At 63.3% G+C, this 396654-nt stretch carries 378 protein-coding genes, 3 tRNA genes, 2 rRNA genes and 7 pseudogenes (2 of these 390 running past the window's edge); 178 read left to right on the top strand and 212 right to left on the bottom strand.

The window, feature by feature from the left end; translation table 11 throughout:
* The 3 genes from FJW03_RS20070 to FJW03_RS20060 form a co-directional block, all read left to right on the top strand.
* Positions 1-2032, top strand: a 23S ribosomal RNA gene (locus FJW03_RS20070); it begins 780 nt to the left of the window's first position.
* A gap of 275 nt (positions 2033-2307) precedes the next feature.
* Positions 2308-2422, top strand: a 5S ribosomal RNA gene (gene rrf / locus FJW03_RS20065).
* 234 nt (positions 2423-2656) lie between these two features.
* A tRNA-Met gene (locus FJW03_RS20060) sits at positions 2657-2733 on the top strand.
* 460 nt (positions 2734-3193) lie between these two features.
* Here the strand turns inward: FJW03_RS20060 and FJW03_RS20055 are convergent.
* The 5 genes from FJW03_RS20055 to FJW03_RS20035 form a co-directional block, all read right to left on the bottom strand.
* Complete coding sequence (locus tag FJW03_RS20055) at positions 3194-3970, bottom strand: ABC transporter ATP-binding protein (protein WP_140695389.1); 777 nt, start codon at positions 3968-3970, stop codon at positions 3194-3196.
* Positions 3967-4986, bottom strand: a complete 1020-nt coding sequence (locus FJW03_RS20050) for an ABC transporter ATP-binding protein (protein WP_181173257.1) — start codon at positions 4984-4986, stop codon at positions 3967-3969. The genes FJW03_RS20055 and FJW03_RS20050 overlap by 4 nt, the downstream gene beginning before the upstream one ends.
* The gene (locus FJW03_RS20045; RefSeq protein WP_140610574.1) at positions 4983-5813 is read right to left on the bottom strand and encodes an ABC transporter permease; all 831 of its coding nucleotides are present in this window, start codon (positions 5811-5813) and stop codon (positions 4983-4985) included. The genes FJW03_RS20050 and FJW03_RS20045 overlap by 4 nt, the downstream gene beginning before the upstream one ends.
* On the bottom strand, positions 5810-6796 hold the full coding sequence (locus FJW03_RS20040; RefSeq protein ID WP_140764534.1) for an ABC transporter permease: 987 nt from the start codon (positions 6794-6796) through the stop codon (positions 5810-5812). Before FJW03_RS20040 ends, FJW03_RS20045 begins: the two co-directional genes overlap by 4 nt.
* A 150-nt stretch (positions 6797-6946) precedes the next feature.
* Positions 6947-8557: an ABC transporter substrate-binding protein gene (locus FJW03_RS20035; protein ID WP_140764537.1), complete on the bottom strand. Its 1611-nt coding sequence runs from the start codon at positions 8555-8557 to the stop codon at positions 6947-6949.
* A gap of 373 nt (positions 8558-8930) precedes the next feature.
* Between FJW03_RS20035 and FJW03_RS20030 the strand changes: the two genes are divergently transcribed.
* Positions 8931-10121: a M24 family metallopeptidase gene (locus tag FJW03_RS20030; protein WP_140764540.1), complete on the top strand. Its 1191-nt coding sequence runs from the start codon at positions 8931-8933 to the stop codon at positions 10119-10121.
* A gap of 206 nt (positions 10122-10327) precedes the next feature.
* Here FJW03_RS20030 and FJW03_RS20025 read toward each other — a convergent pair whose 3' ends face one another.
* The 3 genes from FJW03_RS20025 to FJW03_RS20015 are packed head-to-tail and all read right to left on the bottom strand — an operon-like array spanning position 10328 to position 12811.
* Positions 10328-10744, bottom strand: coding sequence for a cupin domain-containing protein (locus tag FJW03_RS20025; RefSeq protein WP_140609340.1), 417 nt, complete (start codon positions 10742-10744; stop codon positions 10328-10330).
* Between the two features lie 6 nt (positions 10745-10750).
* On the bottom strand, positions 10751-11608 hold the full coding sequence (locus FJW03_RS20020) for a phosphoenolpyruvate hydrolase family protein (RefSeq protein ID WP_140764543.1): 858 nt from the start codon (positions 11606-11608) through the stop codon (positions 10751-10753).
* Between the two features lie 6 nt (positions 11609-11614).
* Entirely contained in the window at positions 11615-12811 is a 1197-nt protein-coding gene (locus FJW03_RS20015) for a Tm-1-like ATP-binding domain-containing protein (RefSeq protein WP_140764546.1), read from the bottom strand.
* 123 nt (positions 12812-12934) lie between these two features.
* Between FJW03_RS20015 and FJW03_RS20010 the strand changes: the two genes are divergently transcribed.
* From FJW03_RS20010 to FJW03_RS19980, 7 genes are all read left to right on the top strand, one after another.
* A complete protein-coding gene (locus FJW03_RS20010; RefSeq protein WP_140764549.1) occupies positions 12935-13618 on the top strand; it encodes a TetR/AcrR family transcriptional regulator in 684 nt (227 codons plus the stop codon).
* 358 nt (positions 13619-13976) lie between these two features.
* On the top strand, positions 13977-15293 hold the full coding sequence (locus FJW03_RS20005) for an ABC transporter substrate-binding protein (RefSeq protein WP_140764552.1): 1317 nt from the start codon (positions 13977-13979) through the stop codon (positions 15291-15293).
* Positions 15294-15357: 64 nt separating this feature from the next.
* Positions 15358-16263 (top strand): carbohydrate ABC transporter permease, encoded by a 906-nt coding sequence (locus FJW03_RS20000; RefSeq protein WP_140764555.1) that lies wholly within the window; start codon positions 15358-15360, stop codon positions 16261-16263.
* 3 nt (positions 16264-16266) lie between these two features.
* Entirely contained in the window at positions 16267-17223 is a 957-nt protein-coding gene (locus tag FJW03_RS19995; protein ID WP_140609328.1) for a carbohydrate ABC transporter permease, read from the top strand.
* On the top strand, positions 17220-17438 hold the full coding sequence (locus tag FJW03_RS19990; RefSeq protein WP_140744967.1) for a hypothetical protein: 219 nt from the start codon (positions 17220-17222) through the stop codon (positions 17436-17438). Before FJW03_RS19995 ends, FJW03_RS19990 begins: the two co-directional genes overlap by 4 nt.
* The gene (locus FJW03_RS19985) at positions 17438-18541 is read left to right on the top strand and encodes an ABC transporter ATP-binding protein (protein ID WP_140764558.1); all 1104 of its coding nucleotides are present in this window, start codon (positions 17438-17440) and stop codon (positions 18539-18541) included. Before FJW03_RS19990 ends, FJW03_RS19985 begins: the two co-directional genes overlap by 1 nt.
* Positions 18541-19626: an ABC transporter ATP-binding protein gene (locus FJW03_RS19980; RefSeq protein ID WP_140764561.1), complete on the top strand. Its 1086-nt coding sequence runs from the start codon at positions 18541-18543 to the stop codon at positions 19624-19626. Before FJW03_RS19985 ends, FJW03_RS19980 begins: the two co-directional genes overlap by 1 nt.
* A gap of 36 nt (positions 19627-19662) precedes the next feature.
* On the opposite strand, the gene FJW03_RS19975 is transcribed toward FJW03_RS19980, so the two are convergent.
* Positions 19663-20649 carry an AraC family transcriptional regulator gene (locus FJW03_RS19975; RefSeq protein ID WP_140695398.1) on the bottom strand — a complete coding sequence of 329 codons (987 nt, stop codon included), beginning with the start codon at positions 20647-20649 and terminating at the stop codon, positions 19663-19665.
* Positions 20650-20831: 182 nt separating this feature from the next.
* On the opposite strand from FJW03_RS19975, the gene FJW03_RS19970 reads away from it, so the two are divergent.
* Complete coding sequence (locus FJW03_RS19970; protein ID WP_140764564.1) at positions 20832-22046, top strand: MFS transporter; 1215 nt, start codon at positions 20832-20834, stop codon at positions 22044-22046.
* A 127-nt stretch (positions 22047-22173) separates the two neighbouring features.
* On the opposite strand, the pseudogene FJW03_RS19965 reads toward FJW03_RS19970, so the two are convergent.
* A pseudogene (locus FJW03_RS19965) lies at positions 22174-22522 on the bottom strand (GFA family protein).
* Between the two features lie 120 nt (positions 22523-22642).
* Between FJW03_RS19965 and FJW03_RS19960 the strand changes: the two are divergent.
* Positions 22643-23938 (top strand): amidase, encoded by a 1296-nt coding sequence (locus FJW03_RS19960; RefSeq protein ID WP_140764567.1) that lies wholly within the window; start codon positions 22643-22645, stop codon positions 23936-23938.
* A gap of 24 nt (positions 23939-23962) precedes the next feature.
* Here the strand turns inward: FJW03_RS19960 and FJW03_RS19955 are convergent, their stop codons facing one another.
* The 4 genes from FJW03_RS19955 to FJW03_RS19940 are packed head-to-tail and all read right to left on the bottom strand — an operon-like array spanning position 23963 to position 27797.
* Positions 23963-24955 (bottom strand): hydroxyacid dehydrogenase, encoded by a 993-nt coding sequence (locus FJW03_RS19955; RefSeq protein ID WP_226890414.1) that lies wholly within the window; start codon positions 24953-24955, stop codon positions 23963-23965.
* A gap of 2 nt (positions 24956-24957) precedes the next feature.
* Positions 24958-25677 (bottom strand): FadR/GntR family transcriptional regulator, encoded by a 720-nt coding sequence (locus FJW03_RS19950; RefSeq protein WP_140764570.1) that lies wholly within the window; start codon positions 25675-25677, stop codon positions 24958-24960.
* A 2-nt stretch (positions 25678-25679) separates the two neighbouring features.
* The gene (locus FJW03_RS19945) at positions 25680-26849 is read right to left on the bottom strand and encodes a mandelate racemase/muconate lactonizing enzyme family protein (protein ID WP_140764573.1); all 1170 of its coding nucleotides are present in this window, start codon (positions 26847-26849) and stop codon (positions 25680-25682) included.
* A gap of 60 nt (positions 26850-26909) precedes the next feature.
* Entirely contained in the window at positions 26910-27797 is an 888-nt protein-coding gene (locus FJW03_RS19940; protein WP_140609308.1) for a sugar phosphate isomerase/epimerase family protein, read from the bottom strand.
* A 397-nt stretch (positions 27798-28194) separates the two neighbouring features.
* Here FJW03_RS19940 and FJW03_RS19935 point away from each other — a divergent pair, with 397 nt between their 5' ends.
* From FJW03_RS19935 to FJW03_RS19925, 3 genes are all read left to right on the top strand, one after another.
* Positions 28195-29250, top strand: coding sequence for a sugar phosphate isomerase/epimerase family protein (locus FJW03_RS19935; protein WP_140609306.1), 1056 nt, complete (start codon positions 28195-28197; stop codon positions 29248-29250).
* A 114-nt stretch (positions 29251-29364) separates the two neighbouring features.
* Positions 29365-30552 (top strand): Gfo/Idh/MocA family protein, encoded by a 1188-nt coding sequence (locus FJW03_RS19930; protein ID WP_140609304.1) that lies wholly within the window; start codon positions 29365-29367, stop codon positions 30550-30552.
* Between the two features lie 163 nt (positions 30553-30715).
* On the top strand, positions 30716-31567 hold the full coding sequence (locus tag FJW03_RS19925; RefSeq protein ID WP_140609302.1) for a sugar phosphate isomerase/epimerase family protein: 852 nt from the start codon (positions 30716-30718) through the stop codon (positions 31565-31567).
* Positions 31568-31793: 226 nt separating this feature from the next.
* On the opposite strand, the gene phnE (FJW03_RS19920) is transcribed toward FJW03_RS19925, so the two are convergent.
* The 13 genes from phnE (FJW03_RS19920) to phnG form a co-directional block, all read right to left on the bottom strand.
* Complete coding sequence (gene phnE / locus FJW03_RS19920) at positions 31794-33161, bottom strand: phosphonate ABC transporter, permease protein PhnE (protein WP_140609300.1); 1368 nt, start codon at positions 33159-33161, stop codon at positions 31794-31796.
* Positions 33162-33318: 157 nt separating this feature from the next.
* Complete coding sequence (phnE, locus tag FJW03_RS19915; RefSeq protein ID WP_413466511.1) at positions 33319-34233, bottom strand: phosphonate ABC transporter, permease protein PhnE; 915 nt, start codon at positions 34231-34233, stop codon at positions 33319-33321.
* Positions 34234-34330: 97 nt separating this feature from the next.
* Complete coding sequence (phnD, locus tag FJW03_RS19910) at positions 34331-35239, bottom strand: phosphonate ABC transporter substrate-binding protein (RefSeq protein WP_140609296.1); 909 nt, start codon at positions 35237-35239, stop codon at positions 34331-34333.
* A gap of 147 nt (positions 35240-35386) precedes the next feature.
* Entirely contained in the window at positions 35387-36244 is an 858-nt protein-coding gene (gene phnC, locus FJW03_RS19905; RefSeq protein ID WP_140695407.1) for a phosphonate ABC transporter ATP-binding protein, read from the bottom strand.
* 136 nt (positions 36245-36380) lie between these two features.
* A complete protein-coding gene (locus FJW03_RS19900) occupies positions 36381-37091 on the bottom strand; it encodes a DUF1868 domain-containing protein (protein WP_140609292.1) in 711 nt (236 codons plus the stop codon).
* Positions 37092-37176: 85 nt separating this feature from the next.
* Positions 37177-37794 (bottom strand): DapH/DapD/GlmU-related protein, encoded by a 618-nt coding sequence (locus tag FJW03_RS19895; RefSeq protein ID WP_140764575.1) that lies wholly within the window; start codon positions 37792-37794, stop codon positions 37177-37179.
* Positions 37791-38498: a phosphonate C-P lyase system protein PhnL gene (phnL, locus tag FJW03_RS19890; RefSeq protein ID WP_140764578.1), complete on the bottom strand. Its 708-nt coding sequence runs from the start codon at positions 38496-38498 to the stop codon at positions 37791-37793. Before phnL ends, FJW03_RS19895 begins: the two co-directional genes overlap by 4 nt.
* A gap of 223 nt (positions 38499-38721) precedes the next feature.
* Complete coding sequence (phnK, locus tag FJW03_RS19885; RefSeq protein WP_140764583.1) at positions 38722-39498, bottom strand: phosphonate C-P lyase system protein PhnK; 777 nt, start codon at positions 39496-39498, stop codon at positions 38722-38724.
* Positions 39495-40412, bottom strand: coding sequence for an alpha-D-ribose 1-methylphosphonate 5-phosphate C-P-lyase PhnJ (locus FJW03_RS19880; protein WP_140764586.1), 918 nt, complete (start codon positions 40410-40412; stop codon positions 39495-39497). Before FJW03_RS19880 ends, phnK begins: the two co-directional genes overlap by 4 nt.
* The gene (gene fosX / locus FJW03_RS19875; RefSeq protein ID WP_140764589.1) at positions 40409-40828 is read right to left on the bottom strand and encodes a FosX/FosE/FosI family fosfomycin resistance hydrolase; all 420 of its coding nucleotides are present in this window, start codon (positions 40826-40828) and stop codon (positions 40409-40411) included. The genes FJW03_RS19880 and fosX overlap by 4 nt, the downstream gene beginning before the upstream one ends.
* Positions 40825-41937, bottom strand: coding sequence for a carbon-phosphorus lyase complex subunit PhnI (locus FJW03_RS19870; RefSeq protein ID WP_140764592.1), 1113 nt, complete (start codon positions 41935-41937; stop codon positions 40825-40827). Before FJW03_RS19870 ends, fosX begins: the two co-directional genes overlap by 4 nt.
* Before the next feature lies 1 nt (position 41938).
* Entirely contained in the window at positions 41939-42550 is a 612-nt protein-coding gene (gene phnH, locus FJW03_RS19865) for a phosphonate C-P lyase system protein PhnH (protein ID WP_140764595.1), read from the bottom strand.
* Complete coding sequence (gene phnG, locus FJW03_RS19860; protein WP_140764598.1) at positions 42550-43011, bottom strand: phosphonate C-P lyase system protein PhnG; 462 nt, start codon at positions 43009-43011, stop codon at positions 42550-42552. The genes phnH and phnG overlap by 1 nt, the downstream gene beginning before the upstream one ends.
* Positions 43012-43130: 119 nt before the next feature.
* Between phnG and phnF the strand changes: the two genes are divergently transcribed.
* Positions 43131-43883: a phosphonate metabolism transcriptional regulator PhnF gene (phnF, locus tag FJW03_RS19855; RefSeq protein ID WP_140764601.1), complete on the top strand. Its 753-nt coding sequence runs from the start codon at positions 43131-43133 to the stop codon at positions 43881-43883.
* A gap of 267 nt (positions 43884-44150) precedes the next feature.
* Here phnF and FJW03_RS19850 read toward each other — a convergent pair whose 3' ends face one another.
* The 6 genes from FJW03_RS19850 to FJW03_RS19825 form a co-directional block, all read right to left on the bottom strand.
* Positions 44151-45167 (bottom strand): zinc-binding alcohol dehydrogenase family protein, encoded by a 1017-nt coding sequence (locus FJW03_RS19850; protein ID WP_140764603.1) that lies wholly within the window; start codon positions 45165-45167, stop codon positions 44151-44153.
* A gap of 74 nt (positions 45168-45241) precedes the next feature.
* A complete protein-coding gene (locus tag FJW03_RS19845) occupies positions 45242-46210 on the bottom strand; it encodes an ABC transporter permease (RefSeq protein ID WP_140764606.1) in 969 nt (322 codons plus the stop codon).
* Positions 46207-47760, bottom strand: coding sequence for a sugar ABC transporter ATP-binding protein (locus FJW03_RS19840; RefSeq protein WP_140764609.1), 1554 nt, complete (start codon positions 47758-47760; stop codon positions 46207-46209). Before FJW03_RS19840 ends, FJW03_RS19845 begins: the two co-directional genes overlap by 4 nt.
* 164 nt (positions 47761-47924) lie before the next feature.
* Positions 47925-48920, bottom strand: a complete 996-nt coding sequence (locus FJW03_RS19835) for an ABC transporter substrate-binding protein (RefSeq protein ID WP_140764612.1) — start codon at positions 48918-48920, stop codon at positions 47925-47927.
* A 332-nt stretch (positions 48921-49252) separates the two neighbouring features.
* Entirely contained in the window at positions 49253-50251 is a 999-nt protein-coding gene (locus FJW03_RS19830; protein ID WP_140764615.1) for an aldo/keto reductase, read from the bottom strand.
* A 94-nt stretch (positions 50252-50345) separates the two neighbouring features.
* On the bottom strand, positions 50346-51851 hold the full coding sequence (locus tag FJW03_RS19825; RefSeq protein ID WP_140764618.1) for a UxaA family hydrolase: 1506 nt from the start codon (positions 51849-51851) through the stop codon (positions 50346-50348).
* A 252-nt stretch (positions 51852-52103) separates the two neighbouring features.
* Between FJW03_RS19825 and FJW03_RS19820 the strand changes: the two genes are divergently transcribed.
* The 6 genes and pseudogenes from FJW03_RS19820 to gndA all read left to right on the top strand — a co-directional run bounded on the left by FJW03_RS19820 (position 52104) and on the right by gndA (position 58012).
* On the top strand, positions 52104-53006 hold the full coding sequence (locus FJW03_RS19820) for a GntR family transcriptional regulator (protein WP_140764621.1): 903 nt from the start codon (positions 52104-52106) through the stop codon (positions 53004-53006).
* 157 nt (positions 53007-53163) lie between these two features.
* Positions 53164-53520 (top strand): DUF2946 family protein, encoded by a 357-nt coding sequence (locus tag FJW03_RS19815; protein WP_140764623.1) that lies wholly within the window; start codon positions 53164-53166, stop codon positions 53518-53520.
* A gap of 95 nt (positions 53521-53615) precedes the next feature.
* Complete coding sequence (locus FJW03_RS19810; RefSeq protein ID WP_140695451.1) at positions 53616-54155, top strand: copper chaperone PCu(A)C; 540 nt, start codon at positions 53616-53618, stop codon at positions 54153-54155.
* A gap of 38 nt (positions 54156-54193) precedes the next feature.
* Positions 54194-54712 (top strand): YcnI family protein, encoded by a 519-nt coding sequence (locus tag FJW03_RS19805; protein WP_140695453.1) that lies wholly within the window; start codon positions 54194-54196, stop codon positions 54710-54712.
* A gap of 55 nt (positions 54713-54767) precedes the next feature.
* Positions 54768-56404 (top strand): annotated as a pseudogene (locus FJW03_RS19800) (copper resistance CopC/CopD family protein).
* 180 nt (positions 56405-56584) lie between these two features.
* Positions 56585-58012, top strand: coding sequence for an NADP-dependent phosphogluconate dehydrogenase (gene gndA, locus FJW03_RS19795; RefSeq protein ID WP_140764626.1), 1428 nt, complete (start codon positions 56585-56587; stop codon positions 58010-58012).
* A gap of 12 nt (positions 58013-58024) precedes the next feature.
* On the opposite strand, the gene FJW03_RS19790 is transcribed toward gndA, so the two are convergent.
* Positions 58025-59068: a LacI family transcriptional regulator gene (locus FJW03_RS19790; protein WP_140764629.1), complete on the bottom strand. Its 1044-nt coding sequence runs from the start codon at positions 59066-59068 to the stop codon at positions 58025-58027.
* A 412-nt stretch (positions 59069-59480) separates the two neighbouring features.
* On the opposite strand from FJW03_RS19790, the gene FJW03_RS19785 reads away from it, so the two are divergent.
* The 8 genes from FJW03_RS19785 to FJW03_RS19750 all read left to right on the top strand — a co-directional run bounded on the left by FJW03_RS19785 (position 59481) and on the right by FJW03_RS19750 (position 67736).
* Complete coding sequence (locus tag FJW03_RS19785; protein ID WP_140764632.1) at positions 59481-60731, top strand: ABC transporter substrate-binding protein; 1251 nt, start codon at positions 59481-59483, stop codon at positions 60729-60731.
* Positions 60732-60826: 95 nt separating this feature from the next.
* On the top strand, positions 60827-61723 hold the full coding sequence (locus tag FJW03_RS19780) for a carbohydrate ABC transporter permease (protein WP_140764635.1): 897 nt from the start codon (positions 60827-60829) through the stop codon (positions 61721-61723).
* Entirely contained in the window at positions 61720-62649 is a 930-nt protein-coding gene (locus tag FJW03_RS19775) for a carbohydrate ABC transporter permease (RefSeq protein WP_140764638.1), read from the top strand. Before FJW03_RS19780 ends, FJW03_RS19775 begins: the two co-directional genes overlap by 4 nt.
* The gene (locus FJW03_RS19770; RefSeq protein WP_319022893.1) at positions 62649-63749 is read left to right on the top strand and encodes a sn-glycerol-3-phosphate ABC transporter ATP-binding protein UgpC; all 1101 of its coding nucleotides are present in this window, start codon (positions 62649-62651) and stop codon (positions 63747-63749) included. The genes FJW03_RS19775 and FJW03_RS19770 overlap by 1 nt, the downstream gene beginning before the upstream one ends.
* A 52-nt stretch (positions 63750-63801) precedes the next feature.
* Positions 63802-64548: a sugar phosphate isomerase/epimerase family protein gene (locus FJW03_RS19765; RefSeq protein WP_140764641.1), complete on the top strand. Its 747-nt coding sequence runs from the start codon at positions 63802-63804 to the stop codon at positions 64546-64548.
* 11 nt (positions 64549-64559) lie between these two features.
* Positions 64560-65705, top strand: a complete 1146-nt coding sequence (locus tag FJW03_RS19760; RefSeq protein WP_140764644.1) for a Gfo/Idh/MocA family protein — start codon at positions 64560-64562, stop codon at positions 65703-65705.
* Positions 65706-65835: 130 nt separating this feature from the next.
* Complete coding sequence (gene mgrA / locus FJW03_RS19755) at positions 65836-66882, top strand: L-glyceraldehyde 3-phosphate reductase (protein ID WP_140764647.1); 1047 nt, start codon at positions 65836-65838, stop codon at positions 66880-66882.
* A gap of 449 nt (positions 66883-67331) precedes the next feature.
* The gene (locus FJW03_RS19750; RefSeq protein ID WP_140764650.1) at positions 67332-67736 is read left to right on the top strand and encodes a Fur family transcriptional regulator; all 405 of its coding nucleotides are present in this window, start codon (positions 67332-67334) and stop codon (positions 67734-67736) included.
* 248 nt (positions 67737-67984) lie between these two features.
* Here the strand turns inward: FJW03_RS19750 and polA are convergent, their stop codons facing one another.
* Entirely contained in the window at positions 67985-70939 is a 2955-nt protein-coding gene (polA, locus tag FJW03_RS19745) for a DNA polymerase I (protein ID WP_181173260.1), read from the bottom strand.
* A 420-nt stretch (positions 70940-71359) separates the two neighbouring features.
* On the opposite strand from polA, the gene FJW03_RS19740 reads away from it, so the two are divergent.
* From FJW03_RS19740 to FJW03_RS19705, 8 genes are all read left to right on the top strand, one after another.
* Complete coding sequence (locus FJW03_RS19740; protein WP_140764653.1) at positions 71360-72745, top strand: M20/M25/M40 family metallo-hydrolase; 1386 nt, start codon at positions 71360-71362, stop codon at positions 72743-72745.
* 78 nt (positions 72746-72823) lie between these two features.
* A complete protein-coding gene (locus tag FJW03_RS19735; RefSeq protein WP_140609231.1) occupies positions 72824-73444 on the top strand; it encodes a ribonuclease D in 621 nt (206 codons plus the stop codon).
* A gap of 85 nt (positions 73445-73529) precedes the next feature.
* Positions 73530-73733, top strand: coding sequence for a hypothetical protein (locus tag FJW03_RS19730; protein ID WP_140695479.1), 204 nt, complete (start codon positions 73530-73532; stop codon positions 73731-73733).
* Between the two features lie 91 nt (positions 73734-73824).
* Entirely contained in the window at positions 73825-74004 is a 180-nt protein-coding gene (locus tag FJW03_RS19725; protein ID WP_226890413.1) for an SGNH hydrolase domain-containing protein, read from the top strand.
* Between the two features lie 16 nt (positions 74005-74020).
* Entirely contained in the window at positions 74021-74362 is a 342-nt protein-coding gene (locus tag FJW03_RS19720) for a hypothetical protein (RefSeq protein WP_140764656.1), read from the top strand.
* A 75-nt stretch (positions 74363-74437) separates the two neighbouring features.
* Positions 74438-74821, top strand: coding sequence for a hypothetical protein (locus tag FJW03_RS19715; protein ID WP_140609225.1), 384 nt, complete (start codon positions 74438-74440; stop codon positions 74819-74821).
* Positions 74822-75147: 326 nt separating this feature from the next.
* On the top strand, positions 75148-77412 hold the full coding sequence (locus tag FJW03_RS19710) for a transglycosylase domain-containing protein (RefSeq protein WP_140764659.1): 2265 nt from the start codon (positions 75148-75150) through the stop codon (positions 77410-77412).
* 176 nt (positions 77413-77588) lie between these two features.
* Positions 77589-78341 carry an SDR family NAD(P)-dependent oxidoreductase gene (locus tag FJW03_RS19705; protein WP_140764662.1) on the top strand — a complete coding sequence of 251 codons (753 nt, stop codon included), beginning with the start codon at positions 77589-77591 and terminating at the stop codon, positions 78339-78341.
* A gap of 166 nt (positions 78342-78507) precedes the next feature.
* On the opposite strand, the gene FJW03_RS19700 is transcribed toward FJW03_RS19705, so the two are convergent.
* Complete coding sequence (locus FJW03_RS19700) at positions 78508-80334, bottom strand: cation:proton antiporter (protein ID WP_140764665.1); 1827 nt, start codon at positions 80332-80334, stop codon at positions 78508-78510.
* Positions 80335-80550: 216 nt separating this feature from the next.
* The gene (locus tag FJW03_RS19695; protein WP_140609217.1) at positions 80551-81000 is read right to left on the bottom strand and encodes a host attachment protein; all 450 of its coding nucleotides are present in this window, start codon (positions 80998-81000) and stop codon (positions 80551-80553) included.
* A gap of 369 nt (positions 81001-81369) precedes the next feature.
* Between FJW03_RS19695 and cysG the strand changes: the two genes are divergently transcribed.
* The 6 genes from cysG (at position 81370) to FJW03_RS19665 (ending at position 87102) form a co-directional block, all read left to right on the top strand.
* On the top strand, positions 81370-82815 hold the full coding sequence (gene cysG, locus FJW03_RS19690) for a siroheme synthase CysG (RefSeq protein ID WP_140764667.1): 1446 nt from the start codon (positions 81370-81372) through the stop codon (positions 82813-82815).
* Positions 82812-83105 (top strand): DUF2849 domain-containing protein, encoded by a 294-nt coding sequence (locus tag FJW03_RS19685; protein WP_140764670.1) that lies wholly within the window; start codon positions 82812-82814, stop codon positions 83103-83105. The genes cysG and FJW03_RS19685 overlap by 4 nt, the downstream gene beginning before the upstream one ends.
* Before the next feature lie 46 nt (positions 83106-83151).
* Entirely contained in the window at positions 83152-84822 is a 1671-nt protein-coding gene (locus FJW03_RS19680) for a nitrite/sulfite reductase (protein ID WP_140764673.1), read from the top strand.
* Positions 84797-85561, top strand: coding sequence for a phosphoadenylyl-sulfate reductase (locus FJW03_RS19675; protein WP_140764676.1), 765 nt, complete (start codon positions 84797-84799; stop codon positions 85559-85561). Before FJW03_RS19680 ends, FJW03_RS19675 begins: the two co-directional genes overlap by 26 nt.
* A 169-nt stretch (positions 85562-85730) precedes the next feature.
* Entirely contained in the window at positions 85731-86264 is a 534-nt protein-coding gene (locus FJW03_RS19670) for a DUF934 domain-containing protein (RefSeq protein ID WP_140609207.1), read from the top strand.
* A 217-nt stretch (positions 86265-86481) separates the two neighbouring features.
* Positions 86482-87102 carry a DJ-1/PfpI family protein gene (locus FJW03_RS19665; protein WP_140764679.1) on the top strand — a complete coding sequence of 207 codons (621 nt, stop codon included), beginning with the start codon at positions 86482-86484 and terminating at the stop codon, positions 87100-87102.
* Positions 87103-87318: 216 nt separating this feature from the next.
* Here FJW03_RS19665 and FJW03_RS19660 read toward each other — a convergent pair whose 3' ends face one another.
* Positions 87319-88341 carry a fatty acid desaturase gene (locus tag FJW03_RS19660; protein WP_140764682.1) on the bottom strand — a complete coding sequence of 341 codons (1023 nt, stop codon included), beginning with the start codon at positions 88339-88341 and terminating at the stop codon, positions 87319-87321.
* Between the two features lie 93 nt (positions 88342-88434).
* A complete protein-coding gene (locus tag FJW03_RS19655; protein ID WP_140744903.1) occupies positions 88435-88635 on the bottom strand; it encodes a hypothetical protein in 201 nt (66 codons plus the stop codon).
* Between the two features lie 237 nt (positions 88636-88872).
* Here FJW03_RS19655 and grpE point away from each other — a divergent pair, with 237 nt between their 5' ends.
* Positions 88873-89505, top strand: a complete 633-nt coding sequence (grpE, locus tag FJW03_RS19650) for a nucleotide exchange factor GrpE (RefSeq protein ID WP_140609199.1) — start codon at positions 88873-88875, stop codon at positions 89503-89505.
* Between the two features lie 116 nt (positions 89506-89621).
* Positions 89622-90254 carry a trimeric intracellular cation channel family protein gene (locus FJW03_RS19645; RefSeq protein WP_140609342.1) on the top strand — a complete coding sequence of 211 codons (633 nt, stop codon included), beginning with the start codon at positions 89622-89624 and terminating at the stop codon, positions 90252-90254.
* Between the two features lie 50 nt (positions 90255-90304).
* Here FJW03_RS19645 and FJW03_RS19640 read toward each other — a convergent pair whose 3' ends face one another.
* From FJW03_RS19640 to sppA, 10 genes are all read right to left on the bottom strand, one after another.
* A complete protein-coding gene (locus FJW03_RS19640; RefSeq protein ID WP_181173261.1) occupies positions 90305-91180 on the bottom strand; it encodes a GNAT family N-acetyltransferase in 876 nt (291 codons plus the stop codon).
* Positions 91181-91467: 287 nt separating this feature from the next.
* Positions 91468-93762, bottom strand: a complete 2295-nt coding sequence (locus FJW03_RS19635) for a PAS domain-containing hybrid sensor histidine kinase/response regulator (RefSeq protein ID WP_140764688.1) — start codon at positions 93760-93762, stop codon at positions 91468-91470.
* Positions 93763-93905: 143 nt separating this feature from the next.
* The gene (locus FJW03_RS19630; RefSeq protein WP_140764691.1) at positions 93906-94895 is read right to left on the bottom strand and encodes an MDR family oxidoreductase; all 990 of its coding nucleotides are present in this window, start codon (positions 94893-94895) and stop codon (positions 93906-93908) included.
* 56 nt (positions 94896-94951) lie between these two features.
* A complete protein-coding gene (lspA, locus tag FJW03_RS19625) occupies positions 94952-95434 on the bottom strand; it encodes a signal peptidase II (RefSeq protein WP_140764694.1) in 483 nt (160 codons plus the stop codon).
* A gap of 13 nt (positions 95435-95447) precedes the next feature.
* A complete protein-coding gene (locus tag FJW03_RS19620; protein WP_140764697.1) occupies positions 95448-96305 on the bottom strand; it encodes a TrmH family RNA methyltransferase in 858 nt (285 codons plus the stop codon).
* The gene (locus FJW03_RS19615) at positions 96306-97397 is read right to left on the bottom strand and encodes a class I SAM-dependent rRNA methyltransferase (RefSeq protein ID WP_140695515.1); all 1092 of its coding nucleotides are present in this window, start codon (positions 97395-97397) and stop codon (positions 96306-96308) included.
* A gap of 113 nt (positions 97398-97510) precedes the next feature.
* Complete coding sequence (locus FJW03_RS19610) at positions 97511-98476, bottom strand: ornithine cyclodeaminase family protein (protein WP_140764700.1); 966 nt, start codon at positions 98474-98476, stop codon at positions 97511-97513.
* Positions 98477-98513: 37 nt separating this feature from the next.
* A complete protein-coding gene (locus tag FJW03_RS19605; RefSeq protein WP_140609183.1) occupies positions 98514-98846 on the bottom strand; it encodes a DUF1049 domain-containing protein in 333 nt (110 codons plus the stop codon).
* A gap of 54 nt (positions 98847-98900) precedes the next feature.
* Complete coding sequence (locus FJW03_RS19600) at positions 98901-99185, bottom strand: integration host factor subunit beta (RefSeq protein ID WP_006200394.1); 285 nt, start codon at positions 99183-99185, stop codon at positions 98901-98903.
* Positions 99186-99263: 78 nt separating this feature from the next.
* Positions 99264-100220, bottom strand: coding sequence for a signal peptide peptidase SppA (gene sppA, locus FJW03_RS19595; protein WP_140764703.1), 957 nt, complete (start codon positions 100218-100220; stop codon positions 99264-99266).
* A 357-nt stretch (positions 100221-100577) separates the two neighbouring features.
* Here sppA and lptC point away from each other — a divergent pair, with 357 nt between their 5' ends.
* From lptC to ptsN, 6 genes are all read left to right on the top strand, one after another.
* Positions 100578-101273 carry an LPS export ABC transporter periplasmic protein LptC gene (gene lptC / locus FJW03_RS19590; RefSeq protein WP_140609179.1) on the top strand — a complete coding sequence of 232 codons (696 nt, stop codon included), beginning with the start codon at positions 100578-100580 and terminating at the stop codon, positions 101271-101273.
* 4 nt (positions 101274-101277) lie between these two features.
* Positions 101278-101868, top strand: coding sequence for an LptA/OstA family protein (locus FJW03_RS19585; protein ID WP_140695524.1), 591 nt, complete (start codon positions 101278-101280; stop codon positions 101866-101868).
* Positions 101868-102686: an LPS export ABC transporter ATP-binding protein gene (gene lptB, locus FJW03_RS19580; protein WP_140609175.1), complete on the top strand. Its 819-nt coding sequence runs from the start codon at positions 101868-101870 to the stop codon at positions 102684-102686. Before FJW03_RS19585 ends, lptB begins: the two co-directional genes overlap by 1 nt.
* Positions 102687-102902: 216 nt before the next feature.
* On the top strand, positions 102903-104429 hold the full coding sequence (gene rpoN / locus FJW03_RS19575; protein ID WP_140764706.1) for an RNA polymerase factor sigma-54: 1527 nt from the start codon (positions 102903-102905) through the stop codon (positions 104427-104429).
* Positions 104430-104695: 266 nt separating this feature from the next.
* Positions 104696-105280, top strand: coding sequence for a ribosome hibernation-promoting factor, HPF/YfiA family (gene hpf, locus FJW03_RS19570; protein ID WP_127279801.1), 585 nt, complete (start codon positions 104696-104698; stop codon positions 105278-105280).
* A 57-nt stretch (positions 105281-105337) separates the two neighbouring features.
* Entirely contained in the window at positions 105338-105802 is a 465-nt protein-coding gene (ptsN, locus tag FJW03_RS19565) for a PTS IIA-like nitrogen regulatory protein PtsN (RefSeq protein WP_010911486.1), read from the top strand.
* A gap of 54 nt (positions 105803-105856) precedes the next feature.
* On the opposite strand, the gene FJW03_RS19560 is transcribed toward ptsN, so the two are convergent.
* Positions 105857-106114 (bottom strand): DUF1150 family protein, encoded by a 258-nt coding sequence (locus FJW03_RS19560; protein ID WP_140609171.1) that lies wholly within the window; start codon positions 106112-106114, stop codon positions 105857-105859.
* A 121-nt stretch (positions 106115-106235) separates the two neighbouring features.
* Positions 106236-106661: an Hsp20 family protein gene (locus FJW03_RS19555; RefSeq protein ID WP_096450220.1), complete on the bottom strand. Its 426-nt coding sequence runs from the start codon at positions 106659-106661 to the stop codon at positions 106236-106238.
* 337 nt (positions 106662-106998) lie between these two features.
* Here FJW03_RS19555 and FJW03_RS19550 point away from each other — a divergent pair, with 337 nt between their 5' ends.
* Positions 106999-107943 carry a nucleoside hydrolase gene (locus FJW03_RS19550; protein ID WP_140699931.1) on the top strand — a complete coding sequence of 315 codons (945 nt, stop codon included), beginning with the start codon at positions 106999-107001 and terminating at the stop codon, positions 107941-107943.
* Between the two features lie 487 nt (positions 107944-108430).
* Here FJW03_RS19550 and FJW03_RS19545 read toward each other — a convergent pair whose 3' ends face one another.
* The 4 genes from FJW03_RS19545 to FJW03_RS19530 all read right to left on the bottom strand — a co-directional run bounded on the left by FJW03_RS19545 (position 108431) and on the right by FJW03_RS19530 (position 112632).
* Complete coding sequence (locus tag FJW03_RS19545; protein WP_140609164.1) at positions 108431-109045, bottom strand: LysE family translocator; 615 nt, start codon at positions 109043-109045, stop codon at positions 108431-108433.
* Positions 109046-109129: 84 nt separating this feature from the next.
* Positions 109130-110572: an amidase gene (locus FJW03_RS19540; RefSeq protein ID WP_140764709.1), complete on the bottom strand. Its 1443-nt coding sequence runs from the start codon at positions 110570-110572 to the stop codon at positions 109130-109132.
* A gap of 10 nt (positions 110573-110582) precedes the next feature.
* On the bottom strand, positions 110583-111485 hold the full coding sequence (locus FJW03_RS19535; protein WP_140699925.1) for a ribokinase: 903 nt from the start codon (positions 111483-111485) through the stop codon (positions 110583-110585).
* Positions 111486-111753: 268 nt separating this feature from the next.
* On the bottom strand, positions 111754-112632 hold the full coding sequence (locus FJW03_RS19530; RefSeq protein ID WP_140764712.1) for a methylated-DNA--[protein]-cysteine S-methyltransferase: 879 nt from the start codon (positions 112630-112632) through the stop codon (positions 111754-111756).
* A 115-nt stretch (positions 112633-112747) separates the two neighbouring features.
* Between FJW03_RS19530 and FJW03_RS19525 the strand changes: the two genes are divergently transcribed.
* Complete coding sequence (locus tag FJW03_RS19525; protein WP_140764715.1) at positions 112748-113563, top strand: class I SAM-dependent methyltransferase; 816 nt, start codon at positions 112748-112750, stop codon at positions 113561-113563.
* Positions 113564-113607: 44 nt separating this feature from the next.
* On the opposite strand, the gene FJW03_RS19520 is transcribed toward FJW03_RS19525, so the two are convergent.
* Positions 113608-114102 (bottom strand): DUF2244 domain-containing protein, encoded by a 495-nt coding sequence (locus tag FJW03_RS19520; protein WP_140764718.1) that lies wholly within the window; start codon positions 114100-114102, stop codon positions 113608-113610.
* Between the two features lie 22 nt (positions 114103-114124).
* Here FJW03_RS19520 and nth point away from each other — a divergent pair, with 22 nt between their 5' ends.
* Positions 114125-114931 carry an endonuclease III gene (gene nth / locus FJW03_RS19515; RefSeq protein ID WP_140764721.1) on the top strand — a complete coding sequence of 269 codons (807 nt, stop codon included), beginning with the start codon at positions 114125-114127 and terminating at the stop codon, positions 114929-114931.
* Here the strand turns inward: nth and FJW03_RS19510 are convergent.
* The gene (locus tag FJW03_RS19510; protein ID WP_140764724.1) at positions 114925-115380 is read right to left on the bottom strand and encodes a DUF2214 family protein; all 456 of its coding nucleotides are present in this window, start codon (positions 115378-115380) and stop codon (positions 114925-114927) included. The genes nth and FJW03_RS19510 overlap by 7 nt on opposite strands.
* A 285-nt stretch (positions 115381-115665) precedes the next feature.
* Here FJW03_RS19510 and FJW03_RS19505 point away from each other — a divergent pair, with 285 nt between their 5' ends.
* Positions 115666-116205 (top strand): GNAT family N-acetyltransferase, encoded by a 540-nt coding sequence (locus FJW03_RS19505; protein ID WP_140764727.1) that lies wholly within the window; start codon positions 115666-115668, stop codon positions 116203-116205.
* 7 nt (positions 116206-116212) lie between these two features.
* On the opposite strand, the gene FJW03_RS19500 is transcribed toward FJW03_RS19505, so the two are convergent.
* Positions 116213-118705 carry an EAL domain-containing protein gene (locus FJW03_RS19500; RefSeq protein WP_140764729.1) on the bottom strand — a complete coding sequence of 831 codons (2493 nt, stop codon included), beginning with the start codon at positions 118703-118705 and terminating at the stop codon, positions 116213-116215.
* On the opposite strand from FJW03_RS19500, the gene FJW03_RS19495 reads away from it, so the two are divergent.
* From FJW03_RS19495 to FJW03_RS19485, 3 genes and pseudogenes are all read left to right on the top strand, one after another.
* Positions 118689-118985, top strand: a complete 297-nt coding sequence (locus FJW03_RS19495) for a hypothetical protein (protein ID WP_181173259.1) — start codon at positions 118689-118691, stop codon at positions 118983-118985. The genes FJW03_RS19500 and FJW03_RS19495 overlap by 17 nt on opposite strands.
* Positions 118986-119293: 308 nt before the next feature.
* Positions 119294-120304, top strand: a complete 1011-nt coding sequence (locus tag FJW03_RS19490; RefSeq protein WP_264296481.1) for a CaiB/BaiF CoA transferase family protein — start codon at positions 119294-119296, stop codon at positions 120302-120304.
* Positions 120301-121151, top strand: a pseudogene (locus tag FJW03_RS19485) (citryl-CoA lyase). The gene FJW03_RS19490 and the pseudogene FJW03_RS19485 overlap by 4 nt, the downstream one beginning before the upstream one ends.
* Positions 121152-121154: 3 nt before the next feature.
* Here FJW03_RS19485 and FJW03_RS19480 read toward each other — a convergent pair.
* Positions 121155-121631 (bottom strand): NUDIX hydrolase, encoded by a 477-nt coding sequence (locus FJW03_RS19480; RefSeq protein WP_140609145.1) that lies wholly within the window; start codon positions 121629-121631, stop codon positions 121155-121157.
* Between the two features lie 131 nt (positions 121632-121762).
* Entirely contained in the window at positions 121763-122101 is a 339-nt protein-coding gene (locus FJW03_RS19475) for a hypothetical protein (RefSeq protein ID WP_140764731.1), read from the bottom strand.
* A 33-nt stretch (positions 122102-122134) separates the two neighbouring features.
* Between FJW03_RS19475 and FJW03_RS19470 the strand changes: the two genes are divergently transcribed.
* Together FJW03_RS19470 and FJW03_RS19465 are read left to right on the top strand one after the other, a co-directional pair.
* Complete coding sequence (locus tag FJW03_RS19470; protein WP_226890410.1) at positions 122135-122278, top strand: hypothetical protein; 144 nt, start codon at positions 122135-122137, stop codon at positions 122276-122278.
* Positions 122279-122400: 122 nt separating this feature from the next.
* Positions 122401-122982 (top strand): invasion associated locus B family protein, encoded by a 582-nt coding sequence (locus FJW03_RS19465; RefSeq protein ID WP_140766725.1) that lies wholly within the window; start codon positions 122401-122403, stop codon positions 122980-122982.
* 86 nt (positions 122983-123068) lie between these two features.
* Here the strand turns inward: FJW03_RS19465 and coaBC are convergent, their stop codons facing one another.
* From coaBC to ubiE, 3 genes are all read right to left on the bottom strand, one after another.
* Complete coding sequence (coaBC, locus tag FJW03_RS19460; RefSeq protein WP_210240617.1) at positions 123069-124541, bottom strand: bifunctional phosphopantothenoylcysteine decarboxylase/phosphopantothenate--cysteine ligase CoaBC; 1473 nt, start codon at positions 124539-124541, stop codon at positions 123069-123071.
* An 87-nt stretch (positions 124542-124628) separates the two neighbouring features.
* Complete coding sequence (gene ubiB, locus FJW03_RS19455) at positions 124629-126203, bottom strand: 2-polyprenylphenol 6-hydroxylase (RefSeq protein WP_140766724.1); 1575 nt, start codon at positions 126201-126203, stop codon at positions 124629-124631.
* Between the two features lie 70 nt (positions 126204-126273).
* Positions 126274-127050 (bottom strand): bifunctional demethylmenaquinone methyltransferase/2-methoxy-6-polyprenyl-1,4-benzoquinol methylase UbiE, encoded by a 777-nt coding sequence (ubiE, locus tag FJW03_RS19450; protein WP_140766723.1) that lies wholly within the window; start codon positions 127048-127050, stop codon positions 126274-126276.
* A gap of 134 nt (positions 127051-127184) precedes the next feature.
* Between ubiE and FJW03_RS19445 the strand changes: the two genes are divergently transcribed.
* The 3 genes from FJW03_RS19445 to FJW03_RS19435 all read left to right on the top strand — a co-directional run bounded on the left by FJW03_RS19445 (position 127185) and on the right by FJW03_RS19435 (position 129726).
* Positions 127185-128159: an adenosine deaminase gene (locus FJW03_RS19445; protein ID WP_140766722.1), complete on the top strand. Its 975-nt coding sequence runs from the start codon at positions 127185-127187 to the stop codon at positions 128157-128159.
* Between the two features lie 157 nt (positions 128160-128316).
* Positions 128317-128946 carry a uracil phosphoribosyltransferase gene (gene upp / locus FJW03_RS19440; protein ID WP_095199484.1) on the top strand — a complete coding sequence of 210 codons (630 nt, stop codon included), beginning with the start codon at positions 128317-128319 and terminating at the stop codon, positions 128944-128946.
* Positions 128947-129162: 216 nt separating this feature from the next.
* Entirely contained in the window at positions 129163-129726 is a 564-nt protein-coding gene (locus FJW03_RS19435) for a TIGR02281 family clan AA aspartic protease (protein ID WP_140766721.1), read from the top strand.
* Here FJW03_RS19435 and deoA read toward each other — a convergent pair whose 3' ends face one another.
* Genes deoA through FJW03_RS19405 form a run of 6 tightly spaced genes read right to left on the bottom strand, consistent with a single transcriptional unit; the run spans position 129727 to position 135992 of the window.
* Positions 129727-131046 (bottom strand): thymidine phosphorylase, encoded by a 1320-nt coding sequence (deoA, locus tag FJW03_RS19430; RefSeq protein ID WP_140766720.1) that lies wholly within the window; start codon positions 131044-131046, stop codon positions 129727-129729. It abuts the gene before it with no gap.
* The gene (locus FJW03_RS19425; protein WP_140766719.1) at positions 131046-131855 is read right to left on the bottom strand and encodes a purine-nucleoside phosphorylase; all 810 of its coding nucleotides are present in this window, start codon (positions 131853-131855) and stop codon (positions 131046-131048) included. Before FJW03_RS19425 ends, deoA begins: the two co-directional genes overlap by 1 nt.
* Positions 131856-131902: 47 nt before the next feature.
* On the bottom strand, positions 131903-132295 hold the full coding sequence (gene cdd, locus FJW03_RS19420) for a cytidine deaminase (RefSeq protein ID WP_140766718.1): 393 nt from the start codon (positions 132293-132295) through the stop codon (positions 131903-131905).
* A gap of 58 nt (positions 132296-132353) precedes the next feature.
* Positions 132354-133325: an ABC transporter permease gene (locus tag FJW03_RS19415; RefSeq protein ID WP_140766717.1), complete on the bottom strand. Its 972-nt coding sequence runs from the start codon at positions 133323-133325 to the stop codon at positions 132354-132356.
* Between the two features lies 1 nt (position 133326).
* Complete coding sequence (locus FJW03_RS19410; RefSeq protein ID WP_140766716.1) at positions 133327-134466, bottom strand: ABC transporter permease; 1140 nt, start codon at positions 134464-134466, stop codon at positions 133327-133329.
* Positions 134463-135992, bottom strand: a complete 1530-nt coding sequence (locus FJW03_RS19405; protein WP_140766715.1) for an ABC transporter ATP-binding protein — start codon at positions 135990-135992, stop codon at positions 134463-134465. Before FJW03_RS19405 ends, FJW03_RS19410 begins: the two co-directional genes overlap by 4 nt.
* A gap of 213 nt (positions 135993-136205) precedes the next feature.
* On the opposite strand from FJW03_RS19405, the gene FJW03_RS19400 reads away from it, so the two are divergent.
* Together FJW03_RS19400 and FJW03_RS19395 are read left to right on the top strand one after the other, a co-directional pair.
* Positions 136206-136415 (top strand): SlyX family protein, encoded by a 210-nt coding sequence (locus tag FJW03_RS19400; RefSeq protein ID WP_140609592.1) that lies wholly within the window; start codon positions 136206-136208, stop codon positions 136413-136415.
* 14 nt (positions 136416-136429) lie between these two features.
* Positions 136430-136816 (top strand): hypothetical protein, encoded by a 387-nt coding sequence (locus FJW03_RS19395; protein ID WP_140766714.1) that lies wholly within the window; start codon positions 136430-136432, stop codon positions 136814-136816.
* Here FJW03_RS19395 and FJW03_RS19390 read toward each other — a convergent pair.
* The 4 genes from FJW03_RS19390 to FJW03_RS19375 form a co-directional block, all read right to left on the bottom strand.
* Positions 136811-137272 carry a GNAT family N-acetyltransferase gene (locus FJW03_RS19390; RefSeq protein ID WP_140766727.1) on the bottom strand — a complete coding sequence of 154 codons (462 nt, stop codon included), beginning with the start codon at positions 137270-137272 and terminating at the stop codon, positions 136811-136813. The genes FJW03_RS19395 and FJW03_RS19390 overlap by 6 nt on opposite strands.
* A gap of 117 nt (positions 137273-137389) precedes the next feature.
* On the bottom strand, positions 137390-138379 hold the full coding sequence (locus FJW03_RS19385) for a BMP family lipoprotein (protein WP_140609598.1): 990 nt from the start codon (positions 138377-138379) through the stop codon (positions 137390-137392).
* A 206-nt stretch (positions 138380-138585) separates the two neighbouring features.
* On the bottom strand, positions 138586-138909 hold the full coding sequence (locus tag FJW03_RS19380) for a hypothetical protein (protein ID WP_140609600.1): 324 nt from the start codon (positions 138907-138909) through the stop codon (positions 138586-138588).
* Positions 138910-139054: 145 nt separating this feature from the next.
* Positions 139055-139210 carry a hypothetical protein gene (locus FJW03_RS19375; RefSeq protein WP_181173341.1) on the bottom strand — a complete coding sequence of 52 codons (156 nt, stop codon included), beginning with the start codon at positions 139208-139210 and terminating at the stop codon, positions 139055-139057.
* Between the two features lie 310 nt (positions 139211-139520).
* On the opposite strand from FJW03_RS19375, the gene FJW03_RS19370 reads away from it, so the two are divergent.
* The 3 genes from FJW03_RS19370 (at position 139521) to FJW03_RS19360 (ending at position 140764) form a co-directional block, all read left to right on the top strand.
* A tRNA-Ser gene (locus tag FJW03_RS19370) sits at positions 139521-139610 on the top strand.
* Between the two features lie 674 nt (positions 139611-140284).
* The gene (locus FJW03_RS19365; RefSeq protein WP_181168979.1) at positions 140285-140455 is read left to right on the top strand and encodes a hypothetical protein; all 171 of its coding nucleotides are present in this window, start codon (positions 140285-140287) and stop codon (positions 140453-140455) included.
* A gap of 18 nt (positions 140456-140473) precedes the next feature.
* Positions 140474-140764: a hypothetical protein gene (locus FJW03_RS19360; RefSeq protein WP_140609602.1), complete on the top strand. Its 291-nt coding sequence runs from the start codon at positions 140474-140476 to the stop codon at positions 140762-140764.
* 670 nt (positions 140765-141434) lie between these two features.
* Here the strand turns inward: FJW03_RS19360 and FJW03_RS19355 are convergent.
* On the bottom strand, positions 141435-141632 hold the full coding sequence (locus FJW03_RS19355) for a hypothetical protein (protein WP_140609604.1): 198 nt from the start codon (positions 141630-141632) through the stop codon (positions 141435-141437).
* 124 nt (positions 141633-141756) lie between these two features.
* Positions 141757-141933, bottom strand: a complete 177-nt coding sequence (locus FJW03_RS19350) for a DUF6894 family protein (protein WP_226890409.1) — start codon at positions 141931-141933, stop codon at positions 141757-141759.
* A 601-nt stretch (positions 141934-142534) separates the two neighbouring features.
* Between FJW03_RS19350 and kdpF the strand changes: the two genes are divergently transcribed.
* From kdpF to FJW03_RS19315, 7 genes are read left to right on the top strand one after another with little or no spacing between them, the layout of a single operon-like run.
* A complete protein-coding gene (kdpF, locus tag FJW03_RS19345) occupies positions 142535-142624 on the top strand; it encodes a K(+)-transporting ATPase subunit F (protein ID WP_140609606.1) in 90 nt (29 codons plus the stop codon).
* A gap of 20 nt (positions 142625-142644) precedes the next feature.
* On the top strand, positions 142645-144348 hold the full coding sequence (gene kdpA, locus FJW03_RS19340; protein ID WP_140766713.1) for a potassium-transporting ATPase subunit KdpA: 1704 nt from the start codon (positions 142645-142647) through the stop codon (positions 144346-144348).
* A gap of 13 nt (positions 144349-144361) precedes the next feature.
* Entirely contained in the window at positions 144362-144577 is a 216-nt protein-coding gene (locus tag FJW03_RS19335) for a hypothetical protein (protein WP_226890408.1), read from the top strand.
* Positions 144574-146667 (top strand): potassium-transporting ATPase subunit KdpB, encoded by a 2094-nt coding sequence (kdpB, locus tag FJW03_RS19330; protein WP_140766711.1) that lies wholly within the window; start codon positions 144574-144576, stop codon positions 146665-146667. Before FJW03_RS19335 ends, kdpB begins: the two co-directional genes overlap by 4 nt.
* A gap of 11 nt (positions 146668-146678) precedes the next feature.
* A complete protein-coding gene (gene kdpC / locus FJW03_RS19325; protein ID WP_140766710.1) occupies positions 146679-147242 on the top strand; it encodes a potassium-transporting ATPase subunit KdpC in 564 nt (187 codons plus the stop codon).
* 57 nt (positions 147243-147299) lie between these two features.
* Positions 147300-150020: a sensor histidine kinase gene (locus tag FJW03_RS19320; RefSeq protein ID WP_140766709.1), complete on the top strand. Its 2721-nt coding sequence runs from the start codon at positions 147300-147302 to the stop codon at positions 150018-150020.
* Complete coding sequence (locus FJW03_RS19315; protein ID WP_140766708.1) at positions 150020-150709, top strand: response regulator transcription factor; 690 nt, start codon at positions 150020-150022, stop codon at positions 150707-150709. Before FJW03_RS19320 ends, FJW03_RS19315 begins: the two co-directional genes overlap by 1 nt.
* Before the next feature lie 24 nt (positions 150710-150733).
* On the opposite strand, the gene FJW03_RS19310 is transcribed toward FJW03_RS19315, so the two are convergent.
* From FJW03_RS19310 to FJW03_RS19285, 7 genes and pseudogenes are all read right to left on the bottom strand, one after another.
* A complete protein-coding gene (locus FJW03_RS19310) occupies positions 150734-152170 on the bottom strand; it encodes an MFS transporter (protein WP_140766726.1) in 1437 nt (478 codons plus the stop codon).
* A gap of 214 nt (positions 152171-152384) precedes the next feature.
* Positions 152385-152861 (bottom strand): DUF992 domain-containing protein, encoded by a 477-nt coding sequence (locus FJW03_RS19305; protein ID WP_140766707.1) that lies wholly within the window; start codon positions 152859-152861, stop codon positions 152385-152387.
* A 141-nt stretch (positions 152862-153002) separates the two neighbouring features.
* Entirely contained in the window at positions 153003-153329 is a 327-nt protein-coding gene (locus FJW03_RS19300; RefSeq protein WP_264296529.1) for a DUF992 domain-containing protein, read from the bottom strand.
* Positions 153317-153478, bottom strand: a pseudogene (locus FJW03_RS30090) (DUF992 domain-containing protein); the annotation flags it as partial. The gene FJW03_RS19300 and the pseudogene FJW03_RS30090, both read right to left, overlap by 13 nt.
* 217 nt (positions 153479-153695) lie before the next feature.
* Complete coding sequence (locus FJW03_RS19295) at positions 153696-154538, bottom strand: tetratricopeptide repeat protein (protein ID WP_140609626.1); 843 nt, start codon at positions 154536-154538, stop codon at positions 153696-153698.
* Between the two features lie 191 nt (positions 154539-154729).
* Positions 154730-154993 carry a 30S ribosomal protein S21 gene (gene rpsU / locus FJW03_RS19290; protein WP_008874389.1) on the bottom strand — a complete coding sequence of 88 codons (264 nt, stop codon included), beginning with the start codon at positions 154991-154993 and terminating at the stop codon, positions 154730-154732.
* A 177-nt stretch (positions 154994-155170) separates the two neighbouring features.
* Entirely contained in the window at positions 155171-155557 is a 387-nt protein-coding gene (locus tag FJW03_RS19285) for an SET domain-containing protein (RefSeq protein WP_140766706.1), read from the bottom strand.
* Here FJW03_RS19285 and FJW03_RS19280 point away from each other — a divergent pair.
* The 9 genes from FJW03_RS19280 (at position 155556) to FJW03_RS19240 (ending at position 163796) form a co-directional block, all read left to right on the top strand.
* A complete protein-coding gene (locus FJW03_RS19280) occupies positions 155556-156023 on the top strand; it encodes a hypothetical protein (protein WP_181173340.1) in 468 nt (155 codons plus the stop codon). The two genes, FJW03_RS19285 and FJW03_RS19280, sit on opposite strands and share 2 nt — an antisense overlap.
* Positions 155971-157224, top strand: a complete 1254-nt coding sequence (locus FJW03_RS19275; protein WP_140609630.1) for a sarcosine oxidase subunit beta — start codon at positions 155971-155973, stop codon at positions 157222-157224. Before FJW03_RS19280 ends, FJW03_RS19275 begins: the two co-directional genes overlap by 53 nt.
* The gene (locus FJW03_RS19270; protein WP_140766705.1) at positions 157224-157646 is read left to right on the top strand and encodes a hypothetical protein; all 423 of its coding nucleotides are present in this window, start codon (positions 157224-157226) and stop codon (positions 157644-157646) included. The genes FJW03_RS19275 and FJW03_RS19270 overlap by 1 nt, the downstream gene beginning before the upstream one ends.
* A gap of 12 nt (positions 157647-157658) precedes the next feature.
* A complete protein-coding gene (locus FJW03_RS19265) occupies positions 157659-157970 on the top strand; it encodes a sarcosine oxidase subunit delta (protein WP_023810124.1) in 312 nt (103 codons plus the stop codon).
* Complete coding sequence (locus FJW03_RS19260) at positions 157967-160960, top strand: sarcosine oxidase subunit alpha (RefSeq protein WP_140766704.1); 2994 nt, start codon at positions 157967-157969, stop codon at positions 160958-160960. The genes FJW03_RS19265 and FJW03_RS19260 overlap by 4 nt, the downstream gene beginning before the upstream one ends.
* Positions 160953-161534 (top strand): sarcosine oxidase subunit gamma, encoded by a 582-nt coding sequence (locus FJW03_RS19255; RefSeq protein WP_140609636.1) that lies wholly within the window; start codon positions 160953-160955, stop codon positions 161532-161534. Before FJW03_RS19260 ends, FJW03_RS19255 begins: the two co-directional genes overlap by 8 nt.
* 59 nt (positions 161535-161593) lie before the next feature.
* Entirely contained in the window at positions 161594-161833 is a 240-nt protein-coding gene (locus tag FJW03_RS19250; protein ID WP_140609638.1) for a hypothetical protein, read from the top strand.
* A gap of 79 nt (positions 161834-161912) precedes the next feature.
* The gene (locus FJW03_RS19245) at positions 161913-162698 is read left to right on the top strand and encodes a ThuA domain-containing protein (RefSeq protein ID WP_140609640.1); all 786 of its coding nucleotides are present in this window, start codon (positions 161913-161915) and stop codon (positions 162696-162698) included.
* A 45-nt stretch (positions 162699-162743) separates the two neighbouring features.
* The gene (locus FJW03_RS19240) at positions 162744-163796 is read left to right on the top strand and encodes a Gfo/Idh/MocA family protein (protein WP_140766703.1); all 1053 of its coding nucleotides are present in this window, start codon (positions 162744-162746) and stop codon (positions 163794-163796) included.
* Between the two features lie 52 nt (positions 163797-163848).
* On the opposite strand, the gene FJW03_RS19235 is transcribed toward FJW03_RS19240, so the two are convergent.
* The 6 genes from FJW03_RS19235 to FJW03_RS19215 form a co-directional block, all read right to left on the bottom strand.
* The gene (locus tag FJW03_RS19235) at positions 163849-164088 is read right to left on the bottom strand and encodes a DUF680 domain-containing protein (protein ID WP_140766702.1); all 240 of its coding nucleotides are present in this window, start codon (positions 164086-164088) and stop codon (positions 163849-163851) included.
* Between the two features lie 185 nt (positions 164089-164273).
* Complete coding sequence (locus tag FJW03_RS19230) at positions 164274-164918, bottom strand: TetR/AcrR family transcriptional regulator (protein WP_140766701.1); 645 nt, start codon at positions 164916-164918, stop codon at positions 164274-164276.
* A 91-nt stretch (positions 164919-165009) separates the two neighbouring features.
* Positions 165010-165141, bottom strand: coding sequence for a hypothetical protein (locus FJW03_RS30085; protein ID WP_264296480.1), 132 nt, complete (start codon positions 165139-165141; stop codon positions 165010-165012).
* Positions 165138-166172: a phosphotransferase gene (locus tag FJW03_RS19225; protein ID WP_140766700.1), complete on the bottom strand. Its 1035-nt coding sequence runs from the start codon at positions 166170-166172 to the stop codon at positions 165138-165140. Before FJW03_RS19225 ends, FJW03_RS30085 begins: the two co-directional genes overlap by 4 nt.
* On the bottom strand, positions 166169-166654 hold the full coding sequence (locus tag FJW03_RS19220; RefSeq protein WP_280175382.1) for a MaoC family dehydratase: 486 nt from the start codon (positions 166652-166654) through the stop codon (positions 166169-166171). The genes FJW03_RS19225 and FJW03_RS19220 overlap by 4 nt, the downstream gene beginning before the upstream one ends.
* A gap of 39 nt (positions 166655-166693) precedes the next feature.
* Positions 166694-167509, bottom strand: a complete 816-nt coding sequence (locus FJW03_RS19215) for an SDR family oxidoreductase (RefSeq protein ID WP_140766699.1) — start codon at positions 167507-167509, stop codon at positions 166694-166696.
* A gap of 115 nt (positions 167510-167624) precedes the next feature.
* Between FJW03_RS19215 and FJW03_RS19210 the strand changes: the two genes are divergently transcribed.
* The 6 genes from FJW03_RS19210 to FJW03_RS19185 all read left to right on the top strand — a co-directional run bounded on the left by FJW03_RS19210 (position 167625) and on the right by FJW03_RS19185 (position 173532).
* A complete protein-coding gene (locus FJW03_RS19210) occupies positions 167625-168866 on the top strand; it encodes an acyl-CoA dehydrogenase family protein (RefSeq protein WP_140766698.1) in 1242 nt (413 codons plus the stop codon).
* A 58-nt stretch (positions 168867-168924) separates the two neighbouring features.
* Positions 168925-169962, top strand: coding sequence for a zinc-binding dehydrogenase (locus FJW03_RS19205; protein WP_140766697.1), 1038 nt, complete (start codon positions 168925-168927; stop codon positions 169960-169962).
* Between the two features lie 214 nt (positions 169963-170176).
* Entirely contained in the window at positions 170177-171343 is a 1167-nt protein-coding gene (locus tag FJW03_RS19200) for a glycosyltransferase family 87 protein (protein ID WP_140766696.1), read from the top strand.
* A complete protein-coding gene (locus FJW03_RS19195) occupies positions 171336-172319 on the top strand; it encodes a glycosyltransferase family 2 protein (RefSeq protein WP_140766695.1) in 984 nt (327 codons plus the stop codon). Before FJW03_RS19200 ends, FJW03_RS19195 begins: the two co-directional genes overlap by 8 nt.
* Positions 172316-173125: a ChbG/HpnK family deacetylase gene (locus FJW03_RS19190; protein WP_140766694.1), complete on the top strand. Its 810-nt coding sequence runs from the start codon at positions 172316-172318 to the stop codon at positions 173123-173125. Before FJW03_RS19195 ends, FJW03_RS19190 begins: the two co-directional genes overlap by 4 nt.
* Entirely contained in the window at positions 173122-173532 is a 411-nt protein-coding gene (locus FJW03_RS19185) for a GtrA family protein (protein ID WP_140766693.1), read from the top strand. The genes FJW03_RS19190 and FJW03_RS19185 overlap by 4 nt, the downstream gene beginning before the upstream one ends.
* Positions 173533-173544: 12 nt before the next feature.
* On the opposite strand, the gene FJW03_RS19180 is transcribed toward FJW03_RS19185, so the two are convergent.
* From FJW03_RS19180 to FJW03_RS19170, 3 genes are all read right to left on the bottom strand, one after another.
* The gene (locus tag FJW03_RS19180) at positions 173545-176676 is read right to left on the bottom strand and encodes an efflux RND transporter permease subunit (RefSeq protein ID WP_226890406.1); all 3132 of its coding nucleotides are present in this window, start codon (positions 176674-176676) and stop codon (positions 173545-173547) included.
* Entirely contained in the window at positions 176673-177833 is a 1161-nt protein-coding gene (locus FJW03_RS19175) for an efflux RND transporter periplasmic adaptor subunit (protein ID WP_140766540.1), read from the bottom strand. The genes FJW03_RS19180 and FJW03_RS19175 overlap by 4 nt, the downstream gene beginning before the upstream one ends.
* Before the next feature lie 272 nt (positions 177834-178105).
* Positions 178106-178933: a MurR/RpiR family transcriptional regulator gene (locus tag FJW03_RS19170; protein ID WP_140766507.1), complete on the bottom strand. Its 828-nt coding sequence runs from the start codon at positions 178931-178933 to the stop codon at positions 178106-178108.
* A 136-nt stretch (positions 178934-179069) separates the two neighbouring features.
* On the opposite strand from FJW03_RS19170, the gene FJW03_RS19165 reads away from it, so the two are divergent.
* The 14 genes from FJW03_RS19165 to FJW03_RS19100 all read left to right on the top strand — a co-directional run bounded on the left by FJW03_RS19165 (position 179070) and on the right by FJW03_RS19100 (position 194530).
* A complete protein-coding gene (locus tag FJW03_RS19165) occupies positions 179070-179894 on the top strand; it encodes an N-formylglutamate amidohydrolase (RefSeq protein ID WP_140766508.1) in 825 nt (274 codons plus the stop codon).
* 11 nt (positions 179895-179905) lie between these two features.
* On the top strand, positions 179906-181462 hold the full coding sequence (locus FJW03_RS19160; protein ID WP_140766509.1) for an amino acid permease: 1557 nt from the start codon (positions 179906-179908) through the stop codon (positions 181460-181462).
* Between the two features lie 87 nt (positions 181463-181549).
* Positions 181550-182920, top strand: a complete 1371-nt coding sequence (locus FJW03_RS19155) for a glutamine synthetase family protein (RefSeq protein WP_140766510.1) — start codon at positions 181550-181552, stop codon at positions 182918-182920.
* A gap of 91 nt (positions 182921-183011) precedes the next feature.
* Positions 183012-183464 (top strand): hypothetical protein, encoded by a 453-nt coding sequence (locus FJW03_RS19150; RefSeq protein ID WP_140609675.1) that lies wholly within the window; start codon positions 183012-183014, stop codon positions 183462-183464.
* Positions 183461-183880: a type II toxin-antitoxin system VapC family toxin gene (locus FJW03_RS19145; RefSeq protein ID WP_140609677.1), complete on the top strand. Its 420-nt coding sequence runs from the start codon at positions 183461-183463 to the stop codon at positions 183878-183880. Before FJW03_RS19150 ends, FJW03_RS19145 begins: the two co-directional genes overlap by 4 nt.
* A 13-nt stretch (positions 183881-183893) precedes the next feature.
* Positions 183894-185279: an aldehyde dehydrogenase family protein gene (locus FJW03_RS19140; RefSeq protein WP_140766511.1), complete on the top strand. Its 1386-nt coding sequence runs from the start codon at positions 183894-183896 to the stop codon at positions 185277-185279.
* Positions 185280-185297: 18 nt separating this feature from the next.
* Positions 185298-186470 (top strand): iron-containing alcohol dehydrogenase, encoded by a 1173-nt coding sequence (locus FJW03_RS19135; RefSeq protein WP_140766512.1) that lies wholly within the window; start codon positions 185298-185300, stop codon positions 186468-186470.
* Positions 186471-186713: 243 nt separating this feature from the next.
* Positions 186714-187820 (top strand): ABC transporter substrate-binding protein, encoded by a 1107-nt coding sequence (locus FJW03_RS19130; RefSeq protein ID WP_140609683.1) that lies wholly within the window; start codon positions 186714-186716, stop codon positions 187818-187820.
* 64 nt (positions 187821-187884) lie between these two features.
* Complete coding sequence (locus FJW03_RS19125; protein WP_140609685.1) at positions 187885-188802, top strand: ABC transporter permease; 918 nt, start codon at positions 187885-187887, stop codon at positions 188800-188802.
* Positions 188799-189590 carry an ABC transporter permease gene (locus tag FJW03_RS19120; RefSeq protein ID WP_140609687.1) on the top strand — a complete coding sequence of 264 codons (792 nt, stop codon included), beginning with the start codon at positions 188799-188801 and terminating at the stop codon, positions 189588-189590. The genes FJW03_RS19125 and FJW03_RS19120 overlap by 4 nt, the downstream gene beginning before the upstream one ends.
* 30 nt (positions 189591-189620) lie before the next feature.
* Complete coding sequence (locus tag FJW03_RS19115) at positions 189621-190685, top strand: ABC transporter ATP-binding protein (protein ID WP_140766513.1); 1065 nt, start codon at positions 189621-189623, stop codon at positions 190683-190685.
* 342 nt (positions 190686-191027) lie between these two features.
* On the top strand, positions 191028-192581 hold the full coding sequence (locus tag FJW03_RS19110; protein WP_140609691.1) for a cation:proton antiporter: 1554 nt from the start codon (positions 191028-191030) through the stop codon (positions 192579-192581).
* A gap of 187 nt (positions 192582-192768) precedes the next feature.
* A complete protein-coding gene (locus FJW03_RS19105) occupies positions 192769-193683 on the top strand; it encodes an endonuclease/exonuclease/phosphatase family protein (protein ID WP_140766514.1) in 915 nt (304 codons plus the stop codon).
* Between the two features lies 1 nt (position 193684).
* Positions 193685-194530, top strand: a complete 846-nt coding sequence (locus FJW03_RS19100) for an EamA family transporter (protein ID WP_140609695.1) — start codon at positions 193685-193687, stop codon at positions 194528-194530.
* Positions 194531-194537: 7 nt separating this feature from the next.
* Here FJW03_RS19100 and FJW03_RS19095 read toward each other — a convergent pair whose 3' ends face one another.
* The 14 genes from FJW03_RS19095 to FJW03_RS19030 all read right to left on the bottom strand — a co-directional run bounded on the left by FJW03_RS19095 (position 194538) and on the right by FJW03_RS19030 (position 210733).
* Positions 194538-195755 (bottom strand): MFS transporter, encoded by a 1218-nt coding sequence (locus FJW03_RS19095; protein ID WP_181165584.1) that lies wholly within the window; start codon positions 195753-195755, stop codon positions 194538-194540.
* 90 nt (positions 195756-195845) lie between these two features.
* A complete protein-coding gene (locus FJW03_RS19090; RefSeq protein WP_140609698.1) occupies positions 195846-196163 on the bottom strand; it encodes a Dabb family protein in 318 nt (105 codons plus the stop codon).
* 12 nt (positions 196164-196175) lie between these two features.
* Positions 196176-197804 (bottom strand): GMC family oxidoreductase, encoded by a 1629-nt coding sequence (locus FJW03_RS19085; RefSeq protein ID WP_140766516.1) that lies wholly within the window; start codon positions 197802-197804, stop codon positions 196176-196178.
* Between the two features lie 12 nt (positions 197805-197816).
* Positions 197817-198578, bottom strand: coding sequence for a 3-ketoacyl-ACP reductase (locus FJW03_RS19080; RefSeq protein WP_140766517.1), 762 nt, complete (start codon positions 198576-198578; stop codon positions 197817-197819).
* Positions 198579-198846: 268 nt separating this feature from the next.
* Positions 198847-200358 carry an FAD-dependent oxidoreductase gene (locus FJW03_RS19075; protein WP_140766518.1) on the bottom strand — a complete coding sequence of 504 codons (1512 nt, stop codon included), beginning with the start codon at positions 200356-200358 and terminating at the stop codon, positions 198847-198849.
* A gap of 4 nt (positions 200359-200362) precedes the next feature.
* Complete coding sequence (locus FJW03_RS19070; RefSeq protein WP_140766519.1) at positions 200363-201478, bottom strand: ABC transporter ATP-binding protein; 1116 nt, start codon at positions 201476-201478, stop codon at positions 200363-200365.
* A gap of 4 nt (positions 201479-201482) precedes the next feature.
* A complete protein-coding gene (locus FJW03_RS19065) occupies positions 201483-202427 on the bottom strand; it encodes a carbohydrate ABC transporter permease (RefSeq protein ID WP_140609708.1) in 945 nt (314 codons plus the stop codon).
* Complete coding sequence (locus FJW03_RS19060; RefSeq protein WP_140609710.1) at positions 202424-203380, bottom strand: carbohydrate ABC transporter permease; 957 nt, start codon at positions 203378-203380, stop codon at positions 202424-202426. The genes FJW03_RS19065 and FJW03_RS19060 overlap by 4 nt, the downstream gene beginning before the upstream one ends.
* 74 nt (positions 203381-203454) lie before the next feature.
* Positions 203455-204708, bottom strand: a complete 1254-nt coding sequence (locus tag FJW03_RS19055) for an ABC transporter substrate-binding protein (protein ID WP_140690504.1) — start codon at positions 204706-204708, stop codon at positions 203455-203457.
* A gap of 59 nt (positions 204709-204767) precedes the next feature.
* Positions 204768-206279, bottom strand: coding sequence for an aldehyde dehydrogenase family protein (locus tag FJW03_RS19050; protein ID WP_140766520.1), 1512 nt, complete (start codon positions 206277-206279; stop codon positions 204768-204770).
* 15 nt (positions 206280-206294) lie between these two features.
* Positions 206295-207071, bottom strand: coding sequence for an enoyl-CoA hydratase/isomerase family protein (locus FJW03_RS19045; RefSeq protein WP_140766521.1), 777 nt, complete (start codon positions 207069-207071; stop codon positions 206295-206297).
* Positions 207064-208665, bottom strand: a complete 1602-nt coding sequence (locus tag FJW03_RS19040) for an acyl CoA:acetate/3-ketoacid CoA transferase (protein ID WP_140766522.1) — start codon at positions 208663-208665, stop codon at positions 207064-207066. The genes FJW03_RS19045 and FJW03_RS19040 overlap by 8 nt, the downstream gene beginning before the upstream one ends.
* Positions 208662-209678 (bottom strand): Gfo/Idh/MocA family protein, encoded by a 1017-nt coding sequence (locus tag FJW03_RS19035; protein ID WP_140766523.1) that lies wholly within the window; start codon positions 209676-209678, stop codon positions 208662-208664. The genes FJW03_RS19040 and FJW03_RS19035 overlap by 4 nt, the downstream gene beginning before the upstream one ends.
* On the bottom strand, positions 209675-210733 hold the full coding sequence (locus FJW03_RS19030) for a LacI family DNA-binding transcriptional regulator (protein ID WP_140766524.1): 1059 nt from the start codon (positions 210731-210733) through the stop codon (positions 209675-209677). The genes FJW03_RS19035 and FJW03_RS19030 overlap by 4 nt, the downstream gene beginning before the upstream one ends.
* 236 nt (positions 210734-210969) lie before the next feature.
* Between FJW03_RS19030 and FJW03_RS19025 the strand changes: the two genes are divergently transcribed.
* The gene (locus FJW03_RS19025; RefSeq protein WP_140766525.1) at positions 210970-212127 is read left to right on the top strand and encodes a dihydrodipicolinate synthase family protein; all 1158 of its coding nucleotides are present in this window, start codon (positions 210970-210972) and stop codon (positions 212125-212127) included.
* A gap of 1442 nt (positions 212128-213569) precedes the next feature.
* Here FJW03_RS19025 and FJW03_RS19020 read toward each other — a convergent pair.
* Together FJW03_RS19020 and FJW03_RS19015 are read right to left on the bottom strand one after the other, a co-directional pair.
* Positions 213570-214388 carry a sterol desaturase family protein gene (locus FJW03_RS19020; RefSeq protein ID WP_140609724.1) on the bottom strand — a complete coding sequence of 273 codons (819 nt, stop codon included), beginning with the start codon at positions 214386-214388 and terminating at the stop codon, positions 213570-213572.
* A gap of 78 nt (positions 214389-214466) precedes the next feature.
* Positions 214467-214664 (bottom strand): hypothetical protein, encoded by a 198-nt coding sequence (locus tag FJW03_RS19015; RefSeq protein ID WP_140766527.1) that lies wholly within the window; start codon positions 214662-214664, stop codon positions 214467-214469.
* A gap of 783 nt (positions 214665-215447) precedes the next feature.
* Between FJW03_RS19015 and FJW03_RS19010 the strand changes: the two genes are divergently transcribed.
* Together FJW03_RS19010 and FJW03_RS19005 are read left to right on the top strand one after the other, a co-directional pair.
* The gene (locus FJW03_RS19010; protein WP_140766528.1) at positions 215448-217340 is read left to right on the top strand and encodes a tetratricopeptide repeat protein; all 1893 of its coding nucleotides are present in this window, start codon (positions 215448-215450) and stop codon (positions 217338-217340) included.
* Positions 217341-217517: 177 nt separating this feature from the next.
* Positions 217518-217685 (top strand): annotated as a pseudogene (locus tag FJW03_RS19005) (helix-turn-helix domain-containing protein); the annotation flags it as partial.
* 45 nt (positions 217686-217730) lie between these two features.
* Here the strand turns inward: FJW03_RS19005 and FJW03_RS19000 are convergent.
* The 3 genes from FJW03_RS19000 to cpdR all read right to left on the bottom strand — a co-directional run bounded on the left by FJW03_RS19000 (position 217731) and on the right by cpdR (position 218700).
* The gene (locus FJW03_RS19000; RefSeq protein WP_140766529.1) at positions 217731-217931 is read right to left on the bottom strand and encodes a hypothetical protein; all 201 of its coding nucleotides are present in this window, start codon (positions 217929-217931) and stop codon (positions 217731-217733) included.
* A 214-nt stretch (positions 217932-218145) separates the two neighbouring features.
* Positions 218146-218220, bottom strand: a tRNA-Val gene (locus tag FJW03_RS18995).
* Positions 218221-218337: 117 nt separating this feature from the next.
* Positions 218338-218700, bottom strand: coding sequence for a cell cycle two-component system response regulator CpdR (gene cpdR, locus FJW03_RS18990; RefSeq protein ID WP_006199474.1), 363 nt, complete (start codon positions 218698-218700; stop codon positions 218338-218340).
* Positions 218701-218863: 163 nt separating this feature from the next.
* Here cpdR and FJW03_RS18985 point away from each other — a divergent pair, with 163 nt between their 5' ends.
* Together FJW03_RS18985 and hisN are read left to right on the top strand one after the other, a co-directional pair.
* The gene (locus FJW03_RS18985) at positions 218864-219805 is read left to right on the top strand and encodes an N-formylglutamate amidohydrolase (RefSeq protein ID WP_140766530.1); all 942 of its coding nucleotides are present in this window, start codon (positions 218864-218866) and stop codon (positions 219803-219805) included.
* 312 nt (positions 219806-220117) lie between these two features.
* Complete coding sequence (gene hisN / locus FJW03_RS18980; protein WP_140766531.1) at positions 220118-220891, top strand: histidinol-phosphatase; 774 nt, start codon at positions 220118-220120, stop codon at positions 220889-220891.
* 76 nt (positions 220892-220967) lie between these two features.
* Here the strand turns inward: hisN and FJW03_RS18975 are convergent, their stop codons facing one another.
* A complete protein-coding gene (locus tag FJW03_RS18975) occupies positions 220968-221945 on the bottom strand; it encodes an alpha/beta fold hydrolase (RefSeq protein ID WP_140766532.1) in 978 nt (325 codons plus the stop codon).
* 479 nt (positions 221946-222424) lie between these two features.
* On the opposite strand from FJW03_RS18975, the gene FJW03_RS18970 reads away from it, so the two are divergent.
* On the top strand, positions 222425-222892 hold the full coding sequence (locus FJW03_RS18970) for an Hsp20 family protein (RefSeq protein ID WP_140766533.1): 468 nt from the start codon (positions 222425-222427) through the stop codon (positions 222890-222892).
* Between the two features lie 123 nt (positions 222893-223015).
* Here the strand turns inward: FJW03_RS18970 and FJW03_RS18965 are convergent, their stop codons facing one another.
* On the bottom strand, positions 223016-224068 hold the full coding sequence (locus FJW03_RS18965) for a threonine aldolase family protein (protein ID WP_140766534.1): 1053 nt from the start codon (positions 224066-224068) through the stop codon (positions 223016-223018).
* Between the two features lie 468 nt (positions 224069-224536).
* Between FJW03_RS18965 and gltB the strand changes: the two genes are divergently transcribed.
* Both gltB and FJW03_RS18955 read left to right on the top strand, forming a co-directional pair.
* On the top strand, positions 224537-229273 hold the full coding sequence (gene gltB, locus FJW03_RS18960) for a glutamate synthase large subunit (protein ID WP_140766535.1): 4737 nt from the start codon (positions 224537-224539) through the stop codon (positions 229271-229273).
* Between the two features lie 141 nt (positions 229274-229414).
* Positions 229415-230869: a glutamate synthase subunit beta gene (locus tag FJW03_RS18955; RefSeq protein WP_140766536.1), complete on the top strand. Its 1455-nt coding sequence runs from the start codon at positions 229415-229417 to the stop codon at positions 230867-230869.
* A gap of 66 nt (positions 230870-230935) precedes the next feature.
* On the opposite strand, the gene FJW03_RS18950 is transcribed toward FJW03_RS18955, so the two are convergent.
* Positions 230936-232165 carry a DUF459 domain-containing protein gene (locus FJW03_RS18950; RefSeq protein WP_140766537.1) on the bottom strand — a complete coding sequence of 410 codons (1230 nt, stop codon included), beginning with the start codon at positions 232163-232165 and terminating at the stop codon, positions 230936-230938.
* 122 nt (positions 232166-232287) lie between these two features.
* Positions 232288-233511 (bottom strand): lytic murein transglycosylase, encoded by a 1224-nt coding sequence (locus FJW03_RS18945; protein WP_140766538.1) that lies wholly within the window; start codon positions 233509-233511, stop codon positions 232288-232290.
* A gap of 208 nt (positions 233512-233719) precedes the next feature.
* On the opposite strand from FJW03_RS18945, the gene galU reads away from it, so the two are divergent.
* The gene (gene galU, locus FJW03_RS18940; RefSeq protein WP_140607270.1) at positions 233720-234625 is read left to right on the top strand and encodes a UTP--glucose-1-phosphate uridylyltransferase GalU; all 906 of its coding nucleotides are present in this window, start codon (positions 233720-233722) and stop codon (positions 234623-234625) included.
* A 111-nt stretch (positions 234626-234736) separates the two neighbouring features.
* Here the strand turns inward: galU and FJW03_RS18935 are convergent, their stop codons facing one another.
* Complete coding sequence (locus FJW03_RS18935; RefSeq protein ID WP_181173092.1) at positions 234737-236518, bottom strand: outer membrane beta-barrel protein; 1782 nt, start codon at positions 236516-236518, stop codon at positions 234737-234739.
* A 207-nt stretch (positions 236519-236725) separates the two neighbouring features.
* On the opposite strand from FJW03_RS18935, the gene FJW03_RS18930 reads away from it, so the two are divergent.
* Entirely contained in the window at positions 236726-237727 is a 1002-nt protein-coding gene (locus FJW03_RS18930) for a KpsF/GutQ family sugar-phosphate isomerase (RefSeq protein ID WP_140759432.1), read from the top strand.
* A gap of 167 nt (positions 237728-237894) precedes the next feature.
* Here FJW03_RS18930 and FJW03_RS18925 read toward each other — a convergent pair whose 3' ends face one another.
* From FJW03_RS18925 to FJW03_RS18870, 12 genes are all read right to left on the bottom strand, one after another.
* Complete coding sequence (locus FJW03_RS18925; RefSeq protein ID WP_140759435.1) at positions 237895-238359, bottom strand: NfeD family protein; 465 nt, start codon at positions 238357-238359, stop codon at positions 237895-237897.
* Between the two features lie 24 nt (positions 238360-238383).
* On the bottom strand, positions 238384-239334 hold the full coding sequence (locus FJW03_RS18920) for an SPFH domain-containing protein (RefSeq protein ID WP_140607266.1): 951 nt from the start codon (positions 239332-239334) through the stop codon (positions 238384-238386).
* 120 nt (positions 239335-239454) lie between these two features.
* Positions 239455-240666: an NAD(P)/FAD-dependent oxidoreductase gene (locus FJW03_RS18915; RefSeq protein ID WP_140759438.1), complete on the bottom strand. Its 1212-nt coding sequence runs from the start codon at positions 240664-240666 to the stop codon at positions 239455-239457.
* 52 nt (positions 240667-240718) lie between these two features.
* Positions 240719-241780 carry a ferrochelatase gene (gene hemH / locus FJW03_RS18910; RefSeq protein WP_140759441.1) on the bottom strand — a complete coding sequence of 354 codons (1062 nt, stop codon included), beginning with the start codon at positions 241778-241780 and terminating at the stop codon, positions 240719-240721.
* A 145-nt stretch (positions 241781-241925) separates the two neighbouring features.
* Entirely contained in the window at positions 241926-244058 is a 2133-nt protein-coding gene (locus FJW03_RS18905) for a bifunctional metallophosphatase/5'-nucleotidase (protein WP_140759444.1), read from the bottom strand.
* Between the two features lie 212 nt (positions 244059-244270).
* Positions 244271-244648 (bottom strand): hypothetical protein, encoded by a 378-nt coding sequence (locus FJW03_RS18900; RefSeq protein WP_140759447.1) that lies wholly within the window; start codon positions 244646-244648, stop codon positions 244271-244273.
* A 181-nt stretch (positions 244649-244829) separates the two neighbouring features.
* Positions 244830-246275: a homospermidine synthase gene (locus FJW03_RS18895; protein WP_140759450.1), complete on the bottom strand. Its 1446-nt coding sequence runs from the start codon at positions 246273-246275 to the stop codon at positions 244830-244832.
* Positions 246276-246386: 111 nt separating this feature from the next.
* Entirely contained in the window at positions 246387-247319 is a 933-nt protein-coding gene (locus FJW03_RS18890; RefSeq protein ID WP_140759453.1) for a heme-dependent oxidative N-demethylase family protein, read from the bottom strand.
* A 30-nt stretch (positions 247320-247349) separates the two neighbouring features.
* Positions 247350-248012: an aminotransferase class IV family protein gene (locus FJW03_RS18885; RefSeq protein ID WP_140759456.1), complete on the bottom strand. Its 663-nt coding sequence runs from the start codon at positions 248010-248012 to the stop codon at positions 247350-247352.
* Positions 247961-249118, bottom strand: a complete 1158-nt coding sequence (locus FJW03_RS18880; protein ID WP_413466510.1) for an aminodeoxychorismate synthase component I — start codon at positions 249116-249118, stop codon at positions 247961-247963. Before FJW03_RS18880 ends, FJW03_RS18885 begins: the two co-directional genes overlap by 52 nt.
* 171 nt (positions 249119-249289) lie before the next feature.
* Positions 249290-250063 (bottom strand): proton-conducting membrane transporter, encoded by a 774-nt coding sequence (locus FJW03_RS18875; RefSeq protein WP_140607257.1) that lies wholly within the window; start codon positions 250061-250063, stop codon positions 249290-249292.
* A gap of 363 nt (positions 250064-250426) precedes the next feature.
* Positions 250427-252265 (bottom strand): M3 family oligoendopeptidase, encoded by a 1839-nt coding sequence (locus tag FJW03_RS18870; RefSeq protein ID WP_181173093.1) that lies wholly within the window; start codon positions 252263-252265, stop codon positions 250427-250429.
* A gap of 173 nt (positions 252266-252438) precedes the next feature.
* Between FJW03_RS18870 and FJW03_RS18865 the strand changes: the two genes are divergently transcribed.
* The 3 genes from FJW03_RS18865 to FJW03_RS18855 all read left to right on the top strand — a co-directional run bounded on the left by FJW03_RS18865 (position 252439) and on the right by FJW03_RS18855 (position 256684).
* Positions 252439-253974: a sigma-54-dependent transcriptional regulator gene (locus FJW03_RS18865; RefSeq protein WP_140759461.1), complete on the top strand. Its 1536-nt coding sequence runs from the start codon at positions 252439-252441 to the stop codon at positions 253972-253974.
* 495 nt (positions 253975-254469) lie between these two features.
* Positions 254470-256281, top strand: coding sequence for a DUF882 domain-containing protein (locus FJW03_RS18860; RefSeq protein ID WP_181165495.1), 1812 nt, complete (start codon positions 254470-254472; stop codon positions 256279-256281).
* A gap of 226 nt (positions 256282-256507) precedes the next feature.
* On the top strand, positions 256508-256684 hold the full coding sequence (locus FJW03_RS18855; RefSeq protein WP_181165494.1) for a hypothetical protein: 177 nt from the start codon (positions 256508-256510) through the stop codon (positions 256682-256684).
* Positions 256685-256835: 151 nt separating this feature from the next.
* Here the strand turns inward: FJW03_RS18855 and FJW03_RS18850 are convergent, their stop codons facing one another.
* The gene (locus FJW03_RS18850; RefSeq protein WP_140690433.1) at positions 256836-257477 is read right to left on the bottom strand and encodes a 2-dehydro-3-deoxy-phosphogluconate aldolase; all 642 of its coding nucleotides are present in this window, start codon (positions 257475-257477) and stop codon (positions 256836-256838) included.
* 189 nt (positions 257478-257666) lie between these two features.
* Between FJW03_RS18850 and FJW03_RS18845 the strand changes: the two genes are divergently transcribed.
* From FJW03_RS18845 to FJW03_RS18835, 3 genes are all read left to right on the top strand, one after another.
* A complete protein-coding gene (locus FJW03_RS18845; RefSeq protein ID WP_140759928.1) occupies positions 257667-258596 on the top strand; it encodes a rhodanese-related sulfurtransferase in 930 nt (309 codons plus the stop codon).
* 102 nt (positions 258597-258698) lie between these two features.
* A complete protein-coding gene (locus FJW03_RS18840) occupies positions 258699-259439 on the top strand; it encodes a tellurite resistance TerB family protein (protein ID WP_140690431.1) in 741 nt (246 codons plus the stop codon).
* A 323-nt stretch (positions 259440-259762) separates the two neighbouring features.
* Entirely contained in the window at positions 259763-260518 is a 756-nt protein-coding gene (locus tag FJW03_RS18835) for an SDR family oxidoreductase (RefSeq protein ID WP_140759464.1), read from the top strand.
* Positions 260519-260551: 33 nt separating this feature from the next.
* On the opposite strand, the gene FJW03_RS18830 is transcribed toward FJW03_RS18835, so the two are convergent.
* Together FJW03_RS18830 and FJW03_RS18825 are read right to left on the bottom strand one after the other, a co-directional pair.
* A complete protein-coding gene (locus FJW03_RS18830; RefSeq protein ID WP_140759467.1) occupies positions 260552-260926 on the bottom strand; it encodes a YciI family protein in 375 nt (124 codons plus the stop codon).
* A 152-nt stretch (positions 260927-261078) separates the two neighbouring features.
* A complete protein-coding gene (locus FJW03_RS18825) occupies positions 261079-262263 on the bottom strand; it encodes a pyridoxal phosphate-dependent aminotransferase (protein WP_140759470.1) in 1185 nt (394 codons plus the stop codon).
* 83 nt (positions 262264-262346) lie between these two features.
* Between FJW03_RS18825 and FJW03_RS18820 the strand changes: the two genes are divergently transcribed.
* From FJW03_RS18820 to denD, 4 genes are all read left to right on the top strand, one after another.
* Complete coding sequence (locus FJW03_RS18820) at positions 262347-263033, top strand: GNAT family N-acetyltransferase (RefSeq protein WP_140759473.1); 687 nt, start codon at positions 262347-262349, stop codon at positions 263031-263033.
* Positions 263034-263108: 75 nt separating this feature from the next.
* Positions 263109-264077 (top strand): cation diffusion facilitator family transporter, encoded by a 969-nt coding sequence (locus FJW03_RS18815; RefSeq protein ID WP_140759476.1) that lies wholly within the window; start codon positions 263109-263111, stop codon positions 264075-264077.
* 85 nt (positions 264078-264162) lie between these two features.
* A complete protein-coding gene (locus FJW03_RS18810) occupies positions 264163-264372 on the top strand; it encodes a hypothetical protein (RefSeq protein WP_140759479.1) in 210 nt (69 codons plus the stop codon).
* 12 nt (positions 264373-264384) lie between these two features.
* Positions 264385-265362, top strand: a complete 978-nt coding sequence (gene denD, locus FJW03_RS18805) for a D-erythronate dehydrogenase (protein ID WP_140759482.1) — start codon at positions 264385-264387, stop codon at positions 265360-265362.
* Between the two features lie 43 nt (positions 265363-265405).
* On the opposite strand, the gene FJW03_RS18800 is transcribed toward denD, so the two are convergent.
* The 4 genes from FJW03_RS18800 to FJW03_RS18785 form a co-directional block, all read right to left on the bottom strand.
* On the bottom strand, positions 265406-266578 hold the full coding sequence (locus tag FJW03_RS18800) for a nickel/cobalt transporter (protein ID WP_140759485.1): 1173 nt from the start codon (positions 266576-266578) through the stop codon (positions 265406-265408).
* Complete coding sequence (locus FJW03_RS18795; protein ID WP_140759488.1) at positions 266575-267243, bottom strand: DUF1007 family protein; 669 nt, start codon at positions 267241-267243, stop codon at positions 266575-266577. Before FJW03_RS18795 ends, FJW03_RS18800 begins: the two co-directional genes overlap by 4 nt.
* An 88-nt stretch (positions 267244-267331) precedes the next feature.
* Positions 267332-268231 carry a LysR family transcriptional regulator gene (locus FJW03_RS18790; RefSeq protein WP_140690414.1) on the bottom strand — a complete coding sequence of 300 codons (900 nt, stop codon included), beginning with the start codon at positions 268229-268231 and terminating at the stop codon, positions 267332-267334.
* Positions 268232-268336: 105 nt separating this feature from the next.
* A complete protein-coding gene (locus FJW03_RS18785; protein ID WP_140759491.1) occupies positions 268337-269533 on the bottom strand; it encodes an amidase in 1197 nt (398 codons plus the stop codon).
* A gap of 540 nt (positions 269534-270073) precedes the next feature.
* Here FJW03_RS18785 and odc2 point away from each other — a divergent pair.
* Both odc2 and FJW03_RS18775 read left to right on the top strand, forming a co-directional pair.
* Complete coding sequence (gene odc2 / locus FJW03_RS18780; protein WP_140607241.1) at positions 270074-271207, top strand: ornithine/lysine decarboxylase; 1134 nt, start codon at positions 270074-270076, stop codon at positions 271205-271207.
* A 160-nt stretch (positions 271208-271367) separates the two neighbouring features.
* Complete coding sequence (locus tag FJW03_RS18775) at positions 271368-272036, top strand: GNAT family N-acetyltransferase (RefSeq protein WP_226890405.1); 669 nt, start codon at positions 271368-271370, stop codon at positions 272034-272036.
* Positions 272037-272119: 83 nt separating this feature from the next.
* Here FJW03_RS18775 and FJW03_RS18770 read toward each other — a convergent pair whose 3' ends face one another.
* From FJW03_RS18770 to flhA, 7 genes are all read right to left on the bottom strand, one after another.
* The gene (locus FJW03_RS18770) at positions 272120-272404 is read right to left on the bottom strand and encodes an SCP2 sterol-binding domain-containing protein (protein ID WP_140607240.1); all 285 of its coding nucleotides are present in this window, start codon (positions 272402-272404) and stop codon (positions 272120-272122) included.
* A gap of 221 nt (positions 272405-272625) precedes the next feature.
* The gene (locus tag FJW03_RS18765; RefSeq protein ID WP_140607239.1) at positions 272626-273147 is read right to left on the bottom strand and encodes a hypothetical protein; all 522 of its coding nucleotides are present in this window, start codon (positions 273145-273147) and stop codon (positions 272626-272628) included.
* A gap of 29 nt (positions 273148-273176) precedes the next feature.
* Positions 273177-273602, bottom strand: coding sequence for a hypothetical protein (locus tag FJW03_RS18760; protein WP_140607238.1), 426 nt, complete (start codon positions 273600-273602; stop codon positions 273177-273179).
* A gap of 12 nt (positions 273603-273614) precedes the next feature.
* Positions 273615-274184, bottom strand: coding sequence for a rod-binding protein (locus FJW03_RS18755; protein ID WP_181173094.1), 570 nt, complete (start codon positions 274182-274184; stop codon positions 273615-273617).
* Positions 274185-274265: 81 nt separating this feature from the next.
* Entirely contained in the window at positions 274266-274658 is a 393-nt protein-coding gene (locus tag FJW03_RS18750; RefSeq protein ID WP_140607237.1) for a hypothetical protein, read from the bottom strand.
* A 1-nt stretch (position 274659) separates the two neighbouring features.
* The gene (gene fliR / locus FJW03_RS18745; RefSeq protein ID WP_140607236.1) at positions 274660-275412 is read right to left on the bottom strand and encodes a flagellar biosynthetic protein FliR; all 753 of its coding nucleotides are present in this window, start codon (positions 275410-275412) and stop codon (positions 274660-274662) included.
* Positions 275409-277496, bottom strand: a complete 2088-nt coding sequence (gene flhA / locus FJW03_RS18740; protein WP_140607235.1) for a flagellar biosynthesis protein FlhA — start codon at positions 277494-277496, stop codon at positions 275409-275411. The genes fliR and flhA overlap by 4 nt, the downstream gene beginning before the upstream one ends.
* A gap of 116 nt (positions 277497-277612) precedes the next feature.
* On the opposite strand from flhA, the gene FJW03_RS18735 reads away from it, so the two are divergent.
* The 9 genes from FJW03_RS18735 (at position 277613) to FJW03_RS18695 (ending at position 286511) form a co-directional block, all read left to right on the top strand.
* Positions 277613-277912, top strand: a complete 300-nt coding sequence (locus FJW03_RS18735) for a putative quinol monooxygenase (protein ID WP_140607234.1) — start codon at positions 277613-277615, stop codon at positions 277910-277912.
* A gap of 190 nt (positions 277913-278102) precedes the next feature.
* The gene (locus tag FJW03_RS18730) at positions 278103-279884 is read left to right on the top strand and encodes a chloride channel protein (RefSeq protein WP_140607233.1); all 1782 of its coding nucleotides are present in this window, start codon (positions 278103-278105) and stop codon (positions 279882-279884) included.
* Between the two features lie 170 nt (positions 279885-280054).
* Complete coding sequence (locus tag FJW03_RS18725; protein WP_140607232.1) at positions 280055-280714, top strand: helix-turn-helix domain-containing protein; 660 nt, start codon at positions 280055-280057, stop codon at positions 280712-280714.
* A gap of 39 nt (positions 280715-280753) precedes the next feature.
* On the top strand, positions 280754-281830 hold the full coding sequence (locus tag FJW03_RS18720; protein WP_140759494.1) for an extracellular solute-binding protein: 1077 nt from the start codon (positions 280754-280756) through the stop codon (positions 281828-281830).
* 22 nt (positions 281831-281852) lie between these two features.
* The gene (locus FJW03_RS18715) at positions 281853-282722 is read left to right on the top strand and encodes an ABC transporter permease (RefSeq protein ID WP_140607230.1); all 870 of its coding nucleotides are present in this window, start codon (positions 281853-281855) and stop codon (positions 282720-282722) included.
* Entirely contained in the window at positions 282722-283519 is a 798-nt protein-coding gene (locus tag FJW03_RS18710) for an ABC transporter permease (RefSeq protein WP_140759496.1), read from the top strand. The genes FJW03_RS18715 and FJW03_RS18710 overlap by 1 nt, the downstream gene beginning before the upstream one ends.
* A complete protein-coding gene (locus tag FJW03_RS18705) occupies positions 283516-284628 on the top strand; it encodes an ABC transporter ATP-binding protein (RefSeq protein ID WP_140607229.1) in 1113 nt (370 codons plus the stop codon). Before FJW03_RS18710 ends, FJW03_RS18705 begins: the two co-directional genes overlap by 4 nt.
* 25 nt (positions 284629-284653) lie before the next feature.
* Entirely contained in the window at positions 284654-286039 is a 1386-nt protein-coding gene (locus FJW03_RS18700) for an NAD(P)/FAD-dependent oxidoreductase (RefSeq protein ID WP_140759499.1), read from the top strand.
* Between the two features lie 103 nt (positions 286040-286142).
* Positions 286143-286511, top strand: coding sequence for a cupin domain-containing protein (locus tag FJW03_RS18695; protein ID WP_140759502.1), 369 nt, complete (start codon positions 286143-286145; stop codon positions 286509-286511).
* 28 nt (positions 286512-286539) lie between these two features.
* Here FJW03_RS18695 and FJW03_RS18690 read toward each other — a convergent pair whose 3' ends face one another.
* From FJW03_RS18690 to FJW03_RS18535, 32 genes are all read right to left on the bottom strand, one after another.
* A complete protein-coding gene (locus FJW03_RS18690) occupies positions 286540-288183 on the bottom strand; it encodes an MFS transporter (RefSeq protein ID WP_140690374.1) in 1644 nt (547 codons plus the stop codon).
* A 192-nt stretch (positions 288184-288375) separates the two neighbouring features.
* Positions 288376-290244 (bottom strand): asparagine synthase (glutamine-hydrolyzing), encoded by a 1869-nt coding sequence (gene asnB, locus FJW03_RS18685; protein ID WP_140759505.1) that lies wholly within the window; start codon positions 290242-290244, stop codon positions 288376-288378.
* 173 nt (positions 290245-290417) lie between these two features.
* A complete protein-coding gene (fliQ, locus tag FJW03_RS18680) occupies positions 290418-290684 on the bottom strand; it encodes a flagellar biosynthesis protein FliQ (RefSeq protein ID WP_140690368.1) in 267 nt (88 codons plus the stop codon).
* A gap of 13 nt (positions 290685-290697) precedes the next feature.
* Positions 290698-291105, bottom strand: a complete 408-nt coding sequence (gene flgD, locus FJW03_RS18675) for a flagellar hook assembly protein FlgD (RefSeq protein ID WP_140607223.1) — start codon at positions 291103-291105, stop codon at positions 290698-290700.
* Positions 291105-291548 carry a flagellar biosynthesis repressor FlbT gene (gene flbT, locus FJW03_RS18670; protein ID WP_140690366.1) on the bottom strand — a complete coding sequence of 148 codons (444 nt, stop codon included), beginning with the start codon at positions 291546-291548 and terminating at the stop codon, positions 291105-291107. The genes flgD and flbT overlap by 1 nt, the downstream gene beginning before the upstream one ends.
* Positions 291545-291892, bottom strand: a complete 348-nt coding sequence (gene flaF, locus FJW03_RS18665; protein ID WP_140759508.1) for a flagellar biosynthesis regulator FlaF — start codon at positions 291890-291892, stop codon at positions 291545-291547. The genes flbT and flaF overlap by 4 nt, the downstream gene beginning before the upstream one ends.
* A 29-nt stretch (positions 291893-291921) precedes the next feature.
* Complete coding sequence (locus FJW03_RS18660) at positions 291922-292965, bottom strand: flagellar hook-associated family protein (protein WP_140607220.1); 1044 nt, start codon at positions 292963-292965, stop codon at positions 291922-291924.
* Positions 292966-292968: 3 nt separating this feature from the next.
* Positions 292969-294423 carry a flagellar hook-associated protein FlgK gene (gene flgK / locus FJW03_RS18655; RefSeq protein ID WP_140759511.1) on the bottom strand — a complete coding sequence of 485 codons (1455 nt, stop codon included), beginning with the start codon at positions 294421-294423 and terminating at the stop codon, positions 292969-292971.
* Between the two features lie 27 nt (positions 294424-294450).
* A complete protein-coding gene (locus tag FJW03_RS18650) occupies positions 294451-295707 on the bottom strand; it encodes a flagellar hook protein FlgE (RefSeq protein ID WP_140690358.1) in 1257 nt (418 codons plus the stop codon).
* A gap of 79 nt (positions 295708-295786) precedes the next feature.
* On the bottom strand, positions 295787-296455 hold the full coding sequence (locus FJW03_RS18645) for a response regulator transcription factor (protein WP_140607217.1): 669 nt from the start codon (positions 296453-296455) through the stop codon (positions 295787-295789).
* 221 nt (positions 296456-296676) lie between these two features.
* Complete coding sequence (locus FJW03_RS18640) at positions 296677-297264, bottom strand: transglycosylase SLT domain-containing protein (protein WP_181173105.1); 588 nt, start codon at positions 297262-297264, stop codon at positions 296677-296679.
* The gene (locus tag FJW03_RS18635; RefSeq protein WP_226890404.1) at positions 297194-298282 is read right to left on the bottom strand and encodes a flagellar hook-length control protein FliK; all 1089 of its coding nucleotides are present in this window, start codon (positions 298280-298282) and stop codon (positions 297194-297196) included. The genes FJW03_RS18640 and FJW03_RS18635 overlap by 71 nt, the downstream gene beginning before the upstream one ends.
* A 281-nt stretch (positions 298283-298563) precedes the next feature.
* Positions 298564-299913, bottom strand: a complete 1350-nt coding sequence (locus tag FJW03_RS18630) for a chemotaxis protein MotC (protein ID WP_140607215.1) — start codon at positions 299911-299913, stop codon at positions 298564-298566.
* Positions 299910-301280, bottom strand: a complete 1371-nt coding sequence (locus tag FJW03_RS18625) for a MotB family protein (protein WP_140759517.1) — start codon at positions 301278-301280, stop codon at positions 299910-299912. The genes FJW03_RS18630 and FJW03_RS18625 overlap by 4 nt, the downstream gene beginning before the upstream one ends.
* Complete coding sequence (locus FJW03_RS18620; protein ID WP_140759520.1) at positions 301277-301897, bottom strand: hypothetical protein; 621 nt, start codon at positions 301895-301897, stop codon at positions 301277-301279. The genes FJW03_RS18625 and FJW03_RS18620 overlap by 4 nt, the downstream gene beginning before the upstream one ends.
* A 3-nt stretch (positions 301898-301900) precedes the next feature.
* A complete protein-coding gene (gene fliF, locus FJW03_RS18615; RefSeq protein ID WP_140607212.1) occupies positions 301901-303550 on the bottom strand; it encodes a flagellar basal-body MS-ring/collar protein FliF in 1650 nt (549 codons plus the stop codon).
* Between the two features lie 132 nt (positions 303551-303682).
* On the bottom strand, positions 303683-304753 hold the full coding sequence (locus tag FJW03_RS18610) for a flagellin (protein ID WP_140607211.1): 1071 nt from the start codon (positions 304751-304753) through the stop codon (positions 303683-303685).
* 277 nt (positions 304754-305030) lie between these two features.
* Positions 305031-306011, bottom strand: coding sequence for a flagellin (locus FJW03_RS18605; RefSeq protein ID WP_140607210.1), 981 nt, complete (start codon positions 306009-306011; stop codon positions 305031-305033).
* A gap of 252 nt (positions 306012-306263) precedes the next feature.
* Entirely contained in the window at positions 306264-306995 is a 732-nt protein-coding gene (fliP, locus tag FJW03_RS18600) for a flagellar type III secretion system pore protein FliP (protein ID WP_140690344.1), read from the bottom strand.
* Positions 306992-307486 carry a flagellar basal body-associated FliL family protein gene (locus FJW03_RS18595; protein ID WP_140607208.1) on the bottom strand — a complete coding sequence of 165 codons (495 nt, stop codon included), beginning with the start codon at positions 307484-307486 and terminating at the stop codon, positions 306992-306994. The genes fliP and FJW03_RS18595 overlap by 4 nt, the downstream gene beginning before the upstream one ends.
* Before the next feature lie 14 nt (positions 307487-307500).
* Positions 307501-308208 (bottom strand): flagellar basal body L-ring protein FlgH, encoded by a 708-nt coding sequence (gene flgH, locus FJW03_RS18590; RefSeq protein WP_140690339.1) that lies wholly within the window; start codon positions 308206-308208, stop codon positions 307501-307503.
* Positions 308205-308789 carry a MotE family protein gene (locus tag FJW03_RS18585; protein ID WP_140759523.1) on the bottom strand — a complete coding sequence of 195 codons (585 nt, stop codon included), beginning with the start codon at positions 308787-308789 and terminating at the stop codon, positions 308205-308207. The genes flgH and FJW03_RS18585 overlap by 4 nt, the downstream gene beginning before the upstream one ends.
* Before the next feature lie 3 nt (positions 308790-308792).
* Positions 308793-310034, bottom strand: coding sequence for a flagellar basal body P-ring protein FlgI (locus tag FJW03_RS18580; RefSeq protein WP_140690333.1), 1242 nt, complete (start codon positions 310032-310034; stop codon positions 308793-308795).
* Positions 310031-310567, bottom strand: coding sequence for a flagellar basal body P-ring formation chaperone FlgA (flgA, locus tag FJW03_RS18575; protein WP_140690330.1), 537 nt, complete (start codon positions 310565-310567; stop codon positions 310031-310033). The genes FJW03_RS18580 and flgA overlap by 4 nt, the downstream gene beginning before the upstream one ends.
* Before the next feature lie 6 nt (positions 310568-310573).
* Entirely contained in the window at positions 310574-311362 is a 789-nt protein-coding gene (gene flgG, locus FJW03_RS18570) for a flagellar basal-body rod protein FlgG (protein WP_140607203.1), read from the bottom strand.
* An 11-nt stretch (positions 311363-311373) separates the two neighbouring features.
* Positions 311374-311697, bottom strand: a complete 324-nt coding sequence (locus FJW03_RS18565; protein ID WP_181168881.1) for a flagellar hook-basal body complex protein FliE — start codon at positions 311695-311697, stop codon at positions 311374-311376.
* Entirely contained in the window at positions 311694-312110 is a 417-nt protein-coding gene (gene flgC, locus FJW03_RS18560) for a flagellar basal body rod protein FlgC (RefSeq protein WP_140607202.1), read from the bottom strand. Before flgC ends, FJW03_RS18565 begins: the two co-directional genes overlap by 4 nt.
* Position 312111: 1 nt before the next feature.
* Entirely contained in the window at positions 312112-312492 is a 381-nt protein-coding gene (gene flgB, locus FJW03_RS18555; protein ID WP_140690327.1) for a flagellar basal body rod protein FlgB, read from the bottom strand.
* Positions 312493-312637: 145 nt separating this feature from the next.
* Complete coding sequence (locus FJW03_RS18550) at positions 312638-313369, bottom strand: hypothetical protein (protein WP_140690324.1); 732 nt, start codon at positions 313367-313369, stop codon at positions 312638-312640.
* Entirely contained in the window at positions 313350-314750 is a 1401-nt protein-coding gene (gene fliI, locus FJW03_RS18545) for a flagellar protein export ATPase FliI (protein ID WP_140759526.1), read from the bottom strand. Before fliI ends, FJW03_RS18550 begins: the two co-directional genes overlap by 20 nt.
* A 1-nt stretch (position 314751) precedes the next feature.
* Positions 314752-315477: a flagellar basal-body rod protein FlgF gene (gene flgF, locus FJW03_RS18540; RefSeq protein WP_140607198.1), complete on the bottom strand. Its 726-nt coding sequence runs from the start codon at positions 315475-315477 to the stop codon at positions 314752-314754.
* A 2-nt stretch (positions 315478-315479) separates the two neighbouring features.
* Entirely contained in the window at positions 315480-316601 is a 1122-nt protein-coding gene (locus tag FJW03_RS18535; RefSeq protein ID WP_140759936.1) for a DUF1217 domain-containing protein, read from the bottom strand.
* A gap of 147 nt (positions 316602-316748) precedes the next feature.
* Between FJW03_RS18535 and motA the strand changes: the two genes are divergently transcribed.
* The 6 genes from motA to FJW03_RS18505 are packed head-to-tail and all read left to right on the top strand — an operon-like array spanning position 316749 to position 321582.
* The gene (motA, locus tag FJW03_RS18530; protein WP_140607197.1) at positions 316749-317624 is read left to right on the top strand and encodes a flagellar motor stator protein MotA; all 876 of its coding nucleotides are present in this window, start codon (positions 316749-316751) and stop codon (positions 317622-317624) included.
* A gap of 32 nt (positions 317625-317656) precedes the next feature.
* On the top strand, positions 317657-318604 hold the full coding sequence (locus FJW03_RS18525; protein ID WP_140759938.1) for a FliM/FliN family flagellar motor switch protein: 948 nt from the start codon (positions 317657-317659) through the stop codon (positions 318602-318604).
* Between the two features lie 17 nt (positions 318605-318621).
* A complete protein-coding gene (fliN, locus tag FJW03_RS18520; protein WP_140690319.1) occupies positions 318622-319008 on the top strand; it encodes a flagellar motor switch protein FliN in 387 nt (128 codons plus the stop codon).
* A 46-nt stretch (positions 319009-319054) separates the two neighbouring features.
* The gene (locus FJW03_RS18515; RefSeq protein ID WP_140690316.1) at positions 319055-320065 is read left to right on the top strand and encodes a flagellar motor switch protein FliG; all 1011 of its coding nucleotides are present in this window, start codon (positions 319055-319057) and stop codon (positions 320063-320065) included.
* Positions 320066-320068: 3 nt separating this feature from the next.
* Entirely contained in the window at positions 320069-321151 is a 1083-nt protein-coding gene (gene flhB, locus FJW03_RS18510; protein WP_140759529.1) for a flagellar biosynthesis protein FlhB, read from the top strand.
* Positions 321148-321582: a hypothetical protein gene (locus FJW03_RS18505; RefSeq protein WP_140607193.1), complete on the top strand. Its 435-nt coding sequence runs from the start codon at positions 321148-321150 to the stop codon at positions 321580-321582. Before flhB ends, FJW03_RS18505 begins: the two co-directional genes overlap by 4 nt.
* Positions 321583-321606: 24 nt before the next feature.
* On the opposite strand, the gene FJW03_RS18500 is transcribed toward FJW03_RS18505, so the two are convergent.
* The gene (locus tag FJW03_RS18500; protein WP_140759532.1) at positions 321607-322377 is read right to left on the bottom strand and encodes a helix-turn-helix transcriptional regulator; all 771 of its coding nucleotides are present in this window, start codon (positions 322375-322377) and stop codon (positions 321607-321609) included.
* Positions 322374-323084 (bottom strand): helix-turn-helix transcriptional regulator, encoded by a 711-nt coding sequence (locus tag FJW03_RS18495; protein WP_140759535.1) that lies wholly within the window; start codon positions 323082-323084, stop codon positions 322374-322376. The genes FJW03_RS18500 and FJW03_RS18495 overlap by 4 nt, the downstream gene beginning before the upstream one ends.
* Before the next feature lie 505 nt (positions 323085-323589).
* On the opposite strand from FJW03_RS18495, the gene FJW03_RS18490 reads away from it, so the two are divergent.
* Positions 323590-324783 (top strand): TMEM43 family protein, encoded by a 1194-nt coding sequence (locus FJW03_RS18490; protein ID WP_226890402.1) that lies wholly within the window; start codon positions 323590-323592, stop codon positions 324781-324783.
* Positions 324784-324857: 74 nt separating this feature from the next.
* Here FJW03_RS18490 and FJW03_RS18485 read toward each other — a convergent pair whose 3' ends face one another.
* Together FJW03_RS18485 and FJW03_RS18480 are read right to left on the bottom strand one after the other, a co-directional pair.
* Positions 324858-325889 carry a histone deacetylase family protein gene (locus FJW03_RS18485; RefSeq protein ID WP_140759540.1) on the bottom strand — a complete coding sequence of 344 codons (1032 nt, stop codon included), beginning with the start codon at positions 325887-325889 and terminating at the stop codon, positions 324858-324860.
* Positions 325890-325912: 23 nt separating this feature from the next.
* Entirely contained in the window at positions 325913-326566 is a 654-nt protein-coding gene (locus FJW03_RS18480; protein ID WP_140759543.1) for a TetR/AcrR family transcriptional regulator, read from the bottom strand.
* A gap of 260 nt (positions 326567-326826) precedes the next feature.
* Between FJW03_RS18480 and FJW03_RS18475 the strand changes: the two genes are divergently transcribed.
* From FJW03_RS18475 to FJW03_RS18440, 8 genes are all read left to right on the top strand, one after another.
* Positions 326827-328506 (top strand): amidohydrolase, encoded by a 1680-nt coding sequence (locus tag FJW03_RS18475; protein ID WP_140759546.1) that lies wholly within the window; start codon positions 326827-326829, stop codon positions 328504-328506.
* A 142-nt stretch (positions 328507-328648) separates the two neighbouring features.
* On the top strand, positions 328649-329743 hold the full coding sequence (locus FJW03_RS18470) for an ABC transporter ATP-binding protein (protein ID WP_140690299.1): 1095 nt from the start codon (positions 328649-328651) through the stop codon (positions 329741-329743).
* Positions 329743-330663 (top strand): ABC transporter permease, encoded by a 921-nt coding sequence (locus FJW03_RS18465; protein WP_140759548.1) that lies wholly within the window; start codon positions 329743-329745, stop codon positions 330661-330663. Before FJW03_RS18470 ends, FJW03_RS18465 begins: the two co-directional genes overlap by 1 nt.
* Entirely contained in the window at positions 330656-331456 is an 801-nt protein-coding gene (locus tag FJW03_RS18460) for an ABC transporter permease (RefSeq protein ID WP_140759551.1), read from the top strand. Before FJW03_RS18465 ends, FJW03_RS18460 begins: the two co-directional genes overlap by 8 nt.
* 23 nt (positions 331457-331479) lie before the next feature.
* Positions 331480-332514, top strand: coding sequence for an extracellular solute-binding protein (locus FJW03_RS18455; RefSeq protein ID WP_140759556.1), 1035 nt, complete (start codon positions 331480-331482; stop codon positions 332512-332514).
* Positions 332515-332577: 63 nt separating this feature from the next.
* Positions 332578-333774, top strand: coding sequence for a serine hydrolase domain-containing protein (locus FJW03_RS18450; protein WP_140759559.1), 1197 nt, complete (start codon positions 332578-332580; stop codon positions 333772-333774).
* Positions 333775-333808: 34 nt separating this feature from the next.
* Entirely contained in the window at positions 333809-334990 is a 1182-nt protein-coding gene (locus FJW03_RS18445) for a serine hydrolase domain-containing protein (RefSeq protein WP_140759561.1), read from the top strand.
* A gap of 128 nt (positions 334991-335118) precedes the next feature.
* Positions 335119-337443 (top strand): Tex family protein, encoded by a 2325-nt coding sequence (locus FJW03_RS18440; protein ID WP_140759564.1) that lies wholly within the window; start codon positions 335119-335121, stop codon positions 337441-337443.
* On the opposite strand, the gene FJW03_RS18435 is transcribed toward FJW03_RS18440, so the two are convergent.
* On the bottom strand, positions 337444-338355 hold the full coding sequence (locus FJW03_RS18435) for a LysR family transcriptional regulator (protein ID WP_140759567.1): 912 nt from the start codon (positions 338353-338355) through the stop codon (positions 337444-337446). It abuts the gene before it with no gap.
* A 102-nt stretch (positions 338356-338457) separates the two neighbouring features.
* On the opposite strand from FJW03_RS18435, the gene FJW03_RS18430 reads away from it, so the two are divergent.
* The 10 genes from FJW03_RS18430 to FJW03_RS18385 all read left to right on the top strand — a co-directional run bounded on the left by FJW03_RS18430 (position 338458) and on the right by FJW03_RS18385 (position 352440).
* Entirely contained in the window at positions 338458-339654 is a 1197-nt protein-coding gene (locus FJW03_RS18430; protein ID WP_140759569.1) for an acyl-CoA dehydrogenase, read from the top strand.
* Between the two features lie 350 nt (positions 339655-340004).
* Entirely contained in the window at positions 340005-343364 is a 3360-nt protein-coding gene (locus FJW03_RS18425) for a DUF2126 domain-containing protein (protein WP_140759572.1), read from the top strand.
* A gap of 6 nt (positions 343365-343370) precedes the next feature.
* Positions 343371-345782: a circularly permuted type 2 ATP-grasp protein gene (locus tag FJW03_RS18420; RefSeq protein ID WP_140759575.1), complete on the top strand. Its 2412-nt coding sequence runs from the start codon at positions 343371-343373 to the stop codon at positions 345780-345782.
* 59 nt (positions 345783-345841) lie between these two features.
* Positions 345842-346726 (top strand): transglutaminase family protein, encoded by an 885-nt coding sequence (locus FJW03_RS18415; protein WP_140759578.1) that lies wholly within the window; start codon positions 345842-345844, stop codon positions 346724-346726.
* A gap of 147 nt (positions 346727-346873) precedes the next feature.
* A complete protein-coding gene (locus FJW03_RS18410) occupies positions 346874-347404 on the top strand; it encodes a glycosyltransferase family A protein (protein WP_226890401.1) in 531 nt (176 codons plus the stop codon).
* A complete protein-coding gene (locus FJW03_RS18405; protein WP_226890400.1) occupies positions 347346-347804 on the top strand; it encodes a hypothetical protein in 459 nt (152 codons plus the stop codon). Before FJW03_RS18410 ends, FJW03_RS18405 begins: the two co-directional genes overlap by 59 nt.
* 102 nt (positions 347805-347906) lie before the next feature.
* Entirely contained in the window at positions 347907-348998 is a 1092-nt protein-coding gene (locus tag FJW03_RS18400) for a DNA topoisomerase IB (protein WP_140759581.1), read from the top strand.
* A 98-nt stretch (positions 348999-349096) separates the two neighbouring features.
* Positions 349097-349471, top strand: a complete 375-nt coding sequence (locus tag FJW03_RS18395; RefSeq protein WP_140607173.1) for a YciI family protein — start codon at positions 349097-349099, stop codon at positions 349469-349471.
* Positions 349468-350742, top strand: a complete 1275-nt coding sequence (locus FJW03_RS18390; RefSeq protein ID WP_140759584.1) for an RNA polymerase sigma factor — start codon at positions 349468-349470, stop codon at positions 350740-350742. Before FJW03_RS18395 ends, FJW03_RS18390 begins: the two co-directional genes overlap by 4 nt.
* A gap of 183 nt (positions 350743-350925) precedes the next feature.
* Positions 350926-352440: an aldehyde dehydrogenase family protein gene (locus FJW03_RS18385; RefSeq protein WP_140759587.1), complete on the top strand. Its 1515-nt coding sequence runs from the start codon at positions 350926-350928 to the stop codon at positions 352438-352440.
* 273 nt (positions 352441-352713) lie between these two features.
* Here the strand turns inward: FJW03_RS18385 and FJW03_RS18380 are convergent, their stop codons facing one another.
* The 4 genes from FJW03_RS18380 to FJW03_RS18365 form a co-directional block, all read right to left on the bottom strand.
* Complete coding sequence (locus tag FJW03_RS18380; RefSeq protein ID WP_140759590.1) at positions 352714-353610, bottom strand: hypothetical protein; 897 nt, start codon at positions 353608-353610, stop codon at positions 352714-352716.
* Positions 353611-353738: 128 nt separating this feature from the next.
* Positions 353739-354056, bottom strand: a complete 318-nt coding sequence (locus FJW03_RS18375) for a hypothetical protein (RefSeq protein WP_140607169.1) — start codon at positions 354054-354056, stop codon at positions 353739-353741.
* Positions 354057-354179: 123 nt separating this feature from the next.
* Complete coding sequence (locus FJW03_RS18370) at positions 354180-354980, bottom strand: endonuclease/exonuclease/phosphatase family protein (protein WP_140607168.1); 801 nt, start codon at positions 354978-354980, stop codon at positions 354180-354182.
* Between the two features lie 97 nt (positions 354981-355077).
* The gene (locus FJW03_RS18365; protein ID WP_140607167.1) at positions 355078-356526 is read right to left on the bottom strand and encodes a phospholipase D-like domain-containing protein; all 1449 of its coding nucleotides are present in this window, start codon (positions 356524-356526) and stop codon (positions 355078-355080) included.
* A gap of 179 nt (positions 356527-356705) precedes the next feature.
* Here FJW03_RS18365 and FJW03_RS18360 point away from each other — a divergent pair.
* Together FJW03_RS18360 and FJW03_RS18355 are read left to right on the top strand one after the other, a co-directional pair.
* Positions 356706-357174, top strand: a pseudogene (locus FJW03_RS18360) (YadA-like family protein); the annotation flags it as partial.
* 19 nt (positions 357175-357193) lie between these two features.
* Positions 357194-357776, top strand: a pseudogene (locus FJW03_RS18355) (invasion associated locus B family protein).
* 743 nt (positions 357777-358519) lie between these two features.
* Here the strand turns inward: FJW03_RS18355 and FJW03_RS18350 are convergent.
* From FJW03_RS18350 to FJW03_RS18340, 3 genes are all read right to left on the bottom strand, one after another.
* Entirely contained in the window at positions 358520-358816 is a 297-nt protein-coding gene (locus FJW03_RS18350) for a DUF1236 domain-containing protein (protein WP_140607164.1), read from the bottom strand.
* 715 nt (positions 358817-359531) lie between these two features.
* The gene (locus FJW03_RS18345; protein WP_140607163.1) at positions 359532-359750 is read right to left on the bottom strand and encodes a hypothetical protein; all 219 of its coding nucleotides are present in this window, start codon (positions 359748-359750) and stop codon (positions 359532-359534) included.
* Between the two features lie 218 nt (positions 359751-359968).
* Positions 359969-360202 (bottom strand): hypothetical protein, encoded by a 234-nt coding sequence (locus tag FJW03_RS18340; RefSeq protein WP_140690254.1) that lies wholly within the window; start codon positions 360200-360202, stop codon positions 359969-359971.
* A 129-nt stretch (positions 360203-360331) separates the two neighbouring features.
* Between FJW03_RS18340 and FJW03_RS18335 the strand changes: the two genes are divergently transcribed.
* Entirely contained in the window at positions 360332-360877 is a 546-nt protein-coding gene (locus FJW03_RS18335; protein ID WP_140690624.1) for an inorganic diphosphatase, read from the top strand.
* Between the two features lie 705 nt (positions 360878-361582).
* A complete protein-coding gene (locus FJW03_RS18330; protein ID WP_140607161.1) occupies positions 361583-361801 on the top strand; it encodes a hypothetical protein in 219 nt (72 codons plus the stop codon).
* A gap of 76 nt (positions 361802-361877) precedes the next feature.
* Here the strand turns inward: FJW03_RS18330 and FJW03_RS18325 are convergent, their stop codons facing one another.
* The 6 genes from FJW03_RS18325 to FJW03_RS18300 form a co-directional block, all read right to left on the bottom strand.
* Positions 361878-362045, bottom strand: coding sequence for a hypothetical protein (locus FJW03_RS18325; protein ID WP_181173095.1), 168 nt, complete (start codon positions 362043-362045; stop codon positions 361878-361880).
* Positions 362046-362283: 238 nt separating this feature from the next.
* A complete protein-coding gene (locus FJW03_RS18320; protein WP_140759941.1) occupies positions 362284-362565 on the bottom strand; it encodes a DUF982 domain-containing protein in 282 nt (93 codons plus the stop codon).
* A 21-nt stretch (positions 362566-362586) separates the two neighbouring features.
* Complete coding sequence (locus FJW03_RS18315) at positions 362587-362886, bottom strand: DUF982 domain-containing protein (RefSeq protein WP_140759599.1); 300 nt, start codon at positions 362884-362886, stop codon at positions 362587-362589.
* Positions 362887-363162: 276 nt separating this feature from the next.
* Positions 363163-363693 carry a DUF1003 domain-containing protein gene (locus FJW03_RS18310; protein ID WP_140759602.1) on the bottom strand — a complete coding sequence of 177 codons (531 nt, stop codon included), beginning with the start codon at positions 363691-363693 and terminating at the stop codon, positions 363163-363165.
* 179 nt (positions 363694-363872) lie between these two features.
* Positions 363873-364817 carry an alpha/beta fold hydrolase gene (locus tag FJW03_RS18305; RefSeq protein WP_226890399.1) on the bottom strand — a complete coding sequence of 315 codons (945 nt, stop codon included), beginning with the start codon at positions 364815-364817 and terminating at the stop codon, positions 363873-363875.
* A gap of 204 nt (positions 364818-365021) precedes the next feature.
* Entirely contained in the window at positions 365022-367343 is a 2322-nt protein-coding gene (locus FJW03_RS18300; protein WP_140759943.1) for an FdhF/YdeP family oxidoreductase, read from the bottom strand.
* Between the two features lie 433 nt (positions 367344-367776).
* On the opposite strand from FJW03_RS18300, the gene coxB reads away from it, so the two are divergent.
* Genes coxB through FJW03_RS18280 form a run of 4 tightly spaced genes read left to right on the top strand, consistent with a single transcriptional unit; the run spans position 367777 to position 371882 of the window.
* Positions 367777-368790 carry a cytochrome c oxidase subunit II gene (gene coxB, locus FJW03_RS18295; RefSeq protein WP_140759606.1) on the top strand — a complete coding sequence of 338 codons (1014 nt, stop codon included), beginning with the start codon at positions 367777-367779 and terminating at the stop codon, positions 368788-368790.
* Positions 368787-370718 carry a cytochrome c oxidase subunit I gene (ctaD, locus tag FJW03_RS18290; protein WP_140759609.1) on the top strand — a complete coding sequence of 644 codons (1932 nt, stop codon included), beginning with the start codon at positions 368787-368789 and terminating at the stop codon, positions 370716-370718. Before coxB ends, ctaD begins: the two co-directional genes overlap by 4 nt.
* Positions 370715-371317, top strand: a complete 603-nt coding sequence (locus tag FJW03_RS18285) for a heme-copper oxidase subunit III (RefSeq protein ID WP_140759612.1) — start codon at positions 370715-370717, stop codon at positions 371315-371317. Before ctaD ends, FJW03_RS18285 begins: the two co-directional genes overlap by 4 nt.
* Before the next feature lies 1 nt (position 371318).
* The gene (locus FJW03_RS18280; RefSeq protein ID WP_140607154.1) at positions 371319-371882 is read left to right on the top strand and encodes a c-type cytochrome; all 564 of its coding nucleotides are present in this window, start codon (positions 371319-371321) and stop codon (positions 371880-371882) included.
* On the opposite strand, the gene FJW03_RS18275 is transcribed toward FJW03_RS18280, so the two are convergent.
* Entirely contained in the window at positions 371867-373312 is a 1446-nt protein-coding gene (locus FJW03_RS18275; protein WP_210240568.1) for a c-type cytochrome, read from the bottom strand. The genes FJW03_RS18280 and FJW03_RS18275 overlap by 16 nt on opposite strands.
* Positions 373313-373588: 276 nt before the next feature.
* On the opposite strand from FJW03_RS18275, the gene FJW03_RS18270 reads away from it, so the two are divergent.
* The gene (locus FJW03_RS18270) at positions 373589-373804 is read left to right on the top strand and encodes a hypothetical protein (protein WP_140759615.1); all 216 of its coding nucleotides are present in this window, start codon (positions 373589-373591) and stop codon (positions 373802-373804) included.
* A gap of 17 nt (positions 373805-373821) precedes the next feature.
* Here FJW03_RS18270 and FJW03_RS18265 read toward each other — a convergent pair whose 3' ends face one another.
* Positions 373822-374175, bottom strand: a complete 354-nt coding sequence (locus tag FJW03_RS18265; RefSeq protein ID WP_319022920.1) for a low affinity iron permease family protein — start codon at positions 374173-374175, stop codon at positions 373822-373824.
* Positions 374176-374266: 91 nt separating this feature from the next.
* Between FJW03_RS18265 and FJW03_RS18260 the strand changes: the two genes are divergently transcribed.
* The 5 genes from FJW03_RS18260 to FJW03_RS18240 all read left to right on the top strand — a co-directional run bounded on the left by FJW03_RS18260 (position 374267) and on the right by FJW03_RS18240 (position 377179).
* Positions 374267-374599: a DUF768 domain-containing protein gene (locus FJW03_RS18260; RefSeq protein WP_140759618.1), complete on the top strand. Its 333-nt coding sequence runs from the start codon at positions 374267-374269 to the stop codon at positions 374597-374599.
* Between the two features lie 384 nt (positions 374600-374983).
* Entirely contained in the window at positions 374984-375268 is a 285-nt protein-coding gene (locus FJW03_RS18255) for a hypothetical protein (RefSeq protein WP_140759621.1), read from the top strand.
* Positions 375265-376485, top strand: a complete 1221-nt coding sequence (locus FJW03_RS18250; protein WP_140607150.1) for an Nramp family divalent metal transporter — start codon at positions 375265-375267, stop codon at positions 376483-376485. Before FJW03_RS18255 ends, FJW03_RS18250 begins: the two co-directional genes overlap by 4 nt.
* Complete coding sequence (locus FJW03_RS18245) at positions 376485-376844, top strand: hypothetical protein (protein ID WP_140759624.1); 360 nt, start codon at positions 376485-376487, stop codon at positions 376842-376844. Before FJW03_RS18250 ends, FJW03_RS18245 begins: the two co-directional genes overlap by 1 nt.
* Positions 376845-376846: 2 nt before the next feature.
* Positions 376847-377179 (top strand): hypothetical protein, encoded by a 333-nt coding sequence (locus FJW03_RS18240; RefSeq protein ID WP_140607148.1) that lies wholly within the window; start codon positions 376847-376849, stop codon positions 377177-377179.
* A gap of 19 nt (positions 377180-377198) precedes the next feature.
* On the opposite strand, the gene FJW03_RS18235 is transcribed toward FJW03_RS18240, so the two are convergent.
* Together FJW03_RS18235 and FJW03_RS18230 are read right to left on the bottom strand one after the other, a co-directional pair.
* Entirely contained in the window at positions 377199-377990 is a 792-nt protein-coding gene (locus tag FJW03_RS18235; protein ID WP_226890398.1) for a cytochrome c oxidase assembly protein, read from the bottom strand.
* Between the two features lie 83 nt (positions 377991-378073).
* Positions 378074-378331, bottom strand: coding sequence for a hypothetical protein (locus FJW03_RS18230; RefSeq protein WP_226890397.1), 258 nt, complete (start codon positions 378329-378331; stop codon positions 378074-378076).
* Between the two features lie 416 nt (positions 378332-378747).
* Here FJW03_RS18230 and FJW03_RS18225 point away from each other — a divergent pair, with 416 nt between their 5' ends.
* Positions 378748-379323 carry a sigma-70 family RNA polymerase sigma factor gene (locus FJW03_RS18225; protein WP_140607145.1) on the top strand — a complete coding sequence of 192 codons (576 nt, stop codon included), beginning with the start codon at positions 378748-378750 and terminating at the stop codon, positions 379321-379323.
* Here the strand turns inward: FJW03_RS18225 and FJW03_RS18220 are convergent, their stop codons facing one another.
* The 10 genes from FJW03_RS18220 to FJW03_RS18175 form a co-directional block, all read right to left on the bottom strand.
* Positions 379324-379500, bottom strand: coding sequence for a hypothetical protein (locus FJW03_RS18220; protein ID WP_413466407.1), 177 nt, complete (start codon positions 379498-379500; stop codon positions 379324-379326). It abuts the gene before it with no gap.
* A 302-nt stretch (positions 379501-379802) separates the two neighbouring features.
* Entirely contained in the window at positions 379803-380726 is a 924-nt protein-coding gene (locus FJW03_RS18215) for a class I SAM-dependent methyltransferase (protein ID WP_140759633.1), read from the bottom strand.
* The gene (locus tag FJW03_RS18210; protein WP_140759636.1) at positions 380723-381718 is read right to left on the bottom strand and encodes a GNAT family N-acetyltransferase; all 996 of its coding nucleotides are present in this window, start codon (positions 381716-381718) and stop codon (positions 380723-380725) included. The genes FJW03_RS18215 and FJW03_RS18210 overlap by 4 nt, the downstream gene beginning before the upstream one ends.
* A complete protein-coding gene (locus FJW03_RS18205; protein WP_140759639.1) occupies positions 381715-382779 on the bottom strand; it encodes a glycosyltransferase in 1065 nt (354 codons plus the stop codon). Before FJW03_RS18205 ends, FJW03_RS18210 begins: the two co-directional genes overlap by 4 nt.
* Before the next feature lie 12 nt (positions 382780-382791).
* Positions 382792-383724 (bottom strand): beta-xylosidase, encoded by a 933-nt coding sequence (locus tag FJW03_RS18200; RefSeq protein WP_140759642.1) that lies wholly within the window; start codon positions 383722-383724, stop codon positions 382792-382794.
* The gene (locus FJW03_RS18195) at positions 383717-384478 is read right to left on the bottom strand and encodes a TIGR04290 family methyltransferase (RefSeq protein ID WP_140607139.1); all 762 of its coding nucleotides are present in this window, start codon (positions 384476-384478) and stop codon (positions 383717-383719) included. Before FJW03_RS18195 ends, FJW03_RS18200 begins: the two co-directional genes overlap by 8 nt.
* Before the next feature lies 1 nt (position 384479).
* Positions 384480-385283, bottom strand: coding sequence for a nucleotidyltransferase family protein (locus FJW03_RS18190; protein ID WP_140759644.1), 804 nt, complete (start codon positions 385281-385283; stop codon positions 384480-384482).
* Positions 385283-386383 (bottom strand): glycosyltransferase, encoded by a 1101-nt coding sequence (locus FJW03_RS18185; RefSeq protein WP_140759646.1) that lies wholly within the window; start codon positions 386381-386383, stop codon positions 385283-385285. Before FJW03_RS18185 ends, FJW03_RS18190 begins: the two co-directional genes overlap by 1 nt.
* Before the next feature lie 13 nt (positions 386384-386396).
* The gene (locus tag FJW03_RS18180; protein ID WP_140759649.1) at positions 386397-386993 is read right to left on the bottom strand and encodes a histidine phosphatase family protein; all 597 of its coding nucleotides are present in this window, start codon (positions 386991-386993) and stop codon (positions 386397-386399) included.
* Positions 386990-388093, bottom strand: coding sequence for an inositol-3-phosphate synthase (locus FJW03_RS18175; RefSeq protein ID WP_140759652.1), 1104 nt, complete (start codon positions 388091-388093; stop codon positions 386990-386992). Before FJW03_RS18175 ends, FJW03_RS18180 begins: the two co-directional genes overlap by 4 nt.
* Positions 388094-388246: 153 nt before the next feature.
* Between FJW03_RS18175 and FJW03_RS18170 the strand changes: the two genes are divergently transcribed.
* Entirely contained in the window at positions 388247-389995 is a 1749-nt protein-coding gene (locus tag FJW03_RS18170) for a hypothetical protein (RefSeq protein ID WP_140759655.1), read from the top strand.
* A 10-nt stretch (positions 389996-390005) separates the two neighbouring features.
* On the opposite strand, the gene FJW03_RS18165 is transcribed toward FJW03_RS18170, so the two are convergent.
* From FJW03_RS18165 to FJW03_RS18135, 7 genes are all read right to left on the bottom strand, one after another.
* A complete protein-coding gene (locus FJW03_RS18165; protein WP_140746266.1) occupies positions 390006-390191 on the bottom strand; it encodes a hypothetical protein in 186 nt (61 codons plus the stop codon).
* A gap of 212 nt (positions 390192-390403) precedes the next feature.
* Complete coding sequence (locus FJW03_RS18160; protein ID WP_140759658.1) at positions 390404-391450, bottom strand: UDP-glucuronic acid decarboxylase family protein; 1047 nt, start codon at positions 391448-391450, stop codon at positions 390404-390406.
* 23 nt (positions 391451-391473) lie between these two features.
* Positions 391474-392583, bottom strand: a complete 1110-nt coding sequence (locus tag FJW03_RS18155) for a glycosyltransferase (protein WP_140759661.1) — start codon at positions 392581-392583, stop codon at positions 391474-391476.
* Positions 392580-393674 (bottom strand): glycosyltransferase, encoded by a 1095-nt coding sequence (locus tag FJW03_RS18150; RefSeq protein ID WP_140759664.1) that lies wholly within the window; start codon positions 393672-393674, stop codon positions 392580-392582. The genes FJW03_RS18155 and FJW03_RS18150 overlap by 4 nt, the downstream gene beginning before the upstream one ends.
* The gene (locus FJW03_RS18145) at positions 393671-394801 is read right to left on the bottom strand and encodes a glycosyltransferase (protein ID WP_140759667.1); all 1131 of its coding nucleotides are present in this window, start codon (positions 394799-394801) and stop codon (positions 393671-393673) included. The genes FJW03_RS18150 and FJW03_RS18145 overlap by 4 nt, the downstream gene beginning before the upstream one ends.
* A 2-nt stretch (positions 394802-394803) precedes the next feature.
* On the bottom strand, positions 394804-395865 hold the full coding sequence (locus tag FJW03_RS18140; RefSeq protein WP_319022892.1) for a glycosyltransferase family 4 protein: 1062 nt from the start codon (positions 395863-395865) through the stop codon (positions 394804-394806).
* 23 nt (positions 395866-395888) lie between these two features.
* Positions 395889-396654 carry the 3' portion of a TIGR04295 family B12-binding domain-containing radical SAM protein gene (locus FJW03_RS18135; protein ID WP_140759673.1) on the bottom strand. Its footprint extends 527 nt past the window's final position, so only the last 766 of its 1293 coding nucleotides appear in the window; its start codon lies beyond the right edge, outside the window; the stop codon is at positions 395889-395891.

Genomic DNA, 396654 nt, shown 5'->3' with positions numbered 1-396654 from the left:
GACCGAACCCATAACTGTTGCAATAGTTCGGGATGACTTGTGGCTAGGGGTGAAAGGCCAATCAAACTCGGAAATAGCTGGTTCTCCGCGAAATCTATTTAGGTAGAGCGTCGACCGAATACCCCAGGGGGTAGAGCACTGGATGGGCTAGGGGTCCTCACCGGATTACCAAACCTAACCAAACTCCGAATACCTGGGAGTACTAGTCGGCAGACACACGGCGGGTGCTAACGTCCGTCGTGAAAAGGGAAACAACCCTGACCTACAGCTAAGGTCCCCAAGTTATGGCTAAGTGGGAAAGGATGTGAGGATCCCAAAACAACCAGGATGTTGGCTTAGAAGCAGCCATCATTTAAAGAAAGCGTAACAGCTCACTGGTCTAAATAAGGGTCTTTGCGCCGAAAATGTAACGGGGCTAAAGCCATACACCGAAGCTTAGGGTTCGTGAGCAATCACGAGCGGTAGCGGAGCGTTCTGTAAGCTGATGAAGCCATACCCGTGAGGGGTGGTGGAGGTATCAGAAGTGCGAATGCTGACATGAGTAACGTAAGGGGAGTGAGAGACTCCCCCGCCGAAAGACCAAGGGTTCCTGCTTAAAGTTAATCTGAGCAGGGTTAGCCGGCCCCTAAGACGAGGCGGAAACGCGTAGTCGATGGGAACCACGTTAATATTCGTGGGCCTGGAGGTAGTGACGGATCACACAAGTTGTCCAATCTTATCGGATTGAACGGGCAGCGGAGTGGTTCCAGGAAATAGCTCCTCCTTATAGACCGTACCCGAAACCGACACTGGTGGTCTGGTAGAGTATACCAAGGCGCTTGAGAGAACTATGCTGAAGGAACTCGGCAAATTGCACGCGTAACTTCGGAAGAAGCGTGACCCTTTTCTGCGCAAGCAGAGGAGGGTGGCACAGACCAGGGGGTAGCGACTGTTTATCAAAAACACAGGGCTCTGCGAAGCCGCAAGGCGACGTATAGGGTCTGACGCCTGCCCGGTGCTGGAAGGTTAAGAGGAGGGGTGCAAGCTCTGAATCGAAGCCCCAGTAAACGGCGGCCGTAACTATAACGGTCCTAAGGTAGCGAAATTCCTTGTCGGGTAAGTTCCGACCTGCACGAATGGCGTAACGACTTCCCCGCTGTCTCCAGCATAGACTCAGTGAAATTGAATTCCCCGTGAAGATGCGGGGTTCCTGCGGTTAGACGGAAAGACCCCGTGCACCTTTACTATAGCTTTACATTGGCATTCGTAGTGGCATGTGTAGGATAGGTGGTAGGCTTTGAAACCTGGGCGCCAGCTCAGGTGGAGCCACCCTTGAAATACCACCCTTATCACTATGGATGTCTAACCGCGGCCCGTTATCCGGGTCCGGGACAATGTATGGTGGGTAGTTTGACTGGGGCGGTCGCCTCCTAAAGAGTAACGGAGGCGCGCGATGGTGGGCTCAGAACGGTCGGAAATCGTTCGCTGAGTGCAATGGCATAAGCCTGCCTGACTGCGAGACTGACAAGTCGAGCAGAGACGAAAGTCGGTCATAGTGATCCGGTGGTCCCGCGTGGAAGGGCCATCGCTCAACGGATAAAAGGTACGCCGGGGATAACAGGCTGATGACCCCCAAGAGTCCATATCGACGGGGTTGTTTGGCACCTCGATGTCGACTCATCGCATCCTGGGGCTGGAGCAGGTCCCAAGGGTATGGCTGTTCGCCATTTAAAGCGGTACGTGAGTTGGGTTCAGAACGTCGTGAGACAGTTCGGTCCCTATCTGCCGTGGGTGTAGGAATATTGAAAGGATCTGTCCCTAGTACGAGAGGACCGGGATGGACGGATCTCTGGTGGACCTGTTGTGGCGCCAGCCGCATAGCAGGGTAGCTATATCCGGACGGGATAACCGCTGAAGGCATCTAAGCGGGAAACCCACCTTAAAACGAGTATTCCCTGAGAACCGTGGAAGACGACCACGTTGATAGGCCGGGTGTGGAAGAGCGGCAACGCTTGAAGCTTACCGGTACTAATAGTTCGATCGGCTTGATCGTTCTCATTCCTTATGCCCATCTGACATAGTCAGATGGTCTTACCAGCGCTCACGCATGAGCGGCCCCTCTGGGGCCTATGCTCCGCGAGGGCGCCGGAAAACCGGCGACGCGCAGTCGCGCTTGCGGGCTTTGCCCGAAGCAACCTGCAAAAGCATCGCCTTGGCACGGAAAGACAGGCAACGGCACAGCCGGATGGCGAGCAGGTATCTCCTACTCACTATTCCCTGCTGCCTAATCCCCTAACCCAGCTTCTCGAATAACGTGCGTTTTGCCGACCTGGTGGTTATGGCGGAGCGGCTGCACCCGATCCCATTCCGAACTCGGCCGTGAAACGCTCCAGCGCTGATGGTACTTCGTCTCAAGACGCGGGAGAGTAGGTCGCTGCCAGGTCTGCTAAACGCACGTTTGATCCGCACATCGTGCTTTCCAAAAATCAAAAATGATTTTTGGATCAATGTGTGGAAATCTTCTCTGAACATGGCCCGCCAACGGGAAACCTCGGGCCGCTAACGCGGCCCTTTCCATTGGCAAAACCAAAAAAGGCAATTGCAAAACGCAATCGTCAGGTAACGCAATCGCCCAGGCGATCGCAGACTACGCAAGCAAACGCTTGCTCAGCGTTGACGCGGGGTGGAGCAGCCCGGTAGCTCGTCAGGCTCATAACCTGAAGGTCACAGGTTCAAATCCTGTCCCCGCAACCAAATCATAAACGGCCCGCTTGGTTCAAACCAGCGGGCCGTTTTGCTATGCCGACCTGGCCCCCGCAACCGGATCAACGCTGGCAATCGAACCCCCAAAGCCAAATCAAATAGCCCGCATGGCATGGCACCAAGCCGGCGGCCGGTTTGATCTGGGAGCCGATGATGGTCACCAATGAGGGGAAAGCAGAACCGGAGCGCCTTGATGGGCAAGAGCCTTCCCAAATGTAAGCTTTCGCTAACAATCTCGTACGCGGCGACTTCACGCCGCTTCAATGCGGCGGGCCCCGTTTCTTCTCGGCAGCGGCCAGCAGGTTCAACGAAGGCGCGTACCTTGGCGCCGGAACCGGGCGGGCGGAAAGACGGCATGGATGCCGCCTGTCGAAGGTCCATTTGGCAAAGACCGGCACAGCACGCAGGCATGGGCGGCCGGGCTCTTGTCACATCCTGTTCGAAGACGGGATCATGGGTTACTTCTGTTCAATCTAGGCGCAGCAGCCACCAGCGCCCTGCCAATGGCCGATCGGGGTGCGTCAATGACGGCACGGGCATCGCCGCTCTCGGCAATCCGCCCGGCGTCGAGAAGGATGACACGGTGGGCGACCGCGCGGGCGACGCCGAGATCATGTGAAATGAAGAGATAGGCGATCTGGTCCTGGCGTTGCAGGTCGAGCAGAAGGTCGAGGATCTGGCCGCGCACCGAGACGTCGAGTGCCGACACCGCCTCGTCGAGCACGATCAGCGACGGCTTCATAGCGATGGCCCGGGCGATGGCCACACGCTGTCGCTGGCCGCCGGAGATTTCGTGTATGGCGCGCGGCGCGAGATCGGCCGCCAGCCCGACGCGCTCGAGCAAGACGGCGATACGGCGCGGACGCTCGGCGCGCGACGCGACGCCATGGATACGCAAGGGATCGTCGAGAACGCGAGCCACCGTGGCGCGCGGATTGAGGGCGGCCAGCGGATCCTGGAATACCATCTGCAGGCGCGCGCGGCGTGCCCTGAGCGCTGCGCCGCGCAGGGCCAGGAAATCGCTGCCCTCAAATTCAATGCGCCCGGCGTCCGGCTCGATCAGGCGCAGCACGAGCCGTGCGATCGTCGATTTGCCGCTGCCGGAGGGGCCGGCCAGCGCCAGCGTTTCGCCCGGGCCGATGTGAAAGGAAACGTCGTCGACAGCGGCTATCGCCTTGCCGCCTCGTCGGTAGATCTTGGAGAGATTGGAGACCGCGAGCAGGCTCATGCGTGGAACTCGCCGCGATTCAACAGCGGGTCAGCATCGAGGCCGATATGAGCGTCGAGCAGGGCACGTGTGTAGGGTTCGGTCGGTGCATTCACAATCCGCGCCGTCGTGCCAAGCTCGATCAGTTTGCCGTGCCGAAACACGGCAATGCGCTCGGCGAGTTCGGCCGCCAGCGCGATGTCGTGACTGATGAACAGCAGCGTCATGCCGTCCTCCGCAACCAACCGGCGGATCAAGGCGACGATCTCGGCCTGCACGATGGTGTCGAGTGCGCTGGTCGCCTCGTCGGCGATCAGCAATCTCGGCCCGGCGGCGATCGCAGCCGCAATTGCCGCGCGTTGCTTCTGGCCGCCGGAGAGTTGATGCGGGAAGGATCGCAGGGCTGCGTCCGGATCGGGCAAGCGGACGCGTTCGAGCAGGGTTTTGGCTCTCGCATATGATGCCCGCCAGTCGAGGCCGAGATGTGTGTGCGCCACTTCGGCGATTTGTTTGCCGATGGTCATCACGGGATCGAGGCTGGCGGACGGATCCTGGAACACGAAGCCGATGTCGCGGCCGCCGAGGGGTGCCAGGCTTTGTTTGGACACAGACTTTTGCGCTCGGCGCTCTAGGAAGCCCCCCTCTGTCCTGTCGGACATCTCCCCGTTAAGGGGGGAGATCAGGCCCGCATGTCGACCTTCGCCAACTACGTCGGCAGCAAGGGGGGAACCGACAGTGGAACTGCTAATTTCCTCCCTTGAGGGGGAGATGTCCGGCAGGGCAGAGGGGGATGCCTTGGCACCAAAGGACGGCGATGATGGCAAGGACCACTCGATGAGGCCTCCAACCTTGGCGGTTGCCGGCAGCAATCCTGCAATCGCCAGCGCCAGCGTGCTTTTGCCGGAACCGCTCTCACCGAGGATCGCCAGACGTTCTCCTGCGGCGATCTCCAGGCTGATCCCCTTCAGCGCCGCCACCTCGGCACCTTCGCGTCGATAGCTAACCGCCAGGTCGCGGATCGAAGCCAGCGAGGTCAAGACAGGCCTTTCTTGACCGCTGTCGTCTCGACGATGCCTTCACCGGCGAGATAGACGCCAAGCACGGTCAGCACCAAGGCGATACCCGGAACGATCGACAGGAAGGGTGCGGTGCGCAGCACCGTGCGGCCTTCCGCGATCATGCCACCCCAGGTGACGCGGTTGGGGTCGCCAAGGCCAAGGAAGGACAAGGCCGCTTCGGTCAGGATCGCCGCGGCGACGATCACCGACGACATCGCCAATACCGGCGGCAAGGCATTGGGCAGCACCTCACGAAAGGCGATTTCCAGGGGATGCATGCCGATGACGCGAGCGCCGGCGACATAATCGCGTTCACGGATGGAGAGGACTTCCGCACGCGCGACACGCGCCGGTCCGGTCCAGGTGCCGAGCGCGATGGCAATTACGACGATGCCGAGCGACGGTCCGACGACGCTGACGAAAGCCAGTGCCAGCAGGAAGCTGGGCACGGTCTGGAAAGCATCGGTGACGCGCATCAGCACCTCGTCGAGGAGGCCGCCGGCAAAGCCGGCCAGCGTGCCGACCACGGCGCCGATCGCGAGTGCCGCCGCCGCTGCCGCCAGGCCGACAGCCAGCGAAGTGCGGGCGCCATGGAAGAGCTCGGCCAGCACGTCACGGCCGAGCCGGTCGGTGCCGAGCGGCAGCGACCAGTCCTGGAAGGGCGGCAGCAGCGCCGGGCCGGCGATGGCTTGCGGGTCGCCGGGAAACAGCAGCGAGGCGGACAGCGCCATCGCGGCCAGTGCGCCCAGAAGAATGGCGCCGGCGATTGCCTCAGGCGTGCGCAGGAAACGGCGGAGCGGGTTCATGCGCCGGCCTCTCCGGCGCCGACGCGCGGATCGAGCAAGGCGTAGGCGATGTCGACGAGGAGGTTGATGACGATGACAAGGACGGCGCTGGTGAGGATGATGCCGAGCAGCAATGGCGTGTCGCGCGCCGCGACGGCTTCCTGCGCCAGCCGGCCGAGGCCCGGAACGGAAAAGACGCTTTCGATGACGACGCTGCCGCCAAGCATCTGCGCCGACTGCAGGCCGAGCATGGTGACCAGCGGCAGCAATGCGTTGCGGGCGACGTGGGCGAGCACGATGCGGCGGCGCGAAAGCCCCCTGGCGCGGGCGGCCAGCACGAAGTCCTGCCGCCAGGCTTCCGCCATGCCGGCGCGCATCATGCGCAGATAGAGGGCGAGGTAAATGAAGCCGAGTGCTGAGACCGGCAGCACCAAATGGATGGCGATGTCGGCGACGCGGTCGAGGCCGGTCCTGTCCGAAGCCAGGGTCTCGATGCCGCCGATCGGCAGCCAGCGCAGGTCGACGGCAAAGATCACGATCAGCACCAGGCCGAGCCAGAAACCCGGCACGGCATACAGCGCCAGCGAGCCGATCGACAGGAAGCGGTCGCGGAAGCTGCCTGGCCGTGCGCCGGCATAGATGCCGAGGGTGGAACCCAGCCCGAAGGACAGCGCGGTGGCGCTGACCATCAGCAGCAGCGTGTTGGGCAAGCGCTCGAGGATCACGTCGCGGATCGGCCTGGAGAACGTCACCGACTGGCCGAGATCGAGATGCAGCAGCGCCCAGAGATAGTTGGCGAGCCGCGTCACCTCGGATTGGTCGAGACCCCAGCGGTGGCGCAGCAGCTCGATCATGCCGGCATCGCCGCCGGTGGAGACGATGTAGGCATCGACCGCATCGCCGGGGGCGGCTTCGAGAAGCAGGAAGGTGCCGATGACGACGATCAACAGCACGAAGATGCTGCCGACGAGGCGACGGCGGAGGAGGATGAGGGCGCGGGTCATGTGCGCCTCCAAGGTGTGGCGATACGCTGGTCAGGATTGCGCCTAGGCACCCCCCTCTGTCCTGCCGGACAGAGGGGGGTGTGAAGAAACCCGGCCGTAGGCCATGTCTCAACACGGATTTCTTCGCGAACTTTCATCCGCGCAAATCTGTCACGATTCCAGATAGGTGTCCGCCCAGTTCGAAACCGCCCAGCGTGGATTGTTGGCGATGTTGCCGACCTTGTCACTCGCGACGCTGATGAAGCTCCATTCGGCGACGTTGATCAACGGCAGGTCGGCGGCGACCTCCTTCTGGAACTGCTTATAGAGGTCGGTACGGGCGGATGTGTCGAGCGTCTCCGACGCTTTGGTGATCAGCGCGTCGAGGGCGTCGTTCTTGTAGCCGCCCTGGTTGGAGAATGGCACGCCGTCTGGAATGCCGCTCTGCACCAGTATGGTGGTCGAGATCGCGGGGTCGCCACGGAACACAGGCGGGCCGACGGCGAGGTCGAAGGCGTGGTCGGTGTAGACGGCCTTGATGTGCGCGGCGGAGTCGTTGTTGACCAGCTGCGCGTCAATGCCGATGGCGGCAAGCGCCTGACGCAGATAGTCGCCGAACTGTTTCGTCTCGTTGAAATAGGGCGCCGGCAGCAGCTTGAGCGAGAAGCGGTTGCCGTCGGCACCCCTTTTGTAGCCGGCCTCGTCGAGCAGCGCGTTGGCCTTGGCGACGTCGAATGGATAGGTCGGCACGTCGGCGGTGTAGAATTGCGGATCGTTCTTCGGCACCGGGCCGGTGGCGGTGGCGGCATAGCCGAGGAACACCGTCTTAACGACGAAATCCTTGTCGATGGCATGCGCGATTGCCTGGCGCACCTTGAGGTCGGCCAGTCCCTTGCGGCGATGGTTGATCTCGACCACGAGCTGATAAGTTAGACCTTCATAGCCCTTGGTGATGACCTTCAGACCCGGCACCTTCGAAATACGGTCGAGGTCTGCCAGCGGCACCGCCGAGAAGGCGGCGAGTTGGATTTCTTCGGCTTCCAGCGCGCTCGCTGCCGAGGTGCGGTCGGGCAACACCTGATAGATGATCTCGTCGAGATAGGGCTCGTCCTTGCCCCAGTAGTCCGTGTTCCTGGTCAGCCGGTAATACTGGCCGGCCTTATACTCGCCGAACTTGAACGGGCCGGTGCCGATGGGCGCGGTGTTGGCCGGGTTGTCCTCGATCTTGCCGACCTCGTAGATGTGCTTGGGCACGACGCTGCTCAGCGCGGGCAGCGCATTGCGGATCAGCTGGAACGGCGTCGGCTTGGCGAACTTGAACACGGCGGTGAAATCGTCCGGGGTGTCGACGGCGGCAAGGTCCTTGAACACGGTGCGGCCGAGATTCTGCAGCGGCTTCCAGATCTGCAGCGCCGAGAAGGCGACGTCGGCCGAGGTGAACGGCTTGCCGTCGTGCCATTTGACGCCTTCGCGCAGCTTGAAGGTCGCCGACAGCCCGTCGGCCGCAGCTTCCCAACTAACCGCCAGGCGGGGGGCAAGCCCATCCTTGCCGTCGAAAGAGGCTTCGGCCAGCGTTTCCACGATCTTGCTGGAGATGAAGAAGACGCCGTTGGAGGCGACGATCGCCGGGTTGAGGTTGTGTGGCTCGGAATCGGCGGCGAGCACCAGCCGGCCACCCTTCTTCGGCGTCTGTGCCCAGCCGAGCGACGGCATGGCCGTGGAGGCCAGCAGCATCGCCGAGCCGGCAAGCATCTTGCGTCTCGAAATCGTGAAATCCGACATGATTTAACTCCCTCCTCTGCGCGACCCGCGTGGCGCGACAAGTCCCCTCGGATGCCGGCAAGCGCATCGGTATCCTCGCGGCGGCGATTATGAGCCTTGCCGAGGGTTTCGCCAGAGACGGAATTGGCGCACCCTCGCTTGGCTTTGAAATTTTCGTCCGCTGGACCAGTTTCGTCGCGCGGGTGCATTTTTGCCTATCTGGTAGGACCAAATTGACAGGATAAAGGGCGAATGGCGACTTATCTATCCTCAATCCGGTCTATTCGCGTATTCTGGATAGACCAGAGAAGACAAAATGGTACAGATTTGGCCGCGCGCCATCGGATCGGGAGCGGAGCCGCGCCGATCACGGGCAATTCAGGGAGATAGAGAGATGAACGTTGCGCCGGGCAAGAATGCCGTCAGCACTGTCCCGTTCGACCAGGCGAGAGTCGACCGGCTGTTGGAGGAGGCCGGCATCGATGTGCTGCTCGCGACCTCCAAGCACAACACGCAGTATCTGCTCGGCGGCTACAAGTTCATCTTCTTCGCCGCCATGGATGCGATCGGCCACAGCCGCTATCTGCCCGTTGTCATCTACGAGAAGGGCGGACCGGAGCACGCGGCCTATATCGGCAATAAAATGGAAGGCGGCGAGCACCAGAACCATCCGTTCTGGACACCGACACTGCATGCCGCCTGCTGGGGCACGCTAGACGCCGCGAACCTTGCCGTCGAGCATTTGCAGAAGATCGGCAAGGCAGGTGCGCGCATCGGCATCGAGCCTGCCTTCCTGCCGTCCGACGCCTACACGCTGATCCGCAAGGCGCTGCCGGACGCCAGGCTTGTCGATGCGACCGACATGCTGGAGCGCATGCGCGCCATCAAGACCGATGCCGAGCTGGAGAAGCTGCGCATGGCCTCCGAACTGATCACCGATTCCATGCTGGCGACCATCGCCTGGGCACGCGAAGGCACGAGCAAGGCCGAGATCATCGAGCAACTGCGGCGCGAGGAGACCAATCGCGGCGCGCATTTCGAATATTGCCTGCTGACGCTGGGCTCCAGCCACAACCGCGCTTCATCAGGCCAGGCGTGGAAGAAGGGCGAGGTGCTGTCGATCGATTCCGGCGGCAACTACCACGGCTATATCGGCGACCTCTGCCGGATGGGCCTTCTTGGCGAACCGGATGCCGAGCTCGAGGATCTCCTGGCCGAGGTCGAGACGGTGCAGCAGGCGGCGTTCTCGAAGGTCAGGGCGGGCACGCTGGGCGGCGACATGATTGCGCATGCCGAGGGCGTGCTGAAGGCCTCGAAGGTCGCGGCGTACACCGATTTCTTCGCCCACGGCATGGGGCTGATCACGCACGAAGCGCCGTTCCTGATGACCAACCATCCGGTGACCTATGAAGGCACCTACGCGGCCAAGCCGCTGGAAAAGAACATGGTGCTGTCGGTCGAGACGACCATGCTCCACCCGACGCGCGGATTCATCAAGCTGGAGGATACTCTTGCCGTAACCGAGACGGGCTATGTGATGTTTGGGGATCGGGGCAGGGGGTGGAATAGAGGCGGGGTGGCCTGATTGGATAAAGGTCGGCGCCGCCCCTCATCCGCCGGCACCTTCTCCCCGTATAGTGACGGGGAGAAGACAGCAGTCGCAACCTCGGCGCTCGTCTTGCAACGCTGAAAATCGGCGGGTGCGCTGATGAAAGCGTCTTTCTCCCCGTCACTATACGGGGAGAAATGTCCGGCAGGACAATGAGGGGCGGCGCTGCCCTGGCACATCAGTCACTCCCCCGCCGGCATCAATCGGAAATCCGGCAGTTCCCGCAGCGCCAATTCCGGCCCGGCCGGCGAATAGACGACGAAGAGCTGCATCGGTCCATCACCGGTGTTGAGCGTCGAATGGAACCGGCTCTCCGGCACATAGATCGTGCAGCCAGGGCCGACTTTTTCGACCATTGGATTGCCCTGCTCGTCCTCGACCATCTGTTCGCCATGGCCCGAGATGACGAAGATGATTTCTTCCGCGCCCGGGTGGTTGTGGCGCGTATGGCCCTTGCCCGATGGCAGGTCGACGACGCCGCCGGAAAAGCGGGTTGCACCATTCACTTCCGGCGCCACCGTCAACGACAATTTTCCCCAGTCGAAGCCGAAGGCACTGACATCCTTCGGGTAAACAAACACCTTGCTCTTGTCGGTCATCTCCCATCATCCCTTCTTTTTCCTGGTCTTGTCGCCAAGGGTCACAGCCTTGAAATCAGCGGTCTGTCTGGCGATCGCGGCTTCCGCCGGCAGCCGCTCCATCGAACTGGCGCCATAGAAGCCGTGCAGGCCCTTGGCATGGGAGAGGATGTAGCCGGCGTCGTCCGGCATCGAGATCGGGCCGCCATGGCAAAGCAGGATGACGTCCTTGCGCACCGCGCGGGCGGCCTCGGCGATGGCGTCGATCGCGACGATGCAGTCGTCGAGCGACTTGGCCGAGGTGGCGCCGATCGAGCCGCCAGTGGTGACGCCCATATGGGCGACGACGATATCGGCGCCGGCCTTGGTCATGGCGCGCGCCTCTTCCGGATTGAACACGTATGGCGTGGTGAGCAGATCGAGCTTGTGCGCCTCGGCGACCATGTCGACTTCCAGCCCGAAGCCCATGCCGGTCTCCTCGAAACTCTGGCGCATGGTGCCGTCGAACAGGCCGATGGTCGGAAAATTCTGTACGCCGGAAAAGCCCATTGTCTTCAGCTCGGCCAACAGCAGCGGCATGATGACGAACGGATCGGTGCCGTTGACGCCGGCCAGCACCGGCGTGCGCTTGACCACCGGCAGCACCTCGTAGGCCATTTCCTTGACGATCTCGTTGGCATTGCCATAGGCGAGCAGCCCGGCGGCCGAGCCGCGTCCAGCCATGCGGTAGCGGCCGGAATTGTAGATGATGATCAGGTCGATGCCGCCGGCCTCCTCGGCCTTGGCCGACAGGCCGGTGCCGGCGCCGCCGCCGACGATCGGCACGCCCTCGGCGATCATCTTGCGGAATTTCTCCAGGATATTCTTGCGCGGGATGGCGGCCATCGGATCTCACTTCTTGGCGATGTCGAGAAAAGCCGCGACCGCGGCTTTGGCGAATCTGGGGTCGTTGATGTGCAGCGGCAGGCGCGTCACCGTGCGCGTTCCGTTCGGCATGATGGTGCGCTCGATGGCCTCGAAAAGCGCCGCATCGGCCTTCGGATCGAAGAAGGCGCCGTCTTCGATGTCGAGCGCCGAGACGCCTTTTTCCGGAATCAGGAAGCGGATCGGACCTTCGCAACGCGCCAAGCGGCCGCCGATCCATTCGCCGATCTGGCGGCATTCCTCGACGGTAGTTCGCATCAGCGTGACGTTGGGATTGTGTTCGTAGACCAGCCGCGCGCGATAGCGCTCAGGAATTGTCGGCGGCGCCCAGAAATTGACCATGTCGAGCGCGCCGACCGAGCCGACATAGGGCAGCTTCGTGCGGACAATGGCGCCGAAGCGGTCCTCCGTTCCTGGCAATACGCCGCCGAACAGCAAGTCGCAGACCTCGGTCGTGGTGATGTCGATGACGCCTGCCAGCAGGCCGCTGTCGGCCAGCTTCTCCATCGAGCGGCCGCCGGTGCCTGTGGCGTGGAAGACCATGCAGTCGTAAGTGGCGCGCAGCTGCTCGGCGATGGCAGTCACGCAGGGCGTGGTGACACCGAACATGGTTAGCCCGATCGACGGCTTGCCGTCGGACGGAGGCGCTGGCCTGGCCGCCATACCTGCGATCGCCTGAGCCGCATTGTGCAGCACGGTGCGGGACAGCCGGTTCAGCCCGGCCATGTCTGTCACCGAGGGCATCATGATGATGTCGGAAACATCGACGTAAGGGGCTGTGTCGCCGGAGGCGAGCGTCGAGACCATGATCTTGGGCAGGCCGAGCGGCAGCGCGCGCATGCCCGAGGTGATGATCGAGGTGCCACCGCCACCGCCAATACCGATCACGGCTGATATGTCGCTTCGTGACTGGATGAAGCGAGCGAAGGCGACGCCCATGGCTGCCACCGCTGTGCCGCGATCATTGCCGCCGAGCACGGCTTCGGTGCCGGCGGGATGATGGCCGGCAATTTCCTTGGCGGTGATGTCTACGGATATGGTCGCGTCGCGCGTTCCGACATCGGCCCGGGAAACGGCAGCGCCGCTGGCGGCGATCGTGTCGGCCAGGAAGGCGAGCTCCTCGCCCTTGGTATCAGCGGTGCCCACGACATAGATGCGTTTCATGGGCCGCCCTGTGTTGGTTGGCTCGGCAGCGGCACTGTTCAGTGGATGAAGACCTTGGTGCTTTACCGCGCCGTGACAAAGCGAGGTCGTTGCAAATTTTTGAGACGAGCGTATCATATTGACATGGATATCTCACGTCAACAAGCGACGACGAACGATGACACAGGCGAGAGGGCCGAGCGTGGACCCCGGGCGCGCACCAAACGGCTGATGCTGGAGACGGCGACGAGGCTTATGCAGGCGGGCGTCACGCCGTCGGTCAGCGAAGTTGCCGAGGCGGCTGAGGTATCGCGCGCCACCGCCTATCGCTATTTCCCGAGCCAGGCGGCACTCGTGCAGGCCGTCGTCGACGAGGGGTTGGGCCCAATCCTGACCTGGCAATCGATCTCCGACGATGCCGAGCGCCGGGTCGCCGACCTGTTCGACACCGCCATGCCACGCATTGAGGCCTTCGAGGCGACGTTCAAGGCGGCGCTGAAACTGTCACTTGATCAGTGGGCGAGGCGCCAGACCGGCACGCTGGGCGGCGAACCGGCCTTCACGCGCGGCCATCGCGTCGACCTGCTCAAGGAAGCGATCGCTCCGCTCAAGGGCCGTTTGCCGCCGCGCGATTTCAACCGGCTGGCGCAGGCGCTGTCGCTGATCTTCGGCGTCGAGGTGCTGATCGTGCTCAAGGACATCTGGGGGCTCGACAGCCGCGGGACGCGGTCCGTTGCGCAATGGGCGGCTGGTGCGCTGGTGCGCGCGGCGGTGACGGATTCGATCGACGGTGGAGATGGTGCCAATACGGCGGCAGTGGTGAAATAGCCTATGTCTGGTTCGACCAGATTTGCATGCCAACTATTGATCTTAATTGCGGTGCCGGGCTTCAAACAAGGCCACTGCACATCACTGAGTAGGAAAATCATGTGAAAACAGTCAGGTAAACCTGCAATTCGACTGTGATGATCCGATCTGGCTCTCAAGAAAGGGCTTGACCAAGGTGCAAAATTGGTAATACCAGATCAGAAAAGAAAAGTGGATCAAAAGCGAGGGCTTCGATCCATTTTCCGGCAGGGTGAGGAGGCCCGGAACCGGAAAGGTGCGAGCAAGGGAGGAACTACCAGGGCCGGCTCCGTCGTCGGCTCGCATGACAGGTAGAATGCGCACAAGGGAGGAAATCATTATGCGCAAGTTAGTGACCAGCGTGCTTGCTGGTATCGGCCTGACGCTTGCCTACGGAACGTCCGTCCACGCGCAGGACAAGGAACTCACCATTTTCTGGGCGGAATGGGACCCTGCGAACTATCTGCAGGAGCTCGTGAACGACTATATGGCCGAGACCGGTGTGAAGGTCACGGTGCAGACCACGCCATGGCCCGATTTCCAAACCAAGGCCTTCACCGAGTTCAACGCGCATGGCGACGCTTACGATCTGGTCGTCGGTGACTCGCAATGGCTGGGCGCCGGTTCGACGCAGGGCCACTATGTCGACCTGACCGACTTCTTCAACCAGCACAAGCTCACCGACGTGATGGCACCCGCGACCATCAAGTATTACGCCGAATACCCTGGCGGTTCCGGCAAATACTGGGCGATCCCGCTGGAAGGGGATGCGATCGGCTGGTCCTATCGCAAGGACTGGTTCGAGGACCCAAAGGAGAAGGAAGCCTTCAAGGCGAAGTACGGTTACGACCTCGATGTGCCGAAAACCTATGCGCAGTTGCGCGACATCGCCGAGTTCTTCCACCGTCCGGACCAGAAGCGGTACGGTGTCGCCATCTACACCGACAATTCCTATGACGCGATGGCGATGGGCGTCGAAAGCGCCATCTTCAGCTACGGCGGCGATCTCGGCGACTATGCAAGTTACAAGGTCGACGGCATCACCAATTCGAAACAGGCCGCCGCCGGCCTCGAAATGTACAAGGACCTCTACAAGTTCACGCCTCCCGGCTGGGGAAAAACCTTCTTCGTGGAGGACAACCAGGCAATCACCGGCGGTCTCGCCGCGATGAGCATGAACTTCTTCGCCTTCTTCCCGCCGCTGGTGAACAAGGCCACCAACCCCTACGCCGACGTTACGGGCTTCTTCGCCAACCCGGGCGGCCCGGACGGAAAGCGCTTTGCCGCTCTGGGCGGCCAGGGAGTTTCGGTCGTCTCGTATTCGAAGAACAAGGACGAGGCGATGAAGTTCCTGGAGTGGTTCATTAAGGACGACACCCAGAAGAAGTGGGCCGAGCTCGGCGGCTACACCTGCAGCCAGGCCGTGCTGAAGTCGGAAGCCTTTCAGAAGGCCACGCCCTACAACAAGGCGTTCTACGACACGATGTTCATGGTCAAGGACTTCTGGGCGACGCCTGAGTACGCCGAAGTGCTCGATCAGTTGAACCAGAACATCTATCCGTTCGTGGTCGGTGGGAAGGGCACCGCTCAGGAGGCGCTAGACAAGACCGCCGCCGACTGGAAGGCGACGTTCACCAAGTACAACCGCTACAAGTAAGCATCAAAGTCGGAATGCCGGAGGAGGGTTCCCCTCCGGCATTCCTGTTTCGGGGAGACGATCATTGGCTTCGGTAGCCCTCACCCATCTTGATCCTGCTTCCAGAGCCGCCGCGCGGGGCTGGTCGGATCTGACCATCCGCAATATGTTCATCATCCCGACGCTGGCTTTCCTGATCGTTTTCAACATCTTCCCGCTGATCTATTCGCTGGGCTACTCCTTCACGAACTTCGCGGCGAATCGGAGCGAGCCGTGGCAGTTCGTCGGCCTGCAGAACTACCGCGAGCTGCTCAGCGACGACCACATCTGGTCGAACTTCGTCACTACGGCGAAGTACGTCATCGTTTCCGTGACCGGCCAGATGATCGTCGGCTTCGGCCTGGCCCTGCTGCTTAATCGCAGCTTTCCGATGAAAGGCTTGATCACCACACTGCTGCTTTTGCCGATGATGATGTCGGCGGCGGTCGTCGGCCTGTTCTGGCAGTTGCTGTACAGCCCATCCTGGGGGCCTATCAACTACGTCTTCGGCCTGGGCGACTTCGCCTGGCTTTCCAATCCCGACAGCGCTCTTTACGCCGTCGCGATCACCGACATCTGGATGTGGTCGCCCTTCGTCATGCTGCTCTCGCTTGCTGGCCTCTCGGCCGTGCCGCAGCATCTCTACGAGGCCGCCGCGATCGACCGCGCAGGTTGGTGGTACACCTTCACCCGCATCACCTTGCCGCTGGTCTCGCCGATCCTGCTGATCGCGCTGATCTTCCGCACGATGGAAGCCTTCAAGACCTTCGACATCGCCTACACGATGACAACCCAACCGACCGCCGAGCTCATCGCAATTCGGCTCTACAAGCAAGCCTTCCAGCAGTGGGACACCGGCAAGTCCTGCGCGCTGGCCTATATCGTGCTGATCATGGTGCTGGCCATCACCAACCTCTACGTGAAGTACCTCAACAAGGTGAAGGAACGCTAGCCGATGGCCGCCGTGCGTACCACCAGCGAGATCGCGCTCAACCGCATCGCCGTCGTCTCGGTGCTGATCGCGACGCTGATCTTCCTCGCGCCGATCTACTGGATCGCCTCCACGGCCTTCAAGCCGAAGGAACTGGCGATCACGGTGCCGCCCACCGTTCTTTTCCAGCCGGAGGTCACGCCATTCATCCGTCTGTTCACCAAGCGGGTACAGATGCAGAAGGCCGTCGACCCCCAAGTCTACGAGGCCGCACCTTGGTGGGAAAAGCGCATTTACGACGGCGGCGAGCGGGTGCTGAAGGTCGGCAAGGATGTGCAGCTTTCGCAGTACCCCGACCGGTTCATGAACAGCCTTATCGTGGCGGTCATCAGCACAGTGCTTGCCGTCGGCATGGGAACCTTCACCGCCTACGGCTTCTCGCGCTTCAAGATCGCGGGCGAGGCGGATCTGCTCTTCTTCATCCTGTCGACACGCATGCTGCCGCCGGTGGTCGTGGCGATCCCGATGTTCCTGATGTACCGGGTCGTTGGCCTCAACGACTCGCATATCGGCCTGATCATCCTCTACGTCGCCTTCAACCTGTCCTTCTCGGTCTGGCTGATGAAGGGCTTCATGGACGAGATCCCGAAGGAGTATGAGGAGGCGGCGCTCGTCGACGGCTACACGCGCATGCAGGCTTTCTTCAAGATCGTGCTGCCGGAAGCCGCGACCGGTATCGCCGCCACCGCCGTGTTCTGCTTCATCACCGCGTGGAACGAGTATGCCTTCGCGCTGATCATGACCAACCGGCGCGCGCAAACGGCGCCGCCTTTTATTCCCAGCCAGATCGGTTCCGGCTTGCCGGACTGGACCACGATCGCGGCGGGAACCTTCCTGTTCCTGCTGCCGGTCGCGATCTTCACCTTCCTGCTGCGCAACCACCTGCTTCGCGGCGTGACCTTCGGAGCGATCCGCAAATGAGTTTTCGCGCCGTCAACGAGAAATACCTGCTGCCGGCCTCGCAGATACTCATGGTGCTGGGCATCGTCGCGCTCTGCCAGCCATGGAGTCTCGGCCTGCATTCCTACGGTGTGACGATCATCCTGATCGGGCTGATCGGCTTCAACATCACGTCAAAGATTGCACCGGCCCGCAGCGAGAAAACCGGCGCCACGGCGCATGAGGGAGCCCGGTAGTGACGCAGATCGAACTTCGCGGCATCGAGAAATTCTTCGGCGCCGTTCAGGTCATCCACAATTTGAACCTCGCCATCGCCGACAACGAGTTCATCGTGCTGCTCGGCCAGTCGGGCTGCGGCAAGACAACGACGCTGCGCGCCATAGCGGGGCTCGAGACGATCGACCAGGGCGACATCCTGATCGACGGCAAGGCAGTGCAGCACCTCAGGGCAGCCGACCGCGACATCGCCATGGTGTTTCAATCGTTTTCGCTCTACCCGCATATGACGGTCTTCGAAAACATCGCCTTTCCGCTACGTGCAACGCGCATGGGCAGCGGCGAGGTGGACAAGTCGGTTCGGGAGGTCGCCCGGGTTCTGCGCATCACCGACCTGCTCGGCAAGAAGCCGTCGGCGCTCTCCGGAGGCGACATGCAACGCGTGGCCATCGGCCGGGCCCTGGTGCGGCGGCCAAAGGCGATGCTGATGGATGAGCCGATCGGCGCGCTCGACGCCAAGCTGCGCGAGGAGATGCGGGCCGAGATCAAGCGGCTGCACGTCAAGCAGGGTTCGACCACGATCTATGTCACCCATGACCAGATCGAAGCAATGAGCCTGGCCGATCGCATCGTCATCATGCATGAGGGTTTCATCCAGCAGGTCGGCACTCCAGACGAGGTCTATTCACATCCCGCCAATCTGTTCGTGGCGCAATTCGTCGGCAGCCCGGTGATGAATGTCGCCGACGCGGCGGTGACCGAGAAAGCATCTTTCGCATCGGTGATCGTCGGCGACGCGACCACCGGTTTCGAGTTTCCCAGTGCCTTGCTGTCGAAGCTCAACGGCCATGCCGGTGGGCAGTTGGCACTTGGCATCCGGCCGGAAGGCGTGCTCATCCGCCGTGACGCGGCCGACGGCTTCATGGCCGTCGAGACGCAGATCGTCGAACCGCTCGGCTCCTTCGACATCGTCGATCTCAAAGTCGGTTCGAAGATGCTGCGAGCCCGCACCAAGGGCGGCTTCGTAAGCGGGCCAGGCGAGAAGGTGTTCGCCCGGATCGATCCGACGCAGGCGCATTTCTTCGACAAGGCAAGCGGCAAGTCGCTTGAGGTGAGGCTCTGATGGCCCATATCCAGCTCAAGAACATCTCCAAGAGTTTCGGCAACCACACGGCGCTCACCGGGCTCGATCTCGACATCGCCGATGGCGAGTTCTTCGTCCTGCTCGGCGAGACGGGCGCCGGCAAGACGACGACGCTGCGGCTGATCGCCGGCCTGGAAAAACCCAGCGAGGGGCAGGTGTTCATCGACGGCGTCGACGTTGCGGACTGGGGCGCGGCCGAGCGCGACGTGGCGCTGGTGCTGCAGCAATATTCGCTTTATCCGCGCTACACGGTGCGGGAGAACCTCGAATTTCCGCTGAAGCCGAAGATCCGTCGGCTGCCAGGCGCCGAGATCAAGGACCGTGTCGAACGTGCGGCGCGCACGCTGCGCATTGAGCACCTGCTCGACCGCAAGACCGACCGTCTGTCCGGCGGCGAGATGCAGCGCGTCTCGATCGGCCGCGCCATCGTGCGCAAGCCGCGCGTGTTCCTGATGGATGAGCCGCTGTCGGCGCTCGACGCCAAGCTGCGCGAGGCGCTGCGCACCGAGTTGAAAAACCTGCAGATGCAGCTCGGCGCCACATTCCTGTTCGTCACCCACGATCAGATCGAAGCGATGTCGATGGGCGACAAGGTCGGCGTCCTGAACCATGGCCGGATCGTGCAGACCGGCACGCCGCACGAGATCTACAACAATCCGCGCGACACCTATGTGGCGAGCTTCGTCGGCTCGCCGCCGATGAACCTCATCGACGGCAGACTGGTGAATGGCCGCGCGGTCATGGCACCGTTGAATTTCGAATTACCCTTTTCGGGGGGAGCCAAGGCGAGTGCGGCGACAGATGGTCGCCCGCTCGTCTTCGGTATCCGTCCCGAGGACGTCCATCTGGAGGGCGGTGCGCCAGTCGAGGCGCGTGTCCACGACGTCGAAAATCATGGCGTGGAAAAGATCCTGACGCTGCGCGTCGGAGAGGCGATGCTGCGCGCCACGGTGCCGGCCAGGACCGATGTCACGATCGAGCAGCCGGTGCGCTTTGCCTGGAACCCGGACAAGGTGGTGCTGTTCGACAAGGGCAGCGGTGTCAGCCTGCGGCATGCCTCATAGGTGTTGCTTCGTTCGAGGGGCGCGGGACAGGAAAGGTCAACCGGCCTGACGGATCTCTGCCTGTTCCTCGGCACGGAAATGGCTGGGCGCCGAGCCGATGACGCGCTTGAAGGCACGGCTGAAGGCGGCGTCCGATTCATAGCCGAGACGAGCGGCAACGACTGATATTTTCATGCGGTCGCGGACCAGCCACTGCCTCGCCTGATGCATTCGGACCTGGGTGACGTATTTTGCCGGCGTCTCGCCGACGATGGTGGCGAAACGCTCGGCAAAGCCCGAGCGCGAGGCGCCCATCATCCTGGCCAGCGCCTCGACCGTCCAGTCATGGTCCGGCTCGAGATGAATGGCGGCCAGCACGCGGCCGATATCGCGGTCCCGGACCGCCGCGATCCAGCCGGAGGAGTCGCCGCAGCCGCGCTCGACCCATGAGCGGATGACTGTCGCGGCAAGCACGTCGGCCAGCCGCGCCAGAATGCCGCCGGAGCCGACGCGTTCCATCGTGACTTCGCGCGCCATCGATTCGAGGAGATGCGGAATGCCCGGCTCATAGGCTTCCAGTTCGTGCGTTCGCATCACGTCCGGCATCATGCCGAGCAGGGGATGCAAGCCGTCGAGATTGAAATACATGCTGGCGCAGAACAGCAGCGTTCCCGGCTGGCAATTCTTGTCGCACATCTCCGCGTTGGACGTGCAGTAGACGTCCTTGCAGACTTCCTCGAGCTCGTAGCCATGGATCGGCCAGGTCTGCGCACCGGGTTCGCTGGCCAGCACATGGGCCTCACCGCGCGGCAAAAGCACCGCATCGCCGGCATTGAGCTGCACCCACTCGCCGGAGGGCTGCTTCAGCCAGCAGCCCTTGCGGCCGATGAAATGAAACCGCGCCCCGGGCTGAGCCGGGAACTGGATACCCCACGGCTCCTTCATTTCGCAGCGGCCATACTCGACACCATCGAGGCGCAGGCCGCGCAATATGTCTGTCAGTGGGTCGCCGGTGACCGGAATTTTGGACGAACGGTCAAACATAATGGGGTTTCTAGCATGGAAACTCCAGCCCGTCACTCCTTATGTTGCGGTGTAGCTTGATGTTGCGCCGCAAACAAATCGACGACCGGCCCATAGCCAAGCCGTGACGGCAAGGCATGTAACGGGTGGAGCCCCAGCCGGTCGTTCCCTATGTGGCGCTGCCAACAGATCGGAGACTGACCATGGCCGAACCCGCGACAGGCGTCATCGACGCCGCACTTCTCAATCCCGCAGAATCCGATGAACGAACCGAGCCGGCATGGGGTGCCGTGGTTTCGCTCGCGCTTGGCGTCTTCGGCCTCGTCACCGCCGAATTCCTGCCCGCCAGCCTGCTGACGCCGATGGCACGCGATCTCGGTGTGAGCGAAGGTGTCGCCGGCCAGGCGGTGACCGCAACCGCCATCGTCGGGGCCATCGCCGCGCCCACCATGGCCATCGTCACAGGGCGCATGGATCGCAGGCTGGTGATGTGGATGCTGACGGCGTTCTTGATCTTGTCCAACCTTCTGGCCACCTTCGCCTCGTCGCTGCCCATGCTTCTGCTTGCCCGCGTGGTGCTCGGCGTCGCATTGGGCGGCTTCTGGGCGATGTCGGCGGCGATGGCGCTGCGGCTGGTGCCGATGCGGCTGATGCCACGCGCCATGTCGATCGTCCTGACCGGCGTTTCGCTGGCCACCGTCACCGCCGCCCCTGTCGGCGCCTATGTCGGCGATTTGTGGGGATGGCGCACGGCATTCATGATCGCGACCATCGTCGGTGCGTTGGCGCTGCTGGTGCAACTGGCCACCATTCCGAAGCTGCCGCCGGTTGGCGTCGCGAGCTTCCGCACCTTGCTCCAGGTGCTGGAGCGGCCGTCGATCAGGGTGGCCCTGCTGGTCGTGTTGCTGGTCGCGTCCGGGCACTTTGCCGGCTTCACCTATGTCCGTCCCTTCCTCGAAAAGGTGCCGGTGCTGGACATCGAGACGATCTCGCTGGTGCTTCTGGCTTATGGCGTTGGCGGTTTCTTCGGCAATATCGCCGGCGGCATCCTGGCCGAACGCAGCCTCAAGACAGCCGTGGCGCTGGCACCCTTGCTGATTGCCCTGGCGGCCGCTTCGATGCTGATCTTCGGCGCTTCGCCGACGATCGCCGCTGCCGCTGTCGCGGCCTGGGGTTTTGCCTTCGGCGCCGTCCCGGTCGGGCTGCAAAGCTGGCTGGTCCGGGCCGCGCCCGACCAGGCCGAAAGCGCCGGCGGCCTGATGGTGGCGACCTTCCAGGTGGCGATCGCGCTGGGCGCCGTCTTCGGCGGCCTGCTGGTCGACCATGCCGGCGTCGCCAGTGCCTTCGCCTATTGCGGCATCGCAACACTGCTGGCTGCGGTCGTGGTGTTCCTGCGCGGCCCGAAGCAGGCCGAATAGCGTCCGCCGACAGCCATTCCTGGCAGCGGCCCGAGAACCGTCACGGTTTTCGGGCCGATGCCGTTCTGGTGACGGTAACAAAGCGGGTTGCGGCATCGGATCGTTCCCGCCGGAACGAGCGAGAGGCTCAGGCCGACCGACCGTCGAAGTCGAAGATCGACAGAACGGAAATGTCGATACCCTCGACACAGTTGAGGTTGATGTAGGCGCTGCGTTGACCGCCCTTCGTGGACATCCTCGGCGAAAGGGTGGATGCCGCAGGTGCGGCAGAAACGGTGCGCGATGGCATGATTGCCGAATGTATAGGTGCTGAGGTCATCACCCCAGGCGAGGACTGTCAGGCTTTCATGCGGGACGGCGCACAGGAGCGCGCCCTTGCGCGAGCAGATTGAACAATTGCACCGCACGACACCGGTCAGCTTCGCCTTGAATTCGAAGGCGACCTTGCCGCAGTGACAGCTGCCTCTGTAGAGCATCGTTTCTTCCTCGCATCCGACAGGGGTGCAAAACCGCCTTCGCCGGGTTAAGTCTCGGCAAGCCATGCAACTGGCTTCTCATCTTAAGACGTTCAGGCAGTCCGGAGTCCGACACCGACAATGCAATCCGTCCGCGATCATCTCGAAATTATTCTCGCGCGCCTTGCCGCCCGCGCCGGCGACGAACGCGTTTTCACGAGGATTTACACGGAGCCGGCGCGCGCGGCGGCCGACGCCAGCGACGCCCGCAGCCGAGCCGGCGTGACGCTTGGACCGCTCGATGGCACGATCGTCTCGATCAAGGATCTGTTCGATGTGGCCGGTGAGCCGACCACGGTCGGCTCGCTGATGCGCAAGACCGCCGCGCCCCCGCTGCGCGATGCCGCCATCGTTAGCCGGTTAAGGCAGGCTGGCGCGGTGATCATTGGCAAGACCAACATGACCGAATTCGCCTTCACCGCGATCGGCGACAACATGCATTACGGCACGCCAGGCAATGCCGTCGATGCCAGCCGCATCCCCGGCGGTTCGTCGTCCGGAGCCGGCGTTTCCGTCGGCGAGGGGACGAGCGACATATCGATCGGATCCGATACCGGCGGGTCGATCCGCATTCCGGCGTCGCTCAACGGCGTCTTCGGCTTCAAGCCGACGGCGCGGCGCGTGCCGCTTGCCGGTGCCTTTCCGCTGTCGAGCACTCTGGACTCGATCGGGCCGCTTGCCCGAACGGTCGCGCACTGTGCCGCTACCGATGCGGTGATGGCCGGCGGGATGCCGAGCGAACTGGCGGGCATTGCACTCGCCGGGCTTCGCGTTGGCATCCCGCGCGGCGTTCTTTTCGGAGATACGGACGGCGAGATTGCCGCGGCCTTCGAGCGTTGTCTTGGCAAGATCGAACAGGCTGGCGCGCGCATTGCGGATCTGTCAATCGACGATATGATCGCGGATTTGCGCGCAGCCACCAAGCGCGGCTCGATCGCGGCCATGGAAGGAGCCGAGATCCATGCCGACTGGCTGGCGACGGGTGCATCGGTGCCGGTCGATCCCCATGTCAGCGGCCCCCTGTCGCAGGCGGCGATGCTGCCGGCGCCGGTCTATATCAGGGCACTGCGACGCCGTGGCGCGCTCGTCGCCGCCATGGACGAGCGGCTGGCATCGGTCGATGTGCTGGTTCTGCCAACCACGCCGGTGACGGCGCCGACCATTGTTTCCATGACAGAAGACCCCGAACTGCGCGACCATGTCGAAGACCTGCTGCTGCGCAACACACAGATCACCAACCAGTTCGACCTCTGCGCGATCTCGCTGCCGATGCCTGACATGACGCTGCCGGCCGGGCTGATGCTGGTGGCGCGCAACGGCCATGATCGGCATCTGCTGCGGATTGCCGCTGAAGTGGAGAGGCTGCTGGGCGGCTGATCGGCAGGGCGAAACCGCAATGCGCTATATGTCGAGCGGAAACCGTCGCCGGTAGTGATCGACCACTTCCGGATTGCGCAGATTGACCGGCAGTTTGCCCGCCAGCACCAGCAAGGCCTCGCCCGCCGCGCCAATCCCCATGCGCATCATCGATTCCTCGGTGATCCCTGCCATGTGCGGGGTGATGATGACGTTGTCGAAGCCGAAATAGGGATGATCTGGCGGCAGCGTCTGCGTCGAAAACACGTCGAGCGCGGCGCCGCCGATGCGGCGTCCCCGCAAGGCTTCGATCAGCGCATCGTCGTCGACGACCGGCCCGCGCGACACGTTGATCAAGAGCACGTTGGGTTTCATGCGCGCGATGCGCTCGCGGCTGATCAGGCCGCGCGTCTCCGGCGTCAGCGGACAGCAGAGCACGATGATGTCGCTCTGCTCGACCAGCGCGTCGATCGACAGGAAGCCGACCTTCTCCGGCGCCGGCTGCATGCTGCGTGTCGTTGCCACCACCTTCAGGTCGAAGCCGTGCGCGGCGATATGGCCGACGGCCTGCCCGACCGCGCCAAGGCCGACGATGCCGATGGTCTTGCCGGCAAGCTCGATATTGGCGTTGGCATGCTCGCGTCCGACGAGCCAGCCTTTGGCGCGCAGGTCGCGGTCGACCCTGCGGAATTGCCGCAGCAGCGCAAGGGCCGCGAACATGACATGCTCGGCCACCGAGCGCGCATTGACCGCCGGCACATTGGCCACCAGCACGCCGGCGCCGGTCGCCGCCTCCATCGGGATCATGTCGAGCCCGGCGCCATGGCGGATCGCCGCTCGCAGCTTCCAGGCACCCTCGAACAACGCCGGCGGCAGCGGTGCGCGGACGATGACGATGTCGGCGTCCCTGGCCTCCTTGGTGAGGGTGCCGGCATCGAGCGCCGAAGCGATGACGATCTGACCGGCGCCGGCGAGCCTGGCTGAAGCGCGCGGATGCAGCGGATGCGTCGACAGGATCTTCGGCACGGTCTCGGCCACGGTCAGGCCTTTTCGAACGCCGGGCTCGCTGGCGCAACCGCCTTGCCGCCCTCGATCAGGCCTTTCCAGTAGCTTTCCGCGCCCTGCAGATGGGCGCTCATCAGCGCCTGGGCGAGATTGCCGTCGCGGCGCAGCAGCGCCTCGTAGATCTGCACGTGTTCGGCATGCGAACGCACGCTGCGTTCGGGATCGTTGAAGTAGATCGGCAGGCGCTGCTCGCCCATCAGATAGTAGACGCTGCAGATGTTGTGGAAGACGCCGTTCTTGGTGGCACGCACGATCTCGAGGTGAAACTCGCGGTCCTCCTTGGCGAGGCCTTCGCCGGCGACGATGCGCTCCTCGGAGGCCTTGAGGATTTCGCGCAGCCGTTCGAAATTCTCTTCGGTGGCGCGCGAGCAGGCAAGCTCGGCGGCCTTGATCTCATGGATCTTGCGCAATTCGACGGTCTCATAGATCTGCAACGGATCAAGCGGCAGGCCGGCGCGCGCGAACAGCGCCAGCGCCTCGACGCTTGCCTGCTTGGTGTCGATATAGATGCCTGATTTGGCCCGGCGCTCGACGATGCGCATGGCTTCGAGGATAGCCAGCGCCTCGCGGATCTGGCCGCGGCTGACGGCGAAATGCTCCGCCAGTTCGCGTTCCGACGGCGTACGGCCCGTCTCCTTGTCGGAGTGGGAGAACAGATAGGCGGCGAGTTCCGCGAGAAGGTTCTTTTCTTTCATCGTCAATTGCGTTGCGCGTGCGCCTCCAGGAACCGCTCCGAAATGGTGAACCCCAATCCGGGCTTTTCGGGGATCGCTATCATACCGTCCCTTGCTTCGACAGTCTCTTCGATCAGGTCGTGGATCATCGGGTTGGCACCGAGCGAATATTCGACGGTGAAACTTGATGGCGATGCGGCGCAGACATGCAGCCCGGCGAAGAAGCAGGGCGCGCCGGCCCATAGATGCGGTGCAAAGCGCAGGTTGAAGGCGCTGGCGATGGTGCCGATCTTCATCGCCTCGCTGATGCCGCCGCAGAAGGCGGGATCAGGCTGGAAGATGTCGGCGGCCTTGAGCATTGCGAGATCGCGGAAGGCATAGCGCGTCGCCTCGCTCTCGCCGGTGGCGATCGGAACGGCGCCGGAGGCACGCACTTCCGCCATGCCCGGCTTGTCGTCGGCGATGACAGGCTCCTCGAACCAGGCGAGATCAAGGTCGTTGACGAGATGGATGAAGCGCTTGGCCTCCGCCACCGTATAGGTGCCATGGGCATCGACCATCAACTCGACATCGGGGCCGATCGCCTGGCGGGCGGCGCGCACGCGGGCCGCGGAAATGTGTGCGGCGCGATCCATGGCGCCGACGCGCATCTTCAGCGCCTTGAAGCCGCCCTGGGCGATGTAGGATTTCAGCTGTTCGCCGATGGCATCGGCGGACGCCCAGCCGCCGGAGGCATAGGCCTGCATGCGATCGACCTTGCGTCCGCCGAGCAACCGCCAGACCGGTTGGCCGAGCGATTTGCCCAGTATGTCCCAGAGCGCGATGTCGACGGCGCTGATGGCGGCAATGCTCATGCCGCGCCGCGCCAACTGCGGCATGGCGTGGCCGGCGCGGGCCGCACCGTCGTGGCGCACGCCGTTGTAGAGCATCTCCCAGATGACGCCGATATCGGCTGGATCTCGGCCGATCAATTGCGGCCCGACCTCATGGTTCAGCATATGGACGAGGGCGCTGTAGCTGCCGGCGCTGCCGGCGGCGTTCTTGCCTTCGCCCCAGCCGACCAGCCCGTCATCGGTCCCGATGCGTAAGATGGCGGCATCAAAGGTCGTCACCTGGCCGAAGTCGCTGCGGTGCTGCCGCGCGGCTTCGATCGGGATGCGGACCCACCAGGCCTGGACAGTCTTGATGCGCATGTTTTTCCCCAGCCCTGCCGCCGGTCGAGGCGGAAGGGCAAATTTCCCAGAGACAGTCGACTACTTGATCAGCGGCAGCAGCGTTTCGGCGGTAATGCGCATCTGGTCGGTGTAGAATTTCTCGGTGAGCACGCTGGAGCCATGGTCCTGGATGAACTTCAACTGCTCGGGCGAGATATCGACCGGGTGGCGCTCGACCATGTCGGGATAGGGTGCCGCCGGCGTGCGGTCGACCGGAGCGACGAACTCATTGGTCAGCGCGCCGTCGTAGCCGACTTCCTTCAAAGTGGCGACGATCCTTGGCCAGTCGATCTGGCCGAGGCCTGCGGCGAAGCGGTTGTTGTCGGCGACATGGAAGTCGAACAGCCGCTTTCCGACCTGCCGGATGGCGTCATGGACGTTAAATTCCTCCATGTGGATATGGTAGGCGTCGAGGCAGACGCCGCATTCCGGACTGACCGCGTCGGCCAGTGCCAGCGCCTGGGCGCCGCGATTGAACAGATAAGTCTCGAAGCGGTTGAGCGGCTCGACGGCGATCTTGACGCCGACCTTCTTGGCGTGGCTGAAGCATTCGCGGGTTGCGTCGACCACCCACTTCCATTCCTCTTCCTCGGTGCCGTCAGGAACCACCTTGCCGACCGTGGCCGGAACCAGGGTGATGATCTCGCCATCGAGTTCGCTGACCATGGTCAGCACGTCCTTGACGTACTGTACGGAGCGCTCGCGCTGGCCCTGGTCCCTGGCGGCAAGGTTGCGCTCGCCCAGCATCAAGGTCACCGCACCCCAGCAGCGGATGCCATGCTCTCTCAAGAGCGCCCGCGTCTCCTTGGTTTTGTATTGCTCGGGCTCGCCGGAAATCTCGATCGACTCATAGCCGAATTTCTTGATGCGCTTGAGCGTGGTCTCCAGGGGTTCCGCGCGCATCCAGTTGTGCGTCGAAAGATGCATGGTCTGTCCTTCCAAATTGGTCCGTATGGTTTGCCTGCGACATGCATCGCCGAAAGACGACGCAAGCGTTCCTCCCCAAGGCCTCCCCAGCCCTTCCCCGCAAACTGGTTCGACCAATTGGGCCTGAGGCGAGGTCTACAGCAAATTCTCCTGAACGGCAAGAAGCGTGGCGGCGTAACGCGGCATGCGAATTATTCCCTTGATTATATTGCAATATGTGCCGATATCCCGGATGTGCGGAGGGCTTGGCCGAACCATTGTGAGGCTTGACCAAATTCCCCTATTTGGTAATACCAGAATGGCAATGCCTGCAAAGCGCACGATGCGAAAGACCAAAGTGGCTGGCCCTGTTTTCAATCAGCGCTATGCTTGGTCGACAAAGAAGGGGAGGATGCCTATGCCGACGACAATGAAGGGTCCCGGGCTGTTTCTGGCGCAGTTCGCGGGCGATGCCGCGCCATTCAATTCGCTGGCCTCGATCACCAAATGGGCTGCCGGTCTCGGCTACAAGGGCGTGCAGATCCCGACCTGGGACCGACGCCTGTTCGACCTTGAGAAGGCGGCGTCCTCCAAGGCGTATTGCGACGAGGTGAAGGGCATCTGTGCCGATGCCGGCGTGGAGATCACCGAATTGTCGACGCATCTGCAGGGTCAATTGGTGGCGGTGCATCCGGCCTACGACACGCAGTTCGACGGCTTTGCGCCGGCTTCGGTGCACAGCAATCCCCAAGCGCGACAGAAATGGGCGGTCGAGCAGATGACCTTCGGCGCCAAGGCGTCGCGCAACCTCGGCCTCGATGCCTCTGTGACCTTCTCCGGCGCATTGGCCTTCCCTTACCTCTACCCTTGGCCGCAGCGGCCGGCCGGCCTGATCGAGGAGGCCTTCGCCGAACTCGGCAAGCGTTGGAAGCCGATCCTCGATGTCTATGAGGACAATGGCGTCGATGTCGGCTACGAAATCCATCCCGGCGAGGACGTGTTCGACGGCGCCACCTTCGAAATGTTCCTCGATGCGGTCGGCGGCCATAAGCGTTGCAACATCAACTACGATCCGTCGCACTTCCTGTTGCAGCAGCTCGACTATCTCGAATTCATCGACATCTATCACGAGCGCATCAAGGCCTTCCACGTCAAGGACGCCGAGTTCAATCCGACCGGCCGGCAAGGCGTCTATTCCGGCTATCAGGGTTGGGTAAATCGGGCCGGCCGCTTCCGCTCGCTGGGCGATGGGCAGGTGGATTTCGGCGGCATCTTCTCCAAGCTGACGCAGTACGATTATGATTCCTGGGCAGTGCTGGAATGGGAGTGCTGCCTGAAACATCCGGAGGATGGCGCGGCAGAGGGCGCGCCCTTCATCCAGCATCACATCATCCGGGTGACGGAGAGGGCGTTCGACGATTTCGCCGGCGGCACCACCGACAAGAAGCTGCTGCGCGCAATGATGGGCATTTAGCGCCGGGAGGGATAGGTTCAGGCCGAGATCTTCGGCCTACGACCCCACCCGATCCGCTGCGCGGATCGACCTCCCCTCAAGGGGAGGTAAGCACAACGAGGGAGACAACAAAAAATGGTCGGCGCATCGAAGTCGGAAACGGGAGGCGGCCCGATCCGCTATGGCATGGTCGGTGGCGGCCAGGGCGCCTTTATCGGCGCGGTGCACCGCATCGCGGCGCGCATGGACAATGAGTTCGTGCTGGTTGCCGGTGCACTCTCTTCCGACCCCGCCCGCGCCAAGTCTTCGGCGGCCGAACTCGGGCTCGATCCGGACCGCAGCTATGCGTCCTACGCCGAGATGGCCAAGGCCGAGGCGAAGCGTACCGACGGTATCGAGGCGGTGGCCATCGTCACCCCCAACAATGTCCACGTGCCGGCAGCCAAGGCCTTCCTCGAGGCCGGCATCCACGTCATCTGCGACAAGCCGCTGGCGACGACGCTGGCCGAAGCAAAAAAACTGGCGGCGATCGTCGAGAAGACCGGCAAGGTGTTCGTGCTGACGCACAATTACACCGCCTATCCGATGGTGCGGCAGGCGCGCGAGATGGTGGCCAAGGGCATGCTCGGCGACATCCGTATCGTGCAGTCCGAATATCCGCAGGACTGGCTGACCGAGGATCTCGCCGCCACCGGCCAGAAGCAGGCATCCTGGCGCGGCGATCCGAAACAGGCGGGCGCCGGCGGGGCTCTGGGCGACATCGGCACGCATGCCTACAATCTTGCTCGCTTCGTTTCCGGACTGGAGCTGGACTCCCTGTCGGCCGATCTCGATGCCTTCGTGCCGGGACGGCAACTCGACGACAACGTCAACGTCATGCTGCGCTTCAAGCCGAACGGAAAAACGCATCCGGCCAAGGGCATGATCTGGGCAAGCCAGGTGGCGCCGGGCCATGAAAACGGCCTGAAGCTGCGCATCTATGGCTCGAAGGGCGGGCTGGAATGGGTGCAGGCCGACCCGAACTATCTCTGGTACACGCCCTTCGGCCAGCCAAAGCAATTGATCACCCGCAACGGCGCCGGCGCATTGCCGGTGGCGGGCCGCGTCAGCCGCGTGCCGTCAGGCCATCCCGAGGGCTATCTCGAAGGTTTCGCCAACATCTATCAGGAAGCGGCGCGGGCCATCCGCGCGGCGCGCCGCAAGGGCGGCAAGCCGGCAAAGGATGTCGTCTTCCCGACCATCGAGGACGGCGTCGAAGGTATGGCCTTCATCGAGGCCTGCGTGAAGTCGTCCAAGAAAAACGGAGCGTGGACGAAGCTTTGACCGGCGTGCCGATCTTCAGGTGATGCCGGCCTGCAAGCGGCTGTTCCTGCGCTTCCGGTGTTCACGTGCGAAAAGTACGCTCCGGTTCCCGGAAACGACCATTTTGGCTCGGCCTGATCTGAAGCTTGGAAACCCGGCGGGCTTAAAGTGGGGAGGAGCGTCGATGAAAATCGGCATGTGCATGTTCTTGTGGACGACGGCGGTATCGAAGAAGCACGAGCCATTGCTTCGCGACATCAAGGCGACAGGCTTCGACGGCGTCGAGATACCGGTCTTCGCCGGCACGCCCGACGACTACAGGAAACTGGGCGAGTTGCTCGATCGCATCGGGCTGGAGCGGACCGCGGTTTCGGCGATGGGCGATCCGGCGATGAACCTGATCTCGGCCGACGCGGCAACGCGCAAGGCGGGAATCGACTATATGAAATGGGCTGTCGATTGCGCCGATGCACTTGGCGCGAGCACATTGAGCGGACCGCTGCATTCGACGCTCGGCGCCTTTTCCGGCAGCGGGCCGACGGCAGCGGAGAAGAAGCGCTCGATTGCTTCGCAACGCGCCATCGGCGACCATGCCGGAAAGCGGAACGTCACAATCGGGCTCGAGGCGCTCAACCGTTTCGAATGCTACCTCGTCAACACGATGGCGGACCTGTCGGAGCATATCGACGCCATCGACCGCCCGCACATCAAGGCGATGTACGACACTTTCCACGCCAACATCGAGGAGGCCGACCCGATCGGAGCTTACACGAAGCATCGCGGCAACATCGTGCATATCCACATATCGGAGAACGATCGCGGCGTGCCGGGGCGCGGCAACATCCAGTGGAAGGAGACTTTCGCGGCCATCCGCAAGAGTGGCTACGACGACTGGCTGACGATCGAGGCCTTTGGCCGCTCGTTGAAAGACCTGGCGGCGGCGACCAAGGTGTGGCGCGATTTTTCCGAAACGCCGGAGGCGGTTTATCGGGATGGCTACAAGCACATCCGGAACGGGTGGAAGAAGGCGGCTTAGGCTCCTCCCTTCGTCATCCACGGGCGGAGCGGGAGCGAAGCGGACGCGGAGACCCGAGGATCCATGCCGCGACCTCGATGCTCCGCAACGGTTCAGAATTCTGCATCGCTATATTCTACGGCTTAGGTGACGGCATGGATCCTCGGGTCTGCGCCGCGTCGCTTCGCTCCTTGCTCCGCCCGTGGATGACGAAGGCGGCGCGGGCCGCTACCAAGCAGGGCGTTGATCAACCCTGCCGGGCTTGCATCCTGTTGTAGTCGTGGATGGTCCGGCTCAGCCTACGGCGCAGGAAGTTCGAGATGTTGTCGAAGATGAAGACGACCAGCAGGATCAGCAGCACCATGTAGAAGACGTTGGCCCAGTTGGAGTTGGTGCGCATGGCTTCCCACAATTTCAGGCCGATGCCGCCGGCACCGACGGCGCCGATAATGGTCGCGCCCCTTGTGTTGGATTCCCATTGGTAGAGTGTCTGGCTGATGAAGATGGGTATGACTTCCGGCATTACGCCATAACGCTGCACCAGCAGGCCGTTGGCACCGGTCGACTTGATGCCTTCGCGCGGTTTGTCGTCGATGTTCTCAAGACCTTCCGAATAGACTTTGCCGAGCGTGCCGATCTCGGTGAAGAAGATCGCCGCGCTGCCGGCCAGCGGCCCGGGGCCGAAGGCGCGGGTGAAGAACAGCGCCCAGATCAGCATGTCGACGGAGCGCATGAAGTCGAAGAAGCGCTTGAGCACCTGGCTGAGCGCGCCGCTCGGCGTGATGTTGCGGGCGGCGAAGAAGGCCAGCGGGAAGGCGACGATGCCGCCGAGCAGCGTGCCGAGAAACGCCATGACGATGGTCTGCAGCAGCTTCGTCCAGACATCGCCGTGCTGCCATTGGGCGTTGTTCCAGATGTTGTCGCCGGCAAGCGCGAGGTTCGAAGTGCCCGGCTTCAGTTCAGGGCCCGATACGATCAGCGAGATCACTTCGCCGGCGGGCTTGCCGAAGAAGGGCGAGCGTGTGTCGAAGACGAAATTCGCCCAGCCGAGGAAGCGCTTGCGCACCTTGACCCGATCGACGGTGACGCGAACCTCGCCAACGAAGCCCATACTGGCCACCACCTCGTCATCATGCGCGGTGATCCAGTCCGGCACCTGGCCCTCGACCACCGGCTTGCCACTGGTCAGCGAGACGGGAACCGTCTGGCCGTGGGCGGTAATCGTCGCCTGCGTCTTGTCGAAGGTGACGGATTTTGCCGGCCCATCTATTTGCACGGTGAAAGTGCCGTCCGGGTTCCTGATCACCCAGTCGGGGTTCGGATTATCGCCAAGGGCTGAGAAGCGCGGATATTTTGGCGTGATCTCGGGTTGATCAAGACGGAATTCCGGCTGCAGATCGTAGCTGATCCACTGTGTAAGGAAGAGCGGCAGGCGCTCCCAGTGCGATTCCCTTAGCACCTGAGGCAGGCTGAAGAACCACATCGCATAGACGAGGTACAGCATTGTGCCCGTGACCAGGAACAGCGGGCCGTAGCGCTTGTAGGCCGGGCGACGGAACACCTGCGGGTAACGCTCCTCGATCGACAGGATTTCGTCGGCGGTCATCGCGGCCATGTCTTGTCTTTCTGGTTGACCATGATCTCTTCCGAAAAACGGTCTAGAGCATGATGCCGAAAAGTGTGAAGCGGTTTTCGGACGACATCATGCTCTAACTTTTTGATTTAGAGACGGATTCAGATTTCAGGTCGACTCGACCTGAAATCATCCGGCTCTAGGCGTTCATCATAAAGGCCTGTTCGCCCACCAGCTTGCGGCGCAGCCAGGCAGAGAACTGGTCGACGAGGAAGATGGTGGTGAACAGGAGCAGGACCAGCGCCAGCGTCTTGGCGCCGAAGCCGCGCGAGATGGAGAGCTTCAGTTCCTCACCGATACCGCCGCCGCCGACCGCGCCGATGATGGTCGAAGCGCGCACGTTGATCTCAATTCTGAGCAGCGTGTAGGACATGAAATTGGGCAGCACTTGCGGCAGGTCGGCGAAGCGCACCCGCTCGAACCAGTTGGCGCCGACGGCGCGCAGGCCCTCCTCGGGACGCATGTCGATGTTCTCGTTGATCTCGTAGAACAGCTTGCCCAATGCGCCGATGGAGTGCAGGCCGATGGCGATGATGGCGGCGATCGGACCGATCGAGACGATGGCCGCGAACAGGCCGGCGATGACGATCTCGGGGAAGGCGCGCAGCAGTTCCATGAACCGCTTGACGATCAGCCGCAGCACCGGATGGGGCGTCAGATTGCGCGCCGCGATGAAGGAGAACGGCACGGCAAAGACGAAGCCGACGAAGGTCGAGACCAGCGCCACATTCACGGTGGTCAGCATCAGCTCGAAATATTCGGGGACGTAGAACCCGCCCCAGATATAGACGCGGCCGAGCGGGAAGTTGAATTCCTGGGTGCCGGTATCATGTGGCGAGGCGATGTCGAACAGGGCCCGCCAGACGTCGTTCCAATCCTTGGGAACAAGCCAGCTCAGGAAATCCAGAAGGTGGGGCAGCCGGTCGAAGAAATGCCCGGCATTGGCTTCGTCGGCGAACCACATGCTGGCGAACATCGCCACGAGCAGCAGGGCGACGCCCAACGCCGTATAGAAGCGGCGAAGCGACGTCTGGCGTCGCCAGGCATCAGCCATCTGGTGGGGGGCGCCGGAAGGGGCGGGAACGGAAAGGGTCATGATCGGGGATGCAAAAAGGGCGGCGCTTTCAGCACCGCCCTTTCCGATTTCATCATCAGCCGCCGATGGCTGCCTTACGGGCTTCGACGATGACGCTGTAGAAGTCCGGCTTCACCGGAACGTAACCGGTGAAATCGCCGCCTTCGACGCCTTCGAAGCAAGCCTTGTCCTTCTTGGGCAGGTCGGTGAAGAAGGCCGTGAGCTTTGCAGTCATCTCGTCGCCGAGCGCGGTGCGCACGACCAGCGGGCCGTTCGGGATCAGGCCCGAGCGCCAGACTTCGACGAAGTCGTTCGGATCGACGGCACCCTTGGCGACTTCCTTGTGGAAGGTGCCGGAGCTGTAGCCGTTCTTGAAGTCGCCGATGCCCGAGGAATCGTCGACAGCGACATCGACCTTGCCGTCGCGCACGGCCAGAACGTTGTTCTCATGGCCGCCGTTGAACTGGGTCGAAGCGAAGAAGCTGTCGTTCGGCATGCCGGTGGTCTTCGGAATCTGAGTCAGCGGGATCAGATAGCCCGAAGTCGAGTCCGGGTCGGCGTAGCCGAGTTTCTTGCCCTTGGCCGACATGATGTCCTTTATGCCCGAGGACTTCAGCGCCATGCCGATCGAGTAATAGCCGGTGGAACCGTCGGTCTGTTTGGTGGTGAGGATCGGGGTGACGGCTTTCGGGTCCTTGATGTAGACGCTGGCATAGCCGGAAGCGCCGAGCTCGGCGAAGTCGAGCGTGCCGCCGAGCAGGCCCTGGATGACGCCGTCATAGTCGGCGGCGGGGAACAGCGAGACCTTCTCGAAGCCGAACTCGGTCTTCAGGTGGTCAGCCAGGCACTGGTAGTTGCGAAGGCGGTCGGTCTCGTTTTCACCGCCGAGAATGCCGACGCGGAATTCTTTCATGTCGGCGGCATGGGCCATGCTGGTGGCCATCGCGAGCACCGAAACGGCGCCAAAAATCATTTTCCTGAACATATGACGTCTCTCCTGTAGGTTCCGGCCCCGCGCCGGCAGCGTTCTTGATTTTGACGGTGCCCTTGACGCGGGCGGACGATCCAGTACGGCTTTTCTTGGCCCATGATCTTTCCCGAAAAACGAATTCCACTTTTCGGGATTATGGGCTCAGTATCCCGGGAAAGCGGGTTCGAGCGGTCCGGCGGATGCGGTAATCTTTTGTTTGTAGGCAACGCTGGTCGAGGTGATGGCCTCCGAGATTTCGCTGCCATTGGCATCGGCGCCGTAGACAAGACGCACGGCGTCGCGGTCGAGTTCTTCGGGCGGACCGTCGAAGACGACCTTGCCGGCGGCCATGCCGATGATGCGGTTGCAATAGGCGCGGGCGGTGTCCAGCGTGTGCAGGTTGGTGACGACGGTGATGCCTTCGCGCAGGTTGATGTCCTGCAGCGAATCCATAACCACCTTGGCATTGAGCGGGTCGAGCGAGGCGATCGGCTCGTCGGCGAGGATCACCTTGGGCTGCTGCATCATGGCGCGGGCTATCGCGACGCGCTGCTGCTGTCCGCCCGACAACGTGCCGGCGGGCTGGAGCGCCGTGGGCGCGATGTCGAGCCGTTCCAGCGCCGCGACCGCCTCGGCGCATTCGGCGCGCGAGAACATGCCCAGAAGATTGGACAGGGTCGAACGATGGTTTAGTTTGCCGAGCAGCACGTTGGTCAGCACGTCGAGACGCGGCACCAGGTTGAACTGCTGGAAGATCATGGCGCAGTCGCGCTGCCAGCGCCGCAGTGGCGAACCACGCAGCCTGGAGACCTCGGCGCCGTCAAAAAAAATCGACCCCTGGCTGGGATCGACAAGACGGTTGATCATGCGAAGAAGGGTCGACTTGCCAGCGCCGGAACGGCCAATGATACCGACCATCTGACCCTGCGGGATCGAGATGTTGACGTCGCTGACGGCGGTGTTCTTGCCAAATCGTCGGCTGACACCGCGGATTTCGAGCGTGGCAGAGGTAGCTGACATGGGGCCGGGCTCCAGTCCAGTCGCGATTGAAGGTCTGTTGGGTCTTCGCTAGCGCAGCGCCATGAACCTGCGGTGTCGGATTGATGTCAGTTTTGTTACTACCCACAGGCCTGCGCCAGGCGTTTGGAGGGGACGATCAGCCGAGCACCAGCAGTTCCTCGAAATGCTTCATGTCATGGAACGCACAGAATGCGGGATGCTTGATCTCGATCACCGGGGCCTGCCGTACGAAAAGCGCAAGGCAATCGTCGAACAGCGCCTGCCATGCCGACGCCCTGTCATCCGCAAGCCGTTGGATCTGATAAGCGAAGGTGATGTGAAAGACGTAGGTTTCGTGATCAGGGTGCCGGTATCCGAACGGCACCGCGAGTGCGTCGCGCCATTCGCGCATGATGCGCACGTCCTCGTCCGTCGCGCCGGCAACGGTAAGGCCGGTCGGCACGACCTCGATAACCTTGATGTTGAAGGGAGGCAAGCCTTCGAAACCCTTCAGGCGTTCCAGATAGAGGCGGGTCATGGCGTCAATGCTGGTGTCGAGCGGCACATCCTGTGGCCAGTAAGGCAAGCGGCGGCGATATTCGATGATGCCCTGGAACAGCGTCATGTGCAGGCTGGAGACCGGCGTGAAGGCAAGGCGGTCGGCATCCGGCATTGCCGTCATCCGATCGCGCACGGCCAGCACCACCGCTTCGGAGGGCGAGCCGCCGACCAGATGGCTGACGACGGTGTTGCCGGGCTCGAGGAGAAAGTTGCCCGATGCATCGTAGCGCGTGCCAAGGTGCGCCGGCGGCGTCGGATTGTAGCCGGCAAAGAATCCGGCGAGCGAGGGTCTGACAGTGTCGAGCATGGCGATCTCCTTGGGAGATGGCGTCCTGTCCGAGTCCTGTGTCAGGGATGTGAAACCCGGCTGATCCCTACAGTGCGGCGGAGGCCTATCCGCCGTGCTTTTCCAGAAAGGCTTCCGCTTCGAGCTCGCGGAAATCGTCCAGCGAGGCGCGCAGCCTCGCATGGTCCCAATCCCACCACGCAAGCGCCTGGTAGCGTTCCGCGGTGCGACGGTCGAAGCGCTCGCGGATCGGCTTTGCCGGTACGCCGGCGACGATGGTGTAAGGCGCGACATCCCTGGAGACCACCGCACCAGCGCCGACCGCGGCACCGTCACCAACAGTGACGCCGGGCAGCACGGTCGAGCCGTGGCCGAGCCAGGTGTCGTGACCGATGGTGACGCGCTTGGCGCGGCGCTGCGCGAAAAACTCGCTCTCGTGCTCGGCGTCGTCCCAATAGTCGGAGGCGCGGTAGGTGAAGTGGTGCAGCGTCGGCCGCCAGGTCGGGTGGTTGGTGGCGTTGAGGCGTACGCTTGCCGCAATGTTGGCAAACTTGCCGATCCTCGTGCACCAGACGGCGCAGTCCTGCATCATGTAGGAATAGTCGCCGAGTTCGCTCTCCGAAACCCGGCTGCGGTCGGCGATCTCGGTCCAGCGGCCGAGTGTCGAATTGTGTACCTCCGCTGTCGGGTGGACCAACGGTGTCTCCGACAATTTCCTGGTCATGCGGCGAGTTTTCCTGGAGCAAAGGCGGTAACGTCGATGACGCGGTCGGCGACCGCCTCTCGGACATCATGGTCGTGGAAGATGCCGAGCAAGGCGACGCCCGCTGCCTTCTTGGCGGCGATGAGTTCGATCACCACGTCGCGGTTCCTGGCATCGAGCGAGGCGGTCGGCTCGTCGAGCAGCAGGATGGGATGCTCGGTGATGAAGCCGCGCGCGATGTTGACGCGTTGCTGCTCGCCGCCCGAGAAGGTTGCCGGCGGCAGCGCCCAGAGTTTTTCCGGCAAATTGAGCTGCGCCAGCAAGGCGCGCGCCTTGTCTCTGGCTTTCTCGCGCTCTTCGCCGCGCTCGACCAGCGGTTCGGCAACGACATCGAGCGCCGAGACGCGCGGCACGGTGCGCAGGAACTGGCTGACATAGCCGATGGTTTGCCGGCGCACGGCAAGCACGGTGCGCGGGCTGGCATTGGCGAGATCGATCAGGCCGCCTTCATGGCTGACGATGATCTGGCCTTCGTCGACGGCATAGTTGCCGTAAAGCATCTTCAGGATCGAGCTCTTGCCGGCGCCGGAGGGACCACCGAGCACGGTGCATTCGCCAGCCTTGATCGAGAAGGAGACGCCGGCGACGACCGGCAATTTGATGCCGTCGCGCAGATGCATGGTGAAGCTTTTGGCGACATCGGAGACAACGAGCGGGGTTGGCATCAGAAAGTCCTCCGGTCGCCATTCGATAGTGATCCTGCGTGGCGCCAAGCGCCCCCCTCTGGCCTGCCGGCCATCTCCCCCTCAAGGGGGGAGATCAGCACCTCTTTTGCCTCGCTCATTCTGCAACGTTGAAGATTGGCGAAAGCCGACGCGACATCCGATCTCCCCCCTTGAGGGGGAGATGGCCGGCAGGCCAGAGGGGGGTACGCCGGAGCGAGCATCATCAAACCTGCAGGATCGAGGAAACGAGAAGCTGGGTGTAGGGCGCGCGCGGGTCGTCGAGCACGCGGTCGGTGAGGCCGCTTTCGACGACGCGGCCGTCCTTCATCACCATCATGCGCTGGGACAGAAGGCGAGCCACCGCGAGGTCGTGGGTGACGACGATGGCCGCGAGGCCAAGATCGGTGACGAGGCCACGCAAGAGGTCGAGCAGGCGGGCCTGCACCGACACGTCGAGGCCGCCGGTCGGCTCATCCATGAACACCAGCCGTGGGCCGGTGACGAGGTTGCGGGCGATCTGCAGACGCTGGCGCATGCCGCCGGAAAAGGCGCGCGGTTCGTCGTCGATCCGGTCTTCCTCGATCTCGACGCGCGACAACCAGTCGACGGCCGTGGCGCGGATCCTGCCATAGTGGCGGTCGCCGACGGCCATCAGCCGTTCGCCGACATTGGCGCCGGCCGACACCGTCATGCGCAGCCCGTCGGCCGGGTTCTGATGGACAAAGCCCCAGTCGGTGCGCATCAGGAAGCGGCGCTCGGCCTCGCTCATGCGGTAGAGCTCGCGGAACTGGCCATCGCGCATGCGATAGCTGGCGGTGCCAGAAGAAGGCAGCAGCCGCGTCGACAGGCAGTTGAGCAGCGTCGTCTTGCCGGAACCGGACTCGCCGACGACAGCCAGGACCTCGCCCGGCCACAGGTCGAAGGAGACGTTGTCGCAGCCGACGCGCGAGCCATAGAATTTGGAAAGCGCCGAGACGCGGAGCAGCGGTTCGTCGGTCATTGTGCCGGCTCCATTGTTTCCGGGGTAGAATGGGTTCCCGAAGCGACGTGGGTTTCAGGGGCAAGATGGCCGCGATGACCCTCTTCGCGCCGCTTCTCGCAATGGTCGGTATCGGAGCAGACGAACATGTGGCCGCCATGGTCGTCGAGGATGACCTCGTCGAGATAGACATTCTCGGCTCCACACAACGCGCAGGGCTGGTCGAAGGTCTGTATCTCGAACGGATGGTCCTCGAAGTCGAGGCTGACGACGTCGGTGAAGGGCGGCACCGCGTAGATGCGCTTTTCGCGGCCGGCGCCGAACAGCTGCAGGGCCGGCGAGCGGTGCATCTTGGGATTGTCGAATTTCGGCGTCGGCGAAGGATCCATCACATAGCGGCCCTCGACCTTGACCGGATAGGCATAGGTGGTGGCGATGCGGCCGTGCTTGGCGATGTCCTCGTAGAGCTTCACATGCATGAGGCCGTATTCCTCCAGCGCGTGCATTTTCCGCGTCTCGGTTTCGCGCGGTTCGAGGAACCGCAACGGTTCCGGGATCGGCACCTGATAGACCAGCACCTGGCCTGCGGTCAGCGGATGTTCGGGGATGCGGTGGCGGGTCTGGATGATGGTGGCGCTGGCCGTATCGGTGGTCACCGCGACATTGGCGACCTTCTTGAAGAAGGCGCGAATCGAGACGGCATTGGTGGTGTCGTCGGCGCCCTGGTCGATGACCTTCAGCACATCGTCCGGTCCGATGATCGAAGCGGTGACCTGGACGCCGCCGGTGCCCCAGCCGTAAGGCATCGGCATTTCTCGCGAGGCGAACGGCACCTGGTAGCCGGGGATGGCGATGCCCTTCAGGATCGCGCGGCGGATCATCCGCTTGGTCTGTTCGTCGAGATAGGCGAAGTTGTAGGTGGCGATGTCGGTCATGCTGAGACTTCCAGTCCTTTGGCATAGCGCGCCAGCCGCTGGTTGAGCGTCCCGGTGTGCAGTTCGAACATGTGGTTGTCGTCGTCGTAGAAATAGATCGAGCGGCCCTCACCCTCGACGCGTGGGCGCGGCGGGCGCATCTCAAGCCCGAGCTTGCCGACGCGCTCGGCATAGCGGTCGAAATCGGCGTCATCGATCTTGAAGGCGACGTGATTGTAGCTGCGCTCCGGCAGCGGCTCGCCTTCCATGATGGCGATCCAGATGTCGCCGATCAGGAAGAATTTTTCGCGCGACAGCGAGAACTGTCCGGCGTCACTGGCATAGACCTCGCGCGCATCGAACACGCCCTCGAGAATCCTGGTCATCCGGCCGAGATCGCGCACGATAAAGGTCATGTGGGATAGGCCGTCGATCATTCCGCGGCCTCCCTTTTCTCTTCCGCCTTCGCGGGGTTTTCGCGGGCCTCATACTCGGCCCGCATGCGGCGTACGAGGTCGAGCTCTGCCTGGAAATCGACATAGTGCGGCAGCTTCAGATGCTCGACGAAGCCGGTCGCCTGGACATTGTCGGAGTGCGAGATGACGAATTCTTCGTCCTGCGCGGCGGCAACGATATCCTCGCCGAGTTCGGAAGCGCGTAGCGCCCGGTCGCAGAGCGCCATGGCCATCGCCTTGCGCTCGCTCTGGCCGAAGACGAGGCCGTAGCCGCGGGTGAATTGCGGCGGCGCCTTGGCCGATCCCTTGAACTGGTTGACCATCTGACATTCCGTGACCCGCACCGTGCCGAGCGGCACGGCAAAGGGCAGTTCGGGAACGTCGAGCTCCAACTCGACCTCGCCGATGCGGATCTCGCCGACGAAGGGGTGGTTGCGGGCATAGCCGCGCTGGGTGGAATAGCCGAGCGCCAGCAGAAAACCCTCGTCGCCGCGCGACAGCGCCTGCAGGCGGATGTCGCGTGCCATCGGGAATTCCAGCGGCTCGCGGGTGATGTCGCCGGGGACATGGTCCTGCGGCATCTCGCCGTCGGGTTCTATCAGGCCTTCGCGGGCGAGGATGGCCGAGACGCGCGGCATGGGCTGCACTTCCGTGTCGCGCCGCAAGGGTTCGGCGACATCGGCGCCTGCGGCCAGCCCGGGATCGAGCAGGCGGTGCGTGTAGTCGAAAGTCGGGCCGAGCAACTGTCCGCCGGGAAGGTCCTTGTAGGTCGCCGAGACGCGCCGCTCGACCAGCATTGTGCCGGTGTCGATCGGGTTGCTGTAGCCGAAGCGGGGCAGCGTGGTGCGATAGGCACGCACCAGGAAGATCGCCTCGATCATGTCGCCGCGCGCCTGGACTATGGCGAGCGCGGCGAGTTCACGGTCATAGAGAGAGCCTTCGCTCATCACCCGGTCGACGCCGAGCGCCAGCTGCTCGACGATCTGGTCGAGGCGCAGCGCCGGCACCGAACGGTCGCCGCGCCGGCGATCGGCAAGCAGGCTGTGGGCATTGGCGATTGCGGCTTCGCCGCCCTTTACCGCGACATACATCTTACGCCTCCATCGTCTTGATGCGCGTCGTGCGCGGCAGGCAAGCTATGCCGTCGGCGGCGGCGAGGATGATGTCGACGCCACGCGGAAAGCGCTTGGTATTCTGCTTCCACTGCTCGATGAAATGACGCGGCATCTGTGCCGGCGCGATCGTGGCGCTGGTCTCGATGCCGGGGCCTTCGAGCCGCAACGGGACGCCCGAACCGAGCTCGCTAACCTGTAGGATCAGGGTCGTCGAGCGGTCGGGATAATCCTGCGTGCCCTGCGAAAAACCGTCGAGCGCCATCATCTCGGCGGGCGTTGCGACAAAGGCGAAATGCGCGTCGGCGGGCGTGTTGGCCAGCGGCGCGCCAGTGTGGAAGCCAAGCCAGGAGATGACCGCCGCGGAGGCGTGCAGGGCTGGGTCGAGCCAGAGCGGCGTGTCGCTGTCGCAGAGCGCCAGCGCGATGGCACCGGCGGTTGTCGAAAGCGGCGCCGGCGGGCGGGCAAGAACCGGCAGGGGCTGCACGCTGCCCGGCCGCGCCATCGCGTCCATGATCGCTCGGAAAACGGTCTGCGCGTTGAAGACCGGATCGGCGAATCCGCCCTCGATCGATTGGGCTGCGATGTCCATCAGTCTTCTCCGCGAACCATGGTGAAGAAATCCACCTTCGTTGCCGCCGTCTCGGCGCGGCGCTTTTCATGGGCAGTGGCGAGCGCAGTCCGCAAAGGCGCGATCAGCCTGGTCTCGACCTCGGTGCGGTGGGCGGGGTCCTGCCACAGCGCATCGGCGATGGCCGCCAGCTTCGCCTTCTGCTTGTCGCGGCCAAACGCGTAGCAATGGCCGACCTGTCCGGACGGCAGCCGGACAGTGGCGCGGGTGACGGTCGCTTCACCGACATTGAATGGCGCACCGCCGCCGCCGATGCGACCGCGCAGCGTCACCAGGCCGGTTTCGGGACCGCGCAGCAGCTCGGCTTGCGAAGGCAGGCCGGCCTCGTTCCAGAGCCGGACGATGTCGTCGCCGCTCGATTGCGCCAGCGTCGCCATGGCGGCCTTCCGGTCGGCCTGGTCGCGGGCTTCCTGTCCTCGCATCGCCTGTTTTCCTTGCTGTTAAATTTGTCTATTGATATAGACGACTATACAAATTATACTCTTTATCTAGCGTGAGTCCATGACGGGTGGATGACAAGATCGAGAGGGTGGGCCAGGGGATGATCGGGCAGCAAATGGCCGACAGCATAGAGCGACGCAGCGGCGTTTCGTTATGGCGCCAGATCGCCGACAAGATTCTGCAATCGATCGCCATCGGCGATTTCGCCGAGAATGCCGCGCTGCCGCCCGAGGTGGTGCTGGCCGAACGCTATGGCGTCAATCGTCACACCGTGCGCAGCGCCATATCGGCCCTTGTCCAGGAAGGGGTTTTGCGGGCGGAGCAGGGACGCGGCACCTTCGTCTTGTCGCGCACGCGGCTCTCCTATCCGATCGGCGCGCGCACGCGCTTTTCAACAGGCCTGCAGGGGCAGACGTCGGAACGGCACATCGTGCTGCTTGCCTCCTCGGTCGAGCCTGCCAGCCAGCGAGTCGCCGAGGGGCTTGGGCTGGCCAGGGGGACCGAGGTGATAAGGTTGGAGACACGCGGCGAAGCCGATGGACGGCCGGTATCGCGCGCCGCCGGCTGGTTCGATGCCAGGCGCTTTGCCGGTATCGACAAGGCCATGGCTGAGACAGGATCGGTCACGGCGTCGCTGGCGCGTTTCGGAATAGACGATTATCTCCGGCAATCGACCGTGCTGTCGGCGCGCCATGCCGATGCGGCCGACCTTGCCGACCTCGACCTGCAGCCCGGCGCCATCGTGCTGGTCACGGTCGCCGTCAACGTCACGCCCGACGGCCAGCCGATCCAGTTTTCGGAGTCGCGCTTTCCGGCAGAGCGGGTCGAACTGAAGTTGTCGGTGATCAATTAGTCCCCAACGTCGTCAGGCGAAGCAGTGGCGAAGCTCCGTCGCGGAACCCAAGGATCCATGCCGCGATCTCGGCCGACGATGCAGCGTTCTGCACTGAGGCAACGCTTCGAGGTCACGGCTTGGATCCCATGGTCTGCGCCGCGTCGCTTCGCTCCTTGCTCCGCCACAGGATGACGAAGCGATAGGTGTTTCGGCCAGTTGCCAAGGCAGCGATCTGCCAAGGTCCCCACTCAACGATCGGCCGAATCTCGTGTTGGAACGGATATCTTATCCGACCTCGATCACGGCCTTGATCAGGCCGGATTTTTCATGTGCCCAGCGGGCGAGATCGGACGGCGTATCGGCCAATGTCGTCCGGTTGGTAATCAGCTTGGCCAACGGCACGGCGCCGCTGCGGATCGAAACGGCGACGTGATCGAAGTCGGCGCGCAAGGCATTGCGGCTGCCGATCAGCGTCATCTCCCGTTTGTGGAACTCCGGGTCGGAGAAGGCGATGTCATCATTGACGACGCTGACCAGCACCAGGGTCCCGCCATGCGCGACATGGGCGAAGGCCGACTTCACCGACTGGGTGTTGCCGGTGGCGTCGAAGACCACGTCGAACCCTTCGCCTGACGTCGCCTCCCTGACCAGATCGGATGCCGCGCCGCGTGATCCATCGAGGATCGGGAAGCCGAGTTCGTTCGCGGCAAAATTCAGTCTTTCGCTGCTCATATCGAGCAGCGTCACATCGAGCCCGGCGATCCGGGCGAAGATGCCGGCGCCAAGCCCGATCGGACCGGCGCCGATGACCAGCGTGCGGGCGCCGGGATCGGCGCGCGAGCGACGCACGGCATGCGCGCCGATGGCCAGGAACTCCACGGCGGCGGCGTCGGCGAGCGACAGGCCGTTGGCCGGGTAGAGGTTTTGCGCCGGCACCAGGATCTGGTCGCACATGGCGCCGTCACGATGGACACCGAGCACTTCGATCCGCACACAGCAGTTCGGCTTGCCATGCCGGCAGGCGATGCACCTGCCGCAGGAAAGATAGGGGTTGATGACCACCGGTTCGCCAATGGCCAGATCGACGCCTTCACCGGTCTCGATGATCGTCCCCGATACCTCGTGGCCCATGATGCGGGGGTAGGTGAGGAACGGGTGCTTGCCTTCGAAGATATGATAGTCGGTGCCGCAGATGCCGACATGGCTGACCGCCACCAGAGCCCAGCCGGGAGGTGGCGAGCCGGGCGCGGGGTGGTTTTCCAGGACAAGGTCGCCGGGTGAGCGGCAGACGACGGCTCTCATATTTCAGTCCAGTCGGTTTACGAAAAGCCGCCCCGTCTCGATACAGGGCCGGCGATCGATTTTCGGTTCGTTGGCTACTTGCCGCCGCGGCGGCGCAGACCGTCGAAATAGACGATGACGATGATCAGCACGCCGGTGATGACACGCTGCCAGAAGGCGTTGACGTTGAGCAGGTTGGCACCGTTGTTGATGGTGGCCAAGATGAAGGCGCCGAGCAGTGGCCCGTGCACCGAGCCGACGGCGCCAAACAGCGAGGTGCCGCCGATCACCGACGAGGCGATCGCCTGCAGTTCCCAGCCCTCGGCCTGGGTCGGATTGCCGATGCCGATGCGCGACGCGAGCAGCACACCAACGAACGCCGCGCAGAGACCCGACAGCGTGTAGGCCATGAAGATGGTGCGCTGGACATTGACGCCCGACAGGCGCGAGGCCTCGGCATTCGAGCCGACCGAAAAGAGATACCGGCCCCAGCGGCTATGGTGCAGGAAGACATAGGCGGGAACGCCGACCAGAAGAACCATCCAGAACAGATTGGGGATGCCGAGGAAGGAATTGCGCGAGAATTCCTGGAAGGCATCATTGTTGATCGAGATCGAATTGCCATTGGTCATCAGAAGGCCGATGCCGCGCAGCGACGTCAGCGTCGCCAGCGTGATGATGAAGGGCGGGAGGCCCATCTTGACGATGCCAAAGCCATGGAAGAGGCCGATGGCGACGCCGACCAGCAGGGTGAGCAGGATGGCGAGAAAAACCGGGACGCCGGCATTGATCAGCATTGCTGCAATGACGGTGGCGAAGCCGACCACGGCGCCGACGGACAGATCGATGCCGCCGGTGATGATGACGAAGGTCTGGCCGACAGCCAGGATGGCGATCATCGAGCCCTGACGCAAAAGGTTCGAGATGTTGTTGGCCGAGGCGAAGCTCGATGTCGCCAGCGACAGGATGACCCAGAGTAGCACCAGCAGCGCCAGCAGCGTCAACCCGAACAGGGCGTTATAGTTGCGCTTCGGTTTTTCGGCAGGAATCGCCTCGGTGCTCATATCTTTCCTCCCAGCTTTTCTTGTTTCTCGGCGAGCGCCTGTGTGAGAATGTCCTCGTGATCGGCGGTTCGAAACCCATGCGTCGCCACCAGCTTGCCGCGGCGGAACACGTGCAGTGTGTCGGCCAGTTCATAGACCTCCGGCAAATAGGACGAGATCAGGATGATGCCGGCGCCTTTCGACAGGAGCGCGCTGAACAGGCGGTAGATCTCGGCCTTGGTGCCGACGTCGACGCCGACCGTCGGCTCGTCGAAGATGAACAACTTGGCGCCATGGGCCAGCCACTTGCCGATGACGATCTTCTGCTGGTTACCGCCCGACAGGCTGGAGGCCAATGCATTGCGTGTCGGCGTCTTGATCCTGAGATCGGCGATCTGGCGGTCGGCCTGGGTCTTTTCCTGGGCGCCGGAGATCAAGAGATTGTTGGAGATGCGCTTGTAGATCGGCAGGTTGAGGTTGAGGCCGACCGGCAGGTTGAGGCAGAGGCCCTGGTCGCGGCGGCTTTCCGGCGCCAGCGCCATGCCGAGCTTGATGGCATCATGCTCGGAATTGATCTGGACGTCCTTGCCCCCCCACAGGATCTGGCCAGCCGATTTGCGGTGGCGGCCGTAGAGCGTGGTGACGAATTCACTGCGTCCGGCGCCGATCAGGCCGTAGAGCCCGACGATCTCGCCGGCGCGGACTGTCATCGAGACGTTCTCGAAGCCCTTGCCCGAGAGGTTCCTGGCCTCGATGATCGCGGCGCCCGGCGTGAAATGCTCCTTGTGGTAGATCTGTTCGATCGAGCGGTTGATCATCAGCTTGACCAGTTCGGCGTCGTTGGTCTCACTGATGTTCCTGGTGCCGACCAGCGTGCCGTCGCGCAGCACGGAGACGCGATCGGCCAGTTCGAAGACTTCCTCCATGCGGTGGCTGATATAGATGATGGTCACGCCCTCGGACTTCAGCCGGCGGATCAGGGTGAAGAGCTGGTCGGCCTCCTTGCGGGTCAGGTAAGCGGTCGGCTCGTCGAAGATCAGGAATTTGGTGCCGCGCACGGTGGCGCGGGCGGCGGCGATCAGCTGTTGCTGCCCGATAGTGAGGTCGCCAAGAGTGACATGCGCGGGCAGGTCGAAGCCGAGACCGTCGATGATCTTCTGCGCTTCCTTGACCATGGCGCGCTGCTGCAGGATGCCGAAGCGCGAATTCTCCTCGCCGAGGAACATATTGGCGGCGACGGTCAGGTGACGGCAGAGCACGACCTCCTGGTGGACGGCGTTGATGCCCAGCTCCATCGCCTCGTGCGGGGTCGCGAGCGCTGCCGGCTTGCCTTCCCAGATCACCTCGCCGGAGGTGCGCGGCATGACGCCGGTTAGCAGCTTGATCAAGGTGGATTTGCCGGCACCATTCTCGCCGACGATGGCGTGGATCTCGCCCGACTTTAAGGCGAGGTTGACCGGCTTCAGCGCGTGGGTGCCCGGATATTTCTTCTCGAGGCCGCGCAGTTCCAGGATCGGCCTGCCGGGCTCCAGCACGGGGGCAGGGTGCAGGTCTTGCGCGGTCGATGTCATGACAGTCCTCCCAGACTGGCCTCCCAGATTGGCCTCACGATTTGGCGCGCTGCGAGGCTTTGGAACTCTCGCCGGAGCAGCCTAGCTCAAGGCGGCGGATTTCCAAGCGATATACGTTGGTTTCCGGGGCCGGGGCCCCGGAAACCATGTTTCCGTGCTGATGCTCAGTTGAGCTTCGGATTGAGCAGCGCGTCGATCTTGGGTTCCTTCATGTTGGCCTTGGTGACCAGATTGGCGCCGGTGTCGACATTGGCCTCGACCTTCTCGCCCTTGGACGCGGCAAGCGCGGTCTTGATGCCGTCATAGCCCATCCGGTAAGGATCCTGGACGACGAGGCCGGAAATGACGCCGTCATTCAGGAACTTGATCAGCTTCTCGTCGCTGTCGAAACCGATCAGCGCGACCTTGCCGGCAAGCTTGTTCTCGGCGACCGCCTGGCCGACGCCCTGCGCCATGATCAGGTTGGACGCGAAGATGCCCTTCAGGTCCGGATTGGCGGTGATCAGGTCGGTCGCGATGTTGAGGCCGGTGGTGGCCTGGCCGTCGGCATATTTGTCAGCGATCAGATCAAGGCCGGGATACTTGGCCTTGAGCTCTTCCTTGAAGCCCTGGGCGCGCTGCTCGAGCGAGCCGGCCCCGGGGAGCGCGGTGATCAGGGCAACCTTGCCTTCGACCTTGCCGCCATTGGCGGCGCCGATGGCCGCTGCAAGACCGTCCGCCGCGACGCGGCCGCCCTGCACATTGTCGGTGGTGAGGAAGGAAGTGAAGGCCTTGGAATCGGCGCTTGAGTCGATGCCGATGATCTTGACCTTGGCGGCGGCTTCGTCGATCGGCTTGCCTAGCGCCTTGGCTTCCGTCGGCGCGATGACGACGGCGGCCGGGTTGCCGGCGACGGCATTCTCAAGGATGGAGATCTGGCCGTTGACGTCGGTTTCGGCCTGGGCGCCGAGTTCCGGCACGTTGACGCCGAGATCCTTGCCGGCCTTGCGGGCACCGGCCAGAACGATCTGCCAGTAGAAGGACGTGGTGTCCTTGACGATGATCGGAATGGTCACGTCAGCCGCCGAAGCCGGAGCCGAGTGCATCACGCCGGCGAGCATGGAGACGGCTGCGAGCGCCACCACAGCGCGGCGATTGAGAATGCTGGTCACGAAGTTCATAGGTATTCCTCCCTAGTCGCCCGGTGAAACGTCACGGAAGTTCTGTTTGGATAGGCGCGGCCCAAACGGAACTTTATCAATAAAAAACAATTGCCCTGTTTTGATAATGCATCGATCCGACCGACGCAAGCGGTGTTTCACGCCTCGTTCCCATGGCAGGCACTGACATATTCACACGCCGCGCTCCTTGGCACTATCAAAACGCTCCCGTTCCGCTCCGTCGATGTATGGAACGTTAATTCCATATCTTAGTCAATATGGAATGTTCATTCTTATTTGTGGCTGACGGATTTGTGCAGTGAAACCTCCCTCCGGTCTGTCGGGGTGGCCGCTCACGCCAGTCTCTGTACCACCGTGTAGGGACGATATTTGGCGTATTCCGTCTCCGGCACGTCGATATCGAGCAGTTCGAGGTTGCGTGTCAGGTTCGCCAGCTTGGCGGTGCCGGTCAGCACGGTTGCGACCGCTGGCTCGTGCAGGGGAAACTGGAACGCGGCAGCGGTCAGCGGATAACCGCCCTCGTCGGCGATTTCCTCCATGGCGTCGACCCGGTCGAGCACGTCCCGGCTGGCGGGCTGGTAGTCGAAATGCGCGCCTTGCACTGGTCCGGTCGCCAATATGCCGGAATTGAAGACACCGCCTATGACCAGCGACGTCTGCTGCGCCCGGCACAGCGGCAGCAGTTCGGCTTCCGCGCTGCGGTCGAGCAAGGAGTAACGGCTGGCGAGCAGGATGCAGTCGAGCGGCGCCCGGCGCATCACGTCGAGGCAGATTTGGACCTCGTTGACGCCGAGCCCATAGGCGGAAATGGTGCCGGCCCCCTTAAGCTCCTCGAGTGCCTTGAGCCCACTATCCATCAACTGGCGAAAGTGCAACTTGGTCTTCTCGACGCCATGCGTGTAGACGCCGATGTCATGCACGTAGAGTATGTCTATTCTGTTCAGGCCGAGCCGTGCGTAGCTGAAGTCGACCGACCGCATGATGCCGTCATAGGAATAGTCATAGTCCAGCGCGAAGGGCAGGGGATCGACATAGGAGTGGTCGGGAACCTGGTCTTCAGGGACCGGGCGGAACAGGCGGCCGACCTTGGTGGACAAGACATAGGAATCGCGCGGCTTGTAGCGCAGGAAATCGCCGAAGCGCCGTTCCGACAGGCCGAAACCGTAGAAGGGCGCGGTGTCGAAATAGCGCAGGCCCGCATCCCAGGCGCCTTGCAGCGTCTCCATAGCCGCCTCGCGCGAACAGGCGCGGTAGAGGCCGCCGATCGCGGCGCCGCCGAAGCTGACCTCGGTGACCTCGAGCGGCGTCCGGCCGATGCGGCGTTTTTCCATGCACAACCTCCTCCATTGCGCGGAACCAAGATATCATCCAGGGCAATTCCGGGAAAAGTTCGTCGCCGTTCCGGAATTGCGCCAATGCAAAGAGCTAGAGCGTCGCGCCGAGGTGCCAGGGCACGAACTCGTTATCGCCGTAGCCAAAATCCTCGCTCTTGGTCTTGCGGCCGGAAGCCGTCTCGACGATCAGTTCGAAAATCTCGCGGCCCATGCCGGCGATAGTCTTTTCGCCCGAGGCGATGACGCCGCAATTGACGTCCATGTCCTCTTCCATTTGGTGATACATGGTCGAGTTGGTGGCGACCTTGATCGACGGTGTCGGCCGGCAGCCGAAGCAGGAACCGCGGCCGGTGGTGAAGACGATGACATTGGCGCCGCCCGCGACCTGGCCGGTGGCCGAGACCGGGTCGTAGCCGGGCGTGTCCATGAACACCAATCCGTTGCCGGTGACCTTCTCGGCATAGCCGAACACGCCGTTGAGCGGCGTCTGGCCGCCCTTGGCGACCGCGCCCAGCGATTTTTCCAGGATCGTGGTGAGGCCGCCGCGCTTGTTGCCGGGCGAGGGATTGTTGTCGATCGAGGCGCCATGCTTGGCGACATGGTCTTCCCACCATTTCACGTAGCCATCGAGCTTCCTGGCGATCTCGGGCGTCGCCGCGCGATAGGCGAGCAGATGTTCGGCGCCGTAGATTTCCGTCGTCTCGGAGAGGATGCTGATGCCGCCGACGCCGGCCAGGATGTCGACGGCCGCACCCAATGCCGGATTGGCCGTGATGCCCGACATGCCGTCGGAGCCGCCGCACTGCAGGCCGACGACGATCTCGCTGACCGGGATCGGTTCGCGCTTCAACTGGCCGACTTCCTCTGCGATCTCGGCCAGCACGCCCAGCGCCTTTTCCACCGATTTGCGCGACCCGCCGGCATCCTGGATGTTGAAGTGGCGCTTGCCGGCGGCGGCGCCCTTCTGGCCGTAGAGGGTCAGCTGGTTGACCTCGCAGCCGAGACCGACCATCAGCACGCCACCGAAATTCGGGTGGCGGGCATAACCCGCAAGCGTGCGGTGCAGCACCATCATGCCGTCGCCCGTGCCGCTCATGCCGCAGCCCTGGCCGTGGACGATGGGCACGAAGCCGTCGATGCCGGGATATTTCGGCAGCAGGGTCCGGTTGGCAGTGTCGGCGATTGAGTGACAGACAGTGGCCGAGCAATTGACGCTGGCGATGATGCCGATGAAGTTGCGTGTGCCGGCGCGGCCGTCGGCGCGGCGGTAACCCATGAAGGTGCGGGCGCGGTCGGCCTCGGTCGCGTGCTCGGCCTCGCTCGGCGGCACCACCGGCAGACGGCCGGCCTCGAAAACCAGATTGTGCGAATGGACATGCTCGCCCGGCGCGATGTCTATCGTGGCGCGGCCGATCGCCTGGGCGTATTTGACCACCGCCGAGCCGGCCGGAATGGGCTTGATCGCCACCTTATGGCCAGGCTCGATGACGGCGGTGGCAAGCGCGCCGCCCGGCAGCGCGGTGCCGATCTCGATGCGGCCATTGGCAACGGCGACATTGTCGGCGGGGGACAGAAGAATGGTGTTCGAGACGTTCACGGGCGGCTTCCTGGGTGATCCTGGGATGCGCGCATTGACACGCGCCTGTTAAGAGTTAATGTCTTTTATCGTGAAAAAACAGTTTTGCGTCAATTGTTTTTTCGCGAGCAGTTCCGCGTGCCCCGCGCAAGTGGTGGCGCTGCAAACAATGAACCGACTCCAGCGAAAGCGATTCCGCTTTTCAGGGTCATGGGAACGTCATATTGCGCTTCAAGCCGGCCGCCGCAAGCGCCGGCATCGATGGGTCAGGGGATGTCGAAGAGCAACAACGTCTACAAGGACGCCTACAACCGCTGCCTCAGGCTACTTGACGAGACACGCAGCCTGCCGTCGGAACCGGAACTCGGCGCGCTGCTCGGCGTCAGCCGCACGACGGTGCGCAGCATCCTTTCACGCATGGAGGAAACCGGGCTGATCGCCTGGAACAAGCGCGCCAAGACGGTGCTGCGCGACCCGCGTCCCGATGATTTCTTCCCGGAGGAAGAGACCGACACGCTGGCCGAGATCATCGAGCGGTCCTTCATGCGGCGGCTGCTCGCCGACGGCGCCGAGGCCGGCATGCAGATCAACGAGCTAGAACTGGCGCGCGAGATCGGCGTCGGCACCACCAGCGTGCGCGAGTTCCTGATCCGCTTCTCCCGCTTCGGCCTGATCGAGAAGCGCCGCAACAGCCATTGGGTTCTGAAGGGTTTTACCCGCGCCTTCGCGCTCGAACTGACCGAAATCCGCGAAATGTTCGAGCTGCGCTCGGCGGCCGCCTTCGCCGCCCTGCCGCAGGATAGCCCTGTCTGGGCCGATCTCGACCGCCTGGAGCACGAACATCGCCAACTGGCAGACGAGATCGCCACGCGCTTCAACGCGTTTTCGGAGCTGGACGAGCGCTTCCACCGGCTCATCCATCGTGCCTCGCACAACCGCTTCATCGTCGATTTCTACGACGTCATCGCCATGATCTTCCATTACCACTATCAGTGGAACAAGGCGCAGGAACGCGAGCGCAACGAAGTCGCGGTCGGCGAGCATCTTGCCTATATCGAGGCGCTCAAGTCGCGCGATCTCGGCAAGGTCGACGCAGCCTGCCGCAAGCACTTGAAGTCGGCACGCCAGACATTGCTCACCTCGATCCCGGAAAGCCGGCCAGCGCAAAAACCCTGAACCGCATCGGAAGGTCGCGAAGCTGCCCGAGTTTGTCGCGCCGCGTTGCCGCAGCCTCGAATTGGCAATTTTCGACCTCCAGCTGCCGTGATAAGTACCTTTCCGGTAGTCACTCGAAGAGGCAGATGGTTTGAACGGCCGGGGGAGACGGTGGAGCATGCCGATCGCGCTTGTCGCGGCCTATCTGCTGCTGCTCCAGTCTACGCTCGGTGCGTTTGCCTTCGGCACCAGCCCGGATGCCGCGCAGCTCGACGTTTTCGGCAACGTCATCTGCACTCACGATGGCGCTACCCAGCTTCCGAGCGACGATCAGCATCCGAGCCATCTGCCGGCATGTTGCGTGCTCGGCTGCGGCATGTTTTCATCAGCCTTCGCGCCGCCGCCCGATGCCGGGCTGGCGCTGGCCAGCCTTTCCTTCGAACCAGTCGCCTTCATCTTTCCGGCGAGCGTTCATCTCGAGTTCGCGCGCGAGCGCTCACCGTCGAACCCGCGCGCACCGCCGCTGGCGGCCTGAGCCTGCTTGCCCGGCGAAACCTTTCGCGGGCGCCCATCCAAAGATCAAAACGCTCGCGACCGGCAACGGCGCGATCATCACTTCATGGAGCAACCATGTCCCATCATTCCCCTATGGCGCGCCCTATGTTCGGCCGCATATTGTCTTACCTTCAGGAGCGTCTCGGCATTGCCGCGCTGGCTCTTGTCCTGTCGTTCGTCGGCGCCCAGACTGTCCTGGCGCATGAGTTCAAGATCGGCGATCTCGAGATCGAGCATCCCTGGTCGCGCGCAACGCCGGCCGGCGCCAAGGTGGCCGGAGGCTACTTCACCATCACCAACAAAGGCAGCGCGCCGGACCGGCTGCTGTCGATTTCCTCCGATGTCTCGGAAAAGGCCGAGCTGCATGAGATGGGCGTCAAGGACGGCGTCATGACCATGCGGCCGGTTTCCGGTGGCCTGGAGATCCCCGCCGGCGGCAAGGTCGCACTAGCGCCCGGCGGCTATCACCTGATGTTCATCGGTCTGAAGCGGCAACCCAAGCAGGGCGAAAAATTTGCCGCCACGCTGACCTTCGAGAAGGCCGGCACGGTCAATGTCGAGTTCGCTGTCGAAGGCATGGGCGAGATGGGCGGCATGGACGATCACGCCAATTGATCAGCCTATTCCAGAATTTTGAAATCAGAGGGACCATCATGAACAAATATCTTTTGGCGGCCGGCACGCTTCTCGTGCTGGGGACAAATGCCGCTTCCGCGCACATAACGCTCGAAACCCAGGAAGCGGCGGTCGGCTCGACCTACAAAGCCGTGCTGCGGGTGCCGCATGGTTGCGACGGCAAGGCCACGACCGCCGTACGCGTGCAGATCCCGGAAGGGGTGATCGCGGTGAAGCCAATGCCGAAGCCGAGTTGGACGCTGCAGACCAAGAAGGGCAAATATGAAAAATCCTACCAGCTCTATGATCAGGCGGTGACCGACGGGGTCAAGGAAGTCGACTGGAGCGGCGGCAGCCTGCCGGATGAATTCTATGACGAGTTTGTCTTCCGCGCGACGCTGACGGCTGATCTGCCCGTCAACCAGAAACTCTACTTCCCGGTGGTGCAGGAATGCGACGGCGCCTCCGAGCGCTGGATCGAGATTCCGGCGGCAGGGCAGGATGAAGACGCGCTGGAGAATCCGGCGCCCGGCATCAAGCTCACGCCGAAGAAATGATCTCCTGGCGGCGCGCTCGGTCCGCAGGGCGCGCCGCCAGTTCGGTGGCGACGACATGAACGCGATATTCCCACTTCAGAGGGCCGCTGTGATCAGCAAGGGCGCCGGCTGGGCAGCCGGCGGTCTGCTCTGCGTGGTCATGGCGTTTATCGTCATGGTTTCGACGAGCCAGGCCTTTGCCCATGCCGCGTTGATCAAGACTGAACCGGCCGACGGTGCCGTGCTGGCACAGGCTCCGGCGCGGTTCTTACTGACTTTCAGCGAGCCGGTTTCGCCGCTGGTGCTGACGCTGGTGAAACCTGACGGCACGCCGATGCCGCTGACATCCTTCCGCCTCAGCGACCAGACGGTCGAGATCGACAATCCGCGGGCGCTGAAGTCCGGCACCCATGTGCTGAGCTGGCGTGTCATATCCGCCGACGGGCATCCGGTCGGCGGCTCGCTCTTATTTTCCATCGGCGCGCCGAGCGAACCACCCGTCGTGTCCGAGGCGGTCGACTGGCCGCAACGATCGGCGATCTGGATCGGCAAGGTGTTTCTCTATATCGGCCTTTTCCTCGGCGTCGGCGGCGCCTTCGCCCTTGCCTGGCTGGCCGGGGACGGACGCGCCGGCCAGCGCTTCGTGACGGCCGCGATCCTGTGCGGGCTGGTGGCGGCACCCCTCTCGCTTGGTTTCCAAGGGCTCGATGCGCTGGGGGCGCCGCTCACTCAGCTGGCGCAACCGATGATCTGGCGGACCGGGCTCGGCACCAGCTTCGGCTGGACGGTGCTGATCGCCCTGATCGCGCTAGGGCTGGGCCTGCTGTCGCTGGCTGGACCGCGTGTGTTGGGCAAGCCATTTGCCCTTGCCGGTCTGGCTGGCGTTGGTCTCGCGCTCGCGGCCAGCGGCCATGCCAGTGCGGCCGAGCCGCAATGGCTGACACGGCCGTCGGTGTTCGTCCATGGCGCCGGCATTGCTTTCTGGGCCGGCGCACTGGTGCCGCTCGGTCTCGCGCTGAAGCGCCAAACGGTCGACGCTCTTGCGTTCCTGCGCCGCTTCTCATGGACGATCCTGCCTTCGTGGCCGTGCTTGCCGCGGCCGGCGTCGTCCTCGCCATCATCCAGGTACAGACGCCCCCGGCGCTGATCGGCACCGCCTATGGCCGGCTGCTGCTGGACAAGCTCGCATTGCTGGTCTTCCTGTTCACGCTTGCCGCCGTCAATCGCTGGAAACTCACCGCCTCGGCCGAGGGGGGCTCAACGGAGGTGCAACGCAGGCTCACCCGCTCGATCGGCGTCGAAATGCTGATCGTGCTGGCGATCTTCGGCGTCGCCGCGGGCTGGCGCTTCACGCCGCCGCCACGGGCCCTGGCGATCGCGGCGGCACAGCCGGTTTCAATCCACATCCATGCGCTGCAGGCAATGGCCGATCTCTCCATCACGCCGGGTCATGCCGGGCCGGTCGCCGCCTCGATGATTATCATGACCGGCGATTTCGGGCCGCTCGATGCCAGGGAAGTGACGTTGGTGCTGTCGAAACCGGATTCCGGAATCGAACCGCTGAAGCGCGCGGCGACCAAATCCGGCAATGGCGGCTGGCGTATCGACAACCTCGTCATCCCGGTACAAGGCCGCTGGACGGTTCGCCTCAACATCCTGGTCTCGGATTTCGAGATGGTGAAGATCGAAGCGCCGGTGGACATCAGGCCGTGATTTTCCATATGGTCGCCTGCAAGGCGGACTCGGCGGCTTACTGGCAACACAAATTGGCGAGGCGGTTGACGGCGGCCTGAAGGCCCGTCAATCATCCTGGAAAGAACGGGCATCCCGGGAAGAACGGGTATCGCCCGCAAATCGCGGCTCAACAGACGATCCGGAAGCAGGGAAGAAACGATGGAAAAAGCCGAAATAGGCCTGATCGGCCTTGGCACGATGGGTTCCAACCTGGCGCTCAATATTGCCGAGCATGGGCACCGCATCGCCGTCTTCAACCGGACCAAGGCACGCACGGACGCCTTCGTCGAGAATGCCGGTGCGCTCAGGGATATGATTGTTCCCTGCTACAGCCTGGAGGAACTTGCCGCGGCGATCCGGCCGCCGCGCCCGATCATCATCATGGTGCTGGCCGGCAAGCCGGTCGACGAACAGATCGAAGCCCTGCGCGGTGTGCTGTCCAACAACGACATCGTCATCGACGCCGGCAATGCCAATTTCCGCGACACGATGCGGCGCTTTTCCGAGCTGTCCGGCTCGGGCCTCACCTTCATCGGCATGGGCGTGTCCGGCGGTGAGGAGGGTGCGCGCCACGGACCGTCGATCATGGTCGGCGGCACGGAGGACTCCTGGAAGCGTGTCGAGAAAGTGCTGACCGCCATCTCCGCCAAGTTCAGGGATGAGCCCTGCGCCGCCTGGCTCGGCACCGACGGCGCCGGACATTTCGTCAAGACCATCCATAACGGCATCGAATATGCCGACATGCAGATGATCGCCGAAATCTATGGCGTCCTGCGAGACGGCCTGGGCATGGGGCCGAAGGAGATCGGCGCGGTTTTTGAGGATTGGAAAAAGGGCCGGCTGAACTCCTACCTGATCGAGATCACCGCCAAAGTGCTGGCCGCCGACGATCCGAAGACCGGCAAGCCGGTAGTCGACATCATCCTCGACCGCGCTGGCCAGAAGGGCACCGGCAAATGGTCTGTCATCGAGGCGCAGCAACTTGGTATTCCAGCGACCGCGATCGAGGCGGCGGTGGCGGCGCGCGTTCTGTCATCGCTCAAGGACGAGCGGCTGGCGGCCGAAAAGGCCTATGGCGATGTCGGCGTGACGAAGATTCCCGGCGACAAGGACGCGCTGCTGAAGGACCTCGAACTGGCGCTGTTCGCCGGCAAGATCGCCGCCTATGCGCAAGGTTTCGCGGTGATGAGCGGCGCCTCGAAGGAATTCAACTGGAACCTGCCGATGCCGACCATCGCCAAGATCTGGCGTGCCGGCTGCATCATCCGCTCGCAGATGTTGGACACGATGGCCGAGGCTTTCGGCAGCGGCGGCGCTTCGACCAACCTTTTGATGGCGCCGGCCTTCATCGCCATGATGAAGGAAGCGCATCCGTCGCTGCGCCGCGTGGTGGCGCGGGCCTCGGAGGCCGGTTCGCCAGTGCCGGCGCTGTCTTCCGCACTTGCCTATTTCGACAGCTACCGCCAGGGCCGCGGCACTTCCAACCTGATCCAGGCGCAGCGCGACTTCTTCGGCGCGCATGGCTTCGAGCGCATCGGCGAGCAGGGCGCCTTCCATGGACCGTGGGGCAGCGGCGCTGCCGGCTAGACCAGAGCCTGGCTAACCGCCATAGGCCACTACCCCCTTCGGCTCGCTCAGGCTCTGCAGCGAGCCGGGTGCGGCGCCGCCGATCCAGCCGAGCACCGAGCGGGCAAGCTCGGAGCCGGCCAGCCGGAAGTCTTCGTTGACGACCAGCAATTCATGCCGGAACAGGTGCAGCAGCTCCGACGACTGCTTCGATACCACATCGACATCGCGGCCGAGCTTCAGGCCGGCGTCCTCTATGCCGGCCACGATGGCGAGCGTCGCGGCGGCGGCACTGCTGATGATCCCGTCCGGCCTGATATCGCGCCGCATCAACTGCGCGGTCCTGGTCCTGATCTCCTCGATCGAGTGGTCGATGGAAACCGTGTTGAACGGCACCTCCGAGGCGCCGACTTCGCTCAGCGCATCTGCAAAGCCGTTCACCGTGTGGCGGTGATAGGTCAAACCGACCGGCGGTGCCAGCAGAGCAAGCCGATGCCGGCCCATGCCGGCGAGATGGCGCACCGCCTCGGTCGCGAAGGCGTAATTGTCGAAATCATGAAAGGGGTGCACCAGCCCCATGTCGGTGCGGCCGTGCGTTGCGAAGGGGATGCCGTGCTCCAGCAAGTAGCGGGCCCTTGGATCGTTCGGCTGTGTGCGTGAAATGATGACGCCATCGGCGGAGCCCGTCTCCACGAGATAGCGGACCGGATCAAGCGGATCCTGCAAGCGCGAGTAGGGCGTGACGATCAGATGGTAAGGCGTACCGGCGATGACTTCCGTGACGCCATAGATGATGTCAGAGACGAAGCTCATCAGCTCATGCTCGGTGTTGAGCACAAGGCTGATGACGTTGGTCTTGCCGGTGCGCAGGCGCACTCCGGCGCGGTTTGGGCGATAGCCGATCTGCTTGGCCACAAGTTGGACACGGCGCCTAGTCTCGGCGCCGATCTCCGGCGCATCCTTCAGCGCGCGCGACACGGTGGTGACGCCGAGCCCGGTCATGAAGGCAAGCGTCTTCAGCGTCGGCCGCCCTTGCGCCGACGTTTCGTGACCCTTGTCCGTGCGTCGTCTGTCCATTCATCCCGCCCGTCAGGCGCTTAGCAGCCGCACACCGGGTCGGCAATCGCCGCGATTAGCAGCGCGGCGTGACTTCAGGCCCGGTGAGGGGTGCCAATATACTGAAACGTTACAGATTGCCAATCTCGTTCGCCGACCGGCGTATTTGAAGGTGAACGCACGAGCCTGAATTCTCTTTGGGAATCCAAGGGCGAAGCGCCGCCTCTTGTGAGCTTGGTGCGGACCCTCGTGGGAGTTTGGCTGTTTTGCACTGCGATAGCTCATATTGCGACGCACAGAAGCTTTGATGGTCGGTCCCATTTTATTCGGGGCCCGAAAAAATGTCCGGCGGGCTTCGTGCCTGGGGTTGCGTCATCAGCGCAATTGCCCTATCGAAAATCTGTAACGTTTCAGATTCTGGGAGGAAACCGAAATGCGATACAAAGTCCTGACCGCTGCGTTCGCGGCGACGGTGGCGTTCGATTTTGCCGCGGCCGCGGCCAACCTGGAAGTAATTCACTGGTGGACGTCGAAGGGCGAGTCGGCGGCGGTCTCGCAGTTCGCAAAGGCCTTCGACAACGACGGCCACGGCGACAAGTGGGTGGACAGCGCCATTGCTCTGGGCGAGACGGCCCGCTCGACCGTCATGCAGCGCGTGCTCGGCGGCGACCCGCCCGGTGCGGCTCAGTTCAATCCCGGCCGGCAGTACGAGGAATTGATTTCAGGCGGCAAGCTGCTCGACCTCACCGATGTCGCGACCGCCGGCAAATGGGACGAGGTCATTCGCCCGAAAGCGATCGGCAGCGCCTGTCTCGTTAACGGCCACTGGTGGTGCGTCCCGGTCAACATCCACTCGAATTACTGGGCCTGGTACTCCAAGCCGGTATTCGCGAAAGCGGGCGTGCCGGAGCCGAAGAACATGGCTGATTTCATCGCGGCCGCGCCGAAGATCAAGGAGGCAGGCTTCATTCCCTTCGCTATCGGCGGCGACGGCAATGGCTGGCAGATCCAGTTGCTTTTCCAAGACATGGTTACCGAGGCTCTCGGTGTCGCCAAGCGCGACGAGATGTATACCAAGAAGAGTGCCGAAATTGCCGGCGGTCCCGAGATGAAAAGCGTGTTCACGCAGCTGAGGGCGCTGAAGCAGTTCACCGACAACGGCTACGCCAACCGCAACTGGAACGACACCACCAACTTGCTGATCACCGGCAAGGCCGGGCTTCAAGTGATGGGCGACTGGGCGCGCGGCGAATTCGCGGCCGCCGGCATGACCGGTGTCAAGGATTTCGGCTGCATGATTGGCCTCAACGAGGACAAGCCGGTTGTCAGCACCGACGGCGACATCATCGTGTTCTTCAAGCAGGGCAATGCTGATGTCGAGGCGGCGCAGAAGCGACTTGCGGCCCTGCTCATCAGCCCGGAGGTCCAGGTCGCGTTCAACAATGCCAAGGGTTCCATGCCCGTGCGCGGCGACGTCGATATGTCGACGGCCGATCCGTGCATGCAGAAGGCGCTGAAAGCCGTGGAAGATCCGGCCAAGATCGTCACCGCGACCAATAGGTTCATCACCGAGAACACCAACCAGCAGCTTAATGAACTCGTCGCGCAGTTCTTCGCCGACGACTCCATGACGGCCGACGACGCCACGGCGAAGTTCGCCACCATCATCGGCAATTCCGACTAGGAACCGACCGGCACCTGGAGGCGCCGCCCCGGGGTGACGCCTCCATTCTTGCCCTGGCCTGCCCAGGGTCCTGGTGAGGTGGAGAAGAACGGACGATGCAGAAGAGCTGGAGGCAGAGATTTCACCTGCCCGCGGTGATCGGGACGATACCGATGATTCTCGTCGCCGTGGGCGTGTTCGTGATCGGCATCGGCTTCTCGGTGCTGTGGTCCTTCACCAGTTCCAAGCTCTTCCCCACCTATGATTTTGTCGGCCTGGCGCAGTACAGGCGCCTTTGGGCCGATAACCGCTGGCTCGTCTCGGTCAACAACATCTGGTTCTTCGGCCTGATGTCGATCACCTGCAACATGGTGTTCGGCTATTTGCTCGCCGTTTTCATGGACCAGCGCATCCGCCAGGAAGACCTGTTCCGCTCGATCTTCCTCTATCCCTTTGCCATGTCGCTGATCGTCACCGGACTTGTGTGGCAATGGGTGCTCGATCCCAATCTCGGCCTGCAGGAGGCGATGCGCAATCTGGGCTGGTTGAGCTTCAGCTTCGCCCCCTTGGTCGATGCCAATACCGCGATCTATGCGCTGGTCGTGGCGGGCATCTGGCAGGGCTCGGGCGTGACGATGGCGATCCTGCTTGCAGGCCTGCGCGGCGTCGACGAGGAGATATGGAAGGCGGCGAGAGTGGACGGTATTCCGACGTGGCGCACGCATGTGTCCATCGTGGCACCAATGATGAAGGGTGCGTTCGCTACCGCCTTCGTTCTCCAGTGCGTCGGCGTGGTGCGCGTCTACGATCTGGTCATCGCGATGACCGGTGGTGGTCCCGGCATCGCGACATCCATGCCGGCCGTCTATGTCATCCAGCTCATCACCGTGCGCCAGAATGTCGGCCAGGGCATGGCGGCTGCAACGATGATGCTGCTGCCGGTGCTGATCGTGCTGGCGTTCGCCGGACTTGTACTGTGGCGGCGCAACCGAGTGCAGGAAGCGGGCGTATGAGCGCCGTGCAAACCACGGCAAGCCGGCCGATGCAAGAAGCGCCGGATCAGGCTGCGCCCTTCGGGCCGAAGCCGCGACGGATATCGGCCGGCCGCATCGGCATCTACGCTTTCCTGATCGTCGCGGCGCTCTTCTTCCTCATTCCGGTCTACATCATGGTCGTCACTTCACTGAAGGGGATGCCCGAGATCAGGCTGGGGCATCTTTTCAACTTTCCGGGCGACCCGACCTTTCAGCCCTGGGCCGATGCCTGGCTTCACGCCTGCACCGGCCGTGACTGCAACGGCCTCAGTCCAGGTTTCTACAATTCGCTGAAGATCACCGTCCCGAGCGTGGTCATCTCGATCATCTGCGCCTCGATCAACGGTTACGCGCTGACCTTCTGGCCATACAAGGGCGCCAACCTGCTGTTCGGGTTGCTCGTGTTCGGCGCTTTCGTGCCGTATCAGGTCGTGATTTATCCGCTGATCATCGGACTGAGCTCGGTCGGGCTGTTCGCGACCCTGCCCGGCATCATCATCGTGCACACGATCTTCGGAATGCCCATCCTGACGCTGCTGTTCCGCAATTTCTATGCGGCGATGCCGGTCGAACTGTTCAAGGCGGCGCGCGTCGACGGCGCCGGTTTCTGGCGCATCTTCATCTACATCATGCTGCCGATGTCGGTGCCGATCACGGTCGTCGCCGTCATCCTGCAGGTGACCGGTATCTGGAACGACTTCCTGTTCGGCATCGTGTTTGCCGGGCGCTCCAACTGGCCGATGACGGTGCAGCTCAACAACATCGTCAACACCACGACCGGCGTGCGGGAGTACAATGTCAATATGGCGGCCACCATTCTGACAGCGGCGGTGCCGCTCGTCATCTATTTCGTCTCCGGCAGATGGTTCGTGCGCGGCATTGCCGCCGGCGCGGTGAAAGGGTGATGGCGATGGCGGCAAACGGCACCAGCGTTGCGATCCAGGACCTGTCGCTGAACTTCGGCGCGGTTTCCGTGCTGAAGACGCTCAACCTCGATGTCGCCGAAGGCGAGTTCATCGTGCTGCTCGGCCCCTCCGGCTGCGGCAAGTCGACCCTGCTCAATTGCATCGCCGGCCTGCTCGACATCTCGGAAGGCAGCATCTTCATCAAGGGCAAGAACGTCACCTGGGAAGAACCCAAGGACCGAGGCATCGGCATGGTGTTCCAGTCCTATGCGCTCTATCCGCAGATGACGGTGGAGAAGAACCTGTCCTTCGGCCTGCGCGTCGCCGGCGTACCCAAGGACGAGATCGCCAAGCGCATCGCGCGCGCGGCCGAGATCCTGCAGATCGAGCCCTTGCTGCAGCGCAAGCCGGCGGCGCTCTCCGGCGGGCAGCGCCAGCGCGTGGCGATCGGGCGGGCGCTGGTGCGTGATGTCGATGTCTTCCTGTTCGATGAGCCGTTGTCCAATCTCGACGCCAAGCTGCGCTCGGAACTGCGCGTAGAAATCAAGCTGCTGCACCGCAAGCTGCAGAACACCATGATTTACGTCACCCACGACCAGATCGAGGCGATGACGCTGGCCGACCGCATCGCTGTCATGAAGGGCGGCGTCATCCAGCAGCTCGATGCGCCACAGACCATTTACAACCGCCCGGTCAACCGTTTCGTCGCCGGGTTCCTCGGCTCGCCGGCGATGAATTTTATCGAGGGCAGGCTGGAGAAGGACAATAGCGGCTGGCTGTTTGCCGCCGAGGGTGTTCGTATCCCGCTTTCGACCTATGCCTTCGAGACGGAACCGGTGCCAGGTCCGACGGTATTCGGCATCCGACCGGAGCATGTCGCCTTGAACAGCGGCTCCGGCTGGCCATTCAGCGCCACAGCAACTGTCGAGGTCGTCGAGCCTATGGGCTCCGACACACTGGTTTGGCTGAAGCTCGGCAAGCAGAATTTCACGGTACGGGTCACGGCCGAGCGCACGCCGCACAATGGCGAGGCTGTCAGCATTGGCTTTGATCCTATGCGCGCTTCGCTCTTCGATGCCGCTGCCGGCAACCGCATCTAGCTCCCGAGAATCACCACCTGAAACGATCCCCCAAGCAGAACGGACAGAGACGATGAACTGGTCATTCCAACTTTACAGCGCCCGCAATTTCCAGCCCTGGGAACGCGTGCTCGCCACACTCGGCAAGCTGGGCTACACCGAGGTCGAGGGCTTCGGCGGGGTGTATGACGACCCGAAGGCCTTCCGCGCCGAACTCGACAAGAACGGCCTTTCCATGCCGACCGGCCATTTTTCCATCGACGCGCTGGAGAAGGATTTCAACGGCGTGCGCAGGATCGCCGAAGCGCTCGGCATCAAGCTTTTGATCTGCCCCTATCTGATGGCTGAGGACAGGCCATCCGACGCCGCCGGCTGGCGTGGCTTCGGCGAGCGCCTGGCCAAGGTCGGCGAGGTGGCTTCGAAGGCCGGTTACGGCTTTGCCTGGCACAACCATGATTTCGAGTTCAAGGCGCTCGCCGACGGTTCGCTGCCGCAGGACCATATCCTGTCCTTCGCGCCCGACATCGGTTGGGAGATGGACGTCGCCTGGATTATACGCGGCGGAGCCGACCCGCTGCCCTGGATCGAAAAGCATGGCAAGCGCATCGTCGCCGTCCATGTCAAGGACATGGCCAAACCGGGCGAAGGACTGGATGAGGATGGCTGGTCGGATGTCGGCCACGGCACGATCGATTGGGCCGACCTGATAAAGGTGCTGCGGGCCAAGAGCGCGGCAAGATATTTTATCATGGAACAGGACAACCCCAACGACATCGAGCGCTTCGCCCGCCGCTCGATCGCAGCCGTCAAGACCTATTAGGAACAATCACCATGGCAAAAAAACTGGGTATCGGTGTCATCGGCTGCGGCAACATCTCGAAGGCGTATTTTTCGCTGGCGCCGCTGTTTCGCGGCATCGAGATGCGCGCCTGCGCCGACATCAACATGGACGCGGCCAAGGCGCGGGCGAAGGAGTTCAAGCTGCGCGCCGAGACCGTCGAGGACCTGCTCAAGGCCGATGACATAGACATCATCGTCAACCTGACGATACCAGCGGTGCACTACGAGGTGTCGAAGCAGGTGCTCGATGCCGGCAAGCACGTCTATTCCGAAAAGCCGTTCGTGCTGTCGCTCAAGGAGGGCCAGGACCTCAAGGCACGGGCCGGTAAAAAGGGGCTGCGCATCGGCTCGGCGCCGGACACGTTCCTCGGCGGCGCGCATCAGCTGGTGCGCGAATTGATCGACGAGGGCAAGCTCGGCAACATCACCAGCGGCACCTGCCATGTCATGGGCCACGGCATGGAGCATTGGCACCCGAATCCCGACTTCTTCTTCCAGCCAGGCGCGGGGCCGGTGCTCGATATCGGGCCGTACTACATCACCAATCTGATCCAGCTGATCGGCCCGGTGAAGCAGGTGGCGGCCTTTGCGACGACCCCGGCCAAGGAACGGACGATTTCATCGAAACCGCGAGCGGGTGAAAAAATCCCGGTCAACACGCCGACCACAATCCATGGATTGCTGGAATTCGAGAATGGCGCCGTGGTGACGCTGAACACCAGCTGGGACGTCTGGGCTCACGGCCACGCGCCGATGGAACTCTATGGCGAGGTGGGCACGGTGTTCGTGCCGGATCCGAACTTCTTCGGCGGCGACGTGCGCTTCACCGAAGAGGGCAAGCCGGTCAAGAAATTGCCGAAGTGGAAGCATCCGCTTGGCGTGCCGAATGAAATGCACGGCCACGGGATGATGGCCAACTACCGCACTGCGGGCCTGGCCGACATGGCGCTGGCGATCGTCGAAGGACGGCCGCACCGCTGTTCGATGGAACTGGCGCTGCATGCCGTAGATGTCATGAGCGGCATCCTGCGCTCGGGCGAAAGCGGGAAATTCGTCGCCATGCAGACGAGTTGCGAACGTCCGGCCGCACTCGGCGTCAAGGAGGCGAAGGGGCTGCTGGCCAAGAAGAAAAAATAGGCGGCGGAGATTATCGATAATTTGGCTGCCCCTCTCCCCGTTTCCGCGGGGAGAGGTTAAAGGGTGGGCGTAGGGCTGGTCGTTGCATTCGCAATTGCCGCGCCCGTCCGTTCCAGATCGAGGATTCCCCATGCCTTACGTACCCGCCGAAAACCGCTACGAAAAAATGATCTACAACCGCTGCGGACGGTCCGGCCTCAAGCTGCCAGCGATTTCGCTCGGGCTGTGGCACAATTTCGGCGACGACACGCCGCACCGGACCAAGCAGGCGATCGCCCGCAAGGCTTTCGACCTCGGCATCACCCATTTCGACCTCGCCAACAATTACGGGCCGCCGCCCGGATCGGCCGAGACCGCTTTCGGCGAGATCCTGCGCACCGATTTCGCCTCCCATCGGGACGAGCTGATCATCTCGACCAAGGCCGGCTACGAAATGTGGGCCGGTCCCTATGGCGAATGGGGCGGGCGCAAATACATGCTGGCCAGCCTCGACCAGAGCCTCAAGCGGATGGGGCTGGATTATGTGGACATCTTCTATTCGCATCGCTTCGATCCCGATACGCCGCTGGAAGAAACCATGGGCGCGCTCGACCATGCGGTGCGTTCGGGCAAGGCGCTCTATGCCGGCATCTCTTCCTACAATTCGCAGCGCACCCGCGAAGCCGCCGATATATTGAGGCAGCTCGGCACACCGTGCGTCATCCACCAGCCGAGCTATTCGATGCTGAACCGCTGGGTCGAGGACGACGGCCTGCTCGATACGCTCGAGGGGCTCGGCGTCGGCTCCATCGTGTTCTCGCCACTGGCCCAGGGCATGCTGACCGACAAATATCTCGGCGGCATCCCTGAGGGCAGCCGCGCCAGCCAGGGCAAGTCGCTGAAGACAGCCTTCATCAACGATCGCACCGTCGCCAACATCAAGGCGCTCAACACCATCGCCGGCAAGCGTGGTCAGACGCTGGCGCAGATGGCGCTGGCCTGGGTGCTGCGCAGAGGCAAGGTGACCTCGGCATTGATCGGGGCCAGCCGGCCGGAACAGGTCGAGGATTGCGTCGGGGCGCTGAGGGCGCTCGATTTCAGCGATGCCGAGCTGGCGGAGATCGATGGCTACGCACGCGAATCCGACATTAATCTATGGGCGGCTTCCGCGGAACGCAACGGCCCGCCAAGGAAATAGCCGGAGCCGGCTAACAAAGGCCGGCGGGATTGCTCCCGCCGGCCTTGTTCATAACAGAGGCCGGTTCAGGGCGTCTTCGGCCTGATGATGTTGCTGGTCAACGGTCAGTCATGGTGCGCGATGCCGCCAGCGCCGGGAACGAAACCGTGCCCGCAGCCATCAGCGCGGATGTGCCGACAAGCAGCGTCCGGCGTGTCAATTTGAACATAGCGCTTCCCGAAGCCCGATCGAACTTCCCAAGCGAGGCCACCTCGTCGAGGACTCTGTCAGTATTTTGAATGTCGCTTCGCCATCAATCCTGCCATCACCCTTGTGCCGTCACGTCATCGATCGACCGGGACAACAATAGAAGAGTAGCAAAGACGGCGGTTCGTCGCTATCTGAATGGGATCAGGCCGTTTGCACCGGCAAACAGCCTGCGGATGGCGCGGGAAAGTTGGAACGGGACCATGGCGGCAAGGGATGTGCTGACGAAGAACCAGTTGTGCGTGCTCGAAAAGCTCGAGACCGCCAGCGGGCCGCTCAGCGCCTACACCTTGCTCGACCAGCTGCGTGAACGCGGCTTCCGTGCGCCGCTTCAGGTCTATCGCGCGCTCGACACGCTGGTGAAGTCAGGCTTCGTGCACCGGCTGGAAAGCATCAACTCCTTCGTCGCCTGTGCCGAACCGCACGACCACAGCCATTCGATGACCGCCTTCGCCATCTGCGACAGCTGCGGGCAGGTAACCGAAATGTCCGATCACGACGTCGGACACCGACTGGACGAATGGGTGCGTTCCACCGGCTTCGCCGCCAAGAAGGCGGTGATCGAATTCCGCGGGACGTGCGCCAAGTGTCGGGCCGAGGCGGCGTAAGGTCTTTCCACAAGGACGCTAGCCGCCCAGCTTCGTCATCCCAGGGCGGAGCAGGAGCGAAGCGACGTCGCGGAGACCCTGGGATCCATGCGGCGACGGAAGAGCGTTGCGGCGGTGCCGAATTTCCCGTGCCTATACGCCAGCGTAGAACTTTTCTACACCGCTGCATCTTCCGACCAATGTCACGGAATGGATCCCAGGGTCTGCGCTCCGCTTCGCGTCGCTCGCCCTAGGATGACGAAATGAGGTCAATGTGCCTCATCCCAATTATTCGCCGCTCGCGCGTCGACATGCAACGGCACCGACATCGACACTGCCGGCATCGCCGCGTTTTCCATGACGTGGCGCACGACGGGGATCGTCGCCTCGACCTCCGCCTCCACCGTCTCGAAGATCAGTTCGTCATGCACTTGAAGGAGCATGCGGGCTGACAGCTTTGCCTTTTCCAGCGCTTCCTCCATGCGCACCATGGCGCGGCGGATGATGTCGGCGGCGGTGCCCTGCAGACGGGCATTGATCGAGGCGCGCTCGTTGAACGCGCGGATCGACGGGTTCGAGGACCTTATATCCGGATAATGGATGCGGCGGCCGAAGATCGTCTCGACAAAGCCGTGCTCGCGGGCATAGGCCTTGGTCTCCTCGATATAGTCGCGGATACCTGGGAAGCGCTCGAAGTACTTCTTGATGTAGTTGCTGGCTTCCTCGCGCGGGATCGACAGCTGGTTGGCCAGGCCAAAGGCCGAAATGCCGTAGATAATGCCGAAATTGATCGCCTTGGCGCGGCGGCGGATTTCCGAAGGCATGCCTTCGACGGGTACGTTGAACATTTCCGAGGCGGTGATGGCATGGATATCCGCCCCATCGGCGAAAGCCTGCCGCAGTTGCGGGATTTCGGCGACATGGGCAAGCACGCGCAGTTCGATCTGGCTGTAATCGGCCGAGACCAGGCGGTTGCCCTTGTCGGCGATAAAGGCGGTCCTGATCTTGCGGCCTTCTGCGGTGCGCACCGGGATGTTCTGCAGGTTGGGGTCGGAGGATGAAAGACGTCCCGTGGTGGTCGCCGCTAGCGCGTAGGAGGTGTGGACGCGCTTGGTGTCCGGATGGATGAAGCCCGGCAGCGCGTCGGTGTAGGTCGATTTCAGCTTGGTCAGTTGGCGCCAGTCGACGATCTTGCGCGGCAGTTCGTGGCCCTCGGCGGCAAGGTCTTCGAGAAGCTGCGCCGAGGTCGACCACTGGCCGGTCTTGGTTTTCGAACCGCCTGGCAGGCCCATGCGACCGAACAGGATGTCGCCGAGCTGCTTGGGCGAGCCGATGTTGATGCGCTCGCCGACGAGCTGATAGATTTCCTCCTCGAGCCGGGCGGCGCCTTGTGCGAGTTCGCCCGACAGCCGCGACAGGATCTGCCGGTCGACGGAGATGCCGCGCTGTTCCATGCGGGCCAGCACAGGCACCAGCGGCCGCTCCAGCCGCTCATAGACCGAGACCAGGCCCTTGGCCGCAAGCCGGGGCTTCAGCACCAGCCAGAGCCGCAGCGTCACATCGGCGTCCTCGGCGGCATGGGCGGTCGCCTTGTCGATGCCGACCTGGTCGAAACCGACCGAGCTTTTGCCGGAGCCGGTCACATCCTTGATCTGGAGGGGTGAGTGACCAAGCCATTTCTCGGCAAGCGCGTCCATGCCGTGACCATGCGGGGTGCCGGCATCGAGCACGTAGGAGATCAGCATGGTGTCGTCGAACGGCGCGACATCAATGCCGTAGCGGCTCATGATGACCAGATCGTATTTCAGGTTCTGCGCGATCTTGAGGACCGACCTGTCCTCGAGCAGCGGCTTCAGCAGCGCCAGCGCTTCGCGAAGAGCAATCTGGTTCTCAAGCATGCCGCCGCCCAGCAGATCGCCGTTGCCGCTCTTGTGGGCGAAGGGGATGTAGGCGGCGCGCCCGGGCGCTGTGGCTATTGCCATGCCGATCAGTTCGGCCTGCATCGGATCGGGAGAGGTCGCCCTGGCGTCGAAGGCGACGATCCCGGTCTCCCGCGCCTCGGCGATCCAGGCCTTCAGCGTCGCGATATCGCGGACGCAATGATAGGCCGACGTGTCGATCTTGCGCGTCGCCGCGCCCTCCAGCCGCAGCGCCGAGAGCAGGGAAGGGGTGGCCCCCTGCTTAGGTGTCTGCGTCGTCGGTGTAGCAGTTGCGTCTGCCTCTGGTCCAACCCCGTTTCGGGCAATGTCCGGTGCCCCCGCGCCCACATCGGGCCCGTGCGCGGCATCGGCGCGCTCGACGATCACCGCGACGGCCTGAACGTCGCCGGCCTCGGTGCCGGTCGCTTCCGCCACGCGGCGGGTCAGCGAGGAGAATTCCATGGTCTTGAGGAAGCCGATCAGCTTCGGCCCGTCTGGGGCATGAAGCACGAAATCGTCCAGGCCCTCGGCCACCGGCACATCGTTCTTCAGGGTCACCAGCTGGCGCGAAACGCGCGCTTTGTCGGCGTTGGCGATGATTGTTTCGCGCCTCTTGTCCTGCTTGATCTCGCCGGCGCGGGCCAGCAGCCCGTCGAGGTCGCCGAACTGCTCCAGCAACTGCGCTGCCGTCTTCGGTCCGATGCCGGGCACACCCGGAACATTGTCGACGGAGTCGCCGGTCAGCGCCTGCAGGTCGACCATCTTTTCCGGCGGCACGCCCCATTTCTCGACGACCTCGGGGATGCCGATCTGGCGATCCTTCATCGGGTCGTACATGCCGACCGTATCGCCGACCAGCTGCATCAGGTCCTTGTCGGAGGAGATGATGGTGGTGTCGCCGCCGACCTCGCAGGCCAGCCGGCAATAGGTGGCGATGAGGTCGTCGGCCTCGAAGCCCTCCATTTCGATGCAAGGCAGGTTGAACGCCTTGGTCGCCTGGCGGATCAGGCCGAATTGCGGGATCAGATCCTCCGGCGGCGCCGAACGGTTGGCCTTGTATTCGGGGTAGAGGTCGTTGCGGAAGGTCTTGGAGGAATAGTCGAAGATGACCGCGAAATGCGTCGGTACAATGCCTACATCGGTGTTGCGGGCATCCTGCATCAACTTCCACAGCATATTGCAGAAACCGGAAACGGCACCGACCGGAAGGCCGTCGGACTTGCGGGTCAGCGGCGGCAGTGCATGATACGCGCGGAAGATGTAGCCGGAGCCGTCGACAAGGAAGAGATGGTCGCCTTTTTTCATGCCGGCAGGGATAGCGCGGCGCGATGGCTTGGTCCATGCCAAAGACATCGCCAGGGATTTGTTCCGTCAACACCCTGACAGATCGGGTTACACCGGGCCGCTCACGAGCACGTTACAAAAGTGTAACGTTGATGCCCTTGAATCGCCACGTTCACAGACCCAAATACACGTCATCGGCAGTTTTCGCCGAAGTCCGGAGCAAGGCCCGTCCCCCGCCTATCCCGGGCAACTGCGGCAGCCTATCCCCCTCTCCGGGCTGCCGCATCGTTTCGAGTAAAAGGCCGCCGTGGTTCCCCCTCCACCACGGCGGCATTTTTTTGCCTTGCGGCGACCGTACCGGGTCGTGGTCCAATCGTCCCGGGCTTTTCGTTTCGCCGCTCTGCCTTTACGGTCCCGGCACTGAATCGAAAGGCTTCGCAAATGTCCGCAGTTTCCCCCGTCCTCGACCGTCTCGACCAAAATCTCGACCAGAGCCTGGAACGGCTGTTCGGCCTCCTCAGGATCAAGTCGATCTCCACCGATCCGGCCTATGCCGCCGACTGCCGCAAGGCGGCGGAATGGCTGGTGGCGGAGCTCAAGTTGATCGGCTTCGACGCCAGCGTGCGCGACACGCCCGGCCATCCCATGGTGGTTGCGCATCATGACGGGCCTGTCGGCGCGCCGCATGTGCTGTTCTATGGCCATTACGATGTGCAGCCGGTCGACCCGATCGAACTGTGGGAAAACGATCCGTTCGCGCCTGATATCAAGCAGGTCGGGCCCGACCACAAGGTGATCACCGGGCGCGGCTCGGCCGATGACAAGGGCCAATTGATGACCTTTGTCGAGGCGTGCCGCGCCTGGAAGCAGGTGCATGGCAATTTGCCGTGCCGCGTCACCATTCTCTTCGAGGGTGAGGAGGAATCCGGTTCGCCCTCGCTGAAGCCTTTCCTCGAAGCCAATGCCGAGGAGCTCAAGGCCGATTTCGCGCTGGTCTGCGATACCAGTATGTGGGACCGCGAAACGCCGTCGATCTGCGTTGGGCTGCGCGGGCTGGTTGGTGAGGAGATCACGGTCAGGGCCGCCGACCGCGACCTGCATTCGGGCCTCTATGGCGGGGCCGCCGCCAATCCGATCCGTATCCTGGCCAAGGTGCTGGCCGACATCCACGACAAGGATGGCCACATCACCATTCCCGGCTTCTACGACGGCGTCGAGGAGACACCGACCCAGGTGCTGAAATCATGGGAGACGCTTGGCGAGACCGCGGAGACCTTCCTTGGACCTGTCGGCCTGTCTATCCCGTCGGGCGAAAAGGGACGTTCGGTGCTGGAACTGACCTGGGCGCGGCCGACCGCCGAGTTCAACGGCATCATCGGTGGCTATACCGGCAAGGGGTTCAAGACCGTGATCGCGGCGGAAGCATCGGCGAAAGTGTCCTTCCGCCTCGTCCACAAGCAGGATCCCAAGAAGATCCGCGCCGCCTTCCAGCAATTCGTCAAGGAGCGCATTCCGGCCGACTGTTCGGTCGAATTCCACGCCCATGGCGGTTCGCCAGCAATCCAGCTTTCCTACGACTCACCGTTCCTGGCGAAGGCCAAGACCGCGCTGTCTGACGAATGGCCGAAGCCGGCGGTGACGACCGGCAGCGGCGGCTCGATCCCGGTAGTAGGCGACTTCCAAACCTATCTCGGCATGGAATCGCTGCTGGTCGGCTTCGGCCTCGACGACGACCGCATCCATTCGCCCAACGAGAAATACGAGCTCAGCTCCTTCCACAAGGGCCAGCGTTCCTGGGCGCGCATTCTGGACGCGCTGACGCGCTGAGCCGCGGAAAGCAAGTTTTCTTGTTGATTTTTCACCGGATCGCGGCAAGGACGGGTAGCGCCGCGACCGGAGAAGACAATGGCCGATATCCGTTTTCACAAAAATGACCTGCCCGACCTTTCGCATTACAATGTCGGGGCGGTGGCCATCGATACCGAGACGCTGGGGCTGAATCCGCATCGCGACCGGCTCTGCGTGGTGCAGATATCGCCGGGCGACGGCACCGCCGACGTCATCCAGATCGCACCGGGCCAGAAGAAAGCGCCGAACCTCGTCAGCCTGCTGAGGAGCCGCAACATCACCAAGCTGTTCCACTACGGGCGCTTCGACCTGGCTGTGCTCTATAATGCGTTCGGGGTGATGGCCGAGCCTGTGTTCTGCACCAAGATCGCCTCGCGGCTGACCCGCACCTATACCGACCGGCACGGGCTGAAGGACATCTGCTTCGAGCTTCTCGGCGTCGGCCTGTCCAAGGCGCAGCAATCGTCCGACTGGGCGGCCGAAACGCTGTCACCCGAACAGCTCGAATATGCCGCTTCCGACGTGCTCTACCTGCATCGGTTGCGTGAGGTGCTGGCGGGAAGGCTGGCGCGCGAGGGGCGCACAAAGGAGGCCGATGCCTGCTTCCGCTTCCTGCCGACACGCGCCAAGCTTGACCTGATGGGCTGGGGCGAGGAGGATATCTTCGCCCATAGCTGAGGGCCCCGGCGACGATCCGCGCTCGACGGCGGTTTGGAACCAGATGCCGGCCGTGGCGTTCTGCCGGCTGGAAAAAGGGGATGACATGACCGACCGTAAGCCGATATCGACCGCGCCGACCGACGGTTCCAAGGTCACCGTCACCTGGAAGGACAGCGACGGCGTAATCAACGAATCCATCGCGCAATACCGCGACGACGGCTGGTGGGTCTATACCGACAGCCACACGCAAAAGAAGGTCGAACCGACCAGCTGGCGGCCTGCTGCCAGCGACGATGACGACCAGTGAGCGTACCGTTGGCGAGGCCAGCTGCTTTCGAATAGCCTGAAGTCGTTGATATCGGGGCCGATTCGGAGCCTTCCGCTCCGCGCTCGCTCTCTTGCTCGCCGCCGGGCCATTGCCGGATGTCCGCGTCGTCGACATGAACGATGCTTTATGCGGCAAGCAAACCTGCGCTGCGGTCGTTGGCAACATCATTGTCTGGCGCGACTACCACCACATGACGGCGACCTACGCGCTGGCATTGGCGCCCTATCTGGCGAAGGCAGCGGGTCTCTAGCCGTTGAAACCTAGGAATGCCTGCATCGCGCTTGACCGTCGAGGGTGCCATCGGCTTAGTCAGCACCATCATGCGGGGGCAAGCAGTCGCCAATGGGCATCGGGGCCCCGCGCGCTCGGTCGCCGTGCTCGACGAGGAAACCTTCCTGCGTGGCAGGGGCAATCCCGAGAAGGGCGGCCCGAAAGGGCTCGACATCGACCGGTCGAACAGCGTGGTGGCGATCACATGCGAAGAGCGAACGCTGGCTTTCTCCTCGCTGCTCTCGATATTCGGTGGCGCTGAAAATCGCCGGCAAGGCAGCGCCATTGCACCGGCGCAGTGCCGAAAGAGAGACCGACCTGAAATGGAATTAGAATGACGGATCGACGCTTCGGCGCTATGATGCCGGCATAGGGCGTTTGGGGCCAGCCAACCTAACGAATAGGAGGTTGCCATGAAGCACCAAACACTGGACCAACTGCATGCAGTGGCCGAAATTAGTGTCACACAGCCGGTAATGAGCCGAACCCAGCGTCTCGTACGTTGGGCCGAACTTCTCGAACGTGAGCCCCGCCGGCTGCTCACAGCGCTTGCCGGAACCGAATACCGTGCGCCGCCCGAGCGCAATGTCATGCGAGGCGATGGCTCGCCCATATCGGTTGCCTTTACGGACCCCATTTTGAAAGACGAGGGTCTGAAGGACGACAGTTATGGCGAAGCCAAGCGCTTCTTCGAGCTGACCGATCACCAACTGCATGAGATCGTCTGCTACTGCCATGTCGGCGAGGTGATGCAATCGTCCAGGGCAGCGCTTTCTGTCCGTGCGGCGATTGGTTGACGCATGTCCACCAGGTGATCATCTGGGGATGGAATGAATTGGGGCGCGGTCACGAGGCCGCATCTGCGATCGCGCCCTGACGGAGACCACGGCGTGACTGCGTACCAAAGGCTTGTCCGCTGTCGGTCCTGGCGATGGCTCTGATCGGTCTCTCTTGTCGGACGCGACCGCCTGCCGGCGCCTGATCCGCAATCTCGGAAATGGACAGGCTGCCAAACATTTGATTATCAATCGCTTTGAATTTTTCCGACTTAACCCGCCCTTAAATCGCCGCATCTACTCTTCAACCGAAGCGCCATAGGCATCGGGAACAGACAGCGCAGCGCATGGCGAACCGCAGAGACAGCCGCATCGAGCCCAGCTTCGAGGGACCGTCACAGACGCGGTCCTCGGCCGGTCTTTCGGTGAGCGAGGAGGACCGCGTCGTGCCGAGCAACCGCAAAGCCTCCGCAAAACGCAAATCGTCGAAAGCGAAATCGTCGCGCGGCGGACGCGGCAGAAGCCGGCGTGGCCTGTTCGGCGTGCTTGGCCGGCTGTTCTATTGGTGCTTCGTGCTCGCCATCTGGGGCGGCATCGCGGTGGCCGGCGTCGTCATCTACTACGGCGCCAAGATGCCGGCGGCCACGACCTGGTCGATCCCCGACCGCGCTCCCAACATCAAAATCGTCTCGGCCGATGGCCAGTTGCTCGCCAATCGCGGCATGAGCGGCGGCGAAGCCGTCGGCCTGCACGAAATGTCGCCCTATATTCCCGAGGCGGTGATCGCCATCGAGGACCGCCGCTTCTATTCGCATTTCGGTGTCGATCCGATCGGCCTGTCGCGCGCCATGGTGACCAACCTGCTTGGCGGGCATTTCTCGCAAGGCGGATCGACGCTGACGCAGCAATTGGCCAAGAACCTGTTCCTGAAGCCCGACCGTACGTTGGAACGCAAGGTGCAGGAAGTGTTGCTGGCGCTGTGGCTGGAGCACAAGCACACCAAGGACCAGATCCTCGAAATGTACCTCAACCGGGTCTATTTCGGCTCCGGCGCCTTTGGCGTCGAGGCGGCCTCGCGGCGCTATTTCGGCAAGAGCGCGCGCGACGTTACCCTGTCGGAAGCAGCCCTGCTTGCCGGTCTCTTGAAGGCGCCGTCGCGGCTGTCGCCGGCGCGCGATCCGAAGGCCGCCGAGGAACGCTCGCAGCTCGTGCTCGCCGCCATGCGCGAGGAGGGCAAGATCAGTGAGAAGGAACTGAAGACGGCGCTCAGCGCTCCGGCGACACGCTCGCCATCCTATTGGACCGGCTCGGAAAACTATGTTGCCGACACCATCATGGAGGAGCTGCCTGACCTGATCGGCGACGTGCGCGGCGACATCGTCATCGACAGCACCGTCGACCTGAACCTGCAGAAGCTCGCCGAGAAGTCGATCCGCCGGCTGATCGACGACAGCGGCAAGAAGCTCAACGTCACCCAGGGCGCGCTTGTGTCGATCGACGATTCCGGTGCGGTGCGCGCCATGGTCGGTGGCTACGACTATTCGACCAGCCAGTTCGACCGCGCCTCGGAGGCGCGCCGGCAGCCGGGCTCGGCGTTCAAGCCGTTCGTCTATATGGCGGCCCTTGAGGCCGGCCGCACGCCCGACAGCGTGCGCAACGACGCGCCGATCAAGATCGGCAACTGGACGCCCGACAATTACGGCGGCAAGTACTTTGGCAAGGTCACTCTGGCGACCGCGCTGGCCAAGTCGCTGAACTCGGTTGCCGCGCAGCTGACCATGGAAGTCGGGCCGAACGCGGTGGTGGAAGCCGCGCATCGCATGGGCATCCAGTCCGACCTGCAGGCCAACACATCGATCGCGCTCGGTACCTCGGAAGTGACGCCGCTGGAGTTGACCTCGGCCTATGTGCCTTTCGCCAATGGCGGCTACAAGCCGGACATCCACTTCATCCGCCGCATCACGACCGCCGACGGCAAGGTACTCTACGACAGCGCTGGCGGCAGCGCGCCGCGTGTGGTGAAGCCTGAGATCGTCGGCATGATGAATTCGATGATGACCGGCACCGTCGAGATCGGCACCGCGAAGAAAGCGGCTTTCGCCTGGCCGTCGGCCGGCAAGACCGGCACCAGCCAGAATTCGCGCGATGCCTGGTTCGTCGGCTACACCGCCAATCTCACCACCGGTGTGTGGTTCGGCAATGATGACGGCACGGCGATGAAGAAGGTCACCGGCGGCGCGCTGCCGGCGCAGGCCTGGCACGAATTCATGGTCGCCGCGCATGAGGGAGTGCCGGTGCGGCCGCTGCCCGGCACCTGGAAATCGACACCGGCCGACACGATCGTGCCCGACGACATACCTTCGGCTGACAACAACCAGGTGGCACCGGTTCCATCAGCGTCCGTTGGCCAGCAGGCGCCGTCCGCGCCGGCGCAACCGCCAGCGCCGGCCCGCGTGGCGCGGCCGGCCCAGACCGTCGATGCCGATGGCTTCAACATGCCGTCGGATGACGGCGCCACCGCCTCTGTCGGGCATCCGGTGCCGCCAGGCAGCGTCGGCGGCCCGCTCAAGAAGCGGCAGACCTCGATTCTCGACATTCTGGGCGGCGGCTGACGCTAAAGCGCGTCGCGTCGAAACGGGTTCGTGCAACGCGCTTCAGGGCATGTTTTACGCATGTCCCAGAACCAAGGTCACCTTTGGGCGACATGGATCGGTCGCCCAAGCGGCGTCAATCCGCCTCTCGCCAGCGCCGCGGCGTTCGGCTACATCTCCGGCCCGGAGACCGCGACATGGCTGAACTCGACACCAGAAAAACCATCGTGCTGACCGGCGCCAGCCGCGGCATCGGCCATGCGACGGTCAAACGCTTTTCGCGCGAGGGCTGGCGCGTCATCACCTGTTCGCGCCAGGCATTTGCCGAGGATTGCCCATGGCCGGCCGGCCCCGAGGATCACATCAAGGTCGACCTCGCCGACCAGGAGGATGTCGGCATCGCCGTTTCGGAAATCCGTCACCGGCTGGAATCGCATGGCGGCCAGCTGCACGCGCTGGTCAACAATGCCGGGATTTCGCCGAAGCTCAAGGACGGCAACAGCCGCATGAACTCGATCGACACGCCCATGCATGTCTGGCGCGATGTGTTCCAGGTCAATTTCTTCGCGCCGATCATGCTGGCGCGCGGCCTGTTCAAGGAGTTGGCGGCGGCCAGGGGCTCGATCGTCAACGTCACCTCGATCGCCGGCACCCGCGTTCATCCCTTCGCCGGCACCGCCTATGCCACCTCGAAGGCGGCCCTCGGCTCGCTGACGCGCGAGATGGCGCATGATTTCGGCCCGCACGGCATCCGGGTCAACGCCATCGCGCCGGGCGAGATCGACACGGCGATCTTGTCGCCGGGTACGGAAAAGATCGTCGAGACCATTCCGCTGCGCCGGCTTGGCACCACTGCGGAAGTCGCCGACATCATCTTCTTCCTGTGCTCGGGGCAGGCGTCCTACGTGACCGGCTCGGAAATCCACATCAATGGCGGCCAGCACGTGTGAGCGAGCCGGCTCGTGGATATGGGCGTTTCGCGGAGACCAACATCATTGGGTCGCTGCTGATTTGATTTGATTTATGAATGGACCGCAAGCTTGAGCATCATGCGAGATCCTGGATCGCATCACTGAATTTATCGGCTCTTCAGGACATAGCTGATCGACGCGGGCCTCACGATTGTGAAGCGATAGGCGCGGCTCCTGCGCCTTCCGCCATGGCATCGCGAACTGGCTTTTGCCCGGCATGGTTGCCCAAGACCTCTTCGACAATGCCACGCGCGATCTCGCGCTCGCCCATGATCACCGTGTCGGCGCCGAGCCCCTTGAGATGGTCGACCTCGGCATCGGAATGGGCGCGGGCGACGACGTTGATGTTGGGATTGGCGGCGCGTGCCCGCAACACGATCTGGCCGGCCTCGAACGCATTGGGGATGGCGAGGATCAGCCGCCTGGCGCCTTCGGGATTGGCGGCGGCGAACACCTCGGCGTTGGCGGCATTGCCGGCCACGGTCTCGATATTGTCGGCTTTCAGCTTGGCCAGCGTCTTGTCGGCGTCCTCGATGACGAGGAAGGGCAGGGCCGCTTCTTTCAGCGCGGCACCGACGAGACTGCCGACGCGGCCGTAGCCGATCAGGATGGCATGGCCGGTGAGTGTAGTCTTCGGTGGTGGGCCGTCTTCCTTTTGAAAAGTCGAGGCAACCGAGGCCACCTGGCCTGGTTCGGTCGCCGGACCGACCGGCTTTGTGTCCGCCGGCGCTGTCGTCCTGGCGGCACGAGCCTCCAGCCACGGCTTCATCCAGTCGATGACCAGGAACATCAGCGGATTGAGCACGATCGATAGGATCGCACCGGCCAGGATCAGGTCGCGCCCTTGTTCGGGCAACAGTTTCAGCCCGACGCCGAGTTCCGCCAGGATGAAGGAGAATTCGCCGATCTGGGCAAGGCTGGCCGAAATCATCAAGGCTGTGGCCAGGGGATAGCCGAAGGCGACGACGATGACGAACGCCGCCAGCGACTTGCCGATGACGATGATGGCGAGCGTGGCCAGGATCGGCAGTCCGTTGCTAATGAGGCTGAACGGATCGAACAGCATGCCGACGGAGACGAAGAACAGCACTGAAAAAGCATCGCGCAGCGGCAGCGATTCTTCCGCCGCACGGTGACTGAGCTCCGATTCGCTCATGATCATGCCGGCGAAGAAGGCGCCCAATGCGAGCGACACACCAAACAGCTTGGCCGCGCCGAAGGCGACGCCGAGCGCAATGGCCAGCACCGAGAGACGGAACAGTTCGCGCGACCCGGTATAGGCGACATAGTGCAGGATCCAGGGAATGACCCGGCGGCCGACCACCAGCATGACTATGACGAAGGCGGCGACCTTGGCCAGCGTGATGCCGACGACGCCCCAGATGCCGTAGCTGGCCGGCAGCGACAGCAGGCCGCTCGAGTGCACATCCGCCTGCTCCTGGCCACCCAGTACACCGGCAAGGGCCGGCAGCAGCACCAGCGCCAGCACCATGGCCAGATCCTCGACGATCAGCCAGCCGACGGCGATGCGGCCGCGCTCGGTCTCGATCAGGCGGCGCTCCTGCAAGGCACGCAGCAGCACCACGGTGGAGGCCACCGACAGCGCCAGGCCGAACACCACACCCGCGCCCATCGACCAGCCGAGCATCCAGGCAAGCCCGATGCCGAGCAGCGTGGCAAAGCCGATCTGAACGATCGCGCCCGGCACGGCGATGGCGCGGACCGACAAAAGATCCTTCAGCGAGAAGTGCAGGCCGACGCCGAACATCAGCAGGATGACGCCGATTTCGGCCAGTTCGTTGGCAAGACTGGCATCGGCGACGAAGCCGGGCGTGTTCGGCCCGACCAGCACACCGGCTACGAGATAGCCGACCAGCGGCGGAATGCGGAAACGGTTGGCGAGAGCGCCAAAGATGAAAGCGAGCCCCAGACCGGCGACGATGGTGGCGATAAGGGGCGTGTCATGCGGCATTGTGTTTTGCGCGCCTTTCAAGCTGACGATGTCGGATATGCGCCGCCCGGAGCCGCCGCCTCATGCGCAATATGGTGGAAAGGGCGACGGTGACGCAACCCGCAAGGGCGCGAAAAACGGCGGTGGGGCGACAAATACTCGAGCGGGCCGAAAGGCTGCCGGTCCGGTCGAATGCCAGCGCGGTGCGCGCCTCCCTGGCCGACGGACCGTCCGCGGTCAGACTGCCTGCAACAGAGCCTCGATCTCAGGGATGGCGTGGTTGGTCATCGTCTTTGGAATTTCCCCCGCGACCTTGTCCTCGACTTCCTTGTGCAGCTTCTTGCGCATGGCGCCGAGCACTATCGGCGGAGCGACGAGAACGATGCTGTCGAAGGCGCCGCCATGGGCGAGCTTGTAAAGCCGGCCGGCGATCTCGTCGGCGAAGCGTTCCTTGCCTATGCGGTGCCAGTCGGTATCCTCGACCGCGCTGCGGTGCACGGAGGGGCCGTCATTGTATCGGCCGGGGCTGTCGGTCCCTTGCTCGCGCGTGGGCGGGTTTTCCTGCTCCACCACCTGTATGACTTCAAGGTTGGGATACTTGCTGTCGCCGACATTCTTGAGGAAGAGCGCCTTTTCGCCGTCGGCCACCAAAACCCAGATACCGTGCTTCAACCTGATCGTATTCATGATAGCGCTCCTTCTTGAGTATGAGACTATTCGGAACGCGTTCCAGCCCGGCAACGTTCCAACCCAAGGTGAACCGAAAGCCGTGGCGGCGGACCCCAAGGATCGGCGGACATCTTTAATCTACAAAAATAGTAGAAATTGGAAAAAACTGTTTTGCGAGGCAGGACGCCGACGGCTAAAATCCGCTAAAATGAAGGCTCGAACCGGCTACTTGACGCCGCCCACGCCCACCGTGCGGAATATTTTTCTCCTGCCTTTCGCCGTTGCGGAAAAGCGATTGCCTGCCATCACCGGATGCGCGAGTGCTTTGCTTCTGGTTTTTCGCGCCCGGGCGTAAAACCGCGACACTGTTCCTGGATTGCGTTTCACATGCCGCAGGTCGATGCCAAGCTCAACGCCTTTCCCGTCTTCGTGCGGGTCGAGGGTGAAGCTGTGGCCGTTGTCGGCGGCGGTGATCAGGCGCTGGCCAAGGCGCGGCTGATCGGACAGTCGAGCGCGGTCCTGCGCATCATCGCCCAAAATGCCGAACCGGATCTGCTTGCCTTCATCGCCCAGTCCGGTGCCAGCCATATCGCGGCGGCCTACGATGTCTCACAACTTGACGGTGCGGTCATGGTGTTTGCCGCCAGCGGCGATGGGGAGCTTGACCGCCGCGTCGCAGCGGACGCGCGCCGGCTGGGTATTCCGGTCAATGCCGTCGACCGGCCGGAACTCTGCGATTTCTTCACCCCTGCGCTGGTCAATCGCGCGCCGGTCGCCATCGCCATCGGCACCGAAGGGGCAGGCCCGGTGCTTGCCCAGATGCTGCGCAGCCGCATCGACCGCATGCTGTCGCCGTCGTTCGGTGGGCTGGCGGCGCTCGCTGCTTCGTTCCGCGCCGCCGCCGAGAGACTGCCCAAAGGCAATATTCGTCGCCGGTTCTGGAGCGACTTCTTCGGCGGTGCGCCGGCGCGTGCCATAGAGGCTGGCGAGCTTTCGCGAGCGTATGAGGCGGCGACTGATCTGCTCCTGTCGAACGCGCCGGCATCAGGTCACATCGCGCTGGTTGGCGCCGGCCCGGGCGCCGAGGATCTGCTGACGCTGCGGGCGCATCGCCTGCTGATGGAGGCCGATGTCATCGTCCATGACGCGCTGGTGCCGGAGGCGGTTATCGCCATGGGCCGACGTGATGCCGAGCGCCTGGCGGTCGGAAAACGCAAGGGCTGCCATACCAAGAGCCAGGCCGAAATCAATGCGCTGCTGGTGGAACTTGGCCGCCAGGGCAAGCGGGTGGTGCGGCTGAAGTCGGGCGATCCGCTGGTGTTCGGCCGCGCCGGCGAGGAGATGGCGGCACTGCGTGACGCCGGCATCGCCTATGAGGTGGTTCCGGGTGTCACCGCGGCCTTTGCCGCCGCCGCCGATTTCGAGCTGCCGCTCACCTTGCGCGGTGTCTCCTCGTCGATGGTTTTCACCACCGGCCACGATCTGAAGGGCAATTCGCTGCCGGACTGGGCCAGGCTCGCCATTTCCGGCGCCACGGTCGCCGTCTATATGGGCCGCTCGGTCGCCGCCGAGGTTGCCGGCCGGCTGATCGAAGCCGGTCTTTCGCCGGATACGGCGGTCGCCGTGGTCGAGAATGCCAGCCTTGCCAACCGCCGCCGTTTCCATGGCACGCTGGCCGATCTGCCGTCGCTGGAAGCACGGGCCGATCTTTCCGGCCCGGTCATGACCATTATCGGCGATGCCGTCGCTGGGGCCAATTTCGAGCGATCCGAGCCGCTCGCGGCACACAGGGTTACAGGTGCGTCCGTCGCTGCCGAAGGAGTTCAGCCATGAAGATATTGACCGCCAATCGCCTCGGCGACGGCATTGCCGTCTGGTACGCCGATGGCGGCTGGGCCGAGACGGTGGATCAGGCGGACCTTGCCCACGACAAAGCTGCCGAGGATCGCCTGGAGGCGATCGGCGCCAGGGCGTTTGCCGCCAACGAGGTGGTCGACGTCAACCTGATCGACGCGGAAATCGTTGACGGCGTGGTCGAGCCCGTGCGGCTGCGCGAGAAGATCCGCGCCGCGGGCCCGACGATCCGTGGCGATCTCGGCAAGCAGGCCGAGCGGACAGCCTAGCCAGAATACCAAATGAAACGGGCGGACGCGCCCTGAAAGACGAAGCATGTACCGTTACGATGAGTTCGACCACGATTTTGTCCAGGCCCGCGTCGCCGAGTTCAGCGACCAGGTCCAGCGCCGGCTGTCCGGCGAGATCACCGAGGACCAGTTCCGGCCGCTGCGGCTGATGAACGGCGTCTATCTGCAACTGCACGCCTATATGCTGCGCATAGCGGTGCCCTATGGCACACTGAACGGCAAGCAGTTGCGCATGCTCGGCCACATCGCCCGCAAATACGACAAGGGCTACGGACATTTCACCACGCGTCAGAACATCCAGTTCAACTGGCCGGCGCTGTCGGACATTCCGGCGATCCTGGCTGATCTGGCAAGTGTGGAGATGCACGCCATCCAGACCAGCGGCAATTGCATTCGCAACGTTACCGCCGACCATTTTGCCGGGGCTGCCGCCGACGAGGCCGCCGATCCACGCCCCTATGCGGAAATCCTGCGGCAATGGTCGTCGGTGCATCCGGAATTCTCGTTCCTGCCCAGAAAATTCAAGATCGCGGTGACGGGTGCCGAGCGCGACCGTGCCGCCATCCAGACGCATGACATCGGGCTGCATCTGAAGAAGAACGCCGCCGGCGAGCTCGGCTTCGCCGTCTATATCGGTGGCGGTCAGGGCCGCACGCCGATGGTGGCGCGAAAAATCCGTGACTTCCTGCCGGAAGCCGACCTTCTGTCCTACTGCACGGCGATCCTGCGCGTTTACAATCTCTATGGCCGCCGCGACAACAAGTACAAGGCGCGCATCAAGATCCTCGTCCATGAGACCGGGGTCGAGGAAATCACCCGGCAGGTCGAGGCCGAGTGGCAGGAGTTGAAGGACGCCGAGCTGAAACTGCCGGATGCCGACATCCGCGCCATCGAAGCGTATTTCGCGCCGCCGGCGCTGGTTGATCGGCCCGATGGCGACGAGGCCGTCAAGCTGGCTCGCCTCGATTCCAAGGGCTTCTCGGAGTGGCTCGACCAGAATGTGGTGACGCACCGCCATCCTGACTACGCGGCGGTGACGATTTCGCTCAAGGGCATCGGCGACGTGCCGGGCGACGCCTCGGACAGCCAGATGGAAGCGGTGGCCGACATCGCCGAAAAATACGCCTTCGACGAGCTTCGCGTCAGCCATGAGCAGAACCTGATCCTGCCGCATGTGGCGCGCGCCGACCTCAAGGCGGTCTATGACGCCCTGGTCGCCATCGGCCTGGCGACAGCCAATTCCAACCTGATCTCGGACATCATCTCGTGCCCGGGCCTCGACTATTGCGCGCTAGCGACCGCACGCTCGATCCCGATCGCGCAGGAAATCTCGCGCCGTTTCGCCTCGCTGGAACGGCAGCGCGAGATCGGCGAACTGAAGCTGAAGATCTCAGGCTGCATCAATGCCTGCGGCCATCACCATGTCGGCCATATCGGCATCCTCGGCGTCGAGAAGAAGGGCTCCGAGCTCTATCAGGTCACGCTTGGCGGCTCCGCCGACGAGAACACGTCGGTCGGCGAGATCATCGGCCGCGGCTTCTCGTCCGATGAGATCACCGATGCCATCGAGACGATCGTCGACACCTATCTCGGCCTTCGGCTCGACCCACAGGAAAAATTCATCGACGCCTACCGCCGTGTCGGTCCCGCGCCGTTCAAGGAGGCGCTCTATGCTGGCGAAGCCAAGGCCGCTTGACCGTATAGTCGATGTCGATGACGGCGTCGCCGCCAAGGCGGCGGGGCTCGACGCGCTCTACGGCCATCTGAAGCCGCTCGAGATCATCGAACGCACGGCCGGCGAACTGTTCCGCGACGAGATCGCGGCCGTGTCGTCCTTCGGCGCGGATTCCGCAGTGCTGCTGCACATGATCGCCGAGATCGACCGGTCGCTACCGGTCATCTTTCTCGACACCGGCAAGCATTTCGAGGAGACGCTCGGCTACCGCGACGCGCTCGTCGCCGATTTCGGGCTGACCAACATCCAGGTCATCAAGCCGGAGGAGGCTGCACTTGAGCGGATCGATCCGACGGGCAATCTCCACCAGTGCGACACCGATGCCTGCTGCAATGTGCGCAAGGTCGAGCCGCTGGCGCGTGGGGTCGCACCCTTCCGCGCCTGGTTGACCGGGCGCAAGCGCTTCCAGGCCTCGACACGGGCAGCACTTCCGGTGTTCGAGGCGGTCGGCCCGCGCATCCGCATCAATCCGCTGGCGCATTGGACGACATCGGATCAGGCGGACTATATGCGCGCGCATGTCCTGCGCGAAAATCCGCTCGTCGCCTACGGCTATCTCTCGATCGGCTGCTTCCCGTGCACGCAGCCGGTGCAGCCGGGCGAGGACGCGCGCAGCGGCCGCTGGGCAGGTCATGCCAAGACCGAGTGCGGCATTCATCTGTCGGGGCTGGAAGTTTCGCTGACCGACGCATCACTATAGGGTATGTTGCAATTCAGGTGAGGCCGGTCTGCAAACGGCGGCTTCCTGCGCTTCCGGTGCTCACGTACTTCAAGTACGCTCCGCTCCGGTTCTCGGAAGCAGCCGTTTTCGACGTGGCCTGACCTGCATTTCAACACACCCTTGAGCTCTTCGAATTTTGGGAATTTTGATGACTGGACCGACGACACCGGAGACCCGGCTCTGGACCCCGGAGGGTTTTCGCGAGGACGAGTGGGCCCATGCGGAAAACGCGGACGCGCTTTCCGGCAATGGCCGCTTCATCCTGCCGCTGCAGCCGTTCCTTGATCTTGATCCGGAGGTGCGCCTTTCCGCCAGGGAGCGGCTCGGCGTCCTGCTGCAGCCCGGCGATCAGCTCGAGAAGATCGCCGACCTGCTCGACCAACTGTCGCTGGTGGCGCTCGCTTTCCCGGCTTTCAGCGACGGTCGCTCCTTCTCCAAGGGCGAATTACTGCGCAGCCGCTACCATTTCGAAGGCGCGGTGCGCGCCACCGGGCAGGTTCTGGTCGACCAGTTGCCGCATATGCTGCGGCTCGGCTTCGACGAATTCGAGATCTCGAACCCTGTGCTGTTGAAGCGCCTGGAAGAGGGCCGCACAGGCGGATTGGGACTCTATTACCAGCCAGCCGCGGTGCCGGAACCCAAAGGCCCAAAATATTCGTGGCGGCGCGTGCGCTCCAGCTGACGTGAGCTTGTCCTCCATGCCACCTCTTGCGGCAGTCTGGTCGAACCAGGTGAACCCTTTTCAGTCGAGGTGATAGCACCGCGTCTGAGAGAGGTGGAATTTTGCCAAACTGGTCCGACCAATTTTGCGTTTCTCTCTTTCCCAAAGCACGTCTTGGCCGTAGGATGGCATTATTATTTCGTGACCCGAAATAAATGGCCGCAAGGGAGGAACCGGGATGGCTGGCAAGAAGATACTGATGCTCGTTGGCGAGTTCAGCGAGGAATATGAGATTTTCGTTTTCGAACAGGCCATGCATGCCGTCGGACACACCGTCCACGTCGTGTGCCCGGACAAGAAGGCGGGTGATGTCCTGAAGACTTCGCTGCACGACTTCGAAGGCCACCAGACCTATACGGAAAAGCCCGGCCACGACTATATCCTCAACAAGACGTTTGCCGAGGTGGATCCGGCCAAATACGACGCCGTCTACGCGGCGGGCGGGCGCGGACCGGAATACATCCGCATCGACAAGCGGGTGCAGGCGCTGGTGCGGCATTTCCACGAGGCCGGCAAGCCGATCTTCACCATCTGCCATGGCGTGCAGATCCTGATCGCGGTCGATGGTGTGGTGCGGGGCAGGGAAGTGGCGGCGCTCCACTATTGCGAACCGGAAGTGACGCTGGCCGGCGGCATCTACATCGATGTCGCGCCGACCGGCGCCCATGTCGACGGCAATCTGGTGTCGGCCAAGGGCTGGCCCGGCCTATCCAACTTCATCCGCGAATGCCTGAAGGTGCTGGGCACGGAAATCCGCCACGGCGAGATGCTGATGCGCGACGAGCGTCAGGCGGCCTGAGGCTTAGAGCAGTTCACCGTTTCACGGAAACGGCAATCTGCTCTAACTTCTTGTTTTGATGCAATTCCGGACAGAAAACCGTCTCACACTTTTCCTGGAATTGCTCTAAGCTACAGTATCGTTCGCTGCCGCTTTCAATCACGTGAAAGTCCGGCGCCGCCCCTCATCCGCCTGCCGGCACCTTCTCCCCGTATAGTGACGGGGAGAAGGTAAGCGCTATACCGCCGCCCGCGCCTCACGGAACGACACCAGCTTGCGGCGGTTTTCGTCCCACAATGCGAGTTTGACGCAGCGCAGGCTCTCGAGCAGCGTGACGCGACCGATGCCGCGCAGTTCCGGATAATCGCGCAGCACTTCCTGCAGCCGGTAGCCCGGCACCTTGGCGGAGAGGTGATGGACGTGGTGGACGCCGATATTGCCGGTGAACCAGTTCAGCACCGGCGGCAAATCGTAATAGGACGAGCCATGCAAGGCGGCGCGCTGGAATTCCCATTCGTCATCCTTTGCCCATTCCGTCTCCTCGAACTGGTGCTGGACATAGAACAGCCAGATGCCGGCCGAACCGGCGAGAATGACGATCGGCAGATGGACAACCAGGAACGCACCGGGGCCAACGGCCCAGATGAGCAAGGCCGCCGCAAGCGCGATGGCGAGATTGGTGATCATTGACGACACCCAGGGTGTCAGCCCGCCGCGCATCATGCCGACAGGCAGCCTTTGCGAGAAGATGAACAGCCAGATCGGCCCGAGACCGAACATCACCAGCGGATGGCGGTAAAGCCGATAGGCCAGGCGGCCACGCCAGGACATCCGCCGGTATTCGGCAACGGTCAGGGTCCGGATGTCGCCCATGCCGCGCTCGTCGAGATTGCCGGCGCCGGCATGATGTGTCGCGTGGGCACGGCGCCAGCAGTCGTAGGGCGTCAGCGTCAGGACGCCGAGCGCGCGGCCGATCCAGTCGTCGGCGACACGATTGGCGAAGAAGGAACCATGGCCGCAATCATGCTGGATCATGAAGATGCGCACCAGGAACCCAGCCGCCGGAAGGATCAGGACCAGCCCCCACCAATGGCCATAGGCATAGGCGGCCGAAGAGAGCGCCCAGAGCGTGGCAAACGGGATAAGGGTGATGGCGAGTTCGATGGCACTGCGCCGCCGGTCCGGCTTCTTGTAGCGCGCCAGAATCTTCAGCCAGGCGCGCTTGCTGTTAGCGGCCGCGTCGGGGGAAATCATGTTCATCACGAACCATAGGCGGGGCGTGCCGCCGCCGCAAGGCGACTATCACGCGAAATTACCGCGCGTAATTGTCGCGTAAGAATCCTGGCGAGAGCCTTACTGGCGTCGCCAGCTTACGTCCCCATCCTCCAATCGGTCGAGGCGGTCGAGCAATTGCCTGAAGCGGTCGGGAATGTCGGCCTCGGTGCGGAAAGCCGGCAAGGTGCGCAAAAAGCGGGTCATCGCCTCGGCACCGAGCTGGCGCCGGACCTCCGTGGCGAGCCGTTCTCCCTTTTCAGCCTTGTTGCGGGTCATCATTTCAAAATCCTATGTCGGTTCCGAAACTCCTCCAGCAAGGGAATGGTTCCCGCATCACGCCCTTGTGGCAAGCAAAGCTGGCAAGTACGGTAAAATTTGAATTAAAATCGAAGTATCACCGCCGGTCACGGCTTAGTGCCGGCCAAAGGCCGAGGGGCGCTTACCCCTTGATTTTTGGCCGCCGAACCTCGATATCGGGCACAAAATCCAGACCATTCGAGATAACGGGAAACGGCGATGAGCGACCAGGCAAAAGACGAACGCGTGCCCAGTGAAGCGGAGGCGGCCGAGGCCAATGCCGAGCGCACGGAAGGCAGCATCGATGGCGACTATGAAGCGCTTGTGCGGCTGCTGAAGGAAAATGAAGAGCTGAAGGACCGCGCTTTGCGTGTCGCGGCCGAGATGGAGAACCTGCGCCGCCGCACCGCGCGCGACGTGCACGACGCGCGCACCTATGCGGTTGCGAATTTCGCGCGCGACATGCTGTCGGTGTCGGACAATCTGCGCCGCGCGCTCGACGCCATTCCCGCCGAGGCCAAGGCATCTGGTGATGCCGGTTTCAAGGCACTGATCGAAGGCGTCGACCTGACCGAACGCGCCATGCTGTCGGCGCTGGAACGGCATGGGGTCAAGAAACTCGCTCCGGAGGGCGAGAAGTTCGATCCCAATTTCCACCAGGCGATGTTCGAAGTGCCCAATCCCGATGTGCCGGCCAATACGGTGGTCCAAGTCGTGCAGCCAGGCTATTCGATCGGGGAGCGCGTGCTGCGCCCGGCCATGGTCGGCGTCGCCAAGGGCGGACCCAAGATCGCCGCCGAGGCACCCGTCGAGCCGGGGCCGGTCAATGAGCAGGCCGAGAAGGACGCGTAGTAAGGGAATAGGCAGTAGGCAGTAGGCAGTACGGAACTAAGGAGACGTATCAATCGCACGGCTTCGTGCTATTCATACGCCAATCCCTAATCCCCACCGCCTACTGCCTCATGTCTTTGAATCCCATCGCCCTTCTCGATTATGCCGGCGTTGCTGTTTTTGCGGCGACCGGGGCGTTGGCCGCGTCTCGCAAACAGCTCGACATTATCGGGTTCTTGTTTCTGGCCAGCATCACCGGGATCGGCGGCGGCACCTTTCGCGACCTCATCCTCAATGTGCCTGTCTTCTGGGTGGTGAACCGCGACTATGTGCTGATTTGCGCTATCGTGGCGGTCCTGGTCTTCTTCACCGCGCATCGGGTCGAGTCCCGCTACAAACTGCTGCTGTGGCTCGACGCCATCGGGCTGGCCGCCTTTTCGGTGATGGGCGCGGCGAAGGGTCTGGCAATCACCGGTTCGCCGGTGGTTTCGATCATCACCGGCATGCTGACCGCGACCTTCGGCGGCATATTGCGCGATCTCCTGGCAGGGGAACCTTCGGTGCTGCTGAGGCCGGAGATCTATGTCACGGCCGCTCTGGCGGGCGCCGCCATCTTCACCCTGGGCGATGTCGCCGGATTGCCGCAGATTGTCTCCGGTTTGGCCGGCTTCGCCGTGGCGTTCGCCGTGCGTGGTGGTGCGCTGCGCTTTGGCTGGGCGTTTGCGTCCTACAAGAGCCGGCCCGGCCGGCGGCCCGAAGACATTCCGTAAGGGTGACTAGGGATTAGTCAGTAGTCAGTGGTGGTTATCACTGCTGCTCACTAGGCCGCGAAGCGCTGCGCTTCTCCGCCATAATAGTTGACGTAGCGGGCACCGATCTCCTTGACCGGCATCACCACGAAGACGTCGACCGTCGAGAATTCGCGATCGATGACGCAGCCGTCGCCGATGCGGGCGCCGACCCGCAGATAACCCTTGACCAAGGGCGGCATGGCCGCGATCGCCGCCTTGGCGTTGACCGCCTCGATCGGCATCAGGTCCATGGAGCAATAGCGCCCGGATACGGCGCGCACATCCCACGCCGAGTTGGTCCGGCAGTGATGGGCAAGATAGGTGAGCGCCTCGGCATGCGCCGCCGGCACGGTGCCGTGGAAGGAAGCGCAGCCGGTCATCACGCCGATCTCGTAGTGATTGATGTAGGCCCAGATGCCCTGCCACAGCGCCTCGATGGTGCGCTTCGACCGGTACTCGGGCAAAACACAGGAACGGCCGAGTTCGAGAAAACGCTGGCCGGGATGACGGGCGATGAGCTTGGTCAGCTCGAATTCGCCTTCGGAATAGAAGCCTCCGGCAACGGCCGCGATCTCTTGCCGCAGCAGGCGGTAGGTGCCGACGATGCGGCGGTGCTCGGGACCGGAAATCGAATTGTCGAAGACAAGCAAATGATCGCAGAGCGGATCGAACCGGTCGGCGTCACGCCGATCCTGCGCCTGGAACAGATCCTTCCTGGCGCCAAGCTCGTCGTAGAAAACACGGTAGCGCACTTCCTGCGCGGCCGCGATCTCGGCCTCGTTGCGGGCAAGCCGCACTTCGAGGTTGCCGATACGGCCGAGCGCTGCGCCCTTCATGACGGAATCGACGTTACGCCCGGCGAGCAAGGCGCTGCTGGCGTTCGGCCGAGTGTCACATTCCGGCATAACTGTATGCACGAGTGATTCTCCTTCGAGCCATCCCTCTTGGCACGGGGATACGGTGTAGGTGCAACAGGATTGTGACAGTACCGTGATACGCCGTCGCGGGCAATACTTCGTCGGCTGGCGAAAACGGTCAACCGGCTATGTTCGGTGAGCAGAGTCGAGGCGCCCCGCGTCCGCACGGATCGAGGCAACGCGCCTCAAGCCATTGTTTTCATGGATGTCATCCTCACGGAACCAGGGCCGCTTTAAGGCGACATGCATTCGCGGCGCGGCCGGAAAAAAACAGCTCAGGCGGCCACCTGGCTCTCGACGGCGGTGACCAGGGCGTCCGGGTCCAGCGGCTTGGTCACGAAGCCGCTGGCGCCATGGGCGAGCACGGCATGACGGGTCTTTTCCTGGCTGTCGGCTGACAGCACCATGATCGGCACGGGCGCCACGGCCGTTTCCTCCTCATGGCGGCGTATGGCCGCAATTGCGTCCAACCCGTCCATGACCGGCATATGCAGGTCCATCAGCACCACGTCGAAGCGGTGCTTATGTCCGGCGCTGGTGATGGCCTCGACGGCGGCCTTGCCGTTGCCGACCACCTTGACGCGATGCCCGGCCTTCAACAGCGTGGCGCGCGCCAGCATGGCATTGATGTCGTTGTCTTCGGCGATCAGCACGGAAAGGCCCTGCTGGCGCTCGCCGGCGGCGCGAAGCGCCGGGATGCGGCGCATTTCCGGATGGGGCTGGGCCAGAGCCGACGCATGGTTGCTCAAAAGCACACGCAAAAGTGTTCCTCCGCGCACCGGCCGGGCCAGGAAGGTCGCGTAGCCGCTGGCGCGGAATTCGCCAAGCATGCCGCGGTCGGTCGGCGCGATCAGCGTGACGGCTTCGCAATCGGAAAGGCCGCTTTGGCGCAACCGCTTGAGCAGCCGTCCGTCGCTCTCTTCCATGGCCGCGTCGACCAGAAGCACGTCGCAGGCATCGGCAAAGGACGCGGCCTGCGCCACGGTGGTGGCGATCCCGGCGGTGCCGCCATTGGCGCGGATGGTGCGAGCGATGGCGTCGGCTTCAACGGTGTTCTTCGACAGGATCACCGCGCGCCTGCCGGCAAGGGCATTGAGCCGGCCCTGTGGCGCCTCGGTGGCTGCTATGGCCGGGATTTCGAAGACGAATTCCGATCCCTGGCCAAGCCGGCTGGAGACCGAGATCGTGCCGCCCATGGCAGCCACCAGGCGCTTGGAGATGGCAAGTCCAAGACCGGCCCCGCCATGCGCGCGCGTCGACGTGCCGTCGGCCTGCTCGAATTCCTCGAAGATCCGCTCCATGTCCTCGTCGCGCAGGCCGGGACCGGTGTCGGCGATGGTGAAGCAGATGCGGTCGCTGGTCTCGGCGCGGGCACGCGCCACGCTGACCAGCACGCCGCCGCTGTCGGTGAACTTGATGGCGTTGCCGATGAGGTTGAGCAGCACCTGCCTGACCCGGCCCGGATCGGCGGTGATCATTTGCGGTACGTCCGGCTCGACGTGACAACCGAGGCCGATATCCTTGGCGAAGGCGCGCGCCGCCAGCAGTTCGATGATGTTCTCGGCGATCTCGCGCACCGACATGGGCTGCGGTTCCGGATCGAAGCGTCCGGCCTCGATCTTGGAATAGTCGAGCAGGTCCTCGATCAGGGCGAGCAGGGCGCTGGCGGAGGTCGAGATGGCGCCGACATAGGTCTGCTGCTCCGCCGACAGGCTGGTGTCGGCCAAGAGCCTCGCCATGCCCATGATGCCGTTCATCGGCGTGCGGATTTCATGGCTGACGGTGGCGAGGAAGCGCGATTTGGCCTGGCTGGCATATTCGGCTCGCTCGCGCGCTGTAATCAGCGAGGATTCGGCGCGCTTGCGGGCGGTGATGTCGCGGGCGATGGCGCGATGCGAAACCGCGCCGCTGTCCTTCTCGCGCACCGACAGCTCGATCCACGAGAACCAGCGCGGGCCGCTCGGCGTGCGGATGGCGACGTCGGTAGAGCTCAGGCACTCGTGATCGGAAAAGGCGGCATCGGGAACGATGCCGACTTCGATGCCGAGTTCGGCCAACGTCTTTCCGGCAAGGTCGCGCTGATCGGTACCGACCAGATCGGCGAACACCTTGTTGGCATAGACGATGTAACCGTCGCGATCGCGGTGGATGACGAGGTCGCCAAGCGCGTCGATGAGACCGCGAAAGCGCTCCTCGCTTTCCTGCATCTCCCACATGCGGTCGGCCAGCGTCTCGATCTCGGCGCGGCTGCGGGCAGTGGTCTCGTCAAACAGCACCGCGGTACGATGGACGCGACGTCTGGCGTGTAGATGCATGGCAAGGCCAGCGAGGCCGGTCGCCAGCAGTGCGAGGCTGATGAAGATCGGCGCGCCGGTCAGATGCGACAGGCCCGCCAGCGCCAGGATGACAACGAAGGTCAGGAGCGGCAGGCCTTGCTGCCTGGCCAATTGCTGTTCGGGTACCAGCGGTGGCGCGGCGACAAACCGCCGTGCCGCCATCGGCGCCGGCGCGGATACCGCATCGGCGTCGTCGCCAGTGTCCGCCCGTTGGCTGCCGGATTCCGCGATCATGCGAAATCCTTGGCAGACAGAGATTATGGAAAATTGCGGCGGATCGTTCGAATTTTAGCAGATAGGGCGTTTTTGTTCCCGCAGCGACGGGTTCTCCACCGGATTCGGCAATTCCGTCCGCCGCCAGCGATAGGCGAGGCCGGTCACATGTCGACGACGACGCGTCCGCGGATCTTGCCGTCGACGATATCGCGTGCCGCATCGATAATGCCATCGAAGCCGATGGCCGTGGACAGGTTGGCAAGCTTCTTCAAGTCGAGATCGGTGCCGACGCGACGCCAGGCCTCGAGGCGAACGGCCTTCGGCGCCATCACCGAATCGATGCCGAGCAGCGAGACGCCGCGCAGGATGAAGGGGGCGACACTTGCCGGCAGGTCCATGCCGCCGGCCAGGCCGCAGGCGGCGATGGCACCGCCATAGGAAGTCATCGAGAGAACGTTGGCCAGCGTGTGACTGCCGACCGAATCGACGCCGCCGGCCCAGCGCTCCTTGGCCAGCGGTTTGGCGGGCTGGTTGAGCTCGTCGCGCGATATCACCTCGGCGGCGCCGAGGTTGATCAGATAGGGGCTTTCGGCATTGCGGCCCGTGGACGCAACGACATGGTAGCCGAGGCTGGACAGGATCGAGATCGCGACCGAACCGACGCCGCCGGCCGCGCCCGTCACCACCACGGGGCCGCGATCGGGCAGGATGCCGTGCCGTTCCAGCGCCATGACAGAAAGCATGGCGGTGTAGCCAGCGGTGCCGACCGCCATCGCATCGTGCGGGCTCATGCCTTTCGGCAGCGGCACCAGCCAGTCACCGTTGACACGGGCGCGCCCCGCATAGGCGCCGAAATGGGTCTCGCCGACGCCCCAGCCGTTCAGGATGACCTTGTCTCCCTTGCGCCAGTCGGGATTGGAAGAGGAGATGACGGTGCCGGCGAAGTCGATGCCCGGCACCAGCGGCCAGCGGCGGACCACCGGCGCCTTGCCGGTAATGGCCAGTCCATCCTTGTAGTTCACCGTCGTCGCCTCGACCGCGACGGTGACGTCGCCCTCCATCAGGTCGGCATCGGTGAGGTCCGTCACGGCTACCGACTGCTTTTTGTCGGCGTCGCGCGAAACGAGGATGGCTTTGAAGGTTTCGGACATCTTTTTCTCCGCGAGCTTGCTTGTCGGGGTGACTGTGCGGCGATGGCCGCGTCGGGTCAATCGTTCGAAGGCGTGGGCTCGCGCCGCCAGCCGATGAGTTCGTCGAAGACGACGAGTGCCGCGCCCACCGAAATGAGGGCGTCGGCGAGGTTGAAGACGGCAAAGGACCAAACCGGCGTGTGAAACAGGATGTAATCGATGACGTGGCCGTAAACGGCGCGGTCGATCAAATTGCCCAGCGCACCGCCGATGATCAGTGCAAAGCCGGTGCGGGCGACGACATGACCTGACGGCGTACGGGTGGCGAGATAAAGTACGAAGGCGACGACCAGCACGGCGATGACCACCAGGCCAGTGTCGCCGAAGGAGGAGAACATCGAGAAGGCGATGCCGGTGTTGTAGGTGCGAAACAGCGCCAGGAACGGCAACAGATCGAGCTTTTCCTGGAAGGGCAGCCCGGCTTCGACCAGATGTTTTATCCATTGGTCGAGCGCGATGGCTACGACGACGAGCAGGGCGTAGGGGGACCACGATTTCAAGGTTGGATAGCCCTCACTTGGAGTCCGCGATGGGGTCGAGCTTCAGCGCACCGCGCCGGATCTCGAACAGCATGATGCCGGTGGCGACGGCGAGATTGAGCGAATCGGCGCGGCCGGCTTGCGGAATCCTGAGCAGCCTGTCGCAACTGGCCGCCAGGCTTTCGGGCAGGCCCTGCTGCTCGTTGCCCATCATCAGCAGCACCGGTCCGCGGGAAAAGTCGACCGAGCGGTAGTCGACCGCGCCTTTCAGATGCGTGCCGGCGACGAGGCCTGAAAACCCGCCGCGCCAGGCAAGGAAGGCCTCGGTCGTTGCCTTCGCCACCGGCACGGCGAAGATCGAGCCCATGGTGGCGCGCACCGTCTCCACCGAAAAAGGATCGGTGGTGTCGCCGACCAGGATGATACCCTTGGCGCCGACGGCATCGACGGTGCGGATGACGGTGCCGAGATTGCCGGGGTCGCGCACCCGGTCGAGCGCCACCCAGACATCGCCATTGCCGGCGCGGATATCCTTCAGTGTCTGGAATTTCTGCGAGAAGACGCCGACCACCATTTGCGGATTGTCGCGGCGAGTGATGGCGACAAGCACCTTTTCCGATACTTCGAGCACCGTGCCGCCGGCGGCAACCGTGCGCGCGGCGACCTTCTCCACCGCCGGGTTGCCGCGTCCGGCCTTGGCGAAGACCAAGGTCCTGATCTGCCAGCCCAGGTCGAGCGCATCGATGACCAGCTTCAGTCCCTCCGCCATGAAGGCGTTCTGCTGGTCGCGGAATTTCTTCAAGGCGAGTGCCTTGATGTCCTTGACGAGCGGATTGGCGAGGCTGGTGACTTCCTTCACCTGGCCGGGTGCGCCCGCGTGCCGCTCGTTCATTCAGGCCACCCAACGCGAAAACAGTGATGTCGAAAGCGCCCGGCCGGCGGACTTTTCACGGATGATCAGCTCACCCGATTCGACCCTGCCGCCCATGCCGGCAAAGGTGTCGCGCATCAAGGCATGGATGGCAAAGAAGGAGGCGCGGATCGAATAGACGGTCAGCACCACGGCAAGCGGCTTCGGCGTCAGGACCGCGCGGCAGAGATCGGTCAATGCCGGCAGGTCCTCGAACAATTGCCAGACCTCGCCCTTGGGACCACGGCCATAGGCGGGCGGATCGAAGAGAATGATGTCATAGCGGCTGCCGCGACGCTCCTCGCGTTCGGCGAATTTCACCGCGTCGTCGACGATCCAGCGGATCGGCTTGTTGCCGAGCCCCGCCATCTCCTGGTTTTCGCGCGCCCAGCCGATCGCCTTCTTCGAGGCGTCAACATGGGTGACCTCGGCGCCCGCGCGGGCTGCTACGAGAGACGCGAGCCCCGTATAACCGAACAGGTTCAGCACCTTGACCGGCCGCTTCGCCGCCGCGATCAGCCCGGCCATATGGTCCCAGTGCGAGGCCTGTTCGGGAAAGACGCCGACATGGCGAAACGAGGTGAAACGGCCGAGATAATCAATGCCGTCATGCTTCATCGGCCAGGTTTCGCCGAGTGGCGTCTTGGGAAAGCGCCAGCGGCCAATACCTTCCTCGTCGGTATCGCCGGTGAAGATGGCGTCGGCACGCTCCCAGTCCTTTGCCGGCAAGGCCTTCTGCCAGATCGCCTGGCCCTCGGGCCGCACGATGCGGTAGGGGCCGTATTGTTCAAGCTTCTGGCCGGAGCCGCTGTCGAGCAGCGCATAATCGGCGTTGGGCGCCACTTCGAGGATCAGCGGAAGCTGCTCGGCCGGCAGGGCGCCATCGCGACGGGTAAGGATGCGCGGCGCGGACCTAGGTTCAAGCTGGTTATCCGGTTTCAAGTCACGCGGTTCGCGCGGCCTGGCGTCTGTTTTGACCGCTGGCCGATTCTCCTGCGGGCGCGGCTGTGCGGCCCCACCCTTCGCCGGCTGGTGCGGGCGGCCGTCGCGGCGTTTGTCGCGAAAAGACTTCAAGAAGCAGCATCTCCGGCGGTTCGGCCCGCTTCTGCCACAGCTATGCCCTTGTGCGCAACAAACGGCGATTGTGGAACGGCCGACGACTGGGGCCGCGAAGAAGCTCGCAGGTGTTACGGCTTGAGCGCCGTGTAAACGGCAATGCCGGCGGCAAGGTCCTCGAGCGCGGCGCCGACCGACTTGAACAGCGTGATCTCGTCAGTGCTCTCGCGGCCCTTCTTATGGCCGCGCGCCAATTCGTGAAGGTCGGCGATAATGGCTTCCGGTTTCAGGACGCCGGAGGCCAGTGGCTGGACGATGTCGCCGGCCTCCTTGGTGGCGCCGGCGCGGGTGTCGACATAGACACGGGCGCGTGCGATCGCGTCGTCATCGCTTTCGCGCATCGTCGGGGTGAAGCCGCCGACCAGGTCGACATGGCTTCCCGGCCGCAACAGCGAGCCCTTGATAAGCGGCGTGGTGGTGATCGTCGCGGAGGAGACGATGTCGGCCTGGCCAAGCTCGGCATCGAGATCGATCGCGGCGCTGGCGGCGAAGCCCTCGGCGCGCAGATCGGCCGCGACTTTCTCGGCATTGGCCGGGGTACGGTTCCAGATGCGGATGGTTTTGATCCGCCGCACCGCCGAATGCGCCTTGGCGAGGAACGGCGACAGGGCGCCGGCGCCGACCACAAGTAGGCGTGAAGCATCGTCACGAGCGAGATAGGACGCCGCGAGCGCCGAGGCGCAGGCCGTCCGCCACTGCGTCAGCCGCTGGCCGTCGATCAGGGCTTCCGGTTCGCCGGTGCTGCCGTTGAGCAGAAGATAGAGACCCATCACGGCGGGCTTGCCGATGGCGTTGTTATCGGGCGAGACGGTGACGATCTTGACACCGATGTGCCCCCCGGCCGAGGTGCCGGCGGCGTTGAAATCGGTCCATGCCGGCATCAGCAGCAAGGTCGAGGCCGCACCATCGGGCCGTTCGACCGCGTGATGATGCCTGACGGGCTGCACCGCACCCTCTCGAAACGCGGTGCGCAACGTTCCGACCAATCCAGGAAAGGTCAGCGCACGGTCGACCTCGGCGGCCGAAATGGTCAGCATGAAAAGCTCCGTGAAACGAAAGGCGCCGGCCGGCGGTTCAATTGCTCGGCTTCGGCAGCACCGGTCCCTGCGGCGCCGCAGGCGTGCGGCTGACCGCCTGGCGCAGGTTTTCCGCCTCGACGCCACGCTGACGCGCCAGCTTGCGGTAACGGCCCTGCTTGACCCAGGTTGCCAGGCTGCCGACGATCATGCCGATGGCCAGCGCCAGGAACAGGAAGATGAACAGCGGCAAGGTGAGCGTCAGCTTCGGATTGCCGGGGTTGAACGGGTCCAGCGTGAAGGCGACGAGTTCGCGGTTGGCGACGGCCAAAGCGATCAGGATGATCGCGAGAGGCACGAAGACCACGATGAGCATGAAGCGATTGAGCATGATATCTTCCGTCGCAAGCGGGCCGGACAAGGCTGTCTGGCGCTGATGTTGCGCCTACTTGCCGCCGTTCAGCCTTTCGCGCAGTTCCTTGCCGGTCTTGAAGAACGGCACCCATTTCTCCTCGACCTCGACCGATTCACCGGTGCGCGGATTGCGGCCGGTGCGCGCGGGGCGGTTTTTCACCGAAAAGGCGCCGAAGCCGCGCAGTTCGACCCGGTTGCCTTCGGCAAGGGCGTCGGTGATTTCATCGAAGATCGCGCCGACGATGTTTTCGACGTCGCGCAGGAAAAGATGCGGATTGCGCGTGGCAATAATCTGCACAAGTTCGGACTTGATCATCAGACGGGTCCCCGTGAAAGCCGTGCGGTCAAAATTATCAGGATGATTTTGTTTGTTTTTTCAGTCCCAAGCGGCGTCTCAAGGGTGCCAGACGGAAACGAGACCGTCAAGAAACAAGCGGTCGGCGCCGAGTTCGTGGATGACATCGCCGCTGTAGTCAGGCAGGCCGAGCGCGCCGCCGATCGTTTTCACCATGGCCTTTGACCAGAAGAAGCCTCCGCGCCGTTCGGTGTTCTTCCACTCGACCACCTTGAGTTCGGCATCGACACCCTTGGTCGCCAGCCAGTCGATGGCCTCGGTCTCGCCGCCGACGGAGTCGATCAGGCCGTTGGCGACACCCTGGCGGCCGGTGAAGATCGAACCGTCGGCAAGCGCCAACGCTTGTTCATGGGTCATCTTGCGGCGCTCGGCGACGATGCCGACGAACCAGTCATAGCTGTCGAGGATGAGCTTGCGGACCATGGCGCGCTCGTCGTCATTGGTCGGCTTGAAGGGAGACGGCGAGGCCTTGAGCGGCGAGGATTTCACCTCCTCCAGCTTGACGCCGAGCTTGTCCATCAGGCCGCTGACGTCGGGATACTGGATCAGCACGCCGATCGAACCGACGATCGAGGTCTTGCGGGCGACAATGTGGTCGGCGGCACTGGCGATCATATAGCCCGCCGAGGCGGCGAGCGTGCCGACTTCGGCCACTACAGGCTTGTCGGCGGCCACCTTGCGCACCTCCTCAAAGATCGATTCGCCGCCGACAGTGGTGCCGCCGGGCGAATCGATCGCAAGGATCACGCCTTTTACCTTCGACGACTGGCGGATAGTCTCCAGCCGCTTGATCAGTTCGTCATCCTCGGTGATGGTGCCTTCGATCCTGACCTTGGCGATATGGTCGACAGTCGACCCGCCGAAATCGTCGCGGTACAGCCAGGCCGAGAGCATAATCACCCCAAGCGCCACGATGCCGAAGGCCGCGACACGCCAGAAAGTCAGCTTGCGCCGCAAACGGCGGCGGTCGATCAGGTCGTCGGCTCTCATTGCCATGGTCAGCCTCACAATCGGCGGGAAGAGATGCTTTTAGACCATGATGCCCACATCGGGAAGCAGTTCCGTCTTCCCGATGGCGCGGCAATCCGCGCGCGCCGATCCTCAGGCTGTCCATTTTGTGACTGGCCTGGGCAACGGACCCAAGGTAAAGGGAGGAACAGCAGCGATGAAAAACGACGCAACGGCGTCCATTTCTGCTATGAAGTACCGGTTGTTGTGCTGACCTGGTTTTCGTTTGTACAACGGCAGTTGTCACATTTTTGCGCGTTTCGTCGGCTTGTGCTTGCTTGAGGGCGCTGGCATCCCACCTATAGGCGGTGCTCCGGGCGGGCAGGGTTTTAGAAGAAAGCAGTCATGTTAGCGCGACCGAATGAACCGACCAGCCCCGAGACGGAGTTGGCTCCCCCGGCGGATGGCCGGACACGGAGCGATGCGTTCGACCGCGCCCAGCGTCATTCGCGCCGCGTGCGGGTGCTCAAATTCGCGGTGCCCTTGGCTGCGGCGTTGATCGCCGTCGCCTTCCCCGTCTATTCCTATCTTGCGGCGCCCGTCTCCGTCGCGGTGCAGGCCGAAGGCACCGCTTTTTCCAACGGCAAGCTGGTGATGGCCAATCCCAAGCTCAACGGTTTCACCAAACAGAAGCAGCCCTATTCGATGACGGCCCTGCGGGCGATACAGGATGTCAGCACGCAAGGCATCATCGAACTCGAAGGCATAGACGCCAAGGTTCCGGTCGGGCCAGACAATGTCGCGGCGGTCAAGGCCTCGCAGGGCACCTACGATCGCAACGGCAATACTATGAAATTGACCAGTGACGTCTCGATAACCACGACCGATGGTATGCAAGCCAAGTTCAAATCGGTCTTCCTCGACATGGGCAAAGGCACTATGAAGACGGATGATCCCGTCGATGTCAGTCGTGGCGGGTCGCGGATCACGGCGGATTCCTTGTCGGTCCAGGACAATGGCAAGATCCTGGTGTTCGAGAACAGGGTGCGCGTCAACATCGATCCCGCCAGTCTGAAGGCGGCTGAGGCAAAGGGCGAATAGGCGAATGTGGCTCAACAGTTCGACACGGCTTGCGGCCGCAACTTCGGCGCTGCTCCTGCTTAGCCTGACGCCGTCGCTGGCGCAGTCCAGTGCCACCAGTCAGGTGTCAGGCCTCAAACTGGCCGGCGACAAGCCTATCCAGATCGAGAGCGACAAGCTTGAAGTGCGGCAGGCCGAGAATGTCGCCATCTTCACGGGCAATGTCACGGTCGCCCAAGGGCCGACGCTGATGAAGGCCGGCAAGATGATGGTCTATTACATCAAGGATCCCAACGCAGCGGCCAAGGGCACGGAAGCCGCGGGGGCGGCGATGACCGGCTCTGCCAACATCGACCACCTGGAAATCTACGACAAGGTCTACATCAAGTCGGATCAGCAGGTCGCGACCGGCGATCAGGGTAGCTTCGACATGAAGAGCCAGGTGCTGGTGCTTTCGGGCAAAAAGGTCGTTCTGTCGCAAAACGACAATGTCCTGGTCGGCTGCAAGCTGACCGTGCAGATGAAAAGCGGGCTGGCTCAGGTCGACCCATGCGCTGGGCAGCGTGTCCAGATGTCGATCACGCCGCCGCCGAAATCGGGAGCGACGAACCCCTGATGGCCAGCCTGTCGTCGCTGACGGCGCGTCTTCCGGGACGGGCCGCAGGCAAGGTTTCGGCTCCGGCCACAATCACTGCCGACAAGGCCAAGTTCAAGGGAACCTTGATCGCCAAGGGCCTGACCAAGAGCTATAAGGGCCGTAAGGTCGTCAGCGGCGTCACGCTGGGCGTGCGTGCCGGCGAGGCCGTCGGGCTGCTCGGCCCCAACGGCGCCGGCAAGACAACCTGTTTCTACATGGTCACCGGCCTGGTGCCGGTGGATGAAGGCACGATCGAGATCGACGGCTTCGACGTCACCTCGATGCCGATGTACCGTCGCGCGCGCCTCGGCATCGGCTATCTGCCGCAGGAGGCCTCGATTTTCCGTGGCCTCAACGTCGAGCAGAATATCCGCGCCGTGCTGGAAGTGGTCGAAAAGGACCGCAAGGTGCGCGAACGCAATCTCGACGAACTGCTCGAGGAATTCCACATCAGCCATCTGCGCAAGGCGCCATCCATGTCGCTCTCCGGCGGCGAGCGGCGCCGCCTGGAAATCGCGCGCGCTCTGGCGACGCGCCCGGCCTACATGCTGCTCGACGAGCCTTTTGCCGGCATCGATCCGATCGCTGTCGCGGATATCCAGCAATTGGTGCGCCATTTGACAGCACGCGGCATCGGCGTCCTCATCACCGACCACAATGTGCGCGAGACGCTCGGTCTGATCGACCGCGCCTATATCATCCATGCCGGCCAGGTGCTGACCCATGGCCGCGCCGACGAGGTGGTGGCGAACCCCGACGTGCGGCGGCTTTATCTGGGCGAGGGTTTTACGCTTTAGGGCTGTTCAGCATCGGTAGAATCGATGAACCGCTCCTGGTCACGATTTTGCGTGTGACCGCCTGTATTTCCGCGATTTTCGCCACGCTAACCGTCCGGTAAGCGGGTTTTGCTAGCCTTCGCCTTGACAAGCAAAAGCCGGGCCAGTTTCTATGGCCGGCCGCGAAATTCATTTCCGACAGTCCGGACGCGTAGAGGAGGCGTTTGAAACCGAACCATGGCGTTGGCGGCGAAACTACAGCTCCGACAGTCGCAGTCGCTGGTGATGACGCCGCAGCTGATGCAGTCGATTCGGCTGCTGCAGTTCACCCATGTCGAACTCGAGCATTTCATCGACGAGGAGATCGAACGCAACCCGCTGCTGGAGCGCGCGGAGCTGCAGGACGATGCTGTCAGCAACCAGGCGCAGAAAACCGAGGTGGAGCCGCAAGCGGCCGCCGACGGCGACTGGTTCGAGAACGAGGCGGGATGGAGCGCCGAGGCGATCTCGGAAAGACTCGATACCTCGCTTGAGAACCTGTTTCCCGACGATCCCGGCACCAGCGAGCGGCTCGGACCCGACCTGACGGCACAATGGAAATCGGCCTCGGGCAATGGCGGCGGCTCCTCGTCCGAGGGGCTCGACGTCGGCGACATGGCGGCGAGTGCCGTCACCTTGCGCGACCATGTCGGCGAGCAGATCGCGCTCGCCTTCGCCGATCCCGCAGCGCGGCTGATCGCCGGGGAACTCGCCGACAGCCTGGACGAGAGCGGCTATGCCAGGGCCGATTTTGCGGAAATCGCTAGGCGTCTGGGCACTGACGACACCGCCGTGGGCAGGGTCCTGGCGGTGTGCCAGACCTTCGAGCCGGCCGGCCTGTTCGCCCGCGATCTTGCCGAATGCTTGTCGCTGCAGCTTGCCGTTCGTGATCGCCTCGACCCGGCGATGCAGGCCCTGGTGGCCAATCTCGAACTCCTGGCGCGGCGCGATTTCCAGGCGCTGAAGCGGATCTGTGGCGTCGACGAGGAGGATTTGCTCGATATGCTGGCCGAGATCCGGGCACTCGATCCGCGCCCGGGCATGGCTTTTTCAGGCGGCGCCAGCGACGCCATTGTCGCCGATGTCGAGGTGCGCGCGGCCAATGACGGCAGCTGGACGGTCGAGCTCAACGCCGAAACGCTGCCGCGCGTGCTGGTCGACCATATCTATTTCGCCCAGGTCTCGCCGCACGCCAAGAATCAGGCGGAAAAGGACTTTCTGGCCGAGTGCCTGCAAAACGCCAACTGGCTGACGCGCAGCCTCGACCAGCGGGCAAAGACGATCCTCAAAGTGGCCTCGGAGATCGTGCGCCAGCAGGATGCCTTCCTGGTCCATGGCGTGCGCCACCTGAAACCGCTCAACCTGCGCACGGTGGCTGATGCCATCAGCATGCACGAATCGACGGTCAGCCGGGTCACCGCGAACAAATACATGCTGACCCCGCGTGGCGTGTTCGAGCTGCGCTATTTCTTCACCGCCTCGATCGCCGCGTCGGGCGGTGGCGACGCGCATTCCTCGGAAGCGGTACGTGACCGCATCAAGCAACTGATCGACGAGGAGAAATCTGTCGACGTGCTGTCCGACGACGCGATCGTCGACATGCTCAGGGAAAGCGGCGTCGATATCGCCCGGCGCACGGTCGCCAAGTACCGGGAAGGCATGAATATTCCGTCTTCCGTGCAGCGCCGGCGCGAGAAGCGGGCGCGCGCCAGCGCCGGCCGTTAGGCCCTTGCGATTTTCCACAGCTCTCGAGCTTTATTGACAAGGCGCGGTGAAGTGGCTAGAAGCCCGCCCGCATGAGACGGGCTTGATGCCCGCTAGCGGATGGTCCGTCACGACAATGGCCCCGGGATGGTCAAGAAGGCGGCTTGTGATCAACCGGAAAGTTCGGATTTAAATCGGCGCGAGTGACGCCGCAAAGCTTGTGCGCACGGATCACGAGTATAAACTCGGGCCAGTTTGAAGCCTGAGCAAGGAAGGTCAGTTTTCAGATGAATCTGCGCATATCGGGAAAGCACATGGATATCGGCGATGCGTTCCGCACACGCATCAACGATCGTGTCGGTGAAGCGATCGGCAAATATTTCGATCGCGGTTTCGCGGGGCACGTCACCGTCATCAAATCGGGCTCGCGCTATTCGGCGGATTGCATGATCCGGCTGGATTCCGGCGCCTCGCTGCAGGCCACCGGCGATGCCCAGGATCCGACGCTGGCCTTCGAGGCCGCGGCCGATCGGCTGGAGACCCGGCTTCGGCGCTACAAGCGCCGTCTGAAATCGCACAATTCGGGCAATGGCAATGGCGAGTTGACCGACATTGCCTATACCGTGATGGCACCGCTTGCCGATGACGACGAGGAAATCCCGGAGGATTTCGCACCGGCCATCGTCGCCGAATCGACCATGACGCTGAAGACCATGTCGGTGGCCTCGGCCGTCATCGAGCTCGATACCAAGGACAGTCCGGTGGTTGTTTTCCGCAATGCCGGAACCGACCATCTCAACATCGTCTATCGCCGGCCCGACGGAAACATCGGCTGGATCGATCCGTCCACGACCAAAGTCGCACAGGGATAAAAGCCAGCCGCACGAGGGGTGGGGACTGGCGCGGCAGGCGAACAAGGATTTTCAAGCATGGATCTGAGCGATCTTATCAGCGTTCCGGCGATTTTGCCGGCGTTGAAGGCGAACTCCAAGAAGCAGCTTCTGCAATTGCTGTCCGAGCGGGCGGCGGCGATTTCGGGCATTCCGGAACGGGAGGTGTTCGACACCATCCTGCAGCGTGAGCGCCTGGGTTCGACCGGCGTCGGCAACGGCATCGCCATCCCGCACGGCAAGCTCGCCGGCGTGAAGCGCATCGCCGGCGTTTTCGCCCGGCTGGAAACGCCGGTCGATTTCGAATCACTGGATGACCAACCGGTCGATCTGGTGTTTCTGCTGCTGGCGCCTGAAGGGGCGGGTGCCGATCACCTCAAGGCGCTGTCGCGCATCGCGCGCGTGCTGCGCGACGCCGACACGGTGGCCAAGATCAGGGGGACGCGAGACGCCACGGCGATCCACGCGCTTTTGTCGGACACGCAAGCCTCGCACGCGGCCTGAAGCCATTTTGGATGAGGGCCGCCGTGAGCGGCCCTTTTTGTTTTATCGGCCGCCTTAATGAATGGCGACCGTGGTCAGGTCGTTTTCCATGGCGCCGGCCAGCGCGCGGTCACGCGCGTCGGAAAGCAGGATCGGCTGGCCGTTGGCGGCAAACAGGGCCCACAGCTCGAGGCCGGGCGCGATTTCACCGATGTTGGGGAAGCGGCCGAGCAGTTCGTCGCTCGAGACCTTGCGCAGGTAAGCGACAGAGCCTTCGCCGAGATGGGCGAATTCGCCGCTGGTCATGGTGATGGTTTCGTCAGTTCTGGTCATTTCAAGCCTCCTTGGCGCGAGGACGCCGCTAAAGGCCATCCCGCATGAGAGCCATTCAAGTTGGTGCATCGTGCTTTCGCAAAATCGGTGCCGACTTTTTCGGCCGATGCAGTGGTAAGGATCAGTCTTTCACCGATATATTTATTTTCCGTACCAGCCGTTCGGACTCCGGCCGATCGAGGTCGATCGACAAAAGGCCGTTTTTCAGCTCCGCCGCGATCACCCGCATGCCGTCGGCCAGCACGAAACAGCGCTGGAACTGGCGCGCGGCGATGCCGCGGTGAAGGAATTCGCGCTCGGTGTCGTCGGTTTGACGGCCGCGCACGACCAACTGGTTTTCCTCCGTTGTCACATCGAGATCGCTTTCGGCGAAACCGGCGACGGCGAGCGTGATACGCAGCCTTTCGGCCTTGCCGTCGGTGCCGCTGAGGCGCTCGATGTTGTAGGGAGGGTAGCTGTCACCGGATTTCGCCAGACGCTCCAGGGTCTTTTCCATGGCGTCGAAACCCAGGAGAAGCGGGCTGGAGAAAGGCGTCATGCGGCTCATGTTACACTGTCCTCTCAAGAGCGACATAAACTGGAAAAACCCTGATGGCATTTTTCCCGATGGCCTTGATATGGTCCGCCTCGCGACCAAGTTCAAGCCATCAAAAGACCGCCCAAAAGACCAGGTCGTGAGTTCGCAGGAACAGCCCAAAAGGATCAGCGTCCTGGACTCACAGGAATAAGCGACATGGCGCTTGAAACGACGCGCGGATGCAAGGAGAAGCGCCAAGATCGGGGCCATTCCCGGTCAAGCGGTTCGGCAGCTTGCAGTCGGTTCGGCGTCTCTCTGGCGTGCGATCGGTCCAATGAGCTCATGGCCAGCCAAACAAGGAATTGAAATGCCGCAACCACGCAAGATCATCATCGACACGGATCCCGGCCAGGACGACGCCGTCGCCATTCTGCTGGCGCTTGGCAGCCCCGAACTGGAGGTCGTCGGCATATCCGCCGTTGCCGGCAACGTGCCGCTGAAGCTTACCGAAAAGAACGCCCGCAAGATCTGCGAACTGGCCGGGCGGCCGGAGATCAAGGTTTATGCCGGTGCCATCCGTCCCTTGGCGCGCGAACTGGTCACCGCCGAGGAAGTGCATGGCAAGACCGGCCTCAACGGGCCGGAATTGCCCGAACCGACGATGAAGCTGCAGGAGCTGTATGGCGTCGACTTCATCGTCGAGACGCTGATGAGGGAAGAGAGCGGCACCATCACGCTCTGCCTGCTCGGGCCGCTGACCAACATCGCGCTGGCTTTGATCCGCGAACCGCGGATCGCATCGCGCATCAAGGAAATCGTGCTGATGGGCGGCGGCTTTTTCGAAGGCGGCAACGTCACCCCGGCGGCCGAGTTCAACATCTATGTCGATCCGCAAGCCGCCGATCTGGTGTTCAAGTCCGGCATCCCGATCGTGATGATGCCGCTCGACGTCACCCACAAGGCGCTGACCACCGCCAAGCGCATCAAGGCCATTCGTGATCTGGGCAGCAAGGTTGGCATTGCCACCGCCGAGATGCTGGAATTCTTCGAGCGCTACGACGAGGGCAAATACGGCACCGACGGCGGTCCGCTGCACGACCCCTGCGTCATCGCCTATCTGTTGAAGCCGGACCTGTTCAAGGGCCGCAACTGCAACGTCAGCGTGGAGACCGCCTCGGAACTGACCATGGGCATGACCGTCATCGACTGGTGGGGCGTGAGCAAGCGGCAGAAGAACGCCATGGTGATGCGCGACATCGATCATGACGGCTTTTTCGCGCTGCTGGTGGAAAGGCTGGGGCGGCTGAACTGACGTTTGGAGCAGCCGGTACGTGCGCGGCATCACCTATTGAGCAATCGATAGGTGTCGACGCCGTGCTTGTGGTGTTGCCGCTCGATGGGAATGAGCGAGCCGACAAGATGCGGCCGCTCGACGTCGTCATCGATCCATATATCCGTGTGTTGTCGTCATTGAGGCGCACATCGTAGGTGTAGTATAAATCGTGACCTACCATGGCGTACGGGCTAATAGGTTTCACTCTGATATATTCGACCACGCCCATTACACGTTGAGTGGCGACGACCGGGTTGACTTGAAGCTCCATGACCGTGATGGATTTGATCAGTGCCAAGGCGCAAAAGAAAGTGACGCCGATCACTGCGTCGCTGTATTCGTATTGCCAAATAAGCAAGCGATTCCGAAAGGAAACGTTTGACTTTTTCATATTGAAGAATTGTGCAGCTATGCACAACTCTTCAATATATCGCTGCAAAAAATTTCAAAAGAAGGCGCTTCGCCATCATTTCGACCGTGAAAACGCCAGCCACAGGCCGCCGCCGACCATGAAGCTGCCGCCGATCCTGGACAGGAGCTTGATGCGGCTGGCCGAGAGCATGCGGCCGGCCCGGCCGGCGGCCAATGCATAGGTCGAGTCCGACATGGCGGCGAAGATCATGGCGGTGAAACCCATGATGACGATCTGAAGCGGGTAGTTGCCGGCTGGAGAGATGAACTGCGGAAAGAAGGCGCCGAAGAAGATCAGCGTCTTGGGGTTGCTGAGCGCCACCAGCAGGCCCTGCATGAAGAACCCGCCGCGCGGCTTTCTGGCGGTTCCGTCCGCGTTCAGCGTGCCCTTGGAGCGGAACATCTGCACGCCCATCCAGATCAGATAGGCGGCGCCGATCAATCGCACCCACTCGAACCAGTGGCCCATGCCCGAAATCAGCGTGTTGAGACCGATACCGACGATGGCAATCATGACGGCAAGGCCGGCCTGCGTGCCGGCGACATTGGCGAGGCCGGCGCGCGACCCGTGGCGGATGCTGTTGGCGATGATCAGCGTGACCGTGGGTCCGGGCACCAGGATGATGACGATGCAAGCGACGACATAGGCTGCGTAGAGTTCGAGCGACATGTTTTCCTCGATCAGAGCGCCGGCTGCGCAGCGCGGTGAACGACAATCAATGCATGGCGGCGGTAGCGGCGCAAGCCGTGCAACTCAGGCGCCAGCCTGCCACGGCAGCGTTGCCTCGTAGGCCGCGGCAGCCCTCAACACGTCCACGTCGCCGCGCGGCCGTCCGATCAGCTGCATGCCCATCGACCTCCCCTTGTCGTCGAAGCCGACCGGCACATTGACCGCCGGGCAGCCGCCAAGCGTGGCGAAGGCGGAAACCTGCATCCAGCGGTGATAGCTGTCCATCGCGCGTCCCGCGACCTCGCGCGGCCAGTGCATGCCGACTGCGAAGGGGAAGACCTGTGCGGTCGGCAGCGCGATCAGGTCGAAGCGGTCGAAGATCGACAGGAGCGTGCGATGCCAGGAGGTGCGGACGACCGAGGCGGCGCGAATCTGCGGCGCCGTCAGCCGCATCGCGTTTTCCACCTCCCAAATGGCTTCCGGCTTCAGCAGGCCGCGCTTCGAGGGATCGTCGTAATGGGTTTTGAGAGCGCAGCCGCTGCTGGCCTGGCGCAGCGTCACGAAAGCCTGCCACAGCGCCTCGAAATCGAAATCCGGCCGCAAGGGTTCAGCCGGGAAGGATGCTTCGACGAACCGGCCGAGCGCGGCCTCGCAGAGATCGAGAATGCCGGGCTCGATCGGCAGGTGGCCGCCGAGATCGCCGAACCAGGCGATGCGGCCGCCGGTTGCTGGTTCTGCGAGCCCTTCGAGGAACGAGCCAGGTTTTTCATAGGATAGCGGTGCCTGCGGATGATACCCCGCCTGTACGTCCAGCAGCAGCGCCATGTCGGCGACGTTGCGGCCCATCGGCCCGTCGACGCCCATCTGCGCGTGGAAGACCTCGAGGTCCGGCCCGCCGGGCACCAGCCCCTGGGACGGGCGGAAGCCGTAGACATTGTTCCAGGCCGCCGGATTGCGCAGCGAGCCGCCGAAGTCGCTGCCGTCGGCGACGGGCACCATGTCGAGCGCCAGCGCCACCGCCGCGCCGCCACTCGACCCGCCGGCGGAGAGCGCCGGATCGAAGGCGTTCAGCGTCGGCCCGAATACGTTGTTGTAAGTGTTTGAGCCGAGCCCGAATTCGGGGACATTGGTCTTGCCGATGATGATGGCGCCGGCGTTGCGGATACGCTCGACGAAGAAGTCATCTTCCTGCGGCACGAAATCGGCGAAGATCGGCGAGCCGAAAGAGGTGGGGAGACCCGTCGTCGAGGCGAGATCCTTGATGGCGATCGGCAGGCCGAAGAGCGTTTCGGTTTCGGCCGCTTGCCGGCTATCGGCTGCATCGGCCTCGCGCAGTATATCCGCGCGCTCACGCAACGAGACGATGGCGTTGACCAGCGGGTTGACCGCTTCGATGCGGTCGAGGAAGGCCGTCACCACCTCGCGCACGGGAAGTTTCTTGCGGCGGATCGCGTCGGCGAGGTCGACAGCCGATAGCCGGCAGATGTCGCCGGCTGGCGGCACGGCATGTTTGGTCCGGGGGCGCATTTTTCTTATCTCAATGGGATTTCAGGGCTTGGTCGACATCGGCGGCCAACGGGATCGCCGGCTGGGCGCCAGGCTTCAGGCAGGCCAGCGAGCCGGCCGCGCCGGCGCGTGCCAGCGCCTTGTCAAGCGCAAGGCCGGACGAGAGACAGGCAGCGAAGTACCCGCAGAAGGTGTCGCCGGCGCCGACCGTGTCGACAGGTGTGATCTTCATTGCCGGGACGGTCAGGAAGTCGGTCGGCGTTGCTGCCATCACGCCATCGCCACCGAGTGTGACGACGATGGTGCGCCCCGTCCTGCCGGCAAAATCGCGCATGCGTGCCGCCCGGTCGCGACCGCCGAGCGCCAGCGCCTCGCCATAGAGGTCGAACTCCGTCTCGTTGGCTACGACGTAGCCAGCCTTGCCGAGCAAGGCCGCCGCTTCGGCGTGAAACGGAGCGGTGTTGAGCACCGTGACGGCGCCGGCCGCGCTTGCCTGGTCGAGTGCGGCTTCGATGGTCGCCAGCGGAATCTCGTGCTGCAGGAGCACGACGTCCCCCTCTTTCACAAAGGTCTTGGAAAGGTCGCCGGGCACGACGGAGGCGTTGGCGCCGGGCACCACGGCGATGATGTTCTCGCCGTCGTCGCCGACCATGATCAGCGCCGTGCCGGTGGACGCAAAGGTTTCACCCACGCCCGACAGGTCGACCTTGGCGTCGCGCAGCAGTGCCAGCGCCTCGGCGGCGAAATTGTCCTTGCCGACGGCGCCGACCATGCGCACCGCGACACCGGCGCGCGCGGCGGCCAGCGCCTGGTTGGCGCCCTTGCCGCCGGGCGCCGTGGTGAAGCCGGAACCGCTCACCGTTTCGCCGGGGCTCGGCAAGCGGTCGACATTGGCGATAAGGTCGAGGTTGATCGAGCCGACAACGATAATCAAGAAGTGCCTCCCTGCTGAATGCGGGAAGCTATCCTGCCAAGCCGTTCGACGCCAGACCACGCGAATGGTCCAGCACTATTTGCCGCGTCACTCACACAGCACTGTGACCATGCCCTGATACTTGCCGGCTGGGAAGATGCCGCTCGACTTGGTGGCGGTGAGGTCGACCTGAACGGTATGAGTGCCGTTGACGATTCCGGCTGACCCGAACGAATACTATCGCCGGGTATATCTCTGTGGAAGCAAAGTGGAAGCAAAAATCGATATTTCAGGACGACACTTGCCCGGCTTCCCAGCCCAGGATGGCGCGCTTGCGGGTCAGGCCCCAGTGATAGCCGGTGAGGTCGCCTGACTTGCCGATGGCGCGGTGGCAGGGAACGACGAAAGATAGCGGGTTGGCGCCATTGGCGGCGCCGACGGCCCGGCTGGCGCTCGGCGCGCCGATGCTGGCGGCGATGGAGGAATAGGTGCGAGCCTTGCCCATGGGTATCCGGAGCAGCGCCTCCCAGACACGAACCTGGAAGTCGGTGCCGATCATCACGACATGCAGCGGCTGGTCGGGGCGCCACAGCGTCGGATCGAAAATGCGGGCGGCGTAAGGACCGGTCGCGGCCATATCCTCGACATAGAGGGCGTTCGGCCAGCGGCTGGACATGTCTGCGAAAGCGGCGCGCTCCTCGCCGGGGTCGCTGAAGGCAAGGCCGGCAAGGCCGCGATCGGTGGCCATGATCAGGGCGGTGCCGAAAGGCGAGGGGTGATAGCCGTAACGGATAGTCAGGCCCGCGCCGCGCGTCTTGTAGTCGCCGGGCGACATCGCTTCATGAGTGACGAACAGGTCATGCAGCCGGCCGGGACCGGACATGCCCAGTTCGAACGAGGTTTCGAGCAGCGGCATGCCGGAATCGAGCAGTCGGCGCGCGTGGTCCAGCGTTACCGCCTGCAGGAAGGCCTTTGGCGAAAGGCCGGCCCAGCGGGTGAAGAGTTTTTGCAGGCCGGTCGGCGTCTCGCCGACCTCTTCAGCCAGTTCTTCCAGCGATGGCTGATCACGGTAGTCGAGGCTGATCTTCTCGATGGCACGGCGAACGATCTCATAATCGCTGCCTTCGGGCGTGATGTCCTTTTTGAGGACCGCTGTCTGTGTGCTCATGGAACTGTCTCCTTGGCCTGGAATATCGCCCCTTGGGGCGCCGATCGCCACCCGAAACTTGCCTTCTCGCCTCGCATGCCCAGATAGACTCGCATTTCGTGCCCAAGAGGCGGCGATGGCTGGCGAAAAAACAGATCTCACCGGGGCAAAGGAAACCTTGCTGATGACGCTCTACGGCAAGGCGCTGGAGAGCCGGCTGCCCAATTCGCTGCTGGAAGATCATTTCGCCGACGAGGCGGTGCGCAAGATCGATTATGATTTCTCCAGGCTCAAGGTCGATGACAATCTCGGCATCGGCCTGGCGATCCGGGCCAAGACATTGGACGTCCGTGTCGAGGATTTCCTGGCCAGAAATCCTGGTGCCATCGTGCTGCATCTGGGCTGCGGGCTTGACACGCGCATCTTCCGTGTCGCCCCGCCAGTCGGCGTGGACTGGTTCGATGTCGACTATCCGGAGGTCATCGAACTCAGGCGGAAACTCTACCCGTCCCGAAACCACTATCATCTCACCGCTTCGTCGGTGATCGAACCCGGCTGGCTGGCCGAAGTGCCCCGCAACCGTCCGGCCATGGTGGTGGCAGAGGGGCTGACGCCCTATCTCCCCGCCGACGAAGGGCTCCGCCTGCTTTCGCGGCTTGTTTCGCGTCTTGCCAGTGGCGAACTGATGTTCGATGCCTACAGCAGTTTCGGGCTGAAGCTGCTTCGGCTCCATCCAGCCCTGAGGGTGACTGGCGCCGAGGTCCACTGGTCCATAGAGGATCCGCACGAGTTGGAACGGGCGGTCCCGAAGCTGCGGTTCGTCGAGGATATTTCCGCCTACAAGCCCGAACACGCCGCCCGCATGGGCTGGTCAGCCAAACTGTTCGTCCGCCTTTGGAAACACATTCCGGCGTTGCGCAAGATCGGCAGACTCCTGCGGTATCGCTTTTAGGGCGTCATTCCGAAAAACGGGAACCGGTTTCGGAAAAGGTCGGTTCAGCGCGTCTTGGCGGTCGCCAGCGCCCGCGAAAACGCGGTGGCAAAGCTTTCGCGGGAGTCGGGATCGAGAAAGCCGCCGATCGCCACGTTCTGGCCTTGTGCTTCCACCGTCATCCTGGTGATGCCGATTTCCGCGTGCCGGGCGACCGAAAACCGCGCCCAGAACGGGTTGAAGCGATGCGCTTCCGATTTCCCCGAAGGATCCGTCTTGCGGATATCGAGGCTGGTGCGGGAGACCGAAACCTCTTCGCGGGCGCGGGCGGCCCGGTAGTTGACACGAAAGGCGATGTAGACGGCGACCACGTCGAGGCCGAAGAAGCCGAACACCGGCCAGGCACCGCGTGACAGGAAAAACGCGCCTGTCACCAGCCAGCCGAACAGCAGGGCGCCCATCAGAACGAAGAAGCCTGTCCTGCCCAGCGACCGGTGTGGTGTCAGCAACGCATGAAAGAATGGCTCGTCGGCCTGAAATGAGGCGTTTGTTTCGCTCATGACTGAATATTATAGGAAGGGAATGGCGAGCCCCAAGTCCAAAGAGTCTTCAATGCCCAAAAAAGAGCAGCCGGCCGGACGGCGTGACGGCTCGAACGCCAAGCCGCGCCCCAGGCCAATGCGGTCCAGGTCGCTCTATAGCCCGGCCGAGGTGCATGAGATTTTCCGGCGCTTTTCGGTGCAGCGGCCGGAGCCGAAGGCCGAACTCGAACACATCAACGCCTTCACGCTTCTGGTGGCGGTGGTGCTTTCGGCGCAAGCCACCGATGCCGGCGTCAACAAGGCGACGCGGGCGCTGTTCAAGCTTGCCGACACGCCGCAAAAGATGCTGGCGCTCGGTGAAGCCAAGGTCGGCGACCATATCAGGACCATCGGGCTCTGGCGCAACAAGGCCAAGAACGTCCTCGCACTATCGGAGGCGCTGATCCGTGACCATGGCGGCGAGGTGCCTGATAACCGCGATGAACTGGTCAAGCTGCCGGGGGTCGGGCGCAAGACCGCCAATGTCGTGCTCAACATGGCGTTCGGCCAGCACACGATGGCGGTCGACACGCATATTTTCCGCATCGGCAACCGGCTTGGCCTGGCGCCCGGCAAGACGCCGGAACAGGTCGAGCACGGCCTGCTGAAGATCATCCCGGAGGAATATATGCGCCACGCGCATCACTGGCTGATCCTGCATGGCCGCTACGTCTGCAAGGCGCGCAAGCCGGATTGCCCAGCCTGCGTCATCGCCGATATCTGCAAGGCGCAGGAGAAGACCACCAGCATTCCGGCACCCCTGGTGCCGATCGCTCCGCTGGAGACAGTGGCCGCCGAGGATCAATAGCCGTAACCGCGCGCCATCGCAGCCGCGAAGACCGGGATCAGCAGGAAGACCGACGCCTCGGCGCGGACATAGGTCTTCACCGAGGCCAGTTCGCTCGCCGGCACGGCAAAGGAAGGGTTGGCGCTGGCTTGCCTGTTCCAGGAAATGAAGCGCACGGTGGGAATGATCGACAGCAGGCCGACGATCGCAAACGCCGCCATCTTGGCCCAGAACACCCAGTTGTGGACGTAGAATTCCCAGCCCTTGAGGCCCCAGACGACGCGGCCGATGCCGACGATGATGATGAGTGCGGCGATGGCGCCGTAGTGGCGGTCGATGCCGGCGAGCCGCTTGAGCGTCGCGGCGGGCAAGTCGCCACGGATCAGCACGAATTCTGCGCCGATGATCCCCGCCAGGGAAAACACCAGCAGATGATGGACGATTGCCAGCACGAGATCGGTCGTGTCCATGCTCTTTCCCTTTGCTCGAACGGCGCCGCTTGCGAGAGAGATCCGCCGGCCGCATAGCTAAATCGGTATGCCGCGACGGTACCATCCTTGACGGGAAATCCCATGCCAAAGCAGGCTGGACGAATTGCAGCGCGCCGGCGTCTCCACGAATATGGCCTGGCACGGCTGAAGTTCGGCTCAGGTCACCGTGGAATATTGCACGCCCCTGGATGATGGCGCGTGTCGCGCTGGCCCTTGCACACCGGGGGCGATTTGCTAAGCGCGGGCAACATCAGGAGGCAATTCATGGACAATCCGCAAGCGACCGTTGCCCCCGTGATCGAGACGCAGCGAACCATTCTAAGGGCACACCGGCTGGAGGATTTCGACGCCTATGCGGCGATGTGGGTCGACCCGGTCGTCACCCGCTTCATCGGCGGCAAGCCGCGCACACGCGAGGAAAGCTGGATGCGCTTCCTGCGTCACGCCGGCCTGTGGTCGCTGCTCGGCTACGGCTTCTGGGCCGTCGAGGAGAAGGCGACCGGCCGTTTCATAGGCGAGGCCGGGTTCCACGACCTGAAGCGTGATATCGAACCGTCGATCGAAGGCATTCCCGAAGCGGGGTGGGCATTGGCTCCGGCCGCCCATGGCACCGGCCTTGCCACCGAAATCGTCAGCCGCGTGCACGGCTGGGGTGAGGAGACGTTCGGACGGGCCAAGACCGTCTGCATCATCGATCCAGAAAACACCGCCTCGTTGAACGTCGCGAGGAAGTGCGGCTACCGTGAAGTGACGCGTACCGCCTATCACGACGCGGCGACAATTTTGCTGGAGCGGCTGCCCTGAGGCGGTTTCAGCCGGCTCTGCGGTGCAGTTTCTGCGCTAGATCGGCCCACGGATCTGCCGCAGCCGCCGCGGCTGAAGCGATGTCCGGGCCGCGCAGCACCGTCGAGCTGTCGAAAGGCTGTGGCCTGGCGATCCCATAGCCCTGGGCATAGTCGACGCCGATCGTCCTCAGGGCCGCGACGATGCCGTCGCTTTCGACGAACTCGGCGATGGTGCGCTTGCCCATGACCTTGCCGATGTGATGGATCATCTCGACCATGGCGCGGTCGATGCGGTCGTCTAGCATGTCCTTGACGAAGCTGCCGTCGATCTTGAGATAGTCGACCGGCAGGTGCTTCAGATAGGCGAAGGACGACATGCCGGAGCCGAAATCGTCGAGCGCGAAACGGCAGCCCAGACCGCGCAGATCGGCAATGAAGCGCATGGCATTGGTGAGATTGGCGATGGCGCTGGTTTCGGTGATCTCCAGGCAGATCATCGCAGGCGAAATGCGATGGACGAGGAACTGCTCGCGCAGGAAATCGAGGAACGTTTCGTCGCCGAACGTCGCTCCGGAAAGGTTGATGGCGCATGTAGTGATCGGCGCCATGCGCGCATCGGCTTGCCGTGCGGCCAGAATGCGGAACGTGTTGCGCACCACCCAGCGGTCGATCGACGGCATCAGGCCGTAGCGCTCGGCCGCGGGAATGAAGCTCTGCGGGGTGACGAAGCTGCCGTCTTCGTCGGTCAGCCGCAACAGGATCTCGATATGCGCGCCAGCCTCGGCGACGTCGTCGTTGAGCGGCCAGATCTCCTGGGCATGAAGCCTGAAGCGATTTTGCTCCAGGGCGATGTGCAGGCGCTGCACCCAGGCCATCTCGCCAAAACGCTCGCGCAAGGCCATGTCGCCGTCGCTGTGGATCTGGACACGGTTGCGGCCTTTCTCCTTGGCCATGTAGCAGGCGACATCTGCGGCCCGCAGAACCTCCTCGATCGTCGCTTGCGCATTGGCGATCTGCACCATGCCGACACTGACACTGGTGTTGAAGGGCCTGTTATCCCAGGAAAAATGCAGATCCTGCACGGCCGCGCGCAGCCTTTCGGCGATGTCGGCCGCAGTGCCGGCCTCGCAATCGATCAGCAGCACGCCGAATTCGTCGCCGCCCAGCCGGGCCAGCACATCGCCGGACCGCAATTCGTTGGTCAACACCGAGGAAATATGGCGCAGCAACTGGTCGCCGGCGGCATGGCCACAGGTATCGTTGACCAGCTTGAACTGGTCGAGATCGAGATACATCAAGGCGTGCTGCCGGGCCTGCCCCTGCAAGTCGACGATCGTCCTTTCCAGCCGGCTTTCAAAAGCGCGCCGGTTGGCGAGCCCGGTCAGCGCGTCATGCGAGGCCTGCCATGAAAGCCGCTCGATATAATCCTCTTCCCGCGTCATGTCGTGGAAGGCGAGCACCGCGCCGACCACTTCGCCGGAAACGAGCAGGGGCGCGCCGGTCAGCGCGACGGGAACAATGGAGCCGTCCGGCCGCCGCAGCAATTGCGGACGGGCGCTGGAACGACGCGGGTCGCCGGCCAGAAGGTGCTCGACCAGTTGCGATTCTTCAAAGCTGGTGTCCTTGTCCACCAGGCGAAACAAGGATGCGATCGGCTTGCCCCTGGCTGTGCCCAACGGGCAAGCCAGCAGCTTCTCGGCAACCGCGTTCATGTAATCCAGCCGCCCGTCAGGGCCGGTGCTGATGACGGCCTGGCCAATCGAAGCCAGGGTGATCTGGGCGCGCTCGCGTTCGGTATTGAGCGCCAGCTGGAAGGCCTGACGCTGCGCGAGCAGTTTGCGCGTGCGCCACACGGCAAGCAGTATCAACAAGGCGGCGGTGACGAGATTGGCAAAGGTGAGCAGCATCTTGATGAAGCGCGAACCTTCGCCGAGGCTTTCCGAGAAGGCCTTGGAAAGCGGGCTGATCTCACGGTCGAGCTGGTGGATCTGCGTTTTCCAGGCGCTGATCTCGGCCAAAGATGCCGGCCCCTTGCTCAGCGTCTCGTGCATCGTGCCGCCGAGCCGCTGGATGGCGAGGATCATGGCGTCGGCGGCCGTCCAATGGCGGATGGCGGCATCGAGATAGCTGAAACCACGGAAATCCCGGAACAGCCAGATCATTCCGGGGACATCGTCGACGTGATTTCCACCCTGCAGGAAACCGATGCTCGCGGCTTCGATATCGGGCTGAGATTGCTCGAGTGCCAGGCGGGCCGACCGATCAGCCAGCGGAACGGCGATCGCCGCGCGATACTCGCTGAAGAAGTCCTCGTTGCCGGTGTCGGCATAGAGGCTGAGAAAATAGATAGCGTGCTTTTGGCCCTTCGACCACTGGCTCTCGCCGCCGACATAAGCACGAACCGCCGAAAGGGTGTAGAGGCTGAGGCTGGCCACCAGCGCCTGGATGAGGACGACGGCGACGAAGGGCCATACGAGTCCGAGAAGACGGGAACTCGCATCAATGGGTGACAGCTTCATCGAATCCTCATGGGCTTGCCATGATCCTGTCAGCGCGTCTGTCCGACTGTTTCATTCACCGGTTGAGACGATGTTGTTTCCCGCATGTCGCTCGGCTGGCGACAACGATCCGGTTATCATGGCGGGCTTAACAGCAAATAAATACTTTCCCCTGTTTGTGGCGGCGATTCTTGCCATGGCGGCCGAATATTACGCAACGTCAGGCAACTGCTTCGAATTGAATCAGTTTGTATTTGAGGCTTATCGGCCATCTTGCCTGGGTCGCAACCGAACGACCTAGGGCTGAGCCTCCGCCGCGAGGCTGGCTTGCTCCAGCATGGAGGCATCCTCGCCGAAGGCACGAGTGGCGCGAGCCGCCGCCTGGAGTCTCGGCGCCGGTATTCGGACCGGGACGCGTTTTGCTAGGCGCCTTGACGCTGGCCGGCCCCAGCACGCGCGTCGACGCTGCGTTTCTTCAACGCATAAGACGTCCGTTGCTTGCGCCTATCAGATGGCCCTGTTGGGGGCCGATGTGATCAAGGTCGAAGGCCCACAAGGCAGCGACCTGGCGCGCCAGCTCGGTGGTTCGCCGAAGCTCAACAGTGCCGCATGGGCGCCTCGTTCCTGGCGCAGAACGCCGGCAAACGATCTGTCGTGCTCGATCTGAAGAAAGAGGCCGATCGCGAGCGCTTCCTCGACCTGGTTGCCAGCGCCGATGCGCTGGTGGAGAATTTTCGGCCCGGCGTGATGGATCGACTCGGCCTTGGGTATGAGGCGCTGAAGGCGGTCCGTCCCGGCGTCGTCTATTGCGCGATATCGGGTTTCGGCCAGACCGGGCCGATGCGCGACAATCCCGCCTATGACCAGATCATCCAGGGCCTGTCGGGCATCATGAGCATCACCGGCACGCCGGAAACGGCGCCCGTGCGCGTCGGCTATCCCGTCGCCAATACGCTGGGCGGGTCGGTCGGCGCTTTCGCCATCGCCTCGGCGCTGGTCAAACAGAAGACCTCGGGCGAGGGCGCCTTCCTCGACGTGTCGATGCTGGAATGCACGCTTTCCGCCCTTGGCTGGCCGGTATCGAATTATCTCACGGCAGGGGTCGACCCCAAGCCGATGGGCAATGAGAACATGACGGCGGCGCCCTTGGGTGCCTTCCGCACCGGCGAGGGACTGCTCAACATTGCCGCCAACAAGCAGGAGCAGTTCGTGACGCTTTGCCGGCTGATCGGGCGGCCGGACCTGGCCTCGGATCCGCGTTTCGCCGAGCGCGAGACGCGCAAAAAGAACCGCACGGTGCTCAAAACCGAGATCGAGGAGGCCCTGGCAGGTACCTCGGCGGCGGCCTGGGAAAAGACGCTCAATCGTGCCGGCGTGCCGGCGGGCAGGGTACTGACCATCCCGCAAGTGCTGGCCGAGCCGCAAGTGCTCGAACGCCAGGTAACCGCGCGTTTCGAGGATGTGCCTGACGTGGACAGACCGCTGACCGTCTTGCGCGGCGGGTTCATGGTCGATGGCGAAGCGCCGCTGCCGACCAGGCCACCACCGGCGCTCGGCGAGCATATTGACGAGATCTTCGCCCAGCTGCCGCCACGTGCCAAGGCGAAAGCACGGGCATGAGCGGCGAGGAGAAGAAGACTGGCCGCGAACGCGGCGAGGAATGGTGGCAGACCGGCTCATCGAGATGAGTCCCGGCGTGATCCGGCTGCGCGGCTATGAAATCCAGGACCTGATCGGCCGCGTCAGCTTCCCGGCGATGATCTGGCTGATGTTGCGCGGCGAACTGCCCAGCGAGGACCAGGCGGCACTGCTGGGTGTTGCGCTGGGGCGCGGCCGTCGACCACGGACCGCAGGCGCCGTCGATCGCCATCGCGCGCATGGTGGCGACCTGCGGCGTCGGCGTCAACAGCGCCATGGCTTCGGCCATCAACGTGCTCGGCGATGTGCATGGCGGCGCCGGCGAACAGGCGCTTTCTTTCTATGGCGACATCGCGGTGGCGCTCGATGGTGAGGCGACGCTCCAAGATGCCGTCTCGTTATGGCTCGACCGCTTCTTCGCCGAGGAGAAGGGCTATGTGCCGGGCTTCGGCCATCGCTTCCATCCGGTAGATCCACGCGCGCCGCGCCTGCTGGAACTGACCCGCGACTTTGCCGCGCGTGGTGTCGTCAAGGGGCGTTTCGCCGAGATTGCCGAGGCCTCGAGGCTGACGTCGCGCGGCGCAAAGGCAAAAGAATACCGCTCAACATCGACGGCGCCACGGCCGTCATCTATGGCGAACTCGGCTTTCCGCCGCCGCTGACGCGCGGGCTCTTCGTGCTGTCGCGCTCTGCCGGCATCCTGGCGCATGCCTGGGAACAATCGCAGCAAGCCGAGCGCAACAAGGGCCCGTTGCCGCGCGAATGGCTGTGGGCTTATGCAGGCACACCGGCGCGGCCGTTTCCGGAGGAGGATGAGGCTGGTGCGTGAAGCCTATACCTGGTCGAGTGGCGCGGGCTCGGGAAGCTTCAAGGTCTTCACCAGCGTCGACAGATCCGGTTCGTCGATGAGCATCGCCGCGTCGGCCGGCGCCAGCCATGCCCGCTGCCGCCGCTTGGCCTCCTGCCAGTGGGCAAGCTCTTCCGTCACTTCAAGCAGATAGACGATGACGTCGACCCGGACAAAGTGGCTGGCCAGCCGCTTCCAGTAGGAATAGGAGCCTGCCGGCTCTCTCAGCGTCTTGCCAAGCACGCCGGCTTCCTCCTGCGCCTCGATGGTGGCTGCCTTGCGTCCGCTCTTGCCTTTCATCGGCCAACCCTTGGGCACGATGAAGCGTCTCGTCGTTCTCGACGTGACCAGCATCACCTCGATATCGCCGTGCGCGTTCCGCCGAAAGGGGACCGCGGCGACCTGGCGGATTCTCTCGCCTTTCTTGGCCTTGCGCACGGCCTTTTTCTTGGTGGCTGCCATTCGTAAAATCCAGTCGGTGCAGTGCCCCCATAGCGTGATGCGGCGCCTTTGCAAAACCCAAACCGCCGCAAGGGGGGCACTAGAGCGCCCCTACCATCTAAGTCGGCTAAATAAAAGGAGATACCGACCCGTCAGCGGCAAGTGCTCACAGCTGTGTTGCCGATTATCTGCGTCTGGCAGGTTGGCCTGACCTTCGGCACTACCGGCGGCGGCTGCTGGACGATCACGCGGTCCTGGGCCCGATACTGCTGTTGCTGTTGCTGAAATTGCTCCCGCTGAACCCGGTTCTGCAACGTCTGCAGATCGTTCTGCTGGATCAGCGCGTTGCCGTTGGCAGCGGGGTTGAGTGCTTGCGCGGAAGCAGGCACAGCAACGCCGGCCAACACCACCGCCGCCAGCACCGCCGATGCAAAAAACATCGATGGTCGATGTACTGACATCCGCTCATTCCTGCCAAAGATGCTATTCATCCTTCATATATAGGACGTTTGTCCGGCGATGCCATGGCCGAGGCGGAGTTCTCGAACAAGGCATGGGAGATCGAAGGCCGCTTTGCCGCGGCGGAGAATCTGCCCGGCAACCCCGCATTGTACTTGACGGAAGCGGTCGGTTCGCCGCTCTATCGGTCGGCGCCGGCCTCGAGCTGAATGGCGTCAATGGCGTCGGCCTGTCTGTCAGATACAACGGCGTGAAACAGAACGCAGTCAGCGCGTGTCTCAAGGTCAGTTTCCAGGCTGGCTCGAGACGGGGTCGGGCGGGAGGGGTCTTGATGAGAAAGTACGCGTATCTTGTGGCGATGCTGGGTGCGGCCTGCATAGCTGGTCTGCCGGCCATGGCGGCGCAAACGAAGGGCGACAAGGCGGCTCCGGCCGCAAATGCCGCCGCCAGTGCGCCGCAACTGCCTGGCGGCGCGTCGGCCTTGTCTGAAACCCATGGCGACTGGACGGTCAATTGCCAGGTATCGGGCACTGCCAAAGTATGCAGCCTGTCGCATCAGCAGTTCAACAAGCAGAGCAACCAGCGTCTGCTGGCGATCGAGCTGTCGAGCAAGAGCGGCGACGACGCGAGCGGAACCCTTGCCCTGCCGTTTGGCCTCGCGCTCGCCAAGGGCGTCACCCTGACCGTCGACGACCAGAAACTCGATGGCAGCCTGCCGTTCAACACCTGTCAGGTGGTCGGCTGCCTCGTGCCTGTGGCATTCGATGCCAACGTCACGCCGCTGCTCAAGTCGGGCACGACGCTCAAGATCGACGCTTTCGCGGCCGACACGGGACAGCAGGTGAGCTTTTCCGTTCCGCTCAACGGCTTCGGCGGGGCTCTTGCCCGCACGGCGGAGCTTTTGGCCAATTGACGGGGAGAGGGTCTCCGGACCGGCGAAGCTGAGGCATCGCCTGGCCACCGTCGAGCGGCAGGCGGTGCGTGCGTCGCGCGTCCTGGTTAGACGACGATCGTTTTGAGGCGCTCGGCGATCAGGGTGGCGAGCCGTGCCGCCACCTCGTCCTTGGTCATTTCGGGCCACTCTTCGACGCCGGTCTTCGAGACGATCCGGACCCGGTTGCGATCGCCGCCCATGACGCCTGAAGGGCCGATGCCGCTTTCGTGCGAGACGTTGTTGGCGACGATAAAATCGGCGCCTTTCTTCTTCAGCTTGGCCTCGGCATTGCGCAAAAGGTCCTGCGTCTCGGCGGCGAAGCCCACGACCAGGCCGGGTCGCTGCTTGTGGTGGCCGACCCCGGCAAGGATGTCGGGGTTCTCCACCATACGAAGCACCGGTGGCCCTTCGCCCGCCACCTTCTTGATCTTTTCGCCGGCCGAATTTTCGGAGCGCCAGTCGGCAACGGCAGCGACGAAGACCGCGGCGTCGGCAGGCAAAAGCTGCTCCACCGCATCGCGCATCTCTTGCGCGCGCTCGACGCGAATGGTCTTCACGCCGGCCGGATCGGCAATGGCGACCGGGCCGGAGACCAGTCGCACATCGGCGCCCAGTCTTGCCAGTGCCGCCGCGATGGCGTGGCCCTGCTTGCCGGACGAACGGTTGGCGATGTAGCGCACCGGGTCGATCGGCTCATGCGTCGGGCCGGAAGTGACGATGACTTTCTTGCCAGCCAAAGGTTTCGGACTGAGATCGAGCAGCGCCTCGATCGCGGCGACGATCTCCAGCGGTTCGGCCATGCGGCCTTCGCCCGCCTCATTGCTCTCAGCCATCTCGCCTTTGGCCGGGCCGACAAAGGCAACGCCGTCCTTGGCCAGCGTGGCGCGGTTGCGCCGCGTCGCAGGATGCGCCCACATCCTCGGGTTCATGGCCGGTGCCATCAGCACCGGTTTGTCGGTGGCGATCAGCACGGTGGATGCGAGGTCGTTGGCGTGGCCATTGGCAAGCTTGGCCATCAGGTCGGCGGTCGCAGGCGCCACCACCAGCAGGTCGGCCTCGCGTGACAGCCTGATGTGGCCGACATCATGCTCGTCATTGCGGTCGAACAGTTCGGTGAAGACATGATCTGCCGAAAGCGCGCCGACCGACAGCGTGGTGACGAACTCCCGCGCGGCTGACGTCATCACCACCCGCACCGCGGCACCGCGCTCGCGCAGCCGCCGGATCAGGTCCAGCGCCTTGTAGGCTGCAATGCCGCCGCCGATGATGAGCAGGATGCGCTTGCCGGAGAGACTGCCGCGGGCAGAAATCCTGGCTGCCGTTGCGATGGCCGGGGCCGTCGAGCCCTGTGAGGCGGCCAGGTCGTGCAGGGCTTTCTCAATCTGGTCGAGGCGACCGGTCGGCAGGGCCTGCCCGTCAACCGCGGCCCGGATCATGACTCGTGCCTGCTCTTCCATGGAACGGTCGTTTTCCGCCGCCAGTCGGCGCAGCAGTTCCTTGACCTCATCGCCGAGGTTGCGAATGGTGATGCTTGCCATGTGATTGCGCTCTGCTCATCTTCCGATAGCAATGATAGCAATGCAATCATATCGCAGCAAGCTACGGACAGTGCTGACGCGGCGGAGCTAGATCAGCTTCCAGGCAATATAGACCAGTGTCAGCGCGATTACCCACAGCGCGACGCGGCCCGAACGGCTGTACCGGGCCTCGGCCTTGCCGATGGCGCGGGCGGTGGTTTCGTCGAAGCGCAGCCCGTGCTCGGCCATCAGATCGATCTCTCGCGACAGCCGATCAGTGCGCGCCGCAAGCTCCGGCGCCTGGCGGGCGAGCGTCAGCAGCGCCTTGGCGCCATCACGCGCATCGATCATCATGCCGCGCGGGCCGAGATTCCCGGCGATCCAGCCGCTGACCACCGGCTCGGCCGTCTTCCACATGTTGAAGACCGGATCGAGCGTACGCGCCACGCCCTCGACCACCACCATGGTCTTCTGCAGCAGGATCAGTTCCGGTCTTGTCGCCATGTCGAAGAGTTCGGTCACCTCGAACAGCAGCGTCAAAAGCTTGGCCATCGAAATTGTCTCGGCCGGCTGGCCGTGGATCGGCTCGCCGATGGCGCGGATCGCCTGTGCGAAGGCCGCGACATTGTGCTGGCGCGGCACATAGCCGGCCTCGAAATGCACCTCGGCGACGCGCAGATAGTCGCGCATGATGAAGCCGTAGAGGATTTCGGCGAGGAAACGGCGCTCCTTCTTGCCGAGCCTGCCGGCAATGCCGAGATCGACGGCGACGATGGTGCCATTCGCTTCGACGAACAGATTGCCGGGATGCATGTCGGCATGGAAGAAGCCGTCGCGCAGCGTATGGCGCAGGAACGACTGGACGAGATTGGCGGCGATCGCCTTCAGGTCGTGGCCGGCGGCTTCGAGGCCGGCGATGTTGTTCATCTTGACCCCTTCGACCCATTCCATGGTCAGCACGTCGCGGCCGGTACGTTCCCAGTCGACATAGGGTACGCGGAAGCCGGGATCATCCCTGGTGTTTTCGCCAAGTTCGGAGAGTGCCGCGGCTTCGAGGCGCAGGTCCATCTCGATCTTGGTGGTTTGCGCCAGCGTCTCGGTGACCTGAACCGGCCGCAGCCGGCGTGACGAGGGGATGTATCTTTCCTGCAGGCGGGCGGCGAGGAAATAGCTTTCCAAGTCGTGAAAAAAGCGGCGGCGCACGCCCGGCCGGATCACCTTCACCGCCACCTTGCTGGCAGCACCTTCGTGGAGGGTTTCGGCGGCGTGGACCTGGGCGATGGAAGCGGCGGCGACCGGGTCGCCGAATTGCGCGTAGAGATCGGCCACCTTGCGCCCGAGCGACGCTTCGATGGCCGCGATCGCCTCGGCCCTCGGAAAGGTGTGCATCTTGTCCTGCAGCATGGCAAGGTCGAGCGCCATGTCATTGCCGACGACGTCGGGCCGTGTCGCCAGGAATTGGCCAAGCTTCACATAGGACGGGCCGAGCCGGACCACGGCCTTGGCCAGCCGGTCACTGCGCTGATAGGCGAGCGCGCGGCGACGGGTGAACAGCCGCGCCAGCCGCCAGCCGAATTTCGGCAGGCCGGACAACTCCTCGCCGGGCAAGGCGGCGACGACGCCCTCGCGCACCAGCACCCAGCCGGCCCGCATGAGCCGAAATCCTGCGCTGACCGTGCTCATGGCTGCGCTCGCCCCGCCGATCCGTTGAACCGGCACAGAGCGCATCGAGCGGGGTAGATATGCGACGGCTTCAAAGCTTCCAGCCCGAATGCAGGGCCGCTATGCCGCCGGAATAGTTGCGGAAGGAAACACGCTCGAAGCCAGCGCGGGAAATCATTGCCGCGAAGTTCGGCTGGTTGGGGAATTTCGCGATCGATTCGACCAGGTAGGAATAGGGCTCGCCGTCGCCGGTGACCATCTTGCCGATCCTGGGAATGGCGTTGAACGACCAGGCTTCGTAAGCCTTGTCGAGCAGCGGCATCTCGACCTCGGAAAATTCCAGGCACAGGAACCGGCCGCCAGGCTTCAGCACGCGGAACGCTTCGCCGAGGGCGACATCGATGCGCGGCACGTTGCGGATGCCGAAAGCAATGGTGTAGGCGTCGAATGTGGCATCCGCGAAGGGCAGTTCCTCGGCATTGGCCTCGACGAAATCGGTGTTGCCGGATAGGCCTTTCTTCTCGGCGCGGTCGCGGCCGACGGCGAGCATCGAACCGTTGATGTCGAGCACGGTGGCATGGGCGTGGCCGTGGCTGGCATCGACGATGCGGAAAGCGATGTCGCCGGTGCCGCCGGCGACATCGAGCACACGCCAGCCCGGCCGCTTGGGCGGATTGAGCCAGGTGACCATGGCATCCTTCCACAGCCGGTGCAGGCCGCCCGACATCAGGTCGTTCATCAGGTCGTAGCGGTTGGCGACCTTGTGGAAAACATCGTTGACCAGGGACTGCTTCTCGCCTTCCCCTACACGTTTGAAACCATAGGAGGTTTCCATGCCGCCCGCGGCCGTGGTTCTCTCAACTGACATTTTTTTGATCCGTCATAAAACCGGCGGGACCATAGCCGATCGATGGTGCGGGCGCTATTGTTTAAGGCGCGGTGTTCAGCCGCGCTTCCAGGTGGTGGGTTTTCAACACCTGGACTGACCGACGGGATGTTTGAATGCCTTTGAAAGCGGAACTGCACTGCCACATTGAAGGGGCAGCGGCGCCCGAACTCGTCATCCGCCAGGCGCAGAAATACGGCAAGGATACCTCGCCCTATATCGAGAACGGTTCCTTCGTCTGGCACGATTTCACCTCCTTTCTCGCGGCCTACGATTTCTCCTCCGATCTGTTCCGGACCGAGGAGGACTATGCGCGGCTGGCCGACCACTATCTGACCAGCCTCGCCCGCGACGGGGCGATCTATTCCGAGGTCTTCACCTCGCCCGACCATGCGACGAAAGCCGGGCTGTCGCCCAAGGCCTATACCGACGCGCTCGGCGAAGGCATGCTGCGCGCCAAGGCCAAGACCGGCATAGAGGGCCGCATGATCGTCACCGGCGTGCGCCATGTTGGCGTCGAGTCGATCGAACAGGCGGCGCGTTTCGCGGCGCGCTGCGGTCATCCGCTGGTCACCGGCTTTGGGGTCGCCGGCGATGAGCGGATAGGCGACATGGAAGACTATGTCAGGGCTTTCGAGATCGCCCGCGAAGCCGGGCTCGGCATAACCGTCCATGCCGGCGAACTGACAGGCTGGGAGACCGTACAGGCGGCGCTCGACCACATCCGCCCCTCTCGCATCGGCCACGGCGTGCGCGCCATCGAGAACCCGGAGCTTGTCCGGCGCATTGCCGACGAGGGCGTCGTGCTGGAATGCTGCCCCGGTTCCAACATCGCGCTCAAGGTGTTCGACAGTTTTGCCGACCATCCATTTCCCGCCCTGCGGGCCGCCGGCTGCAAGGTGACGCTCAATTCCGACGACCCGCCCTATTTCTGGACCTCGCTGAAGCGCGAATACGATATCGCCGCCGAGCATTTTTCAATGAGCGAAAAGGCGCTGGCGGCGGTCACCAGAACCGCTATCGAAGCGGCCTTCGTCGACAGGAAGACCAAGGCGATGCTGCTGGGTCGGCTGGACGCGAAGGTTCGGTGATCGCGATAGTGAGTAGTCAGTAGTGGGCAGTTTGGCCATGCACGCATGGAGCGGTTGAAGGCCGGCGCTTTCCCTCAGGCGGGGACTCGCAAATCGGCTCACTATTCACTACTCACTATTCAACCACTCACCGCGAACCACCACGTCGGAGCACATCATGAAGGGCGTCACCGTCGTCGATCATCCGCTTGTCCAGCACAAGCTGACCATCATGCGCAAGAAGGAGACCTCGACGGCCGGCTTCAGGCGGCTGCTGCGCGAGATATCACTGTTGCTCGGCTACGAGGTCACCCGCAACCTTGAACTGACCACCACCACCATCGAGACCCCGATCGAGGAGATGGAAGCGCCGACGCTGGAGGGCAAGAAGCTGGTCTTTGCCTCGGTGCTGCGAGCCGGCAACGGCTTGCTGGAAGGCCTGCTCGACCTGGTGCCCGCGGCTCGCGTCGCCCATATCGGCCTCTACCGCGACCACGAGACGCTGGAAGCGGTCGAGTATTTCTTCAAGGCGCCGAGCGATCTCGCCGACCGGCTGGTGATCGTCGTCGATCCGATGCTGGCGACCGCCAATTCGGCGATCGCGGCGATCGACAAGTTGAAGGGGCGCGGCGCCACCAACATCCGCTTCCTGTGCCTGCTGGCGGCGCCCGAAGGCATCGAGCGTTTCACCAAGGCGCATCCGGACGTCCCGGTCTTCACCGCCTCCATCGACCGCCAACTCAATGAGAAGGGCTATATCATGCCTGGGCTCGGCGACGCCGGCGACCGTATGTACGGGACGAAATAGCAGCTGTCGAAGCGGTTCAGCGTTCGATTGAATCGTTGACCCGCTTTTGCCTTTGATTTCCGCAATTCCGGACGGAAAACCGCTGTGCACTTTCCTGGAATTGCTCAAAGCCGCAACCAGGTTTACCGATTGTTTACGCAAGGGCGCGGTTTCGGAGAGCGTTAAAGCGCCAAACACCATGTCCGGACTAAGGATCAGCCCTCAAAAGGTTGACCGATGCTGCGTACACTTCTCATTCTTGGTGCGTCCGCCGGAATAGCCGCATCCATCCCGATGATCTATCAGTCAAATCCCCAGCTTATCGAGGGATTGCTGAAATCGGCGATTACCGCCAAGCCGGCCACGGAGACCCAGCCGGACCTGAAACTGGCGGCGATGCCGGACAAGCCGGCTGCAGCGCAACCGCTGGGCCGCAAGTTCATGGTCGAGGCGGACGCGCGCGGACACTTCACATCGCAGTTCAAGCTCAATGGTCGTCAGGTCGACGGCATGATCGATACCGGTGCGACGCTGGTTGCCATCAACACCTCGACCGCCCGCCGGATCGGCCTGTCGCTGAGCCCTTCCGATTTCACGCGCCAGGTCAACACCGCCAACGGCACGATCAAGGCTGCCGTGGTCACGGTCGATCGGCTGCAGATCGGCGCCATCCAGGTGGAAGACGTCCAGGCGGTCGTGCTCGACGACAAGGCGCTTCAAACCAATCTCATAGGCATGAGTTTCCTCACGCGGCTCCAGAAATACCAGGTCGAAAACGGCTCCCTGCTCCTCGTCCAGTAGTTAACCGCGAGGCAGGATCCGCCGGATGACGGTTTTGTCCGCGGGCGGTTTCGAAGCGCCGATCGCATAGGCCGAAAGCACGGCCGCTGCTGCCGCCTCGGCATCGGACGCGGAGCGGGCATGGATCAGCGCCAGCGCATCTCCGGCTTGTACTTCCGCGCCAATGGGCAGCAGCCTGGTGATGCCGACGGTGGGATCGATCTTGTCGTCGGGCCGGGTGCGCCCGCCACCCAGACCAACCACCGCAAGGCCGATATCGCGGGCGGCTATGCTTGTGACGAAACCCTGTGTCGTCGCCTTGACCGCGAATTCCGTTGCCGCCTCCGGCAAATATTTTTCCGGCCTCTCGATGAAATCCGCGGGGCCGCCGAGCACCGTCACCATGCGGGCGAAGGTGGCGGCGGCGCGCCCGCTGGCGAGCGTCTCGGTGGCGCGCCGCATGCCATCCTGGTTGGACGACACCAGTCCCGCCGACTGCAGCATTTCGGCCGCCAGCGCCAGGGTCACGTCCTCCAGCCGCCGGTCGCGAAGACGGCCGGTCAGGAAGTCGACGGCGTTGCGCACCTCGACGGCGTTGCCGGCAGCCGAGGCCAGTGGTTCATTCATGCCGGTGATCAGCGCCGAGACCTTCAGCCCGGCGCCGCTGGCGACCTCGACCAGGCTGTTGGCGAGCGCGGTCGCATCGCGCGATTTCTCCATGAAGGCGCCATTGCCGACCTTGACGTCGAGCACCAGGGAGCCCAGGCCGGCGGCCAGCTTCTTCGACAGGATCGAGGCGGTGATCAGCGGCACCGATTCCACAGTGGCGGTCACGTCGCGGATCGCGTAGAGCCGGCGGTCGGCCGGCGCGAGGTCGGCGGTCTGGCCGATGATGGCACAGCCCGTTTCCAGTACCGCCTGGCGAAACAATGCAATGTCGGGCTGGCTGATATAGCCGGGGATCGCATCCATCTTGTCCAGCGTGCCGCCGGTATGGCCAAGGCCACGCCCCGAGATCATCGGCACATAGGCGCCGCAGGCGGCGACGATCGGCGCCAGCATCAGCGAGACATTGTCGCCGACACCTCCGGTCGAATGCTTGTCGGTGACCGGGCCGGGCAGGTCCGACCAGTCGAGCACATCGCCGGAATCGCGCATGGCCAGTGTCAATGCCACGGCCTCGTCCCGGTTCATGCCGTTGAAGAACACCGCCATGGCAAAAGCCGCGGCCTGGCCATCGGTGACGGCACCTGACGTCACGCCGTCGATGAAGGCGGCGATTTCGCGAGCCGAGAGCCTCTGGCCGTCTCGCTTGTGGCGGATGATTTCCTGCGGAAGCATCAGTTCTCCAGGAGCCTATCGCGGAACACGCGCTGAAGAACCGTTGCCAGCCGTGACCCGCCAACCGGCGCCATGTCCTTGGTCTCCTGGTGCGAAAGTTCGGCTCCGGTCATGCCGGCGGCAAGGTTGGTGATGACCGAGCAGGCGGCGACCCGCAGCCCAAGGAAGCGGGCCAGAATGACTTCCGGCACGGTCGACATGCCGACCGCGTTGGCGCCCATGATGCGCGCCATGCGGATTTCGGCCGGTGTTTCGAAACACGGCCCGGAAAACCACATATAGACGCCCTTGTGCAGAGCGGTGCCGGTCGCGTCCGCCGCGCGCTCGATCGCCTTGCGGATGCCGGCATCATAGGCTTCGGTCAGGCCGACGAAGCGGCGGTCGCTCGGCTCGCCGATCAGCGGGTTGGTGCCGGAGAAGTTGATGTGGTCCGTGATCAGCATGACGGAGCCCGGCGGCATGTCCGGATCGAGCGAGCCGGCGGCATTGGTGAGGATCAGTTTTGTGATGCCGATGCCGGCAAGCACTTCCAGCACCGGCCGCATCGCCGCTGGGTTGCCATGTTCGTAGTAGTGAGCGCGGCCGGACAGCATCAGCACCGGCGTGCCGGCGAACAGACCGGCCACCACTTCACCGGCATGGCCGCTGACGCCGCTCCTGGGAAAGCCGGGCAAGTCGGCATAGGAGACGCGGATCGGGTTCTCGATCCGTTCGACAAGGACGCCGAGCCCCGAACCCAGCACCAGCGCGGTCGACGGCGCCAGGCCGTCCAGCCTTTCGATGAGATGGTCCAGCGCCTTTTCCGTCATTTCAGCCAGCCCGTGGTTTCAGCAGATGCTTCATTTCAGCCAGCGCTTCACTTCAAAATGTCGCCGCGGAAGCCGTAGGGGAACATGTCGCCCATGGTCACGGTCTCGGCCACACCCGTGTCGTCGCAGAGGTAGAGCTTGGTTTCAGGGCGGCAGAATTCGGCCAGCCGCTGACGGCAGCCACCGCAAGGCGTGCATTTGGCTATGCGTTCGGCAAGGACGGCGATTTCGACGATCTTGCCGCCGCCGCCCATAATGTAGTGGCCAAGCGCGGTCGTTTCGGCGCACCAGCCCTCCGGATAGGAGGCGACCTCGACGTTGGCGCCGGTGAAGACGCGCCCATCTTCAGTGCGCAAGGCGGCGCCAACGGGAAACTTGGAATAGGGCGCGTAGGCCTTGGCCATGGCGGCCTTGGCCGCTTCGAACAGATCATGCGACATTCAGTTGTTCTCTCCCACGATCTCGTTCAAAAGCCGCCCGCCAGTGGATTCCGTTCGCTCAGCGCTCCTTGACATAGGGCACGCCGCCGGCGCGGGGCGGGATCGCCTTGCCGATGAAGCCGGCGAGCAGGACGACGGTGAGGATATAGGGCAGGGCTTGCATGAACTGCACCGGCACCTTGCCGATGATGGGCAGCGGCGAGCCCTGCAAGCGAATCGACAGCGCGTCGAGGAAGCCGAACAGAAGGCAGGCGAACATGGCGTTGACCGGCTTCCACTTGGCGAAGATCAGCGCGGCCAGCGCGATGTAGCCCTTGCCGGCGGTCATGTCCTTCACGAAGCCGCCATTCTGCACCATCGACAGATAGGCGCCGGCGACGCCGGTGAGGATGCCGGTGCAGATGAGCGCCCTGTAGCGCAGCCAGGCGACGGAAATGCCGGCGGTGTCGACGGCGGCGGGATTTTCGCCGACGGCGCGCAGCCTGAGGCCGAAGCGGGTGCGAAACAGCACCCACCAGGTGAAGGGCACCATAAGGAAGGCGAGGTAGACCAGCAGCGAATGACCGGAGATCAACTCCGCATAGATCGGGCCGATGATCGGCACATCCCTGACGGCATCGGCGCCAGGCCAGACGATCGCTTCGAACCGTTCGCCCGGCTGCAGCGCCGGCGTGCGTCCGCCCTGCTGGAACCAGGCCTGGCCGAGGATGATGGTCGATCCGGCGGCGATGAAATTGATCGCCACGCCCGAAACGATCTGGTTGCCGCGATGGGTGATCGAGGCGAAGCCGTGCACCATGGCAAAGGCGACCGAGATCAGGATGGCCATGCCGAGGCCGAGCAAGGCCGAGTGGAAGACCGACGCCGCGGCCGCCCCCGCGAATGCGCCAACCAGCATCTTGCCTTCGAGCCCTATGTCGAAGATGCCGGCGCGTTCCGAATAGAGGCCGGCAAGGCACGCCAGCAGCAGCGGAACCGAGAGGCGGATGGTCGAGTCCAATGTCTGGACGATCGCGTTGAACACGTCCATCTCAGGCGCCCTTTCCCTTGACCGCTTCCATGCCGACCGACCGTGGGCTGAACGAGGCGAACAGCGCCTGGATGTAAGGCCTGAACATATGTTCGAGCGCGCCGGCGAACAGGATGACCAATCCCTGGATGATGACGATCATGTCGCGGCTGATCGCCGGCATCTCGAAGGCGAGTTCGGCGCCGCCCTGATAGAGCATGCCGAACAGGATCGCCGCCAGCACGATGCCGACCGGGTGCAGGCGCCCCATCAGCGCCACGGCGATGCCGACGAAGCCGGCGCCGGAGACGAAGTCGATCGCGACATTGTGCTGGTCGCCCATCACCGGATTGAGCGCCATCATGCCGGCAAGCGCGCCCGAGATCATCATCGCGGTGATGATGATGCGGGTCTCCGAAATGCCGGCGTAGCGCGCCGCCTTCGGGCTGTGACCATAGGTGCGCATCTCATAGCCGAGCCTGGTGCGCCAGATCAGCAGCCAGACCAGGAAGGCCATGACCAAGGCCAGCAGGAAGGTGACGTTGAGCGGGGCCGAACGGATCTTGGCGCCGAACAGCTCGATGATCCAGTTGAGTTTGGGCAGTTCGGCTCCGGCAAGGAAGTTCCGGGTTTGCGGGGCTTGCGAACCGGCCGGCTTTAACGGTCCCACCAGGAGGTAGACCATGATCGAGGCGGCGATGAAGTTGAACATGATGGTGGTGATGACGATGTGCGAGCCACGCTTGGCCTGCAGATAGGCCGGGATCAGCGCCCACAACGCGCCTACAAGCGCGGAAGCGACGATGGCCAGCGGAAATGTCAGCCACCAGGGCAGCGCGCTGTCGAAGGACAGGCAGACGATGGCGATGCCGAGACCGGCGATGTAGGCCTGCCCCTCGGTGCCGATGTTGAACAGGCCGCAATGCGCGGCCACCGCCACCGAGAGCCCGGTAAAGATGAAGGTGGTGGCATAGAAGAGAGTGAAGGCGATGCCTGTTCCCTTGCCGAAGGCGCCCTCGACCAGGATGACGGCGGCACGCAACGGATTTTCGCCGACCAACAGCACGACGAAGCCGGCGACGATGAAAGCCACGGCCAGATTGATCAGCGGGATCAGCCCATAGTCGGCCCAGGCCGGCAATTTGGCGTAAGGCGTGCTCATGCGGCGGCCTCCTGCTCGACCCCGGCCATGAGCAGGCCGAGCTCGCCTTCGGTGGCTTCGGGGCCGCGTTCGCCGACGATGCGGCCGGCAAACATCACCAGGATGCGGTCGGAGAGCGAGCGGATTTCGTCGAGCTCGACCGACACCACCAGCACGGCCTTGCCCTGGTCGCGCATGGCGATCAGGCGCTTGTGGATGAATTCGATGGCGCCGACATCGACGCCGCGCGTCGGCTGGCCGACGATCAGCACGCCGGGATCCTGTTCCATCTCCCGCGCCAGCACGATCTTCTGCTGGTTGCCGCCTGAAAAATTGGCGGTCTTCAGGCGCGGATTGCCGGGACGGATATCGTATTTCTCGATCTTGTCCTTCGCATCGGCCATGATGGCGTCGACATTGAGGAATGGCCCTTTGAGATAGCGGGGGTCGTCGTGATAGCCGAGAATGGAATTCTCGTTCTCCTCGAAGGCCAGCACCAGCCCGACATGATGGCGGTCCTCCGGCACATGCGCGAGGCCGCGGTCGCGCAATTCGCCGGGATCGGCCTTGCCCGTCAGGTCGATCGGCTTGTCGTCGAGCATGACCGAGCCTGAAACGGCATGTCTGATGCCGGAAATCGCCTCGAGCAGCTCGGATTGGCCGTTGCCGGCGACGCCGGCGATGCCGACGATCTCGCCGGCGCGCACGTCGAAGGAGATGTCGTCGACCATGGTGACGCCACGGGAATCCCTGACCGTCAGGTTCTTGACCGCGAGCTTGACGGCACCGGCTTCCGCTTCGCCCTTTTCGACCCGCAGAAGCACACGGCGCCCGACCATCAGTTCGGCCAGTTCCTCGACGGTGGTTTTCTTCGTCTCCCGGGTCGCTACCATCGTCCCTTGGCGCATGACCGACACGGTGTCGGTGATGGCCATGATCTCGCGCAGCTTGTGGGTGATCAGAACCACCGTCTTGCCCTGTTCCTTCAGCTGCTTGAGGATGCGGAACAGATGATCGGCCTCGGCAGGCGTCAGCACGCCCGTTGGCTCGTCGAGGATCAGGATCTCGGCGCCGCGATAGAGCGCCTTGAGAATTTCGACACGCTGCTGCAGGCCGACCGGCAGTTCCTCGATGATCGCGTCGGGATCGACTTCCAGCCCGTATTCGCGCTCCAGCCGCTCCAGCTCGGAACGCGCCTTGGCGATGCTGCTCTTCAAGAGCGCATCGTTTTCGGCGCCGAGAATGATGTTCTCCAGCACCGAGAAATTGTCGACCAGCATGAAATGCTGGTGCACCATGCCGATACCGAGCGCGATCGCGTCGTTGGGCGTCTTGATCGATGCCGGCTTGCCGCCGACGCGGATTTCGCCGCCGTCGGCCTGGTAGAAACCGTAGAGGATCGACATCAGCGTCGACTTGCCGGCGCCATTTTCGCCGACGATGCCGTGGATGGTGCCGCGCGCGATCTCCAGATTGATGTCGCGGTTGGCACGCACGGCGCCAAAACTCTTGTTGATGCCGATCAGTTCGATTGCGGCTTGCGCCATGCAGCCTTTCCCACTCTTATTTTTTTATCGCTTGGTCAAAATGCCTAGCATGACGCTCCGCCCATGCCAATTGGCCGGAGCAGCGTCCACTCTCGACAAATCCGCGCGCGCTTGTCAATTTCGAACGTGTCCGAAGCTCTCACATTCGCTAGTATGGCGAAGCCGAATTGAAACCGCGGCGCAAGGCATCGCGGTATAAACTGGGGACTTTGCATGACCACGCCTGCCGACCGGCTGACGACGCTGGAAATCCGCGCCGCCGAGCAGGAAAAGACCATCGAGGAACTGTCGGGCCAGATCGCCGAGCAGTGGACGGTGATAGAGCGCATGCAGCGTAAGCTCGACGCGCTGACCGAGCGTTTCCTGGCGCTCGAGGAGCAAGCGGGGTCAGACGTGCCGGTGACCAAACCCCCGCACTGGTAGGGTGGAGGGGAGCCATGGCCGGGGAGGGCGACCGCATGGCAAGGGCTGGGGACTATGTGCTTGGCCTGATGAACGACGTGGAGCGCCAACGGGCCGAGCGTGACCTGGAGATCGACCCAGCCTTCCGCGATGCGGTGATACGGCTTGCCGAGCGCATGCACATTTTCGACCGTGCCGTGCCGTCGGGCGGCGACGATCGGTGGCGGCTGATCACCACACGCATTGCCGAACTGCCGCAGATGCGCGCCGCCGGCCTGGACGACGTCAAGCCGGTGATCCATGGTCTTGCCCGGAAGCCACATGGGTTCGGTGTGCATTCTCTTGGCGGCCGGTGCGGGATGATCGTTGCCGCTGCGCTGATTGCTGTCTTCGTGTTCGGCTATCTGATGGGAAGGTTATAGGCCAAGTCCACGCGACATCAGCAGCATCGTCTCGCCATCCTGCTCGAATGTCTCCACCCAAGTCCAGCCAAGAGCCGCGTAGAAGTCGCGCGCTTCCCAGGTGTAGAGATAAAGCGTCTCGACACCGACGGAGGCCGCATGCGCTTCGATCGCATTGACCAGCGTCGTGCCAATCCCTTTGCCTCGATGCGGGATGTCGACGACAAGGCCCGCCAGCCAAGGCGTCAGATCGTGCGCCGGTTCCAATTCGTCGCGCACCAACAGGCAGCTGCCGACCGGCACACCGTCAATCCGGACGACTAGGGCCGCCTCGAACCCGTCGCCTGCAAGCAATTTTCGAAGTCCTGCCGCATCGTCTTCAAGCGTCCTTCCCGTGCCTTCGAAAAAGGCCGCGAGGCGCAGCCGCGCCACGGTCTCGATGTCGTGGTCCTGCATGGGTTCGATTGTCGGCTGCATCGCTCTCTCGAATGTCATTCCCTCCGGACGGATTGAAGCGTCGCCCCATCCAGCAAGAACAAACCGCCGGGCTTTCGCCCGGCGGTCTGCAAAATCATGGCTGGAGAGCGCTACCGATCAATAGGGACAGGCGTTGTCGGCCGTGTAGTCGTGCACCTGAATCTTGCCGGCGATAATGTCGGCCTTGGCCTTCTCGACCGCGGCCTTCATCGCATCGGTCACCAGCGCCTTGTTGTTGTCGTCCATGGCGTAGTCGACGCCGCCTTCCTTGAGGCCGAGGTTTTCGACGCCGCCCTTGAAAGTGCCGTTCTTGCCGTCCATGAAGGCGGTGTAGACTGCGACGTCGACGCGCTTCATCATCGAAGTCAGCACCTTGCCGGGCTGCAGGCCGTTCTGGTTGGAATCAACTCCGATGCCGAGCTTGCCGGCATCAGCCGCCGCCTGCAGCACGCCGACGCCGGTGCCGCCGGCCGCGGCGTAGACCACGTCGGAGCCCTGGTCGATCTGCGTCTTGGCGATTTCGCCGCCCTTGGCCGGATCGTTCCAGGCGGCCGGCGTGTCGCCGGTCATATTCTGGATCACTTCCGTCGCACCGGCCGCCTTGGCGCCACCGACATAGCCGCATTCGAATTTGCGGATCAGCGGGATGTCCATGCCGCCGACGAAGGAGACCTTCTTCGACTTCGAGGCCATCGCCGCCATGATGCCGACGAGGTAGGAGCCTTCGTTCTCCTTGAACACCAGCGAGCGGACATTGGGCAGGTCGACGGCATCGTCGATGATGGCGAAGTTGAGATCGGGATATTCGGCCGCGACCTTCTTCAGCGCATCCTCCCAGGCGAAGCCGGCCATGACGATCGGGTTGTGGCCGTCCTCGGCGAAGCGGCGCAGCGCCTGCTCGCGCTGCGAGGCATTGGACACCTCGAATTCGACATAGGGCGTGCCGGTCTCGGTCTTGAACTTCTCGGCGCCGTGATAGGCCGCTTCGTTGAACGATTTGTCGAACTTGCCGCCCAGATCATAGAGGATGGCCGGCTGGACATCCGCGGCAAAAGCCGGAAGAACCATTGCGGTTGCGGCCAGAAGGCCGAGAACGATACGTTTCATGTGATCCACACCCTGTCGGTTATTTTTTCCGTTACGCCCCGCCCGCCTGTCCGGTTCTGCGGCAGGCATGCGACGTCAGCCAGGAGTGTACTGACCTCCCGCTCGGCGGCAATCTGGCACGGCCCGAAACAAAATTCACGCGGAATTTTGAACGTTTGGAAAAGCGTGCCAAGGGCAAGCCGTGCCGGCAGTTTGGTCCTTGCGGATCAGTTGGCGGCGAACTGACCTGCACGCCGCTGCCGCTTGTAGCCGATGGCGTAGAGCAGGAAGGCCAGCACCGCGAACACGGCAAATCCCGGCTGGTTGAGCACCCAGGCAATGGCGCCATCCCACAGCAGTGGACTGGCTTTGGCGCGGACGAAGGTTTCGAAGGCCGCCCTTGTGTCCGGCGAGACGGCCAGCCAGCTGGCGTTCAGCGGGGTCAGCACAAGGGCCGAAGCCGCCACCGTGCGGGTGGTATCGAGCACCGCCATGATGACGGAAACCGACAGCGCGACCATGGCAGCAAGACGAAAGATGAAACGAAACATCAAAGCCCTCCCCCGGCCCATCCTGGACGCTTCCCAGGAACCTCCGGCACGTGTCCCGAAACGAGAAATAGAATGGGTATGGCTTGCCCGCAACCGCGATACGCGAATTTGAAGGCTCGGGCTTTCTCTTCCTATGCCACCGGCCCTATGCGGCCGGCCGACGCCTATGCCGGTGAGCGAGCCAGACGGCGAGAATGCCGCCGGCGATGGCGCCGACCAACAGCCCGGCCATGCCGATGAAGGCGGCGAAATAGCCGCAACCGCCCTCGAAGCAGCTTATCCCGGCGACATCGGCGATCACCGAACCGGCGAAGAAGCCGCCCCTTGCCTGTGCACATCATTCGGGTGCCGTCGTCTCAAATTCGGGTACGACGGCGGCTTTGCGAAACGCTGTGTGGTCGGCAAAGCGAATAGACTGCCGTTATGGCTTGGCATTCGGCGCGGGATCGACTAGATGAGCCCCGCGCCTGTTGCTTTGACGGCTCAGGTGCCGGGGAAGGATGCCCGTTGGTTGGACGGCATCCATGGCGCGGAAGCTCCGCGCCGCAACCCCAAGGAGATGCATCTCCCCAACCCGCACGGCGAAACCGGCCGGCGCGAAGGCAAAGGACGGAGAGGTGGCCGAGTGGTTGAAGGCGCACGCCTGGAAAGTGTGTTTACGGGAAACCGTAACGCGGGTTCGAATCCCGCTCTCTCCGCCATTCTCACGACTGTGGCATTTACGCCGGCAAAATCAAACAGTTAGTGGAATTGGTCATTATAGCTTCGACCAACTACTTAGACCAATCTGGAGCAATCGCCGGGCGCGTCAACCAACCTTTCGCCTGTCCTCGTATCACTCAAGCTCCTGCCACGGGTCTCCTCGCACAGCCTCACCGCCTTGCCTCGAATCCAAAGTTAACTCTTGGCACCTAAAAAGCAGCAATGATCAAGGCTGCGGTCTTTTCAATTGCGTGCGTGATCGCATTAGGTCTTTGGATCAGCGGTCTTAGAGCTTGGGCTTCCAGCATCGCCTCTCAAAAAGCGCGTCGCCACAGAGACAGCGGTATAACCCTTTGGCTGGCATTATGTTCACGGGCCGCCATGATAGGCGTGCTGTTTGTTACAATTTATGTAATTAAATCAACTTAATTTGGTCGGTCGCGTACTTGGGAAGCGCTTCGCGGTGCGCGTCATGGATTAAACCCGGGGGGCGACAGCCGCTCCTCGGTCAAACCGCAGGGTGTTCTCTGCTTATTTGAAAAGAAGGTCCCGGGCAAGACTGTGGTGGGAGCTTGGGGCGTTCCGCCTACCCTACACCCCCGGCCCGGGCGCCTAGCGAATCCTTCCTCGTGGCAAAAGACGTCCTTTCAGGTTGGGCAAAAGGGCCGAGTGCATGATTACCGAGCAGCGGGGTAGCCGGCTGATGTGTCACCAGAAGAAAGAGGGCGGGCATCTGATCAACCCGGACGCGCTCAGCTCGAATCGCAAGTTTGTTTTGCAGCGCGCGGGAACCGACCCGAGTCAGTACACGTTCTTCCGTTACGGTCACAACCTTGGTGAATGACCTACGGAGGATATTCAAATGAACATCAAAGTGCTCAGTATGGGCGCAATTGCGCTCGCAATGATGGGTAGTACTGCAATAGCTGCTTCTACGAGCGGCGGCACGTCAGCACTCGATGACCCGGCCAAGATGTCGCCGTTCTTCACCGATGCCGGCATGAAGTCAATGAAATCCGAAAAGGATTTCAAGACCGCGTGGACGGCCATGAAACCCGATGAGCGTAAGGCGGTGCTGAAAGACTGCGGCGATGCCGCTGTTAACAAGTCGCACGCAGAGTTCTGCGCGATGGCAAAGAAGATGGGTGGCTAACGTTTGACGTTTGCGGGAAGGCCCGGTTCGATCATCCAGAGTGTCAGTCCAGATGAACGAGCCGGGCTCGCGCCTCATTAGAGTCGCGACCGCAACACGCCCTGGCGATCATCCGCACCCAGTTCATGGTGCCGTTCGCTTTTTTCCCCAGCCAAGGCATTTGGTGATCGCGCCTAAGGTCCATCATGCCCACAGGCCGAACCGCCGCTGCCGTACCTCATGGTGATGTTTGTCGCATCGACGGCAATAGCAGCCATCTGCGAGGAACTAGTGTTGTTGGACGTTGTTCGAGGAACTTCGGCACACCGGCGCGTAAAGCGTATCGAAGTACGTCTTCAGGTACGCCTTGAACTGCGTTAGTGTGGTGTACTTGGGGATGTTCGAGGTCGTACTGTCACCGATCCAAATCCTGTCAGCGTCAGTCGCGTGGCTTTGAAGTAGCGAGGATGCCAGCCTTGATATTGCCGACCTTGTTGTCGAGAAGCCCGGCGTCTCTCTGGGAAACAGTGCGGCAAACCTTCGCCTGTTGGCGAAGCGCCAGACAGCCGAGAATGAGACAGCCGGGAATGCGGCGCAGCCCTGGATGATGGCGAATTTCAGAACACAATCGGCGGATCGCTCATAGCAACCGCAACATAGCCCTTCCATAAGTCGGGCACGCGTCTTGCCGTCACCCTTTCGGATGCGCGTGTCGGGGTGCCGGCCTGGGGCTCGCCGCTTCAGGTCCGTTCGCCGCTCGCGCGGCAAGGCGCAGCGCTCTCAGCCTGGCTGTCTTTTCCTCGCGGGCTGCCCGCTCTGCATCGATCAAGATCTGCGATTCACGCTTGGCGCGCTCGTCACGCTGGGTGTCGACTTTTGCACGAACCATGTGCCGCTACTCCGTCCTGGGAGGCACCGTTTTCGGAACAATCGCCGCCTCCATCATCCTCAAGCTCCATGGTGCAGCGTTGCGGGGGATGCGACGATTACAAATGATAATTGGGAAACGTTTGTCATCGGTGCTCGGGCTGAAAGCTGTCAGTCACACCACCTGGAAAAGACGACAAGCGATGCCCCGAAGATAGGCGTCCGTCCTCGTCGCGTACCTTGACGGGGATGGCCGTATGATCATTCTCGATCATCTCGTCGCGGACGATGTCGGGCAGAATGCGGATCGCTTCGCGCCGCATGCGCTTGCGGGTTTTCGAAGACCTGGCCGTCACCGTCCATCGTCAGCCCGTCGCCATTGTAGAGATCGAGATAATGTCTTGGCATGGTGCGGCTGGACCTCAGGCTGACGGGTTTATGAGATTCGACCGACAATTCGCGGGCCGGGTGGTTGTTCCATCAGCGGTGGTGTTTGCCAGCGAATAAGCGCACTCTAACGAATGTTAATGCCCGCCATCGTCCGAACACCCAGTGCTTGCCGCAAGGCGTGGTTGCGCGCCGCAACCCACCAGATCCAAATCGAAACGCCGGTTCGCTGACGGCGACGAGGCGGCAAAACCTTTATGAAATTCCTATTTCTTTCCGCCTCGCGCCGTCTCGAACCTTTATGGCGATCGGGCCCATATTCCCCTTGAGAAAAACGTCGGACGTGGCCGCCACTTGAAGTGCGGCGCACTGTTTCGACGTGGGTGCCGAGCTGGCCAGGCTAGGGCGAAGTAGAAAAGTGGAAGCAAGGAACAAGCACAATGGACGTTGTTTTTCTGGGTATAGGGATTTTGTTTTTTGCCCTGTCCTTTGCCTACGTCAAAGCCTGCGATGGAATTTGAGCTGAAGGACCGGACCATGCTTTTCGATTACATCCTGGGTGGCGGCGTGACGGTGTTCCTGCTCGCCTACCTGACCTACGCGCTCGTTCGTCCAGAACGCTTCTGAAGGCACGGAAAGCCACAGCCATGACACTGAACGGTTGGATACAGATCCTGGTCTTTTGCGGGATCATCGTTTTGCTTGTGAAGCCGCTTGGCTTCTATATGCACCGCGTCTTCAACGGTGAGCGCACGCCGCTTTCACCCATCTTCGGCCCGCTGGAGCGCGGGCTCTACCACATTTGCGGAACCAGCGAGCGAGAAGAACAACACTGGGCCGCCTATGCGGTGGCCCTGCTGCTCTTCAATCTTGCCGGCTTCCTGGTGCTCTATCTCCTGCAGCGCCTGCAAGGCAGCCTGCCCTACAACCCCGCAGGCATGAGCGCGGTGGGCCCGGCGCTTGCGTTCAACACGGCCGCCAGCTTCGTAACCAACACCAACTGGCAGAACTACGGCGGCGAAAGCACGATGTCCTATCTCGTGCAGATGGCCGGCCTGACGGTCCAGAATTTCGTTTCGGCGGCAACCGGCGTCGCGATCGCGATCGCGCTGATCCGAGGCTTCGCCCGCGCCTCCGGTAGATCGATCGGCAACTTCTGGGTCGATATGACCCGATGCATCCTCTACGTGCTCTTGCCGCTCTGTATCGTGCTGACGCTGGTTTATGTCTGGCTCGGCATGCCGCAGACGCTTGGGCCATATGTCGACGCCACCACGCTGGAGGGCGCCAAGCAGACGATCGCGCTTGGCCCGGTCGCTTCGCAGGTGGCCATCAAGATGCTTGGCACCAATGGTGGCGGTTTCTTCAACGCCAATGCGGCGCATCCGTTCGAAAATCCCGACGCGATTTCCAACCTGATCCAGATGGTGACGATCTTCGCGCTCGGCGCTGCTCTCACCAACGTCTTCGGCCGCATGGTCGGCAACCAGCGGCAGGGCTGGGCGATCCTGGCGTCGATGGGCGTTCTGTTCATCGCCGGCGTCGCCGTCTGCTACTGGGCGGAAGCCGCGGGCAATCCGCTGGTGCACGCGCTGGGCATTGACGGCGGCAATATGGAAGGCAAGGAAACCCGCTTCGGCATCGCGCTGTCGGCGTTGTTCGCGGTCATCACCACGGCCGCGTCCTGCGGCGCGGTCAATGCCATGCACGACAGTTTCACCGCGCTCGGCGGCATGGTCCCGATCATCAACATGCAGCTCGGCGAGGTCATCATCGGCGGCGTCGGTGCCGGTTTCTACGGCATCCTGATGTTCATCCTGATCGCGGTCTTCGTCGCCGGGCTGATGGTGGGACGCACGCCCGAATATCTCGGCAAGAAGATCGAGGCCAAGGAGGTCAAGATGGCGATGCTGGCGATCCTGTGCCTGCCGCTGGCGATGCTCATCTTCATCGCCGTCGCGGTGGTCCTGCCAAGTGCCGTGGCGTCCATCGCCAATGGCGGCCCGCATGGTTTCTCCGAAATGCTCTACGCCTACACGTCGGCGGCCGCCAACAACGGCTCGGCCTTCGCCGGCCTCAGCGGCAACACACCCTGGTACAACGTCACGCTCGGCATCGGCATGCTGATGGGCCGTTTTCTGGTCATCATCCCGGCGCTCGCCATCGCGGGTTCGCTGGCGGCGAAGAAAACCGTGCCGGCCTCGGCCGGCACCTTCCCCACCGACAGTCCGCTGTTCGTCGGGCTGCTGGTCGGCGTCATCGTCATCGTCGGCGGCCTGACCTTCTTCCCCGCGCTCGCCGTCGGCCCGATCGTCGAGCATCTGGCGATGATCCACGGGCAGACATTCTGAGGCGGACATGTCCATGTTCAACATCAGACGTCCGAATGGCCGGCATCAGCCCGACGGTGAAGGTGAAAGGGGCGGCAAGCCTCCTCCCTTTCCGACGATGTCGACGTTCCTCGGACTTGCCATCGTCATGATCGCCCTTTGGTTGCTGGCCTACGGGCTTCCGCATCTTCTTCAGGCGCCCGATCGGTCGGTGCCGACCAACAACAGCGAAGCTGGAGCTTCAAGATGAGACACTCAAAATCCGCGAGCATCATGGATGCACGCATCCTGTGGCCCGCCATCGGCGGCGCCTTCCGTAAGCTCGATCCACGCACGCTGGCCCGCAACCCGGTGATGTTCGTCGTCGCGGTGGTTACGGCGCTGACATCAGTGCTGTTCGTCAAGGATCTCCTCACCGGCGGTGGCGATCCGCGCTTCACCCTGCAGATCATCATTTGGCTGTGGTTCACGGTGCTCTTCGCCAATTTCGCCGAAGCCGTCGCCGAGGGGCGCGGCAAGGCGCAGGCGGATTCGCTGCGCAAGGCGCGTACCGAAACGCAGGCCAAGCTGTTGACCGGCGAGGATCGCACCAGGTTCAAGCTGGTGCCTGGCACTAGCCTGAAGGTCGGCGACGCCGTGCTGGTCGAAGCGGGCGACATCATCCCATCCGACGGCGAGGTGATCGAAGGCGTCGCCTCGGTCAACGAGGCGGCTATCACCGGAGAATCCGCGCCGGTGATCCGCGAATCCGGCGGCGACCGCTCGGCGGTCACCGGCGGCACCCAGGTGCTGTCGGATTGGATCCGCGTCCGCATCACCGCCGCCGCCGGACACACATTCCTTGACCGTATGATCTCGCTGGTCGAAGGCGCCGAACGCCAGAAGACGCCGAACGAGATCGCGCTCAACATCCTGCTCGTCGGCATGACGCTGATCTTCGTGCTGGCCACGGCGACCATCCCGAGTTTTGCGTCCTATTCCGGCGGCTATATTTCGGTCACCGTGCTTGTCGCTTTGTTCGTGACCCTGATCCCGACCACGATCGGCGCGCTGCTGTCGGCCATCGGCATCGCCGGCATGGACCGGCTGGTGCGCTTCAACGTGCTGGCCATGTCGGGCCGCGCCGTGGAGGCCGCCGGCGACGTCGACACGCTGTTGCTCGACAAGACCGGCACCATCACGCTCGGCAACCGCCAGGCGACCGAGTTCTGTCCGGTCAAGGGCGTCACCGAGCAGGAACTGGCCGACGCGGCGCAGCTTGCCTCGCTCGCCGACGAAACGCCGGAGGGCCGCTCGATCGTCGTGCTGGCCAAGGAGAAATACGCCATCCGTGCCCGCGACATGGCCACGCTGCACGCGACCTTCGTGCCGTTCACCGCGCAGACCCGCATGAGCGGTGTCGACATTGACGGCTCCTCGGTGCGCAAGGGCGCGGTCGATTCCGTGCTCGCCCATGTCAACCGGTCGAACGCGGGCGGCCACGCGACGCGCCCGAACAGCGACACGATCAGGGATCTGCAGGCGATGGCCGACGAGGTCGCCAAGTCCGGGGGCACGCCGCTGGCGGTCGAGCGGGACGGGCGCCTGCTCGGCATCGTCCACCTCAAGGACATCGTCAAGGGGGGCATCCGCGAGCGCTTCGCCGAGCTGCGCAAGATGGGCATCCGCACGGTGATGATCACCGGCGACAACCCCATGACGGCGGCGGCCATCGCGGCGGAAGCCGGCGTCGACGATTTTCTTGCCCAGGCAACCCCGGAGGACAAGCTGAAGCTGATCCGCGACGAGCAGGCCAGGGGCAAGCTGGTCGCCATGTGCGGGGACGGCACCAATGATGCGCCGGCGCTAGCCCAGGCTGATGTCGGCGTCGCCATGAACACCGGCACGGTCGCCGCTCGCGAGGCCGGCAACATGGTCGATCTCGACAGCGACCCGACCAAGCTGATCGAGATCGTCGAGATCGGCAAGGCGCTGCTGATGACGCGCGGCTCGCTGACCACTTTCTCCATCGCCAACGATGTGGCCAAATACTTCGCCATCATCCCGGCCATGTTCGCCGTCTTCTACGTCGCGCCCGGCCAGACCACCGGCCCGCTGCAAGCGCTCAACATCATGCATCTGGCGACACCGCAGAGCGCCATCCTGTCGGCCATCATCTTCAACGCGCTGATCATCATAGCGCTGATCCCGCTGTCGCTGCGCGGCGTCAAATACAGGGCGATCGGCGCCGGTGCGCTGCTCAGCCGCAACCTCCTCGTCTACGGCCTTGGCGGCATCATAGTGCCGTTCGTCGGCATCAAGGTGATCGACATGGCCGTCACGGCCCTCGGCCTCGCATAAGGATCATTCCGATGGTCAAGCAAATCAGACCCGCGATCGTCATGGTCGTTTTCTTCACCGTGCTGACCGGCCTGGTCTATCCGCTGGGCATGACCGGCATCGCGCAGGCGCTGTTCCCGAAGCAGGCCAATGGCAGCCTGATCGAGAAGGACGGCAAGGTGATCGGCTCCGAACTGATCGGCCAGGCCTTCGCCGGCGATAGGTATTTCCATGGCAGGCTTTCGGCCGCCGGCAACGGCTATGACGCCAGCGCCTCCGGCGGTTCCAATCTCGGCCCGACCAATCCCAAGCTGATCGAGCGCATCAAGGGCGATGCCGGGAAGCTGAAGGCAGAGAATCCGAACGCGCCGGTGCCGATGGATCTCGTCACGACGTCCGGCAGCGGCCTCGACCCGCAGATCAGCCCGGAGGCCGCCTATTTCCAGGTTCCCCGCGTGGCCAAGGCCAGGGGCATCGACGAAGCCAGGGTCAAGGCGCTCGTCGACGGCCGGGTCGAGAGCCGGGAACTCGGTTTCATGGGAGAGCCTGTGGTCAACGTGCTGGCGCTCAACATGGCGCTGGACGCCGCGAAATAGTTGATGGCAGGCGCCGGGGATCGACAGCATCCCCGGCGCCATACATGATCGGTTCCGATGCCGGAAGACAGCAGCAGCGAAAACAGACCTTCTCCCGACGCGCTGCTCGAGCATGCCGAGCGGGAAGGGCGCGGCCGTCTGCGGATATTCCTTGGCGCGGCGCCCGGTGTCGGCAAGACCTACGAGATGCTGATGTCGGGCCGTGCCAGGCTGGCCGACGGCATCGACGTGGTGATCGGCGTCATCGAGACGCATGGCCGTCGGGAAACCCAGGCCCTGGTCGAGGGTTATGAAGTCATTCCCCGCCGCAAGGTCGACTACAAGGGACGCATTCTCGACGAGATGGATATCGACGCCATCCTTGCCCGGCGCCCGGCGCTGGTCCTCGTCGACGAGCTCGCCCATACCAACGCGCCCGGCAGCCGCCATCCCAAGCGCTACCTCGACGTCCAGGAAATCCTGGCGCGAGACATCGATGTCTACACGACGCTCAACATCCAGCATGTCGAAAGCCTGAACGACGTCGTCGCCCAGATCACGCGGGTCAGGGTTCGCGAGACGGTTCCCGATTCCATCATCGACCAGGCCGACGACGTCGAAATCATCGATCTGACCCCCGATGACCTGATCAAGCGGCTGCAGGAAGGCAAGGTCTATTTCCCCAACACCGCGCAACGCGCCATCGAGAACTATTTCTCGCCGGGCAATCTGACGGCGCTGCGGGAGCTGGCGCTGCGCCGCACGGCCCAGCGCGTCGACGAGCAATTGCTCAACCACATGCAGGCGCACGCCATTTCGGGGCCGTGGGCTGCCGGGGAACGGGTTCTCGTCTGCGTCGACGCGCGTCCGGGCGGTGCTGCCCGCATCCGCTATGCCCGCAGGCTGGCCGACCGGCTTCGCGCGCCATGGACGGCGCTTCATGTGGATACGCCTCGCTCGGCCGGCATGTCCGAGAAAGACAAGGACCGCCTCGCCACGCTACTGCGCCTTGCCGAGCAGCTCGGCGCCGAGGTGACGACCATTCCCGGCCAGAACGTCGCGCAGGATATCGTCCGCCACGCGACGGCGAACAACTTCACCCATATCGTGGTCGGCAGGCCGACCCGGTCGCGCTGGCGCGAACTGATCGAGGGATCGCTCACCTATGACCTGATCCGCAACGCCGGCGACATCAGCGTCCATGTCATTTCCGGGACCGAGCGGGATACCGACGAAAGTTCGAGAAGCGTCAAGGCGGCCGACGAGCAATGGCAATTCCAGGTCTGGCCCTATCTCAAGGCCACGGCTTTTGTCGCCGGCTCGCTCGCGTTGGCCGCCGTGCTCGACCAGTTTCTCGACGTTCGCAACCTCGCCATCATCTTCCTCATCGGCGTGCTGGCGTCCGCCGTCGCCGGCGGTCTCTGGCCGGCTCTGTATGCCTGTCTCGTCAGCGCCATTGCCTTCAACTATTTCTTCCTGGAGCCGCGCTACACGCTGACGATCCGGGATCCGGAGAGCATTGTGGCGCTCGGCGTGTTCCTGGTCGTCGCCGTCATCGCCAGCGACCTGACGGCACGCGTGCAGCGCCAGGCGGTCGCTGCCCGCTCGCGGGCGCGGGCCACGGAAGACATCTATCTGTTCTCCAAGAAGCTCGCCGGCGCCGGTACGCTCGACGACGTTCTCTGGGCCACCGCCTTCCAGATCGCCTCGATGCTGAAGCTGCGCGTGGTGCTGCTTCTGCCCGAAGACGGCACCATAACCGTCAAGGCCGGTTATCCGCCCGACGACACGCTGGCGGAGGCCGACATCGCCGCCGCCCGCTGGGCCTGGGAGCACAACCGTGCCGCCGGGCGCGGCGCCGACACGCTGCCCGGCGCCAAACGCCTCTATCTTCCCTTGCGCACGGGGCGCACCGCGCTCGGTGTCGTCGGCCTCGACAATGACAAGCAGGGCCCGCTGCTGACGCCCGAGCAACAGCGCCTGCTTGACGCACTGGCCGACCAGGCTGCGGTGGCGATCGAGCGTGTCCAGCTGGTCGCCGATGTCGACCGGGCCAAGCTCGCCGCCGAAGCCGACCGCCTGCGCTCGGCCCTGCTGACCTCGATTTCGCATGATCTGAAAACGCCGCTCTCGGCCATCATGGGAGCGGCCGGCACGCTCAAGGAATTCGCGCCTGCGCTTCCCGAGCAGGACAGGGCGGAGCTTCTGTCGACGGTGGTCGACGAATCGGAACGGCTGAACCGCTTCATCGCCAATCTGCTCGACATGACCAAGATCGAATCCGGTGCGATGGAGCCGAACTGTGCCCTCCACTATGTCGGCGATATCGTCGGCACGGCGCTCGACCGCGCCCGCAAGATCACCGGCGAACACAAGATCGAGGTCGATATCTCGCCCGACCTGCCGATGCTGAGGCTCGATCCGGTGCTTTTCGAACAGGTCCTGTTCAATCTTCTCGACAATGCGTCGAAATATTCGCCACCCGGCTCGACGATCGGTGTGCAGGGATGGACCGACAATGGATCCGTCGTCGTGCGGATCATGGATGAGGGGCCGGGCATTCCGGCGCAGGATCTGGAACGCGTGTTCGACACCTTCTATCGGGTGCGCAAGGGCGATCAGGTGCGCGCCGGCACCGGGCTCGGCCTGTCGATCTGCCGCGGCTTTGTCGAAGCGATGGGCGGCACGATCTCGGCCGCCAATCGCAGCGAGCGTCCCGGTGCTGCTTTCACCATCAGGATGCCGGTGCCGGCCGATATCGGCAATCGTGGTGACGGGCCCAGCGTGGGTCAGCTTTGATGACGAATTCGAATGTCAGGATACTGGTAGTCGATGACGAGCCGCCGATCCGCAAGCTGCTCCGGGTCGGCCTCGCCAGCCAGGGCTATGCGGTCAGCGAGGCGCCGAACGCCAAGGTGGCGATCGAACTGATGGAACAGGAAAGGCCCGACCTGGTGTTGCTCGATCTCGGCCTGCCGGGCATGGGCGGCCATGAACTCTTGCGCAAATGGCGTGACGAAGGCGTGGACGTTCCCGTCGTCATCCTCTCCAGCCGCACCGACGAGGCGGGCATCGTCAACGCGCTCGAACTCGGCGCCGATGACTACGTCACCAAGCCGTTCGGCATGAACGAACTGGTGGCGCGCATCCGCGTGGCGTTGCGGCACAAGTTCCAACAACAGGGCGAGAAGCCGGTTTTCCAGAGCGGCGACCTCTCGGTCGACCTGGTCAAGCGCATCGTCAAGGTCGAGGGCAGGGAGATAAAGCTCTCGCCGAAGGAATACGACATCCTTCGCATCCTGGTGCAGCATGCCGGCAAGGTGCTGACCCACCACTTCATCCTCAAGCAGATCTGGGGAGATTCCACCGACGTGCAGTATCTCAGGGTCTATGTCCGGCAGCTCAGGCAGAAGATCGAGAAGACCCCCGACCAGCCGCGCTACATCACCACCGAGACCGGTGTCGGCTACCGCCTGCGTGTCGAATGAGACGGCGCTTCGATTGAACCCGCGTCAGCCGATGGCTCCCAGCGGCGGGTTCGCGGCCGCCGACGTCCGCATGGCGGCGAGACAGCCGAGCAGCCCAAGCGGCACGAAAGCAAGAAATAGCCAGCTCGCGACATTGGCCGCCGCGTCGTGGTTCAGTCCTTGCGAAAAATCACTGGCGTTGGCGACGATGCCGGCAAGGGCCGCACCCACGGCATAGCCGATGCGCTGCATGGTCGGCACCGCGGCCGAGGCGATGGTCTGCTCGTCGTCCGGGGCGGAGGCGACGATGACGCGGGTCAGGAATGGCCAGGCCACGCCGAAGCCGCCGCCTTGCAAAAGGGCGCAGACCAGGATCAGCGGGATCGAGCCCAGCGGTATCGTGTAGGCAAAGCCAGCTATGCCCGCGGCGATCATCAATGCGCCACAGACGATGATCAGCCGCTCACGCCGCGGCGGGGCGTTGGCGACGAGGATCGACAGGATCGACCAGGCGATCGATTCGGCGGCGATGATGTAGCCGGTGGTGAGCAGCGGAATGTCGTGCAGGCTGGTCAGCAGCAGCGGTCCGTAGACGCCGAAGGAGCAGGTTGCGACCGAAAAGGCGGCGACCATGGTCATGCCGGCGCCAACCGGCGTGCGCCACGAGAACAGCCGCGCCGGGAAAAGCCGGGAGCGCGGCTTCAGCCCGTCGATGTAGAAGAACAGCGCGAGACCCGCCAGGCCAAGCACGATCAGCAGCGAGGAGCGCAGCGGGGCGATATCGACGCCGGCCGAGGCGATCAGCACCACGGCGATGGCAAGGCAGCCGAGCGCCGCGAACGGAAAGGGCGGGGCCTTGCCGGCGCTTGTCGCTGGTTTCTTCGCCTCCGGCGTGTCGAGCACGAGGAAGCTCGCCAGCGCCATGGCGGTGCCGCCCAAGGTGAAGACGCCGAAGGCCCAGCGCCACGACAGGAGCTCGGTCATGATCGCGCCGAGCAGCGGGCCGCTGAACGCCGCGACGCCCCAGATCGCCGACATGATGCCGAAAAGCTGCGGCCAGATGGCGCGCGAAAACAGCCGCTCGACCGAGACGAAGGCCAGCGACACCAGCGCGCCGCCACCCAGCCCCTCGATCAGGCGGCCGGCAAGGAACAATTGCATGGACGGCGAGGTGGCGCAGATCAGCGCCCCGGCGGCGTAGAGCAGCGCCGCGACCACCATGGTGGTGCGCAGCGCTACATAGCTCACCAGCCGTCCGGCGGCAGCACCGGCGACGATGGCGCCAAGCTCGTAGATTGCCAGGGACCAGCCGACGAGCTGCACGCCGGCCAGTTCCCCGACCATGGCCGGCATGACGGTCGCCACCATCGTTTCATTGGTGGCGTGAAGCAGGATGCCGAGACTGATGAAGCAGAAGCGCGCCAGGTCGCCGCTCGCCCACAAGGCGCGCCAGTCGACCCTATTTGTGCTGATTTCAGCCATCTTCACCCCCGCCTCTGCATATCTCGACGCCGGCGCGTGGCACCAGAAGCCAGCAAGGCTTTCCGGCAGGACCATGCGCATCGGGATGGTGCGCCGCACCAGGCGTCGTTTGCCTGGGCGGGCTTGTAGAACCTCAACCGCGCTTGAGCTCAAGCGGTTTTTTGAGAGTGCGTTACGCGGCCGTCTCCCGCGATTGGCCGCGTTCGCGAAGCAATCAGTTCTCTGTGCTGCGCAGCTGGAACTGGCTGACGCCGATGGCGAGATTCATGCCGGTCTGGGTCTGCAGGCTGAGCGGTTGGAGGGTGAAGGCCTGCGAGGAGCCGCCGATCAAAAGATTGGCGCCGACGGCCGCCGTCACCTCGGCGCTAGCGCCGACATAGTCGCCCGCCAGCGCGCCGGGCGCGTAGATGTTCTTCAGCGGCGTCAGCACCAGCCATTGCATCACCGCCTGCTTCGTCGTGCCGATGTCGAGGCCGTATTTGTTGACGACGCCGAAATAGGCTTCCGGCGCGAAGGTCTTGTCGGTCGGGGTGAAGGTGCAGCTCAGATCCTTGCTCGAGCCGAAAATGAAGCCGGTGCCGCCTGATATGGCGCATTCAAGCGTGCCGAGCTCTATTCCGCCGTCCTCTGCTTGCGCCGCGCCGGCAAGCACGGTTGCGATCACGGCAGCGGCAATGGCTGTCTTCGGCACGGCGGTCCCCCAGTCGAACGGCGCGGAACCATCCTATCTGGTTCCGCGCCGCGGGGTGAGGGATCGTGGAGCCTGCAGCCGTCCTAACGCAATTCGGTAGGGATACCCGTTTCACACTTCTCCTGGAGTTGCTCCATCCACTCACTTGAGCGAATGGATCAACTCAAGCGAGGTCACCGCCACGGCAAGATTGATGCCGGTCTGCGCCTGGACGCTGAGTGGCTCCAGCATGAAGGCGCTGTCCAAGCCGCCGACCAGCAGGTTGGCGCCGCCGCCGGTGACGACGCTCGCCTCGGCGTTCACGCCATAATAGCTGCCAGCAAGGTCGCCCGCGTCGCGTTCGCGGGTCGCGGCAAGAACCGCCCAGACGAGCTGGCCCTGATGCGTCTGGCCCCGTCGACGCCGAGCTTGGAGATGACGCCGGTGTAGATCTCCGACGGCCCGTGATGGTGGGGACGGAAAACGCAGGACACACCCTTGTTGGACGTCACGATGTAGCCGGTGCCGCCATCAATGGTGCAGTCGAGCGTGCCGAGTTGCAGCTTTCCGGCACTGGCCGGAGCGGCAGCAAACACGGTCGTGGCGAGTGCCGCGGCGCAGACGAGTCTCTTGATCATGGGGGAGGGTCCTTTCGCAAAATGCTTCGAAATAACGGCTTGGGTGACCAGTCCGTTCCGCCGAAAACTTGGCGCGAACAAGGCAAGGGCTAACGGCTTGTTGCGGGGGTTAACAGCTTGTTGCGGGGGTTAACGCGCGGTTGCCGGATTGGCGGCGATCCGCGCCGGCGCGTGTCCTTTCGGACATGCAAACCGACCCACAATGCTTAGCCGGCTATCAGCTGACGCGAGCGAGGCCGTCCTTGGCCGGCTGGTAGCTGGGGTTGAGGCGCACGGCTTCGTGATAGGATTTCGCCGCCTTCGCCTTGTCGCCGCGCTTCTCATAGATCAGCGCCTGGTTGGCCCAGGCCTCGGCATTCTGGCCGTCGAGCTTGATGGCCATGTTGAAATCGGAGAAGGCATTGTCCTCGTCGCCCGTCGCCAGGTAGGAGAGGCCGCGCCCGTTGTAAGGCTCCGCGGCATCAGGGGCCAGCGAGATGGCGGTCGAGAAATCCTCGATGGCGAATTTGTGCTGGCCCTGGCTCTGGTAGATCAGGCCGCGATTGTGATACGCGCGGGCGTCCGTGGTGTCGAGCTGGATCGCCTTCTGGAAATCGTTAAAGGCATCCTGGGTGCGGCCCGCCTTGCGATAGAGATTGCCGCGGCCGATATAGGCGGCATCATAATTGCCGTTGATCTGGATCGAGCGGTTGTAGTCGGCAAGCGCTGCTTCCTGATTGCCGAGGAAGCGCTGGATGAGCGCGCGGTTCGAATAGGCCTGGTAGAAATTCGGATTGAGCTGGATAGCCTGGTTGAAGTCCTTGAGCGCCGCCTGGTACTGGCCGCCCCGGCCATAGGCCGAGCCTCGCACATTGTAGCCTTCGGGATCCTGGGGATTGCGCTGGATGACCGCCGACAGCGAGGAGATGTTCTCGCTCGACCCCTGCGCCTTGTCGATGTTGTTGAACTCGCCGGCCGGGCCCGACGTCTGGCAGGCGGCAAGCACCAGTCCGGAAAGCAGGGCCGCTGTCAGGGCGAAACCACGCAATGCGGTCCCCCGCTCCACGCTTGTTGCGTTCATGTCTGCCCTGTCCTCACTTGCCGCGTCGTTCAGGTCCGGATCCCCCCTCCGGGCCGGTCACAATGTCATAAAGCGTCAGAGCGTATCCCTGTGCGTCCAGGCGGGCGCACATGCTCTAAACAAAAAGGTGGCGGCGATTCCGCATCGCGCCACCTTGGTATCCTTCGAAAAGGACGAAATATTGGCGATAATCAGCGCGGCGGACGCGCTGCACCGGCAGCACCGGCAGCCACCGGACGCGGCGTCATCGGCAGCAGGCCTTCGCGCTGTGCGCGCTTGCGGGCCAGCTTGCGGGCGCGGCGCACGGCTTCAGCCTTTTCGCGGGCGCGCTTCTCAGAAGGCTTCTCGTAGTGACCGCGCATCTTCATTTCGCGGAAAATGCCTTCGCGCTGCATCTTCTTCTTCAGCGCGCGAAGCGCCTGATCAACGTTATTGTCGCGGACGAGTACCTGCACGGGCAATCCTGTCTTTCGGGTTTGATATCAATAGGCAGGCGGCCATAGCCACTAGCCTCCGCAGCGGTCGACACCACGAATTGTGGCGGCTGATAGCAGAATCAGACCGCGCTGTCCACAGCCGAAATGAAGGACGGCGGCCTAATCGCCACGAATGGACAAGAGATAGGGGGCCGACTACGCCGTGGCCAGATGCAGCCGTTCAAAATCCTCGAAGAACTCGCCATAATCACAGGTGATCTCTTCGCCAATTGCAATGTCGCGGGTGGCGGTCGCGCCGCCATATTGCGAAAAGTCGGTGTTCGGCGTCGCCGAATGGTTCATGAAGCGGCCATTGTCGACCTCATAGACCATGAAACCCGGCCGATCGGGGCTCGGATAGGCGTAGCGGTCGAGCAATTCCTTCAAAGGAGCTGGCGCCGCCTCGTACTTGTCCATCGGGATCAGCCGGTCGAAATCGGGATCGAGGCGCCAGATCGAGGCGCCTTTCCGGATCGGCTCGGCGGCGAACATGCCGACGCCCTCGATTGCGCTCGCGGCGACGTAGGTTCGGATCAGCATCATGGTTCCAGGACCTTTTTCGGCAAGAAGACCCGTTTCGACAGGAAACGAGATCGTCAAATCGCGCCAAAAAAGCAAGCCCGGCGGACTGGTAAAAGTGACGGACGGCCTCATCGCCTTGAAGCCCTTTTACGTCCGGCTGATCGAGATCGCCGTCGGCAAACTGCGCGATGCCCGTGGTGAAGCTCGAGGCATCGGATGGCCTGGCGGCAGTCGGGATTGGACGGGCCACCCGAAACCGGCCAATGTGCCGATGCCTGGCGGGCGTCTTTTTCGCCACGGCGCAAAACGGCAAGCGCCGTCGCAAACAGCGCAAGGGTGGCAGCGCTGTTTCGCTAGTGATACACCTCGCGCGCCGGGGCCGAGTGAACGCCTCGCGCCATTTTGCGAGACCTTTTCGGCGAGAGGCTGGGACGTTGAAAAAATATTCGGTATTCGCCATCGCCCGCGAGGCCATGCGCGGCCATAAGGGCTGGGAGGAGCAATGGTCCTCGCCCGAGCCCAAGAAGGAATACGACGTCATCATCGTCGGTGCCGGCGGCCATGGCCTGGCCACCGCCTATTATCTTGCCACGGTGCACGGCATCACCAATGTCGCTGTGCTGGAAAAGGGCTGGCTGGGCGGCGGCAACACCGGCCGCAACACCACCATCATCCGTTCCAATTATCTCTATGACGAGAGCGCCGGCATCTACGACCACGCGCTGAAGCTGTGGGATGGACTGAGCCAGGAACTCAACTACAACGTCATGTATTCGGCGCGCGGCGTCATGATGCTCGCTCACAATGTGCACGACATCCAGGTGCTGAAGCGCCATGTCCACGCCAACCGGCTGAACGGCATCGACAATGAATGGCTGACACCGGAGCAGGCCAAGGAATTCTGCCCGCCGCTCAATACCTCGAAAGATGCGCGCTACCCGGTGGTGGGTGCGGCGCTGCAGCGCCGTGGCGGCACCGCGCGTCATGATGCCGTCGCCTGGGGCTATGCGCGGGGCGCTTCGGCGCGCGGCGTCCACATCATCCAGAATTGCGAGGTCACCGGGGTCAAGCGGGCGCCTAACGGCGCGGTCACCGGCGTCGAGACGACACGCGGCTTCATCGGCGCCAAGAAGGTCGGCGTCGTCGCCGCCGGACACTCCTCCGTGATCATGAACATGGCCGGCGTGCGTATGCCGCTGGAGAGCTACCCGCTGCAGGCGCTGGTGTCGGAGCCGATCAAGCCGGTGGTGCCCTGCGTGGTGATGTCGAACACCGTGCATGCCTACATCTCGCAGTCCGACAAGGGCGAACTGGTGATCGGCGCCGGCACCGACCAGTATGTCTCCTATTCGCAGACCGGCGGGCTTCACATATTGCAGCATACGCTCGACGCCATCTGCGAGATGTTCCCGATCTTCACGCGCATGAAGATGCTGCGCTCGTGGGGCGGCATCGTCGACGTGACGCCCGACCGTTCGCCGATCCTGGCCAAGACGCCGGTGCCCGGCCTGTATGTCAATTGCGGATGGGGCACGGGCGGCTTCAAGGCGACACCGGGCTCGGGCCATGTCTTCGCCCACACCATCGCCAAGGACGATCCGCATCCGATCAACGCGCCCTTCACCATCGAACGCTTCCGCACCGGCCGTCTTATCGACGAGGCGGCAGCGGCGGCGGTGGCGCACTGATGATGGCCGAAATGGCTGTCGCGATGCCGCTGATGCTGGCGGGCGAACAGGGCATGTTCCATTTTCCGACGCCGGAGGAAGTGCGGCTGCAGCCGATCAGCCGCGCCGGCAACGAGACCGCATGGCCGTTTTCGATCGACGAGGGAATGCTCGCCTGTGTGTGGAGCGCCGGCCAGAAAGTCGTGATGTTCTTTGAAGGCCGGCCGGAAGGCCTGGACGAGGACGAGAATTTGAAACCGCGCGGCGTCATCGTCACCACGGACCCGATGCAAGTGACACTCGGCAACATGGCCAATCGCGACCGGTTTCGTGCCTCGGCTAGCGTCGAGGAGCGGCTGCGGCTCGTCGCTCCCTTCATGATAATGGGCCAGAAGCTTTGTGACCAACCCGCCGGCGCCCGCGTCGGCCATGGCGAATTGTAGGATCAACGAAAAATGCTTCTCATCCGCTGCCCCTATTGCGAGGAAGAGCGCCCGGAACTCGAGTTCCGCAACGCCGGCGAGGCGCATATAGCGCGTTCGGCCAACATGGCCGGCGAGAGCGACGACGATTTCGAGAAGTTCTTCTTCATCCGCTCGAACCCCAAGGGCATCATCTACGAGCGCTGGCGGCACATGCATGGCTGCGCCCGCTTCTTCAATGCCGTGCGTGACACCGTGACCGACAAGTTCGTCATGACCTACAAGGCCGGCGAGCCGAAACCCACCAAGCTGCCCAAAAACTCCAACGAAGTGGTTGCCAAATGAGCGGCGCATTCCGCATTCCGAGCGCCGGTCGCCTCAGCCAGGCCAAGACCGCGCGGTTCAGCTTCGACGGCCGGTCCTATAGCGGCATCGAGGGCGACACGCTGGCCTCGGCACTGCTTGCCAATGGCGTGCATCTGGTCGGTCGCTCGTTCAAATACCACCGGCCGCGCGGCGTGCTGTCCGCCGGCGCGGAAGAGCCCAACGCGTTGGTGCAGATCGTACGCGACGACGCGCGCAAGACGCCCAATGTGCGCGCGACCGTGCAGGAGCTCTATGACGGGCTCGCCGCCAACTCGCAGAACCGCTGGCCGTCGCTCGCCTTCGATGTCGGCGCGGTCAACGACTTGGCGTCACCGATGTTTTCGGCCGGCTTCTACTACAAGACCTTCATGTGGCCGAAGGCGGCCTGGAAGAGCCTCTACGAACCCAAGATCCGCGAAGCCGCCGGCCTTGGCGTTTCTCCGAACAAGCCTGATCCCGATCATTATTCCTCGCGCTATGCTCATTGCGACGTGCTGGTGCTGGGCGGCGGTGCCGCCGGCATCGCGGCGGCACTTGCGGCGGCCGAGACCGGCGTACGCGTCATCCTGGCCGACGAGCAGGCCGAGTTTGGCGGCAGCCTGCGTTTCGAGAGTGGAGCGAAGATCGATGGCCAGGACGGTTTTGCCTGGGCGCAAGCGGCCATCGCCAGGCTGAGCGCGATGGACAATGTCCGCGTGCTGCCGCGCACCACGGCGTTCGGTTACTACGCGCAGAATTTCGTCGCCCTGGTCGAGCGCGTCAGCGATCATTTGAAAGCCCCTGGCCATGATCTGCCACGCGAACGGCTCTGGCAGGTCCGCGCCAAGCGCGTCGTGCTGGCCTCCGGCGCCATCGAGCGCCATATGGTGTTCGCCAACAATGACCGGCCGGGCATCATGCTGGCGGGCGCGGCGCGCACCTTCCTCAACCACTATGGCGTGGCCGTCGGCAGGAATGTCGGCGTCTATACGGCCAATGACTCGGCTTACGCGGCGGCGATCGACCTGAAGAAGGCCGGCGTCAATGTCGCGGCGATCGTCGACCTGCGCGACAATCCGACCGGTCCGGTGATCGACGAGGCAAGGGCGCTCGGCATCGAGATCAATTTCGGCCGCGCGGTGATCCGCGCCGGCGGCAAACTGCGCGTGGCGTCGATGACGGTGCAGCCAAAGAATGGCGGCGGCGAGCGCACCATTCCCGTCGATGCAATCCTGATGTCGGCCGGCTGGACGCCGTCGGTGCATTTGTTCTCGCAGTCGCGCGGCAAGGTCGCCTTCAACGACGAGACCCAGCGCTTCGTGCCGGGCACCTATGCGCAGGACTGCGTCTCGGTCGGCGCTTGCAACGGCACCGACGGCTTGTCGGCCACGGTGGACGAGGCCTATGCGGCGGGCGCCAAGGCGGCCAAGGATGCCGGCGCCAAAACCGCCAAGGGCACGAAGCCGAAGGTCGATGCCTCGGAGAACTGGTCGCGCGGCATGCTGGGTGCCGCGCCGGGGGCCGGGCCGGAGACGACGGTGAAGGCCTTCGTCGATTTCCAGAACGACGTTACCGCCAAGGACATCCGCCAGGCGGTGCATGAAGGCATGCGCTCGATCGAGCACGTCAAGCGCTTCACCACCAACGGCATGGCGACCGACCAGGGCAAGACCTCCAACATGCATGGACTGGCGATCGCGGCGGAAACGCTGGGCAAGCCGATCCCGGAGGTCGGCCTGACCACGTTCCGCGCGCCTTACACGCCTGTCACCTTCGGCGCGATCGTCAGCCATGCGCGCGGGCCGCTGTTCGATCCGACGCGCAAGACGGCGATCCATCCGTGGGCAGAGGCACATGGTGCCGTGTTCGAGGATGTCGGCCAGTGGAAGCGCGCCTGGTATTTCCCCAAGGCCGGCGAAGACATGCATGCCGCGGTCGACCGCGAATGCGTCGCCGTCCGTAACCAGGCAGGCCTGTTCGACGCCTCGACACTGGGCAAGATCGAAGTGGTCGGGCCGGATGCCGCCAAGTTCATGGAACTGCTCTACACCAACCCGTGGGAGAAGCTGGAGCCCGGCCGTTGCCGCTATGGCATCATGCTGCGCGAGGACGGCTTCATCTATGATGACGGCGTCGTCGGCAGGCTGGCGCCGGACCGTTTCCACGTGACGACGACGACTGGTGGCGCACCGCGCGTCATGAACCATATGGAGGACTATCTCCAGACCGAATTCCCGCATTTGAATGTCTGGCTGACCTCGATCACCGAGCAATGGGCGGTCATCGCCGTGCAGGGGCCGAGCGCGCGGAAGATTATCGAACCCTTGGTCGAAGGCATAGACATGTCCGACGAGGCGCTGCCGCATATGTCGGTGCGCGAAGGCAAGATCTGCGGCGTGCCGACCAGACTGTTCCGCATGTCGTTCACCGGCGAGCGCGGCTTCGAAGTCAACGTGCCGGCCGATTACGGCCAGGCCGTATGGGCGGCGCTGTGGGCCGAAGGCCAGAAGCATGGCGCCACCGCCTACGGAACCGAGGCCATGCACGTGCTGCGCGCCGAGAAGGGCTACATCATCGTCGGCCAGGACACGGATGGCACGGTGACGCCGAACGACGCCGGTCTCGACTGGGCGGTCGGCAAAAGGAAGACCGACTTTGTCGGCATCAGGGGCATGATGCGGCCGGACCTGGTCGCCAAGGGCCGCAAGCAACTGGTTGGCCTCAAGACCAAGGATCCCAAGGTGGTTCTGGAAGAGGGCGCGCAGATCGTCGAGGATCCCAAACAGGCGATCCCGATGAAGATGATCGGCCATGTCACCTCGAGCTACTGGTCGCAGAATTGCGGCCGTTCCATAGCGTTGGCGCTGGTCGCCGGCGGCCGTGACCGGATGGGCGACACGCTTTACGTGCCGATGCCGAACGGGGTGATCGAAGTGGAGGTTACCGGCATGGTGTTCTTCGACGAGACGGGAGGGCGCCTCAATGGCTAAGGCTGCTGCAAAGACCACCGCGACGGCTTCGCCTTCGGCCGAGCGGCGTCCGGCATTGGCCGGGCGCAGCGTCTCCGCGACAGGTGTCAAGGTCGAGGTCCTGCCGCCGGCGGAACGCATCTCGCTGCGCGCGCCGGAGGCTTCCGTCGCTGCCCTGTCAAAGGCGCTCGGCGTGACCTTGCCGAAGAAGCCGAAGACTTCAACGTCGAAAGCCGGGCGCACGGCGCTTTGGCTTGGGCCGGACGAATGGCTTGTCATTGACGAGGCCGGCAAAGACCCGCTCGCCGATTGCGCAGGGGTTTCCGCCTTGCATTCGTCGGTCGGCATCTCGCATCGCAACATTGCCATAGCCGTCACCGGTCCGGCGGCCGAAGCCGCGATCAATTCGGGCTGCCCGCAGGATCTGTCGCTCGACGCATTTCCGGTGGGCGCAGCCTCGCGCACCATTCTCGGCAAGGCAGAGATCGTGCTGTTGCGTACGGCCGACGACGCCTTCCGGGTCGAATGCTGGCGTTCCTTCTCGGACTATGTCTTTACTTTTCTGTCCGAGGGAGCCCGCGACGCCGCCGGCTGACCCCGGAACGTTTGCCGCCAGCATTCGTTGTGCGGCGACAGGTCGAGGGAGAAATACCGATGCCGTCGAAGTCCGCGCCGAAATCGCCCAGGAAAACCACAGCGAAAACGGCGGCGGTTCGCTCGCTTGAGCAGGAGCGGCATCACGAGGCCAACGCCGAAGAGGAACTCGAGGAGGGTCTCGAGGACACGTTCCCGGCCAGCGATCCGGTGTCCATCACCGGGTCGGCCATTCCGGGCGGGCCGGCGAAACCCGGCAAGGCCAAGACCGTCCCCGGACGCAAGGCTCGCCAGCCCTGATTTTGAGAAATTTTGGTTGAGAGGCATCTTCCCAGCACCTCAGTGGATGCGATATTCAAAGCGCTTTGGAGAGGGAAAGATGACGATAAGAGCCATTGTCTGGGGTGAGAACGTCCATGAGCAGACCAATGCCACCGTGCGCGGCCTCTATCCCCTTGGCATGCATGGCACCATCGCGGCCGCGCTCAACCAGGACAAGGGCATCGAGGCGACCGCTGCCACCTTGCAGGAACCGGAGCATGGCCTGAGCGAAAAGCGCCTTGCCGCCACCGACGTGCTTCTATGGTGGGGGCATGCAGCGCATGGCGAGGTCAAGGATGAGGTCGTCGAGCGCGTGCAGAAGCGGGTCTGGGAAGGCATGGGGCTGATCGTGCTCCATTCCGGCCACTACTCGAAGATATTCAAGCGGCTGATGGGCACGCCCTGCTCGCTGAAATGGCGCGAGGCGGGCGAGCGCGAGCGCGTCTGGGCGATCAACCGCGGTCACCCGATCGCGCAAGGCATCGGCGAATGCCTGGAGATCGGCGAGACCGAAATGTATGGCGAGCCGTTCGCGGTGCCGGAGCCGCTCGAGACAGTGTTCATCTCCTGGTATGAGGGCGGCGAGGTGTTCCGGTCGGGGCTGACCTATCAGCGCGGCGCCGGCCGCATCTTTTATTTCTCGCCCGGCCACGAGACCTATCCGATCTATCACAATGAGGGCGTGCAGCAGGTGCTGCGCAACGCCGTGCACTGGGCGCACAACCCGGCACCGGCATGGGCCGGCATCACTGATGCGCCCAACGTGCCGGCCGACAAGGCCAAGGAGAAGATTGTCCAAAAGGGCCTACGCCTGCATGCCGACGGCGACAAGGGCATGAGCTGATCGGGGCTGAGTTGCCTGGGGTGAGTTGATGAGGGGCTTGGGCCGATGACACACAGGCTGCTTCTGCTTGGCACCGGCGGCATTGCCGGGCATCACGTCGAGGAATTTGCCGCGATTCCCGGCTGCACGATCGTCGCTTGTGTCGATCAGGTGCCGGGCCGCGCGGCGGCGTTTGCCGCCGCCAACAGGATCGGCGATTTCTTCGAGAGCCTGGAGGCGGCGATCGCCTGGGGGCAGTTCGATGCTGCCATCAATGCGACGCCGGACGGCGTGCACAAGGCAACGACGCTGGCCCTGCTGGCTACGGAAAAGCACATTTTCTGCGAAAAGCCTCTGGCGCCGAACCACGCCGATGCGCTGGCGATGACGGAAGCGGCCGAGGCGGCCGGGGTCGTTAACATGGTCAACCTGACCTATCGCAACTCGCCCGCGATCCAGGAAGCGCGGCGCATGGTGCAGGCCGGCGAGATCGGCGATTTGCGCCATGTCGAGGCGAGCTACAAGCAGAGTTGGCTGGTCAGCAAATCCTGGGGCGACTGGCGGGTCGAGGACAAATGGCTGTGGCGCCTGTCGAGCCGGCATGGTTCGACAGGCGTGCTGGGCGATGTCGGTATCCACATACTGGACTTCGCCACCTACGGCGCGGCGGAGGATATCGTCAGTCTCCATGCCGATCTGGTGACGTTTCCCAAGGCCGACGGCGACCGGATCGGCGACTACGTGCTGGATGCCAATGACAGCGTGGCGATGACGGCGCGGCTGAAGTCGGGCGCGCTCGCCACGATCGTGGCGAGCCGCTACATGACCGGCAACACCAATGAGCTGTCGCTGGCCATGCACGGCACCAAGGGAGCCATCAAGGTCGAGACCGATGGCAAGGTATCAAGCCTGTCAGCTTGCCTCGGCAAGGATGTCGACCAGCAACGCTGGCGGACGCTGACGCCGCCGGATGTCAAGCGCAACGCCCGGCGCTTTGCCGAAGCGCTGAACACCGGCCTCAACGGCGATCCGTCCTTCCGGCGCGCCGCCGACATGCAGAAGCTGATCGACGCGGCCTTTGAGAGTTCTGCTGCCAGGCGACCGCTGACGATCGCCTGATACGGTCCTTCGGAGAGCCAGTTCCGGCCCTAAGGGCTCCGAGGGCCGTGGATCAGAAGTTCGGCACGATCCACGGATTGATGTCGATGCCGAGCCGCGGGCTCTTGCCTTCGGTCGAGCTGGTGGTCGTTTTTTCGATCGATCCCGTCGCGCTGCAGTCAAGCTTCGCATGGGTCTTGGTGTCGACGCAGGTTACGGCAGGCGCCTGCTTGACCGGCTGGGCGGCGCTGGCGGCGAAGGCCGAGCCCGAAAGTGCCAGCCCGGCGGCTAGGGTGAGGAGGGTCTTTTTCATTGTCAGTCTCCGTTTTCGACGGGCGAATTCTGTTCGTACATGTACGATATACCGTACAAATACGCCCGTCGATCCGGAAGTTCAAGCCAAAATCGTACGCGTACGATAAATTATTGTTAACCCAAAAATTGCCCCCGGTTCGGCCGGGATGACGGGAAGAGATCCGGGAATGAAAGAAGCGACTATCAGCAGTTGACCGGCGTCTCGGTCAGCGGTGGCACGTCTTGCGTGCTCAGCGTGGCAAGGGTGAAATCGCACATCCGTTTCACGAAAGCCTGCGGGTCGCCGAAGGGGTAGAAGGGAAAGGTGATCAGCAGCGAGATCGTGCCGTGGCCGACAGCCCACAGCATGGTGGCGATGGCGCGCGGATCGCCCTGCAATTTCCCGGCGGCGACACAGGCTTCGACCCTTTTGATGAGCACTTTCATCGCTGGGTTGCCTTCCTCCATGTCTTCATAGCTCCTGCCTTCCGGCAGTTTGGTCTTTTCGGTCATGAAGACGGTGCGGTATTCGTTGGGATTGCCGAGCCCGAACGCGGCATACTCGGTCATCACAGCCTGCAAGGCCTCGATCGGATCGTCGGACGGGTGCTCCTCGATGCGTCGGGCAAGCGTCTCGAACGCATCTTCGGCCAGCGCGAACAGGATGTCCTGCTTGTCGGCGAAATAGGAATAGACCGACATCGGCGCATAGCCGACCCGCTTGGCCAGCTTGCGGATGGTCAGGCCTTCATAGCCTTCTTCCTGCACAAGCTTGTGCGCGGCCTCGACGAGCTCGGAGCGCAGTTCGGCCTTTTGTTTCGCGCGGCGTTTCTGGACGCTCAGCGGCAAGTCTGGTGCCTCTTTTGGTTGGTGTACGTGGCTAATTATATACGCTGTACGGAAACGAACAAGGGCATCGACTGTTCCCAAGCGGTAGGTATCAGATGGCGCCGACGCCGCCATCGACGGCCAGTGCGTGCCCGGTCATGAAGGAGCCTTTCGCGGCACCGCGGCCGAGACCTCCGGCGGCATCTGTGATCAGCACCGTTGCTCCCTCAAAGCTGTCCGTCATGCCTTGTCCTCAATCAGTCTGGCGGCGAGATGCGAAAGCAGCTTCACCGCCTCGCCGTAGGTTTTGGCCTTTTCAGGATTGGAGGCGTTGCCGTCGAGCGCCCGCTTGTAGACGCCCTGACAGATCGCGGCCAGCCTGAAGAAGGAGAAGGCGAGGAAGAAGGTCCAGTTGCCGATGCCGGAGAGCCCGCGCCGGCGACAGTAGGCCGCGACATAGTCCTCTTCCGAGGGCAGCCCGAGGGCGGCGCGGTCGATACCGCCCAAGCCGCGAAAGCCGGAGGCGTGCGGCAGGCGCCATTGCATGCACTGATAGGCGATGTCGGCGAAGGGGTGGCCCAATGTCGAGAGTTCCCAGTCAAGCACCGCCAGCATCTTTGGCCGGTCCGGCGCGAAGATCAGATTGTCCAGCCGATAGTCGCCATGCACCAGCGATATCAGGCCATCATCGGCGGGCATATGCGTTTCCAGCCAGGCGATCAGCTGGTTCATGTCGGCGATGGTGCCGGTTTCCGAGGCACGGTACTGGCTGGTCCAGCGTGCCAGCTGGCGCTCGAAATAATTGCCCGGCCGGCCGAAATCGGACAGGCCCACGGCCTCGACGTCGACATCGTGCAGGGCCGCGAGCGTGGCGTTCATGGCATCGTAAATCGCGGCGCGCTCGTCATTGTCGCGCGCCTCCGGCAGTGCCGGATCCCAGAAGATGCGGCCGTCGAGGAAATCCATGACGTGGAACATGCGGCCGATCGGCGACTCCTCGGCCGACAGATGCAGCATTTTCGGCACCGGCACGGCGGTGCCGGAAAGCGCTTTCATCACGCGGAATTCGCGGTCGACCTGATGCGCCGATTTCAGCAACCGCCCCGGTGGCTTGGCGCGCAGCACATAGCGGCCGCTGGCCGCCGTCATCAGATAGGTCGGGTTGGACTGGCCGGATTTGAATTTCTCGATCGTAGCGAGCCCGGAAAAGCCCGGTATTGCCGCCTCGAGGTAAGGCGCGAGCGCTGCCTGGTCGAGCGCGATGGCGTCGTTCATGCGGTCTCAGGCTGGCGTTCGATCAGGGTCAGCGTCAGCCAGCGGGCGGTCAGCGCCGGTTTCTTCGATCCCTCGATCTCGATGGTCACATCGTGCGCTGTCTGCACCCAGCCCGACGGCCGGACCTTGACGTCGGCGAGCACGAAATGGGTGCGGATGCGGGCGCCGGTCTTGACCGGTGCCAGGAAGCGCAGCGAATCGAAGCCGTGATTGACGCCCATCTTGCCATTTTCCAGCGGCGGCATGGTCTCGAAGGTCATAGCCGACAACAGCGACAGCGACAGGAAGCCATGCGCGATGGTGCCGCCGAACGGCGTCTCGCGCTTGGCCCGCTCCGGATCGCAATGGATGAACTGATGGTCGTCCGTGGCGTCGGCGAACTGGTCTATCATGCGTTGCGTGACCACACGCCACGGTGAGACGCCGACTTCCTTGCCGACACTGGCCAGAAGCACATCGAGACTGATCGGTTCCACGCTCATGTCCTCCAGTTCACCTCCGGCTTCTGCGGCCGGAACATGTCATTCCTTGAACAGGGTCAATCCATGCTGCACCGACTGCCCGCCGTCGATCGGCAGGATGGCGCCGGTGACATAGCTGCCCGCACGGCTGCACAAATAGAGCGTTGCGCCGGCAATGTCATCTGGCGCGCCGATGCGGCCGATCGGAACATGGCTGCCGACATGCCGGGCCTGTTCCTCAGTAGCCGTTGCAAACGCCGTCATGCGGCTCTGGAAAGGCCCCGGCGCGAAGGCGTTGACGGTGATGCGGCGGGCGGCGAACTCAAGCGCCAACGTGCGTGTCAGATGATGAACGGCGGCCTTGGAGGCGGCGTAGGAATAGGCATCGTCGGCCAAGGGCTGCGTGCCCATCACCGAACCCAGATTGATCACCCGGGCCGGATCGTCGTCGCTGGCCGCCGCTTCGAGCAGCGGCAGCAATTCGCGCGTCAGATGGAAGACAGCGGTAACGTTGACGCCAAGCACCTTGGCCCAGGCCGAGTAGGGAAAACTCTCCAGCGGCGCGCCCCAGGAAACGCCGGCATTGTTGACGAGGATATCGAGCCTGTCGGTCCGCGCCTTGACCTCGGCGATGAGCGCAGCGATGCCGGCTTCGCTGGAAACGTCGCCGGCAAAGCCCTCGGCGCGGCCAGAAGCGCCGAGCGCGTTCAACTCGCCGGCGACCTTGATGCAATCCTCGCCCTTGCGCGACGCGATCATCACGCTGGCTCCCGCCCTGACCAGCGCGGTCGCCGCCATGCGGCCAATGCCGGTCGCTGCTCCCGTCACCAGCGCGGTCTTGCCGGCTACCGAAAACAGCTCGTCGAGATAGCTCATCACAATCCTCCGCGCTCGGCATGCGGGCAAACGGTTCGCGTTGACAAGGCTATCCGAAGTGCGGTCATCCTTGCCACTGACAAAATGCCCGGCTTGCATGAAGGGTTAGCGACCGATGACGGAGATGAATCTCGGCATGACCGAGCGGCTGAAGCTGATCCACACGCGTGTCGCGGCCATGGTGCGCGACGAGATCATGCCGCTCGACAAGGAATTTCTGGGCGAAGTCGGCAAGGCGGGCGACCGCTGGGTCTACAGCAAGCGCCAGAGCGAGATCCTCGAAGGGCTGAAGAAAACCGCGAGAGAGCGCGGCCTGTGGAATTTCTGGCTGACCGGCTCGGGACGCGGTTATGGCCTTTCCACTGTCGAATACGCCTATCTTGCAGAAGAAATGGGCAAGGCGCATCTCGGTGCCGAAACCTTCAACTGCTCGGCGCCCGACACCGGCAATATGGAGGTGCTGGAGCGCTTCGGCTCGGCAGACCACAAGCAGGCATGGCTCGAGCCGCTGCTCGACGGCAAGATCCGCTCGGCCTATCTGATGACCGAGCCGGACGTCGCCTCGTCCGACGCCACCAACATCGCCATGCGCTGCGAGCGGCAGGGCGACGACTATGTGCTCAATGGCGAGAAATGGTGGGCATCGGGCGCGGGCGATCCGCGCTGCGCCATCTACATCGTCATGGTGCGGACTGGCGGCGACGGGGAGCCGCAGCACCGCCGCCATTCGATGATCCTGGTGCCTGCCGGCACGAAAGGCGTGACCAAGGTCCGCGCCATGCAGGTCTATGGCGACGATGACGCGCCGCATGGCCACATGCACCTTCGCTTCGACAATGTCCGGGTACCGGCATCGAACCTGATCCTCGGCGAGGGCAGGGGGTTCGAGATCGCGCAGGGCCGGCTCGGCCCCGGCCGTATCCATCATTGCATGCGCGCCATCGGCCAGGCCGAGATGGCGCTGGAGATGCTGTGCCAGCGTTCGGTCCGCCGCGAGGCCTTCGGCCAGCCCCTGGCGAAACTCGGCGCCAATTTCGACATCATCGCCGAATGCCGCATGGAGATCGAGATGGCCCGGCTGCTGTGCCTCAAGGCGGCGTGGATGATCGACCAGGGCGATGCGCGCGCCGCGGCTCCCTGGATCAGCCAGATCAAGGTGATCGCACCGCGCGTCGCGCTGAAAGTCACCGACGAGGCGGTGCAGATGTTCGGGGCGCAAGGCATCAGCCAGGACACGCCGCTGGCCCGCTCGTGGACGCATCTCAGAACCTTGCGTCTTGCCGATGGGCCGGACGCCGTGCATCGGCGGCAGGTGGCGCGCACGGAGCTGAAGAAATACACACAGGAGAAGATCTGAGCGCCCGGTCAATCCCGGCCCGTTGCGATCTCTCCGCCAGCAAAGAGGGATTATTCCGATGACCGTCCCGTCCCAGATGAAGGCACTGCTGCTTGTCGGTGATGGTTACACCAAGACGCCGAGCGGCAGCATGCTTGAGGCAATGGAGCCTTATCTTCAGCCGGGCAGCATCGCGGTGCCAACGCCAGGACCGAGCCAGGCGCTGATCAAGGTCAGTCTGGCCTCGATCAATCCATCCGATGTCGCCTTCATCAAGGGCCAGTATGGCCAGCCGCGCGCCAAGGGCCGGCCGGCCGGCTTCGAGGGCGTCGGCACCGTCGTGGCCGGCGGCGACGAGCCTTATCCCAAGAGCCTTGTCGGAAAGCGCGTGGCCTTCGCCACAGGCCTCAGCAACTGGGGCTCGTGGGCCGAGTATGCCGTTGCCGAGGCGGCGGCCTGCATTCCGCTCCTCGATACGGTGCGCGACGAGGATGGTGCGGCGATGATCGTCAATCCGCTTACCGCGATCGCCATGTTCGACATCGTCAAGCAGGAGGGCGAAAAGGCCTTCGTCATGACCGCCGGCGCCAGCCAGCTCTGCAAGCTGATCATCGGCCTGGCCAGGGAGGAGGGGTTCCGGGCTGTCGTCACCGTGCGCCGCGATGAGCAGATCGCGCTTCTGAAGGAGATCGGCGCTGCCCATGTGCTCAACGAGAAGGCGCCGGATTTCGAAGCCTCGCTGCGCGAGGTGATGAAGGCCGAACAGCCACGCATCTTGCTGGACGCGGTCACCGGTCCGCTGGCGTCAGCCATCTTCAATGCGATGCCGAAACGGGCGCGGTGGATCATCTATGGCCGGCTCGATCCCGACCCCACCATCATCCGCGAGCCCGGTCAGCTGATCTTCCAGCACAAACATATCGAAGGCTTCTGGCTGAGCGAATGGATGCGGCAATACAAGGATCGGCGCGGTCCTGCGATCCTGGAAGCCCAGAAGCGTTTCTCCGACGGACGCTGGTCGACCGACGTGACGGCTGTCGTGCCGCTCGCCGAGGCGGTGACGCGGGTGCCGGGTGAACTGGCCAAGCCGAACGGCAAGGTTTTCATCCGGCCTTGAGGCCATTCGGAGCTGCGCCGGAAGTTTCAATGCGAGGCTTTCAGGGCTTTTCCGAGCCAGGCCGCGATGCATGGCCGTCGCCGGCAGTTCGCGAAGTTGATGGCCGTGTCCTTCAGCCCCTATGCCAATTCGCTTTGTCCGTGATATGCCGCCGCCATCGAAATGCCGGACGGCGCGGGCAAGGGCCTGTTCTGAAGTGGTGTAGGGTGCCTTTATGACGATTTCCAAGCCGGTTTTCGACCGTTTGGGATTTGGCCTGTGGATCGGAGCGTTTCTGGTCGTTCTTGTCCTCGTCCTGTGGGCGCCCGACACGCGTTCCGTGTTGATGGCCTACAGGTATGGCAGCGAAGAGTTTCTGGCCGGCCGTCCGCTCTACAATATCCAGTCCGAGATGGGATATCTCTACGCGCCGGCCTTTGCAGCGCTCTACATCCCGCTGTTCAAGCTCGGCCCTCATCTTGGCGGCCTGGTGTGGCATATCATCGGTTTCGCGGTGCTGACCTTCGCCGCGATGCGGCAGGTGCGCAAGCTTGGCGGCGGGGAATTGACATGGCTGCTTTCCTTCGGGCTCTTCCTTGCCCTGCCGGTGGCACTGGGGGCGATCCGCAACGGCCAGGCAACGATCCTTTTGACCGGTGCCTGCTGGCTCCTCACTCTGTCGGCGCTCGAAGGGCGGCGCGCCGAGACCTTCTTCTGGGCCTCGGTTGCCATCGTCGCCAAGCCGACCGCGGTCATCATGCTGTTGTTGGTGGGCGCCCTGCGCTTCCGGTTGATACCGGTGCTGGTGCTCGCGGTGCTGTTCGTGATCGCGCTGCCTTATGCATTCGCTCCCGCCGGCTACCTGACCGAGCAGTACCGGGTTTTTGCGGGGATGCTGACCTCGATGGCTGTCGACAACACCAGCCACTTTGTTCCCACCGACTTCACGGCGCCCTTCACCAAAATGGGGCTGCCAATCCCGGAATTCGGCGCCACGATCGTGCGCATCGTCATGGCGCTGTTTACGCTTTCCATGGTCGTCTGGTTCGACCGCAAGCTCGAACGCGGAACAGCTGAGCTCGCCATCTTCCTGACGGCGACGTTCTACATGTGCGTCTTCAACCCGCGCGTCGAGCCCAACACTTATGCCATGATCGCCGTCCCCGCCGGTCTTGCCATTGCCTTGCTGTGGCGCGAGGAGCGAGGCGGTGTCCTGGCCTCGGTGCTGTCGGTGATGCTGTTCGTGACAGGATTGACGGGCGTCGAGCGTCATATCCAAGATTTCACGTACCCTTGGTTCCGGCCGATCGCGGTCACCGTCATTGCCGGTTCGCTGATCTTGTGGTTATGGGCCAGGGCGCGAGACAAGGTGATGAATGAGGGGCCTGTCGCAAATGGCTGAGTCGCGGTCTGTTCTCGATATCGTGGCGCCGTTCTTCAACGAGGCGCAATCCGCATCGGCTTTCGCCGCCTTGCTCGACAAGCTGGAGGCCGTGGTGTCGCAGCGTTTCGGCATGGCCGTTCACAAGATCCTGGTCGACGACGGCAGCCGCGATGACGGTGCGGAGCGATTTTCGCGGGCGCTGTCCGGTTCCTGGGAGATCGTGCGGCTCAGCCGCAATTTCGGCAAGGAGGTCGCGGTGCTCGCCGGCCTCGACTACGCGCGCGGCGACATGGTGCTGATCATGGATTCCGACCTTCAGCATTCCATGGATGTCAGCCTGCGAATGATTGGCGAGTTGGTGGAGCACCCCGACATCGACGTGGTCTACGCCCAGAACGACCGGCGCGAGGCCAGCTGGCGGCGCAGCCAGTTGGCGAAGCTGTTCTACAGCCTGATCAACAGCAGCCAGCGTTTCGACATTCCCGAGAATGCGGGCGATTTTCGCGTCATGCGCGGTACCGTGGCCCGCGCGCTGACAAGCTTGCGTGACAAAAGGCGCTTCAACAAGGGTCTGTTCGCCTGGGCTGGCTTTCGCCAGAAGGCCATACCTTATTCGCCGGAGAACCGCGCCAGCGGCACGTCGAAATGGAGCAGGCTCAACTTGCTTGCCTTTTCGCTGGAAGGTTTTACCTCGTTTTCCGTCATTCCCCTGCGCCTGATCAGCCTGAGCGGATTGCTGGCGGCGCTGGCGGGTGCGGCCTATGGCGCCAAGGTGTTCTTCGAAGTGTTATTCTACGGCATTGCCGTTCCAGGCTACCCCAGCCTTCTGGTCGCCGTTGTCCTGCTTGGTGGCCTCAACCTCACCTTGCTTGGACTGATCGGCGAATATGTCTGGGTCACACTCAGCGAGAGCAAGGACCGGCCGATCTACATCGTACGCGATGTCGTGCGCGGCGACGTTTTGCACAGGCCGCCAGGCGCGTCCGGCGCATGACGCGGCGCATCCGCCTGATCGCCGATGACTATGGCCTGGCGCCCGGCGTCTCGGCAGGGATTCTCGACCTGCTCGATCGTGGACGCCTGACCGGCACTAGCTGCATGACCGGCTTTCCCGAATGGGCGGAGGCGGCGGCGCTTATCAAGCCGCTGCGCGGCCGCGTGGCGATCGGATTGCACCTGACCCTCACCGACCAGCGGGCCATCACCGGCCAGTCCAGCCTGGCGCCGGAGGGCCGGCTGCCGCCGCTCCGTTCGCTGGCATTGCCAGTCCTGCGCGGCCGTGTCGCCGACCGGGATGTCCATGCCGAGCTCGACGCCCAGTACAACCGCTTTGTCGAGGCGCTGGGCCACCAGCCCGACTTCGTCGATGGGCACCAGCACGTGCATTTCCTGCCGGTCGTACGCAAATGGCTGCTGGCGCGTTTTCCCGCGGACACGGGCCGGCCGATGCTGCGTGGCGCTCCTGCACCGGCAGCGATGCCGAAGGTCGCGGCGATCGCAGCACTGGCCCGGGGCTTCAATCGGTCGATGCAAGGCGCCGGTTTCATCGTCATGACGCCTCTTGCCGGCATCTACGATTGGCGGCAGCCGGAAAAGTTCGCGCCTGCGCTGCAGGCCGCCGTCGAGGCGTTGCCGCAAGAGGGGCTATTCATGTGCCATCCCGGCCATGTCGACGAAACGCTGCGCGCGCGAGATCCGATGCAAAGCGTGCGCACGGTCGAATTGGAGATCCTGGCCTCGGACGCTTTCGGCGCGAGCCTCGCCCGCGCCGGTGTCGAGATCATGGATGGCAGGGGATGAGCGGCGCCGACCAGCCCCGGCGTTCGACCGGCAACAAGATCGTCCGCTTTGCCATTGTCGGGCTCGCGAACACCGCCATCGACCTTGCCGGCTTTTTCCTGCTGCTCAAGCTGCATATCCCGCCGTTGCCCGCCAACGTCATCTCATGGTCGATCGCCGTCGTCTTCTCTTTCGTGGCAAATGGCTTCTGGTCGTTCGAGCGCAATCAAGCCATCCGGCTGCATGACGCCTTCCTGCGTTTCGCCTCGCTCGGGGCGCTGATTTCGCTCGGCGTCTCCAGCCTGTCGATCGCACTCTTTGCCGGCATCGCCGGCGTGTGGCCGGCAAAGATCGGCGGTGTCATTGTGGCGGCGGTGCTGAATTTCCTCGCCGCGCGCTGGTCGATTGAGGGTCGGGTGCTGAAATAGACCTGGATTTCCCTATTCCGCCGGTTCCACATTGGCGTAGGCGGCTTCCTCGAGCTCGCGCTTCAGCCGCGCTTCCTCGTGGGTCTTCGGCGTAACGAAACGGCCAAGCAGCAGATAGGCGACCGGCGTCAGGAAGAGCGTCGAGATGGTGGCCAGCCCCAGCCCGCCGACGATCACCCAGCCGAGCGCCACGCGCGCTTCGGCGCCCGCGCCGGCCGCCAGCACCAGCGGCACGCCGCCGAGCACGGTGCAGATCATCGTCATCATCACCGGCCGCAGGCGGATGGTCGAGGCCTGCTCGACCGCCTCGCGCACGCCGAGCCCGCGATCGCGCAGCTGGTTGGCGAACTCGACGATCAGGATGCCGTTCTTGGCCATGACGCCGACCAGCAGCACCAGGCCGATCTGGCTGTAGGCGTTGAGGCTGGTGCCAGACAGCAGCAGCGCGAAGATGGCGCAGGCGAGGCCGAGCGGCACCGTGGCCATGATGATGACCGCGCTGACGAAGCTTTCGAACTGGGCGGCCAGCACCAGAAGGATGATGACCAGCGCGAAACCGAAGATGGTGACCATGGCGCTGTTGGTCTCGCCCAGCGTCGCGGCTTCGGCCAGCGGCAGGATGCGGCTGCCAGGCGGCAAGAGCGGCGTGGCGATTTCCTCGGCGCGCGTCAGCGCATCACCAAGTGCGAAATTGCCGCTGAGGTTGGAGGTGATGGCCACCGACGGCTGCTGCTGTTCGCGCGACAGCGACGGCGGCACGGCGCGTTCGGTCAGCGTGGCGATGGTCGACATCGGCACGAAGCGGCCGTCAGCCGTCTTCAGGAAGATATTTTCCAGGTCGGTCGGATCGTTGATCGGGTTGGTGGTCGAGACCAGCTTCACGCCATAGCTGCGGTCGGCGATGTAGACGTCGACGACGTCGTTGCCGTCGAGCATGGCCTGCAAGGTATTGGCGAGGCCCGTAATGTCGATGCCGAGATCGGAGGCGCGCTCGCGGTCGATGGCGACGGCAAGCTGCGGCTGCGTCGGGTCGATGGACAGGCGCGGCGTCTGGAACCGCGGATCCTTCTGCATCTCGGCGATGATCCTGATCGCCGCGTCGCCGAGCGCCTTGCGGTCGTTGCCGACCAGCGCGAACTGCAGGCCGTTGCCGGCCCCGCGGATGCCGAGGCTGTTGGGCTGCACCGGGAAGATGCGCACGCTGGGCACCTGCCTGGTCAGCTGGCTGATCTCGGCCATGATTTCCTGCTGGCTGCGGCTGCGCTCGTTCCATGGCGCCAGCGTCATCACCATGAAGCCGGAGTTGTAGGAGCCGTTCTGACCGGCGTTCTCGAAGGTGGAGCGGATCTCGCCGGAATCGCGCATCGGCTGGATCAGCTTCTCGATCTTCCGCATCTGCTGCGTCGTGTAGTCGAGGCTGACGCCTTGCGGGGCATTGATGCGCAACAGCACCGCCGCGCGGTCCTCGGTCGGCGTCAGTTCCTGGCGGATGGTGCCGAACAGGGTGAAGGCGGTGCCGGCAAACAGCACCGCGACAAGCATCACGATCCAGGGCGCATCGAGGCAAGCGTGCAGGGCCCGCTTGTAGCCAGCGTTCAACGCGCCGCCGATACGGGCGCCGATGCCATGGCCGCCTTGATGATGCAGCGATGCGCTGGTCAGCATGCGCGAAGCGAGCATCGGGCAAAGCGTCAGCGCCACCACGCAGGACAGAAGCACCGACATGGCTAGCACGAAGCCGAATTCGCGGAACAGGCCGCCGGTCTGGCCGGGCAGGAACGAGATCGGCACGAAGACGGCGACCAGCGTCAGCGTCGTGGCGACGACGGCGAAGAACACCTCCCGCGCACCAAGCACGGCAGCGGCGCGGGGCCCCATGCCTTCGTTGCGGCGGCGCACGATGTTTTCCAGGACGACGATGGCGTCGTCGACGACAAGGCCCGTCGCCAGCACAAGCGCGAGCAGCGTCAGGATGTTAACCGAGAAGCCGGCCAGATAGATGGCGGCGATGGTGCCGATCATGGCGACCGGCATCGACAGGCCCGGGATCAGCGTGGCGCGCCAGTCGAGCAGGAAGGCATAGATGACGATCAGCACCATTGTCACCGACAGGCCGAGCGCGATCTCGACCTCGTGCACCGCGCCCTTGACGAACACGGCGTCGTCGCTGGTGATCTTGATCGCCATGCCCTTGGGCAGGTTCTGCTGCAGTTTGGCGATGGCGGCCTGGACGCCGGTCGAAATATCCAACGTGTTCGATTCCGCCTGGCGGATGATGCCGATACCGATGCCGGTCTTGCCGTCGGAACGCAGCGTGGTCTGGCCGACATCGGGGCCGAGCGTGACGGTGGCGACATCGCGGATGCGCGTCGTGCCGCCGATGATGATGGTTTCGAATTCCTCGGGGGTGGTCACATCAGCCGTGGTACGGACGATCAGGTCCTGGTTGGTCGTGGTGATCGACCCGGCCGGCGAATCGAAGGCGACCGAGGCAAGGGCCGCCCTGAGATCGGCGACGGTGAAGCCAAGACTGGCGAGCTTGTTCTGGTCGACATCGATGCGGAAGATCTTGTCGCGGCCGCCATAGACCTGGACGTCGGCGACGCCGGGCACGGCGGCTAGCTCATCCTCGATCTGATCCTGAACCACCACTGTCATGTCCTGGATCGACATGCTGTCCGAGGTCACCGCAAGCCGCATCACCGCGTCGGAATTGGCGTCCGCCTTGACGATGCGCGGCGGATCGGCGGTGTCCGGCATCTGGTTGGCGACGCGGCCGACGGCATCGCGCACATCGGAAGCAGCCACATTAAGGTCGATGCCGTCGCTGAATTCGATGGTGACGCGGCTCTGGCCAAAGGAGGAGGAAGAAGAGATCGACTTGACGCCGGAGACGCGGGCGACCGCACCCTCGATCGTGTCGGTCAGCTCGCGGTCAACGGTTTCGGCGGCCGCCCCTTCGAAGGTGGTCGTGACCGTGACCACAGCGCGGTCGACGTCGGGCAGTTCGCGGACCTCCACGCCATAGAAGGCGGCGAGGCCGGCAACCGCGATGAGCACGTTCAGCACGAAGGCCATGACCGGCCTGCGGATGAACAGGGCGGTGAAGCCGGTATCGCTGGCGGCGTTGACGGTACCGGTCATGAGCCTTCGGCGGTATTGGCGTTGCGCTGGTCCTGGCCGGCGATGCGGACCTCGCCGCCTTCGCTGACGCTTTGCGTGCCTTCGGTGACCACCATGTCGCCGCTGTCGATCTCGGCATCGATCAGCACGGTCTCGGTGTTGCGCTGGATGATGCGCACCGGCACGCGCTTGGCCTTGCCATCCTCGATCTGCCAGACATAGGCGCCGTCCGACCCCCACAGGATCGCCAGCGGACTGACGGCGGGATAGGTTTCGCCGGGGAATTTCATGGTGATGGAGAACGACATGCCGGCGCGCAGCGAATCGGCCGGATTGCCGATCTTGGCCTTGACCAGCAGCGTGCGGCTCTTCTCGTCGATATGGTTGTCGATGGCTGACACCGTGCCGGTATAGGCGTTGCTCGGATTGGCGATCGGCGTCGCCGTCAATTGCGCACCAACCTTGACGGCGGCGGCGAAGCGCTCAGGCACCTGGAAATCGACCAGGATCGAGGAGCGGTCGTCGAGGGTGGCGATCGCCGACTGGGTGGTGACATAATTGCCGGCCGAGATCGGCAGGATGCCGACAGTGCCCGATATAGGCGCCAGAACGGAGCGGCGCCGTAGCGCGAGCTCCGCGTCCTGAAGCGCCAGTTTGGCGTTCGCCAGTGCCACTTCGGCATCGGCCACGGCGACCGGCGTCGCGGCATTGGAGGCGCGCAGCGACTTGACGCGATCGAGCTTGGACTGGGCATCCTGCAAAGCGAGCTTGGCCCGGTCCAGAGCGATGATCTCGGTTTCGGAATCGAGCGCCGCGATGATCTGTCCTTTGTCGACATGAGTGCCGGATTCCACCAGCAGTTCGGCGAGGCGGCCTGAACTGTAGGGATTGACGGTCACAGAAGCGTTGGCACGGCCGGTGCCGATCGCCTGCAGGCGATCGTTGATGATCGCCGAGGCGGCCGGCGATGCAACGATGGTGGCGATCCGGGCGCCGCTGCGTCCCGCCTGCCGGGAGCCGCCCGCCGCCGCATCCTTTGTTGGAGGTGTCGCGCCATAAGCCCAGTCGATGCCCCAGCGCGCCAGCACTTCGGGAGCGCCGGGATAGAAGCGAGCCCAGGCAGCCGCGGCGGCGACCACGATAACAAATGCAAGGGCAATCTGTTTCCGGCTCGGCATCGATACTCCAGCGGCAAGGATGTCGGCCGGTTCCCGGTGGAAGCGGACGCGGCGACGATACGGGCTGGCGGCGGAACCGGCCAAGCCACATCCCGGTATCACTGGTTTATGGCAATTATCACGCAATCGTGCACATTAAATCTCGGTAACGTGAAGGCGGGGCGGTCTTCGGGTTGGCTGCGATTTGCCCGGGATCGGCGCCTGGGTCCGCTTCCCTTTGTTTGGCGCAATTCCAGACGGGAAACCGTTTCACGGGGTTTCCCGGGATCGGGCTAGCGCAGACCTTCCATCTCGCGGATGCGCCGGGCGCCGTCGGCCTCGAGCTGTCTCGTGACGGCGCCGATCAGCGTTTCGGCGACGACGAAAAGCGCGGCCGAGGAATCCCATGCGGAAGGCACCGCCGTCCGTCCGGCGATGACGTGGCGGGCAAAACGGGCGATCGGCGACAGCCACTGGTCGGTGAAGAGCACAATCTGAACGCCGCGCTGATGCGCCTTTTCGGCGAAGCGGACGAGGCTGTCCTGGTAGCGCCTGATGTCGAAGATCACCAGCACGTCGCGCTTGCCCATGTCGATCAACCGGTCGCGCCACATGCTCTCCTGTCCGGCAAGGTGAAAGACATCGGGCTGGATGACGGCGAGGTGGGCCGCCATGTAGCGTGCCAGCGGGTCGGTGAAGCGACCGCCGATCAGGAAGGTCTTGCCACGCCGATCGGCAAGCCGCGCCGCGATATCGTCGAGCTGCCTGTCGGAGAGGTGCCGGAAGGTCTCGCGCATGTTGTCGAGCGTCGCTTCCAGCATCGGGGATACGGCGCTGCCGCCGGGCGAGGGCGGGTTGAGCGTCCGTATCGCCGGCGATTGAAGTTGCGCGGCCAGTTCGTCCTGCAGGCTCGACTGGAATTCCGGGTAGTTCTGGAAACCAAGCCGGGCAACGAAGCGCAGGATCGTCGGCGAGGAGACGCCGGCGGCGGCCGAGAATTCGGCGACCGTCTTCAGGCCGATCATCGGATAGCTGGCGATCAGCGTCTGGGCGGCGCGCCGTTCGCCCGCTGGCATCGTGCCGACGCGGTCGGCGATCAGTTCGGCAATGCTGGAAATCATCTTTTCCCCCACGCAATGGCCTCGCTAATGAGATCGCATTTGACAAAGCCGGATAAACTGTATGAAATCATTCACAGGGGCGCAATGAGACAAAATACGTAACATACGGTACAGCGCTCCCCGGGGACGGCAGACTATGGAGCAAGCACGGCCCGCCAGCCTTGCATCGTCTGATACCGTAGGGGTAACCAATCCCCGCGGATCGAGCCCTTTCGTACTGACCTGCGATCACGCTTCCAACTTCCTGCCCGCCGAATTCGGCACGCTCGGCCTCGCCGCCGAGGACCTGTCCCGCCACATCGCCTGGGATCCCGGCGCGTTGCCGGTTGCATTGCGCATGGCGCAGGCGCTGGATGCGACGCTGGTTGAAACCCGCATTTCGCGTCTCGTCATCGACTGCAACCGGCCGCTCGACGCGCCGGACCTTGTGCCGCCGGTCAGCGAGACGACAGCCATACCGGGCAATACCGGCCTGTCGGAAAAACAGCGTGCGGCGCGGGTCGCCCTGTCCTGGCAGCCTTTTCATGGTGCCATCGAGCGCATCGTCGAAGACCGGCTGGCGCGCGGACAGGAGACGCTTCTGGTTTCCGTGCATTCCTTCACGCCGGTCTACAAGGGCCGCAACCGACCCTGGCATATCGGCATCATCCATGACGAGGACCGACGGCTGGCGTCTCCGCTGATATCGGCGCTGCGGCGGCTTGCCGGCGTCACCGTCGGCGTCAACGAACCCTATTCGCCTGCCGACCGCGTCTATTTCACGCTGGAACGGCATGCGCGCTCGCGTGGGCTGCCCTGCGCGATGATCGAAATCCGCAACGATGAAATCTCCGGCGAGACCGGGCAGCGGAAATGGGCGGATCTGCTCACAGGCATTTTTTCGAATCTGGAGCCCGAGGAGGCCAGGGGCTCTCGATCAAGTGCAGTTGGAAAGTCAGTTCAATCGGCCAGCCAAGAATAAGGGGACTTCAGATGACAGCACCGGGTTATACCGAAGTTGACAAGGCGGAGGACATAAAAGTCCTCCACAACATGGGCTACGCCCAGGAACTGGAGCGGCGGCTCAGCCGCTTTTCGAATTTCGCCGTTTCCTTCTCCATCATCTGCATCCTGTCGGGCGGCATCAACTCGCTGGCGCAGGCCACGTCCGGGGCCGGCGGTATCGGCATCGGCATCGGCTGGCTGGTTGGCTGCTTCATATCGCTGACCTTCGCGGTCGCCATGTCACAGATCAGCTCGGCCTATCCGACGGCCGGCGGCCTTTATCACTGGGGCTCGATCCTCGGCAATCGCGGCACCGGCTGGGTCACAGCCTGGCTCAACCTGCTCGGCCTCATCACCGTGCTCGGCGCCATCAATGTCGGCACCTGGACGTTTTTCGTCGGCGCCTTCGGACCTGCGCTCGGCATCGAGGGCACGCTGACCAACCAGATGATCTTCCTGATCATCATCACCGGCGCCCAGGCGCTGATCAACCATCTGGGCATCAAGCTGACGGCGAAGCTCACCGACTTTTCGGGCTACCTGATCTTCTTCGGCGCGATCCTGATCGCGGTGGTCTGCCTGATTTCGGCCGAACACTGGGATTTCAGCCGGCTGTTCACATTCCACAACTATTCCGGCGATGCCGGCGGTGGCGTGTGGCCGTCGGTGTCGAATGCCTGGGTGTTCGCCCTTGGCCTTTTGCTGCCGATCTATACGATCACCGGCTATGATGCCTCGGCGCATACCTCCGAGGAAACGATCAAAGCAGCCAGTTCCGTGCCTCGCGCCATGGTGATGTCGGTTATCTGGTCGGCATTGTTCGGCTATCTTTTCCTTGTCGCCTTCGTACTGATGATCCCCAATATGGACGACGCCGCCAAGCAGGGCTGGAACGTGTTCTTCTGGGCTTTCGACCAGCGCGTCAGTCCCGGCGTCAAGGAGTTCGTCTACCTCGTCGTGTTCGTTGCCCAGTTGCTCTGTGGCCTCGCCACCGTGACCTCGGCTTCGCGCATGATCTTCGCCTTCTCGCGTGATGGCGGCCTGCCCGGCTCGGGGGCACTCGCCAAGGTCAGCCCGACCTACCGCACGCCGGTGGCGGCGATCTGGACGGCGTCGATCCTGTCGGTGCTGTTCGTCTGGGGCTCGACACTGGTTTCGGTCGCCGGCACCTCGGCCTACACGATCGTGGTGTCCTGCACCGTTATCTTCCTGTTCCTCTCCTTCATCGTGCCGATCGTGCTTGGCATGCTGGCCTGGGGAACGCCGAAGTGGGACAAGATGGGGCCGTGGAACATGGGCCGCGGCGTCTTCATGCTGTTCGGCTTCCTGTCGATCGTGTCGATGGTCCTGATCTTCGTCATCGGCATTCAGCCGCCGAACGACTGGGCTCTCTACATAACCGTCGGTTTCTTCATCCTGACGGCGATCGTCTGGTTCGCCTTCGAGCGCAACCGCTTCCAGGGTCCGCCGCTCGGAGACATCATCGCGGCACGCCAGGCGGCGATCAAGGCGGCCGAGATGGCCGTCGGCGAGACCGGCCACTGACACTTCGCCTCAAGCTCATGGCCGGCCTCGCGCCGGCCATGGCTGCGTTTATCCCTTCAAGCGAAAAGCATTTGGAGTGCCGCAGGAATGGCCGGAAATTTCTCGTTCGATCAGTTGAAGAAAGCGATCTCAAACGGTGAGATCGACACGGTGCTGGCTTGCATCGTCGACATGCAGGGCCGGCTGGCGGGAAAGCGGTTCCTGGCGCAGTACTTCGTCGATTCCGCGTATGACGAAACGCATGGCTGCAATTATCTGCTCGCCGCCGACATCGATATGGAGCCGGTGCCAGGCTACAAAGCGGCAAGCTGGTCGAAGGGTTATGGCGACTTCGTCATGAAGCCGGACCTTGCGACGCTGCGGCGCATTCCATGGCTGGACAAGACCGCCCTGGTGATCTGCGATGTGCTCGACCACCACACCCATGACGACCTGCCGCATTCGCCGCGCGCGATCCTGAAGAAGCAGGTCAAGCGGCTGACGGAGCGCGGCTATATCGGCTATTTCGCCTCCGAGCTCGAATTCTACCTTTTCAACGAGACCTACGATTCCGCCCGCAAGAAGCACTGGCAGGGTCTCGACACCGCCTCGCCCTATATCGGCGACTACCAGATCGGCATCACTACCAAGGAAGAAGGTGTCATGCGCCGGCTTCGCAATGAGATGGAAGCGGCCGGCATTCCGATCGAGAATTCCAAGGGCGAATGGGGTCCCGGCCAGGAAGAGATCAACGTGCGCTACGCCGAGGCGCTCGACATGGCCGACCGCCACGTCATCCTGAAGAACGGCGCCAAGGAGATCGCCGAGTCCGAGGGCAAGGCCATCTCGTTCATGTCCAAGTACAATTACGGGCTCGCCGGCAATTCCAGCCACATCCACAATTCGCTATGGAGCGCCGACGGCAAGACGCCGCTGTTCTTCGATAAAAAGGCCGACTGGACGCTATCGACGCTCGGCCAGCAATGGGCGGCGGGGCAGCTCAAATATGCCAAGGAGTTCACCTGGTTCCTGGCGCCCTACATCAATTCCTACAAGCGCTTCCAGGCCGGCACCTTCGCTCCGACTAAGATCATGTGGAGCGAGGACAACCGCACCGCCGGCTTCCGCCTGTGCGGCGAGGGCACCAAGGGCATCCGCATGGAGTGCCGCATCGGCGGCGCCGATCTCAACCCCTATCTCGCCTTCGCGGCGCTGATCGCGTCAGGCCTTGCCGGCATAGATGAGAAACTGGAGCTGCAAAAACCGTTCGTCGGCGATGCCTATCAGGCATCTCGTTTGCCGGAGATCCCGAAAACCCTGCGCGATGCCACCGAGACGCTGGCGAAGTCGAAGATGCTGAAGCAGGCGCTCGGCGAGGACGTGCTCGAACACTACGTGCATACCGCGAAATGGGAACAGTTCGAATACGACCGCCGGATTACAGATTGGGAACTGCACAGAGGGTTCGAGCGATATTAAAACTTTATACAGCTTTAATGTTGACAATGCAGTGAGACTGAGGCCATATGAGACCTGTAAAATTGCAATGTGCTGCATTGAGGAGTTTGCAATGTCGAAATATGCGCCGCTCAAGGACTTTCTCGTTGCCCAAGATGTAGATCGTGTGCCGATGTCGTTTGCTGAAATCGAGAAAGTGCTCAATCTGCCACTGCCCGCATCGAAGCAATACCCTGCATGGTGGAGCAACAATCCGAGCAACAATCCCATGACAAGGGAATGGCTTGAAGCCGGGTTCGAGACCGAATCCGTCAACGTAGGCAGTGGGAAACTGGTCTTTCGCCGCGTTCGCAAAGCGCCCATTTCGACGCCGCCCAGCGGTAGCGCGGCTGCGCCAAAGGAGGCGCGTCCGGACCGCCACCCCGGTTTTGGTTTCATGAAGGGCTTGATAACAATTGAAGCCGGATTTGATGTTACCAAACCTTTCGACGATGAGCCCTGGGACCGGGGCTATCTGGGCGGCGAAGCTCAGGCACGCGATGGCAAACGCGCGGTGCGTAAATGAGTGAAGAGCCGAGCCTGCTTCTGGATACATGCGCGATGATCTTTATCGCGAACGACAGTCAAATTGATCCGCACGCAAGCCGGGAGATTTCGGAGGCGGCCTATGACGGTCGTCTCTATCTCTCCCCGATGTCGGCATGGGAGATCGGAATCGGTGTGGCCAAGGGCCGGCTCAACCTGCCATTGGCGCCACTTGATTTCGTGGAGCGATTCATCGAGCGAATGTCAGCAAAGCTCAGCGTTATTTCACCAGCCATTCTGATTGCGTCTTCCAACTTGCCTGGCCCGCCTCATGGCGATCCCATGGATCGGATACTGATGGCAAGTGCGAGAGCCTTGGACATGGTTCTGGTGACGCGAGACGAGCCCATCCTTCGCTATGGCCGCAATGGCCATCTGCGTACACTAGCCTGCTAACTTGGAGCATCCTTTGGAAACGGTAAGACTCAAATCCCCCATCGATGGCTCGATCTATGCCGAGCGGCCCGTGGCGACGGACCAGGCGATCAATGCCGCGGTCGAGCGCGCCAAGGCGGCGCAGGAGAAGTGGGCCGAGACGCCGATCGTCGAGCGCGGCAAATACATGCTCGCCATGCTCGAAGCGCTGGTCTCGATGACCGACGAGATCGTGCCGGAGATCGCCTGGCAGATGGGGCGGCCTGTCCGCTATGGCGGCGAGTTCGGCGGTGTCAAGGAACGCACCAACTATATGGTCGAGATCGCCGAGGCGGCGCTGAGACCGGTGCCGGCCTCTAATCCCAAGGACGGGTTCCGCCGCTATGTGAAGAAAGATCCGCTCGGCGTGGTCATGGTGATCGCGCCGTGGAACTACCCTTATCTGACCGCCGTGAACACCATCGTGCCGGCGCTGATGGCCGGCAACGCCGTCATCTTGAAGCACGCGGCGCAGACGCTGCTGGTCGGTGAACGCTTCCAGCAGGCGTTCGACAAGGCCGGCCTGCCAAAGGGTGTGTTCCAGAATATCGTGCTGAACCATGCTCAGACGGAAAAGCTGCTCGGCTCCGGCAAGATCGATCATGTCAACTTCACCGGCTCGGTCGGCGGCGGCCGTGCCATCGAAAGGGCGGCTGCAGGCACCTTCATGACGCCCGGCCTCGAACTCGGCGGCAAGGATCCCGCCTATGTGCTGCCCGACGCCAAGATGGACCATGCGGTGGCCAATCTGGTCGATGGCGCTTTCTACAATTCCGGCCAGTGCTGCTGCGGCATCGAGCGTGTCTATGTGCACGAAAAGGTCTATGACGAATTCGTCGAAGGCTTTATCGCCGAGACCAGGAACTATGTCGTCGGCAATCCTCTGGAGCAGGCGACGACGATGGGACCGATGGCGCAGGCGCGCTTCGCCGACCTGATCCGCGAGCAGAAGGCCGAAGCGCTGCGCAAGGGCGCCAAGGCACACATCAACATGAAGGTCGCTAACGACAAGAGCGGCTCACCCTATCTGGCCCCGGAGGTGCTGACCGAGGTCGACCATCAGATGAGCGTCATGCGCGAGGAGAGCTTTGGCCCGATCGTCGGCATCATGAAGGTTCGCAACGACGAGGAAGCGATCGCGCTGATGAACGACAGTCCCTATGGGCTGACGGCCTCGATCTGGACGCGCGACACCGAGCATGCGGTGGCGATCGGCAACCGCGTCGAGACCGGCACGGTGTTCATGAACCGCTGCGACTACCTCGATCCGGCGCTGGTCTGGACCGGCGTCAAGAACACCGGCAAGGGCGCGGCACTGTCAGCCATCGGCTACGACAATCTGACCCGGCGGAAATCCTTCCACCTGCGCGAAGCCATCTGATTTTTCGAAAGACAAGCAATGACCAAACTGATCTCCAAATGGAACTACCCCACCACTGTCCGCTTCGGCGCCGGACGCATCAAGGAACTGCCCGAGGTGCTGGCGGCAACCGGCATCAAGCGGCCCTTGTTCGTCACCGATCCGGGCCTGGCGAAACTGCCTGTCGTCGCCTCGACGCTGAAGATCCTCGACGATGCCATGGTTCCCTATGGCGTCTTCTCGGAGGTGAGGCCGAACCCGGTGGAATCCAATCTGACCGCCGGTATCGAAGTGTTCAAGAAGGGCAAGCACGACGGCGTCATCGCCTTTGGCGGCGGTTCGGCGCTCGACCTCGGCAAGCTGATCGCCTTCCAGGCCGGCCAAACGCGGCCGGTGTGGGATTTCGAGGATGTCGGCGACTGGTGGACGCGCGCCAATTCGGACGCCATCGCTCCGATCATCGCAGTACCGACCACCGCTGGCACCGGCTCGGAAGTCGGCCGTGCCGGTGTCATCACCAATGAGGCGACGCACACCAAGAAGGTCATCTTCCATCCCAAGCTGTTGCCGGCGATCGTGATCGCCGATCCGGAATTGTCGGTCGGCATGCCGGCCTTCATCACCGCCGGCACCGGCATGGACGCGCTCGCCCATTGCCTGGAAGCCTATTGCGCGCCGGGCTACCATCCGATGGCTGACGGCATCGCGGTCGAGGGTGTGCGCCTGGTGTTCGAGAACCTGCCAAAGGCCTTTGCCAACGGCAAGGACCTGGTCGCGCGCGCCCATATGATGAGCGCCGCCGCCATGGGCGCCACGGCCTTCCAGAAGGGGCTGGGCGCCATCCACTCGCTGTCGCATCCGATCGGCGCGCTCTACGACACCCATCATGGCATGACCAACGCCGTGTTCATGCCTTATGTGCTCGCCTTCAATCGCGACTCCATCGAGGAGTGCATTTCCCGCCTCGCCGCCTATTGCGGCATCAAGGGCGGCTTCGACGGCTTCGCCAAGGCGATCATCAGGCTGCGCAAGGACCTGAAGGTGCCGCACGCCCTGCCGGGCCTGATCAAGGGGCTCGACATGGACAAGAAGCGCAAGGCGCTGATCGCCGACATGGCGGTGGTCGATCCAACGGCCGGGGGCAACCCGGTCAAGCTGACCAAAAAGGCGGCGCTGACCTTGCTCGAAAACGCCATCGCGGGCACCGTCTGAAGCACTTTTCGCGCATCGAGTTGATCTGGAAATGGGGCAGGGAAACAAGGGGAGGCGATGCAGGACAGGGCAGAAACTAGTTAGCCGGAAAAAGATACGCCGGCCAATTGCTACACAAGGTTAAAAAGAGTTTACTTTTTCGCACTGCGGGCCGCCGGTTTCACAAAGCTTTCATCTGGCTGTCACATGAAACCGATACCGCATCGCAGGCGTCCAACGGCGTCAGTTCAACGGAGAGAACACATGTTCAAATTCACGGGGAAGGTGCTTTCCCTTTCGGCCGCGACCCTCATGGTGTCGTCGGTGATTTCGTCCGCGGCTTCGCTGGACGATCTCGTCAAGGCTGCAAAGGCTGAAGGCCAGCTCACGACCATCGCCCTGCCGCATGACTGGTGCGGCTATGGCGACGTCATCGCCGGCTTCAAGGCGAAGTATCCGGGAATCACCATCAACGAACTCAATCCCGACGCCGGCTCCGGCGACGAAGTCGAGGCGATCAAGGCCAACAAGGATAACAAGGGCCCGCAGGCTCCCGACGTCATCGACGTTGGCCTGTCCTTCGGTCCGACCGCCAAGGCCGATGGCCTGTTGATGCCTTACAAGGTATCGACCTGGGACTCGATCCCGGACAGCGCCAAGGATGCCGATGGCGCCTGGTACGGCGACTATTACGGCGTTCTGTCGTTCATGGTGAATAAGGACCTGATCAAGGAATCGCCGAAGGACTGGGCCGATCTCCTGAAGCCGGAATTCGCCAACGCGGTGGCCGTCGCTGGTGACCCGCGCGCCTCGAACCAGGCCATCCAGGCGGTGTATGCCGCCGGCCTGTCGTCGGGTGCCGCTGCTGGTCAAGCCGCCGGCACCGCTGGCCTCGACTTCTTCAAGAAGCTCAACGCCGCTGGCAATTTCGTCCCGGTCGTCGGCAAGCCTGCGACGCTGGCACAGGGCCAGACCCCGATCCTGATCAACTGGGATTATAACGCCCTTGCTGGCCGCGACACGCTGAAGGGCAACCCGCCCGTCGACGTCGTCGTGCCGAAGAGCGGCGTTGTCGCCGGTGTCTACGTGCAGGCGATCAGCGCTTTCGCTCCGCATCCGAATGCGGCCAAGCTCTGGATGGAATACCTCTATTCCGACGAAGGCCAGGTCGGCTGGCTGAAGGGCTATTGCCACCCGATCCGCTTCAACGATCTCGCCAAGAACGGTAAGATCCCGGCTGACGTGCTGGCCAAGCTGCCTCCGGCTGAAGCCTACGCTTCCGCTGCCTTCCCGACGCTCGACGAGCAGGGCAAGGCCAAGGAAGCCATCAGCAAGAACTGGGACGCCGTTGTCGGCGCCAACGTCAAGTAAGGTTTGAAATTGACCGGGCGGCTGTGAGGCCGCCCGGCTTTTCCTCGAAGACGGTAGCCGGCGCATGACCGATCTTACGCTTTCAAATCAGTCGCTTGCCACCAGGCCCGCGCCGCCGAACGAGGCGACTGCTTTCCGCTTGCCGACGCAATGGATCGGCGTGGCGCCGTTCTTTATCTTCGCCCTGATGTTCCTGATCCTGCCGACGATCTATCTCGTCGTGGGGGCGTTCCAGACCGGCGACGGTCGATTTACGCTGGATAACATCCTGCAGCTGGTCAGTGACCCATCGATCAGCGCTTCCTACTGGGTTTCGATCAAGATCAGTTTCTGGTCGTCCATCATCGGCGCCTTTGCCGGGCTTGCGATAGCCATCGCCATCGTGCGCGGCGGACTTCCAAGCTGGACGCGCTCCGCGACCCTGACCTTTTCGGGCGTCGCGTCGAATTTCGCCGGTCTGCCGCTGGCCTTCGCCTTCCTGGCGACACTCGGCCGTGTCGGCATCGTCACGACGCTGCTGCGTGATGTCCTCAATATCAACATCTATGCGATGGGCTTCAATTTCCTCACCACATCGGGGCTGATCGCCGTCTATCTGTTCTTCCAGATTCCCCTGATGGTGGTCATCATCGTGCCGGCCATCGACGGCTTGAAGAAAGAATGGGGGGAGGCGGCGGCCACGCTCGGCGCCACGCAGTCGCAATATTGGCGCATGGTGGTCATACCGGTGATATGGCCGAGTTTCCTCGGCACCGTCATCCTTCTGTTCGCCAATGCCTTCGGCGCCATTGCCACCGCCTATGCGTTTGCCGGCCCGGCACTCAACATCGTTCCCATCAAGCTCTATTCGCAGATCAACGGCGATGTGCTGCACAACCCGCAGCTCGGATATGCCATCGCCTTCGGCATGATCGTCATCACGGGCTTGGCCAACGTCTTCTACATCTGGTTCCGGACTCGCTCCGAGAGGTGGCTCAAATGAAGTCGGGCAAATTCTGGGCCTGGGTCGTCTTTATCGTCGGCGCTGCCTACTTCTTCATTCCGCTGATGGCAACGGTCGAATTCTCGCTGCGCATGCGGCGCGGCGTCCATTCCTTCGATGCCTATCAGATCGTGTTGGGCGATGCGCGCTTCCAGTCGACCTTCCTGTATTCGGTGATCGCTGCCATCTTCACCATCATCCTCGGAATCCTGATCGTGGTGCCGGCTGCATACTGGATCCGGCTGCGTCTGCCTCAGCTCAGGCCGATCGTCGAGTTCATCACATTGTTGCCGCTGGTCATACCGGCCATCGTCATCGTCTTCGGCTACATCAGGATGTACGGTTCGAATTCGCCGCTGCCGTTCCTGGGAAGCAATATGGGCGCGAACGCCTTGCTGGTGATCGGCTATGCGACGTTGTCGCTGCCTTACATGTATCGCGCAGTCGACACCGGGCTGCGCACAATCGACGTGCGGACATTGACGGAAGCAGCACAGATCCTGGGCGCGGGCTGGTCGACGATCATCGGCCGGGTTATTCTGCCCAATGTGCTGATCGCGGTGTTGTCAGGGGCGTTCCTGACCTTCGCGATCGTTATCGGCGAGTTCACCATGGCGAGCCTGCTCAACCGGCCGGCCTTCGGCCCTTACCTGCAGAACATCGGCGCCAACCGCGCCTATGAGCCGGCAGCCCTTGCCATCATCGCGTTTGCCATCACCTGGGGCTGCATGTCGCTCATCCAGATCCTGTCCCGCTTCGCGCCGAAATCGGCGAACCGCCCGAATTGACCGAAAAGCACTGACCTGAGAGAAAAAGCCATGGCCGAGCCATTCCTGTCCATCCAGCATGTGCGAAAGTCCTACGGTACCAACACCGTGGTCCAGGATTTCAGCCTCGACGTCGAGCCGGGCGAGTTCGTCTCGTTCCTCGGACCGTCCGGTTGTGGCAAGACCACGGTGCTGCGCATGGTTGCCGGCTTCGAGGAGCCGTCGGCCGGTAAGATCGTCGTCGCCGGCAAGGACATCACCCGGCTGAAGCCCAACCAGCGCAATGTCGGCATGGTGTTCCAGGCCTACGCGCTGTTCCCGAACCTCACCGTGGCGCAGAACATCGCTTTCGGCCTGAAGGTTGCCGGCATGCCCAAGGCCGACGCCGACAAGCGCGTGGCCGAGATGCTCGACATGATCAAGCTGCCGCAGATGGCCGACCGTTATCCCTACCAGCTCTCGGGCGGCCAGCAGCAGCGTATCGCGCTGGCGCGTGCGATCGCGCCGAAGCCGAAGCTGCTGCTGCTCGACGAACCGCTGTCGGCGCTGGACGCCAAGGTGCGCGTTTCGCTGCGCGAGGAAATCCGCTCGATCCAGAAGAAGCTCGGCATCACCACCATTTTCGTCACGCACGACCAGGAAGAAGCGCTGTCGATCTCCGACCGCATCGCGGTCATGTATGGCGGCAAGGCCGAGCAGGTTGCCACGCCGTTCGAGATCTACAACCGGCCGGCGACCAAGTTCGTCGCCAACTTCGTCGGCACGCTCAACGTTCTCGAGGGCAAGGTCACCGATGCCGCATCAGGCAAGGTGCAGGTCAACACGCAGGAAGTCGAGTTGAAGGGCAAGCTCAACGGCTCGAAGTCCGGCGATACGCTGGCGCTGGCGCTGCGGCCAGAGGCAATTTCGCTCGGCCGTCAGCCCGGCCGCGATTCCAGCCTGTCCGGCGAGATTTCCGAAGTGCATTTCCTCGGTTCGGTAATCCGGGTCCGCGTCGGTATCGGCGGCAACACGGTGTCGCTCGACACGTTCAACAACTCGGCGACGCCGCCGCCCGCCGTTGGCGAGAAGGCTGAGATTTCGTTCTCGTCGGGCGATATGCTGGTGTTGCATTAGCTCGATGGTATGAGCCTAAGCGAACGGGGTTAGCCCCAGATTTCGGCGGCAGCGTCGTCGGATTTGCGATGCTGTTCAATCCAGCCGGGATTACGGCGGCAACGATGCCAACACATGGTTGGACGCATTCATTATTCCCGCCCCTCTCAGGCGTCGGCAAGCGGCATCCGGCAAGCGGCGTCAAGCCGATGCGATGAACCGGCTGGGATAATCTCCTGGACAGCGGGCAAGGCTCCATCCGCGGCGATTTCAGGCGCATTGCTGGAGGGCTTGAGTTTGATGGCCAATCCACCGCATGCTGCATGCATATCTGCGCCAGCAATCCCACGGATGTAACAGCCCATGGCTCTTTTCGAACTGACGCTAGTCCTGCTTTTGACGGCCGTTGCATTGACGGCGCTGTCGCGACGGCTGGAGATCCCCTATCCGTCCCTGCTGGCCCTAGCTGGGGTTGCTATTGCCTTCGTGCCTGGCACACCGACCATCGAAATCGATCCGGAACTGGCGCTTGCGCTGTTCATTGCGCCGGTGCTTCTGGATTCCGCCTATGACACCTCGCTGCGCGACCTGAAGCGCTACAGGCTGTCGTTGGTGATGCTGGCGCTCGGCGCTGTCGTCTTCACCACGGCCGTCGTCGCCTTCGTCGGCTGGAAGATGGCCGGTCTGCCGATCGCGGCGGCGATCGCGCTCGGCGCCATCGTTGCTCCGCCAGATGCGGTGGCGGCAAGCGCGGTTCTCGGACAATTCAAGGTGCCGCACCGCATCACCGCCATTCTCCAGGGCGAGAGCCTGCTCAACGACGCCACCGCGCTGCTGATCTACCGGCTGGCGGTTTCGGCGGCACTCGGCTCGATCACGCTGAGCAACGCCGTTCCAACGATCCTGCTGTCGACCATCGGCAGCCTCGTGGCGGGTTATCTGCTTGGCCGCTTCTCGCTGTTGACGCTGTCCCGGATCGAGGATGCGGCAAGCAGCACCGTGGTGCAGTTCGCCGGGACGTTCGGGGTGTGGATCCTGGCGGACAGGCTCGGGCTGTCCGCCATCATCACCATCGTCGTCTACGCCATCACCATCGCGCGCAGGGCGCCGCGCCATATGTCGGCGAGACGCCGCGTCAGCACCTATTCGGTCTGGGAGTCGGCGGTGTTCGTGCTCAACGTGCTGGCTTTCGTGCTGATGGGCCTGCAGGCACGATCGATCGTCGGCCGTCTCTCCGGCGATGGGCAAGGCGAAGCTTTTCTCTTTGCAGCGACGGTGCTGGCCGTTGTCATCGTGGCACGCCTTTTCTGGGTGGCGAGTTACGTTGCGATCATCCGATGGTTTGCCCGCTTCGGCGGCGAAGAGCGGAGGAGCGATGCGCCGACGTTTCGCGGCTCCGTGCTCGTCGGCTGGTGCGGCATGCGGGGGCTGGTGACGCTGGTGGTGGCCATTGCGCTGCCGGCCGGCTTTCCCGGTCGCGATCCGATCGTGCTTGCCGCCTTCGCGGTGGTCCTGGGCACGCTGGTATTGCAAGGGATGAGCCTGAAGCCGCTGCTGCGGATACTCGACTTCGAACGGGACACGACGATAGACCGCGAAGTGGCCCAGGCTCGCGTCGCCGTCATGCAGGCCGCGCTAGATGTGTTGAGCCGCAAGACATCGGTCGCGGCGGCCGTGGTGCGCGAGCAGTATGAGGCCCAACGCGTGATCGCGCAAAACCCTGATGACGCACAGGCGGCAACCGAATACGACCGGCTGCGCCTCTACGCCATCGACCGCCAACGCGACACGCTGGAGGAATTGCGCAGCAACGGCACGATCGGCGACGAAGCCTATCATCGCCTGGAAGAAGAGATCGACTGGTCGGAACTGGCGGCGTCTCCGGCTGGCCGTTTCCAGCCGTTGACGACGGATTAGGACGGTTCATCGCCAGAGGTGTCACACGCCGTTTCCGGCGTGTGGAGGATATCGGAACGGTCCGGAATCGGTGCATGATCGCACAACGGGCGGGAGGCTTCTGGCACAAGCCGCATCCATTCTCCTGCACATTGCAACCAATCCGCCGAACCGCTACTGCCATGATGGAAAATAAGCCGGATAAGCAATGAAGCTGGTCAGTTACAACATCCAGTACGGATTCGGCAGCGACGAGCGCTACGATCTTTCGCGCGCGGCACGCATCGTCGACGGCGCCGACATCATTGCCCTGCAGGAGGTGGAGCGGCACTGGCAACGCAGCAATTTCGACGACCAGCCGGAACTGCTTTCACGCCTGCTGCCAGACTATTACTGGGTCTACGGGCCGGCCTTCGACATGGATGCCAGCGAGCGGCGCGACGGGCGCCTGGTCAACCGGCGGCGGCAGTTCGGCACCATGGTGCTGTCGAAGCTGCCGATCGTGTGGTCGCGGCTGCATGCGCTGCCGATGCGCCGCACGCTGCGGCCGCTCAACACCCGCAATGCCGCGCTGGAATGCATGATCCGTACGCCGGCCGGCCCGGTGCGCGTGCTGTCGTTGCATCTCGCGCACATCGCGGCTGAAGAACGGCTGGAGCAGATCGACCACCTGCTCGCCGAACATCGCCGGGCGCCCACCGACGGCGGGCCATGGAGCGGCGTCGATGACGAGCCTTCGCGCAACTGGACCAGCGGCGAAGCCGAGCCGGAAAATCCGCCGGCGGCGATCTGGATGGGCGATTTCAACATGGAGCCGGGCAGCGCCGAATATCGCCGCATCGTCGGCAGCACGCCCTACCATCGGGGTGCCGCCTATCTCGATGGTTTCGTCGATGCCGCCGCCGTGGCGATCGAAGCGGCGGCTGATTTCCACACGCATGAGAAGATCATCGACGGCAGGCTGGCAAAGCGCCGGCTCGACCATTGTTTCATCGGCGGCATGTTCGCCGAGCGGGTGCGTTCGGTCGAATCCGATATAGGCGAGGTGGCATCCGATCATTTCCCCGTCCGCGTCGACATCGATCTCGAAACGCCGCTTGGCTTGGGAGGTCGACAAGCCTGAAATGACGTTTTTCGTCTTCTTCGCGGTGCTTGCCGCGGCTGCCATGCACGCCATCTGGAATGCGCTGGTCAAGGTCCATCTCGATCGCTTTCTGTCGATCACGCTGATGACGCTCGGCATGGGTGCGGCCGCGCTCGTGGTGTTGCCCTTCGTCGAGGTGCCAAAGGCGGACGTCTGGCCCTACATCATCGCGTCGGTGATCTTCCACATGGGCTACCGCACCTTCCTGATCGGCGCCTACCAGGCCGGGGATTTCGCCCAGACCTACCCGCTGGCGCGCGGCACGGCACCTTTGCTGGCCGCGATCGGCGGCATGTTCGTCGTTGCCGAAGTGCCGGCACCGCTCGCCATTGTCGGCATCCTGCTCTTGTCGGCCGGTACGCTTGTGATGTCGTTTCGCGGCGGCGCGCATCTGGAAAAGCTCAACCTGCGCGCGGTCGGTTTTGCATTCGGCACTTCGCTGTTCATCGCCAGCTACACGCTGTCCGACGGCAGCGGCGCACGGCTGGCGGCAACCGCGCAAAGCTACGCCGCCTGGCTGTTCATCTGCGATGCGCTGGGAGCCCTGGTGCTGTGCCTCGTCTTCCGCGGGCCCAAGGCGCTTCCCGTTCTGGCGCGCGACTGGAAGACCGGGCTGTTCACCGGCGTGCTCAGCGGTGTGGCCTACTGGATCGTGATGTGGGCCATGACCAAGGCGCCGATCGCCTCGGTCGCGTCGCTGCGCGAGACCTCGATCCTGTTCGCCATGCTGATCTCGGTCTACGCGCTCGGCGAGAAGATGACGGGCTGGCGCGGGGCGGCCGCGCTCAGCATTGTTGCCGGGGTCATCGCACTCCGGCTGGGTTAAGCCTCACTCAACCTAGCACGGTCATCACCTGGCCGCGCCGTTCCGGACTGAAGCGGATGACGACGATGATGCAGACGGCGACCACGCCGGCAAAAAGCGCCAGCGCGTAGCCATAGCTGCTCCCCGGTGCCTCCGCGATTCCCGCCTGATACGGACCGCCATAGGACGCCGCGAGATTGCCGGCCTGATAGATGAAGCCGGGCAAGGTGGCGCGTACGGCGCCCGGCGAAAGTTCATTGAGGTGCACCGGGATGACGCCCCAGGCGCCCTGGACTGCGATCTGCATGACGAAGGCGCCCATGGCGAGCATGAACGGCGTGGAGCTATAGGCCCATAGTGGAATCGCCGGCAGGGCGATCAGGCAGGCCAGGGTGATGGCGTTGACGCGGCCGATCCTCTCGGACAGCGCGCCAAAAGCCAGGCCGCCAACGATGGCGCCGATATTGGCGACGATGGTGATCCAGCTCACCGTGTGCGGATCGAAGCCATGCTGCTTCTTCAGAAAGGTCGGGTAGAGATCCTGTGTGCCATGGCTGAAGAAGTTGAAGAACATCATCAGCACGACGGCATAGAGCGCGACGCCCCAATGCTTCTGCAGCGTTTCCAGCATGCCGGGCCTTACGGTCTTCTGCGCCTCGACGAAGGCCGGCGATTCCGGCACATGCGAGCGGATGAACAGGACAATCAGCGCCGGGGCAAAGGAGAGCAGGAACATGGCACGCCAGCCGATCGTGTAGCCACCGATCGTCTGCTGATAGAGCAGGCCATAGACTACCGCCGCCAGAAGGTAGCCTGCCGGATAGCCGCATTGCAGGATGCCCGAGACCATGCCGCGCGCGCTGGGTGGGATGGACTCCATGGCAAGCGAACTGCCGAGCCCCCATTCGCCGCCCATGGCGATGCCGAACAGAGCGCGCAGGGCCAGGAAGATGCCGAGATTGGGCGAGAAGGCGGCCAGCGCGCCGATCACCGAGTAGCTGACGATGTTGAGCATGAGGATGGGCTTGCGCCCGTATTTGTCGGCGAGCATGCCGAAGAAGAACGCGCCGATGAAGCGCGTCGCTAAAGTCAGGAACAGTGCCTTTGAGACCGCCGGGACGTCTGTGTGGAATTCACTTGCAATATCGGTGAGCAGGAATGTCAAAAGGAAGAAATCAAAAGCATCCAACGTCCAGCCCAGGAATGAAGCCAGGACGGTTTTCTTCTGCTCGGCATTGAGATTCAAGGCGTCCTCCTTTGGTTCCCCAAAAGGAACGATATGTCGCCTAGTAAGAAAAAGAGAACAGCGATCGGCCGGCTTTCGAAGAGCCGGCGGTCACTTTTTCGTAAGATCGAGGTCGAAGACCATCAATCCGTCGGTGCTGCCCTCAAGGGCAGCCACCAGCCGGGCGCCGGCGCGCTGATGCGCTTCATGCACCAGATAGGCGTCACGCGCGGAGGCGTCGCGAAAATCGATGGTGAAGCCATGGGTGAAGCCGCGCGCGAAAGGCTCCGGGCTGACATTGGCGCTGAAGTGCACCGTGTCCATGCCGTCGATCACCTGGCGCAGTGCCTCCAGGTCGGCATGGATTCCCCTGCGTTCGCCGTCGGGGACATCGTCGCGAAATCTGGCGAAGACACAGTGCCTGATCATTTTCTTTTTCCTTCAAGCAGCGCGATTTCCGGAGAATACAGCTGGCGGCAGCGGCTCGCGGCCAAGGACCAGATCGGCGCCCTTTTCGCCGACCATGATGGTCGGCGCATTGGTGTTGGAGGAGGGCACACGCGGCATCACCGAAGCGTCGCAGACACGCAAGCCTTCGATGCCGCGCAGCCGCAGGTCCGGCGTCACCACGGCCATCTCGTCAAGGCCCATGCGGCAGGTGCCGACCGGGTGATGGTCGGTCTTGGAGCTGCGGCAGGCATAGTCGATAAGCTCGTCGTCGCTGGCGAGCGACGGACCGGGCAGCACTTCGCGCAGCACGTAGGGCTGAAGTGCCTTCTGCCGCATGATCTCGCGCGCCAGCCGCAGCCCCTTGAGCGACATGGCGCGGTCATAGGGATCGGACCAGTAGTTCGGGTCGATCAGCGGATGGTCGGCCGGGTCGCCGCTCTTCAGCCGCACCGTGCCGCGCGAGCGCGGCCGCAGGAAGGCCGAGTTCAAGGTGACGCCGGGGTTATTCAGTTTTTCGACGCCGGCCTCGATGCCGGATCCCAAGCCGAGATGGAACTGGATGTCGGGCGAGGCGGCGGTCGGGTCGGCGTACCAGAAGCCGCCGGTCTCGAAGAGGCTTGAGGCCACCGGCCCCTTCTTCAAGAGCAGATATTGAAGGCCGGCCCATGCCGTGCGGTGCAGCTTGGCGTAGTTGTCGTAGGTGTGGTCGCCGGTGCATTCGGCGATGACGAACAGGTCGAGATGGTCCTGCATGTTGGAGCCGACGCCGGGCAGGTCATGCACCGGCGTGACGCCGACCGATTTGAGGTGGTCGGCCGGTCCGATGCCGGATTGCATCAGGAGCTTCGGCGAGCCGATAGCGCCGGACGAGACGATGACCTCGCGGTCGGCGCGCAGGATTGTCTTCTGGCCACCCGGTCTGTCGACGATCTCGACGCCGACGGCGCGATGTTTCTCGACGACGATGCGGGTGACGAGCACATCGGTCTTTACGGTCAGATTCTTGCGGTTGCGGATTGGCTTGAGATAGGCGACGGAGGCCGAGGAGCGCCGGGCGTCCTTCTGGGTCAGCTGGTAGTAACCGACGCCTTCTTGGGCAGCGCCGTTGAAGTCCGGGTTGAAGGGAATGCCCATCTGCTGGCCGGCGCGGAAATAGGCCTCGCAGATCGGCAGCGGCGAAATCGGGTTCGACACGCCGAGCGGGCCTTGGTCGCCGTGGAAATCGTTGGCGTAGCGCTGGTTGTTCTCGGCGCGCTTGAAATAGGGCAGCACGTCTCGATAGGCCCAGCCGGCAAGGCCTTCTTCCTTCTCCCAGGCGTCGTAGTCGCGGGCGTTGCCGCGCGTGTAGATCTGGGCATTGATGGAGGAGCCGCCGCCGACCACCTTGGCCTGCGTGTACCAGAACACACGGCCGTTCATGTGCCTCTGCGGCACGGTCGACCAGCCCCAGGAGGCGATGCCCTTGGTCATCTTGGCAAAGCCAGCCGGCATATGGATATAGGGATGCCAGTCCTTGCCGCCGGCCTCGAGCAGCAGCACCGAATTGGAGGGATCCTCGCTCAACCGGTTGGCCAGAACGCAGCCGGCCGGGCCGGCGCCCACGATGATGTAGTCGGTCATGACACTATCCACTTACAGCCGCGGAACGGAGAGCGCGCCGTCGACATTGATGATCGAGCCGGTCGAAAAGCCGAGCGTGCCGGCGGCTAGCGTCGCCACCACGGCGCCGATGTCGGAGGCCTCGCCCCAACGCCTTGACGGCACCAGCCCGCCGTCGATCAAGGCGTCGTATTTGGCGGTCACGCCTGCCGTCATATCGGTGCGGATGATGCCCGGCCGGACCTCGAACACGCCGATATTTTCCGGGGCAAGCCTGAGCGCCAGGTTTTTCACCCACATGGAAAGGCCGGCCTTCGAGATGCAGTAGTCGGCGCGCTCCGGCGAGGCCATGTCGGCGCTGACCGAGGTGATGGTGATGATCGATTTTGGGAGGTGGCCCGGTGTGGCCAGCATCGCCTTGGCCACGGCCTGGCTCAGAAATACGGTGCCGCGCAGATTGATGCCCAGTGCGCGGTCGAAATTCTCCGGCTTCATCTCCAGAAGATCGCCGCGCACGACGGCACCGACGCCGGCATTGTTGACCAGGCAATCGATGCGGCCGAAGGCACCTAGCGCGGCGCCGACCAACGCCGTATGGGCGGAAAGGTTGGCTATGTCACAGCTGACATAGGCGAATTTCGCGCCGCGTGCGGTGATATTTTCCGAAAGTCCGTCAGCCGGGCTGTCGGCCAAGTCCGCAACGAGAATGTCGAAGCCTACGTCCGCAAGCGCCTCGGCGCACGCGAGGCCAATGCCACGCGCACCGCCGGTGACTATGGCGGCCGGGCGGGTCATGTGAGCCTTATCCCAAGAAGGTTGGTGCTGCCCCTCATCGCCCTGCCGGGCGTTCGTCTTTCGAAAAGCCAAGCAATTGGCTTTTTCGTCCGCTGCGCGGACCACTCCTCACCTCCCCGTATAGAAACGGGGAGAAGGAGGCCGTCGCCGCCGCTTTCGCCAATGGCAATCGCTGCAGAAAGAGCGCCGGGTTTGCGGCCAAGTCCCTTCTCCCCGTTCCTTACGGGGAGAAGGTGCCGGCAGGCGGATGAGGGGCGGCGCAAACCTGTCATTGCTCGCTCGTGCGAATATGCTCCGCCACCCGCAGCGCCTGGGCCGCGATCGACAGCGCCGGATTGACCGCCGCCGAGTTCGGCAAGAAACTGCCATCGACGACGAACAGGTTCCGATGGTCGAACGACCGGCAGAACGGATCGAGCGGCGAGGTCGCCGGGTTGTCACCCATCTTCACCGTGCCGCACTGATGCGAGGGGGTGCGCTTGTCGAAGGGGCGCGACAGCACGATCGGATAACCGCAGGCGCGGAAGTTTTCGCGCATCACCTTGGTCAGGCCGTCGAGAGACTGCATGTTGGAACGCCGCCATTGCATGACGATATCCTTGCCGTCGACCATGATGCGGCTTTCTGGATCGGGCAGGTCCTCGCACATCAGGTACCAGTCGACGGCGTGACCGGCCATGAAATCGAGCGCGAATTTAGGCGCCAGCTTGACGTTGGCCCTCAGCATGTTGCCGTCGATCTTGCCGAGCAGTTGCACATTGCCGAGCGGTTTGCCGCCCTTGCCGTCGGACAGGTAGTAGTCGTTGAGCATCAACGTCTTCTGGTAGACGGCATCGTTGCGGCGGCGCGGGTCGATCGCCAGCATGGCGCTGGAATTGTGGTTCATGAAATTGCGGCCGACCTGGTCCGAACTGTTGGCGAGGCCCATCCCGCCCCCTTTGCTGTTATTGGGCGAGGGTGAGCGCAGCAGGATGACCGCGGAGTTGACCGCGCCGGCGGAGAGGATGACCAACTTCGGCGTGACCTTCCTTGCCTCGCCATTCTGCTGGTAGTGAACGGCCGATATGGTTTTGCCGTCAGGGGCTGTTTCGAGATATTCGACGTAGGCACCGGTCTCAAGCCGGATGTTGCTGTCCTCGAGTGCGGCCGCCAGTGGTGCCGTCTGGGCGTCCATCTTGCCCTGGCCGGTGTTCGGGAAAGCGTCCCAGCCGGTCCTGCCCTCCTTCAGCCATGTCTCGATATCGACGCCGAGCGGCAGCGACGCCGGGTGCAGGCCGAGGCTCTTGAGTTCGGCGCGGGCGCGCGCGATCGGCGCCTCGTCGGGCACCGGCTTGAAGGCATAGGGGATCGAGTGGAAGGGTTCGGTCGGGTCCTCGCCGAGCGTGCCGCGCACGCGAAACAATTGCTCGGCCTTGGAATACCAGGGCTCGAATTCGTCATAGGAGAACGGCCATGCCGGCGAGACGCCGCCGAAGTGCTCCATGGCGGAAAAGTCTTCCTTGCGGTAGCGGATCAGCACCGCGCCGTAGAATTTGGAATTGCCGCCGACATAGTAATAATTGCCGGGGTTGAAAGCGGCGCCGCCGGCCTCTCGCCACATCTCCTTCGGCCGATAGTGACCGTGGCGGAAGATCGAGCGCGTGTCGCGGGCATGCGGCGTCGCGGGCAGGAGCTCGCCGCGCTCCAGCATCAGGATCGAGGCGCCGCTGCCGGCCAGACCGGAGGCGATCGTGGCGCCGCCGATGCCGGAGCCGATGATGACGATGTCCGGATTTGTCATGGTGTCAGCGGATGCGGTTCTCGGTCGCCGGATCGAAGAACACCGCCTTGGTCAGGTTAAAGGCGAGCGGCGTGCTGGTGCCCGGCTGGATGTTGGCGTCGGCGCGCAGCCGCGCCACCACGCCCTTGCCGCCGAGATTGGTGACGGCGAAGGTATCGGAGCCGGCCGGCTCCACCACCTCGATATGGCAATCGGCGGTGGCAATCTGTGAAGCGTTGCGCTCCGCACCTTCCGGGTCGGTGAGCGCCTCGGGGCGGACACCGAAGATGACAGGCTTGCCCTTGAAGGCCGCCAGCCCGGCCGGCGCATTGGCCATCGACAAAGCGATCGGCTGCCGCGCCTCGCGGTCGAGCATGACAGCCAGTCCGCTGCCATTGTCGCCAATGGTTGCGGGGATCAGGTTCATCGCGGGCGAGCCCATGAAGTCGGCGACGAAGACATTGGCGGGGTTGTTATAGATTTCGGCCGGCGTGCCGAACTGCTGCACCTCGCCGTCGCGCATCACGGCAATCTTGGTCGCCAGCGTCATCGCCTCGATCTGGTCATGGGTGACGTAGACGATGGTGGTGCCGGTGGTGGCGTGAAGGCGCTTGATCTCGATGCGCATGTCGACGCGCAGCTTGGCGTCGAGATTGGACAGCGGCTCGTCGAACAGGAACAGTTTGGGGTCGCGCACCAGCGCCCGGCCCATGGCAACGCGCTGGCGCTGGCCGCCCGAAAGCTGGCTTGGCTTGCGCTTCAGGAGATGGCCGATCTGCAGCACCTTGGCCACCTTGTCGATCGCCTTCTGGCGTTCGTCCGCCGGCACGCCGCGCATTTCCATGCCGAAGGAGATGTTCCCGGCCACCGTCATATTCGGATACAGCGCATAGCTCTGGAAGACCATGGCGATATCGCGCTTGGAGGGATGCAGATCGTTGATTGCCCGACCGTCGACGCGGATCTCGCCCGAGGTGATCGTCTCGAGTCCGGCAATGGTGTTGAGCAGCGTGGACTTGCCGCAGCCGGACGGGCCGACCAGCACCAGGAAGCCGCCTTTTTCCAGTTCCAGATTGATCCCTTTCAGGATCTCGACCTGGCCGAAACGCTTCCTCAGACCATCAATTTCAAGAAAAGCCATTGGATTATCCTTTGACCGCGCCCGCCATCAGGCCACGCACGAAATAGCGGCCGGCGAGCACATAGACGAGAAGGGTGGGGAGGGCCGCGATCATCGCGGCCGCCATGTTGACGTTGTATTCGACGACGCCGGTCGAGGTGTTGACGACATTGTTGAGCGCCACCGTCATCGGCATGGAGTCACCCGTGCCGGCATAGGCGGAAGCGAACAGGAAGTCATTCCAGATGTTGGTGAACTGGTAGATCACGGTGACGACGAAGATCGGCATCGAGTTGGGCAGCATGATGCGCCGGAAGATCTGGAAGAACGAAGCGCCATCGACCTGGGCGGCTCTCACCAGTTCGGTCGGGAAGGCCTCGTAATAGTTGCGGAAGAACAGCGTGGTGAAGCCGATGCCGTAGACGACGTGGACGAAGACGAGGTTGACCGTCGAATTGCCGAGGCCGAAGCTGGTTCCGACCGAGTTCTGCAGTGACGCGCCGAAACGGCCGACGCTGCCGAGGATCGTCGCCATCGGCAGCAGCACCGACTGGAACGGGATGAAGCAGGCAAACAGCATCAGCCCGAACACCAGCGTGTGGCCGCGGAAGCGCCATTTGGTCAGCACGTAGCCATTCAAGGCGCCGAGCAAGGTCGAGATGATGACCGCGGGGACCACCATCTTGATGGAATTCCAGAAATAGCCCTTGATGCCGGCGCAGGTGAGGCCGACGCAGGTCTCGCCCCAAGCCTTCAGCCAGGGATCGAAGGTCGGTGCCTTGGGCAGCGAAAGCATGTTGCCGTTCTGGATCTCGTCCATGGTCTTGAACGAGGTGACCAGCATGACGAACAGCGGCATCAGGTAGAACAGCGCGAACAGCGCCAGAAGCCCGTAGATGACGACGCGGTTGACGATCTTGACGTTGACCCCGCTGGACGGCAGGCGGGCGGGAGTGGCCACGGTGCTCATCGCGACTTCTCCCTGAGTTCCGAATAGAGATAGGGCACGATGATGGCGACGATGGTCATCAGCATGATCACCGCACTGGCCGAGCCGACCGCCATCTCGTTGCGCTTGAATGTGTACTCATACATGAAGTTGGACGGCAGCCACGCCGAGCCGCCGGGGCCGCCGCTGGTCAGCGCCACCACAAGATCGTAGGACTTGATGGCCAGGTGGGCGAGCACGATGAACGCCGACAGGAAGATCGGCCGCAGCAGCGGAATGACGATGCGGCGGTAGAGCTGGAAGGTTGTGGCGCCATCGATCTGCGCCGCCTTCATGATCTCGCCGTCGATGCCGCGCAGGCCGGCCAGGAACATCGCCATGATGAAGCCCGAGGCCTGCCAGACGCCGGCGATGACCACGGTGTAGATGACGAAATCCTTGTTCTTGATCCAGTCGAAATGGAAGCTCGTCCAGCCCCATTGATGCAGGGTCTGCTCAAGGCCGAGGCCGGGATCGAGGAACCATTTCCAGGCAACGCCGGTGACGATGAAGGACAGCGCCATCGGATAAAGATAGATCGGGCGCAACACGCCTTCGCCACGGATCTTCTGGTCGAGCAGGATGGCCAGGAACAGGCCGAGCGCCAGGCAGATCAGGATATAGAGAAAGCCGAATATGCCCATGTTGGTGATCGAGGTGTACCAGCTTGATGGCGGGTCGGTGTCGAAGGTCCAGCCCCACAGCCGCTGATAGGCGCGAGGCCCTGTTATGGCGTAGGACGGGAAGGTCTTGGAATTGGTGAAGGACAGATAGATCGTCCACAGGATGAAGCCGTAGACGAAGATGACAGTGATGGCGAAGCTCGGCGCCAGCACGATCTTCGGCAAGGCATCCTGCAGGCGCGAGCGTACTGAGGCACGCGGTCGGGCATGCTCCGGCGTCAGCTTGATCTGGCTTGTCGCAACTGTGCTCATGAGGTTCCTCCCGTCAGCGTTCGGCCGGGGAACCTTCCCCGCCGAAGCGGGGAAGGTGTTTTGACGCGTAACGCTTACTTGGCGTCGTCGATCGCCTTGACCAACTCGGTCACGGCCTCGTCCGAGGTCTTGATCTGGCCGTGGACGAATTTCGAGACCACGTCCTTGTAAGCATTGGCGACGGCCGGAGGCGCGCCATAGCCCTGGGCCAGCGAGCCGAACAGCGTGCCGCCTTCATTGGCCTTCTTCAGGTCGGCGATGCCCTTCTTGCCGCAGGCGTCGAAGTCGGTGTCCGGCACGTCGGTGCGTGCGGGAACCGAACCCTTTACCACATTGAAGGCCGACTGGAAGCTCTTCGACAGGGTGGCGGTGGCCAATGCGACCTGGGCGGCCTTGCGGTCTTCCGGAACATTGAACATGCCGAACATGTCGGAGTTGTAGATCACCGAGCCGTCGGTGCCCGGGAAGCGATAGCACAGGAAGTCGGTGCCCGGGGTCTTCTTGGCGGCGTGGAACTCACCCTTGGCCCAGTCACCCATGACCTGCACAAGGGCATCGCCCTTGATGACCATGGCGGTGGCCAAGTTCCAGTCGCGGCCCGAGAAGTTCGGGTCGACATAGGTGACCAGCTTGGCGAGATTGTCGAACGACTTCTTCATCGTGTCGGACTTGAGCGAAGCGTCGTCGAGGTCGTTGAAGGCCTTCTTGTAGAAGTCAGGTCCGCCGGTCGAGAGCACGACCGAGTCGAACATGGTTGCTTCCTGCCAGTTCTGGCCGCCCAGCGCGAGCGGGATGACACCGGCAGCCTTGGCCTTGTCGAGCAGCGCGACGAATTCGTCGAAGGTCTTCGGCTCGGTGCCGCCGATCTTGTCCATCACCGCCTTGTTGATCCACAGCCAGTTGACCGAGTGGACGTTGACCGGAGCCGCGACCCACTTGCCTTCATAGACCGAGAATTTCTGCAGCGCCGCCGGAACGGACTTGTCCCAGCCTTCCTTCTTGGCCGTCTCGGTCAGGTCGCCCATGACGCCGGCTGCGGCATAGTCGAGCACGGTGTAGCCGAGCATCTGCGAAGCGGTCGGGTAATTGCCGGCCGCGACCATCGCCTTCAGCGCGGTCATTGCGGCGTCGCCGCCGCCGCCGGCCACCGGCACGTCCTTCCAGGCATAGCCTTCCTTGGCCAGGTCCTGCTTGAGCACGTTCAGAGCAGCCGCTTCGCCGCCCGACGTCCACCAATGCAGCATCTGCACTTCCTTGACGTCCGCGGCATGCGCCGAAAACGCAAAGCTCGTCGCAAGAGCCGTTCCGATAAGCAGTTTGCGCAACATGTACTTCCTCCCTTGTTGCAGTCATAGGACCGACGGAAACCCGCCGGGTTCTTCCAAACTCAGCCGACCCACCATCCGGTGCGCTGGCCGCGATGAAACTGGATTGTCTTTTCCTCGGTATAGTCCTCGACGGCGCGTTTGCCGAGTTCGCGTCCAAGGCCGGACTGTTTATAGCCTCCAAAGGGCAGCTCGGGATAACCTTCCATGAATGTGTTTACCCAAACGGTTCCCGAACGCACCCCGCGCGCCACCGACATGCATGTGTCGATGTTGGCGCTCCACACGCCGGCCGACAGACCATAGGGCGTGTTGTTGGCGATGTGCAACGCCTTTTCAATCGTTTCAAAAGTCAGCACCGAGAGCACGGGGCCGAAGACTTCCTCGCGTGCGATGGCCATGTCCTCGGTGACGCCGCGGATGATGGTGGGATCGAGATATTGACCGGCATTCGAAGCCAGTTGCTGGCCGCCGCTATAGACAGTGCTGCCCACGCTTGCCGCTGCCGTAACGTAATCCGTAACCTTGGCCAGATGGTCGGACGAGATCATCGCGCCGACCTTGGTGCTGTCGTCGAGCGGATCGCCGACAGTCACCCTGGCGGTGAGCGCCTTGACGGCGCTGAGAAAATCACCGGCGATCGCCTCGTGCACGATCAGTCGGCTGCCGGCATTGCAGCATTCGCCGGCATTGAAGAAGCCGCCGAACACCGCCGCGTCAGCCGCAGCCTCGAGATCGGCGTCGGGGAAGACGATCTGGCCGTTCTTGCCGCCGAGTTCCATCGAGACCTTCTTCAGCGATTGCGCGGCGGAAGCCATGGTCATCTTGCCAACGCGGGTCGAGCCGGTGAACGACACCATCTCGACCAGGGGGTGGCTAACCATCGGCGCGCCGACATCGGCGCCCAGACCGGCGAGGATGTTGACGACGCCGGCGGGCAGGCCGGCTTCCAGCAGGATATCGCCGAGCACGAAGGTGGAGGCCGATGTCATTTCGCTCGGCTTGACCACGGCGGTGCAACCGGCGGCCAGCGCGAAAGGAAGTTTCTGGCTGACGATCAGGAACGGGAAATTCCATGGGGTGATGATCGAGACGACGCCGATCGGTTCACGCACCACAACGCCCAGCATGGCGTCGCCGAGATTGGCATAGGATTCGCCATGCAGCGTGCGGGCGAGCGAGGCCGCATAGCGCCAGATGTCGACAGCGCCGCCGATCTCACCGCGCGCCTGGGCGACCGGCTTGCCGGATTCCAGGGCATCGAGCCGGGCGATGTCTTCCAGCCGCGCCTCGATCAGGTCTGCCGCCTTGAGCAGGATCGCGGCGCGTTCGGCTGCCTTCATGCGCGGCCAGGGACCGGTCTCGAACGCCTGGTGCGCGGCCTGCATCGCTGCTTCCACTTCGGCCGCGCCGGCTTGCGCATAGCGCGAGACGGTGAAGCCGTGGCCAGGGCTCTTGCGTTCCAGCATGCGGCCGTCACAGGCATCGACATGCTTGCCATCGATCAGCAGCCGATAGGTTCTTGGCGCTGCGGACGCCTCGGCGGGCATGGCGATGTTGAGGGGAGCGTTCATCAGCTTCACTTTTCTCTATGATCTTGAAAATGCCGGCTTGTGTTTGGTCTTGAAAGCACCGACACCAGCCTTGAGGTCGCCGGTTAGCGCGATGAAGCCGCTGGCCAGTGCTTCGACGGCGGCAGCACTTTCCTCGCCTTCGGCGACCGCGATCATCAGCTTGGCCGCTTCCGTCGCCAAGGGGCCGCGCTCGGCGATCTTTCCGGCCCAGGCCTTGGCCTCGGCGAGCGCCTTGCCGGTTTCGACCATCCTGTCGACGACGCCAAGGGCGAGCGCTTCGGGTGCAAGAACGATCTCGCCACCAAGGGCCATGCGACGCACCGTCTGTGCGCCGAAGCGGCGCACGGCGCGTTGCGTGCCGGACCAGCCGGGCACGACGCCGATCGACGTTTCCGGGAAGCCCAGTTTCACATGCGTCTCTGCGACGCGAAAATCACAAGCGACGGCCAGTTCCAGCCCGCCGCCCAGCGCGTGGCCGGACAGCACGGCGATGGTCGGTTGCCTGAGACGCGCCAGCCGGTCGAAGACACGATGGCCATAGCGCACCCATTGCACCTGGAAATCGGCGGCGCTCATGGCACCCCAAGCCTCGATATCGCCGCCGGCGCAAAAGCCCTTGCCTTCGCCGCGGATGAGCACCACGCGCACACCTTCGGCGATCTCCGCCTCATTAAGCGCGGTTTCCAGCGCCCGCAGCATCGGAATATCAAGCGCGTTGAATTTTTCAGGCCGGTGCAAGGTGACGATGCCGATGGCGCCTTCCGGCTCGAAGGTGACGAGGCGTTCAGCCATGCCCGCCTCCGAGCGAGGCGCCGCCGTTAAGCGACAGGCCGATCGGCTGGTCGTGATAAAGCGCGGCCGGCGTCACCTTGAGGTCGTTGGCGACACCGAGCGGAATTTCGGCCTGCGCCAGCACGTCGCGCTCGAGGTCGATGCCCGGCGCCAGTTCCGTCACCATCAAGCCGTCCGGCGTCAGCTTCATCACGCAGCGCTCGGTGACATAGGTGATGTCCTGCCCTTGAGCGACCGCCCGCTTGCCCGAGAAGGAGATATGCTCGACCTCGCTGACGATTTTCTTGACCTTGCCCTCCTGGTCGATGCGGATGCCGCCGTCGGCCAATGAGAGTTTGGCGCCGGCATTGAAGAAGCCGGAGAAGACGATCTTCTTCGCCCGCGACGTGATGTCGACAAAACCACCGGCGCCGGCGGTGACATGCGGCCGAGCCGACAGCTTCGATACGTTGACCGAGCCGTGGCGGTCGATCTGCAGGAAGGAGAGCAGCGAGGCGTCGAAACCGCCGGCCTGGAAATAGATGAACTGGTGCGGCGAGGGCATGATCGCCTCGGCGTTGGAGGCGCAGCCGAACTTGAAATCGAGCAGCGGCACGCCGCCGACCGCGCCCTGTTCGATCACCCAGGTGACCTTGCCGTGCTGGCCTTCTTCCAGAAGGATGCGCGGCACGTTGGCGGAGATGCCAAAGCCGATGTTGACGGCCATGCCGTCGCGCAACTCCATGGCGACGCGGCGCGCGATCACCTTCTGGACGTTCATCTCGGCATTGCGGAAGGTGGACAGCGGCCGGAAGATCTCGCCGGAGATCGCCGGATCGTAAGGCGTCAGCGTGGTCTGCAACTGGTCCGGCGCCACGACGATGTGGTCGACCAGCACGCCCGGCACGCGGACGTCGTGCGGCTTCAGCGTGCCGTTCTCGACGACGCGCTTGACCTGCGCGATGACGATGCCGCCATTGTTGCGGGCGGCGAGCGCCTGTTCGAGCCCGCCAAGATAGGCGCCCTCATGCTCATAGGTGAGGTTGCCGCGCTCGTCCGCCGTGGTGGCGCGGATGATCGAAATGTTGGGCACGATCGAACGGAAATAGAGCCATTCCTCGCCGTCGAACTGCTGTACCGAAACAATCGGCTCGTTTGCCGCCGCGTTCATGGCGCAGCCCTGATGTCGCGGGTCGGCGAAGGTGTCGAGGCCAACCTTGGTCAGCACGCCCGGCCGCTTGGCGGCGGCTTCGCGGTGCATGTCGAACAGGACGCCGGACGGCACGTTGTAGGCGGCGACCGAATTGTCGCCGATCATCTTCCAGATCTGCGGCGGCTCGGCGGAGGAGGGGCCGGACGGATAGGAGCCGCACAGTGTGCGCTTCAACAGGCCCGGCTTGGCCAGATGATCGATGCCCTTGATGCCATACATGTCGCCGGCGGCGATCGGATGCAGCGTGGTGATCTCCTTCGGATGACCCTCGGCGTCGAAGCGCTCACCGATCGCGGCGAGCACGGCGTCCGGGCAGCCGAGACCGCTCGACGAGGACACGGAGACGACCATGCCGTCCTTGATCAGGCTGGCTGCCTGCGCCGCTGAAACGACCTTGCTCAATTCATGCTCCCGAGTTTGGGGTCGATCTTGACGGCCTTTCCGGAGCTGGCCGATTGAAGTGCCGCCTCGGCTGATGCCAGCGACCAGACGCCGTCCTCTCCGGTGGCGGCAGGCTGGCCCTTGCCGCGGATCGCGGCATGGAACTGACGCACAGACCTGACGTAGAGATCCTCGCGGTCGAAGCTCAGTTGCTCCTCCCCCTTGGCGGTGCGCAGCAGCACCGAGCCGTCCGGCTTCTGGGTCATCACATTGCTGGCGATCAGCGAACCTTGCGAGCCGTGTACCTCAAAGCCGGTGCCGGCGAACCTGGTGGTGAAGCCTTCATGCGACTGGGCGATAAGGCCCGAGTTGAAGCGCCAGATGCACATGGCGCCGTCTTCCAATCCGCCGCCGGCCATGCCGGCCGACTGGGTGAAGGCCGAGACCTCGCCCGGATCGTCGCCAAGCACGAAGCGCAGCGTGTCGGCATCATGCACGGTGATGTCGAGCACCACCCCACCGCCGGCCTCGGGTTTGGTGATGCGCCAGCCCTGCAGGGTCTCCGGCAGATAGACGGAATGGAAGACTCGCGCGGCGATCGGCTTGCCGATGCGGCCGGCAGCGATCGCCTCGCGCATGGCGCGATGGGCGCCGGCATTGCGCAGATGATGATTAGTGCCGAGCACGACGCCCGCGGCCTTGGCCGCAGCGACCATGTTGCGCGCGTCGGCGCTCGTCAGCGCCAGCGGCTTCTCGCACAGCACATGCTTTCCCGCCTGGATGGCGGCGAGGGTCTGCTCGAGATGCAGTTCGTTGGTGGTCGAGATATAGACCGCGTCGATGCCGGATCCGAGCAGGGCGTCGAGGCTCGACATGGCGGCTGGAATGTCATTTTCCCCGGCATAGGCCGTGGCGCGTTCCGGGTTGGAACTCATCACCGCGACGATCTCGCCATCGGCTTGCGCGCGAATGGCATTGATCATGAATTGCCTGGCGATCGTGCTGGCGCCGATCAGTCCCCATTTGACGCTCATACGGTCACTCCTGTCCCTGCCGGCCTGTTTCGCGTGCGACGATCCGGGCCGCAGCTTTCCCTGACCACGAGATTGACCGCGCCTATATGATCCTCCGCACGGGTGGTGCGCGACTGGATCATCTTGATCATGACATGGGCGGCGCGTTCGCCGAGACCGGCTGAGTCCACCGCGACGCTGGTCAGCGCCGGCATATAATGTTCTGCCTCGGCCACGTCGTCGAAGCCGACGACGGCGAAATCCGCGCCGGGTTCAAGGCCGCGCTTGCGCAGCGCCAGCAGGGCACCAAAGGCGACAGCATCATTGAAGCAGAGTGCGGCGGTCGGCGGTTCAGCCATCGCAAGGGCAGTCTCCAGGCAGGCAATACCGCCACGACGGCTCGTCTCGCCCTCGATGACAAGGATATCACGGGCGCCTATGCCAAGCGTCTCGCAGGCCTCGCGAAAGCCGCCCAGGCGCTCATGGTAGACCACCAGGTCGGGCGAGCCGCCGAAGAAGACAAGCCGGCGATGCCCCTTGCCGATGAGATGGGCCGTGGCCAGGTAGGCGCCGCGATGATTGTCCGGAGCGATCACCGGGATACGGCTTTCAGGCAAGCGGCGCATGGCGAAGACGATCGGCACGCCCGCCGTCTCCAGCCGCCGGAACGCGCCCGGCGTGGTGCCGCGCGCCGGCGACACGATGAGGCCGGCGACGCCTTGTTCCATCAGCGACTTGAGCACCTCTTCCTGACGCACCGGATTCTCCGCCGTGTTGGCGATGAAGGGCACGATGCCGGCCGACTGGAAGACGCGCTCCATGCCGACCGCCAGTTCGGCGAAGAAGGGATTGGTGAGGTCGTTGATGACCATGCCGATGACATTGGAATGGGCCTTGCGCAGATTGGCGGCGCCTCGGTTGTAGACATAGCCGACATCCTCGATCGCCTTGCGAACCTTGACCGCGGTCTCAGGCCGGATCAGCCCGCTGCCCTGGAGCACGAGCGACACCGTCGATTTGGACACGCCCGCCTCGCGGGCGATGTCGAAGATCGTCGCCTTGGCCCGGCTGGCCATTCAGATATCTCCTCCGGTTCAGGTCAAGTTTTATTGGAACGTTCTAATCATTGCTCCAGCCGAGAGTCAATCGGGATTTTTCCCGGCGCGAAAAATCGGTAATTCGACGCTGTAGAGCGTGAGCTGGAAGGCATTGCGTGCTGCAATGCAGCATTTTAGGGAAGTCGCCTGCAAATCCTAAAGGTTCTTGATTTATTGGAACGTTCCATTTATAGGCGCAATGAAGGGAGAAATCGATGGATATTGCCTTGCCTGGTGAGGGTGGTGGCCGCAGCACCCGTTATGCGCTTGTCGGCCAGCCGGTGCAGCCGGTGAAGGGCGCGCGGTTTCCGCGCATCGCCTATGCCGCCGCGCATGTCGTCGCCGATCCTCTTGGAATGACCGATCCGTGGTCGCGGCCCGTGGTCGACTGGGACAGGACGATGGCGTTTCGTCATCATTTGTGGCGGCTCGGCTTCCGCATCGCCGAGGCGATGGACACGTCGCAGCGCGGCATGGGCTTCGATTGGGCAAGCGCGCAGGAATTGATCCGCCGCTCTATCGCCGAGGCACGCACCGTCGACGGCGCCGATCTCGCCTCGGGTGCCGGTACCGACCATCTGGCGCCGGGGTCGGCCAGGACGCTGGATGAGGTGATCGGCGCCTATGAGGAGCAGTTCGCCTTCATCGAAGGGCAGGGCGGCAAGGCGATCATGATGGCCAGCCGCGCCCTGGCGGCAGTAGCGAAGGGGCCGGACGACTACGCCGCCATCTATGACCGTATTCTGAGCCAGGCCTCCGGCAAGGTCATTCTGCACTGGCTGGGTGAGATGTTCGACCCGGCCTTGAAGGGCTATTGGGGCTGCGACGATTTCGAGACCGCGCTCGATACGGTGGTGGCCATCATCGAACGCCATGCCGGCAAGGTCGAAGGCATCAAGATATCGTTGCTCGATGCAGGCAAGGAGGTTGCACTGCGCGACCGGCTGCCGGACGACGTCGTGATGTTCACCGGCGACGACTTCAACTATCCCGAACTGATCGCCGGCGACGGCAAGAGGCACTCGCACGCGCTGCTTGGCATTTTCGATGCCATCGCGCCGGTCGCCAACGCGGCCTTGGCGAAACTGGCGGATGGCGACCGTGCCGGCTATGACGCGCTGATGGCGCCGACGGTGCCGCTATCGCGAAAAATCTTCGAGGCGCCGACCGAATACTACAAGGCCGGCATCGTCTTCATGGCCTGGCTGAACGGCCACCAGGACCATTTCACGATGGTCGGCGGCATGCAGTCGGCGCGCGGCATCCGCCACTATGCCGATATTTTCCGCCTTGCCGACCATGCAGGATTGCTGGCCGATCCGGACCTTGCCATATCCAGGATGAAGAGCCTGTGCGCCGTCGCAGGCGTCTGAGCTGAATGAAATCGGGCTATAAGAATCCCCCAAGTGGGGGATTTGCGAGATGGAGCGGCGTTGGGGCCGGCTGAGCACGTCTGTACCCATGCATCCGCCCCGCGACAATTGCCGGACCGTCCCGGTTTTTGTGCATGTCGCCAAAGACGCTTGGTGATTCAGGCGCGCCGCGCCGATCCGGGCATGATGCGGCTTCTGCCGGAATGGCCGCACCTTAGCGCCCTTGTCGACTTTGGACGGTTGGCCGCTTCGATGATGCGCAAGGCTTCTTCTGTGGTAATTCCGCACTTACGGTCCTAGTAGGCGGCTTCCGTTTGAATCTCGTCATCCAACGGTAGTGCAATAATCGCCTGCTTTGCCTTCCTGCCCATGTCACGAATCATGCGACATTTCTGATATGGACTATGAAAGTAGGGGTGGTCCATCAGATTTCAAATCTGAGAGGCGGATTTACTTACCGATGATCCAATCCACCAAGCCGGGCTCAACCCGCTCGCAGTGGCAAAACTCGTGAACCAGGCTCTGAGCTAGATTACGCCATTGACACTCCGGTGCCTTCATTTCCAAGACCAAATCTCGAAAAACAGACCGGAGAATGTCTGCATCGAACGCTGATACCGAGGGGTGCTCAACTTCCCATCGCGCCTCGTCTATCTTGCGTTGGCGAAACCGCTTGAGAAGCTCGCGTGATGCCGCGATTGCACGCCGGGTTTGAGCTATATCGGCGCGTAGTGAGGCAATGTCAGCCCTAGCGCGGTGCTGCGACAGAAAGATGGCGTCAATCGTCACCCGCGCCATGTCTGTATCGCCTAGAGGCACCGCCACCTCCCTTATGCCTAAGGAAGTATTTACTCCTTCAGCGGGGGGACATCAAAGGGATTCAACCGTCGGTTTGGTACAAAGCTAAGTCGGAAAGATGCGATCGCCGGGCAGACGAGCATTTGCTTCATCCCGGCCCGGGCTAGGGAGGAGTGTGCGGATAATACGCTCCGTTCACCATGTGCCATCAATCTCATTGTGGGTGCCGCTGATGGGCATAGCGTGAACCGGCGCCCCGCCCGCGACGTGTACCGCGCAAGATCGGATGGCATCAGCCGGGGATAGCCGGGAAAAGGTGATAATCGGCGGGAAGAGCCGCCAGAAGCCCGGAAACCAAGGGGTTTGACGGGAGACGGCGGGGCCGGAAAGCCAGAAAGCCAGAAACCGGCCGCGCAACTTCATTTGGCACCAAACCGGCCGGCTGGCTGAGCCCGCGCAAGATCGGATGGCACTAAAACATTGAGGGCATATGGACCTGTTGGGCGTATAACGCGAACTTTTGCCAGCAGCCTGCTGAAAAACGGCAGCCTCAATCCCTATTTTTGGCGGCTACGATCTCAATGGTTGGGTAGACGAAATCCGCTTCACCAACGGTGTGGCGCGCTACGGGTCGGATGGTGGCTTCACAGTTCCGACTGCGGCCTATCCGAGGTCGTAACCGGCTTGGCAGGCGATCCCGCCTTGTGCGGCGTCAACGGATAGCCGATCTGGCCAAAGAAGTTCGTGGGAATCGGGTCGTCAACGCCGTACTTGGCCGGCATCGATGCGCCGGGAATGCGGAACGTGCCGAATATGAGGTCGATGATTGAAAGCTGGCCGGCGAAATTCTTGTCATAGGCTGATCGCTCGCCGGCGTGGTGCCAGTGATGAAACTGAGGACTGGCGATCAGCCATTTGAGGGGGCCGAAGCTGATGCGAAGGTTGGCATGGATCAGCATGGCGTGCCCTGCATAGATGAGGAAATAGATGCCGAGCGCCTCGCCGTCGAAGCCGAGGAGAAACACCGGCACCAACGCGGCTGCCTTTGTGAGGATCTGATCGATCGGATGGACGTGAAAGGCAGCAAGGTAGTCCATCTCCTCGACGCCATGATGGATGGAATGGAAGCGCCAGAGGATCGGCACAGCGTGAAACGCACGATGTGCGGCATACACGCCAAGATCGGTCATGACGACGATCTCGATGACCTGAAGCCATGTCGCCTGCTGGGCCACGGCCTCCGTCAGGCCTGTCGGAACGAGCAGAGCGGCGGCGCTGATGACCGGCACAAAGAGCACGCCGCCGATGAAATTGACCGCGATGCCATTGAAGACGTAATAGGAAAGGTCGTTGAAAACCCCCTTTCGAAATATCTTTTGCTGCGGTCGAAGGGCAAGGATCCTCTCCAGGGGAATGAAGATCAGCGCCCAAATCAACAGCGGTTTGAGCCCAAAGACGTCCACCTTCTACTCCCCGGTAAATCCGGAGCCAGTGAAGCACCGGGCCGCGCGGCACGCAAGCGCAGTGCCGGGGACCGGCATTTAGACCAGCGCGTAAGCGTACTTGTTGGTCCACGCCTCGTCTCTTTGCCGCCTCAGCTCATACTCGGGGACCAGCACCGGATTTTCGACCGTGGTTCGCTTTGGTAAAAAGTAGTCACGTGCCTGCTGGGCGCCCCATAGAGCTACCAGCGCGACGGACATCAATCCGCAGATTTGCGCGAACGATAACCGTTCCATCGGCTCCCCCTTTTATCAGCCATGTCTGCCTATGACGATGATCTAATACTGCCAAGAAAGGATGAACGGCCTCAGCGGCACGGTAGAGACCAAGGACGATGGCGGTGTTCGACCTAGAGGGCGTTCGTCGATGCGATCGTCCACGCACGTTAAAAGGCCATTAGCGGGTATGCAATCTGTTGCCAATGAAGTTGCGCACAGGTGCCAAGCGATTTTGCGTGCTACACGTCCCGCCCGCGACGCCGCGTCATCGAGCGGCATTTCTGTGCCGTTTCTGTGCCAGCCGACTAAGGGAAACGGCTAAGTTATTGAAAGGATGGTGGGCGTGACAAGGATTGAACTTGTGACCCCTGCAATGTTCAATGCACCCCTACAAGGGGGTTGACAGGGGGCACCTTGGAGACGCGGAGCGGGACCCATCGCAAATCGCTAACAGAAATTCCCGGAACCCAAAGGAAGGAACTCAAAGCGTACTGTTTGGATCAGAAGCAATTGATGCTGCTGCCCGTACGCCAACATTCTCGGTATCGCCCATCAACCATAACGATTAGATGCCCGGACTGATTTAGACCGGACTCCGCAGTGATGAAAACCTGACGCTAAGACCCGCGCGGCGCCAATCGCCTTATGATCCGTCCGCAAGAATTACCCAATAACCGGGCATGCCGGGGACATGGCCAGTCCGTCGATCCTGACCCACAACAGAAGTCGGGCCGAATAGACTCGCGGCCAGAGTACCTATACAATTATATGCGCTCGGCTTCCTGAAGGTATTCACCCCACATGGCCGAAATTCGCGCCCAACGCCGCCTTGCCGCGATCCTGGCCGCCGATGTCGTGGGTTATTCGCGCCTGATGGAACACGACGAGGCGGGCACATTGGCCGCACTCAAGGCACGTCGGAACGAGGTGCTATCTCCCACGGTTGCCCAACACCATGGCCGCGTCGTCAAGGTAATGGGGGACGGTGTTCTGGTAGAATTTGGCAGTGCCGTGGATGCCGTACAGTGTGCGGTCGAACTGCAGAAAGGTTTCAATAATGCCAATCTGGGCGCACCAGAGACGAGTCGCATCATCCTCCGAATAGGTGTCAATCTGGGCGATGTGATCGTCGAAGGCTCCGATATTTATGGCGACGGCGTAAACGTAGCAGCGCGGTTGGAGGGTTTGGCTGAGCCCGGTGGTATCTACGTCTCCTCCACCGTGCACGAACATGTTACCAGCAAGCTAGCATTGGCGTTCGACGATCTCGGCGAACACACGCTCAAAAACATCGTGAAGCCAGTGCGGGTCTACTGCGTTGGAATGAACGTGAGCGGCAAAAGTGGGGAACACTTGGCTGTGACTCTGCCCGACAAACCGTCGATCGCCGTCCTACCCTTCGCCAATATGAGCGGTGATCCCGAGCAGGAGTATTTTTCCGACGGCATCACCGAGGACATTATCACCGACCTTTCGCAAGTGTCCGGACTCTCCGTCGTCGCGCGCAATACAGTCTTTACCTTCAAGGGCAAGGCGGTATTGATCGAGGAGGTGGCGAAGAAGCTGAACGTCGCCTACGTCCTGGAAGGAAGTGTACGCAAGGCTGGAGGGCGAGTGCGTATCACGGCTCAGCTAATCAATGGTCGTGGCGGTGACCATATCTGGGCCGAGCGGTATGACCGGACGTTGGACGATATCTTTGCCCTTCAGGACGAGATATCCAAAAGCATTGTCGACGTGCTCAAAGTGAAGCTGCTGCCCGAAGAACTGGCGACAATTACAAACCGCTCGACCGACAACCCAGAGGCTTACGAGACGCTGTTGATGGGCAGGTCGTTCCTCAATAGGGGAGTCGAGACCAAGTTTATCAAAACAGCGCAGCGACTGTTTGCCAGAGCTGTTGAAATTGACCCAAATTATGCGCGCGCTTATGCCGCTTTGGCTGATTGTGAGTGGCTTCTGTTGACTTGCAACGATCCCGACGCCAGCTTCGAGGCAGTCCTTTCCAACAGCACACGGGCGCTGGAACTTGAGCCAGGTCTCGCCGACGCCCACGCATCACGTGGCGGAGCCTTGTTCGTAAATGGCCGGTATGCCGAGGCGGAAGTGGAGTTCGAGCGAGCTTTAGAGTTAGACGCCAGTTCTTCCGATACCTATTTCTCTTACGGCCGGAATTGTTTCATTCAAGGTCAATACGAGAAAGCTGCCGCGCTGTACCAGCGTGCCGTATCGTTGTCACCCGATGACTATCGGGTCTGGACCAATCTAAATATGGTCTATGTTTCACTTGGCCGCAGCGACGACGCCAAGGAAGCTGCAGGGCAAGGTGTGCTGGCAGTGGAAAAGGAAGTCAAAGCGCATCCCGACAATGCCACCGCGCTATGTTACGGCGCCTCAATGCTGGCGGAAATTGGCGAGATTGAACGCGCGCTGTCGTGGGTCTCCCGTGCTGAAATGTTCGCCGGAGACAACATTGCGGTTCAGTACAACATAGGCTGTTTTTATGCGAGGCTGGGCAAGGCGGAACAGGCTATCGATTGCCTGGAACGTCAGCTAACTGCATCACATGCCTACCTCATTTTGCGCATGCCTTGGATGCGTCAGGATAGCGACCTCGACTCGCTCCGCGCTCATCCCCGTTATGTCGCGCTCGTCAATCGGATGGAGGCCCAAATAGCCGCGACTGGGGCTTGAGTATCAGTAGGCTGCGAGGCCAATGAAGCATTCACGTGGAATATGAAACCCAGAAAATGAGTTGGTTGAAGGCAAAGTCGGGTCATGGCTCTTCGCGTCTGATTGGGCGCTCAAACATTTCGCCTGCAATGACGGGGTAGGCCGACACTCCGTCCGCATGTAGGGCGCCAAGCCGCTGGCATGACTCAAGCCGAAGTGGCTAGGGCAATGGGACGACATCAGCCATTCGTCGCAAACATCGAAAACGGTGATCGGCGCGTCGATCTGGTAGAACTGATCGATATGGCCGCGATCATCGGCTTTGACGTTCACGCGATCATCGACGAGCTGAAAAGGGCCTCGTAAGGGCCGATAAGCCTTGTAGTTCGGCCTAGCCAAGCGGTCCCGTAGCTAATGCTCTATGCATGTGCTTTGGGCCTGTTTGCAGATCGGATGACGCAGAAAGGCATTCAACACGATGGTTTCGACGTCACCCCCTTTCTTGGTTGGCACCACTTCATTGCGGTAATGGATGACCAGATCGGACAGGGTAGTTGTCTGTAATGCCTTTCGGCCTGGTGCAAGCTCTTGCCTGTCAGTCTGGGTCTCCATCAGCCTTGCCCATTCCCTCGCGTCAGACAGGCGATGGAACGTCTTGGTCAGGGAATAGCCCTGCCTGCGAATGCGGGCCTGATATTGTCTCGGTGTTTGCGGATCGAAGCCATTAATTAGCGCTTTCCTGGAGCCAGAGTGGAGCCAGTAGCCAATTGATGGTTCTTCGGAGGACAGCCTAGGCTTGTTTATTCAACGAAACCAAGGGGTTGGATGGTGGGCGTGACAAGGATTGAACTTGTGACCCCTGCAATGTCAATGCAGTGCTCTCCCGCTGAGCTACACGCCCATCCGACGACGCGCATACACCATTTTTGATCCGGCGCGTCAATAGCAGGAAAAAGGAAAGACGGCGTCGTCTCGCCGCACCGGCAAACAAGTGCCGATTGCCTCAGCGGAAGGCGGCTCAGGCCGCCTGCAGCATCTTCTCGACCTCGTTGACGAGATCGCGCAGGTGGAAGGGCTTCGACAGCACCTTGGCGTCTTTCGGCGCCTTGGAATCCGGGTTCAGCGCGACGGCGGCGAAACCGGTGATGAACATGACCTTGAGGTCGGGATCGATCTCCGTGGCGCGGCGTGCCAGTTCGATACCGTCCATCTCCGGCATGACGATGTCGGTCAAGAGCAGCGAGAACGGTTCCTCGCGCAGACGCTCATAGGCGCTGGCGCCGTTGTCGAAATCGCTGACCTGATAACCGGCGCGTTCCAGCGCCTTGACGAGGAAACGACGCATATCGTCGTCGTCTTCCGCCAGAAGAATGCGTGCCATGATATCCCGTCCGAATCACCCGCCCGAGACTGCCGTGGGGCAGGCCCGTTAACCATCCTCTATATGAGGAGGCGAGGGTAAACATCAAGTGAACGCGCAGAGGGATGACCCCATATTTGCCGGGCGGCGCGACCGCTGAAATGCTGGACACGCGGCCTGCAAGGTGGCAGTTTCGTGTCATGATGCACTGGTGTTTTCGGGTACATTCAAATTGAAGACGGCAGCCGAGGATTTTTCGGTCTTTCCACCCTTCGAAATCCGGTCGGGCGCCGAGCAGCGCGTCCCTTTCCTCTTCAACTCACCGCATAGCGGCCGCTACTACCCGGAACGCTTCCTTGCCATGGCAAAGCTCGATCGCAACGCCATCCGCCGTTCGGAGGATTGCTATGTCGACGAGCTGTTCGGCGGCGCCGTGGCGCTGGGCGCGCCGATGCTGGCGGCGAATTTCCCGCGCGCCTATCTCGACGTCAATCGCGAGCCATGGGAACTCGACCCGCGCATGTTCGCCGAGCCGGTGCCGTCCTTCTGCAACATCCGGTCGGCGCGGGTCGCGGGCGGACTTGGCACCGTGCCGAAGCTGGTCGGCGAGGGCCTCGATATCTATTCGGGCCGCCTGCCGCTGGCCGAAGCCGTTGCCCGCGTCGAGGCCGTCTACAAGCCTTATCACGAAACGCTGAAGCGGCTTTTGACCAGGACCCATGCCCGCTTCGGGTTTGCCGTGCTGATAGACTGTCATTCGATGCCGGCGAGCATCCGTGTCGGCGAGAGCGGCGTGCGGCCCGACTTCATCATCGGCGACCGTTTCGGCATCTCGGCCACCGCCGCCCTGACCGAAACCGCGATCGGCCTGCTGACCGCCATGGGCTATACCGTCGCCCACAACAAGCCTTATGCCGGCGGCTTCATCACGGAACATTATGGCCGCCCGGCGCGTCACCTGCATGCGCTGCAGATCGAGATCAATCGCGGGCTCTACATGAATGAGCGGACATTCGAGAAGGTCGCCGGCTTTGACGCGCTGGCCGACGATCTGACGCGATTTTCATCGGATCTGATGGCGATGCCCGACCATCACTTCATCGACCTGCCGCTGGCCGCGGAATGAGACTTGCAGCCGGATCGCGGCTTAAAAAAAGACCGCATCGTTTTCACGATACGGTCGAAGTCTAGGGAGGAAACGCCCAAGGAGGGCATGGACAGGAAAACCTGTCCATCATCAAGGGTATTGTGCGGTGCACAAATGTCAAGCGACCTTCAGGCTTTTTTAATTCAGAGTGATGTGGAAATTGCGTTTCGATGATGTCTATGTGACATTTGGGCAACGGTGAACGCAGAAATAATCGATAAACACCCTTGTTTTGGCGGAAAAAGTCGCGGCAGAGCCGGGTTAGGGCATGCCGCAAGGCGGGAGAATCAGTTGGACATCAGCATCGATTTCATGCGCCGTATCGCGCAAGCAGCAGCGGCCGAGACTTTGCCGAGGTTCCGCAGCCAGGGGGCGGTCGCCAACAAGGAAAAGGGCAGTTTCGATCCGGTCACGGAAGCCGACCGCGAGGCCGAGCGCGCCATCCGGGCGCTGATCTCGGCGCAGTATCCCGAGCACGGCATTCTTGGCGAGGAGCACGGCAGCGAGAACACCGCCAGCAGGCATGTCTGGGTGATCGATCCGATCGACGGGACACGGGCCTTCATCTCCGGCCTGCCGGTATGGGGGACGTTGGTCGGGCTGACGGTCGACGGCGACGCCGTGGCCGGCATGATGTCGCAGCCCTTCACCGGCGAACTGTTCTACGCCAATGCCGCCGGCTCGCACTATGAGGGGCCGGGCGGGCCGCGCAAGCTTTCGACCCGCAAGACGACCAGCCTGGCGGATGCGACGCTGTTCACCACCACACCGGCGCTGTTCACGGGCGACGCGCGCACGCGCTATGACGCATTCGAGAAGCAGGTGCAACTTGCCCGCTACGGCACCGATTGCTATGCCTTCGCCATGGTCGCCTCGGGAAGCGTCGACATCGTTGCCGATCCCGGATTGAAGCCCTACGACATCGTGGCGCTGATCCCGATCATAGAGAAGGCGGGTGGCGTCGTCACCACTTTCGACGGCGGGCCGGCGGAAAAGGGCGGCGATGTGCTGGCGGCGGCGACGCCGGAGCTTCACGCCGCCGCCATGGCCGCCTTGCGCGGCTGATTGGCTTCCTTGTTGGTGCCGCCGGATGATCCGAGGCGTATCGTTCAGTCCTCGCGGAGGCTGGCTGCGGTGCCGCTCAGGCCGTTGGGTCGTCCGAACCGGGAATGAAGGCGTCGAAGGCGGCGAGGAATTGTTCGCGGTATAAGTCGACTTCCTGCAGGATTTCGTGCTTGGCGCCGTCGATCATCAGCAGCGAACCGAGCCTCAGACTTCTGGCGTATGCCTCCACGGCCTTGGTCGAGACGACCTGGTCGGCGCCGGCGGCGATGATCAGCAAGGGCACCTGGATGCGGGCCATGAAGTCGGGGTCGCTGATGGCTTCCGATGCCTTCGCAGCTGCTTGCAGCCAGCGGATCGTCGGGCCGCCAAGCGCCAGTTGCGGGAACGCCTCGTAGATCCCTGTGTTGCGGCGATAGCGCTCTGGATCGGACGTCACCTTGTTGGTTTCGAAGGGCGCCGTTACCTTGGGTCGCGGACCCCAGGCGGCATAGAGCCGGCCAAGACCCAGCAAACAAAAGAACGAACAGACGCGGCGGACGGTCGATATCGAGACCGGCAGATCCGGCAGTGTCAGGAACGGCGCGATCAGCACCATGCGGCGCACGCGGTTCACCATGGACGGCGCCGCAAGCAGCGTGATCACGGCGCCCGCGGAATGGGCGAGGATGTAATACGGCCCGCGGCAATCGGGTAGCACGATCTCCTCGAAGAACTGCTCCAGATCGGCCGTATAGTTGCGGAAGGATTTGACATAGCCGCGCTGGCGATCACGGATCAGCCGGTCGGAACCGCCTTGGCCGCGCCAATCGAAGGTGGCGACGCCAAAGCCTCGCGCCGCAAGGTCGCGGATGGTCTCGAAATATTTCTCAATGCATTCGTTGCGGCCGGACAGCAGCACCACGGTGCCCCGCATCGGACGCGCCACCACCGCGAACAGGCCGTAGCGTATCTTCTTGCGATCGCGCGTGGTGAAGAAGCCACCGGTGGCGTTTTCCGGCCGCGGATTGTCCGGCGTTGCGTGAAAGAGGGGGGTGTCCTCGAAAATGTCCGTCATGCGGCGCTTTGTGCTCGGCGTCTTCGCGCCAGCCTGTCACGGCTGGCCTCGTCAAGGTGATAGACGCCAATACATCAAAAGCAAAGCAAATCCAGGTTACGCAGGACCCCAATGGGGAAGGCCGGAAGCCGCTCAGAGCGTGCTTCCGGCCCCTGTCGATCCGGGAGGAAGGGACGTTGACACCCGGTTCGGCTTCGTTGCGGTATCTGCCATTCAAATCGGCGCCGCCAGTCCGCGATCTTGAAATCACCTTAGCGGCGACTGTGTGAACGCGCGCCGAAGCGCCGGTTCATCTGCCGTTCATCAAGCGCAAAGGGCCCGCTTTTTTCCAACGGGCAAAAATCTTGAAATGCCTTGGGACGCTTCCCAAATGTCTGGAGCGGTCGCCAAGATTGGGGCCGCTGGTCCATCCGGGACGCCAAACCAAGGGTTCTGTACCGGCCATACGCAAACCATGTTGCTCAACAGGAGAACACATCATGCGTCACGTTGACTTTTCCCCGCTTTACCGTTCGACCGTCGGCTTCGACCGTCTCTTCACGATGCTCGATTCGCTTGCGCAGCCCGATGGCGCGCAGACTTATCCGCCCTACAACATCGAGCGCACTGGCGACGATTCCTACCGGATTTCGATGGCCGTTGCCGGATTCTCCGATGAGGAAATCTCGATCGAGGCTCATCGCAACGTGCTGACCGTGAAGGGCGAGCGCAAGGACGAGGGTACCGGTGAAGAATCCGAACTGCTTTATCGCGGCATTGCCTCCAGGGCCTTCGAGCGCCGCTTCCAGCTTGCCGACCATGTCGACGTCGTCGGCGCCACGCTGAAGAACGGCCTGCTCTTCGTGGACCTGAAGCGCAATATTCCGGAGGAGTTGAAGCCGCGCAAGATCGCGATCACTTCGGCTCCGGCCAACGCCAAGCAGATCGAGGCCAAGACTGCCGCCTAACATCGGTGGTAACGCAATTCCGGACGGAAAACCGCTTCACACTTTTCCTGGAATTGCTCCGAAGTCTCCTCCCGAGACGGAGCGGCGCCGAAAGGCGCCGCTTTTTTATTCCGGGAGATTGATTTATCCGGCGATCAACTGGCCGAAGCGATCGACTTCCTCTGAAGTCGTGGCAAAGCTGGTCACGAAGCGATAGAGCAGCTCGTCCTCGCCGATATGGCCGTCGAAGCCGTGCGGCTTATGCCAGTCGTAGAACGCCGCGCCCGCCGCCTGCAATTTGTCGGCCTCCGCCTTCTTGATCACGGCGAACACTTCGTTGGCCTGCGGCAGCCAGGCCAGCTTCGCCGTCTGCGAATCCTCGATCGCCGCGGCCAGGCGCGCGGCCATGGCGTTGGCATGACGCGCTGTGTCGAGCCACAGTCCGTCCTTGAAATAGGCTTCGAACTGCGCCGCGACGAAGCGCGATTTCGAAAATAGCTGGGCGGCACGCTTGCGCAGAAAGGACAGTTCCTTGGCGCGGTCGAGATCGAACAGCACGACCGCCTCGGCGCACCAGCAACCGTTCTTGGTGCCGCCGAAGGACAGGATGTCGACGCCGCGCTTCCAGGTCATCTCGGCCGGTGTCGTATCGAGCGCGGCCAGCGCATTGGCAAAGCGGGCGCCGTCCATATGCAGCGGCACGGAATGCTGCCTGGCGATGGATGAAATCGCGGCGATATCGTTCAGGCCATAAACAGTGCCGACCTCCGTCGACTGGGTGATCGAAACAGCCATCGGCCGGCCCCAATGGACCACCTCGCCGGCGAAACGGCCGATCGCCCTTTCCAGATTGTGCGGGTCCATCCTACCCAGGGAGCCATCGACGGCATGCAGCCGCGAACCGCCCGAAAAATATTCCGGCGCGCCGCACTCGTCTTCGATGACATGCGATTCGCGGTGGGCGAAAGAAATGCCGCCGGGCTTGTTGAAGGTGGTCAGCGACAACGAATTGGCGGCCGTGCCGGTTGCCACGAAGAACACGGCGACCTCGCGTTCGAAAATCTCGCTGAAACGCTGGTAGACCGCCTGGTCGAGCGCGCCGTCGCCATAGGCGGCGGCAAAGCCGCCGGAAGCGGACGACAGGCCGGCAGCGATATCGGGATGGGCGCCTGCCCAATTGTCGGAAGCGAAGAACATGCATCTGCCTGTGTTGGGGAAATCAGCGTCGAGTTGACCGGTTTCGGGAGCCGACCGCAAGGGGCCAGAGGTTGGAAAACCATTAAACCCAGCCAGGCCGACTGGCGGGCATTGGCGACTGAAGCTTACGTTTCCTGCAGGCTCTGCGTAATTTTATGTCGCGGAAGCTCCAAGTTTTTTGTGAATCGGTCTTGTGTGCGTCGGGGAATTCTGCCATAAAAATTTAGGACAGTAGTGCTGTCTTATTTTGTCGCACAAAACTGGCTGGATTGGCGTAACATATTGGCCTCTCCGGCTGTTGCCGCGAGCGACAGGTGGACGGCCGGACGCTGGCCTGTACGAATGCGAACCATGCGGCATGCCGTCTGGTTCGGCAATGATTTCGCAAGACGTGCCGCAAGGATCAGGGTGAGCCAAGCGCTTGCCGAGGCAAACCAGCGCCTGCAGGGCTGAAATGGAGACAGGACGATGACGGATATGACGCTCTCTGCGACGAACGGCCAGGCCGCGCAGACGAAAGCGGCTGCCGTCAAAAATACGCCTCGAACCGACATTGGCCGAACCACCGATGGTCTTGCCGCCCAGGGTCTTTACGATCCGCGCAACGAGCATGACGCCTGTGGCGTCGGATTCATCGTCAATATGAAGGGCGTGAAGTCGCACCAGATCGTCGAGGACGGGCTTGCCGTGCTCGAGAACCTGACGCATCGCGGCGCCGTCGGCGCCGATCCTCTGGTCGGCGACGGCGCCGGCGTGCTGGTGCAACTGCCTGACCAGTTCTTCCGCGAGGAGATGGCGGCCCAAGGCATCGAACTGCCGCCGGCCGGTCAGTACGGCGTCGGACACTGGTTCATGCCGCGGGACCCGGCCCTTCGCGCCCATATCGAGGACATCATCGCGGAATCGGCGCAGTCGGAAGGGCTGCCGCTCATCGGCTTCCGCGATGTGCCCGTCGACAACTCGTCGCTGTCGAAGGCGCCTGACATCGCGGCGTCCGAGCCATTCCATAGGCAAGTCTTCATCGGCCGTACATCGGACATTCCCGACGACGAGGAATACGAGGCCCGGCTTTACCTGCTGCGCAAGGTCATTTCGGGCCGCATCTACGCCGAGAACGACAACAAGGATATCGGCGCCTATTGCGTGTCGCTGTCGGCACGCACCATCGTCTACAAGGGCATGTTCCTGGCCTACCAGGTCGGCGCCTATTACAAGGATCTGACCGATCCGCGTTTCGAAACGGCGCTGATCCTCGTCCACCAGCGTTTTTCGACCAACACCTTCCCGTCTTGGAAGCTGGCGCATCCCTACCGCATGGTCGCGCACAATGGCGAGATCAACACGGTGCGCGGCAACAACAACTGGATGGCGGCCAGACAGGCATCGGTCGATTCCGAACTGTTCGGCAACAACATCTCGAAGCTCTGGCCGATCTCCTATGAAGGCCAGTCGGACACCGCGTGTTTCGACAATGCGCTCGAGTTCCTGTTCCAGGGCGGCTACAGCCTCAGCCACGCCATGATGATGCTGATCCCGGAAGCCTGGGCAGGCAACAAGCTCATGGACGCCGACCGCAAGGCTTTCTACGAGTACCATGCCGCGTTGATGGAGCCGTGGGACGGGCCGGCGGCGGTGGCCTTCACCGATGGCCGCCAGATCGGCGCCACGCTCGACCGCAACGGATTGCGCCCCGCACGCTACATCGTCACCGACGATGACCGCGTCATCATGGCCTCGGAAGCCGGCGTGCTGCCGGTGCCGGAGGAGAAGATCGTCCAGAAGTGGCGGCTGCAGCCCGGCCGCATGCTTTTGATCGACCTTGCCAAGGGCCGCATCGTCCCCGACGAGGAGATCAAGTCCGAGATCGCGACCAAGCACCCCTACAAGACCTGGCTCGCCAACACGCAGCTCATCCTGGAAGATTTGAAGCCGGTCGAGCCGCGCGCGCTGCGCAAGGATGTCAGCCTGCTCGATCGCCAGCAGGCGTTCGGTTACACCCAGGAAGACACCAAGCTGCTGATGTCGCCGATGGCCACCACCGGCCAGGAAGCGGTGGGATCGATGGGCACGGACACGCCGATCTCGGCGATGTCGGACAAGTCGAAGCTGCTCTACACCTATTTCAAGCAGAACTTCGCCCAGGTGACCAATCCGCCGATCGACCCGATCCGCGAGGAACTGGTGATGAGCCTGGTGTCCTTCATCGGGCCGCGGCCGAACATCTTCGACCTGGTGGGTAATTCGCGCCGCAAGCGGCTCGAAGTGCGCCAGCCGATCCTGACCAATGGCGATCTGGAAAAGATCCGTTCCATCGGCCACACCGAGGACCGTTTCGATACCAAGACGATCGACATCACCTACGGGTCGAGCGAAGGCGCGGCCGGCATGCAGGGCGCCATCGACCGCCTGTGCGAACGGGCGGAAGCGGCTGTCGCCGGCGGCTACAACATCATCATCCTGTCCGACCGCCAGGTCGGGCCGGACCGCATCGCCATTCCGGCATTGCTGGCGACGGCCGCGGTGCACCACCACCTGATCCGCAAGGGGCTGCGCACCGCGGTCGGTCTCGTCGTGGAATCCGGCGAGCCGCGCGAAGTGCATCATTTCTGCTGCCTGGCCGGCTATGGCGCCGAGGCGATCAATCCCTATCTCGCCTTTGACACGCTGCTCGACATGCATAAGCGCGGCGAGCTGCCGGAAGAAGTCGACGAATACGAGGTCGTGTCGCGCTACATCAAGTCGATCGGCAAGGGCATCCTCAAGGTGATGTCCAAGATGGGCATTTCGACCTACCAGTCCTATTGCGGCGCGCAGATATTCGACGCCATCGGGCTGAAGTCGGACTTCGTGCGGCAGTATTTCACCGGTACGGCGACCCTGATCGAAGGCGTCGGGCTGGACGAGATTTCGGCCGAGACGCTCAGCCGTCACACCGATGGTTTCGGCAACGATCCGGTGCTGCGCAACAGCCTGGAGGTCGGCGGCGAATATATGTTCCGCATGCGCGGCGAGGCGCATATGTGGTCGCCCGACGCGGTGGCCACCCTGCAGCATGCCGTGCGCCAGGGTTCATGGGAGACGTTCAAGGACTATTCGGCGCAGATCGACAGCGAGACGGCGCGCGCGCAGACCATCCGTGGCCTGTTCAAGATCAAGCTGGCCGACGAGACGGGGCGCAAGAAGCCCGCGCTCGACGACGTCATGCCGGCGGCCGAGATCGTCAAGCGCTTCTCCACCGGAGCGATGTCGTTCGGCTCGATTTCCAGGGAAGCGCACACCACGCTGGCGCGCGCCATGAACCAGATCGGCGGCAAGTCGAACACCGGCGAGGGCGGCGAAGAGGCGGATCGCTACTTGCCGCTGCCCGGCGGCGGCAAGAACCCGGAGCGCTCGGCGATCAAGCAGGTCGCTTCCGGCCGGTTCGGCGTGACCGCGGAGTATCTGGTCAACTCGGATGTGATGCAGATTAAGGTCGCACAGGGCGCCAAGCCCGGCGAGGGCGGGCAATTGCCCGGCCACAAGGTCGACGCGACCATCGCCAAGGTCCGGCATTCGACGCCGGGCGTCGGCCTGATCTCGCCGCCGCCGCACCACGACATTTATTCGATCGAGGATCTGGCGCAGCTGATCTACGATCTGAAGAACGTCAACCCGGCGGCCGACGTGTCGGTCAAGCTGGTGTCGGAGGTCGGCGTCGGCACGGTCGCGGCGGGCGTCGCCAAGGCGCGTGCCGATCACATCACCATCTCCGGCTATGATGGCGGCACGGGAGCGTCGCCGCTGACCTCGCTCAAGCATGCCGGCAGCCCGTGGGAAATGGGCCTCGCCGAGACGCACCAGACGCTGGTGCTGAACGGTCTGCGTTCGCGCGTGGCACTGCAGGTCGATGGTGGCCTGCGCACCGGGCGCGACGTTATCATCGGCGCGCTGCTCGGCGCCGACGAGTTCGGCTTCTCGACCGCGCCATTGATCGCGGCGGGCTGCATCATGATGCGCAAGTGCCATCTCAACACCTGCCCGGTCGGCGTGGCGACGCAGGACCCGGTGCTGCGCAAGCGCTTCAAGGGCACGCCCGAGCATGTCATCAACTTCTTCTTCTATGTGGCGGAAGAGGTGAGGGGGCTGCTCGCCGAAATGGGCTACACCCATCTCGACCAGATCATCGGCGACAGCGACCTTCTGGAAAAGCGCGACGTGATCCAGCATTGGAAGGCGCGCGGGCTCGACTTCTCGAAGATGTTCTACAAGCCCGATGCGCCGCATGAGGCGGTGCACTGGACCGAACGGCAGAAGCACCCGATCGATGACGTGCTCGACCGCAAGCTGATCGAACTCGCCAAGCCGGCGCTGGAGGCCAAGCAGCCGGTCAAGATCGAAGTGGATATCCGCAATGTCGACCGTTCGACCGGCGCCATGCTGTCGGGTGAAGTCGCCAAGCGTTTCAAGCACAAGGGCCTGCGCGAGGATACGATCCAGGTGAGGCTGACCGGCACCGCCGGCCAGTCGTTCGGCGCCTTCCTGGCGCGCGGCGTGTCGTTCGATCTCGTCGGCGCCGGCAACGACTACGTCGGCAAGGGCCTGTCGGGCGGACGCATCGTCATCCGCCCGCCCGAAGAGGCCAAGATCGTCGCGGCCGACTCCATCATCGTCGGCAATACGGTGCTCTATGGCGCGACCGAGGGCGAGGCCTATTTCGCCGGCGTCGCCGGCGAGCGTTTCGCGGTGCGCAATTCGGGTGTCGCGGCGGTTGTCGAAGGCGTCGGCGACCATGGCTGCGAATACATGACCGGCGGTGTCGTCGTCGTCATCGGCAAGACCGGCCGCAACTTCGCCGCCGGCATGTCGGGCGGCGTTGCCTATGTGCTTGACGAGGCCGGCGATTTCGCCGAACGCTGCAACATGGCGATGGTCGAACTGGAGCCGGTCCCGGAAGAAGACGACCTGATGGAGAAGCTGCTGCATCATGGCGGCGACCTCGATCACAAGGGGCGCGTCGACGTCTCCGGCGACATGACCAGCCATGACGAGGAGCGGCTCTATCAACTGATCTCGAACCACGTCCACTTTACGGGCTCGGTGCGCGGCCGTGAAATCCTCGACGACTGGGCGACGTTCCGGCCGAAATTCCGCAAGATCATGCCGGTCGAATACCGCCGCGCGCTGATCGAGATGGAACGCATGCGCATGGGCGTCGCGGCGGAATAGACTTTTGCAATTGCCGGGGAGCTCAGGCTTCCCGGCCACCTTCATCGACAGTTTGACCTCGGGCGCAAGGTTGCCATGGCTGCCTCAAGAGGTTAACGGGTGCGGCGAAAACCGCACCATCTGGACAGCAGGAACTGGACTATGGGCAAGGTAACAGGCTTTCTCGAAATCGACCGGCAGGTGCACAAGTACCAGCCTGCCTCCGATCGCATCCGGCATTTCCGTGAATTCACGCTGCCGATGTCGGACAAGGAGGTCGAGAAACAGGCCGCGCGCTGCATGGATTGCGGCATTCCGTACTGTCACGGACCGACCGGCTGCCCGATCCACAACCAGATCCCCGATTGGAACGATCTCGTCTATAACAGGGATTGGGACAACGCGATCCGCAACCTGCATTCGACGAACAATTTCCCCGAGTTCACCGGCCGCATCTGCCCTGCGCCCTGCGAGGAAGCCTGCACGCTGAACCTCGAGGACATTCCGGTCGCCATCAAGACGGTGGAACAGGCGATCGCCGACAAGGCCTATGAGACCGGCCATATCAGGCCCTATCCGCCGGAAAAAAAGACCGGCAAGCGGGTCGCCATCATCGGCTCCGGCCCCGCCGGCATGGCGGCCGCCCAGCAGTTGGGCCGGGCCGGCCACGACGTGCATGTCTATGAGCGCGAGAGCCGGCCGGGCGGGCTGATGCGCTATGGCATTCCCGACTTCAAGATCGAGAAGCACTATATCGACCGGCGCGTCGAACAGATGCAGGGCGAGGGCGTGACCTTCCATTGCGGTGTCAATGTCGGTGTCGACAAGCCCGTCGCCGAACTGCTGGCCGAGCATGACGCCGTGCTCTATTGCGGCGGATCGGAAACGCCGCGCGCGGCCAATATTCCGGGCGACGATCTCGGCGGCGTGCACGACGCCATGCCCTATCTGGTGCAGCAGAACCGTCGCGTCGGCGGCGAGCCGATCCAGTCGGTTGCGTGGCCGTCGCATCCGATCATCGCCAGCGGCCAGCATGTCGTTGTCGTCGGTGGCGGCGATACCGCCTCCGACTGCGTCGGCACCGCTTTTCGTCAGGGCGCGGTGCGCGTCACCCAGCTCGACATCCGCCCGCAGCCGCCTGAGAAGGAAGACAAGCTCGCGGTCTGGCCCTACTGGGCGACCAAGATGCGCACCTCGTCCTCGCAGGCGGAGGGCGCCGAGCGCGAGTTCCAGGTGGCGACGCTCGAATTCATCGGCGAGGAAGGCCAACTCACGGGCGTCAAGTGCTGCGAGGTCGACGAGAAGCGCAAGCCGATCCCCGGCACCGAATTCGTCATCCGCGCCGATCTCGCCTTCATCGCCATCGGCTTTGCCGGCCCGGCGGCGGCCGGCGTCGCGAAGGAGTTGGAGGGTGAGATGAAGATCGTCACCGACAGCCGCCGCTCCAGGAATGTCGAAGCCAATGACCGCGACTACAGGACCAGTGTCGACCGGCTCTATGCGGCGGGCGACGTGCGCCGTGGCCAGTCGCTGGTCGTCTGGGCGATCCGCGAAGGCCGTCAGGCGGCGCGCTCGATCGACGAAGCGCTGATGGGGTCGAGCGTCCTGCCTCGCTGAGGCGTCTGCTTCGAATGGAAAAGGCGCCGATCCGGTGCCTTTTTTCGTCCACAAAACCCAAACTGCCTAACGATTGATCGCTGTCGTCGTATCGGTGGCGGTCGCCGTGGCCGCCGGATTTGTCCGTGGCGGCCAGGAGAAATCATCGGCGCGCCCGGGCGAAGCCTCCGGCGCCTTGCCCTCGATCATCAGTCTTTCACCGGGGAGAGCCGGATCGGCTTTCGGCTGAGGAGCCGCGCCGAGCAGTTCGGTGCCGCCGTCGAACGCCGGGTCGCTGAGCAGCATCGGTGGCGTGCGGTCTATCACGATCGGCGCGGCCGCTGGGCCCGGTGCCTCGACGGGCGCGCCCGCCGGTGCGGCGGCCGGGGCGACGCCGCCGGGCGCGGCCAGGCCCAGGATCTTCATCAGCGGTTTTTCAGTATAGAAGGCGAGCTTGCGTTTGCCGGCCCTCGACACGTTGATGCCGTCATCGGCACGCAGCCGCACGGGCTGGCCGTTCATGTCAGGACCGCTGGTGACGAAGGCACCGTTCTCGTCGACGAACCCGTCCCAGACGTCGACGAATTCGCCGCCATGACTTTCGGCCGCCTTGCGGTAAATGTCGTTGAAGGCCAGCATGTCCGACGTCATCTTCGGCAGCCGGAAAGCCGGCATGCCGACCCACAGGAAGGGCACCTTGGAAGTGGCGATGGCCGTGCCGAATGAATCGGTGCGGCGCTCGTATTCCTTGGTCCAGTTCTCCGACCGAGGCTGCTCGCGCACGTCCCCCACCTTCATCTGCTGGCGGTCGTTGGAGCCGAGCATGACGACAATGGCGGAAGGTTTTTCGGTCTCGATCAGCGATTTGATCTGTTCAGGCCAGTTGTAGAAATCATCGCGCACGAAGCCGGATGAACCATTGCTGCGCGTCACGATGTTGACGCCGGGATTGTCGGCGAAAGCGGTGTCCAGACCCTCGGCAAGCCCTGCCGCCATGAAGTCGCCGACCACCAGCACGGTGCGGGCGTCCGGTGCTTTTTCGACCACAGGGGTTTCAGGCTCCGTGGGCGGGCGAGGCGCGCGCGGTTTCTTGGCTTTGGGCTTTGGCCTTGCCTTCTCGATGTCCAGTGGTGGCTCGACCCGTTCGCTGCGGCGCGGGAACAGCAGGTCGCGCAACGACCAGCCACGATCCTGCTGCTCTTGCGCCATGGCCGGCGCGTGGAAGGCGCCGGCGGCGCCGATCGTCAGCAGGACGATCGCCAGAATCAGGATCGGCGTGCGACGAACAAGGATCGCGATACGCGCAGCCGAAACCAATCACTCCTCCATCCCCTTGCGCCTGATCCCGCAAACCGGAGCCGGTTTTGGGGCGTGGCGCAAGTTCAAAGTGCCATGGCACCAGGTGCCAGCGCCAAAAAAACGCGGCGCCGCGGCCGGCTCTATTTCTGCCTGAGCCATTTGAGCACTTCCATGCTCGGATAGCCGTCCTGGGTCAAGCCGACCTTTGCCTGATAGGCCATGATGGCGGTCTTGGAACCGTCCCCGATCTTGCCGTCGAATTTGCCGTCGTAAAGCCCGTGCTGCGAAAGCCGCTTCTGCAACTCCTGTCTTTCCTCGAAGGTAAGCTTGGTGAAAGGCCGCTTCCAATCCTGGACCAGGCCGCTGCCACCGGCGATCTCGTCGGCCAGAAGGCCGACGGCGAGGGCATATTTGTCGGCGTTGTTGTAGGCCTTGATGACCGAAAAATTCCTGATCATCAGGAAGGCCGGCCCGCCACGGCCATCCGGCACCTTCAGTGTCGCCTTGTCCGTGAGGTTCCTGAACGGCTTGCCGCTGGCCCTGACGACGCCGAGCGTCTCCCACTGCGCCAGCGTTTTCGCTCCGCCGGGCAATTTGCCGGCCGGCAGCGTGACTTCGTAGCCCCAGGTCTTGCCGGCTTGCCAGCCGTTCTTCTTCAACAGATTGGCGGCGGTCGCCAGCGCATCGGGGATGGAATTCCAGATGTCGCGCTTGCCGTTGCCGTCCATGTCGACGGCATAGTGCTGGTAGCTGGTGGGGATGAACTGGGTCTGGCCCATGGCGCCGGCCCATGAGCCCATCAAATGGCTTTCATCGATGTCGCCGGTCTGCAGGATTTTCAGTGCCGCGATCAACTGCGTGCGGGCAAATTTCGATCGTTTCGGGTCGCCATACCCCAAAGTCGCCAGCGAGCGGATGACATTGCGCACGATGTCGTCGCGCTTCAGGATCTCGCCATAGTTCGATTCCATCGACCATATCGCCAGGAGGACGTAGCGGTCGACACCAAACCTCGCCTCGATCCTGTCCAGCCACGGCTTCCACTTTTTCGCCATCGCCTGGCCGTTGGCCACCGACTGGTCATGCACGCGGTTGTCGAAATAGTCCCAGGCGGGTGCGGTGAATTCCGGCTGCGTGCGCGCCTTTTCCAGCACCACCGGATCGGGCTCGTTGATGCCCCGGAAAGCCTGGTCATAGATGGACCCGGAAACGCCGCCCGCCACAGCGGTGGCACGGAAACTGGCGACCCACTGCCGGAAACCGCCGTCGGCGAAGGCTGGCCCGGCGGGCATCAGCAGAGCAAGCGAGAGGCTGGCCGCCGTCATGACGCTGGTGAAACGTTTTGCGGCATTGCGAACGGACATGTTTTCCTCCTTCTCTATCTCAGGAAAGTCCATTCATCGCCGAACCGGGTTAGGAATTGGTTTACCATAGGCGTCGTCTGGAACGAAAAGACACCTGATGCTTTACCGGTGGAAGCTCCCCTCGGTTGTGCAGGTAATCCTCAATTCCGGCGTGAAAATGTCGACTGACGGGATTGCGGAGCCGGCCATCACATGGATAATTGAAAGCATGAAGAGAGTTCGCAAGGCAGTTTTCCCGGTCGCCGGCCTCGGTACGCGGTTTCTCCCAGCCACCAAGGCTGTTCCCAAGGAGATGCTGACCGTCGTCGACAGGCCGGTCATCCAGTATGTTGTCGATGAGGCCCGGGAAGCCGGCATCGAGCATTTCATCTTCGTGACCGGCCGCAACAAGGCGGTCATCGAGGATCATTTCGATATCCAGTTCGAGCTCTATGACACGCTGGCCCAGCGCGGCAAGGACGAGCAGCTTGCCCGCTTGCAGCGGCTGCAGCCGGCGCCTGGGCAAACCAGCTTCACCCGCCAGCAGGTGCCGCTCGGCCTTGGCCATGCGGTCTGGTGCGCGCGCGAACTGGTCGGCGACGAGCCGTTCGCGCTGTTGTTGCCCGACATGATCATGCAGTCGGAAAAGAGCTGCATGAAGTCGATGGTCGAACTCTACGAAGAAACCGGCAACAACATCATCGCCGTGCAGGAATGTGACCCGGCTGAGACCCACAAATACGGCATTGTCGGCCGCGGCGAGGATAAGCATCACGGCTTCCGCATCACCGAGATGGTGGAGAAGCCGAAGACCGGCACCGCGCCGTCCAACCTTTACATCAACGGCCGCTACATCCTGCAGCCGGAGATTTTCAAGATTCTCGAAGGCCAGGAAAAGGGCGCCGGCAACGAAATCCAGCTCACCGACGCGATGCTGAAGCTGGAGAAGCAGCAGTCCTTCTATGGCTATCACTATCAGGGCCGCACTTTCGACTGCGGCTCGCCGGAAGGTTTTGTGGAGGCCAATGTCGCTTTCGCGCTGTGGCGCAGCGACATGAACCATAGCATGGCCGGTGTCATCCGCACACTTCTGGACGAGATGAAGCCCTCGGAGCGGCGCGGCGCTGCTTTCTAGGTCGCGGGGCGAGTTTGGCCGACCGCAGGCCCCGCGCCTTCGTCATCCTTGGGTCTGCGCCGCGTCGCTTCGCTCCTTGCTACGCCCCAGGATGATGAATCTCAGACGTCCTCAGCGTTGCACTTTCACGCCGAGATAGATGCTGTTGGCGGTGTAGTCGCGGCCAGGCAGGTTGCTGGTCAGCTCTTCGGTTCTCACCCGGCTGGTGAGGCCGGCATAGCGGTTCAGCCACCAGGTCAGGCCGGCCTCGGCGCTCAGGATCCTGTCATGGCCGTCGATGCCGATATAGTCTCGCCAATCGAGGCCGAGTGCCGCATTGCCGGTAAGGTTGGCACGGATCTGCCGCTCGGCCGTCAGGCGGCCGGAGTAGAGGATATCGCCGCTTTCACCTGGTGTGGTCGTGGTCTCGACGGTGGTCTTGCCGGTCAGGCCAATCGTGGTTCCGCGCTCTGGCGACCATTTGAGATCGGCGTTGACGGTCGCGCCCGAGATGGGCTCCAGGCTGTTGTCGTCGATCGCTTCCCGCAGCCACCCGGCCGAGAATTCACCCGACAGCTTCTCACCCATGTCGAGTTGCAAGCCGGCACGAGCGCCGAAGCGCGTCGAGGAGCGCTCGAAGCCTTCATTGTCGATGCGCTGATCATAGATCCGGCGGCCGAGCTCGACTTCCGTGAACGGGGTGAGGGCCGGGGAGATTTCATAGCCGGTGCGCAGGGTCGCCGTGTAGAGCGTCGAGTCCTGATCCTTCTGCGACAGCGAGGTGCCGTCCGAAAGTTTCGCGTCGCCATAGAAGTCGTGCGAGACCGCGCCGGTCAACGTGTACTGCATCTTGCCGACGGCCTTCTCGATGCCGAGGCTGCCGTCGATCGTCTGTCGCAGCGGCTGGGTGCTGACGCCGGCAATGGCATTGGGTGATGAGGCCGTTTCCGGCACGGCTTCGTAGCCGAGCTTGGCGATAGCGCGCAGTTCATTGTCGAGATCGACATTGAACTGGCCTTCAATGCGCCCTTGCGCATCGTGAACCGGGTAACCCGACACGGTCTCGCGGAACAGGCCGTAGCCGTCGATGGTGGCCGAGTTTTCGCGCCAGTCGGAAATGGCGGAAAAGCGCAACGCCGTCTCGGACAGCAATGCCGACGTGCCGGCACTGCTCGAATCGCCATTCGTCGTGGCGGTCAGGCCCTGTTCGATCGACGGCCGGATGATGAAGGACCCCCATCTGACGCCGGTGGGGGCGAAGGGATCGTCCTCGGCCTTTCTGGTCTGGCCTTCGATGGCGGCGGTACGCTCGGCGCCGGGGTCGAGCTTCTGCCGCTCGGCACTGTCGATGGTGAGGGTGCGCCGGTTGGCCGCTTCCTGGTCCGTCGCGGCGGTGTCGCTGCCATCGGTCACGGCCCCGGTGGTGTCAGTGGTCGCGGCGGTCGTCTTCTTTTTCTTCGCCTTGTCGGCCGCCTTGGCGTCGGCCTTGGTCTTGTCCTGATCCGCTGCGGTCCGCCCGCCAGTCGACGGGCGACGGCGGGGCTTGGGCGGCATCGGATCGGCGGTGGACGTGTCGTCGTACGCCTGCGGCGGATCGAAAATACTGGCTGTGGCTGCGTCGGTGCCCGTGTCGTCAGGGACGGCGCCGGCGCTGGCCGGCAAATACGTACGCGGCTGCGTGTCGTCTTGCGCGGCATTGGCCGCTTGTTGCTGGCCCTGGGCAGCGACCAACTGCCTTGCCTTGCGTTGCTGATCGGACAGGATCGCCGATTCGGGAACCTCGCCACGCAGCTCCGTTTCCTGGGCATGGAGCGGAGCCGGGCGCAGCAAGGCGAGTATGCTGGTCGCCAGCAACAAGGCACATGCCGCCTTGCCCTGTCGTCCTTTTGGTTTTTCTGGCTGGGCCCCGGACATCGCCACCACTGCTTGCGCGGCGCCCGCGCGCCATACTTACCGAACCGTAAATGGGGATGGTTAACGGAGGGTTGAGGTAGCGGTTGTTCGGGCGGCTAAAGCGCCGCTGTTCGTAGACTCGCGCGTTGCGCGCGAGGCCTCTGCGGTCTGGGTGTCACCGCCATTTCTGTTGGACAGGCGGACGGCAAAGCGCTAATCGCATCATCCATGCATGCGAGATCCCTCGATAAGAAGCCCCTGGACAGGCAAGCGTCGATCGATTCGGCGCTGAGAACGGTGGCAACCGAGCAGGCGGGAATCGCCGCTCTGGCCGAAGCGCTCGAGAACGGACTGGCCGCGCCTTTCGCGCAGGCCGTAGACATGATCTCGAAGATCGACGGCCGACTGATCGTCACCGGTATCGGCAAAAGCGGCCATATCGGCTCCAAGATCGCGGCGACGCTGGCTTCGACCGGCACGCCGGCCTTCTTCGTCCATCCCGTCGAGGCCAACCATGGCGATCTCGGCATGATCGCCAAGGATGACGCGATCATCGCCATATCATGGTCGGGCGAGAGCAAGGAGATGATGGGCATCGTCACCTATTCCAGGCGGTTCTCCATCCCACTCATCGCCATCACCTCCGGCGAGACATCGGCGCTGGCGCGCGCGGCCGACATCGTGCTGCTTTTGCCGCGTACGCCCGAGGCCTGTCCGCACGGATTGGCGCCGACGACGTCGACGTTGCTGCAACTGGTCATGGGCGATGCGCTGGCGATCGCGCTGCTCGAGGCGCGCGGTTTCACGCCGGATCATTTCCGCACCTTCCATCCCGGCGGCCAGCTCGGCGCCAACCTGACCATGGTCTCCGAGATCATGCGGGTCGGCGAGCAGATGCCGCTCGCTGTACTCGGCACAAAGATGCCGGAGGCGGTGATGACGCTGTCGGAAAAGAAGGTCGGCTGCGTCCTGATCGTCGACGCCAATGGCGAGCTGGCCGGGATCATCACCGACGGTGACGTCGCGCGCAACCTGCATCGCAACCTGGCCGATGTCATCGTGGACGAGGTGATGACCCGCACGCCCAAGACGGTCGACCCTCAGACGCTTGCCGGTACGGCAATCGCGCTGCTCAACGAGCACAATATCGGTGCGCTCGTGGTGACCAGGAACAACATGCCGCTGGGCGTGGTTCATTTCCACGACCTCTTGCGCATCGGCGCCGCGTAGGTGTGTTGATATTCAGGTGAGACCGGTCTGCAAATGACGGGTTTCTGCGCTTCCGGTGCTCACGTGCTTCAAGCACGCTCCGCTCCGGTTCTCGAAACCCGCCATTTTCGACTCGCCCTGACCTGAAATCTCAACACACCTTTCTCGTTGGTGCTGTCAAAAAGAATTCAGACCGCTTCAACAGTCAGCTCCAGATCGGTGTCGGCGGCAGCGGTGACGCGCACCTGCGTGCCGGCCGGCAGATCCGGGCCGGAAACCCGCCACAGCGTGTCGCCGAGCTTGATGCGGCCGCGGCCGTCTCGGATCGGTTCGGCGAGCGTCGCCATCTTGCCGATCAATTGCGCGCCGCGACGGTTGAGCAGCGGCTGATCGCTCGGCTGGTCGTGGCCGCCCATCAGTTTCTTGCCGATGAAAGCCGAAACCAGCGACAGCACGAGGAAGACGAGCACCTGGACCTGCCAACTCCAGATGGCGGCATTCCAGATCAGCAGCGATGCCGCGCCAACGATCAAGGCGGCGATGCCGATCCACAGCATGAAGAAGCCCGGCGCGATGACCTCCACCACCAGGAGCACGAAGCCCAGAACCATCCAGTTCCACGGACCGAGTTCGGAAATAATGCGGTCGATCATGATCTTGACCCACTCACAATGACATCAGTTATCACTTGGCTTGACGACCGGCGGGCGTGAAACTTGCCGTTGCGTGCCGGCCGGGCCATCGCCCTTGAAGACTTCCCGGGCGATCTCGCCGATGCCGCCCAGCGAGCCGATCAGCGACGACGCCTCGAAAGGCATCAGCACGATCTTGCTGTTGGTGGCGGAGCCGATCTTGCCGAGCGCCTCGGTGTATTTCTGCGCGACGAAGTAATTCAACGCCTGCACGTCGCCCTTGGCGATGGCTTCCGACACCACTTGCGTGGCGCGGGCTTCGGCCTCGGCGGAGCGTTCGCGCGCCTCGGCGTCGCGGAAGGCGGCTTCCTTGCGGCCTTCGGCCTCGAGGATCTGCGACTGCTTGAGGCCCTCGGCGGCCAGGATCTGCGCGCGCTTGTTGCGCTCGGCGGTCATCTGGCGGCCCATCGATTCGATCAGGTTGGCTGGCGGATTGATGTCCTTGATCTCGACGCGGGTGATCTTGATGCCCCACGGATGCGCCGCTTCGTCGACGACGCGCAGCAGGCGCTCGTTGATGGCGTCGCGGTTCGACAACAGCTCATCGAGGTCCATCGAACCCATGACGGTACGGATATTGGTCATCGTCAGGTTGAGGATGGCGTTCTGCAGGCCGGCGACCTGATAGGCGGCCTGCGCCGCATTGAGTATCTGATAGAAGGCGATGCCGTCGACACCGACTATGGCGTTGTCACGGGTGATGATTTCCTGGCTCGGAACATCGAGCACCTGCTCCATCATGTTCATCTTGGCGCCGATGCGGTCAACGAAGGGCGTGATCAGGTTGAGGCCCGGGCTCAGTGTCTTTGTGTAACGGCCAAAGCGTTCGACGGTATAGTTGTAGCCTTGCGGAATTGTCTTGATGCCCTTGAACAGCACCAGCACGACAAGCGCGACCAGAACAACAACCGCGATATCGAAACCACTGAAATCCATTTGGCTCTCCCTCAGAGGCAGACCGCGAGAGCCATTCCCGCGCAGCCGGCTTCACCAAAGACTTAAGTGTGTTTCAGCAACGTTACAATCAGGTGATGAGGGATTGTTTGCGGGTTGCGCTCAACGGTTGAAGGCAAATAGTCCTACATCCGTGTCGTCCAGCCCGCCGATCGAGGCGGAGACGATCTCGGAAGCGATGCGCGAGAAGGTGATGCCGTTGCCGCCATAACCCATCACCGCATGAATGCGCGGGTGCCTCGGAATGGCGCCGATATAGGGCAGGCCCGTGGTCGTGGTGCCGAAGGAGCCGGTCCAGGCGAATTCAGGCCTGACGTCGAGGTGCGGAAACAGCTGGCCAAGTTTTGCGGCGATGCGCGCGCTCTTGTCGGCGATCTGCTCGTCACGCCGCGTTTCGTCGACGAAATCCTCGTCCTCGCCGCCGCAGATGACCCTGCCGTCGGCCGTCGTCCTGACATAGAGGTATGGGTCGGACGCTTCCCAGATGAAGGCTGCCCGGGGCCAGAGCTTTCGCGGCTGCGGGCAGGTCGCAATCGCCCAGGTCGAGATGATCCGGTGGGCCGCCGCCGGCACGATGTCGATCAGTTCATAGCCGGTGGCCAGCACCATTTGTCGTGCCGTGATGGTCGGGCCGTCTTTCGTGGCCACGACCACCTCGTTGGCGCCGTCCTCAATCCTTGTCGCTTCGACTGAGGCGTGGAAGCGCGCCTTGCGTTCCAGCGCCTTGAGCAACAGCCCGGCCGTCAGCTTGCATGGATCGAGCGCGATGTTGCCGTGGCTGTGGATGGCGCCATCGCGATCGATGCCAAATGTCTGCGCCAACGGCGCTGATGTGAGGTAGGTCGCGTCGATGCCGGCCTCCCGCCGCGCCTCGGCCTCGCCCCGGAGTTGCGAAGGGCCGAGCATGGTGCCGGCCAGATAGAGCGATTGGCAGCGGCTTAGAGCGCAGTTGATGCCGAGTTCGGCTATGCGGGCGGCAAGATTGGAAACGGCGAGCCGTGAGCGCCGCCAGGCCTGCTCGGCGGAGGCCCTGCCGATCATCTTCGATAGAATTGAAAGCGGCTGGTCGATTTCGAACTGCACCAGTGCGGTGGTTGCCGCGGTCGAGCCTTTCAGCGGTCCGCGTCGGTCAATGCAGATGACGGAGTGGCCGTCCGCCGTCAGCGCTTCGGCCATCATGGCGCCGCTGATGCCCATGCCGACGATGAGCACATCCGCTTTGGCGTCGCGGGTCAGCGCTGAAGTCGGCACGCTGGGTGCCCGATAGGCGGACCAGACGGGCCAGCCAGTTCTGAGGTCGAGTTTGCGGGGCATCGAATTCTCCGGAAGCGCGGCTCAACGCTGCCGAGAGGCCGTTGTTCCGGTCTCAGACCCAGCCGGACAGTTCGCGCCGCACCATCGCCTCGATTACCGCCATGCCTTCGGCGCTGTCGTTGAGGCAAGGGATATGGGCGAAATTCTTGCCGCCGGCGTGGTGGAAGGTCTCGGCGGCTTCGCGGCCGATTTCATCCAGTGTCTCGATGCAGTCGACGGAAAAGCCGGGATTGACGATGGCGATCGACTTGACGCCGTCCTTGCCCAGTTTCTCCACGGTCTGGTCGGTATAGGGCTGCAGCCACTCCTGCGCGCCGAAGCGGGACTGGAAGGTGGTGATCAGCCTGCTCTCGCTCCAGCCGAGCTTCTCGCGCAGCAGCCGCGTCGTTTCCAGGCAATGCGCCTGATAGGGGTCGCCCTTGTCGGAATACGGTTTCGGGATGCCGTGATAGGAGGTGATGACGATGTCCGGTTCGAAATCGAGTGTTGCCAGATGCCGTTCGATCGAGGAGGCGAGCGCCTCGATGTAGACAGGCTCGGCATAATAGGGCGGCACGCTGCGGATGGCCGGTGCCGCCCGCATCTTCATCAAGGCGCGAAACAACTGGTCATTGGCGGTCGCCGTCGTCGTCGCCGAATATTGCGGATAGAGCGGAAAGGTCAGGATGCGGTCGCAGCCTTGCGCGAGCAGATTTTGGGCGACGCTCGCAGTGGAGGGGTTGCCGTAGCGCATCGCCCAATCGACGACGACATTGGGAACGTCGCGCAGTACCTCGGCCAGCTTTTCAGACTGGGCGCACGTGTAGGTGCGCAGCGGCGACTCGTTCTTCTCCTGGTTCCAGATCCGAGCATAATTGGCGCCCGATTTCTTCGGCCGCGTGGTGAGCACCAGGCCGTAGAGGATCGGATACCAGACCGCTTTGTTGAGCTCGATGACGCGCGGATCGGACAGGAATTCCCTGAGATAGCGCCACATCGGCTTGAAGTCGGTGCCGTCGGGCGTGCCGAGGTTGATCAGCATGACGCCGACCTTGCCGGCTCCGGCAGGCGCGTGACCCGCCGTCAGGCCAACCGGCTTGGCGGCTTTGGGATCGACAGCGGTGGTTAGCGTCATAAGGGTTCTCCGGACACGGCGTGAACCTAGCGATGGAGCGCCGGTTTTCAATGCCGCGTCTGGCCGCACCTTATCGCGTTTCCAGCCGAAAACAGAACACCCGCCCGGTTTCCCGCGCGGGTGTTTGTGAGAAGGCGAAGTGACGTTACTTTGCCGGGATGGTCAGCGTGGCACCCGGCATAAGCCGATGCGGCCTTTGACCCTGGTTGGCTTCATAGATGACTTTCCATTTGGTCGCGTCGCCATAGGCCTTTTTGGCCAGATCCCAATAGGTGTCGCCGGTTACGATGACATGGCTGCTCCCGGAAGGTGCGGCCTCGGCCGGCTTTGCCGGTTCTGATGATATGGGTGCTGCCGGTGCGGATTCGGCAGGAGCTGTCGCGGCCGGGGCGGTCTCGGCCGGCTTTGCCGGTTCGGCAGGCGCCGGGGTTGCGGGGGCAGCAGCCGGCGGAGCGGGCGGGGGCGGTGCTCCTTCCGTCGGAATGGCCGGCGGCGTGTTGGCGATATTGCCTGAATTGCTGGGCAACTCCGGCATCGCAGGCGCGGCGTCGGCGGGTTTCGCCGGTTCTGCCGGCTTGGCGGCATCGGCTGGTGCCGGGGCCGCCGGAGCCGCCTCGGCCGGCTTGGCTGGTGCGGCTGCCGGGGCAGCGGGAGCTGCAGCTGTTGTCGCGGCGATCTCGGTGATGCGGCCGTCGAGCTTGGGCGTGTAGGGCCGGTGGGCGCCGAGATAATCGGCGACAACCGTTTCCAGGCCGGGACCATAATCATAGGCGTTCCTGGCCTTGTCGGCGAAGACCTTGTAGCCATCGCCGCCCTGGCGCACGTAATTGTTGGTGGCGACCAGATAGTCCTTGTCGGGATTGATCGGCGCCCAGGCGCCGTTTTCCATCACTTCCACCGATTTGACGCGGCCGGCGTTGGGCGCGACCGACTTGTCGAAGGAATATTTGAGACCCGCCACCTGGGGGAAACGTCCGGCGCCGTCCTCGATCTGGCTGAGGCCGTTCTCCAGCCCGGCAACTAGGTCCTTGCCGGAAATCTGGAAGGTCGCCAGCGTGTTCTGGAACGGCAGCACGGTCAGCACCTCGCCCATGGTGACGGTGCCCTTGTCGATCGAGGCGCGCAGGCCACCGCCATTGGAGATGGCGATCTCGACGCCCTGTCCCTTGACGCGGTCGAGGATGGCGTCGGAGACGAGATTGCCCATCGCGCATTCGCGCGCGCGGCAACTCTCGCGGCTGCCGTCGATGACATCGGTGGTCTCGGCCACTTCCTTGTTCTTCAGGGCCTCGATCGGCCCTCCGAGTTCCTTGATGCGTGCGAGCACGGCGGGATCCGGCGTGATCGATTTGTCGAGATAGATCGGATCGCCGCTGGCCGATTTGACCACGCCATTGTCGTCGAACACGACCTTGAACTCGCCGAGATATTTCGAATAGGACGCCGCCTGCACCACCGGCACCTTGTAGCCGCCGGGGTTGTCGACCATCGTCGGATAGAGGCCTGCCGCCTTCGGATCGGTGTTGGACAGAAGCGTGTGGCTATGGCCGCCGACAACGACATCGATGCCAGGGATTTTGGCGATGACGTCGCGCTCCCTGTTGTAGCCGATATGGGTGACGGCGATGATCTTGTTGATGCCTTGCGCCTGCAGCTTCTCGACCTCCGCCGTGATCGACTTGACGTCGTTCTCTATTGCGATGTTCGGGCCGGGGGAGGCGAGTTCGGGCGTGTCGTTGGTGACGGCGCCGATGATGCCGATCTTCTGGCCGCCGACTTCCACGACGATCGATGGCTTGACGCGGTCGCCGAGCTTGGACTGCGCGTTGGCTTTCACGTTGGCGCCAAGCACGGGGAATTTGATCATGTCGAGGAACGGCGCCAGCGCCGCTTCGCCGTCGTCGAACTCGTGGTTGCCGAGCGCCATGGCGTCGAACTTCATGTCGTTGAGAAACTCGCCTTCGACCTTGCCCTTGTAGGTCGTATAGAACAGTGAGCCCTGGAAATTGTCGCCGGCGCTGAGCAAGAGCACGTTCTGGCCCTGGAGCTTCTTGCGTTCCTGGGCGATCGCGGTGATCAGCCGGCCCGCGCCGCCGATGCACTCGCCCTTGGTCTCTTCGTCGGCCGAGCAGGTCGTTTCATATTTATTGTTGCCTTCGATGCGGCTGTGCCAGTCGTTGATGTGCAGGATGTTCAGTGTGTAGTCGGCAAAGGATGTGCCGGCCGACAGGCCAAGCGTCGATGCCGAAAGGGCGGCAATGGCGGCAAGCTTCTTCATCTTCGTCTCCCGACAGGCTGATCAGAGGCGTTTAACGCGCTTGCTTGACTGGGATATAACAGCCCGCGTTTTGACCATGTTCCCATCGTGTTCCGGCTGAGGCAAGCGCAAAACCCGGGGTATTTGCAAGCGCAAAACCCGGGGTATTTGCCGGCGCAAAAAAAGGACGGCGGCCAGTGGCGCCGTCCCCGATGAGCTCGATGTCTGCTGGTTCAGACGCGCCGTGTCAGCACGAAGTTCTGGCCGGCTGAACTGGTGCAGTTCAGCTGGCTGGTGGACACCAGCAGGCAGTTGAAGCTGACGCCGGTCTGGCGGATCAGCGAGGTGCCGTTGATCTGCACCGAGGTTGGGCCGGTCATCGTGTAGCTGCCATCGGCAAGCTTCTGGCCGGTATCGGTGGCGACGGTCGTGAACTTTCCGCCATTGAAGGTCGACAAGCCGGTGCCCTTGGCATCGATCCACGACCCTTCGACGCCTTTCGGCGCGGCTGCCATCGGCGGCGCGTCCGGACCGCTGGTGGCACAGGCCGCGAGCATCGTGGAAATGGCGCCCGCCACGCCCATCGAAAGAACTTTGCGCGCAATAGTCATGTGAAATCCTCTCCAAACGCATCAGCCCAAAGATCAGATCCGATTTTGGAAGGCATGATGCGAACGTCCAAAGTGCTGGAGCGGGCGTGCGTCCCACAAGACGCACGCTGCCCAGGCCGCATCTCTTCAATCGCCCGATTTCCGGGCGATTGCAAGGCAATGGGGCAGGGTGCGCGCGATGCTATCGGACGAGGATGTTGCGGAATTGCCACGGGTCGCTACGGTCGAGGTCCTCGGGGAAGAGGCCCGGGCGCCGGTCGAGCGGCGTCCAATCGGTATAGTAACCCTTGACCGGCCCGAGATAAGGCAACTGCACGTCCAGGCAGCGCCTGTAATCCATCTCGTCGGCTTCGACGATGCCGGCCTGAGGATTTTCCAGCGCCCAGACCATGCCGGCCAGAACCGCCGAGGTGACCTGCATGCCGGTGGCATTCTGATAGGGCGCCAGCTTGCGCGCCTCGGCGAGCGACAGTTGCGAGCCGTACCAGTAGGCGTTCTTGTCGTGGCCGTAGAGCAGGACGCCGAGCTCGTCGACGCCGTCGACCAGTTCGTTCTCGTCAAGCACGTGGTGCACCGGCTGGGGCTTGCCGGCGGCGCCGAACATCTCGTCCAGCGACAGCATCGCGTCGTTGCAGGGGTGGTAGGCATAGTGGCAGGTCGGCCGGTACTGAACCTTGCCCTTCTTGGAGCGGACGGTGAAGAAATCGGCGATCGAGATCGCCTCGTTATGCGTCACCAGCAGGCCGTATTGGGCGCCCGGGGTCGGGCACCAGGAGCGCACGCGCGTGTTGGCGCCGGCCTGCTCGAGATAGATCGCGGCCTTGGAGCCGTGCTTGTGCTTCTTGCCGTTCTTCGGCATCCACTTCTCGTGCGTGCCCCAGCCGAGTTCGGCGGGCTGCAATCCTTCCGAGATGAAGCCCTCGACCGACCAGGTGTTCCAGAACATATCCATCGGCTTCGGCTTCTTGGTGCGCTGGGTGTCACGCTCGGCGATGTGGATGCCCTTGACGCCGGCCTTCTTCATCAGCTTGGCCCAGCCCTCACGGTCGTCCTGTGCCGGCTCCGAGAAGTCCATGCCAAGGTCGGTGGCGAGGTTGACCAGCGCCTGCTTGACGAACCACGAGACCATGCCCGGGTTGGCACCGCAGGTGGAGACGGCGGTGGCGCCGCCCGGCTTGTCGTGCTTTTCCTTGATCAGCGCTTCGCGCAACGCATAGTTGGTGCGGCTGGCATTGTCGGCCTTGGCATCGAAATAGAAGCCCAGCCATGGCTCGACGACGGTGTCGATATAGAGCATGCCAAGCTTGCGGCAGAGCTTCATCAGGTCCACCGAACCGGTATCGACTGAGAGGTTGACGCAAAAGCCCTGGCCGCCGCCATTGGTCAGAAGCGGCGTCAAAAGCTTCTTGTAGTTCTTCTCGGTCACTGCTTCCTGGACGAAGGCGATGCCGCGCTCGTCGAGCAGCTTGCGGTCGGTATCGCGCGGGTCGATGACAGTCATGCGCGACTTGTCGAACTTGAAATGGCGTTCGATGAGAGGCAGCGTTCCCCGTCCGATCGAACCGAAGCCGATCATCACCACAGGGCCGGTGATCTCACCGTAAACAGGCCAGTTTTCATTCGCCATTTTATCGAGCACTCCTTCAGACACGTGCAAAAAAGCCAGGCATTTTCGCCAACGGCCATGCGCTACATCACAGATCATTGTCATAAACCAGCGAAAAGCGCCAACCCGTGGCTAGCCATCCTTGGCCATGTGGTTAAGGACCGACACCAGCCGATCGCGGTCCGATGTCAGGCCCTTGTAGTCGAGCTGGGCAAGATCGAGTTCTTTAAGCTGGGCGGCAAAGGACATTGCGAGCGTCGTCCGGTCGGGGTGCCGCGCCAGCACGGCGAGCGGATCGAGATGGATTCGGATGGTGAACAGGATGTCGCGCGAAGAGGGCAGCTTGCGCAGCGTCTGGCGCTCGACGCGGATGAAGGCGTGCGCCTTGACGTCACCGTCGGGGAAGCGTGTCGGCCGGTTCGTGGCGCGGTCGATGCGCTCGACGTTGGACAGCGGATGGTAGAGCGCACCGCCCGACTGGATCGACCAGTTGTAGCGTTCGACGGCTTGCCCCTGCAGGCCGTCGAACATGCGGTTGATCAATTCAGCCGGCCTGGTGCCCGGGCCGAAGCCCGGCACCGGCGCGTGGATCTGCTGCAGCGGCTTGCCGAATTTTTCATTGAGCGACCAGGACGAAGGGAAGCACAGCGAACCCGCGGCGAGCCGCCAGCCGCTGTCGTCGCGGCGCATCAGGATCAGGTCTTCCTGAACCAGCAGGGAGGCTTCGACGAGCGGTGCGCTGCAGATACCGGAAGGCAGGGCAGGTTGCTTCGTGGCGCCCACAATTTCGATGCCCGCATCGGTGCGCCTATAGGTGCCCGGAAATCTCTGAGGCAGGTATGCGCCGAGCAGGTCGAGCACTTCCTGCTGGGCATCGCGAGTCCCGTCCTCCTGGACGAAGACCCGCTCCGGAATTTCGGCGTAAAGCCGGCGCTTCTCGGCGAGATACGCCGGCAGATGGTCGTCGATCTCGATCCAGTCCGCGGGGTCGAGCGGCTTCAGCCCGATGGTGAAGAGTTTCGAGGAGCCGTCATAGGGCGTATGGGTGGGCTGGCGAAGACTCATTTTCGACTGTCGCATTCTCCGGGCCGCCTGTCAGGCCAGCCTCGCCGGGATCAGGCCGCGCAGCGAATTGCCGACGAACACCGCCTTGGCCAACATCAGATCATCGTAGCTGTAGATTGCTTCCTCGGCCCGGCCTTCATCCAGAAGCGCCTCGCGCAGTACGCCAGGCAGCAAGCCACAGTCGAGCCGGGGTGTTGCCAGCACGCCGTCGCCGAAATCGGCGAAGATATTGGTGATGGTGCCCTCGCAGATTTCGCCTCGCTCATTGGCCAGGATCACCTCGTCGGCCTGGTTGACGAGATATTCGGAGCGGGCATGGGTGTAGAGTTGGCGCCGGCTGGTCTTGTGGCGCAGCAGCTTGTTGTTCGAATCGAGCCTCGTTCGCGCCAGTCGCAGCATCCAGACCTTGTCGGCGGCGAGCGGTTCATAAGGCTGCGCCGAGGCGGTCGCGTCGCCGTTGCGCGACAAGGCAAGCCGGGTGCGCATGGCGCCACGGGCGCCATCGAGGGCGTCGCTCAACACCTCCGCGATCCTTCGCGGATCGCAGGCAAAGCCGAGCTCCGCCGCCGAACCATAGAGCCGCGCAAGGTGGCGATCGAAGCGCAGGAAGCCCGTCCCCGGCTCCCAGCGCATGGTCTCGATCAGCTCGAAATCGGCGGTGTCCCCGTCGCGAAGCGGGCTTTGAGCAGACACTCCTGATACTCCTCTTCGGCGACCGAATCGAAAACGATGCCGCCGCCGACATTGTAGACGGCCTCGCCATTGGCAAAGAGCGAGATGGTGCGGATCGCCACCGAAAAGCGCATGGTGCCTCCGGGAGCGATCCAGCCGATGGCGCCGCAATAGACGTCGCGCGGCATGCCTTCCAGATCGTGCAGGATTTCCATGGCGCGGATTTTTGGCGCCCCGGTGATCGAGCCGCAGGGAAACAACGCCGCGAAGATCTGGCGGATGGTAAGACCGGGCAGCAGCTTCGCCTTGACGTCGCTGACCATCTGGTGAACGGTCGGATAGCTCTCGATGCGGAACAGTTCCGGCACCTCCAGCGTGCCGACCTCGCTGATCAGCGAGATGTCGTTGCGCAGGAGATCGACGATCATCCGATTCTCGGCCTGGTTCTTTTCGTCGTTGCGCAGGAAGTTCTTCTGCCGCTCGTCTTCGGCCTTGGTCGCGCCGCGCGGCGCGGTGCCCTTCATCGGATGGGTCTCGATGATGCCACCGGCGTCGATTTCGAAGAAGAGTTCGGGCGAGCGCGACAGCACGATCGGGCCCTCCAGCGCGACCAGCGCGCCATATTTCACCGGCTGGCGTTCGGTCAGTGCGTCGAAGGCTGCCAGCGGATCGCCCGACCATTGCGCCTGCACCGGAAAGGTCAGATTGCCCTGGTAGCAATCGCCTTGCCTGATGTGCTGGTGCAGCCGCGTAAAGCGCTTCTCATAGTCGTCGAACGACCAGGCCGCCCTTGCATCGAAGATCGGGCCATTGGTCGCCGCAGCCGTGCGTTCACGCACCGCCTCCTCGACCGGCGCATCGAAGACGCCAAGGCAGACCAGCGGCGCCCGGCGCCCCTCCGGCAGCAGGGGCACAAGTTTCGGCTCGAGCAGGTAACCCGCTTCGTAGGAGAAATAGCCGGCCAGCCATTTGCCGGTGTCGTGCGCGGCTTGCGCGGCCTGCAGCGCCGGCGCGAAATCCCGGGCGCCATGCGCCACGATGATGTCGGCCGGCCGGTCGAAAACGAGCTGGCGCGCGCTGTCGTCGTTGCGGAAAATGGCGGCGGGCAGGGACATGGGAACCGGGATCGATTAGGCCGACGATGGCTCTATATGGGGGGCCGGCCGCGCGCAATCGAGGGAACGGCGCCCTGTCCCTCAAAGCCGACCTATGAGCCGACCTTTAGGCGACCTGCCCTGCCGGCAAAGAAAACCGGCGGCGCCCGTGGCGTCGCCGGTTGCTGACCTTGCCTTGGCTGTTCAGCTATTGCTGGAAGTTCCCGCGCTGGGGAAGCGCCGGGCGAATTCCCTCTCGTCGCCGGCGGCCAGCAGCTTGGCCTGTTCGACCCAGCGCTCGCGTTCGACGCGACCGCCGAATTGCAGGGCGTGTTCGATCCGCTCGATGTCGTCGGCCGTCCAGGCTGCGATCTGGGCGAAGCTGGTCACGCCTTGTCCCCTGAGCAGCTTCTCGTTGACCGGGCCGATGCCGATCAACCGGCGCAGATTGTCGGGCTTTGCCGCTGCCGGCTTGACTGCCGCCGGTGCAGCCTTCTTGGCGGCTACCGGCCTGGACGCGGCCGAACTCTTTGTTGCCGAAGCTGGGGAGACTGCGGGCTTGCTCGCGGCCGGTTTGGCTGGAGCGGATGGCTTCGGCGCGGCCGATTTGGCTGTGGTCGCTGGCGCGGCCTTCGCGGCTGGTTTGGCAGGCGCAGCCTTGGCCGCCGCCGGAGCGGATTTGGCAGCAGCCGGCGCCGACACCGGGGCTGCCGGCGACTGACTGGCCTTTGCCGCGCCGGTTCCCGAGGAAGCCTGCGCCTCGCGCAACTGGCGCTCGAGATCGGCGCGGGTCTTGCCACATGCATTGAGTTCGCCGGTCAGGCGGTCGCTGTCGGCACGCAGCCTGTCGCGCTCGCCACGGGTGCGGTCGAGGTCGCCGCGCAGGCTGTCGAGCTCACCGCGCAGCCGGCCCCAGAGGAACCAGCCAACCAGTACACCCACAAGGAACGCCAGGAGCATGTAGAAAAAAGTGCCCATTGTCTCTCTCTCCAGTCAGGTCCGTCTGCCGTGGCATGAGGCCATGACTTTCGGCGGGACTACTCGATGGTGGTTCCACGGCTCGCGGAACAGCCTGCTTCGGTCGAGCTGTCGGCGATCGGCTTTGCCTGCCTGTGGCCAACGGCCGTTGTCGCGTTCGCCTGAGCGCCACGGCCGGCTGAGATTTTCCCCGCCGATCCGCACGCGCTCCGGCTGAACTTGCAGCGAAGGCTATCATAGAGCTTACGGAAAGCTATCCGAAAACTTTCGCGGAGAGTTCTTCAAGAACAAATATTTAGGACAAGAATAATGTGGTTCCAGCACGTTTTCCGGCGAAACTGTTCTTCGCGGACGAGAGACATATCAGCCGTCCAGTGCTTCCAGTTCGTCGATCAGGCCGCCGATCACGCCAAGTCCGATCTGCCAGAAGGCGGGATCGGTGGCGTCGAGCCCGAAAGGCGCCAGAAGCTCGGAGTGATGCTTGGTGCCGCCGGCGCGCAACATCTCGAAATACTTGTCCTGGAAGCCCCGCTCGGCATTCTGGTAGACGGCGTAGAGCGAGTTCACCAGGCAGTCGCCGAAAGCATAGGCGTAGACGTAGAAGGGCGAGTGGATGAAGTGCGGAATGTAGGTCCAGAAGACCTCGTAGCCCTCGCGCAACTTGATCGCGGGCCCCAGGCTCTCGGCCTGCACCTCCAGCCAGAACTGGCCGAGCCTGTCGGATGTCAGTTCGCCGTTGCGGCGCTCGGCATGCACCTTGCGCTCGAATTCGTAGAAGGCGATCTGGCGCACCACCGTGTTGATCATGTCCTCGACCTTCTGGGCGAGCATGGCCTTGCGCTCACGCCTGTCCGTGGTCCGCTCGAGCAGCGAACGAAAGGTCAGCATCTCGCCGAAGACGGAGGCCGTCTCGGCCAGCGTCAGCGGTGTCGAGGCCATCAGTGCCCCCTGGCCGGCGGCCAGTACCTGGTGCACGCCGTGACCAAGCTCATGCGCCAGCGTCATCACGTCGCGCGGCTTGCCCATGTAGTTGAGCAACACATAGGGGTGCGCGGAGGGCACGGTCGGGTGCGCGAAGGCGCCCGGCGACTTGCCCGGGCGCACCGGGGCGTCGATCCAGTTGCGGTCGAAGAAGGTGCGTGCGATCTCGGCCATTTCGGGCGAGAAGCGATGGTAAGCCGAGAGCACCGTGTTCCTGGCCTCATCCCAGCCGATCACCGCCTGCGGCGTCTCCGGCAGAGGCGCGTTGCGGTCCCAGTGGTTCATCACCTCCATGCCAAGCCAGCGCGCTTTCATCGCGTAATAGCGATGCGACAGGCGCGGATAGGCCTCGCGCACCGCGGTGGCAAGCGCGTCGACCACGCCACGCTCGACCCGGTTGGCAAGGTGACGTGAATCGGCGATGTCCTCGAATCCGCGCCAGCGGTCGGAGATTTCCTTGTCCTTGGCCAGCGTGTTAGTGATCAGCGTGAAGGTGCGCAGATTCTTGCGGAAGGTCGCGGCCAGCGCCTCGGAGGCCCGGCGGCGCACCTCACCATCGGCATCCTGCAGGCGGTTCAGCGCTGGCTCCAGTGTCAGCTCCTCGCCATCGACGTCGAAACGGAGGTCGGTCATCGTCTCGTCGAACAAGCGGTTCCAGGCGCCGCGCCCGGTGATCGACTTCTCGTGGAAAAGCTGCTCGACGCGATCCTCGAGCTGGTAAGGTTTGTCCATGCGAAGGTCGAGCACCCAGGGCCGGTAGTGGCCGAACACCGGGTCGGCAACGAGCGCTCCTTCGATCGCGGCGTCGTCGATCAGGTTCAGTTCGAGCGCGAAGAACAAAAGATGCGCGCTGGCGTCGGTCATCTTCTCCTGGACGTCGCCATAGAGCTTGGCGCGCTGCGGGTCGGCGGTGTTGCCGGCATAGATCAGGCCGGCATAGGAGACGATGCGGCCGATCAGCTCTTCCAGTGCTTCATAGGCAACCAGCGCCTCGCCCAGCCTGCCGGCGCCGCCGCGCCCGGCCTCGGTGGCGAGCGTGCCCTTCCAGCGCGTTTCGAACGCAATCGCGTCGGCGGCGGCCCTGGCGATGTCACGCTTCAGTTCCGGCGCGTCCATGCCGGCATAGAGGTCGGCAAGGTTCCATTCCGGCAGATCGCCAAGCTCGGCCGCGCCCTGACCGGACGCCGGTGCCGCAAGCCGCCGACCAAACATCATGCGCATCGACAATACCTTTTGTGAATTACGAGGTCAGAATCAAGGGGCCAGAATCGGGGAGAATGGAGAAGCCGGTCAAATCCTAAGGAATTCGTTCACCGGGTTTTTTGAAACCTTCTTTAGAACCCTGTGCCAAGATGATCCATGGGGATATCGGGCGCGGGCAAGCCAAGACAGTCATGACAGGTTCCATACTCATAGTCGATGACGATCCCGTGCAGCGCCGGCTGCTCGAAGCCGCGGTGACGCGCTTCGGCCACACGGCCATCGTGGTCGACAGCGGCGCCGCCGGGCTCGACGTGCTTGACGGGCCCGGTGCCCGCGACGTCTCGGTGGTTATTCTTGACCTGGCCATGCCCGGACTCGACGGCATCGGCGTGCTGAAGGCGATGCGCGAACGCGACATCAGCGTGCCAGTCATCGTCCAGACCGCGCAGGGCGGCATCGAAACCGTGGTTTCGGCGATGCGCCACGGCGCCTTCGACTTCGTCGTCAAGCCGGCTTCGCCCGACCGGCTGCAAGCTTCGATCTCCAATGCGCTCAAGGTCGAGGCGGTCGAGGGCGAGGTCAAGCGCACGTCGCGCAAACGCGGCGGGCTGCTGACCTTCAGGGACATGATCACCCACAGTCCGGCCATGGACCGGGTGATACGCCTCGGCCAGAAAGCGGCTGCCTCAAACATCCCGATCCTGATCGAAGGCGAATCCGGCGTCGGCAAGGAATTGGTGGCGCGTGCCATCCAGGGCAGCGGCGACCGCCGCTCGAAACCATTCGTCACCGTCAATTGCGGCGCCATCCCCGATAATCTGGTCGAGAGCATCCTGTTCGGCCACGAGAAAGGCTCGTTCACCGGCGCCACCGACAAGCACACCGGCAAATTCGTCGAGGCGCATTCCGGCACGCTGTTTCTCGACGAGATCGGCGACCTGCCGCTCGATGTGCAGGTGAAACTGTTGCGCGCCGTCCAGGACGGCGAGGTCGACCCGGTCGGCGGCCGCTCGACCGTCAAGGTCGACATAAGGCTGATTTCGGCGACGCACCGCAACCTGCTGCAGCAGGTCAAGGACGGTAAGTTCCGCGAGGACCTCTTTTACCGACTGAACGTCTATCCGATCTTCGTGCCGCCCCTGCGCGACCGCCGCGACGACATTCCCCACCTGGTCACGCATTTCATGGAGAAGGTGGCGCCGGCCGACCCTCGGCGTCGCCTGCAAGGCATTTCGGCGGCAGCGCTTGCCGTGCTGCAGGCCTATGATTGGCCTGGCAACATCCGGCAGCTGGAGAACGCCGTCTTCCGCGCCTCGGTGCTGTGTGAAGGCGACGTGCTGACGATCGATGATTTTCCGCAGATCCGCGCGCAGGTTGAAGGCATCGTCAATCTCGAAACGGACGATGCGGCGCCTCACGTTTCGTCGCCCGCGGGGCCGTGCGATGAGGAGGTGCTGGTCGGCGACGACGTTCCGGCGGCAGAGTCCGATCCGCCGGCCATGTTTCAGCCCAGATTCGGCACGCTGCGGGCACTCGACGAACGCGGCAATGTGCGGGCGCTGGCCGACGTCGAATTCGAGATGATCAGGCTCGCCATCGATCACTATAACGGCCAGATGAGCGAGGTCGCCCGGCGTCTCGGCATCGGCCGCTCGACGCTTTACCGCAAGCTAAAGGAATACGGCATCGATCCGGAAACAGGCCGTATCGACCGGCTCGCGTCCTAGATCATCGGTTCACGGAAGCAGAACCGCTCTCCTTGGTTATGAAGCAATTCCAGGAAAATGGCTTCGCGCTTTCCTGAAATTGCTCTCGCGCAAGGCCGGGACAAGTTTTCCCCGTCACGATATCGCTTGATGGAGTGTCGCTGCCGCATCAGGGCGGGTTGGGGCGACGCTCGATGGGACATTGTTCACGCATTAAGGCTAACGGTAACAGATCGTGTTTCGGCCAAAGCCGGAAACGTGATGTAAACCAGCGGTTTACCAAGAGACCTCGTGAATAATTTTTGACGGGAAATCGCCATGGTGTTACCGCATTTCGACTTCAATAAGCGATGATTAACCACTAGGATCGATATTCGGATGTGAAAACGACACGTCCGTTTGGGCAAATCCGGGGACAAACGGCAGCCTGCAAGGCCTTTTGATTTGAACAGAATCGAACGACTCACAAACGGGCGTCATAATCATTTGAGCGTCTGGCCGGCATGGCTGGCTGTGATGATTGTCGCATTTGGGTTTGTTGCCGCGGCTGCCACCGGCGCCCAGGCCGAAGTTCGCTCGCTGAAGCTCTATCATCTCCACACGCACGAGAAGGCCGAGATCGTCTACAAGCGCAATGGCCGCTACGATCCGGAAGGCCTGAGGAAGATCAACATCATCCTGCGCGACTGGCGTCGCAACGAGCCGACCAAGATGGACCCGCGTCTGCTGGACCTGGTCTGGGAGGCGTATCGGGAAAGCGGCGCCACCGACTATATCCAGGTCGTCTGCGGCTATCGTTCGCCATCGACAAATTCGATGCTGCGCAGCCGCAGCAAGGGCGTCGCCGAGAAGAGCCAGCATATGCTCGGCAAGGCAATGGATTTCTACATTCCCGGCGTGCCGCTGAAGAAGTTGCGCAACATCGGCCTGAAGATGCAGGGCGGTGGCGTGGGCTATTATCCGACCTCGGGTTCGCCGTTCGTCCATATGGATGTCGGCAATGTGCGCCACTGGCCCGGCATCAGCCGCCAGGAACTGGTCAGCCTGTTCCCGAACGGCAAGACGCTGCACGTGCCGAGCGATGGCCGGCCGCTGCCTGGCTATGAACAGGCGCTGGCCTCCTACAAGGCACGCAAAGGTGCTGGTACGCCCAACGTCGAGCTTGCGAGTGCCGGCGGCAAGAGGTCCGGTGGGTTCCTCTCTGCCTTGTTTGGCGGCGGCGGCTCCGATGAAGCCGACGATAGCGCCGATGTCGAGACCGCTTCGGCTGCCCCGGCGCCCAAGGCTAGAGACCTGAAGCCGGCCGCGACCGCCAAGAGCAGCAACCTCCCGGGCATCGCCGCCGTCGTGGCGCCCGAGAATGCACAGCGCGCCAACATTCCGCAGGCCGCCGATGAGCAGGCTCCGGAGCCGGAGAAGGATACGCCGGAAACGATCATTGCCGCGCTGCCGGCCAAGGAGATTCCGCTGCCCGATTTCGCGCCGCGGCCGAAGGCCGATGTCGGCGCGCAGCCGCCTGCGAACGTTCCGTTCGCCATGGCGGATGCGACGGCGACCACCGAACAGGCCGTGGCGACCGTGCAGGCGCCGGCGAATATGCCTTTCGGCAAGGCCGACCCTGCTGCCATGGCGGTTGCGGCAGCAGCCGATCCGGCGCAGGTTGCGGCCAACAATATCCCCTTGCCGACATGGCGTCCCGAACACTCGCTGCCGGCGGACCTCGCACCGCCGCCCGGGAAGGACGTACTGATGGCGCTGGCTGAAACCGCTGATCGCGGCAAGACGGCGACCGATGCGTTCTCGGTGCTGCCGACGGCGCGGCCTGAGCCGAGCAAGCCGGATGCCGTCAAGGCCGTGCTGGACGAGGCCAATGCCCAGGTCGGCAATGCTGACGAATATCAGGTTGCGTCGCTGTCCGAAGAGCCGCGCTCGGCCTTCAACGATCCGTCTGACGTCAACACCGCATCGCCGCGCCAGGCTATCGCCGCCCGCCCGGCCGGTACCGATCCGGTCGCCGCGATCGGCGCCGGCGTGAAGACGACCCGCAAGGAAGCAAGGGCTACCGCCCGCGACCAGAAGCCCGGCCCCAAGGCCGTGGTGGTCGCCGCCGCGCCGCAGGCCGCCCGCTGGGCGCTGACCAGCGGCGAGAACGTCACCACCGTTTCCAGCGCGACGACGGCGCCGGGCTATGCCTACAACATCGTGCATACAGCGCCGAGCGAGGTCTATACAGCCGGCTTCCAGTCGGGCAACCAGATGGCCGAGGCCAATCGCTTCACCGGCAACGCCGTCAAGTTCCTGTCGGTCGCTCGCTTCCAGACGAAGTAACGAATGGACCGGAATCCGAAGCCGCGCTGGGCGACCCGCGCGGCTTTTTGCTGTCCAAAAGCGCGATGCATGTGGAGTTTCGAAGCGCTTGCGGCCACTCATGACCGCCTACGACAGGTCGTCGACCGCACTCAGTGGGAATCACGTGCGCCTGAACTTCTCGTGAACCCGGAACGGCCTCTCTGTTTACAGGTTAGAACGCGTACGTTCCAACCTGGGGATATTCATGAAGAAGATTCTATTGGCATCAGTTCTGGCCCTGGCGGCCGCGTCAGCCGCGATCGTTCCGTCGCAGGCTGAAACAGTGATCGTCAAGAACGGCAAGCATCACTGCCGCACCAGGGTGGTCACGCATTGGCGGCATCACCACAAGGTGGTCGAGAAGGTCAGGGTCTGTAACTGACCATGTCCAAGCAACTGACCCGGTCGGCGAAAGCCGGCCGGGTTTTTCATGCGCCTAAAGCGCGGCGTCGAACTGGATTCATGCGACGCGCTTAGGGTCCCTTTATGCACGTCGTCGTCCCAAAAGCGATGTCACGTTTGGGCGGCATGCATTAGCTATTCCCGAGCTTGCTCGCTGCGCGCGCCAGCGCTTCGATCTCATCCCACTTGCCCGCCTTAACCATATCGTCGGGCGCGACCCAGGAGCCGCCGACGCAGATGACATTAGGCAGGCTGAGGTAGTCGGCCGCGTTCTTGCCGGTGATGCCGCCGGTCGGGCAGAATTTGACATCCGCCAGCGGCGAGGCGAAGGCCTTCAGCGAAGCGATGCCGCCGGACTGCTCGGCCGGGAAGAATTTCAGGAAGCGCAGGCCCGCCTCGCGCGCGGCCATGATCTCGCCGGGCGTGATGGCGCCGGGCAGCAGAGGGACCTCGCTGTCAGCGGCCGCGGCCAGAAGCTCGCGCGTGATGCCGGGGCTGACGATGAAACGCGAGCCTGCGGACGCGGCTTCGTTGAATTGCCTGGCGTCCAGAATGGTGCCGGCGCCGACGATGGCCTCTTCGACCTCAGCCGCCACCTGCCGGATCGCTTCCAGAGCATCGGCGGTTCTCAGGGTAATCTCGATCGCCGGCAGGCCGCCACGCGCCAGGGCGCGGGCCAGCGGCACGGCGTCGGCCACATCGGCGATCTTGAGGACCGGAATGACCGGCTGGCCATTGAGGAGCGACAGGAGTTTCTCGGTCTTGCTGGGCATTTGTCTCTCCATATCGTGGGCAATTCAACCGATTAGCAGACGCGTGTTTTTCTGTCCATGAAACGAAGCGTGTCGCGGTGTCACGCGTCCTGGGATGATCAAGCCGGCCATTACCATCACACACAATGACGGGCTGATGAACGGTGTCGCCTTGAATCGGTTGCCATGAGCGTCTAGTTGCTGCGGACAATGACACCGTCCGCGCCATCCCAGCCTGTCCGCGTCGCCGCGCTTTACCGGTTTGCCCGGCTGGACGCGTTCGGCGAGCTGCGCGTGCCGCTCGCGGCCTTCTGCCGCGGACGCGGTATCAAGGGCACGCTGCTCCTGGCGCATGAAGGGATCAACGGCACCGTTGCCGGCAGCGAAGCCGCGATCGCCGATCTCATCGAGCATATCGAAACTATCGATGGACTGGCTGGCCTCGAGGTCAAGTACAGCATGGCTGCGGCAATGCCGTTCCACCGCATGAAGGTGCGGTTGAAGCGCGAGATCGTCACCATGGGCGTCGAGGATATCGACCCGGCGACGAGTGCGGGGACCTATGTGGCGCCCGCCGATTGGAACGCGCTGATTTCCGAGCCCGGCACGATCGTCGTCGACACGCGCAACGCCTATGAGGTCTCGATCGGCACCTTCAAGGGCGCGGTCGATCCGGCGACCGCGAGCTTTCGCGATTTTCCGGCCTGGGTGGAAGCGCACAAGGCGGATTTCGAAGGGCGCAAGGTGGCGATGTTCTGTACCGGCGGCATACGCTGCGAAAAGGCGACCGCCTATGTCAGGTCGCTCGGCTTCGAGGACGTCTTCCACCTCAAGGGCGGTATCCTCAAATATCTCGAGGAGGTTCCGGCGGAGCAGAGCCTGTGGCAGGGCGAGTGCTTCGTCTTCGACGAGCGGGTTTCCGTATCGCACGGCCTCGCCGAGGGCGAAGCGGAACTGTGTCGAGCCTGCCGCCACCCGGTGACGGCCAGCGAGCTGACGTCGCCGAAATATGCCACGGGCGTTTCCTGCCCGCATTGCTTCGACGTCCGTTCGGACGAAGACCGCAAGCGCTATGCGGAGCGCCAGCGGCAGGTGGCGCTGGCCGAGGCGCGCGGCAAGGGACCGCATATCGGATCGTGATCGAGCATCCGGGCCGGCTGTCATTGCAATGTCAAGCTTCGGGACCTACGTCTTCGGCGTCGAAACCTGCCCGTTCGGCCGGGCTCATGCTGGAGGCATTGAATGTTCGATCCCAAGAAGCTTCTCGACGATCTGCTCGGCTCGCAAATTCCCGGCACCAGCGGCACTGTCCGCGACAAGGCCGGGCAGGCGGTGCAGATGGCCAAGGACAACCCGTTGGCCGCGGGCGCGCTGGCGGCGGTGCTGCTTGGAACGGGTGCCGGCCGCGAAGTGACGGGTGCAGCCGTGAAGCTCGGCGGGCTCGCCGCGATCGGCGGCCTCGCCTACAAGGCCTACCAGAATTACAAGGCCGGCAACGCGCCGGAGCAAGCGCCAGCCGCCGGCGAACCGGAATTGCTGCCGCCGCCCAAGGACACGGCCTTCCATCCGTCGCAGGCGCCGCAAGGCGAGGATGAATTCACGCTGACGCTGGTGCGGGCGATGATCTCGGCCGCCAAGGCCGATGGCCATGTCGACGACGACGAGCGCAAGAAGATCGCCGGCAAGCTCAGCCTTGCAGGGATTGGCGCCGAGGCCGAGAAATTCCTGATGGCCGAACTGGAGAAGCCGCTCGATCTCGACACGCTGGTGGCCGGCGCCCATACCGACGCACAGAAGCTCGAACTTTACACCGCCTCGCGCCTGACCATCGATCCGGACACACGCGCCGAGCGCGGCTATCTCGACCTGCTCGCCGGACGGCTGGGCCTGCCGGACGCGCTGGTCGACCATGTCGAGGCGACAGTTTCAGCGGCCAAGGTGCCGGCGGCCAAGGCGGGCACCTCGCCCAATCCGCGCTGGTAGGCCAAAACGGCACAGGTCACGTTTCCAGCGTTAACCTTTCATTAACTCAGGAAGCGCATCATTCTACACAGTCGGATCGGCTTTTCCTCCTCCCAAGCCCGGTTCAGATCAGGGCGGTCGCCAATGACCGCCCTTTTTGTCGGCGGCTAGCTTCGTCGAAAACTGGCCCCGATCATCCCCCGAAGTCCATTCCCAGACAGCAAAAACCGGCATCTTTTTGGGTGCTTCAGGGAACGCACCGCACGCTTGGCTCTTGTCTTACGCATGCCATTGTCCCAAAACCGCTACGCGCTTTTTGGGCGACCTACATTCGGAGGACAGCCATGACCGAGCAGAAAACCGCCATTGTCACCGGCGCCGGCACGGGCATCGGCAAAAGCGTCGCCACGGCGCTGCTTGAGGCGGGCTGGAACACCGTGTTCTGCGGACGCCGCAAATCCGTGCTGGATGCGGCGGTCGCCGAGGCCGGGCCGACGGAGGCCAGGGCCCTGGCGGTTGCCTGCGACATCAGCAAGGTTGGCGAGGTGTACGATCTGTTCGAGACGGTGGCGGAAGCGTTCGGCCGCGTCGATCTGCTCTTCAACAATGCCGGCATGGGCTACAAGTCGACGCCGATCGACGAGATCCCGGTCGAGGTGTGGGACGAGATCGTCGGGGTCAACCTCACAGGTTCGTTCCTGTGCGCGCGCGCCGCCTTCGGCGCCATGCGCAAGCAGCGGCCGATGGGCGGGCGTATCATCAACAACGGCTCGGTGTCGGCCTATGCGCCGCGCCCGGGCTCGGTGCCCTATACGGCCACCAAGCATGCGATCACCGGGCTGACCAAGACGCTGGCGCTCGACGGCCGCCCCTATGATATCGCCTGCGGCCAGATCGACATCGGCAACGCGCTGACCGATATGGCGCAGCCGATGACCGTCGGCGTGCCGCAGGCCAATGGCTCCATCGCCGCCGAAGCGGTGATGGATGTCCAGCATGTCGCGAATGCCGTCCTCCACATGGCCAGCCTGCCGCTTGACGCCAATGTGCTGTTCATGACCGTGATGGCGACCAAGATGCCGTTTGTCGGGCGCGGCTGAGCGGCGGGTGCCGGCAGGGCTTTCGCCGCCGGTTCATTTGGCCGCCAGCGGCACGCCGGGCTTGAACAGCAAAATCGGCCTGATCTCGTAAACGGCTGTAGGATTGACGCGGCGAAGGTCGCGGGCGATCGCGATGGCGTCGTCTCTCGTGGCGCAGTCGACGACATAGAGGCCGAGCAACTGTTCCTTGGTCTCGGCGAAAGGACCGTCGAGGATAACGCCGTCGCCCGGGCCGCGCAGGGTGCAGGCATCCTGTGTCGCTCCCAGACGCGCGGAGGGTCCAAGCGTACCTTCCTCGTGAAGCCTGGTGTTTATCTTCAGCAACTCGGCCATCAGCGCCGCATCTTCCTGCGGCGTCAGCGCCTTGATCGCGTCCTCGACGTGATAGGCAAGGATTGCATAGAACATCCGGGGTCCCTCATCTTGTCTGATCCGCGGAAGTCGTAGCCGTTTTCGGCATGCCCGCCCAGTCTTGGCCAAGCGCCTCCGGACGGCTCATGACACCGCCGTGGCGACCGGCCGTAATCTATCTCGACGAGGAGACCGGCCCGCCTTAAGCCTCACTTCGCCAGGAACGCTCCAATCCTGTCCAGTGCGCGCGAGATGTTCTCCTCGGAATTGGCGTAGGAGAGCCTGACATAGCCTTCGCCGAGAATGCCGAAATCGGGACCGCCGATCAGCGCCACGCCGGCATCATCGAGCAGCGCCGAGGCAAGCTTCTTGGCCTTCCAGCCGGTCTTCGACACGTTGGGGAAGGCATAGAATGCGCCCTTGGGCGTGATGCAGGAGATGTTGGGCAAGGCGTTCAGTCCTTCGACGACGACCTTCCTGCGCCGATCGAAGGCGCGCATCATCTTGTCGACGTCGTCCTGCGGGCCGTCGATGGCGGCGATGCCGGCGAACTGGCTGGGCGCGTTGACGCAGGACCAGCAATTGACCGCCAGCTTGCGCACCTTGTCGTAGAGATGGGCGCCCTTGTCGCCGTTCGGCCAGATCGACCAGCCCATGCGCCAGCCGGTCATCGCCCAGGTCTTGGACCAGCCGTTGAGCACGATCAGGCGGTCGCGGATTTCGGGGTAGCGGAGCAGCGAGCAATGCGTCTCGCCGTCATAGGTCATGACGTCGTAGATCTCGTCGGACAGGATGGCGACATCGGGGTGCTTCTCCAGCCCCTTGACCAGCTTTTCGATCTCGGCGCGCGGCGTCACGCCGCCGGTCGGGTTGGCCGGCGAGTTGAGGATCAGCAGCCTGGTCTTTTTGGTGATCAGCGCCAGCGTCTCCTCGGCGGAGAAGGCAAAGCCGTTCTCCTCGCGCATCGGCACAGAAATGGGGGCCGCACCGGTGAACTCGATCATCGAGCGGTAGATGGGAAAGCCGGGGTCCGGATAGAGGATCTCGGCGCCGGGTTCGCCGAACATCAGGATGGCGGCGAACATGGTCGGCTTGCCGCCAGGTAGGATCATCACCGCTTCGGGCGAGACCTCGACGCCGGTGGTGGTCAGCGTGCGCCGCACCACCGCTTCGCGCGTCGCCAGAAGCCCGTTGGCCGGCGTGTAGCCGTGATGGCCGTCATGCAGCGCCTTGATCGCGGCTTCGACGATGTGGTGCGGCGTCTTGAAGTCGGGCTGGCCGATACCGAGGTTGACGATGTCGCGGCCCTGGCTCGCCAGCGCCGTCGCGCGCGCCAGCACGGCAAAGGCGTTTTCCTCGCCGAGACGATCGAAGGCCGAAATCGTGTGGAGCATTTTTCCCGTCCGTGTGGTTCTTACCATGAGGTTGCGTTTTTGTGAGCCTCATCAGGCAAAAGTCAAACGGATTGGAGCTTTCGGTGTCGGAAAATCTCAAGGATTGGCAACCGCGTCCGCGCCCGGAGCGCAAGGTGCTGGAGGGCCGCACTGTCAGGCTCGAACCGCTGAGTGCCGCAAAGCATGGCGACGGCCTCTATGAGGCGTCCTCGGTTTCCGACGTCGACGGCCGCTTCGCCTGGCTGCCGGACTATCCGCCGGAAACCCGCGCCGCCTTCCAGCCTTGGCTGGACAAGGTCGAAGCCAGTGAGGATCCGCTTTTCTTCACCGTCATCGACAAGGCCAGCGGCAAAGTCGCAGGTCGCCAGACGCTGATGCGCATCGATCCCGCCTACGGCGTTATCGAGATCGGCAATATCTATTGGGGCCCACTGATTTCACGAAAGCCGGCGGCGACGGAAGCGCAGTTCCTGTTCATGAAATACATCTTCGACGAGCTCGGCTACCGGCGCTACGAATGGAAGTGCAACAACCGCAACGAGCCGTCGAAGCGGGCGGCGGAACGCTTCGGCTTCAAGTTCGAGGGGATTTTCCGCCAGCATCTCATCGTCAAGGGTGAAAACCGCGATACCGCGTGGTATTCGATCATCGACAAGGAGTGGCCGGCCCTTCGCAAAGCCTATGAGGCGTGGCTCGATCCGGCCAATTTCGACGGCGCCGGCCAGCAGAAACGACGGCTCGAGGATTTTCGCGCGGAGTTCGGGGCTTAGGGCACTTCCAGGAAAAATGCGTGGCGGTTTTCCGTCCGGAATTGCGTGGTAACAAAGCGCTTCAGGAGTCTGCCATTGGCGCATGCCCATTCCCACGACCATAGCGGGCATGATCACGGGGCCGGCCATGTGCATGGCTCGACCGACAAGAAGCGCGTTCTGATCGCGGCCTGCCTGACGGCGGGCTTCATGGTGGCGGAAGCGTTTGGCGGTCTTTTCACCGGGTCGCTGGCGCTGCTGGCGGACGCCGGCCACATGCTTGCCGACGCCATCGCGCTCGGCCTTGCCTGGTATGCGTTTCATCTCGCGGACCGGCCGGGGACGGGCCGTCTCACCTACGGCTTCGGCCGGGTGAAGACGCTGGTCGCCTATACCAACGGCATCGCCATCTTCGTTATCGCGCTCTGGATCGTCTATGAGGCGTGGGAGCGCCTGCAGAGGCCGCCGCCGGTGCTGGGCGGACCGATGCTGGTCGTGGCGGTGCTCGGTCTGCTGGTCAATATAGGCTCCTTCCTGGCGCTGCATGGCGGCGATCGCGAGAGCCTCAACATGCGCGGCGCCATATTGCATGTGCTTGGCGACCTGCTGGGCTCGGCCGCGGCGATCGTGGCGGCGGTTGTCATCCTTGCGACCGGCTGGACGCCGATCGACCCGATCCTGTCGGTGCTCGTCGCGTTGCTGATCCTGTCGACGGCATGGTCGCTGATGCGTGCCGCGGCCCATGTGCTGCTCGAAGGCGTGCCGGAGAGCCTTGACCGGGATCTCATCGCCAGGGACCTCGAAAAGACCATCCAGGGCGTGCGTGAAGTGCACCATATGCACATCTGGTCGCTCGACGGCGCCAGCAACATGGCGACGCTGCATGCCTGCCTGGACGAAGGCGTCGACGCGCACCAGGCGGTCAGCGCCATCAAGAAGCGGCTTGCCAGCGAGCACGCCATCAGCCATGCCACCGTGGAACCGGAGTTCGGCCAATGCGCCGACGACGGCGACGGTCATGAGTATGAACCCGATGCGGCCGCGCATCACGGCCACCACCACTAGGCCCGGTCAATGACCGGCCCTGTCTCAGGAGTTCCACTGCCTTGGAAGCCAGCTTGACCAACGCCCACCGTCCTGGTCCAGCCTAATGGACCGAGATACCAGGAATTCGGCCATCGCTGCGCTGTTGATCCTACTTCTGTTCGGCACGGCGGCCTTTTATCTGCCGACCGTCATGCTGGCACTCGGCAGCCTTTCGACAGTGCTCGCGGGCATTTTCGGCGTCGTCTTCGTGCTGGCGTTTTTTACAGTTTTCTGGCTGCGGGCCCGCAGCCAGCGCAAGAACCAGGACAAATAAGGGAAGTTTGACATGCGCATTCTGATCACCGGCGCCGCGGGCATGGTCGGCTGCAAACTCATCGCCCGGCTGGCCAAGGACGGCACGCTGCGCGGCAAGAAGATCACCGCACTCGAACTGCACGACATCGTGTCGCCGCAGGCGCCGACCCTCGACGGTGTCAGCATCCATACCCATACCGGCGATCTCGCCGAGGCGGGCGCCGCCGAAAGCCTGGTCGCGTCGCGTCCCGACGTCATTTTCCACCTCGCCGGCATCGTGTCCGGCGAGGCGGAAGCCAATTTCGATCTCGGCTACCGCGTCAATCTCGACGGGACGCGGGCGCTGTTCGATGCCATCCGGCTGGCGGGCTTTGCGCCACGCATCGTCTTCACCTCATCGATCGCCGTGTTCGGCGCGCCGTTCCCGGATGTCATTCCCGATGACTTCCACCCGACTCCGCTGACCTCCTACGGCACGCAGAAACAGATGAGCGAGGCGCTGCTGGCCGACTATACCAGGCGCGGTTTCTTCGACGGCATCGGCATCCGGCTGCCGACGATCTGCGTGCGGCCAGGCAAGCCCAACAAGGCGGCCTCCAGCTTCTTCTCCGGCATCATCCGCGAGCCGCTGAGCGGCCACGAGGCGATCCTGCCGGTGCCGCGCTCGGTCGTGCACACCCATGCCAGCCCGCGCTCGGCCGTGAACTTCCTGATCCATGCGGCTGAAATCGATGGTGCGGCCGTTGGGCCGCGCCGTAACCTGACGATGCCGGGCGTCGCCGTCACCGTCGGCGAGCAGATCGAGGCGCTGGAACGCATTGCCGGCGCGAAGGCAGTGAAGTTGATCCGCGAGGAGCCAGATGAGACGATCTGGGCGATCGTCAAGGGCTGGCCGACGCGGTTCGAGGCGCGGCGGTCACGAGAACTCGGTTTTGTGGCCGAGAAGAGTTTCGACGAGATCATCCGCGCCCATATCGAGGATGAACTCGGCGGCAAGATTCCCGGTTAACGGTCTGCGGGCCCCCATCACGTTCGATCGGGATGGGACAGGCCTAGACGCTGCCCGTCAGGCTCGCTGAAAGCAACAACAGTCCGAACAGGAAGACGAAGGCGGCGCCGCCGATCTCGACGACCGAATGGATGCGGTTGCCCATGCGGCCGTCGCCGGCGAAATAAACCGCCCAGTTCTTGGCGGTCACCGCGACCGTCGCCAGCGCGGACACAGTGATCGCGGTTCCGATCGACATCGCCAGCACCGACAGCAGCCCACCGAGCCAGAGCCCGTTGAGCAGTGCGAAGCTCAGCACGATCAGCGCGCCGGAGCAGGGGCGGATGCCAACCGCCGCCACCGCCGTCCAGGCCGTGCGCCAGTCGAAGCGGTCGCCCGACAGCAGCGCCGGATCGGGCGCATGCGAGTGGCCGCAGGTTTCGCAGACTTCGCCGGCCGCGTGGCCATGATGCGCATGATCGTGCGCGCCATGGTCCTGGTGGTGGTCATACGCGCCGTGATGGTCGTGCGAATGGCCATGTGCATGGTCGTGGTCTTCATGAACGTGCAGCGCATGCGAATGAGCATGCGCCGAATGAGCAGCCTGCGAATGGCTGGCGTGGGAATGCCCGGCATGGGCCGCCGACAGGCTGTAAGCGGGTGCCCCGCCGAACAGGCGCGTGATGGAAGGACCGAGCTTGCGCCACAGCAGCCAGGCGCCGAACAGCGTGACAAAGACAAAGCTCATGATCTCCATGAACCAGGCCGCGTCGGTCATCGAGACGGCCGTGCCGCGCAGCACGAAATAAGCGAGCGCCATCACCGCTACCGCGGTCAGACCCTGCAGCAGGGCCGAGACGAAGGACAACAGGATGCCGCGCCGCAGCGCCACTTCATTGGCCACCATGTAGGACGAGATCACCGCCTTGCCGTGGCCGGGGCCGGCGGCGTGGAAGATGCCGTAGGCGAAGGATAGGCCGACGAGTATCCAGATCTTGCTGCCGTCCTGGCGCATCGCCTTCATGGCCGTTGCCAGCGCACGATAGAATTCCTGTTGCCTCAGATTAATCCACATCAGGACGTGGGCGAACGGACCGGTGCTGGGCGCCATGCCGTCATTGACGCCGATGCCCAGCGAACTCTGGGCGTGCGCGGCGTTGGCGAAATGCATCGTGACAAAGGTGAGGGCCAACAGGCCGAATGCCAAACGCAGGGACGGTTTCGTCACCGGGTTCATCCTTCTGGCTGACAGTTCAGTTCGAGCTTGGTGGCAAAGATCTTGCTCATGTTTGTGCCTGTCGGGTCGTTGAAGAAGGCATCCGTCAGGGTTTTCTGGTTTTCCTTGATGGCTTCGTCCGGATCCGGCCGGATGACCTTGCTGGCGCAGTTCGGCGGCAGTCCTTCGACCGTGATGTTGGAATCCTCGGTGAAATCGATTGCCGTATAGAAGGTCGGGTCGTAGACGCCGATGTCGATCTTGCCGGTCAGCTTGATCGGCGCCTTGGGTTCGGACTCGAACAGGATGATCAGTTGGTCGTTGTCGAAATTGGCCATCAGATGTGGAGGTGGCACCATCGTCACGTCCTTACCGTTCTGCGTGACGAGCTGGAAATAATTGAATTCGGCCAGAGAGGCATGAACGGTGTCGGCGACCTCCTTCAACTCCTTGTCGTCAAGCTTCAGGTCGGAGTTCTTGTCGAACTCCATCATCACCGTACTCGAAAATAGGTCGTCGAAGCGCCAGAGATGGCGTAGCGCTTTCACGCTTTGGTGATCCGGAGACAGGATCACGTCGAGCCGCGCCTCGGCGAAAACATGCGGATGCACATAAGCCGGCCCCGTGGCGGCAAGAGTCGCCGCCAAGCCCGAAGCCAACATGATTGCGTGCCGTTTCAGGTGCATTCCCGGTCGCGATTCCCTTGGCTTCGGAGAAAGCCCGACAGTTACCACAAAGGGGGCGAAATTGGGACCGCGAGACGATTGAAACGGATCAAGCAATCTCACGCGTCCTGAACCACTGCACCAGGAAGTCGACGAAAACGCGGACCTTGGCCGGCAAATAGCGGCGGTGCGGGTAGACGGCGAAGATACCGCCGCCGGACAGGATGCGGTCGTCAAGCACCGTCACCAACTGGCCGCTCTTGAGATCGGGCGCGGCGATGAAATCCGGCAGGATGCAAAACCCGAGCCCCGACATGGCGGCGGCGCGCGCCGCCATCGGGCTGTTGACCTCGATAGGGCCGGACACGGCGACGCTCAACTGATCGTTGTTGTCGCCCTTGAACGCCCAGTTGTTCAATCCGCGGCCATTGGTGTCGACGATGCAAGGCATGTGGCCGAGATCCTGCGGCCGTGTCGGCATGCCATGCTTGGCGATCAGCTCCGGCGACGCGCAGAGCTTTACGGAGAATGGCGCCAGCCGTCTGGCGATCAGCGACGAGTTCTCCAGACGCGATATGCGCACCGCGAGATCGAAGCCTTCCTCGACCAGGTCGACGAAGCGGTCGTCGAGCTGGATGTCGAGCACGATGTCGGGGTGCTGCTTGGCGAAATCGATCAGCGACTGGCCGACCGGCGCGTCGGCGAAGGTGCGCGGCGCCGACAGCTTGATCCGGCCGCGCACATCGCCGGAGGATTCGCGCACCGCGTCGGCCAGGCTATCGACTTCGCGCACGATCTCCGAGGCGCGCCGGTAATAGGTATGACCGGCCTCGGTCATCGAAAACTGGCGCGTGGTGCGGTTCAAGAGCAGCGCGCCGAGCTCGTCCTCCAGCTCGCGTACATATTTCGACAACAGCGCCTTGGAGCGGCCGATCTTGCGCGCCGCCGCCGAAAAGCCCTCGGCCTCGACCACATCGATGAAGGCACGCATGCGGGTCAGTGTGTCCATGGATCAGGCCTTTCGTGCGGCGTCCAAAGCGCGTCGCGTCGAAGCGGATTCATGCGACGCGCTTTGAGTTTTTGTTTGATGCATGTCGTCATCGCAAAACCGAGGTCACTTTTGCGCGACATGCATTAGAAGTTTTCGGCCGAGCCGTATCAGGGCAATGTCGCTGCCGGAAGGGCCCAGCAGCGACAGGCCGAACGGAGCGCCGGCGACCGAGCCGATGGGCAGGGTGATCTGTGGAAAGCCCGACAGGCCGGCAAGGCACAGAAGATGCAGCGCCCGCTCGCGATAGGCCTGGAACTGCTCGGGTGTGCTGTCCACATAGGGCGCCGGCCCCGGCACCGTCGGCAGGATGAGGAATCCGTCCTCGCCGAGCAGGGCGCCGAGTTCGCCGCGGAAGGTCAGCCGGCGCACCCTCTCGGCCTGTGCCGTGCGGTCATCGACGGCACGGCCAAAGCCGAATCGCTCCTCGACGCCGGGGCCGAGGTCGCGCTCGCCGCTGGTGATCCATTCGCCATGCACCGCCCAGGCCTCCCTGGCCTGCAGCCGGCGAAAGCACCAGTAGAGTTCATCCGGGGAAGAGCTGAAGCGCGTCGTCGGCGTCGCCGGCGCGCCGAAGACCGCGCTCGCCAGCGCCGTCATCCCGGCATATTCGTCGAGCGCCGGCCGGGCGACCATCTCGTCCAGCCAGGCGAGCGTCAGCGGACGGTCCAGCGTGTGCTGGTGCGGGTCGCGGCTGAGCAGAAGCTTGCCGACGGCTTCGTAGGTATCGATGTCATTCGCGAACCAGCCGAATGTGTCGAAGCTCGGCGCCAGCTTCATGGTGCCGTCGAGAGAGATGCGGCCATGTGTGGTGCGCAGCCCGATCAGCCCGCAAAAACTCGCCGGCGCGCGGATCGAGCCGCCGGTGTCGGAGCCGGTGGCGATATCGGCCAGCCCACCCGCGACCGCCGCCGCCGACCCCGACGACGAGCCGCCGGTGACGCGGTCGGGCGCGGCAGGGTTTACCGGAAACGGGAAATGCGCGTTCTGGCCGAACAGCGCGAAGGCAAGCTCGTCGGTCTGGGTCTTGCCGACAAAGCGCGCGCCGGCGTCGAGAATCATCTGGATGGCGGGGGCGGTGCGCGAGGCGGCAGGGCTTTCGGCGAATTTCCGCAAATTTCCGCAGCCGGTGCGGTAGCCGGCAACGTCGTAGATGTCCTTGACGGCCAGCCGCAGTCCGGCGAGCGGGCCGAGCTTGGCATGCGCCACCGGCACTTGGCGAAGATCGAGAAAGGCGTTGAGAGGGCCGTGCGTGCCTGTCATTGTTCGATATCCGGATACGTTTGCGCCAACATTGTTCGGTGCCGGAAATTTTACAACCTGAGATACGATTTTTATTGATTGTGACGGCCACCGGCCATATATCGCGCTTGCCCAAAGTCGCACGTGCCTGTGGGTGTCCGCCGATCCTCGAATGGTGAGGGCAATCGGTAAGGTAACTGGAGCTAACCCCTCCAGTCGGTTTAGCGGCCAACCGCCAGACCGAGGACACCTTGAAGCAACGACGGTGCGGGCCTTTCTGGTTCTCTGCCGGTTGTCCAAAGACCGGGGTTACTGAAGAGGCACACCTTCATTGCCGGCAGTGCGGAACGGGGTTCTCCCAATCCAAGCCAAGGCAGACAAAGCGAACCGAAGCCGGGCAAGGCTAGGTTCATCGCCGCGAGACGGCGTTTCATGGTTCCGGGGTCTCCACCGGCTGGTTCCATGGATTTTCCGTCCCGCCTTTGTTTGACCGCGTGTTCGCGAGGCCGACAGCCCGCGTCCGCACCCTTGTGCGCGCCGAAAGGCGTGATGGAGATACCGATGGCTACCCAGCGCATCCTCGACTTTCTCGCCACCCGACGTCCGACCGGCCCGTGCCTCGTCGTCGATCTCGATGTCGTGCGCGACAATTTCCGCGCCTTCGAGAAGGCGCTGCCCGATTCCAAGATCTACTATGCGGTGAAAGCAAACCCGGCGCCGGAGATCCTGCGCCTGCTTGCTGCGATGGGCTCGTCCTTCGACACCGCATCCGTTGCCGAAGTCGAGATGGCGATGGACGCCGGTGCGCCGGCCGACCGCATCTCCTTCGGCAACACCATCAAGAAGGAGCGTGACATCGCCCGCGCTTACCAGCTCGGCATCCGGCTGTTCGCGGTCGACTGCGTCGAGGAGGTCGAGAAGATCGCCCGCGCCGCTCCCGGCGCGCGCGTGTTCTGCCGCGTGCTGACCGATGGCGAGGGTGCCGAATGGCCGCTGTCGCGCAAGTTCGGCTGCGTGCCGGCCATGGCCGTCGACGTGCTGCGCCATGCCAAGGGCCTCGGCCTCGACGCCTATGGCGTGTCGTTCCATGTCGGCTCGCAGCAGACCGACCTGACCGCCTGGGACCGTGCGCTCGCCGACGCCAAGACGGTGTTTTCGACGCTGGCCGAGGAAGGCATCGTACTCAAGATGGTCAATATGGGCGGCGGTTTCCCGACCCGTTATCTGAAGGACGTGCCGGTGGCGCAAGCCTATGGCCAGGCGATCTTCTCGGCGCTGCGCAAGCATTTCGGCAATGCGCTGCCCGAGACCATCATCGAGCCGGGCCGCGGCATGGTCGGCAATGCCGGCGTCATCAAGTCGGAAGTCGTGCTGATCTCGAAGAAGGCCGACAACGACAATGTGCGCTGGGTGTTCCTCGACATCGGCAAGTTCGGCGGTCTGGCCGAGACGATGGACGAGGCGATCCGCTACCCGATCGTCACCGCGCATGACGGCGGCGAGACCGCGCCTTGCGTGCTCGCCGGCCCGACCTGCGATTCGGCCGATGTGATGTACGAGAAGACGCCGTACCCGCTGCCTCTGTCGCTGACCATCGGCGACGAGGTGCTGATCGAAGGCACCGGCGCTTACACGACCACCTATTCGGCGGTCGCTTTCAACGGCTTCGAGCCTCTCCGATCCTACGTGATCTGACGGTTCGAAAGAGCCGGTCAGATCATCCCAGGTGGGCGCCTGTCGCCCGCCCGGGTTCGCTTGTGGAACAGATCTCCGCTCGTGAAGGATTGCGGAAATGGACATTGCAAATTTCGTTGTTGAGGACGCCGCGCACGGAATCTCCCCCCTTGAGAGGGAGATGGCCACGAAGTGGCCAGAGGGGGTCGGTTCGACCGGATGCGACCTCCTGCGGCGTATGGATGTTGGCGCTTCACGCGCGACCCCCTCTGTCGCCTTTGGCGACATCTCCCCCTCAAGGGGGGAGAGTGCCCGCGCCATTGTCGTCATTGCCGAAACCGCTGGTGACGTCGCGGCCCGCGAGGCGCTGCTCGACGACGCCATGGGGCCGAAGCGCAAGACAAAGTCATCCGAAAAACTGCGGCGCGGCCGCCGGCCTTCCGAAGGCCTGGCTTTCGTTGCGCGCGATGCATCCGGCTCCGTCATGGGCACGGTGCGGCTGTGGGATGTGACGCTCGGCGAGGCCGGTCCGGCAGCACTTCTGCTTGGCCCGCTTGCCGTCGATCCGTCGCTCAAGAATGCCGGCATCGGCTCGGTGCTGATGCGCCATGCCATCGCCGAGGCGGCGCGGCTGGGCCACGCGGCGATCCTGCTGGTCGGCGATGCGCCTTACTACGGACGCTTCGGCTTTTCGGCCACCAAGACCGGCTCGCTTGCCATGCCGGGGCCGTACGAGCGGCACCGCTTGTTGGCGCTGGAGCTGGTGGAGGGCGCGCTTGACGGCGCGCGGGGTACGCTGAAGGCATCCGGCCGCAAGCTGAAGGCGCAGGCGCCGACTCTGGCGGCCTGAATCATCCACCCGAACCCGAACAAAAACGCCGCCCGATAAGGCGGCGTTTTTCGTGATCGGTGAAGCGATCGGCGGTTGTGTGCTCAGCCGATCAGCTGGCTGAGCGCCATGGCGACCGTCATGTCGCCCTCGACCTTTATCTTGCCGGTCATGAACGCCATGGTCGGGTTCAGGTCGCCTGATATCAGTGAATCGAGATCGTCGAGCGAGAGCTTGATGGTGCAGTCGGTGGGGGCGTCGGTGGTCGAAACAGTTGCGCCGTCGATGACGATGACGCCGTCGCTGCCGGTGTCGAATTTCACGGAACGATCGAACCCGCTGCTGGCCACGCGCGACTTGATCTTCTCGGCAATCTGCTGAACGCTCACGCTGTTCTCCTGTTCTGGTTGCATCTGCTTGTCTGGTTGCACCTGTCGCGCAACGGCGCTTCGGTCCGGCCGAAGCCCATGCCGCATCTGTGGCGATCACAATCGCTGCCGCATATAGCTTTGGATTGACGTTTACGTCAACGCGAATTGCAGCGGCTGGTTCCTATCGCCGCACCGGCGAAACAGCCGGGACCATCGGTGCGTGGCCGTGCCGGGTGGCGTCAATGCGCGCTGACCGGCTTGGCCGTCTCGGGCGCGGTTGTGCCGGATTCCTGCCGGCGGCGCAGCCAGTTGTCGCGGATCTCGTCCTTGCTCAGGAAATTGACCTGGTCGACCAGAACCTCATGCACGAGGTCCGCGCCGACACGGGTATTGACAGTGTCGCGGATGGCGGCGCGAAAGGCATCGAGGTCGATCGTCGCCCTCTTGGTGAAGTCGATCTGGGGATTGGCGTAGAGGTAGGTGTAGACCTGGTCGGTGATCAATGCCTCGGCCGGGACCGAGAGCTTTTTTATCTGCTCGGGCTCGACGGTGTAGACGAGCTTGGCCAGGAAGTAGCCGTCGATCCTGGAATCGCGGATCAGCGGCACCGAAATGATGTCGGTCTTGACGTAGTCCAGCCCGCCCAGCATCGGCTTGGGTTTCTCGCCGACGCCGCGTTCGCCGGCGGCCTGGAACGAATAAAATACCGCGCCGAGGGTGGCGGCGCACACCCAGACCGCGATGGCGATGACCTTGATCATTCGGAGACCGAGCCCGACATTGTCGCGCTCTAACCTTTCAGCCGGCCGAACTCGCCGGCGGAATAGGTACCGTCGGTTTCGGCGCGCTGGATAGCGCTGCGCAGGAGGCTGGCGACTTCGTTGACGGCGCTCAGATGCGCCAGGATCGCCGCCTCGTTGCGGGCCAGCTTCTGCCGCAGCCGGGTCAGGCCCTCGCGGTGCTGTTCGAGGAATTCGGCTTCGCTGCCGCCCTTCATGGCGCGCGTCAATTCGTAGAGATAGCGGCTCTTGCGGGCATTCGACGCCTTGAGGTCATAGCTGGTGTCGCTGCGGATGCCGGCGGTCTCTTCCTCGACCACCTCCTCGATGCGGCCGATGATGGCGGCAAGATTTCCGGGGCGCGCGAACGGAATCGACGCTTCCGACGCAGTCGCGCGCGCTGGCAGGTTGGCGATGAATTCGGATGAGTCGGCCATGGTGTTTCCAGTCTAGATCTTGATGTCTGTTTTTATGGTTGTCTCGTCGCCGGTCATCGACCTGGCGGCCTTGCGCTGCAATTCCTGGACGAGCGAGATGGACAGACGGGTTTGCTGATCGATCTCGATCTTTTCCGGTCCATTTGAAACCGGGCCGATCGGCACCTTGCGCTTGCCGTCGAGATAGTGGTCGGCGAGCAGCGACTTGGCGATGCCGATGCCGCCGCGATCGGCCATGACGTCGGCGACGCGCTCGGCGAGTTGCGATTTCCACATGTCGCCGGCGAGACCCTTGCCATAGACGCCCTCGGTGTCCTTGGGCAGCATGTTCTGGATGAAGGTCTGCAGCACCATGGCCTCGAACTTCTTGAACTTCTTGGCCGGATCGGTCCCGGCGGCGTGTTCGGCGGAGGCGCGCGACAGGATCGAGCCGGCGTCGACCGATGCGGCGGCGTCGACCGAGAACGTGCCTGCGGCACCGCCGGCACGCTTGGTCAGCGCGGCACGGGCAGCCTCGATGTCCGCCGGCTCCGCGGCTCGGGCGACATCCATAACGATGTCGCTGGGTGGAGAAATCGCCAAGAAAGTCCGCCTTTTGCCGGTTTTCCTTTAGCCAGACCATGCCTCAAGAAGCTTGTGGCAGGCTTGCGGGCCATGCTCGGCCTATTCGTCGGCTTCATGGCCCCGCTTCTGCGCGATCAGATCGAGGCGTTCGCGGTCGGAACGTTCGCGCTCGTCGCGGTTGCGCACGTCCTTGTAGGCGCGTTCGACCATGTTGGTGCGGGCGGTTGCCGCGGCGATGAGGCCGGCTTCCTGCCTGGCGCCCTCCAGGCTCTTCTCTTGGCGCGCCACCGCCTGGGCGATGCGGCGATGATAGAGATCGGGGAACAGGCCGGAAAGCGAATTGTCCTGGTCGAAGTGTCCGATCAATTCCCTGGCCTCTGCCGCGGCGGCGTTGGCGGCGGCCAGGAAGGTGGCGTGACGGGTTTCATGCAGCGCCTTCAGCTGTTCCTGCACCTTGACCAGTTTCTTGAGGCGATCCTTGCGCGTGCTCATGTCACCTCGCCAGCGTCAGGTCGACGAAGCCATTGACGAACAGCGACAGCATGGTGCCGACAGCGAAATAGAAGATGATCATGCCGCCGGCGATGACGAAGGGCTGGGAGATGAAATAGATCGGGATCTGCGGGGTCAGCTTGTTGACGAAGCCGATCGTCAGATTGACCAGAATGGCATAGGCGACAAACGGGCTGCCGAGGCGGATGACCAGGAAGAAGGTGTCCGACACGGTGTCGGTGATGTCGACGAGGGCCGCCTGCGGGTTGAAGAAGACGTTGACGGGCGCCACCGTATAGGAGGCCACCAGGGCGCGCACGATCTCATGGTCGAAATCGAAGACGAACAGCATCAGCAGCGCCGAGAACGAGATGATGGCGGCAAGGGCGGCCTGCGGTTCCGGCTCCTCGATCGCCGGTCCGCCCGAGCCGCCATAGCCGATCAGCATGGCGATGGCCGAACCCATGAAGCGCAGCGCTTCCATGTAGAGCCTGGTCATGGCGCCGATCAGACCGCCGACCAGGAGTTCCGAAATGATCATCGGCACCAGGACCTGCGGGCGCGGATCGACGAAGGGAAAGATGCGGTCCCAGAGGAAGGCGAGCAGGCCGCCGGTGGCGGCCACCGCCACGAACAGCCTGACCTGCATCGGGACGCGCGCGCTGGACAGGCCCGGCATCAGCATGAAGCAGGCGCCGATGCGGCAGAAGGCGAGGAATGCCGCGATGACGACCGCTTGCGAGAGAACGCTCACGATATGGTTCCGAGCACCCTGATCTCGACGCCCTTGGCGATTTCGACATGGGAGAGCACCGGCAGCGTTGTGAACAGGCGCTCGATGATCATGCGCACATAGGGGCGGGCGTCCGGCGCGGTGACGAGGACGAAACGTTCGCCGGCTTCCAGGTGCTTCTTGATCGCCTTGGTGGCGTCCTGGCCGAATTCTTCCAGCTGGCGCGGATCGATGTCGAATTCGCGCACCTCGCCCTTGGCGTCGCGCTTGAGGCTCTGGTGGAAAGCAAGGTCCCAGCGGTTGCCGAGGCGCAGCACCTTGAGCACGCCGCCCTCGGACAGGTCGCCGCAGATCTGCTGGGCCATGCGGATGCGGACATGCTCGACGATCTGCTCGGTGCGGCGCACATGCGGCGCGATCTCGGCGATCGCCTCGATGATCAGGTGCAGGTTGCGGATCGAGACGCGCTCGGCCAGAAGCAGCTTCAGCACGGCCTGCAGGCCCGGGTAGGAGATGTGCGTGGTGCAGATCTCGTCGGCGAGCTTGCGGTATTCCTGGTCCTGGCGTTCGAGCAGCGCCTTCATGTCCTTGTAGGATAGAAGCTGCGGCAGGTTGTTGCGGATGACTTCCGAGAGATGGGTGAGCAGCACCGACATGTTGTCGGCGAAAGTGAAGTTCTCGCGCTTCAAATCCTCGGCGAAGGTTTCCATGACGGAATAGGCGCGCATGCCGAAGGCGGGCTCGCGGATCTCTTCGCCCGGTATTTCGGGCAAGTCGCGGTTGCCGAGCAGCACCATGATCTCACCGACGCGCATCGAATATTCTGCGACCACCGTGCCGTGCACCTTGATCTGGTAGCTCTTCGGCGGGATAGCGAAATCGTCGGCAACGCGCACCTCTGGCACGACGAAGCCGTATTGCTGGGCGAATTTCTTGCGCATCTTGGCCATGCGGAAGACCAGTTCCTGATGCGAGACCAGCAGCCGGGTCGAAAGCTGCTTGCCGATCAGCAGCTCGATCTCGGCGGTGGCGAGCGAGGCCTTGACCGAGTTCTTCTCTTCCTCGGCCTTGGTCGCCTTCTCCTGGCTCTTCAGCGCCTCGGCTTCGGCGACGGCGCGGTCGTGGCGCATCGGGATGACGTAGCCGAGGCCGGCCATGCCGGCGGCGAGCGCGAAGAAGGGAAACAGTGGCAGGCCAGGCATAAGGCCGAGCAGCACCAGCAGCGCCGCCGCCACATAGAGGGCGCGCGGATGGGCGCCGAGCTGGCCGAACACGGCCTGGTTGGTGGATCCGCGGGTGCCGCCCTTTGAAACGAGCAGACCGGCGGCGAGCGACACGATCAGCGCCGGGATCTGGGTGACCAGACCGTCGCCGACCGACAGCTTGATGAACACGTCGGCGGCCTCGCCCATGCCCATGCCGTGCCTGATATAGCCGATGGCGATGCCGCCGACGATGTTGATGGCGGTGATGATGAGGCCGGCGATGGCGTCGCCGCGGACGAATTTCGAGGCGCCGTCCATCGAGCCGAAGAAAGACGATTCCTCCTCCAGCTCGCGGCGGCGCAGCTGCGCCGTCTTTTCGTCGATCATGCCGGCGGAGAGATCGGCGTCGATCGACATCTGCTTGCCGGGGATGGCATCGAGGGTGAAGCGGGCGCCGACTTCGGCGATACGGGTGGCGCCCTTGGTAATGACGATGAAGTTCACCACGATCAGGATCATGAAGACGATCATGCCGATGACGAAGTCGCTGGCCATGACCAGCTTTGAGAAGCCGGCGATGACATAGCCGGCGGCGTGCGTGCCCTCATTGCCATGCGACAGGATCATACGCGTGGTGGCGATGTTGAGCGATAGCCGCAGCATGGTGGCGATGAGCAGCACGGTCGGGAACGACGAGAAATCGAGGGGCCGCTGGATCCACAGCGCCACCATCAGGATCAGCACCGAAAGCGCGATCGAGAAGGCGAGGCCGATGTCGATGAGGAAGGCGGGGATCGGCAGGAACAGAACCGCCAGGATGACGACGATGCCGAGCGCGAAGAAGATGTCGCGGCCGTTCTTGGCCACCGCGCCGGGCTGGATGCTTTCGCTGATCGCCATTCTCGTCCTCGAACCATGGGCTGCCAAGCATGCGACAGCCCGGCGAGGGTAGCTGGCCAAGCTTGCGCGAGGGTGGGAAAGTGGCCGAACCGGATGCAACGCAAGAAGGAAGACCCATGCTCCTGATCATCGGTACGATCCGTTTGCCTCCCAATATGTTCGAGGAGGCAAGGCCCGCGATGGAGCGCATGATCTCGGGCAGCCGTGGCGAGGACGGCTGCCTTGAATATTCCTATGCGCGGGATGTGCTTGACGCGGGGCTGATCCGGGTCACCGAGGTATGGCGCGACAAGGCGGCACTCGATGCGCATTTCCGCTCGCCGCACATCGCCGAGTGGCGTTCAAGCTGGCCGGCACTCAGCATTGGTGAGCGTAACCTCGTGCTCTATGAGGCCGGCGAGCCTATGCCGACCTGATCGAATAACAATCAGGATACCGACTGACGGCGGAACCGGTGGCTTCACGACCAAGGGGCGGGAAAGACCGAAATCAGCCGGTCTCTCGGCCATAATGGCGCCTTTGATGTCGGCATTGTGGTTGTCTTGCCGAGCCGCCCGGCGTATCAGGCGGGTCTTCCATTGCCTTTCATTTCGGCGAGCCGCCCCGGTGCTTTCCAGAACCCACAGCGAAGTCTACGCCCGCCGGATGCGCGCGGTGCTCCTGAGGTCAATTCCTCTGCTCGAGGCGCGCGGCATCGCCGTGGTCATCCTGGCTGGCGTTGTCGGCGTCATGGCGGGCATTCTGGTCACCGCGATGAGCCAGATCGTGCAGGACCTGCACGGCTTGCTGTTCGGCGTTCAACCTGGCGGCCGGCTTTCCGGCATGTTCTCGCTCGCCAATCCGATGCAGGCGCTGGTCCCGGCAATAGGCGGTATCCTGCTCGGTCTGAGCGTGATCTGGCTGAGAAAGCGCAAGTTCCGCACACCCGTCGATCCGATCGAAGCCAATGCGCTCTATGGCGGGCGCATGTCGCTCACCGATACTTTCGTCATCGTCTGCCAGACGATGATCTCGAGCGGCTTTGGCGCCTCGGTCGGGCTGGAAGCCGGCTATACACAGGTCGGCTCCGGCCTGGCATCGCGGCTGGCGCGCATCTTCAGGCTGCGCCGCAACGATGTCCGCATCCTGGTCGGCTGCGGCGCGGCCGGGGCCATCGCCGCCGCCTTCGACGCGCCGCTGACTGGCGCGTTCTATGGCTTCGAACTGGTCATCGGCATCTATTCGGTCGCCAACGTCGCGCCTGTCATGACCGCCGCTATCTCGGCCTCGCTGACAGCGGAAGTGTTCGGCGGCGTGCCGTTCCCGCTGGAGCTCGCCGGCCTGCCGGCACTGACGCCCAGCCAATATGTGCCGTTCCTGCTGCTCGGCCTGCTCGGCGGTGCCGCTTCGATCGCCATCATGCAGTTGGTGACGCTGATCGAACGCGGCTTTGCCAAACTGTCGATCGATGCCTCGGTGCGGCCCGTCATCGGCGGTGTCATTGTCGGCCTGCTGGGCCTGGTTACGCCGCAGGTCCTGTCCAGCGGCCATGGCGCGCTGCATCGCGAATTCGCCATGAATTACGGGCTGGCGGCGGTGGCCAGCGTCTTCGTGCTGAAGCTGGCAGCGTCGGCCATTTCCCTAGGCTCCGGCTTTCGTGGCGGCCTGTTCTTCGCCTCGCTGTTCCTCGGCGCGCTGCTCGGCAAGGCGTTCGCCGGCGTGATGGCGCTCGTCTCACCGGCGACCGGCATCGACCCTGCCGTCGCCGCCGTCGTCGGCATGACTTCGCTTGCCGTCGGTGTTGTCGGCGGCCCGCTGACGATGACCTTCCTGGCGCTGGAATCGACCCGCGACCTGACGCTCACCGGCGTGGTGCTGGCGGCCTCGATCATGGCGGCGATCCTGGTGCGCGAAACCTTCGGCTATTCGTTCTCGACATGGCGCTTCCATCTGCGCGGCGAGACCATCCGCAGCGCCCACGACGTCGGCTGGATGCGCAGCCTCACCGTCGGCTCGATGATGCGCGAAGACATCAAGACCATCGATGCCTCGACGAAGCTTGCCGCCTTCCGCAAGGAAATCCCGCTCGGCTCTGCCCAGCGCGTTATCGCCGTCGACCCGGGTGATGAGTATGTCGGCGTGCTGATCGTGGCCGAACTGCACAGCGACCCCTCCGATGACGATGTGCCGGTGCGCGATCTGGCCCAGTACAAGGATGCCGTTCTGGTGCCAAGCATGAACGTGCAGGCCGCCGCCGAGACGTTCCAGCGCGCCGGCGCCGAAGAACTGGCCGTGGTCGAGGACTTCACCGATCACATCGTGCTCGGCCTGCTGACCGAGGGCCATTTGATGCGGCGCTATGCCGAGGAGCTCGAAAAGGCGCGCCGGGACCTTTCCGGCGAAGGGTAGGGGATTCTCCTGCCCGTCCTCGTGTCGTCCGGCAGACACATCCTGCTCCGGCGCAAATATCCTCCTGGCTGCAAGCCTGGCCCGAGTAGTGCCGCGGTCCTGGCCTCATGCGCGGCTTGCCAGCTGTACAGTGGTACTGTACATTTCGTTAAGTGAGGTGAGGAGACGGCATGGGCAGGGCTTCCGGCCAGACTTCAGTGAAGACGCTCGACGCATCAGCCGCGACCCATGCCCATCAGGTGCTGGGCATGCGGCTCAAGGGCCTTCGCCTCGCCCGCAGGCTGTCATTGCGCGACCTCGCGGAGGCGACCGGGACCAGCGCCAGCTTCATCAGCCAGCTCGAACGCGGCCTGACCGGCGCCAGCACCGCTTCGCTCAACCAGATGGCTTCGGCGCTTGGCGTCAGCGTCGCGATGCTGTTCGAGGAAAGTGCCGCGCGGAACCACGGCGTGCTTCGGCGCAGCGAGCGGCCGAGCCTGCCGCCCAGCGACGGCTGCCGCAAGATGCTGCTCTCGCGCCCGCCGCTGAGCGACATGGAGGTCTATGTCGGCGAATTCGACATAGGCGGCTCGACCGGGCACGACCAATACACGCATGGCGACGCGCATGAGATGCTCGTCGTGCTGCGCGGCATCGTCGAGGTCTCGCTCGGCGAGGCGCGCCATGTCCTGGAAGAGGGCGACAGCATCGAATACACGACATCGACGCCGCATCGCAGCGAGAACATCGGCGGTGGCCGAGCCGAAGTGATGTGGATTATCGCGCCGCCGACCTCGGCGCGCGCCGAACTCGATCAATACACGGCCTGGAAACCGCTCGCGGCCAGGTAGTCCGATCAAAACGCGGGCATGAATGGGAGAGTTAGTGTCATGTTGAAATCGAGATATGCAAGGCTTGGCGCCGCTCTGGCGCTCGGTATCCTGACAGGCGCGGCCTTTGCGCAGGACAAGCCGGTGGCAGGCGAGGTGAAGGAGGGGTCGCTCAAGGGCAAGACCCTGACCTTCGTCTCCTACGGCGGCATCTACCAGGACGGCCAGGCGGCGGCGCTGAAGGAGTTCGTCGACAAGTCCGGGGTCAAGCTGCTCAATGACGGGCCGACAGAGATCGCCAAGCTGCAGGCGCAGGTCGAGTCCGGCAATGTCACCTGGGATGTCGTCGACACCGACGACCTGCCGCCTTACGTCTATTGCGGCAAGCTGTTCCAGAAGCTGGATCTGACGAAGCTCGACGTCTCGAAGATTCCGGCAGGCCAGGTCGGCGAATGCTCGGTGCCGGCGATGAACTACGGCGTCGTGCTGATGTACAACAAGGAAAAGTACAAGGATAACCCGCCCAAGAGCTGGGCCGACTTCTTCGATACCCAGAAATTCCCCGGCGTGCGCGGGATCGACGGCTCCGGCAGCCCGACCGGCGGCTTGCTGGAACAGGCGTTCAAGGTTGCCGGCGGCGACCCGAAGGCCATGACCGTGGCCGATATCGACAAGGCCATCGACGTGGTCCGCAAGCTCGGCCCCGATACCATTTTCTGGAAGACGGGGGCTGAATCGCAGCAGCTGGCGGAGTCCGGCGAGGCCGACATGCTGATGATGTGGACCGGCCGCGCCATGACCGCCGTCAAGAACGGCGCCAAATATGCGCCGGCCTGGCAGGACTGGCTGGTGGTGATGGACCAGATGACGATCCCGGTCGGCGTCAAGGATACGGACGCATCCTACGCGCTGCTCAATGCCTATCTCGGCAAGCATGCCCAGGAGGTCCTGACCGAGCAGACGTCCTATACGCCGATCAACAGCGACGCGCAGCCCAAGGTCGACGCTTCCGTCGCCGCCTTCCTGACCAACACGCCCGAGCGCCAGAAGCAGGGCTACAAGCAGAACTTCAAGTTCTGGGTCCCGAACTTCGCGATGGCGCAGGAGAAGTGGTCCGCGCTGATGGCCGGCAACTGACCGGCTGAGTGAGGCCAATCCCGTGAGCGCGCTCGAACCGACGACGCCTTCCGCCGCGAACCGGGCGGGTTGGGCATGGAGGCCGTACGCGCTCACGCTGCCGGCACTGCTCCTGCTGGTGGCCGTGATCGGCTACCCGCTGCTCACCATCGTGCTGCGCAGCCTGTCGGAGCCGCAATGGGGTGTGCAGAACTACATCTGGTTCTTCGGCGCGCCCGTCAATCTGACGGTGCTGCAGCGCACCTTTGTCATCTCGGCCTGGGTCACGGTGGTCTGTGTGGCCTGTGCTTATCCCTATGCCTATCTGATGACCGCCGTCGGGCCGCGCGTGCGGCTGATCTTGGTGCTGTGCGTGCTGATCCCGTTCTGGGTGAGCGGCGTGGTGCGCACGCTCTCCTGGGTGATCCTGCTGCAGGATTCGGGCGTCATCAATTCGTTGCTGAGGTCGGCCGGTTTTGACGGCATCCGACTGATCCGCACGCAGACCGGCGTCGTGATCGGCATGGCGCAGGTGCTTTTGCCCTTCATGATCCTGCCGCTCTATTCGGTGATGAAAGGCATCGACCTCAGGCTGATGCGGGCGGCGCAGAGTCTTGGCGCGCGACCTTCCCGCGCCTTCTTCACCGTCTATCTGCCGCTGTCGCTGCCGGGCGTCTATGCCGGGGCGATCATCGTCTTCATACTGGCGCTGGGCTTCTATATCACGCCGGCGCTGCTCGGCGGGCCGCGCTCGACCATGCTGTCGACGCTGGTCCAGACCCAGGTGCTCAGCCTGCTGCAATGGGGCCGGGGCGGCGCCATGGGCGTGGTGCTTCTGGTCACCACCTTCGTGCTTCTGGCGCTGGCGGCACCGGTGATGCGCTCGCGCTATCGGGAAGCGGAGCGACGCTGATGGAAATGAAGCCGCTCACCCGTGTGATTCTCGGCCTCGTCTGCCTGCTGGTGGCGATCTGGCTGGTGGCGCCGACGCTGGTCGTCGTGCCGATGTCGTTCAACGGGAACAAGTCGCTTGCTTTCCCGCCGCAGGGTTTCTCCTGGCAGTGGTACCAGAATTTCCTCACCAATCCGGACTGGTCCTCCAGCTTCCTGAATTCGCTGAAGGTTGCCTCGATCGTGGCGGTGCTGGCTACGGTGCTCGGCACGCTTGCCGCCTTCGGCCTGGATCGCATGAAGGCGCGGCCCGCCAATCTCCTGCGGATGCTGATGCTGACCCCGATGGTGGTGCCGGGCGTCGTCCTGGCCATCGGCATCTATGCCGTCTATCTCGATGCCCAGCTGGTCGGGACGCTGGTGGGGTTCGTGCTCGCCCATACCATCCTTGCGCTTCCCTTCGTGCTGATCGCGGTCTCGGCCAGTCTCGAAGTGTTCGACAGGCGCCTGGAAACGGCCGCCGCAAGCCTTGGCGCCGGTGCGCTCGCCACGTTCCGCACCGTGACGATGCCGCTGATCCTGCCCGGCATGCTGTCCGGCCTGCTCTTCGCCTTCGCCACGTCCTTCGACGAGATCGTCGTATCGCTGTTCATCACCAACCCCTATCTCAAGACCTTGCCCGTGCAGATATTCTCCTCCATCACCCGCGACGCCGACCCGACGGTCGCGGCCGTCGGCACCATCCTGCTGTGCGCCACCACGATCCTGATCGGTGGCGGCATGCTCCTTCTTGGCCTTGAGCCGAAGGGACGCCAATGAAGCGGAAACAGGAGAGCAAGGGTGCGGCGATCGATCTGGAGTCGATCAGCAAGGCCTATGGCGGCTTCAAGGCGCTGGACGGCATTTCGCTTCGAATCGAGCCCGGCGAGTTCATGACGCTGCTCGGCCCGAGCGGTTCGGGCAAGACCACGACGCTCAATGTGGTCGCCGGCTTCACCGATGTGACTAGCGGCAAGCTGATGGTCGGAGGAAAAAGCGTGGTCGGCGTGCCGGCGCACAAGCGCAATATCGGCGTCGTCTTCCAGCATTATGCGCTGTTCCCGCATATGAGCGTCGGCCGTAACGTCGCCTATCCGTTGACGCTGCGCGGCATCGACCAGGCACAGCGCAAGGCGCGCGTGGCAAGGGCGCTCGACATGGTCAAGATGGGCGATTTCGCGCATCGCTACCCCAGCGAACTGTCGGGCGGCCAGCAGCAGCGCGTGGCGCTGGCGCGCGCCATCGTCTTCGACCCGCCGCTGTTGCTGATGGACGAGCCGCTCGGCGCGCTCGACAAGAAGCTGCGCGAATGGCTCCAGCTCGAGATCAAGCGCATCCACCGCGAGCTCGGCACCACTTTCGTCTATGTGACGCATGACCAGGAAGAGGCGCTGGTCCTGTCCGACCGCATCGCCGTGTTCAATCGGGGACGGATCGAGCAGGTCGGTACCGGGCGCGAGCTCTACGATGAACCGAAGACGCTGTTCGTCGGCCGCTTCATCGGCGACTCCACCGTGCTGCGCGGAGAGGCGCGAAGCGACGGCGCCAGCACGGCGCTGCGCATAGCCGGCGAGACGGTGACGGCGCCGCGCCGGATCGCCGGGGAGGCCAGCCCGGTCATGCTGCTGCGCCCCGAAAAGCTCGCTATCCGCCGGCCTGGCCAGAGCGCGGCGGCCACCAACCGGCTGCCGGGGACGATCGCGGAAGCCATCTATCTCGGCTCGGGATCGAAATACGAAGTCAGGCTCGCCGACGGCTCCACGGCGATCGTGCGCTCGCCGCTGACCGGCGAGAGCTTTGGCCTCGGCGAGACGGTGGAGCTCTGCTTCGACGGTGCCGACGCCAAGCTTCTGGCCGACGACAGCACGGCCGACACAACGCTGACCTGATCCCAATCAATCCGAAAGTCATCCCATGCAAGCCAAGCGCAACGGCGACATATCGTTCTGGTATGCGGATCTGGGCGGGGTTCCCGCGCCCCGGCCACCCTTGCCCGACGATATCGAGGCGGATGTCGCGATTGTCGGTGCTGGCTATACCGGGCTGTGGACGGCCTATTACCTGAAGAAAGCGAAGCCCTCGCTGCGCATCGTGCTTATCGAACGCGAGTTCGCCGGCTTCGGCGCATCGGGGCGCAATGGCGGCTGGCTGTCGGGCGGCTTCGGCTGGTCGCGCGAGAAATATCTGAAGACCTCGACCCGGCAAGGCGTCACCGCCATGCAGAAGGCGATGGCGGGCTGCGTCGACGAGGTGATCCGGGTGGCGACGGAAGAGGGCATCGATGCCGATATCCGCCGCGTCGACAATCTGACGGTCGCCACCAATCCGGCGCAGCTGGAACGCGTGCGTGAGGAATGCGAGACGATCCGCTTGTGGGACGCAGACCCTGAACGCATCGAGCTGCTCGACGCCGAGGCGACCCGGGCGCGCATCAACATCCGTAATCTCATGGGCGGCTTCGTCATCCATGGCCAGGCGCGCGTGCAGCCGGCCAAGCTGGTGCGCGGGCTTGCCGCCGCCGTCGAGCGGCTGGGCGTGCCGATCTACGAACAGACAACGGTTACCGCCATCACCAAGGGCAGCGTGACAACCGACCGGGGCACGGTGCGCGCGGAAACCATCATCCGGGCGACGGAGGGGTTCACGGCCGGCATTCCCGGCGAGGAGCGGACCTGGCTGGCGCTCAACAGCGCGCAGATCGTGACCGAGCCGCTGTCCGAGGAGCTTTGGCGCCAGATCGGCTGGGAAGGCCACGAGCTTCTCGGCAATGCCGCACACGCCTATTGCTATGCCCAGCGCACGCGCGAGGGCCGCATCACCATGGGCGGGCGCGGCGTGCCCTATCGCTACGGCTCGCGCACCGATATCAAGGGGCAGACGCAGCAGGCCACGATCGATCAGCTGCACCAGATCCTGATGACGCTCCTGCCGCAGACTGGGGGCTGCCGCATCGAGCACGCCTGGTGCGGTGTGCTCGGCGTGCCGCGCGACTGGTGCACGACCGTCGGCCTCGATCCCGCGACCCGCATCGGCTGGGCCGGCGGCTATGTCGGGCTTGGCGTGTCGAGCTCCAATCTCTCGGGGCGCACGCTTGCCGACCTGATCCTCGGCCAAGACACGGAGCTGACGCGCCTGCCCTGGGTCAACCGCACCGTGCGGCGCTGGGAGCCGGAGCCATTCCGCTGGCTCGGCGTGCATTCGATGTACCAGCTTTATCATCTCGCCGATCGCCACGAAGCCGCCGGCCTGGCACATACTTCCAGGCTTGCCGCCCTGGCCGACAGCATCACAGGCCATTAGGGCGGTTCAGCGTTGGGTGGAATCGTTGACCCACTCTAAGTCTTTGTTATTTCGCAATTCCGGGCGGAAAACCGTTGCATTTTTCCCGGAATTGCTCTGATCCATGGAGTCCGACTTGATCGATCTTTCGACCTTCCACGACCTTGCCAAGGCTGACATCGGCGCGTTCTCCCCAAAGCCCACCTCCATCGAGGGCAATCAGGTCGAGGCGGTGCGCTCGCTCTTCCAATCCCCGGACGGGACCGTCGATGTCGGGATCTGGGAGTGCACGCCCGGCCGCTTCACCGCCGATCGGTCGGGTTCGTCGGAAATATGCCACATCATTTCAGGGCGGGTGGAGGTGAGCCGCGCCGACGGTGAGGCGCGCGAGCTGGGGCCGGGCGACCTTCTCGTGCTGCCGCGGGGATGGAAGGGCGAATGGCGGATCCGGGAGACCACGCGCAAGCTCTACATGATCAAGTCGGCCGGCTGACCGGCGGACACCAGCTCTTCGCAGCGGATCAGTGCTCGATCGGCCCCTTGGCCATCACCAGCGCGGTGCCGGCGGTTGTCGGGCGCTCGATCACGCGACGCACGCGCGGCGGCTCGCTGCCGCTGTGCAGCGCCCGCAGGCGTTCGCCGACAGTGGCGTCGGCTTGGGTTATGCGGCCATTGTGGCGCACATATTCGAGCCAGGTCGGCGTGTGGTAGTGCTCGATCCAGATCATCGGGTTTTCGAGATCTCGCGCCAGCGTCCAGTTGCGGGCGCCGTCACGGCGGCGGATGCGGCCGCGTTCGGCCATGGTGGCGAGGAATTCCGCCTCGTCCTCATGGCGGATCACATATTCGATCATGATGGCGATGGGACCGCTGCGCGGCTTCAGGTCGAGCGCCAGATGCGGCTCCTTGAAGCGGTTGAGCGGATCGAGGTTCAGCACCTGCTGCTGCGGCAGCGGCAGCACAAGGCCGATGGCGCCCCCGGCCAGCATGGCGATGGCGGCCGCGATCAGCGCGGTTTCAGCGCCATGCGCATCGGCGACGACGCCCCAGATCCAGCTGCCGAGCGCGATGCCGCCAAAGGTCGCGGTCTGGTAGACCGACAGCACCCGGCCGACCACCCAGCGCGGCGTCGCCATCTGCACGGTGACGTTGAAATGCGAAAGCGCGATCACCCAGCAGGCACCGCCAACCAGCAGGCCGAGCGAGGTCTGCCAGGCATGCTGGCTGATCGCCGCATTGAAGGCGCAGACGGCGAAGCCGGCGAAGGCGCAGCGCACCATCGTCTCGCTGGAGAGCAACTGCCGCAGCCGCACGCTGATCAAGGCGCCGCCGACGGCGCCGATGCCGAAGGCGCCCAGCATGATACCATAGGTAAGCGCATCGCCCTTGACGACGTCGCGCGCCACCAGCGGCAGCAGCGCCAGAACCGCGCCGGCGCTGAAGCCGAAGGCGGCGCCCCTGACCAGCACCTTGCCGATGTTGGGCGACATGGCGACATAGCGCAGGCCGGCGCCCATGGCCGCGCCCAGCGACTCGCGCGGCAAGGTCGATACCGGCACATCCGGCTTCCAGCGCGCCATCACGACGATGAGGCCGATATAGCTCACCGCGTTCGCCGCGAAGGCGGCCGCGGCACCAGCGGCCGCGACGATGATGCCGCCGATCGCCGGACCGACACTGCGCGTCAGGTTGAAGCCCATGGAGTTCAGCGCCACCGCGGCGGGCACTTTGTTGCGGGGCACCATGTCGCCGACCGAGGCCTGCCAGGATGGACTGTTCAATGCCGTGCCGCTGTCGATCAGGAAGGTGAAGGCAAGCAACGTCCACGGCGTGATCAGGTTGCAATAGGTGAACACGGTCAGCAGCAGCGAGACGACCAGCATGAAGGTCTGGGCAACCAGCATCACCTTGCGCCGGTCGAAGCTGTCGGCGATGGCGCCGGCGACAAGCGCAAACAGCATGATCGGCAAGGTGGTCGAGGCCTGGACCAGGGCGACCTGATAGGGCGAGGTGGCGATGGTGGTCATCATCCAGGCCGCGCCGACACCCTGGATCAGGCCACCGAAATTCGAGACGAGGCTTGCGGCCCAGACGGCGCGGAAAATGCCATGCCGAAAGGGCGCCAGCGCCGAGACGCTCTCGCTTTCCGGCTTTTCGTCAATCATGGATGGGTCCCTGCCACGGCCTGCGGATCCTTGCGGTGATCCCTTTCCCCGGATCGTTAGCCGAAACTATGGCATCACGCAGCAAAGGGCGAATGTCTTGCGTGGAAGATCATGGTCCAACAAGGGGATAGCGAGGGGCCACGTAGCCATCAGCCTCGCAACGCTATCGTTGGGGTATGCGATCAGGCCTTATCAACCCGCCTCATTGACGGCGGCCTGCAGTGCTTCGGTGAGATGGCCGGCAGTCTGGCCGCCGGCATGCAGGCGCAGGAAAAGCTCCATACCCACCAGCCGCATCCGCGATGCCTGGTCGCGCCTTGCCAGATCGATCAGGTCGTCCACAGAAGCTGCCGGCCATTTCATGGCATCGCGCAGCAAGCCGCCGCGCAACAGCCCTTGCGTGCCGGTGGTAAAATTCGCGGAAACCTGGAACCCGTTCTTGCGGGCATGAACATTCTCACGCGGAATGTGTTTTTCCGCCACCTTCTTCAAGAGCCATTTGCCCTGCTTGTGGCGGTATTTGTGCCGTCTCGGCAGATGGATCGCGAAGTCGATCAGCCGGTTTTCGATGAACGGCACCCTGAGCTCGACCGAGGCCGCCATGCTGAGCCGGTCATGCCGGTTCAACAGATCCTGCATGTGTCCATACAGGTCGTGCAGGCAGCAGCCCAGGAAAGCGCGATCGCTGAGCGACGGCAACGGCTCCAACCGATCGAAGATCTTGGCCTGAAGGAAATTCAGTTCCGGCGACAGCGCCCTGAGCACGATGTTGCGATCCCAGCCATGGGCATTCGCGATCGATGTCCGGAAAGGGGCGTATCTCTGGCGTTCGAATCGCTGGGCTAAGTAACGCTTCGAACGAAACAGGCGTCCCGGCCATGACCAGGGCCGCCACAGCCTCATGCTGGCCTCCTGCCAATCATAACCGCCAAAGAGTTCGTCGGCGCCTTCGCCGGTCAGCAGCACCTTGACGCCATCGGCCCGGCATTGCTCGGCAAGCGCCAGCAGGCAGGCATGGCTTGCATGCCAGCCGTCGCTTTCCAGGTGCCAGATCGTCCTTGGCCAGAGTTCCAGAAAGCGGTCCTTGTCGATAGGGATCCTGTGCAAGGTCACGCCGGCATGGCTGGCGGTGCGTTCGGCATCGTCGGCTTCGCTGTGGCCGATGCGTGGGTCAACGACATAGGCCGACATTTCCGGCCTGAACCGTTTCGCCAGTGTCGTGACGAGGCCGGAATCGATACCGCCGCTGCAGGCCGCGGCCAGGCTGGTGTCGGCAATGCAATGGAGCCCGACGCTGTCCTGGATCAATTTTTCCAGCGTCGTCATATGCTCGGCGTCCGTGGCGTCGTCGTCGACGATGCGGGCCGCGTCGAGCACATCGAGGACGTGCCAGAAGCAGCGCTTCTCGATGCCGGCATCGGTGATCTTCCACAGGCCTGCTGGCGGCAGCCGCTCTATGCCCTCGAACAGGCTGGAGCGGGAGTCACGGCTCTGCCAGGCAAGGCGCAGGGTGATCTCACGCGCATCGATGGCGCGGGCGACGTCGTCACAGGCAAGGATTGCCTTGTCCTCGGAAGCGAAGAGGATTCGCTCGGCGGTCTCGGCCACCGACATCGGCTTGATGCCAAGACGGTCGCGCGCCAGCCAGAGCGTGGTGGCCCGCCCATCGAAATAGGCAAGGGAAAACATGCCGTCGAACAGCGGAATGGCCTTGTCCGGCCCCCAGTGGTGCAGGGCCTCGAGAACCACCTCGGCGTCCGAGACCGTCCGGAACCGCCTGCCTTCGGCTTCAAGTGTCCCGCGCAAGGATCGGTAGTTGTAGACCTCGCCATTGTAGACCAGCACACCCTGGCCACAGGCCGTGAGCATCGGCTCACGCGCATGCTCGGAGAGATCGATGATCGAGAGCCGCCGGTGCCCCAGCGCCAGCCGGCTGTCGTTCCACGTGGCATGGTCGTCAGGACCGCGATGCGCCAGCGCCTGCATCATGCGGCCGACGGCGGCGAGATCGCCGCCGGAGACAGGGTTCCGCTTGCGCCATACGCCGGCTATGCCGCACATGGTCCGTCGGTCGGTCCTGGCTGCTCCGGGGATTTGCGAGAAGTCATCGGGACAAAATGATCGCCTGGCCGGGAATGGCTATACGGCAATCTAGCCAGAACGGGCGCCGCCGCAAGCGGACCGCTGTTTTCAAGCATTCCGAGTTGAAGCCGCCGCACCCTTCCCGAGGGGTTTCAGAACCCGTTCTGGATGCGCTCGAAGATGACGTTGGCGAAGGCCGATATCTGGCCACCGATGAACGGGCCGGTGAGCGCCACCACGAGCATGATGGCGACGATCTTCGGCACGAAGGTCAAGGTGATCTCCTGCACCTGAGTCAGCGCCTGGATAAGCGCGATGCCGATGCCGACCGCCATGGCGACCAGCACCACGGGCGCGGAGGCGGTCAGCACCGTCCACACCGCATACTGGACGATGTCGAGAGCGTCGGCCTCGTTCATGTGGGCGGTTGGCCTAGCTCGCCGGCTTGATCGATACGCCCGCGCCGACCGGCACCGTGGTGCCATCCTGGAGCACTGCGATCAGTCCGTTGCTGCCAAGCGTCACCGAAGCCACAGTGCCTGACGTCTTGCCGTCGGCCGAGGTGATGTTGCGGCCTATGAGAGCGTCGGCCTGCGACAGCGCCGAAGACTGCATGATCTGGTCGAGCTTGGTGTTGGTCTGCACCGACTGCTCGACCTGCGAGAAGGTGGCGAGCTGGGCGACGTATTGCGTCGAATCCATCGGCTTGGTCGGATCCTGGTTCTTCATCTCGGCGATCAGAAGCTTCAGGAACGAGTTGTAGTCGACAGCTGTCTTGGATGCCTGCGTGGTGGTCTGGTTGGCGCCAACCGGTATCGTCGTCGTCATGTCCACGGTCATCAGTAGCGTGCTCCCACGGCCAGCGGGCGCGAGGCGCCCGGAACATCGTCATTGCCGCCAAGCGCGCGGCGTTCGAGAGGATAAAGCGAACGGATCGCCTTCAATGCCTCGTAGATATGATCCTCGCCGACCATGCGATCGATCTGTTTCAAGGCGCTGCAGATCTCGGCATCCTCGAAACTTGCAATGAGCAGCGGCAGCGAGCGGCGGAACATCTCGCGTGCTTCGCCAGCGCCGGCAGGGTTGATCAGCATGACCTGCACGATGAAATAAAGCTGCCTGAGCGGCGTCGATGCCTGGTCGGCCTGGATCACATGGCTCTCGAGCAGGAACTGCACGTCGTTCATCAGCTCGACGGTGACCTTGCGGTCGACACGGATGACGGCGCCATTGATGTAGATCTTCTCGTTGGGCTTCAGCGAGATCTTCAGCGTGTTGGTCATTGAATGCCGTCGCGGATGATCTGGGATACTTCGATCAGCCCTTCGAAATTGTTGGTGCGTCCCTGGCGGATGTCCTCCGCTTCGCGCAGCAGCCACAGGCCGATGGAGATCAGGTTGGCGCGCAATTCCTTGGGGAGCGCGTTGTCGCTGGAGCCGAGGTCCTCGACGAAGGCGATCCAGACGCGATTGGTGAAATGCAGCGCCTCCACCGCCTCCATCGAATCCTGGCCGGCCACCGCTGCCGCCGACAGCATGTCGATCGAGCGGGTCAGCAGCTCACGCTCGCGGTCCTTGGCGTCCGCGACAGAGGTGCTCTGGATGTCGGCATAGGAAAATTGGTACATCGTCGGCTCTACCGTTCCGCTGGGAGTTGTCAGGTCAGGTAATTCAACAGGCTGAGCTGCTGCAGGCGCGCTGTCAGGGCAAAGGACGTCTCGATATGCTGCGTCAGGTCGGCGACGCGGGTCGCGGCTTCGGCGGGATCGACGGCCTCGAGATCGAGAATGTGGCGTTCGAACAGGTCGACTTGCGTCTTCATGCGGTCACTGGCGTCGGAGACGCGCTTCTGGACAATGCCGGTTTCGGACTGGACCTGGCCGATGCCGCTCAGCGCCTCGCCGACCAGCGACTGCGAGCGGGTGATGATCGTATCCTTCGCCGCCTGGCTGATGTTGGTGGACATCAGGCTCGAGACCATTGCGGCCGCCATGGCGAGCTTCTTGACACCATCGCTGTTGGCGCTGGTCGAGGTCGCGGTGGTTTCGTTGAGCGCGATGCGGCTGACGATCTGCTGGTCGGTGGCGTTCGACATGTTGGCCTGCCAGCCCGCGCCGAGGAACTGTGGCGTGACATCGTTGGTGATGAAATCGTCCATCTGGGCAGCGGTGATGGTGGCAGCGGCCGGATCATCGGGCGTGAAACCGAACTTGGCGACAAAGGACGCGTCGAAAGCGGCCTTGGCCGGCGAACCGGCCGCCGTGAAATCGTTGATCGGCTTGACGTCGGTGTTGGTGCCGGCGAACAGGTATTCGCCATTGACGCTGGTGTTGAGGATCGAGGCAAGCTGCTGGATCGTCGTCTGGCCGGTCGATTGGGTCAGGCTGTCGGAATTGTCCCCGGACGATGCGGTGGTCAGGCTGGACAGGAAGGTCTGCGCCACGCCGGAGAGCTGGCCGAGCGAGGTTTGCGTCGATGAAAGCCGGGCGGCGACCAGCCCGTTGGAATCGATGATCACGTTCAGCCGGTCGAGGTCGCGCGAGAAGGTGACGGACTGAGCGGTGCGTCCGCCCAATGCCAGACCGACATCGGCGACCTTGCCTGTCGAGGATTCCTTCGTTGCCTTGACGAGGTCCGCCTGCATGCGCATCTGCTGATAACGCATGGCATTGGAGATGGCGGCCGAGGAAACTGAGGTCATGGATTATCCCACCGCGTTCAACAGGGCCGTCATCATATCGTCGACGGTTTTCATCATTCGGGCTGACGCCTGATAGGTGTGTTCGAGGTCGAGCATCAGCGACATTTCCTGGTCGACATTGACGCCGGTCGCATTGGACAGAGCCTCGGCGCTGCGCTGTGCCAGCGCTTGCTTGGCATCGGCGGCGGTGGAGGCCTGCTGGCGCATGCCCTGGAGCCAGCCGATCGAATTGGCGGCATAGTCGGAAACGCTGGACGTCGCTGAAATCCCGGCGGCGGGGTCAAACGTCATCGGCTGGTCGAGCCGGTCGCCATAGGCAACCAGAAGGCTGGAATAGGAAGCGCCGCCGCTGGCGTTGGCGACATAGGCCGCGCCGTTGGCGCCGCCATCGCGCAGCAAGGTCGGGTTGCCACCAGCGCTCGGATCCATCGCGGCATTGATGCTGATCGTGCCCGCAAGGCCATTGACCAGAGTGCCCGCGGCCGGCACGGCGGGCCCGCCAGACCAGGTGAACAGACCAGCGGCGTCGGGCATGGAAGGCGCGGTTTCGGCAAAGGCCGTGATCAGGCCGCGCGCGGTCTCGTCGAGCTGGCCCTGCATGGCCGAGGCGACGCCGTCACGCAACTGCAGCAGGCCGGCAAGCTTGCCGCTGGCGCTGGTGTTGCCGCCGGTTCCTGCCGAGACCGGCACGTTGTCGATATAGACGGTGTTGCCGGCGGCCCCGGCGGCATAGCCGGCCGATGGCGTGAAGCTCACCGTGCGCGGTATCGTCTCGAACAGCGTCGTGCCGTCACCCGTGGTGATGACCATGTCATTGTCGCCGCGCGTGAAGGTCGAGACCGGAACATAGTCCGCGATCTTCTTCAGCAGCGCGTCACGTTGGTCCAGCGCGTCGGAAATATCGGTGCCGGAACGGGTTCCCGAAATGACCGCCTGGTTGGCGTCCTGGAACTGGCTGAGCAGCGAATTGAGGTCCTTGACCGCCGTGTCGATCTGGCCGTCCGTCTGGGTGCGGAAAGCCTGAATGGCCTGGGAGCCCTCATTGAGAGAGCGGACGACCTGCCTGGCCGCGTCGATGACGGTGGAGCCGAGATTCTGGTTGGACGGCGAGGTAGCGTAGAGCTGCAGCGCCTGCTGCAGGTTGGCGATGGCGGTCGAGGGGGAGGAGGCGTTGTCGACGCCATTGACCGACACGTCGAGCTGATCCATGCCGCTGTAGAGCGCGTTCTGGCCGCTATAGGCCGACAAGGCGCCGAGGTTCTGCCGGAACAGCAGGTCATTGGTGACGCGCTGGATATCAACCGAACGGGCGCCGGGCGCCGTGCTGGTGATGGCGGCGATGCGGCGCGTATAGTCCGGATTGGAAGCGTCCGAGACGTTGCGCGTGACAACGCTGGTCTGCCGCGCGGTATTCATAAGCGCCGATTGGGCGATGCTCAATGCGGAGGATAGCGACATGCTGGTCTTTCACGGGCGGCGCCCGGTTTATCTCTTCAGGTTGACAAGGACGTCCATCAGGTCGGAACCGGTCTGGAAGACTTTCGAATTGGCGGTGTAGCTGCGCTGCGCCGCGATCATGTCGGTCAGTTCCTCGGCGATATCGACGTTGGAATTCTCGAGCGCACCGGAGATGATGGAGCCGAGTTTGCCTTCGTTGGCAAAGCCGACGCGGACCGCGCCGGAATCGGTGCCCTGCGCGTAGACGTTGCCGGGAAGGGCCTTGAGCTGGTCCGGGCTCTGCACGTCGGCCAGCGGAATCTTGTAGAGCGGCTTGGTGGAGCCGTCCTTGTACTGCGCGTAGATGGTGCCTTCCTTGCTGATCTGAACCTTGTCGATGGTGCTCGGCGCGTTGCCGTTGACCTGGGCGTCGGAAACCGTGAAGCCGGTGCCGAGCTGGGTCAGCTTCGACAGATCGAGATTGAGGCTGCCGCCGTTCGGCACGGTGAATGAAACGCCGGTGGTCGCGCCGGTCATCTTGCCGGTGGTGGTGTCGAAGGTCAGGTTGGCCGAGCCCAGCGCGCCGCCAGTATAGGGGAAGGATGTTCCAGGCGTGGCCTTCGACTGGTCGAAGACCGACACTTCCCAGGTGCCGGGGCTGGTATTGGTGAAATAGACGTCGACCAGCACCTTGTTGCCGACATTGTCGTAGGCGACCATCGAGGACTTCGAGGTGTACTGTGCGCCTGCCGAGTTGGTGGAGGGCAGGTTACCGGCCGCGACCGGGGTCGCACCCGCCGGCAGATTGCCGCTGTAGCTGCCCAGGGTGCTTGGCGTCGCCGTCATCCCCTGGTCGGAAATGACGACAGGGACCAGCCCTTCGAAGCCGTTGACCGTCGCCGCCGGCACGCCGTTGGCGTAGCTGTAGGCCATCAACTGGAAGCCGGCCGCGTTGACCAGCCTGCCCTGCGCATCGGGAACGAAGGCGCCGGCGCGGGTCAGGAAAGGCGTGCCGCCGGGATCCTGGACGACAAAGAAACCATCGCCGCTGACGGCAAGGTCGGAGACCGAGGTCGTGTATTGAAGCACGCCCGGATCGCTGACCGCCTGCCGGATCGTCGTGGTGACGCCGCCGGAATTATAGGCGCCGCCCGTGGACGGCATGATCAGCGTCGAAAACTCGGCGGAGGAGCGCTTGTAGCCGGTGGTGTCGGAGTTGGCGATGTTGTCGGCCGTCGTCGACAGGCGGTTTGCCTGGGCGTTCATGCCGGAAACGCCGGTCCGCATCATTCCGTAGAGGCTCATCGAGATGTCTCCGCAATATCCATGCCACTGGCGGCGAGGCTACGCGTCCTGTCTTGCGCGAGGCTGGCGCGGTGCTGCTTCAAAACACGAGCCGGTAGCCGAGGAAGCGTTTGGAATCGATCGGGTCGGTGCCCAGCTTCTCACGCAGTTTCTTGCGCAGTTTGCTGATGTGGCTTTCGACCACGTTCTCCTCGACCTCCTCGTCGAAGATGCCGTAAATGGCATTGAAGACCTGGGTCTTGGTGACGCGGCGGCCACGGTTGCTCGCCAGATATTCCAGGATGCGGCGTTCGCGGCGCGGCAAGGGCAGCGGCTGGCCGTTGATCTCCGGATCGCGGCCGTCCATGAAGATGCGCATGGCGCCGATCTCGGTGTAGGCGACATCCTCATTCGCGCGACGGCGAATGGCGGTTATGCGGGCGAGAATCTCGCGGATGTGGACAGGCTTGCGGATAACGTCGTCGACGCCGCTCTCGAACAACCGCAGCGTGTTTTCCAGCGAATGCTGCTCGCTGAGCGCAATCACCGGGGCGCCGGTGCGGTCGCGGATCTGGCGTGGAGAAATGGCGCCGTCACGGCAGTCGCCGATCAGGAAGGCCCGCACCGAGCGTAGGTCGGAATCGGCGGCCGAGTTCACCCACTCGCCGAATTCATTGGGCGCGAAACCGGCGCAGGCAACGCCTTCGCGGTCAAAAAGTGAATTGTATCCCTCTGTTACGAGCTCTCGCTCGTCAACGATAACGATCATCGGCCCCGCCTCCGAATCAGCTCATCTGCCCCGTGAGGAAAGGCGTAACGGCTGGCGGGAATCCTGAACACCATCATTTCTTGTAGCTAGTTTCTTGGGAGTCTGGAATCGCACCGGTTGCATTAGCGTGCAGCCAGATATGTCTGGGGTGGCAAGTCTTGATCAAGTCAAAGCGCAGGCCCGAAGAAGTGAGTTCGGCCCATTAGAAGCAGAAAATGCGCTTATGGGTTGCAGAAGGCGCGGGCGTTGGCGGTCCATTTTCCAAAGCCGGTGGCAACCATGTTGGCGATCACCCGGCAGACATAGACCTTTTGCGCGGGGTCGTTGTCGGGACCGGCATGATAGCGGGCGACGGCCATCGACCAGGTCTCGTGGCGGGCATGGAGACTGGCCAGGAAGCGCGCCGCGTAGTCGACATTCTGGCGCGGATCGAGCATGTCCTCGACGCTGCGGAAATGCGAGGCATGGTAGTGGTGATTGATCTGCATGCAGCCGAGATCGATCAGCGTCTTGCCCTCGCGCTGCGCATTGGCGAAGGTGGCAAGCGCCTCCGCGCGGCTTCCCGGGAAGATCGCTTTTCCTTCTATATTCAACGCGTTAGGCTGAAGGCTGCCTTTCTTGCCGGTTTCGGTCAGACCGACGGCATAGAGGATGCCGGCGGGCACGCCATAACGGTCGGCGGCGCGCAGGATCTCGGGCTCGCAAGGGTTGGTGGCGGCGACGGCACCGTTCGCGAGACTAGATAAAAATATCGCCGCCAGCGCGCTCGCGAGAAGGCGAAGCGGCACGGCCGTAATCCTGCGCGTCATCATGACTACCCCTTGCGGATTGCTGACCTGGTTGCTGGCCGCCGGTCCCACTGCCGCCGCCGGAGTTTCCGGGCTGAAACGATGACTGGTCGCGGCCAGGTGTCGTGGTCAGGGAGGCGGTTGCATCCGTCCGGGTTGTCGCCGGGACAGCTACCGATGGTTGCATGATGGTGACCTTATCCACCTCGAATCCCAGGCCGCGCAGCGATTTCACGATCGCCTCGCTGTCGCTGGAAAGGCGGCGGTAGGCATCATGCGTTTCGGGCTTCAGTTCAATCGAAAGTTGTTCTCCCGAGAGGCGAAGATGGGCCGTCACCATGCCCAGCTCGGCCGGGTGAAGTTCGATCTTCAAGACATGTGTCGGAACGGCAACAGAGCCGGCCAGATGGCTGGTCGCCGACGCCATTGAAAGCGTTTGGCGCGGGCCGCCATCGGCCGCTATTGCATTGATTACGTTGAGGGCTGCCTGGCTCATCGGAGCCTGCGGCGGAGCAGGGAAGCTGCGCTCGGAAACCACGTCGATGCGCGCCGATGCCGGGAGCTGTTTTCCTGGATCTGACCGCAGCGATGACTGAACGTCGGCGATGGACCTCGGTTGCGGCGCCGCCTGTTTCGGCTCCGCGCCCGGCACCTCGGCCGGCGCCGCCTCGGGAAGCGGGCCAGCGGCGATCGCATTCTCACGCCCTGGCGCGCCAGCGGCGGTATCGCGGACGGACTGGCCGTCGAGCTTCGTCAGCGGCCCATCGACGAGCGATGCCCGCTCGGGCTTCGACATGGGTTCGAGATCGTCATGCCCGGCTGCGGATTTCGCCCGATAGGCCTTAGGCGCGACTTGCCCCCCGGGCGGCGGCTCCTGCCCGGTTTCGTCTGCATCGGCCGACGTGGCAGATGTCGAGAAGTGGCGCAGCTCATGAAACGCCATCAGCAGCGGCAGATGGTCGTCGAGCGGTGCGGCGCCAGTCGCCGGCGTTTCGGCGTCTGCGTCCTTGTCCGTCCCAACGTCCTTGCCGTCTTTCATCGATTTCGCGGCTGGGAAGCCGGCGGACGCGGCTCTCGTCTTGCCGACTGGCATCGGTTCGTCCTCGCCGGCTTGCGCCGCAAGGTCGGAGGCAAGCTTGCTCCAGCGCGGATCGCGCGAGATGGCCTCGGTCGCCGGCTGCTTTTCCGAGTGGGCCCGGCTTGCGCCGGCACGCACCATCTTGCCGAAACCAGCATCATCCGTATTTCCGGGCGTGGCCGACTGCTCCGCCGTCGTACGCGCGGCGGTAAATCCTGGCAGGGCCGGGCCGAGGTTGGGGGTCATTTCGGGGCGGCTCCAAGCATCTGGTCGATCAGGTCGAGCTGTCGACGGGTTCTCATCATGGCGGCGTCGGTCGGATCGGTTGTGCCGGGACCGGCAGAGGTGGCTGGCGCCGATGCAGGCAGGACCGTCGCTGAATCGGCTGCAGGCGCCGAAGCCGGCGCGGCGGCCTTTGTGCCGGATGGCGCAATGGCGGGCTGTTCGGAGACGGCACCTTCGACAGGCGGCAACCCGGCAGCGTCGTCGGCCTGTGCGGCGGCGGCCTCGGGTTCGGGCGGCGGGGCTACCCTGGTGGCTGGAAGGGAAGCCGGTGGCGCCACCACCTCACCGGCGATGGTCTGCGCGGCGTCGAGCAGGGCGCGATCACCGTCCGACAGTCTGCTGCGGTCGATCTTGCCAAGCTTGGCGCGAACATCCCCGATGGTGCCCGAGGTCACGGTGGACAGGCTGGAGTAGAGCAGGGCGCGCGGATCGCCCTGGTTGCTGTTGCCGTCGCGGCCCTGCACGGCCCGCGCCGAGGCGAAGGCCGACAATTCGCCAAGGCCGTCGATCGCGGCACGGCGGGCGATGCGCAGATAGATCACCTTCTCGCGCTCGGGATCCATCATCGAGGTGATGTCGGCCAGCTTGTCCTGGCCGATTGACATGTGCAGCGCGATGACGCCGGACACGAAAGAATCCGCGAACTGGCTGGCATAGGGCGAATAGAGATAGCGCTCGACATACTGGGTGGAGGCAAGCGCGAAACGCGCCGCATCGCCCTGCGCTGCGGCAATGCCGACCGAACGCCGCAAGGCGGCTTCCTCGACCAGCGTGCCGGGGCTGAGAAGTCTGGCCTCGTCGAGCAGTGTGAGCGCCACCGCCGGTTGATCTCCGGCAAGCAGCGACCCTTTGACCAGGGCAAGGAATGCGCCGAGATCGCCGGAGAGCATCATCGGATCGATCGGCGTCAGCGCTTCGATCGCCTCGCCGGGGCGGCCATTGAGATAGTCGATGACGCCCCTGGCGATGGCAAGGTTCGGCGGATCAGCGGCGGCGCGCGAGACGGCCGTCTCGACGGTCACCGGATTGCCGCCGCTCATGCCGTAGACCAGGAGCGCGCGAAAGTTCCTGGCGTCCTTGAAGTCCTCCGCATCCGCTTCGCGCAGGCGCGCATCGGTCATTTCGAGCAGCTTGGCCTGCATCGGCATCGCGGCGTGATCGCCGGCGGCGATGCGGTCCTGGATGAGTTGCAGCGAGCGCACGAGCTGGTAAGGCTGCAGCGTGTCCTGGGCGAAGCCGGCGGACGGATATCCGGCGGCCAGCAGCAACAGGCCCATCAAGCGGCTGATGACGGCCGCCCGCTTCATCCGCCGGTCGCCATCAGGATCTCGATGCGGCGATTGACCGCCGACATCGGATCGGCGCGATCCTTCGGCTGGCGGTCCGCGAAGCCGGCAACCTCGGTAATGCGGCGTTCGTCGACGCCGCCGCGCACGAGCATGTAGTAAGCGGAATGCGCCCGCGCCGTCGACAGCCGCCAATTGTCGTAACTGGCGCTGCGGAAGGGCCGCGCATCGGTGTGGCCATTGATACTGATCGTCCCCTTCTGGCTGTTGACGATGCGGCCGATCTTTTCCATCGCCAGCACCAGCTCGCGGCGCGGCAGCGCCGATCCGATTTCGAACATGCCGAAGTCGAGCTGATCGGTGATCGATATGACGACGCCTTTGTCGGTGGCTTCGACGGAGACGCCGTCATGCAGCTTGTCGCCAGGCTTGAAGGCATCGGCCAGCTGACGCTTGACCTCGGTGGCGGCTTTCAGCGCGGCGGCTGTCGGTGTCTTTTCCGCGGCCCCGGGCTTTGCAGCCTCTTGCCGTGCGACGGTCGCATCCATCGCCTTGCCGTCGGCCGCCATGGCGTCGCTGGCCATGGCGTCGCCGGCCTTGGCGTCGCTGGCCTTGGTGGCGCCGGCCTTGGCCATGGCGGCGTCCTCGCCATCCTGTGCCAGGGGCTCGAGCGGTGCGTCCTCGACCGGCGGTGCCGGCGGCACGGCCTTGACCTTGGCGACCTGTGTCTCGGCGGCCTTGTCGCCGGGCTTGAGCGGGTCGCCCTCGATCCTGGGGCGCTGGGCGCTTGCCTCGGCGACGGGCGCGGCGACCTGCTGCGACCAGAAATCCGGCTCGAAGGGATCACGGTAGGACGCGCCGCCGGAGGCGCCGGTCGCGGGACCCGCATTTTGCGCGCCGCCGTCGCCCTTCTGGCTGACATTCTGCATGACGCCGGTGTCGGTGGCGATCTCGGAGAGCACGGCGTAAGGGTCGGCGAAGAGGTGATCGTCGGACTGTTGCGGCTGCTGTGCCTGCTTGTCCTGCTTGCGGTTGGACGAGCCCACGGCGCCGATGCCATCCTGTCCGGTCTTGATGGTCGCGTCCTGCGGCTCGTCGGCCGTCAGCCCGACCGAGCGCGGCCCATTGCCGAGATCCTTAAGGCCCTTGCGGCTCGACTCACGGTCGACGAGCTTGACGGGATTGAAGTAGCTGGCCACGGCCGTCTTGGTCTGCTCGTTGGCGGCGTTGATCAGCCACATGACCAGGAAGAAGCACATCATCGCGGTCATGAAGTCGGCGAAGGCGATCTTCCAGACGCCGCCATGGTGGCCTTCGTCGTGGTCGTCATGACCCCGGCGCACGATGATGATCTCGTGCCTGCCATGATCGGCTTCGGCGACGCTCATGACAGCACCTCGGAGAGGGTTGCCGACCATTCGGCCATGCGTGTCTCGAACACGGCCTCGTCAACGGTGACCGTCAGGTCGAAGCCGGGCGCCTCGACGAAGTCGAGATTTGCAGCGCGGGCGCCAAGCGATGCCTTGAACGTTTCGAACAGCGACAGCGGCCCACGGACGACGATGCGCACCGCTTCGCCGTCGCCGACGGCTTCGCGAACCGCGCTGGCGAGCGCTTCAAGCGAGCGCCGCTGCAGATCGTCACTGACGACGCCGCCAATGATGCGGGCGACCGTTGCGGCGACAAGATCCGCCACGCGCGTCTCCATGGCGTCAATGCGCGACGTGACCGCCTTGCCGACATCGCCGCCGAAGCTTTCGAGAAAGATCCTTGCTTCCTCGGCATGCGCCTGGCGCTCGGTTTCCAGCGCTGCGTCATGGGCGGCCGAAAGCCGCTCCGCAAGCGTCGCCTCCGCCTGGGCGACCGCCTCGGCGATCAGCGTGCCGATATCGGCCTGCGGCTCGGCTGCTTCCGGCCTGTGCTCGGTCGCGGCCTGAGCCTTGCTGACGCGCGGCGCACGCGGACCGAAATCGGGGAGAAGATCGAAAAGGGCTGCGGAGGGCATGGTTTAGGCCGCGACTTCCTGGGCGGCCCATTTGCGCAGGATCTGCGCGGTGCGCTCCTCGTTGATGTCGACCATGCGGGCAAGCCGCTCCTGCGGTGCCGGTCTGATCTTCTGGCGAAGATCATCGAGCGGGGTGGCGCCGGGCCGCGCGCCCGGCAGGGCGCCGATGGCGACACCTGCGTCGGCGGAAGCGGCCGCCTCCGGAGTCGGCAGCGAACGCTGGACCTCGTCGAAATTGGGGCCAGCTATGGCAGGCGTCGCCCTTGCCGTCAGTGCCGCCGCCATCGGGCGCAGGCCGAAGAAGGCCACCAGGAATACGACAACGATGAAGGCGCCGGCGTTGATCAGCGTGCCGGCATGCTGGCCGATCGAATCGAGCATTCCAGCCTGCGGGATCGCCTCGCCGTCCAGCCCATCGATGAACTCGACCGCCGAGACGTCGACGACATCGCCGCGCTTGTCGTCGAAACCGGTGGCCGACGCCACCATTTTCTGGATATCGGCGACGCGCTTGGCGATCTGGTCCGGCGTCGCGTCCTTGCCCAGGATCGCCTTCAGCCGGTCCTGGTTGACAACGACGGCGATCGACATCTTGGTGACTGTGTAGCCGTTGGAGACGGTGGCGATCTTCTTGGAGTTGATCTCGTAGTTGGTGATCTCTTCCTTGCGGTCGTTCTGCGAGGAGGATTGCGGGCCTTCGGTCGCCGTCGCCTGGGTCTCGGGCAGGTTCTGCTCGACGCTGGCGGGGGTGGAGGCCTGCCTCTGGTTGTTGTTCTCATTGGCGCGCACCGACTGCACCGAACGCTCGACGCGGGAATTCGGATCGAAGATGGTCTCTTCCGTCTGGCGGGTGTCGGTGTTGATCTCGGCCTTGACGCTGGCGCGGAAGTTGTCGGGCCCGAGATAGGGGGTGAGTGCGCGGCGGATATTGTCGCCGATCTGTGCCTCGACAGTCTGCTCGACACCGAGCGTGCGGGCTGCACTGGTGTTGGAGGGATCATCCCCGGCGGCCAGCAGGTTGCCGTTGGAATCGAGCACCGTCACCTTGTCGGCCGACAGGCCAGGCACGGCGGCGGCGACGAGATGGCGGATCGACTGGGCGCTTTTCTCGGCATCGATGCCGGCATAGCGGATGACGACCGATGCGGAAGGCTGCTGCTCGTCGCGGCGGAAATTGGCGCGCTCGGACATGACGATGTGGACACGTGCCGCCTTGATGCCTGATATCGACTGGATGGTGCGGGCGATCTCGCCTTCCAGCGCACGCACGCGGGTGATCTGCTGCATGAAAGAGGTGAGGCCAAGCGAGCCGACATTGTCGAACAGTTCGTAGCCGGCATTGGCGCTGGTCGGCAGGCCCTTTTCGGCGAGCAGCATGCGCGCCTGCGCCGTGGTGCCGGCCGGCACCAGCACCGAGGTCCCGTCGGCGCCGACATCGAAGCCGATGCCGGCCTCGCCCAGCACCAGGCCGATCTGGTTCACGTCGGAGCGATCGAGCCCGACATAGAGCGTGTCGTAGGCGGGGCGGTTGAGGTAGACCGAGGCGATGCCGATGACGCCCATCACCAGAACAGCGATGCCCGCCAGCATAGCGAGGCGCCTCACACCAAAACCGCGGAGATTCGAGATGATGCTCTGGATCTGTTCCGGCACGATTTAGCGACTCCCAGCATGACTGTCCGCCGGAACACTAGCCTCCGAAGCTTGTGCGAAAATGAAATCGGGCCGCGCTTGCGGCGCGGCCCCTTGAATTGGAAATGGAAGTATCCGCCAGCTACGGCGGAACTAGCCGTTCTTGAAGAGCGACAGGATCGATTGCGAGGAACTGTTGGCGATCGACAGCGACTGGATGCCGAGCTGCTGCTGCACCTGCAGGGCCTGGAGGCGGGTCGATTCCTTGTTCATGTCGGCATCGACGAGCTGACCGACGCCGCGGTCGATGGAGTCCATCAGGCTCTGCGTGAAGGTCTTCTGCAGGTCGATCGAGCTCTTGGCCGAACCGAGGATCGTGGCGGAGTCGGTCAACTGGCTCATCACCTTGTCGATCTTGCCGATCATCTGGGTGATGATGTCGTCGGTAACGCCGGCCGCCGTAATGTCGAGATTATAGGCGGAGACGTTGTCGATCTTGGCGGGGGTGCCTGTCACCGCGGCCTGGCCGGCGGTGTTTGCGGCGATGTCCGTGGCTCCGCCCGCGATCGCGGTGGCGTAGGCTGTATCGTACTGGCTCTGGGCGGCCGCGGTGGAATAGACCGAGGTCTGGCGGTCGAGCGTGCCGTAGTTCTTGACGTCGGTGGCGAGACCGGAATCGAACAGCTTGGTGCTCTCGACATCGATGTCGATCGTTCCGAGCGAAATGGCGCCGGATGAGGAGCGATTGAAGGACGAGACGATCTTGGCGTCGGGCTGCACGCCATCATTGGGCGCGGCGACTTGCTTCGACGTCACTGAAAGGAAATTCGAACCCGAAAAGGTGGCGGCATCGGCAAAGGACTTCATCTGCGCCTGGAGCGCCGTGATTTCAGTCTGCGTCTTTACCTTGGCGGCGTCGGCCTGGCCGACGGTGGAAAGCAGCTTGGTCTTGATCTGGCCGATCGTCGTCAGGACATTGTTCATGCCGGTGTAGGCGGTGTCGACCTTCGAGGCGCCGAGGCCGAGCGCATCCTGGACAGTCGAGAGCGCCTGGTTGTCCGAGCGCATCGTCGTGGCGATCGACCAGTAGGCGGCGTTGTCGGAGGCCTCCGAGACCTTGTAACCGGTGGAGATTCGGGCCTGTGTCTGCTCGAGCGATTTGTTGGTGGCGTTGAGGCTTTGAAGTGCGGTCAACGCCGCGGCGTTTGTCATGATGCTCGCCAAGAAACTCGCTCCTTTTCCCACCCGGTCTCAAAAAACCGGCATTGCCCTCGCGAGCGTTCGCTCGCCCATGGATTGCCGTCGCGGCCACGGGCCGATTCGCCAATCCTTTGTAAGCTATTGGTTAACCATGACTAGCGCGTTATGGTTAACGGCCTGTTAAAGGCTCGCTTTTGAGGGTTAAGGACCGAGGGTTGCGCGGGGCTGGAGCAAACGCAAAACGGGCCGCGCTTTTGGCGCGGCCCGTTGTTTACTACGCTCTAAGGTTGAGCGAAGTGGATTAGCGGAACAGCGACAGGATCGACTGCGAGGAGCCGTTGGCGATCGACAGCGCCTGGACGCCGAGCTGCTGCTGAACCTGCAGGGCCTGGAGGCGGGTCGATTCCTTGTTCATGTCGGCATCGACGAGCTGACCAACGCCGCGGTCGATGGAGTCCATCAGGCTTGACGTGAAGGTCTTCTGCAGGTCGATGGAGCTCTTGGCGGCGCCGAGCTTGGTGGCGGCGGTCGTCATGTCCTTGAGCGCGGCGTCGACGACGGTCATCATCTGCGAGATCTGGCTATCGCTGGCGGCCGTGCCACCCGAAAAGATGGCCAGGCTGGCGACCGAATAGGTGTCGGTAGCCGCTGCGGCAGCGCCGAGCGTCGGGGCCGAAGCTGCTGCCGCAGCGCCGGTGGCGCCGAGGCGATCCGTGTCCAGAATGCCCTTGGCCGTCGGGGCCGCGCCGGCGTCATAGAGCTTGATGCTTTCCACGTTGACGTCGATCGTCGAGATCGAAACAGCACCGCTGGCGTCGCGGTTGAAGGCCGAAACGATCTTCACGTCGGCCGCCGTGCCCGAAGCGGTGGACAGCGAAAGCATGTTGGTGCCGGAGAAGGTGGCGCCATCGGCGTAGGCCTTCAACTGATCCTGAAGCGCCTTGATTTCGACCTGGGTCTTTTCCTTGGAGGCGTCGGTCTGGCCGTAGGACGCGGTCAGCTTCTGCTGGATCGAGTTGATGGTGGTGATCGCACTGTTCATGCCGGTGTAGGCGGTGTCAACCTTCGAGGCGCCGAGGCCGAGCGAGTCCGAAACGGTGGACATCGCCTGGTTGTCGGAGCGCATCGTGGTCGCGATCGACCAGTAGGCGGCGTTGTCGGAAGCCTGGGAGACGCGATAGCCCGTCGAGATGCGGGCCTGGGTGTCCTGAAGCGATTTGCTGGTGGCGTTGAGGCTCTGCAGCGCCGTCAATGCGGCGGTGTTCGTCATGATGCTGGACATGGCTACTCGTACCTTGATTTTACAGGTGTTTTTTTGACATACCGGCTTGTCCGGTATGACGGAGCGGCATCATGCCAATGATCGTCGAAAGAGATCACCCGCCATCTGCGAGCGACTATGGCGGCGAGTTCCTACCAAAGACCTAAATCCGACGGTTAATCGAAAATAATCTGGGAATTCGATGATGGTTCCCGCACCGCCCACCCTTGTCGGCAGACGGTGCCTTTTGCCGGGGCCGTGCGACGGAAACAGTCAGGTGAAGGAGCGCACCAGGCTGCCGACAAGCAGGTTCCAGCCGTCGATCAGGACGAAGAACAGGATCTTGAATGGCAGCGACACCACGGTGGGCGGCAGCATCATCATGCCCATCGCCATCGTGATGGTGGCGACGATCAGGTCGATGACCAGGAAAGGCAGCACGATCAGGAAGCCGATTTCGAAGCCGCGCCGGATCTCGGAGATCATGAAGGCCGGCACCAGGATGCGCAGGTCGACCGTGTCGCGCGAGACCGTCTGGCCGCGCTCGCGGGCGAGGTCGGCGAAAAGGTCGAAGTCCTTGTCGCGCACATTGTGCAGCATGAAAGTGCGGAACGGATCCGAGATCTTCTCGAAGGCCTCGGTCTGGCTGATCTGGTTGTCCATCAGCGGCTTGACGCCGGTGTTCCAGGCCTGATCGAAGGTCGGCGCCATGACATAGAAGGTCATGAACAGCGACAGCGAAATGAGGATGAGGTTAGCCGGCGTCGACTGCAGGCCGATGCCGGCGCGCAGGATCGAGAAAGCGATGACGAAGCGGGTGAAGCTCGTCACCATGATCAGCAGGCCCGGCGCCACCGACAGCACCGTCAGCAGGCCGAACATCTGGATGATGTAGCCGACGGTGGTGCCATCGGCCTTGCCAATGCCGCCGAGGTCCAGTTGCTGGGCCGCCGCGACGGATGTGGCAGCGCCGATCAGCGCCGCTGCAAGAAGGAATTTCCTCATTCGACCAGCAATGTCCTGATGAGTACCTGTTTGGCATGGCCCTGACTGCGGATCGAGGCGCGTTCCTCGAGATCGGCTTTCAGGTGCTGGTAACCGCTGGCGCCTTCGATCTGGTGCATCTTCAAGGTGCGCACGAAGGCCAGAAGGTCCTGCTGGATGTCCTCCGCCATCGCCGGCGGCTGCGGCGCGTCATAGACCACGAATGCCTCCATCCTGAACCAGGTGTCGGCAGGCGAGGCGATGTTGGTGGTGATCGGCGCCAGTGCCACGAGCGTCGGCCCCGTGCCCGGCTGTTGCGCGGCGGCGGGCTGGGCAGCCTTGCCCTCGTTCTCCGGCGCGACCGGAACCGACGCCGGTCCTCCGACGCCCTTGAGATAGCCGCCGGACAGCCAGCCCATGCCGATGGCGGCGGCCGTCACCACCAGCAGCATGGCGCCCTGGACGGCAAGGGAAGGTCCCTTGCGAGCCTGAAGCTGTTCGACATTGGCCACGCTGTTCTCCAACCCTAGAACGGAAGAACCTGGTCGAGAACCTGCTGGCCGTAGGCCGGCTGCTGGATCTCGGTGATGCGGCCGCGTCCGCCGTATGAAATGCGCGCCTCGGCGATGCGCTCGTAGGGAATCGTATTCTCGGCACCGATATCGGCCGGCCGCACGATGCCGGCGATGGTCAGCACCCTGAGTTCGGCGTTGACGCGTACCTCCTGCGAACCGGTGATCATCAGATTGCCGTTGGGCAGGACGTCGGTGACGATGGCCGCGACATTGAGCTCCAGCGTTTCCGATCGTTTGATCTCGCCGTCAGCCGTTGTATCCGTGGCCGAGTTGAGCGCGCCGGAACCCTTGCCGGCTGTGCTGAGCTTGTCCCATTGCGCGCTGATGTCGAAACCGAGCTTGCGGTTGGCGGTGCGGCTTCTGTCGTTCTGGTTCTTGAAGTTGGCGCGGTCGTTGATGCTGATCTTGACAGTCAGGATGTCGCCCTGCGACAGCGCCCGGGGATCGGTGAACAGCCGGCTCTGGCGATCGTTCCAAAGCGAGAATTTCTTGACCGGTGCGCGTGGCGACTCCGGGTATTTGTAGAGGGAGCCGGTGTTGCCGCCATCGATGCCGGAGCCGACCGGCGACAGCGCCGGTTCCTTGCCGACCTCCCTGAGGTTGGTTCCGCAGCCGGACAGCGCTGCGACCGCGCACAGGATGAGCATTCTGCGGATCATGACGGATCTACCCTTCGGGCTGCGCTGGCCATGATGCCGGTGAGCGTCGCCGCCGCCTTCTGGTCCATTTCGTTGAGAATGACACTGGCCTTGCGTGAATCGAGCTTCATCAGGATGGCCGCGGCCAGGTCTGCGTTGACGATCGCCAGGCGTTCGGCCGCGGCATCGGGCTTCATGCCGGCATAGATCTTGACGACGCCGTCCTCTGCCCGGGCCAGGAAGACCTCGCGCCGCTTGAGCCACGTCTCGTATTCGGCCTTCTTCTCGTCCAGCGCCTTCATGCGCTGGTCGATGCCGGCCTGGAGCTGCTTCAGTTCTTCCGCCTGCAAGGCATAGCGGCGGTCGCGGGCGGCGTCGGCGATGTTGGAGCAGAAGCGCTCGATCTCGCTTTGGTCAGGCGCCTTTTCCCGCGTCAATTGCCGCGGCGCCATCGCGGGCTGCGCTCCGGGCAGAACCTGGCGAACGGTGTCCTCGGCGTCCGCGCCGCCGGAAAAGGACATGGCCGCGACAGCTGCTGCCGCGAACAGAATGGTGCGGGAGCGGCGCCTTTCATGAGATGAGAGGGGAGGGATCATCGGCATCGCCTATTGGAGAACCAGATCGGCTTGCAGGGCGCCGGCCGACTTGATGCCTTGCAGGATGGCAATGATGCCGTCCGGCTTGACGCCGAGACGGTTGAGGCCGGAAACGAGGGTTTGCAGGTCAGGCCCGTCGAGCACGGCGACGCGGCCGTTGGGCCGGCTGGCGTCGATGGCGGTGAACGGCTCAACGGCGGTTTCACCCTTGGAGAAGGGTTCAGGCTGCACGACACGCGGCGCCTCGGTGATGCGCACCGTCAGTGTGCCGTGGCTGATGGCGACCCGCGAGATCTTGACGTCGTTGCCGATGACGATGGTGCCGGTGCGCTCGTCGATGACGACGCGGGCCGGCGTGTCGGACTCGACCACCAGATTCTCGATCTCGGCATAGAAGCGGGCCGCCGATATGCTCTTCGGCCTCCTGATCTGGACGGTGCGGGAGTCGCGCTCGGCCGCCACGCGCATGCCAAAGCGCTGGCTGGTGTAATCGTTGATCGCGTCGGCGATACGGATGGCGGTCGAAAAATCGGGATTGCGCAATTGCAGCGTCAGCGTCGGCTGATCGTCGAATTCGGCCTTCACCGACCGCTCGACAATCGCGCCGTTCGGGACCCGGCCGGCGGTTGGCACGCCCTGCGTCACTTGCTGGGCCTGACCCTGGGCGGTGAAACCGGAAACGATAACCGCGCCCTGGCCGACGGCATAGATCTCGCCGTCCGCCGCCTTCAGCGGCGTCATGATCAGCGTGCCGCCTGAAAGCGAGGTGGCGTCGCCCATCGAGGAGACGTCGATGTCGATGCGGGCGCCCGATTGCACATAGGGGGGCATATTGGCGGTGACGATGACGGCGGCGACGTTCTTGGCGCGCGCGCTGCCGCCCTCGGTGGCGATGCCGAGATTTTCGAGCATGGCGCGGATCGACTGCTCGGTGAACGGCGAATTGCGCAGGCTGTCGCCAGACCCGGCGAGCCCGATGACGAGGCCGTAGCCGACGAGCTGGTTGTCGCGCGAACTCTGCAACTGGGCGATGTCCTTGATGCGCGAGGCGACCTGGCCCGGCGGCAGCGAGCTTGGCCCGGACGACACGCGGAACATGCGGGTGGTGGTGGCCGGATCATATTCCGGATCGTCGTAAACGCCGCCATTCCTGGCGGCGAGTTCGCGCTTGGCCTTGGGCGTCAGGCCGTCGGCCAGCGCCGGCTGCAGGCCGAGCGTAGCCGCAAGCAGAAGGGTAAATGCGCGCATCATGAAGCGCTGACCTGGATGGTTCCGTCGGCCATCACAGTGCCGGAAAGGATCTTGCCGCTGTCGGTGTTGCGAACCTTGATGAGGTCGCCGGCCGAACCTGGCTGCAAGGTCACGGCGGTCGCCGATATCGTCAGTCCGCCGGCGATGAAGAAGACCTGCACGGCGGCGCCCTGTTCGACCAGCCAGGCCTCGCGGATGGCGGTCGAAGGAATGTAGCGGCCGGGCAGCAGCGTGCGCTTGGCGATCTTGCCCTGCAACTCCTCGGCGCGGGTTGCCACCGCATCGGGCTTGTGCTTGCCCGGGATGAGGGTCACCTGCTTCAGCGCGGTGATCTCGATGGTCTCGCCGGGATAGATGACCCGGTTGGGGATCAGCACGACCTCGCCGGCAGGCTGACTTCTGGCGATCCGCGTTGCCGCTTGGCCTGTCGACTGGCCTGTCGACTCCTGGGCGAAAGCCGGCAAACCACCGACCACCAACGCAAAGGCAAGCGCGGCGCGGCGGAGTGCGGAGCAGGAGATCGGCATGGCCATCGTCCGTTACCTGATGTTCTTGGAGACAACCGAGGCCATGTCGTCGGCGGCCTGGATGACCTTGGAGTTCATTTCATAGGCGCGCTGCGCCGAGATCAGTTCGGTGATTTCCTTGACCGGGTCGACGTTGGAAGCCTCGAGATAACCTTGCTGGACGGTGGCGAAGCCGGGGTCGCCGGGCACGCCGACATTGGCCGGGCCTGACGCCGTCGTTTCCTGGAACAGATTGTCGCCGAGCGGCGCCAGCCCCGCCTCGTTGGCGAAGTTGACGATCTGGAGCTGGCCGAGCGTCTGCAGGTTGGTCTGGCCGTCGATACGGGCGAAGACCTGGCCGGTCTTGTTGACGATGACTTCGACGGCGTTGACCGGCACGGTGATGGCCGGGATGACACTGGCGCCGTCCGCGGTCACCAGCTGACCGGTGGCGTTGGTGTTGAAGGCACCGGCGCGGGTATAGAGCGTGCCGCCATCTGCGCCCTCGATCTGAAACCAGCCGCGGCCGGTGAGCGCCATGTCGAAACTGTTGCCGGTGCTGGTCAGTTCGCCCTGTGTGTGGACGTTGCGCACCGCGGTCGTCTTGACGCCGAGGCCGATCGAAACGCCCTCCGGCACCAGCGAGGCGTTGGAGCGGTTGGGCACGCCTTGCGTGCGGTCGACCTGGTAGAGCAGGTCCGAGAATTCGGCTCGCGCCCGCTTGTAGCCGGTGGTGTTGATGTTGGCGATGTTGTTGGCGATGACTTCCAGATTTGTCTGCTGGGCATTCATGCCGGTGGCGGCAATGGCGAGTGCTTTCATGGCCTAACTCCTCAGATACCCATGCGACTGACTTCGAGATAGGCCGAAACGACCTTGTCGCGGATGGCGACGGCGGTCTGGAGCGCCTGCTGCGCGCTCATCACGGCATCGACGACCTGGCGGGTGTCGGCATCGCCCTTGAGCGCCTGCAGCGACACCTGTTCGGCATTCTGCAGCGTGTTGACGGTCTTCGACGCCGCCTGGCTCAGCGCCTCGGTGAAGGAGGTGCCAAGATTGCCCGGTGTCGCGGGCGCGACACCGCCTTGAAGCAGGTCGGTTGCCGTGTCGCCCAGCCCAGGCTTCAGGTTAAGCGCGCCGATGCCGTTCACGATCATTGGTTCCTCATCAGGTCGATGGTCATTGAGATGAGGTCGCGCGCCTGCTTCACGACTTGCAGGTTGGCCTCGTAGGAACGGTTGGCCTCGGTCATGTCGGCCATTTCGATCAGCACGTTGACATTGGGCAACTTGACGTAGCCCTTCGCGTCGGCGGCCTCGTTGCCGGGTTGGAATTCGACGGGAAAGTCACTCGGATCGCGGTCGATCGAGTTCACCGCGACCGTCGAGCTGCCGGAGGCCCGGTCGAGCTCCGAGACGAAGCTGATGGTCTTGCGGCGATAGGGGTCGGCGCCGGGCGTCGTGCCGGTCGACTGGGCATTGGCGAGGTTCTCGGAAACCACGCGCAGGCGCTCGGACTGGGCGCCGAGGCCGGATGCTGCGACTTTCAGGGCTGAGGTCAACGCGTCCATGTCAGCTCTTCACCGCCATCATCATCATCGAGTGGAAAGCCTTGACGATGGCCGTGTTGAGTTCGAAGGAGCGGCGCACTTCGCCGGCCTTGAGAAGCTGGTCTTCAAGCACGACGCTGTTCTTGGACGGCATGACCACGCCGTCGTCTTCCTGCGGCTTGATGGTGAAGCCGGCATTGGTCGCGGCGTTGCCGAGATGGCCGGCCTCGGTGGCCTGCAGCGACACCGCCGTGCGGTCGAGCACCTTTTCGAACGGCTCGACATCGTTTGCCATGTAGCCTGGCGTGTTGGCATTGGCGATGTTGCCGGCGATCGCCGACTGACGCACGGAAAGCCACTGCGCTTGCTTGGCGGCGAGATCGAAAAGGGAAACGGGCTCCATGGGAATCTCCGGGCATGTGCCCAAAGACTAGGCCGTCAGTCTTGCGCGGACCTTGCGGACGGCCGCCAGAAACGTGTGAAGCGGTTTTCGCACGACATCATGCCCCGTTTCTTGATCGGAGCCGGATGGGCAGAATCACGGCGGATTATCTGGAAAGCTCGATCATCTGGTTGGTGCTGGTGAGCATGACCCACTTGCCGTTGCGCTGCTCGATCGAGGACACCTTGCTGGAATCGGGCAGCGTCGAACCGCGCTGGACGATCCACAGGCCGGTGTCGTCCTCGATCATGGCGCGGCCGTTGGCTACATGGACCATGCGGAATTTCGCCACGTCGGCTGGAAAGGGCTGCTCACCGGGCGCCCGGGCCGGCGTGGCGTCGTCCTGCACCGTTCCGGTGGCAAGCAGGTCGATATCGGCGTTGGGAACGTCCTTGGCCGTCAGTGGTGCACTGCGTTGGGCGACCACGCCGCCGCCCTCACGCCCTGAATTGGTGCCGGTGCCGCCAAACTTGATCGCCTGGACGCCGAACTGTTCCTGGTTGAAGAAGATGTACCAGGGAAACAGCGCGCAGATCAGGCCAAGCGTGATGCCGAGCGCGGCGATGACGAAGTCGCTGCGCCGGTCCGCCTTCCTGCCCAGCTTGGGAAACTGCGGCTTGGGAGGCTGCGGCCATTCGGTGACCGGGAACAGGCCGTCGATGAGCGAGTCCCGGCTGGCCTGCGTCAGGTCGGCGGTCTCGGCCCGGGAGGTCCTGGGCGAGGGCGGCTTGGCAGCCCTGTCTTCTTCAGCCCTGGCTTGCTCGGCGGCGTTCGCCTCGGCGATCATCTCGCGCAGGAGGCGCTCGGCGTACTGACCTTCAGTCTCCTGGTTCGGCATTCTGCTTTCCCTTGAGATGGCGGGCGAGATCGGAGAACGGATCGGCCGACGGGCGGTCCCTGGGCGATTGCGCCAACGCCTCGTAGATCAGGGGTACCTGGCGCACGGCCATGTCGAGCTCGGCGTCAACGCCGCCCTGGTAGGCGCCGAGCAGGCGGATGTCGCGCGTGTCCTCGAAGCGGGAGATCATCGACTTCAGCCGTGCCACCAAAGCGCGCTGTTCGGCGCTCCAGGCCTTGCCCGCCAGTCGCGAAATGGACGACAGCGGGTTGACCGGCGGATAGCGGCCTTGCTCTGCGATCGCACGGTCGAGCACGACATGGCCATCGAGAATGCCGCGTACGGAATCGGCGACCGGATCGTTGTGATCGTCGCCGTCGACCAGCACGGAAATGATGGCGGTGATCGAGCCTTTACCTTCCGCCCCCGGTCCAGCGCGCTCGAGCAGCTTGGGCAGTTCGGTGAAAACCGAGGCGGGATAGCCGCGCGCGACCGGCGGCTCACCGGTTCCCGTCGCCACCTCGCGCAGCGCATGGGCGAAGCGGGTGATCGAATCCAGCACCAGAAGCACTCGGTGGCCCTGGTCGCGAAAGTGTTCCGCGACGCGCATGGCGGTGTCGGGCGCACGCCGGCGCATCATGGCACTCTCGTCGCTGGTGGCGACGACGGCCACGGTCTTGGCCATGCTGTCGCCGATCGTGTCCTCGAGGAATTCGCGCACCTCGCGGCCGCGTTCGCCGATCAGCGCCACGACGACGGTGTCGAACGCGTCGGCGCCGGCGAGCATGGCGAGCAGCGTCGACTTGCCGACGCCGGAACCCGCGAAGACGCCCATGCGCTGGCCGAAACACAGCGGCGTGAAGATGTCGATGACCTTGACGCCGGTCATGAAGGCGGTGCCGACGCGCTGCCGCGCCATGGCACCGGGCGTCGTGGCGCTGCCCGCAGTGTCGTCGCCCCTGATCAGCGGCGGACCGCCATCGATCGCCCGGGTGAGCGCATCGATGGCGCGGCCGCGCCATGAGCCGTGCGGCTGCACCGCGAGCGGCCCCCTGCGGAACACGGCATCGCCGATACCGGCATCGGCACTGCGTTCGAAGGGAGCAACGACAACCTCGTCGCGGCTGATCTTGACGATCTCGCCGCGGCGCGCGCCGGTCTGGCCGCGCTGTTCGACGATGTCGCCCAGCCTGGCGAAATCGGAAAGGCCGCGCACTTTGTAATGCGTGGGCGTGACTTCGGTGACGAGACCGCCACGCTTGACCAGTCCATCGGCGTTGCCGAAGCGCCGCCATATTCTCTCCAACGCGGCAAGCCGATCCTGCGGCGCCGGCTGGAACTGTCTTTCGGGTGCGCGGATCGATGGCTGGCCTGACGACATGCTACGACTTCGAGCCGAGTGTCTTGATCGCCTCGTCGGTGGAGGAATCCGTCTGCCGCATCAGCGCGGCGGTGTTCTCGAAGGCACGCTGGACCATGATCAGCCGGGTCATCTCCAGCACCGGATTGACGTTGGATTCCTCGACGAAACCCTGCGCGACGCCGACGTCGGAGCGGTCGGTGACCGGCTCGGGCGTGCGCGCCGGCACGATGCCTGAATTGCCGTAGCGTACGAAGTTCTCGCCGGGGTCGAAATTGTAGAGGCCGATCGAGCCGACAAGCTGATCGTTCTGGCGCAGCGACCCGTCGGCGCCGGCCTTGGGCGGACCGTTGCGGGGATCGAGCTGGATCGGCGCGCCGCCGGCGTCGAGCACCGGGTGGCCTTCGATCGACATCAGCTCGCCATTCTCGTTCATCGAGAAGCGGCCGTCGCGGGTCATGACGGTGCCGGCCGGCGTATCGATGGCGAACCAGGCATCGCCCTGGATCGCGAAATCGAACGGATTGCCGGTCTCGGTCAAGGAGCCATGGGCGCCTGAAAGATAGGTCTTGCCCGACGAGGCGAAGGACACCGATTTCTGGCCGGTGCCCGACACCACGTCCTCGAATTTCACACCGGTGGCGCGAAAGCCGACGGTCCCGGCATTGGCGACATTGTCGGCTATCGTGTCGAGCCGGCGCTCGAGCGCCATCTGCGAGGAAAGGGCGACGTAGAGACTGTCCCGCATGATCAGAACTTCAGTTTCTGCATGGCCATCATCAGGTCGGTGGAGATGCCAGCCGTGACCGGCTGTGCAAACAACACGCTGACCGACGTCACGGCCGGCGAGGTCGGGTTGTTGATCTCGTACATGCTGGTGAAGCGGGTCAGGAACTTGCCGAGTTTCTCGGGGTCGGAGAAATCCGAGATGCTGAGCTTCTGTTCGAAAAGCTGCGCCTGCTTGTCGATATCGGCGGCGGCGAAGGAATCGGGCAGCCCGAGCGCGGTGCGCACCACGCTCGCAAGTGCCGTGTCGGCCAGCACGTCGTACCAGCTGGTGATGGTGGGCGCCTTGCGCTGGAAATAGAGCGCCAGCCGCACGCCTTGATTGGTCTGGCCGGCATCCTCCTCCAGCGTCTGGCGCATGTATTTGTCGACGGTCGGCTGCTGCGCCGGATTGATGGTGGTGGCGTTTTCGCCGTACTGTTCGAAGTTGAAGGCCGAGGCCAATGCCGCGTAAGCCGGGTTCGTCTGCTTGTTGGCGACGCTGTTGGGGTCGCGCACGCCACCCTGCAGGACCTGCTTGATAAGGTCCTTGTCCTCCGTCGCCGAATCGAGGCCGAACGCGGCCAGCGCGTAGGTGTAGAGCCGGCTGTTCGACATCAAATCGTCGACCGACTTCACCTTGGTGATGTTGGCGAGATAGTAGGTCGTCTCGCCTTTCACATAGTCCGAATTCGGGTCGAGACCGGCGATTTGCGCCTGTATGGCGTAGTTCTTCGTCACCAGCTGCTGCGCCTTGTTGTAGATGGTCGCATCGGCGCCATTGGCGGCGAAGTTGAAGGCGCTGACGAACTCGGCGTAGCGCTTGTCGGTCAGCTTGTTGGCGAAACTGTCGGGGTCGGAAACGCCTTCCTTGAGCGCCTTGACCATGAAGGCCTTGGCGTAGTCCATGTCCTCCAGTCCGTAGGCCTTCATGGCATATTTGAACAGCCGGTCATTGTTGACGAAATCGTCGATCGATTTCACCTTGGTGATGTTGGCGAGATAATATTGCGTATCGCGGTCAACCGTCGGCTGTTGCTCGATGCGGGCGATGGATTTGCCGATGTCCTTGGTGATCAACTGGTAGCTGGTAAAGGTATTGAGCAACGTCATGCCTCCGGCCGAAGCTTAATATCGCGACAATAATCTCGCTTCCTTGCGCGAAACTGAATCGGTCCGGCCGTTCGGATTCAAGCCTCACACAAGGCACGGGGACTATCCCTTGCGCTGACGTGAAATGCGGAAGGACCTGCCGTGGGCATTCTGATTGGACTGGTGGTGACGCTCGGCTGCGTCCTTGGCGGCTTCATGGCCATGGGCGGACATCTGCACGTGCTGGTCCAGCCATGGGAAGCGGTGGTCATCTGCGGCGCTGCCTTGGGCACCTTCCTGGTCGCCAACCCGATGAAGACGGTCAAGGATACCGGCAAGGGCATCCTCGAAGCCTTCAAGCAGGCCGTGCCGAAGGAACAGGATTACCTGGAGACGCTCGGCGTGCTGCACAGCCTGATGCGCGAATTGCGCTCGAAATCGCGCAGCGAGGTCGAGGCGCATATCGACAATCCGGAAGAATCGGCGATCTTCCAGGCCTTTCCGACCGTGCTCAAGAACCATGACCTGATGAATTTCATCTGCGACTACTGCCGCATCATCATCATCGGCAATGCCCGCTCGCATGAGATCGAGGCGCTGATGGACGAGGAAATCCAGACCATCAAGTCCGACAAGATGAAGGCCTATCATGCGCTGGTCGCGGTCGGCGACGGCCTGCCGGCGCTCGGCATCGTCGCCGCAGTGCTCGGCGTGGTCAAGGCGATGGGTGCCCTTGATCAATCGCCGGAAATCCTCGGCGGCCTGATCGGTGCCGCCCTGGTCGGCACCTTCCTCGGCATCTTCCTGTCCTATGCCGTGGTGGGGCCTGTCGCCACCAAGATCAAGACGGTGCGCGAGAAGAAGAACCGCCTCTACATCATCGTCAAGCAGACGCTGCTCGCCTACATGAACGGCGCGCTGCCGCAGGTGGCGATCGAGTTCGGCCGCAAGACCATCTCGTCCTATGAGCGGCCGACCATCGACGCGGTCGAACAGAGCACGATGGCCACCGGCGCCGCCGAGAAGAAAGCCGCTTGAGCAATGCACGACAGATCGGTGCCGATACGGTCATGACCAGCCCAGGCAGCCCCGTGCAAGCGCGCTCGCTGATCATCGAGCGTCTGGTCGGCGATAGCGGCGAGGCCGATCAGGTGATCGATGCCGGCCGCGCCATGGCCGAACGCGCCGTACCGCTCTTGCAAAAGGGCCTCTCGGGCGAACTCGGCATTCCGGTGATCGTCGACCTCAGGGCCGTCGAGGTCAGTCGCGTCCCGGAGGCGCGCTCACGCGCCGGCGAAAACTTCGCCATGACCGTCGTCGGATCGCCTGCATCCTCGGACGCGATGACGCTCGTCATCGATGCTCCCGCGATCGCGATCATGGTGTCCATGCTGTTTGGCGGCGATCCGGATATGCCGGCATCGTCGATCGAGCGCGACCTGTCGCCGATCGAGGCCGATGTCTCGACCATGGTGTTCCAGGAGGTGGCGCAGGCGCTGAACGGTTCGGGGCGGCGTTCGCTCGACCTGCGGCTGCCCGCGCCGCGTGCCATGTCCGGTATCGAGGCCAGAAAGCATGTGCTGCGCGACGGCGCCGCGATCCGCATCGTCCTTGGCATTTCGACGCCAGTCGACAGCGGCTCCATCACGGTGACGATGCCGCAGCGCGTCGTGCTGGTCGGCCGCGACGGCACCGCCCCCGTCGCCGAGGACGATCACGGCGGCAGTTGGCGTGCACGCTTTTCGGAAGAGGTGATGCGCTCGACAGTGGCGCTGGAAGCCACCATGCCGCTGGCGCGGCTGACGCTTGGCGACCTCGCCGGTCTCGAAAAGGGGCAGGTCATCGACTTCGACGAGACAGCGCAGTCACGGGCCCGCCTCAGCGCGCGCGGCAAGACGCTGTTCGTATGCGAGTTCGGCAAACTGGGGCAGAATTACACCGTCCGAATCAGGCATCCCTTCGATGCCGGGCAGGATTTCATCGATGGGCTCATGCCGGCTGGCGCCGGCCGCGCCTGAGCTTTTGGAGACGACGCATGGGCAAGACCAAGGTAGAAGCAGAGCTCGACCAGCCGGACGAGCAGCTCGACCGCGCCATCGAGGAATTGCGCGGGGTTCTGCATGAAGAGGAGCAGCGCCCCGACGCGGCGTTCAGGGCCGCCGCTGGCGCCAATTCCAATGTCATCATGAACATCCCCGTCGATGTCCAGATCATCCTCGGCAGCACCGAGATGGCGGTTGCCGACCTGATGGCCCTGCAGAAGGGATCGACGGTGGCACTCAACCGCCGCATCGGCGAACCCGTCGACGTCGTCGTCAACGGCCGCAAGATCGCGCGCGGCGAGATCACGGTGCTTGAAAGCGACCCCTCGCGCTTCGGCATCAGGCTGACCGAAATCATCGCCGGCACGAAGGGCGCCTAGACATGGCTGGTGGGGCTTGGCGGTTGCGGCGGAGGCGAGAGGCAGCATGACGCCGCTGACGACGCTCACGCGCGCGCAGAAGGCGGCCGCCATATTGGTGGCGATGGGCAAGCCATCCGCCAGCCGCCTGCTGAAATTCTTCAAGCAGGAAGAGCTGAAGGCGCTGATCGAGGGCGCCCGGCTGCTCAGGACCATTCCGCAGAGCGATCTCGAGCGCATTGTCGCCGAGTTCGAGGCGGAGTTCACGGAAGGCGCGGGACTGCTCGATTCCGCCGACAGGATGGACACCATCCTCAACGAGTCGCTGTCGCCCGAAGAGATGAGCGCCATAATGGGCAACAAGAAACCGGAGGCGGCACCCGAAGGGCCGCCGCCGATCTGGCCCGATCTCGAAAAACTCGAAGCCTCGCGGCTGGGCACCTTCCTGGCCGGCGAACATCCGCAGACGGCGGCCATGGTGCTGTCGAAGCTGGCGCCGCAAGCGGCCGCAGGCGTGCTTTTGACGCTGACGAAGCCGATGCGCGGCGAAATCATCAAGCGCATGGTGACCATGGCCAATGTTCCGCCCGCCGCCACCAGGATCGTCGAGAACCGGCTGCGCGCCGGCGTGCTGTCGGACACCTCGACCAAGGACACTTCGGCAGGGCAGGCGCGCGTCGCCAGCGTGCTCAATGAGCTGGAAAAGCCGCAACTTGAGGAGGTCATGCAGGATCTGGAGGCCGCCGGCACGCCCGATCTCGACGGTGTGCGGGCACGGCTTTTCGCTTTCGACGACCTGCCGCTGCTGACCCAGAAAGCGCGTGTGCTTTTGTTCGACGGATTGTCGACCGAGCTTGTCACGCTGGCGCTGCGCGGAACCTCGGCGGCGCTCGCCGAAGCGGTGCTGTCGGCGATCGGCGCGCGGTCGCGGCGCATGATCGAAGCCGAGCTCGGACAGGGTTCGGACGGCGTCCCTGCCGCCGACATCCTGGCGGCGCGCAAGACCATCGTGACGACCACCATCCGGCTGTCGCGCGAGGGCGCTTTCGAACTTCCCTCGACCCAGAACGCCGCGTAAGGCATGTCCGACGCCACCGACAAGGACTCGAAAACCGAAGAGGCGACGGAAAAGAAGATCCGCGACACGATCGAACAGGGCAAGCTGCCCCATTCGCGGGAAACCGCGCTCCTCGCCTCTTACGTCGCGATACTGGTGTTCACCGTCTTCTATGCCAAGGACGCGGTCATCAATCTCGGCATGTTTCTGTCGATGTTCCTTGAGAAGCCCGAGGCCTGGCCGATGGACACCGAGACCGACATCATCGCGCTCTACAAGATCGTCTTGCTGGAAGTGGGCCGCGCCCTCGTCAGCCTGCTGGTGCTTTTGACCGTCGCCGGCATCGGCGCCTCGGTGCTCCAGAACATGCCGCAATTCGTCGGCGAGCGGATCAGGCCGCAGATGTCGCGCATCTCGATCGTCAAGGGCTGGAACCGGATGTTCGGCGCCCAGGGCTGGGTCGAGTTCCTGAAATCCCTCGCCAAGGTGGGCTTCGCCATCGCGGTGCTCGTCTTCACGCTGTCGGAGGATCACCGCAAACTGCTCGACGGGATGATCACCAATCCCATCGCCTTCGGTCTCGTCATCCGCGGCATCGCGGTCGACATCCTGGTTGCGATCGTCTTCGTCATGGGTCTGATCGCGGCGATCGACCTCGTCTGGTCGCGCTTCCATTGGAAACAGGACCTGCGCATGAGCAAGCAGGAGGTCAAGGACGAATTCAAACAGTCCGAGGGCGATCCGATCGTAAAGTCGCGGCTGCGCTCGCTGGCGCGCGACCGGGCGCGCAAGCGGATGATGACGGCGGTGCCGCGCGCGACGCTGATCATCGCCAATCCGACACACTATTCGATCGCGCTGAAATATGTGCGCGACGAGGATTCGGCGCCGCTTGTGGTGGCCAATGGGCAGGATCTGGTGGCTCTGAAAATCCGCGAGATCGCAAGGGAAAACAACATCCCGATCTTCGAGGACGTAGCGCTCGCCCGCTCCATGTACAAGCAAGTTTCGGTCGATAATGTGATCCCGTCGCAATTCTACCAGGCCGTCGCCGAACTGGTGCGGATCGTCTACTCGAAAAAGGCTGAGCGCAGACAGATTTCATGAACCGCCAACCGCACGCAAAATCCCGCGAGATCATCGTCGCCAACGCTATCGAGCAAGTCGTGGCCGAGTTGCGCCTGATCGATGTCGCCGACTATATCGCCTTCATCCGGCTGGAGCACTTCGCCTGCCTGTCGGATCTGGTCGATTCAGCAGCGGAGTTGTTCTTCAATCCGCGCACGCTCAGGCTAGGCCATGGCGGCGAGGCGCATGTCGACTGGAGCGGCAGCCCGCGCATCGTGCTCGATCTGGAACTCAGGCCACCGGGGGTAACCGTCTATTTCCAGCTGACGCTGAGCGAGACCGGCAACTCGGTCGCGGTCAACTACGTGTCGTTCGAAAAACCTGGCGAGGACCCCGAGCACAATACGGCGCTGCTGGAGGCTGTGATCGAACAGGCCCGTATCCGCAGGGTCGAGCCGCTGGCCTTCTGAACCGGCTCTATCAGACAGCAAACGCTATTCGATCAGGCCAAGCCGCAGTGCCTTGGCGACGGCCTGATTGCGGTTGACGGCGTTGAGCTTCTGGGTTGACTGGGCCAGATACTGGTTGGCGGTGTGCACCGACAGTTTCAGGAGCCGCGCGATCTCCTCGCTGGTATTGCCGTTGGCGGTCAGCTTCAGGCATTCGAGTTCGCGCTTGGAGATGGCGCGCATCCTGCCGGCGTCGCCCGGGCGAATGCGGGCGACGCCTGCGAACAGCGAGAAGCAGCGGGCGTGGATATCGTAGAGCGTATCCTGCGTCATCGCGATCTCCGATCCCAGGAAGACGACGAGGCCGCATTGGCCGCGATCGGCGTGGACGGGGAACGCGATGCCGCTGGTGCCGGGCGTCAGCGGCGCCATTTGTCCGGTCCAGGCGAGATTGCCGAACATGTCGACCATCGCCGCGACACCGTCATCCGACCACCAGCGCGGTTCGGTCGAAAGGCGGGTGTGGCGCACGATCTCCTCGCCATTGGCCCCTGAAATGAACTTCGTAGCCACCGCGATGCCAGGATAGTCTGAATCAAAACAGGGGACCAGCCGCGCCCGTTCCGGCGACGGGCTGACGAAGAACAGGCCGAAGCCCGAGGCGTTGATGTCGACTGATATCCAGCGGCAGCGGCGCACGGCATCGGGAATGGTGACGGCGTGATGCGTTTCGGAGCCGAGCGTGAAGGCGCCGAACGGGCTGTGCTGCTCGTTGAAAAGGGCTTCAGCGGCATCCTTGATGTCGGCGTGTTTCAAATGATGCCACTCCTGATCGCGGTGGCGATGGCCATCGCACGGTTGCTGGCCGCGAATTTCTGGATGGCGTGGGTGATGTAGCTGTTGACCGTATTGGAGGAGACGCCAAGGATGACGGCCACCTCGTCGGTGGTCTTGCCTTCCGAGACCCAGAAGAGGCATTCGCGCTCGCGGTCCGACAGGGGATCCTGCATCGCCGCCGCGGCGATCAGTTGCGGAATATGCGAGAGCGCAAAGCAGCATTTCAGCTGCGCCTTCATCAGCGCCGGCTCGTCGATCTGGCCGACCGTCGCCGCCGAGAACAAGACGAACAGGCGCTGGCGGCCGACATTCAGCCGCAGCGAATAGATCTCGGCATGGCCGAGCACGTCGAGAAGGCGGGCCTCTTCGCCGGAGACCAGTCCGTCGGCATCCGGCGCTTTGGCCGCCACCAGCGGCTTCGGACGGAAACCGGGCGCGACGGTGAGGGCACCCTGGGCGAGGCTGGCGATCAGCCGCTTGCCGATCAGCTCGATGGCATCGAAGATCCAGTTCGAAGAGACGATGCGCGCATCGTTGCGGTCCTGGTCGTGGACGATGGCGACCAGCATGTAGCTGTCGGCGCCGATCTCGGCGGTCAGCTCCATGAAGAAACTGGTGAGATCACCGCGCGACGTCAGGCGCGAGCCCAATGTGTCGGATTGAAGAGGCGCGGCGGGACTGCTCATCTGCTGCTTTTGGCCGGAATCGATTCTGATGTCCGGATGCTGGAGAGCCAGCCGCCGAACCCCTAAAACGCGTTACTTTTACGAGGCACACGAGGCGCGGGGCCGCGCCCAACCAGACGGAATCCATTCAGGGAACGCGAAGCCGTCCGCGTCTGGCGCCGGAAAATTCCGGAACTTGAGACTTTGGGTGGTCGCCGCGCCCCCCGAGGACCGGCTGATTCGGGTCTAATCTACCCGCAGATGAATCCGACATCAAACGCGATTTGACAAAATCGAATCCGGCGGACTCTGCCTGCGACTCAGGGGGGATTTTCCCGGCTCTCAATGTGCGAAAATCGCCGGAACCGTGCAGGCCGGCCATATCGGCGGCGGCTCCGTTGCGATAAATTCGCGACTGTCGAAGGGGAGGGCACCTTCGACAGTCGCGCGCGCAATCGGCAGGACGGATATGGTTATCCGTGGCGGTTCCGTTCGGCTCCTGGCGAGGTTTGTTTCGGGGGAAACGATGAGCGATTCATTTCGGGAAGTTGCATCCGTCTCGTGGTTCGGGCGGATCAAGCGCGCGGTCGGCGGGGTCATCATCGGCCTGCTGCTGATCGTGCTGATGGTGGTCGGGTTGTTCTGGAACGAGGGCCGCGCGGTGCAGACGGCGCGCTCGCTGGCCGAAGGCGCCGGCGCCGTCGTCTCGGTGAACGCCGACAGCGTCGATGCCGGTAATGACGGCAAGCTTGTGCATGTCAGTGGCCCGGTGACCGCGGACGGCGGTCTGGCGGACCCGGATTTCGGCATTGCCGCGCAGGGGCTGCGCCTGTCGCGCACCGTCCAGATGTATCAGTGGAAGGAACAGTCCAAATCCGAGACCACCAAGAAGCTTGGCGGTGGCGAGGAGACGCAAACCACCTACAGTTATTCGCGGGTGTGGGACGGCAGCCAGATCGATTCGTCCGATTTCAAGAAGCCGGACGGCCATCAGAATCCGCCGATGGCGATCCACAGCCGCGCCTTCCAGATTCCACAGGGCAAGCTCGTCGCCTTCGATCTGGACAAGCCGGTGCTCGATCGTATCGAAGGTGACAAGGACTATTCGCTGTCGGCCAATCAGGCGGCGGCGATCAAGGCCGCCTATACCGGGACGAAGCCGCTCAGCATCGTCGATGGCAAGATCTATCTCGGCAGCGACAACACATCGCCAGCGCTGGGCGACTACCGCATCGGCTATCAATTGGCGCCGCTTGGCGTGGTCAGCATCGTGGCGCGTCAGGCCGGCAGCCGGTTCGAGCCATACCAGACGCAGGCGGGCGATGCGTTGCTGATGGTCGACACCGGCACGGTGCCGGCCGACAAGATGTTCGCCGAAGCGGTCAGCGTCAACACGCTGATCACCTGGCTGCTGCGTGGTGCCGGTCTGCTGCTGCTGACCATCGGCTTTGCCCTGTTCTTCGGCCCGATCGGCGTGATCCTCGACGTCATTCCGTTCCTCGGCAGCATGGCGCGGATGGGAACCGGTATCATCGCCTTCTTCCTGGCGATCCTGGTCGGCTCGACGACGATCGCGATCGCCTGGTTCTGGTTCCGGCCGCTTCTGGCGGCGGGCATCCTGGCCGCCGGCGTCATCGCGGCGGCGGCGGTCTATTATCTCGGACGGTCGCGCAAGGCGGCCGCGCAGATGGCGACGCCGAGCGCCGGCATCGCAATGTAGCTCGCGAGCAAGGGCGGACCTGCCGCCCTTGCTCCGTCGTGCCTGACATTGTCGGCCCGGATCAGCCGGCAGCCTTACCGGTCCTCGAAGCCGGTCAGCACGCCGACGGCGTTGATGCCGATCTCCTCGACGGCGTAGCCACCTTCCTGGACGAACAGCGTCGGCAGTCCGAGCCTGGCGATGCGCCGGCCGATCTTGGGATAGTCGGCGGATGTCAGCTTGAACTGGCTGATCGGGTCCTTCTCGAACGTGTCGACGCCGAGCGAGACGACGACGACATCCGGCGCATAGGTGGCAAGCCTGGCGCAGGCGTCCTCCAGCGATGCGTTCCATGCGTCCCAGCCGGTGCCGAAGGGCATGGGATAGTTGATGTTGAAGCCTTCGCCCGCGCCCGCGCCGCGTTCATCGGCATGGCCGAGGAAGAACGGATATTCGACCATCGGATCGCCATGCAGGTTGAGAACCTGCACGTCGGCCCGGTCATAGAAGATCTCCTGGGTGCCGTTGCCATGGTGGTAGTCGACGTCGAGGATGGAGACGCGCTTGGCGCCCTGGTCAAGGAACCATTGCGCGGCGACGGCGGCGTTGTTGATGTAGCAGTAGCCGCCCATGAAGCCGGCGCCGGCATGGTGACCGGGCGGGCGGCAAAGCGCGAAAGCCGACCTCTCGCCGTCCTTGACCAGACCGGCAGCGGTCAGCGCCACGTCGTAGGAGGATTTGATCGCGGCCCAGGTCCCCGCGACGAAGGTGGCGCCGCCGTCGAAGGAATAGTAGCCGAGCAGGGCGTCGATGCGCTTTGGCGGCACGTCGCCACGCAGGCCGCGCGTCGGCCAGGTGAAGGGCATTGCCGTGCCCGTGTGGCCCTCAGCCGTCCATTGCGGCCAGACCGTCGGCAGGAAATCGATGTAGTCGGCCCTGTGGACGCGCTTGGCGGCGGCAAGATCGTGCTCGACCGGCGCGATGATCGGCCCGAGCCTCTCGCTTTCGACCCGCGCCTTGATGAACTCGGCGCGCGAGGGCTTTTCAAAGCCCGGCACGATGGCCGAGGTGACCAGCTCCATCTGGCCGGAATGGCCGGCATGAAGCGGCGAATAGACAGTCTTCATAAAATTCCTCTCGAAGTGCGAAATCAGTCAAGGTTGAGATAGGGGTTCACCAAAGCGAGCCACATGGTTTCCACATCGTCCTCGATGAGGTCGAATGTCCGGCGATCCTTTTTCAGCCCGACGAGCCGGCAGACGTGCCCGACCTCCATCATCACCACGCCGAGCCGGCTGGCGATCTTGCCTTCGAGAGCCGGGTTCACATGCTGCAGCCATGCGGCGTAGAGGGCGATGATCTGGTCGTCATATTCGTTCTGGATCGGCCTGAGGTCGGCATTGCCCGAGATCGCCTCGATCACTGGCATCAGGGTGGCGTTGTCGAGATAGAGCCTGGACGTGTCGGCGAAGAGCTTGCGCACTTCGCGCCGAAACTCTTCGCGGTTGGTGGGCGGGGGGACCTTGATGCGTTTCGCGATCATCTCGGGAAATGACGACAGCCATCGCCGCGCGAGGTCCAGAAGAATGGCTTCCTTGTTGGGAAAGTATTGGTATACCGAACCGACCGACAAGCCCGCGCGCTGCGCGATGGCGAGCGTCGTCGGCGTCTTGGTTCCTTGCTCCCGCGTCAGGATCAGCGCCGCGTCGAGTATCCTGTCGACCACCTTGCTAGACCGTTGTTGGCGCGGCTGCTTGCGTGGTTCGAGCGCTATCCTGGTTTTGCGGTCGAGACTGCGCTTCACTGCTTGATATCCCCGTTCCCCGCCCGGTCTCAACACAAGCGGAGGATGCTGTCCACAATACATTCCAAATTCCGCATGTTGACAAACGCGAATAATTAGTCGCATTCTTTTATCCACGCTGTCTTCAGGGATAACAAGGGGAATTTCGAGGACAGCGCGCTGGCATCATTCTTTGTCCCATGGCACTGCTCCAACGGAGCGGCAGGTGGTTGGACGCGGAGTTGCCGGTCTCAGTCAGTCGTCAAAAGCGCGGAGTCGCGATGTCTGTCACGGATGCGGGTCACAATGCGGATCTGATCGTCATCAATGGTCATGTGCTGACCATGGACGATGACAATCCCGCCGCCGAGGCTGTTGCCGTCAAGGACGGTGCCATAATCGCCATCGGTAGCCGCGCCTCCGTCGAAGAGTTCAAGGGACCGGGCACCAGGGTTGTCGACGCCAAGGGCGGTTCGGTGCTCCCGGGTTTCATCGAAGCCCATATGCATCTTTTCTCAGGTGCGGCCGAGCTTGCCCATTTGCAGCTTTCGGGCGTCCACGGCTTCGAGGCGCTGCAAAAGGCGATCCGCGACTACGCATCGACACATCCCGACGCGAAAATGCTGGTCGGGCAGGGCGTCGACTATACCGTGCTCGGCGACGAGCGGGTGACGCGCCATCATCTCGACACCATCCTGCCGGACCGGCCCTTCGTCATGGCCGCACCCGACCACCATACGATGTGGGCCAACACCAAGGCGCTGGACATGGCCGGCATTCTGCATGGACGCGTGCTTGGCCCGGGCAACGAGATCGTCATGGGCGAGGACGGCCTGGCCAATGGCGAACTGCGCGAGGGCGAAGCCTTCGGCCCGGTGCTCGACCTTGCCGGCGAAAGCCGCGTGCGGCTGGGGCTGGCGACCGGCGGCGAGCCGGACCCGATGCCATCGGCGGAAGAGCGCGCCTTCGACCGTGACATCATGCGGCGAGGACTTGCCTGGTGCGCGCGCCACGGCATCACCTCGATCCAGAACATGGACGGCAATCTCTACCAGCTCGAACTGCTGGCCGAGATCGAGGCCGAGGAAGGCTTGCCCTGCCGCGTGCAGATACCGTTCCACTACAAGAATTTCATGACGCTCGACATGCTCGACAAGGCATCCGAGATGGCCGAACGCTTCGACAGCGAGTGGCTGTCGTCGGGCATGGTCAAAGTGTTCTACGACGGGGTGCTGGATTCCTGGACGGCTGTCATGATCGAGCCTTATGCCGACCGTCCCGACTGGATCGGCGAGCCGCTGTTCACGCCGCAACAGTTTATTGACCTCGCCGCCGCCATCGACAAGCGCGGGCTGCAGATCGCGGTACATTCGATCGGCGATGGCGCGGTGCGTGCCGTGCTCGACGGCTACGAGGCGGCGCAAAAGGCCAATGGCAAGCGCGATAGCCGGCATCGCATCGAACACATCGAGGTCACCACCACATCGGACGTGCCACGCTTCGCCGAACTCGGCGTCATCGCTTCCATGCAGCCGCCGCATCCGCCCGGCGCCATGGATTTCCCGCTGGAGCCGACCGTGTCGCGTATCGGCCCGGCTCGCTGGCCGCTGAGCTATGCCTGGCGTACCTTGAAGAACGCCGGCGCGCATGTCGTCTTCGCCTCGGACTGGCCGGTGTCGCCGGTCGACCCGATCCTGGGCATTCAGGCGGCAGTGCTGCGCAAACCATGGGCAGAAAGCGACCCGGACCAGAGCTTCTCGCTGCACGAAGCGCTCGCCGCCTACACGGTAGAAGGCGCCTATGCCGAATTCGCCGAGCATCGCAAGGGCATGCTCAAGCCCGGCTACATGGCGGATCTGGTCGTCCTGTCGGCCGATATCGAGAAGGCCGCGCCGGCAGACCTGCACAAGGTGCGGCCGGCAACGACGATCTGCGGCGGGAAGGTTACCTATCAAGCCTGACATTGGCATGGGGCCTGCCAAGCCAGAAATGACTGACTGAACTGTGATTCAATGCCGGGCTTGCCAACCTACCGGCCATGTGTTCACATCCAACAGGGGAAAGCTCCGCCAGCAAGAGCGGGGTCAACAGTGAGGCGTAATCGTGCCGGACAAACCGGATCGGAATGCGATTGAAGTAGTAAACGTCAGCAAAATTTTCGGATCGGGTGAGGGGCAGGTCGCTGCCCTCGACAAGGTCTCGGTATCCATCCGCGAGAACGAGTTCTTCACGCTGCTGGGACCGTCTGGCTGCGGCAAGACGACCTTGCTGCGGCTGATCGCCGGCTTCGACTTTCCAACCGCCGGCGAGATCCTGCTCTACGGGCAGGACATCGCGCCGCTGCCGCCCTTCAAGCGGCCGGTCAACACCGTCTTCCAGTCCTATGCGCTGTTCCCGCACATGACGGTGGCCGACAATATCGGCTTCGGCCTGGAGATGCTGGGCAAGCCCAGGGCCGAGATCAAGGCGCGCGTCGCCGAGATGCTCAAGCTGGTCAAGATGGAGGCCCTGGCGGGCCGCCGCACAGGCCAGATTTCCGGCGGCCAGCAGCAGCGCGTGGCGCTGGCCCGGGCGCTTGCGCCGCAGCCGAAAGTGCTGTTGCTCGACGAACCGCTCTCGGCACTCGACTACAAGCTGCGCAAGGAGATGCAGATCGAGTTGAAGCGGCTGCAGCATGAGACCGGCATCACCTTCATCTTCGTCACCCATGACCAGGAAGAAGCGCTGACGATGTCGGACCGCATCGCTGTGATGTCGTCGGGCAAGATCCTGCAGGTCGGCTCGCCCTGGGACATTTACGACAAGCCGGCGGAACGTTTCGTCGCCGACTTCATCGGTGAAACCAACTTCCTCACCGCCGCCATATCGGGCATCGGCAATGGCAAGGCACGCGCGACGCTCAAATCGGGCACGACGATCGAAGCAACCGTTGCCGAAGGCTTCCAGCCCAAGGACAATGCCACCGTGGTGGTACGGCCCGAGCACGCCAAGCTGACGAAGGACAAGGGTGAGTTGTCGGGCATGGTCGAAAACATCGTCTATTTCGGCACCGATACGCATATTCATGTCCAGCTCGACAGCGGCGAGGCCTTCACCGTGCGCCAGCAGAATACGCGCAGCGCCGGCTGCGGTTTCGAGCGCGGCGACAAGGTCGGCATCATGATCGGCAACGACGCCGCGCAAGTGCTGAGGGACTGATGGCCACCGCGGAAGAAGTCGCCAAGGCGGCGGAACGGCGCGATGTCCGTGACCGCTGGCTCTTGTCAGCGCCAGCACTGCTGGTCATTTTCCTGGCCGCGACCGGCCCGTTGCTGATCGTTCTCGTCTATTCCTTCCTGACGCCCGGCGCCTATGGCGACGTGAAATGGCAGTTCTCGTCCGACGCCTGGACGTCGGTGCTCCTGGAACGCGACATTTTCGACGATACGCTTTCGCTCGCGGCGGCGCATGTCACCATCTTCCTGCGCTCCATCAAGCTTGCCGTCGTGACAACGATCGCCACCTTGGCGCTTGGGTTCCCGACCGCCTATTTCATGGCGACACGCAGCGAAAAGACCCGAGACCTCTGGCTGTTCCTGATCACCATTCCGTTCTGGACCAACCTTCTGATCCGCACCTTCGCCGTGCTGCAGATCATCCGCAACGAAGGCATCATCAACACGATCCTTTTGAAGCTTGGCATCATCTCGGCGCCGATCCAGATACTCTACACCGACACGGCGATCCTGATCGGCATGGCCTATGTCTACCTGCCGCTGATGGTGCTGCCGATCTATGCCAGCATGGAGAAGCTCGATTTCCGGCTGGTCGAAGCCGGTTACGACCTTTATGCGACGCGTTTCCGGGTGCTTTGGCGCATTATCTTCCCGCTGGTCAAACCGGGGGTCATCGCCGGCTCCATCCTTGTCTTCATTCCCGCACTTGGCGCCTACGTGACGCCGAGCGTGCTTGGCGGCGGCAAGAACATGATGCTGTCCAACCTGATCGAATTGCAGTTCGGGCAGGGCCGCAACTGGCCGCTCGGCTCGGCGCTGTCGATCACGGTGATGATCATCGTCATGGTGGCGCTGCTTGCCTATGTGCGCAATGCCGGCAAGTCGGGGGTGCGTCATGGCTAACAACTTCTCCATCAAGCACCAGCCTGGCTTCACCGCGATCGCGGCGACCTGCTTCGCGGTCCTCTATCTGCCGATCATCGTGCTGGTGATCTATGCCTTCAACGCGGCAAGCTCGACGTCGGAATGGGGCGGCTTTTCGCTGAGATGGTTCCAGTCGGCATACCAGAACACGCAGGTCATCGACGCAACGCTGCGTTCCTTCCAGATCGGTTCCATCGCGGCGGTGCTGTCGACCATCTTCGCCACCATGGCGGCGCTCGCCACCACGCGCACGGCGTCCTATCCCGGCCTCACCTTCAAATATGCGGCCATCAACCAGCCGCTGATGGTCCCCGAGATTGTCACCGGCGTGGCGCTGCTGATCTTCTTCTCCCGCATCAAGATCTTCACCGGCTATTCCGGCCTCGGTTACCTGATCGCCGCGCATACGGCGTTCTGCATTCCCTTCGCCTACCTGCCGATCCGGGCGCGGCTGGAGAATATGGACCTGACGCTGGAGCGTGCCGCCGCCGATCTCTACGCGACGGCGTGGAAGACCTTCCGCCGCATCACGCTGCCGCTGTTGTGGCCCGGTATCCTGGCCGGCCTGATGCTGGCCTTCGTCATCTCGCTCGACGACGTCGTCATCACCGAGTTCGTCAAATCGGGCGGCCAGGACACGCTGCCCACCTACATGCTCGGCCAGATCCGCCGCGGCATCACACCCGAGATCAACGCGATATCGACCGCCTTCCTGCTGCTTTCGGTCGCGATCGTCACGTTGTTTTTCTTCGTCAGCAGGAAACGAGACTGAAACCGACAATGGGAGTTAAAACCATGAACTGGAAGACAACAGCAACCGCCATGGGGTTGGCGTTGCTCGCTTCGACGGGCCTCGCCCGCGCCGACGGCGTGCTCAACATCTACAATTGGGGCAACTACACCAGCCCTGACGTGATCAAGAAGTTCGAGCAGAAGTACAACATCAAGGTCACGATCACCGACTACGATTCCAACGACACCGCGCTCGCCAAGGTTCGCCAGGGCGGCACCGGCTTCGACATCGCCGTGCCCTCGCAGACCTATGTTCCGATCTGGATCAAGGAAGGGCTTGTGCTCGAAACCGACCCGGGCAAGATGGAGAACTTCAAGAATGTGGCGCCGGAATGGGCCAATCCAGATTTCGATCCCGGCCGCAAATATTCGGTGCCGTGGGCGCTGGGCACGGTGGGCGTCGTCGTCAACACCGATGCCTACAAGGGACCGGCCGACAGCTGGGGCATCATCTTCAACACGCCCGACGAGCTGAAGGGCAAGGTCAACGTCGTTCCCGAGATGAATGACGTCATCTTCGCCGCGATCAAATATGTCGGTGGCCAGCAGTGCACCGACGACAAGGCGGTGCTGAAGAAGGTGCGTGACACGCTCGTCGCGGCCAAGCCGAACTGGATCGCCATGGAATACAACACCATCGAGAAGATGGGCGCCGGCGACTTCAAGGCCACCAGCGACTGGAACGGCTCTGCGCTGCGCCAGCGACTGGCCAATCCGGCCATCCACTACAATTATCCGAAGGAAGGCTACGGCCTGTGGAGCGACAACGTCGTCGTTCTCAAGGAAGCCAAGAATGTCGACAACGCCAAGCTGTTCCAGAACTTCATCATGGATCCGGAAAACGCAGCCGGCCTCTCGGCCTTCCACCGCTACGCCAATGCCATCACCGGCTCGGACAAATACATGCCGGCCGACATGAAGGATGCGCCGGAAGTCGTCATTCCGGCCGCCGCGAAGCCACAGGGCGAATTCCAGAAGATGTGTGCGCCTGAAATCCAGGACATCTACACCAAGATCTGGACCGAACTGCAGAAGTAAGCGCTGCATGACGGACCCGGCGGCACACGCCGCCGGGTCTTTTCTTTCCGGGAATGGCCTTTCATGAATTCCTACCGCAACAGAGATCCGCGGCCGCCGGTCATGCAGGGCTCGCCGCCCGCCATGGTGCCGCCAAAGCTCGACTGGGACCGGCCGCCATGGAACCGCTGGGCGTTCCAGCACATCAGGGAAATCCTGCCGACCGCCGAAGTGTGGCGCGGCAATGGCCACCGCCATCGTCTCGAACGCGCCGAGGTCGATCTCGACGGGCTGTCGGTCGAGGACAGCGAAGGCAGGCCTTCAACGCTCGCGGCGTTGCTTGACGAGACCTATACGGATGGCTTGCTGGTACTCAAGGACGGCAAGGTCGCCTATGAGCGCTATTTCAACGGCATGGATGAGCGAACGCTGCATCTGTCGCAGTCGATGGCCAAATCGATCACCGGCGCGGTGTTCGGCATATTGGCTGGGCGCGGGCTGATCGATCCCACCCGGCCGGTCACCGATTACCTGCCGGAACTCGCCGCCACGGGCTGGGCCGGCGCCAGCGTCCAGCATGTGCTCGACATGACGACGGGCGTGCGCTTTTGCGAGGAATATACCGACCGCTATTCCGACATCGGCCAGGTCGATGTCGCCACGGGCTGGAAGCCAGTGCCGCCGGGCAGCGATCCGGACTTCCGCTGGCCCTCGCATTTGTTCGAGCTGATCCTCGGCTTGAAAGACACGGTCCGTCCGCACGGAGCAAAATTCGAGTACCGCTCGATAGAGACCGACGTGCTCGCCTTCATCATGGAGCGGGTGACCGGCAAGCGGCTGGCGCAACTGGTTTCCGAAGAGCTCTGGCAGAAGCTCGGTGCCGACGAAAGCGCCTGCTTCACCGTCGACAGCGCCGGCGATGCACTGGCCGACGGCGGCTTCAACGCGACGCTTCGCGACTATGGCCGTTTCGGCCAGATGATCCTCGATAATGGCGGCGGCATCGTGCCGGCGGCGTGGACCGAGGCGACACGCAACGGCAGGCACGGCCCGGATTTCTCCGCCAGCATGCCCGAGGGCAGTTACCGCAACCAGTTCTGGATCGAGAATCCCGGCTCGCGCGCGCTGATGTGCCGGGGCGTGTTCGGGCAGATGATCCACATCGACTGGAGCACAGGGATGGTCGTGGTGAAGCTTTCGACGTGGCCGGATTTCAGTAATCTCGCCTATTCCATAGCAACGCTGAAGGCCGTGCACGCCATCGCCGCCGCCCTGCGCTGAGCCCCTTAAGAAACGACCTGGAAGGAAAAACGCCATGACCGGCAAGACCGCGTTCGAGACCCGCTACGGCTTCCGCCGCAACGAGGTGCTGCTCGCCAACTGGCGCGAAAGTCCGTTCAACCGATGGTCGTTCCAGAACCTCGGCGAATTGGTTCCGACCGCGCGCGTCACGGCAACGCCTGGTGCCGCCGAGGAGCCCGTGCGAGACCTCGGCGGCCTGCTCGGCGAGGAAGTTTCGGTTGCCGGCGCGCCGGAGACCGTGGCTGAATTCCTCCTGCGTTCCAGCACCGACGCGCTGACGGTCATGAAAGGCGGCAAGATCATCGGCGACTGGTTCGCGCCGCATATGGATTTCGGCGCCCGCCACATCATCTTCTCGATCAGCAAATCGGTGACGGCGATCATTGCCGGCATACTGGAAGGCGAGGGCGTGTTCGATCCGGAGGCGCCGGTGACGCAATACATCCCGGAGGTGGTGGGCACGGCCTATGGCGAGGCCAGCGTGCGGCATGTGCTCGACATGAGCGTCAGCCTCGATTTCGAGGAGGCCTATCTCGATCCGGAAAGCGCCTTCGCACGCTATCGCCGCGCCACGCTGTGGAACCCGGGCGGCGGCACGGAAAGCCTGCGCGAATTCATCCTGACCCTGCAGCGGCTTGCCGAGCCGCATGGCCAGACCTTCCGCTACCGTTCGCCCAATTCCGACCTGCTCGGCCTGTTGCTCGAACGCGCTTCCGGCCAGCGCTTCGCCGACCTGATGCGCGACAGACTGTGGTTGCCGCTGGGGGCCGTCAGCGAGGCTTCGATCGGCGTCGACATGGAAGGCACGGCGCGCACCGCCGGCGGCATTTCGGTGACGCCGCGCGACCTCGCGCGCATCGGCGAGATGATGCGGCAGGGCGGCATGGCCAATGGCCGGCAGGTCGTGCCGGAGGCGTGGGTGCGCGATACGGTTGCGACCGGAGGCAGTTCGGAGGCCTGGCAGCGCGGCGCGATGCTTCCGCTGTTTCCACAGGGCCGTTATCGGAACAAATGGTACCAGTCGGGCAAGCCGAGCAGCGCCTATTGCGGCATCGGCATCCATGGCCAGTGGCTCTATGTCGACCCGAAGGCGGAAGTGGTCATTGCCAAGATGTCGTCGCAGCCGGAACCGGTCGATGACTCGCTTGATCTCGAAATCGTCGCTTTCTTCGAGGCGCTGACGCGACTGGTCTGAGCCGTCAGGCGCGGTCAGCTGCCGCATGGTTTCTTGTGGACCGCCTGTGACGGTTGAAAACGTCGCGGTTGGCGGAGTGAACGTCTGCGCCTATGGTCGCCGCTCTTTTCGACGACAGCAGGAACGACATGGCATCCGACATCAAGCGCATCGCAGCCATCATCGCGGCCGAGATCAAGGCGCGGCCCGAACAGGCGGCCGCGGCGATCGAACTGCTCGACGAGGGCGCGACGGTGCCGTTCGTGGCGCGCTACCGCAAGGAGGCGACGGGCGGGCTGGACGACACGCAACTGCGCGACCTTGCCGAGCGGCTCGCCTACCTGCGCGAGCTGGACGCCCGCCGCGACACCATCCTCGGCTCGATCCGCGAACAGGGCAAGCTGACGGAGGAGCTTGAGACCAAGATCGCCGCCGCCACCACCAAGGCGGAGCTCGAGGACATGTACCTGCCCTACAAGCCCAAGCGCCGCACCAAGGCCGAGATCGCCCGCGAGCGCGGATTGGGACCGCTGGCCGCGGCGATCCTGGCGGACCGCTCGCTGGTGCCCGCCGAGGCGGCGCTGGCCTACATCTCCGAGGACGTGGCCGACGCCAAGGCGGCGCTCGAAGGCGCCCGCGATATCCTCTCGGAGCAGTTCGCCGAGAATGCCGATCTGGTCGGCAAGCTGCGCGGCTACATGAAGGAACGCGCCTTCCTGCGGGCCAGGGTGGTCGACGGCAAGCAGGAGGCCGGCGCCAAGTTCTCCGACTATTTCGACCATGTCGAGCGCTGGGCGACGGTGCCCAGCCACCGCGCGCTGGCCATGCTGCGCGGCCGCAACGAAGAGGTGCTGTCGCTCGACATCGAGGTCGATGCCGACGACGCCTCGCCTGTAAAGCCGGTCGAACGGATGATCGCCAATGCCTACGCGATCGGCGGCAGCCTGCCGGGCGACCGCTGGCTGATGGAGGTGGCCGGTTGGACATGGCGCATAAAACTGTTGCTGCACCTGACGCTCGATTTGATGCGTGACCTGCGCGAGCGGGCCGAGGAAGAGGCGATCCATGTCTTTGCCCGCAATCTCAAGGATTTGCTGCTGGCAGCTCCCGCCGGCTCGCGGCCGACGATGGGGCTCGATCCCGGCATCCGCACCGGCGTCAAGGTCGCCGTGGTGGACGGCACCGGCAAGCTGGTAGCGACGACGACGGTGTATCCGTTCCCGCCGAGGAACGATGTGCGTGGCACGCAGACGGAACTCGCGGCGTTGGTCCGCCAGCACAAGGTGGAGCTGATTTCGATCGGCAACGGCACCGGCAGCCGCGAGACGGAAAAGCTGGTGGCGGACATGCTGTCCGACATGCCCGCCGGTTCAGGCCCCAAGCCGCTCAAGGTGATCGTCAGCGAGGCAGGTGCCTCGGTCTATTCGGCCTCGGCGACGGCGGCGGCCGAATTCCCCGGCCTTGACGTATCGTTGCGCGGTGCGGTGTCGACCGCGCGGCGGCTGCAGGATCCGCTGGCCGAACTGGTCAAGATCGAACCGAAGTCGATCGGCGTCGGCCAGTACCAGCACGATGTCGACCAGTACCGGCTTGGCCGCTCGCTGGAAGCGGTGGTCGAGGACGCGGTCAATGCCGTCGGCGTCGATCTCAACACTGCCTCGGCGCCGCTCCTGGCGCGCGTTTCAGGTCTTGGCGCGTCACTCGCCGATGCTATCGTCGCGCACCGCGACGCGACGGGACCGTTCGCCAGCCGCAAGGATCTGCTCAAGGTGCCCCGCCTGGGACCGCGCGCCTTCGAGCAGTCCGCCGGCTTCCTGCGCATTCCAAATGGCACCGAGCCGCTCGATGCCTCGGCGGTGCATCCCGAGGCGTATGGCGTGGCGAAAAAGATCGTCGCAGCCTGCGGGCGCGATGTGCGCGCGCTGATGGGCGACAGCGCCGCACTCAAGGCGCTCGATCCGCGCGTGTTCGTCGATGAGCGCTTCGGCTTGCCGACGGTCCGCGACATCCTGGCGGAGCTGGAAAAGCCCGGCCGCGACCCGCGCCCCGGCTTCAAGACGGCGACCTTCGCCGACGGCATCGACGACATCAAGGATTTGAAGCCCGGCATGCTGCTGGAGGGGACCGTCACCAATGTCGCGGCCTTCGGGGCCTTCGTCGATATCGGCGTGCACCAGGACGGGCTGGTGCATGTCTCGCAGCTGGCCGACCGGTTCATCAAGGACGCGCATGAGGTGGTCAAGGCCGGCGACGTGGTCAAGGTGCGCGTCGTCGACGTCGACATCAAGCGCAAGCGCATCGGGCTCTCCATGCGCAAGGACGGCGGCGAGGGCGGCGGATCGAAAGGCGGGCCGCGCGACAATGGCGGCGGCAGGCCGGCGCCACGCTCGCCAGCACCCCAGCGCCAGCCGGAGCGGCCGGCCCAGCAAGGCGCATTCGGCGCGGCGCTGGCGGACGCGCTGAGGCGCAAGTAGCTACCACGCCAGGACAGCCGGCTCCTTCTCGAGCTGGCCCAGCAGCCAGTCTCGAAAACTGGCAGCCGGTGGATAGCCGCGCTTGTCATGGGGAACGACGAGGTAATAGGCGCTGCGGCTTTGCATCGGTTGGCCGGGCGCCGTCACAAGCTGGCCGCGCTGCAATTCGCCGGCGATGAGCAGTAGGGGCAACAGCGCCACGCCGAGCCCCGCCATGCAGGCCTGGGCGGCGGTGCCGAACTGCTCGAACTGCATGCCTGGTCCGGTCGGCGCGCTCAGGCCCTGGTGCTCGAACCATTCGGTCCAGGCGCCGGGGCGCGTCGCCATGTGCAGCAGCGGCAGGCGGCCGATATCGGCCGGCGTGGAGACGGCGCGGCCGGCGAGGAATTCGGGCGATACCACCGGCGCCACCGTCTCGCGCACCAGGAGCGTGGAGTCGGCCTCCGGCCAGTCAGGCAGGCCGTAATGGATGGCGGCATCCAGCCTCTCCCGGGCGAAGTCGAAGCGGCCGATGCGGGTGACGAAGTTGATGGTGATGTCGGGATTGTTCTCGACGAAACCAGGGATCATCGGCATCAGCCAGCGCGTGCCGAAGGTCGGCAATATGGCAAGGTTCAGGATGCCGCTATGCCGATTGCTCATCAATCCAAGCGCGGCATCCCGCAATTGGCCAAGTGCGGCACGCACCGCCTCGGCGTAGATTTCTCCCGCCGTCGAGAGCCGGACATTGCGGCTGTCTCGCTCGAACAATCGGCGTCCGAACTGATCTTCCAAGAGCCTGATCTGCCGGCTGACAGCGCCCTGGGTCAGGTCCAACTCCTGAGCGGCGGCGGTGAAACTGCCAAGCCGCGCCACCGCCTCGAAGGCGGCAAGGGCGCTGATGTTGGGCAAAAGGCGGCGCTGGACACTCATGATCCATTCCTAATGCTCATTGATCGGATAAGCAATTTCGTTTGATTTTTTCAGGCCGCGGGCCGATAAGCCGGGCTTCAGCCGTTTTGAGGATCAAGAGCCATGGCCGCCGACAAGAATGCATTCGTCTGGGAAGACCCGTTCCTGATCGAGGACCAGCTTTCGGAAGACGAGCGCATGGTGCGCGACGGCGCGGCGGCCTTCGCCGCCGACAAGCTGGCGCCGCGCATCGAGGACGCCTACCTCAACGAGACCTTCGACACGGCGATCTTCCGCGAGATGGGCGAGGCCGGCCTTCTTGGCATCACCATTCCGGAGGAATTCGGCGGGCTCGGGGCCAACTATGTCACCTACGGACTGGTCGCGCGCGAAGTCGAGCGTGTCGATTCCGGCTATCGCTCGATGATGTCGGTGCAGTCGTCGCTGGTGATGTATCCGATCCATGCCTATGGCTCCGACGCACAGCGCAGGAAGTACCTGCCCAAGCTCGCCAGCGGCGAGTGGATCGGCTGTTTCGGCCTGACCGAGCCGGATGCCGGCTCCGATCCTGGCGGCATGAAGACCCGCGCCGAGAAGACCGCCAGCGGCTACAGGATTTCCGGCTCCAAGATGTGGATTTCCAACGCGCCGGTCGCCGACGTGTTCGTCGTCTGGGCGAAGTTGAAGGGCGAGAACGGCAAGGACGAGATCCGTGGCTTCGTGCTGGAAAAGGGCATCAAGGGGCTTTCGGCGCCGAAGATCGGCGGCAAGCTGTCGCTGCGCGCTTCGATCACCGGCGAGGTGGTGATGGAGGGCGTCGAGGTCGGCGAAGACGCGCTGCTGCCCAATGTCTCCGGGCTGAAGGGCCCGTTCGGCTGCCTCAACCGGGCCCGCTTCGGCATTTCCTGGGGCTCGATGGGTGCGGCAGAGGATTGCTGGCATCGCGCCCGCCAATATGGCCTCGACCGCAAGCAGTTCGGCAAGCCGCTGGCCGGCACGCAGCTCTTCCAGAAGAAGCTCGCCGACATGCAGACCGAGATCGCGCTCGGGCTGCAGGCATCGTTGCGCGTCGGGCGCCTGCTCGACGAAGGCAAGATGGCGCCGGAGATGATCTCGATCGTCAAGCGCAACAATTGCGGCAAGGCGCTCGACATTGCCCGTCAGGCCCGCGACATGCATGGCGGCAACGGCATCCAGATCGGCTATCACGTGATGCGCCACGCGCAGAACCTGGAAACGGTCAACACCTATGAAGGCACGCATGACGTGCACGCGCTGATCCTCGGGCGGGCGCAGACGGGATTGCAGGCGTTCTTCTGATACGGGCAGCGCCATAAAGGCAATTCGCACCTGAATGGATTGCTGATCGCGTCACTACAAAGTCTGCGGGATTGAGAACCGCCTTCCCCCGCTCCGTCTCGGCTTTGCCGAGCCACCTCTCCCCCCTCCGGAGGGAAAGGAAGGGAGCCAGTTGGGATGGGTTCGTGCCCTTCCTCTACCCCGTCGACCGGGGAGAGGTGGCTCGGCGCAGCCGAGACGGAGTGGGGGTCGACCTGCTTGGGAGACGAAACAAGGCATTCGATTGGGTGCACCGCAACATCCGCTTGGAGATCGGCTACCATCTGTGTCAGGGTCTAGCGTTCGTTTGAAACGCTGAATTCCGGGGTCCTATGGCAATTCTGGCAGCCGTCTACCATCTGACCCACTACAAATACGACCGGCCGGTGGTTCTCGGCCCTCAAATCATCAGGCTGCAGCCGGCGCCGCATTCCCGCACCAAGGTGCTCAGCCATTCGCTCAAGGTCGAGCCGGCGAACCATTTCGTCAATCTGCAGCAGGATCCCTACGGCAACTTCCTCGCCCGCTTCGTCTTCCCCGAGCCGGTGAGCGAGCTGAAGATCGAGGTCGATCTCGTCGCCGACATGACGGTCTACAATCCGTTCGATTTCTTTGTCGAGCCTTCGGCCGAGGCATTTCCGTTCGAGTATCCGGAAGAGATCAGGGACGACCTCGCCATCTACCGGACACCGGAGCCGGCGGGGCCGCTGCTCTCGGCCTTCCTGAAAACCGTCGATCGCGCTGCGCCCAATACGGTCAATTTCCTCGTCGACCTCAACGCCCGCCTGCAGCGCGAGATCGCCTATATCGTGCGCATGGAGACCGGCGTGTTCTCGCCGCAGGAAACGCTCGCCGCCGGCAGGGGCTCGTGCCGGGATTCCAGTTGGCTGCTGGTGCAGATACTCAGGAATTTGGGCATCGCCGCGCGCTTCGTCTCCGGTTATCTGATTCAGCTGAAGCCAGATCTTGTCGCACTCGACGGTCCGGCCGGGACCGCTGTCGACTTCACCGATCTGCACGCCTGGTGCGAGGTCTATCTTCCGGGCGCCGGCTGGATCGGCTTCGACCCGACCTCCGGCCTGCTGACCGGCGAAAGCCATGTGCCGCTGGCGGCAACACCGCATTTCCGCAACGCCGCCCCGATTTCGGGCATGGCGAGCTTCGCCAATGTCGAGTTCGGCTTCGACATGCGGGTCGACCGCATCGCCGAACATCCTCGCATCACCAAGCCGTTCTCGGACGAAAGCTGGCAGGCGCTCGACGCGCTAGGCAACCAGGTCGATGCGGCACTCGAGGCCGGGGATGTGCGGCTGACCATAGGCGGCGAGCCGACCTTCGTGTCGATCGACGATTTCGAGGCGGCCGAGTGGAACACCGCCGCCGTTGGACCAACCAAGCGTGAAAAGGCCGATGCGCTGATCCGGCGGCTGCGCGAACGTTTCGCGCCGGGTGGCTTCCTCCACTACGGCCAAGGCAAGTGGTATCCCGGCGAGAGCCTGCCGCGCTGGACCTTTTCGCTCTACTGGCGTGCCGATGGCCAACCGGTGTGGAGCGATCCGTCGCTGATCGCGCGCGAGAAGAGCGACGCCAAGGTCGGCCCGCGGCAGGCGGAAAGCCTGCTCACGGCAATCGCCGATGAACTCGGCATCGACAGGTCGATGGTCAGCGAGGCCTACGAGGATCCGGCCGAATGGCTGCTCAAGGAAGGCAAGCTGCCCGACAATGTCGATCCGTCCAACTCAAGGCTGGAAGATCCGGAGGAACGCAGCCGCATGGCGCGCGTGTTCGAGCGCGGGCTGACCAAGCCGTCGGGCTACGTGCTGCCGGTGCAGCGCTGGAACAGCCAGGCATCGGAACCGCGCTGGCGTTCGGAGAGATGGACAACGCGGCGCGGCCGCCTGTTCCTGGTGCCGGGCGATTCACCGGTCGGCTATCGCTTGCCGTTGGGCACACTGCCCTATGTGCCGCCAGCAGAGTTTCCCTACATCGTGCCCGTCGATCCGTCACTGCCGCGCGGGCCGCTGCCAGCGCGCGAGGCGATCCTGCCCGGTGAGGCTCCAGCCGAACGCGAAGGCGCCGACGAAATGGCGCGCCGCCAGCAGGCGGCGTCCTTCACCGCTGTAAGTGGCCAGCAGGACCGGGTTGAGCAGGAGATCACCGAGATCGGCGGCGCGGTGCGCACAGCGCTCTCGGTCGAGCCGCGCGACGGGCGCCTGTGCGTGTTCATGCCACCCGTCGAGGCGCTGGAAGACTATCTCGAACTGGTGGCGGCCGCCGAGAACGCGGCGAACGCGATCGGCTTACCCGTGCATATCGAGGGGTATGGCCCGCCGCATGATCCGCGCCTCAACGTCATTCGGGTTGCGCCCGACCCGGGAGTCATAGAGGTCAACATCCATCCGGCTTCCAACTGGCAGGATTGCGTAGCGACGACAACGGCGATCTACGAGGAAGCGCGGCAGACGCGGCTTGGCGCCGACAAGTTCATGATCGATGGCCGCCACACCGGCACTGGCGGTGGCAACCATGTCGTTGTCGGCGGCGCAACACCGAACGACAGCCCGTTCCTGCGCCGGCCAGACCTGTTGAAGAGCCTGATTCTGCAATGGCAGCGGCATCCTTCGCTGTCCTATCTGTTCTCGGGCCTGTTCATCGGGCCGACCAGCCAGGCGCCGCGCTTCGACGAAGCGCGCCATGACTCTCTGTACGAGCTCGAGATCGCGATGGCGCAGGTGCCGCATCCGGACCAGGGTGCCGCACCCTTGCCGTGGCTGGTCGACCGGTTGTTCCGCAATCTTTTGACCGATGTCACGGGGAATACGCACCGCTCGGAAATTTGCATCGACAAGCTGTTCTCGCCGGATGGACCGACCGGCCGGCTGGGGCTGGTGGAGTTCCGCGGCTTCGAGATGCCGCCCAATGCGCGCATGTCGCTGGCGCAGCAATTGCTGGTGCGCGCCATCATCGCCCGGGCCTGGAAGAACCCGCTCGACGGCCGTTTCGTGCGCTGGGGCACATCGCTGCATGACCGCTTCATGCTGCCGCACTATGTCTGGGCCGATTTCCTCGAGGTGCTCGACGACCTCAAGCTCGGTGGTTTCGAGTTCCGGTCTGAATGGTTCGACGCCCAGCTCGAATTCCGCTTCCCGTTCTGCGGCGAGGTCCGGCATGCGGGCATCAAGCTGGAACTGCGCCAGGCGCTGGAGCCTTGGCATGTCATGGGCGAACAGGGCGCGATCGGCGGCACCGTGCGCTTCGTCGATTCCTCGGTGGAAAGGCTGCAGGTCAAGACCGAAGGGCTGAACCCCGAGCGTCATGCGATCGTCTGCAACGGCCGCCTCGTGCCGATGAAGGTCACTGACAACAGGGAGGTCGCGGTGGCCGGTGTACGCTTCAAGGCCTGGCAGCCGGCTTCCGGCCTGCATCCGGCGCTGCCGGTCAACACGCCGCTGGTGTTCGACATTTACGACCGCTGGTCTGGCAGGGCGGTTGGCGGTTGCGTCTACCATGTCGCGCATCCGGGCGGGCGCAACTACGACACTTTCCCGGTCAACGGCAACGAGGCGGAGGCCCGGCGGCTCGCCCGCTTCGAACCGCGCGGCCACACGCCATCCGCCTATGTGCTGCGCGACGAACAACCGGCACAAGATTTCCCGATGACCCTTGACCTTCGGCGCCCGCCAAGACTGTGATCCGATATGGCAAAGGGGAATCACAAGAGGGTACGCGGCAAGCCGCAGACCCACAGCCTGCTGGAGCACTACCAGCCGATCGACGGCGTTGTCGACGAGATGGTCGACGCGTCAGGCAATCCCCGGCCGGCCTGGAAGGATTTCATCGAGGCGCTCGACGAACTGGGGCCTGAAAAGCTCGGTCAGCGCTTTGCCCGCGCCGACCAGTATCTGCGCGACGCCGGCGTCTACTACCGCGTCTACGACAAGGCAGGCGCCAATGAGCGCGAATGGCCGCTGGCGCATGTGCCGCTGCTCATCGAAGGTACCGAATGGGCCGCGATCAGCGCCGGCCTCGTCCAGCGCGCCGAGCTGTTCGAGGAAACCATCGCCGATATCTATGGCCGCAACCGGCTGATCGAAAAGGGCGTCCTGCCGGCAGGACTCATCGCCGCCAGCCCTGAATATTTACGACCGATGGCCGGCATCAGGCCGGCCGAGGGCCATTTCCTGCATTTCTGCGCCTTCGAGCTTGGCCGAGGGCCCGACGGCCGCTGGTGGGTGCTGGGTGACCGTACGCAGGCGCCGTCCGGCGCCGGCTTCGCGCTGGAGAACCGCGTCGCCACCACGCGTGCGCTGTCGGACATCTATGGCGAGATGCATGTGCACCGGCTGGCCGGCTTCTTCCGCCGCTTCCGCGACGCGCTGATCGGCATGGCAAGGGAAACCGAAGGCCGCGTCGCCATACTGACGCCGGGGCCGCTCAACGAGACCTATTACGAGCACGCCTACATCGCCCGCTATCTCGGCATCATGCTGCTGGAGGGCGAGGATCTGACCGTTTCCGGCGGCAGGCTTATGGTGCGGACCGTTTCCGGCCTGATGCCGATCAGCGTGCTGTGGCGGCGCCTCGACGCCGCCTTCGCCGATCCGCTCGAACTGCGCTCGGATTCGCAGATCGGCACGCCGGGGCTGGTCGAGGCGATCCGGCAGGGCTCCGTGTCCACCGTCAATGCGCTGGGGTCCGGCCTGATGGAAACGCGGGCGCTGCTCGCCTTCCTGCCCAAGATCGCGCGCGAGCTGCGCGCCGAGGAATTGTTGCTGCCGAGCGTCGCGACATGGTGGTGCGGGCAGGAGGTCGAGCGCGCCCATGTGCTTGCCAACATCGACCGTATGGTGATCGGGCCGGCGCTGTCGACCAGGCTCGCCTTCGAGGATGACGGCCAGACCAAGCTCGGCTCGGCACTGTCGGCCGGGGAGCGGGCGGAGTTGGTGGCGCGCATCGAGCGCGATGGCGACGCCTTCGTCGGCCAGGAAGCGGTGACGTTGTCGACGACGCCCGTCTATGTCGATGGCTGGCTGGAACCACGGCCAGCGAGCCTGCGCGTCTACCTGGCGCGCACGCCTGAGGGCTGGACGGTGATGCCGGGCGGGTTCGCCCGCGTCGGACTGTCACTCGACCCGACCGCGATCGCCATGCAGCGCGGCGGCCAGGCGGCTGACGTCTGGGTGGTCAGTGACAGGCCGGTGGAGCGCGAGACGCTGCTGCCGCAAGAGGGCGACAGCTTCAGCCGCACCAGGCCGGGCAGCCTGCCCAGCCGCGCGGCCGAAAACCTGACATGGCTCGGCCGCTACATCGAACGCTCGGAAGACACGGTGCGTATATTGCGCGCCTATCACGTGCGGCTGGCCGAAACGTCGGACCCGGACATGCCGCTGCTGGCCGACGTCAGGGACTATCTCGAACCGTTCGGCATCGATGTCGGCACGGCGATCCCGTTGGGGCTGATCGGTACGCTGGACAGCGCGGTTTACAGCGCGGGCCAGATCCGCGACCGTTTCTCGCACGACGGCTGGCTCGCGCTCAAGGACCTGTCGAAGACCATCCACCAGTTCGCCACGACGGTGGCGCCGGGGGATGACGCGACACGGGCAATGACCGTCATCCTGCGCAAGCTCGCCGGGTTTTCCGGCCTGCTGCATGAGAACATGTATCGTTTTGCCGGGTGGCGGTTCCTCGAGATCGGCCGGCGGCTGGAGCGCGGCATCCAGATCGCCCGCACGCTCGCGCGACTGACCGGCGCCAAGGCGCCGGAAGGGGCTCTGGACATGATGCTGGAGATCGGCGACAGCGTGATGACCCACCGCCGGCAATATCCGGTGCAGGCCGGCCGGCGCACGGTGATCGATCTTCTGGCGCTGGATCCGCTCAATCCGCGCTCCATCCTGTTCCAGCTCGAAAGGCTGAAAGCCGAGATCGGCCTCTTGCCGTCGATCGGCGGCGAGGGGCACATGTCGCCGGCGGCGAAGGAGATCCTGCAGCTCAATACGGCCATCGCCATCAAGGAGCCTTCGGACATGACTGCCGCCGCACTTGACGATCTCGCCAACGAGATAGGCGGTCTCTACAACAGCCTCGCCAAGGCCTATTTCGGCTAGGCAGGTTCCGCAAAGCCTCGCGCAGTCAGAAACCTGCTCCAGGACAAGAAAAATAGCGCATGCTTTACGACATCAGGCTTCATCTCCACTACGACTATGCAGCCGCGGCCGGCGGCGGCCGCCACCAGATCCGCGTCCTGCCGTCGACGATTTCCGGTGTGCAGCGCGTCATCGCGGCATCCCTGTCCTTTGCGCCGGCGCCCAACGAGCGTTCCGATTTTTCGGACTTTTTCGGCAACAACGTCACCTCGATCGCATTTCGCGATGCGCATGACGCGCTCGACATCAGGATGAGCGCGCGTGTGTCGGTGTCGCGGCCCGAGCCGGGGCTCGACGTGTCGCCGGATATCGGGCGGCTGAGGCAGGAACTGGCGGCGGTGCGGTCGCTGGCGCCGGATGCACCGCATCACTTTCTGTCCGCCAGCAGCCATGCCGGCATCGACGCGGCGATCACTTCATATGCGCACGATAGCGTCGGCAACTCGGCCGCCGGCACGGCCACGAACCTGTGCAACCGCATTCACCGCGATTTCACCTATGATGGCGAGGCGACCACGGTGCGGACCCGGGCCAGCGATGCTTTCAGGCTGAAGCGCGGTGTCTGCCAAGATTTTTCGCACATCATGATCGCCGGTTTGCGTGGACTGGGCATACCGGCCGGCTATGTCAGCGGCTTCCTGCGCACCATCCCGCCGAAGGGAAAGCCCCGGCTGGAAGGCGCCGACGCCATGCATGCCTGGGTCAAGGTCTGGTGCGGCCGCGATGCCGGCTGGCAGGAGTTCGACCCGACCAACGGCATGCGGGCCAGCAACGACCACATCACCGTCGGCTGCGGCCGCGACTATTCCGACGTCGCACCGATCGTCGGCGTGCTGAAGACCACCGGCGGGCAGGTCGGCGAGCAGGCCGTCGACGTCATCCCGGTCGCGCTCGAAAAGGCGTGAAAGCGGGCCTGTATATGCAAGGCGCCCCGTTGCTGCAATTCAAGGTGGACAAGGCGACTTCTCAAACATAGACAGGGCCGTTACTCTATGCTCGTTTTGAGGGGACAGTCATTGTATTGCTAAAGCGCGCAGGCGCGAGGTTCGTAATTGAGAGCAGTCAGCATCGTCATCCCTGCCCACAATGCGGCCGCAACTATCGCGACAACGCTGGCGTCGCTCAGCAGTGAGGCCGAAGTCATCGGCCAGATCCTGCTGGTCGACGATGCCTCGACGGACGACACGGCTGATGTGGCACGGCAGGCGGCGGCACAACTGTCTCTGCCGTTACGTGTGCTGCCGGCCGTTTGCCGCGACGCCGGCGCTGCGCGCAATGTCGCCCTGGCTCAGGCGCTCCATCCCTGGGTGTACCTGATCGACGCCGACGATCTGCATCTTCAGGGCGGATTGCGCGCGCTGCTGCGGCAGGCGGACAATCAGCCGAAAGCCGACATGGTGGTTGGCGCCTACCGGCGACGCGTGAACGGCCAGGATCGGCAGATCAAGGTGCCGAACGGCTACCAGGCCGCGTGCCTGACTAACGCTTCGGCCTATGTGAAGGGCGATATACGCGGTGGGCAGCGTGCTGGCATCCCGGCGCCTGATCGGGGAGACGCGGTTCCCGGTCGGGCTGGCCTATGACGAGGACACGCTGTTCTGGGCAAGGCTGATGAGCAAGGCATCGCTGGCCATGATTCCGCAACCCGTGATGGTTTACGAGGTTTCGCCGGCCCGTTCCGACGACCGCTTTACGATCAACCCGGCGCGGCGCTTCCTCGAGTGGCGCCGGGAATTGCGCACGCTCGCCGATTGCGACATCCCGATATCGGCACTCAAGACCAGGGAAGGGCTCGTCGCCCTCAAGATTGCCCGCGTCCACTATGCACGCGGCGACCTGAACACCGCCGCGCGCTTCCTGGCGGTGGCCGCCGCCGCACCAAAGCGGCGGTCGGAGGCTTGGCGCTGCCTGCGCTACAGGCTCAAGCTCGCTGCAAGGCGCCGCCTGTCGGCTCCGCAGATAGAACTGCAAGGCGCCCTTTAGGCAATATCCCATCATCGGCGGACGATATCGCGCAGCTCTCGGGCAGCAGTGGAACCAGCTGTCAACCAGCGGCTTATTTACGGATACCTCCGTGGAGCCCTCATGCTGCAAAGATCCGTATCGTCGCCCAGCCGGCCAGCTGACGGTGAGGCTGTCCCAAGGAAGAGTGGGCAAAGCTCGGCCGACCACACCGCGCTGACCTATGTCAGCGATGCCGAGCCCGGTATCCGCCGGCTGAGGGCAGGCAAGCGATTTTCCTACAAGGGACCGGACGGGCGACCGGTCTCGGATAGCACCAGGGCGCGTATCGAGGCGATCGCCATTCCGCCAGCCTGGACGGATGTCTGGATTTCGCCCGACGCCGATGGCCACATCCAGGCGACCGGTAGGGACCAGCGGGGACGCAAGCAATACCGCTACCATCCGCAATGGGCGCAAGAACGCGACAGCGCCAAATATTCGAGCCTCGTTGCCTTCGCCGAAAGCCTGCCGGACCTGCGGCGCACGATAGACAGCGACCTGCGCCGACACGGCCTGCCGTTCGAGCGTGTCGTCGCCGCGGTCGTCTGGCTGCTCGACAACACAATGATCCGTGTCGGCAATACCGCCTATGCACGCGACAACAAGAGCTTCGGCCTGACGACATTGCGCGACCGCCATGTCGACATCAGGGGATCGAGCTTGCGGTTCGCCTTCAAGGGCAAGTCCGGCAAGGAGTGGAGCCTAAAGCTGGTCGATCGGCGCATCGCCGGGATTGTGCGGGGCGCGCAGGACCTGCCGGGTCAGAAACTGTTCCAGTATCTCGACGAGCAGGACAACAGGCGCCCGGTCCGCTCCGAGGACGTCAACCGCTATATCAGGGACGCCGCCGGCGATGCGTTCAGCTCGAAGCATTTCCGCACCTGGGGCGGTACCATCCATGCCGCGTCGCTGTTTGCGCAAACGGAGCTGCCCGAAAGCCAGGCTCAGCAGAAGCGGGTGATGAACAGCGTCATCGACGAGGTGGCCAAGCGGCTGGGCAACACACGCGCCGTCTGCCGCAAATGCTATATCCACCCGCAGGTTTTCGAAGCCTGGTCGCAGGGGCGGCTGCTTGCCGAAATGACGGAGGCCAACAAGCGCAAGCGATCAATAGACGGTCTCGACGACGAGGAGGCGCTCGTGTTGAGATGGTTGAAAATCCACGAAGGTTGACTCGTGGCGGCTGGCGGAAGCGGCGTCGGGATTTTTTTATCGACGCCGTGTCGGGATCGGTCCTACTGTTTCGTCCTTTGATACAGAAAGGACCGACCATGCTCTACGCCATCCTCTGCTATGCCTCCGAAGACGTCGTCAGCTCCTGGAGCAAGGCGCAGGACGATGAAGTCATGGCCAATCTCCTCAACGTTCAGGAGAAATACGCCCAGGCTGGGCGGCTTGGCCCGGTGGCGCGTCTCTTGCCCACGACAGCGGCGACGACGCTGAGGAAAGTCAAGGGCGAGCCGGTCGTCATCGACGGGCCGTTCGCCGAGACCAAGGAACAATTCCTCGGCTTCTACACGCTCGAATGCGCAGACCTCGATGAGGCAGTCGAGTTCGCCCGCGAGCTTTCCGAGGTCAACCCGAGCGGCGGCTCTTACGAGATCCGGCCGGTCTCCATCTTCAATCCTGCCAGGATTCCCGCATGACCGAACTCGCCTGGATCAGCTCCGCCATCAGCGCCGCCCGCCCGCAGGCGATGGGCGCGCTGCTGCGCTATTTCCGCGATCTCGACACGGCGGAGGAAGCTTTCCAGGATGCGTGTCTCAGGGCGCTGAAGAACTGGCCTCAGAACGGGCCGCCACGCGATCCGGCGGCCTGGCTGATCTTCGTCGGCCGCAACAGCGGCATCGATGCGGTGCGCAAGCGCGCCAAGCAGGCGCCGATGCCGGAAGAAGATCAGATCTCCGATCTGGAAGATGCTGAAAGCGATATCGCCGAGCGGCTGGACGGCGCCCATTACCGCGACGACATCTTGCGGCTGCTGTTCATCTGCTGTCATCCTGATTTGCCTGCGACGCAGCAGATCGCAGTTGCGCTGCGCATTGTCTCCGGCCTCACCGTCAGGCAGATCGCCCGCGCCTTCCTGGTTGGCGAAAGCGCCATGGAGCAGCGCATCACACGCGCCAAGGCGCGCATCGCGGATGCCGGCGTGCCGTTCGAGACGCCAGGCGCGGTCGAGCGCTCGGAACGGCTCGCCGCTGTGGCGGCCATGGTCTACCTGATCTTCAACGAGGGATACTCGACCAACAGCGGCGAGGCACCCGCCCGTGCGCCGCTGTGCGAGGAGGCGATCCGGCTGGCCCGGCTGCTGCTCAGGCTGTTCCAGACCGAGCCGGAAATCATGGGGCTGACGGCGCTGCTTTTGCTGCAGCACGCGCGCGCACCGGCCCGTTTCGACGCAGAGGGCGAGATCGTGCTGCTCGAGGATCAGGACCGTAGCCTTTGGAGGCGCAAGATGGTCGACGAGGGACTGGCTCTGATCGATAAGGCGTTGCGCCATCGCAAGCCCGGCCCCTACCAGGTGCAGGCGGCCATCGCCGCCCTGCATGCCCGGGCTGACAAGGCCGAGGACACAGACTGGGTGGAGATCGACCTGCTTTATGGCCTGCTCGAGCAGATGCAGCCGTCGCCGGTGATCACGCTCAACCGCGCGGTGGCGGTCTCCAAGGTGCGCGGGCCTGAAGCGGCGCTTGCCATGATCGAACCGCTGGAGTCGAGGCTTTCCGGCTATTTCCACTTCTTTGGCCTCAAGGGTGGGCTGTTGATGCAACTCGACCGGGGTGAGGAGGCGCGTATCGCCTTTGACCGCGCCATCGCGCTTGCCAACACGGCGGCGGAAGCGGCCCATATCCGCATGCATATCGACCGGCTGATGAAGGATGGCGCCGTGCGGACGCTGGCGAAAAAGGCCAACTGACCACCATCGCCTGGCTGGCTCAATCGTGCAGCTTGGGCTTGGACCATGCCGGGGTGGCGATTTTCCCCTGAAACAGGTAATGGCACGCCATGACAGCACCTCCTGTGCCTGACGGCACCGGGAAGGCATGGCGGCAGGCCGTGGCCGACGCCATATGAGCGATGGGATCTGAAAGGAATAAATATGATCATAGCGAAGGAAACGGCCGAACTGCTGGCAAAACTGGGCGTGGCCAAGGACGCGCTTGCGGGCGGCGACCTCATCGTGCGCAGTCCGGTGACTGGTGAGCAGATCGCGGCGCTGACGACGATCTCGCCGGCCGACGCAGCCAAGACCATCGGTGCCGCGCACAAGGCATTCCAGTCCTGGCGGCTGGTGCCAGGCCCGAAGCGCGGCGAACTGGTGCGTCTGCTCGGCGAAGAATTGCGCGCTCACAAAGCCGAGCTTGGCCGGCTGGTATCGATCGAGGTCGGCAAGATCCCCTCCGAAGGGCTGGGCGAAGTGCAGGAGATGATCGACATCTGCGATTTCGCCGTCGGTCTGTCCCGGCAATTGTATGGCCTGACCATCGCCACCGAGCGTCCGGGCCACCGCATGATGGAAACCTGGCATCCGCTCGGCGTGGTCGGCGTCATCTCGGCCTTCAACTTCCCGGTCGCGGTGTGGTCGTGGAACGCCGCCCTTGCCCTGGTCTGCGGCGACGCGGTGGTGTGGAAGCCGTCGGAAAAGACGCCGCTGACAGCACTTGCCTGCGAGGCGATCTTCAAGCGTGCCGCCAAGCGGTTCGGCACCGACGCGCCGGAAGGGCTGGCGCCGGTGCTGATCGGCGGCCGCGCAGTTGGCGAAATCCTGGTCGACCATCCCAAGGTGCCGCTGGTTTCGGCCACCGGCTCGACCGGTATGGGCAGGGATGTCGGGCCGCGCCTGGCCAAGCGCTTCGCGCGCGCCGTGCTGGAACTCGGCGGCAACAATGCCGGCATCGTCTGCCCGACCGCCGACCTCGACATGGCGCTGCGCGCCATTGCGTTTGGCGCCATGGGCACGGCCGGGCAGCGCTGCACGACGCTGCGGCGCCTGTTCGTGCATGACAGCGTCTACGATGCCCTGGTTCCGCGCTTGAAGAAGGCCTATCAGAGCGTTTCGGTCGGTAATCCGCTGGAGACCTCGTCGCTGGTCGGTCCGCTGATCGACAAGGCCGCCTTCGACGCCATGCAGAAGGCGCTGCAGGAAGCCACCGCCCATGGCGGCAAGGTGACCGGCGGCACGCGGGTCGAGAACGGCCACCCGGATGCCTATTATGTGCATCCGGCGCTGGTCGAGATGCCGAAGCAGGTTTCGCCGGTGACCGAAGAGACCTTCGCGCCGATCCTCTATGTGATGAAATACTCGGATTTCGACGCTGTGCTCGACGAACACAATGCGGTCGGCGCCGGCCTGTCGTCGTCGATCTTCACCCGCGACCTGCAGGAATCCGAGCGTTTCCTCGGCGTCGACGGATCGGACTGCGGCATCGCCAATGTCAACATCGGCACTTCGGGAGCCGAGATCGGCGGTGCTTTCGGCGGCGAAAAGGAAACCGGCGGCGGCCGCGAGAGCGGCTCCGATGCATGGAAGGCCTATATGCGGCGCGCCACCAACACGGTGAACTATTCCAAGGCCCTGCCGCTTGCCCAGGGTGTCTCGTTCGACATCGATTGAGAGCGCCGGGGCTTAGCCAAAGCCAGTGTCGTTCAGGCTCGGCGAGCATCAATCGACACAGGTGGAAGGCGTACACGCCACTGTAACGCTGGACAGCTTCTGACGTTTGTCCAGCGTCGGCTTTGCCACGCTGGCCGAGCCAGCCAACACTGCCGAGATCCCCGGCATCGCGCAGCTTGCGTGCCAGCTTCAGCCGTCATGCGAAATCACCGATCGAGGCGATGCCGGTCGGGATTCGGTCGAGGCCGGCATGCTCGGGGTCGACGCCCGATATCAGCCAAAGCAGGCTTCGAAGGCGCTGTCGACGACGGCAAGCTTGGCCGCCTGGACGGTCATGTATTCCTCATAGAACCGGTGCGATACCCACATCACTGAATGGCCGCGCTGACCAAGCCAGCCAATACTGCCGAGTTCCTCGGCCATGCGCAGTTTGCGGCCGAGATGGGTCCGCGACAATTTAAGCCATTTGGCGAAGTCGCCGATCGAAACCACACTGGTTGGAATCCGGTCGAGGCCAGCATGATCGGGATCGATGCCCGACATCAGCCAGTCCATGACGATGCCGCCATTGTTGAGCCAGATGAACAGGGAAAAGGTCTGGTTGGGCTCGCGCACCGGCTTTGAAGCGAGCAGGCCGTCGGCGACCAGGGGCTGCAGCGTGGCAAGCATGTCGGGCCGCTCCAGGTATCTGGCCAACCGGCCGCCGCCGTCGATATGGTCAAGCGTGCGCAGATGGGCGATGACCCAGCCGGTGAACCTCTCAATGGTGGCCGCCGTCGGTTGCAGCGGGTGGGTGCGGCCGTCCCCGCCCGCCACATACTCGGCGATGTTGTAGTGCAGCATCTCCTTGATGAAAGCGTCGGCCGTATTGCGGCTGGCCACCGCGTTGCGGTGCACGACCTCGATGAAACGCGATACCGTCAGTTCCTTGCGGCGGTCGTTCGGGTCGCGCCTGAAATGCATGGCAAGGCCGACATGACCCATCAGCCAGCGCTGCTGCGTGGCAAAGATGGAAGCCAGTCGGGGGCTTTCCTCATAGATGCGGATCAGGGACTGCGACTGTTCCTGAACGTAGCGGTGCAAGGCCGGATGAGCGGCTATGTCTTCCAGATGCAGGGCTATTCTCCCGATGCTTTGAACCACCTCGGATGGCGAGGTTGCGTTCCCTATTTTTCAGCCTTCAACATTTGTGTCCAGACATAGCAAAAGCGGCGTACAGGGCCAGTCAAGCACATAAGGCCTATCCCGACTGATACGGGATAGGCCTTATGTGATCTTCGAGATGAGTTCCTAAGCGGTCAGCCGCAGACGCGAACGTCTTCGATCACCTTGTGATGGTGGCGCCAGTGCACGACCGTTTCGATATGGCAGCGGTGGCGCCGATGATAGCGGCGATAATCGCCATTGCCATAGTCGTCATATTGCACATTCTCGTCGCCATACTGATTATAGTGCCGGTGATGGTGGCGGCGAATGACGATTCCGCTATCGGATTGGTCATCCGAATATTGGTTGTCGTCGTCGGATTGGATAACCAGACTTGCGGCTTGCGTCGGCGCGATGACTGCGGCTGTTGCGGCCAAAGTCAGCACGGAAGCCAAAATGAATTTTTTCATGTTTCGTCCTCCTGCGGTTCTAAGCCATATCAACTCGTGGAAAGACTTAGCGTTCCAATACCAATCGGTAAGCTACTCGTCGCCGCGGACGCCAAGCCGGTCGGAGCGGCCGGGACTGTGGCCTTACAGCCGAACAAAGGCCGTCAACGGCAGGTGATCGGAAGCCACGCGCGAAAGCGGCGTGTCATGCGCTTCCACAGCCGAGATCATGCCGTGCCGGTTACCCATGATGCGATCGAGTGCCAAGAGCGGCAGGTTCGACGGGAAGGTGGGAACGGCCGGCGGCAGCGGTCCAAAGGTCAAGTGCAGCGTGTTCAGCGCGGAGCGGTTGCCGAGCCGCCATTCGTTCAGGTCGCCGAGCAGCAGCGTCGGCGTTTCGTCGGGGCTGTTCATGATATCCAGCACGACCTGGGCCTGCTGCGAACGTGAGCGGCGCAGCAGGCCGAGATGGGCGGCGATGACGCGCAATGTCCGGTTTCCGTCGAGATCGATCTCGGCCACCACCGCGCCGCGCGGCTCCAGGCCCGGAAGCCTGATCTGATGCACGTCGCGAACGACGCCCTTCTTGAAAAGCAGGACGTTGCCATGCCAGCCATGGCCTTTGCCATTGGCTGCGATCGGCACCGGCACCAGGCCTGTTTCCCGTTCGAGGTGGGGCAGGTCGAGGAGTCCGTCACGGTCGCCGAAACGGTTGTCCGCCTCCTGCAGCGCAATGACGTCGGGGTCGATTTCGCGAATGACGCGGCTGGTGCGGTCGGGATCGAACCTGCGGTCGACGCCGATGCATTTGTGGACGTTGTAGGAAGCGACCAGCGTCCCGGTGGCGCCGGCCTTTTTGGGCGACGCGGCATTGGCCTTGCGCATCCGCCGGTCACGGATGGACAAAAGCATGCTCGCCGGCAGGCTGCGCCCGTTCATCCGCATGGCATGCCTGTCCCTGCTTTTCTCACCATGCACCTCAAATAGAGTCTTCCGGCCGATGTTCCATGGGTGCACGCTATCCGCCAAACACGTCGTTTTGTTAAAGATAGGGTGAACCGAGCCACAATATACGATCGAAGAGGCGGATGATGAACGGGCGGGCCTGCAACGCTTCCAGCGTCACGGGTGTGGCCGTTTCGATCGCTGCTTCAATGCGAGCCTCGATCTCCTCGGCAAAGCCGGCATCGAGAACCTCGAGATCGATCTCGAAATTCAGCCGCAACGAGCGGGCGTCCAGGTTGGACGACCCGACATAGGCCCACAGCCCGTCGATCGAAAGCAGCTTGGAATGATCGAACGGCCCTGCGGTACGCCAGATCCGGCAATAATTCTTGAGCATCTGGTCGAATTGCGCGGTCATGGCGCGATCGACGAGGAAGAGATTGTTCTTCGCCGGCACCACGATGTCGATCTCGACTCCGCGCCTGGCAGCGGTGATCAGCGCACTGATCAACTCGCGGTCCGGCAGGAAATAGGGCGACATGATGCGGATCGACTTGCGGGCGATGGAGAAGGCGCCGATCAGCAATTTGTGGTTGGTTTCGTTGCTTGCATCGGGCCCCGAGGCGACCGCACGCACCATCATCGACTGGCCGGCGGTGGACGAAAATGGTGTGATCCGCCAGGCATCGCCCTTCAGCCTCTCATTGCCGGCGAAACGCCAATCCTCGGCAGCGACCGAGAACAGGTCGGTCACAACAGGCCCGCTGACCTGAAAATGCGTGTCCCTGGCGCTGGCAAGGCCGGCGAACTCGGCCGAGAATCCCTTGCGTATGTTCATGCCGCCGGTAAAGGCGATCGCGCCGTCGATGACCAGGATCTTCCTGTGGGTCCTCAGATTGGCGTAGGGCAGGCGCAGGCCCATGACGATGTTGCCGTTGAAGAGATCGGCGGTGATGTTGGCGCGGCGCAGATGGCCAAGGATACTGGGCACGGAATAACGGGCGCCGACGGCATCGATCAGCACGCGGACGGTGACGCCGCGCTTCACGGCTTGTGCCAGCGACTCGACGAAGAGCAGGCCGACGGCGTCATTGTCGAAGATATAGGTTTCCAGAAGGATGCTGTGCCTGGCCCTGTCTATGGCCAGACACATCGCCGCATAGGCCTCGTCGCCGGTTCTAAGCAGGGTGATCGTGTTGCCGGAGGTGAGCGCGCGCCGTGCCACCCGGTCGCCCAGCGTCTTCAGGCCGGTGAAGCGCTGGCCATATTGCTTGCCGATCAACTCCTCGACGGCGGCGTCGCGAACGGAAGCGTCACCGGCAAGTGGCCGCTGCGCGCTGATCGAGGCGCGGCGAATGCGGTTTATGCCGGCCACGGCATAGATCAGCACACCGATGATCGGCGACAGCAGCATGACGCCGACCCAGCCGGTGGCGGCACGAACGTCCTCCTTGGTCATGACGGCGTGGGCAATGCCGACGGTCGCCATGATCACCGAGATGATCGCCAGGATTCGGGGCCAGTGAGTCGCCAGGGTCTCGAACATTTTGCGGACTATCCAGCGGGTGGTCGCAGAAGGCAATGCAGTCGCTTATGCCTGGGCTTTTGCCGGATGACGGTCGCGACGCTCAGCCGAAGAATTCCGTTTCCTGAGACAGATTGAGCGAATCAAGCGCCGATAGAACTCCATCCAGGAGAGCGGAGCGTGACCTCAAGCATATGGCCGACGGATCGACGACCAAGACCAATAAAATAACGCTGCAAGGCGGCGACCCGAATGCGCCTGTCGTTATCTCCAATGTCGGCCCAGGCGTTACCGGCACCGACGCGGTCAACGTCAACCAGTTGAACCTGAACCTGGCCCAATCCAGGAGCTACACCGACCAGGTGGCGGTCACGACCCTGCCGCAGGCTAAAAACTATACCGACCAGAAGTTCAGCCAGCTCAATTCCGACATAAGCGGCATCAGGGACGAAGCACGGCAGGCGGCGGCAATCGGCCTCGCTGCGCTACGACGATCATCCCGGCAAGCTGAGCGTGGCGGCGGGCGGCGGCTTCTGGCGGGATTCGAGCGCCTTCGCCTTCGGCGCGGGCTACACCAGCGAGGATGGCCGCATCCGCGCCAATGTGTCGGGCACGGCCGCCGGTGGAAACGTCGGCGTCGGCGCCGGCCTGAGCTTCACGCTGAACTGAAGAGGGATTTGAGGCGGGAATGGACAGGCGAACAGGCCATGCCGGCCTAGATGCAATTGCCGTGGCCGTGCTGACCTGCCTGGCGCTTGCCGGCGGGCTGGCGCCGGTTGCAGATGGCTCCGCCCTTCAGGATCAAGCCTTCGGATGTGGTCGTGCCTCCCGACGTGAAGCTCGGGCAATACCAGCGCACCATCCGTCCCTTCGAGAACTGGACGCTGATCTGCGACGAGAACCTGAAGGCCCGCAAGAAGGTGTGCAATGTCTCGCAGGTGATCGAGGACGGAGCCGGCAAGATGGCCTTCAGCTGGTCGCTTGCCGCCACCCAGGACGGCAAGCCGTACATGATCGTGCGCACCGCGCCGAACGCCAGGAGCGACGGCCCGGTGTCGCTGAAGTTCGATGGCAAACAGCCGATCGACGTGCATCTCGACGGCTGCAACGAAATGGTCTGTGTCGGCATGCTGCCGGTGGGGCCGCTGATGCGCCAGCAGATAGCGCAGAAGGCAACGCCGGCGATCTCCTATGCAACCGTCGACGGCCAGACCATCACCGTGACCGCAATGCTCAAAGGGCTGTCGGAAGCCCTTGCGCCAATCAAGTAACGAGGCATCGCCATGAGCCAGCAACAGGATCCGTTCATATCCGCGACACCCGGCAGTCCGAATGTCGAGGCGGATCGGCGAAGGGTGGTCGAGCCCGTGCGCGCGCTGCGGCGGTGGCCGCGCGTCATTGGCGCGAGGCGGCCTTCGATGGCGGACCAGAGCCGCTCGCTGGCCTTCCGCATAGGCGCGGGCACAAGACTCGAGTCCGAAAACCAGGATGTAACTTTTCCCGCCGCGTACAAGGCGGACAAATCATTCGCCCATGTTTCCGGTAACTTCGACGGAGCGGGGACCGAGATTGACGGCATTTTCAGAAGTCAAAGCGTCCTGCCAGGGTTGGGCGAAACCTCGACGCACCCCCAGGCGTCGGTTTGCGATGCAAATTGCGCAAAAGCCGGTTCGTCATTCACTTCATCGGGTAGTTGCCACGTCCATTCTGTGCCGCAGCCGGGGACGCTCTGTCGTCGGGCCCGGCGCCTGCTGATACCTGGCGAAGAGTTTGAGCTTGTCGGGATAGGTGATCCGGATCCGGCGTCGACAACCCTCGCACTCATACCACGAAACACTCTGAAACCAGCTACCGTGCTTTACGAATGCGAAACCGCATTCGGGACATTGGAATGTCATTTTGCAGGTCAACAATGCTGCGGAGAGCGGCATCCAAGTTCTCACACAATGTTAAAGATTTTTGTGGATCTGGTCCGCCGCCTCGCCGGGCGGCGGGCCAAATGCTGCGATCGCCCCTACTGGATGACCTTGACGATCTTGCGGGTGCCCGGATCCACGACAACCGTCCGATTGTCGATCACGGTGTAGCGATATTTGACATTGGGAACTTCGTGGAGTTCGACGGTATCGGGCAAAGCCGTGCCGACGTTGAGTTCCACACCGGGAACCTTCACTGAAGCCAGCGGCTGCTTCTTCACGTATTCCTTGATGACTGTTTCCTGCTCGGGCTGGATAACGACGTCCTCCGCCGCGGCTGCGCCAATACCCGCAAGCAACAGAGCCGCAGCGGCGGCGGCAAGATGCATTCTCATGAGTTCCTCCTTCGCAAAAATAAGCGCGGTACGACTTCCATTGCCGCGCCCGGACCGAACTTGGCCCGAGGTCAAACGTTCCCGAATTAGGGCTTCGGTCGGGCGGACACCGGACTTAGGTCCAATCGCGAAACGCAAAAGTCCTGCCAAACCCCTTACCGGGAACAGCCGCGTTTTGCGGTCGTTGTTCGCTGCAAGTTTGTGGAGGAAGGTGATGGATAGGAGTGTCGGACAAGCGCGCTGGTTGCTCGCACCAATATTCGCGGTGGCCATCACCTTCTTGGTGGTTGGCATTGCCCTCAGTTGACCCTCCAGGAGAATCGACCACGAAGGTTTTGCAGATTGGCGCAGCTAACGTCCCTTCCTGCGCCGATAGGGTTCGCACGCCGCTCCGATGCGGCGGCGAGCGAACCCTCAATTCCCCGGGCGTCCGGCACCGAAATGTGAGGTTTGGCCTAATGTTCAGAGACAAGGAAACCCGTTTTCTGGAGGCAGCACTGTTCATGGCGGTGCCGTTATCGATCTTGGTGGCCGTGTTGCTCGTAAGCCTTACGGCAGGCTGAAAATGGATGAGCGCTCACTCACACGAGCGAGCGGAGATTGCTCTTTCTGGGTTAATGCATGTCGCCCAAAAGTGACCTCGGTTCTGGGCGAACGACGTGCGTAAAAACAATGACCTAAAGCGTCGCATGAATCCGTTTCGACGCGACGCGCTTTAGTCGAGCTTCTTGATGCGCCCTTTGTCGAGACGGAACACCCCATCGGTGCCGCCTTGCAGCTCGAAATCGGTTTGCAACTCATCCCATGTGCCGAGATATTTGCCGCAATCGGCGCAAGTGATCGGCGTCAACGGCTGGGCGTCGCTGGGAATCCGCAACCGGATAGTGCCGCAAAAGGGGCACTCCAAAAGGTGGTTCAGATATTCGCTGGCCATGGCTACTTTCAGAGCGTCCCGATGAGACTATCGGGCGGGCGAGATGCAAACACAAGGGCGTCGTGTGGCCTATCGTCGGCGGGCGCCCTGGCAATCAATCAAACCATTCATGCCGTTGTCGGCGAGGTATTTTCAGGCGCCTTGGCATCTTTGGATCACGGGCACGGCAGCGGCAACTGGCTGCGCCGGCGGGCGGAGTCATTGAGGTCGACCAACGGTCATAAGCTCCCCAAAGCATCCCTTTGCATGCGCTTCTGGCGCTTTTCGATCGCATAGGAAGTCCAGCGGCAACACATGCCAGCTATCGAGGTTACGGCACCACCAAACAGGCATGCGGCAAGCATCGGATCTTGCGAGGCACTTTTCCAGCTGACCACCGCCAGCAATATGACGCTTATGGTTGAAATCCCGTAGCCGGCGCCTTTCAGCGCATGCGGTGAAATCTTAGCCATCAAACTCTCCCTTTTCGCTGCAATGTTGAACATTCGCTTCCAAAGCTGGTTCCATTTGTCGGCTGGCAAAACGGGAACCTTTTGCTTCGTCGCGCGTGCTACTGCGATGGCGCTTTCGGATGTATGGCTATGACAAACTTCTTGAAACTACCGACGAAGTCCCGGAACCTGTTTCGCGTCGTGATCGAAACGCCAAGGGGAGCAGCGGCAAAGCTCGCCTACGAGCCGAAGATGGGTGTCTTTCAATATTCAAGGCCGCTGCCGGTCGGCAACACATACCCGTATGATTGGGGTTTCGTACCCTCCACCCTCGGCGATGACGGTGATCCGCTTGACGGCATGGTGATCCACCAGGCGGCGACGGCCCCAGGCGTGGTCATTCAATGCGACCTGCTCGGTGCGCTACGGGTGCAGCAGAAGGATCCGCACGGAACCGTGCTCAGGAACGATCGCTATATTTTCTGCCCGCGCAGGGAGGACGCCCTTGACGAGCCCACCGCCGCCGACCACGTGCCGCAGGATTTGCGCAAGGAGATAGAGCAGTTCTTCTTGTCGTCCGTGCTGGGCACGGGCAAGATAGTCAAGCTGAAGGGCTGGCAGGACGCCGGCGAGGCGGCCAAATCACTCATCAAGGGTGCCAAGGCCTTTCAGCGAAAACAAAAGGTGTTGAAGTGATCCCTGGGTCTATGACGCGTCGGTCATTCCGAGGTGTTTTTGCCGGCTCGGATACGGCACAATTCAAGCGTTCAGTCCCGTGATCTTCCGTCTCATTGCAATGGCAGGGCTTGACGTGGGATAATCCGACAGTCAGCTGCCGAATAGCCGCCGATGGGGTGCGAATATGTCCACCGATCCGGATACGGTCCCTCGCAATTTCAGGCTGGTGGATGTTGAATCGGGTGCCGACTACACCGATGAAGGCATCGCGATAATCGTCGTTGACAATCGAGGAGAGCGCCTGTGCCTTCACCTAAATGTAGCAACGGGGGAGTTGCTTTGCGAGCGAATAGCTGACGCTCTTGAAGTCAGATACGGTACCTGACGTTACAGCGAATAACTTCCAGATCCCGTGCCCCTGCTGTTGTCGCCCAGCGGTTCGAAAGAACCAGGCCAGCTAGGAGCACGGATATGCCGAGACTGCGAAAGGCGTCCCTGCGGCGGCGGCGCCGGCACTTGGTCTTATCGCCCGCATATCCAGCGGGAAATCGAGAAGGCGACAGCGCTGAAGACGACCGCAAGGCAAGGCCTGGCAGGAGTGAGTTGCATCAGACGCACCGATCTGTTGAGATGCTGGTCAACCTTTCCATTCCACGACCCCAATTTAGCGGATCTTCCCGAAAGCGTTGATACGCGGGGTCCGATAGCGAGGAGGGCTGAGCGATGTCGCAAGAATTTCTCGATCACCGGCTGGAGTGCCCTTATTGCCTCACCATCCGGCTGAGAATACCGCGTGATGCGCGACCCGAGACACGGATCCTGTGTGCCGACTGTGGGGAGCACCTTGGCACCTGGGATGAATTGCAGACCGATTTTGAGAAACAAGGCGGCAATGCCGGAGTATTCCGCCTCGAGAAGGGCCGCATCAAGCGCCTCGATTAGGCGCCGGCACGCTGGATTCCACTGGAGATTGAAATTGGCGATTCCGCGAGCGATGAGGCTGATCAAGGGCCACGGATTAGCGCTCAGGGTCCCGAATCTTCTCGGCTTTGTTAGCTCGGGCGATGAGAGCCGACGCCTCGTCGGTGGTGATCCCACACTTTCGAGCAAAAAATGTGGCTTCGACGATGAGCTCGGGCGAAGGCAGGGATAGAACCCTGATTCGCTTTGATTTGCGCTTTGCCATCTGCGCTTCCTCGCACTCTTCTCCCCAAATCCGCGGTCAATGATCAACAATATTCAACGTAAGGTTTACTTGGGCGGCTCAGTCTTCTGGGGAGCTAGCAACCTCGAGGTCGAATAGACGCGCAACGGCGTCGCTGGGCGAGCGCGAGGACTAGTCCCCTCCTGGCCCGTGTCCTGTGCCGGGGCCGCGGTGCCCCGAAGCAGGCGAGGCGGCCGCGTGAGAACGACCGCCCCAATTATCAGGCGTGGTTGCGCCTTTCGTTCTTGACGGGCAGCGGCACCCACTCGTCGGCCACCAAGCCTTTTTTCTCGGCAAACGCCACGAAAACGCCGCGCGCCGTCTCCGCATCGATATCACCGGTTAGTGCCGCCTTGCAGGCTCGAATTGCAGCTCTCTGTTCAGGACTGTTGCCGCAATAGTCCATGGCGAACTGGTAGGCATCGACAACGGTGTTGAGTTGACGAGGAAAGCCGAGACCAACCCATACACGGATTGGCTTTTTGAAAGGCTTCGAAAGCATCATAACCTCCCATCAGCACTGCTAAGCCGCCACGCCGCCTTGGCTGGCCTTGCCGGTCATCCACGCCAGAGGCGCGCTGACCTCTTCGATAACTTTGGCCGACTTGGCAAAACCCGCGAAAGCGTTGCGCGCGGCAGACAGCGGATAGTCCCGATCAAACGCTCGCTGGCAGGCGCGAAGCGCTGTGTCGTAAATCGGGCCGCGTCTATTCTTCGGCCACTCGTACATAAATTCCAGGGCGTCTTCGAGGCACGCAATCTCTTGAATGGTGTTTTCCCCGCCCTTCACGAATACGGGGCTATCGAACATCCGATCGTTCATCAGATCCTCCAAGTTGAACGAGTTTTGAGTTTTTCGGGTTGGTGCAGGCCGGGCTGGCTCGCACCGCAGAACGATATGTGTTCGAGCTTTTCAGGTGTCAAGACAGCCGGACATCTGGCAGGACTGATGAAGGGGGCGGGACACGCGGACTTCTCAGACGGCTCCGATGCGCGGCTGTTGTTGCCGCTCGTTTCAGCGGAGCAAGGCTCGAACAGCTAACCGCAGAGTTCGGCCGACGGACAAGCTCGAATTGCCATTTGGATGCGAAACATTTGTTCAAGGTTTCCGCCGATCTCGAGAGGCTTCCTGGATTTGGGTCATTACCTTTCGCGGATCGACGTTCTCGGCCAGTTGCGGCAGCTCCTCGTCGGCCGGCGTCGCGACGTTCAAGCGCGCCGTCAAAGCAGCCACCATTTCAATCAGCCGCGTGGTTTCATGCTCGTTTAGAAGGCTGATCTGCAAATCCAGTTCGGCTCGGCGTTCGCTCTGTTCAGTCATCCTGTTCTGATTGATCAGCACGAAAGTGGACAGGAAAATCGCCTCGACTGACGCGACCATGGCCAGGATCACGAAAGTCGGGTCCCAGGCCGGGATGCCTGGGATTGCTCCCACGTTCGCGAGGATCCAGCCAACCAGCGCCGCAAGATGCAAATACACAAAGGTCATGCTTCCCGCGAAACGCGAAATGGCGCCAGCAATCCGCATCTGGATTCCGCGATGCTCCTCCTGTTGCTGCCTGTGGTCGACCAAGGCCTGTATGTTCTGATGAAGGATCGGCTGCATGTCGGCAAAGTGTCGAGCGGTCATGGTGCCACCCCCGGCGACGTTGCTCGCCCCCCGCTTGATACGTCCGGCGCTAGCTTAGGTTCCATCGACGGTTCCCATCAGTTCCCAAGGTTCGGACCATCTGGACGGCACCGCGCCCGATGCTGTCGGCCCAGGTCCGATCGGCAATACCCGCCGAACTGCCTGATCTCGTCGCCTACTCAAGCCTCGCAGGAGGGACCTGGTCGCGACCAGGAATGCATTTGCGCAATCCTGTCGACCATGGCGAGGACTGACTGCGGCGCACTTTGATGAACCATGTGGCCGGCGCCCGGAACGATATCGAGGAGAGAGCCGCCGATCTCCGCGTGCAGTTGTCGCGCATTTCGTTCCGCATCGAACAGCCGGTCAGCCGCGCCCGCCACGATCCCGGTGGGAACGGCAATGTCCTCGTAGGCGGCTTTCGCAAACAGGGCCGCGGCCAACATGAAAGCCGTCTCCGAACAGACTGCGCGTAGCTGTGAAGGGCGGCTGGCGACTTCTTTGGCGAGTGCGGCAAACTCGCTGGCGACCACCGCCGGGAGGAAGATCTCCTTCATCGCCCAAGGCCAGGCCGATCTCACAAGCAATGGCAGCAGGGTGTGCCGAAACGCGGTGCCGACCAACGGTAGGGCCGGGAGTGCAGCCAGTGCAAGATCCAGCCGTGGCTGCGGGTAGTAGTAGCCGGACACCAGAATGATACCGGCGACCGATGCGGAATGCCTGCGCGCCAGTTCGATTGCGATCCATGCTCCCCAGGAATGCCCGATCACCAGATATTCCTCGATGCCAAGCTTGGCGGCGGCGGCATGTATGAGGTCGGCCTGATCGCAAGCCGACCAGCGCCGGCCCCGCGATCGTGAGCTTCTGCCAAACCCCGGACGATCGAATGCCAGCACCCGGTAGGTCCTTGCCGCCTGCTCGAAGATGCCGCTCGACGTGAAATCCTCCGCTATCGACCCGTTGCCATGCAGCAGAAGCAACGGCACGCCAGTGCCGGCTTCCAAAAAATGCAGGCGTGCACCATCGATCTCCACCACATGTCCGTGGGCTCGGCTGGCAAGCGCCCGATTGGCGCGGGCATGATTATATCCAGCCAGCGCCGCGAATGCCGCGGCCACCAGCACTGGCGCGAGTTTCGGTCGATCTCTGCCCGAAAGCATCCCTGTGACTGAACCCGTTTCGCGAGGAACCCTCATGGTAACGTTCGACTGTGCGCCTGGTCTGAGCCTTGGCTCGCTCCGCCCGCCGACGGCAATGCTGCACAGCCGGCTCGAGCGTGGGTGCGTGCCCGGGACCGGTTTGACGAGCGGAAGAGCTCGCGAGGCTCGTTACTTCGATGCCTGACCGGAGACAGGAACCAACCTTACCGGCACCGATTTGGCCGCGGGCACATGCGCCTTCTCCGCCCGATGCCACAAGGGAATCAAGGGATTGAGCTCCGGGTAGTAGCCTGCGCAATTTCCGGGAGGGATCGCGTAAGGCGTGACCCTCAGGCCCCGGACACGTCGCTCGACCCCATCCTCGGCTGCCGATTGCAGATCGATCTCGTCCCCGTCGGAAACCCCAAGCCGTTGCATATCGCGTTTGTTCATCAGCAGAACCATGCGCGTTCCATTGATGCCGCGCAATCTGTCGCGATAACCATAAATCGTGGTGTTGAACTGATCGTTTGAACGGATCGTAATGAGCGTCAGCACATCAGACTGAGAGACGTCGATGTCCGGATCGGTCTCCAACATGGTCGGCGCCTTGAAGTTGGCTTTCTTGTTGGGCGTCTGCCATACCCGCTTCGACGCCTTGATGTCGCGGTGGAACCCTCCCGGTGCCAAAAAACGTTTGTTGAAGTCCTTGAAGTGGTCCGGGTAGCAACGCTCGATCTCGTTCCTGATAAGGCTGTAGTCGCCGACCCATTCGTCCCACGGGACAGCGCTTTTGCCGCCCACCGTAGCCTTGGCGAGTTCGGCGACGATCCTTGGCTCGGAAAGCAGATCGGGACCCGCCGGCGGCCGGTAGCCGAACGAACCGTGAATGCAGGCCGTCGAGTCCTCCATCGAGACATGTTGCTCGCCGCCCGCCTGGCTGTCCCGCTCGATCCGTGACAAGCACGGAAGCAGATAGGTGACCGTGCCGGGGATGAGATGGCTGCGGTTGAGCTTCGTTGCGATCTGTACGTGCAGTCGCAGACGCCGCCACGCCTCCTCGATGAGACCCGTCTCCGGAACCGCGCGCACGAAATTACCGCCGAGGCCGACGAAGGCCTTCACGGATCCGTCGATGACGCCTTCGCACGTCTCCACCGTATCGCGGCCCTTTTCTCGGGGTGGCTCGAATTGGTAGAACGCGGCGAACTTGTCGAGCGGCACCAACTCGGGTTTTTCGGAAATGCCCACCGTGCGCTGACCCTGCACATTGGAATGACCACGTAGCGGCGAAACGCCGGCGCCCGGTTTGCCGACATTGCCGCGCATCAGCAACAGATTGCACAGCATGTGGACGTTTTCGGTGCCGTGCCGATGCTGTGTCAGGCCCATGCCGTAATTGCCGATCACCGCGGAAGCCTCGCTGTAGATCCTGGCGACACGTTCCAGATCCGCGCGCGCGATGCCCGAACGTGCAACGATCTTGTCCCATGGCGTGCGCCGCAGATAGGCTTCGAATTCTTCGAAGCCGGACGTGTGTTCCGCAATGAAGCCCGTATCGAGAACGCGCCGGCCGCCGTTTTGCACGGCGGCATCATCCAGCGCGAGAAGGGATTTCGCGATTCCGGTCATGGCCGCGATATCGCCACCGCCGCGCACCTGGAAGAACTCGCTCGACATCTTGGTGCCCGGTCCGGGCGACAGCATTTCGACGGGGCTTTGCGGGTTCTTGAATCGCTCGAGGCCGCGCTCGGGGAGGGGATTGAAGGTAATCACGGGAATACCGCGCTGACGCGCCTCTTCGATCGGATGCAGCAGTCGCGGCGCGGTGACCCCGGTGTTGTGCCCGAAGAAGAACATGAGGTCACAATGTGCGAAATCTTCCAACTGCACGGTGCCGACGGGCGAGCCGATGGACTCCGGCAGTCCCACGGACGTCGACTCGTGACACATGTTCGAGGAATCCGGCAGGTTGCTCGAACCGTAAATGCGGGCGAAGAGCTGATACATGAACGACGCTTCGAGCGACGCCCGCCCGGAGGTGTAGAAGACGACGGATCGCGGATCGAGCTTTCTCAATTCCTTGCCGATTTCACGGAAAGCCGCGTCCCATGACACTGGCTCGTATTTGTCGGTAGCCTCGTTGTAGCGCATTGGCTCGACCAGCCGGCCCTGCTTTTCGAGGTCATGATCGGGCCAGTCGAGCAGCTCATTCACCCGGTGAGCGGCGAAGAATTCCGGCCCGCAGCGACGTTTGGTCTGGTCCCAGAGCGTGGCCTTGGCGCCGTTCTCGCAGAACTCGAAAGGCCGTGGCTCCGCTGGCTTGGCCCAGGAGCAGGACACACACATGTAACCGTCGGACTTGTTCTGCCGCATCAGCGTGCTCCAGATGCCCGACACGAGAAGACCTTCGCCATGTGCCTTGCGTATGAGCGACTTCAGCGATCCCCAACCGCCGGTTGGGTGATTATATCGTTTGATTTTGACGTGGTCGGTGACGGACGGTTTCATGTGGGTGCTCGGCTGTTTGATGACGAACATCAACCTGCCTTGGTCAGCTAGGTTCCCGCGTCCGGACCTCCGTTGCCGCGCCAACAGTTCACGGATTGGTGAAGTGCTCAGGAAACCAAGCCGGCATTCCTCCACATTGCGCCCCGTTCGGGAGGATGCCTGCAGCCAATTCCTTGCCACCGCGGCGTGATAAGCACGTTTGTGAGAAACGAGGCGTCCTGCCCAAACCACGCGACCGGAACTTATTTTCGGGCCCGTCGTTGCAGCTGGCATCACCGAGCAGTGTTTCCTCAGGCTGACTGACGATGTCTTCTATCCGCTATCTCCAGATGGCCTCCGAAGTCCTGTCGAAGCGGATGCGTTTCGAGAGACCCCGTCACGCGGGTAGTGATCGAGAGTGACACATCACCATCGCGGAACGGCGGTGTCGGACATGGGCAAACTGCGCTGCGCAGGGGGGATAGGGGCGTTGGCAGTCCTGCTTTCAGGGTGCAGCCAGTGGCAGTCGGCATTGCATCCTCAAGGCGGCGGCGCGCGAGCCATCCTCGGGCTGATCTGGCTTTTTACGGCCGTCTCCGTGGTGGTGTGGGTCCTTGTCGTGATGGCTCTGACGATGGCTGTCCTTCACCGTCGGCGGGGTCGGCAAACAGGAGAGCCGCTTGCGACCGATCGGAGACGTGAGCAGAACTTTTTCCGTGTCGTTGCCACAGCCGTTGCAGTAACCATTGCTGTCCTCATCGGACTGACCTTCGCCAGCTTCCTGACCGGAAAATCCAACGCCGCTCTCAACGGAGAGGCGCTCACCATCCATCTCACCGGTCATCAATGGTGGTGGGAGGCGCGGTATCACCTCGATGGTCAATCCGACATTGTCACCGCCAACGAAATCCATCTGCCCGTGGACCTGCCGATCCGGGTCGAACTCGACTCCGCCGATGTCATCCACAGCTTCTGGGTCCCGAGCCTCGCGGGGAAACGCGATCTCATCCCGGGCCGGCCGGGCGCGATCACGCTGCTGGTGGAAAAGGCGGGGACTTACCGTGGCCAATGCGCGGAATTCTGCGGCTATCAGCATACGCATATGGCAATGACGGTCGTGGCCGAAGGCCGCTCTGCCTTCGACGCCTGGGTTGCGCGGCAGCGGCTCGATGCCGTGCCGCCGAAGGAAGAGGAAGCCCGTCGCGGGCAGGCAGCTTTCCTCGGAACCGGATGTGCGCTCTGTCACAGGATCCGTGGCACACCGGCGGTCGGCGTCGTCGGGCCGGATTTGACGCATCTTGCAAGCCGCGGCTCTCTTGCCGCCGACACCTTGCCGCTGACCCGAGGCGCCCTCGCGGCGTGGATCGCCGACCCGCAGTCGATCAAGCCCGGCGCCAAAATGCCGAGCATCGATCTCAGTGCCAATGACCTCAATGCGGTGGTCGCCTATCTGGAGGGGCTGCAATGAGCGCAGCCGAGGTCGAGCTCAACGCGGAGGAGCTCAAGGGCATACGCGACACGGGCCTCGACGACGCCACGCTTCATGCATCTCTGTCCGAGACCTGGAAGACACCCGATGGCCTCTACGGTTGGCTGGCGACCGTAGACCACAAGCGCATCGCCCAACGCTACGTCGTCACGGCCTTCCTGTTCCTTATCCTGGCCGGGATTTCCGCGCTCGTGATGCGCTTGCAGCTTGCTTCGCCCGAAGCGGGCCGCGTCGGCCCGGATCTGTACAATCAGCTTTTCACCATGCACGGCACGACGATGATGTTTCTCTTCGCCGTGCCGATGATGGAAGGCTTCGCCATCTACCTGGTGCCGTTGATGATCGGCTCGCGCAACGTCGCGTTTCCGCGCCTCAATGCCTTCAGCTATTGGGTCTATGTGTCGGGCGGATTGATGATCTGGGTGGCGTTTGCTTTCAACACCGGTGCCGATGCTGGGTGGTTTTCCTACGTACCGTTGGCAGGTCCCGAATACGGCACCGGCAAGCGCCCGGATTTCTGGGCACAGATGGTCACCTACACGGAGGTTTCGGCGCTTGCGGTGGCCGTGGAGGTCATTGCCACCGTCTTCAAGCAAAGAGCGCCGGGCATGACGCTGGACCGCATGCCGATCTATGTCTGGTCGGCTTTGGTGATGGCATTCATCATTCTCTTTGCGATGCCGGCGGTGATGGTGTCGAGCACGATGCTCATTCTCGACCGGCTCGTCGGGACGCAGTTCTTCAATCCGGCAAGCGGAGGCGACGTGCTTTTGTGGCAGCACCTCTTCTGGTTCTTCGGCCATCCGGAAGTCTACATCATCTTTATCCCGGCGACGGGCTTCGTTTCGGCTATCCTGCCTGCCTTCGTCCGCAGGCCGGTATTCGGCTACCTGGGGATCGTGCTGTCGCTTATAGGCATCGGGCTGCTGTCTTTCGGCCTGTGGGTGCATCACATGTTCGCCACCGGCCTGCCGCAGCTTGGCGAAAGCTTCTTCACCGCTTCCTCCATGATGATTGCCATCCCGAGCGGGATCCAGATCTTCTGCTGGATCGCCACGATTTGGGGCGGACGGCCGATCCTGGCAACGCCGCTCCTGTTCGTGCTCGGCTTTATTGTGACCTTCGTCATCGGCGGCTTGACCGGCGTCATGGTCGCGTCGGTGCCGCTCGATCTGCAGGTGCATGACACCTATTTCGTCGTCGCCCATCTGCACTACGTGCTGGTGGGCGGGGCGGTGTTTCCGCTGCTCGGCGCGGTCTACTATTGGTTTCCCAAGATCACCGGGCGCATGCTTTGCGAGCGGCTCGGGAAATGGAACTTCTGGCTGGTCTTCATCGGCTTCAATGCCACCTTCTTTCCGATGCACATTCTGGGCCTGCAAGGAATGCCGCGACGGGTCTACACCTATCCGCTCGAAAGCGGCTGGGGAGGCACGAACCTCTTCGTCAGCCTGTGCAGCCTCGTCCTGACTGCCGGGTTCGGAGTTCTCTTCCACAACGTCGTCCTTAGTCTCAGGCGCGGGCGCCTCGCCGGGGACAACCCCTGGGGCGCGAGCACGCTGGAATGGGCAACCGCCTCGCCGCCGCCGTCGTACAATTTCCCGCGCATTCCGGTGGTCGACCATCGCGAGCCGCTCTGGAAGGATGCCGAGGTACTTCCTGTCGCGGAGGGGCTGCGCATCGACGCACGCGAGGTGATAGCCGGTACCGTCGCCGATGCGGTGCCGCAAATCCGCCAACCCTCGGCCGACAATTCCATCTGGCCGTTTCTCGCCGCCATTGCGGTCGGCGTGGCTTTTCTGGCCTCGATCTATACGCCTTGGGCCGTGGTTTGGGGCTCCTTGCCGGTGGCGGTGACCTTCATCGGCTGGTTCTGGCCCAAGGCTATTCCGGAGGACGAGGAATGAAGCACCGCGCCGTTGCCGATATCAGCCGGCTGCCGACCTATGATTTCGGCGCGAGCACTCCCATGTGGTGGGGAACGCTGGCCTTCATCGCGCTCGAGGCGACCGGTTTTGCCCTCGCGATCGGCGCCTATCTCTATTTGGCGTCGGTCAGTCCGCAGTGGCCGATCGCCGCGCCGCCACCGGACCTGTTCCCGGGCACGGCCATACTGGTCGTTCTCCTCATCAGCGTCGTTCCCAATCACATGGTCGAGCAATTGGCAAAGAGGCAGGATCTGGCGAAGGTGCGCGTCGGCATGATCGTGATGTCAGCCGTTGGTTTCTTGCCTTTGCTGCTGCGCATCTGGGAGTTCGCGGCACTAGAGATCCGCTGGGACCAGAACGCCTACGGCTCGATAATCTGGTTCATCATCGGATTGCATACGACCCACCTGCTTACGGATGTCGGCGATACGGTCGTGCTTGCGGTCCTCATGTTTACGGACAAGGGCAACACGGGCCGACGTTTCAGCGATGTGGCCGACAATGCCTTCTACTGGGATTTCGTGGTCGCTTCCTGGGTCGTGCTCTATTTCATAATCTACTGGTTCCCGAGGATGTGAGATGCAGGCCATCAGGCACCGGCAGCGTTTCTCGCGCCACCACACTGCGTTGCGTGGTCTGGCCGGGCTTCTGCTGTTTGCCGGAGGCCTCGTTTTTCTGCTGCGCGTGCGTCCACGCGAAGCCATTCCATCGAGCGCCTTGGACGTTGCTTCGTTGCCGCGAGACAAAATCGTGACATGGAGCGCCGCCTTTCTCGTGGGTGCCGTTTTCGTGACCGGTGCCTATCTCGCGCAGGCATGGCGCGCGGAGTTCCTGAGCGAGGCGCAGATCAACCAGCAGACCGGCGGCGAGGCTGCCCGGGCCATCCCGGCAATGATCCGCAACGGTTGCGGCGGATGCCATGAAATTCCCGGCGTGCCCGGAGCCAGAGGGACGGTCGGCCCGTCGCTGGCCGGCGTCTCCCGGCGGTTCTATATTGGCGGCACGGCGCGAACCTCCTCCGATGTGATGATACGCTGGATCAGCCGTGCACGGGACGTGGACCCGAAAACGGCCATGCCCAACACCAACCTGTCGCCGCAGGAGGCACGCGACATCGCTGCCTATCTCTACGCGCGGACGTGACCTGGAAGGAGCCGTCCCAGGTAGCGTCGGGCAAGCAGCCACACACAAAGCAACAGGAGCGCGGCGCAGGCGGCGACGAGCGCCTCCACGCAGATCAGCATCAGTGTTTCCGGGGTTTGCGCGCCTGCCCGCATCTGGCGCACATCGGACGCCGCGACGTTGACCTCGGGGTTGCCGAAATGGACGAAAACATAGTTGGCAAGGCTTGCCACCTGGGCGTCGTCGAGCCAATCGGCGAACGCGGCCATAGAAGGGCGGCCCGCGACGCCTCCGGCCTGGACGCCATAGAGGATCGTCATCACGACGTTTTGCGATGTCGGCGCCCCCGTCGTCGTGTTGTGGACGAGCGAGGGGAAGCCGCCGTCGGGTGATCCGCGCCCATCAGGTCGATGGCAATCGGCGCAGAGCGAGGCATAGAGTCCGGCTCCGTCGGAGGTGATGTTGCCGTGCGGCACGTTTTGGCCGTCCGGCCCGGCACTGGCGGCGATGCCTTGCTGTGAGGACCGCGGCTGCTTCTCCTCGCCGGCTTGGGCCGGTACGCTGCGCAGATAGGCGACGATTGCACGGATGTCGCCGTCAGGCAGATGGCTCAGGCTGTTGGTCACCGTTTCGGCCATCGGCCCTCCGGCGTAGGACTTGCCGGGCAGAGCGCCGGTCTTGAGAAAGCGCCCGAGTTCGGCGTCGCTCCAGCCGCCGACGCCGGCTGTCGGGTCGGACGTGATGTTGTAGGCCTGCCAGATGCCCGCCGAGCCGCCGGCGAGGTTCTTTTGCCTGTCCATCCCCAGCGTCATGTTGCGCGGCGTATGGCATGCGCCGCAATGGCCAAGCACTTCGACGAGGTAGGCGCCCCTGTTCCATTCGTCGTCGCGGGACGGGTCCGGAGCGAACCCGCCGCCGCGCCAGTTCGCGATCTTCCAGAACTTCACGATGGCACGCTGGCTGAAAGGAAAGGGCAGGATGTTATCGGGACGGGGTTGATGCATCGGTGGCTGCGCGAAAAGGTAGGCCTTAATGGCCAGAATGTCCTCGCGGCTCATCTGCGCAAAGCTGTCGTAAGGCATGGCCGGATAGAGATCGGCGCCGTCCCGCCGCTTGCCCTCCCGCACCGCGCTGACGAACTCGTCATCCGTATAGAGCCCGATGCCGGTGTCGCGGTCGGGCGTGATATTCGTCGAATAGACCTCCCCGAACGGCGTCGGCACCCGGTAGCCGCCAGCCAGCGGCCGGCTTGGTTCCGAGGTGTGGCAGCCGATGCAATCGGCGGCGCGCGCAAGATATTCGCCCCGATCGATCTCGGAGGCCCAAAGCGGCGGGACGCCTGCCAGCAGCAGCACCAAGAGGAAAGCCATGGACTTCGCAAGGAACAATGCCGTCCGGATGCACCAATCCTGCGGCGCAAAATGGGGTCGACCCAACTTGATATGCAGCATGGTCGAAAACCTGAAGCAGATGGCTCCGGCCTAACCACGGGCGGCGAGCTATGTTCCTGAGCCTCGGCCAGCATGCAATGGCCACGAACGAGACAGCGGTGCCGCGGCATCGGCAGCAACGGCCTTACGACCGCAAGTGAACCGAAATCCGGTCGACCTCGTCACGGTGGCGCCCGCTGCCGTGCAGGCGGTTCGTTCTCAGCTGAGGAACAGAAGCTTCATGCCAATGGAACGGGTTGCGACGCCTCACGTTGCTGTTGCGAAGAGGAGATCACGATGAGACAAGCGGTCATGGCTGTTGTCGCGACGGTTCTGCTCACAGCGTGCAGCAACAGCGATCCGGTGCAATCCAAGAGCGATCCCAACACCCAGCCAGTCGATCAAAACCCCAAAGTCGACAAGGACCCGACGCCTCAGACCTCCACGGGAGGGGATCAGCAGGGAACCCAGCCGGCTCAAGGGACCCTGCCGGCGAAGCCTGCTTCTCCCTGATTCACGAAGAGGTCCGATCAGCTAGCGGACCGCTGATGCTCGTCGTTGCGCCCGTCGACCGAGCGTTTTCGCTCGATTTCCTCCGGCTCTTTCTTGTCGATTTGGGTGAGATCGTTGCGCGCATTACCGGTCGCGCGGATCAACTCGTCCAGCTTGGCCTGCAAGGCTTGGGTATCGCGGTGCTCCGCCCGCTGGATGAGAAGCGTCATGGCCCAGGTCACGAGGGTGGCGACGCCATGCCAGTCGAGTGTTTCATGCTCGAAGACAATCCACGCGACGGTGTAACCAACAAGAATCAGAAAGGCCCAGGGCTTCGCCGTCAGCGTGCCGGTTGTGGTCAGAATTTCTCGGACGGGGTGAACAGCCATCATCACGAACGTGGTCTGCGATTTTGAGTTCCAGATTGCGTGCGGAATGGAACACCGGTCCTTTGTGCAAGTTGTCCGGTCGAGGAGACCAGATATGAGCGCAACCGTAGAGTTCTTTCGAAGTTGGTTACAGGAGAATGTCGGTAACCTACCTGCCGACACGCAGGTCAGTATAGCGGTGCTGGCGCAACAGTTCGAACAAGATGCCGATGCCGCCGGATACGGACGCGAAATCCGCGAGGAGGAAATCGGTCATATCGAAGATGCCATCCAGCGCGCGCTCGATCAGGCGAGCGAGAATGATCCTGAAGGGGCAAGGATTCCACCTGAAGAGAGCCCCCTGGCGCCGGTCGTCGAAGCCTTGGAGACCTCCGAAGAGATAGGCGGTTCGGGCACGGCCCCAGACGAAGAAGAGCGGGCAACATAGTGTGGACCTGCAGGGAACCGGCGACCTGAGGCCCGCAGATCCGGTCTGCCATCTGCGCGTCGCAGGCGAGTTAGCGAGGCAATCTTTGGCCCGTACGGAACTTTCCGCCTTAGCCCGTTTTTTAGCTTCATCAACTTGTCGAGGGGCGAAAGATGACGCCGAAACCCGACCGGCATTGTGCGCGGCGAGGGAGGATGGCGTTCGGCAGTGAGGCAGTGGAGTTTGAAGCTTTTCAAGAATTGCGTTGAGCGGCTTTTTTGCCGCGCCTGCCTGGTGATGACCGCAGTGGCCCTGGCTGCTTGTACGTCCTCCGACCCCGTCCAACAGCAATCCAGGACGGTCGCATCAGCCGCGCAGACGGCAGCCCTGGCAACCGACGCCTGGATGGCAGGAGCCGCCCCTGCACGCTATACGGCGGCCACATTGCAATCGCTTGCCGAAACCGTCACCGAGGCCGATCGGCAGTTGCGGTCGGACGCCTCGCCCGAACCCGGAAGGAGCAGTGAAGTTTCGGCGGCGATGACACGGCTGTCAACGGCGGTGAAAGATGCCGAAGCCGCCGTGAAGGCCGGCAGCCGGCCGCAGGCGGACAAGGCGCGGCAGGATCTTAACGGCGCGATGGCGGATCTGACTGTCGCCGCTGCCAGATACGACCAGCCGAAGTCATGAAAAAGCTGCTCGAGATTTCGCTTGGGGTCGTTACCAGTGTTGGGGGCTTTCTGGAGATCGGCTCGATGGCGACGGCCGCTCAGGCCGGCGCATTGTTCGGATTCCAGCTGATCTGGTCGGTCGTTCTTGGCACCGTCTGCATCATCTTCCTGGTCGAGATGGCCGGCCGCTTCGCTGCCGTGAGCCGCCACACGATAGCGGACGGCATCCGCGAGCGGTTCGGCTTCAATGCCTTCCTGTGGCCGCTCCTGACCACGGTGCTGGTCAATTTCATGGTGCTGTCGGCGGAGATCGGTGGCGTTGCCATTGCCGGCGAACTTGCCACGGGCATCAGCTTCCAATGGTGGGCGCTGCCTGTCGCTTTCGTAGCGTGGCTGTTGTTGTGGAAAGGCACGTTCGGCCTGATCGAGAAGGGCGTCTCGACGCTCGGCCTTGTCACGCTCTGTTTCGTCGTCGCGGCGGTGATGCTCAAGCCGGACTGGAAACAGGTTGCTGACGGCGCCGCGCCGAGCCTGCCCAGTCACGATACGGCAAACTACTGGTTCATGGCCGTCAGCATTCTTGGCGCCTCGATATCACCTTATCTCTTCATGTTTTACTCTTCGGGGGCGATCGAGGACCGGTGGGACAAGAGCTATCTCGGCACCAATCGCGCCATTGCCGGCCTGGGTATGAGCTTTGGCGGGACAATTTCCGTCGGCGTTCTGATCGTGGCCGCGCTCGTGCTCGGCGCGCATGGCATAAGTCAGGTGGACGACTACAATCAGCTGCCGCTGATGCTCATCCCTATCTTCGGGTTCTGGGGTTTCGTGCTGTTTGTCGCTTCACTCGGCATCGCCTGCTTCGGCGCCGTGCTCGAAATTGCGCTGCAACAGGCTTACCTGATCGCGCAGGGCTTTGGCTGGACATGGGGCGAGGACAGCAAGCCGCGTGACAATCCGGGCTTCGCCAGCGTCTATTCGGTGTCGATTTTCCTTGCCGCGATCCCGATCGCGCTTGGCCTCGATCCGCTCAGGCTGACGGTCTTTTCCATGGCGATTACCGCTGCCAGCCTGCCGCTGACCGTGGTGCCTTTTCTCTTCCTGCTGAACGACAAGCATTACGTCGGCGAGCATCGCAACGGGATCATCTCGAATATCGCGGTGATCTTCATCATCACGCTGGGCTTTGTGCTTGCTGTGGTGACCATCCCCCTGCAGATATTCGGAGGCACCTGATGAAGCTGCTGCGCGATATGCTGGACAAACAGGTTGTCGATCGTGAGCAGGTCAAGATCGGCAAGCTGGACGGCTTGGTCGCCGAACTGAGGCCAGGCAAGCCGCCCCGGATCATTGCCATAGAAGTTGGATCGGTTACGCTGGCGCGCCGCCTTGGAAGGCTGCCAGGGCGCTGGATGGCGCGCCTTGCGGCAAAACTCGGTGGCGAACGGCACGCCCGGCCGCATCGGATCCCCTGGAGCAAGGTGCGCGATATCGGCGTCGACATCGAATTCGACATCGACGTGCGCGAGACGGCAATCTTCGACTGGCAGGATTGGTTGCGCGATCATGTCATCGGCCGAATTCCGGGAGCCTGAAGATGGCGATCGTGAACGTCGACCATCTGGCTGGCCGGAGGGTCCTGTCCCAAAATGGCGAAAGCATAGGCCACATAGAGGAGATCGTCGCGGAATCGCAAGGCGACGACTTCGTCGTCACCGAATTCCACATCGGCATTTTCGCCGCTTTTGAACGCCTGTCCGCTTCCTCCGTAGGTACCGCCGTTCTCGACCTTTTTGGACTTCGCCGCCGCGAGGGGCTCTATCGAATTCCGTGGGACAAGTTGGATATTTCGGATCCGATGAAGCCCAAGCTCCTTTGCACGAAGGAAGAACTTGGTGGCATGAAGGCGGAGCCCGAGAGCGGGACATGAAGCTATCACGCGGGCCGACCTAACTTGGCCGAAGCGCATCGGCGCCTGCTCTGGTTTCGCTTGATCGAATCCAAAGGCCGGCCATGAGAAGCGCTGCTCCGCCATAGACAAGGCCAGCCGGAATCCACATCACCAATCCCGCGAGCTGCTGGTCTTCGATAGGGCTCAGGTTCCACAACGCCGCGCCGACAGCGTTTTGCGGATACCAGAGCTTCGGCGACAAAAGCAGCAGAACGCCGAGCAGACCGGTGTGCAGCGAGGTGACGAACAGATGCATCACGGCGCTGCCATAATTCTGCTGGCGGCCTGGACGTGGCAGCAGGGTCCACCAGAAGAGCAGGCCAGTGCCGAAGAAGCTTGCGTGCTGCGCGTAGTGCAGCACGCCCTGCTGAAGTGCCATCTCGAACAGGGCCGGGATGTGCCAGACCCATATCGCGATGCCGTGGATGACGGTCGCGTTGAGCGGACGGGCGACGAAGGCCCAGGTCATCCGCAGCAGTTTCCCATGCCCGATCGTTCCAAGATTGCGCCGAAACCCGGCGGGCAATGCCCACAGCAAGGCCGCGGCAGGACAGGCTGCAACCAGCAAGGGCGCCGCCACGGCCATCAGCAGTTCATGTTCGATCATGTGCGCAGCAAAAAGCCGTTGGCTAAGCGCATGGATCGGACTGACCAAAGCCGCCGCCAAGACAATCCAGCCCATGGCGAACCACAGTGCCTGCCGTGCCCGTATAGGCCTGCCGTGGCCACTGCGGCGGCACAGCCGCGTCGCGCCGGTCGCATAGGCAATGGCCACCGCCATCAGCGGCATGGTAATCGGCAGCGCCAAGGTCCATCCCGCTGCCGGCGCGCCCGCGCCGTAGCAAATCGAACTGGAGAAGAATGCATCGAAGCTCATCGCAGGCAGCCATCGACGATGAGTGCGGCGCTGGCTTGCATGAAGATGACCAGCGCAAACAACAAAGCCGTCCCCATGCCGAGATCGGCAATGAAGCGTTCAGTGTTTTGCTTGCGCCCGGAGGCGCCGTGTAGCCGCCTTGCCCGCCATGATAGCGCACCTCCGACGAGCGAAAGCAGCGCAAGCGTCAAAGCCAAGGGCAGCACGACTGGCACTTGATGGGCGCATTGCCAAGGCACCAGAACGTAGTTCACTTGCGTCGAGACAGCCCAACTCAGCGGTCCTGACAGGAGCCCGCACCAGGAAGAACCCGATAGAACCGTGCGCATCCGAACTCGGTGTCCGCTTCACCAACGTGGGAACCCGCAAAGCGACCATGCTGAAGAATTCCGGCTGTCGCGCGAGCTGCCACTTCCAGCTATGTTGCCACAGCCGCCGCGGATCTAACGACGGTGCGAAAGCAATGTTCCGACAAGGAACAAATGGCCACGCGGGGTCACGTGGACCATTCGAAACGAACCCGGCTTCGGCGGCCCAGTTGACCCGGGGCACGATTGGTCGAAGTTGGCGGCAGGGATACTGGAACGAGTTTACGTCCAGACAGGAACGATCCTCATTCTCCTGCATTCTTCCTAATCTCCGTTCAACATCTTTTGCCGAGGGCCGACCATTGTTACTCCAGGACCGCGCGAACCAGGCGGATAGCATTTCCATCGTCGATCTGATCCCGGCGCTGAGGGCTTTCGCGCGCACTTTTTGCCGCGCCCCCGGGGACGCCGACGATCTGGTGCAGGAGACCCTGACCAAGGGTCTTGCCAATCTGGACAAATTCGAGCCGGGAACGCGGATGAAATCCTGGCTTTTCACCATCATGCGCAACACCCACTATACCCGCGTCAGAGCGGCAGCCAGGGAGGCGCCCGGGCTGCTTGACTGCGCCTCCAGCCGCCCGATTTCCGAAGCGTCCCAGGACTGGTCGATGCAGAGCAAGGAAGTACACGGCGCGATCCAGGCGCTTCCCGCGCATCAGCGCGAAGTGCTGATGCTGATCGGGGTGCTGGGGGTCAGCTACGAGGAAACGGCAGAGATATGCGGGTGCGCGGTGGGAACCGTGAAAAGCCGCCTGAATCGCGCACGCGCGGGCGTGCTGGAAGCGCTTGGCGAGACCTCGTCGCAATCACTGGTCGAAAGGCGCAGTTATTTGTCCGAAGACCATTACGATACCGGCGCCGAACGCCACCGATAATCAGCTCAACTTGATCGTCGTCTCGCGTAGGCGCTTTTCGACCAGCGCATTCTGCAGCTCCATCGCAAGCGCGGTCAGGCGATCAGGAACTTTCTCCTGTTCGATGGCTGACAGCAGTGACGCAATCTCCTGGTCCATGCCTAGACTTGCCTGGGGGCCAAGGTTGCGCTGGCTCATGCGAGACATCGCATTCTCTTAACAAATGATATTCCTGTAAAACAGTGTGCACAGGCGGCCGGCGTTTGCAAGGCAATCCCGGCCTGCAATCCGGCCGGCCTCCGGCTCTGCACAACATTGTTCGGCAATCCGAAATTTTCCCTTCGAGCCGTCACGGTAAGGCGACGATTCAGCTCAGCGTGGTCGTCCACCGACGGTCCCTCGATCGGTTGCCATCGAGCCGGCGTTGCAGGGCATGCCGATTCCACATCCATGGCTGAACTGGACATCGCTGCGATTCCTCTCGAACACGGGTTGAGGCACTATGTTCCTCCGGCTCGAAGAAGAAATGCAGTTCCGTCCCAGCGGCTGAATGGCATCTCCGCGTCGACGATGATCCGCATGCCGGACGCGTTTGCGAACCGATGGATGTCGTAGCGGTCAAGGGCGACCGCCCCCCGGTAGGAGTAGTTCAAAACCGCTGCCATGCCGCCGGGCCTGAGCACCCGCGCCATCTCGCTCAAGTGCCGCTCGGCAAGCCCGGCTAGCACCAGATAGGGAAAACTGTCGACAGCCAATATGCCGTCGAAACTCTTGTCGGCGAAGTCGGTGAGGTCCAAGCCCGATGTCTGCCGCAGTTCCACATTGGCAAACGAAGCGCATTGCCGACCTGCGATCGCCAGCATGGTCGAGGAAATGTCGATGCCAACCAAACGGCCGACCATGGCGTGAAGGGCCCTTTCGAACCGACCAATGCCGCACCCGATATCCAGTATGTCCTTGCCGGATCCGGTAAAGCCGTGACCTTCCAGCCAGCCGACAATTTCGGCCGTGGTTGCCGCCAGGATTTCCTCGTCGCCGAGCGAGGACAATTGTACACTCGCGGCAGGTGAAATGGCGGCCGCGCCGTCAAAGCCGCTCGCCAGCCGCTGCACGGTCGCCGCCGACATTTCACCCTCGCCAATGTCATGGCAAACCGCCGCGGCCGCTGCGCGAAGGTCCTCGAAATTATCCAGCTTGCGCAAAAGCAGCGCAGCAACGGACTTAAACCAATATCGTTCGGCACTGTCGTTTGAGCGCATGGTCAAGGCGATATCCGCCAAATCCGCCGCGTCAATTCCTGTGTCCACATGAACCGCCAGCCTGGCGAGGGCGACTTCGGGGGAAACGCCGTCGATCATGGAAATCTCGAGCGTGCGCATTGCCGCTGCCGCCTCATCGACCGATCCGGGACGCGGCGCCGTCATGCCGGCGTGCTCCGCGTCCACACCCTTTGTCTGGTCCAGCGGTCGAGCGCGCCCCAGCCATATTTGTAGCTTTCCTGGCCACGCAGGAAATCGAATTCCCGCGCGCCTTCACGGACAGCCTCGCCAATGGCGTGACCGATCAGGATCGCTCCCGGGCTCTCGCCGGCATAGGCTGGATCGAAGCCGCCGAGATAGGCATAGGCGCGGCGGCCATGATGGAACCCGTAATAGGCGCCGACAACCGAGCCGCCGATCTCGATCAGCCAGCATCGGGCCAAGCCCTCCGCCGCAAGGCGGGGGAGGGCATTCCGGTGAAATTCCCGCGTGGCGGCGTCAGCCAGCACGCCACCGCCTTGCCCATCCCAACGCGCGCCATGCAACCGGATCAGCTGGCCGAGGAATGTTTCGGGATCGGCCTCGGCGCGCCGGATGTCGACACGGTCTCTGCGGCGTGCGGCTTGGTGGGCGCGGCGCAACTGACGCCTGCGCCGGGCAGGGACGCAACCCGTCAGCGACGCATCGCCAGCAAGCGGGAGCACCGGGCATGCGGCATGGCCCGAATGGCAATTCTCCCGCACGGCCGGCAGTGTTAGGGCCAGCGCGGCTGCCTCCGTCGCGAGATCAGGCAGGATCCATTGCGACCATTCGAGCGAGAGTACAGCCTCGGCGATGGCCCCGTTGACGGCTGACTGTTGTTCCGGTGCGCACAAAATGTCGAGATAGTCGCTGAGTGAAATGCCGATCGGCAACAAGCGCGGCCCGGAAGCGTGCGCCTGCAGATAGAGCGGTGCCAGGCCGACAAGATCGTATCCGTTCCATACGGCGATCGCCGTCAATTCACCTGGCGCGAATGTCCGCCACCATGGCAGGAGCCAGGCGGGAGACTGGAAGGGGGTCGCGGCGGGGCTTTGCAGCCAGAGCCGCCGCCAGCCCGGTCCCAGCGCCTCCAATGCTCCTTCGTCGCGGATGATCTCGGCGTGGAGACCGCTCACTGGTCGGTCTCCAGCGCTGGCTGGCGAGCGCCAAGCCGCGCCAGACCTTCATATGCATCCATGTAAGACGAGAGCATATGCTCGAGGGAGAAGCGGCGGCGCGCCTCGGTCCGGCATGTTTCGTTGTCGAGACCGGCCGAGGCCATGATGGCTCGCGCCATCTCGTCGACGTCGTCGACCAGAAAGCCGGTCTTGCCATGCTCGACGACGTCGGGCAGCGCGCCATTCGGAAAGGCAACGACCGGCGTGCCGCAAGCGAGCGCCTCCATCGCGACAAGCGAGCTTGTTTCGGCGGCGAGGCTGGGGACGACCAGGCAGCGGGCCGCATTGAGAAAACGCCGTTTGGCGAAAAAGCCGAGCGGTCCGAGGAAGCGCCTGTGCCTGTCGAGACGCGGCGCGACTTCATCGTCGAAGTATTGGATATGCGTCTGGTAGGGATAGAGCCTGCCGCCGACGGCCAGCGGCACTTCCGCCTGTTTGGCCGCTTCGAGTGCGAGGTGAATGCCTTTCTCGGGGCATATTCGACTGAGCACCAGCGCGAAATTGCGCCGCGATCGGGTTTCGCTCAAAGCGTCGACGTCGACGCCGTTCGGAATCGGCGGCACCAGAATGGAGCCGGTCGGAGCTGTTTCCTGCTGCGCCGCCGATACCGCGTGGAGCCAGAGGTCCTCACGCACCGGTCGTAGCACCGCCGGCGGGTACCATTGGAGCGGCAGGTGCAGTGTTACCAGCGTCGGGCCAGTGTCCGGCAGGTAAGCATCGAAGTCGATGCCATGCAGATGAACCACATCGACCGGCCAGCGTGCGCGGGCTTCAGCGATTGCCGCACGATGCGCATCCTGAGCCCGCCTCTTGGCTGCTTCATCGAGTACGCCCGTTTCGGCAGGGGTCTCGATCAGGGTGCCGGCCGTGTTGGAGCCCTGGCAAGCGACGACAAGGGAACGATGGCCCATCCGCACCAGCGCACGGTCCAGCATGGACAGCACTTGTTCCGCGCCGCCGACGGCGTCAGGCCCGACCGGGGCCAGGGGATAGGCTACATTGAGGACCGTGAGGGTCACAGCACGAAGCCCTCATGCGGCCGAGGCCCGACGCGCCGGAACCGCGCCGGCGCTGATCCCGGGCGCATAGCGCTGGATCATAGCGGCGCAAAATTCAGCGAATTCCTCCGGCACCAAAGGCGGGCTGGTGTGGTGGGGTTGCAGGCCACGATGCTCGGGCGTGAAGCAGAACGTGACCGTAACATTGAAATCCTCAAGCGCCTGCATCTGGCGGTCGAACCAGTCGAGCGCGTTCGGCCTGAAACTGTCGGCCCAGGATAGGCCTGTACGCATATGGGTGACGCCGAGCCGTTTCATCCAGGCAACGGCATCGTCCAGCCGATGGTCTTGGTAGTGGAACCACTGGACCAATCCGATCTGCGGAGCGTAGCGAAGGAATTCCTCGAGTGCCGGCTTCGGCGTGCCGTCTTCGCGAAGCAGGCCCATGTAGAAATGGCGGTAATAGGAAGATCCTTCCGCTTCGCGGTGGCGCGTGGTGGCTTCCCAGGCGCGGGGGAGGTCGTAGAGGCTGTACCATTGGATGCGCGGCGTATTGCCGATCAGCAGTTCCGCCGTACGGCGCAAGCCCCAGACCTGGACCTCTTCCGCGCCAAAGGTCGAGATACCGACTTCGCTGACCCAGATCGGGAGGTCGATGACCGCGGAAATCTCGCCGAGCTTTTGCGGCCACTCCTGGATTTGCCAAAGGTTCCAGTCCAGCGGGAAACCGTGCACGGCGACAGCGTCGAGGTGATCGAGGACGCCGAATTCCTTCATCCGGGTCATGAACCCCGCATCGATCGGCGAGATACCGCCGAGGACCTTGGTCACTGCCGGATTTTCCCGCTTTATCGCATCCGCGGCCAGGATCGCCATGGTGGCGAAGCGGCTCCAGTCGGGATCAAGCTCGGGATCCCAATGGGACTTGTTGTTGGGCTCGTTCCAGATCATGGCGGCTTCAATCATCTTGTCTCCCTTTCACCGGATAGACGGCACCGCCGCCGGCCGGCTCGCCGGCCACGCGGCAAAAATAAACCTCCGTTTCAGGATGCCGGACGATCTCGAAACCGGCGCTGCGCAGCATGGCCTCGGCGCAGGCGCGGTTCGGAATCCACCAATTTGTCGGATCGTCGGCGTAGCGGTGCTCGATGAAGTGAAGTTTCGGGAATTCCGGCTGGTCGAACAGCTCATGGCTCCAGAAGTGGTAGTTCTGTTCGAGCTCGGGCAAATCGGTGCTGCCGCGCTGCATCGACTGGAAGATCAACAGATCGGCCACGACGTGCTCGCGGATCAGATCGAGCGCCAGCAGCGGATGGCGCAGATGGTAGAGCACCCCCATGAACAGCACGATGTCGAAGCTTTCGCCCAGACCGCCGACGTCATAGACCGACAATTGCCGGAATTCGATCTCGCAATCCGCGACCTCGGCGGCAAAACGGGCCTGTGCCAGATAGGCCTCGTCGAAATCGATGCCGAGCACACGGTCGGCGCCACGCCTTTTCATTTCGATCGAATAGAAGCCGGCATTGCAGCCGATATCGAGCACGGACTTGCCCGTCAGATCGGCCGGGATCGCGTCCGCGAACTTGCGCCATTTGATCAGCGGGTAATTGCCGAGGAAATGGTCGGGCGCGGTCTCGACGCCGGCCAATTCCATATTGTGGAACCACGGCCCGAGCGCATCGATGCGACGACGTATATCGGCATTGGAATGCAGCATCCTAACCTCCTTCGCCTGGAAAGGACGGTACGTGCGAGCGGCCTTGGGCCGTCAACAGGTGCGAGCCCAAGTCTTCGGGGACATCGTTGTTTTCGAGCAGGCGCAGTGCTGTGCGATAGCCGTTGAAGGTGCCGACATCGACGTAGGCGGTGCCTGCCTTGACACCATAAGCCTCACCTCCAGAAGCCAGATAGGCATTGATCAGCGTGCCCAGATATTCGTCGTAACGGTCCCGCTCGCGCCACAGCGCGGCAAGCTGGTGGAAGATACGGCCCGGCATCTTGAACGCGCCCCAGATCCAATTGGTCGCGGCGTCGCGCTGCTTGACCTGAATTTCCCTCACCCGGTCGCCCTCGTCGACAACCACGGCGTCGAAGAGTTCGGGACGATCCACGGGGAACAGCAGGAAGGACAGCCGGTCGTCGGCAAGCCGGCAGAAACCGTCCTCGGGAAACCAGATGGTGTCAGGGAGACCGACGAGAACCGTTTCCTCCGGCGAGACCAGCGGCTCCGCGCGGAAGATCGCGTCGCAAAGACCGACCGGGGAGGGCTGGGCCACGAAGATGGCGGTCGCGGTGTCGTAGCCCGCCGCGTAATATTCCAGGATGTCCGATTTGCCCGACCCGATGACGAAGCAGATCCTGTCGACGCCATTGCGCACCATGCGCCGCACGAGATATTCGCTCACCGCGCAAGGCCGTTCGGTCTGTCCGTCCAACCTGCTGCCGACCGGTAGCAACTCTTTCGAGAAGCCGAGCGGTTGAATACGGCTGCCGCGTCCGGCGGCCGGCACTATGCCCAGCATCAGACGGCTTCCTTCATCTGGTCGCGCGCCGGCGCATGCAATGCGTCGTTCAGCATCTGATCCAGATCCGCGGCGCGCCGCGCGGATGTGTGTTCGTCAAGCACACGCTCGCGGGCGCGGGTGCGCAGGGCGTCAAGCTCCCGGTCCGACAGGCTCAAGGCGGCGACCACGTCGTCAGTGGTGTCGGCGAGCAGGATCTCGCTGCCCGGCTCGAAGAAGCTGTCCAGGCCCGGCCATCTGTCGCTGATGATTGCGGCGCCACAGGCTGCCGCCTCGAACAACCGGCCCGAGGGGCACCAGCCCTTTTTCGCCATCGCCTCGCGGGTGACATTCAGCGTCAGCCGCGATGAGCAGAAGAAGGCCGGATGATCGGCTGGAGGCAGGTGCCTGACAAAGAAGATGTTGTCGCTCCACGGGAATTCCTGGGGGTACTGCGCGCCGCCGATGATGAAGCGGCGGTCGGGGAGCCGGGCCGCAGGCTGGACCAGGAGCTTCTCGACGCCGGCCTGACGGTCCGCGGCATAAGTGCCGAGATAGGACAGGTCGCCGGCAAAATCGGCTCTTGCCTGAGCCGGCCGGTGGCGTTTCGGATCGACATGGCCGTAAAGCGGAGCGACGAAACCCGCGCCAAGCACCGTCTTCAGCGCATCGAGCGCCGGCCCGCCCGTATAGCTCAGCACCAGATCGAAATCGCGCAGGCCTTCCGGACCGAAATAGGGCGGCCATTCGCCTTGCTCGATCCTTGTCAACGTGACGGGCGTGTCGAGATCATAGAACACCTTCAGTCCACGGCAGGCTTGCTGCGCAAGCCGCGAGGCTTCGACCGCGTCGGGGCAATAGGAGGTGACGATGACCACATCGGCCTGCTGGATTGTGGCCTCGGCGACACGGCGGATATTGTCCCAGTCGGGATACAGAACGAGGTGACCGCCATCGAGATGGTCGAGATCCCGGGTTCCGGCATAGTAAGGCGTATCATGTTCGAAGAAGCTGACAGACCAGCCCAGCCGCGCCAGCGCCCGTATAAGCCCGCGCCAGAGGGTGGCATGGCCGTTTCCCCATGAAGAGGTAACGGTGAGGCCGAAAATGACCATCCGCATTTCATAACTCCTGTCAGGCGCTTTCATTGAGGCGAATGAGTTTCGAGCCCCAGTCGCCATGCACGATCGTGGTGATCGACGCCGGCTCGATGTCGAAGCGGAAGCAGTCGCCGAGCTGGAGGCCGAGCACCTTGCATACCGCCGCCTTGATGACGTCGGCGTGGCTGACAAGCGCAACACACTGGCCCTGGGTGTTTTGGCGCAGAGCGTCCATCAGGCCGACGATGCGCTGCTGGACATCCAGCATCGTTTCACCGCTCGGCGTACGCGCCTGTTGGCGTTGATCATTCCACAGACGCCAGCTGGCGTCCGCATTCAGCTCGTCAAAGGTCTTGCCCGACCAGACGCCGAAGTCGATCTCGTCCAATTCCTGGCAGATCGCGATGTCGTTGACGCCGCAGGCAAGTGCGATCGGTTTTGCGGTCTCCAGCGTGCGCTCGCGCGGACTGCTGCAGATGGCGGCTAGGGGTTCGCGGGCCATGCGACCGGCGAGATGCTGAGCCTGTGCCTTGCCGGCTTCGCCAAGGCAGATCCCTTCCATTCGGCCCGCCAGATAGCCGCCGACATTGTCGTGCGCCGCATGCCGGATCAGAAAAAACGTCGTTGTCATTCGGCGGCGTCGAGCATCGGCTCGTCCTTGCCGGAGATGAAGGCGAGGGTGCGCAGGCGTGCCTCGGCGTCCGTGAACTGCTCCGGCGGCGATTTCATGAAATAGCTGCAAGGCCCGGTCAGGGCGCCTGCAATGCCGCGGTCGAGCGCGAGTTTGGCGCAACGCACCGCATCGATCACCACGCCGGCGGAGTTGGGCGAGTCCCACACTTCGAGCTTGAGTTCAGCGTTCAGCGGCACGCCGCCGAAGGTCGTTCCTTCGACACGAATATAGGCCCATTTGCGGTCGGTCAGCCAGGGCACGTGGTCGCTTGGGCCGACATGGATGTTGCCCGCCTCGAGCGGAACGTCGAGTTGGCTGGTGACGGACTGGGTCTTGGAGATCTTCTTCGATTCCAGCCGCTCGCGTTCCAGCATGTTGAGGAAGTCTGTGTTGCCGCCGAAATTGAGCTGGTAGGTGCGGTCGATGCGCACCCCGCGCTCACGGAAAAGATTGGCCAGCAACCGGTGCACGATGGTCGCGCCGACCTGGCTCTTGATATCGTCCCCGACCAGGGGAAGGCCACGCTGCTCGAACCGCCGCCGCCATTCAGGACGCGAAGCAATGAAGACGGGGATGCAGTTGACGAATGCGCAGCCGGCATCCAACGCGCATTCGGCGTAAAAACGCGTCGCCTCTTCGGAACCGACCGGCAGATACGATACCAGCACGTCGCAACCACTGTCGCGAAGCGCCCCACAGACGTCGGCGACCGGCTCCTTCGACTCCTCGATTTCGTCTCGCAGATATTTGCCGATGCCGTCGAGCGTGGGACCACGCTCGACACGAACGCCGGTCGGCGCCACATCGGCGAAGCGGAAGGTGTTGTTGGGCGCGTTGTAAATCGCTTCGGCGACATCGCGCCCCACCTTGGTCGTTGCGACGTCGAACGCGCAGACGACCTCGACGTCATCGACATGATAGCCGCCGAGGTCGGCATGCATCAGTCCGGGTATCGGCTGGTTGCTTTTTGCGTCGCGATAATAGGTCAGCCCTTGCACCAGGGAGGATGCGCAATTGCCGACACCGACGATGCCGATACGAACTTTCTTCGATGCCACGAAACCGACGCCTCTGTTGGTTGGAGGTAAGTTCCTCGCTGCCGAACCGGGAGCGGCCACGAATGTTCCTTCAAATCGTGAAAAATTGCGGCGCCCGGCACGGATCAAACAGGGCTGGGTCGGCGTTGGCGGCGGGATAGTCCGGCAGGAACGATGATCGTCTTTGGCGACCACAAGCAGGTGCACAGCGCGTCGCGGCTCAGAGAAGCCGCCTGCGAGGCAGCGGCGGACATCGGCTCGATGCCGGCCGGCATCGAGCGGCATGCCGCCCTGGTGGGCCTATTCATAAGCGTTTCGGAGCTGGCCCAGGGCCTTGCCGACATCGAGTTCCGGGCCTCTGGGTTCGACAGCAATTCACTGCGTCAACGGCAAGGCGCAAAAATCCTTTTCGGGCTGGCGCAGGAAGTTGCGCGGTCCTGGCAATTCGGCTTTGTCGCCAGCGGAGCGCTGAACGATGATATTCTCTTTATGCTTCGGGACCTGGATTGCCAGGGCGAAGTCGTCACCGGGGCCGCCGAAGGCTATGCCTTTTACGCGCTCTACCCCGAAACCTATCTTGTCGCCGCCCGACGTTCCGGGCTTGCCGCGAACACCTGCGTCATCGGCGTTCGCAGCATCGGTCTAGGGCTCGCCGCGATGGTCGCGGCCGCCATCGGCGCCCCGCCGCCAGTCAGCGTGCGGCCCATTGGGCATCCTTTCCGCCGCGGCATCGCTGCCGATCCCGAATTGATTGGCGGCTGGCGCCACGATCCGGCCGCCCGATTTGCCATCGTTGACGAGGGGCCTGGCCTTTCCGGCAGTTCGTTCCATGCGGTGGTGGCGTGGCTGCTTCACCTTGGCATCGACATCGAGCGCATCCATTTGTTTCCCAGCCACCGTGGCGAGCCGGGTGCCCAGGCGTCGCCCGACATACGTGCGCTCTGGCTCCGGTGCCGCCGCCATGTTGCGGATTTCGAGCACGCTTTCGACTGTTCGACGGCGCCGTCGCTGCAAGACTGGGTCGCCGAGCTTTTGGGCAGGCCAGACATCCGGCTGCGCGAGATCTCCGGCGGAGCCTGGCGCGAGTGCCTCCGAACGCAGCCTGAGTACTGGCCTCCGGTTTTCGGCGGTTTCGAGCGGCGCAAGTTCATGGCTTCGGCAGGCGCGGAGCGATGGCTGGCCAAGTTCGCCGGAATTGGCGAAACCGGCCGAAGCAAGCTGCAGTCCGCAAAGTCGCTCCAAGAGGCTGGCTTCGGTCCACCGGTCGTGGGGCTCCGCCACGGTTTTCTGATCGAGCGCTGGGTCGACCCGGAAACTGCTGGTGAGGCTCATATATCCAGGGACAGGCTCATCGAGCATCTGGGGCGGTACCTCGCCTGGCGCGACGCCAATTTGCAAACCACGCAAGCCGGCGCTTCCTTGGCAGAACTCGCAGGCATGGCTGTCTACAATTGCACTCAGGCGCTGGGAGAGAGCCATGGGATACGATTGCGCGATTGGCTCGCAACGCGGCAGCCGCCACAAACCCGACGGAAGGTCGAGATCGACGGACGGCTGCATCGCTGGGAATTCCTGGCCCGCCCCGATGGCACGCTCATCAAGACCGATGCTGTCGATCATTGCCGCTCGCATGACCTTGTAGGCTGCCAGGCGATAGAATGGGACGTCGCCGGAGCCCGCGTCGAACATGGCCTGTCCAACCCGGAGGTTTCGAAGCTCGTCAGTTGCATGGAAACCGGAACACGGTCTCGCATCGACCTTGACCTGGTTGCCTACATGGAGCCCTGCTACCTGGCTTTTCAGCTCGGCTTGTGGACCATGGCGACCCAATCCTCCGACGAGCGGGACCGCACCCGGCTGGCCGATACCGTCCGGCGTTACCAGGCGGGGCTGCTGCGCTTCGTCGAACTGGCAAGGGCCTGAAGCCGCGAGCTCAATCCAGATTGCGCAGCATGTCGGCTTCTCGTTCCAGAATCGAGGCAACCTCCTCGCGCTGCAGATGCGTCATCATCAAGCTGATGCAACATTCGAGATAGGTGATGGAGGCCCGGCGCAGATAGGCGGCCGTTTCCCTGGCGGCGATCTGATCGATGTCTCTGGCGGATCGTTTCGGTTGCACGGGTCCTTCTCCATCCGGGCTCCCCAGAGCGGTTCAGCGTATGATCGAACCGTGGACCGGCTCTAGCTTGTTGTTTCGCGCAATTCCGGACGGAAAACCGCTTCGCACTTTTCCCGGAATTGCTACAGCCCAACCCCGAGAGCCCGTGGATGTTCCCGGCCACGGCAGAATTGAACACCGCGAACCATGTCATTGCGCCAGCCCGGCAGTCTTCAAACCGGCAGGTTCTGCGCCTTGCCTGCCCTTGAACCGCCAGTGGCGGCAATCGGGGTCAGGGAGGCATCCATCCGATCCGTGTCGAGGTCGGCGAAGTAACCGATCGTCTGCAGCAGGCCCTGTCTGAGAGGCACCTTGGGCGCCCAGCCGAGCAGCGTTTTCGCACGCGTTATATCGGGCCGGCGCCGGCGCGGATCGTCTTGCGGCAAGGGCAGGAACGTCACGGCCGACCGCGTGCCTGTGATCTCGCGTACCAGGCTTGCCAATTGCAAGATGGTGAATTCCCCAGGGTTGCCCAGATTGACCGGCTGGCGTGGATTTGGATCGATGTCCATCAGGCGCAGCAGCCCGTCGACAAGGTCGGTGACATAGCAGAACGACCTGGTTTGACGTCCGTCGCCGAATATCGTCAGCGGCCGTTTCTCGATGGCTTGCATGACCAGGTTGGAGACGATGCGGCCGTCGGCCGGATCCATCCTCGGCCCGTAGGTGTTGAAGATGCGCGCAACGCGGATATCGGCTTTGTCGGCACGCAGGTAATCGAAACAAAGGGTCTCGGCCGTCCGTTTGCCTTCATCATAGCAGGCCCGCGGCCCCGTGCAGTTGACATGGCCGACATAGTCCTCCTTTTGCGGGTGCTGTTCGGGATCGCCATAGACCTCGCTGGTTGAAGCCTGCAGGAACCGGGCGCCGTTGTCCGCCGCGAGTTCAAGCAGATTGAATGTGCCGATGACGCATGTGCGCGTCGTATGAACCGGGTCTGCCTGATAGCGTGGCGGGGACGCCGCGCAAGCCATGTTGAAGATGCGGTCGACCGGTTCGCCGAGTTCCAGCGGGGTGCAGATGTCCTGTTCGATCAGCCGGAAGCGCGGCCGGCCGACAAGTGGCCTGATATTGTCCATTCGCCCGGTAAGGAAATTGTCGACACAGATCACTCGGTGACCATCCCGGAGCAATGTTTCGCAAAGGTGCGAACCGAGGAAACCCGCGCCGCCGGCGACAAGCACCGTCTGCGTCCGTTGCGCCTTTCTTGATTGCCGCATCTGTATCTTCTCCTGTCTGCCAGTCATGCCGCACTTCCAACGTCCAGGCCGAGGCCTGAACGCATCCGAGCCGGTGGTGCCAGCCGGGATATGAATTCACGGGCCCGGGCGATGCCGGTGTGTCTCGTCAGAACAAGCTTGCGAGCCCGGTCCGCCATGTCGAGCCTTGCACGATCGTTCTGTCCGCTCAGGATCGCGATCACGTCGTCGGGTTTGTCGGCGGTTTGAATGGTCGATTCAGGAAAAAAGCTGTCGAGGCCCGGCCACCGGTCGCTGATGATCGGCGTGCCGCAGGCGGCGGCCTCGAACAGCCGCACGCTCGGCGACCATCCGGCCGCGATCATCGATGCGCGGGTGACATTCAGCGTGCAGCGCTGGCGGCTGTAGAAGGCGGCATGCTCGGCCGGAGGCAAATGTTCTATACGCTCGACATTGCCGGGCCAGGCGATATTAGACGGGTATTGCGAGCCGGCGACCACGAAGCGCCGCCGCGGCAGCCGGCGCGCTGGCTCCAGCAGCAGTGCTTCCAGGGTCGGCTGCCGGTCCGAACTGTAGGTGCCGAGATATCCGAGATCCCATTGGATGGCATTGTCCGTCCGGTGGTGCCGCTCCGGATCGACGGAACAGTAGAGCGGCTCGGCTCTTTGCGCGCCGAATTCGGACTGCAACCGGTCGAGCGTCGGCCCGCCTGTGAAGGAGAAATAGACGTCGAAATACGGGATCTGTCGCCTTGCCAGATAATCGCAGTCGTCTTCGGCGATCTGCGCCAGCGTCACCGGCGTGTCGATGTCGTAGAAACACAGTTGCCCGCCGCAGAGCGACGCCACAGTGTCGATCACTGCCTTCCCCTCGGGCACAAAGGATCCGACCACCACAATATGGGCTCGCCGCAGGCGCCGCTCGTGGGCACGACGCAGTTCATCGAGCGTTTCGTAGTAGAGCAAGGTGCAGAAATCGGGCTCCCGCAGATCACGATGGCGCGCGTACCAGGGCACGTCGCGTTCGAGGAACGTGATGCGATGGCCCAGTTCATGAAGGCCTCTCAGCAGCCCGCGGAAAGTCGTTGCATGACCGTTCCCCCAGGACGAGGACAGCGAAAGGCCAAGGAAGACGATGTCGAGTTGCTTCGTCATTCCGCCGCCTCCACGGTAGGGCGTCCGACGTGCTCCTTGAAGACGGTATCGACCAGGGCCCCCCTCAGAGTGTAGGTGTGCTCGCCAAGAACACGTCGCAGTGCTGCCTCGCCGATCGCATTTGCCCGGGCGGATGTCAGCGTCCGCACGATCTCCGCGACGTCGGTACCGTCTCTCGCGACCAGTATTTCCTCACCGGGGGTCAGGAACATCTCGACACCGAGCCAGGCATCGGTGACGATGCAGGCACCTGCCCCTGCCGCTTCGAAAATCCGGGTCGCTGGCGAAAAACCGTTCGTGGCCATGCTGTCGCGGCTGATGTTCAGCACCGCCTTCGGCGTGACGTTGAAGGCATTATGATCCCGGGTCCCGACATGGCCGAGCCAGGAGACGTTGCCAGGCAGAGGTTTGTCTCCCCACCCGGATCCGCCGAGCAGGAAACGCTTGCCGTTCAGCGCTCGGGCCGGTTCGACGAAAAAGGCGTCGACGCGCGCCTCACGGTCGGGCAGGCGGTTGCCGAGAAAGGCAAGATCGCAAGCAAAACGCCGGTCGCCGGCGACCGGATGGTGTGTCTCGGGATCGAGCGCGTTGTAGATCGGCACGCATTCGACCGCGCCGAGGGCGCGATATTCCCACACCACGGGGTCACCGCCGCCATAGGTCAGCACGAGGTCGATCCTGCGCAAGGCATCGTGCAGCGGATGGTCGGCGTCGGCGCGCAACTGGCTGATCGTTGCAGGGGCGTCGACGTCCCAGAATACGGTGATCGCGTCGGCGCGGGCATGCTCGAGCACCGCGCTCAGCAATGCGTCATCCTCGAAGCCGACGCCACTTGCCTTGACGACGATGTCGGCCTGCGCCGCACAAGCCGCAACCTGCATCAGCGCATGCGGCGTCGGCTCGTAGACCACGACGGTGCACCAGTCGGGGGCCTCGATGTCGCGGTTCTTCTGCCGGTCGTAGACGTCGGGTTCGTAGAAGGTGATGTCGTAGCCGCGGCGCGACAACGCCTTGAGCAGCCCGCGATAGTAAGTCGCCGCCCCATTCCAGTACGACGACAACAGGCTTGATCCGTAAAAGGCGATTTTCATGCGGCGGCCTCCTTTGCGGGCATTCGAGTGGCTACATGACGGTTGCCACATGCGGCCAGTATGTCGAACAGTTCGTCGGCTCGGTGCCGGCATGTGTGTCGCGCCAGGATGGTTTCGAGCCCGGATGCGGCAAGCGTCAGCGCAAGCTCTCCATCATGCAGCACGTCGCTGAGGTGGCGGCGCATCTCGTCACCGTCCCGCGCGAAAAGGAAATCCTGTCCGGGACGGAACAGGCCTTCGGCGTCGGACCAGGGCGCCGACACAAGGGGAATGCCGCAGGCCAGCGCCTCGAACATGCGGATCGTGGGGATACCCGGCAGACCCTGCCGATAAGGCCGGCGGGGAATGTGCACGGTGACGCGATGCTGCGCGAATATTTTCGGCACATCGGCATTGGCGACCCAGCCCTCGTAGTGCAGGCCCGCATCGGCGAGCGCGTTGAGCGCGGCAGGCGGGTAGCGCACGCCGTGCACCGTTCCCGACAAGATAAGCTCGCGTGCCGGATCGATCAGGAATTCGTGGATTTCGGCGCTGCGCTCGTCATCCCCCCAATTTCCGACCCAAACCAGATCCGCGATGGGCTTCATGCGCCGGCATGGTTTGAATAAGCGCACATCCGCCGCCTCGTGCCAGGTGAAGGCACGCTTGCCCCAGCCGGCCCGAAGATAGCTCTCTCGCAAGGCTTCGCCAAAGGCGAGCACGCCGTCATAATGCTCCAGCGTGAGGGCCGAGATGGCTTCGGTCGCAGACACAGCCCGGTGGTGCGTATCGTGGAACAGGAGTGTGAAATCGCCTCCATTGGCCCGCGCGCGTCCAACGCGCGCGATGAGGTCCGGCGCCGTCCATTCGTGGACGATCACGACATCCGCACCGGTGATCCAGGCCTCATGATCGAACGACGCATCATAGGTTACCGGCATCAGCTCCGGGAAATCGTTCCTGAAGCGCTCCACCGCGAAGGCCCCTTTCTCCGCCAGCAGGTTGGAGCGGCTCCAGCCGTCCGCCGGCTCTAGCGCGATCACATGATGTCCGCGCGCGATGAGTTCGCGCATGATGCCGCGCTGGAAATGCGCATTGCCGTGGTTCCAGTCCGAGACGGCGGAATGGGTGTAGAACAGGAAGTGCATGGCTACCGTTCCGTGGCGGCCATCGCCGCCTGCTCGTGGATTTCCCGCATGGCCGTCGCTTGCGAGCGCGGCGAGAATTTGCGCGCCCGCCGGGCCGCGCGCTGGCCGAGTTGTCTCCGCAGGACGTCGTCGTGGACAAGGCGGGCGATGCAGCCGGCAAGGGCATGCTGATCACGCGCGTCGAAGAACAGCGCCGCGCCGTTCCAGATCTCGCGATAGGTGCCGATATCCGCCAGGACCAGGGGCGTGCCCGCCATCGCCGCTTCCAGGGCCGCAAGCCCGAAAGGTTCATAGCGAGACGTCGACACGAAGAGTCCGGCGCGTGCCATCAGCCGCCTGACCTCTTCGTGAGGGATCGCCCCGAGCGACACGCAATGCTGGAGACGCGCGTGCTGTCCTTCAGGCCCGTCGAGCGGACCGGCGGCAAAGAAGGGCCATTCCGCGATCGCGGCCGCGCCATCCAGCACCGCGGCATTTTTTCCCTCGTCCCACCAACGGGCTGCTGCAAAGACGAATGTCTCGCGATGCTCGGTCGCCGGGCCTGGTGCCGCACTGTTGTAGACGACGCTCAGGCGGGGGATCGGGCCATAGCAGATCTCGAGCATATCGGCGTGGCTCCGGCTCGGGGCCACGACCGCATCGGCCCGATCCAGGCCCGCTCTGTTGCGATCCCTTTGCCAGGCCCAATCGTTCGCGACCGCCTCGCCGCGCACCGCGTGCAGCCATGTGACGACACAGGAGTGCGATACGGCGACCACCGGGCAGGGCAGGTCGAGCCCGGCCGCCTGTGCCGGGGCGTTCAGGTGAATGAGATCAATGGCGTAGACCCTCGCAAGCTCCCGCAATTCCTCGGGAAGCTGATCAAGGTCGCATTGATCGTGCGTCATCCAGTCCGGCGGGGTCTTGAGCCATTCCAGGGCAGCGAAGGATCGTGCCTCTTCCGCCTGTTCGGCAGAAGGCGGTGGCCCCAGGCCGGCAAGCACGACGCTGTTGCCCGCGGCAGCGAGCTCGCGTGAAAGATCGAGTGAATATTGCCACACGCCGCCGACGGCATCGGTGGTCATCAGGATACGCCTTGGACGGTTGATCAATGACTGCAGCATGAGGCTTCCAACTCGGCCAGCGGGCGCGGCCGCTTGTCCTGGATGTCGCTGAACGAGGCGAAAGAGGCGAGGTAATGTTCATGGGCCCGCTCCCAGGCGAGGTCGTCGGGCTCGCCCCACAGCGCGCGATAGCTGGGCGAACTCGGGTAGGGGTAGAGCGGCACCGGTTCGTTGGCCCAGACGCCGTTGTCGATGAGGTGCCCGCGCCAGTGGTCCACCAGCGCGGGATCATCCTCGACCACGCCGATCAGGTTGGCCTGGACGAACGGAACGTGGCGGCGGGCATTGACCAGCAGCGCGGCCAATTCCTCGGTACCCAGCCGGCAGCGCTTTGCCAGCATCTCGCGGCCTTCGACGGTGAGGCTTTCGAGGCCTGCTTCGATCGACACGCAGCCGGCGGCGCCCAGGAGTTCCAGCAGTTCCGGCTTCCACAAGTCGATGCGGGTCTGAACGCCGAACTGGACATCGCGGCCGACCAACGCCTCCAGCAGGGCCTTCTGCGGCAGGAATATCTCGTCGATGAAGTAGATGTAGCGGACGCCTTGTGCGATCAGGCCGTCGATTTCGGCAATGACGGCCTCATGGTTCCTGCGGCGGTAGGCGTCGCGGAAATCGATCTTGGCGCAGAAGCTGCAATTGTAGGGACAGCCTCGCGACGCTTCGACCTCTGCTCCAGCACCGTGCAGTGGGGAGTCGAAACGGTGATGGTGGTGCGTGTGGGCGGCGATCCAATCGGTCGGCCAGCGCAGG

This window comes from Mesorhizobium sp. B4-1-4 (assembly GCF_006439395.2).
In the GTDB taxonomy this organism is placed as follows: Bacteria; Pseudomonadota; Alphaproteobacteria; order Rhizobiales; family Rhizobiaceae; genus Mesorhizobium.
The sequence above is the reverse complement of the archived record's forward strand: the minus strand, read 5'-3'. Positions and strand labels throughout refer to the sequence as shown.

What these genes read in the sequence shown, in the direction of transcription:
- mgrA (WP_140764647.1), top strand. Translation starts at nt 65,836, where the DNA reads ATGCCTTACGTACCCGCCGAAAACCGCTACGAAAAAATGATCTACAAC.
- galU (WP_140607270.1), top strand. Translation starts at nt 233,720, where the DNA reads ATGAAGAGAGTTCGCAAGGCAGTTTTCCCGGTCGCCGGCCTCGGTACG.
- FJW03_RS19605 (WP_140609183.1), bottom strand. Translation starts at nt 98,846, where the DNA reads ATGCTCAATCGCTTCATGCTCATCGTGGTCTTCGTGCCTCTCGCGATC.
- flgD (WP_140607223.1), bottom strand. Translation starts at nt 291,105, where the DNA reads ATGACCGTGGACATGACGACGACGATACCGGTTGGCGCCAACCAGACC.
- FJW03_RS19655 (WP_140744903.1), bottom strand. Translation starts at nt 88,635, where the DNA reads ATGATGACCCGCAACAAGGCTGAAAAGGGAGAACGGCTCGCCACGGAG.
- FJW03_RS18935 (WP_181173092.1), bottom strand. Translation starts at nt 236,518, where the DNA reads ATGTCCGGGGCCCAGCCAGAAAAACCAAAAGGACGACAGGGCAAGGCG.
- FJW03_RS18200 (WP_140759642.1), bottom strand. Translation starts at nt 383,724, where the DNA reads ATGATTGAAGCCGCCATGATCTGGAACGAGCCCAACAACAAGTCCCAT.
- ctaD (WP_140759609.1), top strand. Translation starts at nt 368,787, where the DNA reads ATGAGCGCAGCCGAGGTCGAGCTCAACGCGGAGGAGCTCAAGGGCATA.
- FJW03_RS18565 (WP_181168881.1), bottom strand. Translation starts at nt 311,697, where the DNA reads ATGATCGTGAACGGCATCGGCGCGCTTAACCTGAAGCCTGGGCTGGGC.
- FJW03_RS20005 (WP_140764552.1), top strand. Translation starts at nt 13,977, where the DNA reads ATGCGCAAGTTAGTGACCAGCGTGCTTGCTGGTATCGGCCTGACGCTT.
- FJW03_RS19990 (WP_140744967.1), top strand. Translation starts at nt 17,220, where the DNA reads ATGAGTTTTCGCGCCGTCAACGAGAAATACCTGCTGCCGGCCTCGCAG.
- FJW03_RS19775 (WP_140764638.1), top strand. Translation starts at nt 61,720, where the DNA reads ATGAGCGCCGTGCAAACCACGGCAAGCCGGCCGATGCAAGAAGCGCCG.
- FJW03_RS30085 (WP_264296480.1), bottom strand. Translation starts at nt 165,141, where the DNA reads ATGACGGACAGCTTTGAGGGAGCAACGGTGCTGATCACAGATGCCGCC.
- FJW03_RS19215 (WP_140766699.1), bottom strand. Translation starts at nt 167,509, where the DNA reads ATGAGCTATCTCGACGAGCTGTTTTCGGTAGCCGGCAAGACCGCGCTG.
- FJW03_RS18775 (WP_226890405.1), top strand. Translation starts at nt 271,368, where the DNA reads ATGGCCACGAAGTGGCCAGAGGGGGTCGGTTCGACCGGATGCGACCTC.
- fliN (WP_140690319.1), top strand. Translation starts at nt 318,622, where the DNA reads ATGGGCAAGACCAAGGTAGAAGCAGAGCTCGACCAGCCGGACGAGCAG.
- ptsN (WP_010911486.1), top strand. Translation starts at nt 105,338, where the DNA reads ATGGATCTGAGCGATCTTATCAGCGTTCCGGCGATTTTGCCGGCGTTG.
- FJW03_RS18310 (WP_140759602.1), bottom strand. Translation starts at nt 363,693, where the DNA reads ATGACCGCTCGACACTTTGCCGACATGCAGCCGATCCTTCATCAGAAC.
- FJW03_RS19960 (WP_140764567.1), top strand. Translation starts at nt 22,643, where the DNA reads ATGCAATCCGTCCGCGATCATCTCGAAATTATTCTCGCGCGCCTTGCC.
- FJW03_RS19195 (WP_140766695.1), top strand. Translation starts at nt 171,336, where the DNA reads ATGGCTGAGTCGCGGTCTGTTCTCGATATCGTGGCGCCGTTCTTCAAC.
- FJW03_RS19780 (WP_140764635.1), top strand. Translation starts at nt 60,827, where the DNA reads ATGCAGAAGAGCTGGAGGCAGAGATTTCACCTGCCCGCGGTGATCGGG.
- FJW03_RS18330 (WP_140607161.1), top strand. Translation starts at nt 361,583, where the DNA reads ATGTCGCAAGAATTTCTCGATCACCGGCTGGAGTGCCCTTATTGCCTC.
- FJW03_RS18605 (WP_140607210.1), bottom strand. Translation starts at nt 306,011, where the DNA reads ATGTCCAGCATCATGACGAACACCGCCGCATTGACGGCGCTGCAGAGC.
- FJW03_RS19310 (WP_140766726.1), bottom strand. Translation starts at nt 152,170, where the DNA reads ATGGCTGAAATCAGCACAAATAGGGTCGACTGGCGCGCCTTGTGGGCG.
- FJW03_RS19395 (WP_140766714.1), top strand. Translation starts at nt 136,430, where the DNA reads ATGGCCGGGGAGGGCGACCGCATGGCAAGGGCTGGGGACTATGTGCTT.
- FJW03_RS18255 (WP_140759621.1), top strand. Translation starts at nt 374,984, where the DNA reads ATGGCAGGAGCCGCCCCTGCACGCTATACGGCGGCCACATTGCAATCG.
- FJW03_RS18855 (WP_181165494.1), top strand. Translation starts at nt 256,508, where the DNA reads ATGAAGAAGATTCTATTGGCATCAGTTCTGGCCCTGGCGGCCGCGTCA.
- FJW03_RS18790 (WP_140690414.1), bottom strand. Translation starts at nt 268,231, where the DNA reads ATGGACACACTGACCCGCATGCGTGCCTTCATCGATGTGGTCGAGGCC.
- FJW03_RS19445 (WP_140766722.1), top strand. Translation starts at nt 127,185, where the DNA reads ATGCCTTTGAAAGCGGAACTGCACTGCCACATTGAAGGGGCAGCGGCG.
- FJW03_RS18625 (WP_140759517.1), bottom strand. Translation starts at nt 301,280, where the DNA reads ATGAGCGTCGCCGAAGCCGATCATGGCAGGCACGAGATCATCATCGTG.
- FJW03_RS19000 (WP_140766529.1), bottom strand. Translation starts at nt 217,931, where the DNA reads ATGGAGACCCAGACTGACAGGCAAGAGCTTGCACCAGGCCGAAAGGCA.
- FJW03_RS19055 (WP_140690504.1), bottom strand. Translation starts at nt 204,708, where the DNA reads ATGTTGCGCAAACTGCTTATCGGAACGGCTCTTGCGACGAGCTTTGCG.
- FJW03_RS18915 (WP_140759438.1), bottom strand. Translation starts at nt 240,666, where the DNA reads ATGCCCCGCAAACTCGACCTCAGAACTGGCTGGCCCGTCTGGTCCGCC.
- FJW03_RS18220 (WP_413466407.1), bottom strand. Translation starts at nt 379,500, where the DNA reads ATGAGCCAGCGCAACCTTGGCCCCCAGGCAAGTCTAGGCATGGACCAG.
- FJW03_RS20045 (WP_140610574.1), bottom strand. Translation starts at nt 5,813, where the DNA reads ATGAACCCGCTCCGCCGTTTCCTGCGCACGCCTGAGGCAATCGCCGGC.
- FJW03_RS19970 (WP_140764564.1), top strand. Translation starts at nt 20,832, where the DNA reads ATGGCCGAACCCGCGACAGGCGTCATCGACGCCGCACTTCTCAATCCC.
- FJW03_RS18975 (WP_140766532.1), bottom strand. Translation starts at nt 221,945, where the DNA reads ATGACGGACATTTTCGAGGACACCCCCCTCTTTCACGCAACGCCGGAC.
- FJW03_RS19540 (WP_140764709.1), bottom strand. Translation starts at nt 110,572, where the DNA reads ATGCGCCCCCGGACCAAACATGCCGTGCCGCCAGCCGGCGACATCTGC.
- FJW03_RS19785 (WP_140764632.1), top strand. Translation starts at nt 59,481, where the DNA reads ATGCGATACAAAGTCCTGACCGCTGCGTTCGCGGCGACGGTGGCGTTC.
- polA (WP_181173260.1), bottom strand. Translation starts at nt 70,939, where the DNA reads ATGAAAAAAGGCGACCATCTCTTCCTTGTCGACGGCTCCGGCTACATC.
- FJW03_RS18195 (WP_140607139.1), bottom strand. Translation starts at nt 384,478, where the DNA reads ATGCTGCATTCCAATGCCGATATACGTCGTCGCATCGATGCGCTCGGG.
- FJW03_RS19980 (WP_140764561.1), top strand. Translation starts at nt 18,541, where the DNA reads ATGGCCCATATCCAGCTCAAGAACATCTCCAAGAGTTTCGGCAACCAC.
- FJW03_RS19405 (WP_140766715.1), bottom strand. Translation starts at nt 135,992, where the DNA reads ATGGCGCAAGCCGCAATCGAACTGATCGGCATCAACAAGAGTTTTGGC.
- FJW03_RS19930 (WP_140609304.1), top strand. Translation starts at nt 29,365, where the DNA reads ATGGTCGGCGCATCGAAGTCGGAAACGGGAGGCGGCCCGATCCGCTAT.
- FJW03_RS19600 (WP_006200394.1), bottom strand. Translation starts at nt 99,185, where the DNA reads ATGATCAAGTCCGAACTTGTGCAGATTATTGCCACGCGCAATCCGCAT.
- FJW03_RS19585 (WP_140695524.1), top strand. Translation starts at nt 101,278, where the DNA reads ATGTGGCTCAACAGTTCGACACGGCTTGCGGCCGCAACTTCGGCGCTG.
- FJW03_RS18385 (WP_140759587.1), top strand. Translation starts at nt 350,926, where the DNA reads ATGATCATAGCGAAGGAAACGGCCGAACTGCTGGCAAAACTGGGCGTG.
- FJW03_RS19715 (WP_140609225.1), top strand. Translation starts at nt 74,438, where the DNA reads ATGAAGCACCAAACACTGGACCAACTGCATGCAGTGGCCGAAATTAGT.
- FJW03_RS19175 (WP_140766540.1), bottom strand. Translation starts at nt 177,833, where the DNA reads ATGCCGAGCCGGAAACAGATTGCCCTTGCATTTGTTATCGTGGTCGCC.
- FJW03_RS19735 (WP_140609231.1), top strand. Translation starts at nt 72,824, where the DNA reads ATGGCCGATATCCGTTTTCACAAAAATGACCTGCCCGACCTTTCGCAT.
- FJW03_RS19280 (WP_181173340.1), top strand. Translation starts at nt 155,556, where the DNA reads ATGGTTCCAGGACCTTTTTCGGCAAGAAGACCCGTTTCGACAGGAAAC.
- FJW03_RS18325 (WP_181173095.1), bottom strand. Translation starts at nt 362,045, where the DNA reads ATGGCAAAGCGCAAATCAAAGCGAATCAGGGTTCTATCCCTGCCTTCG.
- flgH (WP_140690339.1), bottom strand. Translation starts at nt 308,208, where the DNA reads ATGATCCGCAGAATGCTCATCCTGTGCGCGGTCGCAGCGCTGTCCGGC.
- FJW03_RS18585 (WP_140759523.1), bottom strand. Translation starts at nt 308,789, where the DNA reads ATGCCGATGATCCCTCCCCTCTCATCTCATGAAAGGCGCCGCTCCCGC.
- FJW03_RS18965 (WP_140766534.1), bottom strand. Translation starts at nt 224,068, where the DNA reads ATGTTCTTCGCTTCCGACAATTGGGCAGGCGCCCATCCCGATATCGCT.
- FJW03_RS20010 (WP_140764549.1), top strand. Translation starts at nt 12,935, where the DNA reads ATGGATATCTCACGTCAACAAGCGACGACGAACGATGACACAGGCGAG.
- FJW03_RS18250 (WP_140607150.1), top strand. Translation starts at nt 375,265, where the DNA reads ATGAAAAAGCTGCTCGAGATTTCGCTTGGGGTCGTTACCAGTGTTGGG.
- FJW03_RS19220 (WP_280175382.1), bottom strand. Translation starts at nt 166,654, where the DNA reads ATGAGCGTGGAACCGATCAGTCTCGATGTGCTTCTGGCCAGTGTCGGC.
- FJW03_RS19225 (WP_140766700.1), bottom strand. Translation starts at nt 166,172, where the DNA reads ATGAACGACGCCATCGCGCTCGACCAGGCAGCGCTCGCGCCTTACCTC.
- FJW03_RS19610 (WP_140764700.1), bottom strand. Translation starts at nt 98,476, where the DNA reads ATGCTGACCATTTCGGCCGCCGAGGTCGACCGTGCGCTGACCTTTCCT.
- FJW03_RS19835 (WP_140764612.1), bottom strand. Translation starts at nt 48,920, where the DNA reads ATGAACTTCGTGACCAGCATTCTCAATCGCCGCGCTGTGGTGGCGCTC.
- FJW03_RS18795 (WP_140759488.1), bottom strand. Translation starts at nt 267,243, where the DNA reads ATGCACCTGAAACGGCACGCAATCATGTTGGCTTCGGGCTTGGCGGCG.
- FJW03_RS18930 (WP_140759432.1), top strand. Translation starts at nt 236,726, where the DNA reads ATGCATGCGAGATCCCTCGATAAGAAGCCCCTGGACAGGCAAGCGTCG.
- fosX (WP_140764589.1), bottom strand. Translation starts at nt 40,828, where the DNA reads ATGATCGACGGCCTATCCCACATGACCTTTATCGTGCGCGATCTCGGC.
- FJW03_RS18395 (WP_140607173.1), top strand. Translation starts at nt 349,097, where the DNA reads ATGCTCTACGCCATCCTCTGCTATGCCTCCGAAGACGTCGTCAGCTCC.
- FJW03_RS19400 (WP_140609592.1), top strand. Translation starts at nt 136,206, where the DNA reads ATGACCACGCCTGCCGACCGGCTGACGACGCTGGAAATCCGCGCCGCC.
- ubiE (WP_140766723.1), bottom strand. Translation starts at nt 127,050, where the DNA reads ATGTCAGTTGAGAGAACCACGGCCGCGGGCGGCATGGAAACCTCCTAT.
- FJW03_RS19045 (WP_140766521.1), bottom strand. Translation starts at nt 207,071, where the DNA reads ATGGCTGAACGCCTCGTCACCTTCGAGCCGGAAGGCGCCATCGGCATC.
- hpf (WP_127279801.1), top strand. Translation starts at nt 104,696, where the DNA reads ATGAATCTGCGCATATCGGGAAAGCACATGGATATCGGCGATGCGTTC.
- FJW03_RS18455 (WP_140759556.1), top strand. Translation starts at nt 331,480, where the DNA reads ATGAACTGGAAGACAACAGCAACCGCCATGGGGTTGGCGTTGCTCGCT.
- FJW03_RS19945 (WP_140764573.1), bottom strand. Translation starts at nt 26,849, where the DNA reads ATGCGCATCAAGACTGTCCAGGCCTGGTGGGTCCGCATCCCGATCGAA.
- FJW03_RS18865 (WP_140759461.1), top strand. Translation starts at nt 252,439, where the DNA reads ATGACAGGTTCCATACTCATAGTCGATGACGATCCCGTGCAGCGCCGG.
- FJW03_RS19790 (WP_140764629.1), bottom strand. Translation starts at nt 59,068, where the DNA reads ATGGACAGACGACGCACGGACAAGGGTCACGAAACGTCGGCGCAAGGG.
- FJW03_RS18435 (WP_140759567.1), bottom strand. Translation starts at nt 338,355, where the DNA reads ATGAGTGTCCAGCGCCGCCTTTTGCCCAACATCAGCGCCCTTGCCGCC.
- FJW03_RS19995 (WP_140609328.1), top strand. Translation starts at nt 16,267, where the DNA reads ATGGCCGCCGTGCGTACCACCAGCGAGATCGCGCTCAACCGCATCGCC.
- FJW03_RS19770 (WP_319022893.1), top strand. Translation starts at nt 62,649, where the DNA reads ATGGCGATGGCGGCAAACGGCACCAGCGTTGCGATCCAGGACCTGTCG.
- FJW03_RS18825 (WP_140759470.1), bottom strand. Translation starts at nt 262,263, where the DNA reads ATGCTCCACACGATTTCGGCCTTCGATCGTCTCGGCGAGGAAAACGCC.
- phnG (WP_140764598.1), bottom strand. Translation starts at nt 43,011, where the DNA reads ATGCGAGGACAGGAAGCCCGCGACCAGGCCGACCGGAAGGCCGCCATG.
- flgG (WP_140607203.1), bottom strand. Translation starts at nt 311,362, where the DNA reads ATGAAAGCACTCGCCATTGCCGCCACCGGCATGAATGCCCAGCAGACA.
- FJW03_RS19665 (WP_140764679.1), top strand. Translation starts at nt 86,482, where the DNA reads ATGGCTGGCAAGAAGATACTGATGCTCGTTGGCGAGTTCAGCGAGGAA.
- FJW03_RS19365 (WP_181168979.1), top strand. Translation starts at nt 140,285, where the DNA reads ATGATTACCGAGCAGCGGGGTAGCCGGCTGATGTGTCACCAGAAGAAA.
- FJW03_RS19675 (WP_140764676.1), top strand. Translation starts at nt 84,797, where the DNA reads ATGCTGGCGAAGCCAAGGCCGCTTGACCGTATAGTCGATGTCGATGAC.
- FJW03_RS19810 (WP_140695451.1), top strand. Translation starts at nt 53,616, where the DNA reads ATGTCCCATCATTCCCCTATGGCGCGCCCTATGTTCGGCCGCATATTG.
- FJW03_RS19805 (WP_140695453.1), top strand. Translation starts at nt 54,194, where the DNA reads ATGAACAAATATCTTTTGGCGGCCGGCACGCTTCTCGTGCTGGGGACA.
- FJW03_RS18285 (WP_140759612.1), top strand. Translation starts at nt 370,715, where the DNA reads ATGAAGCACCGCGCCGTTGCCGATATCAGCCGGCTGCCGACCTATGAT.
- FJW03_RS18155 (WP_140759661.1), bottom strand. Translation starts at nt 392,583, where the DNA reads ATGACGAAGCAACTCGACATCGTCTTCCTTGGCCTTTCGCTGTCCTCG.
- FJW03_RS20035 (WP_140764537.1), bottom strand. Translation starts at nt 8,557, where the DNA reads ATGTCGGATTTCACGATTTCGAGACGCAAGATGCTTGCCGGCTCGGCG.
- FJW03_RS20020 (WP_140764543.1), bottom strand. Translation starts at nt 11,608, where the DNA reads ATGGCCGCCATCCCGCGCAAGAATATCCTGGAGAAATTCCGCAAGATG.
- FJW03_RS19750 (WP_140764650.1), top strand. Translation starts at nt 67,332, where the DNA reads ATGGCGGCAAGGGATGTGCTGACGAAGAACCAGTTGTGCGTGCTCGAA.
- FJW03_RS18350 (WP_140607164.1), bottom strand. Translation starts at nt 358,816, where the DNA reads ATGAGAATGCATCTTGCCGCCGCCGCTGCGGCTCTGTTGCTTGCGGGT.
- FJW03_RS19550 (WP_140699931.1), top strand. Translation starts at nt 106,999, where the DNA reads ATGCCGCAACCACGCAAGATCATCATCGACACGGATCCCGGCCAGGAC.
- FJW03_RS18835 (WP_140759464.1), top strand. Translation starts at nt 259,763, where the DNA reads ATGACCGAGCAGAAAACCGCCATTGTCACCGGCGCCGGCACGGGCATC.
- FJW03_RS19050 (WP_140766520.1), bottom strand. Translation starts at nt 206,279, where the DNA reads ATGAACGCTCCCCTCAACATCGCCATGCCCGCCGAGGCGTCCGCAGCG.
- FJW03_RS19845 (WP_140764606.1), bottom strand. Translation starts at nt 46,210, where the DNA reads ATGAGCACCGAGGCGATTCCTGCCGAAAAACCGAAGCGCAACTATAAC.
- FJW03_RS19555 (WP_096450220.1), bottom strand. Translation starts at nt 106,661, where the DNA reads ATGAGCCGCATGACGCCTTTCTCCAGCCCGCTTCTCCTGGGTTTCGAC.
- phnC (WP_140695407.1), bottom strand. Translation starts at nt 36,244, where the DNA reads ATGTCAGCTACCTCTGCCACGCTCGAAATCCGCGGTGTCAGCCGACGA.
- odc2 (WP_140607241.1), top strand. Translation starts at nt 270,074, where the DNA reads ATGGCTACCCAGCGCATCCTCGACTTTCTCGCCACCCGACGTCCGACC.
- phnH (WP_140764595.1), bottom strand. Translation starts at nt 42,550, where the DNA reads ATGGACATCGCAGCCCAATCGATCGAGGGCGGATTCGCCGATCCGGTC.
- FJW03_RS19170 (WP_140766507.1), bottom strand. Translation starts at nt 178,933, where the DNA reads ATGATTTCCAGCATTGCCGAACTGATCGCCGACCGCGTCGGCACGATG.
- FJW03_RS19070 (WP_140766519.1), bottom strand. Translation starts at nt 201,478, where the DNA reads ATGGCTTTTCTTGAAATTGATGGTCTGAGGAAGCGTTTCGGCCAGGTC.
- FJW03_RS18490 (WP_226890402.1), top strand. Translation starts at nt 323,590, where the DNA reads ATGAGCGATTCATTTCGGGAAGTTGCATCCGTCTCGTGGTTCGGGCGG.
- FJW03_RS18265 (WP_319022920.1), bottom strand. Translation starts at nt 374,175, where the DNA reads ATGATGGCTGTTCACCCCGTCCGAGAAATTCTGACCACAACCGGCACG.
- asnB (WP_140759505.1), bottom strand. Translation starts at nt 290,244, where the DNA reads ATGTGCGGCATAGCCGGCGTATGGCGCAAGCGGAACCCTGTCTCCGGC.
- FJW03_RS18725 (WP_140607232.1), top strand. Translation starts at nt 280,055, where the DNA reads ATGGGCAGGGCTTCCGGCCAGACTTCAGTGAAGACGCTCGACGCATCA.
- FJW03_RS18695 (WP_140759502.1), top strand. Translation starts at nt 286,143, where the DNA reads ATGGAGTCCGACTTGATCGATCTTTCGACCTTCCACGACCTTGCCAAG.
- FJW03_RS19035 (WP_140766523.1), bottom strand. Translation starts at nt 209,678, where the DNA reads ATGAGCGTCAAATGGGGACTGATCGGCGCCAGCACGATCGCCAGGCAA.
- FJW03_RS19335 (WP_226890408.1), top strand. Translation starts at nt 144,362, where the DNA reads ATGTTCAACATCAGACGTCCGAATGGCCGGCATCAGCCCGACGGTGAA.
- FJW03_RS19525 (WP_140764715.1), top strand. Translation starts at nt 112,748, where the DNA reads ATGGCTGGCGAAAAAACAGATCTCACCGGGGCAAAGGAAACCTTGCTG.
- FJW03_RS18245 (WP_140759624.1), top strand. Translation starts at nt 376,485, where the DNA reads ATGAAGCTGCTGCGCGATATGCTGGACAAACAGGTTGTCGATCGTGAG.
- FJW03_RS18830 (WP_140759467.1), bottom strand. Translation starts at nt 260,926, where the DNA reads ATGTTCTATGCAATCCTTGCCTATCACGTCGAGGACGCGATCAAGGCG.
- FJW03_RS18875 (WP_140607257.1), bottom strand. Translation starts at nt 250,063, where the DNA reads ATGGGCACTTTTTTCTACATGCTCCTGGCGTTCCTTGTGGGTGTACTG.
- FJW03_RS18925 (WP_140759435.1), bottom strand. Translation starts at nt 238,359, where the DNA reads ATGATCGACCGCATTATTTCCGAACTCGGTCCGTGGAACTGGATGGTT.
- FJW03_RS19870 (WP_140764592.1), bottom strand. Translation starts at nt 41,937, where the DNA reads ATGTATGTCGCGGTAAAGGGCGGCGAAGCCGCAATCGCCAATGCCCAC.
- FJW03_RS18710 (WP_140759496.1), top strand. Translation starts at nt 282,722, where the DNA reads ATGGAAATGAAGCCGCTCACCCGTGTGATTCTCGGCCTCGTCTGCCTG.
- FJW03_RS18640 (WP_181173105.1), bottom strand. Translation starts at nt 297,264, where the DNA reads ATGACGCGCAGGATTACGGCCGTGCCGCTTCGCCTTCTCGCGAGCGCG.
- FJW03_RS18430 (WP_140759569.1), top strand. Translation starts at nt 338,458, where the DNA reads ATGGCCGCCGACAAGAATGCATTCGTCTGGGAAGACCCGTTCCTGATC.
- FJW03_RS18550 (WP_140690324.1), bottom strand. Translation starts at nt 313,369, where the DNA reads ATGCCGAACCAGGAGACTGAAGGTCAGTACGCCGAGCGCCTCCTGCGC.
- FJW03_RS18720 (WP_140759494.1), top strand. Translation starts at nt 280,754, where the DNA reads ATGTTGAAATCGAGATATGCAAGGCTTGGCGCCGCTCTGGCGCTCGGT.
- flgC (WP_140607202.1), bottom strand. Translation starts at nt 312,110, where the DNA reads ATGGACGCGTTGACCTCAGCCCTGAAAGTCGCAGCATCCGGCCTCGGC.
- FJW03_RS18970 (WP_140766533.1), top strand. Translation starts at nt 222,425, where the DNA reads ATGCGTCACGTTGACTTTTCCCCGCTTTACCGTTCGACCGTCGGCTTC.
- FJW03_RS19410 (WP_140766716.1), bottom strand. Translation starts at nt 134,466, where the DNA reads ATGAGCACGCCTTACGCCAAATTGCCGGCCTGGGCCGACTATGGGCTG.
- FJW03_RS19120 (WP_140609687.1), top strand. Translation starts at nt 188,799, where the DNA reads ATGAAGTCGGGCAAATTCTGGGCCTGGGTCGTCTTTATCGTCGGCGCT.
- FJW03_RS18630 (WP_140607215.1), bottom strand. Translation starts at nt 299,913, where the DNA reads ATGAAGCGGGCGGCCGTCATCAGCCGCTTGATGGGCCTGTTGCTGCTG.
- FJW03_RS19390 (WP_140766727.1), bottom strand. Translation starts at nt 137,272, where the DNA reads ATGCAGCCGACAATCGAACCCATGCAGGACCACGACATCGAGACCGTG.
- FJW03_RS18735 (WP_140607234.1), top strand. Translation starts at nt 277,613, where the DNA reads ATGCTCCTGATCATCGGTACGATCCGTTTGCCTCCCAATATGTTCGAG.
- FJW03_RS19815 (WP_140764623.1), top strand. Translation starts at nt 53,164, where the DNA reads ATGCCGATCGCGCTTGTCGCGGCCTATCTGCTGCTGCTCCAGTCTACG.
- FJW03_RS19355 (WP_140609604.1), bottom strand. Translation starts at nt 141,632, where the DNA reads ATGGTTCGTGCAAAAGTCGACACCCAGCGTGACGAGCGCGCCAAGCGT.
- FJW03_RS19505 (WP_140764727.1), top strand. Translation starts at nt 115,666, where the DNA reads ATGGACAATCCGCAAGCGACCGTTGCCCCCGTGATCGAGACGCAGCGA.
- FJW03_RS19635 (WP_140764688.1), bottom strand. Translation starts at nt 93,762, where the DNA reads ATGATCGCGGAATCCGGCAGCCAACGGGCGGACACTGGCGACGACGCC.
- FJW03_RS18420 (WP_140759575.1), top strand. Translation starts at nt 343,371, where the DNA reads ATGGCAAAGGGGAATCACAAGAGGGTACGCGGCAAGCCGCAGACCCAC.
- FJW03_RS19115 (WP_140766513.1), top strand. Translation starts at nt 189,621, where the DNA reads ATGGCCGAGCCATTCCTGTCCATCCAGCATGTGCGAAAGTCCTACGGT.
- FJW03_RS19085 (WP_140766516.1), bottom strand. Translation starts at nt 197,804, where the DNA reads ATGACCGACTACATCATCGTGGGCGCCGGCCCGGCCGGCTGCGTTCTG.
- sppA (WP_140764703.1), bottom strand. Translation starts at nt 100,220, where the DNA reads ATGGCAATGAGAGCCGACGACCTGATCGACCGCCGCCGTTTGCGGCGC.
- FJW03_RS19265 (WP_023810124.1), top strand. Translation starts at nt 157,659, where the DNA reads ATGCTTCTCATCCGCTGCCCCTATTGCGAGGAAGAGCGCCCGGAACTC.
- FJW03_RS19130 (WP_140609683.1), top strand. Translation starts at nt 186,714, where the DNA reads ATGTTCAAATTCACGGGGAAGGTGCTTTCCCTTTCGGCCGCGACCCTC.
- FJW03_RS19285 (WP_140766706.1), bottom strand. Translation starts at nt 155,557, where the DNA reads ATGATGCTGATCCGAACCTACGTCGCCGCGAGCGCAATCGAGGGCGTC.
- FJW03_RS19740 (WP_140764653.1), top strand. Translation starts at nt 71,360, where the DNA reads ATGTCCGCAGTTTCCCCCGTCCTCGACCGTCTCGACCAAAATCTCGAC.
- FJW03_RS19925 (WP_140609302.1), top strand. Translation starts at nt 30,716, where the DNA reads ATGAAAATCGGCATGTGCATGTTCTTGTGGACGACGGCGGTATCGAAG.
- FJW03_RS19530 (WP_140764712.1), bottom strand. Translation starts at nt 112,632, where the DNA reads ATGAGCACACAGACAGCGGTCCTCAAAAAGGACATCACGCCCGAAGGC.
- FJW03_RS19235 (WP_140766702.1), bottom strand. Translation starts at nt 164,088, where the DNA reads ATGAAAAAGACCCTCCTCACCCTAGCCGCCGGGCTGGCACTTTCGGGC.
- FJW03_RS19060 (WP_140609710.1), bottom strand. Translation starts at nt 203,380, where the DNA reads ATGAGCACAGTTGCGACAAGCCAGATCAAGCTGACGCCGGAGCATGCC.
- FJW03_RS20040 (WP_140764534.1), bottom strand. Translation starts at nt 6,796, where the DNA reads ATGACCCGCGCCCTCATCCTCCTCCGCCGTCGCCTCGTCGGCAGCATC.
- cdd (WP_140766718.1), bottom strand. Translation starts at nt 132,295, where the DNA reads ATGTCGCATGATCTGTTCGAAGCGGCCAAGGCCGCCATGGCCAAGGCC.
- lptB (WP_140609175.1), top strand. Translation starts at nt 101,868, where the DNA reads ATGGCCAGCCTGTCGTCGCTGACGGCGCGTCTTCCGGGACGGGCCGCA.
- rpoN (WP_140764706.1), top strand. Translation starts at nt 102,903, where the DNA reads ATGGCGTTGGCGGCGAAACTACAGCTCCGACAGTCGCAGTCGCTGGTG.
- fliP (WP_140690344.1), bottom strand. Translation starts at nt 306,995, where the DNA reads ATGAGGAAATTCCTTCTTGCAGCGGCGCTGATCGGCGCTGCCACATCC.
- FJW03_RS18895 (WP_140759450.1), bottom strand. Translation starts at nt 246,275, where the DNA reads ATGGCGAATGAAAACTGGCCTGTTTACGGTGAGATCACCGGCCCTGTG.
- flaF (WP_140759508.1), bottom strand. Translation starts at nt 291,892, where the DNA reads ATGTACCAATTTTCCTATGCCGACATCCAGAGCACCTCTGTCGCGGAC.
- FJW03_RS18870 (WP_181173093.1), bottom strand. Translation starts at nt 252,265, where the DNA reads ATGCGCATGATGTTTGGTCGGCGGCTTGCGGCACCGGCGTCCGGTCAG.
- FJW03_RS19465 (WP_140766725.1), top strand. Translation starts at nt 122,401, where the DNA reads ATGAGAAAGTACGCGTATCTTGTGGCGATGCTGGGTGCGGCCTGCATA.
- FJW03_RS18475 (WP_140759546.1), top strand. Translation starts at nt 326,827, where the DNA reads ATGTCTGTCACGGATGCGGGTCACAATGCGGATCTGATCGTCATCAAT.
- FJW03_RS18900 (WP_140759447.1), bottom strand. Translation starts at nt 244,648, where the DNA reads ATGACTATTGCGCGCAAAGTTCTTTCGATGGGCGTGGCGGGCGCCATT.
- FJW03_RS19320 (WP_140766709.1), top strand. Translation starts at nt 147,300, where the DNA reads ATGCCGGAAGACAGCAGCAGCGAAAACAGACCTTCTCCCGACGCGCTG.
- FJW03_RS19975 (WP_140695398.1), bottom strand. Translation starts at nt 20,649, where the DNA reads ATGTTTGACCGTTCGTCCAAAATTCCGGTCACCGGCGACCCACTGACA.
- FJW03_RS19435 (WP_140766721.1), top strand. Translation starts at nt 129,163, where the DNA reads ATGCTGCGTACACTTCTCATTCTTGGTGCGTCCGCCGGAATAGCCGCA.
- FJW03_RS20015 (WP_140764546.1), bottom strand. Translation starts at nt 12,811, where the DNA reads ATGAAACGCATCTATGTCGTGGGCACCGCTGATACCAAGGGCGAGGAG.
- flbT (WP_140690366.1), bottom strand. Translation starts at nt 291,548, where the DNA reads ATGACCAACACGCTGAAGATCTCGCTGAAGCCCAACGAGAAGATCTAC.
- flgF (WP_140607198.1), bottom strand. Translation starts at nt 315,477, where the DNA reads ATGCGGGACAGTCTCTACGTCGCCCTTTCCTCGCAGATGGCGCTCGAG.
- FJW03_RS19730 (WP_140695479.1), top strand. Translation starts at nt 73,530, where the DNA reads ATGACCGACCGTAAGCCGATATCGACCGCGCCGACCGACGGTTCCAAG.
- FJW03_RS18140 (WP_319022892.1), bottom strand. Translation starts at nt 395,865, where the DNA reads ATGACCACCGATGCCGTCGGCGGCGTGTGGCAATATTCACTCGATCTT.
- FJW03_RS19010 (WP_140766528.1), top strand. Translation starts at nt 215,448, where the DNA reads ATGGCCGAAATTCGCGCCCAACGCCGCCTTGCCGCGATCCTGGCCGCC.
- cpdR (WP_006199474.1), bottom strand. Translation starts at nt 218,700, where the DNA reads ATGGCACGCATTCTTCTGGCGGAAGACGACGACGATATGCGTCGTTTC.
- FJW03_RS19640 (WP_181173261.1), bottom strand. Translation starts at nt 91,180, where the DNA reads ATGCCGGAATGTGACACTCGGCCGAACGCCAGCAGCGCCTTGCTCGCC.
- flgA (WP_140690330.1), bottom strand. Translation starts at nt 310,567, where the DNA reads ATGGCCATGCCGATCTCCTGCTCCGCACTCCGCCGCGCCGCGCTTGCC.
- FJW03_RS19425 (WP_140766719.1), bottom strand. Translation starts at nt 131,855, where the DNA reads ATGACGGAAAAGGCGCTGGACCATCTCATCGAAAGGCTGGACGGCCTG.
- cysG (WP_140764667.1), top strand. Translation starts at nt 81,370, where the DNA reads ATGCCGCAGGTCGATGCCAAGCTCAACGCCTTTCCCGTCTTCGTGCGG.
- FJW03_RS20055 (WP_140695389.1), bottom strand. Translation starts at nt 3,970, where the DNA reads ATGAGCCTGCTCGCGGTCTCCAATCTCTCCAAGATCTACCGACGAGGC.
- FJW03_RS19880 (WP_140764586.1), bottom strand. Translation starts at nt 40,412, where the DNA reads ATGACCGACATCGCCACCTACAACTTCGCCTATCTCGACGAACAGACC.
- FJW03_RS20030 (WP_140764540.1), top strand. Translation starts at nt 8,931, where the DNA reads ATGAACGTTGCGCCGGGCAAGAATGCCGTCAGCACTGTCCCGTTCGAC.
- FJW03_RS19895 (WP_140764575.1), bottom strand. Translation starts at nt 37,794, where the DNA reads ATGACCAGGAAATTGTCGGAGACACCGTTGGTCCACCCGACAGCGGAG.
- phnK (WP_140764583.1), bottom strand. Translation starts at nt 39,498, where the DNA reads ATGACCGACGAACCGCTGCTCCGCGTCTCGGCGCTTTCCAAATTCTAT.
- FJW03_RS19380 (WP_140609600.1), bottom strand. Translation starts at nt 138,909, where the DNA reads ATGTTTCGTTTCATCTTTCGTCTTGCTGCCATGGTCGCGCTGTCGGTT.
- FJW03_RS18280 (WP_140607154.1), top strand. Translation starts at nt 371,319, where the DNA reads ATGCAGGCCATCAGGCACCGGCAGCGTTTCTCGCGCCACCACACTGCG.
- denD (WP_140759482.1), top strand. Translation starts at nt 264,385, where the DNA reads ATGCGCATTCTGATCACCGGCGCCGCGGGCATGGTCGGCTGCAAACTC.
- kdpC (WP_140766710.1), top strand. Translation starts at nt 146,679, where the DNA reads ATGGTCAAGCAAATCAGACCCGCGATCGTCATGGTCGTTTTCTTCACC.
- FJW03_RS19155 (WP_140766510.1), top strand. Translation starts at nt 181,550, where the DNA reads ATGGCCGGAAATTTCTCGTTCGATCAGTTGAAGAAAGCGATCTCAAAC.
- FJW03_RS19180 (WP_226890406.1), bottom strand. Translation starts at nt 176,676, where the DNA reads ATGACCGGTACCGTCAACGCCGCCAGCGATACCGGCTTCACCGCCCTG.
- kdpF (WP_140609606.1), top strand. Translation starts at nt 142,535, where the DNA reads ATGCTTTTCGATTACATCCTGGGTGGCGGCGTGACGGTGTTCCTGCTC.
- FJW03_RS19090 (WP_140609698.1), bottom strand. Translation starts at nt 196,163, where the DNA reads ATGATCAGGCACTGTGTCTTCGCCAGATTTCGCGACGATGTCCCCGAC.
- FJW03_RS19545 (WP_140609164.1), bottom strand. Translation starts at nt 109,045, where the DNA reads ATGTCGCTCGAACTCTACGCAGCCTATGTCGTCGCTTGCATCGTCATC.
- FJW03_RS19700 (WP_140764665.1), bottom strand. Translation starts at nt 80,334, where the DNA reads ATGCCGCATGACACGCCCCTTATCGCCACCATCGTCGCCGGTCTGGGG.
- FJW03_RS19240 (WP_140766703.1), top strand. Translation starts at nt 162,744, where the DNA reads ATGACACACAGGCTGCTTCTGCTTGGCACCGGCGGCATTGCCGGGCAT.
- FJW03_RS19260 (WP_140766704.1), top strand. Translation starts at nt 157,967, where the DNA reads ATGAGCGGCGCATTCCGCATTCCGAGCGCCGGTCGCCTCAGCCAGGCC.
- FJW03_RS19150 (WP_140609675.1), top strand. Translation starts at nt 183,012, where the DNA reads ATGTCGAAATATGCGCCGCTCAAGGACTTTCTCGTTGCCCAAGATGTA.
- FJW03_RS18275 (WP_210240568.1), bottom strand. Translation starts at nt 373,312, where the DNA reads ATGCTGCATATCAAGTTGGGTCGACCCCATTTTGCGCCGCAGGATTGG.
- FJW03_RS18890 (WP_140759453.1), bottom strand. Translation starts at nt 247,319, where the DNA reads ATGAGTCTTCGCCAGCCCACCCATACGCCCTATGACGGCTCCTCGAAA.
- fliI (WP_140759526.1), bottom strand. Translation starts at nt 314,750, where the DNA reads ATGTCGTCAGGCCAGCCATCGATCCGCGCACCCGAAAGACAGTTCCAG.
- FJW03_RS18905 (WP_140759444.1), bottom strand. Translation starts at nt 244,058, where the DNA reads ATGAAGAAGCTTGCCGCCATTGCCGCCCTTTCGGCATCGACGCTTGGC.
- FJW03_RS19510 (WP_140764724.1), bottom strand. Translation starts at nt 115,380, where the DNA reads ATGGACACGACCGATCTCGTGCTGGCAATCGTCCATCATCTGCTGGTG.
- FJW03_RS19470 (WP_226890410.1), top strand. Translation starts at nt 122,135, where the DNA reads ATGGCCGAGGCGGAGTTCTCGAACAAGGCATGGGAGATCGAAGGCCGC.
- FJW03_RS18270 (WP_140759615.1), top strand. Translation starts at nt 373,589, where the DNA reads ATGAGACAAGCGGTCATGGCTGTTGTCGCGACGGTTCTGCTCACAGCG.
- flgB (WP_140690327.1), bottom strand. Translation starts at nt 312,492, where the DNA reads ATGGAGCCCGTTTCCCTTTTCGATCTCGCCGCCAAGCAAGCGCAGTGG.
- FJW03_RS19820 (WP_140764621.1), top strand. Translation starts at nt 52,104, where the DNA reads ATGTCGAAGAGCAACAACGTCTACAAGGACGCCTACAACCGCTGCCTC.
- FJW03_RS18340 (WP_140690254.1), bottom strand. Translation starts at nt 360,202, where the DNA reads ATGGCTAAGATTTCACCGCATGCGCTGAAAGGCGCCGGCTACGGGATT.
- FJW03_RS18465 (WP_140759548.1), top strand. Translation starts at nt 329,743, where the DNA reads ATGGCCACCGCGGAAGAAGTCGCCAAGGCGGCGGAACGGCGCGATGTC.
- FJW03_RS19840 (WP_140764609.1), bottom strand. Translation starts at nt 47,760, where the DNA reads ATGACATCGACCGCGCAAGACCTGCACCCTGCCCCCGTGCTGGAGCCC.
- FJW03_RS18515 (WP_140690316.1), top strand. Translation starts at nt 319,055, where the DNA reads ATGACGCCGCTGACGACGCTCACGCGCGCGCAGAAGGCGGCCGCCATA.
- FJW03_RS19475 (WP_140764731.1), bottom strand. Translation starts at nt 122,101, where the DNA reads ATGAATAGCATCTTTGGCAGGAATGAGCGGATGTCAGTACATCGACCA.
- FJW03_RS18645 (WP_140607217.1), bottom strand. Translation starts at nt 296,455, where the DNA reads ATGATCGTTATCGTTGACGAGCGAGAGCTCGTAACAGAGGGATACAAT.
- phnE (WP_140609300.1), bottom strand. Translation starts at nt 33,161, where the DNA reads ATGGCCGCGATGACCGCCGACGAAATCCTGTCGATCGAGGAGCGTTAC.
- FJW03_RS19520 (WP_140764718.1), bottom strand. Translation starts at nt 114,102, where the DNA reads ATGAGCGAAACAAACGCCTCATTTCAGGCCGACGAGCCATTCTTTCAT.
- FJW03_RS18150 (WP_140759664.1), bottom strand. Translation starts at nt 393,674, where the DNA reads ATGAAAATCGCCTTTTACGGATCAAGCCTGTTGTCGTCGTACTGGAAT.
- FJW03_RS19620 (WP_140764697.1), bottom strand. Translation starts at nt 96,305, where the DNA reads ATGAACGAGCGGCACGCGGGCGCACCCGGCCAGGTGAAGGAAGTCACC.
- phnL (WP_140764578.1), bottom strand. Translation starts at nt 38,498, where the DNA reads ATGCCAACCCCGCTCGTTGTCTCCGATGTCGCCAAAAGCTTCACCATG.
- FJW03_RS18525 (WP_140759938.1), top strand. Translation starts at nt 317,657, where the DNA reads ATGACCAGCCCAGGCAGCCCCGTGCAAGCGCGCTCGCTGATCATCGAG.
- FJW03_RS19160 (WP_140766509.1), top strand. Translation starts at nt 179,906, where the DNA reads ATGACAGCACCGGGTTATACCGAAGTTGACAAGGCGGAGGACATAAAA.
- FJW03_RS18700 (WP_140759499.1), top strand. Translation starts at nt 284,654, where the DNA reads ATGCAAGCCAAGCGCAACGGCGACATATCGTTCTGGTATGCGGATCTG.
- coaBC (WP_210240617.1), bottom strand. Translation starts at nt 124,541, where the DNA reads ATGGCAAGCATCACCATTCGCAACCTCGGCGATGAGGTCAAGGAACTG.
- FJW03_RS18445 (WP_140759561.1), top strand. Translation starts at nt 333,809, where the DNA reads ATGACCGGCAAGACCGCGTTCGAGACCCGCTACGGCTTCCGCCGCAAC.
- FJW03_RS18505 (WP_140607193.1), top strand. Translation starts at nt 321,148, where the DNA reads ATGAACCGCCAACCGCACGCAAAATCCCGCGAGATCATCGTCGCCAAC.
- coxB (WP_140759606.1), top strand. Translation starts at nt 367,777, where the DNA reads ATGGGCAAACTGCGCTGCGCAGGGGGGATAGGGGCGTTGGCAGTCCTG.
- flgK (WP_140759511.1), bottom strand. Translation starts at nt 294,423, where the DNA reads ATGTCGCTATCCTCCGCATTGAGCATCGCCCAATCGGCGCTTATGAAT.
- FJW03_RS18495 (WP_140759535.1), bottom strand. Translation starts at nt 323,084, where the DNA reads ATGAGCAGTCCCGCCGCGCCTCTTCAATCCGACACATTGGGCTCGCGC.
- lptC (WP_140609179.1), top strand. Translation starts at nt 100,578, where the DNA reads ATGTTAGCGCGACCGAATGAACCGACCAGCCCCGAGACGGAGTTGGCT.
- FJW03_RS18240 (WP_140607148.1), top strand. Translation starts at nt 376,847, where the DNA reads ATGGCGATCGTGAACGTCGACCATCTGGCTGGCCGGAGGGTCCTGTCC.
- FJW03_RS18705 (WP_140607229.1), top strand. Translation starts at nt 283,516, where the DNA reads ATGAAGCGGAAACAGGAGAGCAAGGGTGCGGCGATCGATCTGGAGTCG.
- FJW03_RS19415 (WP_140766717.1), bottom strand. Translation starts at nt 133,325, where the DNA reads ATGGACGTGTTCAACGCGATCGTCCAGACATTGGACTCGACCATCCGC.
- phnD (WP_140609296.1), bottom strand. Translation starts at nt 35,239, where the DNA reads ATGTTCAGGAAAATGATTTTTGGCGCCGTTTCGGTGCTCGCGATGGCC.
- FJW03_RS19940 (WP_140609308.1), bottom strand. Translation starts at nt 27,797, where the DNA reads ATGCATCTTTCGACGCACAACTGGATGCGCGCGGAACCCCTGGAGACC.
- FJW03_RS19190 (WP_140766694.1), top strand. Translation starts at nt 172,316, where the DNA reads ATGACGCGGCGCATCCGCCTGATCGCCGATGACTATGGCCTGGCGCCC.
- FJW03_RS19560 (WP_140609171.1), bottom strand. Translation starts at nt 106,114, where the DNA reads ATGACCAGAACTGACGAAACCATCACCATGACCAGCGGCGAATTCGCC.
- FJW03_RS18690 (WP_140690374.1), bottom strand. Translation starts at nt 288,183, where the DNA reads ATGATTGACGAAAAGCCGGAAAGCGAGAGCGTCTCGGCGCTGGCGCCC.
- FJW03_RS19065 (WP_140609708.1), bottom strand. Translation starts at nt 202,427, where the DNA reads ATGAGCACCGTGGCCACTCCCGCCCGCCTGCCGTCCAGCGGGGTCAAC.
- phnE (WP_413466511.1), bottom strand. Translation starts at nt 34,233, where the DNA reads ATGGCTGATGCCTGGCGACGCCAGACGTCGCTTCGCCGCTTCTATACG.
- FJW03_RS19075 (WP_140766518.1), bottom strand. Translation starts at nt 200,358, where the DNA reads ATGACAAATCCGGACATCGTCATCATCGGCTCCGGCATCGGCGGCGCC.
- FJW03_RS18945 (WP_140766538.1), bottom strand. Translation starts at nt 233,511, where the DNA reads ATGTCCGTTCGCAATGCCGCAAAACGTTTCACCAGCGTCATGACGGCG.
- FJW03_RS19760 (WP_140764644.1), top strand. Translation starts at nt 64,560, where the DNA reads ATGGCAAAAAAACTGGGTATCGGTGTCATCGGCTGCGGCAACATCTCG.
- phnF (WP_140764601.1), top strand. Translation starts at nt 43,131, where the DNA reads ATGATCGGGCAGCAAATGGCCGACAGCATAGAGCGACGCAGCGGCGTT.
- FJW03_RS19315 (WP_140766708.1), top strand. Translation starts at nt 150,020, where the DNA reads ATGACGAATTCGAATGTCAGGATACTGGTAGTCGATGACGAGCCGCCG.
- FJW03_RS18300 (WP_140759943.1), bottom strand. Translation starts at nt 367,343, where the DNA reads ATGAAACCGTCCGTCACCGACCACGTCAAAATCAAACGATATAATCAC.
- FJW03_RS18320 (WP_140759941.1), bottom strand. Translation starts at nt 362,565, where the DNA reads ATGCTTTCGAAGCCTTTCAAAAAGCCAATCCGTGTATGGGTTGGTCTC.
- FJW03_RS19100 (WP_140609695.1), top strand. Translation starts at nt 193,685, where the DNA reads ATGACGTTTTTCGTCTTCTTCGCGGTGCTTGCCGCGGCTGCCATGCAC.
- FJW03_RS18450 (WP_140759559.1), top strand. Translation starts at nt 332,578, where the DNA reads ATGAATTCCTACCGCAACAGAGATCCGCGGCCGCCGGTCATGCAGGGC.
- FJW03_RS19385 (WP_140609598.1), bottom strand. Translation starts at nt 138,379, where the DNA reads ATGAAACGTATCGTTCTCGGCCTTCTGGCCGCAACCGCAATGGTTCTT.
- FJW03_RS19720 (WP_140764656.1), top strand. Translation starts at nt 74,021, where the DNA reads ATGCCTGCATCGCGCTTGACCGTCGAGGGTGCCATCGGCTTAGTCAGC.
- FJW03_RS18460 (WP_140759551.1), top strand. Translation starts at nt 330,656, where the DNA reads ATGGCTAACAACTTCTCCATCAAGCACCAGCCTGGCTTCACCGCGATC.
- FJW03_RS19630 (WP_140764691.1), bottom strand. Translation starts at nt 94,895, where the DNA reads ATGTCCGAAACCTTCAAAGCCATCCTCGTTTCGCGCGACGCCGACAAA.
- FJW03_RS19710 (WP_140764659.1), top strand. Translation starts at nt 75,148, where the DNA reads ATGGCGAACCGCAGAGACAGCCGCATCGAGCCCAGCTTCGAGGGACCG.
- FJW03_RS19935 (WP_140609306.1), top strand. Translation starts at nt 28,195, where the DNA reads ATGCCGACGACAATGAAGGGTCCCGGGCTGTTTCTGGCGCAGTTCGCG.
- FJW03_RS19030 (WP_140766524.1), bottom strand. Translation starts at nt 210,733, where the DNA reads ATGGCCAGCCGGGCCAAGGCGACGATCTTCGACATCGCCCGCGAGGCG.
- kdpB (WP_140766711.1), top strand. Translation starts at nt 144,574, where the DNA reads ATGAGACACTCAAAATCCGCGAGCATCATGGATGCACGCATCCTGTGG.
- FJW03_RS18345 (WP_140607163.1), bottom strand. Translation starts at nt 359,750, where the DNA reads ATGGCCAGCGAATATCTGAACCACCTTTTGGAGTGCCCCTTTTGCGGC.
- FJW03_RS19110 (WP_140609691.1), top strand. Translation starts at nt 191,028, where the DNA reads ATGGCTCTTTTCGAACTGACGCTAGTCCTGCTTTTGACGGCCGTTGCA.
- FJW03_RS19950 (WP_140764570.1), bottom strand. Translation starts at nt 25,677, where the DNA reads ATGAAAGAAAAGAACCTTCTCGCGGAACTCGCCGCCTATCTGTTCTCC.
- FJW03_RS18650 (WP_140690358.1), bottom strand. Translation starts at nt 295,707, where the DNA reads ATGAGCCTCTACGGAATGATGCGGACCGGCGTTTCCGGCATGAACGCC.
- FJW03_RS19660 (WP_140764682.1), bottom strand. Translation starts at nt 88,341, where the DNA reads ATGAACATGATTTCCCCCGACGCGGCCGCTAACAGCAAGCGCGCCTGG.
- FJW03_RS19245 (WP_140609640.1), top strand. Translation starts at nt 161,913, where the DNA reads ATGACGATAAGAGCCATTGTCTGGGGTGAGAACGTCCATGAGCAGACC.
- FJW03_RS18315 (WP_140759599.1), bottom strand. Translation starts at nt 362,886, where the DNA reads ATGAACGATCGGATGTTCGATAGCCCCGTATTCGTGAAGGGCGGGGAA.
- deoA (WP_140766720.1), bottom strand. Translation starts at nt 131,046, where the DNA reads ATGCTTCCGCAGGAAATCATCCGCCACAAGCGAGACGGCCAGAGGCTC.
- FJW03_RS19500 (WP_140764729.1), bottom strand. Translation starts at nt 118,705, where the DNA reads ATGAAGCTGTCACCCATTGATGCGAGTTCCCGTCTTCTCGGACTCGTA.
- FJW03_RS18335 (WP_140690624.1), top strand. Translation starts at nt 360,332, where the DNA reads ATGACAAACTTCTTGAAACTACCGACGAAGTCCCGGAACCTGTTTCGC.
- FJW03_RS19350 (WP_226890409.1), bottom strand. Translation starts at nt 141,933, where the DNA reads ATGCGGCGCGAAGCGATCCGCATTCTGCCCGACATCGTCCGCGACGAG.
- FJW03_RS19125 (WP_140609685.1), top strand. Translation starts at nt 187,885, where the DNA reads ATGACCGATCTTACGCTTTCAAATCAGTCGCTTGCCACCAGGCCCGCG.
- FJW03_RS19495 (WP_181173259.1), top strand. Translation starts at nt 118,689, where the DNA reads ATGGGTGACAGCTTCATCGAATCCTCATGGGCTTGCCATGATCCTGTC.
- FJW03_RS19480 (WP_140609145.1), bottom strand. Translation starts at nt 121,631, where the DNA reads ATGGCAGCCACCAAGAAAAAGGCCGTGCGCAAGGCCAAGAAAGGCGAG.
- FJW03_RS18145 (WP_140759667.1), bottom strand. Translation starts at nt 394,801, where the DNA reads ATGCACTTCCTGTTCTACACCCATTCCGCCGTCTCGGACTGGAACCAC.
- FJW03_RS19025 (WP_140766525.1), top strand. Translation starts at nt 210,970, where the DNA reads ATGGATATTGCCTTGCCTGGTGAGGGTGGTGGCCGCAGCACCCGTTAT.
- FJW03_RS18370 (WP_140607168.1), bottom strand. Translation starts at nt 354,980, where the DNA reads ATGCGGATGAACGGGCGCAGCCTGCCGGCGAGCATGCTTTTGTCCATC.
- fliQ (WP_140690368.1), bottom strand. Translation starts at nt 290,684, where the DNA reads ATGAACGAGGCCGACGCTCTCGACATCGTCCAGTATGCGGTGTGGACG.
- FJW03_RS18185 (WP_140759646.1), bottom strand. Translation starts at nt 386,383, where the DNA reads ATGCGGATGGTCATTTTCGGCCTCACCGTTACCTCTTCATGGGGAAAC.
- FJW03_RS19695 (WP_140609217.1), bottom strand. Translation starts at nt 81,000, where the DNA reads ATGAATACGATCAGGTTGAAGCACGGTATCTGGGTTTTGGTGGCCGAC.
- FJW03_RS18215 (WP_140759633.1), bottom strand. Translation starts at nt 380,726, where the DNA reads ATGACGGCGCCGCGTCCCGGATCGGTCGATGAGGCGGCAGCGGCAATG.
- ubiB (WP_140766724.1), bottom strand. Translation starts at nt 126,203, where the DNA reads ATGAGCACGGTCAGCGCAGGATTTCGGCTCATGCGGGCCGGCTGGGTG.
- FJW03_RS18920 (WP_140607266.1), bottom strand. Translation starts at nt 239,334, where the DNA reads ATGGATTTCAGTGGTTTCGATATCGCGGTTGTTGTTCTGGTCGCGCTT.
- FJW03_RS18580 (WP_140690333.1), bottom strand. Translation starts at nt 310,034, where the DNA reads ATGATGCGCGCATTTACCCTTCTGCTTGCGGCTACGCTCGGCCTGCAG.
- FJW03_RS19165 (WP_140766508.1), top strand. Translation starts at nt 179,070, where the DNA reads ATGGAGCAAGCACGGCCCGCCAGCCTTGCATCGTCTGATACCGTAGGG.
- FJW03_RS19200 (WP_140766696.1), top strand. Translation starts at nt 170,177, where the DNA reads ATGACGATTTCCAAGCCGGTTTTCGACCGTTTGGGATTTGGCCTGTGG.
- FJW03_RS18365 (WP_140607167.1), bottom strand. Translation starts at nt 356,526, where the DNA reads ATGTTCGAGACCCTGGCGACTCACTGGCCCCGAATCCTGGCGATCATC.
- FJW03_RS19210 (WP_140766698.1), top strand. Translation starts at nt 167,625, where the DNA reads ATGACGGAGATGAATCTCGGCATGACCGAGCGGCTGAAGCTGATCCAC.
- flhB (WP_140759529.1), top strand. Translation starts at nt 320,069, where the DNA reads ATGTCCGACGCCACCGACAAGGACTCGAAAACCGAAGAGGCGACGGAA.
- gndA (WP_140764626.1), top strand. Translation starts at nt 56,585, where the DNA reads ATGGAAAAAGCCGAAATAGGCCTGATCGGCCTTGGCACGATGGGTTCC.
- FJW03_RS18160 (WP_140759658.1), bottom strand. Translation starts at nt 391,450, where the DNA reads ATGCGGCAATCAAGAAAGGCGCAACGGACGCAGACGGTGCTTGTCGCC.
- FJW03_RS19185 (WP_140766693.1), top strand. Translation starts at nt 173,122, where the DNA reads ATGAGCGGCGCCGACCAGCCCCGGCGTTCGACCGGCAACAAGATCGTC.
- FJW03_RS18190 (WP_140759644.1), bottom strand. Translation starts at nt 385,283, where the DNA reads ATGCTGGGCATAGTGCCGGCCGCCGGACGCGGCAGCCGTATTCAACCG.
- FJW03_RS18170 (WP_140759655.1), top strand. Translation starts at nt 388,247, where the DNA reads ATGATCGTCTTTGGCGACCACAAGCAGGTGCACAGCGCGTCGCGGCTC.
- FJW03_RS19360 (WP_140609602.1), top strand. Translation starts at nt 140,474, where the DNA reads ATGAACATCAAAGTGCTCAGTATGGGCGCAATTGCGCTCGCAATGATG.
- FJW03_RS18840 (WP_140690431.1), top strand. Translation starts at nt 258,699, where the DNA reads ATGTTCGATCCCAAGAAGCTTCTCGACGATCTGCTCGGCTCGCAAATT.
- FJW03_RS19250 (WP_140609638.1), top strand. Translation starts at nt 161,594, where the DNA reads ATGCCGTCGAAGTCCGCGCCGAAATCGCCCAGGAAAACCACAGCGAAA.
- nth (WP_140764721.1), top strand. Translation starts at nt 114,125, where the DNA reads ATGGCGAGCCCCAAGTCCAAAGAGTCTTCAATGCCCAAAAAAGAGCAG.
- upp (WP_095199484.1), top strand. Translation starts at nt 128,317, where the DNA reads ATGAAGGGCGTCACCGTCGTCGATCATCCGCTTGTCCAGCACAAGCTG.
- grpE (WP_140609199.1), top strand. Translation starts at nt 88,873, where the DNA reads ATGAGCGACCAGGCAAAAGACGAACGCGTGCCCAGTGAAGCGGAGGCG.
- flhA (WP_140607235.1), bottom strand. Translation starts at nt 277,496, where the DNA reads ATGGCGATCAGCGAAAGCATCCAGCCCGGCGCGGTGGCCAAGAACGGC.
- FJW03_RS20025 (WP_140609340.1), bottom strand. Translation starts at nt 10,744, where the DNA reads ATGACCGACAAGAGCAAGGTGTTTGTTTACCCGAAGGATGTCAGTGCC.
- FJW03_RS19680 (WP_140764673.1), top strand. Translation starts at nt 83,152, where the DNA reads ATGTACCGTTACGATGAGTTCGACCACGATTTTGTCCAGGCCCGCGTC.
- FJW03_RS19255 (WP_140609636.1), top strand. Translation starts at nt 160,953, where the DNA reads ATGGCTAAGGCTGCTGCAAAGACCACCGCGACGGCTTCGCCTTCGGCC.
- FJW03_RS19205 (WP_140766697.1), top strand. Translation starts at nt 168,925, where the DNA reads ATGACCGTCCCGTCCCAGATGAAGGCACTGCTGCTTGTCGGTGATGGT.
- FJW03_RS18850 (WP_140690433.1), bottom strand. Translation starts at nt 257,477, where the DNA reads ATGCCCAGCAAGACCGAGAAACTCCTGTCGCTCCTCAATGGCCAGCCG.
- FJW03_RS18750 (WP_140607237.1), bottom strand. Translation starts at nt 274,658, where the DNA reads ATGAGCACGCGCAAGGATCGCCTCAAGAAACTGGTCAAGGTGCAGGAA.
- FJW03_RS19015 (WP_140766527.1), bottom strand. Translation starts at nt 214,664, where the DNA reads ATGGAACGGTTATCGTTCGCGCAAATCTGCGGATTGATGTCCGTCGCG.
- FJW03_RS18415 (WP_140759578.1), top strand. Translation starts at nt 345,842, where the DNA reads ATGCTTTACGACATCAGGCTTCATCTCCACTACGACTATGCAGCCGCG.
- FJW03_RS18375 (WP_140607169.1), bottom strand. Translation starts at nt 354,056, where the DNA reads ATGAAAAAATTCATTTTGGCTTCCGTGCTGACTTTGGCCGCAACAGCC.
- FJW03_RS18485 (WP_140759540.1), bottom strand. Translation starts at nt 325,889, where the DNA reads ATGAAGACTGTCTATTCGCCGCTTCATGCCGGCCATTCCGGCCAGATG.
- FJW03_RS18425 (WP_140759572.1), top strand. Translation starts at nt 340,005, where the DNA reads ATGGCAATTCTGGCAGCCGTCTACCATCTGACCCACTACAAATACGAC.
- FJW03_RS18810 (WP_140759479.1), top strand. Translation starts at nt 264,163, where the DNA reads ATGGACCGAGATACCAGGAATTCGGCCATCGCTGCGCTGTTGATCCTA.
- FJW03_RS18400 (WP_140759581.1), top strand. Translation starts at nt 347,907, where the DNA reads ATGCTGCAAAGATCCGTATCGTCGCCCAGCCGGCCAGCTGACGGTGAG.
- hemH (WP_140759441.1), bottom strand. Translation starts at nt 241,780, where the DNA reads ATGACGCTAACCACCGCTGTCGATCCCAAAGCCGCCAAGCCGGTTGGC.
- FJW03_RS19105 (WP_140766514.1), top strand. Translation starts at nt 192,769, where the DNA reads ATGAAGCTGGTCAGTTACAACATCCAGTACGGATTCGGCAGCGACGAG.
- FJW03_RS18765 (WP_140607239.1), bottom strand. Translation starts at nt 273,147, where the DNA reads ATGATCAAGGTCATCGCCATCGCGGTCTGGGTGTGCGCCGCCACCCTC.
- FJW03_RS18800 (WP_140759485.1), bottom strand. Translation starts at nt 266,578, where the DNA reads ATGAACCCGGTGACGAAACCGTCCCTGCGTTTGGCATTCGGCCTGTTG.
- FJW03_RS18845 (WP_140759928.1), top strand. Translation starts at nt 257,667, where the DNA reads ATGACACCGTCCGCGCCATCCCAGCCTGTCCGCGTCGCCGCGCTTTAC.
- FJW03_RS18660 (WP_140607220.1), bottom strand. Translation starts at nt 292,965, where the DNA reads ATGACCTCAGTTTCCTCGGCCGCCATCTCCAATGCCATGCGTTATCAG.
- FJW03_RS19135 (WP_140766512.1), top strand. Translation starts at nt 185,298, where the DNA reads ATGACCAAACTGATCTCCAAATGGAACTACCCCACCACTGTCCGCTTC.
- FJW03_RS18440 (WP_140759564.1), top strand. Translation starts at nt 335,119, where the DNA reads ATGGCATCCGACATCAAGCGCATCGCAGCCATCATCGCGGCCGAGATC.
- FJW03_RS19080 (WP_140766517.1), bottom strand. Translation starts at nt 198,578, where the DNA reads ATGACCCGCCCGGCCGCCATAGTCACCGGCGGTGCGCGTGGCATTGGC.
- FJW03_RS18620 (WP_140759520.1), bottom strand. Translation starts at nt 301,897, where the DNA reads ATGCCCTCCGCAGCCCTTTTCGATCTTCTCCCCGATTTCGGTCCGCGT.
- FJW03_RS18260 (WP_140759618.1), top strand. Translation starts at nt 374,267, where the DNA reads ATGAGCGCAACCGTAGAGTTCTTTCGAAGTTGGTTACAGGAGAATGTC.
- gltB (WP_140766535.1), top strand. Translation starts at nt 224,537, where the DNA reads ATGACGGATATGACGCTCTCTGCGACGAACGGCCAGGCCGCGCAGACG.
- FJW03_RS19685 (WP_140764670.1), top strand. Translation starts at nt 82,812, where the DNA reads ATGAAGATATTGACCGCCAATCGCCTCGGCGACGGCATTGCCGTCTGG.
- FJW03_RS18180 (WP_140759649.1), bottom strand. Translation starts at nt 386,993, where the DNA reads ATGACAACGACGTTTTTTCTGATCCGGCATGCGGCGCACGACAATGTC.
- FJW03_RS18785 (WP_140759491.1), bottom strand. Translation starts at nt 269,533, where the DNA reads ATGACAGGCACGCACGGCCCTCTCAACGCCTTTCTCGATCTTCGCCAA.
- kdpA (WP_140766713.1), top strand. Translation starts at nt 142,645, where the DNA reads ATGACACTGAACGGTTGGATACAGATCCTGGTCTTTTGCGGGATCATC.
- FJW03_RS19145 (WP_140609677.1), top strand. Translation starts at nt 183,461, where the DNA reads ATGAGTGAAGAGCCGAGCCTGCTTCTGGATACATGCGCGATGATCTTT.
- FJW03_RS19270 (WP_140766705.1), top strand. Translation starts at nt 157,224, where the DNA reads ATGATGGCCGAAATGGCTGTCGCGATGCCGCTGATGCTGGCGGGCGAA.
- FJW03_RS18860 (WP_181165495.1), top strand. Translation starts at nt 254,470, where the DNA reads ATGATTGTCGCATTTGGGTTTGTTGCCGCGGCTGCCACCGGCGCCCAG.
- FJW03_RS18955 (WP_140766536.1), top strand. Translation starts at nt 229,415, where the DNA reads ATGGGCAAGGTAACAGGCTTTCTCGAAATCGACCGGCAGGTGCACAAG.
- FJW03_RS19490 (WP_264296481.1), top strand. Translation starts at nt 119,294, where the DNA reads ATGGGCGCCTCGTTCCTGGCGCAGAACGCCGGCAAACGATCTGTCGTG.
- FJW03_RS18760 (WP_140607238.1), bottom strand. Translation starts at nt 273,602, where the DNA reads ATGGCCGACTCATCCGAATTCATCGCCAACCTGCCAGCGCGCGCGACT.
- FJW03_RS19900 (WP_140609292.1), bottom strand. Translation starts at nt 37,091, where the DNA reads ATGCTCGACACTGTCAGACCCTCGCTCGCCGGATTCTTTGCCGGCTAC.
- FJW03_RS18635 (WP_226890404.1), bottom strand. Translation starts at nt 298,282, where the DNA reads ATGAAAGACGGCAAGGACGTTGGGACGGACAAGGACGCAGACGCCGAA.
- FJW03_RS19850 (WP_140764603.1), bottom strand. Translation starts at nt 45,167, where the DNA reads ATGAGAGCCGTCGTCTGCCGCTCACCCGGCGACCTTGTCCTGGAAAAC.
- FJW03_RS19830 (WP_140764615.1), bottom strand. Translation starts at nt 50,251, where the DNA reads ATGGAAAAACGCCGCATCGGCCGGACGCCGCTCGAGGTCACCGAGGTC.
- FJW03_RS19705 (WP_140764662.1), top strand. Translation starts at nt 77,589, where the DNA reads ATGGCTGAACTCGACACCAGAAAAACCATCGTGCTGACCGGCGCCAGC.
- FJW03_RS18235 (WP_226890398.1), bottom strand. Translation starts at nt 377,990, where the DNA reads ATGCCGCTGATGGCGGTGGCCATTGCCTATGCGACCGGCGCGACGCGG.
- FJW03_RS19670 (WP_140609207.1), top strand. Translation starts at nt 85,731, where the DNA reads ATGACTGGACCGACGACACCGGAGACCCGGCTCTGGACCCCGGAGGGT.
- FJW03_RS18390 (WP_140759584.1), top strand. Translation starts at nt 349,468, where the DNA reads ATGACCGAACTCGCCTGGATCAGCTCCGCCATCAGCGCCGCCCGCCCG.
- FJW03_RS19765 (WP_140764641.1), top strand. Translation starts at nt 63,802, where the DNA reads ATGAACTGGTCATTCCAACTTTACAGCGCCCGCAATTTCCAGCCCTGG.
- FJW03_RS19295 (WP_140609626.1), bottom strand. Translation starts at nt 154,538, where the DNA reads ATGAACGCAACAAGCGTGGAGCGGGGGACCGCATTGCGTGGTTTCGCC.